The sequence below is a fragment of the Barnesiella sp. An22 genome (genome assembly GCF_963931395.1).
GTDB classification, from domain to species: Bacteria; Bacteroidota; Bacteroidia; order Bacteroidales; family Barnesiellaceae; genus Barnesiella; species Barnesiella merdigallinarum.
The window spans coordinates 1-461,373 of sequence record NZ_OZ007014.1 but is presented as its reverse complement, the minus strand read 5'-3'; the positions used below and the strand labels follow the sequence as shown (position 1 = coordinate 461,373).

General features: G+C 53.5%; 346 protein-coding genes, 12 tRNA genes, 2 rRNA genes, 8 pseudogenes and 1 riboswitch (1 of these 369 only partly in view). Of the genes and pseudogenes, 208 read left to right on the top strand and 160 right to left on the bottom strand.

The features are described from left to right. The 10 genes from ABGT88_RS01840 to ABGT88_RS01795 all read right to left on the bottom strand — a co-directional run. Positions 1–1,717, bottom strand: a 23S ribosomal RNA gene (locus ABGT88_RS01840); it reaches 1,150 nt to the left of the window's first position. A gap of 98 nt (positions 1,718–1,815) precedes the next feature. After that, a tRNA-Ala gene (locus tag ABGT88_RS01835) sits at positions 1,816–1,889 on the bottom strand. Between the two features lie 67 nt (positions 1,890–1,956). Further along, positions 1,957–2,030 (bottom strand) — tRNA-Ile (locus ABGT88_RS01830). Positions 2,031–2,149: 119 nt separating this feature from the next. Further along, positions 2,150–3,681, bottom strand: a 16S ribosomal RNA gene (locus ABGT88_RS01825). The 16S and 23S rRNA genes sit together here with 2 tRNA genes alongside, the layout of an rRNA operon. A gap of 377 nt (positions 3,682–4,058) precedes the next feature. Then, positions 4,059–4,526 carry a hypothetical protein gene (locus ABGT88_RS01820; RefSeq protein WP_087409408.1) on the bottom strand — a complete coding sequence of 156 codons (468 nt, stop codon included), beginning with the start codon at positions 4,524–4,526 and terminating at the stop codon, positions 4,059–4,061. Position 4,527: 1 nt separating this feature from the next. Continuing rightward, on the bottom strand, positions 4,528–5,538 hold the full coding sequence (rhuM, locus tag ABGT88_RS01815; protein ID WP_241147863.1) for a RhuM family protein: 1,011 nt from the start codon (positions 5,536–5,538) through the stop codon (positions 4,528–4,530). A gap of 71 nt (positions 5,539–5,609) precedes the next feature. Next, positions 5,610–6,230, bottom strand: coding sequence for a hypothetical protein (locus ABGT88_RS01810; protein WP_143240973.1), 621 nt, complete (start codon positions 6,228–6,230; stop codon positions 5,610–5,612). Continuing rightward, positions 6,227–6,826 (bottom strand): GDSL-type esterase/lipase family protein, encoded by a 600-nt coding sequence (locus tag ABGT88_RS01805; RefSeq protein ID WP_346700090.1) that lies wholly within the window; start codon positions 6,824–6,826, stop codon positions 6,227–6,229. The genes ABGT88_RS01810 and ABGT88_RS01805 overlap by 4 nt, the downstream gene beginning before the upstream one ends. Next, positions 6,807–7,136 carry a hypothetical protein gene (locus tag ABGT88_RS01800; RefSeq protein ID WP_298662179.1) on the bottom strand — a complete coding sequence of 110 codons (330 nt, stop codon included), beginning with the start codon at positions 7,134–7,136 and terminating at the stop codon, positions 6,807–6,809. Before ABGT88_RS01800 ends, ABGT88_RS01805 begins: the two co-directional genes overlap by 20 nt. Positions 7,137–7,391: 255 nt before the next feature. Then, complete coding sequence (locus ABGT88_RS01795; protein ID WP_346702800.1) at positions 7,392–11,054, bottom strand: GH92 family glycosyl hydrolase; 3,663 nt, start codon at positions 11,052–11,054, stop codon at positions 7,392–7,394. A gap of 306 nt (positions 11,055–11,360) precedes the next feature. On the opposite strand from ABGT88_RS01795, the gene ABGT88_RS01790 reads away from it, so the two are divergent. The 15 genes from ABGT88_RS01790 to ABGT88_RS01720 all read left to right on the top strand — a co-directional run bounded on the left by ABGT88_RS01790 (position 11,361) and on the right by ABGT88_RS01720 (position 36,268). Next, on the top strand, positions 11,361–12,005 hold the full coding sequence (locus ABGT88_RS01790; RefSeq protein ID WP_258327740.1) for an RNA polymerase sigma-70 factor: 645 nt from the start codon (positions 11,361–11,363) through the stop codon (positions 12,003–12,005). Positions 12,006–12,070: 65 nt separating this feature from the next. Further along, on the top strand, positions 12,071–13,099 hold the full coding sequence (locus ABGT88_RS01785; RefSeq protein WP_346700087.1) for a FecR domain-containing protein: 1,029 nt from the start codon (positions 12,071–12,073) through the stop codon (positions 13,097–13,099). Positions 13,100–13,172: 73 nt separating this feature from the next. Continuing rightward, entirely contained in the window at positions 13,173–15,590 is a 2,418-nt protein-coding gene (locus ABGT88_RS01780) for a hypothetical protein (RefSeq protein ID WP_206422492.1), read from the top strand. A gap of 10 nt (positions 15,591–15,600) precedes the next feature. Continuing rightward, positions 15,601–17,175, top strand: coding sequence for a beta-N-acetylhexosaminidase (locus ABGT88_RS01775; RefSeq protein WP_346700084.1), 1,575 nt, complete (start codon positions 15,601–15,603; stop codon positions 17,173–17,175). Positions 17,176–17,384: 209 nt separating this feature from the next. Then, positions 17,385–20,867 (top strand): TonB-dependent receptor, encoded by a 3,483-nt coding sequence (locus ABGT88_RS01770; RefSeq protein ID WP_346700082.1) that lies wholly within the window; start codon positions 17,385–17,387, stop codon positions 20,865–20,867. 22 nt (positions 20,868–20,889) lie between these two features. Next, positions 20,890–22,695: a RagB/SusD family nutrient uptake outer membrane protein gene (locus ABGT88_RS01765; protein ID WP_346700080.1), complete on the top strand. Its 1,806-nt coding sequence runs from the start codon at positions 20,890–20,892 to the stop codon at positions 22,693–22,695. 222 nt (positions 22,696–22,917) lie between these two features. Next, the gene (locus ABGT88_RS01760) at positions 22,918–24,204 is read left to right on the top strand and encodes a T9SS type A sorting domain-containing protein (protein WP_087409396.1); all 1,287 of its coding nucleotides are present in this window, start codon (positions 22,918–22,920) and stop codon (positions 24,202–24,204) included. Between the two features lie 79 nt (positions 24,205–24,283). Further along, positions 24,284–25,372, top strand: coding sequence for an endonuclease/exonuclease/phosphatase family protein (locus tag ABGT88_RS01755; RefSeq protein ID WP_346700078.1), 1,089 nt, complete (start codon positions 24,284–24,286; stop codon positions 25,370–25,372). A 38-nt stretch (positions 25,373–25,410) separates the two neighbouring features. Beyond that, the gene (locus ABGT88_RS01750) at positions 25,411–26,700 is read left to right on the top strand and encodes an alpha/beta hydrolase (RefSeq protein ID WP_346700076.1); all 1,290 of its coding nucleotides are present in this window, start codon (positions 25,411–25,413) and stop codon (positions 26,698–26,700) included. A gap of 4 nt (positions 26,701–26,704) precedes the next feature. Then, on the top strand, positions 26,705–27,610 hold the full coding sequence (locus tag ABGT88_RS01745) for an SGNH/GDSL hydrolase family protein (RefSeq protein ID WP_346700074.1): 906 nt from the start codon (positions 26,705–26,707) through the stop codon (positions 27,608–27,610). 45 nt (positions 27,611–27,655) lie between these two features. Further along, a complete protein-coding gene (locus tag ABGT88_RS01740) occupies positions 27,656–28,495 on the top strand; it encodes an endonuclease/exonuclease/phosphatase family protein (RefSeq protein WP_346700072.1) in 840 nt (279 codons plus the stop codon). 85 nt (positions 28,496–28,580) lie between these two features. After that, a complete protein-coding gene (locus ABGT88_RS01735; RefSeq protein WP_346700070.1) occupies positions 28,581–30,779 on the top strand; it encodes an alpha-N-acetylglucosaminidase in 2,199 nt (732 codons plus the stop codon). A gap of 85 nt (positions 30,780–30,864) precedes the next feature. Continuing rightward, positions 30,865–33,450, top strand: a complete 2,586-nt coding sequence (locus ABGT88_RS01730; RefSeq protein ID WP_346700068.1) for a glycoside hydrolase family 3 C-terminal domain-containing protein — start codon at positions 30,865–30,867, stop codon at positions 33,448–33,450. A 39-nt stretch (positions 33,451–33,489) separates the two neighbouring features. Continuing rightward, the gene (locus ABGT88_RS01725; RefSeq protein WP_346700066.1) at positions 33,490–35,760 is read left to right on the top strand and encodes a family 20 glycosylhydrolase; all 2,271 of its coding nucleotides are present in this window, start codon (positions 33,490–33,492) and stop codon (positions 35,758–35,760) included. Between the two features lie 214 nt (positions 35,761–35,974). Then, complete coding sequence (locus ABGT88_RS01720; protein ID WP_087409388.1) at positions 35,975–36,268, top strand: hypothetical protein; 294 nt, start codon at positions 35,975–35,977, stop codon at positions 36,266–36,268. A 16-nt stretch (positions 36,269–36,284) separates the two neighbouring features. Here the strand turns inward: ABGT88_RS01720 and ABGT88_RS01715 are convergent, their stop codons facing one another. Next, the gene (locus ABGT88_RS01715) at positions 36,285–36,557 is read right to left on the bottom strand and encodes a c-type cytochrome biogenesis protein (RefSeq protein ID WP_241147860.1); all 273 of its coding nucleotides are present in this window, start codon (positions 36,555–36,557) and stop codon (positions 36,285–36,287) included. 266 nt (positions 36,558–36,823) lie between these two features. On the opposite strand from ABGT88_RS01715, the gene panB reads away from it, so the two are divergent. Together panB and ABGT88_RS01705 are read left to right on the top strand one after the other, a co-directional pair. After that, a complete protein-coding gene (gene panB, locus ABGT88_RS01710; protein ID WP_087409387.1) occupies positions 36,824–37,642 on the top strand; it encodes a 3-methyl-2-oxobutanoate hydroxymethyltransferase in 819 nt (272 codons plus the stop codon). A gap of 216 nt (positions 37,643–37,858) precedes the next feature. Beyond that, positions 37,859–38,911, top strand: coding sequence for an acyltransferase (locus ABGT88_RS01705; protein ID WP_087409386.1), 1,053 nt, complete (start codon positions 37,859–37,861; stop codon positions 38,909–38,911). A 19-nt stretch (positions 38,912–38,930) separates the two neighbouring features. Here the strand turns inward: ABGT88_RS01705 and mscL are convergent, their stop codons facing one another. Then, positions 38,931–39,386 (bottom strand): large-conductance mechanosensitive channel protein MscL, encoded by a 456-nt coding sequence (gene mscL / locus ABGT88_RS01700; RefSeq protein ID WP_346702798.1) that lies wholly within the window; start codon positions 39,384–39,386, stop codon positions 38,931–38,933. 321 nt (positions 39,387–39,707) lie between these two features. Between mscL and gap the strand changes: the two genes are divergently transcribed. Next, complete coding sequence (gene gap / locus ABGT88_RS01695) at positions 39,708–40,718, top strand: type I glyceraldehyde-3-phosphate dehydrogenase (RefSeq protein WP_025278431.1); 1,011 nt, start codon at positions 39,708–39,710, stop codon at positions 40,716–40,718. Between the two features lie 195 nt (positions 40,719–40,913). Here gap and ABGT88_RS01690 read toward each other — a convergent pair whose 3' ends face one another. Both ABGT88_RS01690 and ABGT88_RS01685 read right to left on the bottom strand, forming a co-directional pair. Continuing rightward, positions 40,914–42,494, bottom strand: a complete 1,581-nt coding sequence (locus tag ABGT88_RS01690; RefSeq protein WP_346700064.1) for an IS1182 family transposase — start codon at positions 42,492–42,494, stop codon at positions 40,914–40,916. A gap of 274 nt (positions 42,495–42,768) precedes the next feature. Continuing rightward, positions 42,769–43,089 carry a hypothetical protein gene (locus tag ABGT88_RS01685; protein ID WP_346700062.1) on the bottom strand — a complete coding sequence of 107 codons (321 nt, stop codon included), beginning with the start codon at positions 43,087–43,089 and terminating at the stop codon, positions 42,769–42,771. Positions 43,090–43,367: 278 nt separating this feature from the next. On the opposite strand from ABGT88_RS01685, the gene ABGT88_RS01680 reads away from it, so the two are divergent. The 5 genes from ABGT88_RS01680 (at position 43,368) to ABGT88_RS01660 (ending at position 48,111) form a co-directional block, all read left to right on the top strand. Beyond that, a complete protein-coding gene (locus ABGT88_RS01680; protein ID WP_346700060.1) occupies positions 43,368–44,072 on the top strand; it encodes a S24 family peptidase in 705 nt (234 codons plus the stop codon). Positions 44,073–44,129: 57 nt separating this feature from the next. Continuing rightward, positions 44,130–44,477, top strand: coding sequence for a hypothetical protein (locus tag ABGT88_RS01675; RefSeq protein ID WP_346700058.1), 348 nt, complete (start codon positions 44,130–44,132; stop codon positions 44,475–44,477). 210 nt (positions 44,478–44,687) lie between these two features. Next, entirely contained in the window at positions 44,688–46,187 is a 1,500-nt protein-coding gene (locus ABGT88_RS01670) for a leucine-rich repeat protein (protein WP_321584297.1), read from the top strand. 33 nt (positions 46,188–46,220) lie between these two features. Next, positions 46,221–46,997, top strand: a complete 777-nt coding sequence (gene trmB / locus ABGT88_RS01665; protein ID WP_258327725.1) for a tRNA (guanosine(46)-N7)-methyltransferase TrmB — start codon at positions 46,221–46,223, stop codon at positions 46,995–46,997. A 10-nt stretch (positions 46,998–47,007) separates the two neighbouring features. Beyond that, positions 47,008–48,111: an Mrp/NBP35 family ATP-binding protein gene (locus tag ABGT88_RS01660; RefSeq protein ID WP_258327724.1), complete on the top strand. Its 1,104-nt coding sequence runs from the start codon at positions 47,008–47,010 to the stop codon at positions 48,109–48,111. A 95-nt stretch (positions 48,112–48,206) separates the two neighbouring features. On the opposite strand, the gene purN is transcribed toward ABGT88_RS01660, so the two are convergent. From purN to ABGT88_RS01630, 6 genes are all read right to left on the bottom strand, one after another. Beyond that, the gene (gene purN / locus ABGT88_RS01655) at positions 48,207–48,785 is read right to left on the bottom strand and encodes a phosphoribosylglycinamide formyltransferase (RefSeq protein ID WP_300132218.1); all 579 of its coding nucleotides are present in this window, start codon (positions 48,783–48,785) and stop codon (positions 48,207–48,209) included. A 106-nt stretch (positions 48,786–48,891) separates the two neighbouring features. Further along, complete coding sequence (locus tag ABGT88_RS01650; protein WP_346700054.1) at positions 48,892–49,908, bottom strand: 2-oxoacid:ferredoxin oxidoreductase subunit beta; 1,017 nt, start codon at positions 49,906–49,908, stop codon at positions 48,892–48,894. 3 nt (positions 49,909–49,911) lie between these two features. Next, complete coding sequence (locus ABGT88_RS01645) at positions 49,912–51,756, bottom strand: 2-oxoacid:acceptor oxidoreductase subunit alpha (RefSeq protein WP_346700052.1); 1,845 nt, start codon at positions 51,754–51,756, stop codon at positions 49,912–49,914. Positions 51,757–51,890: 134 nt separating this feature from the next. Next, entirely contained in the window at positions 51,891–53,075 is a 1,185-nt protein-coding gene (locus tag ABGT88_RS01640; protein WP_346700050.1) for an alanine dehydrogenase, read from the bottom strand. Between the two features lie 75 nt (positions 53,076–53,150). Continuing rightward, the gene (locus ABGT88_RS01635) at positions 53,151–53,702 is read right to left on the bottom strand and encodes a shikimate kinase (protein WP_298662233.1); all 552 of its coding nucleotides are present in this window, start codon (positions 53,700–53,702) and stop codon (positions 53,151–53,153) included. After that, positions 53,699–54,409, bottom strand: coding sequence for a hypothetical protein (locus ABGT88_RS01630; protein ID WP_346700048.1), 711 nt, complete (start codon positions 54,407–54,409; stop codon positions 53,699–53,701). The genes ABGT88_RS01635 and ABGT88_RS01630 overlap by 4 nt, the downstream gene beginning before the upstream one ends. A gap of 129 nt (positions 54,410–54,538) precedes the next feature. On the opposite strand from ABGT88_RS01630, the gene ABGT88_RS01625 reads away from it, so the two are divergent. Further along, on the top strand, positions 54,539–55,180 hold the full coding sequence (locus ABGT88_RS01625; RefSeq protein ID WP_087409372.1) for a viroplasmin family protein: 642 nt from the start codon (positions 54,539–54,541) through the stop codon (positions 55,178–55,180). Positions 55,181–55,285: 105 nt separating this feature from the next. On the opposite strand, the gene ABGT88_RS01620 is transcribed toward ABGT88_RS01625, so the two are convergent. From ABGT88_RS01620 to rsmH, 15 genes are all read right to left on the bottom strand, one after another. Further along, positions 55,286–59,068, bottom strand: coding sequence for a beta-N-acetylglucosaminidase domain-containing protein (locus ABGT88_RS01620; RefSeq protein WP_346700046.1), 3,783 nt, complete (start codon positions 59,066–59,068; stop codon positions 55,286–55,288). 271 nt (positions 59,069–59,339) lie between these two features. Next, positions 59,340–60,611 carry a serine--tRNA ligase gene (gene serS, locus ABGT88_RS01615; protein WP_298662240.1) on the bottom strand — a complete coding sequence of 424 codons (1,272 nt, stop codon included), beginning with the start codon at positions 60,609–60,611 and terminating at the stop codon, positions 59,340–59,342. 29 nt (positions 60,612–60,640) lie between these two features. Next, positions 60,641–61,090, bottom strand: a complete 450-nt coding sequence (locus tag ABGT88_RS01610) for a GatB/YqeY domain-containing protein (RefSeq protein ID WP_087409369.1) — start codon at positions 61,088–61,090, stop codon at positions 60,641–60,643. 26 nt (positions 61,091–61,116) lie between these two features. Beyond that, positions 61,117–62,343 carry a cell division protein FtsZ gene (gene ftsZ, locus ABGT88_RS01605; protein WP_087409368.1) on the bottom strand — a complete coding sequence of 409 codons (1,227 nt, stop codon included), beginning with the start codon at positions 62,341–62,343 and terminating at the stop codon, positions 61,117–61,119. A gap of 12 nt (positions 62,344–62,355) precedes the next feature. Then, entirely contained in the window at positions 62,356–63,777 is a 1,422-nt protein-coding gene (ftsA, locus tag ABGT88_RS01600; protein WP_087409367.1) for a cell division protein FtsA, read from the bottom strand. A 23-nt stretch (positions 63,778–63,800) separates the two neighbouring features. After that, positions 63,801–64,529, bottom strand: coding sequence for a cell division protein FtsQ/DivIB (locus ABGT88_RS01595; RefSeq protein ID WP_346700043.1), 729 nt, complete (start codon positions 64,527–64,529; stop codon positions 63,801–63,803). Between the two features lie 5 nt (positions 64,530–64,534). Next, a complete protein-coding gene (murC, locus tag ABGT88_RS01590; protein ID WP_346700041.1) occupies positions 64,535–65,905 on the bottom strand; it encodes a UDP-N-acetylmuramate--L-alanine ligase in 1,371 nt (456 codons plus the stop codon). Then, a complete protein-coding gene (gene murG / locus ABGT88_RS01585; protein ID WP_087409411.1) occupies positions 65,902–67,014 on the bottom strand; it encodes an undecaprenyldiphospho-muramoylpentapeptide beta-N-acetylglucosaminyltransferase in 1,113 nt (370 codons plus the stop codon). Before murG ends, murC begins: the two co-directional genes overlap by 4 nt. A 10-nt stretch (positions 67,015–67,024) precedes the next feature. Continuing rightward, positions 67,025–68,305, bottom strand: coding sequence for an FtsW/RodA/SpoVE family cell cycle protein (locus ABGT88_RS01580; protein ID WP_346700039.1), 1,281 nt, complete (start codon positions 68,303–68,305; stop codon positions 67,025–67,027). A 12-nt stretch (positions 68,306–68,317) separates the two neighbouring features. Continuing rightward, positions 68,318–69,661, bottom strand: a complete 1,344-nt coding sequence (gene murD / locus ABGT88_RS01575) for a UDP-N-acetylmuramoyl-L-alanine--D-glutamate ligase (protein ID WP_258327715.1) — start codon at positions 69,659–69,661, stop codon at positions 68,318–68,320. Between the two features lie 15 nt (positions 69,662–69,676). Next, positions 69,677–70,942 (bottom strand): phospho-N-acetylmuramoyl-pentapeptide-transferase, encoded by a 1,266-nt coding sequence (gene mraY / locus ABGT88_RS01570; protein ID WP_258327714.1) that lies wholly within the window; start codon positions 70,940–70,942, stop codon positions 69,677–69,679. 24 nt (positions 70,943–70,966) lie between these two features. After that, positions 70,967–72,430, bottom strand: a complete 1,464-nt coding sequence (locus tag ABGT88_RS01565) for a UDP-N-acetylmuramoyl-L-alanyl-D-glutamate--2,6-diaminopimelate ligase (RefSeq protein WP_346700036.1) — start codon at positions 72,428–72,430, stop codon at positions 70,967–70,969. A gap of 16 nt (positions 72,431–72,446) precedes the next feature. Then, positions 72,447–74,507, bottom strand: a complete 2,061-nt coding sequence (locus ABGT88_RS01560) for a penicillin-binding protein (protein WP_087409360.1) — start codon at positions 74,505–74,507, stop codon at positions 72,447–72,449. After that, positions 74,491–74,853, bottom strand: a complete 363-nt coding sequence (locus ABGT88_RS01555) for an FtsL-like putative cell division protein (protein WP_087409359.1) — start codon at positions 74,851–74,853, stop codon at positions 74,491–74,493. Before ABGT88_RS01555 ends, ABGT88_RS01560 begins: the two co-directional genes overlap by 17 nt. 4 nt (positions 74,854–74,857) lie before the next feature. After that, entirely contained in the window at positions 74,858–75,772 is a 915-nt protein-coding gene (rsmH, locus tag ABGT88_RS01550) for a 16S rRNA (cytosine(1402)-N(4))-methyltransferase RsmH (RefSeq protein WP_258327712.1), read from the bottom strand. A 224-nt stretch (positions 75,773–75,996) separates the two neighbouring features. On the opposite strand from rsmH, the gene ABGT88_RS01545 reads away from it, so the two are divergent. The 3 genes from ABGT88_RS01545 to ABGT88_RS01535 are packed head-to-tail and all read left to right on the top strand — an operon-like array spanning position 75,997 to position 78,921. Further along, positions 75,997–76,848, top strand: coding sequence for a 1-acyl-sn-glycerol-3-phosphate acyltransferase (locus ABGT88_RS01545; RefSeq protein ID WP_346700032.1), 852 nt, complete (start codon positions 75,997–75,999; stop codon positions 76,846–76,848). Further along, entirely contained in the window at positions 76,823–77,770 is a 948-nt protein-coding gene (locus tag ABGT88_RS01540; protein ID WP_087409357.1) for a GNAT family N-acetyltransferase, read from the top strand. Before ABGT88_RS01545 ends, ABGT88_RS01540 begins: the two co-directional genes overlap by 26 nt. 47 nt (positions 77,771–77,817) lie before the next feature. Beyond that, complete coding sequence (locus ABGT88_RS01535; protein ID WP_346700030.1) at positions 77,818–78,921, top strand: WG repeat-containing protein; 1,104 nt, start codon at positions 77,818–77,820, stop codon at positions 78,919–78,921. Positions 78,922–78,963: 42 nt separating this feature from the next. On the opposite strand, the gene ABGT88_RS01530 is transcribed toward ABGT88_RS01535, so the two are convergent. The 4 genes from ABGT88_RS01530 to ABGT88_RS01515 form a co-directional block, all read right to left on the bottom strand. Continuing rightward, positions 78,964–79,674 carry a GIN domain-containing protein gene (locus ABGT88_RS01530; protein WP_158096877.1) on the bottom strand — a complete coding sequence of 237 codons (711 nt, stop codon included), beginning with the start codon at positions 79,672–79,674 and terminating at the stop codon, positions 78,964–78,966. Between the two features lie 2 nt (positions 79,675–79,676). Further along, the gene (gene dusB / locus ABGT88_RS01525; protein WP_087409354.1) at positions 79,677–80,681 is read right to left on the bottom strand and encodes a tRNA dihydrouridine synthase DusB; all 1,005 of its coding nucleotides are present in this window, start codon (positions 80,679–80,681) and stop codon (positions 79,677–79,679) included. Positions 80,682–80,761: 80 nt separating this feature from the next. Then, positions 80,762–81,982 carry a pitrilysin family protein gene (locus ABGT88_RS01520; RefSeq protein ID WP_346700027.1) on the bottom strand — a complete coding sequence of 407 codons (1,221 nt, stop codon included), beginning with the start codon at positions 81,980–81,982 and terminating at the stop codon, positions 80,762–80,764. Between the two features lie 166 nt (positions 81,983–82,148). Then, the gene (locus ABGT88_RS01515) at positions 82,149–82,856 is read right to left on the bottom strand and encodes a hypothetical protein (protein WP_346700025.1); all 708 of its coding nucleotides are present in this window, start codon (positions 82,854–82,856) and stop codon (positions 82,149–82,151) included. A gap of 275 nt (positions 82,857–83,131) precedes the next feature. Here ABGT88_RS01515 and ABGT88_RS01510 point away from each other — a divergent pair, with 275 nt between their 5' ends. From ABGT88_RS01510 to ABGT88_RS01485, 6 genes are all read left to right on the top strand, one after another. Then, positions 83,132–83,677: a TIGR00730 family Rossman fold protein gene (locus ABGT88_RS01510; protein WP_087409351.1), complete on the top strand. Its 546-nt coding sequence runs from the start codon at positions 83,132–83,134 to the stop codon at positions 83,675–83,677. 20 nt (positions 83,678–83,697) lie between these two features. After that, entirely contained in the window at positions 83,698–84,258 is a 561-nt protein-coding gene (locus ABGT88_RS01505) for a cob(I)yrinic acid a,c-diamide adenosyltransferase (RefSeq protein WP_346700023.1), read from the top strand. A 70-nt stretch (positions 84,259–84,328) separates the two neighbouring features. Continuing rightward, on the top strand, positions 84,329–84,550 hold the full coding sequence (locus ABGT88_RS01500; protein WP_008863178.1) for a DUF2795 domain-containing protein: 222 nt from the start codon (positions 84,329–84,331) through the stop codon (positions 84,548–84,550). A 404-nt stretch (positions 84,551–84,954) separates the two neighbouring features. Beyond that, positions 84,955–85,614: a hypothetical protein gene (locus ABGT88_RS01495; RefSeq protein ID WP_346700021.1), complete on the top strand. Its 660-nt coding sequence runs from the start codon at positions 84,955–84,957 to the stop codon at positions 85,612–85,614. A gap of 355 nt (positions 85,615–85,969) precedes the next feature. Then, positions 85,970–86,449 carry an RNA polymerase sigma factor gene (locus tag ABGT88_RS01490; RefSeq protein WP_289543015.1) on the top strand — a complete coding sequence of 160 codons (480 nt, stop codon included), beginning with the start codon at positions 85,970–85,972 and terminating at the stop codon, positions 86,447–86,449. A 10-nt stretch (positions 86,450–86,459) separates the two neighbouring features. After that, positions 86,460–87,053: a hypothetical protein gene (locus ABGT88_RS01485; protein WP_346700019.1), complete on the top strand. Its 594-nt coding sequence runs from the start codon at positions 86,460–86,462 to the stop codon at positions 87,051–87,053. A gap of 242 nt (positions 87,054–87,295) precedes the next feature. Here ABGT88_RS01485 and ABGT88_RS01480 read toward each other — a convergent pair whose 3' ends face one another. From ABGT88_RS01480 to ABGT88_RS01465, 4 genes are all read right to left on the bottom strand, one after another. Next, entirely contained in the window at positions 87,296–88,111 is an 816-nt protein-coding gene (locus ABGT88_RS01480) for a hypothetical protein (RefSeq protein WP_346700017.1), read from the bottom strand. Further along, positions 88,108–88,746: a DUF1963 domain-containing protein gene (locus ABGT88_RS01475; RefSeq protein ID WP_346700015.1), complete on the bottom strand. Its 639-nt coding sequence runs from the start codon at positions 88,744–88,746 to the stop codon at positions 88,108–88,110. Before ABGT88_RS01475 ends, ABGT88_RS01480 begins: the two co-directional genes overlap by 4 nt. A 71-nt stretch (positions 88,747–88,817) precedes the next feature. Beyond that, positions 88,818–90,641 (bottom strand): DUF262 domain-containing protein, encoded by a 1,824-nt coding sequence (locus ABGT88_RS01470; RefSeq protein ID WP_346700013.1) that lies wholly within the window; start codon positions 90,639–90,641, stop codon positions 88,818–88,820. Continuing rightward, positions 90,628–92,430: a DUF262 domain-containing protein gene (locus tag ABGT88_RS01465; RefSeq protein ID WP_346700011.1), complete on the bottom strand. Its 1,803-nt coding sequence runs from the start codon at positions 92,428–92,430 to the stop codon at positions 90,628–90,630. Before ABGT88_RS01465 ends, ABGT88_RS01470 begins: the two co-directional genes overlap by 14 nt. Before the next feature lie 478 nt (positions 92,431–92,908). Here ABGT88_RS01465 and ABGT88_RS01460 point away from each other — a divergent pair, with 478 nt between their 5' ends. The 4 genes and pseudogenes from ABGT88_RS01460 (at position 92,909) to ABGT88_RS01445 (ending at position 103,319) form a co-directional block, all read left to right on the top strand. Next, positions 92,909–95,128 (top strand): family 20 glycosylhydrolase, encoded by a 2,220-nt coding sequence (locus ABGT88_RS01460; RefSeq protein ID WP_346700009.1) that lies wholly within the window; start codon positions 92,909–92,911, stop codon positions 95,126–95,128. 182 nt (positions 95,129–95,310) lie between these two features. Then, on the top strand, positions 95,311–100,983 hold the full coding sequence (locus ABGT88_RS01455) for a TIR domain-containing protein (protein WP_346700007.1): 5,673 nt from the start codon (positions 95,311–95,313) through the stop codon (positions 100,981–100,983). A 572-nt stretch (positions 100,984–101,555) separates the two neighbouring features. Beyond that, positions 101,556–102,749, top strand: a pseudogene (locus tag ABGT88_RS01450) (carboxypeptidase-like regulatory domain-containing protein); the annotation flags it as partial. Positions 102,750–103,019: 270 nt separating this feature from the next. Next, positions 103,020–103,319 (top strand): T9SS type A sorting domain-containing protein, encoded by a 300-nt coding sequence (locus tag ABGT88_RS01445; protein ID WP_346702796.1) that lies wholly within the window; start codon positions 103,020–103,022, stop codon positions 103,317–103,319. Between the two features lie 201 nt (positions 103,320–103,520). Here ABGT88_RS01445 and ABGT88_RS01440 read toward each other — a convergent pair whose 3' ends face one another. From ABGT88_RS01440 to ABGT88_RS01415, 6 genes are all read right to left on the bottom strand, one after another. Further along, a complete protein-coding gene (locus tag ABGT88_RS01440; protein ID WP_087409486.1) occupies positions 103,521–104,882 on the bottom strand; it encodes a TIGR00341 family protein in 1,362 nt (453 codons plus the stop codon). A 44-nt stretch (positions 104,883–104,926) separates the two neighbouring features. Beyond that, complete coding sequence (locus tag ABGT88_RS01435; protein WP_298662285.1) at positions 104,927–106,429, bottom strand: lipopolysaccharide biosynthesis protein; 1,503 nt, start codon at positions 106,427–106,429, stop codon at positions 104,927–104,929. A gap of 20 nt (positions 106,430–106,449) precedes the next feature. Then, positions 106,450–107,475, bottom strand: a complete 1,026-nt coding sequence (gene ruvB / locus ABGT88_RS01430; protein WP_087409484.1) for a Holliday junction branch migration DNA helicase RuvB — start codon at positions 107,473–107,475, stop codon at positions 106,450–106,452. Between the two features lie 65 nt (positions 107,476–107,540). Then, positions 107,541–108,293, bottom strand: a complete 753-nt coding sequence (locus tag ABGT88_RS01425) for a lipopolysaccharide kinase InaA family protein (protein ID WP_346700004.1) — start codon at positions 108,291–108,293, stop codon at positions 107,541–107,543. Between the two features lie 77 nt (positions 108,294–108,370). Beyond that, positions 108,371–109,429: a glycosyltransferase family 9 protein gene (locus ABGT88_RS01420; protein ID WP_258327816.1), complete on the bottom strand. Its 1,059-nt coding sequence runs from the start codon at positions 109,427–109,429 to the stop codon at positions 108,371–108,373. Between the two features lie 14 nt (positions 109,430–109,443). Further along, positions 109,444–110,046, bottom strand: a complete 603-nt coding sequence (locus tag ABGT88_RS01415) for a DUF4254 domain-containing protein (RefSeq protein WP_258327817.1) — start codon at positions 110,044–110,046, stop codon at positions 109,444–109,446. A gap of 187 nt (positions 110,047–110,233) precedes the next feature. Between ABGT88_RS01415 and pdxB the strand changes: the two genes are divergently transcribed. The 5 genes from pdxB (at position 110,234) to ABGT88_RS01390 (ending at position 115,475) form a co-directional block, all read left to right on the top strand. After that, positions 110,234–111,349, top strand: a complete 1,116-nt coding sequence (gene pdxB, locus ABGT88_RS01410; RefSeq protein WP_346700001.1) for a 4-phosphoerythronate dehydrogenase PdxB — start codon at positions 110,234–110,236, stop codon at positions 111,347–111,349. A gap of 239 nt (positions 111,350–111,588) precedes the next feature. Then, positions 111,589–111,840 (top strand): acyl carrier protein, encoded by a 252-nt coding sequence (locus ABGT88_RS01405; protein ID WP_025278500.1) that lies wholly within the window; start codon positions 111,589–111,591, stop codon positions 111,838–111,840. A gap of 4 nt (positions 111,841–111,844) precedes the next feature. Beyond that, complete coding sequence (fabF, locus tag ABGT88_RS01400; RefSeq protein ID WP_087409479.1) at positions 111,845–113,107, top strand: beta-ketoacyl-ACP synthase II; 1,263 nt, start codon at positions 111,845–111,847, stop codon at positions 113,105–113,107. A gap of 38 nt (positions 113,108–113,145) precedes the next feature. Further along, the gene (rnc, locus tag ABGT88_RS01395) at positions 113,146–113,901 is read left to right on the top strand and encodes a ribonuclease III (protein WP_087409478.1); all 756 of its coding nucleotides are present in this window, start codon (positions 113,146–113,148) and stop codon (positions 113,899–113,901) included. Positions 113,902–113,972: 71 nt separating this feature from the next. Beyond that, positions 113,973–115,475: a GH3 auxin-responsive promoter family protein gene (locus ABGT88_RS01390; RefSeq protein ID WP_346699999.1), complete on the top strand. Its 1,503-nt coding sequence runs from the start codon at positions 113,973–113,975 to the stop codon at positions 115,473–115,475. 126 nt (positions 115,476–115,601) lie between these two features. Here the strand turns inward: ABGT88_RS01390 and metG are convergent, their stop codons facing one another. The 8 genes from metG to ABGT88_RS01350 all read right to left on the bottom strand — a co-directional run bounded on the left by metG (position 115,602) and on the right by ABGT88_RS01350 (position 132,560). Beyond that, positions 115,602–117,644, bottom strand: coding sequence for a methionine--tRNA ligase (metG, locus tag ABGT88_RS01385; protein WP_346699997.1), 2,043 nt, complete (start codon positions 117,642–117,644; stop codon positions 115,602–115,604). A gap of 485 nt (positions 117,645–118,129) precedes the next feature. Continuing rightward, positions 118,130–120,184: an alpha-amylase family glycosyl hydrolase gene (locus ABGT88_RS01380; RefSeq protein ID WP_346699995.1), complete on the bottom strand. Its 2,055-nt coding sequence runs from the start codon at positions 120,182–120,184 to the stop codon at positions 118,130–118,132. 138 nt (positions 120,185–120,322) lie between these two features. Then, positions 120,323–122,296 carry a SusF/SusE family outer membrane protein gene (locus tag ABGT88_RS01375; RefSeq protein ID WP_346699993.1) on the bottom strand — a complete coding sequence of 658 codons (1,974 nt, stop codon included), beginning with the start codon at positions 122,294–122,296 and terminating at the stop codon, positions 120,323–120,325. A gap of 27 nt (positions 122,297–122,323) precedes the next feature. Further along, complete coding sequence (locus tag ABGT88_RS01370) at positions 122,324–123,433, bottom strand: SusE domain-containing protein (RefSeq protein WP_087407777.1); 1,110 nt, start codon at positions 123,431–123,433, stop codon at positions 122,324–122,326. Between the two features lie 40 nt (positions 123,434–123,473). Further along, positions 123,474–125,111: a RagB/SusD family nutrient uptake outer membrane protein gene (locus ABGT88_RS01365; RefSeq protein WP_346699991.1), complete on the bottom strand. Its 1,638-nt coding sequence runs from the start codon at positions 125,109–125,111 to the stop codon at positions 123,474–123,476. A gap of 20 nt (positions 125,112–125,131) precedes the next feature. Next, on the bottom strand, positions 125,132–128,104 hold the full coding sequence (locus tag ABGT88_RS01360) for a TonB-dependent receptor (protein WP_346699989.1): 2,973 nt from the start codon (positions 128,102–128,104) through the stop codon (positions 125,132–125,134). Positions 128,105–128,379: 275 nt separating this feature from the next. Next, the gene (locus ABGT88_RS01355; RefSeq protein WP_087407780.1) at positions 128,380–130,563 is read right to left on the bottom strand and encodes a glycoside hydrolase family 97 protein; all 2,184 of its coding nucleotides are present in this window, start codon (positions 130,561–130,563) and stop codon (positions 128,380–128,382) included. A 167-nt stretch (positions 130,564–130,730) separates the two neighbouring features. Continuing rightward, positions 130,731–132,560, bottom strand: coding sequence for a glycoside hydrolase family 13 protein (locus tag ABGT88_RS01350; RefSeq protein WP_241147798.1), 1,830 nt, complete (start codon positions 132,558–132,560; stop codon positions 130,731–130,733). A 373-nt stretch (positions 132,561–132,933) separates the two neighbouring features. Between ABGT88_RS01350 and ABGT88_RS01345 the strand changes: the two genes are divergently transcribed. Continuing rightward, positions 132,934–134,523 (top strand): DUF6377 domain-containing protein, encoded by a 1,590-nt coding sequence (locus ABGT88_RS01345; RefSeq protein WP_346699987.1) that lies wholly within the window; start codon positions 132,934–132,936, stop codon positions 134,521–134,523. 57 nt (positions 134,524–134,580) lie between these two features. On the opposite strand, the gene ABGT88_RS01340 is transcribed toward ABGT88_RS01345, so the two are convergent. The 5 genes from ABGT88_RS01340 to ABGT88_RS01320 are packed head-to-tail and all read right to left on the bottom strand — an operon-like array spanning position 134,581 to position 139,321. Next, a complete protein-coding gene (locus tag ABGT88_RS01340; RefSeq protein ID WP_346699985.1) occupies positions 134,581–135,330 on the bottom strand; it encodes a glycosyltransferase family 2 protein in 750 nt (249 codons plus the stop codon). After that, the gene (locus ABGT88_RS01335) at positions 135,327–136,010 is read right to left on the bottom strand and encodes a CatB-related O-acetyltransferase (RefSeq protein WP_346699983.1); all 684 of its coding nucleotides are present in this window, start codon (positions 136,008–136,010) and stop codon (positions 135,327–135,329) included. The genes ABGT88_RS01340 and ABGT88_RS01335 overlap by 4 nt, the downstream gene beginning before the upstream one ends. A 4-nt stretch (positions 136,011–136,014) precedes the next feature. Continuing rightward, entirely contained in the window at positions 136,015–136,929 is a 915-nt protein-coding gene (locus ABGT88_RS01330) for a glycosyltransferase family 2 protein (RefSeq protein ID WP_258327826.1), read from the bottom strand. Then, on the bottom strand, positions 136,920–137,870 hold the full coding sequence (locus ABGT88_RS01325; protein ID WP_087407785.1) for a glycosyltransferase family 2 protein: 951 nt from the start codon (positions 137,868–137,870) through the stop codon (positions 136,920–136,922). The genes ABGT88_RS01330 and ABGT88_RS01325 overlap by 10 nt, the downstream gene beginning before the upstream one ends. Next, positions 137,867–139,321 (bottom strand): lipopolysaccharide biosynthesis protein, encoded by a 1,455-nt coding sequence (locus tag ABGT88_RS01320; protein WP_300133243.1) that lies wholly within the window; start codon positions 139,319–139,321, stop codon positions 137,867–137,869. Before ABGT88_RS01320 ends, ABGT88_RS01325 begins: the two co-directional genes overlap by 4 nt. 386 nt (positions 139,322–139,707) lie before the next feature. Between ABGT88_RS01320 and ABGT88_RS01315 the strand changes: the two genes are divergently transcribed. The 15 genes from ABGT88_RS01315 (at position 139,708) to ABGT88_RS01245 (ending at position 162,127) form a co-directional block, all read left to right on the top strand. Beyond that, a complete protein-coding gene (locus ABGT88_RS01315) occupies positions 139,708–140,655 on the top strand; it encodes a type IX secretion system membrane protein PorP/SprF (RefSeq protein ID WP_087407788.1) in 948 nt (315 codons plus the stop codon). 9 nt (positions 140,656–140,664) lie between these two features. Next, positions 140,665–142,080 (top strand): SUMF1/EgtB/PvdO family nonheme iron enzyme, encoded by a 1,416-nt coding sequence (locus ABGT88_RS01310; RefSeq protein WP_087407789.1) that lies wholly within the window; start codon positions 140,665–140,667, stop codon positions 142,078–142,080. Between the two features lie 34 nt (positions 142,081–142,114). Beyond that, entirely contained in the window at positions 142,115–143,152 is a 1,038-nt protein-coding gene (gldL, locus tag ABGT88_RS01305) for a gliding motility protein GldL (protein ID WP_258327827.1), read from the top strand. A gap of 4 nt (positions 143,153–143,156) precedes the next feature. Continuing rightward, on the top strand, positions 143,157–144,731 hold the full coding sequence (gene gldM, locus ABGT88_RS01300) for a gliding motility protein GldM (protein ID WP_346699979.1): 1,575 nt from the start codon (positions 143,157–143,159) through the stop codon (positions 144,729–144,731). Between the two features lie 10 nt (positions 144,732–144,741). After that, entirely contained in the window at positions 144,742–145,848 is a 1,107-nt protein-coding gene (gene gldN / locus ABGT88_RS01295; protein WP_300133247.1) for a gliding motility protein GldN, read from the top strand. 196 nt (positions 145,849–146,044) lie between these two features. Then, positions 146,045–146,614 (top strand): RNA polymerase sigma factor, encoded by a 570-nt coding sequence (locus ABGT88_RS01290; RefSeq protein WP_258327829.1) that lies wholly within the window; start codon positions 146,045–146,047, stop codon positions 146,612–146,614. A gap of 103 nt (positions 146,615–146,717) precedes the next feature. Beyond that, positions 146,718–147,902 (top strand): FecR family protein, encoded by a 1,185-nt coding sequence (locus tag ABGT88_RS01285; protein ID WP_258327830.1) that lies wholly within the window; start codon positions 146,718–146,720, stop codon positions 147,900–147,902. Between the two features lie 162 nt (positions 147,903–148,064). Continuing rightward, a complete protein-coding gene (locus ABGT88_RS01280) occupies positions 148,065–151,589 on the top strand; it encodes a TonB-dependent receptor (protein ID WP_346699975.1) in 3,525 nt (1,174 codons plus the stop codon). A 13-nt stretch (positions 151,590–151,602) separates the two neighbouring features. Further along, positions 151,603–153,363 (top strand): RagB/SusD family nutrient uptake outer membrane protein, encoded by a 1,761-nt coding sequence (locus ABGT88_RS01275; protein ID WP_258327832.1) that lies wholly within the window; start codon positions 151,603–151,605, stop codon positions 153,361–153,363. 27 nt (positions 153,364–153,390) lie between these two features. Further along, positions 153,391–154,323, top strand: coding sequence for a phosphodiester glycosidase family protein (locus ABGT88_RS01270; protein ID WP_258327833.1), 933 nt, complete (start codon positions 153,391–153,393; stop codon positions 154,321–154,323). 19 nt (positions 154,324–154,342) lie between these two features. Continuing rightward, positions 154,343–156,247: a BACON domain-containing protein gene (locus tag ABGT88_RS01265; RefSeq protein ID WP_346699972.1), complete on the top strand. Its 1,905-nt coding sequence runs from the start codon at positions 154,343–154,345 to the stop codon at positions 156,245–156,247. A 30-nt stretch (positions 156,248–156,277) separates the two neighbouring features. Next, entirely contained in the window at positions 156,278–157,225 is a 948-nt protein-coding gene (locus tag ABGT88_RS01260; protein ID WP_258327835.1) for a phosphodiester glycosidase family protein, read from the top strand. Then, positions 157,170–159,044, top strand: coding sequence for a DUF6528 family protein (locus ABGT88_RS01255; protein ID WP_346699970.1), 1,875 nt, complete (start codon positions 157,170–157,172; stop codon positions 159,042–159,044). The genes ABGT88_RS01260 and ABGT88_RS01255 overlap by 56 nt, the downstream gene beginning before the upstream one ends. Before the next feature lie 72 nt (positions 159,045–159,116). After that, on the top strand, positions 159,117–160,472 hold the full coding sequence (locus ABGT88_RS01250; RefSeq protein ID WP_258327837.1) for a T9SS type A sorting domain-containing protein: 1,356 nt from the start codon (positions 159,117–159,119) through the stop codon (positions 160,470–160,472). Positions 160,473–160,741: 269 nt separating this feature from the next. Next, positions 160,742–162,127, top strand: coding sequence for a transposase (locus tag ABGT88_RS01245; protein WP_346699889.1), 1,386 nt, complete (start codon positions 160,742–160,744; stop codon positions 162,125–162,127). A 220-nt stretch (positions 162,128–162,347) separates the two neighbouring features. Here ABGT88_RS01245 and ABGT88_RS01240 read toward each other — a convergent pair whose 3' ends face one another. Then, positions 162,348–163,244 (bottom strand): fimbrillin family protein, encoded by an 897-nt coding sequence (locus tag ABGT88_RS01240; RefSeq protein WP_346699967.1) that lies wholly within the window; start codon positions 163,242–163,244, stop codon positions 162,348–162,350. 64 nt (positions 163,245–163,308) lie between these two features. Continuing rightward, positions 163,309–165,087, bottom strand: a complete 1,779-nt coding sequence (locus tag ABGT88_RS01235) for an IdeS/Mac family cysteine endopeptidase (protein ID WP_346699965.1) — start codon at positions 165,085–165,087, stop codon at positions 163,309–163,311. Positions 165,088–165,309: 222 nt separating this feature from the next. Between ABGT88_RS01235 and ABGT88_RS01230 the strand changes: the two are divergent. The 12 genes and pseudogenes from ABGT88_RS01230 to ABGT88_RS01175 all read left to right on the top strand — a co-directional run bounded on the left by ABGT88_RS01230 (position 165,310) and on the right by ABGT88_RS01175 (position 178,203). Beyond that, positions 165,310–166,213: pseudogene (locus ABGT88_RS01230) on the top strand (IS982 family transposase). A gap of 105 nt (positions 166,214–166,318) precedes the next feature. Beyond that, the gene (locus ABGT88_RS01225) at positions 166,319–167,410 is read left to right on the top strand and encodes a hypothetical protein (RefSeq protein WP_087407793.1); all 1,092 of its coding nucleotides are present in this window, start codon (positions 166,319–166,321) and stop codon (positions 167,408–167,410) included. A gap of 95 nt (positions 167,411–167,505) precedes the next feature. Next, positions 167,506–169,515, top strand: coding sequence for a tetratricopeptide repeat protein (locus ABGT88_RS01220; RefSeq protein WP_346699963.1), 2,010 nt, complete (start codon positions 167,506–167,508; stop codon positions 169,513–169,515). Positions 169,516–169,701: 186 nt separating this feature from the next. After that, positions 169,702–170,559, top strand: coding sequence for a helix-turn-helix domain-containing protein (locus tag ABGT88_RS01215; protein ID WP_346699961.1), 858 nt, complete (start codon positions 169,702–169,704; stop codon positions 170,557–170,559). Between the two features lie 48 nt (positions 170,560–170,607). Next, positions 170,608–173,844, top strand: a complete 3,237-nt coding sequence (locus tag ABGT88_RS01210; protein ID WP_346699959.1) for a glycoside hydrolase family 2 TIM barrel-domain containing protein — start codon at positions 170,608–170,610, stop codon at positions 173,842–173,844. A 62-nt stretch (positions 173,845–173,906) separates the two neighbouring features. Further along, entirely contained in the window at positions 173,907–174,407 is a 501-nt protein-coding gene (locus ABGT88_RS01205) for a hypothetical protein (RefSeq protein WP_087407797.1), read from the top strand. 39 nt (positions 174,408–174,446) lie between these two features. Beyond that, the gene (locus tag ABGT88_RS01200; RefSeq protein WP_087407798.1) at positions 174,447–174,719 is read left to right on the top strand and encodes a hypothetical protein; all 273 of its coding nucleotides are present in this window, start codon (positions 174,447–174,449) and stop codon (positions 174,717–174,719) included. Then, positions 174,716–174,997, top strand: coding sequence for a hypothetical protein (locus ABGT88_RS01195; RefSeq protein WP_087407799.1), 282 nt, complete (start codon positions 174,716–174,718; stop codon positions 174,995–174,997). The genes ABGT88_RS01200 and ABGT88_RS01195 overlap by 4 nt, the downstream gene beginning before the upstream one ends. A gap of 42 nt (positions 174,998–175,039) precedes the next feature. After that, a complete protein-coding gene (locus tag ABGT88_RS01190; protein WP_346699956.1) occupies positions 175,040–175,720 on the top strand; it encodes a hypothetical protein in 681 nt (226 codons plus the stop codon). 353 nt (positions 175,721–176,073) lie between these two features. After that, positions 176,074–176,370 (top strand): PadR family transcriptional regulator, encoded by a 297-nt coding sequence (locus ABGT88_RS01185; protein WP_258327635.1) that lies wholly within the window; start codon positions 176,074–176,076, stop codon positions 176,368–176,370. Between the two features lie 11 nt (positions 176,371–176,381). Continuing rightward, positions 176,382–176,741 (top strand): HAAS signaling domain-containing protein, encoded by a 360-nt coding sequence (locus ABGT88_RS01180; RefSeq protein ID WP_346699954.1) that lies wholly within the window; start codon positions 176,382–176,384, stop codon positions 176,739–176,741. Between the two features lie 217 nt (positions 176,742–176,958). Then, entirely contained in the window at positions 176,959–178,203 is a 1,245-nt protein-coding gene (locus tag ABGT88_RS01175) for an alpha/beta fold hydrolase (protein WP_346699952.1), read from the top strand. A 71-nt stretch (positions 178,204–178,274) separates the two neighbouring features. Here the strand turns inward: ABGT88_RS01175 and ABGT88_RS01170 are convergent. From ABGT88_RS01170 to ABGT88_RS01150, 5 genes are all read right to left on the bottom strand, one after another. Further along, positions 178,275–178,347, bottom strand: a tRNA-Gly gene (locus tag ABGT88_RS01170). 9 nt (positions 178,348–178,356) lie between these two features. Beyond that, positions 178,357–178,439 (bottom strand) — tRNA-Tyr (locus ABGT88_RS01165). A gap of 27 nt (positions 178,440–178,466) precedes the next feature. Beyond that, positions 178,467–178,958 (bottom strand): 6,7-dimethyl-8-ribityllumazine synthase, encoded by a 492-nt coding sequence (ribH, locus tag ABGT88_RS01160; protein WP_087407801.1) that lies wholly within the window; start codon positions 178,956–178,958, stop codon positions 178,467–178,469. Between the two features lie 82 nt (positions 178,959–179,040). Further along, positions 179,041–179,712: a tetratricopeptide repeat protein gene (locus ABGT88_RS01155; protein ID WP_087407802.1), complete on the bottom strand. Its 672-nt coding sequence runs from the start codon at positions 179,710–179,712 to the stop codon at positions 179,041–179,043. Positions 179,713–179,876: 164 nt separating this feature from the next. Then, positions 179,877–180,842 (bottom strand): IS30 family transposase, encoded by a 966-nt coding sequence (locus ABGT88_RS01150; RefSeq protein WP_346699950.1) that lies wholly within the window; start codon positions 180,840–180,842, stop codon positions 179,877–179,879. Between the two features lie 292 nt (positions 180,843–181,134). Here ABGT88_RS01150 and recF point away from each other — a divergent pair, with 292 nt between their 5' ends. From recF to ABGT88_RS01050, 20 genes are all read left to right on the top strand, one after another. Further along, a complete protein-coding gene (gene recF, locus ABGT88_RS01145) occupies positions 181,135–182,241 on the top strand; it encodes a DNA replication/repair protein RecF (RefSeq protein WP_258327640.1) in 1,107 nt (368 codons plus the stop codon). After that, a complete protein-coding gene (locus ABGT88_RS01140; RefSeq protein ID WP_087407803.1) occupies positions 182,238–182,528 on the top strand; it encodes a DUF721 domain-containing protein in 291 nt (96 codons plus the stop codon). The genes recF and ABGT88_RS01140 overlap by 4 nt, the downstream gene beginning before the upstream one ends. Positions 182,529–182,538: 10 nt before the next feature. Further along, the gene (locus ABGT88_RS01135; protein ID WP_087407804.1) at positions 182,539–182,982 is read left to right on the top strand and encodes a thioesterase family protein; all 444 of its coding nucleotides are present in this window, start codon (positions 182,539–182,541) and stop codon (positions 182,980–182,982) included. Positions 182,983–183,399: 417 nt separating this feature from the next. Beyond that, positions 183,400–184,017 (top strand): SIS domain-containing protein, encoded by a 618-nt coding sequence (locus ABGT88_RS01130; RefSeq protein ID WP_087407805.1) that lies wholly within the window; start codon positions 183,400–183,402, stop codon positions 184,015–184,017. 13 nt (positions 184,018–184,030) lie between these two features. After that, on the top strand, positions 184,031–184,975 hold the full coding sequence (locus ABGT88_RS01125) for a carbohydrate kinase (RefSeq protein ID WP_346699947.1): 945 nt from the start codon (positions 184,031–184,033) through the stop codon (positions 184,973–184,975). Positions 184,976–185,059: 84 nt separating this feature from the next. Continuing rightward, positions 185,060–186,112 carry a tyrosine-protein phosphatase gene (locus tag ABGT88_RS01120; protein ID WP_346699945.1) on the top strand — a complete coding sequence of 351 codons (1,053 nt, stop codon included), beginning with the start codon at positions 185,060–185,062 and terminating at the stop codon, positions 186,110–186,112. A gap of 256 nt (positions 186,113–186,368) precedes the next feature. Next, a complete protein-coding gene (locus ABGT88_RS01115) occupies positions 186,369–188,180 on the top strand; it encodes a DEAD/DEAH box helicase (protein WP_258327630.1) in 1,812 nt (603 codons plus the stop codon). A gap of 291 nt (positions 188,181–188,471) precedes the next feature. Then, positions 188,472–189,596: a Fic family protein gene (locus tag ABGT88_RS01110; RefSeq protein ID WP_346699943.1), complete on the top strand. Its 1,125-nt coding sequence runs from the start codon at positions 188,472–188,474 to the stop codon at positions 189,594–189,596. 127 nt (positions 189,597–189,723) lie between these two features. Further along, positions 189,724–190,680 (top strand): NAD-dependent epimerase/dehydratase family protein, encoded by a 957-nt coding sequence (locus ABGT88_RS01105; protein WP_258327628.1) that lies wholly within the window; start codon positions 189,724–189,726, stop codon positions 190,678–190,680. 6 nt (positions 190,681–190,686) lie between these two features. Continuing rightward, the gene (gene kbl / locus ABGT88_RS01100) at positions 190,687–191,880 is read left to right on the top strand and encodes a glycine C-acetyltransferase (RefSeq protein ID WP_087407811.1); all 1,194 of its coding nucleotides are present in this window, start codon (positions 190,687–190,689) and stop codon (positions 191,878–191,880) included. Positions 191,881–192,077: 197 nt separating this feature from the next. After that, positions 192,078–192,683, top strand: a complete 606-nt coding sequence (locus ABGT88_RS01095) for a WG repeat-containing protein (protein WP_298663784.1) — start codon at positions 192,078–192,080, stop codon at positions 192,681–192,683. Positions 192,684–192,781: 98 nt separating this feature from the next. After that, positions 192,782–193,378, top strand: coding sequence for an RNA polymerase sigma-70 factor (locus tag ABGT88_RS01090; protein WP_346699940.1), 597 nt, complete (start codon positions 192,782–192,784; stop codon positions 193,376–193,378). A 55-nt stretch (positions 193,379–193,433) separates the two neighbouring features. Beyond that, positions 193,434–194,411 (top strand): FecR domain-containing protein, encoded by a 978-nt coding sequence (locus ABGT88_RS01085; protein WP_346699938.1) that lies wholly within the window; start codon positions 193,434–193,436, stop codon positions 194,409–194,411. A 266-nt stretch (positions 194,412–194,677) separates the two neighbouring features. After that, positions 194,678–198,013 carry a SusC/RagA family TonB-linked outer membrane protein gene (locus ABGT88_RS01080; protein ID WP_346699936.1) on the top strand — a complete coding sequence of 1,112 codons (3,336 nt, stop codon included), beginning with the start codon at positions 194,678–194,680 and terminating at the stop codon, positions 198,011–198,013. A 28-nt stretch (positions 198,014–198,041) separates the two neighbouring features. Beyond that, on the top strand, positions 198,042–199,700 hold the full coding sequence (locus ABGT88_RS01075) for a RagB/SusD family nutrient uptake outer membrane protein (RefSeq protein WP_346699934.1): 1,659 nt from the start codon (positions 198,042–198,044) through the stop codon (positions 199,698–199,700). A gap of 31 nt (positions 199,701–199,731) precedes the next feature. Then, the gene (locus ABGT88_RS01070; RefSeq protein WP_258327623.1) at positions 199,732–200,568 is read left to right on the top strand and encodes an endonuclease/exonuclease/phosphatase family protein; all 837 of its coding nucleotides are present in this window, start codon (positions 199,732–199,734) and stop codon (positions 200,566–200,568) included. Between the two features lie 6 nt (positions 200,569–200,574). After that, positions 200,575–201,303, top strand: coding sequence for a GDSL-type esterase/lipase family protein (locus ABGT88_RS01065; RefSeq protein WP_258327622.1), 729 nt, complete (start codon positions 200,575–200,577; stop codon positions 201,301–201,303). 11 nt (positions 201,304–201,314) lie between these two features. Continuing rightward, positions 201,315–202,061, top strand: coding sequence for an endonuclease/exonuclease/phosphatase family protein (locus tag ABGT88_RS01060; protein ID WP_087407819.1), 747 nt, complete (start codon positions 201,315–201,317; stop codon positions 202,059–202,061). Positions 202,062–202,148: 87 nt separating this feature from the next. After that, positions 202,149–204,410 (top strand): putative Ig domain-containing protein, encoded by a 2,262-nt coding sequence (locus tag ABGT88_RS01055; RefSeq protein ID WP_346699931.1) that lies wholly within the window; start codon positions 202,149–202,151, stop codon positions 204,408–204,410. Positions 204,411–204,498: 88 nt separating this feature from the next. Continuing rightward, a complete protein-coding gene (locus ABGT88_RS01050; protein WP_346699929.1) occupies positions 204,499–205,920 on the top strand; it encodes a Gfo/Idh/MocA family oxidoreductase in 1,422 nt (473 codons plus the stop codon). Positions 205,921–206,119: 199 nt separating this feature from the next. On the opposite strand, the gene ABGT88_RS01045 is transcribed toward ABGT88_RS01050, so the two are convergent. Beyond that, positions 206,120–206,193 (bottom strand) — tRNA-Ile (locus tag ABGT88_RS01045). A 278-nt stretch (positions 206,194–206,471) separates the two neighbouring features. On the opposite strand from ABGT88_RS01045, the gene ABGT88_RS01040 reads away from it, so the two are divergent. Both ABGT88_RS01040 and ribF read left to right on the top strand, forming a co-directional pair. Continuing rightward, positions 206,472–207,107, top strand: coding sequence for an HAD family phosphatase (locus ABGT88_RS01040; protein ID WP_346699927.1), 636 nt, complete (start codon positions 206,472–206,474; stop codon positions 207,105–207,107). Beyond that, positions 207,104–208,027 (top strand): riboflavin biosynthesis protein RibF, encoded by a 924-nt coding sequence (gene ribF, locus ABGT88_RS01035; RefSeq protein ID WP_087407823.1) that lies wholly within the window; start codon positions 207,104–207,106, stop codon positions 208,025–208,027. Before ABGT88_RS01040 ends, ribF begins: the two co-directional genes overlap by 4 nt. Before the next feature lie 6 nt (positions 208,028–208,033). On the opposite strand, the gene ABGT88_RS01030 is transcribed toward ribF, so the two are convergent. From ABGT88_RS01030 to xerD, 4 genes are all read right to left on the bottom strand, one after another. Continuing rightward, positions 208,034–208,759 (bottom strand): hypothetical protein, encoded by a 726-nt coding sequence (locus ABGT88_RS01030; protein WP_087407824.1) that lies wholly within the window; start codon positions 208,757–208,759, stop codon positions 208,034–208,036. 12 nt (positions 208,760–208,771) lie between these two features. Further along, positions 208,772–211,222, bottom strand: a complete 2,451-nt coding sequence (locus ABGT88_RS01025) for a YfhO family protein (RefSeq protein ID WP_300133196.1) — start codon at positions 211,220–211,222, stop codon at positions 208,772–208,774. 176 nt (positions 211,223–211,398) lie between these two features. Continuing rightward, positions 211,399–213,081, bottom strand: a complete 1,683-nt coding sequence (locus ABGT88_RS01020) for a tetratricopeptide repeat protein (protein ID WP_346699925.1) — start codon at positions 213,079–213,081, stop codon at positions 211,399–211,401. Between the two features lie 139 nt (positions 213,082–213,220). Then, complete coding sequence (xerD, locus tag ABGT88_RS01015) at positions 213,221–214,147, bottom strand: site-specific tyrosine recombinase XerD (protein WP_087407827.1); 927 nt, start codon at positions 214,145–214,147, stop codon at positions 213,221–213,223. Between the two features lie 311 nt (positions 214,148–214,458). Here xerD and aroQ point away from each other — a divergent pair, with 311 nt between their 5' ends. From aroQ to ABGT88_RS00990, 5 genes are read left to right on the top strand one after another with little or no spacing between them, the layout of a single operon-like run. Continuing rightward, positions 214,459–214,884: a type II 3-dehydroquinate dehydratase gene (gene aroQ, locus ABGT88_RS01010; RefSeq protein WP_258327616.1), complete on the top strand. Its 426-nt coding sequence runs from the start codon at positions 214,459–214,461 to the stop codon at positions 214,882–214,884. A 13-nt stretch (positions 214,885–214,897) separates the two neighbouring features. Beyond that, complete coding sequence (gene pyk / locus ABGT88_RS01005) at positions 214,898–216,364, top strand: pyruvate kinase (protein WP_087407829.1); 1,467 nt, start codon at positions 214,898–214,900, stop codon at positions 216,362–216,364. Next, the gene (locus tag ABGT88_RS01000) at positions 216,361–216,996 is read left to right on the top strand and encodes an O-methyltransferase (RefSeq protein WP_087407830.1); all 636 of its coding nucleotides are present in this window, start codon (positions 216,361–216,363) and stop codon (positions 216,994–216,996) included. Before pyk ends, ABGT88_RS01000 begins: the two co-directional genes overlap by 4 nt. 55 nt (positions 216,997–217,051) lie before the next feature. Beyond that, complete coding sequence (gene rbfA / locus ABGT88_RS00995; RefSeq protein ID WP_087407831.1) at positions 217,052–217,387, top strand: 30S ribosome-binding factor RbfA; 336 nt, start codon at positions 217,052–217,054, stop codon at positions 217,385–217,387. Between the two features lie 9 nt (positions 217,388–217,396). Beyond that, positions 217,397–218,638, top strand: a complete 1,242-nt coding sequence (locus ABGT88_RS00990) for an ABC transporter permease (RefSeq protein ID WP_346699922.1) — start codon at positions 217,397–217,399, stop codon at positions 218,636–218,638. A 121-nt stretch (positions 218,639–218,759) separates the two neighbouring features. Here ABGT88_RS00990 and ABGT88_RS00985 read toward each other — a convergent pair whose 3' ends face one another. The 3 genes from ABGT88_RS00985 to ABGT88_RS00975 form a co-directional block, all read right to left on the bottom strand. Then, positions 218,760–219,155, bottom strand: a complete 396-nt coding sequence (locus tag ABGT88_RS00985; protein ID WP_087407833.1) for an HIT family protein — start codon at positions 219,153–219,155, stop codon at positions 218,760–218,762. Between the two features lie 475 nt (positions 219,156–219,630). After that, positions 219,631–220,101, bottom strand: a complete 471-nt coding sequence (greA, locus tag ABGT88_RS00980) for a transcription elongation factor GreA (RefSeq protein ID WP_087407834.1) — start codon at positions 220,099–220,101, stop codon at positions 219,631–219,633. A 169-nt stretch (positions 220,102–220,270) separates the two neighbouring features. Further along, positions 220,271–221,413: a redoxin domain-containing protein gene (locus tag ABGT88_RS00975; RefSeq protein WP_300133186.1), complete on the bottom strand. Its 1,143-nt coding sequence runs from the start codon at positions 221,411–221,413 to the stop codon at positions 220,271–220,273. Positions 221,414–221,681: 268 nt separating this feature from the next. On the opposite strand from ABGT88_RS00975, the gene pnp reads away from it, so the two are divergent. The 6 genes from pnp (at position 221,682) to ABGT88_RS00945 (ending at position 229,876) form a co-directional block, all read left to right on the top strand. Then, the gene (gene pnp / locus ABGT88_RS00970; RefSeq protein ID WP_087407836.1) at positions 221,682–223,847 is read left to right on the top strand and encodes a polyribonucleotide nucleotidyltransferase; all 2,166 of its coding nucleotides are present in this window, start codon (positions 221,682–221,684) and stop codon (positions 223,845–223,847) included. Between the two features lie 161 nt (positions 223,848–224,008). After that, positions 224,009–225,478, top strand: a complete 1,470-nt coding sequence (gene rpoN, locus ABGT88_RS00965) for an RNA polymerase factor sigma-54 (RefSeq protein WP_087407837.1) — start codon at positions 224,009–224,011, stop codon at positions 225,476–225,478. 24 nt (positions 225,479–225,502) lie between these two features. Further along, positions 225,503–226,117 carry a hypothetical protein gene (locus ABGT88_RS00960; RefSeq protein ID WP_346699918.1) on the top strand — a complete coding sequence of 205 codons (615 nt, stop codon included), beginning with the start codon at positions 225,503–225,505 and terminating at the stop codon, positions 226,115–226,117. A 22-nt stretch (positions 226,118–226,139) separates the two neighbouring features. Beyond that, entirely contained in the window at positions 226,140–226,646 is a 507-nt protein-coding gene (purE, locus tag ABGT88_RS00955; RefSeq protein WP_087407839.1) for a 5-(carboxyamino)imidazole ribonucleotide mutase, read from the top strand. 27 nt (positions 226,647–226,673) lie between these two features. Beyond that, positions 226,674–228,485 (top strand): 4-hydroxy-3-methylbut-2-en-1-yl diphosphate synthase, encoded by a 1,812-nt coding sequence (locus ABGT88_RS00950; protein ID WP_346699916.1) that lies wholly within the window; start codon positions 226,674–226,676, stop codon positions 228,483–228,485. Positions 228,486–228,502: 17 nt separating this feature from the next. After that, entirely contained in the window at positions 228,503–229,876 is a 1,374-nt protein-coding gene (locus tag ABGT88_RS00945) for an MATE family efflux transporter (protein WP_087407841.1), read from the top strand. 139 nt (positions 229,877–230,015) lie between these two features. On the opposite strand, the gene ABGT88_RS00940 is transcribed toward ABGT88_RS00945, so the two are convergent. After that, positions 230,016–230,477 (bottom strand): Lrp/AsnC family transcriptional regulator, encoded by a 462-nt coding sequence (locus ABGT88_RS00940; protein ID WP_025278550.1) that lies wholly within the window; start codon positions 230,475–230,477, stop codon positions 230,016–230,018. A gap of 295 nt (positions 230,478–230,772) precedes the next feature. On the opposite strand from ABGT88_RS00940, the gene ABGT88_RS00935 reads away from it, so the two are divergent. From ABGT88_RS00935 to ABGT88_RS00905, 7 genes are read left to right on the top strand one after another with little or no spacing between them, the layout of a single operon-like run. Then, the gene (locus tag ABGT88_RS00935; protein ID WP_258327609.1) at positions 230,773–231,426 is read left to right on the top strand and encodes a TetR/AcrR family transcriptional regulator; all 654 of its coding nucleotides are present in this window, start codon (positions 230,773–230,775) and stop codon (positions 231,424–231,426) included. A gap of 47 nt (positions 231,427–231,473) precedes the next feature. Further along, positions 231,474–232,727 (top strand): TolC family protein, encoded by a 1,254-nt coding sequence (locus ABGT88_RS00930; RefSeq protein ID WP_346699913.1) that lies wholly within the window; start codon positions 231,474–231,476, stop codon positions 232,725–232,727. A gap of 27 nt (positions 232,728–232,754) precedes the next feature. Continuing rightward, the gene (locus tag ABGT88_RS00925; protein ID WP_346699911.1) at positions 232,755–233,657 is read left to right on the top strand and encodes an HlyD family efflux transporter periplasmic adaptor subunit; all 903 of its coding nucleotides are present in this window, start codon (positions 232,755–232,757) and stop codon (positions 233,655–233,657) included. 12 nt (positions 233,658–233,669) lie between these two features. Beyond that, a complete protein-coding gene (locus ABGT88_RS00920) occupies positions 233,670–234,593 on the top strand; it encodes an ABC transporter ATP-binding protein (RefSeq protein ID WP_346699909.1) in 924 nt (307 codons plus the stop codon). Continuing rightward, a complete protein-coding gene (locus tag ABGT88_RS00915) occupies positions 234,590–235,333 on the top strand; it encodes an ABC transporter ATP-binding protein (protein ID WP_087407846.1) in 744 nt (247 codons plus the stop codon). The genes ABGT88_RS00920 and ABGT88_RS00915 overlap by 4 nt, the downstream gene beginning before the upstream one ends. Positions 235,334–235,337: 4 nt before the next feature. Next, entirely contained in the window at positions 235,338–236,441 is a 1,104-nt protein-coding gene (locus tag ABGT88_RS00910; RefSeq protein ID WP_346699907.1) for an ABC transporter permease, read from the top strand. A gap of 15 nt (positions 236,442–236,456) precedes the next feature. Then, a complete protein-coding gene (locus tag ABGT88_RS00905) occupies positions 236,457–237,566 on the top strand; it encodes an ABC transporter permease (RefSeq protein ID WP_087407848.1) in 1,110 nt (369 codons plus the stop codon). A 158-nt stretch (positions 237,567–237,724) separates the two neighbouring features. On the opposite strand, the gene ABGT88_RS00900 is transcribed toward ABGT88_RS00905, so the two are convergent. Both ABGT88_RS00900 and ABGT88_RS00895 read right to left on the bottom strand, forming a co-directional pair. Next, positions 237,725–238,522: an FKBP-type peptidyl-prolyl cis-trans isomerase N-terminal domain-containing protein gene (locus tag ABGT88_RS00900; RefSeq protein WP_158096831.1), complete on the bottom strand. Its 798-nt coding sequence runs from the start codon at positions 238,520–238,522 to the stop codon at positions 237,725–237,727. 94 nt (positions 238,523–238,616) lie between these two features. After that, on the bottom strand, positions 238,617–239,201 hold the full coding sequence (locus ABGT88_RS00895; protein ID WP_346699904.1) for an FKBP-type peptidyl-prolyl cis-trans isomerase: 585 nt from the start codon (positions 239,199–239,201) through the stop codon (positions 238,617–238,619). 244 nt (positions 239,202–239,445) lie between these two features. On the opposite strand from ABGT88_RS00895, the gene ABGT88_RS00890 reads away from it, so the two are divergent. Continuing rightward, on the top strand, positions 239,446–240,144 hold the full coding sequence (locus ABGT88_RS00890) for an NAD-dependent deacylase (RefSeq protein ID WP_087407851.1): 699 nt from the start codon (positions 239,446–239,448) through the stop codon (positions 240,142–240,144). 82 nt (positions 240,145–240,226) lie between these two features. Here ABGT88_RS00890 and ABGT88_RS00885 read toward each other — a convergent pair whose 3' ends face one another. Beyond that, positions 240,227–242,050, bottom strand: a complete 1,824-nt coding sequence (locus ABGT88_RS00885; protein ID WP_087407852.1) for a Na/Pi cotransporter family protein — start codon at positions 242,048–242,050, stop codon at positions 240,227–240,229. Positions 242,051–242,233: 183 nt separating this feature from the next. Here ABGT88_RS00885 and ABGT88_RS00880 point away from each other — a divergent pair, with 183 nt between their 5' ends. Continuing rightward, complete coding sequence (locus tag ABGT88_RS00880) at positions 242,234–243,907, top strand: nucleoside kinase (RefSeq protein WP_087407853.1); 1,674 nt, start codon at positions 242,234–242,236, stop codon at positions 243,905–243,907. A gap of 95 nt (positions 243,908–244,002) precedes the next feature. Here the strand turns inward: ABGT88_RS00880 and ABGT88_RS00875 are convergent, their stop codons facing one another. Continuing rightward, positions 244,003–244,977: a polyprenyl synthetase family protein gene (locus tag ABGT88_RS00875; protein WP_087407854.1), complete on the bottom strand. Its 975-nt coding sequence runs from the start codon at positions 244,975–244,977 to the stop codon at positions 244,003–244,005. A gap of 117 nt (positions 244,978–245,094) precedes the next feature. Between ABGT88_RS00875 and polA the strand changes: the two genes are divergently transcribed. Both polA and mfd read left to right on the top strand, forming a co-directional pair. After that, positions 245,095–247,884, top strand: a complete 2,790-nt coding sequence (polA, locus tag ABGT88_RS00870) for a DNA polymerase I (protein WP_346699901.1) — start codon at positions 245,095–245,097, stop codon at positions 247,882–247,884. 79 nt (positions 247,885–247,963) lie between these two features. Continuing rightward, positions 247,964–251,308, top strand: a complete 3,345-nt coding sequence (gene mfd / locus ABGT88_RS00865) for a transcription-repair coupling factor (RefSeq protein ID WP_346699900.1) — start codon at positions 247,964–247,966, stop codon at positions 251,306–251,308. On the opposite strand, the gene ABGT88_RS00860 is transcribed toward mfd, so the two are convergent. Both ABGT88_RS00860 and ABGT88_RS00855 read right to left on the bottom strand, forming a co-directional pair. Continuing rightward, the gene (locus ABGT88_RS00860; protein ID WP_346699898.1) at positions 251,247–252,653 is read right to left on the bottom strand and encodes a mechanosensitive ion channel domain-containing protein; all 1,407 of its coding nucleotides are present in this window, start codon (positions 252,651–252,653) and stop codon (positions 251,247–251,249) included. The genes mfd and ABGT88_RS00860 overlap by 62 nt on opposite strands. Before the next feature lie 125 nt (positions 252,654–252,778). After that, complete coding sequence (locus ABGT88_RS00855; protein WP_346699896.1) at positions 252,779–254,560, bottom strand: family 10 glycosylhydrolase; 1,782 nt, start codon at positions 254,558–254,560, stop codon at positions 252,779–252,781. Between the two features lie 410 nt (positions 254,561–254,970). Here ABGT88_RS00855 and ychF point away from each other — a divergent pair, with 410 nt between their 5' ends. Beyond that, entirely contained in the window at positions 254,971–256,074 is a 1,104-nt protein-coding gene (gene ychF, locus ABGT88_RS00850; RefSeq protein WP_087407859.1) for a redox-regulated ATPase YchF, read from the top strand. 86 nt (positions 256,075–256,160) lie between these two features. On the opposite strand, the gene ABGT88_RS00845 is transcribed toward ychF, so the two are convergent. After that, positions 256,161–257,837, bottom strand: coding sequence for a S41 family peptidase (locus tag ABGT88_RS00845; protein WP_346699894.1), 1,677 nt, complete (start codon positions 257,835–257,837; stop codon positions 256,161–256,163). 34 nt (positions 257,838–257,871) lie between these two features. After that, positions 257,872–258,864, bottom strand: coding sequence for an adenosine kinase (locus tag ABGT88_RS00840; RefSeq protein ID WP_300133646.1), 993 nt, complete (start codon positions 258,862–258,864; stop codon positions 257,872–257,874). Positions 258,865–258,949: 85 nt separating this feature from the next. Between ABGT88_RS00840 and ABGT88_RS00835 the strand changes: the two genes are divergently transcribed. From ABGT88_RS00835 to ABGT88_RS00820, 4 genes are all read left to right on the top strand, one after another. Then, positions 258,950–259,026: transfer RNA gene (locus tag ABGT88_RS00835), tRNA-Asn, on the top strand. 19 nt (positions 259,027–259,045) lie between these two features. Further along, a tRNA-Asn gene (locus ABGT88_RS00830) sits at positions 259,046–259,119 on the top strand. A 179-nt stretch (positions 259,120–259,298) separates the two neighbouring features. Continuing rightward, entirely contained in the window at positions 259,299–260,225 is a 927-nt protein-coding gene (locus ABGT88_RS00825) for a magnesium transporter CorA family protein (protein ID WP_258327596.1), read from the top strand. 95 nt (positions 260,226–260,320) lie between these two features. Next, entirely contained in the window at positions 260,321–261,154 is an 834-nt protein-coding gene (locus tag ABGT88_RS00820; RefSeq protein ID WP_258327595.1) for an HAD family hydrolase, read from the top strand. Positions 261,155–261,255: 101 nt separating this feature from the next. Here ABGT88_RS00820 and ABGT88_RS00815 read toward each other — a convergent pair whose 3' ends face one another. Next, the gene (locus ABGT88_RS00815; protein WP_298662413.1) at positions 261,256–262,239 is read right to left on the bottom strand and encodes a DMT family transporter; all 984 of its coding nucleotides are present in this window, start codon (positions 262,237–262,239) and stop codon (positions 261,256–261,258) included. 175 nt (positions 262,240–262,414) lie between these two features. Between ABGT88_RS00815 and ABGT88_RS00810 the strand changes: the two genes are divergently transcribed. From ABGT88_RS00810 to ABGT88_RS00795, 4 genes and pseudogenes are all read left to right on the top strand, one after another. Next, positions 262,415–263,272, top strand: coding sequence for an alpha/beta hydrolase (locus ABGT88_RS00810; protein WP_346699891.1), 858 nt, complete (start codon positions 262,415–262,417; stop codon positions 263,270–263,272). Positions 263,273–263,529: 257 nt separating this feature from the next. Then, positions 263,530–264,744, top strand: coding sequence for a site-specific integrase (locus ABGT88_RS00805; RefSeq protein WP_346702793.1), 1,215 nt, complete (start codon positions 263,530–263,532; stop codon positions 264,742–264,744). Between the two features lie 25 nt (positions 264,745–264,769). Continuing rightward, positions 264,770–265,786 (top strand): annotated as a pseudogene (locus ABGT88_RS00800) (PDDEXK nuclease domain-containing protein); the annotation flags it as partial. A 145-nt stretch (positions 265,787–265,931) separates the two neighbouring features. Then, on the top strand, positions 265,932–267,317 hold the full coding sequence (locus ABGT88_RS00795; RefSeq protein ID WP_346699889.1) for a transposase: 1,386 nt from the start codon (positions 265,932–265,934) through the stop codon (positions 267,315–267,317). Between the two features lie 444 nt (positions 267,318–267,761). Here ABGT88_RS00795 and ABGT88_RS00790 read toward each other — a convergent pair whose 3' ends face one another. Further along, positions 267,762–269,777 carry a KUP/HAK/KT family potassium transporter gene (locus ABGT88_RS00790; RefSeq protein WP_346699887.1) on the bottom strand — a complete coding sequence of 672 codons (2,016 nt, stop codon included), beginning with the start codon at positions 269,775–269,777 and terminating at the stop codon, positions 267,762–267,764. Positions 269,778–270,007: 230 nt separating this feature from the next. Next, positions 270,008–270,412: pseudogene (locus ABGT88_RS00785) on the bottom strand (hypothetical protein); the annotation flags it as partial. A gap of 62 nt (positions 270,413–270,474) precedes the next feature. Here ABGT88_RS00785 and ABGT88_RS00780 point away from each other — a divergent pair. Continuing rightward, positions 270,475–270,795, top strand: a complete 321-nt coding sequence (locus ABGT88_RS00780) for a hypothetical protein (RefSeq protein ID WP_346699886.1) — start codon at positions 270,475–270,477, stop codon at positions 270,793–270,795. Here the strand turns inward: ABGT88_RS00780 and ABGT88_RS00775 are convergent. From ABGT88_RS00775 to ABGT88_RS00760, 4 genes are all read right to left on the bottom strand, one after another. Then, positions 270,790–271,485, bottom strand: coding sequence for a hypothetical protein (locus ABGT88_RS00775; RefSeq protein ID WP_346699884.1), 696 nt, complete (start codon positions 271,483–271,485; stop codon positions 270,790–270,792). The genes ABGT88_RS00780 and ABGT88_RS00775 overlap by 6 nt on opposite strands. Positions 271,486–271,493: 8 nt before the next feature. Further along, a complete protein-coding gene (locus ABGT88_RS00770; protein WP_346699882.1) occupies positions 271,494–272,108 on the bottom strand; it encodes a hypothetical protein in 615 nt (204 codons plus the stop codon). Between the two features lie 131 nt (positions 272,109–272,239). Then, positions 272,240–272,602: a hypothetical protein gene (locus tag ABGT88_RS00765; protein WP_346699881.1), complete on the bottom strand. Its 363-nt coding sequence runs from the start codon at positions 272,600–272,602 to the stop codon at positions 272,240–272,242. 135 nt (positions 272,603–272,737) lie between these two features. Next, positions 272,738–272,821 (bottom strand) — tRNA-Leu (locus tag ABGT88_RS00760). A 143-nt stretch (positions 272,822–272,964) separates the two neighbouring features. Between ABGT88_RS00760 and ABGT88_RS00755 the strand changes: the two genes are divergently transcribed. Continuing rightward, on the top strand, positions 272,965–274,041 hold the full coding sequence (locus ABGT88_RS00755) for a mannose-1-phosphate guanylyltransferase (protein ID WP_087407868.1): 1,077 nt from the start codon (positions 272,965–272,967) through the stop codon (positions 274,039–274,041). An 89-nt stretch (positions 274,042–274,130) separates the two neighbouring features. Here the strand turns inward: ABGT88_RS00755 and deoC are convergent, their stop codons facing one another. The 8 genes from deoC to ABGT88_RS00715 all read right to left on the bottom strand — a co-directional run bounded on the left by deoC (position 274,131) and on the right by ABGT88_RS00715 (position 282,252). Continuing rightward, positions 274,131–275,024 carry a deoxyribose-phosphate aldolase gene (deoC, locus tag ABGT88_RS00750; protein ID WP_258326917.1) on the bottom strand — a complete coding sequence of 298 codons (894 nt, stop codon included), beginning with the start codon at positions 275,022–275,024 and terminating at the stop codon, positions 274,131–274,133. After that, entirely contained in the window at positions 275,014–275,355 is a 342-nt protein-coding gene (locus ABGT88_RS00745; protein WP_087407870.1) for a nucleotide pyrophosphohydrolase, read from the bottom strand. The genes deoC and ABGT88_RS00745 overlap by 11 nt, the downstream gene beginning before the upstream one ends. 6 nt (positions 275,356–275,361) lie before the next feature. Further along, positions 275,362–275,814, bottom strand: coding sequence for a D-aminoacyl-tRNA deacylase (gene dtd / locus ABGT88_RS00740; RefSeq protein WP_346699878.1), 453 nt, complete (start codon positions 275,812–275,814; stop codon positions 275,362–275,364). 236 nt (positions 275,815–276,050) lie between these two features. Continuing rightward, positions 276,051–277,847, bottom strand: a complete 1,797-nt coding sequence (uvrC, locus tag ABGT88_RS00735) for an excinuclease ABC subunit UvrC (RefSeq protein ID WP_346699876.1) — start codon at positions 277,845–277,847, stop codon at positions 276,051–276,053. 6 nt (positions 277,848–277,853) lie between these two features. Continuing rightward, complete coding sequence (locus ABGT88_RS00730; RefSeq protein WP_087407873.1) at positions 277,854–278,378, bottom strand: adenine phosphoribosyltransferase; 525 nt, start codon at positions 278,376–278,378, stop codon at positions 277,854–277,856. A 74-nt stretch (positions 278,379–278,452) separates the two neighbouring features. Continuing rightward, positions 278,453–280,327 carry a tRNA uridine-5-carboxymethylaminomethyl(34) synthesis enzyme MnmG gene (gene mnmG, locus ABGT88_RS00725; RefSeq protein WP_346699874.1) on the bottom strand — a complete coding sequence of 625 codons (1,875 nt, stop codon included), beginning with the start codon at positions 280,325–280,327 and terminating at the stop codon, positions 278,453–278,455. Positions 280,328–280,404: 77 nt separating this feature from the next. Next, a complete protein-coding gene (gene ybeY / locus ABGT88_RS00720) occupies positions 280,405–280,818 on the bottom strand; it encodes an rRNA maturation RNase YbeY (RefSeq protein WP_087407875.1) in 414 nt (137 codons plus the stop codon). Between the two features lie 201 nt (positions 280,819–281,019). Beyond that, entirely contained in the window at positions 281,020–282,252 is a 1,233-nt protein-coding gene (locus ABGT88_RS00715) for a nucleoside recognition domain-containing protein (protein ID WP_346699872.1), read from the bottom strand. 537 nt (positions 282,253–282,789) lie between these two features. Here ABGT88_RS00715 and ABGT88_RS00710 point away from each other — a divergent pair. Further along, the gene (locus ABGT88_RS00710; protein ID WP_087407878.1) at positions 282,790–283,491 is read left to right on the top strand and encodes a DNA alkylation repair protein; all 702 of its coding nucleotides are present in this window, start codon (positions 282,790–282,792) and stop codon (positions 283,489–283,491) included. A gap of 9 nt (positions 283,492–283,500) precedes the next feature. Here the strand turns inward: ABGT88_RS00710 and ABGT88_RS00705 are convergent, their stop codons facing one another. Then, the gene (locus ABGT88_RS00705) at positions 283,501–284,385 is read right to left on the bottom strand and encodes a glycosyltransferase (RefSeq protein WP_346699869.1); all 885 of its coding nucleotides are present in this window, start codon (positions 284,383–284,385) and stop codon (positions 283,501–283,503) included. 237 nt (positions 284,386–284,622) lie between these two features. Between ABGT88_RS00705 and ABGT88_RS00700 the strand changes: the two genes are divergently transcribed. The 5 genes from ABGT88_RS00700 (at position 284,623) to ABGT88_RS00680 (ending at position 290,573) form a co-directional block, all read left to right on the top strand. Then, complete coding sequence (locus ABGT88_RS00700; RefSeq protein ID WP_346699867.1) at positions 284,623–286,620, top strand: glycosyltransferase; 1,998 nt, start codon at positions 284,623–284,625, stop codon at positions 286,618–286,620. 73 nt (positions 286,621–286,693) lie between these two features. After that, a complete protein-coding gene (locus ABGT88_RS00695; protein WP_087407881.1) occupies positions 286,694–287,671 on the top strand; it encodes a glycosyltransferase family 2 protein in 978 nt (325 codons plus the stop codon). Then, positions 287,671–288,639, top strand: coding sequence for a glycosyltransferase family 2 protein (locus ABGT88_RS00690; protein ID WP_087407882.1), 969 nt, complete (start codon positions 287,671–287,673; stop codon positions 288,637–288,639). The genes ABGT88_RS00695 and ABGT88_RS00690 overlap by 1 nt, the downstream gene beginning before the upstream one ends. Before the next feature lie 9 nt (positions 288,640–288,648). Beyond that, entirely contained in the window at positions 288,649–289,779 is a 1,131-nt protein-coding gene (locus ABGT88_RS00685; protein ID WP_087407883.1) for a glycosyltransferase family 4 protein, read from the top strand. Continuing rightward, a complete protein-coding gene (locus ABGT88_RS00680; RefSeq protein ID WP_087407884.1) occupies positions 289,776–290,573 on the top strand; it encodes a DUF5672 family protein in 798 nt (265 codons plus the stop codon). Before ABGT88_RS00685 ends, ABGT88_RS00680 begins: the two co-directional genes overlap by 4 nt. A 27-nt stretch (positions 290,574–290,600) precedes the next feature. Here the strand turns inward: ABGT88_RS00680 and ABGT88_RS00675 are convergent, their stop codons facing one another. Then, the gene (locus ABGT88_RS00675) at positions 290,601–291,809 is read right to left on the bottom strand and encodes a glycosyltransferase family 1 protein (RefSeq protein WP_346699864.1); all 1,209 of its coding nucleotides are present in this window, start codon (positions 291,807–291,809) and stop codon (positions 290,601–290,603) included. Between the two features lie 321 nt (positions 291,810–292,130). Here ABGT88_RS00675 and nadB point away from each other — a divergent pair, with 321 nt between their 5' ends. The 3 genes from nadB (at position 292,131) to rbr (ending at position 296,748) form a co-directional block, all read left to right on the top strand. Continuing rightward, positions 292,131–293,714, top strand: a complete 1,584-nt coding sequence (nadB, locus tag ABGT88_RS00670; protein WP_346699862.1) for an L-aspartate oxidase — start codon at positions 292,131–292,133, stop codon at positions 293,712–293,714. Positions 293,715–293,871: 157 nt separating this feature from the next. Beyond that, positions 293,872–296,010, top strand: coding sequence for a prolyl oligopeptidase family serine peptidase (locus tag ABGT88_RS00665; RefSeq protein WP_346699860.1), 2,139 nt, complete (start codon positions 293,872–293,874; stop codon positions 296,008–296,010). Positions 296,011–296,169: 159 nt separating this feature from the next. Beyond that, a complete protein-coding gene (gene rbr, locus ABGT88_RS00660) occupies positions 296,170–296,748 on the top strand; it encodes a rubrerythrin (RefSeq protein WP_087407888.1) in 579 nt (192 codons plus the stop codon). Between the two features lie 98 nt (positions 296,749–296,846). Here the strand turns inward: rbr and ABGT88_RS00655 are convergent, their stop codons facing one another. Further along, a complete protein-coding gene (locus ABGT88_RS00655) occupies positions 296,847–298,130 on the bottom strand; it encodes a DUF2851 family protein (RefSeq protein ID WP_346699857.1) in 1,284 nt (427 codons plus the stop codon). 222 nt (positions 298,131–298,352) lie between these two features. On the opposite strand from ABGT88_RS00655, the gene ABGT88_RS00650 reads away from it, so the two are divergent. From ABGT88_RS00650 to ABGT88_RS00615, 8 genes are all read left to right on the top strand, one after another. Then, positions 298,353–299,072: a 4-hydroxy-tetrahydrodipicolinate reductase gene (locus ABGT88_RS00650; RefSeq protein ID WP_087407890.1), complete on the top strand. Its 720-nt coding sequence runs from the start codon at positions 298,353–298,355 to the stop codon at positions 299,070–299,072. A 51-nt stretch (positions 299,073–299,123) separates the two neighbouring features. Next, positions 299,124–300,530: a S26 family signal peptidase gene (locus tag ABGT88_RS00645; RefSeq protein WP_346702791.1), complete on the top strand. Its 1,407-nt coding sequence runs from the start codon at positions 299,124–299,126 to the stop codon at positions 300,528–300,530. A gap of 3 nt (positions 300,531–300,533) precedes the next feature. Beyond that, positions 300,534–301,430, top strand: coding sequence for a signal peptidase I (gene lepB, locus ABGT88_RS00640; protein ID WP_258326906.1), 897 nt, complete (start codon positions 300,534–300,536; stop codon positions 301,428–301,430). Continuing rightward, entirely contained in the window at positions 301,427–302,053 is a 627-nt protein-coding gene (locus ABGT88_RS00635; protein ID WP_258326905.1) for a WbqC family protein, read from the top strand. The genes lepB and ABGT88_RS00635 overlap by 4 nt, the downstream gene beginning before the upstream one ends. A 149-nt stretch (positions 302,054–302,202) precedes the next feature. Next, entirely contained in the window at positions 302,203–303,105 is a 903-nt protein-coding gene (epsC, locus tag ABGT88_RS00630) for a serine O-acetyltransferase EpsC (protein ID WP_087407893.1), read from the top strand. A gap of 24 nt (positions 303,106–303,129) precedes the next feature. Next, positions 303,130–304,641, top strand: a complete 1,512-nt coding sequence (locus ABGT88_RS00625; RefSeq protein ID WP_346699854.1) for a THUMP domain-containing protein — start codon at positions 303,130–303,132, stop codon at positions 304,639–304,641. 19 nt (positions 304,642–304,660) lie between these two features. Beyond that, positions 304,661–305,929: a phosphoribosylamine--glycine ligase gene (gene purD / locus ABGT88_RS00620; protein WP_087407895.1), complete on the top strand. Its 1,269-nt coding sequence runs from the start codon at positions 304,661–304,663 to the stop codon at positions 305,927–305,929. Positions 305,930–305,933: 4 nt separating this feature from the next. Further along, positions 305,934–306,908 (top strand): hypothetical protein, encoded by a 975-nt coding sequence (locus tag ABGT88_RS00615; protein WP_258326903.1) that lies wholly within the window; start codon positions 305,934–305,936, stop codon positions 306,906–306,908. A 193-nt stretch (positions 306,909–307,101) separates the two neighbouring features. On the opposite strand, the gene ABGT88_RS00610 is transcribed toward ABGT88_RS00615, so the two are convergent. Continuing rightward, positions 307,102–308,487, bottom strand: a complete 1,386-nt coding sequence (locus ABGT88_RS00610; RefSeq protein ID WP_346699851.1) for a transposase — start codon at positions 308,485–308,487, stop codon at positions 307,102–307,104. A gap of 203 nt (positions 308,488–308,690) precedes the next feature. Between ABGT88_RS00610 and ABGT88_RS00605 the strand changes: the two genes are divergently transcribed. Further along, positions 308,691–309,068 carry a DedA family protein gene (locus tag ABGT88_RS00605; RefSeq protein WP_346699849.1) on the top strand — a complete coding sequence of 126 codons (378 nt, stop codon included), beginning with the start codon at positions 308,691–308,693 and terminating at the stop codon, positions 309,066–309,068. On the opposite strand, the gene ABGT88_RS00600 is transcribed toward ABGT88_RS00605, so the two are convergent. From ABGT88_RS00600 to nadA, 6 genes are all read right to left on the bottom strand, one after another. Continuing rightward, positions 309,065–309,604: an NUDIX domain-containing protein gene (locus ABGT88_RS00600; protein ID WP_087407898.1), complete on the bottom strand. Its 540-nt coding sequence runs from the start codon at positions 309,602–309,604 to the stop codon at positions 309,065–309,067. The genes ABGT88_RS00605 and ABGT88_RS00600 overlap by 4 nt on opposite strands. Before the next feature lie 11 nt (positions 309,605–309,615). Further along, positions 309,616–311,997, bottom strand: a complete 2,382-nt coding sequence (locus ABGT88_RS00595) for a two-component regulator propeller domain-containing protein (protein ID WP_346699847.1) — start codon at positions 311,995–311,997, stop codon at positions 309,616–309,618. 9 nt (positions 311,998–312,006) lie between these two features. Then, the gene (locus ABGT88_RS00590) at positions 312,007–312,582 is read right to left on the bottom strand and encodes a non-canonical purine NTP diphosphatase (RefSeq protein WP_087407900.1); all 576 of its coding nucleotides are present in this window, start codon (positions 312,580–312,582) and stop codon (positions 312,007–312,009) included. 173 nt (positions 312,583–312,755) lie between these two features. Continuing rightward, positions 312,756–313,625: a YitT family protein gene (locus ABGT88_RS00585; protein ID WP_087407901.1), complete on the bottom strand. Its 870-nt coding sequence runs from the start codon at positions 313,623–313,625 to the stop codon at positions 312,756–312,758. Positions 313,626–313,729: 104 nt separating this feature from the next. After that, positions 313,730–316,501, bottom strand: coding sequence for a leucine--tRNA ligase (leuS, locus tag ABGT88_RS00580; protein ID WP_346699844.1), 2,772 nt, complete (start codon positions 316,499–316,501; stop codon positions 313,730–313,732). Positions 316,502–316,546: 45 nt separating this feature from the next. Next, on the bottom strand, positions 316,547–317,539 hold the full coding sequence (gene nadA / locus ABGT88_RS00575) for a quinolinate synthase NadA (protein ID WP_346699842.1): 993 nt from the start codon (positions 317,537–317,539) through the stop codon (positions 316,547–316,549). 503 nt (positions 317,540–318,042) lie between these two features. Between nadA and ABGT88_RS00570 the strand changes: the two genes are divergently transcribed. Next, complete coding sequence (locus ABGT88_RS00570; protein WP_258326898.1) at positions 318,043–318,573, top strand: RNA methyltransferase; 531 nt, start codon at positions 318,043–318,045, stop codon at positions 318,571–318,573. Here the strand turns inward: ABGT88_RS00570 and ABGT88_RS00565 are convergent. Then, positions 318,568–319,170, bottom strand: coding sequence for a DUF4294 domain-containing protein (locus ABGT88_RS00565; protein ID WP_087407904.1), 603 nt, complete (start codon positions 319,168–319,170; stop codon positions 318,568–318,570). The two genes, ABGT88_RS00570 and ABGT88_RS00565, sit on opposite strands and share 6 nt — an antisense overlap. 437 nt (positions 319,171–319,607) lie before the next feature. On the opposite strand from ABGT88_RS00565, the gene ABGT88_RS00560 reads away from it, so the two are divergent. Together ABGT88_RS00560 and ABGT88_RS00555 are read left to right on the top strand one after the other, a co-directional pair. After that, entirely contained in the window at positions 319,608–320,387 is a 780-nt protein-coding gene (locus ABGT88_RS00560) for a radical SAM protein (protein WP_298662014.1), read from the top strand. Positions 320,388–320,580: 193 nt separating this feature from the next. Then, a complete protein-coding gene (locus ABGT88_RS00555; protein ID WP_258326896.1) occupies positions 320,581–321,141 on the top strand; it encodes a hypothetical protein in 561 nt (186 codons plus the stop codon). A 179-nt stretch (positions 321,142–321,320) separates the two neighbouring features. Here ABGT88_RS00555 and ABGT88_RS00550 read toward each other — a convergent pair whose 3' ends face one another. The 5 genes from ABGT88_RS00550 to ABGT88_RS00530 form a co-directional block, all read right to left on the bottom strand. Beyond that, positions 321,321–324,266, bottom strand: a complete 2,946-nt coding sequence (locus ABGT88_RS00550) for an InlB B-repeat-containing protein (protein WP_346699840.1) — start codon at positions 324,264–324,266, stop codon at positions 321,321–321,323. A 166-nt stretch (positions 324,267–324,432) separates the two neighbouring features. Continuing rightward, entirely contained in the window at positions 324,433–325,836 is a 1,404-nt protein-coding gene (locus ABGT88_RS00545; protein WP_258326894.1) for a tetratricopeptide repeat protein, read from the bottom strand. Between the two features lie 177 nt (positions 325,837–326,013). Continuing rightward, positions 326,014–326,769: a succinate dehydrogenase/fumarate reductase iron-sulfur subunit gene (locus ABGT88_RS00540; protein WP_087407908.1), complete on the bottom strand. Its 756-nt coding sequence runs from the start codon at positions 326,767–326,769 to the stop codon at positions 326,014–326,016. Between the two features lie 43 nt (positions 326,770–326,812). After that, positions 326,813–328,834 carry a fumarate reductase/succinate dehydrogenase flavoprotein subunit gene (locus ABGT88_RS00535; RefSeq protein WP_087407909.1) on the bottom strand — a complete coding sequence of 674 codons (2,022 nt, stop codon included), beginning with the start codon at positions 328,832–328,834 and terminating at the stop codon, positions 326,813–326,815. 37 nt (positions 328,835–328,871) lie between these two features. Continuing rightward, positions 328,872–329,561 carry a succinate dehydrogenase/fumarate reductase cytochrome b subunit gene (locus ABGT88_RS00530; RefSeq protein WP_298662008.1) on the bottom strand — a complete coding sequence of 230 codons (690 nt, stop codon included), beginning with the start codon at positions 329,559–329,561 and terminating at the stop codon, positions 328,872–328,874. Positions 329,562–329,781: 220 nt separating this feature from the next. On the opposite strand from ABGT88_RS00530, the gene ABGT88_RS00525 reads away from it, so the two are divergent. The 3 genes from ABGT88_RS00525 to ABGT88_RS00515 all read left to right on the top strand — a co-directional run bounded on the left by ABGT88_RS00525 (position 329,782) and on the right by ABGT88_RS00515 (position 333,023). After that, positions 329,782–330,870, top strand: coding sequence for a TlpA disulfide reductase family protein (locus ABGT88_RS00525; protein ID WP_298662006.1), 1,089 nt, complete (start codon positions 329,782–329,784; stop codon positions 330,868–330,870). A gap of 283 nt (positions 330,871–331,153) precedes the next feature. After that, the gene (locus ABGT88_RS00520; protein ID WP_346699837.1) at positions 331,154–332,119 is read left to right on the top strand and encodes a right-handed parallel beta-helix repeat-containing protein; all 966 of its coding nucleotides are present in this window, start codon (positions 331,154–331,156) and stop codon (positions 332,117–332,119) included. Continuing rightward, positions 332,013–333,023 carry a T9SS type A sorting domain-containing protein gene (locus ABGT88_RS00515; RefSeq protein WP_346699835.1) on the top strand — a complete coding sequence of 337 codons (1,011 nt, stop codon included), beginning with the start codon at positions 332,013–332,015 and terminating at the stop codon, positions 333,021–333,023. Before ABGT88_RS00520 ends, ABGT88_RS00515 begins: the two co-directional genes overlap by 107 nt. 179 nt (positions 333,024–333,202) lie before the next feature. Here the strand turns inward: ABGT88_RS00515 and ABGT88_RS00510 are convergent, their stop codons facing one another. The 3 genes from ABGT88_RS00510 to tyrS form a co-directional block, all read right to left on the bottom strand. Next, a complete protein-coding gene (locus tag ABGT88_RS00510; protein ID WP_346699833.1) occupies positions 333,203–334,303 on the bottom strand; it encodes a hypothetical protein in 1,101 nt (366 codons plus the stop codon). Between the two features lie 236 nt (positions 334,304–334,539). Continuing rightward, positions 334,540–334,610, bottom strand: a tRNA-Gln gene (locus ABGT88_RS00505). An 81-nt stretch (positions 334,611–334,691) separates the two neighbouring features. Next, positions 334,692–335,984 carry a tyrosine--tRNA ligase gene (gene tyrS, locus ABGT88_RS00500; RefSeq protein ID WP_258326888.1) on the bottom strand — a complete coding sequence of 431 codons (1,293 nt, stop codon included), beginning with the start codon at positions 335,982–335,984 and terminating at the stop codon, positions 334,692–334,694. 238 nt (positions 335,985–336,222) lie between these two features. Between tyrS and ABGT88_RS00495 the strand changes: the two genes are divergently transcribed. Then, a complete protein-coding gene (locus ABGT88_RS00495; RefSeq protein WP_087407915.1) occupies positions 336,223–336,762 on the top strand; it encodes a UpxY family transcription antiterminator in 540 nt (179 codons plus the stop codon). Here ABGT88_RS00495 and ABGT88_RS00490 read toward each other — a convergent pair. The 7 genes and pseudogenes from ABGT88_RS00490 to ABGT88_RS00460 all read right to left on the bottom strand — a co-directional run bounded on the left by ABGT88_RS00490 (position 336,719) and on the right by ABGT88_RS00460 (position 341,461). Next, positions 336,719–337,372 carry a TatD family hydrolase gene (locus tag ABGT88_RS00490; RefSeq protein WP_346702789.1) on the bottom strand — a complete coding sequence of 218 codons (654 nt, stop codon included), beginning with the start codon at positions 337,370–337,372 and terminating at the stop codon, positions 336,719–336,721. The genes ABGT88_RS00495 and ABGT88_RS00490 overlap by 44 nt on opposite strands. 51 nt (positions 337,373–337,423) lie before the next feature. Continuing rightward, positions 337,424–337,642 (bottom strand): annotated as a pseudogene (gene yidD / locus ABGT88_RS00485) (membrane protein insertion efficiency factor YidD); the annotation flags it as partial. Then, entirely contained in the window at positions 337,639–338,049 is a 411-nt protein-coding gene (locus ABGT88_RS00480; RefSeq protein ID WP_346699831.1) for a ribonuclease P protein component, read from the bottom strand. The gene ABGT88_RS00480 and the pseudogene yidD, both read right to left, overlap by 4 nt. 82 nt (positions 338,050–338,131) lie before the next feature. Continuing rightward, positions 338,132–338,881, bottom strand: coding sequence for a uroporphyrinogen-III synthase (locus ABGT88_RS00475; protein ID WP_087407918.1), 750 nt, complete (start codon positions 338,879–338,881; stop codon positions 338,132–338,134). Beyond that, complete coding sequence (locus ABGT88_RS00470) at positions 338,878–339,777, bottom strand: DUF4271 domain-containing protein (RefSeq protein ID WP_087407919.1); 900 nt, start codon at positions 339,775–339,777, stop codon at positions 338,878–338,880. Before ABGT88_RS00470 ends, ABGT88_RS00475 begins: the two co-directional genes overlap by 4 nt. Before the next feature lie 13 nt (positions 339,778–339,790). Beyond that, positions 339,791–340,378: a TIGR00730 family Rossman fold protein gene (locus tag ABGT88_RS00465; protein ID WP_258326883.1), complete on the bottom strand. Its 588-nt coding sequence runs from the start codon at positions 340,376–340,378 to the stop codon at positions 339,791–339,793. A 72-nt stretch (positions 340,379–340,450) separates the two neighbouring features. Beyond that, positions 340,451–341,461 (bottom strand): NAD(P)-dependent oxidoreductase, encoded by a 1,011-nt coding sequence (locus ABGT88_RS00460; protein WP_346699829.1) that lies wholly within the window; start codon positions 341,459–341,461, stop codon positions 340,451–340,453. Between the two features lie 269 nt (positions 341,462–341,730). Between ABGT88_RS00460 and ABGT88_RS00455 the strand changes: the two genes are divergently transcribed. From ABGT88_RS00455 to queG, 3 genes are all read left to right on the top strand, one after another. Then, on the top strand, positions 341,731–344,988 hold the full coding sequence (locus ABGT88_RS00455; protein ID WP_346699827.1) for a protein O-mannosyl-transferase family: 3,258 nt from the start codon (positions 341,731–341,733) through the stop codon (positions 344,986–344,988). A gap of 83 nt (positions 344,989–345,071) precedes the next feature. Beyond that, positions 345,072–345,680 (top strand): polysaccharide deacetylase family protein, encoded by a 609-nt coding sequence (locus tag ABGT88_RS00450; RefSeq protein WP_258326879.1) that lies wholly within the window; start codon positions 345,072–345,074, stop codon positions 345,678–345,680. After that, positions 345,655–346,599 (top strand): tRNA epoxyqueuosine(34) reductase QueG, encoded by a 945-nt coding sequence (gene queG / locus ABGT88_RS00445; protein ID WP_346699825.1) that lies wholly within the window; start codon positions 345,655–345,657, stop codon positions 346,597–346,599. Before ABGT88_RS00450 ends, queG begins: the two co-directional genes overlap by 26 nt. A 170-nt stretch (positions 346,600–346,769) precedes the next feature. Here queG and nagB read toward each other — a convergent pair whose 3' ends face one another. Then, entirely contained in the window at positions 346,770–347,582 is an 813-nt protein-coding gene (gene nagB, locus ABGT88_RS00440; protein WP_087407925.1) for a glucosamine-6-phosphate deaminase, read from the bottom strand. 187 nt (positions 347,583–347,769) lie between these two features. On the opposite strand from nagB, the gene ABGT88_RS00435 reads away from it, so the two are divergent. After that, complete coding sequence (locus ABGT88_RS00435) at positions 347,770–349,752, top strand: glucosamine-6-phosphate deaminase (protein WP_087407926.1); 1,983 nt, start codon at positions 347,770–347,772, stop codon at positions 349,750–349,752. A 181-nt stretch (positions 349,753–349,933) separates the two neighbouring features. Further along, entirely contained in the window at positions 349,934–350,614 is a 681-nt protein-coding gene (locus ABGT88_RS00430; RefSeq protein WP_087407927.1) for a histidine phosphatase family protein, read from the top strand. Positions 350,615–350,727: 113 nt separating this feature from the next. Here ABGT88_RS00430 and ABGT88_RS00425 read toward each other — a convergent pair whose 3' ends face one another. Together ABGT88_RS00425 and ABGT88_RS00420 are read right to left on the bottom strand one after the other, a co-directional pair. After that, positions 350,728–352,218 carry an acetyl-CoA hydrolase/transferase family protein gene (locus ABGT88_RS00425; protein WP_087407928.1) on the bottom strand — a complete coding sequence of 497 codons (1,491 nt, stop codon included), beginning with the start codon at positions 352,216–352,218 and terminating at the stop codon, positions 350,728–350,730. Between the two features lie 230 nt (positions 352,219–352,448). Beyond that, entirely contained in the window at positions 352,449–352,619 is a 171-nt protein-coding gene (locus ABGT88_RS00420; protein ID WP_158096835.1) for a hypothetical protein, read from the bottom strand. A gap of 537 nt (positions 352,620–353,156) precedes the next feature. On the opposite strand from ABGT88_RS00420, the gene miaB reads away from it, so the two are divergent. The 9 genes from miaB (at position 353,157) to nrdG (ending at position 363,244) form a co-directional block, all read left to right on the top strand. Continuing rightward, on the top strand, positions 353,157–354,518 hold the full coding sequence (gene miaB / locus ABGT88_RS00415) for a tRNA (N6-isopentenyl adenosine(37)-C2)-methylthiotransferase MiaB (protein WP_258326877.1): 1,362 nt from the start codon (positions 353,157–353,159) through the stop codon (positions 354,516–354,518). 15 nt (positions 354,519–354,533) lie between these two features. Beyond that, positions 354,534–355,724, top strand: a complete 1,191-nt coding sequence (locus ABGT88_RS00410; protein ID WP_087407931.1) for an MFS transporter — start codon at positions 354,534–354,536, stop codon at positions 355,722–355,724. 244 nt (positions 355,725–355,968) lie between these two features. Continuing rightward, positions 355,969–356,799 (top strand): ABC transporter permease, encoded by an 831-nt coding sequence (locus ABGT88_RS00405; RefSeq protein ID WP_300132294.1) that lies wholly within the window; start codon positions 355,969–355,971, stop codon positions 356,797–356,799. Between the two features lie 20 nt (positions 356,800–356,819). Continuing rightward, positions 356,820–357,095: a DUF3098 domain-containing protein gene (locus tag ABGT88_RS00400; protein WP_087407933.1), complete on the top strand. Its 276-nt coding sequence runs from the start codon at positions 356,820–356,822 to the stop codon at positions 357,093–357,095. A gap of 35 nt (positions 357,096–357,130) precedes the next feature. Next, positions 357,131–357,979 (top strand): undecaprenyl-diphosphate phosphatase, encoded by an 849-nt coding sequence (locus ABGT88_RS00395; RefSeq protein ID WP_346699821.1) that lies wholly within the window; start codon positions 357,131–357,133, stop codon positions 357,977–357,979. Further along, the gene (gene truB / locus ABGT88_RS00390; RefSeq protein ID WP_346699819.1) at positions 357,979–358,716 is read left to right on the top strand and encodes a tRNA pseudouridine(55) synthase TruB; all 738 of its coding nucleotides are present in this window, start codon (positions 357,979–357,981) and stop codon (positions 358,714–358,716) included. Before ABGT88_RS00395 ends, truB begins: the two co-directional genes overlap by 1 nt. Next, positions 358,713–359,762, top strand: coding sequence for a tRNA preQ1(34) S-adenosylmethionine ribosyltransferase-isomerase QueA (gene queA / locus ABGT88_RS00385; protein WP_087407936.1), 1,050 nt, complete (start codon positions 358,713–358,715; stop codon positions 359,760–359,762). The genes truB and queA overlap by 4 nt, the downstream gene beginning before the upstream one ends. A gap of 356 nt (positions 359,763–360,118) precedes the next feature. Next, positions 360,119–360,327, top strand: a riboswitch (cobalamin riboswitch). Positions 360,328–360,379: 52 nt separating this feature from the next. Next, on the top strand, positions 360,380–362,758 hold the full coding sequence (locus tag ABGT88_RS00380; protein WP_346699817.1) for an anaerobic ribonucleoside triphosphate reductase: 2,379 nt from the start codon (positions 360,380–360,382) through the stop codon (positions 362,756–362,758). After that, the gene (gene nrdG, locus ABGT88_RS00375; RefSeq protein WP_346699815.1) at positions 362,759–363,244 is read left to right on the top strand and encodes an anaerobic ribonucleoside-triphosphate reductase activating protein; all 486 of its coding nucleotides are present in this window, start codon (positions 362,759–362,761) and stop codon (positions 363,242–363,244) included. A 13-nt stretch (positions 363,245–363,257) separates the two neighbouring features. On the opposite strand, the gene ABGT88_RS00370 is transcribed toward nrdG, so the two are convergent. The 5 genes from ABGT88_RS00370 to ABGT88_RS00350 all read right to left on the bottom strand — a co-directional run bounded on the left by ABGT88_RS00370 (position 363,258) and on the right by ABGT88_RS00350 (position 366,900). Then, a complete protein-coding gene (locus tag ABGT88_RS00370) occupies positions 363,258–364,460 on the bottom strand; it encodes a DUF3843 family protein (RefSeq protein ID WP_258326872.1) in 1,203 nt (400 codons plus the stop codon). A 65-nt stretch (positions 364,461–364,525) separates the two neighbouring features. Continuing rightward, positions 364,526–364,837, bottom strand: a complete 312-nt coding sequence (locus tag ABGT88_RS00365) for a DUF3467 domain-containing protein (protein WP_087407940.1) — start codon at positions 364,835–364,837, stop codon at positions 364,526–364,528. 4 nt (positions 364,838–364,841) lie between these two features. Further along, the gene (locus tag ABGT88_RS00360; RefSeq protein ID WP_298661970.1) at positions 364,842–365,504 is read right to left on the bottom strand and encodes a NigD-like protein; all 663 of its coding nucleotides are present in this window, start codon (positions 365,502–365,504) and stop codon (positions 364,842–364,844) included. Beyond that, positions 365,501–366,181 carry an ABC transporter ATP-binding protein gene (locus ABGT88_RS00355; RefSeq protein WP_087407942.1) on the bottom strand — a complete coding sequence of 227 codons (681 nt, stop codon included), beginning with the start codon at positions 366,179–366,181 and terminating at the stop codon, positions 365,501–365,503. The genes ABGT88_RS00360 and ABGT88_RS00355 overlap by 4 nt, the downstream gene beginning before the upstream one ends. Further along, positions 366,178–366,900 (bottom strand): tRNA threonylcarbamoyladenosine dehydratase, encoded by a 723-nt coding sequence (locus ABGT88_RS00350; protein ID WP_300132271.1) that lies wholly within the window; start codon positions 366,898–366,900, stop codon positions 366,178–366,180. The genes ABGT88_RS00355 and ABGT88_RS00350 overlap by 4 nt, the downstream gene beginning before the upstream one ends. Positions 366,901–367,169: 269 nt before the next feature. On the opposite strand from ABGT88_RS00350, the gene ABGT88_RS00345 reads away from it, so the two are divergent. Further along, entirely contained in the window at positions 367,170–367,646 is a 477-nt protein-coding gene (locus ABGT88_RS00345) for a DUF456 domain-containing protein (RefSeq protein ID WP_258326870.1), read from the top strand. A gap of 116 nt (positions 367,647–367,762) precedes the next feature. Here ABGT88_RS00345 and pckA read toward each other — a convergent pair whose 3' ends face one another. Continuing rightward, positions 367,763–369,370 (bottom strand): phosphoenolpyruvate carboxykinase (ATP), encoded by a 1,608-nt coding sequence (gene pckA / locus ABGT88_RS00340; RefSeq protein WP_087407945.1) that lies wholly within the window; start codon positions 369,368–369,370, stop codon positions 367,763–367,765. 270 nt (positions 369,371–369,640) lie between these two features. Between pckA and upp the strand changes: the two genes are divergently transcribed. The 4 genes from upp to sulP all read left to right on the top strand — a co-directional run bounded on the left by upp (position 369,641) and on the right by sulP (position 376,096). Further along, the gene (gene upp, locus ABGT88_RS00335) at positions 369,641–370,291 is read left to right on the top strand and encodes a uracil phosphoribosyltransferase (protein ID WP_087408044.1); all 651 of its coding nucleotides are present in this window, start codon (positions 369,641–369,643) and stop codon (positions 370,289–370,291) included. Between the two features lie 47 nt (positions 370,292–370,338). Next, on the top strand, positions 370,339–371,469 hold the full coding sequence (locus ABGT88_RS00330) for an N-acetyltransferase (RefSeq protein WP_346699811.1): 1,131 nt from the start codon (positions 370,339–370,341) through the stop codon (positions 371,467–371,469). Positions 371,470–371,758: 289 nt separating this feature from the next. Continuing rightward, positions 371,759–374,134 carry a GDSL-type esterase/lipase family protein gene (locus tag ABGT88_RS00325; protein WP_346699809.1) on the top strand — a complete coding sequence of 792 codons (2,376 nt, stop codon included), beginning with the start codon at positions 371,759–371,761 and terminating at the stop codon, positions 374,132–374,134. 276 nt (positions 374,135–374,410) lie between these two features. After that, positions 374,411–376,096 carry a SulP family inorganic anion transporter gene (gene sulP / locus ABGT88_RS00320; RefSeq protein ID WP_087407949.1) on the top strand — a complete coding sequence of 562 codons (1,686 nt, stop codon included), beginning with the start codon at positions 374,411–374,413 and terminating at the stop codon, positions 376,094–376,096. Between the two features lie 114 nt (positions 376,097–376,210). Here the strand turns inward: sulP and cysS are convergent, their stop codons facing one another. From cysS to ABGT88_RS00290, 6 genes are all read right to left on the bottom strand, one after another. Further along, positions 376,211–377,683, bottom strand: coding sequence for a cysteine--tRNA ligase (cysS, locus tag ABGT88_RS00315; RefSeq protein ID WP_087407950.1), 1,473 nt, complete (start codon positions 377,681–377,683; stop codon positions 376,211–376,213). A 37-nt stretch (positions 377,684–377,720) separates the two neighbouring features. Next, positions 377,721–378,419 carry a Bax inhibitor-1/YccA family protein gene (locus ABGT88_RS00310; RefSeq protein WP_258326865.1) on the bottom strand — a complete coding sequence of 233 codons (699 nt, stop codon included), beginning with the start codon at positions 378,417–378,419 and terminating at the stop codon, positions 377,721–377,723. Positions 378,420–378,449: 30 nt separating this feature from the next. Next, complete coding sequence (argS, locus tag ABGT88_RS00305) at positions 378,450–380,243, bottom strand: arginine--tRNA ligase (protein ID WP_087407952.1); 1,794 nt, start codon at positions 380,241–380,243, stop codon at positions 378,450–378,452. 341 nt (positions 380,244–380,584) lie between these two features. After that, entirely contained in the window at positions 380,585–381,211 is a 627-nt protein-coding gene (locus ABGT88_RS00300) for a lysine exporter LysO family protein (protein ID WP_087407953.1), read from the bottom strand. Further along, a complete protein-coding gene (locus ABGT88_RS00295) occupies positions 381,208–381,486 on the bottom strand; it encodes a lysine exporter LysO family protein (protein WP_258326863.1) in 279 nt (92 codons plus the stop codon). The genes ABGT88_RS00300 and ABGT88_RS00295 overlap by 4 nt, the downstream gene beginning before the upstream one ends. A gap of 586 nt (positions 381,487–382,072) precedes the next feature. Beyond that, positions 382,073–382,468, bottom strand: a complete 396-nt coding sequence (locus tag ABGT88_RS00290) for a hypothetical protein (RefSeq protein WP_143240895.1) — start codon at positions 382,466–382,468, stop codon at positions 382,073–382,075. A gap of 292 nt (positions 382,469–382,760) precedes the next feature. Between ABGT88_RS00290 and ABGT88_RS00285 the strand changes: the two genes are divergently transcribed. After that, entirely contained in the window at positions 382,761–384,257 is a 1,497-nt protein-coding gene (locus ABGT88_RS00285; protein WP_258326861.1) for a glycoside hydrolase family 10 protein, read from the top strand. A gap of 108 nt (positions 384,258–384,365) precedes the next feature. Here ABGT88_RS00285 and ABGT88_RS00280 read toward each other — a convergent pair whose 3' ends face one another. After that, positions 384,366–386,246, bottom strand: a complete 1,881-nt coding sequence (locus tag ABGT88_RS00280) for an AAA family ATPase (RefSeq protein ID WP_087407958.1) — start codon at positions 386,244–386,246, stop codon at positions 384,366–384,368. A 594-nt stretch (positions 386,247–386,840) separates the two neighbouring features. Here ABGT88_RS00280 and folK point away from each other — a divergent pair. Together folK and metK are read left to right on the top strand one after the other, a co-directional pair. Beyond that, complete coding sequence (gene folK, locus ABGT88_RS00275; protein WP_346699804.1) at positions 386,841–387,317, top strand: 2-amino-4-hydroxy-6-hydroxymethyldihydropteridine diphosphokinase; 477 nt, start codon at positions 386,841–386,843, stop codon at positions 387,315–387,317. Between the two features lie 293 nt (positions 387,318–387,610). Beyond that, positions 387,611–388,933 carry a methionine adenosyltransferase gene (gene metK / locus ABGT88_RS00270; RefSeq protein WP_087407961.1) on the top strand — a complete coding sequence of 441 codons (1,323 nt, stop codon included), beginning with the start codon at positions 387,611–387,613 and terminating at the stop codon, positions 388,931–388,933. Between the two features lie 140 nt (positions 388,934–389,073). On the opposite strand, the gene ABGT88_RS00265 is transcribed toward metK, so the two are convergent. Continuing rightward, positions 389,074–389,904, bottom strand: coding sequence for a phospholipase A (locus ABGT88_RS00265; RefSeq protein WP_087407962.1), 831 nt, complete (start codon positions 389,902–389,904; stop codon positions 389,074–389,076). Positions 389,905–390,238: 334 nt separating this feature from the next. Between ABGT88_RS00265 and ABGT88_RS00260 the strand changes: the two genes are divergently transcribed. The 11 genes from ABGT88_RS00260 (at position 390,239) to ABGT88_RS00210 (ending at position 408,591) form a co-directional block, all read left to right on the top strand. Further along, positions 390,239–391,309: a DUF4369 domain-containing protein gene (locus ABGT88_RS00260; RefSeq protein ID WP_158096836.1), complete on the top strand. Its 1,071-nt coding sequence runs from the start codon at positions 390,239–390,241 to the stop codon at positions 391,307–391,309. 33 nt (positions 391,310–391,342) lie between these two features. Beyond that, on the top strand, positions 391,343–392,884 hold the full coding sequence (locus ABGT88_RS00255; protein ID WP_346699801.1) for a YifB family Mg chelatase-like AAA ATPase: 1,542 nt from the start codon (positions 391,343–391,345) through the stop codon (positions 392,882–392,884). A gap of 176 nt (positions 392,885–393,060) precedes the next feature. After that, positions 393,061–393,531, top strand: a complete 471-nt coding sequence (locus ABGT88_RS00250) for a T9SS type A sorting domain-containing protein (RefSeq protein ID WP_346699799.1) — start codon at positions 393,061–393,063, stop codon at positions 393,529–393,531. Between the two features lie 59 nt (positions 393,532–393,590). Continuing rightward, positions 393,591–394,997: a CotH kinase family protein gene (locus tag ABGT88_RS00245; protein WP_346699797.1), complete on the top strand. Its 1,407-nt coding sequence runs from the start codon at positions 393,591–393,593 to the stop codon at positions 394,995–394,997. Positions 394,998–395,145: 148 nt separating this feature from the next. Further along, complete coding sequence (locus ABGT88_RS00240) at positions 395,146–396,267, top strand: DUF5009 domain-containing protein (protein ID WP_346699795.1); 1,122 nt, start codon at positions 395,146–395,148, stop codon at positions 396,265–396,267. Positions 396,268–396,421: 154 nt separating this feature from the next. Continuing rightward, the gene (mutS, locus tag ABGT88_RS00235) at positions 396,422–399,037 is read left to right on the top strand and encodes a DNA mismatch repair protein MutS (protein WP_289541020.1); all 2,616 of its coding nucleotides are present in this window, start codon (positions 396,422–396,424) and stop codon (positions 399,035–399,037) included. Between the two features lie 12 nt (positions 399,038–399,049). After that, the gene (locus ABGT88_RS00230; RefSeq protein WP_258326926.1) at positions 399,050–400,306 is read left to right on the top strand and encodes a peptidase U32 family protein; all 1,257 of its coding nucleotides are present in this window, start codon (positions 399,050–399,052) and stop codon (positions 400,304–400,306) included. A 2-nt stretch (positions 400,307–400,308) separates the two neighbouring features. Next, the gene (locus ABGT88_RS00225; protein ID WP_346699793.1) at positions 400,309–403,323 is read left to right on the top strand and encodes a tetratricopeptide repeat protein; all 3,015 of its coding nucleotides are present in this window, start codon (positions 400,309–400,311) and stop codon (positions 403,321–403,323) included. 22 nt (positions 403,324–403,345) lie between these two features. Continuing rightward, the gene (locus ABGT88_RS00220; protein ID WP_346699791.1) at positions 403,346–405,013 is read left to right on the top strand and encodes a TonB-dependent receptor; all 1,668 of its coding nucleotides are present in this window, start codon (positions 403,346–403,348) and stop codon (positions 405,011–405,013) included. A gap of 130 nt (positions 405,014–405,143) precedes the next feature. Next, positions 405,144–407,474 carry a type I DNA topoisomerase gene (gene topA, locus ABGT88_RS00215; protein ID WP_087407972.1) on the top strand — a complete coding sequence of 777 codons (2,331 nt, stop codon included), beginning with the start codon at positions 405,144–405,146 and terminating at the stop codon, positions 407,472–407,474. A gap of 199 nt (positions 407,475–407,673) precedes the next feature. Next, a complete protein-coding gene (locus ABGT88_RS00210) occupies positions 407,674–408,591 on the top strand; it encodes a YafY family protein (RefSeq protein WP_300131978.1) in 918 nt (305 codons plus the stop codon). Positions 408,592–408,601: 10 nt separating this feature from the next. Here the strand turns inward: ABGT88_RS00210 and ABGT88_RS00205 are convergent, their stop codons facing one another. From ABGT88_RS00205 to ABGT88_RS00195, 3 genes are all read right to left on the bottom strand, one after another. Further along, positions 408,602–409,405 carry a DUF3108 domain-containing protein gene (locus ABGT88_RS00205; RefSeq protein ID WP_346699788.1) on the bottom strand — a complete coding sequence of 268 codons (804 nt, stop codon included), beginning with the start codon at positions 409,403–409,405 and terminating at the stop codon, positions 408,602–408,604. Positions 409,406–409,427: 22 nt separating this feature from the next. After that, entirely contained in the window at positions 409,428–411,299 is a 1,872-nt protein-coding gene (locus ABGT88_RS00200) for an Ig-like domain-containing domain (RefSeq protein WP_298661930.1), read from the bottom strand. 336 nt (positions 411,300–411,635) lie between these two features. Then, complete coding sequence (locus ABGT88_RS00195) at positions 411,636–414,758, bottom strand: DUF2436 domain-containing protein (RefSeq protein WP_087407976.1); 3,123 nt, start codon at positions 414,756–414,758, stop codon at positions 411,636–411,638. 356 nt (positions 414,759–415,114) lie between these two features. Here ABGT88_RS00195 and secDF point away from each other — a divergent pair, with 356 nt between their 5' ends. Further along, positions 415,115–418,114 (top strand): protein translocase subunit SecDF, encoded by a 3,000-nt coding sequence (secDF, locus tag ABGT88_RS00190; RefSeq protein ID WP_346699785.1) that lies wholly within the window; start codon positions 415,115–415,117, stop codon positions 418,112–418,114. A 157-nt stretch (positions 418,115–418,271) separates the two neighbouring features. Here secDF and ABGT88_RS00185 read toward each other — a convergent pair. Continuing rightward, positions 418,272–418,343: transfer RNA gene (locus ABGT88_RS00185), tRNA-Arg, on the bottom strand. A gap of 54 nt (positions 418,344–418,397) precedes the next feature. After that, positions 418,398–419,123, bottom strand: a complete 726-nt coding sequence (locus tag ABGT88_RS00180) for a DNA repair protein RecO C-terminal domain-containing protein (RefSeq protein ID WP_346699783.1) — start codon at positions 419,121–419,123, stop codon at positions 418,398–418,400. Between the two features lie 167 nt (positions 419,124–419,290). Between ABGT88_RS00180 and ABGT88_RS00175 the strand changes: the two genes are divergently transcribed. The 12 genes and pseudogenes from ABGT88_RS00175 to ABGT88_RS00120 all read left to right on the top strand — a co-directional run bounded on the left by ABGT88_RS00175 (position 419,291) and on the right by ABGT88_RS00120 (position 431,540). Next, positions 419,291–420,109, top strand: coding sequence for an AraC family transcriptional regulator (locus tag ABGT88_RS00175; RefSeq protein WP_087407979.1), 819 nt, complete (start codon positions 419,291–419,293; stop codon positions 420,107–420,109). 88 nt (positions 420,110–420,197) lie between these two features. Continuing rightward, positions 420,198–420,614 (top strand): annotated as a pseudogene (locus ABGT88_RS00170) (SDR family NAD(P)-dependent oxidoreductase); the annotation flags it as partial. Next, a complete protein-coding gene (locus ABGT88_RS00165; protein WP_346699781.1) occupies positions 420,604–421,704 on the top strand; it encodes an aldo/keto reductase in 1,101 nt (366 codons plus the stop codon). The pseudogene ABGT88_RS00170 and the gene ABGT88_RS00165, both read left to right, overlap by 11 nt. 230 nt (positions 421,705–421,934) lie before the next feature. Beyond that, a tRNA-Glu gene (locus ABGT88_RS00160) sits at positions 421,935–422,006 on the top strand. A 36-nt stretch (positions 422,007–422,042) separates the two neighbouring features. Next, the gene (rpsT, locus tag ABGT88_RS00155) at positions 422,043–422,294 is read left to right on the top strand and encodes a 30S ribosomal protein S20 (RefSeq protein ID WP_008862907.1); all 252 of its coding nucleotides are present in this window, start codon (positions 422,043–422,045) and stop codon (positions 422,292–422,294) included. Positions 422,295–422,344: 50 nt separating this feature from the next. After that, positions 422,345–422,416 (top strand) — tRNA-Glu (locus tag ABGT88_RS00150). Between the two features lie 270 nt (positions 422,417–422,686). After that, on the top strand, positions 422,687–424,642 hold the full coding sequence (gene gyrB, locus ABGT88_RS00145) for a DNA topoisomerase (ATP-hydrolyzing) subunit B (RefSeq protein WP_258326843.1): 1,956 nt from the start codon (positions 422,687–422,689) through the stop codon (positions 424,640–424,642). A 130-nt stretch (positions 424,643–424,772) separates the two neighbouring features. Continuing rightward, positions 424,773–425,042 (top strand): hypothetical protein, encoded by a 270-nt coding sequence (locus tag ABGT88_RS00140; RefSeq protein ID WP_087407983.1) that lies wholly within the window; start codon positions 424,773–424,775, stop codon positions 425,040–425,042. A gap of 255 nt (positions 425,043–425,297) precedes the next feature. Beyond that, complete coding sequence (gene rnr / locus ABGT88_RS00135) at positions 425,298–427,442, top strand: ribonuclease R (RefSeq protein ID WP_087407984.1); 2,145 nt, start codon at positions 425,298–425,300, stop codon at positions 427,440–427,442. Positions 427,443–427,613: 171 nt separating this feature from the next. Beyond that, positions 427,614–429,479: a DNA topoisomerase IV subunit B gene (locus ABGT88_RS00130; RefSeq protein ID WP_087407985.1), complete on the top strand. Its 1,866-nt coding sequence runs from the start codon at positions 427,614–427,616 to the stop codon at positions 429,477–429,479. Then, positions 429,460–429,933 carry a pantetheine-phosphate adenylyltransferase gene (coaD, locus tag ABGT88_RS00125; RefSeq protein WP_087407986.1) on the top strand — a complete coding sequence of 158 codons (474 nt, stop codon included), beginning with the start codon at positions 429,460–429,462 and terminating at the stop codon, positions 429,931–429,933. The genes ABGT88_RS00130 and coaD overlap by 20 nt, the downstream gene beginning before the upstream one ends. A 14-nt stretch (positions 429,934–429,947) precedes the next feature. Further along, positions 429,948–431,540, top strand: a complete 1,593-nt coding sequence (locus ABGT88_RS00120; protein WP_258326841.1) for a S41 family peptidase — start codon at positions 429,948–429,950, stop codon at positions 431,538–431,540. A gap of 85 nt (positions 431,541–431,625) precedes the next feature. Here the strand turns inward: ABGT88_RS00120 and ABGT88_RS00115 are convergent, their stop codons facing one another. The 5 genes from ABGT88_RS00115 to ABGT88_RS00095 form a co-directional block, all read right to left on the bottom strand. Beyond that, the gene (locus tag ABGT88_RS00115; protein WP_346699777.1) at positions 431,626–432,609 is read right to left on the bottom strand and encodes an acyltransferase; all 984 of its coding nucleotides are present in this window, start codon (positions 432,607–432,609) and stop codon (positions 431,626–431,628) included. Positions 432,610–432,997: 388 nt separating this feature from the next. Then, positions 432,998–435,088 carry a M3 family metallopeptidase gene (locus ABGT88_RS00110; protein ID WP_346699775.1) on the bottom strand — a complete coding sequence of 697 codons (2,091 nt, stop codon included), beginning with the start codon at positions 435,086–435,088 and terminating at the stop codon, positions 432,998–433,000. 19 nt (positions 435,089–435,107) lie between these two features. Continuing rightward, positions 435,108–436,187, bottom strand: a complete 1,080-nt coding sequence (locus ABGT88_RS00105) for an endonuclease/exonuclease/phosphatase family protein (protein ID WP_346699773.1) — start codon at positions 436,185–436,187, stop codon at positions 435,108–435,110. Positions 436,188–436,194: 7 nt separating this feature from the next. Continuing rightward, on the bottom strand, positions 436,195–437,100 hold the full coding sequence (locus tag ABGT88_RS00100; protein ID WP_346699771.1) for a rhomboid family intramembrane serine protease: 906 nt from the start codon (positions 437,098–437,100) through the stop codon (positions 436,195–436,197). Continuing rightward, positions 437,081–437,779 (bottom strand): rhomboid family intramembrane serine protease, encoded by a 699-nt coding sequence (locus ABGT88_RS00095; RefSeq protein ID WP_300131954.1) that lies wholly within the window; start codon positions 437,777–437,779, stop codon positions 437,081–437,083. The genes ABGT88_RS00100 and ABGT88_RS00095 overlap by 20 nt, the downstream gene beginning before the upstream one ends. 250 nt (positions 437,780–438,029) lie before the next feature. Here ABGT88_RS00095 and ABGT88_RS00090 point away from each other — a divergent pair, with 250 nt between their 5' ends. Beyond that, positions 438,030–438,302, top strand: coding sequence for an HU family DNA-binding protein (locus tag ABGT88_RS00090; RefSeq protein WP_087407993.1), 273 nt, complete (start codon positions 438,030–438,032; stop codon positions 438,300–438,302). A 252-nt stretch (positions 438,303–438,554) separates the two neighbouring features. Here ABGT88_RS00090 and ABGT88_RS00085 read toward each other — a convergent pair whose 3' ends face one another. Beyond that, positions 438,555–440,708, bottom strand: coding sequence for a cation:proton antiporter (locus tag ABGT88_RS00085; RefSeq protein ID WP_087407994.1), 2,154 nt, complete (start codon positions 440,706–440,708; stop codon positions 438,555–438,557). 242 nt (positions 440,709–440,950) lie between these two features. On the opposite strand from ABGT88_RS00085, the gene ABGT88_RS00080 reads away from it, so the two are divergent. Beyond that, positions 440,951–441,955 carry an aspartate-semialdehyde dehydrogenase gene (locus tag ABGT88_RS00080; protein WP_087407995.1) on the top strand — a complete coding sequence of 335 codons (1,005 nt, stop codon included), beginning with the start codon at positions 440,951–440,953 and terminating at the stop codon, positions 441,953–441,955. A 122-nt stretch (positions 441,956–442,077) separates the two neighbouring features. Here ABGT88_RS00080 and ABGT88_RS00075 read toward each other — a convergent pair whose 3' ends face one another. Genes ABGT88_RS00075 through dgt form a run of 3 tightly spaced genes read right to left on the bottom strand, consistent with a single transcriptional unit; the run spans position 442,078 to position 447,223 of the window. Next, entirely contained in the window at positions 442,078–444,579 is a 2,502-nt protein-coding gene (locus ABGT88_RS00075; RefSeq protein WP_346699768.1) for a family 20 glycosylhydrolase, read from the bottom strand. A 59-nt stretch (positions 444,580–444,638) separates the two neighbouring features. Next, the gene (locus tag ABGT88_RS00070; RefSeq protein ID WP_087407996.1) at positions 444,639–445,877 is read right to left on the bottom strand and encodes a YgcG family protein; all 1,239 of its coding nucleotides are present in this window, start codon (positions 445,875–445,877) and stop codon (positions 444,639–444,641) included. A 14-nt stretch (positions 445,878–445,891) separates the two neighbouring features. Continuing rightward, the gene (dgt, locus tag ABGT88_RS00065; protein ID WP_087408046.1) at positions 445,892–447,223 is read right to left on the bottom strand and encodes a dGTP triphosphohydrolase; all 1,332 of its coding nucleotides are present in this window, start codon (positions 447,221–447,223) and stop codon (positions 445,892–445,894) included. A gap of 226 nt (positions 447,224–447,449) precedes the next feature. On the opposite strand from dgt, the gene dut reads away from it, so the two are divergent. The 7 genes from dut to ABGT88_RS00030 all read left to right on the top strand — a co-directional run bounded on the left by dut (position 447,450) and on the right by ABGT88_RS00030 (position 455,311). Continuing rightward, positions 447,450–447,890, top strand: coding sequence for a dUTP diphosphatase (gene dut / locus ABGT88_RS00060; RefSeq protein WP_087407997.1), 441 nt, complete (start codon positions 447,450–447,452; stop codon positions 447,888–447,890). Positions 447,891–447,909: 19 nt separating this feature from the next. After that, on the top strand, positions 447,910–449,664 hold the full coding sequence (locus ABGT88_RS00055; protein ID WP_346699766.1) for a tetratricopeptide repeat protein: 1,755 nt from the start codon (positions 447,910–447,912) through the stop codon (positions 449,662–449,664). After that, entirely contained in the window at positions 449,661–450,491 is an 831-nt protein-coding gene (locus ABGT88_RS00050) for a DUF4292 domain-containing protein (RefSeq protein ID WP_258326829.1), read from the top strand. Before ABGT88_RS00055 ends, ABGT88_RS00050 begins: the two co-directional genes overlap by 4 nt. Continuing rightward, complete coding sequence (locus ABGT88_RS00045) at positions 450,488–451,729, top strand: murein hydrolase activator EnvC (protein ID WP_087408000.1); 1,242 nt, start codon at positions 450,488–450,490, stop codon at positions 451,727–451,729. The genes ABGT88_RS00050 and ABGT88_RS00045 overlap by 4 nt, the downstream gene beginning before the upstream one ends. 19 nt (positions 451,730–451,748) lie before the next feature. After that, positions 451,749–452,681: a GNAT family N-acetyltransferase gene (locus ABGT88_RS00040; RefSeq protein ID WP_258326828.1), complete on the top strand. Its 933-nt coding sequence runs from the start codon at positions 451,749–451,751 to the stop codon at positions 452,679–452,681. A 6-nt stretch (positions 452,682–452,687) separates the two neighbouring features. Next, the gene (locus tag ABGT88_RS00035) at positions 452,688–454,127 is read left to right on the top strand and encodes an oligosaccharide flippase family protein (protein ID WP_346699763.1); all 1,440 of its coding nucleotides are present in this window, start codon (positions 452,688–452,690) and stop codon (positions 454,125–454,127) included. A 74-nt stretch (positions 454,128–454,201) separates the two neighbouring features. Beyond that, positions 454,202–455,311 (top strand): glycosyltransferase family 1 protein, encoded by a 1,110-nt coding sequence (locus ABGT88_RS00030; protein ID WP_346699761.1) that lies wholly within the window; start codon positions 454,202–454,204, stop codon positions 455,309–455,311. Positions 455,312–455,332: 21 nt separating this feature from the next. Here the strand turns inward: ABGT88_RS00030 and ABGT88_RS00025 are convergent, their stop codons facing one another. Then, positions 455,333–456,358, bottom strand: coding sequence for a glycosyltransferase (locus tag ABGT88_RS00025; RefSeq protein WP_258326825.1), 1,026 nt, complete (start codon positions 456,356–456,358; stop codon positions 455,333–455,335). 155 nt (positions 456,359–456,513) lie between these two features. After that, on the bottom strand, positions 456,514–457,398 hold the full coding sequence (locus ABGT88_RS00020; RefSeq protein WP_346699759.1) for a helix-turn-helix domain-containing protein: 885 nt from the start codon (positions 457,396–457,398) through the stop codon (positions 456,514–456,516). Between the two features lie 360 nt (positions 457,399–457,758). Between ABGT88_RS00020 and ABGT88_RS00015 the strand changes: the two are divergent. From ABGT88_RS00015 to ABGT88_RS00005, 3 genes and pseudogenes are all read left to right on the top strand, one after another. Next, a pseudogene (locus tag ABGT88_RS00015) lies at positions 457,759–457,947 on the top strand (efflux RND transporter periplasmic adaptor subunit); the annotation flags it as partial. A 2-nt stretch (positions 457,948–457,949) separates the two neighbouring features. Continuing rightward, a complete protein-coding gene (locus tag ABGT88_RS00010) occupies positions 457,950–461,090 on the top strand; it encodes an efflux RND transporter permease subunit (RefSeq protein WP_346699757.1) in 3,141 nt (1,046 codons plus the stop codon). Further along, positions 461,087–461,373: pseudogene (locus tag ABGT88_RS00005) on the top strand (TolC family protein); the annotation flags it as partial. The gene ABGT88_RS00010 and the pseudogene ABGT88_RS00005, both read left to right, overlap by 4 nt.

The window sequence follows — 461,373 nt, the reverse complement described above, 5'->3', positions numbered from 1 at the left end:
GAAGTTACAGGGTCAATTTGCCTAGTTCCTTAACCGTGAATCTTTCGAGCGCCTTGGTATATTCTACCCGACTACGTGTGTCCGTTTGGAGTACGGGTGATATAAGAATATGCTTAGCGGATTTTCTCGGGAGCCTGCTTACCACCGCTATTCGATTGCCCGGGGGCTCTCGATACTGTCAGTTTCGGCACACGACCCGGATTTGCCTGGGTCATGTTTACCTACCTCCTTTAACCTGCTATTCCGTCAGCAGGCGGGTGTGTCACTTCTCCGTCTCCACGTCGCTCCTTATACCAGTAACGGAATCTTGACCGTTTCTTCCATCGGCTGCGCCGTTCGGCTTCGCCTTAGGTCCCGACTTACCCTGATCCGATTAGCGTTGATCAGGAATCCTTAGTCTTATGGCGAGGGGGTTTCTCGCCCCCTTTATCGTTACTTATACCTACATTTGCTTTTCCGTAAGCTCCAGCCAGCCTCGAGGCTGACCTTCGCCGCCGACGGAATGCTCCCCTACCACGTCTTCCGACATCCACAGCTTCGGTAAAGGGCTTATGCCCGATTATTATCCATGCAAAACTCCTCGACTAGTGAGCTGTTACGCACTCTTTAAATGAATGGCTGCTTCCAAGCCAACATCCTAGCTGTCTCTGCAGTTTTACTTCGTTTGTTCAACTTAGCCCTTATTTCGGGACCTTAGCTGGTGGTCTGAGTTGTTCCTCTTTCGGACATGGACCTTAGCACCCATGCCCTCACTCCCGGGTAACAAATGGCAGTATTCGGAGTTTGTCAAGACTTGATAGGCGGTGAAGCCCTCGCATCTTATCAGTCGCTCTACCTCTGCCATTCTTGCCCGAGGCTGCACCTAAATGCATTTCGGGGAGTACGAGCTATCTCCAAGTTTGATTGGCCTTTCACTCCTACCCTCAGTTCATCCGTAAGCTTTTCAACGCTTATCAGTGCGGTCCTCCAGTTGGTGTTACCCAACCTTCAACCTGACCAAGGGTAGATCACTTGGTTTCGCGTCTACTGCTGTTGACTATACGCCTTGTTCGGACTTGCTTTCGCTTCGGCTCCGCGACTGAATCGCTTAACCTCGCCAGCAACAGTAACTCGTAGGTTCATTATGCAAAAGGCACGCCGTCACACTTTCGTGCTCCGACCGCTTGTAGGCGCATGGTTTCAGGGTCTTTTTCACTCCTCTGTTCGAGGTTCTTTTCACCTTTCCTTCACAGTACTGGTTCGCTATCGGTCTCTCGGGAGTATTTAGCCTTACGGGATGGTCCCCGCTGATTCGCCCCGGATTTCTCGTGTCCTGGGTTACTCAGGTGTCCATTCGACTTCCTTCGCATTTCGCTTACGGGACTGTCACCCTCTATGGCTACGATTTCCATCGTATTCTGCTATGCTCGGTCTTGTCTTTGTCATGGATCCTTCTACCCCGACGGTGCCGTAACATCGTCGGTTTGGGCTCTTCCGCGTTCGCTCGCCACTACTTGCGGAATCATTGTTATTTTCTCTTCCTGCGGGTACTTAGATGTTTCAGTTCCCCGCGTTTGCCTACCGCCATGCGGTATAGTCATTGCTGACTGGGTTGCCCCATTCGGAGATTTACGGGTCTCGGGCTATTTGCGCCTCTCCGTAACTTTTCGCAGCTTATCACGTCCTTCTTCGCCTCCGAGAGCCTAGGCATCCCCCATGCGCCCTTTCTTACTTTCTTGCGGCTTCTCTTCAGTAATGAAGAGCTGTCGTTTTGGGTTGATATGGTTTGCTTCGTGCTCTTGTTCTCTTTTTTCCCAACATGTCAAGGATCTTCTGTGGAGAATAACGGATTCGAACCGTTGACCCCCTGCTTGCAAAGCAGGTGCTCTAGCCAGCTGAGCTAATCCCCCCGCTACCACTTTACTCTCTTCTTTCTGTTCAGCTTCCTTTTCGGTTGCTTTCGCTTGAGAGTCGGTGTAGTCCCAGGCAGATTTGAACTGCCGACCTCTACATTATCAGTGTAGCGCTCTAACCAACTGAGCTATAGGACTGTCTCAAATCGTGCCCTGGCGGGTGTCTCTGTTTCCTTTTATATATGAATGAAAAGAAGCAGTGCGTTCAAGAGCCGAGAACCTTTCTCTTCGGCCTCTTTTTGGTGTCTCTTCTCCAGAAAGGAGGTGTTCCAGCCGCACCTTCCGGTACGGCTACCTTGTTACGACTTAGCCCCAGTTACCGGTATTACCTTCGTACGCTCCTTGCGGTTGCATGCTTCAGGTACTCCCGGCTTCCATGGCTTGACGGGCGGTGTGTACAAGGCCCGGGAACGTATTCACCGCGCCATGGCTGATGCGCGATTACTAGCGAATCCAGCTTCATGGAGTCGAGTTGCAGACTCCAATCCGAACTGAGACAGGTTTTTGGGATTCGCTCACCATTGCTGGTTGGCTGCCTTCTGTACCTGCCATTGTAACACGTGTGTCGCCCCGGACGTAAGGGCCGTGCTGATTTGACGTCATCCCCACCTTCCTCGCGGCTTGCGCCGGCAGTCTCGACAGAGTCCTCGGCCTGACCCGTTAGTAACTGTCAATAGGGGTTGCGCTCGTTATGGCACTTAAGCCGACACCTCACGGCACGAGCTGACGACAACCATGCAGCACCTCGCAGGCGGCCGTTGCCGGCTATGGGCTTTCACCCATATTCCCCCTGCGTTTGAGCCCGGGTAAGGTTCCTCGCGTATCATCGAATTAAACCACATGTTCCTCCGCTTGTGCGGGCCCCCGTCAATTCCTTTGAGTTTCACCGTTGCCGGCGTACTCCCCAGGTGGAATACTTAACGCTTTCGCTGTACCACTTACATTATATCGCAAACAGTTAGTATTCATCGTTTACTGCGTGGACTACCAGGGTATCTAATCCTGTTCGATACCCACGCTTTCGTGCTTCAGCGTCCGTTGCACCCTAGTAGGCTGCCTTCGCAATCGGGGTTCTGCGTGATATCTATGCATTTCACCGCTACACCACGCATTCCGCCTACCTCTTGTGCACGCTAGCTCGACAGTTTCAACGGCAGCTCCCGGGTTAAGCCCGGGCATTTCACCGCTGACTTGTCATGCCGCCTACGCACCCTTTAAACCCAATAAATCCGGATAACGCTCGCATCCTCCGTATTACCGCGGCTGCTGGCACGGAGTTAGCCGATGCTTTTTCTTCGGATACTTGCAAATCTCCACTCGTGAAGACCTTTACTCTCCGACAAAAGAAGTTTACAACCCTTAGGGCCGTCTTCCTTCACGCGACTTGGCTGGTTCAGTCTGCCGACCATTGACCAATATTCCTCACTGCTGCCTCCCGTAGGAGTTTGGACCGTGTCTCAGTTCCAATGTGGGGGACCTTCCTCTCAGAACCCCTATCCATCGTCGCTTTGGTGGGCCGTTACCCCGCCAACTGGCTAATGGACCGCATGCTCATCTGTAACCAAGATTGCTCTCTTTAGACGAATCCCCATGCGAGATCTCGTCGTTATGGGGTATTAGGCCGGATTTCTCCGGGTTATCCCCCTGTTACAGGCAGATTGCATACGTGTTACTCACCCGTGCGCCGGTCGCCGCCAGAAGTATTGCTACCTCCGCGCTGCCCCTCGACTTGCATGTGTTAGGCCTGTCGCTAGCGTTCATCCTGAGCCAGGATCAAACTCTTCGTTGTATATCTTATTTTTCTTATTTTATACCTTCGAAGGACTCCTGGCCGAATTGACTTCGTTCTCTCTTTTTCTCTTGTACTACACTTGCTTCTTTTCAGTCTTGTCAATGAACTTTATTTCGTCTTTCCGAGTCAGGTCTTTTCGGCCCTTTCTCGCGGCGAAAGTGATGCAAAGATACACCCTTTTTCTTTTCCCTTCCAAATTTTTCAGCAACTTTTTTTTCAAAAAATTTTCGGCATTTTCGAGCGATTTCGTTCAACCTTTTTATTTACTGATTGTTATAAAAGGTTATCGGGTTTGACTTTTTTATACTCAAAAACCTTCCTGTTCGAGCTCGAGAAGTTTTTTGAGCCCAATTCCACCCAATCGGGCCAAGAGATTATAGCAATTTGAATCGCAGCCGAAGGATACCGTCGTTGTAGTCGTGGCTGATGATTTTGAAGGTCCCTATCTCGGAGGTGTTCTCTACATGCTTCCCGATACAGAGACATTGGTCATAATCGCCGACCTTGACAACCCGCACCGTTTCGGAGGCATTTTGCGGGAGCCGTGCCAAATCGAAACGATGGCGGGCTTCGTCTTGAGTAATGTATTGTGTGGTTACGGGCAGATGTTCCTGAATCACGCGGTTGACACAATCTTCGATTTGCTGAATCTCGGCCTCGGTGGGAGGTTGCGGTAACTTGAAATCGAGTTTGCTTTTCTTTCTTTCGATATGCGCCGAGACTGCACGACCGCACCCGAAGAGGCGTATCATCGTCTGGTTGACGATGTGCTCGGTGGTGTGCATGGGCGGATATTCTTCCTTGTTGTGCTCGTTGAGCTGAGGTTGCAAATTTTGCTCCATATCAATTTCTTTGATTGATTAGATTGACTATTACTTTTTTAATAATATCCTTTTCTTCGGTTCGACTTTCTGCTATCATCAACGTAAGTGCCACTAATGTATTATCGGCAATACGTTTCTCACCATTGGCCCTGTACAAAATACCGTTATTTTCCATAAACCAAAGAAAAAGCATGGCTGCAATACGCTTATTTCCATCATTAAAAGAATGATTCTTAGTCACTAAGTACAACAACATAGCGGCTTTTTCCTCGATGCTGGGATAGAGTTCTTTCCCATCGAAGGTCTGATATATCGTAGCAATAGAGCTTCGGAACGATTGGTCTTTTTCATGAGCAAACAAATCGCTATCGCCAAATTTGGTTTTCAACGACTGAATTGCCTGCATGGCATTTTCGTATGTAGCATGAAACCTCTCTCCTTGAGTTGTTGCTTCGATAGAGAGTTGCTGATAATCATATTTATCCAATATGTCAAGTGCATACACATAATCAGTTACTACAGCCAATAACCCTTTAGTCTGATCCGAGGTCAACATGTCTTGTCGCTTTATCGTATTGCCCAAGATATGGACCATACTCTTCAACTCCTGATAGCGATCCAGTTTAAGTTTTTCATTGACAACAAACCCCTTGACAAGGTATTCCCTTAATATTCTATTCGCCCACTGTCTGAACTGAGTACCGCGCAAACTTTTTACTCGATAACCGACCGAAATAATCACATCGAGGTTGTAGTAAACGATTGTACGAGTTTGAGATTTCCCCTTTAACGAACCATGTCGAGTGGTATGTGCAAAATTTGCACACACCTCTTCGGGCTTCAACTCACCCTCTTGGAATATACTTTTTATATGCCTGCCTATCACCGTTCTATCACGGCCAAACAATTCGGCCATCTGCCCTTGTGTAAGCCACACTGTATCGCCATTCATCTTTACCTCTAACGAAATTTGATTATCGGCAGTCGTATATATCACAATCGAAGAGGCTTCCAACTCGGTGGTGTGCATGGGCGGATATTCTTCCTTGTTGTGCTCGTTGAGCTGAAGAGTATCGGTCATAGGTCATTCAATTGATTATATTATTTCAATAAGAAGTCGTATCGGAACGAGAGCAGTACCCGGGTAAACTGAATATTGTCGTTGAGCGGGATGGAGAGCTCGGGGCGTACCCAAAGTTTACGCGCCCGGAACAACAACCCGGGTACGATGCGATGCTCGGGCATACGGTATTCTGGAATGTTGGTTATATCTACGACCAGCGAGGCTTCCTGAATGATGCGACAAGCGGCATGTACCGTATAACAGGTGTTGTAACCCAGGTCGGAATCGTAAAGCGCCATGACTCCGGCCCCAAAGCTGAACCGGTCCAAGGTCTTGTCCAAGCCGACTTTCACACTCCCGTCGTAGTACCGGCCGGCATAGTTGGCACCGGCAAATGCATCGGCCAAAAAGAGCATACCCCACAGGCCCGTATCGAGCCGATAGCCCCCGACAGCCCGGATATACTGTTCTTTGGGGTTGCGTATCCACAATGTATTCTCAAGGCCTACCGACCATTTGCCCGATTGATAGCCGGCAAATACGTATTTGTTGTTTCGCAATCCTACGAAAACGGATTTTGCAGAGAGCGTATCGACCTGCGCCCACCCGCTACAAGCGAGCGAAGCGACAATTCCTAAAAGCAGATATTTCAGTTTCATAACTCTTTTGACAATCTTACATTCAATATATTATAACCTAAATCGTTCAGGTGGAGTCCGTCGAGCGAATAGTTCATATTCATACCCCCTTTGTACAGAAAATAGTCATACACATCGACGAAGGTTCCATAACCCAATGTGGCTACCATTTGCTCAAGGGCCGCATTCAGTTCACGGATATATAGCGAAATATTCTTGTCGTCGTTCTCGGCACTCCGTGGCAGGATTGAGATGACAAAGACACGACGAGGAGCCAATGTCTCGATCGTATGTCGATACTCCTCGACAAAATCGGCAATGAACTGCGGGCGCGTCTGCTCGTCGATAAATTCATAGCCCAAGTTGTTCGTACCGATGAGCATCACCACATCTTTACCCTGGTAATCGAGATTCCAGGTGAGAATATCTTCCAAATGGGCCCCGCTCACGCCATCGTTTCGCACCACACGGGTAGGGAACGACGACTTCACATCCCAACCGGCTACCAGCGAATCGCCTACGAAGCACAGTTCGGATACACCATCGTCGGAACACGAAGAGGCTAAACCCATCAACATCGTCATCACAATCAAAAATTTAGTTCTTATTCGATTCATCGCTCTTATTTTTTACACGTTGGTAAAACTCACTTTTCAAAATCTGGCCGATAAACATCTGTGTAAAGACGTTGGCCCCCTCGCCATTCAAGTGCGAGTTGTCGTAAAACAATTCAGGTCGCTGCCAAAAATAGTCCATCTCGCTGTAATCCATCACCTGAACACCATGCTCTTGACACACCTGTTTCAGCAGTTGTTTCGAATATGGATTACCCCCGGCCATCAACCGCTTGTAACAGGGAGGTATAACGACCAACAACTCTACATCGTCGGCCTGCACCTGTCCGATAATAGCTTGCAGGCTTTGCACAAGCAAACTATCGGAAAAAACAGTATGAATTCTAAGGAATTAAACAGCACGGTATCGATTCTTTACTTCAACAAATAAATAATTGGCACCGCAAATGTAATACTATTTTGAGTAGAACGTGGCATAACCCGACAATTTTGAAGCATTTCGAGCGGGAGATATACACAGGAAACATGCAAAATGAAAAGAGGAGGACGAGGTACTTCTCGTGCAGCGCCTCACCCTCCCCTTTGAATTATCAAACTAATGGATTCCTTATTCCACAATCAACTTGAACGATTCGTTTCTTTCCAAGCCATTGACCTGACCCAAATAGATTCCAGGCAAAAAATCATCGGTCGAGAGTGTTGCAGCCTCATCGACCCAACTACTCCACACCGGCTTGCCATCTATCGTATAGATACTCACGAGCCCTTGTGCCATCAAATGCAGCGACTCTCCCCGCTTCACCGGGTTGGGATAGACGGCAAAATCTTCGTTTCCAGTAGCTTCAATGCCTGTCGGGGTATCGCTTCGATACACCTCAAACTCGGTCACCGAAGCCGATTCTCCTTCAACATGCTCGCTCGGTATCTCGAGTTTCACATAACGGGCCTCGACCGGCTCTATCGTCACGGATTTACAGTTCTTGTTCAGGCCCGAGGTGACGAGAGTCCACCCTTCGTTTCCGTCGGTCGCATTGTCTTTATCAAGGTCGGGACATTCGGTAGCCACATAGACGTTATATCCGTCAATCTGTCCCGAGTCATATACCTTAAAGGTATTCACCTTGTAGACATCCTCCAGATCGACGATACAATAGTGACGGTCGGCAGCCGACTTGTCGAATGTCCAATGATACTCGGTATCGGCGGTAACACCGTCGAACAGGTGACGGGCATTGGCGTAGAACGATCGGGAGCCCGACGACTTCAAAAAAGTCTTGCCCACGCTGACCAGCGCACCCCGATCGACCCGCTCCTTCAAGTGCCCATATATATCGAATCCATAGATACGCACGGCATTCTCGCCGGTCGGGAGCTCCATGGAGAATTTGACATATCGGGCGGCCTTCGGTTCGGCCAGACGATGGTCCTTCACGTTGGCATTTCCGGCGGCTTCGTCGTTACGGTTCACCACCTCTTCCCAATCGCCATCGGCGCCGGTCAGACTGGTATAGATGCGATAGGAGTGCACGTTGTTGTTGCCCTCTACCGTTTTGGAGTCGCGAAAGACGAAGCGGTCGACCTCATAGACATCGGCCAACTCGAAAATCACCCACGGCTCGGTGCTCTTGTTGTCGCACCACTTGACATATTTCTCAGGCTCTTCGAAAAGGCAATAAGCCGCTTCATTCTCCCCCACCTGAGCACTATACGACTGGATACGGACCTGGGGCGACTCAATCTCAGGCGACACCTCGTCGATGCCTACCGGCGAAGAGGGAGGGGTTTCACCATCGAAAGCCCAGGTCGAGGGCTCCTCACCCATGACAAATTCGAGCGTACCGCCGGCCACGATTTCGTCGTGACGCAACCAACAGCGGTCGAGCGGTTCACCGTTCAGGCGGGCCGATTGGATATAAATATTCTTGTCGCTGGCTCCCGTAGCTACGATTTCAAACGTATTTCCATTCTCGAGACGAATGGTCGTATGTGCAAATACCGGGCTCGAAATGAGGTATACATCTTGCCCCGCATTGGGGAAAAAGCCCATGGCATGGAAGATATACCAGGCCGACATCGAACCCGAGTCGTCGTTACCGGGCAGCCCGGTAGCCGATATGTTGTATCGGTTTTTCAAGACCTTGCGCACAATCTCGGCAGCCTTGTCGGGGCGGTTCACATAGTTATAGAGGCTCGGTACCAGGAAGGCCGGCTCGTTGCTTATCTGGAACAGCCCCATGTAACTGCCCTGGTCGAATCCGTTCTCGACATGGGTGAAATAGGTATCCAGCCGACGCAAGAAGGTCTCCTTGCCGCCACAGCGGGCAATGAGCCCGTTTACATCGTGAGGCACATAAAACGACATCTCCCACGGGAACGACTCGTATACGATACCTTCCCAGCCGTCGCGACGGAACACGTTGTAGTCCCGTTCGTTCACCCAGTCGCCGTTACTGTTTTTCGGCCACAAGAATCCCTTGAATCCCAAGCTGTTGATGTTGTCGTTCCACAGATTCTTCCAGTTGTTCGACCGCTCGAGGTATTTCTCATAAACCTCTTGTTGGCCCAACTTCCCGGCTACCGTGGCAATGGCGTAGTCGCAATAGGAATACTCATAGGTGCGGCTCCCCGAACGCTCGGTAGCCGTCGACAGATACCCCTTGCTGTTATACTCCTCGACACCGCCACGACCCTCTTTACGAGGGTCGGCAGGCTCTACCTCGGCATTCTTGATCATGGCCGCCAACCCCTTTTCATAGTCGATACCCGGCAGATTCTTGACCATTGCATCGGCTATCAGGATGTCGCTGTTCGAGCCCCCCTGCACCCGACCGTTGCAGTTACCGCTGCGACCGTCGGGCATATATCCTTCGTGCTCATAAATATCGATCATAGACCGCACCATATCGGCCTGACGCGAAGGAGTAAGCAGCGTAAACAACGGATGAGTGGCGCGGAACGTATCCCATATCGCATAGTAATCGTCGTAGTAGGGTTCGTCCGATTGCCACAGCGGATTCTCGCCCGTGCGGTCGCTGGGCTGAAGACAGGCATGATACAGAGCCGAATAGAAAATAGTCTTGTCGTTGTCGGTTCCCTCGACATCTACCGTATTCAGCACCTCGTTCCATCGGTCGATACCTGCCTGACGTACCTCATCGAAACTCCATGACGACAGACCCGATACATTCTCCCTGGCTTGGGCCGTACTGATAAACGAAATGCCCACCTTTGCCCGAATCTTCTGCGACTCGGTCGTATTAAATTCGAAATAAGCTCCCGACTTCTCGATACCGGTTGCATCGACCTCGTTACCCGTCAATACCGACGTACCACGCCACACCGCATACGCATCGGCCGGAGTATCGAATATGGCATAAAAATAGACCGTATACGGGTCTCCCAGATTCCACCCCCCGCGAACGGTCGAGTAGCCTTCGATTTCATGATCGGAAAGAATCTTTACTCCCGAAGCCATCAACTCTTGCGACTCTACATTCAGCGTCAGGCAACTGCCTGCGTCAATCAGAACCTTCGACGAAGCCGACTGCGGGAACGTATATTCGTGGAACCCCGCTCTGTCCAATGCTGTCAGCCGCACACCGATGTTGTATTTGCTCAAGGTCACTTCGTACAAATCCAGCCCGAACCGTTCGTCCGTGCGAGCCGACGAATAGTCGGCCAAGTTCAAGTCGCCCGTCATCGGCTGAAACAAAATATTGCCATATTTGGGGCCTCCGCCGGTTCCACTCACGTGCAGATGACTGAAGCCATGTATATTACCGCCGCTACTCCACCCGGCATTGGCATTCATGTCGCCGCAATCGGGCCCCAGTTTTACCAGACCGAAAGGCGTGCAGACACCCGGGAATACATGCCCCTCGCCATCGGCACCGATCTCGGGACGCACATACTCCCAATTCTCCCGCTCGGTCTCATCCTGCTTCGTGCACACCATCTTCATCGTGTTGAGGTTCACCTCAAGAGTATACACACCAGTCACCGCCACTTGAAAAGCGTTGTCGTATCCGTCGTTGGCCGTAGGACGTTCATACAAATCATACTCGACCCCCGGCTCGACCAGCAAGTGCCCCGACACGTCGCAACGACAAGTAATCGACGGCTCCCAACGGTTAGCCACCAGAAATTTGAATCGGGCCTGGTCCACGCTATAATCGGTCAGCGTACCCGTCCACGAAAAGACACCCGCTTCGCTCCGTTCCATAGGAATAGCCGCATCGGGGTTCCACCCCGCTTCGGTTGCATTACCCACCAAATAAAGATTGTCATACACCGCATAAGCCGGCGTAAAAAAAGACAAAAAGCACATTAAAATAAGAAAGGTTACGTTTCTCATGATAAAACAATTTAAGATGAATGATTGTGTTTTTATATGAGACACCTTTCAAAGCAGCATCCCCCAAAACCATACCCTCAAAAAATGGACCTTAGAGAAAAATCAACCATTCTCCTTTCATGAAATCTTTGTGACATATCTATGCCGACTTGACAAAAATAAATTTATTTTCATATATTTGCCTTATGTTTCATCACATGCTCCCTCTGCTAAAAAGGCCCTATGAAGATAACCGACGAAAATATTATAGATTACTTGCAGAAAGGCGAAGAAGATGCCTTCCGATATATTTATGACAAATATTACGGTTATCTGTGTGCTGTCGCCAAGGGCTACCTGTGCGACAACGACATGGCCGAAACCGTAGTAGAAGATGTGATATACAACATCTGGGAGATACGTGAAAAACTGAACATACATACCTCCCTGCGTTCATACCTTATACGCAGTGTAAAAAATAGGGCTATCAACTATCTGCAACAGGAATACATTGCCAAGGAGGTATCGGTCAACTCGCTGCAAGACTACACCGATATAGAGTCGTTCTATTTCATCGAAGAGGAACACCCGCTCGAAAAGATACTCGAAACCGAACTCGAAAGCGCCATAGCCACAGCTATCGACAACCTGCCCGAGGAGTGCCGAAAGGCTTTTGTCATGAGCCGGTACCACGACATGAAATACGAAGAGATTGCCGCCCAGATGGGAATTTCGGTCAATACAGTAAAATACCATATCAAAAACGCACTCTCTCGCCTAAGGATAGACTTGAAAGATTACCTGATGGTTCTTTTGCTCCTGTCGATAACCAGCCAAATACCTGTAACGGGAACCCTTGAAAAGTTGTTGGAATTTCTAAATATTTAAAAATGCTTAAATAGAAGATTCTCATACTACCCTGGAAGCGATTAAACCTGTCTTTCTTTTGAAATATGAAGCACGATAATAGACATAACGAACAGATAAACAATCTGATTCTCTCTTTCCTGAATCGGACAATTACCCTTCCCGATTTGAAACGCTTGAAAGACTGGATTGACGAGAATGAGGAGAACAAAGCCTATTTCTCAGAAATTCAACAAGTCTGGCTCATCTCTTCGCTCCGGGAGAAAAAAGATTTCGATCGGCTTAAAGAGCGAGCTTTCTTGAAATTCAAAAAACGTATTGCCCAGGAAAAACGACAAAAAGAGCACACCCGCATTCGACCCTTGTGGCATCGGGTCGTCTATATTGCAGCCAGTCTGGTGATTGCCTTCGTAGCCGGTATGAGTACCATCTATTTCTCCGACCATCACCAACTGTCGCAGCAGCCGTTGGCCTACTCGCTGGAGTCGCCCCGCGGGTCGAAACTGAAACTTACGCTTCCCGACGGTACCTGCGTATGGCTCAACGCCGATTCCAAACTCTCCTACGACAATAAATTCGGGGTCGACAACCGGGATATAAAACTGGAGGGCGAAGGCTATTTCGAGGTCAACAAGAACAAGGAGTTACCCTTCCATGTCACATCAGACGACATCAAGGTCGAAGTTCTGGGTACGAAATTCAACGTCCGGAACTATCCCGAGGACACCCTTATCAAGGTAGCCCTCATGGAGGGGTCGGTGGCTCTGCTCAACCCGCAAGGAAAAACCACCCTGAAACCCGGCCAGATAGCCCACTACGACAAAAGAAATAAAATCACCCACGTGAAAACCGATGGCGTGAAAAATGCCAACGCCTGGATAAACGGCCTCCTATACTTCGACGAAGAGAACATGGAGACTATTGCCCGAGCTCTGGAGCGGGCTTTCGATGTCGACATCAGCATCAAAGACGACACCTTGAAAAAGATGATATTCTACGGCGACTTCGTAATCGAGTCGAACAATATCAACGAGATTATGAATATCATGGCGGCCACCAACAAGTTTAACTATCACTACAAGATTAGTAAAAACGAAATAGAAATATTTCAATAAACAACCTACGACTATTTACCCGTGAGTAGGCCTGCACAAAAGGTCTGCAAGCCTCTCTTATACCCTATCGACCATGACAAACAAACGATTTTCGACTCTCCCGGCAGGCTACCTCATCCAGCGGTTCTGGCTGTTGATAGCTCTGTTGCTGCCCCTGCAAGCACCGGCCTCACAGCCTCAAGAACAGTACATTGTCGAAGGTCCCGACTGGAAAGCCTTTATTCGACTTTCCGACGGCACCATCGACCGATACGAATATTTCGCCGACGGCGAATGGCAAACCATCCCTTTCCGTCACGACCGTCTGTCGGGCCCTGCCTGGGAGGAGGTCATGCTCGCCCATTATGCCAAAGAACCGGGGAGCTTTATCGGCGAACGCGACCACATAGCCTATCGCATGACCTACCGCTCGGCCGGCGACCACCTCGTGGTTGAGTGTTCCATGACCAATCTGAGCGACAAGCCCTTCTGCCCCAAACGCAGCCGGCTGATTCTGGGCATCGACAGCGAAATGCACTCCTATCCGCAATGGGATAATAAGTTTTTCCCTACCCTGCTGCGCTGCGAAAAAGATTTTGCCTGGGGCTATTTCATGTCTCCCCGACAAGTTCTATTCGGCTTTGCCACCTCGCAACCGGTCGCCTCGTATGCGCTCAACTACATCTACGAAGGGTGGTATAAATGGAAATGGGGACACCAGATAAGGACGGCCAGCCTCGAACTGTTGCACACCCTGCCTCTGCCCGAACGCCATCCGCAGCACCTCACGCAACTGGCTCCGGGCGAAACCCGCAGTTGGGAGATTCACCTGGGACGCATCGACTCGCTCGACCATGTCAAGTCCCAGCTGTCGGCCTGGGCCGATATACCTCTGATCGAATGCAACCGATATACCCTATTGCCCGACGAGCCTCTCGACATACGGGTCAACTCGACCAGCCCGATAACCCTATCAATCGAAGGTCCCGACGCGAAACACATCGGCACGGCAACCCGATCGATTGGAAACGGACTCTTCCAAGCCTCATTCGCTCCCGCCCAGCTGGGCGAATACCGCATTGTGGCAACCAACGAGTCGGGCCAACGGGCCGAAGCCCGCGTATTCGTGCGGCAACCCTGGTCGTGGTACATGAAGAACGCCCGCGATTTCGTAGCCCGCAATCAACCTATCTTTTCCAACGCCTGCGAGACTTTCTACGGATACTACACCGCATTCCTCACTGCCAAATATTTCCCCGACCCGGAGAAAGACCAAGCCCTGCAACGACGCTTCGACCGCACCCTGCCCCTCATCATCGATACCACGACCTGGATTCCCAACCCCGACGCCCTGCCCCACCGCATACAGAACTTCTCGGCCTTGATGGGCATGCTGGTCGATCTGTGGGAGGCCACAGGTTCCCGCCCCTATCTGGAAAAAGCGGCTCACATAGCCGATTACCTCTGCTCCGACCGGATACAGGGTCCCGACGGGGCCTACCGCTCACAAGGCACCCACTACACAGCCGTTATCTATACGGCCAAGTCGATGCTCGAGTTGGCCAATGCCGAACAAAAACTGGCCGACGAACCGCTGTGGAACGAGCGATATACCCGACATTCAGAGTCGGCACAACGGGCTATCGACGACCTTTGCTCCCGTCGCGACAATATCGAGACCGAGGGCGACATGACCTTCGAGGACGGCATGATTTCGTGCAGTGCCCTGCAACTGGGCATGTATGGATTGCAGACCACCGATACGGCCCGACGCAACGCCTACCGCGATGCCGCCCGCTACCTGATGGAGAAGCACCGCTGCCTCGAACAGCTGCTCATACCCGACTGCCGCATGAGGGGTGCAACCCTGCGCTACTGGGAGGCTCTCGATGTCTACTTCGTTCCCAACCAGGTAATGAACTCGCCTCACGGCTGGACGGCCTGGAAAATCTATGCCTCGTACTACCTCTATCTGCTCACCGGCGAGGAGTTCTACCTCAAAGACTTCATGGACACGCTCGGTACCTGCGCACAAATCATGAAAGCCGACGGTACCCTGCGCTGGGCCTTCATTCCCGACCCCTACGTCGAGGCACAGCTCTATGTAGAGGATCCGGAGAAAAAACATCACGGCATAGTGACCGACTCGATTGTAGGCGAACAGTACCTCGACATGATAAGTCCCTGGCTGCGGCCCGACGACGAAGACACCTTCTGTGTATTCCAAGAGCGCGGCGGTGCCGGAGACAATACGGTACAGGAGATTTTCAAGGCAATGGAAGAGTGCGCCCTCACCTCGGCCTATGTACTGGTGCGCGACGACGGTTCACTGCTGGCCTACAACTGCCGGGCCGAACTGAAAAAGGGGACCCTCAGCATTGTACCAGCCGAAGCCATTGTTTCGAAAATTCACATCAATACTCCCCGAAAACTAACAATCGACATCCGACAGACAGGCCGGGAACGCGTGCATAAAACCGTCTCTGGCTGCCAATGGATTTACCTCAAATAGCCACAATTCCATGACCCGAAAACTTATTCTCTTCCTGGCCGGCATCGTCTCGGCCATAGCCCTTGCCGCACAACCGCTACTCGTCCCGCAACCCCAGTCGGTCGAGCTACGTGAGGGAACTTTTGCACTCACCCCTCGTACCGGCATCGTGGCACGTTGCAGCGCCACCAACGTGAAACTGCTGGAGCAATATCTCGAAGAAGATATACACATAGCCCTGCATGAGCGCACGGGCAACAATCACATCGTATTGGCTCGGACCGAGAGTCTGGACTCCCTGCTGGGCGACGAAGGCTATCGGCTCACCATCTCGCCCGACACGATTCTCATCGAAGGGGCACACGACGCCGGTATCTTCTACGGCATGCAGACCCTGCGGCAACTTGCCGTGCAAGACCGGTTGCACATACCCTGCCTGCAAATCATCGACAAGCCCGAGTATCCGTGGCGCGACTTCATGCTCGACGAGGCTCGCCACTTCAAGGGAAAAGCCGTCGTCAAGCAACTGCTCGAAGAGATGGCCTACCTCAAGATGAACACCTTCCACTGGCACCTCACCGACGACCAGGGATGGCGCATCGAAATCGAGAAATACCCCCGGCTGACCCAAATCGGAGCCTATCGCGACAGCAGCCAGATAGGCGGGTGGAACAGCCCCGACTACGATGTGAACGTACACGGTGGCTACTACACCCACGACGACATACGCGAAATTGTTGCCTTTGCCGCCGAGCGACACATCCGCATCGTCCCCGAGATTGAGATGCCGGGGCATACCGCGGCCGCCATCACGGCCTATCCCGAACTGGGCGCTCTCGATACCATACCTTCGATTCCGGCCTATTTCAACCCCTTCTGGGGAGTATTCAACGTAGCCGACCCGCAGGTCATGGAGTTTATCCACAACGTACTTTACGAAGTGTTCGACCTGTTCCCCGGCCGCTACATACACATCGGTGGCGACGAAGTGCACCCCGAAGCCTGGGAGAGCAACCGCGACATAGCCCGCCTGATGGAAGAGAAACACCTGGCCAATTACAGCGAGGTACAAATGTGGTTCACCAACCAGATTGCCCGATTCATCCATGACAACGGCCGCACCCTGGTCGGGTGGAACGACATCATGGGCAAAAACATTCACGAGTGGGCCGAAGCCGACATCGAGAGTTCGCACACGCTCGACCCTCACGCCGTCGTGCAGTTCTGGAAAGGCGACCCCGCGCTCATCACCGAAGCCTTGAAACAGGGGCACCGGGTTATCAACTCATCGCACCGCGATACCTATCTCGACTACAGCTACACCAAACTGCCGCTCGAGAAAGCCTATGCCTTCTCTCCCTTCCCCCAAGGTGTAGACAAAAAATATCGTCATCTGCTGCTGGGAAGCGGATGCCAGATGTGGAGCGAATGGATACCCCGCATCGAAGAGATGCAACGACAGGTATTCCCCCGCATCGCCGCCTATGCCGAGTCGGGATGGAGCCGGCCCGAACAGAAAGATTTCGACCGCTTCACGTCCGTACTCGAGCGATTGCTGTATCCACGCTGGGCCCGCAAAGGCATCGAGTGGCATCCCGTACCGTAACCCCTCAGGCAACGACGATACCCGTCGGCTCCCCCCTCTTCACACATACGCTTATTTTATATAATTCAAAAAAGATAAAAAAAGTTTTATCATCAGACTACCCGCCCGGTCCGTTTGATTGTCTTTTATGATGAACACACAATTTTTTATGACGTCCATTCATGCTTATAGCCAAAACTTAAATACTAACCTTTAAATCAACCCTATCAATGATCAAGCATTACAGACACCTGCTATTGGCTTTTCTGCTACTCTGTAATATCGCGATTGTACAGGCTCAGAACATTACACTGAATCTGAAAAATGTCACGGTAAAGGAGGCGATCGAAGCCGTCAAGGAGCAAACCGGGAAATCGTTCTTTTTCAATGTGAACGACGTGGATCTGAACCGCCGAGTAAACATTGTGCTGAAAGAGGCTTCACTCGGGGATGCCCTCTCGCAGATACTTCAAGGCCAGAACATAGGCTATGAAGTAAAAGAGAACCACATTGTGTTAACGAAAAAAATTACCAAGAAAGCCGATCCGTTTATCAGAATATCCGGACAGGTTACCGACGAAAGCGGTGTACCCCTTATCGGGGTAAACATCTCGGTCAAAGACGGAGCCAACACCGTGACCGATATTGACGGCAACTACTCCATTCTGGCCGCTTCGGGTTCAACGATTACCTACTCGTACATCGGGTATTTGTCGCAACGGGTCAAAGTAGAAGGTCATCGCAACATCAACATCCAACTGGTCGAAGACACCAAAGCCCTCAACGAGGTGGTGGTAATCGGTTACGGTACGCAGAAGAAGGCCAACCTGACCGGTGCCGTCGACGCCATTTCGTCGAAAGAGATCGAAGACCGCCCCGTGGCCTCTCTGGGCCGTGCCTTGCAGGGTGCTGTCCCCAACTTGAACATCTCGTACGGTTCGGGTCGCCCCAACGAAGGTACCAGCATCAACATCCGCGGTTTCGGTTCAATCAACGAAGAGGCCAAACCGCTGGTACTTATCGACGGTGTCGAGGGTGATCTCGACAACATCAACCCGCGCGACGTCGAGTCTATTTCGGTATTGAAAGATGCCTCGTCGGCTGCCATCTACGGAGCCCGCGCCTCGTTCGGTGTCATTCTCGTTACGACCAAGAAAGGTGAAACCGGCGACGCCAAAGTCAACTACAACGGACGGTTCAGCTTCTCGGGCTCGACCGTATGCACCGACTTCATCACCACCGGATACGATGCAGCCATGCTGGTCGACGAGTTCTTCCGCTCCTACAACGGTACTACCTACACCAAATATACGGCCGAGGACTATGCCGAGCTGGAAGCACGCCGCTACGACAAGGTAGAGAATCCCGACCGTCCTTGGACCGTAGTGAAAAACATCGGCGGTATAGACCAATACATGTACTATGCCAACTTCGACTGGTACAACTACCTCATCAGCCACACGCGTCCTACCTGGGACAACAACGTGAGCATATCGGGCGGCACCAAGAAGATGAACTACTTCATCAGTGCCAACTACCACACCGAAGAGGGTATCTACAAACAGAACCCCGACCACTTCAACACGGCCAACCTGCGGGCCCGCATCAGCGGCGACATCAAAGACTGGTTCAACCTGACCGTAACCACTCACCTGTACCACTCGCAATACAAGGCTCCCGGTCTGGAAAACGGTGAAAATATTCCCAACTACACCTTCCACGCCCTGCCCTTTATGATGCCCTACAACCCCGATGGTACCTGGGTATTCAGCAACGCGGTCATCGCACAGCAGCCGACCGACGGTGTACACATCATGACCGGCGACGGCACCACCTTCACCAACGACAAGAACAAACGGTTGACAACCACGGTCAACGCCATCTTCAAACTCTACAAAGGATTGACCTTCCATGCCAACTACAGCTTCCGCTACGATACGCAAGACAAGGTTGTGCGTACCTCGATGGCCGAATACTCGACCGAACCCGGCGTCATCGTGAGCACCGGCTCGGCCAACCTCTTCAAAAACAAGTTGCGCCAGCACAGCAACAGTGAATACTACCACATGATCGATGCCTACCTCAACTACGACAACACCTTCAACGGTCACCACGTTCGAGGCGTACTCGGTTTCGACTATGAACAGGACTATCAGAAGAATCTCTACTCCTACATGCTCAACCTCCAGTCCAACGAACTGAACGACTTCAACCTGGGAGACCACTCCAAAGATGTCTATCTCGAAGGCGGACAATATGAATGGGCTCTGGAGAGCTTCTTCGGCCGCGTCGGTTACGACTGGAAAGGACGCTACCTGGCCGAGGTAAACATGCGTTGGGATGCCTCTTCGCGTTTCCGCCGCGACAAACGTGCAGCCCTATTCCCCTCGGTTTCGGCCGGATGGCGCGTGAGCGAAGAGCCCTTCTTTGCCCCTATCCGCAATACCTTCTCCAACTTCAAGATCCGCGGTTCTTACGGTTCTCTGGGCAACCAGGCCATAGCAAGTCCCTATCCCTACATCCAGACCCTGAATCTGGTACAAATGGACTACCTGGCCAACGGCGAGTTCCTCACCTCTGCATCGGTTTCGGCGCCCACCTCGGGCAACTTTACCTGGGAGACCGTTACCCACAAGAATATCGGTGTCGACCTGGGCTTCTTCAACAACCGATTGAGCTTCACGGGCGATATGTATATCCGCGATACCAAAGACATGCTCGTCCCCGGTAAAGCGCTGCCGGCTACCTACGGAGCAGCCTCTCCCCAAGAGAATGCCGCCAACCTGCGTACGAAAGGTTACGAGCTGACCATCAGCTGGAACGACAAGTTCAACCTGGCCGGCAAGCCTTTCACCTATGGCGTATCGTTCTCGCTGGGCGATAACATCTCGAAGATTACCAAATACGACAACCCCACCAAAGACTTCAACGTATCGTCTTACTACGAAGGTATGACCATCGGTGAAATCTGGGGCTACACCATCGACGGCCTGTTCCAGAGCGACGAGGAGGCTGCCGCCTACCAGGCCCAGGTAGACCACTCGCTCATTGCCAAAAACATTCTGCAAACGGCCGTAGGCGAGTATAAGGGTCTGAAGGCCGGCGATCCCCGCTTTGTCGACCTCGACGGTAACGGCCGCATCGACGACGGTGCCAAGACGGCCGACAACCGAGGCGACATGCGCATCATCGGTAACTCGCGCCCCCGCTACAACTACAGCGGTAACATCAACTTCGGTTGGTTGGGATTCGACTTCTCGGCCTTCTTCCAGGGTATCGGCCGCCAACAGATTTATCCGGGTACCGACGCCATGCTCTTCTGGGGTGGTTTTGCCCGTCCGTATTCGTCGTTCACGCCTATCGACTTCCTCGATAATGTCTGGAGCGAAGATAACCCCGACGCCTATTTCCCCAAAATCAGAGGTTATGCCGCACAGGGCGACCGTCACCTGGCCTACGTGAACAACCGCTATCTGCAGAATCTGGCTTACTGCCGTCTCAAAAACGTAACCTTCGGCTACACCCTCCCGCAATCGCTCACCCAGAAAGCCAAGATAGACCGCGTGAGAGTCTACTTCAGCGGTGACAATCTGCTCACCTGGACAGCCCTCAAGAGCAAATACATCGACCCGGAGCAATTCTCCAACGACCGTAATGCCCGCGTCTATCCCTATGCAAAGACATTCTCCTTCGGTATAGACATTACATTCTAACAACCCTTATATAATTATATCTATGAAAAAGAATCTCATATATATTCTGGCAGCGGCCGGAGCCCTTTCCCTCGGCAGTTGCGCCGACGACCTCGACCGATTCCCGCTGTCGTCTCTTTCGCCCGAGACCTACTTCAACAATGAAGAAGAGTTGAAAACTTTTACCAACGGATTCTACGGTCAGTTTCCTACGGCCCAATCGGGATACAGCGAATCGGAAGATGTGGTGTGCATCTTCAACCTGCCCGTCACAACCGTAGGGCTCACTCGAACCATTCCCACCTCGGGTGGCGGCTGGGATTGGGCTTACCTGCGCAACATCAACCTCTACCTGCAATACTCGCACCGCTGCAACAGCCAGTCGGCCCGCGAGCACTACGACGGTGTAGCCCGTTTCTTCCGGGCCTACTTCTATTTCGAGAAGGTGAAACGATTTGGCGATGTACCCTGGTACAACCGGCCCCTCTCGTCGACCGACCCCGACTTGAAAAAGCCGCGTGACTCCCGCCAGTTAATCATGGACTCCGTGTTGAACGACATCGACTACGCCATCCAACATATCCCCGACGACCAGGAGCTCTATCTGGTAACCAAGTGGACCGCCATGGCCCTGAAGTCGAGAATCTGCCTCTTCGAAGGTACCTACCGCAAATACCACGGTATCGCCGACTACGAGAGATTCCTCAACGAGTGTGCCACGGTATCGGAACAGTTCATCGACCAGAGCCCTTACAGTATCTATCAGTCGGGCGACAAACCCTACCGCGACCTCTTCGCCTCGATGGATGCCATTAAACAGGAGGTTATCCTGGCCCGCGATTACGACAACGCCAAAGCCGTGAAACACGAGGCCAACTACTACACCATGTCTACTACCTACGGACGACCAGGCATGAACAAGAAAATCGTCAACAGCTACCTGATGAAAGACGGCAGCCGCTTCACCGACATCCCCGGCTACGAAACCATGCAGTACTACGACGAGATGCAGAATCGTGATCCCCGTTTGACCCAAACCGTAATCGGTCCCGGATACATACGCATCAACAGCGACGCCGTGATGTCGCCCGACTTTACCGCCTCGACTACCGGCTACCAGATTATCAAATGGGTGACCGATGCTTCGGGCGACGGCTACATGGGTTCGTCGAACGACTACATCCTCTTCCGTGCCGCCGAGGTATACCTGAACTTTGCCGAGGCTAAGGCCGAGCTGGGGACCCTCACTCAAGCCGACTTGGACAAGTCTATCAAGAAAATCCGCGACCGGGTAGGCATGCCCAACATCGACCTCGTTGCCGCCAATGCCAACCCCGACCCCTACCTCACGGCCGAGAACTCGGGCTACCACAACGTGACCGGAGCCAACAAGGGTGTCATCCTGGAAATCCGCCGCGAGCGTACCATCGAGCTGATACTCGAGGGTTTCAGATACTACGACCTCATGCGCTGGAAAGAGGGCAAGATGCTTGAGCAACCCTTCATGGGCATGTACTTCCCCGGCTTGACCGAAGGTTCGGGCGAAGACCGCTACGGCATCTTCGACATGAACGACGGCACTCTTCAAGACAGCGAAAAAGTCGACATCTGTATCTACACCGGCAAAAAGCCCTCGGTGAAGAATATCCGTAAATTCTACAAACTGGACGAGGTGTTCACCCTCACCGGTGGCGACAACGGCAACATCATCTGCCACGACATTGCCGTAGAGCCGCGCGAGTTCAACGAAGAGCGCGATTACCTCTATCCCATTCCCACCACCGAACGGTCGCTCACCAACGGAGCACTCACTCAGAATCCCGGTTGGGACGACGGTCTAAGTTTCTAAACGATTGAGATAATGCTCAGATACCGGGAGAGAAAAACTCCCGGTATCTGATTGCTCTATCGACCCGAGTCGGGACGAAAAGAAAAAAATGCCAAATACACTTTTTTTACATTTACCGACTACCCTCTCCCGCCAAATATCTGTCATCTTATTGAACACACAAAAACATATCGAAATATCAAAAAACACATTTCCATATCATTAACTCAAAAATTTTTACTTATGAAAAAGTTTACTCTATCTGGTAAAAAAGCTCTTGTAGCTGCGTTCCTGTGCTGTTGTGCCCTCCCCGGCTTCAGCGAAGACACTTGGAATTTCGATCCCGAAGAAACAGCCGCATACGCAGCTTTCTTCAAACAACCGTCGGCCATCGAAGGCAAATGCAATGCCGAAGCTCTGGGCATCGATGTAAACCGCGAAGGCTTCTCGTGGGACGACATGAACACCTGGAAAAACTCCGAAGGTGTAATCTGGAGAGCCTATTCTTCGGGATATTCCGAAACCGTATTCGGTGTATGCGTGAACGCATCGGCTCCCTTCAACGGAAAGACCAGCGGTCTTACCTGGACTACAACCGAAGGAGATAACCAATGGTATCCTGCCATCGCCGGTGTAGCCAACCTGAAAGGTTCGTTCACGTTGATGGACTGTAAGGCTACGGTGGTTCACATCTCGGGCACACAAATGGAAAAGGTGAAAATCCAAATGACCAACGAAGATATGGACTGCTACCTGCACGTACGCCGCAACCTGCAACTGACCAATCTCGACCTGAGCGACTCGAACGGTAAATGCCGTCAGTTGGCCGGTTATCGCAACGCATTCACCGACGAATCTTCGTTCATCTGCAACAACTGCCGCCAAACCGAATTCCTCGACTGGTTGCTCAACCTCGAAGACAACATGTACACCTTCTCGACCATCCCCAACCACCCCATTACCGGCGAAAGACTCACATCGGGTTACAAGCTGCAATGGAATGCCCGCGGCGGTATGCCTATCGGTTACATGAATGCCGACGGTGAATACGAGATTATGGTCGACGAAGACATTGACCTCTCGGGCGAATATGACATCGACGGCTACATGACCATCTACACCTGGAAAGACCTCGACGGTAATGTAATCGAACCGACCGACGCCGTAGAAGGCTGGTTCTGCTTCGACGAGTCGCACGTAGGCAAAGAGTATCGCTGCGAGATGATTAACGAGGCCTATCCTCAACTTTCACTCAACACGGTATTTGTAAAGGTTGTCAGCGAATACTCGGGTATCGAGAACGCCCAAAAAGCTACGGTAAAAGTTGGTCCCAACCCGGCCGATGATTACCTGACCATCGAAGGTGCCGAAGTTCTGGGCGCCCAAATCTACTCGCTGGCCGGTGCCTGCGTGAAGAATATCGAAGCCGGCGTTCAGACCATCGACATCGCCGACCTCACTCCCGGTATGTATCTGGTAAAACTCTCGACGACCGAAGGTAACACGACGGCTAAATTCATCAAGAAATAATTTTATCTCCTAAGCACAATGACAGGCAAAATATTTTTACGTATTTTGCCTGTCATTAAATAAAAACAGATTGTCGATTATGAAAAAATTTGTCCTTCTCTTTTTCGTTTGCTGTTTCCTGTTCGGGCTCGATGCTCAAACCTATCCCAAAGCTCCCGGAGTAATCCGATTACTGACCTACAACACCCACTACTGCAAGGGAGGTGGCGATCCAGGTTCGATCGACGACTACAACACCCGCCGCGTCGCTCTGGTTATCGAAGCTCTCGATGCCGACGTGGTAGCTCTGCAAGAGTTGGACAGTGCCATGAATGGACGTAATCGCAGAAACTTGTTACAGCAAATCACCGACTATACCGACATTCCCTACACTCCCATATTCGGAGGTCTCTGCAAATTGGACGGAGGGAAAGTGGGTCCGGGCGTACTGGTAAAACCCAATTTGCCCATCAGCAAAGTAAAACTTATTTCGCTGGGTGGCTCGATTGAAGAGCGTTGCGCCATGCGAATCGACTTTGACCAGTTCGTTTTCTTCTGCACTCACCTCGATCTGGACGACAATCTGCGTATCATGAGTGCCAATACCCTTATCAACGAACTGGACTACATACGCAAACCGTCGTTCCTGGCCGGCGACATGAACGACTCGCACCGTTGGGGACAAGGCGGTATCGCATTTCCCACGCTGCTCACCAAATATACCATCGCCAGCGATACCGAAGGGAATACCATTCCGGGACGTACCGACAACAACGGTCTCATCGACTATATCCTGTACCACGATTACAAAGACTCGGGTATCAAGATTGTCGATACCCATATCGTAAGAGAATTGAAAATAGAGGGTTCTGTCGTCGATCTGGCCTCCATATCGGATCACTACCCCGTATTTGTCGACATCGAAGTGCCGGGATTGAGCGCTATCGAAAATACCACTGCCGCTCAAGAGGTAAAACTCTATCCTACGTATGTACAGGACCGGCTGAACATCGAGAGTGACACCCCCGTAGAACAAGTAAACATCTATTCGCTGACCGGACAAAAGCAACTGCAACTCAAAGGCACGGATATTCGCACCGTCGACCTCTCGAATTTGGCAAAAGGCATTTACATTGTAGAGACTTCGGCTCAAGGAAAAAGCCATAAAGCTCGAATCATCAAGCTGTAGTGTAGCCGTTCGGCCATACGTTCTTTAACACGGACATTATGACTTATTCGAAATCCATACTATGTGGACTTCTGGCTATCTCTTGTTCCTTACCGGCCTGCCAAAAGAGCAATTCCGAAGCCTCTGCCACCCCCACAGGAATAACGATAAACCAGACGTCATACACACAAGACAACATAGGCGAGGTGCGAGAAGGCAGCTCGGTTTTTCAAACCGCCATACAAGCGTCTCAAGAGGCTACACCCACCTATGTAACCGTCTACTTTCAAGAAAAGATACAGCCTCGGGGAGGGCTCGACCTCATCCCCTCTTACATCACCGTGTCGCACGACGGATCCACCCGTCAGGGCAAATGGACCGGCGGGACGGCCCGCACCTCGTCCTATCAGAACGGCCGCCCCACCCTGCTCTTTGACCAGTGCCGGTTCGAAGGGGACATCACCCTCACAGGCACCTTCGTCTACCGTCAAAAGAGCAACGAACCCGAAGAGATATTCCTGTGGCCCGACGGTGACCCCTTCGCCCAATGGCTCTCGGGCGAACCCTACTGGGACGGCAACAACCTGGGCAATATCCAGAATCCCCAGATCATTGTCTACCGCCCCGACATCCAGACAGCGCCCGCCCCGGCCGTGCTCATCTGCCCCGGCGGCAGCTACAAGACGGTAGCCACCTACCACGAAGGCAGCCTGGTAGCACAATGGTTCAAAGAACAGGGAGTCGTAGCCGCCGTACTCTACTATGCTTTCCCCTCGGGTCACCCCGAAATCCCGCTCAGCGACGCACAACAAGGCATCCGCTACCTCAAAGAGAACCACTACTCGATACAGTCCGACCCCAATCACGTGGGTGTCATCGGCTTCTCGGCCGGCGGGCATCTGGCCGCATTCGTATCGACGGCATTCAACCACGACGACATCGACGTAGCACTGCCCGAAAAACGGGGCGAATCGCGTCCCGACTTCTCCATACTCTTCTACCCGGTCATCACCATGACCGAAGAGCCCTATGTGCACGAAGGCAGCCGCAACAACCTGTTGGGCACCTCGCCCACGCCGGAGATGTGCCGGGCCTGCTCGCCCGAACTGCTCATCACCCCGCAAACTCCGCCGGCCCTGCTCTTCCATGCGGCCGACGACAACGGGGTGAAGATACAGAACGCCATGCGATATGTCGAGGGACTGCAAGCCCAGAACATTCCCGCACAACTGATTACACTCCCTTCGGGCGGTCACGGATTCGGATTCTATCCCGACTACGAATGTCTGCCCCAAGTCGAAGAGGCCATCTTGAAATGGCTACAAGAAGTTCCACTCAAAAACCAATAATACGATGAAAAAGATACTCATACTTTCCGTTTTACTACAAGTCCTGACCCTCTCGGCCTTTGCTCAGGACTGGGCCGAACTCGCCCGGTATCAAGAGGCCAACCAGGCCCTGCTGGCCGGAGAAGAAGACCCTTCGCGGGTAGTCTTCATGGGTAACTCCATATTCGAACGCTGGGAGAGCACCTGCCCCGAATTTTTTGCAGGCTCATACGTCTGCCGGGGTATTTCGGGACAAACGACCCCGCAAATGCTTATCCGCTTCAAACAGGATGTCGTGCATCTGAATCCCAGCGTCGTGGTCATTCTGGGCGGCACCAACGATATTGCCGGCAACACGGGACCCTCGACCCTCGAAATGATCGAAGACAATCTCTCGTCGATGGCCGAAATCGCCACGGCCAACGGCATCAAAGTGGTCATGTGCCAGCTGCTGCCTGCATACAGTTACGGCTGGGCCCCCGATGTAGATCCCCGTCAAGACATTATAGACCTCAACCAATGGATCAAAGAGTATGCCGATGCTCACGGCTATCCCTGCGTCGACTTCTACACGCCGATGGTCAACCCCTTCAAAGCTCTGAAAGTGGAATACTCGGTAGGCGACGGAGTCCACCCAAACGAAGCCGGATATGCCGTGATGGCTCCGCTCGTCGATGCCGCAATCGAACAAGCCATGGCCGGTAGCGGCATAGCCACCCAGACAGCCGACGACCCGGATATAGAAGTCTGGGGAGGGAAGTCGGTCATTCACGTCAAAACCCAGGCAGCCGACCACCTCTCCATATATACCCCCGACGGAGTCTGCGTGGCCGAGTATGACCTGCCGGCCGGCATCAGCAACCTCAACATGGCACCGGGCACCTATCTGGTCAAGAGCCTCAAGTCAACCCGGAAAATACAGGTACGATAAACACCGATTATATTCACACATCACAACTATTTAATTCTCAAAGTTATGCAAAAGGTGCTAACTCTCTTCATTCTTTTGATGCTCACGAGCGTATGCTCGGTCGAAGCGCAAACCTACCCCAAAGCCCCCGGGGTCATACGACTGCTTACCTACAACACCCACTACGGCAAGGGTGGCGGCAGCCCGGGCGTGATGAACGACAGCAACATCGTCAATCTGGGGCGCGTCATCCGGGCTCTCGATGCCGACATCATTTCGCTGCAGGAACTCGACAGCGCATCGCAAGGCCGGGGCAACCGCTATCTGTTGCGCGACATCGCCCAAAGCACGGGTCTCGACTATGCCGACTTCTATGGCAATGCCCAACCCTTCGACAAAAACGGCAGCATAGGCTGCGGAGCACTGGTGAAGAAAAACCTGCCGGTCAAAAGCCGCTATGTAGCCTACCTGCCCGGCGATGAAGGTCGGGCTGCGGTAGAACTCGAACTCGACAAGTTTGTCTTCATCGCCACCCACTCCGACCTGCACAACGAGAAGCGCAAACAGGGAGCCAAAATCATCTGCAACGATGCCCGCGAAATGGACAAGCCCGTATTCGTGGCCGGCGACCTGAACGACTCGTTCCGATGGAGCGGAGGCGGATACTCTTTCCCCGTATTTGCCCGTGATTTTGTCATTGCCAGCGACACCGTGGGCAGCTCCATTCCCGGCCGTGCCGACGACGGCGGACTCATCGATTTCATTCTGCTGAGCAAAAAGAACCGGAAGAAGATAAAAATCGTCGATACTCACATTGTACGGACGCTTGAAATCGACGGCGAGAAGGTAGACCTGGCCCATGTCTCGGACCACTATCCCATATTCGTCGACATCATCTGCAAATAACGAAGGGCCGGGCAACGGACTCTCGGCAGGAGAGGCCCCCGAACCGGAAAGACTTTAAACCCGATACATAAGAAACCATACACGCATGACAAAACACATCACGATATTTCTATGGGCAGCCCTGCTTCTGGGGCTGCTCTCCTGCGGGCAAAATCCCGATTATGAACGTTCGGCCCAACAGCTGGCCGGGCGCCTGGTTCCGGGTCACGAAAAGGATTTCATCTTCACACTCGTGCCGGCCGAAAACGACTTCTTCGAACTGAAACAACACGGAGACCAAATAGAGATACAAGGAAATAATGGTGTCTCCATGGCGCGGGGGTTGAATCACTATCTGCGCCACTACTGCCATGCGTCTGTCTCCTGGTGCGGCAACAACCTCTCGGGCATACCCGACACATTGCCCCGGATTGCTTCGCCTCTACGCATCGAAGCCTCACAGCCCTTCAGATACTACCTCAATTATTGCACATACAGCTATTCCATGGCTTTTTGGGGCTGGGAAGAGTGGGAACAGGAGATAGATCGCATGGCTCTTCAAGGCATCAACCTGCCGCTCATGGCCGTCAACAGCCAATATGCCGTCTGGCAAAATACCCTCAAGCGTCTGGGATATACCGACGACGAAATCTTCGCCTTTCTTCCCGGTGCCGGGTACGAAGCCTGGTGGCTGATGGGCAACCTCGAGGGGTTCGGCGGACCGGTTTCGCAAGCCTTTATCGACCGACAGACCGACCTGCAAAAGAAGATGCTGCGCCGCATGCGCGAGCTGGGCATGCAACCCGTATTCCAGGGCTTCTACGGCATGGTACCCAACAGTCTGAAAGAGAAATTTCCCCAAGCCCACATTCTCGAGCAGGGCGAGTGGTGCACCTATCAGCGGCCCGCCTTCCTCGACCCCAACGACCCGCTGTTCGACTCGATAGCCGACATCTACTACGACGAGCAGAAGAGACTCTTCGGCGATGCCCTCTACTTTGCCGGCGACCCTTTTCACGAAGGCGGGCAGACCGAAGGCATCGACGTGAAAGCGGCTGCCACAAAGATACTGCAGGCCATGCGACGCATCTCGCCCAAGGCCGTGTGGATTCTGCAAGGCTGGCAACACAACCCCATGCCCAGCCTCATGGAGGGGCTGAAACAGGGCGATGCCATCATTCTCGACCTGATGGCCTGCGAACGACCTCAATGGGGAGGCATACCCAGTTCGATGTTCTATAAACCCGAAGGGCACATGTACCACAACTGGATCTGGTGCGCCCTGCCCAACTTCGGCGGCAAGACCGGGCTGCACGGCAAGATGAGCAGTTACGCCTCGGGCCCCGTATTCGCCAAACACCACCCGTTGGGGAAAAACCTGTGCGGCATAGGTGCAGCCCCCGAAGGTATAGGTACCATTCCTGTCGTATACGATATGGTCTACGACATGGCTTGGCGCAACGACAGCCTGAACGTGACCGACTGGTTGCGAGAGTATACACACTATCGGTATGGAGAGGCCGACTCGGCCTGCAACCGGGCCTGGGAGATACTGGCCCGAACCATATACGAATGTCACAACGAGGCCGGCGGCCCCGTAGAGTCGTACATCTGTGCGCGACCCGCCGATACCATCAAGCACGTATCGGCCTGGGGAAATGCCGAAATATTCTATGACCCCGACCAGGTGGTGACCGCCTGGGAAACGATGTATGCCTCGCGCAACAAGTTCCGTAACAGCGACACCTACCGCTACGACCTGGTAGACCTGACCCGCCAGGTATTGAGCGACTATCTGAAAGCGTTGCATCGCCAGGCGGTAGCTGCCTTCCAACACCACGATGCCCCCCGGTTCACCCGCCTGTCGGCCCGGATGCTCGACATCATCCGCGACGACGACCGGCTGCTCTCCACCCGCAAGGAATTTTATGTGGGCACCTGGATAGGCGAAGCCGAAAAGGCCGGTACCAATCCCCAGGAAAAGGCGCAGTTCGTGGCCAATGCCAAACGACAGATTACCACCTGGACCGATTACGATTCGAGCCTGCACGACTATGCCCACAAAGAGTGGGGCGGACTCATGCGCGACCTCTACCTGCCCCGCTGGGAGGCCTGGGTCAACTACAAACGGGCTTTGCTGAAAGGAGAGCCGGCCCAGGAGCCCGACTACTTCAGTCTGGAAAAGGCATGGGTAACCAACGACAAGTCATACAACGAAGGACCCTCGGGCGACTCCGTTGCCATTATCGAAGAGCTATACAAACAATACATTGGAGAGATACGTCAAACTTATAAAAATATTTAAAATTGCAAGATACCCGATGAGACATCAACCCCCTTATTCGTCTACTTTATAAACAAATAATCATTAACACCATAGAACACACATTATGTTACACAAAGTGCTTATATGCTCGTTGATGCTTGCTTCAAGCGCGACTTATTCACAGGCAGTCCAGAAACAGATTCCTCCTTACAAAAACCCCGATCTCCCTATCGAAGAGCGGGTGGAGGATCTGCTGGGCCGCATGACTATTGACGAGAAAATTGCCCAAATACGGCACATTCACTCGTCCGACATTTTCAACGGACAGGAGTTTGATCCTCAAAAACTCTCAAACAAAGCAGGCGACATCGCCTGGGGCTTTGTCGAAGGATTCCCCCTTACCGGCGACAACTGTGCCCGATACATGCGCCCCATACAGAAGTACATGGTCGAGGAGACCCGTCTGGGTATTCCCGTCTTCACCGTAGCCGAATCGCTGCATGGCGTGGTACACGACGGCAACACCGTCTATCCCCAGAACATCGCACTCGGCAGCACGTTCACACCACAACTGGCTCGTGAAAAGGCTCATCACATCGCAAACGACCTTCACAGCATGGGATTCAAACAAGTGCTGGCTCCCTGTATCGATGCCGTGCGCGACTTGCGATGGGGCCGGGTAGAAGAGTCGTATGGCGAGGACCCCTACCTGTGCGGCCTATTCGCTATCGAAGAGGTGGACGGATACCTCGAAAGCGGCATATCGCCCATGCTCAAACACTACGGGCCTCACGGCAACCCGCTGAGCGGTCTGAATCTGGCGTCGGTGGAATGCGGACTGAGAGACCTGCACGAGATTTATCTCAAGCCTTTCGAAATGGTGGTAAAGAACACGGGGATACTGGCCGTAATGTCGAGCTACAACTCGTGGAACCACGTGCCCAATTCGGCTTCGCACTATATGCTCACCGAAATTCTGCGCAATCAATGGGGATTCAAAGGGTATGTCTACTCCGACTGGGGTGCCATCGAAATGCTCAAAAGCATGCACCGCACGGCCCGCAACTCGTCCGAAGCCGCTATCCAGGCCATTACCGCCGGACTCGATGTCGAAGCCTCGAGCAACTGCTACCCCTTCTTGAAAAGTCTTGTCGAAAAAGGAGTCATCGACGAATCGGTCATCGACACGGCTGTACGCCGGGTCTTGTATGCCAAGTTTGCCTCGGGCCTGTTTGACGACCCCTACGGCAACCGATACGAACAGAACAAACGCCACACTCCCGAGAGCGTAAGGCTGTCGAAGGCCATCGCCGACGAATCGACCGTATTGCTGAAAAACGAAAACAACCTGCTGCCCCTCGACCCCAAACGCCTGAAGTCGATTGCCGTCATCGGCCCCAATGCCGACCAGATACAGTTTGGCGATTACACCTGGAGCCGCAACAACAAAGACGGCATCACTCCGCTGCAAGGTATCAAAAGCCGGGTAGGCAAAAACACCACCGTGCGCTACGCCAAAGGATGTAGCCTGGCTTCGCTCGATACATCGGGCATTGCCGAAGCCGTAGAAGCTGCCCGTCAAAGCGAGGTCGCCGTCATCTTCGGCGGCAGCACCAGTGCGGCTTTCGTACGCGACGGTTACAAAAATTCGACCTGCGGCGAGGGCTTCGACCTCAACGATCTGAACCTCACCGGAGCCCAGACCCAACTCATCCGTGCGGTATACGACACGGGTACCCCCGTCATTCTCGTACTGGTAACGGGCAAACCGTTTGCCATCGAGTGGGAGAAGAACAACCTCCCCACCATACTCGTGCAGTGGTATGCCGGTGAACAGGCCGGAAACTCCATCGCCGACATTCTGTTCGGCCGGGTAAATCCCTCGGGACGCCTTACCTTCTCCTTCCCCCGAAGCACCGGCCATCTGCCCGTCTACTACAACTACCTCCCCTCCGACCGAGGCTTCTACCACAATCCGGGCAGTTACGACGCTCCGGGCCGCGACTATGTATTCTCCTCGCCCACGGCGCTCTACTCCTTCGGATACGGTCTCTCCTACACGTCGTTTGTCTACAAGAATCTCACGACCGACCGCGATAAATATGGCTTGACCGACACCATCAAGGCTACCGTCGAGGTGAAGAATACCGGCAAACGCACCGGAAAAGAGGTGGTACAACTCTACGTGCGCGACAAGGTGAGCACCTATGTAACCCCGATAAGACAATTGCGCGACTTCCTGAAAATCGAGCTGAAGCCGGGCGAAAGCCGCACCGTACATTTGCAGGTTCCCGTAGCCGAACTCTATCTGGTCGATGAACAGAACCACCGATTTGTCGAACCCGGCGAATTCATCATCGAGGCCGGACAGTCGTCCGACAACATTATCCTGACGAAGAGCGTCGTCGTAGGCGAACCTTCGACCATCGGCGACGATGAAGTCGTAGTAGCCTATACCCCGAAAAGCTCACGTCAGATACAGGTAAAAGGCGAGGTACGCGACATACAGGCTACCCTCGTACCCGACATGCAGGTTATCGAGAAGAGCACGGGGAAAACCCTGGCCAAAACCGATGAACGCGGCAGATTCCAGGTAACGACCGGCAACCACGAGTTCCTGGTCTTCAAGAAATCGGGCTACCGCACTGCCGAAATCGAAGTGAACAACCGCAACGTCATCAACATGACCGTCAACTACGGAGAGGATTAACCCTTGTTTACCCACACATCCAACACGATAAAAACAGATATGAAGAAAATCATAATCGCTTGTCTGTGGTGCTGCATATCCCTGTTTGCGGGATATGCGGCGCAAGACACCCCGCTGAATATCACTCCTGCCCCTCAAGAGATGACCGTGAAAAGCGGCACTTTCGCCCTCACGCCTCAAACGTCGCTGGTCGTCGGCCGTACCCAACGGGCCGACCTGCAAAAGGTGGCCGCCTACTTTCAGGCCAAAATCAATCGAGCCACCGGCTACGACCTGGCTATCAAAAACAGCGGCAACCACAACTGCATCTCGCTGCAGATAGACCGCTCGCTGAAACTGGGCGACGAAGGCTACCGGTTGAGCGTCACCCCCAAGCGGGTACAGGTCAAGGCCCGCACACCGCAAGGTCTCTTCTACGGCATGCAGTCGGTCATGCAGCTGCTCCCTCCCCAAATCGAGAGCGAGCAACCTGTCGACGGTATCGACTGGACAATGCCCTGTGTCGAAATCGGTGACGAACCGGCCTACGGCTACCGCGGCATGATGCTCGACGTGTGCCGCCACTTCCACGACGTGGAATTCGTCAAGAAACAGCTCGACATCATGGCCATGTTCAAGATGAACTATTTCCACTGGCACCTCACCGACGACCACCTCTGGACCATCGAAGTAAAGAGATACCCCCGCCTCACCGAGTTAGGTTCGGTACGCCACAATGCCGACGGCTCCATACACCGGGGATTTTATACGCAAGAGCAGATTAAAGAGGTAGTCGCCTATGCGGCCGACCGCTTCATCACCGTCATCCCCGAGATTGAGTTGCCGGGTCACGCCCTGGCCGCCCTCACCGCCTACCCCGAATACTCCTGTACCGGCGGCCCGTTTGAGCTGCGCAACAAGTGGGGCGTGGAAGACAACGTCTATTGTGCCGGCAACGACAAGACTTTCGAATTTCTCGAAAACATTCTCGACGAGGTGATTCCCCTCTTCCCGGGCAAATATGTACACATCGGTGGCGACGAATGCCCCAAAAAGAGATGGGAAGCCTGCCCCAAATGCCAGAAACGTATCCAAGATGAAAATCTGAAAGACGAACACGAACTGCAAAGCTACTTTATCCACCGCATCGAGAAAATCATTCTCGAACACGGCAAGGCCATGATTGGCTGGGACGAGATACTCGAAGGCGGACTGGCCCCCTCGGCTACCGTCATGTCGTGGCGGGGCGAAGAGGGCGGTATCGCAGCCGCTTCGATGGGACACGACGTGATTATGACCCCCTCGCCGTGGCTCTATGTCGATGCCGGTCAAGGAGCCGTCGAGGCCGAGCCCATCGCCATCAAGTTTGCCATCATGCTCGACAAAATCTACAACTACGACCCCTCGTCCGAAAAGATTCCCGAGAACCTGCGCCACCATGTACTGGGCGCCCAGTGCAACATGTGGACCGAATATGCCGTCACGCCCGACTATACCGAGTATCTGCTCTACCCGCGCATGCTCGCTCTGGCCGAACTCGACTGGACTCCCAAAGAGAAAAAGGACTATAACTCGTTTGCCCGTCGCCTCGACTCGCAACTGGTACGGCTCGACATGCACCACATCAACTACCACATTCCCCTGCCCGAAGGGCCCATGGCCAACCGCATCGCCTTTACCGACCAGACGACACTGACCTTCCACAACAGCCGCAACTACCCCATGGTCTATACTACCGATGGCAGCGAACCGCAGGCCGGGTCGACCCGATATGAGAATCCGTTGACCTTCGACCGCAACACGACCTTGAAAATCGCTACGCTGCTCCCCTCGGGGAAATTGAGTACGACCCGTACCCTCGAGGTGGTTCGCGAGCCGCTCATGCCGGCAACCGACCAGGCTACCCAACCGGGTATCGAACGGCGACGCACCGAAGGTAACCTCTACTTTGTAAAAGACTTAGAGGGGGCCTACTGGACCGAGCCTCAAGTGGTCAAGGATTTCAGCCTCAAGACCAGTGGCGACGAAAAGGGGGCCTACTGCTACACGGGCTACTTCGAAGTCCCGGCCGACGGTATCTACTACTTCTCTTCCGAGATGGACGAACTGCAAATCGACGGACGGGTGGTCATCAGCAACGACGGCCGACTCGTGCGCCACTCGCACACCCGCAACTCGGTAGCCCTGCAAAAGGGCAAACACGCTTTCCGACTGCTGATGATCAACAACAACATCGGCGGCTACCTGCGTGCCTGGAACAACAAAGGGTTTATATTCGCACCCGAAGGTGGTACGTTGGCCCTGCCCGACCCGGCTACACTCTCTCACTAATCATAAAATCGGCAATTAAAAAAAGAGCGGGGAACCAGCGATGGCTCCCCGCTTTTCATAACGAGTCGGTTCGACACTGCCGCCTGTCGAAAACTTTGTTTTCGCTCTCGTCTCTTGTATCTTTGAATAAGACAGGAGGCGGTTCAGCATAAAAATCAAGTAAACTTGTTTTTCTACTTTCGCCTTTTCGTATCTTTGTAAAAAATAGCAGGCTATGAAGAAAGATAACTATTCACGCAAGGTCCCCGGCTGGTTCAAGGTGTTGATACTGATAACGGCTCTGCCGATTTTCGCCTGGCCCTGGTTGATGAGTCGGGCCACGTCGGCCTTTACCGAGAGCGGTATGGACGACAGTCTGCCGTGGACATTTGTCATGCTTATGCCCCTTTACGTCGTGCTCTCCACCTGGATCAGTTACCGGGTCTATGCCTCCCGGCCCGAGGTGTCGTGGATTTTGCAGGCATTGCAAATTCTGGTCTATATAGCCTTGGCCATACTGGTAGCATAGCACTGAGGCCCATGACTTAAGGATTATAAAGGTCGGGGTTGGAGAAGTTGATAATCTCCATCACCATTTCGTAGGCCTGACGAGCCGGACTCTCGGGATTGATTTCGGTCGCTTTCAAATAATTCTCAATCGCCAATTTCCAGTTCCCCTGTTTCCAGAAGAGGGCCCCTTTCAGGTAATAGGCCCCATCGTCCTGCGGGTCGCAAGCCAAGCGTTCTTCGAGGTGAACGAGTGCCTTCTCCAACTCGTTTTCACCAATCATTCGATTTATATCTTCTATTGAAATCATATCCATTCCAAATTATTGTGTAACAAAGATAGTGAAAAGCACTGCAATGGCAAAAAGAGGACAAAGTTTCGCTCTTGCTTTTGCCGAATGGCTACACGACCCTTATCCTGGGTATGAACAACTGCGACAGTGGAACTCACGGAATTAAAAATCGCACAATCGCTATCTATTTAAAAGATAACGGAATTGAGATTAGAAAGTAAAAAGGGTGTCAATATAAAAAATTGATGTACCTTTGCCCCCGAAATTCTAACACACAAAAAACTATGTCTACTTATACCGAAGATACTCGTAAAGTAACGACTCACCGCCTGATGGAGATGAAGCTCCGCGGCGAAAAGATTTCGATGTTGACCGCCTACGATTTCTCTATGGCGACTCTTATAGACCAGGCCGGTATCGATGTCATTCTGGTTGGCGACTCGGCTTCCAACGTGATGGCGGGCAATGTGACCACGCTGCCCATCACCCTCGACCAGATGATTTATCACGGCAAGTCGGTGGTACGTGCCGTCAAACGGGCGCTGGTGGTTGTCGACATGCCCTTCGGGTCGTACCAGGGCAACTCGAAAGAGGCTGTGGCCTCGGCCATCCGCATCATGAAGGAGACGCACGCCGACTGTGTGAAGATGGAGGGCGGAGCCGAAATACGCGAATCGGTAGAGCGCATACTCAGTGCCGGTATCCCCGTGATGGGTCACCTGGGCCTCACACCCCAGTCGATCAACAAATTCGGCACCTATACCGTACGTGCCCGCGAAGAGGCCGAAGCAAAAAAACTGATCGAGGATGCCCATCTGCTCGAGGAAATCGGCTGCTTTGCCCTCGTACTCGAGAAGATTCCCGCCACGCTGGCTACCCGCGTGGCCGAGGAGCTGACCATCCCCGTAATCGGTATCGGTGCCGGTGGCGGTGTAGACGGCCAGGTGCTCGTGATGCACGACATGCTGGGTATCAACAAAGGGTTCTCGCCCCGCTTCCTTCGTCGGTATGCCGACCTGAGCACTACCATCACCGAAGCGGTTCAGGCCTATATAAAAGATGTAAAGACGCGCGACTTCCCCAACGAGAAGGAGCAATACTAAAAACGGAAACGCAAAAGGAGTTGTGTCGCAGGGCACAGTTCCTTTTTGCTTGACCGGGGGCCATGTGGCCCGAACCGCAAACGGCACCGGCACAACCACCTGCCGTCACAACCGAAGGCCGGTTACCGGCGCTCACCCCCTGCAAACTCCAGCCCAGCCACAAATCGGGGCATGGACAAGAAGACATTCATCACACCATTTGCCAGATAGTATCTTATGATCAAGAACCGTAATCTTTCACTCGACCTGTTGCGGGTCATTGCCTGTTACCTGGTCATGCAACAACATGCCAGCGAGTATTACTACATTGGCGACCAACTCAGTGTCGTCACCGGTAGCAACACCTTCTGGATAGGTATCATCACCTCGCTATGCCGCACGTCGGTACCCCTGTTTGTCATGCTGTCGGGATTTCTGCTGCTCCCGATGCAAGACTCCATCTCCCGGTTCTTCCGCAAGCGGTTCACCCGCATCGTCTACCCCTTTGTCGTCTGGTGCGTCATCTACGCCATCTACTTCATGGCTACACGGGGCGAGTCGGTGGGCGACCTGGCTCTGCACATCCTGCACATCCCCGTCAACTTCGGGTGCGAGATAGGCCATCTGTGGTATATCTACATGCTCATCGGGCTCTACCTGGTTGTCCCCATCATCTCGCCCTGGCTCGAACGGGCCGGCAAACGCGAGCTGGAAGGCTACCTGGCCCTGTGGACTCTCACCACCTTCCTCCCCTACATACACCTGGCCTACCCCGAAGTGCTGGGCGAGGCCTTCTGGAACGACACCCCCCTGCTCTACTACTTCACCGGATTTATCGGCTATTTCATTCTGGGGTATTACCTGCGAAGATACGGCTACCCCTCGGCACTCCTCTCGTGGGTATTGCTCGTGGCGGGTTATGCCGTCACGGCCGGCCTCTTCTGCGCACGCATCGATACCGTAGCCACCATTCCCGAGCTGGAACTCAGCTGGCGCTTCTGTACCGTAAACGTACTGATGATGTCGTTGGGACTCTTCTCGCTCATCGGCCGGCTGAAACTGAACGGGCAAAGCCGGGGGGCGCAGCTCCTCACCGACATCTCGGTCAAAAGCTACGGTATGTACCTGGCCCACATCATCGTGCTCAACTTCTACTACGACCTGATTCACCCCCTTGCCCAGGCAGCCTACATAGCCATACCCCTCATAGCCGTGTGCACCTTCGTCACCGTCTACCTGCTGGTGAAGGTGATAGCCTGGCTGCCCAAGAGCAAATACATCATCGGATAAGGCCGTCGGGGACCCGACACTACTTCGAGCCCGACTGCTCCTGCGCCTTGAGCAGATCTCTGATTTCGGTCAGCAGTTTCACCTCGGCCGAAGGTTCGGGCGGCGTAGCAGCCGCCTGAGCTTGCGCCTGCGCCTTGCGTTTGGCCGTGAGCCGCGTGATGAGTTTGATGAAGAGGAAAATCGAGAAGGCGATAATCAGGAAGTCGAACGTCATCTGCAGGAAGTTCCCGTAGTTAAGCGTCACGGCCGCCTGTTCCACGCCGTTGACCTCGCGCGGCGCCTTCAGCACCCACTTCAGGTCGGTGAAGTTGACACCCCCTACCAGCACACCCAGGAGCGGCATGATAATATCGGCCACCAGCGAAGAGACAATTTTGCCGAAAGCCCCCCCGATAATCACACCCACGGCCAAGTCGATGACGTTGCCACGCATCGCAAAGTTTTTAAAGTCGGTCCAAAAAGAACTTTTCATAATGGTACATTTTAGTATTACAGATAGATTACTCACATTCAAGGATATGCAAATAAAGAAATTTTTCTTTTATTTTCACATTCGCATACATTGTATTCAAAAAAAATATATACCTTTGCAGTGCAATTTTAGGAGCAAAGTATAAAATTATGAAATATAAAATTGCCTTTTTGCTGGTTTTGCTTGCCCTGATGAGCAGTTGCGCCACTCCATGCGGTTGTTAAACAATATGGCAAGAGCAAATGTTTTTAAGGCAGCGGGTCGGAAAAGAGAAAAAACGCGAGACATTATTTTTATTCAATAAACACTTAAAGTTTTATTACAATGATTAAAGTAGGTATCAATGGTTTTGGCCGCATCGGACGTTTCGTTTTCCGTGCAGCACAAACAAGAAACGACATCCAGATCGTAGGTATTAACGACCTTTGCCCGGTTGACTATTTGGCATACATGTTGAAATACGACACGATGCACGGTCATTTCGATGGCACGATCGAGGCTGATGTTGAGAAAAGTCAATTGATCGTAAACGGTAAAACGATTCGTGTTACCGCCGAAAAGAACCCTGCCGACCTGAAATGGAACGAGGTAGGTGCTGAATATGTAGTAGAATCTACCGGTCTCTTCCTGACCAAAGAAAAAGCTCAAGCTCACATCCAAGCTGGTGCCAAATATGTAGTTATGTCGGCTCCTTCGAAAGATGATACCCCCATGTTCGTTTGCGGTGTAAACGAGAACACTTACGTTAAAGGTACTCAATTCGTATCGAACGCTTCTTGTACGACCAACTGCTTGGCTCCTATCGCCAAAGTATTGAACGACAAATTCGGTATCCTCGATGGTCTTATGACGACGGTTCACTCGACGACGGCTACTCAAAAAACCGTTGACGGTCCTTCGATGAAAGACTGGCGTGGTGGTCGTGCCGCTTCGGGCAACATCATCCCCTCTTCGACGGGTGCTGCCAAAGCCGTAGGTAAAGTTATTCCTTCGTTGAATGGCAAACTGACCGGTATGTCGATGCGTGTTCCGACTCTGGATGTTTCGGTTGTTGACTTGACGGTTAACTTGGCTAAACCGGCTACTTATGCCGAAATCTGCGCCGCTATGAAAGAGGCTTCGGAAGGCGAACTGAAAGGTATCCTCGGTTACACCGAAGACGCAGTTGTATCTTCTGACTTCCTGGGCGATACTCGTACTTCGATCTTCGATGCCAAAGCTGGTATCGCTTTGACCGACACGTTCGTAAAAGTTGTTTCTTGGTATGACAACGAGATCGGTTACTCGAACAAAGTTCTCGACCTGATCGCTCACATGGCTAAAGTAAACGGCTAATCATTATCCACACGATAATACATAAGAAGAGGCCGACCCAAAAGAGATTTTTTGAGGTCGGCCTCTCGATGTTTTATAGAAACTATAATCGGCTGCCACTTGAAAAAATTGCAGCCGATTTGTTTTTCTTTCGCTGAAGAGTCTTTTTGAGACTTATAACGATTACTGGCATCGGTATGAAGCGGTATTGACCACCTATATGGTAGCATAGAGAGGCTTCCAACCCGCCATTCTCCCTGAAAGGATTGCCGAGTACTTCCTGAGGTTATGCGCAAGCGCAACAAGCCCAAACTCAACTCTCACTTTCCTGTTTGATTTGAGCCGGAAGCGCCTGAAGCCGTGATTGAACTTGATGTCTCCGAAGACGGCCTCAGGTTCGATGGGCCGGTTCCTGCGGTGGTTCATCCCGCGTTCGCTGGTGAGCAGCTCCCTTGCCTGTCTCTTGAACCTGTTGGCCGTGTGGTTGACCTCGATGGCCCTCTTGTCTGACCTGCCTTTGTAGCACATTCCCCTGAGCGGGCATCCCTTGCAGTTGACGGCCCTGTACACGGCCACTTCCGACCTGTAGCCGAGATCCGTAACGGGGTGTCGCGTGCCGCTCCTCTCCAGATGCTGCCCCATCGGACATACATAGTAGTCCTCTCCGGCGTTGTAGTACATGTTCTGGACGAGGAAACTATTGTCGGCATACCCGCGTTTCGTCTCGGCGTGGAACATGTTGTACTTGACATAGGCATCTATCCCGCCGCTCTCCATATACGCATAGTTTGCTTCGTTGCCGTAGCCGGAGTCTGCCACGACCTCATCGCTCTGTGTCCCGTATCTCTCCCTGAAGGAGTCCAGAAACGGTATCAGCGTACCCCAGTCCGTGGGCCTCCAGTAGATGCCGTAGTTGGTTATGAACTGGTTCTCTGTCGCTATCTGCACGTTGTATCCCGGCTTGGTCTGGCCGTTGTTCATCGCGTCCTCCTTCATCCTCATGAAGGTGGCGTCAGGGTCCGTCTTGCTGTAGCTGTGCCTCTCGCCCATGGTCTCCAGTTGACTCTCGTACGACGCCAGCTTCGGAAGGGACTCCTCCTTCACCTTCTCCACGCTCCTGCGCAGCTTCCTGTCGCTGATACCCTGTTCGTCCATTTTCCGGAGTATCCTTTCGGTTCGCTCCGGCAGCTCCTCTATGCAAGGCTCTTCCGCAGAACATTCTCCGGCCTCCGCCGCCAGGACCGACTCCGCCGCCTTCAGCACCGCGTCAACCCGGGCCTCCAGCTTCGCCTTGTTCTTTTCGACGCTGCCCTTCCACACGAAGGTGTACTTGTTTGCCACGGACTCTATCTTCGTGCCGTCTATATACTGGACCTTCAGCGAAACCAGCCCCTCCTCGTTCATCATGACCACGGTCTGGCGGAACAGCTCCTCGAAGCGCCCGTCGCTCAGGCGCTCGCTGCGGAAGCGGTTTATCGTGCGGAAGTCCGGACGGGACATCCCCGAGAGCCACATGTAGTTCACGTTCTCGTGCAGCAGACGCTCCATCCTGCGCCCCGAATAGACGTTACACATGTATGAATACACGATTACCTTCAGGAGCATGCGGGGATGAAAGCTGCTGGTACCCCCTCCCTTGTAGGTGGACTCTATCCCCGAGATGTCAAGCCTGTCTATTATCGCGCTGACTGTCCTTACCGGATGATTTTCAGGAATCAGTTCGCTCAATGACGGAGGAAAAAGAAGACTGTCGTTTTGATTATAAGTTTTATATATTATCATTATCTTTGCACTCATGGTAAATGATTGATTATCTTTTTGTTCCGTACCTTAAATATAATAAATCTTTACCATAAAAACAACGGTTATCTTCTTTATTTTCAAGAGGATAACCGTTAATTTTTTTGCCTTATGGAAATGCCAAAAGATAATGAAAAAGGGTAACCCGTTCTGTCTTTATTGACTTTTGGGTCACCCCCTTCTTCGTCTCAATCCGACAGGTACACCCTCGCCATATACCCTTGAAGGCATCCTTCTTTGTGCCACGCCACACCTCTCGGATTTACCGGTCTCACACATATACAACACCATAGCTCGACAAAAAGTTATTCAGCACGGGCAGTATTTCGCCCACGGCCTTGCCCATGTTGCCGGTTACCCGCACCGGCATATCGGTGTACTGCGGCTCGATGCCGCAAATCATCGATACCGCCCGATGCTCTCGCTCGGTCAGCCCAATCTCACACATCAGCATGTAGGCCACGCCGTCAAACTCGATTTCGGCCTCGTGCCGTACCCGCTTGCGCGGTGCCTCGTCGCGCTCGTAAGCCACCAGCCAGTACGATGCCGCCAAGGCGGCCAAAGCCGGTGCTTCCCATTCGATTGTCTTCATTGTTGCTTGCTCCTTTCCTTCGACGCCACTCTGCCAGGGTATATTCACACTGCTTTTACCTGTTTTGCCCGTGTATCTCTTCCCTCTGTTTATAAATTACATAGGTAATATACCCCGGCAGAGTGTTATCAAATATGTTAATTATTAGCCTATTATTTCGTTTATTCAAAAAAAGTTCCTACCTTTGCATGTGGTAATAACACCACACAAATATACAACTCAAAATCGCATTATGCAAATTATTAAAGGTAATTTTACCATATAAATTTTATACGGCCATGAGCAACGACGATAAAATTATCAGAATCAAAGCGTTAATAGACGACCAGGGAATCACCCAGTCGGAGTTTGCCAAACGCATTGCCATCGATGCTTCCAACTTTTCGAAGCACCTGACCGGCAAATTACCCATCAGCGACTCGCTCATCAACAAAATCGTAGTCGAACTGGGCGTCTCGAAGGAGTGGCTCTGCTCGGGCAACGGCCCCATGTACGCCTCGACCAGCTCTACAACCAACGACGTGCACAACCACATACGCACCCTCACCCTCCCCTCGGGAGCCATCGTACCCGAGGTGCGCAATGGCGCCAAGGTATACGGGCTCGACGTCACAGCCGGCAACCTGGGGCGTGACCGCATGTTTACCGACGACCTGGTCATCGGCAGCATCGACGTCCCATTCATCAACCCCGATTGCAGCATCGTCAAGGTAAGCGGAGACAGCATGAAGCCGGTTATCAACAATGGAGACATGATTGCCATTCGCGAAATCAAAAATCCCAACCTCATCTTTTGGGGCCAAATCTACGTCGTACTGCTCGAAGACTACCGCATGGTCAAGTATGTGCGCAAGCACGAGAACCCCGACCAGGTAATCCTGCGCAGCGAAAACAAAGAATATGACGACATCGAAATCGAGAAGCGCGACATCTGCGACCTCTTCATCGTCGAGAATATCATACGCATCGACAATCGCATATAAGATGCAGTAAAGAAAAAAAATACCAATATCAACGCCAACGAAACATTACCGAGAAATATGCTGACCTTGAAACAAGTAATCGTGGAATCGCACGACGACCTCGAGATATGGTCGTCGATTACCGTGTGGGAGGGTGCACGGCAGGAGCTGGTTATCCAGCTGGAATTTACCGACTATGACGACCCGGACCGAGAGACTAAGACATCTGCCACACTCGACCGGGACGAGGCTGCTACCCTGGCCAAACATCTGCACATCACCACCGAGGCTCTACCCCAGGCCCTGTTCGACAGGTATGGCGACACCTCCAATCTGGCGGTACCGTCGGAGGTCGAAGCTCTGTTCCAGGAGATACTCAACTTCATCCTCGACCACGGCGCCCGCTATCGCCTCACCCAGGAGTAGCCCTGCCATCCCCCCGGGGGAGTGAACGGCCTGCCACACACCGGCAACGCTACGAAGCACTACACCGGGGAACCCTATTTTACCCACTCTTTTACAGCAGACAGAGGGACGGGGCAGCATAGCCAAAATTGAAAACTATGCGTCCCTATTTGTCCAGACCCTCATCTTTTAGTATCTTTACGCCCGAATGACGAGAGGTTTATATCAGGAATGAAACAGTTGCTATACATCGCTTTACTACTGTTCTCCGGCCACAGCGTGCTGGCGGCTTCCTACACCTGCCACACCGAGGCGGGCGAGCTGCAAAGTCATATCCCGACCTCCGGCGAGTCGGTCACCCAACTGACCGTCACGGGCACACTCGATGCCCGCGATTTCGCCTACATGGGCGACTCGCTCACCAACCTGAACCTCATCGACCTGGAGGGCTGCACGATTGCCGCCTACGAAAGCCGCGATACCTATCTGGGCAACCAGGCGCGTTTCGAAGCGCACACCCTGCCGGCGCACACCTTTCTCGGATTCCAGAAACTGACGATGGTAAAACTACCAAAAGGCACACAAGTCATCGGCGAGGCCGCCTTTGCCGGATGCCCGGCCCTCACCACCATCGTCTGGGGCGAGCAGTTGCGCAGCATCGGCGACCTGGCTTTCTCGGGCTGCCCGGCACTCGACACCCCGCTGCCTGCCACGTTGCGCAGCATCGGCGAATACAGTTTTGCCGGATGCACCGCCTATACCGAACTGAACCTCGAAAGCGCTCCGCTAAAGTCCATCGGAGCCAACGCCTTCGCCGGCTGTACCCGCCTGGCGGCTATCGCCTTACCAGCTTCGCTGCAAACCATTGGCGACCGTTGCTTTGCCGGCTGCTCGGCCCTCACGGCCATCGCCCTGCCCGCAGCGCTGCAATCGCTGGGTGAAGGTTGCTTCGCCTACTGCACCTCGCTCTCGCAGGTCGATATGAAGCGTATCCTGCTCACCTCGATTCCGGCCTATGCCTTCGACCACTGTACAAGCCTCACGTCGCTGCATACCCCAGCCATGACTGAAGAAATTGGCGAAGGGGCCTTCTACTACTGCACCTCGCTGCTCGACTGCACGCTACCTACCCGACTGCGCGAGATAGCCGACTATGCCTTTGCCGGATGCAGCCGGATGGAACACCTCTCGTTCCTGCCCGAAGGGCTCGAGCGGATAGGCCGGTGGCCCTTCTACGGCATGCGACAACTCTACTCGGCCACGATACCCTCGACCGTCACCTACATCGGCGACCACGCCTTCGACAGCTGTACCCGCCTGGCCGCCGTCATGGCCTACCCCACCGAGCCCCCGGCACTGGGCGAGGAGGTATTCCTCAACGTGCAGCAAGCCGACTGCGCGCTGGGAGCTCCCGACGAGAGCATAGAGCTCTACCGCAACGCTCCGCAGTGGCAGGAGTTCGACATCAGGCACTTCTCCAACCGGGAAGAGATAGCCGACGACCACACCTTGCAAGTCTATTTCGAACACGAAATACTCCGGGTCAAAGCCTCCGACCCCATGCGACAAATCGCCCTCTACACCCTCGACGGGCGCGTTGTACACCGGGAGGAGGGCGAGACCTACGAGTGGGCCATCGACACCCGCTCATACACAGGACCGATATTTGTCCTGTCCATACAAATGCAATCGGGAGAGTACCGCCACCTGAAGGTGGGACGAAACCGGTAATCGACCGCCAGGAACAAAGATGAAATTTCGACTATGGGAAAAAATAAACTGAAAAAATTCGACGATCTGCAGGGATACCCCCACGTGTTCCAATACCCCTTCGGCCTGTTGCAGGAGAAAGGATTCGAAATACAGGGCAAATGGGGCGAAACCTTCTTCAAGAACGACAACCCCATCGTGCTCGAGCTGGGTTGCGGCAAGGGCGAATATGCCGTAGGGCTGGCCCGTCGCTTTCCGCAAAAGAACTTTATCGGCATCGACATCAAGGGGGCCCGCATGTGGAGCGGTGCCAAACAGGCGCTCGAGGAGGGGATAAAGAATGTAGCCTTCCTGCGGACCAACATCGAGCTGATCGACCGCTTCTTCGGCCCGGGCGAGGTGTCGGAAATCTGGATTACCTTCCCCGACCCGCAGATGAAGAAGGTGCGCAAGCGGCTCACCTCGACCCGCTTCATGGCGCTCTACCAGCAGATACTCACCCCCGACGGGCTCATCCACCTCAAGAGCGACAGCCCCTTCATGTATACCTACACCTGCGAAATGGTGAAGGCCAACGGCTACCCCGTGCAGGTGGCTACCGACGACCTCTACCACTCGGGCATCGCCGACGACATTCTCGAGATAAAGACCTTCTACGAGCAACAGTGGCTCGAGCGGGGCATGAACATCAAGTACATCCGGTTCGTATGCCAGCCGCGCGAACAATTTGTCGAGCCCGACGTTGATATTCCCTACGACACCTACCGGAGTTTCAACCGGGGGAAACGCAGCGGCAAGCAGAGCAGTCAAGACGATACGACAACGAAATAACTTATATATCATGCAGCTATATCCTAAACTGATACTCGACGCACTGGCCAAAGTGCGTTATCCCGGCAACGGAAAAGACCTCGTCGCCAACGGCATGATCGAGGACGACATCCGCATCGACGGCAACAAGGTGAGCTTCTCCATCATCTTCGAGAAGCCCAACGACCCCTTCATCCGCTCGGTCGTGAAGGCGGCCGAAACGGCTATCCTCACCTTCATCAGCCCCGATGTCGACATCAAGGGCAACATCAACGTCAAGAGCAAACAGGTGGCCCGCCCCAACCCCGAGAACCCGCTCCCCGGCGTGAAGAACATCATCGCCGTGTCGTCGGGCAAAGGCGGCGTGGGCAAGTCGACCATCGCCTCGAACCTGGCCGTGGCTCTGGCTCGCCTGGGCTACAAGGTGGGTCTGCTCGACGCCGACATCTTCGGCCCCTCGGCCCCCACGATGTTCGACATCGAAGATACCGACGTCTACACCGAGAATATCGGCGGCCGTGACCTCATTCTGCCCGTCGAACGATACGGGGTGAAGATTCTCTCCATCGGCTTCTTCGTGCGCAAGAACGACGCCGTATTGTGGCGGGGCGGCATGGCCAGCAACGCCCTGAAGCAACTCATCACCGATGCCGCCTGGGGCGACCTCGACTACTTCGTGCTCGACCTGCCGCCGGGCACCAGCGACATACACCTCACCCTGGTGCAGACCCTCGCCATCACCGGGGCCATCGTGGTCACCACCCCGCAGGAGGTGGCTCTGGCCGATGCCCGCAAAGGCATCAGCATGTTCACCGGCGACAAGGTGAATGTGCCCATTCTGGGTCTGGTCGAGAACATGAGCTGGTTTACCCCGGCCGAACTACCCGAGAACAAATACTACCTCTTTGGCAAGGATGGCGGCAAACGGCTGGCCGAAGAGGCCGGCGTGCCTCTGCTGGGGCAGATTCCCATCGTGCAGAGCATCTGCGAAAGCGGCGATGCCGGGCACCCCGTAGCCCTCGACGATTCGGTCACTGGGCTCGCCTTCAAACGTCTGGCCGAGGAGGTAGTAAAGGCTGTCGACGAGCGCAACGCCACCCGCCCCTCGACCCAGCGGGTAGAGGTTCACAAGTAGACATACTCCCACACAAGGTTACTCCCATAAGGCAGAGAGCCGCCGCGAAACATGCTTCGCAGCGGCTCTCGCTCTTTTTATTTCGTTTTGGAGGGTTATACCTCACCGGCCAGCAAACGCGCTACTGTGGCCGGATAGAGCTCGTGCTCGGCCGCATGGACCAGCGTGAAGAGCTCGTCGAGGTCGTGCCCCTCGTAGGGAACGGCACGCTGGGCAATGATGCGCCCGCCGTCGACCGTCTGGTCCACGTAGTGAATGGTCACGCCAAAGACCTTCACCCCATAGTTCAAAGCCTGCTCGACGGCCCGGGCCCCGGGGAATGCCGGCAGCAACGAGGGGTGTATGTTGATGATGCGACCACCGTAGCGCGACAGCAGCGTGTCGGCCACGATGCGCATGTAACCGGCCAGACACACCAGGTCGACACCGGCCTTGTCGAGACGGTCGGCAATGGCACCCTCCATATCGGCTTTCGAGGGGTAGGATTTGGGTTGGAAGGCAAAGGTCTCCACCCCGTGACGGGCGGCCCGTTCGACTACGGCAGCCGCCGGCTTGTCGCAAACCAGCAGAACCACCTCGGCCGGAATACGGCCCGACTCGCAGGCCGTTACAATCGCCTCGAAGTTGGTACCGGTGCCGCTGGCAAATATAGCAAGACGTTTCTTTTGAGACATGACACAATTCTTTTTATCACAGGTTTACAAACAGACATGGCGCCCAAAGGCCGGTATCACCGCCGCTTCGAGCGCCATGGTATAGGTTACACAGAGAGCGGGCCAATTACTTTACCTCCCAGGTCTCTCCGTTCAACAGGAACTCACGCAGCGAATGGTAAGGCACCTTGCCGGTTACCTCTTTCACCTGGCGGGCCACCTCCTGGTCGTAGGCCGGAGCCTCGACATTGCGTATCACGCCGATGGCCAGCGGCAGTTCGTGACCGTCCATCATGGCCAGACTCTGGTGCATGAAGTTGTCGGGCAACTTGGCATCGTGTACCAGAATGTCGTCGAGTGTCACACCGTTCTCGCCGATGGTCACCGCCTTGAGCTTGTAACCGTCGAGCACGAGACCTCGGTTGTGGTCCTTGCCGAAAATCATCTTCTCGCCATGGCGCAGATGGATGGTGCGGTCGGCCCGGAACTCCTTGTCGGCCACATAGCTGTGGATGTTGTTGTTGAAGATGACGCAGTTTTGCAACAACTCTACCACCGAGGTTCCCTTGTGGCGGGCAGCCTCGACCAGCACCTCCTGCGAAACCGACAGCTCTACGTCGAGCGAACGGGCAAAGAAGGTACCGCGGGCACCAAACACGAGCTCGGCCGGGATGAAGGGGTCTTCTACCGTGCCGTAGGGCGACGACTTGGTCACAAAACCACGGTCGCTCGTGGGCGAATACTGCCCCTTGGTAAGGCCGTAGATCTTGTTGTTCATCAGCACCACGTTGATGTCGACATTCCGGCGCACCGAGTGGATGAAGTGGTTACCGCCGATAGCCAGGCAGTCGCCATCGCCCGAAATCTGCCATACGGTCAGGTCGGGGTTGGCCGTCTTCACGCCGGTAGCGATGGCAGCGGCACGGCCGTGAATGGTGTGGAACCCGTAGGTATTCATGTAGTAGGGCAGACGCGACGAGCAGCCGATACCCGAAACCACTACGGTCTTGTGGGGCGGTATGCCCAGCGTGGCCATGGCTTTCTGCAGCACGTTCACGATCGAGTGGTCTCCGCAACCGGGACACCAGCGCACATACTGATCGCTCTTATAATCTTTTGCCGTATATTCCTTTTGTTCTTCCATGTCTTATTCCTCCAAAAGCTTTGTAAAATGGTCAATCAACTCGCTCTCCATAAACGGTTGGGCCTGTATCTTGTTGTAACGCAGGAAGGTCTTGCCGGGGACTTTACCCGAGAGGTAAGCCGCAAACTGACCGTTGTTCAGCTCGCACACAACCACCCGTTTGTACCGGCGGAGCACCTCCTCGGTATTCAGGGGCAGAGGATTGATATAGTTGAAGTGGGCGAATGCCACCGGTTTGCCCTGGGCATTCATGGCCTCGACGGCCGAATAGAGGTGGCCGTAGGTGCCGCCCCAGCCCACTACCAGCAGCTCGGCATCGGGGTTACCCTGCACCTGGAGCAACGGCAGGTCGTTGGCAATGTTGTCGACCTTTTGCTGGCGGGCACGCACCATCTTCTCGTGGTTGGCCGGGTCGGTAGAGATGGCGCTGGTCTTCCAGTCTTTCTCCAGTCCGCCCAGGCGGTGCATGAAGCCTTCGACGCCCGGACGTGCCCAGAAGCGTACCGAACGCTCGTCGCGGTCGTAGGGTTTCCAGGCGCCCAGTTGTTCGGGCTTCACGTAGTTGGGTTTTATTTCGGGATACTCGTCCATGTCGGGGATACGCCAGGCCGAAGAGCCGTTGCCGATGAAACCGTCGGTGAGCAGGATGACGGGCGTCATGTGCTCCAGAGCGATCTTGGCAGCCTGGAAGGCCATGTCGAAGCAGTTGGTCGGAGTCGAAGCAGCCACGACCACAACCGGGCTTTCGCCGTTACGGCCGTAGAGAGCCTGCAACAGGTCGGTCTGCTCGGTCTTGGTGGGCAGACCCGTCGAGGGACCGCCGCGCTGTACGTCGATAACTACCAGCGGAAGCTCCGACATCACGGCCAGACCGATACCCTCGCTCTTCAAGGCCAGACCGGGACCCGAGGTCGAGGTCGCTGCCAGATTCCCGGCAAACGCGGCACCGATGGCGGTGCAGACACCGGCAATCTCATCCTCGACCTGAATGGCTTTTACACCCAGGTCTTTGCGTTTGGCCAGCTCGTGCAGAATGTCGGTGGCGGGGGTGATGGGATAACTGCCCAGGAAAAGGGGCAGACCCGATTTCTCCGAAGCGGCAATCAAGCCCCAGGCGGTGGCGGTGTTGCCGTTCACGTCGGTATAGATACCGGGGCGCACCTGTGCCGACTCTACCCGATAGGTCGATACCGAGGCGTGTATGTTGTGGCCATAGTTGTAACCGTCGCTCATCACCTTGGCATTGGCCTCGTAGATGGCCGGTTTCTTGGCAAACTTATTCTTCAGCAAATGTTGTGCCTGCTCCAGCGGACGGTCGAACAACCAGCAGACGAGACCCAGCGCAAACATGTTTTTGCACCGCACGATCGACTTGTTGTCGAGACCCGAGTCGGCCAACGAACCCTTCACCATCTGCGTAATGGGCACCGGCACAATCTGTGCATGCGAAAGTCCGGCCTCCTTGATGGGGTCGTCGGTCTGGAAAGCCGCCTTCTCCAAATCGCTGGCGCGGAAGCTGTCGGAGTCGATGATGACCACTCCGCCTCTCTTCACATGACGGGCATTCGTCTTCAAGGCTGCAGGGTTCATGGCCACCAACACATCGGCCAAGTCGCCCGGCGTGTGAACACCCCGTCCTATATGAACCTGAAAACCGGATACTCCACCCAGTGTGCCTTGCGGAGCCCGAATCTCTGCCGGATAATCGGGGAAGGTCGATATTTCATCTCCCATACCGGCCGAAACATTGGAAAAAATATTTCCGGCCAACTGCATGCCATCGCCCGAATCGCCGGAAAATCGTACCACGACTTCTTCCAATACTTTCACTTTCGTTTTTTCTGTCATGTTTACGTTACATTTTTAATTCAACAGAGCTGTTTTTGATTTTATATTAAAATCATTTTGACAAAGATAGTGTTTTTTTGTAAGCATTTGAAATATTTTCATAGAAATATGTAAGCAACCTTACCTCTTTCTATTTAAAACATGGCCATGAAAAGTGCCATATCGTAATAGGGCAACCCCAGACGTATGCTCAGCTCCTTGTGAGTGAGCTTCCCGCCAAACAGATAGACGGCATTGCGCAGCCGGTCGTCCGACTTGATGTGGCCGTAGAGCATGGCGGGGTCGTTGAGCGAAATGAGCAGGGGCACCAGCAGGTTGCTCAGGGCCATCGAAGCCGTCCGGGCCACGGCACTGCTCACGCTCGAGAGGCAGTAGTGCAGCACGCCGCACTGTTCGTACACCTTGTTGCACGGGGCCTCGCTGCAACTCGAGGTTTCGAAACAGCCCCCCTTGTCCATGCAGAGGTCGAAGAGCAGGGCGCCCCGCTTCATCATCTCGACATAGTTCATGCCCAGCCGTCCTTGGTCGGGCACCTCGGTACCGATAACCACATCGGCCGAGCGCATGGCATTCTCCAGCACATGCGGGTGCAGGTTCGAAGTAAAGACCGAGGGGCTCACCTCAAGCTGGGTAGCCCGCAGGCGATAGAAATCGTTGTCGAAGACGCGCACCAGTGCCCCCAGTCCGCAAGCCGCACGGGCTGCTGCACGGCCGGCCAAGCCGCCGCCGATAATCAGCACCTCGGAGGCAGCCACACCGGGCACACCACCCAGCAAAACCCCTTTGCCGCCACTGCGGTTGCTCAGCAGCTCCGAGGCCAGCACGATGGCGGCACGGCCGTCAATCTCGTCGAGAATATCGGCAAAGAGATAGCGCCCCTGCTCGTCGGTCACCCGATCGATGGCCACGGCGGTCACCTTCTTCTGCATCAACAGTTTGACAACCGAAGCCGACTGATACTGAGGTTGCAGCAGGGTGAGCAGGAACACGCCCGGCCGAATCAAGGCCGCCTCTTCCCCGTTCAGCGGGGTAATCTTGAGCACCACATCGCACTGGAACACCTCGGCGGCATCGACCGCCTGAGCTCCCGCTTCGGTGTAGTGCAGGTCGCTGTATTTGATACCCTCGCCCGCGCCGCGCTCGATGAGCACCACAAATCCCTCCCGGGTGAGCAGCGCCACCCCCTCGGGGGTGAGGGGGAATCGTTTCTCCCCGCCGTTATGTTCGGCCGGCAACCCGACAGACAACCGACGGTTGCCCGACATCACACCCAGCAACTGTTCCTGAGGAGCCATTCCTACATTCAAACTACCCGCCATAGCTTTTTCTGTTTAATTAGATTTATCGGTACTAATATACAAATATCCTTGATAAAACGGTTCGGCCTGCCCGGTTTATTCGGCAGACTCATCGCCGGCCTCTCCCCGCATCAGTTGCGAGAGCCGCTGCACCGCCTCGTCGACCGAATGGGTCGACTCGTACTGCTCGGCATCGAAGGTGTAATCGGCCTGCCGATAGTAGGGCTCGCGCTGCGCCAGCATCCCGGCGATGCAATCGTCCAGCTCTTCGGCCGTCTTGCCGGCCACCAGGGGCCGCTTGACCCGCGCCCGCAACAACCGCCGGCACAACGTCGGTATCGAAGCCGACAGATAGACCGTGACACCCCGACTGCGCATATACTCCATATTGTCGAAGAAGCAGGGGGTACCCCCGCCCGTCGCCACCAACACGTTGTCGAACTCGGCCACCTCGTGCAGCATGCGTCGCTCGATGTCGCGGAATCCCGCTTCGCCCCGCTCGGCAAAGAGGTCGGAGACCCGCTTGCGATACCGGGCCTCGATATAGGCGTCGAGATCGATGAACTCCACATCGAGGAGCTGAGCGGCCCGCCGGCCCAGGGTGGTCTTGCCGGCTGCCATATATCCCACTAAAAAAACAGGCTTCATGGTTGTTGGGTATAAGATAGAGTATCGGTATTCATGCCGGGGTCCGCCTCGACGGCCAGTTCGCCACCGGTCACCAGAGCCCGATGCTTGGCCCGCCACGTCTCGCCGAACTGGCTGAACTCGAACCCGGCCAGGCTCTCGGTGAGCATCTGCCGGTCGGCCTCCTTCACCGGCAGCCCCGCGATAAACTCGAGTGCCTTCTCCCGCCCCTCGAGGCCCGACAGCAGCACGGCCTTGTTGAGCAGATAGTCCAGGTTGGCTGGCTCCTCCTTCAAATACGATTCGTAGAGCACCAGTGCCTGCGACAACTGGGCACGGGCATCGGCCTCGTCGCCCCGGTCGTAGGCGATGAATCCCTTCACCGTATAGAAATAGGCCTTCAAACGGTTCTTCCCGTCGGGTCCTATCTTCTCGATAGCGGTGGTCGCCGTGCGGTAGGCACTGTCGGGGAGCCACAGATTCAACTCGTTGAGCACCTTCCCGAAGTAGACGTCGATATTTCCGTCGTCGGCCTCGAGAGCCTGTTCGAGCAACCCCTGGGCTACCCTGCAATCGGCGATGGACACTCCGTCGCCCGAGAGCATCGATACCGCCTCTTCATACAGGCGGGTGCTCTCCTCCCGGTCGCTTTTGCCGGGGGCACAGGCAACGAGCCCCCACAAAACGGCCCCCACGATACCACACATGACGATTTTTCTCATCTTCATTTCCTCCATTCACGGCACCCGTTCCGGCTCCAAGACCGGGCTGCCGGATTGCGATTGCCGCACTAAGCCGTGTAAAGATACGATAAATTTCCCTATTTTTGCACCAGACAACCAAATGAGATTTCAATTATGGCCAAATACAAATACTATGTCGTGTGGGAAGGTCGGGCCCGGGGCATCTTCGACTCGTGGGAAGCGTGCAAAGAGCAGGTCGACAACTTCAAAGGAGCCAAGTACAAAAGTTTCGACAGCCTCGAAGCGGCCACCGAAGCCTTCCGCAATATCCCCGACGACTTCTCGGGCGTCTTGCGCAAAATAGGTGAACGCTCGCGCGACAAGCTCGAAGCTCCCCGACTCAGTCCCGAGGTCATTGCCGACAGCCTGGCCGTCGATGCCGCCTGCAGCGGAAATCCCGGCCACATGGAGTATCGCGGTGTCGACACGAAATCGGGCATCGAGCTCTTCCACGTGGGCCCCATGATGCAGGGCACCAACAACATAGGTGAGTTTCTGGCCCTCGTTCACGGGCTGGCCTATCTGCACCAGCGCGGCTCTGCCATCCCCGTCTACTCCGACAGCCGCAACGCCATCGCCTGGGTGCGGCAAAAGAAGTGCAAGACCAAACTGACCCAAAACGCCGTCAACGCCCCCATCTTCAACCTCATCGCCCGGGCCGAACGATGGCTGCAGACCCACACCTACACCAACCCCATCATCAAATGGGAGACCGAGCGGTGGGGCGAAATCCCGGCCGACTTCGGGCGCAAATAGACCCTCTCGATTATTTTTTTCATTCCTATAAAAACTACCAGGGCTGCCTCGCATGAGGCAGCCCTGGTTTACCTTATGTTCACAACCGGCACAGAAGCCACGGAATCAACGTCTTACCACCTTGGCCGTAGTGATGGTACCCGACTCGTCGACCACCTGAACAACCAGGATGGCCGGAGTTGAGGCACCGAGGTCGAGCGTGAAGCTGGTCGCATCGGGAGCCGACTGATGGAGCAACCGTCCATAGAGGTCATAAATGCGGACGGCACTCAGCATCGTCTGACCGCTCACGACAAGCCGACCGCCATAGGTATAGACCCGGACGGTATCGTCAGCACTCTCCCCGGCCAACTCGGTAATGCCGGTGCCTTGCGGTTCCTTGTATTCGCCCGACGGGATAATCTCGTAGAGGGTCGGGATATTGTGCTCGTTCCACTCGATGCGCACGGCCGTCACCATCTCGTAGTCACGCGTGTCGATGACGGTGGCCAGGTGGTCGAGCGTTCCGGCTTCCACCCATTGAGAGCCATCGTAGAGCGAGACGGCAGGCAATTCGTAGTTGGCATCGAAGGTGGTGTTGTGGTAAATCTCAACGGCCTCGATGTCCATATTCTCGATGAAGGTGTGTTCCACATAACCGGCCTCTTCGGCTCGATAGTTGGTAATCATGTTCTTGTCGGACAGGGCCGAAATCATGGCCTGGTTGTGGTCGGTAGTCTGTGTCACACGGTCTGCCATGACACAACCGAACTCTGCCACCTTGAGCCAATAGCTGCCGATGATATTGGTAATATACAGGCGGAGATACTTACCCGTAGCGCCATTGGCATTGGTGGTGAATGAGTGGGTGTTGGCGTTGATGCCGCCACTGTCGTAGGCTGCCACCTTTGTCCAGCTCTGCCCGTCCAACGACACCTGAAACTCTCCGCTGCCGATGAGCTGGTCGTTCTCCATGAAGGTAACCGTTATCTCAAAAATCGAATGTGGCTCGGCATACTCAAGTTGCAACCAGTCGCCCACCTGCGGCTCGGCGTTGCTCCAGAAGTGCGTACCGGGGTTACCGTCCACGATATTGCCGATATTGTAGCTCTGGTAGGTGCCGAGCGAAGTGCTGGGTGTGGGCTTGCCTATCTCGGAGGTAGCACCTGCCACAGAGCAGGAAAATTCGGCCAGCTGCATCCAGAACGAACCTTCGACACTGGTTACCATCAGGCGGACATATCGGGCATTGGTACCATTGGCTGCACAGGTATAACGATTATTGACCAGACTGCCGTGGCTGTATTGTGCTATGGTAGTCCATTCGTTGGCGTCGGTAGAGAGTTGAATATCGGCCGTACCGGAAAGGATGTCTTTGCCCGTGAAGACGAGGGTGACGTTGTCGATCGAGTAGACATCGCCGTAGTCGAGCTGGATGTAGTGCCCCGCTGCCGTGTTCTCACCGCTCCAGAAGAAAGTACCGGTGTTGCCATCGACAGCCAGCTCGAGGGGATAAGAGACATTACCATCGGTGTAGACCTTCAGGTTTGAGGTAATAACCGGGGTAGGTACGACGATTGCGCCCGACGACAAGGAGACGGTCAGAACATCAAAGCCAAGCGATTCCGCCTCGCCGCCGGCAGTGCTGCGAACCAGACGAACGTAGGCCGCATTCTGCGACGACACGGGCAGAGTGGCTGGAGTCCATATCTTGCCATTGATCGAGGTCTCGAAGGTCACCCCTTCAGGCAACTCCATCTCGCCGACTGCCACCTTCTCGATAGCCCCGAGGTAGAGGCCCACGTAATCGCCCCCGGCCAACTCGACACCGCTCAGCCCCGAAAGTGTGGCCCCGGCATCCGTCACAGTCAGGTTGAAAGCCGCCGGGTCCAGGTTGGTGACAACCTGCGCCTGCTCGGGTTCCGTCCAGTCACCGGGGAGGTTGGCGCCCAGGGTCTCATACAGATAGTCCACAAACGGACGGGTGTAGGAGTTGGCCGGATGCACTTCGTAGCTCACCACGTGCGAGTCGGTGCCGTATCCCTCGAGCTCGGAGATAAAATACTGCGGCTCGATGCCCAAACCCGTGTAGAGCGAAATGATGCTTGCAAACGATGTCCAAGAGTCGGAGCGGCTCATCGACTCGCCGTTCTCGAGCAGGTCGAGCGACTTCTGGATGATAGTGGCGTAAGCCTTCAACTTGGCACACCAAGCCTTGACGTCGGTGGCAAACAGGCGGTAGTCTCGGTTGTCGCTGTTTGCCATCACGGTTTCGATATATTCGCAAGCGGCTTGCAACCGGGCCATCTCCTCGCGGATGGCCGCGCCCTCTGCCGGGAAGTTGCCGTCGCTGTATTTTGTCTTGAATGCGTCGTAAAGATCAATAATCTCCTGATCTTCATAGATAGCATCGGTATAGCGGGCAAAAAGCCGTATCTGGTTCGCTGTCTCCGTATCGCCCGCTTCGGCCAGGTAGTCGAAGCAGTCGTTCCAGTTTTGCGTCACGTCGAACTGATTGGGATTCCAGCAATAGTCTGCCAGGCCGAACAGCCCCACCTTGGCAGCCTGCGACTGCTTCTCGGGGTTGAGGATGACACCACCCAACGTGCTGATGCCACCCTTCTCGGGAACGAGGTTGTAGTGAGCCGTGAGTTCGCGCATGTAGAGGCGGTCGTCGTTGTTGTCGTTGACCGTCGCGTTCCACCAGAACAACGGGTTGCGTCCTATGTAGCCTGCCATCGCATCGCAATCCTTCTTGTCCAGGTCGCCGCATACGGCATAACCGGTGAAACCGATGACCACGTCCTTGTCAACACTTGCCATCTGAGTCAGATAGGAAGCTGCTCCCTGATACATCAGCGCGTATGTGGCAGGCACATAGAAAAGGGGGGCAATCTTCTCGTCCTCAGTCTGGCTGGGGAACTCCTCCTTCAGCCGCTTCTGCGTCTGGTCAGGCAGGTGAGCCTGCATCTGTGCCGACGGGTTGCGATCCATATCGTCGATACATACACTGAAAGCACGCACGCCCAGGTCGTACATGTGGTGATATTTCTGCATCAGCAACTCCACGCCTTCATCTACCGTCGCCGTGCTGGAGAAGTCCATCGACACTTGACCGCCGGGAGCCAGACCCGGATGGGCAGCCCAGACAAAGTGCACGTTGCAAGCCCGAGCAGTCTCGGCCATGCGGCGCACGTCATCTTGTGTAATCCACCCCATGCGGCGTTGCTCTTCAGTGATCTCTGTCGGATACTCCTCCGTCCAATAGCCCAGGTGGTAAGGGTCCATCTTGGGTGCATAGATGAAGACGTTCATCTTGAAACGCTTGAAGAACTCGAACAGGCTGCAGTGTGCATCCACCGAATAGGGGTTGCCATAGAATCCCTCGATTGCACCACGCCACTGGCAGTGAGAGTAATCTTCATAAGTCACCTCGTGCAGCGCAGCCCCTGCGGCCTGCTCCAGAATCTGCTCCAGGGTGGCGAAGGCATAGTATTCCGAACGCTCGCCATTGCCCAGCACCACGATGTTGCCGTCGGCAATCTGCATCACATGGGCGTCAAAGCGGTTGGGCGCCTCGGTGAACACCTCCTTGGAGACACCCCGGCTCGTGGCATAGGCATCTGCCACATCGCCCGAACCGGCCACACCCACATACAGGTTGGTCAACCCGGGCGAAGCCGACTCGCCCAGTTGGCAGGTATACCCGGCCGCCTCCAGCACCTCCTGGATACGGTCCTTGGTCACGTGACCGATACCGGGACCGCACACCACGTTGACAGTCGGTGTCAACTCTACTGTGCCGCTCCCTTCGGTCGTCCGCTGGGGAATGGGATAAATGGTATAGGTCTGAGCATGAGCCACCGTCATACCAACCAGACATACAATCAGTAACAAGATTTTTTTCATGGAATTATAGAATTTCGGTTAACAGGTATTAGCAGGTTATAGTTATCTGGAAATTTGACAATTAGCGATAATCGCCATATCTCTGTCGTATGGAGATACAAAGCCATGCCTGCAATCGCCATACTCGTAGAGACAAAGTTAATGAATTATTCTGTATGGGCGATAACTTCGTCAAGTTTTTGATACTACAATACAAACAGCAGGGGTGCCCCAAAAGAATGGGACACCCCTTGTGTATCTATGTTTGTCCCGGCACCAAGGCCGCAGGCAATCAGTCGATGATGTCGAAACCGCAGTAGGGAACCAGCACTTTAGGTATCTTGATACCCTCGGGGGTCTGGTTGTTTTCGAGCAGAGCAGCCACGATACGCGGCAAAGCCAGTGCACTACCGTTGAGGGTGTGGCACAGGTGCATCTTCTTGTCGGCACCGCGGTAACGACAGTGCAGACGGTTGGCCTGGTAGCTTTCGAAGTTGGAAACCGAGCTAACCTCGAGCCAGCGTTTCTGAGCAGCCGAGAATACCTCGAAGTCGAAGGTGATGGCCGAGGTGAAACTCATGTCGCCACCGCACAGACGCAGGATGTGCCAGGGCAATTCGAGACGCTCGACCAGACTTTGCACGTGGTCCTTCATCTCCTCGAGAGCCTCGTACGAGTGGTCGGGGTGCTGTATCTGTACAATCTCTACCTTGTCGAACTGGTGCAGACGGTTCAGACCGCGCACGTCTTTGCCGTACGAACCGGCTTCGCGGCGGAAGCAAGCCGAGTAAGCGGTATTCTTGATAGGCAGGTCGCTCTCGTTGAAAATCACGTCGCGGTAGAGGTTGGTCACCGGTACCTCGGCGGTAGGAATCAGGTAGAGGTCATCCTCGTTGCAGTGGTACATCTGACCCTCTTTGTCGGGCAGCTGTCCCGTGCCGTAACCCGATGCGGCATTCACCACATAAGGCGGCTGTATCTCCAGGTATCCGGCCTCACGGGCGGCGTCGAGGAAGAACGAAATCAAGGCGCGTTGCAGGCGGGCACCCTTGCCTTTGTAGACGGGGAATCCGGCACCGGTAATCTTCACGCCCAATTCGAAATCGATAAGGTCGTATTTCTTGGCCAACTCCCAGTGAGGCAGAGCATCCTCGGGCAGGTTGGGCATCACGCCACCGGTCTTCTCGACAATGTTGTCGGCAGCGGTACGTCCCTCGGGCACACCGGCATAAGGCAGGTTGGGGACAGTCAACAAAATATCGGTAATCTCTTTCTCGGCCGATACCATCGACTCTTCGAGCGCTTTGGTCGACTCCTTGAGGGCAGCCGTCTGAGCTTTCACGGCCTCGGCCTCCTCTTTCTTTCCGGCTTTCATCAGTTGCCCGGTCTGGGCGGCCAATCCTTTCAGTTCGGCCAATTTGCCATCGAGTTCGGCTTGCGAAGCGCGACGGATTTTATCCAGTTCGAGTACCCGGTTGATAGCCTCTCTCCCGTCGAAATGCTTGATAGCCAACCGGCGAATCACATCTTCGGGATTCTCTTTAATGACACTAAGTGTAAGCATAGTCTAAATTTCGTATATTGTATTCTCGTTTACGACAACAGTTCTTTTACTTTGGCCGAGATGGCACGACCGTCGGCACGACCGGCCAACTGTTTGGAGGCCACGCCCATCACCTTGCCCATCTCTTGCGGTTTGGTGGCACCTACCTGAGCAATGATGGCCTTGAGGGCTTCGGTCAGCTCCTCGTCGGTCATCTGTTTGGGCAGATAGGTTTCGATAACGGCAGCTTCGGCCAGTTCGGGTTCGGCCAAGTCGGGACGGTTCTGCTCCGAATAAATCTGTGCGCTCTCCTTGCGCTGTTTTACCATCTTGGCCAATATCTTCATCGCCGTCTCGTCCGACAGTTCGCCGTCGGCACCCTTGGCGGTCTTTGCTTCGAGAAACTCTTTCTTGATACCCCGCAGGGCTTCGAGTCTTACCTTGTCTTTTGCCAGCATGGCACTTTTGATGTCGTTGCTGACCTGATCAAATAAATTCATAATCTATACTATTTTACAGGTTTCAATCAAAACTTTATGGAACGGCGGTTGCTCGTCGGCTCCTCCTTGCGCTTCTCGCCTCCCTCGAAATTGTCGCGGAAGTCTTTGGGACGATCGTAGGCCGGGGCATTCTCGAGCTTCTCGATCAACGCGTTGTTGTCGAGCTGGTCGGGACGCAGCACGATGTACTGCGACTGGGCTATGTGCTCGTCGGCATCGCCGCCGTACTCGCCCTTGAAGGTGAGGTCCGATACCTCGAAGCCCGTGGCCAGAATCGTAATGCGCACCTTCTTGCCCAGCGACGAATCGTGGGTATAGCCCCAGATTACCTTCACCCGTTTCTTGAAGCGGGTCATAAAGGCGTTCAGCTCCTTGGCCTCTTCGATACGCAACTCGTCGGTCTCTTCGGGCGAGAAGTAGAGGTTGAAGAGCACCCGCTCCGAGTCGTAGATGTCGCTCTCCTTGAGCAGCGGCGAGATGAGCGCGTTCTGTATGGCCTTGCTCATACGGTGCTCGCCCTCGCCCTCGCCGGTACTGATGACGGCGGCGCCTCCATTTTTCAGGGTGGTGCGCACATCGGCAAAGTCGAGGTTTATCTTACCGTTTTTCGACACCAGTTCGGCAATGCTGCGGGCCGCGTTGGCCAGGGCATCGTCGGCTTTGGAGAAGGCATTGGTCCACGAGAGGTCGGGATAGATTTTGCACAGACGCTCGTTGTTGATTACCAGCAGGGCGTCGACGTGCTTGCGCATCTCCTCGACACCGGCAAAGGCCTGCAGAATCTTGGGCTCGCCCTCGAAGAGGAACGGTATGGTAACGATACCTACCGTGAGCATGCCCTTCTCCTTGGCGATGCGGGCCACTACCGGGCCGGCACCCGTACCGGTGCCTCCACCCATACCGGCGGTGATGAATACCATGCGGGTCTCATCCTCGAAGAGGGACGAGATGCGACCGTCCAGTTTCTCATACTCCTCGGCCAGGCGCTTGCCCTCCTCGGGCTCGCCGCCGGCACCCTCGTCGCCGATGGCCACCTTGATGGGGACCGGCGAGTCGAACATGGCCTGGGGATCGGTATTGCACAGGGCCAGACTCACGCCCTGAATATTCTGCCGATACATGTAGTTGACAGCGTTTCCGCCACCACCACCTACGCCCACGACCTTTATCTTGATAGGCTCTTCTTTCCTCTCTCCGACCCCGGGGACGATGAAGTCGGGCAACTTGGAGCTATTTATATCTACATCGTTCATAACCTTCTTCTTTTAATAGTTATCGTTTTCATCATCGAGCAGAGTCTCGGCCTTCTTGACCATATCTCTCAACTTACCGAATAAGCCGGGCTTGTTGGCTTTCTCCTTTTCCTTACGCTCTTTCTCGCGTTTCTTGGCCTCTTCGGCTTCGCGTTTGCGGCGCTCCTTCTCGGCCCGTTTGCGACGCTCCTGTTCCTCTTTTTCGCGAGCCCGTTGCTCTCTCGGGTCTACGGGTTCCTCTTCCTCCTCGACCTGCGGCTCCACCTCGGGGGTCGCAGCCGGCCGGGCTATTACCTCCACGCAGTTTTCACGGCCCGAATAGAGCAGGCCCAATATCTGCAGATAGTCGGCGCTCTTCGATTGCGAAGCTACGTCGAGCAACATATCCTGACGGAGGGCACCCTTGCGAACCTTGATGTCGCACTTCTCGGCCAGGAGCTCGGTGAGGTTGGAGAGCTTGGAGGCTCCGCCCACAATCACCATGCCGGCGCCCAGGCTCTTGCGGTCGCACTTGGCATAATCGAAGTGTGCGTTCACGTTGGCCACAATCTCTTCGATACGAGCCTTGACCACCTTCGAGAGGTCGAGGCTCTTGATTTCCGAACCGCTCTCGCCGCGCAGTGTAATGTTCGACTCCTCGCCCACCATCTTGGCCGACCCCAAACGAATCTTGAACGACTCGGCCTCGGCGGCCGTCACGTTCAGCGTCATAATGTCGCGCGTGATGTTCTGCCCGCCCAGCGGTATGGTCGAGAGGTAACGCAAGAATCCATCCTTGTAAATCGAGACGGTAGTCGTGTCGGCCCCGAAATCGACCAGCATGACACCGGCCTGACGCTCCTCGTTGCTCAAGGCCACATAGGCGGTCGAGAGGGCCGTGGGTATATAATGAGCCACCGTCAAATCGCCTTGGAAACAGCGGGCGGCACTTTTTTTGAGTTCGTCGCGGGCCACAATCAGCTTCACGCCCATCTTCAGGCTCGAGCCAACCAGCTCTTCCCGACCGATGCGCGGCTGATCGTCGACCGTCACTTCGGTGCGAACCACCTCCAGAATATCGGCTCCGGCGATAGGCATCTCGCGGGCCTCCTCCTGCAGGTGTTTGATTATATCTTCGTTGATGAGCGTACCCTCGGGATAATCGCGGCTGATCAGATGATCCTCGGCATGGAGCGACTGACCGCTGATGCCGACATAGACCTGCTTGATCTTCTTCGAGGTCCCTATGCGGTTACTCAGTTTGACTATCAGGCGTCTGATTTTTGCCGATACTTCGTCGGGGCGAACCACGAAACCGCGTTTCACACTCCCGCTCAACGATTCGGTATCTACGCCAAGCACAGTAACAACCCCCTTGAGAGAACGGGTTGCTATGGCTCCTCTTATCTTCGAGCTCCCGATCTCAATAGCTACTATGTATCTCTCCGTATCCATATCTTTCTCTATTAGTTTTTATTTCACCACTTTTTTCTACGCGTACAAACCACCTGATTCTTAAACTTCAGTGAAACGGTGTCGTACATCGTCCAACCGGTCTTGCTGAATACATCCTTATAGACCAGCATCAGATTGTCGAACTTCGTCTCATAATCCTCCACCGAGCCCAGCAGAATCGTCTGCTTGCCGACCCGGGGCACCAACTCCACTTCATGACGCTCATTGACATAAATTTGTTCAATCTGAGCATTCCAAAAAGGATGCCCGTAAATATACCGGGCCATCGGCAACAGGTCGAGATAGGTCAGCGTACTGTCTACCTGCCCGGTCACCAGAGGCAACGGGGTGCGATACTGCGCCACGGCAACAATGCGATGCCCTTCGGTATCGACGTAATAGTTGCTGCCATTGGCCATCACCCGCATTACGGGAATGCGCTGGGTTACCTTCACACACACGGTGCCCCCTACCTCCTTGTAACACTCGACCGAACCTAACACGCCATTCAGCATGAGGGTTCGCTCCATATCTTCGGTATTGACCTCCCCCATCGGTTTTCCGCAGGGGTCCAAATCGTACTCTTCGATATATCTATATACATCGGCCGGTGAGATATAGTGATGCGTAGCACTGTCCAGGACCTCGACCTGCAAGTCGAGACACTTCTCCTCGGCCGCATGCGAGCGGAGGACAAAGAACGCGACAAACAGGTAGACCACAAGCACTACCATCAACAGAAATCTCAACAAGACCTTCATTTTGCCTCCACGATTGATGCTATCTCAGGAAGCAGACGATCTATATCGCCGGCTCCCATCGTCAATAAAATGTCAAAGTTACACTCTTTTATCCGTTCTAACAACTTTTCGCGCAAACAAAGTTCTTTATCTCTGCATGTTATCCGGTCGAAAATAAGTTGCGACGTGACTCCCGGTATAGGCAATTCGCGAGCCGGATAAATATCGAGCAGTATCACCTGGTCGGCCATCGACAGCGCCTCGGCAAACTGGGGCGCAAAATCGCGGGTGCGACTATACAGGTGGGGCTGGAAGATAACCGTGAGTTTACGCCCGGGATAGAGGGCCCGTACCGAACGGATACTGGCTTTCAGCTCGTCGGGGTGATGGGCATAATCGTCTATCATCACGCGGTCGTCGCGTTTCACCCAGAACTCGAACCGCCGCTTGGCTCCCTTGAACGAGGCCATGGCCCGCCGCATGTCGTCGTCGGCCACCCCGTTCAACCGGGCTATGGCCATGGCGGCCACGGCATTCTCGATGTTGATGTCGACGGGGACACCCAGCTCGACATCGGTCACCACACCGTCGGGGGCTACGAAGTCGAAGAGAATCGTACCGTTGCCCACCCGAATATTATCGGCGTGGAAATCGCCGCCGTCGCGGGCCGAATAGGTGTAGACCTTCACCCCCTCCTGCACACGGGGCACCAGCTTGATACCCTTCTTGATGACCAGACAGCCACCCGGCTGGATGAGCGAGGTGAAGTGTGCGAAGCTCTCGAGATAGGCCTCCTCGGTACCGTAGATGTCGAGGTGGTCGGGGTCGGTAGCCGTCACCACCGCCATATAGGGGTGCAACCAGTGGAACGAACGGTCGTACTCGTCGGCCTCGATTACCGTAAAGGGCGAGTGGTCCGACAGGATGAGGTTGCTGTTGTAGTTGCGCAGGATACCGCCCAGAAAGGCGTTGCACCCGATGGGCGACTCGTGAAAGATGTGGGCCGCCATGCTCGAGGTGGTCGTCTTGCCGTGCGTACCCGAGAAGCAAAGCCCCTTGCTCGACCGGGTGATGAGCCCCAGCAGCTCGGCCCGTTTCACCACCTTGAAGCCGTGCTCTCTGAAGTAGACCAGCCCGGCATGTGTGGCGGGAATGGCCGGGGTATAGACGACGAGCGTCGTTTTCGGGTCGCGGCAATAGTCGGGGATGAGGTCGACCGACTCGTCATAGACAATCTCGAGCCCCTCGCTCTGCAAGGCTTCGGTCAGGGGCGACGAGGTGCGGTCGTAACCGGCCACCCGGTATCCCTTTGCCAGGAAATAACGCACCAGCGCACTCATACCTATGCCGCCGGCACCTATGAAATAAAGCGAACTGTACTGTTTCATTTTTTATCGACTATGTCAAATATTATATCGGCAATACGCGCGGCCGAATCGCGCTGAGCCAGTTTCGAAATCTGCCGGCTCATCGACTCCAGACAATCCTCGTCGTTCACCACCGAGAGGGCGCAGGGCATCAACCGCTGACGGGCCTCGGCGTCGCGCACCAGAATGGCGGCTCCCTTCGACGAGAGGGCCTCGGCATTCTTGGTCTGGTGGTCTTCGGCTACATTGGGCGAAGGTACCAGAATGGCCGGCTTACCCAACAGGCAGAGCTCCGAGATAGAGCTGGCTCCGGCCCGCGAAATCACCAGGTCGGCAGCCTTGTAGGCCAAGTCCATGCGAGCTATAAAGGGCATCTGTTTGATGCAGGCCGGGTCGCCCGCCGCCTTCAATGCGGCGCGGGCCTTCTCGTCGAACCGCTTGCCGCACTGCCAGATAAACTGCACGCCGCTCTTCACGATTTCGGGGATAGACTCGACAACGGCCGTGTTGAGGGTGAGAGCCCCCAGACTGCCGCCGATGAGCAGAATGGTCTTCTTGTGCGGGTCGAGCCCGAAGAAGTCGAACGCCTCGTCGCGAGTGAGCCGGTCGTTGCACAAGTCCTGCCGCACGGGGTTCCCCGTAAGCACTATTTTACCGGCGGGGAAAAACCGCTCCATCCCCTCATAGGCCACACAGATGGTGTGCGCCTTCGAAGCCAGCAGTTTGTTGGTGACACCCGCATAGGAGTTCTGCTCCTGAATGAGGGTGGGCACCCCCCGGCGGGCTGCCGCCCACAGCGTGGGACCGCTGGCATAACCGCCTACGCCCACGGCAATATCGGGGTTGAACCCGCGCACAATCTGGCGGGCCAGCCGCAGGCTCTTGCCCAACCGCCACAACACCTTGAAGTTGGCCAGCAGGTTGCTGCGGTTGAAGCCGCTCACGGGAAGCCCTTCGATGCGGTATCCGGCAGCCGGTACCTTCTCCATCTCCATCCGGTTCTCGGCCCCGACAAACAAGATGTCGGCCTCGGGGCAACGGGCCTTTATCGCATTGGCAATGGATATGGCGGGGAAGATGTGCCCCCCGGTACCACCGCCGCTTATCAATACTCTGATTGCTCGTTTCATCATAGCCTCCTTATGCTAAATTGGTGGGATTGGCAGCCTGCAAATCTTCGGGCAAACCGCTCTCCCGTTCCGACTTGATATTTGCTCCTGTATCTTTCACGGCATACCGGCTCACGCTGAGCATGACCCCGAAGGCAAAGCTCATCATCCATATCGAGGTTCCACCCTTACTGATGAGCGGCAGCGGCTGACCCGAAACCGGGAATACCCCTACCACGATAGCCATGTTGAAGAGAGCCTGCAACACAATCATCACCGCCATACCCATCACCAGCAGGGCCGGGAAGGCTTTGGTGCATCGCCGGGCAATGAGCCCCGCCCGCGCCAGAATCATGAGGTAGACCAGCAATAGTCCTACCCCGCCGACCACAAAACCCAGGTCTTCGATGATGATGGCATAGATATAGTCCGAGAAAGCCAGCGGCAGCCGCGAAGCCTCCCGACTGTTGCCGGGCCCTACACCGGTGATACCACCGTGGGCCATCGCCATGGCAGCCCGATGCTCCTGACGGTTGGCATCGGTCGTCTCTTTCTCATACTCGGGCGTCGAGTCGAAGAAGTCTTCCAACCGGCTCTTCCACGTAGAGCTTCGCTGGATAAGCACATCTTTCTTCTCACCATCCTGGACCGTCTGTTCCTGCTTGTTGAAGAGTTCACTCTCGGTCAGAATATCCTTGGCCTGCATCACGGCCAGTGCCAGGACGAGATAGACCAGAAAGATAATGCCCAACTTGTACCACTCCACACCGCCTATCAGCATCATGCACACGCTGATGCCGATAAACAGCAACGTGTTGGTGAGCCCTTGGGTAAACAGCAGACCGCTGAAGATGGTCACCAGCACCACGACCAGCACCACTCCCTTCGTGTTCACCCCTCGCTTGATTTGCGATTTGGCCAGCACGGTTGCCATGGCCAGCACGATGGTGACCTTGGCCACCTCCGAACCTTGCAGCGAGACTCCCCACACCGTGATGGTACGCTTGGCCCCATTGAGCATGTCGCCCCAAAAGAGAATGCACACCAGCAACACGATGGCCGCCGGTATCATCAGATAGGCCATCACCTTGAACCACTTGTAGTGCACCCTCGAGGTCACATAGGTTATCAGGAATCCCGAAAAGAGAAGCAACACATGCTTGATAATAGGGGTATAGACATCGCCTCCCGTAATCTCCCGGCTGATGGCACTATATACCTCGACCACCGAAACGATATACAGGATGATGATGATGCCCCAAATGTAGGGATCGCTCCTCCTCGGTTTCTCAACTGCCTCTTCTTTCATCATTTCGTTCTCGTTTTATAAAGCTCTTACACACGCCTTGAACTGGTCGCCCCGGTCTTCGTAGCTTTTGAACAGGTCGAAGCTGGCACAGCAGGGCGACAGCAACACGGTATCGCCCGGCGAAGCGAGGGCATACGATTTGTCTACGGCCTCTTTCATCGAGCGGGCCTCGGTGATATAGGGCACCTTCCCCTCGAAGAAGGCGTGCAACTTGCTGTTGTCGACCCCGAGGAACACCAGCGCCTTCACCTTATCGCGCACCAACTGCTCGATTTCGGTATAGTCGTTACCCTTGTCCTTGCCGCCCAGAATGAGCACCACGGGGGTCTTCATACTTTCCAGTGCATACCAGCACGAGTTGACATTCGTAGCCTTCGAGTCGTTGATGAACTGCACACCCCGCACCGAAGCAACCCGTTCGAGCCGATGCTCTACCGACTCGAAGTCGCTCAATGCCTTGCGTATGGTCTCCTTCTTCACATTCAGCAGGCAGGCCGACAGGCCGGCAGCCATCGAGTTGTAGAGGTTGTGGCGGCCGTGCAGCGACAGTTCGTCGGCCTTCATCGTGAGTTTCTCCTCGGGGGTGTCGAACGTCAGCTCCCCGTGGTCGGTATAGGCCTGCGTGCCGGGCTCGTGCGTCTCGGCAAAGGGGTAGCGTTGCGACTGGAGGGTGAGGGTCGACAGCTTCTCGTTGATGACGGGGTCGTCGTTCCAGTAGATAAAGGCGTCGTCCTCGGTCTGGTTGCGTATGATGCGGAACTTGGCGTTCACATAGTTCTCCATCTTGTAGTCGTAGCGGTCGAGGTGGTCGGGCGTGATGTTGAGCAGCACGGCGATATTGGCCTTGAAGTCGTACATGTTGTCGAGCTGGAAACTGCTCAACTCGATGACGTAGTAGTCGTAGTCGCAGGTAGCCACCTGCAGGGCCAGACTCTTGCCCACGTTACCGGCCAGGCCTACCTTTAACCCGGCACTCTTCAGAATATGGTAGGTGAGCAGGGTCGTAGTCGTCTTGCCGTTGCTGCCGGTAATGCACACCATACGGGCATGCGTATAGCGACCGGCAAACTCGATTTCGGAGATAACGGGGATATTCCGCTCGCGCAGAGCCACAATCATGGGGGCATTCTCGGGAATGCCGGGGCTCTTGACTACCTCGTCGGCATTCAGTATCAGCTCGGGGGTATGGTGACCCTCTTCCCACGCAATACCGTAGTGGTCGAGCTGCTGTTTATATGAGTCTTTGATCGACGACATATCCGAAACGAATACATCGAAACCCTTTACCTGAGCCAGCACGGCGGCTCCCGCACCGCTCTCACCAGCTCCCAACACTACAATTCTCTTTTTCTTTTCCATATCGAAACAACCTTTCTAACGCATTTTCAGCGTAATTATGGTAATAGCTGCCAGCATGAGACAGACAATCCAGAACCGAACAACGATTTTCGACTCGGGCACAGCTTGCAGCGGTTTTTGTATCAAGGCGTTGATACCCGCATTTCCCGGTTTCTGGAAATGGTGGTGCAACGGTGTCATCTTGAAGATACGGCGACCCTCGCCATACTTGCGCTTGGTTATCTTGAAGTAGGCGACCTGCATCATTACCGACAGGTCCTCGACAAAGAAGATAGCGCACAAGATGGGGATAAGCAGCTCTTTGTGTATGCACAAGGCAAAGACGGCAATGATACCGCCCAGCGTGAGGCTGCCCGTGTCGCCCATGAATACCTGGGCGGGATAAGCATTGTACCACAGGAAGCCGATAGTGGCCCCCATGAAAGCACTGGCAAACACCACCAGCTCTTCACTGCCCGGTATATACATTATATTTAAATAGGAGGCATAGGCTATGTGACCCGACAGGTAGGCCAGAATACCCAGCGTAAGCCCCATGATGGCCGAGGTGCCCGTAGCCAGACCGTCGAGACCGTCGGTCAGGTTGGCTCCGTTCGATACGGCAGTCACCACAAAAATGGTGAGCAGGATGAAGATAATCCAGCCGCCGGTCTGGGCATGCTCGCCCAGGAAGGGCACCAGGTCGGCATAATCGAGGTTATTGTTTTTGAAGAAGGGGATGGTCGTCTGGGTCGACTTGATATTCTCAGATTCGTACTTGACCACCTCGGTATCGGTACCGGGAGCCTGTACGGCCACATTTTCACGAATCACCACATCGGGACTCAGATAGAGCGTAAGTCCCACGATGAGCCCCAGCCCCACCTGACCTACAATCTTGAACCGCCCGTGCAGCCCCTCCTTGTCTTTTTTGAATACCTTGATATAGTCGTCGAGGAAACCTATGGCTCCCAGCCATACGGTGGTGATGAGCATCAGTATCATGTAGATGTTGCCCAGCCGACCCAGCAACAGACAGGGTACCAGTATGGCAATAATGATGATGATACCTCCCATCGTGGGGGTACCCTTTTTGGCCATCTGACCTTCCAGCCCCAGGTCGCGCACAATCTCGCCGATTTGCCGCAACTGCAACCGGTTGATAATGCGCCTACCGATAATCGTGGCAATGAAGAGCGACAGGATAAAAGCGGCTACCGACCGGAACGAAATGTACGAAAACAGTCGTGCACCCGGAATATCGAATATCGATTCGAGATATTGAAACAGATAGTATAGCATAGTCTCTTTATTCGCAATTAGTCGTTAAGCCTGCTCTTCGGCAAACAGTTTTTCTACCTCTTCCTTATCGTCGAAGTGGTGTTTTACCCCCTCGATTTCCTGGTAATCCTCATGCCCCTTGCCAGCCACCAGTATCACATCGCCAGGATTGGCAAACTGTGTGGCGGTGCGAATGGCTTCGCGACGGTCCACCTGGGTCAAGGTCTTGCGGCGTTGCTCGGCATCGAGCCCGGCCAGCATGTCGTTGAGAATGTCGTTGGGATTCTCGAAGCGGGGATTGTCGGAAGTGAGAATCACCCGGTCGCTCAGGTTCACCGCTTCGCGGGCCATCATGGGTCGTTTGCCCTTGTCGCGGTTGCCGCCGGCACCCACCACGGTGATGATGTGTCCCCGGTTGCCCAGCACCTCACGGATAGAGGTAAGCACATTGTTCAGCGCATCGGGGGTGTGTGCATAGTCTACGATTACGGTATATCCGCGCGACGAGTGCAGGGTCTGGAACCGCCCGGCCACAGGCACCAGCAGGCTCATCTTGCGCAACACCTCGTCGGGGTTCTGCCCCAGCAGACAGGTAGCGCCGTAGACGGCCAGCAGGTTGTAGGCATTGAACTTGCCCACGAACATCACCTCTACCGTCTTGCCGTTGATTTCGAGGGTCATGCCGTCGATACGGCTCTCGATGATCCGGGCCTTGAAGTCGGCCATCGTCCGCAACGAGTAGGTATGCTTCTCGGCCCGCGTGTTCTGCAACATCACCAGGCCCGACTTGTCGTCGATATTGGTCAAGGCAAAAGAGCCCTCGGGCAGTCCGTCGAAGAACGACTTCTTGGCCTTCAGATAGGCCTCTACCGTCTTGTGATAGTCGATGTGGTCGCGTGTCAGGTTGGTAAAGATGGCCCCGTCGAAATCGAGCCCGGCAATGCGGTGCTGGGCTGCCGAGTGCGAACTCACCTCCATGAAGGCATACTGGCAACCGGCATCGACCATCTCGCGCAACAGGCGGTGCAGATGCAACGGGTCGGGGGTGGTGTGGGTAGCGGGAACCTTCACCGTATCGATGTAGTTGCACACCGTCGAGAGGAGCCCCGCCTTGTAACCCAGCGAGCGGAACATCTCGTACAGCAGTGTGGCCGTGGTCGTCTTGCCGTTGGTACCGGTTACCCCCACCAGCGTAAGCTCGCGCGAGGGATTGCCATACCAGGCCGAAGCCAACAGACCGAAGGCTACCGCACTGTCATCGACTTTTATATACGACACCTCGCCATTCAGCTCGGTGGGAAACTCTTCACAAACAATCACCTTGGCCCCCTGTGCCATGGCCTGGGGGATAAAGGTATGACCATCGACCGACGCACCGCGCACAGCCACAAACAGGTAGCCGGGTTTTACCTGGCGGGAGTCCGACTCCACACCCGACACCTTGCTCACGGCCGCGCCCTTGCGCTCGACCACTGTAATTCCCGATAATAACTCTTCTACATTTTTCATATCATCGTATCCTTTCCTATTTCAATCTTAAAATCACCGTCGTGCCTGGCTGCAACACAGCGCCCTTGGGGATAGACTGTTCATATACCCGGCCGCGGCCCTGAATATTCACGTTCAATCCGGCATGCTCCAACAGATATAGAGCGTCGCGAGCTCCCATTCCTATCATGTCGGGCATGCTGTCGCAATCGGTTTCCATGTGGAAACAGTCGCTCACATCGCCTTGTACACCCAGTGTCTGCAACACCTCCCGAGCATCGGACAGATTGCCTTTCATCACGGCCGGAGCAAAGGTCAGAGTCGAGTCGGTAGGCAACACCCGAGGCATGTCGAGCCGTCCCATCGAGTAGAGGGTCTCGGCTATCTTCTTCAACACACCGCCACAATAGTGACCGGCCGAAGGCATGCCCGGCAGATCGGGTTTACCCAACAGAACGATACACGAGTATTGCGGTTTCTCATAGGGGAAGAATCCGCAGAAGGTGATGCGGTAGCGGCTCTCGTACCCGCTGGCACCGAGCACCCGCACCGTACCTGTTTTGCCGGCAATGCCCACTTTGGTCGAACGGGCCCGCCGCCCGGTACCGTCGTTGTCGTTTACCACGGCATAGAGCATCTTGCGCAATTCGCGAGCCGTCTCGGGCTTGCAGGCCTGTTCCCGGATGTAGCGAATGTTGAAGACCGTATCGGTCTGCCCGTTGCGCAACAGTTCTTTCACCAAACGGGGTTTCACAAACTTGCCGTCGTTGGCAATGGCATTGTACAGAGCCAACGTATAGATAGGCGGAATCTGGGTGGTATAGCCGTATGACATGCGGGTGAGGTCGACCCGGTCGCCCACATCGTTTTTCAGGTGGCGTATGACGGGACGCGCCGCACCGGGGATACCCAGGTCGAAGGGCTCCATGAACCCCACCTCGTAGATACGTTGCACAAAACGGTCGGGGTCATGCTCGTATCCTTTCAGAATAATCTCGGACAGACCGATATTCGACGAATACTTCATCGCCTCGAGAGCCGTCATCGACGCCCGTCCGTGTGTATCGGTAATCGGGCGTACCTTGCGGCCCGGCGGATAGCGGAACACGCCATTATGGCCATTGATGATGTCGTTGGGGCGCACGACCCCGTCGTCGAGGGCAATCATCATCGACAGCGGCTTGATAACCGAGCCAGGCTCGTAGCCTTGCACGGCATTGTTTACCGTCTCCAGATACTCTCCGTTGGGCAGCCGTGCCAAATTCGACATGGCCTTGATATCGCCCGTCGCCACCTCCATAACCACCGCCACGGCAAACTCGGGTTGAGTCTCTTCGATTGCCCCCAGCAGGGCCTGCTCGGTAATATCCTGTATATCTATATCGATTGTCGTCTTCACATCGAGACCTCGTTGCGGGGGTACAGCCACCCAATCGACAATACCCGAAGGAATCTGTTTCTTGATGGTCTTTCCCGGCACACCGTACAGCAGGGAGTCAAACGCCTTCTCCAGGCCGCTGCTGCCGTGAAAGGTCTCGTTCAGCCGGCCGATGGCTCGCGAAGCCATATTCCCGTAGGGTTTCTCCCGCTTGATGATTCGGGCCGAATTGAGGTAGAAGCCCGAGAACTTGGTCGGATTCCTCAGGAAGGGAAACGTCTTCATCAACTTGTAGTCCTTTCCCGTCACCTCGCTCACCAGCACATAGCCGCGTTTGCCCTGCTTGAAGGCCTGCCTCATGCTCTGCTCATAGGCGGCAGCCGTCTTTTTGGGAAAATACTTGGCCAGCATCTGGCTCAAAGCCTGCACGCTGTCGTTGAACTCCTTGGCCTTGAACTTGGGCACCGTAAAGTCGATGATGGCCCCGTAGTAGGTCATCGTCGTAGCCAGCACCTCGCCGTTCTGGGCCAGAATATCGCCACGCTCGGGCATCACGTCGAGCGATACCGAGAGCATCTGAGCCGCCTTGGCATTCCATTTATCGGCATGGATAATGCACGTATCGGCCGCCTTTTTGACAATGGCGATACTAAAGAGCAATACCCCTACAATCACCAGGGTATAGCGCAGCAATATATGATTTCTATTCCTTGTCTCCATCGGTCTGTCTCAATTTTACAGGCGGGGTATTGGGTATCTCGAGCCCCAGCCGGTTTTCGTTCACGAGCGTCACGATGCGCGAATGCCGCACAGCCCCCATATACCGGGCTGCAGCACGCACCCGATCGGTCTTGGCATTGACCAGCTCGAATTGCAAATCGCGAATGGTCTGCAACTTGGTCTGGCACACATATCGATTGGCTATCGACAAGCAGAATAGAAAAACCACCGAAGCGATAAAGCCCCAGTGCGAGCGGAAAAAGTCCAGGGAGAAGATACGCCCCTGAATCACCAGCTTCAGATATTTGATAAATCCTATTCTTTCGTTTTTTGCTTTCTTTGCCATACCTCTATACCCTCTCTGCAATTCTCAGTTTAGCACTACGCGAACGGGGATTGCGTTCGATTTCGGCTTCGTCGGGGACAATCACCTTGTGGTTGACCGCCCGGAACGGAGCCTCGATGCGGCCGAAGAAATCCTGTTCGGCACGACCCTCGACATTTCCCGTGCGTATGAAGTTCTTGACCATGCGGTCTTCGAGCGAGTGGTAGGTGAGTATCACCAGCCGTCCACCGGGAGCCAGCAGTTCGACCGACTGCTCGAGCAGCCGGCGCAGACTCTCCATCTCGCGGTTCACCTCGATGCGCAATGCCTGGAACAGTTGGGCCAGCTCTTTCTTCTCCTGCTTGCGGTTGACGCAGGGGCGCACCACCTCGAGCAGCTGCTCGGTCGTAATGATGGGCGACGCGGCCCGGGCCGAAACGATGGCCGAAGCTATGCGGCGCGCACTCTTCAACTCGCCGTAGAGAAAGAAGAGGTCGGCCAATTGCTCCTCGCTATACGTGGCCACCACCTGGGCAGCCGTCTGTAATGCCCGTTGGTTCATGCGCATGTCGAGAGGCCCTTCAAAGCGGAACGAAAACCCCCGCTCCGAATCGTCGAAGTGGTGAAACGAAACCCCCAAATCGGCCAGGATACCGTCGACTTGCTCCACACCATAATAGCGCATGAAGTTTTTCAGATACCTGAAATTACTGTGAACAAATGTAAACCGGCAATCGTCCAAACTGTTGCGCCGGGCATCCTCGTCCTGGTCCAGCGAAAAGAGTCGTCCCGCTTCGCCTAAATGTCCTAAAATGGCCCGGGAATGTCCACCTCCGCCAAAGGTCACATCGACATAGGTGCCACCGGGTTTGATGGCCAGTCCGTCGATACACTCCTCGAGAAGTGCAGGTATATGATATACAGTCGATTGCAATTCCATTTACTACTTGTCCTCCAACTTCACATTTTTGCAGGGTAAAGATAGGCATTAATCCCTAATCCCGCAGTGCTCTTTTTCACTTTTTTCGCTATTTTTTTTCATCTAAAGTCCAAAAATTTCCGGGCATTAACTCGACGACTTCTATCATTCCGTAATAAAAGCCCTGTTCATATCTGTAAAAATAAAAAAATGGTGTATTTTTGTACACACTTTTTATGAATGTCATGAGTTCCGAACCTCTGAAAATCGATATTGAGAAGGTAGTCAGAGAGAAAACGCCCAAATATGCGAAACGGATTCCGGGTTTTCTCTTCCGTTATCTCAAGCGCACTATCCATCAGGACGAGATAAACTACGTACTCAGCACTTACAAGGAGAGCACCGGCGTGCAGTTTGCCGACGACCTGCTCGATTACATAAACGTGCACGCCCGCGTCTTCGGCATCGAGAATATTCCGGCCGAAGGGCGTTTCATTTTTGCCTCGAATCACCCGCTGGGAGCGCTCGACGGAGTGACGCTCATCCGATTCTTCGGACATTATTACAACGGGAAAATCAAATTTCTCGTCAACGACCTGTTGATGAATATCAAACCGTTGGCTCCCGTATTCCTGCCCATCAACAAGTACGGCTCCCAGGCCAAGGAGTCGAGCGTGCAGATAAACAAAGCCTACGATTCCGACGAACAGATGCTCATCTTCCCCGCCGGCTTGTGCTCGCGCCTGCAACACGGCAAGATATGCGACCTGGAGTGGAAAAAGACCTTCATCGCCAAAGCCATCCAATCGCAGCGCGATGTAATACCCATTTTTTTCGAAGGTCAGAATTCAGCCTTTTTTTATCGATTTGCTAAAATACGTAAATCTCTCGGCATAAAATTTAATATAGAATTGATATATTTGCCCGACGAAATGTTTAGCAGTAAAAACAAGACTTTCAACATCTACATCGGCAAACCTATTCCCTGGCAGACATTCGACAAGTCCAAGAGTCTTCAAGAGTGGGCCCAGATTGTAAAACAACAAGTCTATCAGATTAAAAAACAACAACATGGAACCGATTATCGCGCCTGTTGACAAAGAACTCATCAAGTCGGAACTGACCCCCGACCGATTTATGCGGGATACCCGCAAGGGCGGAAACAAAATATACATTGTCGATTGTAACAACGCACCCAATACCATGCGCGAAATAGGAAGACTGCGCGAAATCGCCTTCCGTTTTCCCGGCGGCGGCACCGGGCTCGCCCTCGACATCGACCAGTTCGATACGATGGACCCGCCCTGCCAGCAGCTTATCGTATGGAACCCCGATGCCGAAGAGATCATAGGCGGCTACCGCTTCATCCTGGGCGAGAACATCCGTACCGATGAGCAGGGCCGGCCCCGCATCGCCACCTCGCACCTCTTCGACTTCTCCGACAAGTTCCTGCACGAATACCTGCCTCGCACCATCGAGCTGGGACGCTCGTTCGTTACGCTCGAATACCAGTCGTCGCGTGCCGGAGCCAAGGGCCTCTTTGCCCTCGACAACCTGTGGGACGGTCTGGGTGCCCTCACGGTCGACTATCCGCAAATCGAATATTTCTTCGGAAAGGTGACCATGTACCCCACCTACTCGCACGAGGGGCGCAACATGATTCTCTACTTCCTGAACAAGCACTTCCCCGACCCCGAGCATCTGGTGTGGCCGCGGTACCCGCTGCAAACCAATACCGACGAGGAGAAGATGAGCCGGCTCTTCATTCACGACGACTTCAAGGAGGATTACAAGATACTGAACCAGGAGGTACGCAAACTCGGGTACAACATTCCTCCGCTGGTCAACGCCTACATGGGACTCTCGCCCACAATGAAGATGTTTGGCACAGCCATCAACGACGAGTTCGGCAACGTAGAGGAGTCGGGTATCCTCATCGCTATCAAGGATATCATTGCGGAGAAACGAAGCCGATACATCGAAACTTACGACAAACTGCCTCCGATAAAAATTTCGTAGCGGAACGGTTCCGCCCTTTTTATCGGGTGAATAAATAGATATTCGCCATGAAACCGAGCGCTCTACTGCCCGCGGCACTTGTGCTTCTGTTCGGCCAGTGCGGCGGAAACGAATCGTATATCCTCACCGAAACCGACTACATGCCGGCTTTCGCCGGCGACTCCTGCCTCTACATCGACCGCGACGACGACCTGAGCTTTGCCGGCCCCTACACCGACGCCTCGCTCTTCTACGACGACATGGCGCTGGTGTGCAACCGGGCCGACGACAAGTGGGGGTACATCGACGACGCGGGCGAACTCATCTACCCGGCCGTCTACAAAGAGGCAACCATATTCCACGAGAACCGCGCCTGGGTGGTACGCCCCGACGAGGCCCCCTGTGCCATCGACACCAAGGGGCGCCTGCAACTCACCCTCACCCGGGCCTCCCGGGCGATGATCTTCTGCGAGGGGATGGCCGCCTTTGCCCAAAAGGGGAAACGGGGCGAGCGATGGGGATTTATCGACAAGAGTGGAAACACGGTGGTCAAACCCGCCTATCGGCAGGTGAAGCCCTTTACCCAGGGACTGGCCGCAGTCCAGAACGAGGAGGGAATGTGGGGATACATCGACGCCCAGGGCGTAGAGACGATAGCCCCCCGGTACGAAACGGCCGAATCGTTCTCGACTCACCGACAGGCTGTCGTGCAGGTAAAGCCCGGCACCTTCCGGGTCATCGGCATGCAGGGCGACTCCATCTGGCAAACCGAGTGTGAAAACCTGGTTTCAGACGGTACCCTCTTCCGCATCCAAAAGGCGGGGAAATGGGGCTGGTGCGACGCCAGCGGCAAAGAGGTTATCGCCCCCGCCTTCGACGACAGCCGCGCCTTCGGCTCGGCCGAACTGGCTCCGGTGAAGTTGCAAGGGAAATGGGGATACATCGACCGCCACGGCAAGTGGAAGATAAAGCGGCAGTTTGCCGAAGCCTTCCCCTTCTTCGATGGGTTGGCTCTGGTACAGGCCGGCACCGTATACGGGTTTGTCGACACCGACGGCCGCTACCGCATCAATCCGCAATACGACCGCATATCGGCCGATTACATGCAGCAGGCTCTGGGCGCCGGCAGTGCCTTCACCACCGTAGCCAGCGACCACGCCCGATACAAATAAGTTACAAAGGAGAGACTCCCCCTTCCAGGGGAGCGAAGGAAATTAAAGCCCCTCGAGCGAGCGGACCGAGAGTTCGCCCAGCGAGTTCTTCTTGATTTCGGGGGTTCCCCGGTAATAGACCTCGCCGTTGCCCGTAGCCCAGGCTGTCAGTTTCTTCTGGGCATGACACCCGATTACACCGTTGCCCGTAATGCGGCAACTCACGTCGCGAGCCACCAGACCGTCGGCCTCGATTTGTCCCGTGCCGGTTACCGAGAGCTCGGCCTCCCGGCATTTACCGGCCAGCACCACCTTGCCGCTGCCGGTCAGCACCGATGCCTTCACAATACCGTAATCGATGTGACGCCCGGCAATCAAGCCATTGCCTATCACCTTGGCCTGGAAGGCTGCCCCCGAAACGGGCGATGTAATCTGCACCGAACCTATGCCGTTGTTCTCGACATACTCCAGCGCCGTAGAGTAGACGATAATCGAGCCCTGCATCTGCTCCTTGTCGCGCGGGCCCTTGTATTTGATGGTGAGCTGCCCCTTCTTCGAGACACACTCGATATTCTCTATATCGTCGGTAGCCGCCATGACCACAATCACCCCGGCCGAGTCGGCATTCTGCCGGTACGACACGTCGAAGTTGTTGTACACCTTCATCTTGTAGAAATCGTCGACCGCGAGTTGTTTCACCGAGGTCTCTACCGTCTGAGCCTGCATCCCCACAACCGAGAGGAGGCAAACGGCCCACATCCCTATCTTCTTCATACTCATTTCTCGTTTATAACTTGGTTGGGTAATATCTCATATTCTATCTTGTCGAGGATAGCCGTGAGCGCCTCTACGGTATCGGCCTGCAACATGGCGATACGGGTCTCCCTGAAGTTGGGGATTCCCTTGAACAGAGGCGTGGCGGCCAGATGCCGACGGATGTGCAGGATGCCCCGATGCTCGTCGAGCCGGGCCACACTCTCGAGCATCTGCCGGCGCAGGGCCGACATCTTCTCGTGAATCGTGAGCGGCGGCAGCTCCTCGCCGGTGAGCAGGTAGTGCTTCATCTCCTTGAAAATCCAGGGGCAACCGAAACTGGCCCGCCCCACCATCACGGCATCGACCCCGTAGCGGTCGAACTTCTCCTTGGCTATCTGCGGAGTGGTCACATCGCCATTCCCGATGATGGGAATGTGCATGCGGGGGTTGTTCTTCACCTCGCCGATGAGCGTCCAGTCGGCCTCGCCGGTATACATCTGACTGCGGGTGCGCCCGTGTATGGTGAGGGCGGCGATACCGCAGTCCTGCAACTGCTCGGCCAGCTCGACAATAATGCGCGACTCCTGGTCCCACCCCAGACGGGTCTTCACCGTGACGGGTATCTTCACGGCATCGACTACGGCCCGGGTAATCTTCAGCATCAGCGGTACATCCCGCAACATGCCGGCCCCGGCACCCTTGCCGGCCACCTTCTTCACCGGGCAGCCGAAGTTGATGTCGAGCACGTCGGGGTGAGCCTCCTCGCACATGCGGGCGGCCTCGACCATCGCATCGACAAAGCGGCCGTAAATCTGGATGGCCACCGGGCGCTCCTCGTCGTGTATGTTCAGTTTGCGGGTAGTGCTGTTGATATTGCGCACCAGCGCATCGCTCGACACAAACTCCGTATAGACCATATCGGCCCCGAACTCCTTGCACATGAGGCGGAACGACTCGTCCGTCACATCTTCCATCGGGGCCAGAAACAGCGGATACCGGCCAAAATCGAGATTACCTATTTTCATGTCTGCATCTGATTGACAAGACGAATATACAAAAAACTATCTGCCTCGTCGCTATATAGTTATAAAAATTAACAATTATTCTATTCGTAAATTAACATAGACAACCTTTCTTCGGCCAGCAGCTCATTGGCCACGGCCATCAAGTCGTCGGCCGTAATCTGCTCGACCCGTCGGGCAACCTCCTCCAGCGAGTCGAACCGGCCGTAGCGCAGGAAACTCTTGCCCAGAGCCAGGGCCACATTCTCCGAGTTGTCGGTCGATACCTCGAGCTGCCCGATGAACTGCCGCTTGGCCGAGGCCAGCTTCGAAGCCGAAAGCCGCTGTTCGCGCAACCGCTTCAACTCGCGACGCACCAGGTCGATGCAACGGCGGGTATCGTGATGGTCGGTACCGAAATAGATAGTAAACAGGCCGGTATCGGTATACGAGGTCACCAACGACTCTACCGTATAGACATAGCCCCGCTTCTCGCGCAAGCTCACATTCAGCAGGCTGTTCATGCCGGGGCCGCCCAGCAGATTGTTCAACAGCAGCAGGGCGCGGCGGCGCGGGTCGTGCAGGTCGTAGGCCCGGGCCCCGATGATGACGTGCGACTGGTGCGTATCCCGGTTGATGGTGCGCGTGAAAGCCGGCACCGGGTGGGGCAACTGGCGATTCATCGGTGCCGTGGGACGGGTGAGCCCGCCCAGATAGCGCTCGGCCAGAGCCTTCACCCGGGCAAAGGGAGTAGCCCCCATCGAGAAGAACACCATGTTGCCGGGGGTATAATGGTCGGTGAGGAACTGCCGGGCCACCGCCGACGTCATGCGGTTGAGCGACTCGGCCGAACCAAGAATGTTGCGACCCAGCGCACACCCCTCGAAGAGCAGCGACTCAAACTCGTCGTATATCAGCTCGGTAGGGGTATCGAGGTAGAGATCGATTTCATCGGCCACCACCTCTCGCTCCTTGTTCAACTCCCGCTCGGGGAACTGCGAGTTGGCCACCAGGTCGCCCAGCAGCTCCATGGCCCGGGGCAGATGCACGCCCGGGAAAATCGAGTAGACCACCGTCTCCTCCTTGGCCGTGTAGGCATTCAGCTCGCCCCCCACCACCTCCATGCGGTTGAGGATATGCGACGCACGCCGGTGGGTCGTACCCTTGAACAACGTATGCTCCACGAAATGGGCCAACCCGTCGTAGGCCTCCTCGTCGCGGGTACCGGCATTGACCGTAAAGCCGCAATACGAAACGGCCGACTGCGTGGGCCGGTGTATGAGCCGCAGGCCGTTGGACAAGGTGCAAATCTGATATTCTTCCATAAATAAACCGTCCTCTGTTAGGAACTGCAAAAATACGACATTCCCGCCCGTTCCACAAAAAACGGCGATATTATTCTGCCCCTATACAGGTGAACCCTCTTTCCGTATTCTTTTTTGAATAAGAAAGACAAGAAACTGTTCGTAGGAAGGGATTTATCATCAACCTTCAAAAGTGATGAAACGCATAACCGATTGACAGGAAGATGCTCTGGCTCAACTCTCTCTTGGGCACATAGAACTTCTGCCCGTTGTCCAGCATAATATTCCTCCGCCCGGAATAATAGTCGAGATTCGAGACAGAATACCCGCCCCTGAATATAAAACGACCAATGCCAAAATTGATCGAGGCCCGGGCATTCCAGTAGAACCACTGGAGCCCCTTATTGGGAAATGTGCGGTAATCTACGGTCTGGCTGACGGCTCCCGAAAACTGCTTGATTTCATAGGTCAAAGAGTTTCGGAACGGACACGCCAGACTGAGCCCCGGCTCGGCCTGAACCCAAAGACGACAGTCGTTATCCGCACTCGCCCAGATAGCAGGAGATTTAATGACCAACGACGGCTTCAATATCAGCCATCCGATGTTTCGCTCATTGTCGGCAAGCTCGGCTTCATGCCCGTCAATCACAGTCTGACGGCTCGGTTGATTGTATTGGCTGGTCAATTCCAGTCCAAGTGACACGCCCAGATACTTATGGAAAAGCCAGCTGACGGAAGGCTCCAATTGCCAGGCCGGTTCATTATTCAGGTACAGCCCCCCGTACAAATCGGCCGTAAAAGCCGAAGCCTCGTCTTGCGCATACACCCCTGCAGGTCCACAGCACCATACGGAAACAAATAAAAGCGTCAAATACCGGCTCAATCTCATAACCATTATATCCAACTCGTTCTGGAATCATCTGTGGCAAATATATGCAAATCCTGGATTTTCCCCACACCTTGTAGCGCAATTTATAATCTCGCCTCTTACTCTCGTTCATAGAACAAGAGGCCATATATCGAAAATTTCATTTTCTATTTGTCTCGATAGCCACCTTTCACTATCTTTGGATAAGATAGGACGCAGTTCGGCATAGTCAAATTTGAAAACATGGTTTTCATTTGCCTCTGCACTCACCTTTCACTATCTTTGAAAAAACAAACGACACTATGCAAAGCATTACCGTATTTTGCTCGGCCTCCGATGCCATCGCCCCCGACTACAAGCACGAGGCCGAGGTGCTGGGCCAATGGATAGGGACCCACGGCTACCGGCTGGTCTACGGCGGGGCCAATGGCGGACTCATGGAGATTGTGGCCCGGTGCGCCCGCAACAACGGCAGCCCCGTGCTGGGCATCATCACCAGCCACATCGCCCACCTGGGACGGTCGAGCCAGCAACCTACCGAGCTCATCACCACCGACGACATGGGCGACCGCAAGCGGCGCCTCATCGAGCAGGGCGACATCATCGTGGCTCTGCCCGGCGGCATCGGCACCATCGACGAACTCTTCGACGCCATCACCACCAAGATGCTCGGTCACCACGACAAGCCCATCGTCATCTGCAACACACAGGGCATATTCGAACCCCTCGTGCAACAGCTCGACCTGCTGCGCCGGCAAGGCTTCCTGCGATACGACCGCCCCGACCTCTACCAGGTCGTGCCCGACGCCCGCGCCTGCTGCGAACTACTGGAGCAACAAAACCGTTAATAACCCAAACTGACAGCGATATGAAAAAAAGCAACCTCTACACCCTCACCGGCGACAAAGGAACCACCTCGCTGGTGGGCGGACTGCGCATCTCGAAAAACGACCCGCGGCTCGAAGCCTACGGCACCATCGACGAACTCAACGCCCACATCGGCCTGCTGCGCCAGATGGGCAACGACCCCGACGACGACGCCCTGCTCCTCTTCATACAGAACAAACTCTTTGTCGTAGGCTCCTACCTGGCCACCGACACCTCGTTCACCCAACTGCGCGATGCCAGCCGACTGCACCCCGCCGACATCGAGCGCATCGAAAACCGCATCGACACCCTCGATGCCACCGTGCCGCCGCTCCACGCCTTCCTGCTGCCCGGCGGGACAGCCGCCGCCGCTCAAGCCCACGTGTGCCGCACCGTATGCCGCCGGGCCGAACGCCGCATCTGCCAGGTTGCCCAAGAGGTTCTGGTCGACGAAAACATCCTGAAATTTGTCAATCGCCTCTCCGACTACTTCTTCGTTTTAGCGCGATTTAACAATTATGTCAAAAAACAGGACGAAATTTTCTGGAATAAAGATTGCTAATGAAAATAAATGAGCTATTTTTGCGAACATTTTATAGAAAGACATATCAACAAGTTAAAAATTTAACACTATGTACTGGACATTGGAATTAGCATCGAAACTCGAAGACGCACCTTGGCCTGCAACAAAAGAGGAGTTGATCGACTACGCTATGCGTTCCGGGGCACCTCTTGAAGTTATCGAAAACTTGCAGGAGATGGAAGACGAAGGGGAGACCTATGAATGTATCGAAGATATTTGGCCCGACTACCCCAGCAAAGAAGACTTCTTCTTCAACGAAGAAGAATATTGATGCTCTTCGAATAGATTGAACGATTACATATCAGCGCGACAGACAACGAAAATTTGTTTGTCGCGCTGATAGTTTTATATGGGAACCATAGAAAAGGACTTATATAAGTTCCTCTATGTAATTGTTGTATATTATATTTACTTGAGTCTTTCTACATTTATGTGTAAATTTGCACATAAATGTAAAACTCTTCTATAGAAAAGAACGTATATAAAAATAGAATTACCGTTGTTTTGGCCGAGAAGATGATTACAAATACATATTTGGCTGAATAGCTTGGAGTGTCAAAGATGACAATAAGTCGATGGTGTACCAATGCTACACAACCATGGCTCTGAATCAAAAACAGATTATTGTGGTAAATCTATTAAAAATAATATCAACCTTAAATTAGTGTAAAGTTTATGGGAAATATCAATGACGGATTTATAGTATCATTTTGGGAGAGAATATTTCGAGGATTAAGTTATGTGTCTTTATTTGCTCTTGTTTCTTTTTTAAGAAAAGAATATTTCAATAAGATTATCCCCAAAAAGGTTGACAATTATAAGTTTGTAGAATATTGGGTCTTGGGAAATCTTTTATGTTCGGTATGTTCATCTTTAGTAGTATATTATTATTCTTGCTCATGGTTGGCTATTCTTTTATCTCTATACGGCATTTTTAGAATTTTTGAGATAGTGGTATATCAAATTAATGTAATGCTTTTTGATCCATACCGTGCATTAAAAGAAAAACGTAAATATGTAATCAAGTCACCAACAAGATTGGTGTTGTTATTAATGCATAATTATGTTGAGATTGTTTTTTGGTTTACTACAACGGTTATATCTTTTTTAAGCATAGATGATATGCTTAAAAATTCTTGGACATACTATTTACAGATGAATTTTATATGTATAACTACTTTTGATACATCTGAGATGTTGCATAACATTAAACAAGAGAACATTTTTCTTTTATTTGCTTTTTTAGAGTCGGTTGTTGGTTTTTTGATGACTGTGATTTCTTTGGCTAGATTCATCGGTTTACTACCTAGTGTAAAAAGTATAGATGATATTTAACATAGGTAGTTAAATGAAATATTGACAAGTTATATTAGAGCCTTGAGTTTGTTTGTCTAATGTTTATTTTAATAGCCTTTGACCGTCTCAGACGGTGCGGTTTGTTTGTGCAAATTTCATTGATTGCTACGTAATATATTGATAATCAATATGAATAAATTTCTTCAACGAGGAAGAATATTGATGCGTTCTTAAGCGCAAGATAACAAATAAATCCCTGTTAATCGAACAGATTAGCAGGGATTTATTTGTTTATCCAAACGTGTTTGATAGCCTCAAACGACGAAAATATAACCGATGATTTATAGTTTTTCAGATACTTTGTTGTCTAATAGGGTAGAAATCTGAAATCATGATGGAACAGAAGGAACAGCAATTCACCCGATTGGTAGAGCAGCACAAGACCGTTATCTATACCGTCTGCTATATGTTTTCCGGAAGCAGAGAGGAGGCGGAAGACCTTTTTCAAGATGTGCTGGTCAGGCTCTGGAAAGGATATGACACATTCCGCGGAGAGTCAGATGCCAGAACCTGGATCTACCGTGTAAGCCTCAACACCTGCATTAACGGGCAGAAAAGGAAAAGAAAGGGAATCAAACATATCCCGTTAAGCATCGATGTCGATTTCTTTGAAGAAATAAGCGACAGGACCCTGCAAGTAAGACGTCTGTATGACAGGATAAACCGCCTCGGACTGGTTGACCGTGCTCTGATTCTCCTGTGGCTTGAAGGATTGTCTTATGAAGAAATCGGGGCGGTCATAGGCATTTCCGTAAAGAATGTCTCCTTCCAACTCTACAGGATTAAAGAGGAACTTAAGAAAATGAACAATTAAGTAAAAGGCTATGCAGAACGACAATTTATCCATGTATGATGAACTCCGGCAAATGAAGTCGGACTATGACTATCTCAAGGCAGATATGGACAAACAGTTGATTATCAACCGGCAACTTATGGAACTGGTTTTGCGGAACCATGTCGATGTGCTGGATTCAAACAGGAGAACCACCTTGGCCGGTGTAAGTGCTGCGATACTGATTATATTGGCAGCCTCCTATATCAAGGGACTTGACATGAGCCTCGCCGGCATGCTTGCAGCATTCTATGTACTTCTGCTGCTGGGTTATGTATTCATATACCACAAACTCGGGAAAATAGAATACGGCGCAGATGACCTGCTCTCGACGGTAACCCGATTACGGAAATTCAAACGGAACTACATGATTGTCAATACAGTCTCGTGGGTTCTGGCGATAGGTCTCATGTGCTTCATATTTCCGGCAATCTACAACACATTCCGCGTCCCGGAGCGGGGCATCGCTGCCATCACCTTCATGTGCGTGGCTATCTTTGCCGGTATCTGTATCCAGTATTTCATTGACCGGAAAGTGCTCAGGGCTTGCGACAACATCATCAAACAGTTGAAGGTCAAGCCATAAAAGAGCACATCTTTCGATAGACAATAATCGAGTAGAGGGCAAACAACTTAGTTTGCCTTCTACTCTCCCAGAATAGCATGGTATCTGTTTGCTTCCTCATCCCTACTCCCTCTCAGACTGTGCGGTTTGTTTGTCGCGCCGGTGGTTTTAAAGCGATGGCTTATTGCAAAAGATATTGCCTATCATATCGCTTATAAACATGAGAAGAAATAGATAAAACTATATCCAACTAATCGGGTCGGCTACACATACGGGTGATGCCGCGAGTCGTCTACCTCGTGATAGTCGCGCAACCAGGCCAAGGCCTCGGCCGAGCCCAGGTCGGCGGCATGCTCCATATAGCGGGCCACAATCTCGAGCATCTCGGGCTGCTGCTCTTCGATAGAGTCGGCCACCCGGAGTGCGGCCTCGGCATCGCCGGCGCTGGCGGTCAGGTCCTGGGTATCGACAATGAACTTCACGGGTTTGTTCTCCAGGTCGTCCCATTCGTAGACGATGGTCGAGAAGGAGCACAATTCATACGTCTCCTCACCCGACACGACAGGCTCTCCCCCCAAGACAACCATAATTCGCTCGGAGGCGCTGAGCATAACCCTGTCGTCGCCGGCAAATTCAACCCGCGTATCCAACCAAGGAATCTGGCTGCCGTCTACACGAGGACGGACAGTCCCGAGATGAGCTCCGGCCACAATGTCTTCGCGTTGGAACACCATGGTAGCCCCCTCGTGCTTGACGGTCAAGATGTCCCAGGTGGGCATATACTTGGGGACCAAACTTATGAACACCTTGCACGAAGCATAACTCAACCCGATTGAGCCCGATTCCCATTGGGCGTGTTCATATGCCGAATATTTGCACGAGCCATACTCGCTCGTAATCTGCACCGCCGCCCCCTCGTCTACGATCTGTACACGGATAGCCTTGACAAAATCGCCATAACTCTCCGGGAAAAGAGCATTCACATAGATGCCCCGGTCTACGGCGTCGGGCGAAACACTGTAATGGTCGCGCGAAACAGTGCCCAACGCATCGGTCTCAAGAGTAACAAACAGTATCATGTGGATAAAATTAAGGTTCTTACATTCGAAAAATCGTTCCGTTCGAGGGCCTCACACTCAATCAGGAAACACAAGACACCCCAGTCGATGAAATTATAAGAATAGTCTGCTCCCGACATCGAGTCCATCATCAAGAGCAGTTGCCACCCTTCGCAAGGGCTCGGCCAGTCTTCCCACTCCAGATGATCGGTTCGCCCGAACAGCTGCAGCTCGGGCTCGGCCAACGTCGGTTTATCCCGATTGAACGTCAAGCCGATGGACTTCGGCTCGTCCTGTTCGAAAAAGTATTCGCGGCAACTCACCAGTGTACCCATCTTCTCGGCCGGCACATAGACCACCCGGCAGACCCGGTTGTCCGAAATATCCGAGCCAATCGACGGCTCGTCCCAATGGCCGCCATAGTAGGCAATATCGGCAAAAAAGAGCAGAAGCCCCTTCTGCGCCGGCTGCAACGGGAGCTCCGACAGATTGATCTGGCAGACCAGAGTCAACGCATACGACTCTCCGCCCTCCTCGATTTGCGGAATCTCCATATCGGGCGGCAGGTCGGGATAGCCGAACCAGTGGCTGCTGCCCACCGGCGGGTTTTCAACCGCCTCGCCCAAATGAATATAGACAGGTGATTTTGTTTTCATACTATCCAATTTACGATGTTAAACACAAGTCTGCTACCGCCCCATATGGGTACTACGGTCTTGATTTTTTGTTAGCCAGCGGCTTCGATACTCTCCTTCAATATTTTCATCATCTTGCGTTCATGCAATCGCATGGTTTCCACGGTCCACTCCTGGTCGGAACATTTGGCTTCGAGATACATAAGATACAGTTTGATACTTTGCAGGTTACGGCTGTTGACCTGGACCTCCAGATTGGCAAACTTTACATGCACCGGCAGATTGCTTTGTGCAGAATTGAAACTCTGCGAAATCATAGCCAGGTTTCCCAATGAGTTAATGTCGTGCCAAGACCATTTGTCGTTATAATTTTCATTTTGTGGATGCAGATGTTCGATAGAGCGATTCTGACGAAACTCGTATTGCCGAACAGACTCTGCATCAAGATTTGAAAATCCCAACGCGTCTTTGCCCTCGAGCAGCACCTTCTCCCACAAAGCATAATCGAGCCGCCACAGCCAATACCGAGGCTTGGCCTCGTAACCCAATTCCGATACATCAGGGCATTGTCCTTGATGATTCAACTCTTTATCCAGGTTCATCAAAAAAGCAAGCAACTCTGCCTGTCCGGGTTCATGATCGAGCCCTGCAACATACTTCAACAAGGGTAATATCCAGCGATGAGGCTCGGTAGAGACATCGAACATCGATTCGAATTGTTTTAACCGTTCATGCTCATGATAGAGATTTTCTTCGTCTTTAACCATGAGTTTGTGATAGCCCGATGAGGAAGAGTATTTCATTCTCACCACATATAAATCCATCAAAAGCCGATAAAGAACAAGTTGCTGATAAAAGCGGGGAACACACGTCAAGGGATTATCTCTGAAAGTATCGAGCAACTTCGAGGGGTGAATCCGGGCTATGCGGTCTTCATTCAGGTGGATAGCCAAAATCATCAGCAAAAACTGAGGGAACGAGATAATCGCATCTTCCCTATCGTCGTAGGAGGGTTTCCCGAAATCCCTTTTCTCTACTCTTACTTCGGCAATAGACTTGGATCCACGGGAATCCCGCTCATTTGTCTTGGAACATAAGTTGCGTATCAGACCGTCGAAATCGCCTTCACGGCACATGGATATAGCCTCTTTATATCTCCGGATTTGCTCTCCACGGTCGATTTTCTCCGATTCCTTAATCAATGGCAACTCGAAGTTCGACACCGTGTTCCAAAGGCGGGTAAAGCGCAATTTATCATTATCATCTTGACCACGCAACAAATCGACTTTGAGAATCTCATGTTGCTCAAGCGACTTGCCGCTCGAGTTCATTGCCTCGAAATATTCGTTCAAAGAAGCCGGTGACGCAACATAGTGGCCTGGCAGTTCGGTAACAAACAGCGTCAGATTACGATATACCCGACTGGCAAACAAGTCGAGAGCGCCCTCCTCACTGAAATGTTTTCTCAGATATTCCTCGATACAAGAGAGCCCATTCTCCATATTGATATTCCGATAGGTCGAAGGCTTACGATCCGCGAGGTATTTTAAGAATTCACGGTCCTGGCTCCGGCCTTTGAAATACAACCGGTTGGAATCATCAAAAAACGCAATCCACTCTTCAGTCGAATCGGTCCTGCCACTGAGCAAGAACCCGATGGAGAGCAACATCAGTACCGTTATACGCTGCTGCCCGTCAATAAGGTCCCATCGATCTTCCCGACCTTCCCGGTGCACAACCGTAATCATTCCCAAATAATAGGGCTTGTCCGGATTCTTGCCAAAATGAGACCGCAAATCATCCAACAACTGCTCTACCTGAGAAGTCGGCCACGTAAACAGTCTTTGATATAGAGGGATACAGAACCGAATGTTTTCCCCGGCAATAAGTTTCGGTGTTATCTTATTGTATACCATACTCTTCTATAATTTTATTTCTTATCGTCGTATCCGAAACCAAGGGCAAAGCATAATCCCAGATATTTCTAAGGGCCACATACATGCCCCACTTCACCCCTTTGGTTTCCGGCAGATATAGTCCACTGTTTATCTGGAACTTGTTTTCACTGGCTGCAAGAGCTTCGGCCAAAAAGAATGTAGGAGAAGAGGCTTGGTCGATCATAAGCAGGAATTCACTATTCATGGCCCAATCTCTCACCCCGGATCCGTTAGTCGAAACCCTGTCCGAATTGTACCGATATAAAGCCATCATTTGAGAAAAACAAAAGAATGCTTCGGCCAGATAGGAACGACCAAACTTAAGATAATACCCAAATAGCAATGTTTCCAAGGTATCGACAAATATTTCGTAAGGGCCGCTGGACAGCTGATTCCATACTTTCTGAACAAGCGGGTCCCGCACAAAATCTTCATAGCGTTGGATGAAGGTCTCTACATACATAAAGAAATGGGTGCCCCCTTGTATCTTTTCATAAAAATCGAGCTGTTCACCAAACGGTGGAATATCGGGCATCGAGGGTGCAGCCTGGTATTCATGCTGTATATACCGGTAACTATTCTCGGCCGATACCCTTTTGCGCATCCACCGCCTTAACCGGTATATATGTATCCCGATAGTACGGAACAAGGCGTTACTATCGTGATATACAGGAGGAAGTTGCAATATCTTGTTCCACTTGACAGCCACATGCTCGGCCTGCTTTTCGTCAGCAATAAATCGTAAATGATGAGCCTTCAGCAGGTCAAAATCGGTCAATGGCACGCCCTTTGAGTTTTGATTCGAAAAGAAGGTATATGCAAGATCCAGATTAGCCTCACTGACTACAAGCACGGCAAACGAAACCTGACGGGCTATCTTGTCGAGCAGAGCTTCACGATTCTTGCATGACTGTACCAGAATCTTCACTACATATTTACAGTTAGCTATGTGGTCTTGAGCCTCTGCCGACTCGTACGATTCGTTCAGCAGCGGCAAATAATCGTCATAGCCCAAAGCCAGAAGAATAAGGGTAAGCGTTATCAACCGTTGCTGGCCATCAATAATATCATAATGCTGCTGGTTATCGTGGAGAATAACAGTTCCCAAGTGAAATGGATTATCCGGTTCTATCTTCAGGAGACTGTTCCATAAATCGGTGATATTTCTATCTTCCCAACAATAGTCACGCTGATAGTCGGGAAGAGACAGGTCGAGTTTCATAACCTCGGCCAGATTCATGATCCTCACCGAAACGTCCTCCCCTCGTTCTATTAACGCTACATGTCCGGTCTCTTGTTTGGGATACGACAATAGCTCTAACTTGATTTCACGATTGGCCATAAGCGATTTCGCCAACAAAGGTTCCACCAGGCAACTCAATTCCTGGTAACTCTTCAGCAAAGAATCCAGGCTATCGATACGACAGTCTTTAAGCCAGAAAGATTCAAGTTGTGGATTCCACTCGACACCCTGGTCCAAAAGACCATGCATCAACGATATACCCATATCCCTATACAAACGGCACTGCTCATCATTGTTCGGGTCAGGCTCCAAATGAAATTCAAGTCTACCCACCCTATTCTGTACATAATATTCGAAATGAATACCCGGTAAAAAATTCGCAGGCGTAAATTGTATATAATAGTGATGATAATAACGAGCATTCCCCCAATACTGAATCTTCCCAACCACTACACCGGGAAATTCCTCATCGAACCTATTTCTCAAGTTCTCAAGAAAATTTGCTTCAGGATACTTCAGATTCAAAATCGACATGATTATAAAATTAAGGTTTTATCCATAGATGATTCAACAGTCAGACTTCCGCCGTTTTTTCCGGTCTTGTGCCCCCGCTATTCAAATAATTTTATGGTTGTTAAATATAAGTCTAATCGTCACCATTATCTCTCTTACAACAGTTAAATACGGTTAACAAAAGCCATATTGCCCACTTTTCCATCACCCCTTTCTCCAATTCATGCACTCCCAATACACCTCTACCACCCCTATCTACACCACATATATCAGAAAAGAAATGCCGCATCATAATATACCTGTTCCCATTTTTCCCCAACCGATGCGTGGGGAATAAAAATATTTACGTATCTTTACTTGCTCAGAAAGCCCCGCAAGAAAGAATACAAACGTAAATCCATAAGAAACAACAAGTTAATATCATCTGAAAAACATTCTACACGATACCGTTATCTCCCGATTTTTCAAATTTAAAAACCATAAAGTGCTTATGAAACATGACATCATTCTACGAGGGAAACGACTGGTAGCCCTGCTGGTAACCATTTGTTCCCTCTCGACGGCCTGGGCCGGCGAACTCAACCTGATACCCAAACCGCTCCGGGTCGAAGAGGGCGAAGGCCACTTCGTGCTCACCGCCAAGGCGACCATCGGCTACGATGCCGCACTCGAGGAGCAGGCCGAATATCTGCAACAGCTGCTCGGTCAGTCGACCGGCTGGGACCTGACGCTGAAACCCGAGGCCCGCAAGGCGACCATCCGCCTCGAACTGAAACCGGGCGAGGTGGGCCACCCCGAAGGGTACCGCCTGACCGTGACCCCCAAGAGCATCACCGTGACGGGCGAAGACCGCGGGGGTGTCTTCTACGGCATACAGACGTTGCTGCAACTCTTCCCGACCGAGGTGTACAGCGACCGTCGCCAGCACGATGTCGTGTGGTCGGCTCCGGCCGTAACGGTATTCGATGCTCCCAACCGTCCGTGGCGGGGCATGATGCTCGACGTGGCCCGCTACTTCTACCACAAGGATTTTGTAAAGAAGTATATCGACATGATGGCCATGTACAAGCTCAACAAACTGCAGCTGCACCTCATCGACGACTCGGGTTGGCGCCTCGAAATCAAGAAGTATCCCCGCCTCACCGAGGTGGGAGCCTGGGCCGGTACCGATGCCAAGCGTCTGGGCGGATACTATACCCAGGAAGATATCAAGGAGCTGATTGCCTACGCCCAGGTGCGCAATGTCGAGATTATCCCCGAGATTGAGTTCCCGGCCCATATCCTGTCGGCCATCGTGGCCTACCCCTGGCTCAGTTGCACCGGCCTGCAACACGAGGTCCCCACGCAACACTTCATCAGCAAAGACCTGCTGTGTGTGGGAAAAGAGAGCTCTATCCAGTTCCTGCGCGATATTCTGGACGAGACGGTGGCTCTCTTCCCCAGTGCCTACATCAACATCGGCGGCGACGAGGCCAACTATGTGCGGTGGGAATCGTGTCCCCACTGCCAGGCAATCATCCAGCGAGAAGGATTGAAAAAGGCCTCGGACCTGCAAGGCTATCTGACCAATGTCGTGGCCGAGATGATGAAAGAGAAGAACCGCACCGTCGTAGGGTGGGAAGAGATTCTGCTCCGGGGCGAGGTAAAAACGCCTGTCGTAGGGGTGTTCTGGCACAATGTGGCCGACACCATCGAGGCGACCAAGGCCGGACACAAGGCCATACTCTCACCGGCCACGCACATGTATTTCGACTTCCCCGAGAGCTCGACTCCCGGCGAGGTGAAAGCGGCTACCTGGATGCCCCCGATTTCGGTCGAGAAGTGCTACGGCATGGAGGTCAACGACTACTCCCCCGAGTCGACCGTACTCGGTGTGCAAGGCTGCTTCTGGAGCGACCAGTTCATCCACGGAACCGTGCTGCAAGAGATTGATTGCCTCGACGAGAACCGGTCGGAAAACTATGCCGAGTACCTCACCTTCCCCCGTCTGCTCGCCCTCTCCGAGGTAGCCTGGACCCCGCAAGCCGCCCGCAACTACCCCGACTTCAGCTACCGCCTGGCCACTCACTTTGCACGGCTCGATGCCAAGGGGTGCCACTACCGCGTACCCGAACCTCATATCGAGAAGATGGAGACGGTCGATAACGGAGCCCTGCGATTCACCCTGACTCCGGCCATCGACCAGGCTGTCATACGCTACACCACCGACGGTTCCTATCCCACGGTACACTCGCCCATCTACACCGGCCCGGTAACGGTAGCCGACAAGAGCGACTTCCACGCCATCACCGTAGTGACCGACACCCACTACTCGCTGCCCATCTACTTTGCCCCCGACTACTCAGCCTACAAGCCGTACGGCGAGTTCACCGCCGAATGGAAACCCCTCATCGTCCAGACCCAAAAGGCCCCGTGGAGATTCGAGTGCACGGGCAAGATTGCCGGGAACGGCGACTACGTCATCACCTTCATTCCCACCAAGGGCGAAAACTCGCTGCAACTGGGCGGACTGAAACTCTACAAACGTGACGAACTGCTGGCCGAGGTAGCCCAATCGTCGACCTCCGACTCGAACGATGGTACCACGGCATACCGGTTCTCGGTCAACGAGTTCGAAGCCGGCACCCCCTTCTTCATCGAGGTCGAGGCCTGGGGCGAAGGCGGCAACGACACCTCGGGACTGGTATTTATCCGCAAAGAGGCCCAATAAGCTCCTCCATAAATTCTACACAAAAGGCTGCCCGCAGGCAGCCTTTTGTGTTATAGAACATAATGCCATCCCGACGGTCTGGAGCCGAAAAGAATTATCTTTGTTACGATAGATATCATAATCACACACCCTCTCTATTTATAACAATCGAATAATACAACAACAGATAAATCTTACATGCCATGGCTAAAGCTCGCATTTTCATCAGTTATGCCCACGAAGACAAGGAGTGGGTTCTCGAAGGTCCCGGTAATATTCACCTCATTCCCCGCATCAGACGCCACACCAGCCCCGACGCCGAAATATGGTTCGACGAAGGTTTGGTCATCGGCGAAAAGTGGGACGAAGAGATTCACAGCCACATCGTCCAGGCGCACATCTCCATTCTGCTCATCAGCGAGAGCTTCGTCTCGTCGGACTATATCGTCAACAAGGAACTGGTATGGATACGGGAGCAGGTCGAGCAGAACGACATGAAAATCGTGCCTCTGCTCATCGGCAACATCACCGAGAAGTCAAAGCGCATCATCGACTGGATTTACCAGCGGCAGATTCACCCCTCGGAGACGCAGCCCCTGTGCAACTACCTCAACGACAAGGCCCAGTGGGACCACATGATTACGAGCATCCTCAACATCATCGACTCGAAGATAGACCAGGCACTCGAGGCACAACTGCTCAGCGAGCGTCAGCCCGAGCCCCAACCAGCTCCGCTCCGGACCGAATTTCGCCCTACCAGTGCTGCGGCCGAAGGGGGTGAAGGAAAGAGCCCCAACAAGGTGGCAGCCACCGGCAGCGGAGTCAGCCCGGCCATCTACCAGGAGGCCGTGAAGCTCTACCGCAACCACAAATACAAAGAGGCCTCGGAGATGCTGTTGAAGCTGGCCGTCGCCAACAACATCGAGGCTCAGCATCTGCTCTGCGACATCCTCTGCAACAAGGTGCGGGGCTACCAGTTGTGGCCCGAAATTCTGGATACCTTCCTTCCCTATGCCGAAGAGGGCATGGACTTCGCCCAGGTCATCGTGGGGAGGGTCTACTATCGGGGCAGCCTGAAAGGGCGCGACTACGGGAAGGCCTACGAATGGTTCCAGAAAGCGGCCGAGAAAGGCAACTCCTACGCCCAATACCTGCTGGGCAACATGTACGAAAACGGCATCCATGTCGAGCAAAACTACGACACGGCCCTCTCCTACTACAAAAATGCCGCCGCCCAGAACAACATCATGGCCCTGGGCGAGATTGCCTACATGAAGGAAAACGGCTACGGCCTGCCCATAAACCGGGAAGAGGCCGAAAAGACATATCGCCAACTGGCCGAAGAGCGCGACGACGAGTGGTCGATGATCAAGCTCTCCTACCTCGAGATGGAACGGGGCAACTCGGACAAACGACTCGAGTGGATACAGCGCGCCCTCGACAAGGAGTATATCGACGCCTACTTCGAACTGGGCCTTCTCTATCAGTTCGACGAGAAATACCAGGACCTCGAGAAGGCACAACAAGCCTACTACCGTGCCGCGCAGATGGGGAACCCCGACGGCATGAACGGGTTGGCCCTCATCTACTACAACATGCCCGACAACAAAGGCAATTCCCAGGCATTCCGCTGGTTCACCAAGTCGGCCGACCTGGGCGACAGCCTCGGGCTCTACTACCTGGCCACCATGTACGAAGGGGGCTTCGGCACCCCGGTCAACAAGCCGAAGGCCTGGAGCCTCTATCTGGCCTCGGCCGAGCAGCGCTTCTCGCCCGCCTACCTCAAGATAGCCCAACTCATTGAGAGCGGAGAGGCCCCCGCCTCCTTCGCCGGCCGCGAGCTCGAGTTCTACATCAAAGCTGCCAAGCGCAACGACATCGATGCCATCCACGAGGTCATCCGCCACATCCAGGACGACCCCGACCGCCTGAGCGAACTCTTCGACTGGTGCAAGCGGGGCGCCCAACTCAACGACGGCATCTGCCTCTGCAAACTGGGCGAGCTCTACTTCTACGGCCGCGGCACCGAGATGGACGAATTCAAGGCGATGGACTACTTCCGCAAGGCCGAGGCCCTGCAAATCCCCGACGCCTACTACTTCCTGGGTTTGGCCTACTACGAGGCCAAGGGGGTAGTCAGCCCCAACCTGCAGAAGGCCGAGGAGTATTTCCAGAAAGCGGCCGAGGCTGGATATGTCGACGCCATCAAGGCCATTGCCGAACTCTACATGCAGTCGGGACAGGAAAACGGATACGAAAAGGCCATCGCCTATCTGACCCATATCGCCGAGGGCGAACATGCCGACATTGCCTACGAGGGACTCATGCGCATTGCCGTCGAGAAGATGACACCCCAGGACTATGCCGCCCCCCAGGCCAGCGAACTCTACCAGAAGGCCCTGAAGTTCGAGCAGGCCGGCCGACAGGCAGGCATGACCCAGAGCCTCAGCCACGAGTTTCTGCAACGTGGCATCGACCTGTGCGACATCGAACGGTACACCGAGGCCATCGCCCCGCTGCTGCAAGCGGCTCAGATGGGTGAAGCCGAGGCGGCCAACCGCTTGGGCGACATCTACTTCTACGGCACCGGGGTCGAGGTCGACTACGAACAGGCCTACTACTGGTTCTCCAATGCCGCCCAAAGCAACAACGCCTACGCCCAATACTCCCTCGCTTTCATGTACATGAAGGGGCTCTTTGTCGAGCAGGACCATGCTCAAGTCATCAAATACATGAAACTCGCCGCCGAAAACGGCTACACCGAGGCCCAGAAAAACATGGGCGAATACCATTACTACGGCTCTTTCGGCTGTCGTCGCGACATGAAGGAGGCCATCAAATGGTACGAGATGGGCGCCCGCAACAACGAGCCTACCTGCCTCTTCACCCTCGGCCTCATCTACGAAGAGGGCGACGGCGTGCAGAAAAACATACTCAAAGCCACCGAATGGTACCAGCGGGGAGCTAACGCCGGTATCCCCTCGTGCCTTTACCGGCTGGGCATGCTCATGATTGAGAAAGAGGTTGCCGGTGAGACCGAAAAGGGTTTCAGTCTCATACAACAGGCCGCCGAGGCCGGATACTCCTACGCCCAGAACTACATGGGCAAAGCCTACCGCTTCGGCTGGAATGTCAAGGTAAACCCCGTGAGGGCCACCAACTGGTTTACCAAGGCGGCCGAGCAGAATCTGCCCGACGCCATGTGCAACCTGGGCGACATGTACTCGGCCGAAGACGGGCTCACCGTCGACTACGAAAAGGCGCTCTACTGGTATGGAAAAGCGGCCGAGGCCAACCACTACCGGGCCCTGACCGAGCTGGGCGACCTCTACTATGCCGGCAAGGGGGTAGAACGAGACTTCGCCAAAGCGCTGGAATATTACCTGAAGGCCTGCGACGAGGGCTATCCCTACGCCTTCTACTCGGTAGGATTCATGTACCTGCGCGGCCAGGGGACCGCCCCCAACCGCGAAAAGGCGATGGAATACCTGAGCCAGGCGGCCGCCATGGGCAACGAGAGCGCCTTCCAGCTGCTCAACCAGATGGAGGCCGACCAAGCCTCGCCCGACGAAGAGCAAGGGGTAGACCCCTTTGCCAAACAGGCCTACCTCGACGCCCGTCAGGCGCTCGAGGCGAAAGAGACCGAACGGTATGTCAATCTGCTCACCCAGGCGGCCAATCTGGGATACATCCAAGCCTTGAACGACCTGGGCGACCTCTACTTCAACGGCGAGTCGGTACCCGCCGACATGGCCAAGGCCTACGACTACTTTGCAAAAGCCTCGCAAAAGGGGTCGGGCTACGGTTCGTACAGTTGCGGGTTCATGCTCCTGCGCGGAGCCGACGAGGTGCCCCGCGACATCGACAAGGGGCTGGCCATGCTCCGTCTGGCCGTTGAGCAAGGCTACACGGCCGCCAACCGCGACCTGGCCCGATACTACGACATGCTCGATACCGAGGAGGGGGCCCGGCAGGCTCTCGACTACTACCAGCAATACATCGAAGAGTATCCCAAAGATGCCAGTGCTCTGATTCACATCGGGCTCATCTACGAGACCGGGCTGGGGGTTCCCTGCGACATCGAACTGGCCAAGAAGTACTACGAACGCGCCGCCGAATACGACGAAACGGGACAGGCCAACAACTTCCTGGGAGGTATCTACATGAATGCCGAGGAGAACGACGAAAACGAGCGGATGGCAGTCTACTACCTGCAAAAGGCTATCGAGCAGGGCGACTCCAACGCCATGCGACGCTTCTGTTACTACCTGCACAACGGACGCGGCGGCCTGCAGCCCGACAGCCAACGCGAGGTCGCACTCCTCACCGAAGCCTCCCGACGGGGCAACCACCAGGCCTCTTTCCAACTGGGTCTCCTCTTCGAAGGGGGTATCGAAGGGATAGAGCCCAACCCCGAAGCGGCTATCCGATACTACCAGCTGGCGGCCGACAACGGTGTAGAGGCGGCCATCAACAAGATAGGCGAGCTCTACCTCTTCGGCGAGATTGTCCCCGCCAACATCTCCAAAGCCATCGCCTGCTTCTCGACGGCCTCGGACAAGGGATACGGCAAGTCCTCCTACTGGCTGGGGCGCCTCCACACCGACGGCATCGGGCAACTCGAAAAGGATACCCGCAAGGCAATCGAATACTACCAGAAGGCCATCGCGCAAGGCTTCGAGAATGCCCGGGAGTGGCTCGAACAGCTGCAACAGAACCTGGTCGACGAGAACACCAGCGAGGTCGAGATTCCCGACAAGAGCGACGACGAACTGTTCAACGAGGCCAAGGAGGCTCTCGACAAGGCTCAGTTCAAGACGGCCTTCGCCTACTTCTCGCACCTGGCGGAAAAGGGTCACGCCGAGTCGTTCAACCAACTGGGCGACATGTATTTCTACGGCCGGGGCGTCGCTGCCGACGAGACGAAGGCGCTCGAACTGTACAAACAGGCAGCCGAGCGCGACAGCGTCTACGGCTACTTCAACCTGGGGTTCCTCTACTGGAACGGTCCCAACGAAATACATGACCCCCAACTGGCACTGCAATACCTGAAAAAAGCGGCCCAACGGGGATACACCTACGCCCTGGGCTTCATCGGCGACATCTACCGCAACGGCCCCGACGAGATTCGCGACTATGCCGAGGCCAAACGTTACTACCAGAAGGGTATCGATGCCGACGAGATAAACGCCATCAAAGGCATGGCCTCGCTCTACATGATGGGGCAAGGCGTTCCCCAGAACAACGCCATGGCCGCCTTCTACCTGCGAAAGGCTGCCGACAAGGGCAACGCCTGGGCCATGTACCATCTGGGACGCATCTACTACTTTGGCGAAGGCGTAGCCCGCAACATGAAGGTGGCCCTCGACTATCTGCAAAAGGCCTACGATGCCAACTACCCCGAGGCCTGCTGCCTGTTGGGGCTGCTCTACGAACAAGGTACCGCAACGGCCCAGAATATCGAGTTGGCCAACAAGATGTACCTCAGAGGGTGCGAACTGGGCGACTCGGGCTCGATGCGCTACCTGGCACTCAACTACCTCGAGGGCAAAGGTCTGCCCAAAGATTACAAACGAGCCTGCTCCTACCTAGCAAAGGCCGTCGAGCACGGAAACATGTCGGCCCGCATCGACCTGGCCCAAATGTTTTTCTACGGACAAGGCACGCAACAAGACCCGGAGAAAGCCTACGACCTGCTGGAACCCTGCCTGAACGAGAAGTATGGCCGGGCCTATCAGGTACTGGGCGAAGCTTTTGAATACGGACTGGGAGTCGAGCAGAATTACCCGCAGGCCAAAAAACTGTATCAACAGGCGCTCGAACTGGGATACGAAGATGCCCAACAGGCACTCGACCGCCTCGACAAATACTGTTGAGCACAATAATCCCATTCGGGGAAAGTGCACGGTTCCCTCTTGAAACAAAGACCTCGCTACTTTCAAATTGAAACCAAACTTCCTCGAATCGTCCAATAGAGAGTCGTAACAAGCCCGCAAATGCGGAACCTGTTACGGCTCTTTCGATTTATCACTTGCAAACTGTCAATCAACACTTTCCCCCTTTCCTACTCAAGGGCCATACCGGCTCTACCCGCCTGTATCAACAGGTATGCGAGAAATCCAATTTTATGTTAATATTCGCAAACCCAAATATTAACAGTAAATTTTTGTAAAATAGTTTTAACCTGTATAATTTTTTTGTCGAATTATACCTTACGAGAGTTATGTACCTATTCTAATTATTTGAAAAACAAGATATAAAGAGGAATCTAATCATATAAAAATCTAATAAGTGTTCTATGGTATTTAAACTGAAAATGACAGGAGCAAACTGTGTGTTGCTTTGTGCCGCTTTATTTTCTTCCAGCCTGACAGCTTATGCAACCGAAAAGAGCGCGGATTCCATGGCCGATTCATCGGCTTCGGGAGTCGTGCAAGGAAAGATTGCTGTCTCTGGAACCGTCAAGGATAAGAATGGCGAGCCGTTAATCGGCGTAAGTGTAGTGGAAAAGGGAACGACCAATGGCATGATTACCGACTTGGACGGAAACTTCGGTCTGTCGGTTTCGAGTCCCGAAGCCGTACTCGAATTCAGCTACGTCGGCTACAACCCCGTGAGTGTGAAGGTAGGCGACCGTACCTTCTTTGCCATCGAGATGGGCGAAAGCACCCAGAATCTCGACGAGGTCGTGGTAACGGCTCTCGGTATCAAACGTGAAAAGAAGATGTTGGGCTATGCCGTGCAAGACATCAAGGCCGACAAACTGAACACGACCGGCGACCCCTCGGTCATCGGAGCCTTGAGCGGCAAGGTGGCCGGTCTGCAAATGAACACAGCCGGCACCGGTTTGAGCGGTTCGACCAAGATTACCCTGCGCGGTAACTCGTCGTTGACCGACAACAACCAGCCGCTGTGGGTTGTCGACGGTGTACCCTTCAGCGACAACAGCAGCTCCGACGCTTCGCTCTTCGGCGGTGTCGACCGGGGAGGCTCGGCTGTCGACATCAACCCCGAAGACATCGAGTCGATCTCGGTACTGAAGGGCCCGAATGCAGCCGCCCTCTACGGTTCACGAGCCTGAAACGGTGTCATCCTCATCACCACGAAACGCGGTGTCAAGGAGAAAGGATTCGGCGTCACCTACTCGGGCAACTTCACCTGAACCAGCGTAGCCTCTTCGCTCGAGCAGCAGACCACCTACGGACAAGGTAAAGGCGGCGTATTCGACCCGAACGTATTCGAGAGTTTCGGCGCCCCGCTCGACGGCCACACCTATACCGGCTGGCTGGGTCAGGAGCTGCAGTACAAGGACTACGGCAACAAGTTCGACCAATATTTCAACACCGGCTTTACCCAGACCCACAACGTAGCCATCGGCAAGGCCGAAGAGAACTACAACTACCGGGCCTCGTTCGGCAGCACCGAGAGCCAGGGCCTCTTCGACGGCGAGGGGTTGAGCAAAATCAACATCGACCTCAAGGCCGGCATGAAGATGAACAAATACCTGAGCATGGACTCGAAAATCTCGCTGAGCCGCACCAAGGCCACCGACCGTCCCCAATACGGTAAGGGCGGCGAGGTATACCAACAGCTCTACATTCCCCGCAACATCCCGTTGAACGACCTGAAGACCTTCCGCAGCGACACCCAGCGTCACATCTACTACGTGAACCCCACGTTGCAGGAGTTGAACCCCTACTACACGAAGAGTGTCAGCCGCTTCCAGGCCTACTTCCTGGAGCCCGACAATATCGAGTCCGCACTGCCTACCGAAGTGAAATTTGAAGTTTCGGAAAACGGTACCGACTTCGATGTTGTCAACACCGCAGCCGCGGGTACCGACGTGTCGTACAACCTGCCCAAAGCCCGCGACGCCAAGGCTGTAGCCTTTACCATCGGCCTCGGATTATGGATGACTACCCCGATTGCCGAACTCGAAGTCTATGGCAAGGATGGAACGGCTATCGACGAGATTACGGTAAGCCGCGTACTGGTAGCTCCCAACCCCGTCAACCAGGGCCAAAAGATGGCCGTAGCTGCCGACCAGGCCGAAAGCATCGAAATCTATTCGATGCAGGGTGCTTTGGTGAAAGCCGAACGGGCCGAAGAGACCATCACCTTCGTCTCGACCGACGACCTGACGCCGGGCATCTACTTCATGGTTGTCAAGGGTGCCGACTACACCGAGACCGTGAAAGTGATCGTGAAGTAATCCCCAAACACACCGCGCAGCCCCTCGGGGTTGCACGGCCCATTACATAGAGAGAACCCTAAAAGTCCTGAGAGACTTTTAGGGTTCTCTGCTTTTATACAAGGGTTTGACAGGTACGAGAGGAAATAACTCGGGACCCAAGGTACAGGCGATTGCCAAGCCTCAACGATAGCCATGCGCTACGCGGCACGGCTATCCGGCTCAATGCTCCAGAACGAGCTGTACCTTTTTGGCTCCCAACCGGGCCTGCAACCACTCCTGAAACTGCTTCTGCTCGGTGGCCGAGAAGGCTCGCGAGTAGCGCACGACGGCCAGCGTGGTGGTATCGCGCACATCGGTCTCGATGCTGCTGAAGATAGTTTTCGAGATGGCAATATCGGTGACGTTGGGGAAAAGCACCTTAATCTCGGGAGCCACCGAAATACCCACCGAGTCGTATTGCTGGTAATGCGAGGTCACATTTTCCAGCGAGTCAATCACCTGCTGCTGGCGGGTTATCTGCTCCTGGTTGTGCAGATAAATATCCTTGAACATCGTACTGCTGAGCGTCGTCATGTCCATCGAGTTGGAGCCGTATCCCTGACGAACCTCTAGCACGGCGCCTCCCAGACCATACTGCGGCAACCGCGCCTGGGCCACGGCGATGGAATCCTGCGGTATCTCGGCCCCCACCAGCGACACCCGTATGATGCGCTTGCCATGCTCTATCTCGGCACTCTTGCTCAACACCTGGGTATCGGGGTAGTTGAAGTTCTGCGAGACAAACCGTGCGGCGGCGACCTCGAAAAAGTTCTCCTTCACCATGTTGTAGGTGAGGTAGATGCTGGGGGCCATCGTGAGGATAAGAATCGTATAGACAATGCGCTCGACCTTTTTGCGGCGCTCGTCATCGACAAACTCCTTCTTCGAATACTTCATCAGCTTCACCCCCAGCGTGGTGGCAAAGGCAATGAACACCGAGTTGATGAAAAAGAGGTAGAAGGCCCCGAAGAAATAGTAGAAGTTGCCCGTGGCCAACCCGAATCCGGCCGTACACAGGGGCGGCATCAATGCTGTGGCAATGGCCACACCGGGCAGCACGTTGCCCTTCTGCTTCGACGACATGGCCACGATGCCGGCCAACCCGCCGAAGAAGGCGATGAGCACGTCGTAGATGGTGGGCGAAGTACGGGCCAGCAGCTCGCTGCGGGCTTCGTTCAGGGGCGAAATCCAGAAGTAGACGGTCGAGGTAATCACACTGAAGAGTGTGGCCACCGCCAGGTTGCGGAACGACCGCTTGATGAGTTCGTAGTCGTTGATGCCCAACCCCAGACCTATACCCATAATGGGGCCCATGAGGGGCGAAATCAACATGGCGCCGATGATGACCGCCGCCGAGTTGGTGTTCAACCCCAGCGAGGCGATAAATATGGCAAAAACCAGAATGAGGATGGTCGAGCCCTTGAACTCTACCCCGGCCCGGATAGCCTCTACCGAGGCGGCTTCGTCCTCTCGATCTTGGCTCATGTCGAGGTAGTGGGTCAAAAATCGTTTGACCGAATCGATAAAATTGGAAAATGTCATAGTCTAAACTATTAGGATAGTCCTGCGTGCCTCCCGCACGGGTTTCACGACCTGGACACAAAACGATTCAATACCGGAATTTCGCGCAACGGCAAATCGTGGCGGAACAGATAGATCAGGAACAGGGCCAAGAGCACCGTGCGGAAGGCCAGGCGCAACACCAGCGACTCGATGGGCACCAGAGTACCTACCGCATAGAGAACGGCCGTGAGCAGCGTGTAACGCAGCGCATTGCCCAGCTCGTACTTGATGGGATAGACCCGTTGCCCGATGAAGAACGAAGCCAGCATCATGCACAGGTAGCAGACAAATGCCGCCCAGGCACACGCCATATAGCCGTAACGGGGCACACCCACGATATTGATTACCGCCGTAATGGCAAACCCGAACAGCGAGAACCAGGCCCCCCACTGCGTGCGGTCGGTGAGCTTGTACCACAACGACAGGTTGAAGAAGATGCCGAAGAAGAGTTCGGCCAGCATGACGATAGGCACCACCTTCAACCCCGTGCAGTAGGTCGCCGGCATGAAGAAGCGCACGATGTCGATATAGAACATCACCGCCAGGAAGATGAAGAGGCCGAAGATGATAAAATATTTCATCGCCTCGGAATAGGACTTCTTGTTCTCGTTGCCCGCCTCCTTGTTACGCGCAAAGATGAAGGGCTCGTAGGCAAATCGAAAGGCTTGTGTAAACATCACCATCACTATCGCAATCTTGTAAACTGCCCCGTATATACCCAGTTCCGACATGGCGTCGGGGCGACTCCCTGCCAGCACAGGATAAAACATCTTATCGAAGGTTTGGTTCATGATGCCGGCAATTCCCAGAATAAGCAACGGGAAGGAGTATTTGAGCATGCGCGACAGCAGACGGCCGTCGAACCGATAGCGCACCCGGAATATCTCGGGGAAAAGTACCAGCAGCACCACGCCCGAACTGATGACGTTCGACACCAGGATATACCCCACCAGGAAGTCGGGGTCGAAGAACCACGAAATCCACTCGGGGTGAATGCCATAGAGCCACGGGCAGAGCAGGATGAAAAAGAGATTCAACGCGATGTTGAGAAAAATCGACAGCAACTTGACGGCGGCAAACCGGATGGGCCGGCGCTGGTAACGCAGGTAGGCAAAGGGCAACGCCGTGAAGGCATCGATGGCGATAATCAGGGCCATCATCAGCACATAATCTTCATGCCCGGGATAGCCCAGCAGCCTCGACAGCGGCGAGAGGAAGAGCCACACGAGCACGAAAAAGAGGGTCGAGGTGGTAGCCAGCGAGATGAGGCCGGTGGTGTAGACCTTCTGCGGGTCTTTCTCCTCCTTGTCGTTGGCAAAGCGGAAGAAGCCCGTCTCCATGCCGTAGGTGAGAATGATCAACAGCAAGGCCATGTAGGCGTAGAGGTTGGTCACAATACCATACTCGGCCGTGGTCTTCAACACGTTTACATAGAGGAATACAAAACACCAGTTGAGAAACCGCCCCAATATACTGCTCAAACCGTATATTGCGGTATCCTTTGCCAAACTCTTCATGCCGGCCATAAGCGTCTACATTTTTTCGATTAAAACAATGTACCCTGTTCCGAGAGGCGGTGACGATTCAAGTGGGTATAGGCCAAGTCGGTCACCTCGCGTCCCCGGGGCGTACGTTTGATAAATCCCTCTTTGATGAGATAGGGCTCATACACCTCCTCGAGCGTACCGGGGTCCTCGCCCAGTGCCGTAGCTATCGTGGTGAGCCCCACGGGGCCGCCCTTGAACTTGTCGATGATAATTGAGAGTATCTTGTTGTCGATTTCGTCGAGACCGTACTGGTCGATATTGAGCGACTCGAGCGCATAACGGGCTATCTCGAGGTCGATACTGCCCGACCCCTTCACCTGGGCAAAGTCGCGTACCCGCCGTAACAGGGCGTTGCCGATACGGGGTGTACCGCGGCTGCGCATGGCTATCTCGGTAGCCGCTTCGCGGGTGCAGGGTACCCCCAGCAGGCTCGACGACCGCTCGATGATGTGCGTCAGCACAGCGTGGTCGTAATACTCGAGGTGACAGTTAATCCCAAACCGGGCCCGCAACGGGCTGGTGAGCAAACCGCTGCGGGTGGTGGCACCCACCAGCGTGAAGGGATTCAGCTCGATCTGTATCGACCGGGCACTCGGCCCCTTGTCTATCATGATGTCGATGCGGAAATCTTCCATCGCCGAGTAGAGATACTCCTCCACCACGGGACTCAACCGGTGTATCTCGTCGATAAAGAGCACGTCGTTCTCCTCGAGCGAAGTCAACAGACCGGCCAGATCGCCAGGCTTGTCGAGCACCGGTCCCGATGTGATTTTGAACCCCACGCCCAACTCGTTGGCCACGATATTGGCCAGCGTCGTTTTACCCAACCCGGGAGGGCCGTGCAGCAACACATGGTCGAGGGGCTCCTGACGCATGCGGGCGGCCATCACGAATACCCGCAGGTTCTCGATTATCTTGTCTTGCCCGCTGAAGTCGTCGAACGACAAGGGACGCAACGCCTTCTCGAATTCCCGTTCGGTATCCGATATTCTCTGTTCTCGTATGTCGAAGCGATTATTTTCCACAGATGTTTTACGTTCACCGCATTTCGACAGCAAACTTAGCAATTTATTTTGTGATTCCCGCTATTTTACGAGGCTAAACTCTTGTGACGGCGCTTCAGCTCCTCTTTCCGCTCGATGCGCGACCAGAACTCGCGATAGGCCACCAGGGCCTCGTCGACCGAACGCTGCGGGTCCCAACCCCGCAACCGGGCATACTCGGCCACCACGTAGCGCACAATGGCCTCGTCGTGGCAGAAGCGGCTGAAGTTGGCCAGACACATCTTCGGGGTCATGGCGTGAAATCGCATGCGGTTGAGGTCGAGAAGCGAGAATCGTATCTGCCCGTCTTGCTTGTCGAACAAGATATTCCCGGCCGAATAGTCGAGATGCTGCACCCCCTTCTCGTGCAACTCGACGGTAAAGGCGGCAAAAGCCTTGAGTATATCTTCGCGCCCTGCTACGCCACCGCCGTCGAACTCGCGCATCATGCGGGTATAGGGACAGGTCTCCGACACGAAATACGAATGCCACAACAGTCCGCCCCGCTTCATCTCGATATAAGCGATCGGAGCCGGAGTCTCTATGCCCATGGCCCGCAGCCTGAGGGCATACTTGTAGGCTCGCTCGGCCTTACTCGGGCGGAAAAACGTGTAGGCTATCCGATTGATGAAAATCGGTACCTTGTACCCCTTCACCACATAGTTCTGCCCCTCGTACGAAAATTGACGAAGCTCGTTACGAGCCTTGTAGATACACTCGCCCAACGTAGGGAATGCGAGCGGCAGTTGCTGCATAAACTTCTCGAGCCGGCGATATGCCGGATTCAATACCAGTTTCATCTTCTTCCCGAATAATTATTTATCAACTAAACGTACCGGGGAATTTCGGGTTTCGACCCGGCAGCCTATCTCTACTATTACGCTTGCGAGGCCCGAGCCCGCAGATTTTTCACCCGCTCGACAATGACAGCCGGTGCTATATCCAGGCAGGCATAGTCTTTCCGATAGCACGGTTTGTTGCCAAAGATGGAACAAGGACGGCAATCGAGCGACAACTGCACTACATTCGCCTCGCTCTGATGCCACCCCAGGAATCCGCAACAGGGATGGGTGGCTCCCCACACCGAAACGACCGGCACCGCTACCAGCGAGGCCAGGTGCATGTTGGCCGAGTCCATCGAGACCATCACGTCGAGATGACTCATCAATGCCAGCTCGATGGCAAAACCGTGACGTTTGTCGGCCAGGGAAGTTACATGGGGATAGCGCTCCTGCCAGACGGAGAGGATGTCGCGCTCACGTTCGCCCGACCCGAACAAGAACAGCTTTACATGCGGTTCGGCAGCCAGCTTGGCCACCACATTTTCCATACGATCGAGCGGATAAATCTTACCCTCATGCTTGGCAAAGGGGGCTATGCCTACCCAATACTCGCCCGGTTGCTTGGGCGGCGTCAAGTGAGAGTAGAGCCCCTCGTCGCCCTTTTCGGTGCCGAACAGCGAACCGAAATCGGGCGTGAACTTGAATCCCAACGCGGTGAATACCTCGCCATAGCGTTCGAACGAAGTGCGCAGCGGATGCAACGCCTCGCACTTGTGGCGGGCGGTAATCTGCTTTTTCTCCTGGCGGCCCTTGTCGATGACGGCTACCCGAATGCCCCACATCTTAAAAAAAATTCGCAGGAACTTCGTGCGCAACACATCGTGCAAATCGGCCACGGCGTCAATCGACAGTGCCCGCATCTCTTTGGCCAGTTCGTAGAGCCCGCCGATACCTTTGTGGCGACCCTTCACATCGGCCACCACTACTTGCAAATTGCGCGGAGCCTGCAGAAAAAGTTGCGAAGCCACCTTCTGGGTGAGCATGACGAAAGTCGTGTCGGGATTGGCCCTACACACCGAGTAAACAATAGGTATGGTCATGGCTACATCGCCCAGAGCCGACAGTCGAATAATTAAAACCTTGCTATACGACATACTCCCGACCCCTGCTACTTTTTATACAAAACCGGGTTCAGTGCCGGATCGTTGTACATCTTCATCTGTTTATATACCTTCATATATTTACGGCCGGCCTCGATCTCGTCGAGCAGTTGGTCGATGGCCGCAGAGAGGTCGGCTCGCTGTTCGAGCAGCACGCGCAACTTGGCCCGGCACTTCTCCACATGCTCGGGCGACGCATCCTTGCGCTCTACCTCCTGCTGCATGTGATAGATTTTCACGGCCAGAATCGACAGCCGGTCTATGGCCCAGGCCGGGCTCTCGGTATTTATGGTAGCATCGCTCTTCACCTCGACGTCGGCATATTTCTTCAGAAAATAGTCGTCGATCATCTCGACCAAATCGGTACGCTCCTGATTCGACTTGTCGATGCGCCGCTTGATAGCCAACGCCTCCTTGGGGTCGATGTCGGGGTTGCGGATAATATCTTCCAGGTGCCATTGAACCACATCGATCCAGTTTTTCAGACACAGATAATATTCAATACTTCCTTCGGCATACGGATTTTCCAACGAAGCATCCACATTATCGAACCGATGATAATATTGTGTGGTGTTCCAAAAAATGTGATTACAGGTTTCTGCAAAAGTCATAGTTCCCAATCGTTATGAGCACACCTGTTTTTCTGTAAGGCTCTTGTCGACAAGCCTGGTGTACCCGGGTTTCATTTTACAAACATAAGAATAGTTTTAGGAAAAACCATTATTTTCACAATATAAAAATAGTTCTTCGATACAATCCTGCAAAAATTTCGTACCTTTGGATAAAAAGCAGACAATTATGACTACGATTCCATACATTATAGCCGATAACAAGATACCCTATTTAAAGGGTGTACTCGAGCCCTATGCCCGTATCGACTACCTTTCGCCCGACCGGATAGACGCCGACGCCGTGCGCGACGCCGACATTCTTTTGATACGTACCCGCACGAAGTGCAACAGCCAACTGCTCGACCAGAGCCGTTGCCGATACATTGCCACGGCTACAATCGGATACGACCACATCGACGCCGCCTATTGCCGCGAACGGGGCATCGAGTGGGTGAACTGCCCCGGCTGCAACGCCGCATCGGTGGGCCAATACATACTCGCCTCGCTGCTGGCCTGGAGCAAGAGCCACCGCAAGCCGCTGCACGAATGCACACTGGGCGTGGTGGGTGTAGGCCATGTGGGCAGCATCGTGGCCCGGTATGCCCGGTTGCTGGGCATGCGGGTTCTCCTGAACGACCCTCCGCGCGAGGAGGCCGAGGGTGCGGCCGGGTTTACCCCGCTCGAGACCGTCTGTCGCGAAGCCGACATCATCACCTTTCACACCCCGCTGACTCGAACCGGCAAATATCCCACCTACCACCTGGCCGATACCCGGTTCTTCGATGCGCTCTCCCGCTCGCCGCTCCTCATCAATACGGCCCGGGGCGAAATCGTGGAGACCGAGGCCCTGAAACAGGCCTTGAAGCAGAAGCAGGTGGCAGCCGTCGTGCTCGACTGCTGGGAAAACGAACCCCACATCGACCGGGAACTGCTCGAACAGGCTTTCATCGCCACCCCCCACATCGCCGGATATTCGGCCGACGGCAAGTCGACCGCTACCCGCATGATTGTCGAGGCCGTGAGCCGGTGGATCGGGTGCAACATTCCCACACAACACATCGCTCCCCCTGCCCCGGCGCAACCGCATATCGACCTCGCCGGTATACCTACGCCTCTGCAAAAGGCGGTGTGGGACACCTACAACCCCTTCGACGACGACCTCAGGCTGCGCAAGTCGCCCGAGACCTTCGAGATGCAACGCGGACTCTATCCATTGCGGCGGGAATTCGGAGCCTACCACGTAGCGGGAGCATCGGCAACCGACCGTATCATTTTAGAAAAATTAGGCTTTCGCATTGAATAAATATACACATATTTATAGCCGGGACTTAAAGAAAAAGTATTGTCCCACACAACAAAAAGAGACTGTTTTAGAACATAGAAGAGGATAAAAGTGGCTTATTTTTGCACAAAAACCCGATAAATGTGCAAAAAATGAGTAATTTATAAGGGAAAATTTTTTTTGTTCGGAGAAAAATATATTCCTTTGCAGTTGCAAAAAATAAGAACGTTAATTTATTTATTAATTAAAATTTGAAAATTATGTCTGACGTAGCATCAACAGTAAAAGAAATTATCGTAGAAAAATTGGGTGTTAAAGAATCAGAGGTAACTCCCGAAGCCAACTTCACCAACGACCTCGGTGCCGATTCTTTGGACACTGTTGAAATGATCATGGAGTTCGAGACTAAGTTCGACATCAAGATCCCTGACGATCAAGCAGAAAAAATTACGACTGTAGGTGAGGCTATCGCTCACATCGAAAAAGCTATCGCAGAGAAAGAGAATAAATAATTTTATGGAGCTTAAAAGAGTTGTAGTAACAGGTCTTGGCGCAATCACTCCGCTGGGAAACGATGTCCCCACGACATGGGACAACCTGCTGAAAGGAGTAAGCGGAGCAGGACCTATTACGCTTTTCGACGCATCTGAATTCAAGACTCAATTCGCTTGCGAGGTAAAGGACTTCGACCCGCTGAAATACTTCAACGCCAAGGAGGTTCGTAAACTCGACCGCTATACCCAGTTTGCTCTGGCCGCTACGCAAGAGAGCATGGCCGACTCGGGTCTCGACCTCGAGAAAGTAAACAAAGACCGTGCCGGTGTTATCTTCTCGGCCGGTATCGGCGGTATCAGCACCTTTGAGCAAGAGGTAGGAAACTATGCCGTTGCCCCCGAAAAAGGGCCGCGCTTCAGCCCCTTCTTCATTCCCAAGATGATTGCCGACATTGCCGCAGGACAAATCTCCATGCAGTACGGTTTCCGGGGTCCCAACTTCGGTATCGTATCGGCCTGCGCATCGTCCACCCATGCCCTTATCGACGCTTATAACTATATCCGTCTGGGCAAAGCCGACTTGATCGTATCGGGTGGTGCCGAAGCTGCAATCACAGTATCGGGAGTAGGTGGATTCAATGCCATGCACGCACTCTCTACCCGCAACGATTCGCCCACGACGGCATCGCGTCCGTTCAGCGCTTCGCGCGACGGCTTCGTAATGGGTGAAGGTAGTGCCTGCCTTATTCTTGAAGAACTGGAACACGCATTGGCCCGTGGGGCTAAGATCTATGCCGAAGTCGTAGGTGGCGGTATGTCGGCCGACGCTTATCACCTGACGGCTACTCACCCCGAAGGCTTAGGTGCCAAACTCGTGATGCAAAACGCTCTCGACGATGCCCACATGGCTCCCGAAGAGATCGACTACATCAACGTGCACGGTACATCGACCCCCGTCGGTGACAAATCAGAAGCCAAAGCGATTTTGGAAGTATTCGGCGATCACGCCTATAACCTCAACATCAGCTCGACCAAGTCGATGACCGGTCACCTGCTGGGCGCTACCGGCGCACTCGAGGCTCTTATCTGCGTGAAGACTATCGACGAAAGCATCGTACCTCCCACCATCAATCATGCCGAGGGCGACGACGATCCCGAAATCGACAGCAAGTTGAATTTCACATTCAACCAGGCACAGAAACGCGAAGTAAACGCCGCTCTGTCCAACACCTTTGGTTTCGGCGGACACAATGCCAGCATAATCGTAAAGAAATTCACGAAATAAACGTGCTTAAAACGATTTATAACCGTATAAGGCTCCTTATGCTTCGTCATAAGGAGCCTTATGTTCTATACCACGACCTGTTGGGGTTCTGGCCCAACGACATACACCTGTACGAGGTGGCCTGCCTGCACAGCTCCTCGTCGATTTGCGAACAGGGGAAACGCATCAACAACGAGCGCCTCGAGTTCCTGGGCGACGCCATTCTCGATGCCATCGTGGCCGACATCCTCTTCCACCGGTTCGGCGACCGCAAGGAGGGGTTCCTCACCAACACGCGAGCCAAGATTGTCAAGCGCGAGTCGCTCAACGAGATTGCCCTGAAGATTGGGCTCGACCGCTTTATCACCTGCTCCATGCACATCAGCTCGCACAACAGCTACCTGTATGGCAATGCCTTCGAGGCCCTCATCGGCGCCATCTACCTCGACCAGGGATATGAGTTTTGCAAGCGGTTTGTCGAGACACGCATCATCGACTCGTTTATCGACCTCGACAAACTCTCGAAAGAGGAGAGCAACTTCAAATCACGACTTATCGAGTGGTGCCAGAAACACAAAATCGACATCCAGTTTGCCCTGGTCGAAACGCTGGTCGACCAGAACAACAACCCGGTATTCCAGTCGCAAGCCCTGCTGGGCGGCATCTCGGGCGGCATCGGTATCGGATACTCCAAAAAAGAGTCGCAACAGAATGCGGCCCACATTGCCATAGGCCGGCTCCACAAAGACAAAGAGTTTCGGCAAATGGTACTGGCAACCGTCCACAAAAACGACAATCCCGAGATTGTCATATAAAAATCACAAGCCTACGATAGGAATCACACGAGAATTTTTTATTTTTGCTCCGCATTGAAAACTTGCGACAAATGAATCTCACGAAGTGGTTACGCCCGGTATTTGACAAACGACTCGCCCAAATCGATCGCTATGCCGAATATGGCGACATCATACAACAAAAAACACTGATCGACCTGCTGCGAAAGGCCCGGAAAACACGACTGGGCACCACCTTCCGGTTCGACGAAATAAACTCCTACAAAAGTTTCACCGAGCGCGTACCCATCAGCGGCTACGAGGAGCTAAAGCCCTACATCGAACGCACGATGCAAGGCGAGCAGAATATCCTGTGGCCTACCCCCATACGGCACTTTGCCAAATCGTCGGGCACGACCAACGACAAGAGCAAGTTCATCCCCGTGAGCGCCGAGGCGCTGCGCTATTGCCACTATCAGGGAGGAGCCGATTGCGTGGCCCTCTATCTGCGAGCCAACCCCGAAAGCCGCTTCTTCTCGGGCAAAGGGCTCATACTGGGAGGCAGCCGGGCACAGAATCCTTTCGGGCAGGCCTATTGCGGCGACCTCTCGGCCATCCTCATCCAGAACATCAGCCCGCTGGTCAACCTCATCCGGGTGCCCTCGAAAAAGATTGCCCTCATGAGCGAGTGGGACACCAAACTCGAGGCCATCGCCAACAGCACCATCGGCCGGCGCGACATCACCAACCTCTCGGGGGTCCCCTCGTGGTTCCTGGTCCTCATCAAGCATATCCTGAACAAGAGCGGACGGCAGGACCTTTCGGAGGTGTGGCCCAACCTCGAGGTGTTTTTCCACGGAGGCATCAGCTTTGCCCCCTATCGCGAGCAATACCGCCAACTTATCTCCAGCCCCCGGATGCACTATGTCGAGACCTACAACGCCTCGGAGGGCTTCTTTGCCGTGCAGAACGACCTGACCACACCCGGCATGCTGCTGCTCATCGACCTGGGTATCTTCTTCGAATTTATCCCCCTGGGCGGAGCGCTCGAGCAGGCGGTTCCCCTGTGGGAGGTGGAGGCCGGGCACAACTACGAACTGGTCATCACCTCGAACGGCGGCTTGTGGCGGTACCGCATGGGCGACACCGTGAAGGTACTCTCGACACACCCGCTGAAGATTTGCGTATCGGGCCGCACCAAGCACTACATCAACGCCTTCGGCGAGGAGCTGATGGTCGACAATGCCGAGCAGGCCATTGCCCGCACCTGCGAGCAGACGGGCGCCAGCGTGCTCAACTACACGGCAGCCCCGGTATACATGACCGACCACAGCAAGGGGCGGCACCAGTGGCTCATCGAGTTCAGCAAACTGCCCGTACCGGTCGAGGAGTTTGCCCAACGGCTCGACCAGAACCTGCAAAACCTCAACTCCGACTACGAAGCCAAGCGATTCAAGAGCATCGCCCTCGAGTGCCTCGAGGTAATCCCGGCCCAACCGGGCATATTCGACGACTGGCTGCGAGACCACAACAAACTGGGCGGCCAGCACAAGATTCCGCGCCTCTACAACCGTCGCGACATCATCGAGGAGATACTCCAGTACAACAACCGATAAGGCCACAGAAGAGCCGAAATAGGGCTCTACGAGTCTCTCGCTCTCTTCTTCAACCATACGAAAAGAGCCCCGCACGGATGATTCGTGCGGGGCTCTTTCTGTATCACGATTTTATCGTACGTCTCTCTATTTCACCTCCGAACCCGGAGTAATCTCGTCGGTAGCCGGCGAGATGACAATCAGTCGGCCATCGGCATCCTCAGCCGAGAGTATCATGCCCTGCGACTCGATGCCCTTCAGTTTACGGGGTTCGAGATTGGCCACGAAGCAGACATTCTTGCCCACCAGATCCTCGGGCTTGTAGTGTTTGGCAATACCCGACACGATGGTGCGGCCGCCCAGACCGTCGTCGATGCGGAACTGCAGCAGCTTGTCGGCCTTGGGCACCTTCTGGCACTCGAGCACTTTACCCACGCGGATGTCGAGTTTGGCAAAGTCGTCGAAGGCCACATTCTCGCGCACCGGCGCAGCCTTGTGGTTCTTCAGCTCGTTGGCCTTCTTGGTCTCCAGCAGTTTGTTCACCTGAGCCTCAATCACGCTGTCGTCGATCTTCTCGAAGAGCAGCTCGGGTTTGCCCAGTTCGGCACCGGCCGGCAGGATGTCGGTACGGCCCAGCATGTTCCAGTCGCAGTGACCCATGTGGAGCATGCCGCGCAACTTCTCGGCCGAGAAGGGCAAGAAGGGCTCGAAGGCAATCGCCAGATTGGCCGTAATCTGCAAAGCCAGATTCAAGATGGTAGCCACCCGCGGCATGTCGGTCTTGGCCAACTTCCAGGGCTCGGTATCGGCCAGATACTTGTTGCCGATACGGGCCAGGTTCATGGCCTCCTTGAGGGCATCGCGGAAGCGGTAGTGGTCGAGATAATTCTCTACCGAAGCCTTCACGTCGGCAAACTCCTTCAAGGTTTCGCGGTCGTAGTCGGTCAACTCGCCGGCCTCGGGCACCTTGCCGTCGAAATATTTGTGGGTAAGCACCAGGGCACGGTTCACAAAGTTGCCCAGGATAGCCACCAGCTCGTTGTTGTTGCGGGCCTGGAAGTCCTTCCAGGTAAAGTCGTTGTCTTTCGTCTCGGGCGCATTGGCCGTGAGCACATAGCGCAGCACGTCCTGCTTGCCGGGGAAGTCCTCGAGATACTCGTGCAGCCATACGGCCCAGTTGCGCGAGGTCGAAATCTTGTCGCCCTCGAGGTTGAGGAACTCGTTGGCCGGCACATTGTCGGGCAAGATGTAGCTGCCCTCAGCCTTCAGCATGGCCGGGAATACGATACAGTGGAACACGATATTGTCCTTACCGATGAAGTGCACCATCTTCGTCTCGGAGTCTTTCCAGTAGAGCTTCCACGTATCGGGCAGCAACTCCTTGGTATTCGAGATGTAACCGATGGGAGCATCGAACCACACATAGAGCACCTTGCCCTCGGCCCCTTCGACCGGCACCGGCACACCCCAGTCGAGGTCGCGGCTCACGGCCCGAGGTTGCAGCCCCATATCGAGCCACGACTTGCACTGGCCGTAAACATTGGGTTTCCACTCCTTGTGCTCATCGAGAATCCAGTGACGCAGGAAGGGCTCCCACTTGTCGAGCGGCAGATACCAATGTTTCGTCTCGCGCAACACCGGTTTGTTGCCCGTGATGGCCGACTTGGGATTGATGAGGTCGGTCGCATTCAGCGAAGTACCACAAGCCTCGCACTGGTCGCCATAGGCGTGCTCGTTGCCGCAGTGCGGACAGGTACCCGTGATATAGCGGTCGGCGAGGAACTGGTTGGCCTCCTCGTCGTAATACTGCATCGAGGTCTTCTCGATAAACTCGCCCTTGTCGTACAGTTTGCGGAAGAAATCGGAAGCCATTTGCGTGTGGATGGCCGAAGTCGTGCGCGAGTAAATATCGAACGATATGCCAAACTCCTCGAACGATTTCTTAATAATGTTGTGGTAGCGGTCCACAATATCCTGCGGGGTCACCCCCTCGGCTTTGGCCTTGATGGTGATGGGCACACCGTGCTCATCGCTACCGCCTATCATAATCACATCTTCGCCCTTCAAGCGCAGATACCGTGTGTAGATATCTGCCGGTACATACACACCTGCCAGGTGACCTATATGCACAGGACCGTTGGCATAGGGCAATGCGGTCGTAACCAGCGTACGTTTGAATTTCTTCTCCATATTTCCTTAATTTCTATCCAGTTAAATACAACCTTAGGGGTATTTTCCCCACCGATTTCCGCACGGTCGGTATCCAGGTTCCCGCACGGTTTTCGGCATTTTGTACAAAGATAGTGAAAGGTGAGCGCAGAGGCAAATGGAAAACGAAGTTTTCAACATTTGTCTATGCCGAACCGACTCCTATCTTATCCAAAGATAGTGAAAGGTGAGCGCAAAAAGACCAAACTTGTTTGAGTTTTTTTGCCGAACCGCATCCTGGCTTATCCAAAGATAGCGAAAGGTGAGCGCAAAAAAGCCAAACTTGTTTGAGTTTTTTTGCCAAACCGCATCCTGACTTATTCAAAGTCCAAGAGAGAAACGGGACTCCAGGACCTTCGGGCAACCCGCCATAAACCAAGCGACGGCCCCGCAAAGAGGCCGCCGCTTACCAATTACACTATCACGTTTCCACCGTCGGTCGGGGCTCTCAAGCGCCCGACACCCGGTCAGTTGTTCTTCAACAGATAGACTACCGACGAATAGGCCCCAAGCCTGAGGGTAGTCGTCTCGCCCTCTACCTTCGAGGCCACCGTACCCGATGTGGCCACAGCCTTCTCTATCGGGTCGAGAAGCGGCAGACTGATAATGGCACTCCCGAAATTGTGCACGACCAGTACCCGCTGGTCGCCCTCCGTCATATACCAGGCGGCAACCGTGGGATATTGCGTATTCTCCTCGTTATAGACCTCGTGCCGCGACATCGTACCCGAGGCCAAAGCCGGATAGGTCTGCCGCACGTGAGCAAAAGTGAGATAGGTGTTCAGGAGCGAAGCCGCATCGGTTTGCTGCTCGCTCACCGGCTTCACCTGCGAGGCTACCGAGGGGTCTACCTTGGAGGTGTAGCTCGTGGTGTAGCTGTCGCCCCAGAGCATGGGACTGCGCACATACTCGTCGCCATTCGCCTTGGTGCCATAGATGCCCAGCTCTTCGCCATAATAGATATAGGGCGAACCCGGTGCCGTGAGCAAAACGGCCGCAGCCAGGCGGCACTTGTTGGCCGAGCGGTTCAGCTTCGAGGCCGCCCGGTCCTCGTCGTGGTTGCTCAGTTTGGTCGCCCGGATATAGTCGGGTCGATAAGCGGCATACTCCTCCTGATACGAAAGCAGGTCTTTGACCAGATAGCAGCCCTGGTTGTTGTTGATGGCCCACTCTACCCGATACCAGAACGAGAACTCGAACAGAGCCGGCAACCCCTGGTAATAGGGAGCCACCTCGTTGTGCTCCGAAAGCACCTCGCCCACCATGTAGAAGTCGTCGGTGTGGCCCTGCTGCTTGTAATAGCTGTTCATGTCGTCGTAGAAGAGGCGCAGGAAACGGGGGTTCTCGTCGGAGGTGGCATTGTGGTAGATGTGCTTCACGGCATCGAGGCGGAAGCCCCCTACCCCACGGTCTATCCAACCCTTGGCCGCACGGCTGATGGCCTGATAGGCGGGCGACTCGGCCGCCTGGTCTACGGGACCGTAGTTCAAATCGGCAAACCAGTCGGTACCGAAAGCCGAGTGGAAATACCACATCTCCATCCCCTCGAGCAGAATATTCTGGGCATTCTCGCCCTGCTTCAGGGCAAAGGGCTCTCCCAACCGGGCCTGGTCGCCCTGCCGGGCCGCACCATATTTGTAGTTGCCCCACTGGGTGTTGCTGGTGCGAATGAGGAATCCCCACGACGAAGCAAAATCGACCGTCAGCTCGTAGATGCCGTTCCCCTTGTCGTAGAACTTTTTGCAGACGGCATCGCCGTAGTACAGATACTTGTCGCTACTGGTCGAAGGGCTCGTGTTGTCGGCGTCGACATCGGCCCGGGAGGCCTGGGTCACCGTGACCGTGGGTTGAGACGGCGAGCTCCAGTCGAGGGTAAAGGTGTAGTAGCCGCCGGCCTCGGTAGGCACGGCAAACCATTCGCCCGACTTATAGCCGGCTGCCCCCTCGCTGGCAATCATGGGCACCCGACCGGCCTGAATATCGGCCGCCGGATCTTGCGAAAAGGTGTAATAGTCGCGATAGGGATTGTCGAGCGACGAGGTGGCCTGGGTAAACCAGGGGTGATTGCGACCCGTGTGGTTCATCACGTAGTCGAGATAGATGGTTATGCCCCGCGCCCGGGCCTCGCTCACCAGCCGGTCGAAGTCGTCGAGGGTGCCGTATTGCGGATTCACCGCTGTATAGTCGGTCACGTCGTAACCGTGGTACGACATGGCGGGGTGTATGGGCGACAACCAGATGGCCGTGATGCCCAACTGTTGCAAGTAATCGAGTTTGGCGGTGATGCCGTTGAAGTCGCCCGTACCGTCGCCATCGCTGTCGGCAAACGAGTAGACGAGCAACTGATAGGTGATGTCGGCCCGCGGAGTACCGTCCCACTCGTCGGGCGAGGGAACCACATCGGTCCATTGGCCCGAACCGCCGGCCCCGTTATCGTCGCCCACAAAGTGCTCTTCGGTGCACGCCGTACCGGCGAACAACAGGCTACACCCTATCAGGAATGAGAATAGAAACTTTTTCATACTGTCTTGTCCATAATCGTAAATTGCGATGCACATCTCCCGCAAGAGAGCTGCGGTCATCGGGAATAAAAAGAGAGAGACCGGTCTCTGCCCGGATACCCGGGGCCCGGCCAGTCTCTCTGTGCTATCGGATTTCTGCTATTGAGCGGTAAGTGTGCAGTACATCTGTGTGCTGCCGGTGCGTTGCAGGTACATCTCTACGAGATAGTTACCCGCATCGGTTACAGCTATGTTACCCCCTTTGAATACGAGATCGTCCAAAGAGCCTCCCAAGTCGATACCCGAATCCCAAGAGCCGTTGGCCCGGAACTTCATCTCACCGGCCGTGAGGGCTACCGTACAGCTCCAGCAACCCTTCTCGGCGTCGTAGGTCATGGGCGTTTCACTGTCCCATCCGCCGGGAGTAGCGGCTCCGATGAGGCCCCAACTCTCGATGAGGGTAGCCTTGAGACTCTGCGTCATCACGTCGGCCTCGATGTAGTAGAAGCCCGGAGTAGCCATGTTGATGTTGGTGCTTTCGCTGGCAGGAGCAAGCCCCTCGCTATACTCGGTGAAGTGCGTGCTGTTGTACTCGCCACCGTCCCAGTTACGAGCCAGGGTAAACTTGAACTCACCGTCCAGACGGCTGAAGCCGGTATAGACACCGTTCATCTCGAGCGACCGCAGGGCCGGAGCCGTAGCGGGATCCCACGACGTGGGAGTCTGGTGGTTACCGGGTACATAGATAAACTCTTCGGTGGGGAAGGCCGTGCTTACAATCTTGGCCACATAGGGATGCTTGCTCACGTCGAGAGTCACGTTATACTCACCGGTAGGTCTGTCGAAGACGATATTGGGAGTTCCGTCGGAGAAGCTGCCCTCGCCATCGATGGCATAGCCCCAGTTGTTGTTGGCACGATACTTATACTCGCCGCTCTCGGTCAAGGTGGTCTTCAGGGTGAAGGTGTTGGAGGCGGCATCGTAGGCCATGGGCGTCTCAGCATCCCAGCCACCGGGGGTAGCATTACCGATCATACCCATGCTCTCGATCTTCACCAGGATAAAGTTCTTGAACTTGATATTGGCACATACACGATACAAACCGGGTTCTACGCCTATGGCGCTACCACCCTCGGTCAAGGCCCCACTGGCTACCAGGTTGCCGTTGGCATCGTTGGCAAACTGGGCATCGCCGCCATATTCTACCTGGGCATCACCATCCTCAAAGGTGAAGGTAGCTGCCTCGGCAAAGTTGACGAAGCACTCGAAGAGTCCCTTTTGTGCCGTACTTTGAGGTATCTGCTTGTCGGTGCCTTTCAACGTGATGAAGGCGGGGAAGTTGGCTTTGTAGGTAGTCACCGTCATGGTGGCAGGAGCCGAGGGCAACCCCTCTTCACACGAAGGCGAATAGGCCTTTACGGTGAAGGAGACTTCGCTGGCGGCACCCTCGACAGCCCCGGCACTCACAAAGAGTTCGTTCCACGCGTCGACCGTAAGGGTGCAGGAGGTTTCGGTCAGGCCGGTAGCGGCGACAACAGGCTCACCCCCTCCGCAACTTACCAACACGTCGTAGGTGATGGCCTCGTTGTAGTTCAGCCGGGCCGGCTCCCAGGTGAGCAACGTGAGCTCCTCGGTGAGGTTGTTGATGTCGAGCGTGAACTCGCTCTCGGCCGGTGTGGCTACGGCCGAAATAAAGTTGCCGTAGGAGTAGACGGTCATCATCAGCTCGGCCGATTTGTAAACCGCCTCGGCATCGGCAGCCTCGACATAGAAGTTAAGGTCGAAGGTCGAGTTTTCGGGAATGGCGGTAATGCCCTCCAGCAAGGTGCGGAATGCGGTCTTACTCATCGTGAGGGTCAGAGCCGAGGTGCTCCCGCCTACCTGCACGGGCTCTTCCTGCCCATACTTCACGAAGAGCGAATAGGTCACATCGCCCTTCAGGAAACGGGCGGCGGTCCAGGCCCACCGGATAGGTTCGTCCATGGTGTTCTGGGTCATCAGGATGCTCCCGTTGTTTTGCAACGAGGGAGCCACAGGAGCCGTCGAGAAGGTATCTTCCGGGTCGTCCTGACACCCCGTGGCGGCCATCAGGGAGATGGCTGCTATGGCTATGTATTTGAGATATTTTATCATGATTGTATCGATTAAAGGTTATCGGTTTTATTGTTTTTGAAATTCCAGTACATAGGGGGTGCGGTTGGCGTGGAGCACGACCACGAAGGTTCCGCTCTCGGGCACCTTGAGGTTGTCGCCACCGGCTGCCAGCACGAAACCGCCGGGCACATCGGTACTGGTCGAGCCGTCACCGCCCCAGTTGGTAGTCCAGGCACCATCGGCACGCACCTTCAACTCCTTGCCGCCCTCCAGTTCGAGGGGTGCGGTCTTCCAGGTATTGTCGGTCCAGTCATAAACCAGAGGTGCATCGGCACCGTCGGCCCAACCCGAGAAGTCGCCGGCCAGCCCCAGGGTCTTACCTATGGGTGTCTGCGTGATAGACATGGCCACGGTATTGACCGACAAGGCATAGATGTTGGTCTCGGTAATGGGCAGGTTGAGGTTGTTGTCGTTGTTCTCCACGTTGGTCCAGTTCGACTGCAACGCACTGTAACCCCAGTTGGCATCGGACCACGACCGGGCCACCGTCACCTTGAAGTAGGAGTTTTCGCCATCGGTAGGCGTGCAATCCGAGGGGATGGAGAGGTCGACCATGCACTCGTAGGTATTGGTTCCGCCACCGGTCTCCCAGAACTGGGATGCCTGGTCGATGGTCCACTTGTTGAACTCGCCGCACAGGAACAGCCACTTAAGCGGGGCGGCATAGGTCTGTACCGAGAAGGGATTGGAGAGGGGCGATTTCACCACCTCGGCATAGGCGGCACTGGCAATCTGGGCCGATACATAGGCGGTCACACCCTCGGCCTTGTCGTTTTTGGTCACACCCAGGCTATTGATCACCACGCCATTCAGGTCGCCCTTCTTCACGGCCAGCGAGGTGCCGTTGGTCGTTCCCAACAAGCCCTCTTTCTCGCCCAGGGTGAGATAGACCGAATAGAGTATCTGCACCGGCTGCCCGAAGTCGGCCGGAGTCCACGAGAAGATGACATTCTCGTCGTCGGAGTTGTCGGCATTGACAACCACGTTGCCGCAATCGCTCATGACGGGAGCCACAAAGTCGGCAGGCGCATTGAGTTGCGGAGTATCTATCTCCGTTTCGCAGCCGGCCAGCAGGGCTACCGCTGCGAATAATGCTATATTTTTGAATAGTTTCATAATCGTTTCTTATTGAGGATTGATGATATTGTGGTGATGATTAGTAACCCGGATTCTGCGTGAGGTTGGAGTTCTCGGCCACGTCGTTGTCGAGCAGCGGGAATATGGTGCGATAGGCCGGAATCTCTACGGCTCCGGTGGGCACACCGCCCTTGTAGGGCCAGGGGAAACTCATGGAGGTGAAGTAGCCGTAACGAATGAGGTCGGTACGACGGTGACCCTCCATCATCAACTCGCAGGCACGCTCTTTCAGGATGAAGTCGAGGTCGATCGATGCGGGAGTATCGAGCCCGGCACGGTCGCGCAACTGCTTGATATAACCGAGGGCCTTGGCGTCGGTGGTAATGCCGTTGTCCAGGCGGGCTTGTGCCTCGGCGTAGATGAGGTACATCTCGGCCAGACGAATCACGGGGAAGTCGGCCGACGAGAAGTTGTTGTCGAGGTGGAGCTGGTTTTGAGAATCCATGCTGTTGAACTTCCAGCAACGCCAGCCGGTCTCGGCCACCTTCAGGTCGAACTCTTTCTCGCAACCCGTGTTGCAGAAGAAGGCGCGCTTGTCGCTGCCCTCGCGGTCGTAACCGATGCCGGTACCGCCCCACGATACATTCTTCATCTCGAAGTTGGCCTCTACGTATTCGTTGGGAATGTGGTATCCGTTCCAACGCTCGGGCGACATGAAGGTGTTGTCGCCGAAGCCCAGCTCCTTGGCAATGGCCTGACTGGCTGCATCGTGCACGCTACCGCTCACCAGGTGGGTGGTTCCGCCCCAGCTCTGCATCTGGTTGCTGTCGTAACCGATGGCAAAAATCATCTCTTTCTGAGCGTCGGGATTCTCGCCGTTATCCTGCAGGAAGAGGTGGGCATAGTTCGAGCACAAGCCGTAACCCATGCCAATCACCTTCTCGGCTGCCGTGCGGGCATCTTCCCAGCGGGGTGTGCCGGTATAGACCTCGGCATTGAGGTAGAGACGGGCCAGCAAAGCCTGTGCACTGCCTTTCGTGGCACGCGGATAGGGAACCTCGCCTACGTTGGGCATGGCGCTGTTGGGGTCGGCCAGTGCTTTCAACTCACTCTCGATCCAGGCAAACAGCGCCGGACGTCCTATCTGCGTCGGCAGCGAACCGCCACCGATGTTCTCTTCGGTAGCAAACGGCGGGTTGCCATACAGATCCATCAACACGAAATAGGCATAGGCGCGCAGGAAACGGGCCTCGGCAATCAGTCCGGGCAGACCGTCCATCTCGCGGCCTGTGGCACGGGTAAGGAACTCGTTGGCACGGGTAACCGTGATGAGACCACGGGTGTAGGTGGCCACCAGGGCGGCATTACCGCCGGCTGTCCACGAAGCCGTTTGGGTCTCGGTAATGTAGCTGTCGCCCCAGATACATTTCATGGCGTCGGTACTCATCTCGTTCAGCACCACAATCTGGCGGATAAACTCGCTCTGTCCGGCATCGTCGACATTGATGTCGGCCTTTCCCGGGTCATTCTGGCTCGACAGCGAGAAGGAGCCGTAGATGTAGGCCAGTCCCCGTTGAAAGTCCTGTATGTTCTGGTAGGCCGTTTCGCCGGTCTTGTCTGTCTCGTTCAGAGGTACGGTATCCAGGTCGCCGAGACAGGAGGTCATCGAGAGCGCCGTCGCTGCGATGGCCAGTGTATAATATATCAGTTTTTTCATAATGCTGTGTCTTAGGGTAGTTAGAAGTTAATGTTGAGTCGCAAGGTGTAGAGACGGGGACGGGGAATGAGGTTCTGGTCCACACCGTCGAGTTCGCCGCTGCTGTTGACCGTGAGTTCGGGGTCGAGGCCGCTGTACTTGGTGATGACAAATACATTCTGTACCGAAGCACCGATGCGGATTTTACCCTTCCAGTTCTTGATTTTGTCGAAGGTGTAGCCTACGTTGATGTCGTCCATGCGGAAGAACGAGGCATCCTCGAGGAACATGTCGGAGAAGTGCTGGAACTCGGTGAGGCTCTCGGTCCAACCGGTCTTCTGGCAAATGGGCATGAGGTTGTCGATGTAGCCCTTGGTGTAGTCGTCCTTGTAACCGCTGGAGTTATCCTTGGCCACCTTGTTGAGGGCATAGCCGCCCAGTGAACCGTGGGCATTGAAACCGAAGTCCCAGTTCTTGTACACGATTTGCGTGCTGATACCGAAATAGAAATAGGGCATGATGCTCTTGCCGGTTACATAGCGGTCGTCCTGCGCGATTTGGCCGTCGCCGTTGCGGTCGACCAGCGCATTCTCTATGGGGTTGCCGTTGGAGTCGTATACCTGTTGGAAGAGGTGATAGGTGTAGGGAGCATAGCCTACCCGGTAGAGCGACGAGTATCCGCTGGTACCGCTCAGGTTGGAACCGACGCGTACGCCCAGATAGTCCTCGGTAGGCACATTGCTCAGCTTGGTGATTTTGGTGTCTTGCCAGGTACCGTTCAGGTTGATGTCCCAGTGCAGGTCTTTGGTCTCGATGGGTACGAAGCTCAAGTTCACCTCTACACCCTTGTTTTCCATGTCGCCTACGTTGGTAATCACCGTGTTGGAGAAGTTGGAGCCGAGCGGCGTGGTGATGTCGTTGAGCAGGTCGTAGGTGTGACGCAGATAAGCATCCACGCTACCGCTGATGCGGCCGTTCAGGAAGCCGAAGTCGACACCCACGTTGTAGGTTTCGGTGGTCTCCCACTTGATATTCTTGTTGTAGGCCATGGGCGAGATGGTGTAGGCATAGCCGTCAACGCCGTCGCCCAAACCGGGGAATCCGGGAATCATCATGTTGGGGCTGGTCGAGATGACATACCGCGGCTGATAGGCGTAGCAGTTGTCCATACCGATGTCCTGCTGACCGGTGCGACCCCAACCCAACCGAATTTTCAAGTTGGAGAGCGGTGTCTGGTGGTCCTTGATAAAGTCTTCTTCCACGATATTCCAGGCAAAGGCGGCCGAGGGGAAGAGACCCCAGCGGTTCTCCTTGGAGAAACGCGAAGAGGCATCGTCGCGCAACGAGAAGGTGAACAGGTATTTCGAGTCGATCGAGTAGTTTACACGGCCGAAGAACGAGAGCAGGTAATACTCACGACGGTCCGAGGGGCTGTCGAGGTAAACCTCGTCGCGGTTGGCGTTATAGAACGAGATGTTGTCGTACTTCACATAGTTGTGTTGCCAGGAGTAACCGGCCATCACGTCGAGGTGGTGGATACCGAACTGCTTGTTGTAGTTGGCATACAGCTCGAGCAGCGTGTTGGAGTTGATGTTGGCATACTCTTCGTAGAGGTCGCGACCCGACATGTTGTTGCGAGCCGAGGTTACCGACCCGAGAGCGGCATATTTGTAGCCGTCGGTACGAGCCACGTCGTAACCCAGGTTCAGGTTCAGGCGCAGGTCTTCGAGGCCGTGAATCTTATAGTCCAACTGCACGTTACCCAACGAACGCCACGAGTCGTTGCGGTTGGTATAGTCGTAGAGTTGCGACAGGGGGTTGATGCCGTAGTTGGTACTTACCTGACCGCCCACGTTCCAGTTCCAGTAGCCGTTGAAGAGCTCTTTGTTGATGCTGCCGTCGGCATTGCGGAAGTAGGGTTCCTGCGTCGGGGTGAAGGAGATGGCGCTGCCCACGGCTCCCGAGTTGGGATAGTTGGCCTTGTTGTAGATACCCTTGGCGTTGATGTTCACGCTCAGGTGGTCATCGAAGAATTTGGGAGTCATGCTTATCGAGAGATTGGCACGCTGGTTGTCGCCCACCTTCAACGTAGCCTCGTCGTAGGTGTAGCCCATGCTCACCCGATAGGGGAACTTGCCTTTCACATTGCCATAGACACTCAGGTTCTGGTCGGTCGTGAAGGCCGTGCGGTAGATGAGGTCCTGCCAGTTGGTATTGGCCGTACCCATGAGCGACTCTACGGTCTCCAGACGGCTGGTGCCGGCATAGGTGCTGCGCATGTAGTCGCGATATTGGTCGCCCGTCATCACGTCGAGTGTCGAGCTGTTCTGTTTCAAACTGTAGCTGGAGTTGTAGCTCACCTGCACATTCTTGCCGGTGCCCTTCTTGGTGGTGATGATAATCACACCATTCGAAGCACGCGAACCGTAGATGGCGGTGGCCGAAGCATCCTTCAATACCGTATAGGTGTCGATGTCGTTGGGGTTGACCGATGCCAGCGGGTTGGCCATGCCGGCACCACCCTCGGCCGTAACAGGTACCCCGTCGATTACGATCAAGGGGTCGTTCTTGGCCTTCAACGAAGCGGCGCCACGAATACGAATCGTTGCACTACCGGTGGGGTCGCCCGCTGCGGGAGTAACCAACAGGCCCGGTACCTTGCCCTGCAGCATCTGGTCGGGCGAGGTGACGGCACCACGGTTGATGTCCTCGGCCTTGATGGCGGTAATCGAACCGGTGAGGTCGGTCTTTTTCACCGTACCGTAACCAATCACAACCACCTCGTCAAGCAGCTCTTCGTTTTCGTGCAAAACAAATTTCATCAACTCGCTGGCGGGTTGTTCCTGAGGTTGATAGCCAATGTACGAAACGGCGATGATGTCGCCCTTGTTGGCCTTGATGGTAAAGTTTCCGTCGATATTGGTACTCGTTCCGTTGCCAGTTCCCTTCACCAGGACGTTGGCTCCGATAATAGCCATACCCGTGTTGTCCAATACAACACCCTTCACTGTCATGCTCTGTGCGAAAGCATGTGCAGGTAGCAAGAAACCTACTATACACCATAATAGGATTTTGCTCGCAATTTTCAGAATTTTTCTTTTCATGTTATTAGCTTAAAGTAAAAAGGTTTCTTAATATTATTGGAATCATCGAATGCAGGCTTCTCCAGACATAACGCCTTTGCGGCTACGAATCAATGACTTCAGTGAAAATACCGTATGCCTCCGCGATAGAGAAAGAGGCCGGGCTCCCCGACGGGAGCCTCGACTTCTTTCACGAGGAGAGAAATTTACTTAATCTCTTTAATCGAGATGGCGTATCCGCCACCCACGGCTGCGGTAAGTTTGAGTTTGCTCTTGTTGGTTACTTTCTTGTGAGTAATGGTATAGGCCTGCGGATTGGTCTCCCAGTGGGCATCCTTGGCGTCGGCATAGATGGTGGCCTCGTACTTCTTGCCCGGGGTGAGGAAGTCGAGCACGAGCTCCGACTTATGTCCGTTATAACCGGCCGTACAGCCTATGTACCAGTCGTCGGTCCCCTTGGCCCGGCGGGCTATGGTGATGTATTCGCCCGGCTCGGCCTCCAGGTATTTGCTCTCGTCCCAGTCGATGGCCACATCCTTGATGAACTGGAAGGCATCGGGGAAACGCTGGTAGTTCTCGGGAATGTCGGCAGCCATCTGCAGCGGGCTGTACATGGTCACATAGAGGGCCAGCTGACGGGCCAGCGTGGTGCGGGCACGCGAGGTGTTCGAGGGGGTCATCTTGCTGCAATCGGTCTCGAAGATACCCGGGGTGTAGTCCATCGGGCCGCCAATGAGGCGGGTAAAGGGCAGAATGGTGGTGTGGTTCACGTGGTTGCCGCCGAATGCCTCGTACTCGGTACCCCGGGCCGACTCGTTGGCAATGAGGTTGGGATAGGTGCGGCACAACCCGGTGGGGCGCACGGCCTCGTGGGCATTGACCATGATCTTATAGTCGGCAGCCTTGTCTACGGCATAGAGGTAGTGGTTGACCATCCATTGCCCGTAGTGATGTTCGCCACGGGGAATGATGTCGCCCACATATCCGCTCTTGACGGCATGGTAACCGTTGTCGACCATGAAGCGGTAGGCATTGTCCATGTGACGCTCGTAGTTGCGTACCGACGAGGAGGTCTCGTGGTGCATGATCATCTCCACCCCTTTCTCGGCGGCATAGCGGTGAATCTCCTGCACGTCGAAGTCGGGATAGGGAGTTACGAAATCGAATACATAGTCCTTGCTGTTTCCGAACCAGTCTTCCCAACCGATGTTCCAGCCTTCGACCAGCACGGCATCGAAACCGTTGGCCGCCGCAAAGTCGATGTAGCGCTTCACGTTCTCGGTGTTGGCCGAGTGGGTGCCATTGGGCTTGGTCTTGGAGTAGTCGGTCTCGTCCAGATGCACGCTATACAGGTCGTTGGTATAGGCCCAGGTGCCTTTGCCGGTAATCATATCCCACCAGATGCCGATGTATTTCGTCGGTTTTATCCAGGAGGTATCGGTGAGTTTGCAAGGTTCGTTCAGGTTGAGGGTGATGCGCGAGGCGAGGATGTCGCGGGCATCGTCGCTCACGATAATCGTGCGCCAGGGCGAACGGCAGGGGGTCTGCATGTAGCCCTTGTCGCCTTTGGCATCGGGGGTGAGCCACGACTCGAACACCAGGTTCTTGTCGTCGAGGTTCAGGTGCATGCACGAGTAATCGACCAGAGCGGCTTCGTGCAGGTTGATGTAGAGGCCGTCGTCGGTCTTCATCATCAGGGCCGTCTGCACGCCTGTGGGCGAGAAGGGAGTTTGCGACGAGTTGGGCGTAATGGCTTGCTTCATCAGCCCCCGAATCTCGGAGAGGCGCGAAGTGGTGTAGTCGTACTCCTGGGTATCGTAGTCGCCCGGAATCCAGAAGGCGGTATGGTCGCCGGCCATGGCAAACTGAGAGTGCTCCTCCTTGATAACGAAATAGTTGAGCTCTTTCTGCTGCGGGAACTCGTAGCGGAAGCCCAGACCATCGTTGAACAGCCGGAAGCGAATGACAATCTGACGTTTGTTCTGAGGCTGGTCGAGGGTCACGGCCAGCTCGTTGTAGTGGTTGCGTATCTGGCTCTCTTCGCCCCAAACCGGAGTCCAGGTCTCGTCGAAACTCGATGTCTGAGTCTGGGCCACCGTGAATCCGTTCATCAGATTGGCCTTGGCTTCCAGCCCTTCGATTTTTTTCGGACCGGAGAGTTGAAAGTCGGTTTGTGCGTTGGGGTCCTCCTGCTTGAGTTCCAGACCCAGGGTGCTGGTCTTGATGACCGGCTTTCCTTTATAAGACAAATCGTAGGCAGGTGCCCCGTTGGCAGTGAGGCTGAAGTTCATCACCAGATTGCCGTCTGGCGAAACCAACTGCTGGCCATTCGACAGGATGGGTATACATACCATGGCCCCGGCCAGGATGAGATGTTTGATGCTATTCATGGTGCGTTTTTTTGGTTAACTTGTTACGTGTTTGAGTTTGGTTTCAAAATTAGAGGATAAAGAGCCCTTTCTATTCGGATAGAATAAATTTATAAACGCTTTATCTTCTCAAACTTCTTATTTACAAACAATTGAATCTTTCGCTCCACCGAAATATTATAAACGGTTTAGAAGCAGAGCAGCAGCGATTCGCGAGGCTCGAGCGAGAGTTTCTCCCCCAGTTCGACCGTGCGGCCGCTCAAGAAGTCGGTAGCCGAAGCTGCGGGCAACACCTCGCGATAGGGAGTGAGGTTGATCTCTTGCGGCTCGTCCGACCCGTTCATAATCACAACGGCCGAATGCTCGCCATACTTCCGCTCATACACATATACGTTACTCATTATCGAGAAGTGGGTCAGACTTCCTTTCCCGATTACGTCGTTGCCCTTACGCCAGTTCAACAGCTTGCGGGTGTAGTCGAAGGCTTCGTTTTGCAGGTCGGAGCGCCCCTCGGCCGTGAAGCAGTCGCTCTTGTCGCCCGACCAGCCGCCGGGGAAGTCGCGACGCAGCATACCGTCGCCTTCGCTCTTGTCGGCCGCCATCACAATCTCGGTGCCGTAGTAGAGTTGCGGGATGCCGCGTGTGGTGAGCAGGAAGAGCAGCGCCTGTTTGTAGCGGGTGAGGTTGGCGGTATCCTCCGCTTTCTTGTAGAAACGCGAGGTGTCGTGGTTGTCGAGGAAGATGAGCAGACTCATGGGATTGGGATAGACCAGGTCTTGCGTGAGGTAGTCGTACAACCGGTAGAGGCCGCCGCCCCAGTCGGTCGTCTCCTCGTCAAAGGCTTTGTTCATCAGGTCGGTGAGGGGGAAGTCCATGACGGTGGGCAGGTTGGAGTTGCGGGGTGCAGCCAGCCGGCTGTCCTTCTGCCAGAACGACACCAGCACATTGCTGTTGAGCCACGTCTCGCCCACGATGTTGAAGCGGGGATACTCGTCGAGTACCTCGCGACACCACTGCGACATGAAGTCGAAATCGGCATAGGGGTGCGTATCCTGGCGGATGCCGTTGATACCGGCATACTCGATCCACCAGATGCTGCTCTGAATCAGGTAGCGGGCCACGTGGCGGTTGCGGTGGTTCAAGTCGGGCATCACCTGGGTAAACCAGCCGTCGGTAGCCAGCCGACGCTCATACTCGCTGGCATGGATGTCCTGCACGCTGGCCGTCTTGAATGAGGTCTGGGTATAGTGCGACTTGAAGTTGAACCAGTCGGTCGAGGGCTTATCCTTGAACAGGTAGTTCTCGCTGCCGCAGTGGTTGAAAATCATATCCATCACCACCTTCAGCCCCTTCTGGTGAGCCTGCTCGGCCAACGCCTTGAACTCCTCGTTGCTGCCCAGGCGGCGGTCTACCTGATAGTAGTCGGTGATGGCATAGCCGTGATACGAACCGTCGGGCATGTCGTTTTCCTGGATGGGATTGAGCCAGATGGTGGTCACGCCCAAATCGGCCAGATAGTCGAGGTGGTCGGCCACCCCCTTCAGGTCGCCGCCGTGGCGGGCATACTGTCCGTTGCGGTCGACCTTATTCTCCAACATGCCGGGCACCACGTCGTTGTCGGGGTTACCGTTGGCAAATCGGTCGGGCATAATCAGATAGAGTACATCCGAGGCGGTAAAGCCCTCGATGTCGTTGCCGTTCCGGCTGCGGGCTTTCAGCTCATAGGGGACCGTAACGACCTTTTTTCCCTTCTTCAGCACAATGTCGAAGGTCTGCGGAGCCGCCTCGGAGAGGTCGACATACAACAACAGGTAGTTGGGATTGGTCTGTTTCACGACCTCTTTCAGCTCTACGTCGCGACTCGAGAGGGTCACGTCGCAGGCGGCAATGCGGTCGCCATACAATAAAATCTGTAACTCCGGATTCTTCATACCCGCCCACCAGAAGGTAGGGGCAACTTTCTTTACAATCGGTGCAGAGGCAAAGAGATGAGCCGGCCAAATCAAGAAGCTAAACATGATGATAAACAATGTGCAGGTCCTTTTCATACTATTAGAATATTGGTGTATACAAATATAAAAAAAATGTGAACGTAGCCATGGAATTAGAATATTTTTATAAATGATGCAACGGTTCATACACCTGTAATACAATTGATTAGATTTTTCCATAAATCAGAAAATATAAACCGATTCAACACCGATTCCAACACTTTTCGGCCATCTCATCCCTAATAAAGGGGAATGTCGACACAAAATTCCCGATGCACTCCCCCACCTAACGACCACTCGCTCTCCGAACTTCAGGGCAAAACAAGAATTATCCCTCTCACTTTTTTATTTTTTAATGGAAAATTTATTATATATTTGTATTAAGGATTAAAAACTGTTTATGCGTAAAGTCGTATTTGCTCTATGGATGCTTATTCTTTGCCCATCGATTGGTGCAGAGGGTACAGAGACACAACAGATACTGGAACGATTGGATGCCGTGATTGCACAGAAGGAGAGCTACCGGTCTCGCAAGGAGGCCAAAATCGGAGAGTTGAAACAAAAGTTACGCCAAGCCTCATCGGCATCGGAGAAGTACAGGTTCTGCAACTCGCTTTTCTATGAATACCTTCACTATCAAGCCGATTCGGCTACCCGCTACCTCAATCTGAAGGAGGAGATAAACCCAGACCCCATATTCCCCGACAGCAAGGCCGAACACACGATATGCCGGGCCGAGGTGATGAGCGTCATGGGCATGTACAACGATGCCTTGCTCGAATTGGAGACCATAAATCCCGGTCGCCTGGGCGAGGAGACCCGCCTCAAATACTACTATGCCTGCCGCTCGTGCTATGGCTGGCTGGCCGACAACATCGTAGACCCGCAGGTGAAGCAGAAGTATCTGGAGAAGACCGACCTCTATCGCGACTCCATCGCCCAATTTCCCCTGAACGAGACCGACCGCACCATCCTGATGGCCGAGCGGCTGACTCTGAACGGCAACCCCGACGAGGCTATCCCGATGCTCGACAAGCAACTGGCCACGGTCCGCGACATGCAGTACCTGTCGTATCTCAACTACACCATGTACGATGCCTATCGGGCCAAGGGCGACGTGGAGAAACAGATCTACTACCTGGCACAGACCGCCATTTGCGACCTGGAGCGGGTGGTACGTGAGTATGCCTCGCTGCAGAAACTGGCCTGGCTGATGTATGAACAGGGCGACATAGACCGGGCCTACTGCTACCTGAACTGCTCGATGGAGGATGCCGTGAGCTGCAACGCCCGCCTGCGGTTCCTGGAGGTGACCGAGTTCTACCCCATCATCGACCGGGCCTATCGCGAGAAAGACGAGCATGAGCAGTCGGTCGTGCGCGGCATGTTGATGGGCATAAGCGTATTGTCGCTGCTGCTGATTGTGGCGGTCTTCTACCTGTACCACTGGATGAAGAAGCTCTCGGCCATGCGGAAGAGCCTGTACGAGGCCAACTGCGAACTGAAAAACTCGAACGCCACGCTGGCACAAATCGGCAAAATCAAAGAGGTGTACATAGCCCGCTATCTGGACCGCTGCGTGGGCTACCTCGAGAAACTGGAGCAATACCGCCGTTCGCTGGAGAAGCTGGCCATGACCTCCAAAATCGACGAACTCTTCAAGACCATACGCTCCGACCAGTTCCTGCGCAGCGAGCGCGAGGCCTTCTACCGCGAGTTCGACAAGTCGTTTCTCGACCTCTTCCCCAACTTCATCGAAGACTTCAACAAACTGCTGGTCGAGGAGGGGCGCATCTATCCCAAACCGGGCGAACTGCTCAACACCGAGTTGCGCATCTTTGCCCTCATCCGTCTGGGGGTAACCGATGCCAACCGCATCGCCCACTTCCTGAGCTACTCGCTGGCCACGGTATACAACTACCGCAGCAAGATACGCAACAAGGCGGCCGGCGACAAGGAGCGATTCGAACAGGAGGTGATGAATCTGTAACCGCATGGAGCGGTCGGGAGCGGTGTGGCCGGTGCCTGTTCCATAAGCTGTATATTACTATTCACGGCCGGTCAATCGGGCTGCGGCAAAACGCACGGCAAACCACAGGTGACGCACGAAGGTGGGCAGCGTGCCGTAGTAACGACACATAATCGCATATCGCTCACGCAGCGAGGCCTTGCGGTTGGCGGTGGTAACCCCCTCGTTGAGGTAGTCGACGAGGGTCTCGTGCGTGTTGGTAATCGTGCGGGCCGCCAGCATGCAGCGGATACACCAGTCGTAATCGGCCGAATAGCGATATTGCAAATCATACTCGGGAGCTATCGCCCGCCGCACCACGAAAGCCTGGTGGCACACCAGCATACCCATGCGGAAACTCTTCACCGTCAACACCTCGGGGGCCTGCAACCGACGCATGGCCACGAAACGGCGCCGGGCATCGACGAGAGCCGTCTCGCCATAGACGATGTCGGGGTCGGTTTTTTCGATGGAACGGGCTATTTTCTGCAACGTATCGGGGGCATGCAGGGCATCGCCGGCATTCAGAAAGATGAGGTATCGGCCCTTAGCCCGGCGCAGTCCCTTGTTCATGGCGTCGTAAAGCCCCCGGTCGGGTTCGCTCGTCACCGAGGTGACGGCCCACGAGGCCCGGGCCAGGGCTACCGTGCCGTCGGTCGAGGCTCCGTCGACCACCAGATACTCATAATCGGTAAAGGTTTGGCACTCGACACTCTGCAACGTGGCGGGCAATGTAGCCTCCGCATGGAAGGTAATCGTGATAATCGAGAAAAGCGGACTCTCCATCATAACTTGTTTTTCATGAATAACTCTATATCGGCAAAGCTGTCGGCCTGCTGGCGAAGCTGGTCGAAGGGGCGTTCCCACCAGCGCGAGGCGAGCAGATAGGCAATCTGCCGGTCGTCGAACCGCTTGCGTATCTCACGGGCAGGTACCCCGCCTACAATCGTATAGGGCGGCACATCGTTCACCACCACGGCTCCCGTGGCAATGACGGCACCCGTGCCGATGCGTATACCCGACATGAGCGTCACGTTGTTGCCCATCCACACGTCGGCCCCCACCTCGATGCTGATGCCCCGCTCGGGGTCGCAGTAGCGGCTCTCCTCGAACCGTTGCTCCCGCACAAACGAGAATCCCGGCTGGCCGTGGGGCGAGAAGAAGGCGGGGTGGGTAGAGACAAAGGTATGGGTGGGGTGCTGCCCGTTGACAATGCGCACGTTGCGCCCGATGGAGCAGAAGGGCCCCACCTCGGCATCGGTGAAGTTGCTGCCGCGGCAAATGTAGGTACCCCGGCCTATGCGGGCCCCGGCCAGCAGCACGTTGTCCTGTATGGTGTTGTAGCCCTCGAGGCGGGTACGGCCGTTGATATAGGCCTTGTACGATACACGCGAATGGTGGGCCAAGCGGTAGTAAAACTGCATGAAAAACATGACGATGCGGCTGGCCAGGCGGGTTAAGTCTCTCATCGGTTCATCTCCTCTTTTTAAATAATCGAATCCACAGGTTGCCGATAAATACCAGCAGTTTGTGCCGGTAGGAATAGTTGTAACGATAGGTACGCGAATAGACCTTGCGGGCAAGCTGGCACTCCTTGATTGGTGAAATGGGCACCACCTCGATGGGATTGGGGTCGAGGGTCTGCGTGCAGAGCTGCATGGTGTTGCAGTGGGTGCCGCTGCCGTCGAAACCCACGTTGTCGACCAACGACCGCTCGGTGCCCAGCATGAGTTTGTCACGCAGGAAGAGAGAGGCATACCACCGCACGAACCACGAGTTGTTGCGCCCGGCAATCTGGTCGCGCAACATCTGGGTGAAGTGAAAGCCGCCGTCGAGGTCGAACTGCCAGCAGAGCCCGCGCGACTCGATTTCGTGCAACAGCTTGGCCCCGTCGGGCTCGAAGTATTGCCAGGCCCGACGCCAGGTACCCCACCCCCAACTGTTGCACCACTTGATAAGGAAGGTTTCGGGCAAACGACCCTTGTGGTCGAGCATGTGGCAAGTCACATGGCACACCTGCTCCTCCTCTTTATAGGTCTCAAGGGCATCGTTCATAAAGCGCAGGAACCAGGGCGACACCACCAGGTCATCTTCCAGCACAATCACCCGGTCGTACTGCTTCAGCACAGTCGTGACTCCGTCGATGACATTGGCGGCCAACCCCCTATTTTCGGGACGCTCCACCACCGTCACCCGGCGGAATTTCCAGGGCCGGGACACCACCCGGCGCACGGCTGCCACGGCCTCCTCGCTGCCCGGTTTGGCCCCGTCGGCAAAGATATAGAGCTCGCTCTCGGCAGCCAGCTTGTTCTGCTCCAGATGCTCCAGGCAGATACGGGTGTGCTCGGGCCGGTTGTAGACAAACAATATGACAGGAGCTAATTCCATATCGGTCGTATTTTCGAATGAATAGATTCCAGGAATACCGGGAGACCTCGCTTGCAGCTCTCCCTCACGGCGGTAATGTAGCTGTACTGCCACAATAGTCGACCGCTTGCCGCAACATAGAAAAGGACCTCGCTCCAGCGCCCTCGCAAGAGAGCCCGCAAGGCCGGTTTCCACGGAGCCAGGATACCTCCCCACAGACGGCTGAAAAGAGAGCCGTTTACATCGGCAACCACTGTGAGGTAATAGATGCGGTCAAGGCGCATCTGCATGGCACGAGGCGTGGGCCGATCCTGCCGGTCGTGATACCCTTTTGTCTGCGGAGCATACCCCACCCGATAGCCGTAGTAACGGACTCGGTGGATATAGTCGACATCCTCGCCATAATGGAAGAAGAGGGGCGAGAAGCCACCCACTTTCCGCAATACCGTTACGGGTATAAACCAAAATGCCGCATTGATGAACGTCACCTCGACGAGAGCCGATTTTTTCGATGAAATGGGTAATTTACCTCCTATATATCGGGCAAATGAACTGTCGAGACGACTGCCCTGTCCGTTGAAATGAACCGGCGAAATCACGCCATACTCGGGATTCTGCTGCGACAACTCCACCCATGAACCTATGGTGTCGGGCTCAATCCAGGCATCCTGATTGAGCAGAAATACATAGTCGTAATTTTCGTCAATAGCTATCTTCATGCCCAAGTTGTTGGCCTGTCCGAAGCCCAAGTTTCTTTGACTCCTCAACAGACGAACCCATCGATATTTCTCAGCGAGAATCTCTACCGTGCGGTCGGTCGAAGCATTGTCGACCACCACTACATCGGTCGGATAGTGCGACTGCTCGAGGCTACCCAGACAACGCTCTATCCACGGCTCGAAGTTGTACGAGACGATAATCGTGAGCACCCGGGGGCACTGAGCTCCATTCTGTAACGTCACGCCTCACCTCCTTTCTGCAAGCGGGCTTTCAACATCGACATGCTCTCTTGCCACATCTCCAGCTTCAGCAGATAGGCTCCGCCCAGGTAGGCGACAGCGTAGACCAACGGCACAATGCACAACCTCCACACGTCGCCCGGCAACAACAGGTAGACTCCAGCCGAAACGATGGCCGAACCTAATGCCAGCAGGAAATAAGGAGATATATCCTTGAGGTATCCGCCAAAGCCATAGCCGATGAACCTGCGGGCAAAAAATATGCCCGTGACCAGCGACAGCAACGAATACGAGACCCACCACACGATAAGGCTCATAATACCCGACGAATAGAACAGGGCGATACCCAGAAAGAGATAAGACTTCTTGCCAATCTCGATAAAGAGATTGAGTCGCGAATAGCCCAAGCTATTGAACAAATCGTAAAAGAGAATGATAAAGGGCGAGCAGATACCCGAGAGGCACAACAATCGGAAGTAGGGCACCGAAGGGAGCCACTGAGCCTTGAGCACCAGGAGGATAAACGGGTAGGATACCACAATCATGAGCAGCATGATGGGGAAAATGAAGAAGGCGATGGCCTTCACATTCTTCCGGCAGATGCGGTTGAGCCGCGGCAGGTCGTCCTGCACGGTCGAGAATACCGGAAAGGCTACCGAGCGGAATATGTTGCTGATGAGCGACGAGGCTATATCCTGATATTTGTCGGCCTGGGTATAATAGCCCGTCTGTGTCATGCCGTAGAACTTACCGATGATGATGGGATAGATTTTGTTGAACACGTTGTTGATGATACCCGAGACCACCAGGTTGGAACTGTAGCCGAAAAACTCGCGCAACGACTCCATGCGGAAGACCCACTGCGGCCGCCAGTCGTTAAAGAGCCAGAAAAAGAGGGCCCGCAGTGCAGCCAACCCCAGCGTCTGGGTAACCAGAGCCCATACTCCCATGCCGCAGTAGGCCATCACTACCGCCGCAATCGAGGCCAGCCCCAGTGCCCACAGGTTGACCCGCGCATTCACCGAGAGCTTGAAGTGCTTGAAAAGCAGCGTCTGCTGAATGAGCGAGAGCGCATTCATGGGGATAACCAGAAAGAGCACCCGGCAGATGGCTGTAAGGTCGGGCTCGTTGAAGAAGTCGGCAATCCATGGAGCTGCCGCGTAGAGCAACCCGTAGAGCAGGCAACTGATGGCGATATTGAGATAGAACACCGTGCTGTAATCGGCCTGCGTCGCCTCCTTCTTGCGGATAAGTGCCGAAGAGAAACCGCTATCGATCAAGATGCCCGAGAGCGCGATAAAGATGGTAAGCACCCCCACCTTTCCGTAGTCGGTAGGCGAAAGCTGCCGCGCCAAGATGATACCGGCCACCAGATAGAACAGCTGTTGTCCCAACTTGTCGGCCGAACTCCACACGAGCGCCTTTGTCGTCTTTTTCTTCAAATTCTCTTCCATATACCCAATGGCAGTCGATAACCTTCTGCCCTACAAAGATAATGAAAGGTGAGAGCAGAGGCAAAAAGAAAGCCAAGTTTTCATTTTTGGCTATGCCGAACCGCATCTTGTCTTCTGCAAAGATGAGAAAGTCGAAAGTAGAAAAACAAGCCGGCTCCAGATTTTTATCAGCCAAGTCCGTCACGAGCTCCACAGACAACCGACGACAACGCCCCGAGAGCGATTGTAAGCACATTTTTCGAGACGAAAAAGCACGCATATACTTTCACTTTTCGTAATTTCGCGCCCGAAATCGGTTGTGTCAAACAATTTTAAAGGCTGTTTTCAGTTATTATAAATACCGGGATTTTGACGAACGCCACCGAAAAGCGTCCGGGAAAGAGAGTATGAAGATTGCGAAAATCGTTGTCGTTGCCTTGTGCTGTCTGGTCTTTGCCCCTGCAAAGGCCCAGATCGACACGCAGTTCAGCCAATACTGGGCGCTCCCCGGCTATTACAACCCGGCAGCCGCCGGCAGCACCGACAAACTGAACATACTCACCTCGACCCGGCAACAGTGGATAGGCATGCCGGGAGCACCGCAGACCTACTTCGTCACCGGCGACATGCCCTTCAAGTTTCTGAAACAGAACCACGGCGTGGGTCTGGTCGTCACCTCCGAGACCGAGGGTCTCTACTCCCACCTGATTGTAGGGGCGCAATACGCCTTCAAACTGAAGTTGTGGACGGGCGTCCTCAGCCTGGGCGTGCAGTTGGGCATGCTCGACGAACGGTTCGACGGAACCCAGGTGAGCATCCCCACGAGCGACTATCACCAGGCGACCGACGACGGAATACCCACCACCGAGCTGCAAGGCATGACCTTCGACATGTCGTTCGGCGTGTGGTACTCGCACCCCTGGTTCTATGCCGGCTTGTCGGTGTCGCACCTCAACGAGCCCCATCTCACTTTTGAGGACAAATACGAAACCTATATCGGCCGATCCTATTATTTTATCGCCGGAAGCAATATTCCCATTAAAAACACGTTATATGAAGTGCAGCCTTCCATGATGGTGAAAAGCAACCTCAACGTGACACAATACGAATTATCGTGCCGCTTGAAATACAACAAGTTGTTTTGGGGTGGCCTCTCCTACCGCTGGAAAGATGCCTACATATTCATGATAGGTGCCGAATATAAGAACTTCATCGCGGGATATGCCTACGACTACCCGGCATCGGCTATCGTCAAAGCCAGCAGCGGGAGCCACGAGGTCTTTCTCGGATACCGTTTGAAACTCGACCTGTCGGACAAGAACAAGAACAAACATAAAAGCATACGCATAATGTAGCTGTAGCCTATGAAAAAGATAATCGTGTATATCACACTCGCCATTCTCCTCGCATCGTGCTCCCCCTCGTCGCGCCACAGCGGTGAAGTGACAGGAGTCGGAGGTACGGCATGGAATGAGCCCACCCCCTACGGCATGGTACTCATCTCCCGCGGTTCGTATAAGATGGGACCCGCCGAGAAGGACACGGTTTGGGGCACCCAGCAGGAACCCCGATCGGTCTCGATCGACGCCTTCTGGATGGACGAGACCGAAATCACCAACTCGAAATACAAACAGTTTGTATTCTGGGTGCGCGACTCCATCATCCGCGAGCGTCTGGCCGACCCTGCCTACGGCGGTAACGAGGTCTTCAAAATCGAAGAGGACCGCGAAGGAAACCCCATCAAGCCCCGCCTCAACTGGGACAAGGCTATCCCCTGGCGCAACCCCACCGAAGACGAGGCCCGCGCCATCGAGAGCGTCTACCGCATCAACCCCATTACGGGTCAGAAACAGCTCGACGCCTCGCAAATGAACTATCGGTACGAGGTGTATGACTATACCGAGGCTTCGAAGCGGAAAAACCGCCTCGACCCCGCCTTGCGCGACCTCAACACCGACCACACCCCCAACTACGACGAAGTGGTGATGATTTCGAAAGACACCGCCTATATCGACGACGACGGCCGCATCATCCGCGAGACCATCACCCGTCCCCTGGGCAGCGAGTTCGATTTCCTCAACACCTATATCATCAACATCTACCCCGACACCACGGTATGGGTCAACGACTTTGAGAATGCCTACAACGAACCCTACGTGCGGCTCTACTTCTCGCACGCCGGCTACAACGACTATCCCGTGGTGGGTGTGTCGTGGGAACAGGCCAACGCCTTCTGCGCCTGGCGCACCGCCCTGCTCAAGGGCTCGCTCGGCCGCAACTCCGTCGTGATAGAGCCCTACCGCCTCCCCACCGAGGCCGAGTGGGAATATGCCGCCCGTGCCGGAAAGAACGAGAACAAATACCCCTGGGCCGGCAACCTGCCGATGGCCGAAAAGGGGTGCTTCTATGCCAACTTCAAACCCGACGACGGTAACTACGTGAAGGACGGCAACCTCATCACCTCGCCCGTAGGCTCCTACTCGCCCAACGAGTTCGGCCTCTACGACATGGCCGGTAACGTATCGGAATGGACCTCGACGGCCTACACCGAGGCCATCTCGCAAAACACCAGCGACCTCAACCCCGAATACAAGTACAACGCCGCCAAAGAGGACCCCTACCGCATGAAGCGCAAGGTGGTACGGGGCGGTTCGTGGAAAGATGTGTCGAACTTTATCCGTTCCGACATACGCATGTGGGAATACCAGAACGAGCAACGCTCCTACATCGGCTTCCGCTGCGTACGCTCCCAGATCGGGTTCGCCAAAGTACGTAGATAATTCAACCCCACCTATATAAAACAGTTCAGGAATCATGGGAAAATACAAAAGATATAAAAACCGCATTGAAAAGTTCCTTTCGAGCGACAAGGGACAACGCTTTTTCAATTTTGCATACAGTTTAGGCGCCGCCGTCGTTATCTGGGGTGCCCTGTTCAAGATTCTGCACCTCCCCGGCGGCAGCTTGCTGCTGTCGATCGGTATGGGTACCGAGGTGCTCATGTTCATCCTCTCGGCCTTCGATACCCCGCCCAAGACCTATCACTGGGAAGAGGTATTCCCCGTGCTGAACAGCAAGAACCCCGAAGACCGTCCCGATTTCTCGGGCGGTGGTGGCGGAACCGTCATCATCGGCGGTAACGGCAAAGGCGGCAATGGTGGTAACGGCGGTAACGGCGGTGGATATGCCGGAGGCGGCCAACCCGAAGTATCGGCCGCAGACGCCCGTCGGGCCGTAGGTATCCCCGAAGGTCTCAACCTGAGCGAAGCCGATACCCAAAGCCTCACCGACAGCATCCAGAAGATGTCGGCCGCAGCCGACCAGCTCTCGCGCATGGCCGAACTCACCGACGCTACCCAGCAATACCTTACCCAACTCTCGGGTATCGCCGAGCAGATGGACCGGTTGCGCCAGACCACCGAGAGCCTCACGGCCGTATCGAACACGCTGTTGCAGTCGTACCGCAACATCACCGAGAACTCCGAGGGCATCTCGGACACCTCGCAAGGCTACGTCACCGGCATGGAGACCCTCAACCGCAACATCAACGGCTTGAACACCATCTACGAGATACAGCTGAAGAGCATCAGTTCGCAAATCGACAACATCGACCGCGTGAACACCGGCCTGCGCAACATACGCGACATGTACGAACGCTCGGCATCGGACAGTACCCGCTACTGCCAGGAGGCCGAAAAGATGACCCAATACATACAACAACTCAACTCGGTCTACGAGAAGATGATCACCGCCATGACCATCAACATGTACCGGCCCATGGGAGGCGCACCTGCGCCCGCACCCACCCCCGACCCGACCGAGAAACCCAAAGACGACCCCGAACAAAAGTAACGACATGGCATCGAATAACAACAGACTTTCACCCCGGCAGAAGATGATAAACCTCATGTATATCGTCCTCACTGCCATGCTGGCCCTCAACGTGTCGTCCGATGTGCTCAACGGATTCAAGCAGGTTGAAGACGGATTGGAAAGATCTACCTCGAATGCTTCGCTCCAAAACGACGCCCTCTACCAGAAACTGGCTGCCTTCAACAGCCAGAACCCCGAAAAGGGCGGCCAGTGGTACAAGAAATCGCTGGATGTCAAACGACAAACCTCAGAGCTGTACAACTACATCGACTCGCTCAAGACCCTCATCGTCAAGAAAGCCGACGGTAAAGACGGCGACGTGAACAATATCGAACGCCAGGACGACCTCGAGGCCGCCTCATACATCATGCTCTCGCCCGCCCAACGGCAAGGTGCGAAACTGAGAAAAAAGATCGACGACTACCGTACCCTCATCAGCGGCTTCATGACCGACTCGGTGAAACGGGCCACCATCGAAAACTACCTCTCGACCTCGATTCACTCGGGCAACAGACGGGTGGTGAACAACCCCTCTCTGTGGGAGACGACCATGTTTGAAAACATGCCCGTCATCGCCGCCGTCACCATCCTCACCAAAATACAGAGCGACGTGCGCTACGCCGAGAGCGAGGCCCTGCACACCCTCATCAACAACATCGACGAGGGCGACGTGCGCGTGAACCAGCTCAACGCCTTTGTCATCCCCAACTCCAAACACATCATGCGGGGCGGCAAATACAGCGCCAACATCGTGCTGGCCGCCATCGATACCACCCAGCGGCCGGCCATCTACATCAACGGCAAACGCCTGCCCGACGAGAACCGCGGCCTCTACGAGACCTATTGCGGCAGCACCGGCATATTCGACTTCAAGGGATACCTCGAGGTACCGCGGGGCGACGGCTCCATGACGCGCCACGAGTTCTCCTCGTCCTACACCGTAGTAGAACCCAGCGCCACCATCTCGGCCACCTTGATGAACGTACTCTACGCCGGTATCGGCAACCCCATCAGCATATCGGTTCCCGGTATCCCCAACCACGCCATCCAGGCCACCATGACCAACGGAACCCTCACCCGGCAGGGCGACAACTGGATTGCCAAACCCTCCAAGGTGGGACAAAACGCCGTCATCACCGTAACGGCCACCATGGACGGCCGTTCGCAGACGGTAGCCAACACCCAGTTCCGCGTGCGGCAACTGCCCGACCCCATGCCCTACATCGCCTACAAGGACGAGAACGGCTATGAACAGAAATACAAAGGCGGGAAGCCCTTCCCCAAGACCCGGCTGCTCGCAGCCCCCGGCATACAGGCGGCCATCGACGACGACCTGCTGAACGTGTCGTACCGCGTGTTGCGATTCGAAACGGTCTTCTTCGACTCCATGGGTAATGCCATTCCCGAAGTCTCCGACGGAGCCAACTTCTCGCAACGGCAGAAAGACTCCTTCCGCCGGCTCTCGCGAGGCAAGCGGTTCTATATCTCGAGAGTTCGGGCCGTGGGTCCCGACGGCATAGAGCGCGACCTCTCGCCTATCGAAGTAATTGTAAACTAAGGCTAATAATATGACATACAATTCGATAAACATGAATATCCTGATAAAAAGCTGCCTCACCCTCGGCCTGCTGCTCTCGGTGGTGGGTGGTCAAGCGCAAGTAATCAAGAAAAGCGACTCCAACGACAGCAAAAAGCCCGACACCCAGTTGAGCGTGCGGGCCCAGTCGCTCTACGACACCCAGGATGCCTCGGACGCCGACATCCCCTGGATGCGGGTCATCTATCGGCAAATCGACCTCACCAAAGAGAAGAATCTGCCGCTCTACTACCCCGAAGAGTCGACCGCCGATCAGGAGAACCTCTTCCGAATCATCATGAAGCTGCTGGCCAACAACCAGATAGCTGCCTACGAATACCTCGACGGGCGCGAAATCTTCACCGACGAATACCGCATCAAGGTGCGCGAGATGTTCGACCGCTTCCACATACTCTATGCCGAGGCCAAGGGCTACTCCGAGAAGAACCCCCGGTTCACCCTCGAAGAGAGCGACATCCCCGCCAACGAGGTACTCTCGTACTACATTCTGGAGAAGTGGAAATTCGACCGCCGCACCTCGCAGCTGAAACCCTCGATCGAGGCCCTCTGCCCCGTGCTGCACCGCACCGGCGACTTCGGCGGCGAGCCGGTGAAATACCCCATGTTCTGGGTCAAGTACAACGACATCCGCCCCTACATTGCCCGTCAGTATATCCTGGCCAGCAACGAGAACAACATCGCGCAGTATAACTACGACGACTACTTCCAGATGCGCATGTACGACGGCGAAATCTACAAGACCCAGAACCTCCGCAACCAGTCGCTCATGCAAATGTACCCCAACGACTCGACGCTCAAACAGGCTCAAGACAGCATCGAGACCCAGCTGAAGAACTTCAACAAAAACCTGTGGGTACCTACCCCCGAGGAGCTGGCCAAAGCCCGCGAGGCTCAAGAGGCCAAAGAGGCCAAAGCCAACGGCGAAGAGGTAACCGCCAAGGAGGAGAAAGAAGAGAAAAGTACCTCGCGCTCCTCCCGAGCCAAGAAACAGAAAGAGGCCAAAGCCAAAAAGCAAAAGCAACCCAAGCAGCAAAAGACCTCATCGGCTCCTGTCCGCTCGGTACGACGAACCCGATAAAAACCGACCTCCATACACCACAAAAGTCGCCTCTCACCCGGGGCGACTTTTTTTTGTATATATCAGAGAATAGATATATTAACCATAAAAATTGGAATATAATTTTGGTAAACTTAAATATATTTGTAAATTTCCGCCGTATTTCGACAGGATTCATTCACACTGAGCTCTTTTGACCAAAATCTAATTTGCCATAATGTTAACCAAAGAAAAACATATTCAACAACTCTATCTACAATTCTTATGTGGAGATGACGACGCATTTTCTCCCTTATACAATGCTCTGTTTGATGATTTAATGCACTATGGTTGGCGCTTGAGTCGAAACCAAGAAGTCGTTGAAGATGCTATTCAAGACCTGTTTCTGAAACTTTACCAGAAGAGTTTTACCCTCAACGACACCTCCCGACTTAAACCTTTTCTATTTAGGGCTCTGAAAAACACAATTTACAATCAACTGATACGTAACGCTAGAAGTACCGAACTCAATATCGAAAATCTGGAGTTTACACTTTCTTATACCATAGAAGAAAAACTATTTTCTCAAGATAAATATGCTCTAACCGATGAAGTAAAGAACATAATGGACTCTTTGACCGAAAGGCAAAAAGAGATTATTTACCTGCGATTCATCCATGATATGACAATCGATGAAATAGCTCAAATCATGGACATAAACACTCAATCGGCTCGGAATCTTATTTCTCGCAGTCTGCAAAAATTACGGGAAAGCTCTACCAAAGTATCCATTATTATCCTAATATAACTTGAATCCTCCACAAAAAATTAGCATCCCTGTGAGTATAAAATAGCCCCTTGCTTTGTCTTCTATATGAAAGGACCTCTCTAAAGCGAGAAAACATAAAAAGATGAACAAGGACCATACATTTACAGATATAGAGAAATTCATTCTCGACGATGAACTTTTTCTGTGGGCAAAGTATGGTCCTCAAAAATCCGATTTTGATTTAGAAGCTTACAAGAAAAAATATCCGGGAGAAGAGAGAAAAATAGATTTGGCTATTTCCATGATACGTAGTATCTCAATAACTCCCGATAAGAACATTTTCATAAATTCTTACAAAAACGATCTACTCAACAATATCTACAAACGAGCCGGGAAAAAGCGCAAAAGATCTCGTAGTTTCAAGAAATGGGGAATTGCAGCCAGTATAGCAATAGGGCTCATACTCTCTACAAGTGTTTGGTTCTTATCAAAAGAGTACTTTGTACAAACTCCCGATGCTTGCCTAGCCCTTCTCTCCGATTCGGTAGAAATGGGAAATAACATTCAAATTATCATTGACGACAATCAATCTATCAATGTCGACAAAACAATGGCAAGTATATCAATTGAAAAAGGTGGAGTAATCATGGTCGATGATGTACAAGTTGCCAACATAAATGCAAAATCCAAAACGACTAACAGCCAAATAATAGTACCCTACGGAAAACGCTCACACATGACGCTACCCGATGGCTCGGCCTTATGGATCAATTCGGGTTCTAGAGTTATATATAAATCCGATTTCGAAGAGAATCGGCACTTATATGTCGATGGTGAAATCTACCTCGATGTGCGAAGAGACGTAAATCACCCGTTCATCGTAAAAACCAATCGCATCGAAGTAAAAGTTTTAGGTACGAAGTTTAATGTTTCGGACTATCATATCGATACACAATCGTCAGTTACCCTTGTAAAAGGGAGTGTAGAAGTTACAACCGGCGAAAGCCGTACCAAACTCTCACCCAATCAGAGACTAGCTTATGAATGCGGACAAACAAATGTAAGGAATGTCGATGTAACACCTTACATCTGTTGGAAAGACGATATCATCAACTTCAATGATATGAAGTTACACGACATACTCAAATCACTCTCGCGCTATTACAATATACCTATCGAAGGTATTACCTCGCTAAATAACGATACCTGCTATGGAAATATGGATTTGAACCTTTCGATTGACGACGTATTGGAAGCAATTGCTTATACAGTGCCTCTCGCCTATCGACGAGAAGGAGAAAAAATAATAGTATATCCCAAGCCCTAATATCCGACACTAATATAAACACAACAATCTACTAATGCCTATGAACAACGAATAATACAGCAAAAACACATAAAAAGCCGGATAATATGGGCTAGATACTATCCGGTTAACAATTAGTAAAAAAACCGTTTTGTTATTCACTAATTTTAATTATCCAAAGATATGAAATTAAATTTGCGGTTAAAAACGACCGGCAATCAGTTAACACTTATTTTAAAGAAAACATTATTATTTTGCTTTTTTATAAGTTTACCTTTCCTCTCCGTTGCCAATGAATCTAAAAAGGGGGTAACATTAAACCTATCGAATGTCTCGTTAGTTACATTTTTTCATGCCCTTGAAAAAGAAAGTGGATATATCTTCTTTTTCAACAAAAGTATCATCGACCCCAATGTCCGCATCAATGTCAAAGTCACGAATGAACCTGTCGCAAAAGTTCTGGATAAGATATTACCCCAACAAAATCTCACCTATACTATAAAAGGGAGACAAATCATTGTAGCTAAAAAGAGCCGAACGACAGCTCAAAGTACCCCTATAGAAACAGAGCCGAACAGATACATTGTTTCAGGTCGTATTGTCGATGAAAACAGCGACCCTCTACCTGGGGTCAATATCTTTATAGCCAATGGGAAAGAGCGTACCATCTCCGATATCGATGGAAATTTCCATCTTGAAATAGATTCGGACAAAGAAGCCGAATTAACCATCTCTTATGTAGGGTTTGAAACTCAATCACAAAAGGTCTCCCCGTCAAACAACTCTATACACATTACTTTAAAAGAAATATCTTCGTCTCTAAATGAGGTTGTAGTAGTAGGATATGGCACACAAAAAAAGCTGAATCTAACAGGAGCTGTCGCTTCTGTATCTGGTGATATTCTAAATGATCGCCCTATTGCAAATGTAGCCCAAGGTCTGCAAGGTGTAATTCCTAATCTCAATATTACATTCAATAGTGGACAACCCAACCAAGCTGCCAGTTACAACATCCGAGGAAATACCTCTCTGAATGGTGGTAGTGCTCTCATTTTAGTCGATGGGGTCGAAATATCCGATTTGTCCCTTATCAATCCTCAGGACATCGATAACATTTCGGTACTCAAAGATGCCTCTACGGCCGCCGTATATGGGCCAAGAGGTGCTTTTGGTGTAATACTTATTACAACCAAAAGAGGTGACAACAATAAGAAAATACGAATCAACTACAACAACAATTTCTCTTGGAATACCCCGGCCCGACTACCCGATATGCCTCGCGCCGATATTTGGTGCCGAGCCGTCAATCAAATGATGGACTATGAGACTCCGGGAGACTATTACTTCAGCGACCGTTTCTTAGAATTACTCGATGCCCATATCGCCGATCCTGCTAACAATCCCGGCGTAATGGTTGATACCGAAGGGATTCAAGACCCTCGTAATACACCCTCCAACCCAGGTTGGCTATATGTGTCGAATACCGACTGGATGAAAGAATTTTACCGTCAAGCCGCCTTTATGCAACAACACAATGTAAGTTTGTCGGGTGGGAACGAACGGAACAACTACTACGCATCTCTCGGATATAAAGATCAAACCGGAATCTTCCGCTATGGAAACGACTCGTACTCTCGTTTAAATGCGACATTCAACTACAATACAGCCATAACCAAATGGCTCGATTTTGGCGTAAATTTCAAATACAACGACATGAGAAGTGACGAACCCTATAAAGAAGGGAGTTCATCCGAAACTTGGTATTACGAAGTTTATCGCATGTTTCCTACTGTTCCTATATTCCTCCCGAATGGTGATTATGCCGGCATAACCATTAGAAAAGGTGTCAACAGTGTTATTGGCACTATGGCCGAATCGGGAAGGAAAACCAATAAGACTCAAGACTTTTGGTATGGCGCCCAATTTACTTTAAAGCCTATTAAAGGACTCTCTATAAAGGGAGATTTCACTCAAAACCAATACTACAATACTCAAAAGGCTCACAAAAAAACCATTTACCAAACCATGCCCGACCGTGAAGGAGGTGCCATACAAGAAGAAAATATCACCCCTAATGGCGTTACCAATAACCAAGAACACGAAATATATTCCGTATTCAATATCTGGGCTGAGTATCAAAAATCGTTTGCCCAAAATCATAACTTTCAAATAATGGTAGGATACAATCAAGAGAAAAAAAGCTATGAGACCAATCAAGTTATAGTCTCCGATCTCTTCGACAACGAACTACCTATTGCCGGTATGGCCGAAACATTCAAATCGACAACCGAAACCAAAAAAAGTTGGGCTGTACAAGGTCTCTTTTTTCGGGCAAACTACGATTATCAATCGCGTTATCTGCTCGAACTGAATGGCCGCTATGATGGCTCTTCCAAATATGCTGTTGGTCATAAATGGGGATTCTTTCCTTCGGCCTCAATTGGATGGAGAATCTCTGAAGAAAAATTCATGGAAGCAGCAGATTGGTTGGACAACCTTAAAATAAGGGCTTCAATCGGGTCTTTAGGCAACCAGGTAACCGATGGCTACTACCAACACTACAGCTACTTAAGTTCCTCATTACAAAATTACGTAATAAACGGATCTATCATTACAGGGCTCAATCAACCCACACTAGCAAGCACCAACATCACATGGGAAAAAGTAATTTCTAAAAATATAGGTCTCGATTGGAATTTGCTGAATAATCGATTGAGTGGTTCTTTCGACTTCTATATACGCGATGTCAACGGTATGGTACGATCCAAAACATACCCTGCCGTATTAGGCGCCAGTGGTGGAAAAGAGAATATCGCCGATATGCGTACAACGGGTTGGGAACTAGAGATAAGTTGGAGAGACCATATCAATGACCTGCTTGGAAGCCCATTCGGATATTATGTATCGGTAGGCCTTTCCGACTATCAAGCAGAGATTACCAAATATGATAATCCTACGGGATCTATCGCAGGCGGCATGTACTACAAAGGTCAAAAGTTAGGCGAAATATGGGGCTATGTCACCGAAGGATTCATCACAAACGAAGTAGAAGCATCTGAAATGGACTATGTCCAGAAATTCATCTACTCAAATTGGAAGCCTGGAGATATTCGCTACAAAGACCTTAACGGCGACGGGGTAATAGACAGAGGGAGTGTAACTCTCTCTGACCCCGGCGACGTAAAAATTATCGGGAATACCACCCCTCGATACCACTTCAATCTACAGGGAGGATTCAGTTGGTACAATTTCGACGTAAGAGTCATGTTCGAGGGAATAGGGAAACGAGACTTATGGACCAACAGTGACCTGTTTTGGGGATTTTCACGGGGTATATACAATTCAAACATCACCCAATACCATATCGATAATACGTGGAGTTACGAAAATACCAGTGCCTACTATCCACGTCCGTCCTCTCTCAATCATAGCAAACAGGTACAGACCAAATATCTTCAGAATGCTGCATACATCCGGTTAAAAGATGTAACAATAAGCTATACTCTTCCAAAGAAATGGTTCTCCAAATTACGCTTAGAGCAGGTCAAGATATATGCCAGCGGACTCAATTTATGGGAAAAAACGAGTCTTCCTCCATTCATGACGCCCGATATTGTAGATAATATGGTCAACAATACCGGTGTCAACTCTGGAAAAGAATATGCTTTTATGAGAAGCTATTCCTGTGGTATTAACATCACTTTCTAATGTATCAAGTCTTATGAAAAAAATATTTTTTTATTGTTCTGTTTTATTGAGTCCCCTGTTTTCAGGATGTAACGACTACCTTGATCTCAAGCCCGAGGATGTAATCGAAAGTAATCACTATTGGGAGACTGCAAATGCCTCTGCCTTGGAGCAATATTGTAATACATTCTATCCAAAACTTATTATCGGACAAGGAAATCCCAATACCGACGGAGCCATGGAATTCATCTCAATCGACTGCCAATCGGATAATATCTATTCGACCGGCGCCAATAACATCGCTTGGGGACAAAATCTCATCACCACCTCCGATAGTCAATGGTCATGGTCTATTATCAGAGGGTGCAACGAATTCTTGAACAACTATCAGCGATCTCCAGCAGGGGAATCGGCTAAAAACCAATATGCCGGAGAAATATACTTCTTTAAAGCTTTGGATTATTTCAACAAGGTTGTTCGTTTCGGCGATGTACCTTGGTATACAAAACCTCTGACGACTAATAGTCCCGAACTGTATCAAGGTCGAAACTCTCGATACGAAGTCATGGACTCTATTCTCATGTGCCTAGATAGAGCCGTAGAACTAATGGCCAAAAAGACCAATGTAGCCCGTGTTAGCAAAGATGCCGCACTTGCTCTTAAAGCAAGAGTCTGCCTATTTGAAGGAACATGGCGGCTGTATCGGAATCTTGAGGGATCTGAAAAATTCCTCCGAGAGGCTTACAATGCCGCCGGAGAACTTATGAAACCCGAATATGGATATAGCCTATACAACACTGGGAATAAACCCTATTACAATCTTTTCATTCAAGACAATTACACCGGGAACAGTGAAATTATTCTTTCCAAAGAATATGACGCATCTATCAATATGGGCCATGACATAAGCCGTACTTTACCCTTATCCAATTATGGCATGAGCCGCGACTGCTTCGAAGAATACCTCTGTGCAAAAACAGGATTGCCCATCTCGCAATGTAGCTGTCACAAAAACAAGAGTTCTTCGATAGAGATGAGACTTCGTGACCCTCGCTTATTGCAAACGATCTGCAACCCAGCCGATGGCGAAGACTGCTACTACCTTTGGAAAACTGTCAATGGGAAAAGAGTAGGCGGTGCGCCCAATATCTTCTCTTACATGGAAGGAACCGATGACAGACCCTATTACGGAACCTCCACGACGGGATACTGCATTGCCAAATACTATAATCCCGCCGAATATGTAGATTTACGCTTCAAAGGTAGTGTCGACTCCCCCATCTTCCGCTACGCCGAAATTTTATTGATCCGAGCTGAAGCTGGAGCCGAACTGGGTGAAGATCCCGAACTGGATAAAACAATAAACCTACTCCGAAAGCGAGCCGGGCTGACATTCATGCTATCACCTACTCCCCCGGCAGAGGGTGAAGATCCCGACATGATTGAAAAATATCCCGACATCAAGGGGCCTAACGCCTACCTCATTCGTGAAATCAGACGCGAACGACGTGTCGAACTTTTTGCCGAAGGACTTCGATACATGGATATCTTGCGTTGGCACTGTGGACACTTGTTAAATCGTCCAAGGAGAGGAGCAAAATCCAACATGTATACAGCTAAAGAATTGGCTTATCTCACCGACAAAGTTCCTATCAAAGATGGGTTTATCATGCCTTATGATCTTCGAATAGACTATCAGCCAAATTTCACCGAGAAGAATTATCTATTCAACATTCCTCTAAACGAAATTTCATTGAACCCCAATCTTTTACCTCAAAACCCAGGTTGGGAATAATATATTTCAACCCGAAAATATTCGATTATGAAACAACTAGCAAAACATAGTACCCGTATACTAACAACGCTCCTGATAATTACAACGATAACCGGTTGTGGAGAAAACGACAACGCTCTCGACACCAAAGGAGCCCAATCACCTATGGTGCAAAATATTGCAACTCATGTAGAATATATCCAAAGTATCCAATCGGAAACCTCCTATAATTTATGTGATGGAATAGAAATCACCGACCTCTCTTTTACGTACATGAAAAAACCTACTCGCATGATCATTGCGGTCATCGATTTAAGTAAAAATGTCATAGTAGCAGCATCGTCTCCTAACAATAAAACGACCGGAATCAACGAATTACAAACAATACCCGAACAGGCCATGAGTGCCGAACAGGCCGGATTGAAAGTTTGGTTAGCCATTAACGGGGGAGAATTTAATTCAACCGAAGCCAAAGGTCTCTTCTATAAAGACGGCGTTGCTATCAAAGAGACCGCAGAGAAAGAGTATGACAACTGTGTCGTAGTCACTCGCGACGGTAAAGTACGGGTTTGTTCCGTTTCAGAATTTCTGGTTCTACGTCAGCAAGCAGTACATACCATAGGAGGCAAACAACGTCTTATGGAAGATGGAAATCTTGGTGCATTTCTGGCTGATGACAACACCATGTCCCTCCAAGCTCGCACTTTCGTAGGTACCAATATAGATGCATCCAAGTTCTATATTTTCGTAGTCGAAGGTAGCACTCCCGAATATTCTACCGGAATCAGACTCCGAGACGCCATGCTCATCTGCCAAGGGGCGGGTTGCTATCAAGCGACCAATCTCAGCGATGGTGTATACTCAACTTTTTCAGTACGGGAAGAAACCCCTTCGGGTGTTGTATTCAAGACGATTAACAGGCTTTCTCAAAATACACCTCAAAAGGTTTTGAATGGGTTAATAATTACTCAAAAACAGTAACATATTAAAGCGACAAACGATGAAAAACAAAATATTCTCTTATCTCCTTTTAGGGCTATTCCTCTCCTTTTTTATGAGAGCTATGATTTCGTGCGACGATGACGGAATCGTTCGCCGAGTAACGCCTGAACTCACTATTCAAGACGAAATTTCGGTCGGCCCCATGGCCGAACGGCTAGTGATCAACCTGAAATCGTCGTACCCCTGGTTTGCCGAGACCGAAGCCGACTGGATAAACATTCGTCGAGTGAGAGGCCATGCCCTTAAACCCGACTCCATCATTCTCGAAATTGCCGAGAATACCGAAATGGCCAACCGTACAGGATATATCGAAATACGACTGATGGACCAACTCTCCAAGAGAATACCTGTCACCCAACTGAGCCGGGGCAGCCTCATCACACTCCCCAAGAAGGTTATCTATTTTAACCGTCAGGGCGGTGACGAAATCGTCGACATCATCACCGAACAAGATTGGCAGTTCGAAACCATCTCTGGTGAGGGTTTCTCTATCTCGAAATCGGAAAACGGGAAGATGGTTATCCATGCCGAGATGAATACAACCGGTAATACCCGCCAACAATCCATCAGACTCTTTGACGAAAACCGTACGGTCGAAAATCAGTTAACAATTATCCAAAGTACCCGAGACGAACTGGTGGCATGGGCTCTTCTCCCCGAAGAAAAAGACTGCATCGTACAACGAGCCGGCGAAAGTCACGAATTTCTGGTTACACTCAACCGGGAAGCCGAGACCCGAAGCTCGGCCAACTGGATTAAGGTGAGTGCAATCCCGGCAACAAACAGTACCGAGAAGACAGATGTAAAAGTAACGGTATCAATCGACGAGAACCTCGACTATGATGAGCGTTACGGCTATATCCTTGTCGGAGAGAAAGGGAATATCGACAACTCTTGCGATACTATTTATATTGCTCAACGTGCAGCCAATGAGATAGTATATGTAAGAGCCGATGCCCCGGCAGGTGGTGACGGAAGTTCCTGGGAAAGAGCATTTAATACCATTTCTGCAGGTATGACAGCTGCCGACTATGCCAAATTGAAAGAACTGTGGGTGGCCAAAGGAGATTATCAAATCACCACTACCCTCAACTGGAAAGAGGTTAATGTTTTCGGTGGCTTCGAAGGGAATGAAGTAAAACGCAAAGACCGGGATTTTTCCCAAAAATCACGAATCATCGGAGGTCCGTTCCAGACGATGAATGCCTGGAACAATGAGAATGGAATTCGAGTATTCATCGATGGATTCATTTTTGAAGGAGCCAATAGCCAATCAGATTACATGGGTCCGCTTGAGATATACAAAGGGCGTGGACTTAGAAACTGTATTATCAGGAACAATACATACGGGAAAAACTCCGGTGGATATTATGATAATTGCGAACTTATAAACTGCCTCTTCTATGGAAACACCTCATTAGGCTCTACCGGAGCCGTGGTTCATGTTGCCAACGGCACAAAACTCTATAATGTAACTATCGTCAACAACCAAGGTGGAGGTGGAGCCGGAGGTGGTATCCGAATGGATAAAGGAACCGAAGCTTACAACACCATTCTGTGGGGCAACAAAGACACCCGACCCAAAGGAGGATACCACCAATTATACTCCGACTCAAATGTAAAACTATATAATTGTGCTATACAGACTGGAGATGCCATTTACCAAGAGCCAACCAAGAGTAATGTGATTTCTTTATCTTCCGACAACGATGCATCCGACGGGCCTCAATTTACTAACATCAATTCAGGAACCGAAGATTTTAGTCTTCGGAGTTCTTCAAGCTGCATAGACAAAGGGCTGAGCAGTGCCATTGAAACATTAAATATCTTCTACGACATCACAGGGAATCATCGTATTGCAGGATCATCAGTCGATATAGGAGCCTATGAATACCCTCAATGATAAATTTCTAAATACTAAAAAACATCGATTATGAAATTATATAAACTAACTTCCATATTGTTGTTCTTATCTCTCATCACCATATCTATGTCTTGTACTTCATCTGATGAAGAGGAAAAAAACTTTTCCAATTTACTCAATACCCTAAAAACAGAGACCGGGATTATTGGTGATATATATAATGAGTCTATCAATTCTTTGCGCAATGGGGTTACCGTACATGACATCGACTTTGAAAGCGAAGGAGAACGAACTCATATGTTCATTGCCCAAATAGACTTGAATCAAGTAACTATTATAGCTTCTACGCCCAACGACAAACCCGAATTGGCTAATCCCGATGCCATACTGCCTGTACATGCCGGATCGGCTGAAGGCAACGGAAAAACCGTATGGGTAGGAGTCAATGGAGATTATTGGGCCGAAAACTCTTCGGTTCCCGGAGGATTGGTTCCTATGGGTATATTTTACAAAGATGGCGTCGCTATTCGAACGACTTATTACAATCAGCATACCGAAGTTATCTACAAGACAAAAAGTGGAGATATAGGTATCGGCACCGTCAACGATATTTTCCCCCAATTAGATAACATGCAAGAGGTAATAGGCGGACGAGGCCTACTCATAAAAGACGACGTTCAACAAACCGTATTCGATGATATTTCACAATCGACCATACGCTATCCCCGGACGGCTGTAGGCATTAACAAAAAAAACAATACTCTCTACTTTCTTGTTGTCGATGGTCGTCAACAAGGATATTCTTCAGGTCTCGACCTAAATGCTATTGCTTCGTTACTTCATTCACTAAACTGTACCAATGCCATCGCATTAGACGGAGGTGGATCATCTACGATGATTGTACGAAAGGTAAAACCCGACGGATTAGTTACATTTCCCATCATAAACAGGCCTTCAGACAATGATGGAGCTCGTACTATATCCAATGGAATTCTGGTTATCGAAAAACAACAATAATACCATGTGTGTACATTACAAAATAGTTCTCTTATCGGGACTTCTTATTTCGTTTATCCTCCCGTCTTTTGCAATTGCTTGTAGTTGCACACCGCAAAACTCCAAGACAATCGCCATTGCCGAACAATCAAATCGGGCTTTTGTCATCGCACAAGAAAATGGTACAATTCTGTGGAAATGGGAGGCCGCCTCATCGTCAATTCCCGCCTCCAAACAAATATGGTTTCATAACCCCAGTGAGGTAAAACCGGTCTACAACGGCAAATATCTGCTTGTAACTGCTTCGGGAGGTGCGGTGGCTCTAATCAGAATTGCCGACAAGAAGGTCATGTTCTATGCTTACGCTGGCGAAAACCCGCACTCGGCCGAGCTGCTCCCCGACGGAAACATTGTCACGGCGTCGTCGACCGACCAACAAATAAGCATATTCCGCACCGACACGGTACTCGGAACCGGCCAAGCTATCAATAGCTACAAGGTCTCGGCAGCCCACAATGTCGTGTGGGACCGTATGAAAAGCCTGTTGTATACAACCGACAATAACTGCCTGGTATCCTATGAATACAATTTCAATCAAGATACCCCGGCCCTCTTCAACCGGAAAGAAATATACCGCCTCACCGGAAACGGGTCGGAAGGCTCGCACGATCTGTTCCCAGTCTATGGCGAGAGCGCTCTCTTCTGGACAACCAACAGCAAGGTATACAAATACGACCTCATTACCGGGCAATGTAACGTCTGCTACTGCCTGAAAGAAATTAAAAGCATCTCGTCGGGACCGGACAACACGTCCACAATGATGCTTCAACCCACGGAGTCGTGGTGGTCCGACCGCCTGATCGATTCCTCTGGAAAGGTAATTTTTCAAAAACCGAATTATAAGATGTATAAAGCTCGCTGGATGGTCGATAATACCTTCAGTTATCCCCCTGTACATCAAATATCGAATAGTTCGAAGCGTTCTTACTCCAACTTATCAAATACGCTAAACAAAAAAAGTGGTATTATTGAAAAGATAAATGGCGAATCTGTCCATTTACTACGAGATGGAGTAACAATATTTGACATCGACTGCCAAAGTAACGGTGATAGGACCCATATGTTTGTCGCACAAGTCGATCTCAACCAGGTTACCTGGGTTGCCTCTACCCCCAACGACAAACCCGAATTGGCTAATCCCGATGCCATACTCTCTGTTCACGCTCAAGCTGCCGAAAACAATGGTAAGACCGTGTGGTTGGGTGTCAACGGCGACTATTGGGCCAGAACCACTTCGGTTCCCGGCGGCTTAGTTCCCATGAGTATTTTTTACAAAGAAGGTTTCGCTATTCAAACATCTTATTACAACCAACACACCGAAGTGATTTACAAGACGAAAGACGGGAATGTAGGTATCGGCATCGTCGACGATATACTTCCTCGTCTCTTCGAAATGCAAGATGTAATTGGCGGACGAGGCCTTTTAATCAGAGATGGGAAAAAACAAATAGTAAACGATCAGGTTAGTCTGGCAGAAGAACGTCATCCCCGTACGGGTGTTGGAATCGCCAACCATGGTAAAACGCTTTACCTAATAGTTGTCGATGGCCGTCAACCGGGCTACTCTGCCGGTGCCAGTCTAAACGATCTCGCTACAATATTCCAGGCCCTAAACTGCTCAGATGCCATTGCATTAGATGGAGGAGGTTCTTCTACAATGATCATAAGAGAATATACACCCGATGAATCGGCCTCCTTTCCTCTACTAAACAAACCGTCGGATAGTACAGGAGCCCGGAAAATTTCTAATGGGATTCTCATCATCGAAAACAAACCATAATACTTCTACGATTAAACCATATATAATTGACTTCGATCTATCATAAAAATCATTCACTAAAATTTAACAGCTATGAAAGCAAAACGATTACTTTCTTCTCTTTTAACGGCAGCCATCGCAGCATGGGGTCTCCAAGCTGCTGCCGAAGTGATTTACATCGTTCCTAATGGAACAGGTAGTGGAACCTCCTGGGAAGATGGAGCCAACATCAGTTCATTAGCCAAAAAAGTAGATGTAGAGGCCTGGATTAAAGAAGGCAACTACACTATCGATGCCGGATTCTACTTGGGACAAGGAGCCCAATTATACGGCGGATTCAAAGGTAACGAAACCTCCTTCGACCAACGCGACAAAACCATCAGACCTGTTTTAACGTCAAATTGCACCATGATGTCAGTCGGAGGCAACAGCACCTCCCGCACAGTCTATTTCGACGGATTGGAGATTGCTAACTGCGATTTGCTTAGTGCCGGGAACCGCATAATCATCGAAGTCTACGGTTCGGCTCAATTCAACAACTGTATCTTCCGCAACAACAAAGCCACCGAAACGGCCGGTATCCTGGCCTATGCGGGTTGCGACCTTACCATCTCGAACTGTCTGTTTGCCAACAATACCGTCTCGTCCAAGTTTGGTATCATGCGCAGCCAAGGTGACGTAACATTCTGTAATACCACCATCGTCAATAATGTGGGCTCTGGCAACTTCGACTGGAACCGAGTTGGCGGTATCTTCATCGAAAAAGGCAACGTGCGATTCTACAACACGATACTCTGGGGAAATACACCGGGCAACATCCGTTGCGACGCCACCTCGGGCGCCTCGGTAGAATTTTCAAATACAGCAATCGGACTTACCGAAAATGCCGACGGACGCAATACTTGGGGTTACGACTATCTCATCACCGAATCTCAAAAAGAAGGTTCACAAATTGTCATCAATGATAACTGCATCAAATTGGCAATGGACAATAATCAAGATAATGGCGATGCTAAAGCTCCGCTCTTTGTCGATCCCGAAAATGGAGATTTCCACCTTTCTTCCACTTCTCCGTTAATAGCCGCAGGCGATGACCCTGCTGGCCTTTTAGGCACAGCTTACGATTTGGACGGTAATCCCTGCATCGACGATGACCTCAACATCGACTTGGGAGCCTACCAATATTCCGGCACATCTAGTGCAATCAGCCATATCAATGCCGAAAAATCAGCAGTTGTATGCTACCCCAATCCGGTCAGCGATGTACTCTACATCAGAGCAATCAATGCTTATCAGGCCGATGTTTACTCCATTACCGGTACACTGGTACTCTCGTCAAACATCTTAGCCTCAGGACAGTTGCAAGTAAAAGACCTTGCACCCGGCTTCTACCAAATTGTTATTAAAACGACAAATGGAACCGTATCAAGCTCGATTATAAAACAATAAGTTTCCCTAAAACATAATGGGATTCCCCCCATTCTTTATGAACCCTAAAAGTTGGAATAGCTTTTAGGGTTCTGCTTTTACCGCCCATCTGTTAACTTATCCCTCCATAAAAATCACATCTAATTAGGGACTGTCGTAAAAAGAATAAAACTTTATAACGAATTGATTGCCAATGTAATATAAAATTTGTATCTTAGCTAAAGATAAAAAGAATACCTCCAATTGCCCTAGAAAAGCCAAATTTGGAGGTATCGCAAAAATTAATCTGCATGGCTAAGGTACAAAATTTCTCTGGAATATCACCCGATCTTCCTTTCACGGAGTTCGATTTTTATGAATTGTATAGGCGGACGTTCGAGACTAGCGAGCTGGGAAAAATCAGGAAGAGGCTGCCGCTTGGTGAGATGGCAGAGAACTTTGGACTGATAAGCAAGAGCATGAGAGCGAAGAAAGGGCGAAAAACATACTTCACCCCGGAGGGCAAGGTTGCGCTGATGTTCCTGAAGATGTACACAGGTCTGAGCAGCCCGAGGTTGATGGAGCATCTTAACGGCAACGTCCACTATCAGCTCTTCTGCGATGTGAGAATAGACCCGATGCATCCTCTGACGAACTACAAACTTCTGGACGACGTGTTTTCGGAGCTGGCCCGCGGGCTGAAGATCCAACAGCAGCAGGAGATACTGGCAAGAGCCTGGGAACCGTACATGAAGGACCTGGATACGATGTATACGGATGCGACCTGTTACGAGAGCGAGATGCGCTATCCTACGGATGCGAAGCTTCTGTGGGAAGGAATAGAGAAGTCATATGAGATAATGTGCACTCTGAGTGCCAAGCTGAATGTGCACCGTCCGAGGACGAAGTACGTAGACGTAGAGAAGGCCAACCTGTCGTACAGGAAGCGGCGCAGGCATACGAAAGTCCAGACCAGGAAACTGACCAGACGCCTGCTCAACCTTTTGGGGAAGATACTGAAGGAGACCCGCACACTGGAGAGGGAGAATGCAGGCGCGGAGAAATTGCTGACAGCCAGACAGAAGAGCGATATTGAAATCATCACAAGAGTGTACCGCCAGCAGAAGGCCCACTTCGAGAACAACAATCCTCGCGAGAGTGTCAAGGACAGGATAGTGAGCATCAGCAAGCCGTATGTGAGGCCGATCGTGAGAGGCAAGGAAGTGAAGAGCGTAGAGTTTGGTGCGAAGTGCAACAACATCCAGGTTGACGGACTCTCATTCATCGAGAAGCTGTCATTCAATGCCTTCAACGAGGGAACCAGGCTTACGCACTGCCTGAAGATGCACCGAAAGCTCTTCGGTGTGGAGGCGAAGAAGGTCGGAGGAGATGCAGGCTATGCCGGCAGCGCCAACAGGGGGTACTGCAAGGATAGAGGAATACAGACGTCATTCGTCAAGCGTGGCCGTCCGTCCTTGGAAAAGAAAGAGAACGACATCATCCGCAACGAGCTGGCGAGGGTGAGGGCAACGAGGATGGAAGGCTCGTTCGGAACGCAGAAGGAACACTATGGCCTGAAACGCATCAAGGCAAGGACGAAGTTGACCGAAATCCTGTACATCTTCTTTGGCATCCACACGGCGAATGCAGTACAGCTCGTCCGGCGGGAAGTCAACGAAATTGCCCAGGCTGCCTGATGTTCGAGGTGAGTGAGAAACGGCCCTTTCACTGGAGTATTGGCTCCAGTTGGGTCCAAAAATGAAAAAAGGGGCTCCGAAACGGAGCCGAAAATATAAAAAGATGAGTTCGATCGGAAAAATTACCGGGACAGTCTGCCGATTGACTCATAATGACGGAATTAAACGACTGTCCCTATTGTAGTCCTGTCCATAATCAATGCCTGATGACGGAGGTGATTCAGAAGGATATGCCTCCGTTGACAGTTCCCTGGGACTCCCATCCTATGATCTCCACTCCGTCCATTCTGATCCCGTCCGAAGAAATCTCAAGCCGCACCGTCAGCATTTTGCCTCCTTCAAGCTGACTGAGCGCCTGACCGTCCCCGGTGGTGTCCGGAAGAGTGAACGTCTTTTTCATACCCTGGAAAGAGACCTCTACAGTGACATCGTCTTTCTGCTGCGGAATCAGCATATATGACACGGAATTCCCCTTCTTTTCCATGTATCTTGCCGGACGGGCAGCAGAGCCTGATTCAACTTCGCCCTTGCGCAGATCCACCGTGCATGAGGACATCGCATTGACGGATGTGGCTACCTGCGAAAGATCGGAATCGGAATAAGTGCCGTCAGACACATATTCTATGGCAAGCCTGTGGAAAGCATGAGAGAATTTCAGCTCCACCACCGACGCCTGGTACGCCACCGGAACAGCCTTGGCAAGCAGAAGATCCGTCTCGCCGTCTGCCGGCATGTCAAAACGGAAACTGCCGTCTGAAACGGCATCCTGATCAGGATAACATCCTGAAAAATACACCGTACCGGAATTATCCGGAAGCTCCAAATCCGACCAGAAAAGTTCCGTTTCTCCCACCGTATAGATCTCGCTTATATCATCAAAGCCCTCTCCTGAAACCGTAAGCCGGAACATGTCTCCGCTTACGAAATTTCCGGAGCCGTCCTGTCCGAGCTGAGGCGACTTCACAATGGGGCCTACGGCAGTCCTTATGTCGATTTTTCCCGTCACTTCATCGCTGCCGCCGTCCCCGCCGGGAAGGACGGATCTGTCGCATGAGACGGCCGCCAGCAGAATCGCCGCAGCATATAGAAAAAATTTATAACTCTTCATAATCATCATAATATCTATGTCAAATAAAATGTCTGCAATCCTGCCGGGCACTGCCCGACATCATTTTTCAGCTTCAGTCGTCTGTGCGCACTTCCGGAAAGGCGTTCCGCCATACGTCACGCATAAGATCCATCGTAGTCACTCCGACTATCGCATACGATGTACCCTCCCCGATCAATATCTTGAATCCGCTGCCCTCATTGTAGGTGATCTTCTTGCGGATCAGGCGATGCCTCTGGAACGGAGTGCTGCTGCCTGTGACCTGAAAATTATAATAGTCGTTGTTGTCGACATAATATACGGCCGAGATATATCCTTCATCATCGAATTCGACACCATAGAGAGCCATGACATGCGTCAGTCCGTGTGAGCGTATGAATCCGAGTCCGCGGTCATTCTCAAGGGCGTCTTTTATGAGCTCGTTGAACGTTTCCTTGCTGAAGCCCCCGAAAGAGTCGGCTATCTTCATTCCCTTGAAAACCTCCGTAAAATAGCCTCCGAAGGCATCGTCGTCGAAAGTGTCGTTTAGACCCAATCCGGGAGTGTGGTTGATGAACCAGTTGATGCCGTCCCTCGCATCCCCTCCGCGGTTACGGCTTGCCTCCCTGAAGAAATTGAATATCTCGCTTTTTTCAGTGCCAGAAAATTCAGATGAAGGGCGCGGATATTTCGGGCACACATCTCCATATTTACGGTCATACGCGGCAATATAGTCGCTGTTGATGTTCATCCACCAGTGGAGCATGCATGCCGAAGCGGCCGCCCAGCACATGTTGCTGTCATGATAGCCGGGACGGGAGTTGCTTTCGTCCGGATTGTCCTTGTCGCAGTCATACCAGCGGAAGCCCTCCTGCCAGTTCAGATAGGCTGTTTCAGGATCGCTGTCAAACTTGAACCATACTCCTGAAGGGAAGTTCCACGGATAAAATTTATCCGTATCTGTCAGCACTTTCACGGTCTCCTCATTGTAGTCAGGAGTTTCCGGCGTCTTGACTCCATATACCCAGCATATTTTCCCAGCATAGTCGGGATCAGGCTCCGGCTCTTCCCCGGGGCCGACGCCGCCCTGATTCAGACTCAGGTTCAGCACAGTCTCCTTTCCGCTCTCCAGAAAATCCCTGCCGCCGATTTCCGACGGCGCCTTGAAGGTCGAGGTCTTGCCGCCCGCAGTTATTTCCACCCATCCGTCGGAATAAGGGCCCAGACTGCCCGGGAAAAGTATTGCGGAAAACTTGCCCTGACTCCCTTCCGCTTTTCTGGCATCTATTCTCACCTTTTCACCGGACGGATCATTCAGACTTCCGCTATAGATTGAAAGCGACCCCTCGGTCTCATTGAGGACCTTTACTGAAAGGTCTTCGGGCAATGTACCGTCAGAGCCCGTAATGTTTATGACAAGCCTGTGCATGGCATGCCTGAAAGGAAATTCTATCCTGTTGCCTGAAAGCGAGCCAAGATCAATGTCGAGATGGCTCCACAGAAGATCCGATTCCATGTAGCCGTCCCCGCTCTGGTCGGTCTGCACCTTATGGCGGTGCACGTTTGACCCGATGCCTTCAGCCTCCGATACAGGATAATATGCGGAAAGCCTGGCCGTGCCGGATCCCAGGTCGCTCTTCTTCAGCGCCGGAGTCCACCTGCCGTTCTCAAGAGTGAGAATGACATGCCTGGAAGGACTGCCGTATATATACAACCCGACCTTGTCCCCTTCCGTAAAAGTTCCGCTCCCGTCTTCATCCACATCCGCCTTCACTGATGGCATATCCTGCGTATCATCAACAAAACCGTTTTTGGTGAATGCCAGTTCAATGAATCCGTCATCCTGTACGGAAACAGGCTCCTCCGTCTTCATGCAGGCCGGCAAGAAAAGAAGAAAAGCAGCGGCTGCTGTAAACGCACGCATTGCGGAAGCCGCATTACCACACATAAACATTGTCATATAATTGGTCAAAAGACTGCAAATTTAACGTGAGTTCGATATAAAGATTGAAATTATCAGTTTGAAAATTAGGAACATAGCGATAAAAGCATTAAATTTATAGTGCTCAATTATAACATTTAAGCGACTACCACTATGTTCTCAGAGGCCAAAGTTACGGAGATTTTTTGTATGGCGGATGATTTTTGCAAGGAATTTGCCAAAACACAGGAAAAATATATGGTTGAAGACAAGAATCATAAGCATCGGAATAAGCCGAACCGGATGAGTGATGCGGAAATCATGGTCATCCTAGTCCTGTTCCACTCGGGAGGCTTCAGATGTTTCAAGCATTACTACAAAGAATATGTATGCAAACATCTGACGCATCTCTTTCCCAGACGTGTGTTCCTATAACCGTTTTGTAGAACTGGAAAAGGAAGTCCTGCTGCAGCTGACCATTTTCATCAAGGAAGTCCTGTTGGGTACTTGTACCGGTATCAGCTTTGTGGATTCCACACCGCTGCGTGTATGCCGAAACCAACGCATATTGATTCACAAGACTTTTAAGGGTCTCGCCGAACGTGGAAAATGCTCCATGGGATGGTTCTTCGGGTTTAAGCTTCACCTGATCATCAACGATAAGGGTGAAATTCTCAATTTCATGTTTACTCCGGGAAATGTGGATGACCGTGAACCGCTGAAACAGACAAAGTTCCTGAAGAACATCAAGGGCAAACTGTGTGCGGACAAGGGGTATATCGGGCAAACCTTGTTCGAGAACCTATTTCTTAACGGCATACAGTTGATAACCAAAGTGAAGAACTTCAACAAAAACCTGTGGGTACCTACCCCCGAGGAGCTGGCCAAAGCCCGCGAGGCTCAAGAGGCCAAAGCCAACGGCGAGGAGGTAACCACCGACAAACAGGAGAAGGCAAAAAGTACCTCGCGCTCCTCCCGAGCCAAGAAACAGAAAGAGGCCAAAGCCAAAAAGCAAAAGCAACCCAAGCAGCAAAAGACCTCATCGGCTCCTGTCCGCTCGGTACGACGAACCCGATAAAAACCGACCTCCATACACCGCAAAAGTCGCCTCTCACCCGGGGCGACTTTTTTTGCTTTTACATATTATTTCACTAATTTTGTATCATACTATTCACATCATACCATGAAAACCATCAAAGTATTTATAGCCTCATCAGAGGAACTGAAGCCCGAGCGATTGGAGCTCACCTATATGATTCAGCACCTCAACCGCATTCTCAAGCCGAAAGATGTAGAGATTGAACCCGTTAAGTGGGAATATCTCGATGCATCCATGGGCCCGCTGCACAAACAAGAAGAGTATAATCAAGAGCTAAAAAAATGCGAACTGTGCCTGGTTCTCTTTTGGACCCGCTTTGGCGACTATACCAAGAGTGAACTTGATACTGCTTATTCGGAACTATGCGCCGGACGCAACCCGCAGAAACTGTATGTCTACTTCAAAAAAGCCGAAGAGATTTCCCCCGAGCTAAAAGCCTTTAAGGAGAATTTCGCTACAACCTATGGCCACGTCCCATGTCAATTCGATACTGTTGATGACCTAATTCTTTCTTTCCTACTTCAACTCGAAAATTATTTGGATTTGGCACCCGAAATCCAGCCTCAAGTACGCGATTCACAAGTTGAAATCGACGGGCATCCGTTTGTCGAACTTAAAAACATACCCTTTGCCGGTAACAACCCCGAATATCTGCAACTGCTGAAGCAAATTGAAGCCACTCAAGCCCGTGTCTTGAAATATCCCGATGACTTGGATTTCCGGCAGGAACTACACGATTTACAGGAACAGCGCAAAGCGATGGAGAGCAGTCTGCTCGATATGGCCAAACACATCACGAGGCTTTCATCGACAATACCATCGGCCCATCTCACCGAGGCGATGCGGCTTTTCGAAGCAGGTGACAACAAAGGGGCCAGTATCATACTCAATCTTGATGAAACACTTCGCGATGCAGAGGAAACAGCAACTCGTTTAAATGCAATTGCAGAAATATTGGAGGAAACTCAAAAGGCTATTGAATCGAATATTGAAGAGTATCGGCTTCAAATCAAAACCTTGCAAAGCAACAAGCCCAAAGGTTGGATTGATGATGTAATTGCGGTCTACGACAAGGCTATAACAATAGCTCGCGGTCGTATTACTCCCGAAAAATTCGCCGAACTGCTTCGAAATTATACTGAATTTCTTCAAGAGAACCGATTGAAACAAGAATAAAGGGACTGATAATATTTATAATAAACCGAGAGAGAAATCATTCTTAGCAATGTATTTCCCTTTCGTATAATATGATTTACTAATCACACCCACTCATGAGAACACTCAAAGTATTTATCGCTTCATCGGAGGAGCTCCGGCTCGAACGACTGGAATTTGCCGATATGATACAGCACCTTAACCGTATTCTTAAACCTCGGGGAATAGAAATCGAACCGATAGATAATCACGAAGAATACAATCGCGAATTGAAAAACTGCGAATTGTGCCTGGTACTCTATTGGACCCGATTCGGCGACTACACCAAAAGCGAGTTCGATACGGCTTATTCGGAGCTATGCGCCGGACGCAACCCGCAGAAACTGTATGTCTATTTCAAAGATGCCGACGAGATAACACCCGAATTAAGGGCTTTCAAGGAGAGTTTCGACACCCAATACGGACACTTCTTCTGCCGGTTCGAGAACGTCGATACGATGAAGCTCAATTTCCTGCTCCAATTCGAGGCATATCAAAACCAGAGTTCGGAGGCCATGCTCCAAGTACGCAATTCGCAAGTCGAAATCGACGGGCAGCCCTTTGTCGAGCTCAAAAACATTCCCTTTGCCGGGAACAACCCCGAGTATCTGCAACTGCTGAAGCAGATTGAAGCCACTCAAGCCCGTGTCTTGAAGTATCCCGATGACTTGGATTTCCGGCAAGAGTTGCACGATTTACAGGAGCGGCGCAAGGCGATGGAGAGCAGCCTGCTCGATACGGCCAAACTCATCACACGACTCTCGTCGACAACCACCTCGGCCCGCCTCACCGAAGCGATGCGGCTTTTCGAGGCCGGCGACAACAAGGGGGCCAATGCCATACTCAACTTGGACGAGATTACCCGGGATGCCGAAGCCAATGCAGCTCGCTTGGACGCCGTGCGCGAAATTGAATCGGAAACCCTCAAGGCCCTTGAATCGAATATCGAGGAGTATCGTTTAAAAATCAAGACATTGCAAAATGAAATGGAGAGAGGCTGGGTTGCCGAGGTAATAACCGTCTACGACAGGGCCGTTGCCATTGCCCGTAACCGTATCGCCCCAGAGAAAGTCGCTGAATTGCTCCGGGATTATGCCGATTTCCTGCAAGACAACAAACAATACCATTTGGTGAGTACCCTGTACGAAGAGGCATTGGCTATCTACCGAACGCTGGCTGCACAAAATCCAGAGACATTCGAGAGCGATGTGGCCAGGACGCTGAACAATCTGGCGAACTTGCATTCTGATACCCAACAGCTCGATTGGGCGGAAAAGGAATATGCCGAGGCTCTGGAGATTCGACGAAGACTGGCCCAGAAAAATCCCGAGGTCTTCGAAAGCAAGGTGGCCAGGACGCTGTACAATCTGGCTCTCTTGCATCAGAATACCCAACGGCTCGATTGGGCGGAAAAGGAATATGCCGAGGCTCTGGAGATTCGACGTCGTCTGGCCCAGAAAAATCCCGAGGCTTTCGAGAGCGATGTGGCCTTGACGCTGAACAATCTGGCTGTCTTGCATGCCGATACCCAACGACTCGACTTGGCGGAAAAGGAGCATACCGAGGCTCTGGAGATTCAGCGGCGTCTGGCCCAGAAAAATCCCGAGGCTTTCGAGAGCGATGTGGCCTTGACGCTGAACAATCTGGCTCTCTTGCATAAGAATACCCGACGGCTCGACTTGGCGGAAAAGGAGTATACCGAGGCTCTGGAGATTCGACGAAGACTGGCCCAGAAAAATCCCGAGGTCTTCGAAAGCAAGGTGGCCAGGACGCTGTACAATCTGGCTCTCTTGCATCAGAATACCCAACGGCTCGATTGGGCGGAAAAGGAATATGCCGAGGCTCTGGAGATTCGACGTCGTCTGGCCCAGAAAAATCCCGAGGCTTTCGAAAGCGATGTGGCCTTGACGTTAACCGGTTTGGCTCTTTTGCATGCCGATACCCAACGATTCGATTTAGCCATGGAAGAACTGCAAGAGGCTTTGGCTATTTACAATCGCATGGCTCAATATACCGATGTAGACCAAGAGTATATAGAAATCATTAAATCTCTTATCAAAGAATTGCAAGAACAATCGACAGAATAACTTTCAGACAAGTTCATACACCACAAAAGTCGCCTCTCACCCGGGGCGACTTTTTTTGTTGGGCTCTACTTTTTCAGAACTTTTATCACTATTCAATCCAGGTACCGGGACAAATGGGTTGCACGACTGGACAAGAACTGTTATCTTTGGTCTCTATCTTTACAACAGAAGAATAGAGGTTTATATATGCACACGACCACAAAAACAGTATCTTCGGTTTCGAGTCACAACTCTCGGCAGGACCTTCCCATCTCGTTCGATGAGCTTGTCGCCAACGACGATGTCAACCTCTGCATAGCACCCGACCAACTTACCATTATCTTGTGTACCGGGGGGCGCAAAGAGCTGCAAATCAATTTTGCCGACTATACGCTAACGCCGGGCAGCCTCGCGTTCATCTATCCCAACTCGATGTGGCGGCCGCTGGCAACGAGCAGCGATTTCGAGGCTCATTATTTTTCTATCCAGGGGACTTCGGCCAAGGAGTGGAACGCCTTTATCGACCTCGATACGGTATTCTCGCTCAGCTCCTACATCGCCAAGCATCCCCACACCCAGCTTTCGCTCGACGAGACTCAGGTGATGACGCAGTACTTGAACCTGCTGAAAAGTCGCTACGAAGCGAATGCACAAGCCATCATCATACGCTTCATTCTCTCGGCCTTTACGCTGGAGCTGAACCGAATATTCACCGCCCGGGAGAAGAGCGACCGCTCCAAAATATCGCGACAGGAAGATATTTTGTGGAAATTTCTCACGCTGCTCAAGCAGTATCACAAGGAGGAGCGCACGGTCAACTTCTACGCCAACAAGATGTGCATATCGCCCAAACACCTTTCGTCGGTCATCAAGCAGATGAGCCACAAGACGGCTCACGAAATCATTGCCGACTTTGTGACCATGACCGCCAAACGGCTGCTGAAGACCACGACGATGAGCATTCAGGAGATTTCCGACGAACTGAACTTTGCCAACCAGTCGTTTTTCGGCAAGTTTTTCAAACAGAATACAGGCCAATCGCCCTCGGCATACCGCCGCAAATAACGGCACAACCATCGATCATCATTCACAAGAAAACAGATAACTATCCACATGAAGAACATGGCATTATTTCTATCGGCTATCTTCCTGCTATCAGGCTCGATCCGGGCTCAAGAGCAGCAGAATCGGTTTGCCGAACTTACCAACCCCCGGCTGATCGACATCAACAAGCTGCCGCCGCACGCTGCGTTTACGACATATCACAGCGCAGCCTCGGCTCTGGCCGGCGAACGGGAACGGGGCAGCGACTACCTGTCGCTGAACGGCACTTGGAAATTCCACTATACCGAACAGTTCCGTGAACGCCCCACCGACTTCATGCAACCCGGCTACGACACAACCGGGTGGAACACCATCGAAGTGCCGGGCAACTGGGAGTTGCAGGGATTCGGCGACCCCATCTATGTCAACATCGGCTACGAGTTCATTTCGCCGGGCTTCCCGCAATATCTGCAAGCTCCCAATCCGCCTATGGTGCCCGAGGCCTGGAACCCGACGGGGAGCTATCTGCGCACCTTCGACCTCCCCGCCTCATGGCAGGGAAAACGCATCGTCCTCTGTGCCGAGGCGGTGAAAGGGGCCGCCTACTTCTACCTCAACGGCGAGTTCATAGGCCTGTCGAAAACGGGCAAGGTACCGGCAGAGTTCGATATTACCGCTCAGGTTCGCCCCGGTACGAACACGCTGGCCGTACAGATGCACCGCTTCTCCGATGCCAACTACTTCGAGGGGCAGGACTTCTGGCGCCTCACCGGTTTCGAGCGCGACGTCTACCTCTATGCCCAACCGCAAACCCGGGTGGCCGACTTCGAGGTACAGTCGTCTCTCGACGAGTCGTACACCGACGGAGTGTTCCACCTTGGCATCGTGCTGCAAAACGACCAGACGAGCGCGCAACCGATGACCGTCGCCTACCAGCTGACCGACCGCTCGACCGGCAAGCCGCAAATCGTGGCCCAGGGCGAACAGACCATTACCCTCGACGCCTGCAACTCGAACTGCGTCAAGTTCGACGCCACCATCGACCGCGTCAAGGCCTGGACCGCCGAGACGCCTCACCTCTACGACCTGCTCATCTCGACCCGCAACAGCCACGGCGAAAACTGCGAATACATTCCCGCACGGGTCGGGTTCCGTACGGTCGAAATCAAAAACAGGCAACTGCTCGTCAACGGCAAGCCTGTCCTGCTCAAGGGGGTGAACGTGCACGAACACGACCCGCTCACCGGCCACTACGTGACCGAAGAGACCATGCTCAAGGATTTTGAATTGTGGAAACGATACAACGTCAATACCCTGCGCACCTGCCACTATCCGCAGCAAAAGCGCTTCTACGAACTGTGCGACGAATACGGCTTCTACGTCATCGACGAGGCCAATATCGAGACACACGGCATGGGCTACGACCGACGCAAGGGAGGCACGCTGGGCAACAATCCGCTCTACCTGCCGGTACACCTCGACCGCCTGCACGACATGGTCGAGCACGACAAGAATCACCCCTCGGTCATCATCTGGTCGCTCGGCAACGAGGCGGGCAACGGCTACTGCTTCTACGAGGCCTACCGCTGGCTGAAGCAGCGCGATGCCTCGCGCCCCATCCAGTACGAGCGGGCCGAACTGGAGTGGAATACCGATATCTATTGCCCCATGTACACCTCGCCCGAGGGCATCGAGCGCTATGCCCTCGACCCGGCGTCCGACCGTCCGCTCATCCTCTGCGAGTATGCTCACGCCATGGGTAACAGTCTGGGCAACTTCCAGGACTACTGGGATGTCATCGAAGCCCACGACCTGCTGCAGGGCGGTTGCATCTGGGACTGGGTGGACCAAGGCCTCGAGATGACCAATGCCCAAGGCGAAAAGTTCTGGGCCTACGGCGGCGACTACGGACCCACCGGCACCCCCTCCGACGGCAACTTCTGCATCAACGGCATCGTCTACCCCGACCGCCGCATCAAGCCCCAGACCATCGAGATGGGCAAGGTGTACCAGAATATCAAGTTTCTCAACTTCGACAAAACGGCCGGCACCATCGACGTGAAGAACGAATTTTTCTTCACCCCGCTCGACAAATATGACTTTGTCTATACGGTCAAAGGCAACGGCAAGAGTCTGAAGACCGGCCGGTTCGACCTGTCGCTGCCACCCCGCCAGCAAACGACCGTCGCCCTAAAAGGGCTGCCTGCCATGAACGACGAGGCGGTCGACTACCGCATCGAATTCGAGGCCCGGCAGAAAGAGGCCGAACCCTTCCTGCCCAAAGGCTATGCCATAGCCCGCGAACAGATAGCCGTGAAGCCGGCCGTAAGACCCGTGGCCCAGCCCTCGGGCGAATCGATTGCCCAGACCGAAAAGGGCAACTCGGTCTGCTTCTCGGGCCGGGATTTCGATATCACCTTCGACAAGACTACCGGTCTGATGACCTCCTACCGCTACAAGGGTTGTGAATATCTGCTCGACGGTTTCGGTCCCCGCCCCAGCTTCTGGCGAGCCCCCACCGACAACGACTACGGCTACAACTCGCCCCGCCTGCTGGGTGCCTGGAAAGAGGCCTCGCAACAGGCCCCCGAGGCCCGCTCGTTCACCGTCGAGCCGGGCGATGGCAGCACCCTGCGCGTGACCTGCCTCTACACCTATCCGCAAACCGGGGCCGAGTGGACCATCACCTACACCCTATTGGGTAACGGTGTGGTGAAGGTCGACAACACCCTGCGCCTGACCGACTCGCGGGCGCCCATGATTCCCCGCGTGGGGCTGCGCATGCAGATGCCCGCCTCATTCACCCGCCTCGAATACTACGGCCGTGGCCCGTGGGAGAACTACATCGACCGCCGCTCCAGCTGCTTCGTGGACCGCTATCGAGCCGATATTGCCGACCTCTACGAGCCCTATGTACGGCCGCAGGAGAACAACCACCGCACCGATGTGAGCTGGCTGGCCCTCTCGGGCAACCGGGGCAAACTGCTCATCGTGGCCGACTCGCTTGTCGAATTCAATGCCTCGAACCATACGCTCGAGTCGCTCGACAGCGGTGAGACCCGCGACGACGGTCGCCAACGTCCCGAGAATCCCCGTCAACGCCACAACTGCGACCCCAAACCCGAAGCGCTCGTCGACCTCTTTGTCGACTGCCGCATGATGGGTCTGGGCGGCGACGACTCCTGGGGGGCCAAGCCGCACAAGGTCTATCAGATAGACCCGGCCATCCGCAAGATTACCTATGGCTTTACCTTCGTTCCGCTCGGCAAAAGCGCCTCGATAGAGCCGGCCATCAAACAATACTGAAGAATACCGTTCACGCCCGGGCATAGTCCGGGCGTGAACATCAAAAAAAACAACAAACCATTATGTACCGATTTACCCATCTGCTCTTCGCGCTCTCGCTTCTGCTCCTCACCTCGTGCAGCCTGTTCAAAAGTCTCAACCTCACCTCCGACGACGTGACCCGCATCACCTCCGAATGTCTCGACGAAGACTACGACCTGGTCTACTACTCGACCCTGTCGTTGCTCCAGGCCGAACAGTTCACCATCGTCGAAGCCAACAAGGAGAGCGGCATCATACGAGGCATGCAATATTTCGAACGCGACGACGTGGAATGGAATCTGAAAGCCTTTGGCGAAGCCACCGAACGAGAATCGACCGAGGCGGTATTCCTGGTGCTGCCCCTCCCCTCGAAACAGACCGAGGTGAAGCTATCGCTCTACCGCAACGCGCTGATTGTTACCCGCAAAGACGGGCACAACCAGAAACAGGACTCCCGCACCATGCTGCTCACCGAGTCGACCTACGACAAGTGGCTCAACAAGCTGAAGGCCGAAATCAAACGGCGCAAACGCCTTTCGTAAGATACAACAGAAACAACCTTTCAAACCCTCCAAAAACTTATGTCCAATCTATTCGAATTAAACAAATATGAAAACCAGGTAGATACCCTCATCACGGTATGCTTCATTTTGTCGGCCATGAGCACTCTGGCCACCGCCATAGCCTGGATAGGGCTGGCAGCCTGCACCGTGCTGCTCGGCCTGCTGGTCTATTATCCCTTCTGGTGCAAGCGAAACGACGAATCCCTGTTTGTCCCCTGGTGGATTCTCTATTTGCTTTACTGGTGTGTATTTACTTATTGGACCGGTCATGATTTAATCGCTACGTTATGAAAAAGAAAAGCAAGTCGGTTATCCGCCTGAAATATATCGAGCTGATAGCCTTCGTCGAAACCGGGTTTGCCGCCCTCTGCCTCATCGTGGGGCACACATGGCTCATAGCCCTGTCGATAGTCCTGTTTCTGATACCGCTGTGGGGGCTAATCACCCACCGACGCTGGTGCCGGAAGCACAACGAACCCTATGCCAACTGGGAGATGCTCTATACCGTCGTCGCCTGGGCGGTGTATCTGTTTATCATATTGGTCATCTATTTCCACTTCGTTGCATAAGCAGGGAATAGAACCAATCACAAACATCTAAAACACACATCCATGAAAAACCAACTGCTCATCACAACAGCTATCCTCATTGCCCTGAACGGCATAAGTTGCAAACAGCAAGGCTCCACCACCTCGATCATCGGACAAGGTGACGGCCCTACCGCCATCTATATCGACGAACAGCCCGATTTCCTTTTGCGCAAAGGACTCGACCTCATACACGAGATGCACGATTTGGCCAACGACTCCAACTACATCAAATATGTTACGACCCATACCGAGATTACGCAACGAGTACGGGAGTTCGCCTCCGGCAACTACCAGTCGGACTACAAAGTATTTGCCATCGACAACCTGAAACCCTTCACAGACTACCTCACCCGGATGGCTCCCGGTCTCGATTCCAAACTCTACGAGCGGTTGTACCGGAGCATTCCCGCACTCATCAATGCCCAGTCGGGCTCCACTGCCATAGCCGCAACCTCATTGCTCACCGGCGAGGATGTATTCCACAGCAATCAACCCGAAGCTCCTTGCATATACCTCTACAGCTTCAACAAGGGCATCAACTGCCTGGTCTTGTTCATCCCCCAATCGGAGAAAATCGTACAGGCCTACGCCTCGTGGATTATCAACCGGCAACTGGGTCAGGTAAAGAATGCCGACGACGTAAAAACTTTCTTCAGAACGGTCTTGAATATCCCCGATATAGCTATCGAACAGCTGAAATAGTAGAGATATATCGCGACACGGAATCCTGGGAATAAAACATTTCCCCCCCTGTATCCATTTGGAGCTCATATCGCGTGCAGGGTGACTGGGAGTAATCGCCCCCGGAGTCATTCCGTGCCACGACGCGGAATCCAGAAATCCCGGCAAAGGGGAGCATCTGCAAACGACACGCTCGCAGCTCCCGCATCAAGCGGGAATGACAGGGTGCAGGCTGACATGTCCAGATCATTCCCCTCCACGATTTTATTTCCTTTTATTTTGTAAATTCAACATAACAATATACTTTTGTATCCGATATACATAGTATTACAATGTATCTAAAAATTATGCAGCAAGACAACTTGATAACACAGATGAAGAAAGGGATACTGCCTCTTGTCGTACTCCTAATCATAAGTAAACAAGACAGCTACGGGTATCAGATCTCTTCCGAAATAGAGAAGACACTGGGGTTCGAAGTAGCCGACGGCACCATTTATCCCATCCTGATGAGATTATGTAAAGACCAGGTCATCGAGCCCTACTGGGTACAAAAAGAGAGCGGCATGCCCAGGAAGTACTACAAGATTACAGAGGCCGGGAGAAAATACATGAACGATCTTACGGGCTATTATTTAAATATGACCGAACATATAGCACAACTAATTTAAGTATATATCCCATGAATACAGACTATCAAAACAGCAAACAATATTTACGTTACATGCACGAACTGGAGCATACCCTCAACGTATTGGATAATGAAACTAAAGCCGACATATTGAACGAATTGGCATCCCACATATACGAAAGCATGTGCATGATGCCCAACACGACTCTGCCGGAAGAGGAGCGTTTAAGCAAAGTTCTGAACAAACTGGGAAACCCGACAAGAATTGCCCAATCGTACATATCCGAAGCGCAGTTAAAAAAAGTCCTGATAAAAGGGAATCCTTTCCAAATCGTCAAATACGCAGGCATCTGCATGCTCCGCACCGGGAAATATCTGATTTCGGGTATATCCTGTACTTGTTCGGCATAACCTTCCTCATATTATCGATACTTAAAGTCTTTATACCCGACCACATCGGATTTTTCCACAACCAGGAGCAATTCTTCATCGGATATACTTCGGAGACGGACGCATCCATGAATGACATGCTTGGCTACTGGTTTATCCCCATAAGCCTCATTTTTTCAGGTATTCTGTATGTAACCGGAACGATACTTATAAAAAGAGATATTTCAAAAAAGCAACGATGAAAAAAAACTTACTACCGATACTTGCCGCGTGGGTATATGCGACAATATCATGTGCACAAGGCATCGACGGGAGCTGGCATGGCAACCTGGACTTTGGCGGGCAAAAATTAGGAATCGTTTTTCATTTCGGTACAGACCAGAACGGTAAGCCTTCGGGAACGATGGATGTACCGCAACAGGGCGCGATGAATATGCCGGTCAATCTTTCCCTGCTTACTCAAGACTCCATAAGTCTACACTTACCGGCTATCGGCATGTCATATAGCGGCAAGCTGGTGCAAGATAAAATCAGAGGCGTATTCACCCAGAATGGAGTATCATTTCCCATGAATCTGGAGCCGGGCAATATCGACAAGCCCAACCGCCCGCAAGAGCCGCTACCGCCTTTCGATTATCAAACCGAGGAGGTCTCCTTCACCAACCACCAGGCAAATGCCGTATTCTCGGGTACCTTAACCTACCCGACGGGGTATTCCCCGGAGAAACACGTGCCTGTGGTTCTGATGATCACCGGTAGTGGCCCGCAAGACCGCAACGAAGAGGTGTTCGGGCATAAACCCCTCTTGGTGATTGCCGACTACCTGGCCAAAAACGGCATCGCTTCATTGCGCTATGATGACAGAGGTGTGGGACAATCGACCGGCAACCGTACGGAATGCACCTCAAAAGATTATGCCGAGGATGCAGCCAGCGGACTGCAATGGCTGAAAGAGAGTGGAAAGTTCGGTAAAATCGGCGTATTGGGACACAGCGAGGGCGGCATGATTGCTTTCATGCTGGCCGCCGAAGGTAAAGCCGATTTTGCAGTAAGCCTGGCAGGACCTGGAATAAAAGGAGACACCCTACTGGCCGAGCAGCAAAATGCCGCATTACGGCTTCACGGTCTGCCGGCCAACCAAACGGCACAGAGGGTAAGGGATGAAACAAAAGCTCAACCCGAGAATATTTGGTTGAACTATTTCATAAATTATGACCCGGCTCCAACCATTGCACGCATAACCATTCCCGTGATGGCTCTCAATGGCAGCAACGATATGCAAGTGATCCCCTACACGAACCTGAATGCCATCCAAGAGCTGTTGAAAAAGAAGAATAAAAAGAACCTGTTCAAGGAGTATCCCGGGTTGAACCATCTGTTTCAGCATTGCCAGACCAACAATTCACTGGATTACTATACGATTGAAGAGACCTGCTCAGAAGAGGTTCTTCGAGATATTGCCGATTGGATTAACCAGTTGTAATCACGATTCCCCCAGACGGCAGAAAACAAAAACACCCGGCGGAGCGATTCTCTACCGGGTGTTTTTTGTAGAGCGGAAGACGAGGCTCAAACTCGCGACCCTCAGCTTGGAAGGCTGATGCTCTATCAACTGAGCTACTTCCGCAATTTTGTGTGGGCAAAGATGGATTCGAACCACCGAAGGCGAAAGCCAGCAGATTTACAGTCTGCCCCATTTGGCCACTCTGGAATTTGCCCTGAAAGCGTGTGCAAAGATAATACGCTTTATTTTAATTTGCAAACGAAATCGTGCATTTTTATCGCCGTAACGGCAGCTTCGTCACCTTTATTTCCCAATCGGCCTCCGGCACGGTCGCGCGCCTGCTCCATGTTATCGGTAGTGAGAACCCCGAAAATAAAGGGGATACCGAAGAGGGTATTGAGATGAGTAATGCCCTGCGTCACACTCTGGCACACATAGTCGAAGTGCGGAGTATCGCCGCGCACCACACAGCCGATGGCGATAACGGCATCGGGCTGATAAAACTCGGCCATCTGTTGCGAGGCAAACGTCAGCTCGATGGTACCCGGCACGCGGGCCACAAAGATGTTTTCTTGTTTCACACCGTTGCGTACGAGGGTATCGACAGCCCCTTTCAGCAGGGCATCGGTAATCTCGGCATTCCACTCGGCAGCGGCAATAGCCACCCGCATCTCCGACGCATCGGGCATGCTGTTGGCATCGTAGTCCGATAGATTGTGATAGGCAGTAGCCATAACTATTCCTTCCTTTTTTTCGAAATAAGGCCGCCTTTCTTGCGAGAGACGGCCTTATCGTTATGTGATTAGATAAACTTGATTACTTGCTTTGAGCACGCTCGATGTAGCGTTCGATGCCGCGGGCGTCGTTCGAGGTAGGATATTTGTCCTTAATCTCCTGATAGAGTTTCACGGCAGCCTCTTTGTTACCCAGCTTCTCATACACGGCGGCAGCCTTTTTCAAATAGACGGGGCTGAATACGGCGTTGTCCGAAGCCTTGGCAGCTTTCTCGAAATATTTCACGCTCTCGTCGTATTTCTCCATATCGACCAAGCAGTTGCCGATAGCAGCCATCACGGCAGGAGCCAGAACCGATTCGTCGGCGCTGAATTTCGAGAGGTATTTCTGGGCGTTCTCATATTCGCCTTTTTCGTAGTAGGCCAGACCCAGATAGGCGTTTGCCAGATTGCCGGCAGCCGTCGAGCCATATTGATCGACGATAGCCAAGAGGCCGTCGAATTTTTCATTACCGTTGATTGCCAAGTCGATAGAGTCGTTTTCAAAAGCCATTACAGCCTGATACATAGCAGCTTGTGCCTTGTCTTCGCGGGGCAACAGGTAGAAGTGACGCACACCCAGGATGGCACCGATAACTACCACCACGATAAGCAGACCCCACAAGAGAGGTTTCTGATACTTTTCAACAAACTGTTCCGACATCGAGAGAGCTTCGTTCATTTTCTCAAGCTCGTCTTTTTCTTTTTCTGCCATATTTTTCTTGTCTTTTAATTATTTTTATCCTCATGTTCAATCCCTACGCGGGGAATTGAGTGACAAAAGTAACTTATTTCTTTATATAAATAAAATTTCATCTTCATTTTTTTGTAGTTGAAGCACTAATAGCGCGAGGGTAGAGTCCAACAGCAAATGCAAAACTACAAAACGTTTATGAAGAATCTGTATTTGGGCGAATCAAAATTAAGTTTTTCCCGAGGTCTTCGATTCAATTTCTTTTGTATCTCTTTGATTTTCCAGTCGGAGAAATCCTGAAAGTTGGCCTTTTTTGGGATATATTTCCGAATAAGCTTGTTTGCATTCTCAATGGCTCCTTTCTGCCAGGCTGAATAAGCATCCGTAAAATAAACCTTAACTGGCGGCCTACCTTTGAGGCTGAGTTGTTTGGTTATCTCCTGATGTGCTGCAAATTCACAACCGTTGTCGGTGGTAATCGTATGTATCGTTTGCCTATATGGGAACAGCAGTCGGATGACCGCCCGGGCCGTCGGTAGGGCTTTCCGTCCCTGAGGCAACTTTTCCATGAGTATGAAATTGGTCGAACGTTCGGTTAGGGTGACGATGGCATGACCGCAGGAGTCGATGATGGTGTCCATTTCCCAATCGCCGAATCGGGTTCCGTCTGCCTCCTTGGGGCGCTCGTGTATGCTTGTGCGGTTGGGTATATTGGTCGCTTTTGTCGGACACAGGATTTTGCCTCGCTTTTTGTATTTGAGCCCATGAGGCATATGCAGAGCCAGTTTCCCGGTCGTATCGGCATGGACATGGTTGTAGATGGTCTGCTTGGCGATGTGGATACCTTCTTTCCTGAGTACTCCCGCTATCTGGGCCGGAGACCATTCCTCCTCTTCGATCATGCGCTCAATTCGCCACCATAGATCTTCCGGTTTCCTGTGATGGCCCTTAAATCCGTGCTTGCGGCTATCACACTGCCTCTGAGCATATTTCCATATATACTCTCCTTCCGGCTTTGAGTTGCGCCTGATTTCCCGACTGACTGTCGATTTTGATACTCCTATTTCCTCTGCTATGCGAGAACGGCTCCATTTCCTTTTCAGACCAAGATATATTTCATATCTTTGGGCTTCGATTAGTTGATTTGACATGGCAATACAAAATTAATTAATCGTAGGGAGATTTCGGTCTCCCTTTTTTGTATTGCTGTTGGACGCTCTCAGGGGCTTTGCGCCCCCGCCGCTATGGCTTCCCCCGCAGTGTTTTTCATAGTTCTTGTTCCTTCCTTACTCGAAAAACGTTGCGTTTTGATTTGGATTCTTCAGAGAGAAACTATTTTTTTGCCCCGCGGCGGGAGGAGGGCCGGGCTATTTCGGCAAGGCATTTATGTTCGAAACCGAAAAAATTTGCGTATGTTTGTGGAAACAAAACGACAAACCCGACATGATTCTCTCCCGGCTATCGATAGTCAATTTCAAAAATATCGCCCAGGCAGATTTGCAATTCTCGCCCAACATCAATTGTTTCTTGGGAAACAACGGCATGGGGAAAAGCAATCTGCTGGATGCCATCTATTACCTCTCGTTTTGCAAAAGCTACACCCGCAACCCCGACTCGCAAAACATCCGCCACGGCGAGGAGTTTTTTGTCATACAGGGATACTACGAGCGCAACGGCAACGACGAGGAGCTGTATTGCGGCATCAAGCGCCGGCAAAAGAAGAGTTTCAAGCGCAACAAGAAGGAGTATGACCGGCTGTCGGACCACATCGGGTTTGCCCCGCTGGTGCTCTCGACCCCCTCGGACAACGAACTGATTTTGAGCGGCAGCGAAGAGCGGCGCAAATTTATCGACCAGGTCATCAGCCAGTTCGACAAGCCCTACCTGGGCATCCTCATCCGCTACAACAAGGCGCTGGAACAACGCAACGCGCTGTTGCGGCAGGAGTGCACCGACGAGATGCTCTACGACATCTGGGAGGTGCAGATGGACAGTGCCGCCGCCGAAATCTACGAAAGCCGCCGTCGGTTTCTGCAAGCCTTCATTCCCGTGTTTCGCCGCTTCTATGGCGAGATTGCCTCGCAAAACGAGGTGGCCGACCTCATCTACACCTCGCATCTGGCCGACGGACCGCTGTTGCCCCAACTGAAGGCTACCCGCCAGCGCGACCTGGCCATCGGCTACACCACCCGAGGCATACACCGCGACGACATGGAGATGATGCTGGGCGACTATCCCATGAAGCGCATAGGCTCGCAAGGGCAGTGCAAGACCTACCTGATAGCCTTGCGGCTGGCCCAATACGACTTTTTGCGTGAGCAGGGCGAGACTGTCCCCCTGCTGCTGCTCGACGACATCTTCGACAAGCTCGATGCCGAGCGGGTGAAGCAGATTGTCCGGCTCGTATCGTCCGACCACTTCGGGCAGATATTCATCACCGACACCAACCGCCAGTATCTCGATGAAATCGTGCAGTCGATCGGGTCGCCATACAGCATCTTCTCCGTCACCGACGGAGAGTTCAACCTTTTGGAGGGAAACATGTTATGAAGAAGCAGGAACCGCTATCCATCAAAGAGATTATCGCCCAGTTTATTGACGTAAACGACATGGGGCAAAAGCTCGACGAGACCCAGCTCATACGCCTGTGGCCCAAGATTGCCGGCGAAACGGTAAACGCCTACACCCAATCGCTGCAGGTGCGCAACCGCACCCTCTACGTACACCTGTCCTCGGCTGTGCTGCGCAACGAGCTGATGATGCTGCGCAACGAACTGCTGCGCCGCTATACCGAAGAGTTTGGCCACCCGGTCATCGACAATATTGTTTTCAGATAAAATACGATTTATGGAACCTACCGAAACCCCGATATTCCACCACACGCTGCCCCTGCAACTGCGCTTCAACGACGTAGACCTGCTGGGACATGTCAACAACTCGGTCTACTTCGCATTCTACGATCTGGGTAAATCGCGCTACTTCGAAGCGGTCAAGGCCCAGAACATCGACTGGAAGAAGGCCGACGTCGTCATCGCCAACGTCAACGCCGATTTCGTATCGCCCACCTACCCCAGCGAACCTATTGCCGTGCAAACCTGCACCACCGAAATAGGTAACCGCAGTTTCAAATTGTTACAACAGATTGTCAACACCGAAACCGGACAGGTAAAAGGGGTATGCCGCACCGTCATGGTGGGATTCGATGTCAAAGCCGGTACAGCAGCTGCCATCAGCGACGAATGGAAAGAGGCCATCTGCCGATTCGAGGGGAAAGAGCTGCGAAAAAAATAGCCGCTACACCCCGCAAATCCGTCGCCTTTCACTATTTTTGCAGAAAATAGGATGCGGCTCGGCATAGTCAAGTTTGAAAATTTTATTTTCATCGGTCTCTGCTCCCTGCCTTTCACTATTTTTGCAGAAAATAGGATGCGGCGCGGCATAGTCAAGTTTGAAATTTTTTTTTCATCGGTCTCTGCTCCCTGCCTTTCACTATTTTTGCAGAAAATAGGATGCGGCTCGGCATAGTCAAGTTTGAAAATTTTATTTTCATCGGTCTCTGCTCCCTGCCTTTCACTATTTTTGCAGAAAATAGGATGCGGCTCGGCATAGTCAAGTTTGAAAATTTCATTTTCACTTGCCTCTGCTCTCGCCTTTCACTATTTTTGTAACAATTTTATAGATGATGTCTTAACCCTATCTACTATAAACATGAATTTCAACGAAAAAATACAGGATATCCTGCACAAAGAGGCACAAGCCATTCTCGATATCCCCGTCTCGGACCAGTTTGAAAAAGCAGTCAACCTCATCGTCGAGCAAGTGCACCAGAAGGGCGGCAAGCTCGTAACCAGCGGTATGGGCAAAGCCGGACAGATTGCCATGAACATCGCCACAACCTTCTGCTCAACCGGTATCCCGGCCGTATTCCTCCACCCCAGCGAGGCCCAACACGGCGACTTGGGCATCTTGCAGAAGAACGACCTGATGCTGGTCATCTCGAACTCGGGCAAGACGCGCGAAATACTCGAGTTGCTCCAACTGGCTTCCAACCTGATGCCCGAACTGAAATTCATCGTCATCACCGGCAACAACCAGAGCGAACTCGCCCAGCGGGCCGATGTCTGCCTCTTCACCGGAGCTCCCGGCGAGGTATGCCCCCTCGGGCTCACCCCCACCACATCGACCACACTTATGACCGTCATCGGCGATATACTGGTAGTAGGTGCCATGGAGGCTACCCACTTCGACGTGCATCAGTATGCCCTGCGCCACCACGGCGGCTATCTGGGTACCCGCTCCCGCGAACAAAGTCAGAAAAAAGGTTAACACCCACAATACCATGCGTAAAATCATAGGAATAGGCGAATCCATTCTCGACATTATCTTCCGCAACCAGCAACCCTCGCATGCGGTGCCGGGAGGCTCTACGTTCAACACCCTCATCTCGCTGGGTCGGCTCGGCATTCCAGCCACCTTCATCAGCGAAATCGGGCACGACACAGTGGGCGACATGATTCTCGATTTTATGCAGAAAAACCATGTAGCCACCGAAAACCTCGACATCTTCTGTGACGGGAAGACCCCCATCTCGCTCGCCTTCCTCGACGAAAAGAACGAGGCCCGTTACATGTTTTACAACCAGTTCCCGCAAGAGAGACTCAACTTTGTGTGGCCCCGCATCGAGCAGGACGACATCGTTGTCTTCGGCTCATACTTCGCCCTCAACGTAGCCTTGCGCGACAAGGTGCGCGAGCTCATCGAGTTTGCCAAAGAGCGTAAAGCCATCATTTACTACGATCCCAACTTCCGCAACACCCACGCCCATGAAGCGGTGAAGCTGATGCCCTCGGTTCTCGAGAATCTCGAATATGCCGACCTGGTAAAAGGTTCGGTCGAAGACTTCAACAACTTGTTTCACCTGACCGAACCGCAGAAAATCTATACCGACCATATCCAGTTCTACTGCCCCAACTTCATCTGTACCCGGGGCAGTGCCGGGGCCGAACTCTTCTGCAATCAGGGGACCCGCCACTTCGAGGCCACACCCGTTACACCCGTGAGTACCATCGGTGCCGGCGACTCGTTCAATGCCGGTATCCTCTTCGGGCTTATCCGACACGAGATTACTCTCGAACGCCTCTACACCCTTACCCCCGATGAGTGGACCCCCATTATCCGATACGGCATGGATTTCGCCTCGGCCGTATGCCAGAGCATGGACAACTACATCGATCCCGATTTTGCATCGGGCTACACAAGCAAAGATAGTACAAATTCCCTATAAATATTCTAAAATAAAACAAACCCACGAACAGCTAACTATCGCATAGTCTTATCTTTGCACTAAATCTTCATCACGGATACAGATATGCGCTATCTACAACTTTGTTCTTTGCTCCTCGCATTGAGTGCCTGCGCTACGCATAGCGCCGACATCGACGTGGCTTGCGAAATCGACCCGCAAAACAACTATTTGTTGAAGTGGGAGACGACTCCGAGAATCGAAGGCGAAGTGCAGATATACCAATCGACCGACCCCGAGCGGTTCGATACCGAAAAGCCCCCGATAAAAGTAGCCAGCATTCAAACCGGCTATACTCTTATCCCCGACAGTATCCCCTCGCAGCGTTCCTACTTCCTGCTACGGTTCAACGGGCACGACGACCACATCGTGGGAGCCCGGGCCGAACGGCTGAAATATATCGAAAACTTCAGAGATCTGGGCGGATACACCTCGAAAAACGGCAAGCAATTGCGTTGGGGCAAAATATTCCGTTCGGGTGAATTCAATACCCTCACGGCAAGCAGCATCAACCGGCTCAAAAACATGGGCATAAAAACGCTTATCGACTTCAGAGACAGCGAAGATGTCATCAAGCCCAGCCCCGAGCTCGGGCTCGACAACGTCATCAACCTGCCGGGGGCTCTCCACTATCGGCAGAACCTGCTCCCCCGTCTGCAGAAAGAAGAGTTGCGGCGCGGCGATGCCAACCTCTTCATGCAAGACCTCTATGTAGCCATGGTATCGGGCTCGAAACGGGCCTTCAAGTCGATGTTCAACCAGTTGCTGGTCGAGGACAACTATCCCATCGTGCTCAGTTGTGTCAACGGCAAGGACTACACGGGCTTTGCCGTATCGCTGCTGCTCAGCGCCCTCGACATGCCCGAGGAGGTAATCATGAACGACTACCTGCTCTCCAACCGCTACTTCGACAAACGCCGCACGGCCTTCGACCCGAAAGATTGCTGCGACGGCACCCAGGAGGCCCTCTCGCTCATCCAGACCGCCGACAGCCGCTTCCTCTCCTATGCCCGCGACTATATACGCCAGCAATACGGCTCTATCAACAACTACCTCGAAGAGGAGCTGGGCGTCACTCCCGAAAAGCGGAAACAGCTGAAACAATATCTGTTGCACTGATTTCCGTCCGGGACCGCCGGTCCTTACCGCAAAGGTCCGCCCTACAAGCGGCCCAATATCCCCCCCGACACAAAACCACATCGAAGTGAGTGTATCCCCTTCGCGGTATATTGCGTTTTTTTCGTACCTTTGCCGGCGAAAACCAAACTCGTGGCGTACGAAAAATTTCTGCACACCCTCTCCCCTTAGCCCCGTTTGAGGACGAAGAAAGCCCTTGTGCTCCTGCGATAAAGCAAAAAAACTGACAACTGTATAGATGAAAACATTTCAAGAACTGGGTATCTGCGACGAGATACTGAAAGCGATTACCGAACTGGGATACGAAAACCCCATGCCCGTACAGGAGCAGGTAATCCCCCACCTCCTGAACGAAGAGACCGACCTGGTGGCTCTGGCCCAAACCGGTACGGGTAAGACGGCTGCCTTCGGCCTGCCCGTGATACAACGCATCGACCGCTCGCTGTGCCAGCCTCAGGCGCTGATTCTCTCGCCCACCCGCGAACTCTGCCTGCAAATTGCCGGCGACCTCACCGACTACTCGCAATACATCGACGGACTCACCATCCTGCCCGTCTACGGCGGCTCGAGCATCGAGAGCCAGATACGCACTCTGAAGAAGGGGGTACACATCATCGTGGCCACGCCGGGCCGCCTGCTCGACCTGCTCGAGCGGAAAACCGTGCGGCTCGACCACGTTTCGACCGTCATCATGGACGAGGCCGACGAGATGCTCAACATGGGATTCCTCGACAGCATCAACGCCATCCTCGCCCAGGTGCCCCAGGAGCGCAAAATGCTGCTCTTCTCGGCCACCATGCCGCGCGAAATCGAGCAGATTGCCCGCACCTACATGCACAACCCGCAGGAGATTGTGGTGGGCAGCCGCAACGAGGGGGCCGAGAACGTGCGCCACGTCTACTACATGGTGCATGCCAAAGACAAATACCAGGCTCTCAAACGCATCGCCGACTATTATCCCAATATCTACGGCATCATCTTCTGCCGCACACGGCGCGAAACCCAGGAGATTGCCGACCAGCTCATCGCCGACGGCTACAACGCCGACTCGCTGCATGGCGAACTGTCGCAGGCTCAGCGCGACGCCGTCATGCAGAAGTTCCGCCTGCGCAATCTGCAGCTGCTCGTGGCCACCGACGTGGCCGCCCGGGGGCTCGACGTGACCGACCTGACCCACGTCATCAACTACGGTCTGCCCGACGACATCGAAACCTATACCCACCGTAGCGGCCGCACCGGCCGGGCCGGTAAATCGGGCGTATCGGTCGCCATCATCCACAGCCGCGAAAAGGGAAAGATGCGGGCCATCGAGAAGATTATCGGCAAGAAATTCGAACGTGGTCTGGTGCCTACCGGCGAACAGATTTGCGAGAAACAGCTCTTCAATCTGGCCGACCGCATCGAAAAGGTGAAGGTCAACGAAGAGGCGATTGCCAAATACCTGCCCAACATCTCGCGTAAACTGGGGTGGCTCAACGAACAGGACCTCATCAAGCGCATCGTGTCGCTCGAGTTCAACCGACTCATCGACTACTACCGCGATACCCCCGACCTCGACCTGCCCGACGAGAATACCCGTAAACCCAAAGCCGAAAACGGAGGGGCCCAAGAGGGGCGGAAAGGTCGCAACAAAGACAGCCGCACGGCCGAGGAGGGCTTCGAACGCATCTACATCAACCTGGGCAAGGCTCACGGATTCTTCCCGCCCAACCTCATCGAGATGATCAACTCGCTCGTGCCCGGACGTGTGAATATCGGCCGCATCGACCTGCTGCCCGCCTACTCGCTTTTCGATGTCGAAAAGGGTGCCGCCAAGAAAGTAGTGGGAGCCCTGAAGGGGAACGAATTTTACGGACACCGCATCTATGCCGAAATTGCCACCGACAAGGACTACGCCGCCAAGGGCCGTAAAAAAGGAGGCAAAGAGCGCGAAGGCGACGGCCGCCGCAAGGGCGAGAAGCGCTACGGCTCACCGCGCAAAGGCGGTGCCGACAGCCGCTACAAACACGAACGCCGCAGCTCGAACCCCCGAAAGGAGCGCCGCAAGTAACCCCATACGACCCCGACTCCCGTCGGGACTGCACAACCCATCAATCACCCCGACCCTCTGCATCCGCATGAAGAGTCGGGGTGTTCTCTTATCCGCATATCCGCGCCGCTGTCCCCACGATTACCGTCCACTCCCCGCCCTCGACGAAACCGCAACTACCCTCCTCCCTCCTGCACATCTCTATTCCATTCCCGTCACCCCCTGCCTGTCACCCAATAAATACTAAAAAAGATTTTCCCGCTTGGAGAGTCGATTAAAGCACCCTATATTTGTATAAAATATAGATATATTATGGATATATTCTGCAAAATAAACCCCTCTGAACCAGAATTTAAAGAGTTACAAAACCAATTACAGGCAATCGATAGCCTCACGGCGGCCTGGCATACCCGTCGAAAAGAGACGATACCCCGGCACGAAACCCTGCAACCAACCATCGAGGCCACCATTGCAGCCTCGCTGGCTCTCGAAAATATGCCCTGCTCTCCGTCCCTGATTCACAAGATACTCGCCCAACCATCCGATACGCCCGACAAACGGGCCTGTCTGGTTACCGGCTACAACACCATACTCAATGCACTCTACGCCGATGCCCGCAAATATCCGCTGTGCGAAGATACCATCGTAGCCATGCACACGGCCCTCTTTCCCCACGGAAAGAACAACAGTCCGGGAAAAGCGAGCACAGTCCGCCCGGCTGCGGTAAACTTCCTCGACTACAAGGCACCCACACTTTTCAACCGCAGCCGCACGGGGTCGGTCAACAGCGAAATAGGTGACCTGGTCAAGTGGACCAACCGTGAACTCACGCATCACAGCCACCACCCGCTCGTCGTCATTGCCGCCTTTGCCTACGAGTTCATCTCCATACACCCGTTCCGCGAAGGGAAGGGTGAACTCTCGCGCATCCTCTCCACCCTGCTGATGCTGCAAAACCGCTACGAGTGGGCCCGGGAAATCTCGATCGACAGCTTCATCGAACAACGGCGCACCACCTACTACCAAACCTTGAAACGAGGGCAACAGAACCGGTATTCGACCCAAGAGAACATCACACCGTGGGTACTGTTCCTGTGCGACACCTGGCTGCAATCGCTGCACAGCCTCATACCCGAACAAGCCGAAGCGACCACCGCATTGCCCCGACAAGCCGAAACAGACGTACCCGCCCAGCCCACAGCGCCCCCGGTATCGCCGGTCGCAGAGTCCGGCACGCCCGTCTACCTCAACGCCCGGCAAAAGCAGATACTCGCCTTTCTCAAACGGGAAGAGCCGGCCAAAGTAGGCGACATTGCCCACGCACTCAAAACCATATCCATCAATACCCTCAAGAAAGACCTGCTCTACCTGCGCCAGAAAAACCTCATCGAGTCGCACGGCGTGCTCAAAGGAACCATATACACCGTGAAAAAATAACGCAACCGACACGAAAGAATAATCTCACTCGAAATAACAACGGCGACAAAATTTGTGTATATTTGCCCCAAGGAACCTTAATAAATCTATCAAAGCACATCAACCCGATCAAAAAGGTAGCATAGACATGAAAAGAATTCTTGTAATCGGATCGACCGGACAAATAGGGTCGGCGCTAATGACAAAACTCCGCAGCGAGTATGGCAGCGACAACGTCGTAGCCGGATATATCGAGGGTGTACCTCTGAGCGATGAACTGAAAAACGGCGGTCCCCTCGAAGTCGCCGATGTAACCAACGCCGCCCAGATAGCCGCCATCGTCGACAAATACAAAATCGACTCCATCTACAACCTGGCAGCCATCCTTTCGGCCCAAGCCGAGAAGAAGCCTCTGCTGGCCTGGAACATCCAGATAGGCGGTGTGCTCAACCTGCTCGAAATCTCGCGCGAAAAAGGATGCTCGCTCTTCACGCCCAGCTCCATCGGGGCATTCGGCGACTCGTCGCCCAAGATGAAAACCCCGCAAGAGACCATCCAACGCCCCCGCACTATCTACGGCGTGAGCAAGGTATCGTGCGAGCTGCTGAGCGACTACTACTTCTACCGCTACGGAGTCGACACCCGTTCGGTACGCTTCCCCGGCCTCATCTCCTACGAAACCCTGCCGGGCGGCGGAACCACCGACTATGCCGTAGAAATCTACTATGCAGCCGTCAAAGGCGAGAAGTTCGAAATCCCCGTCAAGGCCGGCACGTTCATGGACATGATGTACATGCCCGATGCCCTCAAGGCCATGGTCATGCTCATGGAAGCCGACCCCTCGCGACTGAAACACCGCAACTCGTTCAATATCGCCTCGATGAGCTTCGACCCCGAAATCATCTATCACGAAATCAAAAAATTCTACCCCGACTTCGAGGCCGAATACAAGATAGACCCCGTGCGTCAGCAGATCGCCGACTCGTGGCCCGATATGCTCGACGACTCCTGTGCCCGTGCCGAATGGGACTGGAAACCCGACTACGACCTCGAATCGATGTCGGTAGACATGATCGAACACCTCAAAAAGAAACTCCTTAAATAAACGCCTATGTTTACACAAATGAAAGAGTATCTGGCCCAACAGCTCGCCCAGATCAAGGCCGACGGATTGTACAAAGAAGAACGTACCATCATCACCCCCCAGAGTTCGGCCATCAGAATTGCCGAGAAAAGCGGCAAAGTACTGAACTTCTGTGCCAACAACTACCTGGGACTCTCGGATAACCCCCGGCTCATCGCCGCCGCCAAAAAAGCGATGGATACACACGGTTTCGGCATGTCGTCCGTACGGTTCATCTGCGGAGCCCAAGACCTGCACCGCGAACTCGAAAAGGCGATTGCCCGCTACTTCAAAACCGAGGATACCATCCTCTATGCCGCCTGCTTCGACGCCAACGGCGGTGTGTTCGAACCCCTCTTCACGGCCGAAGATGCCATCATCTCCGACGCCCTCAACCACGCCTCCATCATCGACGGTGTGCGCCTGTGCAAGGCCAAACGCTACCGCTATGCCAACGCCAACATGGAAGAGCTCGAGCACTGCCTGCAAGAGGCCCAGGCCCAACGCTTCCGCATCATCGTGACCGACGGCGTGTTCTCGATGGACGGCAACGTAGCCCCCATGGACAAAATCTGTGCCCTGGCCGAGAAATACGATGCCCTGGTGATGGTCGACGAGTGCCACTCGGCCGGTGTCGTAGGTCCTCACGGACGCGGCGTCAGCGAACTCTTCAACCTCTACGACCGCATTGACATCCACACCGGCACGCTGGGCAAAGCCTTCGGCGGAGCCATCGGCGGATTCACCACCGGTCCCAAAGAGATTATCGACATGCTGCGCCAGCGGTCGAGACCCTACCTCTTCTCCAACTCGCTGCCCCCTGCCGTCGTAGGTGCCGGAATCGAAGTCTTCAAGATGCTCGACGAGAGCGACGAACTCCACACCCGCCTGATGGAAAACGTCACCTACTTCCGCGACAAGATGCTGGCCGCCGGCTTTGACATCAAGCCCACCCAGTCGGCCATCTGCGCCGTCATGCTCTACGACGCCAAACTCTCGCAGACCTTTGCCGCCCAAATGCTCGACGAAGGCATCTACGTGACCGGATTCTACTACCCCGTCGTACCGCAGGGACAAGCCCGCATCCGCGTACAACTCTCGGCCGCACACACCCGTGAAGAGCTCGATGCCTGCATCGCCGCCTTCATCAAAGTGGCCAAGAATCTGGGAGTACTCAAATAGAAGTTTTATTTCCTCCATATCCAAGCAGAGGCTGTATCGCCATACACGATGCAGCCTCTGCTGTTCTTATACACACGCTACAAGGCCATAGAGGAGAATCTGAAAAATTTGATTTTTTAAAATAGTTCGCTATATTTGTCCTATTGAGATCAAAGGGGAAAGAAAAAATAGAGAAGATAACCTTAAAATTGAAACACATGAAATCGCCGATACTTTTACTCCTGTTAGTTCCGATGACGTGGCTCTCGTGTACCGGCATCATGCCATTTTCGCCTTATGCAGGCAACTACTCGTCGCAAATGGCCCGACGACTGACACCGGTCGAGAATCCGGCTACCGGCTTATATGGCTACGTCAACGATTTAGGCCTGTGGGCCATCCAACCCCGATACCAGTCGGCAAATCGATTTGGAGCCAACGGGTTGGCCCGTGTACGTTTGGGAGCCCGCTACGGGGCCATCAATATGGCCGGAAAGACCGTTATCAATTTCAACTTCTCCAACGGTTACGATGTCGATGCCGCTATCCTTTCGATGGGTAAAGGCAGAATGCGGGGCATAGAATTGTGGGAAGAGCAAGATTCCCGCACCGGTCTGTACGGCTATCTCGACTACTATGGAACCTGGTTTATCAAGCCGCAATATTACCGAGCCCGAGCTTTCAATCGCGAGGGATATGCCGTTGTCGAGATGAAGCGAGGCCAATGGGGAGCTATCGACCGCAATAACCGCGTGGTAATTCAACCGGCTTTCACCTCACCGTATGACGCAGAAAATGCTCTCAGACGATTGATGGGGTATTGATTTCACAGGAGAACGATAAATCTGTATTAGAAAATTAACAAAGAACCAATGCTGTTTTTATGCAGATGACTTACATTTGCATATAATAATTTGCAGGAATGAAACACGAATACGATGATATTATCATAGGCCTTAAGTCAGGATCTTTCGATGCTTTCGAGAAAATTTACAAGTTGTATAGTGGCAAGTTATACAATTTCGTTATGAAAATTTCGAAAGGCGACAGCTATTGGGCCGAAGAGATTGTTCAGCGTACATTCGTAAGATTATGGGAGATACACGATCAGATAAATCCCGACAAATCATTGATTTCCTATCTCTGTACCATCGCTAAAAACTTGTTACTGAACATATACCAGCGCCAAACGGTCGAGTATATATATGCCGAGTATGTGCTCGAATCGGCGCAAGAATATAGCGACAATAACATTGACGATGTTCTGGATGGAAAACTGTTGGAAAAGTATATCGATCGACTTGCCGAAGAGTTACCCCCATCTCGCAAAAAGATTTTCATCATGAGCAAGCGCAAAAATCTGAGCAATAAAGAGATTGCTTTAGAGTTGAACATTTCGGAAAGTACCGTGGCTACTCAGTTGTCTTTGGCTCTCAAGTTTATGAAAGACAAGCTGATGAATCATTATGGCGAATTATTGACCGTAATCATATACACGGTGCTAATTAAGACTATTTAACCATGTAAAATTAGATAGGTGAAGAGGTTTACCTGTACACTAAGTAAAGGAACAAATGGATAAGAACAATTTCAAAATACTCATTGAGAAGTATCTGGAAGGCAATGCTTCGCCAGTCGAGGTCAGAGAATTGTGCGAATGGATACGCAACAACGATTCGCTCGATCGCTGGATGATGCGTGAAATCGAGAAATGCGATTCTTCTCTCGATAAGGAGGTTTACGACCGATTGTATAGTCGCATTAAAGAAGCCATAGATTCTCGAGAAGAGAAAACCCGCTCGAAAAGGATTGTCTTTACCCGACTCATACGTTGGGCCGCCATTATCTGCCTGCCTATTGTAGCGGCATTGATAACCTATGAATTGCTTTCGACGCCCACCCCCGACACCCTTCCGTTGATTGTATCGGCCGAAAGCGGCGAACGAGCTAAAGTACAGTTACCCGATGGTACACAAGTAAATATCAACTCGGCTTCACAGATAAGCTACCCCCAAAATTTCGGAAGCAAAGAACGGGTTATAGAACTCGATGGAGAGGCCTACTTCGAGGTGACGCCCGATAAAGAACGTCCGTTTATCGTAAAAGCTGCGGGACTTGAAATTACCGTATTGGGAACCTCGTTCGATATCAGTGCCTATAAAGACGATCCCGATGTCTCGGTAGTATTGCTGACGGGTAAAGTCGATGTAACATCGGCACAAGGTCGCTGTGTGATGCAGCCCGATGAAAAATTGGTCTATAACAAACAGACAGGATCGATGACAGTAGGAAAGGTCTATTCCCAGGAATATGTCGAATGGACCAACGGCAACCTGCGTTTCGAAAATGAATCACTGGAGAATATCGTCAAGATTCTGTCGCGGGTATACGATGTAAAAATCGTGTTCGATGCGGGCTTCCCCAAGGATAAGTATTTCTTCACGGGCTCGATAGGAAACGGCGGAATTACCAATGCACTCGATATTCTGTCGATGACATCGGCTTTGCAGTACGAAGTACGTGACTCGGTAATCGTGCTTCGCAAAAAATAAAAAAACTGCTCCTCCACCTTGTCATACTCCCCTCCAAAGGGGGAGATAGTTACCTTGGTATTTAATCAAGGCAGGGCAGATTATAAGTATTCGCGACAGATGATTCGTGGAATATGAACAAGGTCAGGAATAATAACAAATGTTAATTTCGAACCTTGATTGGATAATCCTCCCCCTCACCTTGTATACCTAATAGACGATGAAAAAAATTTGAGAATAACACATTATTGCAGGTACCTTTACTAATAAGACAAAATGAAAAACGTATGAAATCACACCATTTTAAGATGCGGAAACTATGTATCGCGCTATTTGTGCTCTTTGCATGGAATATTCAGGCGCAAATTACAGTAGACATCAAGGAGAAGCCTTTAAAAGAAGCCTTGAAGCAGATAGAGCGATCGAGCGATTACAATTTCTTTTATAATGTAGAGTTGGACGGGCTTGACAAATTGGTAACAGTCAAAGCCAACAATGCCTCTTTGGAAGAGACAATGACACTATTGCTAAAGGGAACAAATATCACTTATGAGAAAAAAGTAGACAACGTAGTCGTGCTCATACCCAAATCGCAATCGGCCAAAAAGGCCCGCTCCGTTTCGGGGAAAGTAGTAGACCATAAAGGCGAAGCGATTATCGGTGCAAGTATCATGGTCAAGGGTTCTTCTCAAGGGACATCGACCGATGTGAACGGAAATTTTACCATCGACGATATTGCAGATCATGCCATGCTGGTAGTTTCGTCGATCGGCTACAAGAAGGAAGAGGTTGCCGTGACCGAAGGAAATTCGATTGAAATCCGGTTGGACGAAGATACCAACCTGATGGACGAAGTGGTTGTCGTAGGCTACGGAGTACAGAAAAAGATAAACTTGACGGGGTCGGTCGTATCGGTCGATCACGATGTGCTGGCCAACCGACCCATAGCCAACGTGACGACAGGTCTGCAAGGCTTGCTACCGGGTGTATCTATCGTCAATACAACGAGTCGCCCCGGCGACAACAACTCGTCTATACGGGTTCGTGGTGTGGGAACCTTGAACAACTCCGATCCGTTGATTCTTATCGATGGTGTCGAGGGCGATATGAATACCTTGAATCCCGACGACATAGAATCGGTTTCGGTTCTGAAAGATGCCGCTTCATCGGCTATTTACGGGTCGAGAGCCGCAAACGGTGTTATCCTGATTACGACACGCAAAGCCAATCGCGAAGCAAAACCCACGGTCACTTATTCAGGATACTTTGCCATGCAAACCCCTACGGCATTACCCGAAATGCTCGATGCCGTCGAGTATCTCACCCTGTTGAAAGAGGCTACGTCGAATGTCAATAAAAGTTGGGGATATACCCAAGAAGATATCGACGCAGTCATTAACGGAACCGACCCCAACTTCAGAGCCAATACCAACTGGATAAAGGAAATCACCCGAGATTATGCCCCACAACACGGACATAACGTCAATATCAACGGAGGAAATAAAACAATGGGATATTATCTCTCCTATGGAAACCTCACCACATCGGGGCTCATGGTGGGTAATGGCTATCATGCTACCCGTAACAACGTAAGAATGAAACTGAATACCGAGCTTTTCGACCGATTAACGATTAACGGTAACATGAGCTATACCGATGTGGATAACTGGACTCCGGCCACCAGCGACAGCGGAAGTTCGGGCCTTTTCTATCAGGCTCTGCGCTCGTCGCCTCTTACCCCGGTCAAGTTTACTGATGGACAATGGGGCTATGGCGGTAGCTCGGCCAACCCCATAGCGCAAGCCTACGATGGCGGGTTCATCAACTATCACAAACGGGAGACTTCGTTGAATTTCAGTGCCGAACTGAAAATCATCACCGGCCTCACCGCCAAGGTACAGTATGCTACCCGGCTGGTCGATGTGCTGCGCAAACAGCAGCAAAACATCATACAGCACTTTTATCCCGACACCGATACCCCGTTGGCCTATACCTCAAACACAAGCAAGTTCAGCCAGCGTGATATTGCCCAACGTTATCAGAACCTGATGGCTCAGGCCGATTACGATAAAACCATTGGCAAGCATTCGTTCCATATTTTGGCCGGTTTCTCGCAAGAATGGCAATTGTACCAGCAGATGGATGCCAGTCGGGAGGACTTGGTATCGAACGACTTGCATGTGCTGAATGCCGGAACCGATTTGCAGACCAATAGTGGTTATGACAACCACTGGGCCATTCGCTCGGGTTTTGGTCGCATCAATTATAACTACAACGACCGCTATCTGGTTGAAGCCAACCTGCGTTACGACCTCTCGTCGAGGTTCCATAAGAGTTGTCGAGGAGGTTATTTCCCATCAGCTTCGGTGGCATGGCGCATGTCCGAAGAGTCGTTCATGGAGTCGACCCGTAGCTGGCTCGACAATTTGAAAATACGGGCTTCGTATGGTACCTTGGGTAATCAATACACCTCGTCGCTTTATCCCTATATGGCCTTGATCAAGCCCTCTACGTCGAATATGCCTATCGGGGGCGAGATAACCTCGTCAATGCAGCAAAGCGAGGCTTCGAACAATATTCTCTCGTGGGAGACCATAAAGATGACCAATATCGGTATCGACGCCAATCTGTTCAACAACCGACTGTCGTTGACGGCCGACTACTTTATCAAGAATACCGATGATATTTTGTTGAAGGTGAAACTCCCCGATGTGTTGGGTGTGAGCGAACCGTACCAGAATGCGGGGAAAGTACAAAACAAAGGTTGGGAAATAGCGCTGTCGTGGCAAGACAAGATTGGCAAAGACTTCCACTATGGCGTGAGCCTCTCCTTCTCCGATGTAAAAAACAAGGTAGTGAGTGTAGGAAACACGGCCGACGACTTTAGCGGCGACCAGATACGTGCCGTGGGTTATCCTATCGACGCTTTCTGGGGGTATAAGGCCGATGGCTTGTATACGGTCGACGATTTCAACTACGATCCCGCTACCAACACCTATACTCCCAAACCTACTACACCCATCATCGAGGAGTATCGCACCAAGGTGCAGCCGGGTGATATTAAATATGTCGATTTGAACGGCGACGGGAAAATTACCCCTACCGATGACCGCTGCTATATAGGCAGTTCGATACCTCGTTACAACTATACCATCGGTCTCAATGCTGCCTGGCGGGGGCTCGATTTCAGCCTGTTGCTGCAAGGGGTAGGCAAGTGTGCCGGTTATATCGGAGGTATGGGTCGCCATGCGTTTACCGAACTGGCCAACTATCCTCAGAAAGCCCATCTCGACCGTTGGACCTGGGAGAACCAGAACCCCAATGCTTCGTATCCGCGTTTTACTTATGACGAGACCTATAACCGCGACGAGTTCTCCTCTTTCTGGATTGAAGATGCCTCGTATTTGAGAATAAAGAACTTGCAGGTAGGCTATACCATTCCTCGCAAAGGGATCATATCCAAGTTGCACATCGAGAATTTAAGAATCTATTTCTCGGGCGAGAATTTGTGGACCCTTACCGATTTTTTCCCGTCGTATGACCCCGAAATCCCGGTGAGCGATGGCGGGTACTATCCCATTACCTCGTCGTATTCGATAGGGTTGAGTATTACGTTCAAATAATTATCGATGATATAAACAGTAAGTACATATGAAAACAAGATATTTAACCATTTTACTTTGCTCGATACTGGTATGGTCGGGCTGCAACGATTCGTTTCTCGACAGAATCCCGCTGGACGAGCTTACCGACGAAACCTATTGGGAGACCGAAGAGCATCTGATACTGGCTTCAAATGCCTGCATCAATTACCTGCGGGGGAAAGACATGAGTGTCGATATGGAATTTCTCGGCGACAATGTTTTTCGTGAACGTTCGTCGGAGTACAAGACGCTCGGGAGCGGTAACTTTACAAGTGATTTGTCGGTTATTAACTCCGAGTGGACCAACGACTATGACGGGATAAGACGCTGCAACCATTTCTTGGAGAACTATGAGCGGGCTCAGAAGGTTTCGGCTTCGATTCGGGAGCGCTATGCCGGTGAGGCTCGGTTCATGCGAGCCTATTTGTATAGTTACTTGGTCAACTGTTTCGGCGATGTACCCTTGGTAGTCAATACCATCGACGTAGGCGATGAGGCTCTGTACGGCCCGCGTACCGACAAAGAGACTCTGATTGAGTGGATTCTCAATGAGTATGAATTGGCTGCTACGGCATTGCCTTATGCCAAAGATTTGAAAGATACCGAGTTGGGACGTCCTACCAAAGAAGCTGCTTGGGCCTTTAAGTCACGTTTTGCCCTGTATCACGAGCGTTGGGACGAGGCTGTTGCTGCAGCAGAGGAAGTGATGACCGCCAATTTCCACAAGTTGTATGACAACGGCAACCCCGAGACGACCTACCACGAGTTGTTTACCCTTGCCGCCAACCCGGTAACAAACAAAAGCAACCGTGAGTTTATCGTTACCCGTCTGTATAGCGAGGAGGCCGGGTTGACCCATAACCTCAGCCGTGAGTTGCAGGTGCCCAACGAAGAAACTCGTTATGCGCCTACTCGTTCGCTCATGGATGCTTATCTGTGCAACGGGCTGCCTATAACCATCCCGGCAAGCCGTTATCGTGAGAATACCCACGAAGCCATCTTCAACAACCGAGATCCCCGTATGGCTCAGACTATCTTGAAACCCGGGGCTGAATGGGGCGGATATCCCGGAAAAACGATTTATGAACAACCCAAGTTCTCCAACTCGGCAACCAGTTGCCGCACGACAACCGGCTGGTATTTTACCAAATTTGTAGAGCTCTCGGCTATTTCGCGCTATAACAAAGACCAGAATGCAATCCCGCTGATGCGTTATGCCGAGGTTTTGCTCAACTGGATTGAGGCTAAGGAGATGCGTGGCGACGCTATTACCCAGCCCGATATTGACAAGTCGATCAATCTGCTCCGCGACCGGGTGGGAGCCGACAAGATGGTATTGACTACTTTGAAAGCCTATGGCCTCGACTTACGCGATGAGATTCGCCGCGAGCGTCGGGTTGAGCTGGCTCTCGAGGGCGAGCGTTACTTCGATTTAATGCGTTGGAAACAGGGCGACCTGCTGGCCAAAGATGTGACCGGCATGCGTAAAAGCACTGTGCCTGCCAGCGAATATGAGTATGTAAAGGATATTCCTACCGACAGCGAGGGTAACTTGGTCCTTATGACCGGTCGTACCTTCTCGGCTGAGAAGAATTATCTGTGGCCCATACCGTTTACCCAAACGCAGCGCAACCCTAATTTGTTGCCCAATAATCCCGGGTGGTAATCTATTTGAGAATCATTAAACTATCTTTTATATGAGAACTCATTGTACATTCATCTTATGCCTGTTTGGAGTGCTTTTAATGACAGCTTGCGGTTCGTCCGACCCAGTTTTATCTGGGCCGGATGAAACCGAAAGTGAAGAATCTCTGGTAACCTTGGCCGGGGACCGTTCATTTTCTTTGTTGTCGTTGAGCGCCGATAAGGGAATGGCCTCGGGCTCGTACCAGGTAGAACCTTTGGCCGCATTTATTCAAGAAAACAATACCGATGTGGTGGCTTTGCAAGATGTCGATTATGGGACTACTCGTACCGGCAAGACCAATTTGGTGGCCGATGTTGCCTATCGGTGCAGCAAAGAGGGTAACCGCAGGCAGGGCGTATTTGCCTCGACCGGGCGTGAAGATGGTGGCGAAACCGGTGTCTCTCTTTTTGTGCGAGAGTGCTTTTATGGAACTAATAAGGTAAATTTGAACAATGAGTTGGTGTTACTCACCATGCCTTATGAATTGAAATCGGGCGAGACGGTTCTTGTAGCTACTTGTCAGTTCGATCGGAACGATGCCAGCAAAAGGGTTCGCCAGGCCGAGGCTCTGGCTGCTTATGCCGACCAAGTGAAACAGAATATTGTCATCTGTGCCTCTATTCATGAGGACTTGTCGGGGAATGTCCTCAATATCTTGACAACAAAATACCGTCGTTCTTGCAAGTTTGCAGCAGAGAATACCTATCCTGCCGATGAGCCTGTATCAAGGTATGATTACATTCTCACCCCTCTTTCTCAAAATTGGGGCACACAGACGGTAATGGTAAAAGGCGATGCCACGGTATCGAATCATAAAGCATTATTCATACGAATAGGATTAAAATAGGGAACAATGAAAAAGTATAATCATCTGTTTATTTGTGCATTGATGTTACTCTCCCTGTCGTGGAGTCTGGTTGGCTGTTCCGATGACAACGAAGATTATCCGAAAGGAGAACGTCCGCCGGTTATCGAGTCGGTCCGTAAAGTAGCCTGCATAGGCAATAGTATCACATATGGAGCCCGTCAGTTCTTGAACGACCGGGAAAAAGAGTGTTATCCGGCTCTGTTGGGCAATATGCTGGGCGAAAACTTCGAGGTAGGCAACTTTGGCTGTAGCGGTACTACCCTGCTGAAAAACGGGAATCAGCCCTATTGGAACACCAAAGAGTTTACCAATGCAAAAGCCTTTCTCCCCAACATTGTAATTGTCAAGTTTGGAACAAACGATTCGCGGTCGATCAACTGGCCCAATCACGGGGCGGAATTTGAGTCCGACTTGACCGATTTCGTGCTCGAGCTTCGCAGCCTGTCTACCCGGCCCAGAGTTTTCCTGTGTACTCCGGCAATTGCATACAGCAATTCGATTGGTGCCGATGACGGGGTGATTACCTCCGAGATTATTCCTGCCATTGAGCGGGTAGCCGAAACTCAAGGTCTCACCGTAATCGATCTGCACACTGCATTGCAAGGACATCAGGACTTATTCCCCGACGGAATTCATCCCGGCATAGAAGGTAACCAGCTAATAGCATCGACCATTTACGATGTATTAGCTCGAGAATATTCTTTAAACAATTGAAAATTAAAATTATGACCAAAAAATTTATATTCATTTTGCTGAGTGTGTGTCTGTGGGGCAGTGTGTCGGCTCAGACTCAACTTAAAATCATGTCGTTCAATATTCATGCGGGGTACGATGCCCCGATGGCCGATATTGCGGCCTTTATCAAGGCTCAAGATCCCGATATCGTGGCTTTGCAAGAGGTCGAGTATTATACCAACCGTTCGGGAGCCAATAAGCCGAGAACAATTAACAACAATATCAATATGCTCAATGAACTGGCTGCTCTTACAGGGTATCAGGGCATGTTCTACGTCACCCTCGAAAGTTGCTACGGAGGAAAATTTGGCAATGCCATTCTGAGCAAGTACAGTTTCGACGAGACCCGTCGTATCATGTTGCCTTGTGCTGCCGGAACCGAACAGCGCTGTGCCGCTATTGCCGATATTACTTTGCCCGATGGAACCGAGGTCTCGATTGTCGACACCCATCTCGACATGTCCAATCTCGATAACGGCATGGCTCAGATTAAAGAGGTGGCCCGTATCCCCCAAATGGGCAAGTGGTATCTCTTGGCTGGTGATATGAACCGCCGTGTGGGTACGGCCGAGATAAATGAACTGTCGAGCGTGTGGACTCTGGCTTTCAGCGAGGGCTTTGACCATATAGGCTATTATCCGTCGAGTGGCTGGGTAGTCAAGGAAACAAAAGTGTTTTCCGACAACACCTTGTCGGACCATTTTCCGATCATGGTCACACTCGAGCTGGCCAAATAACAGGAAACCAAAAGAGTATCATATTGTCTTATTCTCAGTTTAATTTTAATCGTCGTCTAAATTATTTACTATTAAAAACATGGAGTTATGAAACTAAGAAAAATTTACATCGGAGCAGGAATTATATTGCTTCCCTTATTTTGTGTAGGAGAAGCTATGGCCAAAGATGCCAAGTTTGAAACGGCGGCTTCGTATGGTAGTACGGGGGCCGACGAGCCGTACAGTTCGTTGACCGATGCCGACGGCAACTATTATATTTCGGGCATTTGCCGGGGTAATGTCGAGTTTACCAATGGTACGATGGTAAAAGGCCGTGGCGGTATGGACGCTATTCTTGTGAAATATGATGCCGAACTGAATTTCCAGTGGGCTCGAGTAGTCGGTGGTACGAAAGACGATTCGTTTGAGCGCATTGCGGTTACCTCGGGTGGCGACATTGTGGCCGTGGGCAAAATTGCGGGCGACGTAACTATCGATGGCACCGACCAGACCTGGAGTGCTACTCAGTCGACCGATGCCTGCATTGTAGTCTATGGTAAAGACGGAACCTATAAAAACTCGGCCGTGATAAAAGGTACGGGAGCTTCTCTGTGTAACTCGGTTGCTACCGACAGCGAAGGCCTTATCTACGTGACGGGTTCGACCATAGGACAGACCGATTTCGGAAACGGAAAGAGCGTGACTATTGGTGGAACTGATACCGGCACCTTTTTGGCATGCTACAACAGTTCGCTGGAATGCCAGTGGGCTATTGCAGGCTTTGGCCCCAAATATTCTTATGGCTGGGACGTGAAACTGGATAAAGACGAGAATATCCTGCTTACCGGCCGTTTTGGTTCTTCGTTTACCCTCACCGGTACCGATGGGGAGTCTATTACAACCGACATAGGCGGTGAGTCTACCCAGGATACTTATGTGGCCAAACTCTCTCACGAGGGTGTGGGACAGTGGATTACCCATGTAAAGAACTCCAACCGTATCGATACTCGCTCAATCGATTCCGACTCTCAAGGGAATGTTTATATCTGGGGGCACTGCCAATCGGCTGTTACTCCTGAGGGACAACCGGCTCTCGGGTTCAATGGAAATTTCGATTCGTTCCTGATTAAGTATTCACCTGCGGGAGCCTATCTGGACGGTATGAACCTGGGTGGAAGCGGTCGCGACGAGTCAAAGGCTCTGTTCATCGACAAGAACGACGATGTGTATGTGGCCGGTAATATAAATGGCGATGGTTCCAAAGGCGGAACGGCCGTGAACATGAATCCCCGCGGCGAGTCTAAGGAGTATACTTCCAAAGGCCATGATGGTTACTTTGCTAAATATGACGGTGAAACTTGGGAACTGGTACAACTTGAAAAGACCATTACTCCCGATAACGCCAACCAGCACGAGATAGCCTGGTGCGTAACCATGTCGCCCGATTGTGATAAAGTCTATGTGACAGGTCATCACAATAACGGCTCTACGGTCTTCGATGGTGTAGACCTCACGCTTCCTTTTGTAGGCGATTATGATGTGTACACGGTGTTGTATTCCTATGTACTGATGGTGAAGACCAAGACTCTCGAAGCAGGAGTCGTTGGTGAGCCCTATTACAGCAATATCGTTGTCGACAATACCGAAGGTGCTGTGTCGTTTGAGATTACCGAGGGTGCACTCCCCGATGGACTTTCGTTGAGCGACGACGGGGCTATCTCGGGAACTCCTACCAAGAATGGTTCGTTCACGTTTACGCTTCAGGTATCGGACGAAGCATCGTCTATTCAGAAAGAGTACACGCTGGTTATCAAGTCGGGTGAAGGCTGCGATGTGTTTATCGTGACCGACCATTGTCCCGATGCCTATATAGGCTATCCCTATTCGCTCCAACTCGAGATAGAGGGCGAGGGTATTACATGTGCGCTTACTGGTGGGGCCTTGCCCGATGGCCTTACCTTGTCGCCCGAAGGACTTATTTCGGGAACTCCTTCCGAGTCGAATGAAGAGGGTATTTACAGCTTTACGGTGAAAGCTACCGGTGCGTCGGGTTGCGACGATGAACTGGAACTGCAAATGATACTTTCCAACGACGATCCCAGTAGCATAGAGGGTATAAGCGCCGATTCATTCCAGTTATATCCCACAGTGGCTTATGGCGAAATAACCATGAAGGCCAGCTTCGGTAAGAGCGTACGGGCTCAAGTCAACATTGTGACTCCGTTGGGTACCAGCGTATGGAGCAAGGCATTCTATGGCGATGTAATCGACGAGGCTATCTCGACAGTCGATATGCCTGAAGGTGTTTATTATCTGGTATTGTCGACCGACGAAGGTCGATTGACCAAACCTTTTATCGTGAAGAAGTAGTAGTAAATTGGTTTTCTAACGACGGACCCCGGTATCTTCTTTTAGTCCGGGATATCGGGGCCGTCGCTTATTTTTGTAGTGTTAGAACATGAAAAGAAGTGAATTTTTAAGGCTGATGGGAGCAACGACTGTTGCTGCCGCTCTATCCGATTTCAAGGCCATATCGCAGACTGTAGAGTCGTTGAATGGCTCGGCCACAGCCGGTTCGGACGATTTGGCCAAACTGCTTGAATCGGATTTGGAGAGCCAGGAAGCCGTGGTCGACAAGCCGGTAACGGCGATTGTCATTGGGGCTGGTGCCCGTGGTCGCACGTATGCCAGCTACTCCGAGCATTATCCCAAATCGCTCAAGATTGTGGGTGTTGCCGATATAAATCGGGAGCGACAGGAGTATATGAAGAATCTGTACCAGATACCCGATGAAAATTGCTTTGACGATTGGAGTGAAGTGTTCAGTCGGCCAAAGTTTGCCGATGCCGTGATTATCGCAACCCCCGATAACCTGCACTATGCACCGGCTTTGAAAGCTATGGCCGCAGGCTATGACCTGCTGCTCGAGAAACCGGTAGCCCAGTCGATCAAAGAGTGCAACGACATTTTGAAATATGCCAAGCGTTACAATCGTATCGTGGGCATCTGCCATGTCTTGCGATATGCCCCCTATTTCATCGCTTTGAAAAAGGTGTTGGATGCCGGAACAATCGGCGATTTGGTGAGCATACAGCACATGGAGTGTATCCGTTACTATCACATGGCCCACTCGTATGTACGGGGAAATTGGAAAAGTTCGAAAGATACCACCCCTATCATTATTGCCAAATCGTGCCACGATATGGATATGATGCGATGGCTGGTCAACAAACCGTGCAAGTCGGTGTCGGCTTATGGCGGATTGAAACTGTTCAAGCGGGAGAATGCTCCCGAAGGTTCTACCGCTCGATGCCTCGACTGCCCGGTAGAATCGAAATGCCCCTATTCCGCAAAAAAAATCTATCTGGAACAACGCCAATTCCTGTATGTTTTCGATATACCCGACAATGATTGTCACAACAAGAAATACGACAGTCTTATTCTCGAGAAATTGAGGACTTCGGAATATGGACAATGTGTCTACCGCTGCGACAATGATCAGTGCGACCATTTCGTGGCTTCTCTCGAGTTCGACGGCAACATAACCGGCGCCTTCTCGATGGAGGCATTCACGGCAACCGGTGGTCGTCTGACCCGCATTATGGGAACAAAAGGATGGATCGAGGGTGATATGAAGAAGTTTACCGTTACCGATTTTCTCACCCGTAAACAACTGGTATGGAATAAGGATATTTCTTCCTTGCCGGGATACGAAGGCCATGCCGGCGGCGATTTCGGTATTGTGAAAGACTTTGTGCTGGCCGTAGCCAATCGCGATGCGTCTTATCTAACCAGTACAATCGACCTCTCTATCGAGAGCCATGTCATGGGATTCTTGGCTGAAAAAAGCCGGGTACTCAAGAAACGGATAGATATGTAACGACAAAACATGTTTTTCTCATACACGTGAAGTAGAGCTCAACCATGAGAATTGAGTTTTCGAAAGATAGATAAGTGATACCGGGCCGGGAACATTGCGACAATGCTCCCGGCCTATTTTTTGAGAGCGTATCGAAACGAGGCAAAATAAAAAAGGCGAAACTCTGCGGGAGCTTCGCCTGATAGATTTTCTGAAGTTGTGGTCCCACTTGGGCTTGAACCAAGGACCCCCTGATTATGAGTCAGATGCTCTAACCAACTGAGCTATAGGACCGGCACGGATATTTCCGTAAGCGAGTGCAAAGATAGCGGTTTTCATAGAAAGCCACAAATATTTTGCCGTTTTTTCTCGAAAATATCGCGACGATAGAGTCCGGGCAGAGTTCAACGACAGATATTGCGGCTGAGTCGAGGATTGCCGACGGCTGCCTATCGTGCAATCGAAGCGGCCAGGGCCTTCCGGCAACAGGCCCGGATGTACTAAATTCTCTTTACAAATACCCGATAGCTGCACAAAATTCGCTACTTTTGCATCACTTAACTTGTAGAGCTATGGAGGCTTCATTGACGGGTATTCACAATTTGCTTTTCGACTTGGGCGGGGTGATTATCGACCTCGACCAACAGCAGTGCGTCGATGCGCTGGCGGCGCTGGGCGACACGCAGGCGGCCAACATGCTGGGGCTGTATGGCCAGCAGGGCGAGTTTATGAAACTGGAGGCCGGCGAAATATCGGCGGCCGATTTCCTGGCTTACATGCACCGTCGCATCGGTCGTGACGGGGTGTCGGACCGCGACATCGTCGATGCCATCAACGCGTTTCTCGTAGGTATCCCCGTCGAGCGTCTGCAGTTGTTGCGCCGGTTGCGCAGCCACTACCGGGTGATGATGCTGAGTAACACCAATCCCATCATGTTCGACACGAAGATTGCCGACTGTTTTGCCCAAGAGGGGCTGACGGTGGAGGATTATTTCGACGACATCTACCTCTCTTACCGGCTGAAAGCTTGCAAACCGAATGCCGAGATTTTCGAGAAGGTGATTGCCTCGTCGCACATCGTGCTGCAGGAGACGCTCTTCTTCGACGACTCGCAAAAGAACCTCGATGCCGCCGCTGCTCTCGGATTCAAGACTCATCTCGTAACGCCCGACTGCGGCATTATCGACTTTTTCAACTCTCGCCCATGACCACCCGACCGACCGACATAGCTCCGAACCAACCGCTGTTTGCTACGCTGGGCGTATTCGACGGTGTGCACCGCGGCCACCGGGCCGTGATTGCCCGGGTCGAGGCCGAAGCGGCTGCACGTCGACTGGCATCGGCCGTGATTTCGTTTCGCACGCACCCGCAACAGGTGTTGCACCCCGAGGTGCCGTTTCGCCTGCTCACTTCGCCCGACGAACGCGAGGCGTTGCTGCGGCAAACGGGTGTCGACCGCGTGATTTTTCTCGACTTTACCCGCGAGATGTCCATGCTCTCGGCCTTCGACTTCCTTCGGGTGCTGTCGTCGCAGTACCGGGTCAAGGGGCTGATTATCGGCTACGACCATCGATTCGGTCACAATCGGGCCGAGGGATTCGACGACTATGTGAAATATGGCAAGGAGCTGGGGATGGAGATTCTACACGCCGAGGAGCTGGTGACCGACGCCGGGCCGGTGAGCTCGTCGATCATTCGCAAGCTGCTGTTGCAGGGCGACCTGGCCACAGCCAACCACCTGCTGTCATACCCCTATACGCTTCACGGGCATGTGGTGAACGGTTTTCATGTGGGGCGCGAGCTGGGATTCCCCACGGCCAATATCGACATCGACTACCCCGATAAGCTGATTCCGGCAAACGGGGTATATGCCGTGCGGATTGTACGGGCCGACGGACATCGCTACGGCGGCATGCTCAACATCGGCAACCGCCCTACCCTGAACCGCCCCAACGACTACTGTATCGAGGCCAATATCTTCGACTTCGCAGGCAATCTCTATGGCGAGGCTTTAGCGGTGGAGCTGGTGCAGTATATACGCCCCGAACAGACGTTTGCCCACATCGAGGCACTGCAGGCCCAACTGGTAGCCGACGAGGCCGCCATCCGCAAAATTCTGGCCGAATAGGCCCCCTTACAACGATACCTGATAATCCTGTTTGTTCAGTTTGGGATTGCAGCAGACAAACCCCACATTTTTCATGTCGACCGTCACGCGCACCCGCTCGTCCTTGAGGAGCGACTCCCACCACTCTTTCACCGCACTATTCCGGCGAATGCCGTCGATTATCAATATCGAAGGCTTGTCGAGCGCCGGGTCGAGCAACCGGGGCAACGCCCGATACTGAGCCTTGGGCAGACGATTGACCACGATATAGAAACCCTCGTGCTCACCGGCCAGATAATCGGGGAGTGCAATGGCATGAGGTTCCCGCACAAATTCGGCCTGCTCGCCGGCCTCGGCAAAGAGCTGTTCGGCAAAACTGCCAATCTCGGCATTCGGCTCGACTATCGTCAGACGTGCCGAACGCTCGGCCAGCCGCAAATAGAGCGACGAGATGCCCCACGAAGAGCCTATCTCGAGAATGTCGTCGGGCCGGAAGAAGTTGGTCAGCCGAAAAAAGAGACGCCCCCGGCTCTTGGAGATGAGCCGTCGCTGCCGTTTCTGCCGCCGCTGAAGGGCATCAATGACACGAGCACGAGCTATTGCCTCTACATCGTCGTAGGCATAATAACGGGCCTTCTCGCGTATCACCTTCGTGATGAGACGAAAGGCAAAGGGCGAGTGGATACCGAAGCCCCAGGCTTGACGCATGCGGCTCATCGGCGAGGTATACTCCTTCCAGAACTTCTTCTGCATAGACTACGGCCTTTAGGCTTGCGGGACCGATTTACGACGACGCCAATAGACTACCCCCGTGCCCACAAAGCCGGCCAGGATGAGGAAGAGCGACACATAGGCAATGGCTTCGGTCGTATGTACCGAGGGCGGGTCGAACCGGAATATCACTTCGTGTTCGCCGGCCGGCAGATTGACAGCCCGCAACACGTAGTTTACACGCGCCATATCGATGGGTTTCCCGTCGACAGTCACCTGCCAGCCCCAAGGGAAATAAATCTCGGAGAAGACCGCTAAACCGCCTTGTTGCGAACGGTAGCGATAGGTAAGCTCGTCGGGCTTGTAGGCAGTCTCGTAGATGGTGTCGCCGGCTGCGGGGGGAACCACCTTGTCGCCAATCTCCCGGGCAAAGCGGCGATCGGCCACCGCCGTGTGCGACGGGTCGAAGTCGGTAATGGCTGCCATCTCGGCATCGGCATTGTCGACCCACTCGACCTCCGATACAAACCAGGCGTTGCCCAGCGCTCCGGGGTTGCGCACGACGGTCTCGCGCCCATCCTCGAGCGGCTGTATGATGTAGCGGGTATTGAGCATGTTCAGTACCACCATGTTGCCATTGACGAGCTGACGGTCTATCAGGTCTTGATAGCGGCGCAATTTGGCGGCGTGGTAGCCGCCGACCGACTTGTGGTAATACGACGTGCGGGGCTCGTTGAAACTGGCTGCCAGCGTCTCGCCGGCCGCCGCATTGAGCACCCGGTAGTTCATGTCCTTGTCTTGCAGGATATAGCGGTCGGCATCGGTCATGGGGAAGGGATTGGTCTTGCGGGCCGGTGTCACGAAGTTGTCGCTGTTGAGATAGCGCTTGTTGACCGGATACATATCGCCTACCAGAATCACCGCCAGGGCCACCATGGCCACGGTAGCACTCACCTTCTTCCGATTGAGCAGCCACAGCACGGCAAAGCCCAGCACCACGATGATGAACGATCGCCAGGCATCGGCCGTGAAGATAGCCTTGCGGGCTTCGGCCACACCGGCAAAGAGTTCGGCATAACCGGGTTGACCGGCGGCTTCGCGCTCATAGTCTTTCAAGAAGGTATCGAAGAGGCCAGGGGCCAGAGCCGCCAGCAGAGCGATACCGGCCACAATGCCGCCGCTCAGGTAGAACCACCGTTTCTCACGCGAGAGTATCGACGGGTCGTCGAATATCTTTTTCAGCGCCAGCACGGCCAGCAGCGGCATGCAGAACTCGGCCACCACCAAGATGCTCGACACCGTACGGAATCGGTTGTACATGGGGAAGTAATCGATAAACCAGTCGGTGAGCCACATCATGTTCTTACCCCACGAGAGCATGACGGTCAGAATCGTCACCACCAGCAAGGCCCACTTGAGCGGCGTGCGCACGATGAAGCAACCCAGCACGAAGAGGAAGAAGATGAGGGCACCCACATAGACCGGTCCCGAGGTAAAGGGCTGGTCGCCCCAGTAACGATCGAGTTGCGACAGGTAGGGACGAATCTCGGGATTGGCCGCCTTCACCGCCCGCTCGCTCTCAGAGAGCGGACCGCTGGCACCACCCTTGCTGTCGGGAATCAGGAGGGTGAGAGTCTCCATCTTGCCGTAGCTCCACTGGGTGATATACTCTTTGTCCAGACCGCTTCCGGCCGGTTTGGCCACCTTGTCGCCATCGGGCGAAGAGAGCTCGGTATGGCCTCCACGCATCGACTCTTTGGAATATTTGTAGGTGTGATACAGATTCGAAGCATTGGCTCCCACGGCCAGCACGGCAGCTACCAGCAACACGCCGGTGGCCTTGAAAAAGCGCGGCATGGTGTGCGAGCGGTAGTGCTCCACGCCATAGGCAACGACTACGGCACAGATGACAAAGAGGAAGTAGTAGGACATCTGCACGTGGTTCGACATGATTTGCAACGCGCCGAAGAGTGCCGCCAGGGCTCCACCCAACAGATAGCGCCCCCGATAGGCCAGAATGATGCCGGCAATCGTAGGGGGAATGTAGGCGAGCGTGATGAACTTCCAGATATGGCCCGCCGCAATAATGATGAAGAAGTAGGACGAAAAGGCATAAGCCACCGCACCGAAGGCCGCCAGATACCACCGCACGTTGAGCGTGAGCAGCAGAATATAGAAGCCCAGCATCATGATGAAGACCAGCGACACGGGCGATACCAGCCACAGGTTATAGACGTGCTGCAACCCCTTCAGCGGAGCGTTGCTCGAGTAGGTGGGTGCAATCTGGAAGGTAGGCATACCTGAGAATACCGAGCCGGTCCAGCGAGGCATTTCGCCCGTTTGCTCGGCGTAGGTCTTGGCTTCGTGGCCTATGGCCAACCCCTGCTGGGTATCGTGTTGGAACAGAATCTTGCCTTCGACAACGTCGGGCGAGAAATAGATAAACGACAAGACGACAAACAACAGGACCGGCAAGAGGGCCCAAAGGTTCTTATGACTTTTCATTGTTACGAATCTGTATTTTTTTTGCAAATGTACAAGTTTAACCGTAATTATCACGCTCCCAGGCGAACAAACTGAAACAAAAACCCTCTTTCAGGCAACTTTGCCTTTCGGAGAAAAAAGAGGGCCGGGGTTGCACATGCAACCTCGGCCCTATGATGGTCTATTTATCTGCTAACTTATTTTACAAGCGAAGTGATGTCGAATTTGGCAAATTCAAGATCGGTAGCAGCTTGTTGAGCTTTTGCAGAATCCATGCTGATAGCTTTCTTCAGGTTCGAAACAACCATTTGTTCGTTGTTGGTACGAGCACCCAGAACAGCCATCAGGTAGTACGTGTTGGCATTGGGAGTTTCAACACCGGCCAGCGTAGCTTTAGCCTTGCTGTAATCTTTTACCAAGATTTGAGCCAGAGCGGCGTTGTTCGATTTAACATCGCCAAATGCTTTTACGGCTGCGTTGTAGTCGCCTTTCTTCATGTAGAATACACCCAGAGCTTCGTTGAGTTCCTCAACACCGGCCGATTTGCCAAAGGCTTGTTCGGCGGCAGCGTAATCGCTGTTCGAGAGAGCGATCAAACCTTGGTTCATAGCCACCTCGGGAGTATTGGGAGCGATGCGGGCAGCCTTGTCGAAGTTAGCTTTGGCAGCAGCGAGGTCGCCTTCTTCGTATTGAACCATACCCAAGTTGTTGTAACCACGGTAGTCGTTCGGATAGATTTCAATCACTTTCGTATAGATGGCAGCTTTCTCTTTGTTGGTCTTAACCAGCGTAGCAGCGTAGAGCAGTTCGTCAACCGAGAGAGAGTCGGGAGCTTCGTTAGCCAGTTTCGAGATTTCCTCGTCCGATTTACCGATTACGTTCACCGAAGCCGTGATTCTCGAATAACGCAGTTGCGGGAGGATCTCCTCGGCCAATACTTTGAATACCGACGACATGTTCTTGATTTCACGTTCGCGTTGTTCGGGGTCGGAGTACATCGAAAGTACGTTCAGGATGAGCTCTTTGTCTTGGATGTTCGATTTCGAAACCAGTTCTTGGAAACCTTCCCAGTCTTGAGCCGTAAATTCGGCAGTCATGTCGGCTTCAACTTTGTCTTTCTTCAAGCTCTTCTTCATGTAGTTAACCGTATTCTTCTCACGGTTCTCGGCCAGCGTGGTATTCAGTTTCACACCACCATCAGGCGAAGCGTAAGACGAAATGTTGATGTTGGTCAACTCTTTGTTGGGAGCCTCGGCAGCAGCGTTGATTTCGTTGTGGAGAGCTTTCATCTCTTCCGATTTCAGTTGCTCGGCACGCAGGTTGGCCTGTTGGATGAGGAACATGATGTCGGCCGAATAGGTCTCTTTGATAATACGTTGGAACTTGTCGGGCGTGATAGCGGGGTTCACCTCTTGAGCGTTGGCGATTTCGGCCGTAGAAACGACACCCTCGGCAACCGTTACACGAGGCAATTCATACGTTTTGTTACCTCTTTGAACTTTGAAAGCCAGTTGCAGTTCCGATTTACGCATCTCGGGAATGTATTTGAAGTTTACAGGCATGGAAACAACACCACCCATTTTGTACGAAATGGCTTGGTCGTTACCTTCTACCTTTTCCCCTTGATAAACAAACGGAGTACCGGCAGTTTCACCCTCGGCGTAAACCAGGTAGGGAGTTACTGTAACTACCGATTTCTTATCGAAATACTTTTCAGGGAAAGTTCCCGTAATGGTTGCAGGAACCTGGCCACCTACTACTTCAAGAGGAGAAGGGGTCACCGTAAAATAATCGGCCGATAACGGCTTCATGTCTTTGTTACACCCTACAAATGCCAATGTCATGAGAAGCATTAGGGGAAGATAGATTTTCTTAATCATAATAATAATTGTTTGGTTACACTTATTTTTGAAATATTTCCTTTCCTATTTTGAAGAACAGAATTAGTGCATTTCATATTTAAAGGCAAAAATAAACAAAAATAGAACACTCTCACTATTTTTATACAATTTTTTTTCTCTAACCCCCTTTATTGGGGGCTTTCCGCTGGTTTCGGGGATGATATTGCAAGATTTCCTGCCGCAGGAACTGCCTGTCGAGGTGGGTATATATCTCGGTGGTGGTGATGCTCTCGTGCCCCAACATCTGTTGAATGGCCCGCAGGTTGGCCCCCCCCTCGAGCAGGTGGGTGGCAAAGGTATGACGCAGCGTGTGGGGGCTCACCTGCTTGCGAATGCCACACCGCTCGCAGGCCCGTTTCACAATATAGTAGACCATCACCCGGGTAAGCTTCGCCCCCCGCCGGTTCAAAAACAGAATATCCTCGCTGCCCCGCTTGATGTCGAGCTCCCGCCGGTCTTCCAGATAGAGGTTTATCTCGCGTATCGCGTTCTGCGAGATGGGAACGAGGCGACGCTTCTCGCCCTTGCCCTCGACAATGATATAACCGTCGGTCAAATAGAGGTCGGAGATACGCAGCCCCACCAGCTCCGACACCCGCAACCCGCAACCATAGAGGGTCTCGATGATGGCTCGGTTGCGACGGTCCTCGGGTTGCGACAGGTCGAACGACTCGACCATACGGTCTACCTCATCGACCGTGAGCACATCGGGCAACTTCACCCCCAGCTTCGGACTCTCGATCAACTCCGAAGGGTCGTTCTCGATGAGCTTCTCCAACTTCAGGAAACCGAAAAACGACTTGATTCCCGAGATGATGCGAGCCTGCGACCGGGCTCCGATGCCCAGGTCTTGCAACGTGCATACAAACCGGTGCAGGTCGTCGCCGGTAACCTGACTCCAATCGAGATTCTCGGTCTGAATAAAATCCACAAGCTTCTCGACATCGCATTGATAGCCCTCTACCGTATTGGTGGAAAGCCCTCGTTCCAACTTCAAATAGCGCCCAAAACGCTTCAACAAATTATCTGCATCGACTTTTGGCATACTCTTTTTATCCGATATATCATTTTTTTCCGTAATTTTGCCCTATCTTAGGGAGAATATCCCGGAGCATCGGCTTTCAGGGCAAAGATAGTGAAAGGCGAGTGCAGAAAAATCAAACTCGTTTGAGTTTTTTTGCCGAGCCGCATCCTGTCTTATCTAAAGATAGTGAAAGGCGAGTGCAGAGACAACTGAAAACAAAACTTTCAAATTGGACTATGCCGAGCCGTATCCTATCGCATCGAATCTAAATAGACAAAAAGGCCGGAGGGACAATCGGCAGAGAGACTCTCCGTACAAAAAAGATTGTTATTATGGATATACTCATTATCAACGGGCCCAACCTCAACTTGTTGGGCAAACGGGAAAAGAGCATTTACGGGGAAAAAAGTTTCGACGACTTTCTCGGCGAGTTGCAACAGCGCTATGCCGACCACCGCATCGGCTATTTCCAGTCCAATATCGAGGGCGAACTCATCGACAAGATTCAAGAGGCGGGGTTCTCTTGCGACGGCATCGTGCTCAATGCCGGAGCCTACACCCACACCTCCATCGCCTTGAGCGATGCCATACGTGCCGTACCGGCCCCCGTGGTCGAGGTACACATCTCCAATATCCACGCCCGCGAGGAGTACCGCCACAAATCCATGATAGCGGCAGCCGTTGCCGGCTCGATTATCGGGTTCGGACTCGACTCGTACCGACTTGCCATCGAGGCTTTGATTGAAAAAAAACGATAAACCCCTTTCACCTATGTCCAAATACACGAAAATAGTAGCGACCATATCCGACTCGCGCTGCGATGTCGACTTCATCAAACAACTCTACGACAACGGCATGAATGTCGTTCGTATGAACTCGGCCCACCTGCAGGAAGAGGGATTCCGCAAAATCATCGACAACGTGCGCGCCGTCTCCAACAAAATAGCCATCCTGATGGATACCAAGGGCCCCGAGGTGCGCACCACCGCACTGGCCGACGGTAACAATCTGTCGTTTGTCACGGGCGACTTCGTGCGCATTACCGGCCGCGAGGGGACCCTCACCGGCCACGGATACATCGGGGTAAGCTACCCCAACTTTGCCCAAGACCTGGAGGTGGGCAGCCACATCCTCATCGACGACGGCGAACTCGAGTTCATCGTACGCGGCAAAGAGAACGACGAACTGCTGTGCGAGTCGCTCAACAACGGCGAACTGGGAGCCCGCAAGAGTGTCAACGTGCCGGGCGTGCGCATCAACCTCCCCTCGCTCACCGAGCGCGACATCCGCAACATCCGCTATGCCATCAAGCAGGAAATCGACTTCATTGCCCACTCGTTCGTGCGCAGCAAACAGGATGTACTCGACATTCAGGCCATTCTCGACGAGTATAAGAGCCCGATCAAGATTATCGCCAAAATCGAAAACCAGGAGGGTGTGGACAACATCGACGAGATACTCGAGGCCGCATACGGCGTGATGGTAGCCCGCGGCGACCTGGGTATCGAGGTACCCCAGGAGAAGATTCCCGGCATCCAGGCCCGCCTCATCAAGAAGTGCATCCAGGCCAAAAAGCCGGTTATCGTCGCCACCCAGATGCTCCACTCGATGATCAAGAACCCCCGGCCCACCCGTGCCGAGGTAACTGACATAGCCAACGCCATCTACCAGCACACCGACGCCCTCATGCTCAGCGGCGAGACGGCCTACGGCAAATATCCCGTCGAGGCGGTAGCCACCATGGCCCGCGTAGCCGAGGAGGCCGAAAACAACAAGCTCACCGAGAGCAACATCCGGGTCATTTCGTCGGCCGACGAACCCGACGTCACCTCGTTCCTGGCCAAACAGGCGGTAAAGACCTTCAACAAACTGGGTACAAAGGCCATCATCACCGACAGCTATACGGGCCGCACCGCCCGCTATGTGGCTGCCTACCGGGGACGCTACCCGGTGCTGGCTCTCTGCTACTACGAGCGCACCATACGGTTGCTGGCTCTCTCTTACGGCGTATTCCCCCTCTATCAGGAGCGCACCCGCACCTCGCGCGAATACCTGTTCAACGGCCTGAACCACCTCATGGAGCTGCACCTCATCGACCGCGACGACCTCATTGCCTACCTGGGCGGAGGATTCGGCGAAGGAAAAGGCACCACATTCCTCGAGATAAACCGGATAAGCGAAGTGCTCGACAACTTCAACCACTATACCTTGCCCAATATCGAAGACGCCGAAGCATGACCCGCGAACTGGAAGAGTACATATTGACCCACATCGACCCCGAGGACGAACTGCTTGCCGCGCTCGACCGGAATACGCACCTGTATCACCTGCGGCCCCGCATGGTGTCGGGCCATCTGCAAGGGCGCATTCTCAAGATGTTCTGTCGCATGATGCGGCCGCACCGCATCCTCGAGCTGGGCACCTTCACCGGCTACTCGGCCCTCTGCCTGGCCGAGGGGTTGTGCGAAGGGGGCGAAGTGCATACCATCGAAATCGACGACGAAATCGAAGACTTCACCCGCAGCTACTTCGACCGCTCGCCCGTAGGCGACCGCATCAAACTGTACATAGGCGACGCCTGCGAGATTGTCCCCTCCCTTGCCGACACCTACGACCTCGTGTTTATCGACGCCAACAAGCGCGACTATCTGAAGTATTACGAGCTGGTGTTGCCCAAGGTGCGGCCGGGGGGTATCATCCTGGCCGACAATACCCTGTGGGACGGCAAGGTGGTGACCGACCCGCACAGCCGCGACGCCCAAACGGTGGGCATCGAACGCTTCAACGACTTCGTCGCCACCGACAACCGGGTAGAGAAGGTGATTCTGCCCCTGCGCGACGGGCTCACCATTTTGTGGAAAAAACCGTAATGCCACACAATCTTTACCCACTCAACTTGGTTATATCTAAAAAAAGGAGCTATATATGGAAACAACACGACAGAACAAAATAAGCCGCCTGCTGCAGAAGGAGCTGAGCGACATTTTTCTGGGCGAAACCCGCAAGACCCACGGCATCATCATCTCGGTGAGCGTGGTACGCGTCAGCCCCGACCTGAGTACGGCCAAAGCCTACCTGAGCATCTTCCCGCCCGAAAAGAGCGCCGAAATGATTGCCAACATCAACGCCAACGCCAAGACCATACGCTACGAACTGTCGCAGCGCGTGCGCTTCCAGTTGCGAAAGACACCCGAACTCTCGTTCTTCCTCGACGACTCGCTCGACTACATCGAGAACATCGACTCGCTGTTGAAAAAATAGCGTATACCGATGAGTCGGCTCTCCCGCAAAATTGCCTGGCGCTACCTCTTCTCCAAGAAGTCGCACAGCGCCATCAATGCCATATCGATCGTATCGGTGTGCGGGGTGGCCATTACCACGCTGGCACTCATCTGCACCCTGTCGGTCTACAACGGATTCACGCAGCTGATCGGGTCGCTCTACTCGCAGATAGACCCGCAAATCAAGATTACTCCGCGTGAGGGGAAAACGCTCGATACCGAGGCTCCCGAGCTGAAACAGATAGCCTCATGGCCCGAGGTGGCCATCGTCTCGCCCGTCATCGAGGAGAATGCCCTGTGCCAATACAAGGACCGCCAGCAACCGGTGCTGGTAAAAGGGGTTCCCGACAACTATACCCAGCTGTCGCACATCGAGGAGCTTATCACCAGCGGCACCTTCATGCTCAACGACGGGCGAGTCGACTATGTATCGCTGGGCATAGGCATTGCCGCCCAACTGGGTATCGCCACCAACACCCCCTACCCCGTAGAGCTCTATGCTCCCAACCGGCTGGGACGGGTCAATCTGGCCAACCCGGCACAATCGTTCAACAGCAGGCGTTTCTTCGTGGCCGGCGTCTTCTGCTCCAACCAGGCCATCTACGACGACCAACTGGTGATTCTGCCCCTGGCCACCGCCCGCGAGATGTTCAGCTACACCACCGAGGCAACCGCCATCGAGCTGCACCTCGCTCCCGACTACACCGAGCATGCCGTGGCCCAGAAGCTGAAAGAGACTTTGGGCGACTCGTACCGCGTGGCGACCCACATCGAGCAGAACGACTGGTACAAGTGGGTACAGATTGAGAAGTGGATTACCTTCCTCATCCTCTCGTTTATCCTGATGATTGCCACCTTCAACGTAATAGGCGCCCTCTCGATGCTCATCATCGACAAGAAACGCGACATCGACACCCTGCAGAAACTGGGAGCCGACGACCGACTCATCTCGCGCATATTCCTGGCCGAGGGGTGGCTCATCTCGGCCATCGGGGCCGGTTCGGGCCTCATTCTGGGGGTGATACTCTGCTACCTGCAACAGGAGTACGGATTGCTGAAGCTGGGCAGTACCGAGGGCATGTTCATCACCGATGCCTATCCCGTGCGGCTCGAACTGTTCGACACGCTGGCCGTCACCGCCATCGTCCTCATCCTGGGCTTCGTTACCGCCTGGTATCCTGCCAAGTTTCTGCGCAAGCGCCTGCTCGCCGAGAAATCAAATAGAGAGTAACCTCTGGCACGCATACCTACCTCTTTAATATATACTATACTTTATCCCATGCCAACATACCAACAGGGCGGCCCAAAACTGTTTTTGAGCCGCCCCGTCGTTATCTTGGTCTATCTCCTCATCACTTCATTTCGCGAGCAATCGCATCGGCAATAGACTGCATTTCGGCAGCGTCGAGCGACAGCTTGTCGCGGAAGAAATTCATATCGGACTCGTGGTTGATAGGCACCAGATGAATGTGCGTATGAGGCACTTCGAGACCCATCACGGCCACACCTACCCGTTTGCAGGGCACGGCCTTCTCGATAGCCCGGGCCACCCGTTTGGCGAAGCGGGTGAGACCTACATAAGCCTCGTCGTCGAGATCGAAGATATAGTCGACCTCCTTTTTCGGAATCACCAGCGTATGCCCTTTGGCTACGGGATTGATGTCGAGGAATGCAAAATAATTCTCGTCCTCGGCTACTTTGTAGCACGGAATTTCACCGGCTACAATACGACTGAAAATGGTTGCCATGGTTTCTTGTTTTTTAGTTGTTACAAAGATAGTGAAAGGTGAGAGTAGAGGCAAAGGAAAACGCAGTTTTCAACTTTGACTATGCCGAACCGACTCCTATCTTATTCAAAGATAGTGAAAGGTGAGAGTAGAGGCAAAGGAAAACGCAGCTTTCAACTTTGACTCTGCCGAACCGACTCCTATCTTATTCAAAGATAGTGAAAGGTGGGAGTAGAGGCAAAGGAAAACGCAGCTTTCAACTTTGACTCTGCCGAACCGACTCCTATCTTATTCAAAGATAGTGAAAGGTGGGAGCAGAGGCAAAAAGAAAACAAACTTTTCATCTTGAAGTTGTGTCGGAGCTGCTCCTGTCGGCGACAAGATAGGGAAAGGGAACAAAAAAAGCGTTCTCCCACTCTGCAAACTATAGGAGAGAGCGGGAGAACGCCTGTGACAAAAAAGCCGATATGCAACGTGTGCATACCGGCCTATGGGGTTAAATGGAAATATCTACAATCTCGAACGACATCAGGCCCGAAGGAACCTGAATCTCAACGATGTCGCCAACCTGCTTGCCCAGCAGACCTTTGGCGATAGGTGTCGTGGCCGAAATCTTGCCTTCACGCAGATTGGCCTCCGACTCCGACACGATGGTATATTTCATTACCGCGCCATTCTTGACATTCTTGATAGTTACGGTGTTCAAGATTTGCACCGTGTGGGTGTTCAACTTACTCTCGTCGATGAAACGGGCGTTGGCCACGAGATCTTTCAACTGCGAGATTTTCATTTCGAGCATGCCCTGTGCCTCTTTGGCTGCATCATACTCGGCATTTTCCGAGAGGTCACCTTTGTCGCGAGCTTCGCCAATCGCACGAGAGATTTCGGGACGCTTCACATTTTCGAGATAAGCTATCTCTTCCATCAGTTTTTTGTAACCTTCTTCGGTCATGTACGTAATAGCCATAATTTTACTCCTATAGTGTTTATAAATTATTATTCCATATTAAACAAAAAAGAAATCCCGCCGTTAGCCGGGACTCCTTTTTGTGCTTTCACTGTGACAAAGATACGCCCTTTTTTTAATCTTCCAAAAAAAAACGCCGAGAATCGTCAAAAGTTTACTTGTCGGCTCATTAGAGACGCGATTGTATAGCAGCCTCGATTTCACCCACTTTCTCGATGCGTTTCACAATGCCGTCGTTCTTGTCGATGACGAAACAGGTAGGCAAGTTCTTCACATTATAGATAGCGGCGTTGCGCGAATAGACACTCTGCGGATCGCGCACGCACACCCACGGCAGATTGTCGGCAGCTACCTTCCACGACTGTTCGTCGGCATCGAGCGAAACCTGATAGATCTGGAGACCACGGCTCCTGTATTTCTTGTAGAGTTCGGCCAGCTTCATATTGTAAGCCGGGGAATAATCGGTCTGGTAAGCGGTGAAACTGAGAAGCACCACCTTATTGGCTTCCACCTGCTCGCCCAAGGTCTGCTTGCGACCCAACTGGTCATACAGTTCCACGTCGATATACGAGGTAGTCTCTGCCTCGATATTGGCCTCGTTGCTCTGGCGGGCAGCTCGCTCGGCAGCGATGGCTTCCAGTGTCATCTGCTTCAACTGCTTGGCGCGGGGCGACTCGGGATAGTGCATATCGAAACTCGTAGCCACGGCGGCAATCAACTTGCGGTCTTCGGCATTGTAAGGGTCGAATACCCGACTGCCGTTAATCTCCTGGAACACGATATAATAAGCGGCGGCCGATGCCGGATTCTCCAGCACCAGGTTGAGCATCTTCTCCTTGTACTCGGCCAAAGCCTGAATAGCTTGTGCCCGCAAGGTATCGACCTGGTTGCTGTTGGCCGATACAGCTTTGTTGAGTTCATTGATGCGACGTTTCAACTTACCGCTCTCGTCGGTCACGATGCGCATCTTGGTACACTCGTCCGAACCGGTCAGTTCGTAGCCGTCGGCAAAATCGGTAGCCCGGGCCGAGAACGACAGCGTCTCGGTAGAGTCGACGGCAAAATGAACCAGAGCCCCATTCAACCGCAGCTGATAAAACTCGGGATATTGCGGTGCCTCTTGTTTGAATTTGAAAGCGCCCTTGTCGTCGAGAGTCACCGAGTCGAGCGCCACAGGCTGTCCCGTAGCCAGCGATTCGAGGTAAAGCATTTGTCCGTGAGCACCCGTCACGTCGCCTTCGATGGTAAACTGCCGCTTGCTACACGAGGTAACAGCCACGGCTATCGCACATAAAAATATCCACTTTCTCATTGTTTCAGATTTTAAGTTCATGGCCATCTCCCCTTGGAGAAAACCAGTTACAAAGATATGTTTTTTTTCACACATTCCAATGCCTCGGTGCCTCTGTACCAAAAGCAAAATGAAAGAATGCCCCCGCAAAAAACCGCACTATCTGTTCGCCAAACTACTTTTATAGGCGATATTTTTTCATTTTTATTTCATAATCATAGTTTTGCATTCAAACTTTCATTATCTTTGCGTGATTTTGAGAAGAAAAAAATACAGAAAAATCGATTTTATGATTAAACAAGTTATTAAGAAGACCATCGATTTGGGTGATGGAAGGACCATCACCATCGAAACCGGCAAGCTCGCCAAGCAAGCCGATGGGGCCGTAGAAGTACGCATGGGCAACACCATGCTGTTGGCCACGGTATGTTCGGCACAAGAAGCCGGTGAAGGCGTGGATTTCATGCCTTTGCAAGTAGAATACAAAGAGCGTTATTCAGCTTTCGGCCGTTTCCCCGGAGGTTTTACCAAACGTGAGGGCCGAGCTTCAGACTACGAGATACTCACCGCCCGCCTGGTAGACCGCGTACTGCGTCCGTTGTTCCCCGACAACTATCACGCCGACACCTTCGTGAACATCATGCTGTTCTCGACCGATGGCGTAGACATGCCCGATGCCCTGGCCGGTCTGGCCGCATCGGCTGCCCTGGCCGTGTCGGATATTCCCTTCAACGGTCCTATTTCGGAAGTACGGGTTGCCCGCATCGACGGTAAATTCAGAATAAATCCTACCTTCAGCGAACTCGAAAGAGCCGACATGGATTTGATGGTAGGTGCCACTTATGAAAACATCATGATGGTCGAAGGCGAAATGGACGAAGTTTCGGAGGCCGACCTGCTCGAAGCCCTCAAAGCCGCCCATGAAGCCATCAAGGTTCACTGCCTCGTACAGAAAGAGTTGGCCGAGGCCGTGGGTTCGACCGTAAAACGCGAATATTGCCACGAAACCAACGACGAAGATCTGCGCAAAGACGTGTGGGCAAAATGCTACGACAAGGCTTACGCCATTGCCCGCTCGGGTAATGCCGACAAGCACGCCCGCCAAAACGCCTTCGACGCTATCGTCGACGACTATCTGGCCGGTCTGAGCGAAGAAGAGCTCGCCGAAAAGGAACCGCTCGTACGCCGCTACTACCACGATGTAGAGAAAGAGGCCGTACGTCGCTGCATCCTCGACGAAGGCATCCGTCTCGACGGCCGTACCACCACGCAGATTCGCCCCATCTGGTGCGAAGTAGACTACCTGCCGGGTCCTCACGGATCGGCCGTGTTCACCCGTGGTGAGACGCAGGCCCTGGCCACCGTTACCCTCGGTACCAAACTCGACGAGAAGATTCTCGACGACGTGCTCAACCAGGGTCGCGACCGCTTCCTGCTCCACTACAACTTCCCCCCCTTCTCGACCGGCGAAGCTAAAGCCCAACGCGGCGTAGGCCGTCGTGAAATCGGTCACGGCAACCTGGCCAACCGCGCCCTCAAACGCATGATTCCGAAGGATTACCCCTATGTAATCCGTGTCGTATCGGATATTCTCGAGTCGAACGGCTCGTCGTCGATGGCTACCGTTTGTGCCGGTACGCTGGCCCTGATGGATGCCGGTGTACAAATCAAGAAACCGGTTTCGGGTATCGCCATGGGCTTGATTACCGACAAAGACAATGTGAAATATGCCATCCTCTCCGATATTCTCGGTGACGAGGACCACCTCGGCGACATGGACTTCAAGGTGACCGGTACCCGCGACGGTATCACCGCCACCCAGATGGACATCAAGTGCGACGGTCTCTCCTACGAAGTTCTCGAGAAAGCCCTGAACCAGGCTCGCGAGGGTCGTATGCACATCCTCAACATCATCACCGACACCATCGCCGAACCGCGTGCCGACCTCAAGCCGCATGCGCCTCGTCTCGAGACGATGATTATCCCCAAAGAGATGATCGGTGCCGTAATCGGCCCGGGCGGGAAAATCATCCAAAGCATTCAGGAAGCCAGCGGTGCCATCGTTACCATCGACGAAATCGACAACGAGGGCCACATCGAAATCTCGGCAGCCAACCTCGAGTCGATTCAGGATGCCAAACGCCGCATCAAAGCCATCACGGCTCAACCCGAAGAGGGCGAAACCTATACCGGTGTAGTGAAATCGATTCTGCCCTTCGGTGCATTCGTAGAGATTCTCCCCGGCAAAGATGGTCTGCTCCACATCTCGGAAATCAGCTGGGACCGTCTCGAGACGATGGAGACCTCGGGTATCCACGAAGGCGACGAAGTAACGGTGAAACTCATCGAAATCGACAAGAAGACCGGCAAATACCGTCTCTCGATGAAAGCTCTGTTGCCCCGTCCCGAAAGAGCCCCGCGCAACGACCGTCACCGCGACAACAAGAAACAGTAACAGATTCTATCTGTTCCGCCATACGAGCCGTATATCATCCCGATATACGGCTCTTTTTTTTCGCCTACCTCAAACAGATATTGCGCGGGGTTAAAAATTCTCATTTTTTTACTTATTTAGCGTAAAAATCGTTACCTTCGTTTGCAAATGATTCTCGGCCTATGGCAGCACTGAAACAGCAGCTACAACAGAAGCTGCAACAAAAGCTCTCACCCCAGCAGATACAGCTCATCCGGCTCCTCGAACTTACCGAAGTGGAGTTTGAAGAGCGCGTGCAACAAGAGCTGGTCGACAACCCCGCCCTGGAAGAGGGCCGGGAAGAAAGCCTCGACAGCCTGAACGACTACAACCCCAACGCCGACGAAGACGGGAATCCCACCGAATCGGCCGAAGAGCTCTCGCTGGGCGACTACCGCACCGAAGACGACATCCCCGACTACCGGCTCGAGGCCGACAACTTCTCGAAAGACGACAAGAAAGAGGATATTCCCTTTGTCTCGGCTTCGTCGTTCCACGACTACCTCGAGAGCCAGTTGGGCGAACAGCCGCTCGACGACACCTCGTATCAGATTGCCCAATATATCATCGGCAACATCGACGACAACGGCTATCTGCAGCGCCCCATCCAGGCCATCACCGACGACCTCATCTTTCAGGTGGGGCTCGACGTACCGGTGAGTCAGGTCGAGGATATTCTGCAAATGATTCAGGAGTTCGAACCTGCCGGTGTGGGGGCCTCGAACCTGCGCGAATGCCTGCTGCTGCAGCTCGAGCGTCACGAGGGTACACCCGCCAACCTGCTGGCCTACAAAATCGTGGACCAGATGTTCGACGAGTTTTCCAAGAAGCACTACGACAAAATCATGCGCCAGTGCAACGTGAGCGAAGAGGAGCTGAAACAGGCCATTCACGAAATCACCCTGCTCAATCCCAAGCCGGGCAGTGCCTGGAACAACAGCTACTCGGGCAACTCGGAGCACCACATCATCCCCGACTTCTACGTCGAGGCTCAGGATGGCGAGCTCACCATCAGCCTCAACAACAGCAATATACCCGAGCTGCACGTAAGCCGCGACTATCAGGACATGCTGGAAGACTACTCGTCGAACAAACAGAACCAGACCCGCGACAAACGCGATGCCCTCTTGTTTGTCAAGCAGAAACTCGACGCGGCCCAGTGGTTTGTCAACGCCGTGAAACAACGGCAAGAGACACTGCTCAAGACCATCACGGTCATCGTCGAGCTGCAAAAGGAGTTTTTCCTCACCGGCGACGAGCGTACCCTCAAGCCGATGATTCTGAAAGATGTGGCCGAGCGTACCGGCTACGACATCTCTACCATCTCGCGGGCCAGCAACAGCAAGTATGTGCAAACAAATTTCGGTATTTATCCGTTAAAATATTTCTTCTCCGAGGCCATGCAGAACGATGCCGGCGAAGAGGTCTCGACCCGCGAAATCAAACGACTGCTGCAAGAGCTGGTCGACCACGAAGACAAGCGCAAGCCGCTCTCCGACGACAAGCTGTGCGAGATGCTGCAACAGAAGGGATACCCCATAGCACGACGTACCATCGCCAAGTATCGTGAGCAGCTCTCCATCCCCGTGGCCCGGTTGCGCAAAGAGATTTGAACGACTAAAAAAACATAACGACTTATGAACAAACTGGCAACCCTACTGTCGACCGTGTTTCATCCGCTGCTCATGCCTACCTACGGCATCGCCATCGCGCTCTACACGTCGTACATGCGCATCTTCGGCGACCGCCTGCTGGGCATCGTCATCGTGGGGGTGTTGCTCACGACCTGCATACTCCCCTCGCTGGGCATCTATATCCTCTACAAACTGGGGCACATCAGCGACTTCAGGCTGCACGAACGCACCGAGCGTACCATCCCCTACCTCATCAACTTCGCCTGCTACGTAGCCTGCTACCTCTATCTCTACCGGTTCGGGATACCCGGCTGGATTATCGCCTTCATCGCGGGTGCCATCGTCGCGCTCATCATCTCGCTCTTCATCAACCGGTACTGGAAGATAAGCGCCCACATGGTGGCAGCCGGCTCCATGGTGACGCTGGTATTTCTGATGAGTTTCTACAGCCTCATGCTCACCCCCTATATCCTGCCGCTGCAGATTGCCTCTGTGCTGCTGGCCGGTGCCATAGGCTCGTCGCGCATCCTGCTCAAACGCCACACGCTGGGACAGGTAGGCGCCGGATTTGCCCTGGGGATACTCTGCTGCGGGTCGATGTTCTTTATTTTTGCATAACCGATAAGTAATATATACCATTATGAAACCTGTTGTAAGTATAATCATGGGGAGCACCTCCGACCTCCCCGTCATGGAGAAAGCCGCCAAGCTGCTCGACGAGTGCGAAATCCCCTTCGAGATGCTGGCCCTCTCGGCACACCGCACCCCGGCTCAGGTCGAGGAGTTTGCCAAAGGAGCCAAAGCCCGCGGCATCAAAGTCATTATCGCTGCGGCCGGCATGGCTGCACACCTGCCCGGCGTCATCGCCTCGATGACCCCGCTGCCCGTCATCGGTGTGCCCATCAAATCGGGCATGGAGGGTCTCGACGCCCTGCTGGCCATCGTGCAGATGCCCCCGGGAATCCCCGTAGCTACCGTAGGTATCAACGCCTCGCTCAATGCCGCTATCCTGGCTACCCAGATGCTGGCCCTGGGCGATGCCGCCATTGCCGAAAAGGTGGAGCGATATAAAGCCGGACTCACCCAGAAAATCGTGGCCGCCAACGAGGCTCTGGCCGAAGTCAAATACAAATTCAAAACCAACTAATCCCTATTCACGCCGTTCTCTTTTATCATGGACTATTACAACTACCGTCGCCGGGAAAGCAGCGTCGTACAGATAGGCGACACGCCTCTCGGAGGGTCGTACCCGATACGCATACAGTCGATGACCAACACCTCTACGCTCGACACCCCGGGCAGCGTAGAGCAGTGTATCCGCATTATCGAGGCCGGGGCCGACTATGTGAGACTTACCGCCCAGGGGGTGCGCGAGGCCGAAAACCTGGCCAATATCGAGAAAGAGCTTCATGAGCGGGGATACCACACCCCGCTGGTGGCCGACATCCACTTCAACCCCAAGGCGGCCGACGCAGCGGCCTGCACCGTCGAAAAGGTGCGTATCAACCCCGGTAACTTCGTCGACAGCGCCCGCACCTTCAAGCAGATAGACTACACCGACGAGGAGTATGCCGCCGAACTGAAACGCCTGCGGGAGCGGTTTGTCGCCTTCCTCGACATCTGCAAGGAGCACCACACGGCCATCCGGCTGGGAGTGAACCACGGTTCTCTCTCCGACCGCATCATGAGCCGCTACGGCGATACGCCGGCGGGCATGGTCGAGTCGTGCATGGAGTTCCTGCGCATCTGCCGCGACGAACATTTCGACAACGTAGCCATCTCGATCAAGGCCTCCAACACGGTGGTGATGGTAGCCACCGTGCGGCTGCTCATCCAGACGATGGATGCCGAGGGCATGCACTACCCGCTGCACCTGGGGGTGACCGAAGCCGGCGATGGAGAGGACGGACGGATAAAGTCGGCCGTGGGTATAGGCACCCTGTTGGCCGACGGTATAGGCGACACCATACGGGTTTCGCTAAGCGAAGCGCCCGAGGCCGAGGTGCCGGTGGCCCGCAAGCTGGTCGACTACATCACCGCCCGGGCCGGCCATGCTCCCATTGTGGCTCCCGAACTCTCGCTCGAGCAGTTGGCCGCCCGCCCCAAAGAGCACATCGAGGAGATTGGCGCCGGCGAACAGCCGGTGGTCCTGGCCGAGGGGAAACCCGGCGAGGGAGCCAAAGCCGACTTCTACTACACCCGCGACCAAGCGGCCGGGGGTGCGGTGCGTTCAATTGTCGACTATCCCCACTACCGGGGTGAGGCCCACACCTGCCCGCTCTTCCGGGCTGCCGACTGGCAAGCCCTGACCTCGTGCCAGGCTCCGCTGCGGTTCCTGCAGGCCGACACGACCGAACTGACCGAGCCGCTGCTCAACCGGTTGGCCAGCGAGAAGGGGGTGGTACTCATCGTCACCTCGCACCACATCAACCCTGTGGGCGACACGCGTGCTGCCTTGGCTCGGCTGACCGCAGCCGGCTGCACCTGCCCCGTGATACTGAAGCGAGACTATCGCGAGAACAACCCCGAGGAGCTGCAAGTGAAGGCCGGAGCCGATTTCGGCCCCTTCCTGCTCGATAGCCTCATCGACGGTATCTACCTCTGCAACGAGGGAGAAATAGCCGCACAGAGCCTCACAGACTACATGTTCACCATTTTGCAGGCCGCCCGCAAGCGGTTCAGCAAGACCGAATACATCTCGTGCCCCAGTTGCGGACGCACCATGTTCGACCTGCAAACGACTCTGGCCCGGGTCAAGGCGGCCACCTCGCATCTGACCGGACTCAAAATAGGTGTCATGGGCTGTATCGTAAACGGTCCCGGCGAGATGGCTGATGCCGACTACGGCTACGTGGGTGCCGGTCGCAACCGGGTGAGCCTCTACAAAGGCAAGAGCTGTATCGAAAAGAACATACCCGAGGAGCAGGCTATCGAAAAGCTCATCGCCCTCATCAAAGCCAACGGCGACTGGTGCGACCCCGCTTGAGATTTCTGACCTGAACGATGAACGACAGCAAGAACAACATTCGCGCCGAACTGGCCACGCTCCCCGTGGGCAAACTGCTTTGGCGGTACTCGGTACCGGCCATCGTGGGGACGATGGTCATGTCGCTCTACAACGTAATCGACCGCATCTTTATCGGGCAAGGTGTGGGCCCCGACGCCATATCGGGGCTGGCCCTCACCTTCCCCATCATGTCGATTTCGGGAGCCATCGGCATGCTGGTCGGACAGGGTGCGGCGGCCCGCATCTCGATTGTGATGGGACAGGACGACAAGGAGAAGGCCGAGAAGATTCTGGCCAACAGCCTCATCCTCTCCGTCACCTTCGCCCTCTGCTACCTCTCGCTCTTCGTCATCTTCATGGACGACATTCTGCGCAGCTTCGGCGGCAGCGACCGCACCATACCCTATGCCCGCGAGTTCCTGCTCTACATCATGCCCGGCATGCTCTGCACCAACCTGTGCTACAGCTTCAACAACATGATGCGGGCCTCGGGCTATCCCGGCAAGGCCATGTACACGATGCTCATCGGCGCCTTCTCCAACCTCGTTCTCGCCCCCATCTTCATCTTCGGCCTCAAGCTAGGCATCAAGGGGGCGGCCATCGCTACCGACATAGCCATGGCCATCTCGGCGGTTTTCGTGATGGCACACTTCTGCAACACCCGCAGCAACGTGCGGTTCCACCGCCGGTACTTCAAGCTCGAGTGGGCCATCCTCATCAACATCGTCTCCATAGGCATGTCGCCCTTCCTGGTCAATATCGCCAGCAGCGTAATCAACGCCATCATCAATACCTCGCTCTACCGCTACGGAGGCGACGAGGCCATTGGTGCCTTCGGCATCTTCAACAGCTACGCCACCCTGGTGGTGATGCTCATCGTGGGGCTGTGCCAGGGCATGCAGCCCGTCGTGGGCTACAACTACGGAGCCGGCAACTACGACCGCATGAAACGGGCCTTCAAGATTACCTGTGTCGTGGCCACCCTCTGCGCCACGGTGGGGTGGATAGGTTCCACCTTCTTCCCCTACTACATCATACGGGCCTTTACCACTGACGAACATCTTATCGACGTGGCTATACACGGCATGCGCATCGCCATGGGCGTCTTCCCCATCGTGGGCATCCAGATGGTCGCCACCAACCTGTTCCAGTCGCTGGGCATGGCCTCGAAGGCCATCTTCATGAGTCTTACGCGGCAGGTCATCTTTCTCATACCGCTGCTGCTCATCTTCCCCCGCCTGTTCGAACTGAACGGCGTGTGGGGCGCCATGCCGGTATCCGACACGATTGCCACCCTCGTCACCCTGCTGATGCTCTGGCAAACCAACCGGAAACTGGGGCAAAACAATCGGGTAACGCCCGCCGCTTGAGAAAATACGGCATGCTTCCCCCATGGATTATTATCCAACCCGCTGATAACAAACGAGGATGGCCCCGCGCTACATGAGTCGAAGCCATCCTCGTCTTTATACGTCGAGTCTGCACAGCGTGTCCCGTGCAAATCGTTGCTTACTCCTTCATCACCGGAATTTCGCGGTTCATGCTCTGTTCGAGCGAGATAAGCGTCTCGGTCGAAACTACCCCCTTGATGTGCTGAATCTTGTCGTTCAAGAGCTCCATCAGATGCTCGTTGTCCCGGGCATAGAGCTTGCACAACATCGTATAGGGACCTGTGGTAAAGTGGCACTCCACTACCTCGGGAATCTTTTCGAGCTCGGGAACTACATCGCGATACATCGACCCCTTCTCCAACTTCACCCCAATATAGGTACAAGTTCTGAAACCCAGCGACTTGGGGTTCACATGATACCCCGAACCGGTAATCACGTGCATATCGATCATGCGCTGTATGCGCTGGTGAATAGCCGCACGCGAAACGCCGCACTCGGCGGCTACGTCTTTCGACGGAATGCGAGCATTGCGCATTATAATCTCGAGAATCTGACGATCTAAATTATCTATCTTTTCCATAAAATTTTATTTACATAAATCATTTTGCGACAAAAATATCACTTCTTTTTGAATATACAACTATGTTTTAGCTATTTTTTTGACAAAAAGATACTCCCCTTACTAAAAACAGATGGCTTATTGAGCCTTTATAAGATACTTTTTCATAAAAAAATAAAGAATACAGAAGGGCTGAAACACTTTTCGAAGCGAACTGCCGCCTCCCCGATTGTGTTAAAAATCGATTTTTTATTGTCGGTTTTGTCCAGAATAGTTATAATTGCAATTAACAGCGCTGTTAAACAAAACACGACCTATGTCACAAGCCAAACCCAACACCAAAAGAAAGAATACCGAGGGGGCCGTCATGGCGGCTGCCGAAGAGTTGTTTCTCGAGAAAGGATACCTGCTGGCCACTACGACCGAGATAGCCCGCCGGGCCGGTGTAACACACGCCATGCTACACTACTATTTCCAAACCAAGGAACAGATTTTCTTCAAGGTTCTCGACAAAAACCTGCACGAACTGTTTACCTCGGTACGCAATGCCATGTCGGCCGAAACTATTGCATTTTGGCCCAACCTGAAAGGTGGCGTAATCCGTCTGCTCGAATTCCTCGACCAGCATCGCCAACTGGTCAGTTTCCTGTACGACGTAGCCCGGCACAACCCCGAACTGCTGAACCGTTACCGCGAAAGCACCATAAGCCTCATTTCGGGACTTGCCGGCCATCACAAGGTCCTGCTCGACAACGAGGTGCGGGCCGGCCGGTGCAACCCCATCACCTTCGAACAACTGTTTCTCGACCTCATTTCGCTGAGCTTCTCGACCTACATGTCGGTACCGGTGATGGAACAGGCGGTGGGAATGCCGCGTGACCAGATAGACCAGGCCCTGAAGAGGCGGCACGACGAGATTATCGCCCTGCTCTACCACCGGCTGTACGGCCGATGTGAGCCCGACCGATAACCGGGAAAGAAGGAATCAAAAACAAGGAGCATTTTAACGAGAGAGATATGATGAAAAGATGGGTTTTTCTTATCCTGTGGGCCGGTATCGCCAGTGCGGCCGCCGCTCAAGTGACCCTGAGCGATTGTGTGGAAAAGGCCCGCAACAACTACCCGCAGATACAGGAGCTCGGCCTCATCCGTGAAGCCGAGAAATACGATTTGTCCACCGCCAGCCAGAGCTGGCTGCCGCAACTCACCATCAGCGGCAAAGCCCAATATCAGTCGAAGGTGGTCGAGATGCCGTTCGAAATACCCGAGTTCAAGTTCAACCTGCCTCACGACCAATATTCGCTGGTGGGCGAGTTGAGCCAAACCCTCTGGGACGGCGGCACGACGGCCAGCAAAAAGCGGCTGGTGAGCGCCGATGCCCAGATACAGAGCCAACAGGTAGAGGTATCGTTGTACAGCATCAGGCAGAAGGTGGAGAATATCTTCCTGGGCATCCTGCTTATCGACAAGCAGATTGCTCAAAACGAGATTGCCATCAAGAGCCTCTACCGCAACCGCGAGTCGGTGCTGGCGGGCATCGAGCACGGCGTGTCGTACAAGTCGGACTTGAGCATCGTCGATGTGAACATACTCAACTACAAGCAGACCATCTCGTCGCTGAACTCCGACCGCCAGGCCTACGTCGACATGCTCGGGCGGCTCACCGGCGAGGACCTGTCGCAAGCACAGTTCGTAGAGCCGCCGGTCGACCTGCAAATCGACACCACTACCCTGGCGCGGCCCGAACTGCAACTCTACAAGGCACAGCTGGAGCAGACCCGGGTACAGCGTCAGGATTTGCAGACCAACCTCTACCCCAAGTTCAATCTGTCGTTGCAGGGGGGTATCGGACGCCCGGGATTGAACATCCTGAAAAACGAGTTCGAACCCTACTACACCGTGGGGGTAAAGATGCAGTGGAATCTGGGAGCCCTCTATTCACGCAAGAACGACATCCGTAAGATAGCCGCACAGAAAGAGCGCATCGAGCGCGAGCAGGAGACCTTTGTCTTCAACACGATGCTCGATGTGACCGACCGCCTGAATGAGGTGCACAAAGCCCGGCAGGTGCTCGAGCAAGACAGCGAAATCATCAGACTGCGCGAGGATATTCGCCAAGCCGGCGAGGAGCAGTACAAGCAGGGGGTCATCATGCTCACCGACCTGATGGACATGATTGACGAGGAGTTCAACGCCCGGGTGGCCGAATCGCTCCACCAGGTGCAGCTCATCATGGCCATCTGCGACCTGAAGACCACTCTGGGACAGTAAACCGATACAAACCATAAACTCAAGACAATGAAAGAGAAAATTTTATACACAGCCCTGGCAACGGCACTTCTCACCCTCGGCAGTTGTGCCGACCACTCGCGCGACTTCGACGCCTGCGGTCAGATAGAGGCGACCGAGGTACTGGTTTCGGCCGAGGCCAACGGCCGCATCGTATCCCTGCAACTGACCGAAGGCGACCGGCTCACGGCCGGACAGACCGTGGGTGTCATCGACTCGGTACAGACCTACCTGCAGAAGCAGGAGCTCGTGCGCAAGCGGTCGAACACCCAGACCAAACTGGTAGACATCGACCGGCAACTGGCCTCGCAACAGGCCCAACTCGAAAAGCAGCAGGCCGACTACAAGCGGTACCAGGCTCTCGAGGCCAGGGATGCCGCTACCCAGAAACAGGTCGACGACCTCGCCTCGCAGATTGCCGTGACCCGGCGCGAGATGGCGGCCAAGAAACAGACCTACGAGCGCAACAACACGGGCATTCGCGAAGAGTTGGCCCTCTACGACGTGCAGATTGCCGAGAAGGAGGACCAGTTGAACAAATGCCGCATCGTGGCTCCTATCGACGGCACGGTGCTGACCAAGTTTGCCGAAGCGGGAGAGCTGGTGACGTCAGGGAAATCGCTCTTCAAGATGGCCGACCTGAAGCAGGTCTACGTGCGGGCCTACCTCACCACGGCCCAACTGGCCGAGGTGAAGCTGGGCGACACCGTGCAGGTGACCATCGAAGACGGTACCGACAAGCCCCGCCAATACGAAGGTCGGTTGGTATGGATTGCCGACGAGGCCGAGTTTACCCCCAAGAATATCCAGACCCAGGACGAGCGGGCCGATCTGGTCTATGCCGCCAAGGTGTCCCTCGAGAACGACGGCTTCCTCAAACTGGGCATGTATGCGTACGTCCGTTTCAAATAGAGAGGTGCAGCCATGGGAGCCATTGAAGTAGACGAGGTGAGCAAGCGATACGGGACCTGCCAGGCGTTGGAGCAGGTTTCGCTCGACATCGGGGCGGGCGAGATTTACGGCCTTATCGGACCCGACGGAGCCGGCAAGACCACACTCTTCCGCATACTGGTGACGCTGCTCCTTCCCGACAGCGGCCACGCCCGCGTCGAAGGGCTCGACGTGGTGAACGATTTCATGGCCATCAGGCGGCGCATCGGCTACATGCCGGGACGGTTCTCGCTGTACCAGGACCTGACGGTGGCCGAAAACCTCGACTTCTTCGCCACCATGTTCGGCACCACCGTAGCCGACAACTACGAAAACATCCGGGAGATTTACTCCCAGATCGAACCCTTCCGCGACCGGCGGGCCGGGAAACTGTCGGGCGGCATGAAACAGAAGCTGGCCCTTTGCTGTGCCCTGGTGCACCGCCCCACGGTACTCTTTCTCGACGAGCCCACCACCGGCGTCGATGCCGTGAGCCGCAAAGAGTTCTGGAACATGCTCTATCGCATCCGCGAGGCCGGCGTCACCATACTGGTATCGACCCCCTACATGGACGAGGCGTCGCTCTGCGACCGCATATCGCTCATCCAGCAGGGGCACATCATCGAGACCGGCACCCCGGCGGCCATCGTGGCCCAATATCCGCACCGGCTCTTCGGCGTGTCGGGCCACCCGGCCTATCCGCTGCTGAAGTATCTGCGGCGACGAAACGACCTGCTGCGGTGCTTCTCGTTCGGGTCGGAGCACCACGTGGCCGTCGCACCCGGCACCATTGCCCCCGACGAGCTGCAGACCCAGATTCGGGCAGCGGGATTCAGCGACGCAACGGTACACGAAATCGAGCCCAACATCGAAGATTGTTTCATGGAACTGGCTAAAAAAGAAAGGCAAAAGGCGTGAACGAAAATACCGACATCATCATCGTAGAGCAGTTGACCAAGAAGTTCGGCAACTTCACGGCGGTCGACCACATCAGCTTCAGGGTGCACCGGGGCGAAATCTTCGGATTCCTCGGGGCCAACGGAGCTGGCAAGACCACCGCCATGAAGATTCTGTGCGGCCTGAGCCTCCCCACCTCGGGCGGCGGCACGGTCAACGGGTACGACCTGTGCCGCGAACAGGAGAAAATCAAGCGTCACATCGGCTACATGAGCCAGAAGTTTTCGCTCTATGCCGACCTGAAGGTGTGGGAAAACATCCGCCTCTTCGGCGGCATCTACGGCTTGAGCGGCAAGCGCATCCGTCAAAAGAGCGACGAGATGCTGCGCTACCTGAACATGACCGACCTGAGAGACGAACTGGTGGGCGACCTGCCGCTGGGGTGGAAGCAGAAGCTGGCCTTCAGCATCGCCCTCATCCACGAACCGGCCATCGTCTTTCTCGACGAGCCTACCGGCGGTGTCGACCCCGAGACCCGGCGGCTCTTCTGGGACCTCATCTGCGAGACGGCCGAGGCGGGCACGACGATATTCGTCACCACCCACTACATGGACGAGGCCGAGTATTGCGACCGGGTGTCGATTATGGTCGACGGTGTCATTGCCGACCTCGACACCCCCGCAGCCCTGAAGCAACGCCATCAGGCGGCCGATATGGACGCGGTATTCCGTAAACTGGCCTACCAAGCCAAAAGAGAGTAAGGCTATGAAAGAGTTTTTGTCGTTCATCAAGAAAGAGTTCCGCCACATATTCCGCGACCGGCGCACCATCCTCATCGTGCTGGTGATGCCCATCGTGCAGATTATCCTCTTCGGCTTTGCCGTCAGTACCGAGGTGCACGATGCCCGGGTCGACGTGGTGGGCGACCTGGCCGACCCGTCGGTGAGGCAGACGGTGGCACGCATCGACCAGAACCCCTATCTGCACGTTACATCCGTATTGGGGTCGGTAGCCGAGGTGGCCGAGCGGTTCCGGGCCGGGAAGTCGGACGTGGCCGTCTGTTTCGAACGCAACTTCGACGAGCGGCTGCGTCACTACGACAAGGCATTCATACGGATACTCGGCGACGGGTCCGACCCCAATACGGCCCAAATGATTGTCAATTACGTGAACGGGGTATTGTCTACCGTGCAAAGCGAGTTGAGTGCGTCAGAGGGCACGCAAACGGCCTCGTTCCCGCACGTGCAATACATGTACAACCCCGCCGTGCGGTCGTCCTACAACTTCGTGCCGGGTGTCATGGGGCTTATCCTCATGCTAGTCTGCTCGATGATGACCGCCATCTCGATCGTGCGCGAGAAAGAGAGCGGCACCCTGGAGTTGCTGCTCGTCTCGCCCATCCGCCCCGTGGGAGTCATCGTCAGCAAGGCTATCCCCTACCTGGCGCTGTCGCTCATCAATCTGGTCACCATCCTGCTGCTCGCCCGCTTCGTGCTGGGCGTACCGTTGCGGGGCAGCCTGTTCCTGCTAGCGGTGGTGTCGGTGCTTTTCATTCTCGCATCGCTGGGCATCGGGCTGCTCATCTCGGTGGTTTCGGCCACCCAAAAGACGGCGCTGCTCATCTCGGGCATGGGACTCACGATGCCCACGATGATCTTCTCGGGCATCATCTTCCCCTGCGAGAGCATGCCCGTGATTTTGCAATACGTTTCGGATATTATCCCGGCCAAGTGGTACATCATCATGGTCAAGAAGGTAATGATCGAGGGGGTGGGTTTCAGCTACATCTACCCCGAGTTCATCATCCTGCTGGTGATGACGCTGTTTCTGCTGGTCGTGAGTGTAAGGCTATTTAAACGAAGATTATAATCGGGAGGTCGTTCTATGGTTCTACTTTATTTGCTGGAGAAAGAGTTCAAGCAGTTTTTCAGGGATCCCGGTCTGCCCAAGATGGCCATCGCCTTCCCGGTGCTGATGATGCTGGTATTTCCCTTTGCCGTGAGCATGGAGATACGCAACGTCGACCTGGTGGTGGTCGACAGCAACCGGTCGGTCGCCTCGTCGAAACTGGTAGAGAGCTGTACCGCATCGGGCTACTTCAACCTAGTGGAGGTGTGCGACGACCCGGCCCGGGCCATGCAGCTGATGGACCGGAACAAAGCCGACGCCATCCTGACCATCGAATCGGACTTCGACCGCTGTCTGGAGCGGGGCGAGGCGCTGCCCGTGGGGGTAAAGGTCAATACCATCAACGGCACGAAGGGGAGCATCGGGGCCGGTTACCTCACCTCGTGCATCCAACGCTACTACGCCGAGAATGCCCCGACCCAACCCACTACGGCAGCAGCCGGTCCGCAGCTCGACGTGTCGTCGAAATACTACTTCAACACCTATCTCGACTACAAGAAGTTCATGGTGCCGGCCCTCATCGTCATCGCCATCACCATGCTCACGGGCTTCTTTCCGGCCCTCAATATCGTGAGCGAAAAAGAGCGGGGCACCATCGAGCAGATCAACGTCACCCCCGTAAACCGGGGAGCCTTCATCCTCTGCAAACTCATACCCTACTGGCTGGTGGCCTTCTTCGTGCTCACGGCCTGCCTGCTGATTGCCCGCTGGGTATTCGGCTACACGTGTGCCGGGTCGGTGGGGTTGATGTACTTCTTCACGGCCGGCAACATTCTGGTGACAGCCGGCATGGGGCTGCTCATCTCCAACTACAGCGACAATGCCCAGCAGGCCATGTTTGTCACCTGGTTCTTCATGATGGTATTCATGCTGGTGAGCGGCATCTTCACCCCCATCGCCTCGATGCCCGGGTGGGCTCAGGCCATCACCTACCTGAATCCCATGCGCTACTATGCCGATGCCATGCGCGGCATCTACATCAAAGGCAGCTCGCTGGCCGATGTCTGGACCGATGCGGCGGGTCTGCTCACCATCGGAGCCGCGATGGTTTCGTGGGCTATCCTGAGCTACAAAAAGACTAATTGAATCTCAAAACTCACAACGAGGGGATCTACAAAAAAAGAAAGAGTTCGGTGCGATACCGAGCTCTTTCTCTCTATTTATGAAAATACAATCGTCTGGTTCAATCGCAAGGGTCGAGGCTCCTTGTGGCAACCCACTTCCCCTCACGGGAGGTTATCCTCTTATTTCAGAATATCCAGAACCTCAACCTCGAATACGAGAACCGAGTTGGTCGGGATCTTGTCGCCGGCACCACGTACACCGTAGCCCAGTTCGGCGGGGATATAGAGGATGTATTTGCCACCCTTTTGCATCAGTTGCAGACCTTCGCCGAAACCTTTCACTACACCGGCAGGCGAGAAGGTAGCGCTGGCATTGGCATCGAATTGAGTACCGTCGATCAATGTACCTTTGTACGATACTTTGGCACGTTGGTTGGCTTGAAGCGTTTCGCCTTGACCGGCTTTAACTACTTTGTAGAGCAGACCCGATTCGGTCTTTACTACACCCTCTTCTTTGGCTTTCTCGGCCAGGAAGGCTTCACCTTTAGCCAGGTTTTCTTTAGCTTCGGGAGACTCGGCCAAACGAGCGAGTTCCTCTTTTTCCTTAGCCTCGGCAGCAGCTCTGAAGATAGCGTCGAGAACGCCATTGGCCTCCATGTCCGAAATCAACAGCGTGGTATCGCCGGCCAAAGCCTTTTCGTAAGCCTGAATAAAGGTAGGCACATCGATTTCGAGGCCCGTGCCTTGCTTGATGTTTTTCAACATCTCTTTCACATAGAGACCCTGGCTCAAACCCATTTCATAAGAGCGTTGAGTCGAGTCCGATTTCATGGCAGCGGCAAAGCCTTTCATGAAGTCGCCGGTATCGATACCTTTCAGTTGGTCGTACATACCCGATTTCATGGCCTCGCCCAGACGGGCACCATTCGAAACACCCAGCGCATAGCTGGCACTATCGGCAGCGTTTTCGAGTTTCACAGCGGCTTTGTTTCCGCAAGACGACATTGCCGTAAGACCGGCAAGTGCCACAAAGAATAAAATACTTTTTTTCATTGTTTATGAGGTAAATAAATTACAATACTTTTATCAGTTCCACTTCGAAGATGAGCGTAGCGTTGGCCGGGATGCTGCCCCCTGCGCCCTGTTCGCCATATGCCAAATCGGAGGGTATGTAGAGTTTCCAGCGCGAGCCCTCGGGCATCAGTTGCAGAGCCTCTACCCAACCGGGTATTACCTGGTTGACCCCGAAGACGGCGGGAGTGCCCCGTTGTACCGAACTGTCGAATACCTGTCCGTCAATCAGCGTACCGTGATAGTGACACTGCACCTTGTCGGTAGACTTGGGTTTGCGGCCTGTACCCTCGGCGAGTACCTCGTATTGCAGACCGCTGGGCAAAACCACTACCTCGGGACGCTTGGCATTCTCGGCCAGGAAAGCCTCGCCGGCCCGCCGGTTCTCCTCGGCAATCTCGTTTTGCAGGTTGGTGAAATACTCGTTGATAATCTGTTTGGCCTCTTCGAAACTAATCTCGGGCTTCTCGTGCTTATATACAGCCTCTACGCCTTTGGCAAAGTCCTCGACATTCAGCGATTTAATACCCGAACCTAGGAAATTGTGCCCCATGCTGAGACCCAAAGCATAACTCAGTTTGTCCATTTTCTATTCTATTGTACAGTTAAGCAAACATAAATACAATATTTGCGTGGCGAAGATAGGGCTTTTATGCTTAATTCGATAAAATCTCCTTAAAAAAAAATATAATTTGCCCCCGAATAGCCCGGTACAGAAGCGTTTTTCAACATATTTTATACAAATCGTTTGCACCCGTCGCCCTTTTATGCTAATTTTAGGTGGGTTCTTCCCACACAAAAAGCGATAAACCTTTTTAAGTCTGCATGATATGAAAAAGAAACTGGTTGTTCTCACCGGAGCGGGCATGAGCGTAGAGAGCGGGCTCTCTACCTTCCGCGACAGCGGCGGCCTGTGGGACCGCTATCCCGTAGAAGATGTGGCTACCCCCGAGGGCTGGGAACGTAATCCCGCCCTGGTACAGGGATTCTACAACAAACGGCGCAAAGAGCTGTTGACCGTCGAGCCCAACGCGGGCCACAAGGGGCTGGCCGAGCTCGAGAAAGAGTACGACGTGACCATCATCACCCAGAATGTCGACAACCTGCACGAGCGGGCCGGCAGCACGCATGTGCTCCACCTGCACGGCGAGTTGACCAAGGTGCGGTCGGTCAAGGACGAAAGCCGGGTCTACGAACTCACCCCCGACCAGTACGAACTGGCCCCCGATGCCACCGACTCGCACGGCGACCGGCTGCGGCCGCACATCGTGTGGTTCGGCGAGGCGGTGCCCATGATCGAGCCGGCCATCCGCATCACCGAAGAGGCCGACATATTTGTGGTGATAGGTACCTCGCTCAACGTCTACCCCGCCGCCGGGCTGCTGGCCTATGTACGCCCGCAGGTACCCATCTACCTCATCGACCCCAAAGAGGTGCGGGTACCGATAAACCGCCCCGTACACGTCATCCAGAAGGGGGCTTCGGAAGGCGTGGCCGAACTGATCGAAGATTTACGACACGAGGCGTGACCTCGCTGCTGCTCCCCAATTACACACAGAGCCCGCGGATGTTTTCCGCGGGCTCTGTGCTATACGGCTATCACAAACCGGGTCAGGCGTGGCGTACCTCCTGCTGCTTGATGGCATCGACTACGTTGATGACATAGTCGCCCAGCCGCTCGCACTCCGAAATCATATCCATGTAATAGATACCGGCCTGATATTCGTAATGCTTGTTGTTGATATTCTCGATGTTCGATTTACGCAATTGATTGCGGAAGTTGTTGATTTCGCACTCCTTGTTGTACGAAATCATAATCTCGCTCATGGGAGGTTCGTTGCTCGACAAGAGCGCCACCATATTCGACAACGCCTCGGAGTTGAGGCGGAACATGGCGTCGATGTTGCTCACAATCTCGTCGTTGAAGACGATGTGCGAGTCTTGCTTGCGCTGCAGCGTGCGGGCCAGGTTGTAGCAGCAGTCGCCTATGCTCTCGATTTCGGTCACGATACTGAGCATGCCGTTTACCCGCATCTTGCCTTCGAAGCTCAACCGGCCACCCACTACCAGATTCAGGAACCCGGCAATCTCGAGCTCCATGCGGTCGCAAATCTGCTCGTACTTTTCGATGCGGTTATAGAGTTTCATATAGGCCTCGCTCCCCTCCTTCTCGTGCAAGAGGTCTTTCACCATGCCAAACATGCGTTGCACCCGCTCGGCATAGACGGCAATCTCCTGATGAGCCTGGGGCAAATTCAACTCCGAGGCCGAGAGCATACCACGCGAAATGAATTTCAACTGGAACTCCTCCTCGTTCTTGTCTTTCACCCGCACCAGGTGGGTGACAATCTTCTCGTAGAGCCCTGTAAACCAGATCATGATGGTTACGTTGATGACATTGAAGACCGTGTGGAACATCGACAGGCCGAACGATACCGAGAACTGCATGGCCTCGAAATGGGCCTTTTGCTGTTCAAAGTCGGGCGTATTCAGAGTGCCTCCGTTGTTGAGGGCATTGATGAGCGAAGGGTTGGTCTGCTCGTTGGCCGAGACGAAAGCCATCAGGTCGTTGGGATTGCCTACCCCCAGCGAGGTGCATATCCACACGATGAAGCGGATGAAGGGATAATAGAGAATCAACGTCCAAACCGACCCCAGCACGTTGAAGAGCAGGTGCCCCATGGCGGCCCGCTTGGCCGACACGTTGGCACTGATCGAGGCCAGCAACGGGGTAATGGTGGTACCTATGTTACTGCCCAGAATCAGGGCAGCGGCGATGTCGAAAGTAATCCATCCCTTGCTGCACATGATGAGCGAGATGGCCAGCGTGGCACTCGAGGCCTGCACAATCATCGTCACAATAGCGCCCACGGCACAGAATATCAGGATAGAGAGGAAACCCATCTGGGTATACGAGGTGAGGAACTCGAATATCTCGGGATTGCTTTTCAGGTCGGGAACCGAGTGGTTCAGGTAATCGAGACCCATGAAGAGGAACGAGAAGCCGATGAGAAACTCGCCCCACGACTTGCGGGTGCTGCTGCCCGAGAAGAGCAGCGGAGTGCCTATACCAATCAGAGGCAAGGCAAACAGCGTGATGTTGACTTTGAACCCGAAGATAGAGATAATCCAGGCCGTAACGGTGGTTCCCACATTGGCACCCATGATGACGGCCATCGACTGCCCCAGAGTCATCAGACCCGCATTGACGAAACTCACCACCATCACCGTCGAGGCCGACGAGCTCTGTATCAATGCTGTTATCAATATACCGGTAAACATTCCTGAAAACCGATTCTTCGTCATTACAGCCAGGATATTGCGCAGCCTGTCGCCCGCCACCTTCTGTAACCCCTCACTCATGACCTTCATGCCATACAGGAACAAGCCTACCGACCCGATTAAGGTCAAGAAGTCCAGAAATGTGTACTCCATAAAAGTTTCTTAAATAAGTTGTTTTATTATCCTCTTTGTGGTATATTTAACACTCAATCTTGCATCTGGAAAAAGCATTCGTTTGCAAATTTATACAAATAAAAATAGTTGCCCAGAGGAAAGATTGTTGTTTTACTTTTATTAACGAATTAAAGAAGGCTCTACCCTGAGCTGAAAACTACGATGGAAAGAGAAAAATTTGACGTTTTTTGTGTAAACACCGGAAAGACCATTCGCGTAGAAGGCGGTGAATCGCTGCTCGAAATTTACGAAATGGCCAAACCGCAACTGGCTCATCGTCCGGTATGTGCCTATGTCAACAACAAGACCGAAGAGTTGAGATACCGGGTATACGGCCCCAAGGACATAGAGTTTCTCGACATTACCCACCCCTCGGGCATGCGCACCTACGTGCGCTCGCTCTGCTTTGTCATGTACAAGGCCATCCGCGACATCGTGCCCGGCACACGACTGCGCATCGAGCACTCCCTTTCGCACGGGTACTACTGTCTGCTCGACAACCCCGAGGCACTGAAACCCGAAACTATCGCCCGCATCAAGGAGCGCATGGCCCAGATTATCGCAGCCGACATTCCTTTCGAGAAAATCGAGTGCCACACGGCCGATGCCATCGAGGTATTCCGGGCACAAGGCATGCTCGACAAGGTGGAACTGCTGCAGTCGACCCGCCAGCTCTACACCCAATACCATACCCTCGACGGACTGGCCGACTCGTATTACAGCTGGCTCACCCCCTCGACAGGCTACCTGCAGGGTTTCGACTTGATCAAGTACAACGGCGGGGTGCTGCTCGTGCCTCCTACCCCCGACGACCCCACCACGCCGGCTCCTATCGAACCGCAAGAGAAGATGTTGAACGCCTTTAAGGAGTACCTCACCTTCAATCACATCGTGGGGTTGAGCAACATCGGCGACTTGAACCAGGTGGTCGAGAACCGCCAGGCGACCGACCTCATCAAGGTGGCCGAGGCGCTGCACGAGAAGAAAATCAGCAAGATTGCCGACGACATCACCCGCCGATACCACGAGGAGGGCACCCGCATCGTGCTCATCTCGGGGCCCTCGTCATCGGGTAAGACCACCTTCTCCAAACGGCTCTCGATACAGTTGATGACCAACCTGCTCAAGCCGGTGGCCATCTCGCTCGACAACTACTTTGTCAACCGCGAGGATACTCCCCGCGACGAGACGGGCGACTACGACTACGAGTCGCTCTATGCCCTCGACCTCGACCTCTTCAACAAAGACCTCAACCGGCTGTTGCAAGGCGAGACGGTACCGATGCCTACCTACAATTTCGAGACCGGCAGCCGCGAGTACCGAGGCAACACCCTGAAGCTCGACGAGGGGGCCGTGCTCATTCTCGAAGGCATCCACGGGCTGAATCCCGACCTGACGCCTCAAATCGAGCCGCACCTGAAGTACCGCATCTACGTCTCGGCCCTCACCACCATCTCAATCGACGACCACAACTGGATACCCACGGCCGACAACCGGCTGCTGCGCCGCATCATCCGCGACTTCAAATACCGCGGTGCCTCGGCCCAAAGCACCATAGCCCGCTGGGGTAGCGTGCGCCGGGGCGAAGAGAAGTGGATTTTCCCCTACCAGGAGAATGCCGACGCCATGTTCAACTCGTCGCTCCTCTTCGAGCTGGCCGTGATGAAAGATTATGCACAGCCCATTCTCAGCGCCGTGCCGCACAACTGCCGCGAATATGCCGAGGCTCACCGTCTGCTCCACTTCCTGGGCTACTTCCAGTCGATCAACCAGCGCGAGATACCGCCTACCTCGCTTCTGCGCGAGTTCCTCGGCGGCAGCAGCTTCAAATATTGATACCTGCATTCACCCCATAAACGACCAACGGGACTGCCCTCGTGAGCAGTCCCGTTGTCGTATCTCTCTGGTCTCCTGGAAAGAAAACTGTCTTCTTACTTTTCGCGCTCGATCGTATAGTCGAGTATGGAGATGAGCGCATCGACCGTCTCCGAAGGGGGGAATCCCTCGAGCAGAGCCACGGCCTCGTTGCGTATCCGCTTCATGGTCTCGTAGGCATAGTCGATACCACCCTCGCGTTTGGCATACTCGATGAGCGTGTGCACACTCTCGGCCGAGAGATGCTCCTCGTTCAACAAGGCCCGCATCCGTTCGTTCTCCTCGCCCTTACCCTGTGTAATGGCATGGATGAGCGGCAGGGTGAGCTTCCCTTCGCGCAGGTCGTTGCCGGTGGGTTTGCCTATCACCTTGTCTTCGAAATAGTCGAATATGTCGTCTTTAATCTGGAAACAGAGACCCAGCTTTTCGCCAAACTGCCCCAACCGCTCTACATCGGCTTCGCAGGCTCCGGCCGCCAAGGCGCCCACCTGCATGCAGGCATAGAAGAGCGATGCCGTCTTGCGGCGAATTACCTCGAAATAGGCATCCTCGTCAAGGCGATGTTCCCGGGCATTGGAGAGCTGGTCTATCTCCCCGCGAGCCAGCTCGCGACCCAACACACCCAAACTGGCAATGATGGCCATCTGGTTGGTCCGCACCGAACAGGCCAGGGCACACGACACGAAATAGTCGCCCGTCAGCACCGCAATGCGGTTGTCGTACAGATGGTTGATCGTAGGCAGCCCCCGGCGTTTCTGCGACTCGTCTACCACATCGTCGTGTATCAGGCTGGCGTTGTGCAACAACTCCAGCGAGGCGGCGGCATCGATTGCTTCGCGTGGTACCGGGCCGAACAGTTTTGCGCACAACAATACCAGAATAGGCCTTATCTGCTTGCCTTTACTCTCGAGATAGGTGTTGATTACCTCGTTCATCAAGGGACTGTTCGTGTGCAGTGTCTCGGTAAGGGTCTTATTCAGTAAGTCGAGCTCGTCGGTTATAGGTTGCCGTATGACCAAAAGTTTATCCATATCAATTTATTCTGCTGCAAAAATAGTAATAAAACAAAAGAATCCGTATTTTTATCGTAATTTTACCGCATTGCAATGACGCTTTTTTAATTCTTATCTACAAACCGCATATCCGACATGCAAGAGAAAAGACTATTTCTGTTAGACGCCTACGCGCTCATCTACCGCTCTTACTACGCATTCATCAAGAACCCCCGAATCAACTCCAAAGGTGTAAACACTTCGGCCATTCTGGGGTTTGTCAATACACTCGAAGAGTTGCTCAAGAAAGAGAATCCTTCGCACATCGCCGTGGGGTTCGACCCCCAGGGTCCCACCTTCCGTCACGAGGCCTACGAGCAATACAAGGCCCAGCGTGAGGAGACACCCGAGGTGATACGCTACTCGGTGCCCATCATCAAGCAGATTATCGAGGCCTACAACATCCCCATCATCGAGGTGCCCCGCTTCGAGGCCGACGACGTGATAGGCACTCTGGCCAAACTGGCCGAGAAGGAGGGTTTCGATACCTACATGATGACCCCCGACAAGGACTACGGACAACTGGTATCGCCCCACATCTTCATGTATCGCCCCAAGTTCGGCGGCGACTTCGAGATACTGGGCCCCGACGAGATAAAGGCCAAATACGGCATCGACTCGCCCGAGCAGGTCATCGACATTCTGGGCCTCATGGGCGACAGCTCCGACAACATACCGGGCTGCCCCGGCGTGGGTGAGAAGACCGCCGTGAAACTCATCGCCGACTTTGGCGGCATCGAGAATCTGCTGGCCCACACCGACCGGCTGAAGGGGGCCCTCAAGACCAAAATCGAGACCAACCGCGAGCAAATCGAGTTCTCCCGATTCCTGGCCACCATCCGCACCGATGTGCCCCTGACCTTCGACGAAGTGGCCCTGCGCCGCGAACCGGTCAACGGCGAGAAGCTGCGCCCCATCTTCGAAGAGCTGGAGTTCCGCACCCTCACCGAACGGGTGCTGGGCAACAAAGCGGCCACGGCCGCCGCGCCCAAACCGGCTCCGCAGCGCTCGCTCTTCGACCAGGCTCCGCAACCTGCCGAAGAGGCTGCCGACGAAAAGCCGGCCGAGTCGAAGCTGGCCGACATCCACACCGTACCCCACACCTACCACCTCGTCGATACCGCCGAAAAGAAGTGGGACCTCGCCGCCCTGCTGGCCTGCGCCCCGGCCTTTGCCTTCGACACCGAGACAACCGGCATCGACCCCATGAGCGTCGAACTGGTAGGACTCTCGTTTGCCCTCAAGGAGCACGAAGCCTACTACGTGCCCGTGCCCGACGACCAGGAGAAGGCCCGCGAAACGGTGCGCATCTTCAAGTCGGCCCTCGAAAACCCGGCCTCGCTCAAGATCGGGCAGAATATCAAATACGACTACATCGTGCTGCACAACTACGGGGTCGAGGTCAAAGGCAACCTCTTCGACACCATGGTGGCCCACTACCTGCTGCAACCCGAACAGTACCACAACATGGACTATCTGGCCAGCATCTATCTGGGTTACAAGACGGTGGAAATCGAAGAACTCATCGGCCCGAAGGGGAAAAAGCAGCTCTCCATGCGTCAGGTACCCGTCGAGCAGGTCTACCCCTATGCCGCCGAGGATGCCGACGTGACCCTGCAACTGAAAAACCGGCTCGAAAAGGAGCTGGCCAAAGATAAGATGGAGAAGCTCTTCTACGAGATGGAGATGCCCCTCACCCGAGTGCTCGCCGACATGGAGATTGCCGGTGTCAATGTAGACACGGCCGAACTGAAAAGCTCGTCCGACCTGCTCACCCGCCGCCTGGGCGAACTCGAACAGGAGATTTACCAGCTGGCCGGTACCACCTTCAACGTGAGTTCGGCCCGACAGGTGGGCGAGATTCTTTTCGAACGGCTCAAAATCGACGAGAAGGCCAAGAAGACCAAGACCGGACAATACTCCACCACCGAAGAGATACTGGAGAAACTGCGTTCGCGGCATCCCATCGTGGGCAAGATTCTCGACCAGCGCGGCATCCGCAAGCTGCTGAGCACCTATATCAACGCCCTGCCCGAGCTCATCAATCCCAAGACGGGGAAGATTCACACCTCGTTCAACCAGACGGTCACCGCCACCGGGCGCCTCAGTTCGAGCAACCCCAACCTGCAGAACATCCCCATACGCGACAACGAGGGACGCGAGATTCGCCGCGCCTTCGTGCCCGACCCGGGATGCCTCTTCTTCTCGGCCGACTACTCCCAGATAGAGCTGCGCATCATGGCCCACCTGAGCGGCGACCCGCACATGATCGGGGCCTTCCGCGAGGGGTCGGACATCCACGCCGCCACGGCTGCCAAAATCTACAAGATACCTATCGGTGAAGTCACGGCCGACATGCGCCGGAAGGCCAAGACGGCCAACTTCGGCATCATCTACGGCATCTCGGTATTCGGGCTGGCCGAACGGCTCAACATCCCCCGCAGCGAGGCCAAAGAGCTAATCGACGGCTATTTCGAGAGCTACCCGCAAATCAAGGAGTACATGAACAAGAGCATCGAGGTGGCCCGCGAAAAGGGTTACGTCGAGACCATCTGCGGCCGCAAGCGCATGCTCCCCGACATCCATTCGCACAACAGCGTGGTGCGGGGATATGCCGAACGAAACGCCATCAACGCCCCCATCCAGGGCAGTGCCGCCGACATCATCAAGATTGCCATGATTCGCATCGCCCGGCGATTCGAAGAGGAGGGGCTGAAGAGCCGCATGATTCTGCAGGTGCACGACGAACTCAACTTCAACGTCCCGACCGACGAACTCGAACGGGTGCAGGAAATCGTACGCCACGAGATGGAGAACGCCTACCCCTTGCAGGTACCGCTGGTTGCCGACTATGGTACCGGCCACAACTGGCTCGAGGCCCATTGACCCCAAAATAACAGCGCGATACGCCTCGTAACGACGAATAATTGTGTAACTTTGTTTCCCGGTTTAGTAAACGATAAACATGGACATTCAAAGTTTTTCTGCACGCTTCAATACGTCGGCGAGGCGTGATGCGTTTTTATCGCTGGTCAAGGACTCCAAGAGAAAAAACATCTTCATTCAGGGACTCGAAGGCTCGGCCCCGGCTCTGCTCTTCTCCAACTTGCTGGAGAACAAGAAGCCGCACCTCATCATCGCCAACGACCTCGACGAAGCCGGCTACCTCTACAACGACCTGGTGCAGATCAACGGCAGCGACCGCATCCTGCTCTTCCCCTCGGGCTACAAGCGCGACATCAAGTACGGACAGCCCGACCCTCCCTCCGAAATCCTGCGGACCGAGGTGCTCAACCGGCTGAACCAGAAAGGCGACTCCCTGCTGGTAATCACCTATCCCGAGGCTCTTGCCGAGAAGGTGGTGCCGGTCGATACGCTGTCGGACCAGACGCTCCACATCGACAAAAAGAGCAAGTACGACATCGTGGCTCTGGCCGACAAGCTGCGCGAGCTGGGATTCAGCGAGGTCGACTATGTGTATGAGCCGGGGCAGTTTGCCGTGCGGGGCAGTATACTCGATGTCTTTTCGTTTACCAACGAGTTGCCCTACCGTATCGATTTCTTCGGGAAAGAGGTAGAGAGCATCCGCACCTTCGAGGTCGAGACGCAGCTCTCGACCGAACGGCTCGACGAGGTCTACATCGTCTCGAATGTCTGCGGGAAGGAGGCTTCAGGCATCTCGATGCTCGATTTCATCGACAAAAACGCCATTCTCGTATGCCACAACCTCTCGTGGGCACTCGACCGGATAGAGGCCGTCGCCTCGGAGTCGCTCTCGGAGCAGACCCTCATTGCCGAGGAGGGCGACCGCGACGCCATGAAGAAGATTATCGACCCTGCGGCCTTCCGCCAAAAGGCGCTGTCGTTCCGCCGCATCGACTACGGTACCTCGAGCGAGGCGAAGACTCCCGCCGTCATGCGGTTCGACTGCGCACCGCAAGGGGTCTACCACAAGAATTTCGACCTGGTGAGCCAGTCGTTCTCCCAATTCATCGAGAAAAAGTACACCATCTACATCCTCAGCGACAGCGAAAAACAGATCGAACGGCTCCAGGCCATCTTCGAGGAGCGGGGCGAATCGATTACCTTCACCCCCGTGCTGAAGACGCTGCACGAGGGGTTCGTCGACAACGATCTGAAGATGTGCTGCTTCACCGACCACCAGATATTCGACCGCTTCCACAAGTATACCCTCAAGAGCGAACATGCCCGCTCGGGCAAACTGGCCCTCTCGCTCAAGGAGCTCAACCAGATAGAGGTGGGCGACTACATCGTGCACGTCGACCACGGTATCGGCCGCTTCGGCGGACTCATCCGCACCGAAATCAACGGCAAGATGCAGGAGGTTATCAAGCTCACCTACCAGAACGACGACATCATCTTCGTGAGCATCCACGCCCTGCACAAGCTGGCCAAATACCGGGGGAAAGAGGGAGAGACGCCCCGCGTCAACAAGCTGGGCAGCGGCGCCTGGGAGCGCATGAAGGAGAAGACCAAGGGCAAGATGAAAGAGATTGCCCGCGACCTCATCAAGCTCTATGCCGCCCGCAAGCAGGAGAAGGGCTTCGCCTTTTCGCCCGACTCGTTCCTGCAACAGGAACTCGAGGCCTCGTTTATCTACGAAGATACCCCCGACCAGATAAAATCGACCGCCGAGGTCAAGGCCGACATGGAGCGCGAACGGCCCATGGACCGGCTCATCTGCGGCGATGTGGGATTCGGCAAAACCGAGATTGCCATACGGGCCGCCTTCAAGGCCACCTGCGACAACAAGCAGGTAGCGGTGCTCGTGCCTACTACCGTGCTGGCCTTCCAGCACTACCAGACGTTTAAGGAGCGGCTCAAGGAGTTCCCCGTGCGGGTAGAGTATCTGAGCCGGGCCCGCAAGGCATCGGAGGTGAAAGCGATACTCAAAGACCTGGCCGACCGCAAAATCGACATCATCATCGGCACCCACAAGCTCATCGGGAAAGATGTGAAATTCAACGACCTGGGGCTGCTCATCATCGACGAGGAACAGAAGTTCGGCGTAGCCGTCAAGGAGAAACTCAAACAGATGAAGGTCAACGTCGACACCCTCACCATGTCGGCCACCCCTATCCCCCGCACCCTGCAGTTCTCGCTCATGGGGGCGCGCGACCTCTCGGTCATCACCACCCCGCCGGCCAACCGCTACCCCATACAGACCGAGGTGCACGCCTTCAACGACGATATTATCAAGGAGGCCATCAACTTCGAGATGAGCCGCGGCGGACAGGTGTTCTTCGTCAACAACCGCATCCCGCAACTCTACGAACTCGAGAACACCATACACCGCCTGGTACCCGATGCCCGCGTGGTCATCGGCCATGGACAGATGCCGCCCGAGAAACTGGAGCAGGCCATCATCGACTTTGTCAACTACGACTACGACGTGCTGCTGGCCACCACCATCATTGAGTCGGGCATCGACATGCCCAACACCAACACCATCATCATCAACGATGCCCAGAACTTCGGGTTGAGCGAGCTGCACCAGCTCCGAGGCCGTGTGGGCCGCAGCAACCGCAAGGCCTTCTGCTACCTGCTCACCCCGCCCCGCCACACCTTCTCGGTCGATGCCCGCCGCCGGTTGCAGGCCATCGAGAGCTTCTCGGAGCTGGGCAGCGGCATACACATCGCCATGCAAGACCTCGACATCCGGGGGGCCGGCAACCTGCTGGGGGCCGAACAGAGCGGTTTCATCGCCGATTTGGGATATGAAACCTATCAAAAGATTCTGAAAGAGGCGGTCGACGAGTTGAAAAACGACGAGTTCAGCGACCTCTACTACGGTGCCGACTCCGACGCGAAACCCGAGGAGTTTGTCTCGGAGTGTACCATCGAGTCGGACCTCGAGGTACTCTTCCCGGCCGACTACGTGCCGCAGGAGTCGGAGCGCATCTCGCTCTACCAGGAGCTCGACAGCATGGAACGCGAGACCGACATCCGCCAGTTCTGCGAACGGCTCGAAGACCGCTTCGGCCGCATCCCCCACGAAGCCATGGAGCTGATACGCATCGTGCGTCTGCGGCGGCTCGCCAAGCAGTTGGGTATCGAAAAGGTGGGGCTGAAACAGGGGCAGATGTACCTCTACTTTGTCTCCGACGAACACGTGGCCTACTACCAGTCGGCCGCTTTCGGCCGCATACTGGCCTACCTGCAAAAGAACCCGCGCCAATGCAAACTGCGCGAGATAAAGGGTCGCCGTTCGCTGGCCATCAAGGATATTACTTCGGTGGAATCGGCGGTTGCGGTGCTTGAGGAGGTGCTGCAGACCAATCCGGTTTAGCCGCCGTCGAACCGGCCGCACGCATCGTCCCAAAAGGTATTCCCCACATCTCGTCGGGGTGATGCCCGGCCGTAATCAAGGCGGCATTGATGTAGTCGCGGCTCGAGGGATTCTGGAAAGGATAGAGCCCGAAGGTAGGCATGATGGCCATGTAGTGCTCGAAAATCTCCGATTGAATCGACTCGTAGCTGGCCCAATCGGTGTTGGTCGAGAAGCAATAGAGCTGCAACGGCAGGCCGTTGTCGGTCGGGTCGAGGGCCCGCACCATCAGGAGCATCTGGCTGCCGATGAACTTGTGCTGTTGCAGATAGAGGGTCATGTAGGCCCGGAAGAGACCCAGGTTGGTCTCGATGGTTCCGTTTACCAGCCCCTCGCTGTTCTGGGTATTCTCGACGATGCCCCGCTGCTGCTGAGCCTCCTTTTTCTCGATGAAATCGCGTAAAATCGCCACCTCTTCCTTTATCTTTTCCAGAAACTCGGGCGTACAGAATTTCACCGTGCTGATGTCGATGGTCAACGAGCGCATGATGCGCCGTCCTCCCGCATCGGTCATGCCCCGCCAGTTCTGCACCTCGCCCGACACCAGCGAATAGGGCGGCAAGGTCACGATTGTGTTGTCGAAGTTCTGCACCTTCACCGTGTCGAGCGACACGTCGATGACGATTCCGTTCACACTGCCGCCCGGCACCACAATCCAGTCGCCGTTGCGAATCATGTCGTTTTGCGAGAGTTGTACCCCGGCCACAAAGCCCAGAATACTGTCTTTGAACACCAGCATCAGCACCGCGGCAAAAGCACCCAGTCCCGTAATGAGCGCCATGGGCGACCGCTCGATGAGAATCGAGACCGACACGATTACCCAGAAACCGGCCAACAGCCCCCGGATAATCTGAATCATCCCCTTCATGGGACGGTTGCGCAGGGCCGTACGGCTCGAATAGATTTCCCAAAAGACCGACAGTTGCGTATTGAGGGAGAAGACAATCACCCCCAACACATAAATCCAGCAGAGTTTCTCGATAAGTTTCAGGAAGGCCGGCGTGCCGTGAAAGGCAAACGGCAACAGCGACAGGATGACCAACGGCGGAATGATGTGCGTCAGTCGGGTAAAGAGGTGCGCCTTGACCAGCCCCTTCATCAAACTGCCGCCCCGATAGCGGGCCACGAGGTGAATCCCGTAAATCACGATGGCCCGCAGAATGCGGCCCACCACAATCGCAATGACAAAGACCAGCAGACTGTACACAATCTGGTCCCACACCGGCGAAGGCTCGCCGGTGAACCGCTGCAACAAATCCGACACCCAGGCCATGAGCCGGTCGGCTATCTCGTACGCTTTATTCATCGTTTCCGTTTTTTTCTTCTAAAAACGCCGCACCGGCTCGTAGGGTTCACCCCACCCTCACACAAAAAAAGGAGCTTCTCCCCAAAAACGAGAGAAGCTCCATCTTCATAAAAAACTAAAAGCAACTACCGAACGACTACTTTGTAGCCATTGACTATGTAGAGCCCGGCAGGAAGGGTAATCTCGGTTGTGCCCCGCTCGACCTCGGCCTCGCGCACCAGTTGCCCGGTAACGGCATAGACCTGCACGGTCGTCGCCTCGGGAGCCGATACGCACACGACACCTTGCGCCCCATACACGGCCAGCGATTCGGCCCGGCCGGTCTGTATGCCCGAAGGGGTCTTCACATAGGGCTCCGACTCGTTGCCGGCGGCATCGATAGCCGTCACCACAAAGTAGTAGCCCGACTGCGTGCACGACGACACGTCGGCACTCGTCTCCCAGGTAATCTGCTGCAGATAGGTCGACTTTTCATACGTGGCAGGACTGTTGACCACCCGGCTGGGCACATAATAGAGAGCATATCGTATGGTCTCGTCGGCCCCGGGTGCCTGCCACGAAAGGGTGTTGCCCGAGAGGGTTATATCGGTAATCCGGGGGAGCGTTTGGGGTGTCTTCCACGACATGAGCGGGGTCAGGGCGGGTTGGGTAAACTTCTCCTCGGCCAGATAGTCGGCCAGACCATAGCTGAAGAACTGGGTCGTGTTGAAGAAGACATGGCCCGGAGCCCCCAGCAGGTCGGTCGACCGATTCATGTCCACCTCGAAACCGCACTCTTCGGTCCCCTGAGCAGCCGTAGCGGCTACCGACCGCTCGACCATCGAGAGGTTGTCGTATTCGCTCTCGGTGATGCGAAGCCGTTGCAGGATGCTGCGGCGTTGCGGAGCGCTCTGCGGCATGGTCGAGATGCGCATGCTCGAGTAGAAGTGGCGCCCCATCACCTCGGCCACTCCGGCCCACCAGGGCACCAGCGTCTTGTAGCCCCAGGCCCGGGTGTTGAAGCTGGGCCAGTAGCATTGCGGCGAGATGTAGTCGATGCTCTTGGCCTTCAGCCAGGCCACCCCGTCGCAATAGAGTTGCGAATAGGCGCTCGTGCCGCCGCTCGTGTTCAGGTAGTCGATGCCGTAGGCGTTGGCCACGCTCTGCGGACCACCCCAGATACCGAAGGGCCCGATACCGAATTTCACGGTAGGCTTCGTCGCCTGAATCATACTGTATATGTCGGCCATCAAGGTGTTTACATTCTCGCGACGCCAGTCGCCCACATCCTTGCCGGCCGGTTTGTAGAGGCTCTGCGAATAGGCATCCTGGTTGGTGGTTCCCTCGTAGGGATAGAAATAGTCGTCGAAGATAACGCCGTCGACGTTGTAGTGGGTGATAATATCCTCGATGACTTCGACCAGATAGGCGGTCACTTCGGGATTGCCCGGGTCGAGGATATAGCTCGACGAATACTCGAGCAACCACTCGGGGTGATTCTTGCGGATGGGGTCATCGGCCCCGTGCATGTTCTTCACGCTCTCGTAGCGGTAGGGATTGATCCAGGCATGCAGCTCCATGCCCCGCTTGTGTGCCTCGTCGATAGCAAATGCCAGCGGGTCGTAGCCGGGATCCTTGCCTCGCGTGCCGGTGAGGTATTGCGACCACGGCTCGTAGGCCGACTGATACAGCGCATCGCACATGGGGCGCACCTGCATGTAGACGGCATTCATGCGGGCCGCCTGCATGCCGTCGAGTATCTCGACCAGTGCAGCCTGCTGCTGTGCGGCCGTCTGAGTCGATTTGGGCCAGTCGATATTGCTTACCGAGGCCAGCCACGTAGCCCGTAATTCTCGTTTGGGCGATTCGGCCACGGCCGAGAATAAGAAAACCGTAGCCAACAGGATGAGGAGCAGATGTTTTTTCATGTTATTTTCAGCAGATTGGTGTGCAGGACAAAAATACACCGAAAGCGAGAGATTCATTCACTCTGTTTTGCTAAAATAAAACAAATAACATTTAAAATACATTTACACACTCTACTCTGCCATCCCTTCTCCCACACGAGGAAAGAGAGAAATAAGCAAAAGATTCCTTATCTTTGTAAAAGATAGGATGCGACTCGACATAGCCAAACTTGAAAAACAAGTTTTCCCGTTTGTCTTTGCTCTCACCTTTCACTATCTTTGCAGGGACTGCCCGAACAGGTCTGCAACAAGAGGGAGAGCAACGCCCCTAAGAGCTTCGATAGCTTGCAGTAAATCAGACGATTGTCCACTCATCAGCCTGTTCAATGCCAGTCTTTAGGCACGAATTATAAACAAAACGACACAATAGAATGAGTTTACAATGTGGTATAGTCGGGCTGCCCAACGTGGGCAAATCGACTCTTTTCAACTGTTTGTCCAATGCCAAAGCGCAATCGGCAAACTTTCCGTTCTGCACCATCGAGCCCAATGTGGGAGTGATTACCGTTCCTGACGAGCGGTTGAACAAACTGGCCGAACTGGTTCATCCCCAGCGCATCGTCCCCACGACGGTCGAGATTGTCGACATCGCCGGCCTGGTGAAAGGGGCCAGTAAAGGTGAGGGTCTGGGTAACAAGTTCCTCGCCAACATTCGCGAGACCGATGCCATTCTGCACGTGCTCCGCTGCTTCGACGACGACAACATCACACACGTCGACGGCTCGGTAAACCCCGTAAGAGACAAGGAAATTATCGACTTTGAGCTGCAACTCAAAGACTTGGAGACCATCGAATCGCGCATTGCCAAGGTGCAGAAACAGGCACAGACCGGCGGTGACAAGGCGGCCAAAATCGCCTACGAAGTGCTGAGCCGCTACAAAGAGGCTCTCGAGCAGGGCAAACCGGCCCGCACGGTCACCTTCGAGACCAAAGACGAGCAGAAGATTGCCCACGACCTCTTCCTGCTCACCAACAAGCCGGTAATGTACATCTGCAACGTCGACGACGCCAGCGCCGTATCGGGCAACAAATATGTCGATATGGTACGCGAAGCCGTCAAGGACGAGCATGCCCAGATACTGATTGTGGCCGCCAAGACCGAATCGGAGATTGCCGAATTCGAAACCTACGAAGAGCGGCAGATGTTCCTCAACGAAATCGGCCTCAAGGAGTCGGGCGTATCGCGCCTCATCCGCGCCGCCTACAGCCTGCTCAACCTCGAGACCTACTTCACCGCCGGACCGCAAGAGGTGCGTGCCTGGACCTACCTGAAGGGGAGCAAGGCTCCGCAGTGTGCCGGCATCATCCACACCGACTTCGAGAAGGGCTTTATCCGCGCCGAAGTCATCAAGTATGACGACTACATCACCCTCGGGTCGGAAAACGCCTGCAAAGAGGCTGGAAAGATGTATATCGAAGGCAAGGATTATGTGGTGCAGGACGGCGACATCATGCACTTCCGCTTCAACGTGTAAGCTGCGTCGATTATCTACATACAACAAAGGCGATGAAATTCGATTTCATCGCCTTTGTTGTATCCGATGTATAGGTCCGGAAACTATCAGTGCTTCCCGGTGAGGTTCAAAATCTGGCCATAGCGGGTCTTGTCGTTCACAATCGAGCAGGCCTCGGTCAAATCCTTGTCGTCCTTGATCGACTCGATAATTTCGCCCTTCTGGTGGTAATATCGCTTCACGATTTCGATCGAGAGCAACTGGCTTATCTCGTCGCGGAAAGTCTCCAGGTCGCGGTCCAGGTCGTGATTCAAACTGGCCTCCAGCGCCTCGAACTGCTTCTGGGTCTTCTCGTCGAAGTAGCCCTCGAACTTGGCCACCTCCTTCAAGTCAGAGAGGATGCGTTCGCTCTGCTTGTCGTATTTGAAGTTCTTCGACTTCACGAAGGCCTTAAACTCGTTATAGACCGAGTCGGGCAATACGAACTCCTTGGCGGGGGCAATCGTATCGTGACGAGCGGCGTATTGGTTGGCAAAGTCGAAGAAATAGAAATCGCGCATCAGGTAGTAGCCGATGTTGCCCCGACGCTCGACCGAAGTCTCTACATCGGGCTTGATGCCGCCACCGTCGCGCACAATGCGGCCGTGAGCCGTCTTGAACTCGTGCGTGAGACTGTCGGGGATACGGGCCACGCTGCCGTCGGGGTTGCGGTGCGAGTAGTCGATAGCCTGGATAAGGCGGCCGCTGGGGATATAGTAGCGGGCAATCGTCACCTTGAGCATGCCATTATAGGGCAATGGACGGGTAGACTGTACCAGCCCTTTGCCATACGAACGCGAGCCCACGATTACGGCCCGGTCGAGGTCTTGCAGCGAACCGGCTACAATCTCCGACGACGAGGCGGTACCGCCATCGATCAGTACGGCCAGCGGTATCTTTTCATCGACCGGCTCTTGGGTAGTCTTGTAAATCTTGTCCATCTTCTTGTTGCGTCCCCGGGTCGAGAGCACCTCTACCCCTTTGGGAACAAACAGGTTGACAATCTGCACGGCCTGCTCGAGTATACCGCCGCCGTTGCCTCGCAGGTCGAGCACCAGCGAGGTGATGCCCCGACGCTTCAGCTCTTGCAGAGCCCGTTTCACCTCACCGGCGGCCGAGTCGGTAAAACTGCTCAGGTAGATGTAGCCCACACTGTCGCACACCACATCGTAGTAGGGTACGGCGGGCATCTGTATCTTTTTGCGGGTCAGGTCGAAGGAGAGAAGCCCCTCGACACCCGGCCGCTCTACGGTCACCTTCAACTTGGTATTGGCCGGACCTTTCAGCCGTTCGCTCACCTTCGAGCTGCTCCAACCGGCCACCGAATCGTTGTTGATCATCACAATCTTGTCGCCCGGGCGCAGACCGGCCAATTGGGCAGGCATCCCTTCGTAGGGTTCCGATATGTAGACCGCCTTGTCGCGCTCCATAATGAGCGAACCTATGCCGGCATACTCGCCGGTGGTAGAGAAGAAGAAATCGTCCTTCTCCTTCTCGGGGATATATTCGGTATAGGGGTCGAGCCGGCCCAACATGGCATTCACCCCGTCGCCAATCGCCTTTTCGGCATTGATGGTATCGACATAAAAGAGGTTCAACTCCTTGAACAGTGCATTGAATATATCGAGATTACGCGAAACTTCGAAATCCCTCCGATCCGATTTTCCGGCCGGTGCCGCACTCACGCTCCCTGCCACGAGGGTCAGCGCACAGGCGATTCCTAAAACCAAATGTATTTTTCTCATCACTCTCTGTTTTGTCTTAGCTTTACGAAGATAGTCAATGCGACCGGTCCCCGGCAATCAAGGCGGCCACTTTTAACTTTATTTCATCCCATATCTCATCGCTCATCTTGGTACCGATTACCTTGATGACCCGGCCGGCCAACAACGAACCTATCTCGCCGCAAACGTACAGCGAGCAGTGTTGCGACAGGCCGTAGAGGAAACCCGAAGCATAGAGATCGCCGGCCCCGGTAGAATCGATGCGTACCTCGGGCGTAGCCGGTACCTCGACAATGCTATCGCCGCAACCGACGAACGACCCCTGCGCACCGCACTTGACCACCGCAATCCTGCAGCAGCGGGCCAGTGTCTCGACAGCTTGCCGCGGCTCCTCGCCCGTATAGGCCATGGCCTCCTCTTCGTTGGCAAAAAGGATGTCGACATAGTTCTCGACCAAAGTACGGATGATGGCGTAATTCTCTTTCACGACATTGTAGCTCGCCATATCGAACGAGACCTGCAACCCCAGCTCCTTGGCCAGTTGCACGGCCCGCAGAATGAGGGCTTCGTCCTGTACCAGATAGCCCTCGATGTGAAGCAGGTCGTACCCGGCAAACATCTCGGGGGTAAGCTCGTCGGCACTCAGCGTAGAGGCGGCACCCAGAAACGTACCGAACGTACGTTCGCCGTCGGGGGTAATCAGGGTCATGGCACACCCCGAAGCCTGGTCACTCTCAATCAACGAAGTTTTCACCCCGTTACGCTCCATATCTTCACGGAAGAAACGCCCATAGGCATCGCGCCCGATCTTGCCGATGAAACCACCCGACACACCCATACGGGTCACACCCGATACGGCATTGGCAGCCGAGCCACCCGAAGCCAACGTGGTTTCCAGCCCTTCGAAGACCGCCATGATTTTCAACAGACGCTCCTCGTCAATCAGTTGCATACCCCCTTTCAAAAGGCCCATCTCCTCGAAACACGAGTCGGAATGCAAACGTGCCAGCACATCGGTCAGTGCGTTTCCCAATCCTACTATCCTCATTTGCGGAAAAATTTTTTTTGCAAATATATTGCATAATTGGAAATAACCCATTACTTTTGCATCGCATTTTTAAGGAATGACATCTTCTTCAGTAGCTCAGTCGGTTAGAGCATCTGACTGTTAATCAGAGGGTCGTTGGTTCAAGTCCAACCTGAAGAGCCAAACATTTTGAAACACCTATTCTTCAGTAGCTCAGTCGGTTAGAGCATCTGACTGTTAATCAGAGGGTCGTTGGTTCAAGTCCAACCTGAAGAGCTTCCGGAGAGTTCGTTCACAAGACGAACTCTTTTTTTCACCCCAAAAACAATGAATTATGGACGATTCAAACCCGCGAGCGAACAATAGTATTCACCTCTCCCTGGAGAGCAAGTAAGGTTTGAAGGTCAAATTTTGCGGGCTCCTCTTGGGATACAAAACAAGAAAGGAGCAACGCGATGAGAAAATATCTCTTTTGTGAAGCCGGTTTCGTAGAGAAACCCAATTGGCTGCCCAACTGCTGGGTAAACGTAGAGTGCCCCACGCAAGACGATTTCGATTTCCTGGAAAACGATTTGAAGGTACCCGCCTCGTTTTTACACGACATCGCCGATACCGACGAACGGCCGCGTATCGACAACGAAGGCAACTGGCTGTTGACCATCCTGCGTATACCTATTGTCGAACGCAACAGCACCATCTCCTACACCACCGTGCCCATCGGCATCATCACCAACAACGAGATTCTCGTTTCGGTCTGCTACCGCTCGACCGACATGATTCCCGATTTCATCGAGCATACCCGCCGCAAGGAGATTGCGGTGCCCAACAAATACGAGTTCATTCTGCGGCTCATCTACTCGTCGGCCGTGTGGTACCTCAAGTACCTGAAACAGATTTACAACGAGGTGAGCTCGGCCGAAAAGGAGCTGCAACGGAGCATCCGCAACGAAGACCTGCTGCGACTGATGAACCTGCAGAAGTGCCTCGTCTACTTCAACACCTCGATTCGAGGCAACGAAATGATGATCAGCAAACTGCCCAAGATTTTCCACGAAAAGGACTATCAGAACCCCGAGCTGCTCGACGACGTGATGATCGAGCTGCGGCAGGCCCACAACATGGTGAATATTTACAGCGACATCCTCACCGGCACGATGGATGCCTTTGCCTCCATCATCTCGAACAACGTGAACACCATCATGAAACGCATGACCAGCCTCTCGATTGTGCTCATGGTGCCCACGCTCATCGCCAGCTTCTACGGCATGAACGTCGACATTCACATCGAGCAGATACCGCACGCCTTCTCGCTGATCGTCTTCTTCTCGATACTGTTGTCGGCCCTGGCATTCATTATCTTCCGGAAAATCAAGTGGTTCTGACCGGTATTCCCGACGGGTGGACGGTGTAATCCCCTCCCCCGTCACCCCCTGTTCAACAACCGTCACCCCGCTGTGACCGATATACCTGCACGACGATGAAAACCCAAACGCTCTACATCACCGACCTGGACGGGACTCTGCTCAACGGCAACTCCGTGGTTTCGCCCCGCTCTACCCAGATTATCAACGACCTGCTGCACAAGGGCATGCGATTCACCGTGGCTACGGCCCGCACACCGGCTACGGTAGTCCCGTTGCTGCAACAGCTCGACCTCGATATTCCGGCCGTGCTCATGAACGGGGCCGTGCTCTACGACATCCGTCGCAAACACTATATCCGGGCCAACGGATTCACCGACAACTCGGCCCTCAACTACATCGACCTGCTCGAGAAGCGCGACCTGGTGCCCTTTGTCTATCGCATCGACAACAACAAGCTGCACGTCTTCCACAAACCGCTATCCAACGAGATGCAGCGCGAATTCAAACGTCAGCGCGAGAATACACCCTACAAGGATTTCGTACCCGTCGACCGCTACGCCGAGCCGCTGCTCGACCGGCCGCCGCTCTTCATCCTGGTCATCGACCGGTTCGACCGACTCGAGACCGCAGCCGCCGAGATAGGCCGGGCCGGACAATGCAGCATCTTCTGCTACCGCGACATCGTAGACCCCAGCTACGGCAACCTCGAAATCTACCCGCAGGGGGTCTCCAAGGCATCGACCGCCCAACAGATTGTCGACCACCTCAACCCCTGGGAGGTGGTGGCCTTCGGCGACAACCTCAACGACCTGCCCCTCTTCCGCATGGCCGACCGGCGATATGCTCCCGAGAACGCCATGGACGAGGTGAAACGGCAGGCCACCGCCATCATCCCCGACAACAACCACGACGGCGTGGCCCGTTTCCTCTACGACGACTACCTCTAAACCCGCTCCGTTACAGATAAAATACAGATAGTTTACAGATAAAACATAAGCCGTAAGAAACTCATTCTCACGGCTTATATGTATATACTCTTTCTAAAGTCCTACTTTTGCTTATCCACAGCATCTCCGCCGCTGGCAGCCGCCTCTTCACGAACCGCTTTCTCAGCCAGCTCGGCATCGAGTTGAGCCTTCGACTTACTGGTCGTTACCACATATACGCCCAGGAATACCAGCAGAATGGCAAAGCCCTTCATCACGTCGAAGCTGTCCATGCCCCACCAGATGGCCAGCAACGAGGCCACAATAGGCTGCGTGTAGTTGTACATGCTCACAATCGTCGGGCGCAACCGTTTCTGCCCCACCGAAACCAGCATGTACGACAGGAAGGTGGCCCCGAATATGACAAAGAACAAGTCGAGGTAAATGGTGCTGTCGAGCTGGGCAAAGGGAATGCGCATCACCTCCGACCCTCCGATAGGCAGACAGCAGATGGTCGCAAACAGAAACATCCACTTCATCAAGGTCACAGGCGTGTAGCGGCTGATAAGCCCCTTGAATGCCACATAGTAAATGGCGAAGCTCACCTCGGCAATGAGGCAGAAGAGGTCGCCCATCACCCGGCCGCCCGACAAACTGCCGCCCGACGTGCTGCCGGCGCCATCCAGAATCAGAATCAAAGCCCCCGTGAGGCCCATGAATACACCGATTACCTTCTTGCCCGTCATCGGCTCCTTCTGAATGAAAGCAGCCAGAATCATCGTAATGATAGGCGTCAGCGAGGCCACCACCGACGCATCGATAGGCGTCGTATAGGAGAGTCCCACCACAAAAAATCCCTGATTCAGAGTAATTCCAAACAGGGAGGCCGCAAACAGTAACAGTAAATCGCGCTTGGTCACCGACTCGCGAGGCATGAACAGGGAGGCTATCCAGAAGAAGGCAGCCGCCCCCACCATACGCATGTTGGTCAACGAAAAAGCCGATATGACACCCGTTAAAAAAATCGATTTAGAAATAGGCGACATGATTCCCCACAGGAAGTTCGCCGTAAACATGGCCGAATGGCCCTTCAATTTATCTTTCATTTCCCACTATTTTGGGCGCAAAAGTACAAAAAGTACAAATTGTTTCGTCACGAAATTCTCCACACGACACATATTTTTTCTCGAGCCACTCCACCATCCGGCCTATCCGATTATCTTTGCAGCCGTTATCCCGTGCAGCATCTGCACACGACACATACACGCAAAAACCAGACCCATGAAACTCAACCGGCTCATCACACTCCTGCTTGTTGCTACCCTCTTCGCCACCGCCTCATACGGCCAAACCCAAACGCCCATCGACATCGCCCTGTGGCCCAACGGCGCCACCGAAAAGAATGCCGACGAGGGAAAACCCTGCGACGAAAACCAACAGATATTCCAGCCCTCGATACGGGTATTTCTTCCCGAAGGCCGACGCACGGGACGTGCCGTGGTCATCTGCCCCGGAGGGGGCTACTACACCCTGGCCTACGGCCACGAAGGCTACGACTATGCCTCCTACTTTACCCACCAGGGCATCGCCCTCGTTGTGCTGAAATACCGCATGCCGCACGGCAACCACCGGGTACCCCTGGCCGACCTGTGCGAAGCCATGCGCACCGTCAAGGCCCATGCCCGGGAGTGGGGCATCGACCCCGACGACATCGGGGTGATGGGCTTCTCGGCCGGCGGCCACCTGGCCTCGACCCTGGCCACACACTACCCGCAAGAGCTGAAACCAGCCTTCCAGATACTCTTCTACCCCGTCATCTCCATGGATACGACCATCACCCACCGGGGGTCTCGCGACAACCTCATCGGGCAGAATCCCGACCCGCAACTCGTCGACTGTTACTCCAACGAGCTCCAGGTCGATGCCGAGACGCCTCGGGCCTTTATCGCCCTCTCCGACGACGACAATGTGGTACCCGTCGAGAACAGCCTGCGCTACTACACCGCCCTGCACCGTCACCACGTGCCCGTGTCGCTGCACATCTATCCCACCGGCGGCCACGGCTGGGGCTATCAGGAGACGTTCCGGTTCAAAAGCGAGGTGCACAGCGCCCTGGCCGACTGGCTGCGGTCGTTCTGAGGGAGGGGAGAATTTTGTCGACTAGGCCATTAGGCCGGAGAAAAAGATAGAATCCAACAAAGAAAAGAGGCTGCAACCCTGCGGTTACAGCCTCTTCGATCTTGTACCCAGAGCCGGTACAAGGCATAGAAATCATAGGAAAATAAAAGAATTTATCTTCCTTATTATCAATTATTTGCATCTTTCTTATTTTCTCTATTTTTGCCATATTTTGCCCATTTTTCGTCATTAAGTACACTTTGAAATTCCATTTTCTTTTGTACCTTTGCAATATCGGAAAACAAAAGAAAAACAGGCTGTCGGACGGCAGAATCAGCCTGTATCTGGAGTATTATTTGGGTAGAGAGGAAAAGCCCGTGTTGGATGAAAACGGTAATCAAGTGTATTATGAAAACGGTAAGATGCGGGGAAAGCCGAAGTTCGCTATCAAGCATCACAGGCGAAAAGAGAACCTCAGCCTGTATCTGATAGAGAAGCCACGTACCCCTGCGGAACGCCAGCAGAACAAGGAAACACTGGAGCTTGCTGTAAAAATACGTGCCGAACGTGAACAGGAGTTTAAGGAAAGTATGTTGGGCTATCGCCTGAAAAAAGACCGGAACGTGAATTTCTTGGATTATTTTCAAGCCTATATCAATGACTATACCAAGAAAGACATTCGGATGGTGCAAATCGCCCTAAGCCGTTTCAAGGACTTTTTGAAGGAGCATTACCCGATGCACGAGTTCGGCATCAAGCCGGAACTTATCACGAAGGACATGATGGAACAGTTCGTAGCTTATCTGCAATCCCGGAGCGTGGGCGAAGGGGCTAAAAGCATCTTCCAGCGTTTCAAGAAGGTTATCCACTATGCGATTGACCACGATGTGATGCTGAAAGACCCCTGCAAAGGCGTTACCTGCAAGGCGGATAGCCAGATACTACGCAAGGACGTGCTTTCGCCGGAAGAAATCCAGCGGTTGATTGCGTGCCATTATGACAACGAGAACCCCAACGTAAGGCGTGCGTTTATCTTTTGCCTGTATTGTGGCTTGCGCTTCTGTGATGTGAAAGACCTTACCTATAAGAATATCGACTACGCTAATAAGCTGCTAAAATTTGAGCAGAACAAGACCAAAGGTCATTCCGCCAGTAGCGGTGTGGTCATTCCGCTCAATGACGGTCTTCTTTCGCTTGTGGGAGAACCGCCGGCAGACGGTAACAAAGACGCTCTCATCTTCAACCTGCCTTCGTATGAAAGTTGCTGCAAATCCGTCAAGCGTTGGGTGAAAAGAGCCGGGATAGATAAGCACATAAGCTGGCATTGCGCCCGTCACTCATTCGCCGTGAATATCCTCAACAATGGGGCGAACATCAAGACGGTTGCCAGCCTGCTCGGGCATAGCGGACTGAAACATACGGAGAAATACACCCGTGCGGTGGATAAATTGAAAGAGGAGGCGATAAACAGCCTGCCGGAATTAAAGTTTTAACCATAAAAGACTTACCTTTGCAATTATGGACTTTGAAGCATTAGTAAAACATATCAGCACGATACAAAGCACGTTGCAGGCGCAAGCCGCACACGCTGTAAACCTAGCCCTGACTGCCCGCAATTGGCTCATGGGCTGCTATATCGTGGAGTTTGAGCAAAACGGTGAAGACCGTGCCGCATACGGCGAACAACTGTTGAAGAAACTGGAACAGCGGTTGAATGTCAAAGGACTGAACGAGCGCAGGTTTCGTGAATTCCGGCGGCTATACCTTGTTTATCCGCAACTGAAAGAGCCTATCGCACAATACATATTGGCAGGAAGCGAAATTCGGCACACACTGTCCGCCGAATTGGCAGACCCAATTCGGCGGTCGCCAACCGCCGAATCTTCTCAATACATTCAATCGGCTCAAAACAAATGGATTACCCCACCCGAAAAGTTATTTAGCCGCCTATCCTCTACCCATTTGAATGTAATTTCACCCATTGATAACCCTGTAAAACGTGCTTTCTACGAAATGGAAGCCATTCGGGGCTGCTGGTCAGTAAAGGAATTGGAGCGGCAAATCAATTCCCTCTATTACGAACGCAGCGGATTATCCCAAAATAAGGAAACCTTGTCTGCCTTGGTGCAGCGGCAAGCCATGCCGCTGCAGCCCAAAGACATTATTAACACGCCCGTTACGTTGGAGTTCTTGGGATTGAACGACCGTGCTTTGGTAACGGAAAACGACTTGGAGCAATCCATTCTGGACAACCTGCAACGCTTCCTGTTGGAAATGGGACATGGGTTCTGCTTCGAAGCACGCCAAAAGAGAATCCTGATAGACGGGGATTATTTCTTTGCCGACCTCGTGTTTTACCACCGCATTTTGAAATGCCATGTCATCGTGGAATTGAAGATAGACAAGTTCCGCCACGAATACGCTTCGCAACTGAACCTATATCTTAACTACTTCAAGGCGGAAGTGATGCAACCCGACGACAATCCGCCTGTCGGCATCCTGCTTTGCACCGAGAAGGGCGACACGTTGGTAAAATAGGGACTGTCGTAAAAAGAATAAAACTTTATAACGAATTGATTGCCAATGTAATATAAAATTTGTATCTTAGCTAAAGATAAAAAGAATACCTCCAATTGCCCTAGAAAAGCCAAATTTGGAGGTATCGCAAAAATTAATCTGCATGGCTAAGGTACAAAATTTCTCTGGAATATCACCCGATCTTCCTTTCACGGAGTTCGATTTTTATGAATTGTATAGGCGGACGTTCGAGACTAGCGAGCTGGGAAAAATCAGGAAGAGGCTGCCGCTTGGTGAGATGGCAGAGAACTTTGGACTGATAAGCAAGAGCATGAGAGCGAAGAAAGGGCGAAAAACATACTTCACCCCGGAGGGCAAGGTTGCGCTGATGTTCCTGAAGATGTACACAGGTCTGAGCAGCCCGAGGTTGATGGAGCATCTTAACGGCAACGTCCACTATCAGCTCTTCTGCGATGTGAGAATAGACCCGATGCATCCTCTGACGAACTACAAACTTCTGGACGACGTGTTTTCGGAGCTGGCCCGCGGGCTGAAGATCCAACAGCAGCAGGAGATACTGGCAAGAGCCTGGGAACCGTACATGAAGGACCTGGATACGATGTATACGGATGCGACCTGTTACGAGAGCGAGATGCGCTATCCTACGGATGCGAAGCTTCTGTGGGAAGGAATAGAGAAGTCATATGAGATAATGTGCACTCTGAGTGCCAAGCTGAATGTGCACCGTCCGAGGACGAAGTACGTAGACGTAGAGAAGGCCAACCTGTCGTACAGGAAGCGGCGCAGGCATACGAAAGTCCAGACCAGGAAACTGACCAGACGCCTGCTCAACCTTTTGGGGAAGATACTGAAGGAGACCCGCACACTGGAGAGGGAGAATGCAGGCGCGGAGAAATTGCTGACAGCCAGACAGAAGAGCGATATTGAAATCATCACAAGAGTGTACCGCCAGCAGAAGGCCCACTTCGAGAACAACAATCCTCGCGAGAGTGTCAAGGACAGGATAGTGAGCATCAGCAAGCCGTATGTGAGGCCAATCGTGAGAGGCAAGGAAGTGAAGAGCGTAGAGTTCGGTGCGAAGTGCAACAACATCCAGGTTGACGGACTCTCATTCATCGAGAAGCTGTCATTCAATGCCTTCAACGAGGGAACCAGGCTTACGCACTGCCTGAAGATGCACCGAAAGCTCTTCGGTGTGGAGGCGAAGAAGGTCGGAGGAGATGCAGGCTATGCCGGCAGCGCCAACAGGGGGTACTGCAAGGATAGAGGAATACAGACGTCATTCGTCAAGCGTGGCCGTCCGTCCTTGGAAAAGAAAGAGAACGACATCATCCGCAACGAGCTGGCGAGGGTGAGGGCAACGAGGATGGAAGGCTCGTTCGGAACGCAGAAGGAACACTATGGCCTGAAACGCATCAAGGCAAGGACGAAGTTGACCGAAATCCTGTACATCTTCTTTGGCATCCACACGGCGAATGCAGTACAGCTCGTCCGGCGGGAAGTCAACGAAATTGCCCAGGCTGCCTGATGTTCGAGGTGAGTGAGAAACGGCCCTTTCACTGGAGTATTGGCTCCAGTTGGGTCCAAAAATGAAAAAAGGGGCTCCGAAACGGAGCCGAAAATATAAAAAGATGAGTTCGATCGGAAAAATTACCGGGACAGTCTGCCGATTGACTCATAATGACGGAATTAAACGACTGTCCCTAAAATACGCCACTGCCGGATTAGACCCGAACATCTTCGTGCAAAAGTATATGATAGAACTTCCCACTGAAGAGGAAATTAAGAAGTTCATTTCAACTGCAAACTATTAGCAATAAAAAACACTACTGGCGAAAAGAAGGAAAGCCATTCTTTCTCTTTTCGCCAGCACGTTTATTACTGCCAACAAGAATAGGTTTAGGTTAGTTTGGATGTATATACAAAAGACAGAACTAAACCGTAAATGCAGACGATAATTATAGCAAGTCACTTATGATACATTCTGTTCTTCCAAGACCATATTAGCATCATTATCGCATTTTTCAGGCTTAATCCGCTCTATACGACGAATATGTTTTGCCCTATTAGCTATAATTAACGGTACACGCTCGACAACAACAACCGATGTGTCAAGCCCCAACGCACTCGGTTCTCCAATGCCTATCTTTCTAATTAAGGCATAAAGGCTCATCAGCAAATTTTGTCGGCGGTTACGGGAATCTTCAGGATAATATATCCGGTGGATAATAATAAAGCGAAAATCACCCGGTATGCCATTCTTATGCAATGAAGGATAAGAGCTTGTTAGTTCTACTTCACCATCCGCAACAAGGTCATCAACTACTTGTCGTAAATAAAGGCTCACGCGCGGTTCTATACGAAAACCTATACGCATGGTTATACTAAACAATGTCCCTTTTATTAATGTGGAACAATTATATTCAAGTGTGTCTGGTGTATCCACAAATTCAAGGTTAATAAGCCAATAATGATCTGCCCGTTTAGGCTGCTTATTAATTATGGAATACAACAATTTATCGTCCACACAACCTTCTTTGTCTGCATGATTCACATAGACAAGATTAGAAGCATATTTGGATATGCTTTCGTCCGCCTTAATATCAGAAATAATGTTGTAGTATTCACTTAACCGTTTGGAAGACATATGTTTTCGACGAATTTTGTTGGCACTTACCCATACAAACATGATAAAACATAATAATCCACCTATTAACAGCGTAAACCAACCTCCGACCATAAATTTGGACAGGTTTGCAGCAAGGAAAATACCTTCAATAACACAATATCCGCCGACAAACAGTATTGATAGAATGCGTGGAATGTTATGCATATGCAAATAGAATCCCAACAACAATGTTGTCATCAACATTGTAATAGTTATGGCAAGTCCATAAGCGGCTTCCATGTGGGTGGAATCTCGAAACAACAATATAGTAAATATTACTCCAATATACATTACAAGGTTTACCATTGGAATAAATAACTGACCTTTTACGTTGGTAGGGTGCTTAATACGCATACGAGGCCAGAAATTCAAGTTCATAGCTTCACTCAATATGGAAAATGAACCGCTTATTAGAGCTTGGCTCGCAACAATAGCTGCCCCGGTAGCCATTGCTATGGAAAACAACAGTATTTCTTGTGGCATGATTGAATAAAATGGGTTCACTGTACCTTCTGCACTTTCCGGATGATGCAATACCCACGCTCCTTGCCCCAAATAATTTAGAATAAGCATCACCTTTACAAATATCCAACTGACCGTAATATTTCGTCTGCCACAGTGCCCTAAATCAGAGTATAAGGCTTCTGCACCAGTGGTACACAAGAAAACGGCACCCAATATCAGAAACCAGTGGGGGGATTCCACTAATAACCGTATGGCATAGTAAGGATTGAATGCCTTGAATACTTGAGGATAGGAAGTCAGACTGATAGCTCCGGCGATTCCAAGAAGCAGGAACCAAAGTAGCATAAATATGCCAAATGACCGTCCTATATTTTCTGTACCAAAACGCTGAATGAAAAATATAATGGTAATAATGGTCAGTGTAATAGGAATCACAGGCAGATGCGGACTGATACTTTCAAGTCCTTCTATGGCAGTTGTGACCGTAATGGCTGGAGTGATAATACCATCAGCAAGCAAAGTGCTCGCACCGATAATGGCAATGATGTAAATCCACCTTCTTCTGTGGCGGCGTAAAAGGGCATAAAGCGCAAGTATGCCACCCTCCCCGTTATTGTCGGCACGGAGAGCCACCAGCACATATTTCACCGTAGTCTGAAGAGTAAGTGTCCATATGATACAAGACAATGCGCCTAAAACATAATTTTCATCAAGAGCTTCTCCAGTATGAATGATGGCTTTCATAACATAGAGTGGCGATGTTCCAATGTCACCAAAAACAATACCCAATGTGATGAGTAACCCGGCAAATCCAAGTTTATGTTGAATATTGCCTTCTTTTGATAGGTTTGCCATAAAAAGTAGTTTTTTGTTCTACATATATTTGTTTTCCTTTCAAGCGGCGCAAATATAAAATAAAATCTTAACAATAAGATTTCACTTTTCTTTTTTCGTGAAAAATATCATATAAACCTTGACGATGGTCAAGGCTTGTCTAAAAAAAATAGTCTGTTTGAATTACGTATAACTATTAAACTCAAAAGCCGAAGTTATGGGACTTATCCTTCACCTCGGCTTTTTGCTATTTACTGATTTCCTAACCTATCAGCTTCCTTTTTCAACTGCTCAGCCTGCTCATTAAGCAGCTTTGCCCGTTCCAAGGCTTCAGCCTGCCTGCGGCAACGTTCCTCAAAATCTAGTACCGAATCCGTCAGGTTGCGGATAAAAAGCTCGTCCCGCTGCCACTTGAACTTATTCTCCAGTCTTTCAAGGGTATTGCCGTCCGCTTGTCCCTGCATCAGCAGATAACGGTATTTCATGTCGTTGTCCTGCAACTGCCCCATCCGTTCAGCCAGACGGACATTCAGGAACAGGGACGTGGCACAGACAATCAGACCTGCCGAAAAGAGGAATAGCTTCGGGCGTACCAAAGAAGTTACTTTGTTGTAAATCCGCCGATGAAACGGTACGGGTTTGGCTTCTTCTTTTTCTGCCATGCGCTCATCATGGTACCGCTTCATTTGTAATAGTCAAGACTGGCACATGGTGTGAAATGGATTTGCCAGCTTACGAAACCGAGCAAAAACAGCGGGAGCAGCTTTCCGCAAAAGTACGTGAACTTCAAGAAAAGAACGCAGAATTACAAAAAGTGGCAACCAACTATTACCTTTATACCGCCGAAGGTGAACGCCTTTTCTGCGAACGACATAACTGCCGTATTTATCCTGACAACCGAGGTATCTATTGGCATTTCAAGGTTACCGACTATCCGGCTTATACACTTCCAACAGAAATCAGTCGGGCATATCTTAATCATGAGATTTCGATACGGGACGTGTATGTGTATTGGCGTAAGAATAGGGATAATTTATGACCAACTATATCTGATGTTAACTTGTTGATAATATTCATTGACAATTTCTTGAGCGTTTGGTTTCATGACCATGTCAGAAATTTGTTGCAAACATTTATCTTTACTTGATTGAAGAAATTGGCCTTTAAATAATTCCATATAAACATCACAAACTTGATTGGATATATCCTCAATGGTCATTGGTGCGAGATTACGGCCTGATTTGTTACGATATTCCAAACACATATCAACAGCGTATATGACGGCGGATTTTTCAAGGTCAGGCAGGAATATGTTGCGTTTGAAATCACACGTTAGTTTTGTAATGTTTTGGATTACGTCTTGTTTAAAATACATACGCATATCAGGCAAATGCTGCCAATCATATCCGGTCTGGGCATTAAAGTCATCCACTTGATCGTTTATCCGTTTTTGCCTTTCGTCCATGCCGTTGCAGACATTGTTGGGCTGGCCTGCCAGGTATTCTTCATAAGTTATTTCTTTGATGCCTTTTCTTGTCATGGGCACGTATATTCCTTCTTTTATTTTTACGATATAAGCTGAAGGAGTTCTCTTTACGATTTCACCCACCATACCGTTTTTGGGGTAGAAGTTGTATTTTGCCCATTCGGTTTTATTGGCATAAATACCATTAATAAATTCCATTGTTGTGGAGAAGCATTCTCCTTTGTCGATGATTTTTACGTACATAGTTTATATTAATTATAAAGTTTTTGATACAAATAAGGTAATGGCATGGTATTGCCAATTCTAATAAGACAAACAGGATCTTGTTCAAACAACTGTACTGAATCAATCGCATCGTTTATATTATTGAACTTAAAAGCTTTACTCTTAGTATGGCTCGCAAAACGGAGATATAAATCTTTACTGCATATGTAAGGCTCTATTATATGGTAGTCTTGAGTCAGTGTTTCATATCCAATAAAAGCCGTGAGAATATCATTCTCTATCTTATTTCCAAGACAATGGCAAATGCTTAAAAGAAACGCATCTTCAGTCAGGACGAATTTATCCGTGAGAAGAGCATAGATAAACAAAAGGTCTTCGATAGTATATTCTCCAAAGATGTGACTTCCTCTAATCTGAGAGAATCCACGGCTGAAGTTAGCAATTGCAAGTTTATATGATGTGTGGCAGTTGTATATAGAATGTTCGCATTCTTTATATAAAAAATTGGCATACTTGACGATTTCAATTCCGCGATATTGATGGTTAATACAACTCTTTCCGGTATAATACCTATCTAAGTATTCATCAAGATCTTTATCAAACGGGAATTCATTTAATAGAACTCCACATTCTGCATGCAATCCGAAAATCTTTCTCTTGAGATAGAACTGTTTAATGAATCCATTCTTAGGAAAAACATTTAATAGATAATTGTCAAGTCCGAACAGACGCCATATGTTGTTAGCAAACGTGCATCTATCGTATATGTTGTTTAAATAATAATATCACTATCAGGGTGGACAATCCCTTTCGGAGTTATCTGCTCATAACAAAATCCCTTGGGAAATATTATTTCTTTAAAATCATATGTCCTAAAGAAATAATCCAGAAACACATCGTCAATATATTGGTAAATATAATTAATCTTACTGTCATTAATAACAGAACCTCCATGGAAGAAATCCGTATGGACATTTATTTCCTTCTCAAGCCCCATGCTCGAAATGAAAGATTCCGCTTGAGATAGAAATTCATTTCTATCAGTAAACATATTATCCCCTTCATTTACATAAAAGAATTTATGAAAGTGAAGGTCAGCAACCAATTTATCAACAAGTTCAGAACTTCTAATCATATTAGTTCGTATCAATTTATTGTTATTTCGTTTAAGAATGTCTTAAATCGTTGCTCTATGGGAACAAAACTGGAACATTCTTAAAAGAAGAAAAGGATAAGTCGTTTATTACTAACTACTTATCCTTTTACCTTGTACCCAGAGCCGGGATCGAACCGGCATGGAGGTTAATCCACTGGTGTTTGAGACCAGCGCGTCTACCGATTCCGCCATCTGGGCAGAAAAGACGTGGCAAAGGTAAGGATAGATTTTGAATGCGCCAAATAATCTGTGTTTTTTTTCAAAAAAAGTTGATTGATACATCTTTCTAATAAAAAATAATTACATTAGCGGAATAATTAACATAAAAAAATGGCTCGCCCATGGAAAATAGATATTGCGTAATTATGGGAGGCGGCGTGGGAAGCCGCTTTTGGCCGTTCAGCCGAAACAACAGACCGAAACAATTTCTCGATTTCTTCGGAATTGGGCGTTCGTTGCTCCAAATGAGTTTCGACCGTTTCGCCAAAATCATACCCAAGGATCACATCTTCATCGTCACCAACGAAATCTATGTCGACCTGATCAAGGAACAGCTCCCCGACCTGCCGGCCGAGAATATTCTTTTGGAGCCGGCTCGCCGCAACACGGCTCCTTGTATTGCCTGGGCCTCGTATCATATCCGGGCAATCAACCCCAAGGCCAACATCGTGGTGGCTCCCTCCGATCACCTCATTCTCAAGGAGGATGAGTTTGCCCGCTGCGTAAATCAGGGTCTCGAATTCGTAGCTAAATATCCGGCTCTGCTCACACTGGGTATCAAGCCCAACCGACCCGAAACGGGATATGGCTACATACAGATTGGCGAGGATGCCGAGGGCGACATCAAGACGGTAAAAACCTTTACCGAGAAACCCAACCTCGAGTTTGCCAAGATGTTTGTCGAGAGCGGCGAATTCTTCTGGAACTCGGGTATATTCATCTGGAATGTACAGACGATTATCAACGCCTTCCAGAGATTCCTGCCCGATATTTCCAACCGGTTCGAAGAGCATAACGAGGTATTCAATACGCCGGCCGAGAAACAGTTTATCGACGAGAATTTTGCGGCTTGTCCCAACATTTCGATTGACTTTGGTGTGATGGAGAAGGCCTCGAACGTATTCGTTCTTTGTGCCGACTTCGGCTGGAGCGACCTGGGTTCGTGGAGCGCCCTGTATGACCACTCGCCCAAAAACAAAGACGGCAACGTGGCCCAGGGATGCAAGACCCTGCTCTACAACACCACAAACAACGTCATTGCCGTGAAGGGCGACAAACTGGTGGTTGTCGAGGGGCTGAAGGACTACATCATTGCCGAGGCCGACAACGTGCTGCTCATTTGCCCCAAGAGCGAGGAGCAGAAAATTAAACAGTTTGTAACCGACGCCAAGATGGCTTTCGACGATACCTACATCTAAACCGTCGTACAGCGTCGACACGATACAGGAAGAGCCGGAGGTTTTCCTCCGGCTCTTCCTGTTATTTAGCGTACACCAAACGATCTCGATTAAAAGAATTTGGTGGGGACGCCCCAAATGTCGGTGAGCAGGTTGTTGGCCAACCGGCTGGCACCGATTCTGAAGTGCTCGTTGTTGAGCCATTGCTCGCCCAGCACCTCTTTGACCACGCAATAATATTTCACGGCGTCGACCGTCGTAGAGATGCCTCCGGCCGGTTTGAAACCAATCATGGTTCCCGTCTGCTCGTAATACTCCTTGATGGCCTGACACATCACATAGGCAGCCTCGAGCGTAGCGGCGGGCTCGGTTTTACCGGTCGATGTCTTGATGAAATCGGCACCCGAATAGATGGACAGCAGCGAGGCCTTCTTGATATTCGAAGCCGTCTTCAAGGCACCCGATTCGAGGATAACCTTCAGATGCGACTCCTTGCAGGCGTGTTTCAGCTCCTCGATCTCCTGGCACATCTCTTCGTAATTCCCGGCCAGGAAGTTGCCTACGTTGATTACAATATCAATCTCGTCGGCCCCGTCGGCAACGGCCAGAGCCGTCTCGGCTACCTTCACCTCGGTAAAGGTCTGCGACGAGGGGAAACCGCCCGATACGGCAGCAATATTCACGGCCGACACGTCGAGGTTGGCGCGAACGGTTCCGGCAAAGTTGGGATAGACACAAATGGCAGCCACGTTGTCCATCTCGGGATGCTCCTCTTCAAAATCGTTCACCCGCTTGGTCATGCGCGTAATCGACTCGGTGTTATCCTCGGTATGCAGCGACGTCAGGTCGATGCAGTGGAACAAAAACTTGTACACATCGGGTGTACTGTTTGCGGCCAGATTGTCGCGAACGATTTTCTCTACGGCAGCCGCTACTTGGGCATCGTCCAAATCGGTGTTGTACCGACTCAACATTTCTTCATATTTGTCCAGTTTATTCTCCATGTTTGGTCAGTTTAGGATTATTGATATGTCTTGTTTTATCTCGATTGGTTTTCTTTTCGATATTCTTTTCGAATGCAGCGGTCAGGTCCACGCCCGTCTGGTTGGCCAGGCAGAGCAGCACCCAGAAGACGTCGCACAACTCGTCCGACAGGTCGCTCTGCGCCTCTTCGCCCGGCTTGAACGACTGGTCGCCGTAGCGGCGCGAAATGATACGGGCCACCTCGCCCACCTCTTCGGTCAGGATGGCCATATTGGTCAGCTCGCTGAAGTATCGCACCCCCACACTCTTGATCCAGGCGTCTACCTGTTCTTGTGCCTCTTTGATTGTCATATTTCCTTACTCTTTGTTTTTGGTATCCATGCAAATGGTCACCGGGCCGTCATTTATCAATTCTACCTGCATGTCAGCGCCGAAAACACCCGTGGCGACCTGTCGGCCCACCTCCTCGGAGAAACGCCGGCAGAAGGCCTCGTACATAGGCACAGCCACCTCGTGACCCGCAGCGCGTATGTACGACGGGCGGTTCCCCTTCTTGATCGAGGCCAGCAGCGTAAACTGGCTCACCACCATGGCCTCGCCGCCCACATCGAGCAACGAGCGGTTCATCACCCCGTTTTCATCGTCGAAAATGCGCAGGTTGGCACACTTCTTAACCAGCCATTCAAGCTCCGAAAGCTCGTCGCTCTCTTCCACGCCCAGCAAAATCAAGAGCCCCCGACCGATTGACGAATGCAACTCACCGCCTATCGTTACCGAAGCCCGCTTTACCCGTTGAACAACTACTCTCATGTGAAACTCTCCATTTTTATCGGTGCAGATGTCGAGCCTATCCCCCACCCGATCTTAACCGACCGGCGCAGTTCATACTCCCCTCTGCGTAAAGCACAAAGATAATACAAACGACAACAGAAACAAATTTTATTTCATCCGTCTCCCTCAGGTCAGCGATAAGCTATCGCTTCCCAATTAAACGGAATTGCCCTTGTATGGTATATTTATAACACTGATAATCAACTATATAAAAATCAAACCAGATGCTCTTTGATGATGCGGGCCTTGGCCTCGCCCACCACCGAGGCCAAATCGGCCTCCGACGCCTCTTTGATGCGCTTCACACTCTTGAAGTACGTCAACAGCGCATCGCGGGTTTTAGGCCCTATTCCGGCAATGGAATCGAGAGCCGACTTCACCTGCCCCTTGCTCCGCTTGTTGCGGTGGAAGGTTATACCGAACCGGTGAGCCTCGTCGCGCATGTGCTGAATCACCCGCAGCGACTCCGAATTTTTGTCGATATAGAGCGGCAGCGAATCGCCGGGAAAATAGATTTCTTCCAACCGCTTGGCAATACCCACGATGGGCACCTTGCCCCGCAGGCCCAACGCCTCGAGCGACTCCAGTGCGGCACTCAACTGCCCCTTGCCGCCATCGACTATGATCAACTGGGGCAGCTCCTCCCCTTCGTCGAGCAACCGACGATAACGACGATAGATAATTTCGCGCATCGAGGCAAAGTCGTCGGGACCCACCACGGTCTTAATATCGAAATGTCGGTAATCTTTTTTCGAGGGTTTCCCCTTCTTGAAGACCACACACGAAGCCACCGGATTGGTGCCTTGGATATTGGAGTTATCGAAACACTCCATATGCCACGGCAGTTCGGGCAAACGAAAATCTTGCTGGATGCGCGAAAGCACCCGCATCACCCGCTGCTCGGGATTCAGCTTTTCGTTTTGCTTCAGCCGGTCTATCTTGTACTGCTTCACGTTCTGCTCCGAGACCGCCAGCAATTTCTTCTTATCACCCCGTTGCGGAACCACAAATTCCACATCGTCGAAACTCGACTCGGGCAGGAAGGGAACCAGAGCCTCCCGGGCCTTACTGCCAAACCGCGACCTCAGCTCGGCAATACCCAGCGACAGAATTTCGGGAGCCGATTCATCGAGCTTTTTCTTATACTCGATGGTGATACTTTGTACAATCGACCCACCCCGCACGTGCATATAGTTGACGAAAGCTACCCCCTCGTCTTCATCGTAAGAAAAGACATCGATCTCGTGCAACGACGGATTTACGATAACCGACTTGGCCTTATATTTCTCGATTAAATCGTACTTCTCCTTAATCGCCTGCGCCTCCTCGAAACGAAGCTCGGCCGACAGGCTCTGCATCTCCTCCAACAGGTGACGACTCAACTGGTGAATATCGCCGTTGAGAATCTGGCGCACCTGCTCGATATAACCGTCGTACTCCTGTTCCGAAATCTTCCCCTCGCAACACCCTTTACAGTTTTTGATGTGGTATTGCAGACAGACCCGGAACCGTTTTTTTGCGATGTTTTCGGGGGTAAGCGCATAGTTGCAGGTGCGTATCGGATAGAGCTCGCGTATCAACGCCAGCACCGTCTTGGCCAAATGCACGTTGGCATACGGGCCATAATATTTCGAGCCATCCTTATTCACCCTACGGGTAAGAAATACCCGTGGAAAATGCTCGTTCCGCAAGCAAATCCACGGGTAAGTTTTATCGTCCTTGAGCAAGACATTGTAACGCGGCTTGTACTCCTTGATCAGACTGTTTTCGAGATGCAGGGCATCCTCTTCGGTCTTCACGACGATATACTGCAAGTCATAGATATTCTTCACCAGCATATTCGTCTTGGCCGAATCGTGCACCTTGTTGAAGTACGAAGAGACCCGACGCTTCAGGTTCTTCGCCTTCCCCACATAGATAATCTTGCCCGTCTTGTCGAAATACTGATACACGCCAGGTGTATCGGGCAAGAGGGCAAGTTTGTTCTTAATATTTTCGTTTTTCTCGATCAATCCGTATCAATATTTGATAAGAGCCTCTACCTCGACATCGTCGGGGAAAGCCTCGCGGCCCTTCAAGAACTCCAGTTCGACCAGGAAATTGACATAGATTTTTTTCGGATTAAACCGTTTCACCAGCTTATAGGCAGCCAGCATGGTTCCACCCGTTGCCAGCAAATCGTCGTGCAACAGGACCACGTCGTTTTCGCAAAGGGCATCCTTGTGAATCTCGATTACATCTACCCCATACTCCTTGGTATAACTCTCCTGCCAGGTCTCGGCGGGCAGCTTACCCGGTTTACGCATGGGCACAAATCCGGCCCCGATGCGGGTAGCCACAATAGGTCCCATGATAAAACCACGCGACTCTATGCCCACCACTTTGGTTATCCCCTTCTCGGCATACATACGGGTGAGCATATCCGACAACTCTTTCAAGCAGTCGGGCTCTTTGAATACCGTTGTCAAATCTCTAAATACAATTCCCTTTTGCGGGAAATCGACCACGTCGCGAATCTTGCTTTTAATAATCTCTAAACTCATTTTTTATTCTTGTTATTTTGTTTGTCCTTCCCTTTTGTAATAAGGCTTTGCCCGATTTTGTTTCACGTGAAACATCAACGTCCGCACAGCAGCAACAAGATGTTTATATCGCTCGGCGAGATGCCTGGTATACGCGAAGCCTGTGCGATGGTTTCGGGGTCGATTCGTTCCAGTTTCTGACGGGCTTCGGTCGACAGCGCATGTATCTCGCTATACTTGAATCGTCCTTTTATGCGAATATGTTCAAGTCGGGCTATCTTCTCGGCAATCATCTTTTCGCGATCGATATAGCCCTGATACTTCATCTTTATCTCGGCAGCTTCTACAATTTCGTCGCGTCGGTTTTTGATTGAATCCAACTCCTGTTTCAAAGCCGGAACCAGTTGCGAGAGCTGTGCCAAATCGAGCTGCGGACGTAAAACCAAGTCAATCAACCGCACTCCCTGTTTCAGCGGCGTAGTACCCAAAGCCTCCAGCCCGGCGTTGATATAGGCCGGTTTTATCGAATAATGTTCGGCAAAATGGATTAAATGGTCTATCCTATCCCGCTTCTCCCGCAACAAATCGTAGCGGTCAGACTTGGCCAACCCCAACCGATAAGAGCGCTCGGTCAACCGCATGTCGGCATCGTCCTGACGCAGCAAGATACGGTATTCGGCCCGCGACGTAAACATACGATAGGGCTCGTCGACACCCTTGGTCACCAGGTCGTCGATGAGCACACCGATATAAGCCTCGTCGCGACCCAGCGTGAAAGGTGTACCGCCGTGACAGTTGATGTGAGCGTTTATACCGGCAATAAGCCCCTGCCCTCCGGCCTCTTCGTAACCGGTCGTTCCGTTTATCTGACCGGCAAAAAAGAGGTTGGCAATCTGCTTGGTCTCGAGGTTATGGTTCAGCTGGGTGGGGTCGAAATAGTCGTATTCGATGGCATATCCCGGTCGATAAATGCGCACGTCGCGCAACGCCGGAATCGCCTGCAAAGCCCGCACCTGCACATCGAGCGGAAGCGACGAAGAGAAGCCGTTGAGGTAATACTCCTGCGTCGTCTCGCCCTCGGGTTCGAGAAAGAGCTGGTGCTCCGTTTTATCGGGGAAAGTCACGATTTTGGTCTCGATACTGGGGCAATAACGGGGCCCGATACTCTGGATTTGCCCGTTGTAAAGGGGCGAATCGGGCAACCCGGCACGAAGAATATCGTGCACGTGCTCGTTGGTATAGATGGTCCAGCAACTGCGCTGTTTCAACGGACGGGGCTGAAAATCGAGGAACGAGAATTTATGGAAATCGTTCTCGCCCCGCTGCTCGGCCGCCTCTTCGAAGTGGATGCTGCGGCCGTCGATACGCACCGGAGTACCCGTTTTCATACGGCCGGCCGTAAAGCCCAGTTCGACCAATTGCTCGGTGATTCCGTACGAAGCCGGCTCCGAAATACGACCGCCACGCAACTTGGTGCGGCCGATGTGCATCAGACCGTTCATAAAGGTACCGGTCGTGAGCACCACGCATTTGGCGGTAAAGGTTACATTCATGGCCGTAACTACGCCCGTTACCCTTCCGTCTTTTACAAGAATCTGATTTACAGAATCTTGCCACATATACAAGTTGTCTGTATTCTCGAGAATCGAACGCCAGGTCGTGATGAACTTGGCGCGGTCGCTCTGCGAACGGGGGCTCCACATGGCAGGCCCTTTCGAGCGGTTCAACATCCGGAACTGGATGGCCGTCTCGTCGGTCACAATACCCATGAAACCACCTAAAGCATCGATTTCGCGAACAATCTGACCCTTGGCAATTCCACCCACGGCCGGATTGCAGCTCATCTGAGCTATCTTGTTCATATCCATTGTGATAAGCAAGGTCTTCGAACCCAGATTGGCCGAAGCGCATGCCGCTTCGCAACCGGCATGACCGGCACCCACCACGATTACATCGTAATTAAAATCCATTGTATTGTATTTCTCCATGACCTATGGGGAGAAAAAGCGAACGCTTCCCCACCCCCCTGATCATATCTGTTTCTCGATTATCTCAGTTTCAGAGCCTCGTCTTCACAACGGGTCATCGCTTCGCGCTCACCCGGTCCTTTATCGTTGATTCCGCACAAGTGCAGAATGCCGTGTATGATGATGCGATGGAGCTCCTCGTCGTAGTCGGTCCCAAACTGTTCGGCATTGGAACGGACCGTATCCACACTGATGAAAATATCGCCGCTTATCTTATCGCCCTCGGTATAGTCGAAGGTAATGACATCGGTATAATAGTCATGCTGCAAATAGGCCTTGTTCACCTCGAGAATCTTCTCGTCGGAGCAAAAAATATAGGCTATATCGCCGCATTTTTTCCCGTACCCCGAAGCGACCCGACGAATCCAATCGGTCGTTTCTCTCTTTTTTATCGCCGGCATCTTGACATCTTCGGCAAAATAACTCACAGCCATAACTCGTACTTTTTTATATTCTTATTGTCACTGCAAAGATAGTGCAAACCCGGGGGAGAAGCAAGTATATTCGTGCAGGAGAGGCATTCACAACCTCCTGAAAAGGTCAGACCGTTCTACCCTGCTCCAGATTGTTTCCATCGCCACACAGGCCGCATTTCGCAGCATACGGTCAAAGATACACATTTATTCCGTTCCTTTCTATTTGAAGAAGAAATAAGAGACCGTAATGGCCGAAATGGCCCCTATCACATCGGCCAGCAGGGCATACCCCACGGCATAACGGGTCTTGCGCACCCCTACGCTACCGAAGTAAACGGCCAATATGTAGAAGGTGGTATCGGTCGAACCCTGCACGGTACAGGCCACCCGACCTACAAACGAATCGACTCCGTAGGTCGACATGGCATCGACCATCATCCCTCGCGAACCGCTACCGCTCAGCGACTTCATCAGCGCCGTAGGCAGCGCGCCCACAAACTCGGTATCGATACCCAACCACCCGAAGAAGGCAGCAAAGCCCTCGACAATATAATCCATGGCTCCCGAGGCCCGGAATATCCCGATGGCTACCAGAATAGCCACCAGGTAGGGAATGATCATCACCGCCGTCTTAAAGCCCTCTTTGGCCCCTTCGATAAAGGCATCGTAGACGTTGATACGCTTCACCAGACCCGAGACGATAAAGACCACGATAATGGTAAACAGGATGCTGTTGGCGGCAAAAGCCGAGTAGGTAGAAATCTTGTCTTCGGGCAACGACGAAAAGTAGTAGAAGACCCCGCCCACAAAAACGGTGAGCCCGAGTCCCCATAGCACGATTACCCGATCGAAGATATTGATACGCTGCTTGATACACAAGGCCAGAAGCCCTACAAAAGTAGCCATAAAGGTGGCGATGAGAATAGGCAGAAAAACGTCCGACGGATTGGCCGCCCCCATCTGAGCCCGATAGGTCATCACCCCGATGGGTATCAGGGTAAGCCCCGAGGCATTCAGCACCAGAAACATCAGCATCGCATCGGTGGCCGTGTCTTTTTTGGGGTTTAGTTCCTGCAACTCCTTCATCGCCTTCAACCCCAGCGGGGTAGCGGCATTGTCGAGTCCCAGCATATTGGCCGACACATTCATAAACATCGAACCCAAAGCCGGATGCCCCTTGGGTACCCCCGGAAACAGGCGGGTAAAGAGCGGACTAATCAGGCGCGACAGCACGGCCACCATACCACCCCGTTCGCCGATTTTCATCAAACCGAGCCACAAGGTGAGAACACCCGTCAACCCCAACGAAATATCGAAGGCGGTACGGGCCGAAGAGAACGAAGCATTCATTATGTCGGTCCAAATGGCCGTATTGCCATACACTACAGTCTGTACCACCGCCACCACAAAGGCAATGACAAAAAATGCAATCCAGATGTAATTAAGAACCATACGACTGTTTTTGAATGTTTTTCGTTTCTTGGGACAAAGATAGTGAAAGGTGAGCGCAGAATGAAATATCGAAACTTGTTTCAGATATTTTTTATGCCGAACCGTATCCTATCTTCTTCAAAGATAGTGAAAGGTGAGAGCAGAGGCAAATGGAAAACCAAGTTTTCAACATTCGACTTTACCGAGCCGCATCCTGTTTTCTCAGAAAACAGCCATTTTAGAGAGTCGCACACTCGCTCGAGGCTTAAAAAGAGAGAGGGCAACAACAGGCCAGCCGACACCGTTCTATTTCGCGTTTTTTTCCGCACGTTCCAAAATGCACATATATCACTACAAATCAAATAATTATCTAATTTTTATCTTCTGGAGAATCGAATATTTTCTTTCTTTCGATTACCTATGCGTCATTTTTTCAGCCAGGAGCCTCTATTTTAACAATTTAAAATATTGCTCTCAACAACTGTTTTAAAAAGCAACAAACCTCAGCAATCGACCAGTCGAAAAATTCACTACCTTTGTTCCAAACGACACATCACCATGCACACAGCTCAAGATATCGAGAAAGCCATCCGGGCAGCAGCCAATCCGGCAAAAGCAAAAGTTCTCTCGGGATTCTTCAAAACCGGAAAGGGAGAATATAGCGAAAACGATATTTTCATCGGGGTGCCCGTTCCTGTCACACGAAGTATCGCCAAGCAATACCTCGACACTCCACTTGCCGAACTCACCACTCTGCTGCATAGTCCTGTGCACGAGTTGCGCATGGCAGCTCTCCTCTGCATGGTCGAGCAGTTCAAGAAAGCCGACAAAGCCCAACGCACGGCCCTGTACAACACCTATCTGGCCCACACCGCTTGTATCAACAACTGGGACCTGGTAGACCTCTCGGCCTCGCAAATCGTAGGGGGCTATCTCGAACACCGCGACCATGCCCCGCTCTACCGTCTGGCTCAAAGCCCACAGCTTTGGGAACAGCGTATCGCCATCGTCGCCACCTGGCAATGGATTCGCCGCGGTCACCTCGACGATACCCTGGCTCTAGCCGACCTGCTGCTCCACCACGAGCACGACCTCATACGCAAAGCTACGGGTTGGATGTTGCGCGAGGTCGGCAAGAAAGACAAAGCCCGCCTGTGCCGATTCCTCGACACCCGTTACCGACAGATGCCGCGCACCATGCTACGCTATGCCATCGAGCGATTCACACCCGAGGAACGCAAACATTACATGCAAAAATAGAAATATGATTCAAAGTCTGCCCTCGCGACGCCACTGACGTTTGTACTTGTAAAGGCGTTGCAGCAGTTTGAGCGAACTGATATGCCAGTAGTAGCGCTTGAAATGCTCGTGACAGCAAGTCTCGATAAAATCCCAACTCCCCACCCGTTTCTTCATCAACATTCTGATAAAGCGAAACGACATCTTTATCTCTCTGAAATAGGCTACCAGCGAGTTGGGTTTCTTGAGGTAGAAGGGCAAACGGTCGGCCCATTTCTTGTGAAACTTGGCCGTATCGTCGAGCCAAGCCTGGTTGTACGAGCCCTCCGAAAAGTGTTCCAGCAATATATCGTTCGTCACATAGTTGGTATACTTCTGACCCACGGCCATCGAAATATCCAGATCGTACAGATGGAATCCGCGGAAGGTATCCTCGTCGAACCGAAACTCGGCCCACACATTCCGACGCATGAACAGACACATGCCATCGAGCACGATTACCGGCGATGCAGGTACCTTGTCGGGGTTGGTAATGAAATATTTGATCGAGCCGTCTCTGAACCGTTGAATATAGTTGTAGCGCGTGTATTGCTTGAGCGACCCCCAACCCGAGAAGGTGGCCAGTTTGGCCATCGAGCCGGCAAACCCCACGACACCCGTTGTCGGTTTCTGCAGCAGCGACACGATACGTTCTCCCCAGTTTGGGGTTCTGAAAAATATATCCTCATGGGCAAAACAGAGATATTCACCTTTCGCCTTCGCGGCACACAAGTTATATACATGAGTAATACCGTAGCCCGTCTCGCGGTTGTCGTGAACGACAAACTCGCAAGGACAACCTACCGTCATGAGCACATTCTCGCAAAACTTTTCCAGTTTCGCCGGGTCGACCGAACAAACTATCATGGAAATCATGCCAAACAATCCTCCTCTCGATTACAAAACCAAACCGTCTCGGCTCCTCGTCAGTAAAACACCTCAGCCGCGAAACCCATGAAAACAGACTCTCAACAGCCTAATTTTTCGGGGCTTTCTTTACAGGCACATTTATAAATATTATCTTTGTCAAAGATAAAGCAGCGATTTTTTTCTTACATATTATTTCGACCAATCGCCGTTTTATATCGAAAAAAATAACCAAGTCACCCCGAAATGGAACACATTCACCTGTTTTTCGCCTTGAACGACACCTACTGTCGGCACTGTTGCACGACAATAGTTTCCCTCCTGGAGAACAACCCCGACGACTTCTTCGACATCTACCTCCTCTCGGACTATATCTCGCCCGAGAACCGGCAGAAACTCTCGTCGCTCGGGCAACGATACAGCCACCACACGATACATTTCCACATCGTCGACGATACCGACTTCCGCAACTTCAACCTCAACATCGGGTACATCACCCTGCAAACCTACTACCGGTATGCCATCGCCGAGTGGTTTCCCCAACTCGACAAAGCCCTCTATCTCGACTGCGACCTGGTGGTAAACGGCCCGCTCAAAGCCTTGTGGCAGACCGATATAACCGACTATATCTGTGCCGGAGTCCCCGATTTGTGGATTGAGAACATCTACTACAAGCCCGAGATAGGCATGTCGCTCGACGAACTCTACATCAACGCCGGGGTACTCCTGCTCAATCTGAAAAGAATGAGAGAGGAACACACCGGCCGACTCTTGTCACAGGCCACCGCACAGCCGCCCTGCAAAATAAAATTTCAGGACCAGGACATCATCAATCTCGTGTGCCGGGGCAAAATCAAGGCTCTGCCCGAGAGGTTCAACTTCACGACCGAAAACGCCTTCAAACACCCCGACCAACGGGCCGAAGCCACCATCATTCACTATACCGGCGAACGCAAGCCCTGGTGCGGCGAGGTCTGTGCCAACCCCTTGAAACACCTGTATTTCGACTATTTGCTAAAAACGCCCTACAACGATACCCTAAAAAAAGACTCTATGCTGAAACGACTCACCCACCTCTTCTCGCACAAACAGAAAGATTCGTCCCGCCCCATACGCGTAGCCCTGCTCATCGACGAGTTTTTCGGCGGTGCCGGAACGGCATTCGGCGGATACGGTTTTCTGGCACGACACTACATTGCCAAATATCTCCCGTGCGACGATATACAAATCGACGTATTGCTACGGCTCGACTACCAGCGGAAAAAGAAAAAAGCGACCAAAACCCGGGTAGACAACGTCGACGTATATGTGCTGCCCGGACGGAAATATGCCGCTGCCTGGCTGAAGAGAAAGAACTACGACCTCTACTTCTCCATCGAGCTCACCAGCTCGTTCCTCAAATACGAACCCAACCCCAACAAGCGGCTGCTTTTGTGGGTACAAGACCCGAGGCCCTGGAAGGACTGGCTCGAAATACAAACCGTCAAACTTTTCCCCGAGTCGTGCTACTGGAATACCGAGGTCTACGAACTCGTACACCGCCTCTACACCGAGGGGCGCGTCACCTTCGTCACCCAAGGCCGATTCCTCATCGAGAAAGCCCGATGCCTCTACCGCCTCTCGCCCGAGACTCCTATCGACTATCTGCCCAACCCGGTAGACATCGATCCCGCATTCGACGTGAAGAGCTTCCCCAAGAAAAACCACATCATCTTCATCGGCCGCATCGAGTCGGTAAAGCGGGGCTGGCTCTTCTGCGAGATTGCCAAGCGCATGCCCGAATACGAGTTCTACATGCTGGGACAATCGTTCCGCGAGAAGGCTCAAAACGACTCGGTCATGGCACAATACCGGGAAGGTATCAAAAACCTGCACTTCACCGGCCACGTCGAGGGCGAAGAAAAATTCAACTATATCAAGGAGGCCAAGATTCTCGTCAACACCTCCATACACGAAGCACTGCCCGTGACTTTCCTCGAAGCACTCGCCTACGGCACACTGCTGGTGAGCTGCCAAAACCCCGAGAGCCTTACCGAGAAATTCGGCATCTATACCGGCCCCGTGCTGGGCGACGGATTCGACAAGATAGACCTTTTTGTCGAGGCCATTCGCTCCCTCATGGAGAACGAAGAGAAGCGGCAGGCTCTCTCGATTGCCGGGTATGAATATGTAAAACAGGTACACAATGTGCCCGATTTCATACGCAACACCCGGGAACTCATCCGCCGCGAAGCCCGCAGATAAAAATCTTTCGGCCGACCCGCGAACCCGATTGCCGCATTATCACTACCTTTACAAAAAGAAAAACGACAAGAGCATGACACCCCAAGTATCGGTCATCATTCCCGTTTACAACGTAGGCAAATACCTCGAAAAATGCCTCTCCTCGGTCGTGGAGCAAACCTTTACCGACCTGGAAATCGTTGTCGTCAACGACGGCAGTACCGACGACTCGCCCCAGATCATTGCCCGATTTGCCCGACAGGATTCACGCATCGTGGTCATCGACAAGTCGAACGAAGGGCTCGCCTATGCCCGCAAATCGGGTGTAGAGGCTGCCCGGGGCACCTATATCTACCACCTCGACGGCGACGATTACCTCGAACCCGATGCTATCGAGCTGATATATGCCCAAGCCCGGGAAACTGATGCCGACATGACTATAGCGCCTTTCGTAATCGACTATCCCGAGACCGGCCAGTCGCAGCACTCGCTCGTGCCGGGTCGCGAAAGCTACACCGGGCTGGAATACTTCTCCGAAATTGCTTTCACCCGAGCCCATTGGTCGGTATTCAGCTACCTGCACAAGCGCAACCTGTATGACCATGTCACCTTTTGCAAAGGGCTAAGCTACGGCGAAGATGTTTACCTCACCACACAATTAACCTACTACTCCTCACGTATAGCTGTCATCAAAGGCAAGCCTCTCATGCACTATATCATACGGAATAGCTCCATCACCAACAGCAGGTTCAGCGAGCAAAAAGCCCGGGATATATTGCTCTATCCCGACCTGGTAAACGACTTTTTCAAAGATAAACCCGAATACAACTTGCTGCAAAAAGAGCTCGGGGCTATCCGCATACAGGCCTATAACACCCTGTTGAGCAAGCGATGGTTCAAAGATGCCCACCGGTTGAGCCGGGAGTCGCTCGCCATCTTGCGGCAGTACCCCGACCTCAAAAGCATACCCCAGATACGGGCCTTCCGCAAGCTCTTCACCCTCTATGCCCATAGCCCGATATTAGGAAGATTGTATGCCCAGTATTATATTTGCAAAAAGAAAATCAAGTAATGGCACCCCGAGTCTCTGTCGTCATTCCGGTTTACAACGTGGGCAAACAGCTCGAAACCTGTTTGCAGTCGGTTGTCGGTCAAACTTTTACCGACCTGGAAATCGTTGTTGTCAACGACGGCAGTACCGACGACTCGCCCCAGATTGTCGCCCGGTTTGCCCGACAAGACCCCCGCATCGTAATCATCGACCGACCCAACGAGGGAGTAGCCTATGCCCGCAAACACGGTGTGGAGGCTGCCCGGGGAGAATACATACAATATCTCGATGGCGACGACTTCCTCGAACCCGATGCCATCGAACTGCTCTACCGGAAAGCTGTCGACGAACAGGCCGATATGGTAGTACTCCCCTTTTGGCTCGAAAGTGAAAACCGCAAGAAAGCCTCCAACCCTACACCGGGAACCTACGATTCGGTATCGTTTTTCTACTCCCTGGCCTTTTGCCGCAACTATTGGGCCGTGTGGTCGTTCCTGCACAAGCGGTCGCTATACGCCGGGGTACATGTCGAAAAAGGATTGAGCTATGGCGAGGACGCCTATCTGGCCTCGCAACTGACCTACTTTGCCCGCAAAATCGTGGTACTCGAGTCACACCCGCTGTTGCACTATGTCATTCACAGCGGCTCGGCCACCCTGAGCGGGTTCTCCGAAAAAAAGGCTCGTGACATCGAACTGTATCCTCAACTGCAACGGCGTTTCTATGCCGACAAGCCTACCTATCGACAAGTAGAAAAAGCTCTTGCCAATGTCGAATTGGGAGCCATCGTCCTGTTGTTGAGCAAACGCTGGTTCGGCGAGGCCCGACGCCTGGCCCTGCGAGCCATGGAAATCGAGAAACAATTCCCGGGGCTGCTGCACCAGCGCCCCGCCCGCCATTATCGCAAACTGCTGAAAGCCTATGCCCGCAGCGAATTTTGGGGCAAGCTGATGGCTCGGTATTATCTCTTCACCCGGAAAATAAAATAGACACAAACCATGAAGATTCTCTTCTTTTCGCATGGAAAACGCGCCAACGGCGGCGCCGAACGCTGCTTGCTCGACCTCATCAAAGGAATAAAGCAAGCCCACGAGTCGTGGGAAATCTATGTGGTCTTCCCGGGACAAGACGAATTATGGGAAATGTCTCGTCCCTACCTGTCGGGGTATGCCTTCATACGACAACCCTGGTGGCTGGTTCGTCCCAAAAAGAACGGCTGGCGCAAGCGGCTTCTCTTCAACATACAGAAGCGTAATGCCATACGCCAAACCCGCAATTACCTCCGCACCGTCGCCCCCGACATAGCTATCACCAACACCCTGGCGACCCCCATCGGTGCCTGGGCAGCACGGGAAGAGAACATCACACACTATTGGTTCATACACGAAATTCCCCCGTTGGCACGCAATCTGGTCTACCTTTTCAACGAAGGGAAAAGCCTCAAACAAGTCGGTGCCCTGTCGCAGAAAATCATCGTCCCCTCCGATTTCGTAGGCGAATATTACAAAGCCCATTTCCCCGAAGCCGGGAAAATAGAGGTCGTGTACCAGTCGGTCGACATCGTGCCCCCCGCACGTCCCCGGGTCGACCAGCCCTTCACCATAGGCATGCTGGCCAATTTCGAGCCCAACAAGGGACAACATATCGCCATCGAGGCCTTTCGCGAGGTCGTGAAAGAGTACCCCGACACACACCTGCTGCTCATCGGCGGCAACCACAGCCGATATGCCCAGGAAATCAAGGAAAGCGTCATTGCCTACAAACTGGAATCGAATGTCTCGATTGTCGAGCACACCATTCACCCCCACGACTACCTCATACAGGCCGACGCCGCCCTGGTATGCTCGGGTTTTGAATGTTTCGGCCGGGTAATCGTTGAGGGACTCAAATGCGGGCTGCCCGTCGTTGTTCCCGACAAACCTTTCGGCCGGGAACTGATTCGGGAGGGATACAACGGTTTTCTCTACAACCGCGACGATGCCCATGACCTGGCCCGCAAAATCATCTTGCTACGCCGGCAAGACCTCTCTACCTTGAAACAGAATGCACTGGATTCGGTCGAGAACCGCTTCTCGGTCCATTCATTCGCCCAAGATTTTACTGCTATCATCAATCCTGCAAAGTCATGAACAAGCCCTCGGTAATCATCGTCATTCCCATCTACACAACACGATTATCCGACCTCGAACTGGCGGCTTTAGACCAGTGTTTCCGGGTGCTCGCCACACACGATATATGTTTCGTGAAACCCCAGTCGCTCGATTTGACACCCCTCGCCGACCGCTATCGGACCGACTACGTCGTCGACTTCCCCGATACCTGTTTCCTGGGCATCGCCGCCTACAACCGACTCATGATGTCGCCCGAGTTCTACGAGGCTTTCGAGCAGTGGGAATACATGCTCATCTATCAGCCCGATGCCTGGGTCTTCGCCGACAACCTCGACGACTGGTGTGCCCGCGGCTACGACTATATAGGGGCTCCCTGGATACCCAAACCCAAATACGGCCGACTCTACTATCGCCTCTTCAATCGCCTGAAACGGGCTCTCAACCGGGTGTCGGGGGCTTCGGACTACAGCCAGCTCTACTACCGGGTAGGCAACGGCGGGCTGTCGTTGCGGCGCATCGCCCTCTTTGCCCGCACCGCTCGCGACATGGAACCGCAAGTAGCCCGTTATTTGAGCCATCCCGGGGTCGATTTCTACAACGAAGATATTTTCTGGAGTCTCGAAGCCAACCGCGACCAAGAGCGGCTGAAGATACCCCACTGGCAAGAGGCGCTCCAATTCTCGTTCGACAAGAACCCGGCCGTCTGCTACGAACTCAACGGCCACCGGTTGCCCTTCGGGTGTCACGGCTGGAGCAAAAAAAATATGTTGCCCTTTTGGGAACAACATATCCAAACACTTAGACACGGCTAATCGCACCGTCTCTAACCCTCCCCTCGCTTACAGGAAAGGAAGGTATCGCGATATTTTCTTCCGCATGTTCGACGAAGTCTGCACAAAACGCTCCTCGCCCGAAGCATTGTCGTCGAAACATTTCAGATACACGGCATTCATCTCGTCGGCCAACCGTTTCGGGTCGAACCGCACGACATACTCCTTGCCCTGCTCGATCATTTCGTGGCGCAGTTTCTCGTCGCTCATCACCCGCTTCATGGCATCGGCCATACCGGCCACATCGTCGGGACCTACATAAATCGAGTGAGGTCCGCCGGCCTCTTCGAGGCACGACCCCGTGGCGGCTATTACCGGCACACCGGCCGAGAGAGCCTCGACAATGGGAATGCCGAACCCTTCGAACCGCGACGGATAGACAAACGCCGTAGCCAGATGATACAGTACGGGCAGATCGCCGAACTTCAGATTATGAATAATGTGTACCCGGTCGCTCAACCCATGAGCCTCGACATAGGCCTTCACCTTCTCGGCGTAAGGGGTGCATTTGCCCACGGCCACCAGATGCACATCGCCCAACCGCTCGATAGCCTTCACGGCCAGCAGCAGGTTTTTACGCTCCTCGATAGTGCCCACACTCAAGATAAAGTGGTCGGGCAGCCCGTAGGCCTGACGCACACGCTCCTTCTCACCGGCTGCTACCGGCTTGGCAAAAACAGGGTCGCAACCCTGATAAACCACATCGATCTTGTCGGGCGAGATGCCGTAAAACTTCACGATGTCGCGCTTGGTACACTCGCTCACCGCCACAATGCGGTTGGCCTTGCGGCACGCATACCTGAACTTGTAGTTATAGATTTTTCTATCCAACCAGTGATAATATTGGGGATAGCGCAGGAATATCAGATCGTGAATGGTCACCACACTGCGAATACCCGTGCGATGGAGCCCCATGGGAAGTTCGTTGCTCAATCCATGATACAGCTGTACACCGTCTTGCAGTAACCCCCGTTTGATAAAGAAGGTACGCCACAAGGCCTTGCAACTTTTCATCAAGAAAGTGCGGGGCAAAATCGAAGCCACATTCTTGTGCTTCAACAGGGAATCATACGAGGCATTCTTGCATCTTTTGGGTATATACATACGGTACTTGTGCTCGTTGCCGTACGTAGCCATCGTATCTACCATGAATCGGCTGTAATTGCCCAATCCGGTAAAATTGGCGTTAGCCCTTTTTGCATCGAATCCTATAATCATCCTTAAATCTCAATTTACGGTTTACATAAGAATAGATGTATTCTACACCTATTTTGCTGCATGCCTCTCAAAAAATTTTAGGTTTTTCTTCCATTTCTCGAACAGGCAAAATAAATTTCTCATTTTTAAAACATTATAGAGATACGTTTCCCCTATTGCCATTTCCTGTTTTTTTCATCTATCTCGACAAGCGACTTTGCCCGGCGACAACTATTCTACACAGAATCCGGGCACAAAGGTACATTTTGTTGCAATTATTTTTATCTTTGTGCAAATAAAAATACGGTATATCCCCCGTATTTCCCGCAAAAAGAAAGAGAGATGGTACACAAATTCGACTTTTTAGTCATCGGTTCCGGTATTGCCGGAATGAGTTTTGCCCTCAAAGTGGCTCACAAAGGAAAAGTAGCCCTCATTTGCAAAACCGAATTGGAAGAGGCCAACACCTATTTCGCTCAAGGAGGCGTAGCTTCGGTAACAAACACATTGGTCGACAACTTCGAAAAACATATCGAAGACACCATGATAGCCGGCGACTGGCTCAGCGACCGCGCCGCTGTCGAGAAGGTCGTGCGCGAGGCACCCTCACAAATCAAGGAGCTCATCAAATGGGGTGTAGACTTCGATAAAAACGAAAAAGGCGAATTCGACCTGCACCGCGAAGGCGGTCACTCCGAGTTCCGCATCCTCCATCACAAGGACAACACCGGTGCCGAAATCCAGGACAGCCTCATCAAGGCCGTCAGACAACACCCCAACATCACCATCTTTGAGAAACATTTCGCCATCGAAATCATCACCCAGCACCATCTGGGAGTTACCGTCACCCGACAGACGCCCGACATCGAGTGCTACGGTGCCTATGTACTCGACCTCAATACCGGCAAGGTAGAGACCTTCCTTTCCAAAGTGACCCTCATGGCCACCGGCGGCGTGGGTGCCATCTACCAAACCACCACCAACCCGCTCGTGGCTACCGGCGACGGAATCGCCATGGTATACCGGGCCAAAGGTACCGTCAAGGACATGGAGTTTATCCAGTTCCACCCCACGGCTCTCTACCATCCCGGCGACCGCCCCTCGTTCCTCATCACCGAGGCCATGCGCGGCTACGGTGCCGTGTTGCGTACGCTCGACGGTAAGGAGTTCATGCAGAAGTACGACCCGCGCCTGTCGCTGGCTCCCCGCGACATTGTGGCCCGGGCCATCGACAACGAGATGAAAAACCGGGGCGACGACCACGTCTACCTCGACGTCACTCACAAAGACCCCGAAGAGACCAAGAAACACTTCCCCAACATCTACGAGAAGTGCAAGAGCCTGGGCATCGACATCACCCGCGACTACATACCCGTAGCCCCGGCCGCCCACTACCTGTGCGGCGGTATCAAGGTCGACCTCGACGCCCGCTCGTCGATCAACCGCCTCTATGCCGTGGGCGAGTGCTCCTGCACCGGTCTGCACGGCGGTAACCGGCTGGCATCCAACTCGCTCATCGAGGCCGTAGTCTATGCCGATGCGGCTGCCAAACACAGCCTCAAGGTCATCGACAACTACTCCTATCAAGAGAATATCCCCGAGTGGAACGACGAGGGGACCGTAGAGCCCGAAGAGATGGTGCTCATCACCCAAAGTGTCAAGGAGGTGGGCCAGATCATGAGTACCTATGTAGGTATCGTCCGCTCCAACCTGCGCCTCAAACGGGCCTGGGACCGTCTCGACATCCTCTACGAAGAGACCGAAAGCCTCTTCAAGCGCAGCAAGGCTTCGAAAGAGATTTGCGAGCTGCGCAACATGATCAACACCGGTTATCTGGTGATGCGTCAGGCCATGGACCGCAAGGAGAGCCGAGGGTTGCACTACACCATCGACTACCCGCACCCCGACACCACACCGCACAAGTAACCGGTCGAAAACACGACTGTCGACCCACGCGTAGTACCGCATTGCTTATATCAACGGGGCTGTGTAGAAATGATTCGTTTTTCCCACAGCCCCTTGTTGTCGATAGCATGCACCATGCCGCCCGGGAAAAATAGAACTAAAAAACCAATATATTGTTATGAAAAATCGTATCATCCCCGTTGCCATAGCGACAATAGCGATGACAACCTTTTCAAATTGTAATCAAGTGAAGAAAATAGAACATCTGCCCTACCCCGAAACCAAGCGCGGCAACGTGACCGACAACTACTTCGGCACCGAGGTGGCCGACCCGTACCGCTGGCTCGAGGACGACCGCTCCGAAGCGACGGCCGCCTGGGTAAAAGCCGAAAACGAAGTGACCTTCGACTACCTGTCGAAGATTCCCTTCCGCCAGGCCATCAAAGAGCGACTGACCGAGCTGTGGAACTACCCCAAAGAGAGTGCCCCCACGAAAAAGGGCGACTGGCTTTACTTCTCGCGCAACGACGGTTTGCAAAATCAAGACATCATCTACCGGCAGGCCAACCCCGAAGCCGAAGCCGAGGTATTCCTCGACCCCAACCAACTCTCCGACGACGGAACGGTAGCCCTGGCTTCCACCTCGTTCTCGAAAGATGGCAAATACTTTGCCTTCGCTACGGCTGCATCGGGCTCGGACTGGGTCGAGATACACGTCATGGAGACCGAGGGTAAACGTCTGCTCGACGACTGCATCGAGTGGGCCAAATTCTCGGGAGCCACCTGGAGCCCCGACAGCAAAGGCTTCTATTACAGCCGATACGACGAACCCAAAGAGGGCGTGTTTACCTCCAAGAACGAATATCAAAAGGTCTATTATCACCAAGTAGGCACTCCCCAAAGCGCCGACCGCCTCGTCTATACCGACCCCCAGCATCCGCTGCGATACTTCTCGGCCTGGGAGAGCGACGACAGCCGCTGGGTATTCGTCCTTTCGTCCGAGGGTACATCGGGTAGCGAGATTCTCTACAAACGCAAGGGCGACTCCTCCTTCCAGGTTCTGCTCAAGGGCTTCGACTACGATTACAGCCCCGTCGAGTGCCAGGACGACCAGCTCTACGTCATGAGCAACGAAGGGGCCGAGAACTACCACCTCATCAAAATCGACCTCAACGACCCCACAAAACGCCAGGTAGTCATCGCCGAAAAGGAGAATCTGCTCGAGAGTGTCAGCTCGGCCGGTGGCTGCCTGATGGCCATCTACCTCGAGGATGCGCAAAACAAGGCCTATCAATACGGTCTGGACGGCAAGCTCATCCGCGAAATAGAACTGCCGGGTATAGGCACAGTCGAAGGCTTCAACGGCGAAAAGGAGGATACCGAACTCTACTACTCGATTACCACCTTCACGGCCCCGGCCACCATCTACTCGTTCAATCTCGAGAGCGGCAAGTCTACCCTCTACTTCCGTCCCGAAGTGGCCTTCAACCCCGACGACTTCACCACCGAACAGATATTCTTCACCAGCAAGGACGGCACACGCGTGCCCATGTTTGTCTCGCACAAGAAAGGGATGAAGCTCAACGGCAACAACCCCTGCTACCTCTACGGTTACGGCGGTTTCCAGATTAACCTCACCCCCTCGTTCAGCCCCTCGGCAATCATGTTCATGGAGCAGGGCGGCGTGTATGTGTTCGTCACGCTGCGCGGCGGACTCGAATATGGCGAGAAATGGCACCGGGCCGGCATGCTCGAGAACAAGCAGAACGTATTCGACGACTTCATCTCGGCAGCCAAATACCTGATAGACAACCGATACACCTCGTCGAAAAAACTGGCCATTGCCGGCGGCTCGAACGGCGGTCTGCTGGTAGGTGCCTGCGAGGTTCAGCGGCCCGACCTCTTTGCCGTGTGTCTGCCCAGCGTGGGCGTTATGGACATGCTCCGCTACCACAAGTTCACCATCGGTTGGGGTTGGGTAGTCGAGTATGGCTCGAGCGACAACCAGGAGCAGTTTGAATACCTCTACAAATATTCGCCGCTGCACAACATCAAGAAGGGCGAGAAGTACCCCGCCACCCTCATCACCACGGCCGACCACGACGACCGGGTAGTGCCGGCCCACTCGTTCAAGTTTGCGGCTCAGATGCAATATGCCCAGTCGGGCAACGCCCCCATACTCATACGCATCGAAACCAACGCCGGGCATGGTGCCGGCAAGCCTACCTCGAAACGTATCGACGAGGCTACCGACTGCTACGCCTTCCTGTTCCAGAATACAAATACTCCCTATATTCCTGTCAATCAGAAGAGATAGAGCGGATACCCCTCCTGAGAAAAGAGTTCGCCCCCGGTTGGGGACGAACTCTTTTTCATTTCCACACACCCCCGAAACAAATTTATAGCCAACTCTACCCCCACTTTCCCGAACCATTTCTCTCCCCGGTTGTTCTTACCATACAAAAAGCAATCTGCCATGATGAAATCGATTCAAGGAACCCAGACCGAACAGAACCTGCTCAAAGCCTTTGCCGGCGAGTCGCAGGCCCGTAACCGCTACACCCTCTTTGCCCGGAAGGCGCAGGAGGAAGGATATGAACAAATCAGAGCCGTCTTTGCCGAAACGGCCGAACAGGAGCTGGCCCACGCCACCCGTTTCTTCAACTTCCTGCAAGGGGGCATGGTCTCCATCACCGCCGAATATCCGGCCGGACGCGTAGGCACCACGGCCGAAAATCTGCTCGAAGCCGCCGAGGGCGAGCGCCTCGAATGGAGCGACCTCTACAACAACTTCGGACAGGTGGCTGCCGACGAAGGTTTCAAGGATGTGGCCACGGCCTTCAAGATGGTCGCCCAAGTCGAGAACTTCCACGAGTGGCGCTACCGCAAACTGCTCGAACGGCTCCACGACGACACCCTCTTCAAACGCGAGACTCCTATTCGCTGGCAATGCCGCAACTGCGGCTACATCTACGAAGGTACCGTGGCTCCCGCCCGATGCCCGGCCTGTCTCGAACCGCGCGCCTTCTTCGAGCCCGCCCGCGAAAACTATTGAACAAAACTATCTATCTTTTCATACGACCCAGCCCGTGGTTTGCGACTCCCCGTCGCCGCCACGGGTCTCTTTTTTTACCCCCCTGAGCCATTCCTCGCCTACGGCTTCATGGCCGAGCGGGCGAGCAACTTGTGCCCGATGCGACAATAGAGGCACTTGTGTGCCTGGCAATATTCGTTGTTCAACTGTATCACGGCCTGGCTCTCGAGCGCACTGTTTACCCCCACCCCCATTGCCGCGAAACGGCGCACAATCGAGTTCTTCTCGGGGCGCAGCGACTCGAGCAACGCCAGGGCCCGGTCGGTCATCGCCTCGTTGCCGGTCGATACCCCACAGGCATAGAGCAGCGGGGCCACGGCGTTGATGAGCACGATGTCGATCGCACTCTCGCCCAGCACCGCACTCGACTCGGGCGAGGCATGCCCGAAGAGGTAGTGTGTAGTCCAATAACCCGACAGCTCGACCTTGAAGATAGCCCGCAGCGCCTCGTCGCTGTCGGCCTCGCAGATGCGCGAAAAGAGATTGAATCCCCGGTGAATATACTGGGCCAGCATGGCAATGCGCCGGTGGGGAAAGTTGGCCGGCCGCAGCCTGAAGAACTTCCAGCTGTCGGGGTTGATGGGCGTGAGCCCGAACTTGTTTCGCAAGAAGGCATACTCACCCGTCAACCGCGTATAGTAGTCGTCGCCCGCATGCTCCCCCTCGACCAACAGTCCCGCCTGCCCGAAGAGGAAAGCCTCGACCTGCGCCAGCGAGTCGGCATGCTTCTGCATGAAACGCAGCGGCAGACTGCGGGCCAACCGCTCGAAGGCGTCGCCGTTGATGCCGAACCCCAGACTGCGCGATACCGCCACGTAGCACACCTCTTCCCAGCTGCCCCGATAGAGCTCGAGCCAGTCGTGCAGACGCTGCGCCTTGGCCTGCAACCTCTCCACGGCCAGCGACGAAATCCAGTCGGCCAGCAACACCGGATCGAAATCGCCGATGTACCGGGCACACGACTGGCTGGGCGAGTGGGCCACCAGCGATTCGTAATCGGCCCGGAACGTGGGCGAACACGACAGCACCAGCGTGGGAATCTCCTCACCGTCGGTGCGGTAGACTGGGGTATCGGCCACCTCGACCACATGCAGCACCACCGAGTCGTAGGCCGGGTCGAGGTGATGGTTGTGCCGCCGCCAGTCCGAAGCCCGCCGGTGAATTTCCACGTTACCGGCCCAGACGTAACCGTCGATTCCAATTTTGGCATTGAAAAAATCGGGGCCCGAGTCGGTATTCAACCGCCCCACGTCGATTACCCGCACCTTGCGGCCGTCGACCGTCGTCAGTCGCGACGGGTCGAAGAGCCGGTGCTGCCACACATATTGCATGAGTTTTTCCATACGAGCAAGCTGTTTGCGTGTTTTTCATCTTTTCCGTCCATTCCCCTACCCGGGAAAAAGGGAGAAAACGACAGAGATAACTCCCGAAAACGGTGTTTTTATTCGCCTCGGCGCTCACCATTCTCTATCTTTTACTATCTTTGTCTCTGCATATATGCAAATTAAATGAACCTTATTGAATAAACCGGTATAAACCGAGATGTTTTGTAACAGAAGTTCGATATGAAAATAGCGCTTATTGGATACGGAAAAATGGGACATGCCATCGAAGAGATAGCTCTGTCTCGCGGACACGAAATTGTGTGTCGCATCGATAAAGACAACCAGGACGATTTTGATTCACCCCAGTTCAAGAGTGCCGACGTGGCCATCGAGTTCACCGCTCCCACCGTGGCACTGGGCAACTACCGCCGGGCCTTTGCCGCCGGTGTTCCCGTGGTATCGGGTACGACGGGCTGGCTCGAGCATCTGCCCGAAGTGAAAGAGGCCTGCGAGAAGGGTCAGACCTTTTTCTACGCCTCCAACTTCAGCCTGGGCGTGAACATCTTCTTTGCCGTGAACAAATACCTGGCCGGCATCATGAACCACTTCCCGCAATACGAAGTGAGCCTCGAAGAGATTCACCACGTGCACAAGCTCGACCACCCCAGCGGCACCGCCATCACGCTGGCCGAAGATATTATCGGCCAACTCGACTCGAAGCATTCGTGGACCGAGGCCCAGCCTGCCCCGGCCGACGCCATTCCCGTCGTAGCCCGTCGCGAAGGCGAGGTGCCCGGCACCCATATCATCACCTACGACAGCGAGGTCGATACCATCCGCATCTCTCACGAGGCCAAGAGCCGCAAAGGATTTGCCCTGGGAGCCGTCGTTGCCGCCGAGTTTACGGTGGGCAAGAAAGGTTTCCTCACCATGCAAGACCTCTTCTCGTTCCTCAAATAATCCCCTGTCATGGATCAAAACACCGCTTCGAAATACAGCCTCGCCGAACGGCTGAAACGGGTCAAAAAGACCCGCTGGATACGATTCACGATCGTAGCCCTCATCTACATCGGCTGGACCATCTGGCTCAACAACTACTACGTGCTGTTCGGCCTCCTGCTCCTCATCGACATCTACCTCACCCAGTATATCCCCTGGGGGTGGTGGAAGACGAGCAAGAACCGCGCCGTGCGCACCGTCATGGAGTGGGTCGATGCCATTGTCTACGCCCTGGTGCTGGTCTACTTCATCTTCATCTTCATCTTCCAGAACTACCAGATACCCTCCTCGTCGCTCGAGAAGTCGATGCTGGTGGGCGACTATCTGCTGGTGAGCAAGATGAGCTACGGTCCGCGGGTACCCAACACCCCGCTGCACTTCCCCCTGGCCCAGCACACCCTGCCCATACTCAACACGAAATCGTATATCGAGTGGCCCCAGTGGCCCTACCACCGGCTCAAGGGCTTCGGCAAGGTGGAGCGCAACGACATCGTGGTCTTCAACTTCCCGGCCGGCGATACCGTGGCTACCAAACAGCCCAACCCCGACTACTACACCCTCTGTTTCTACGACGGACGCGAAGCGGTGAACCGCAACAAGGCACTCTATGGCGACATCATCTACCGTCCCGTAGACCGTCGCGAAAACTATGTGAAGCGCTGCGTGGGATTGCCCGGCGATACCTTCAGCATCGTGAAGAACGACATCTACATCGACGGCGTCAAGCAGCCGCGCCCCAAACACATGCAGCTCAACTACCTGGTGAAAACCAACGGCCGCTACCTGGCCAACAGCGATTTCGAGCGGTGGGGCATCAGTGTCGACGACCGCATCCCCCTCGACATCTCGAGTGAAAACGCCCGCAAAAACCTGGCCAGTTGGGGCATCACCCCCAACCCCGACGGCAGCATGAACCCCGTCTATGAACTCCCCCTCACGCAGGCCATGATTGCCCAGATGCGCAAGGACCCGTCCATCGAGCAGATAGTCGAAGAACCTGGATTCCTGGGCGGACAGACCTACCCGCTGGTGACCTCGAACACCTGGACCCGCTCGGACTACGGCCCCGTGTGGATTCCCAAGAAGGGAGCCACCCTCAAGCTCACCCTCGAAAACCTGCCCATCTACGAGCGACCCATCACCGCCTACGAGCACAACGACCTGCAAGTGAAGGATGGCAAAATCTATATCAACGGGCAGGAGACCGACTCCTACACCTTCAAGATGGACTACTACATGATGCTGGGCGACAACCGCGACAAGTCGGCCGACAGCCGCTACTGGGGCTTCGTACCCGAAGACCACATCGTGGGCAAACCCATGTTTGTATTCCTCTCGCTCGACAAGGACAAAGGACTCTTCGACGGTAAGATTCGCTTCAACCGCATGTTCCGGTCGGTCGACAGCCTGGTCAACTAACAGATGATGAAACGAGAGACTATACGCACGATTCTGGTCACGGTAATTGTCATTATCGCGATTGTATGGTCTGTCCGCTTTTTCGTGGTCGAACCCTACCGCGTACCGCCCGGCCAGATGGAGAACAGCCTCTTGCCGGGTGACCGCCTGTGGGTCGACAAGTGGTCGTTCCGCTGGGGCCATCGCACCCCTGCGCGCCGCGACCTGCTGGTCTTCACACTGCCCTCGCTACACCAGCCGCAGAGTGCCGGCGACGAGGTGGCCATGGCCCGCTGCATAGGTCTGCCCGGCGACACCATTCGCAGCACCGGCAACCTCCTGTTTATCAACCGTAAGGCCGTAGCCCAACCCCCGCTCATTCTCGAGGCTTACCTCTCGCCCGACTCGATGCGCAACGACGTGAACCGCACCTTGCGCCAAAACAAGGCGCAATTTGTCGAGCAGGGAAAGGTGGGCAGTGACCGGCTGCTCTTCCTCTCGCGCTACGACTACGACAAGGTACGCAAGCAGCTTGCGCCCGATTCGCTGCTCTATCCCGTATTCCTCAACCGCGACAGCTACGAAATCACACTCCCCCGAAAAGGGAAAAACATACGAGTCACCCCGCAGAATGCCGAGATGCTGGCCTACCTCCTCACCCAATACGAAAACTGTCCCGTGACCTGTCGAGAGGGCAAAATCTACCACGGCGACCGGATTGTCACCCAGTGCCGGCTCTCGCAAGACTACTATTGGGTCATCGGCGACAACCGCGCCGGCATGGCCGACTCGCGCACCTTCGGCCCCCTGCCCCACTCCCTGCTCATGGGCAAAGGGCTGTGGATAGGCTACTCGCGCGACCCCGAAAAGCCCTTCTGGCAATCGTTCCGTACCGACCGTTTCTTCACCCGACCGCTATGACCACCGCCTACCTCTCTACCGCCTACTTTGCCCCGGTGTCGTACTACATGGCCCTGCTTGCCTACGACCGCATCGTGATTGAACAGTGGTGCAACTACACCAAGCAGACCTACCGCAACCGATGCCACATAGCCGGTGCCAACGGTGTGCTGTCGCTCTCGGTGCCGGTAGTCAAGCCCGATACCCTCAAGTGCCCCACCCGAGACATCCGCATCTCCGACCACGGGGAGTGGCGTCACCTGCACTGGAACGCCATCGCCTCGGCCTACGGCTCGTCGCCCTTCTTCGAGTATTACCAGGACGATATTCGCCCCTTCTTCGAGAAGCGATACACCTTTCTGCTCGACTTCAACGAAGCCATCCGACAGACCCTCTGCGAACTCATCGGCTTGGAACCGCACGTTGAATACACCGACCAGTATGCCCAACCCGCCCCTGGCGAAGCAGACCTGCGCGAAGCCATACACCCCAAACGAAATATTGCCGAGACTATCCCCTCGATGCACCTCAAACCCTACTACCAGGTGTTTGCCCCCAAATATGGTTTCCTGCCCGACCTGAGCATACTCGACCTCTTGATGAATATGGGACCCGAGTCGATTCTTATCCTCAAAGAATCATAAGAATTGCCCCTTTAAGAGTTCTTTATCGGCTATATTTCTTATCTTTGCTCCCAAATACAAAATAGGCTGCTCTCCAGTGCGATATTCTTGTGCGAACCTCAATCTGCCGACAGCGCTATCTTGGCTCCATCAAATAGTTAACATTGTACATGAGCAGCTATAAATATGCCGAAAATCTGAAAGAGACGGTCAAGAAACTGTCCGATTTCCTTTCGCTCGAAGAGTTGCACCACCAGAGTTGCAAGGGAGAGATGCTCCCCTCGGGACAACAACTGCAAGAAATCATCGCGCTCTGTCGCTCGCTCATCTTCCCCGGTTTCTATGGTTCGCCCGATGTGAGCGACAAAAACCTGCTCTACCACACCGGAATCAACACCGAAAAACTGTTCGACCTGCTGGTGAGTCAAATCTCGGCCGGACTCCTGTTTGTGACCGACGACCCCCTTATCCATTACGACCCGAAACAACTCGAAGGGGTAGCCGAACAGAAGGCGGTCAACTTCATATCCTATCTGCCCGAGATGCGGCGCATACTCTCGACCGACGTCACCGCCATGTACAACGGCGACCCGGCCGCACAGAGCAAGGCCGAGGTCATCCTCTGCTACCCGGCCATACGGGCCATCGCCAACTATCGCATCGCCCACAAACTGCTCGAACTGGGAGTCCCCCTCATACCCCGCATCATCACCGAGATGGCTCACTCCGAGACGGGTATCGACATACACCCCGCCGCCACCATAGGCGAATACTTTGCCATCGACCACGGCACGGGTGTCGTCATCGGAGCCACCTCGATTATCGGCAACCGGGTGAAACTCTACCAGGGTGTCACGCTGGGTGCCCGCAGCTTCCCGCTCGACGAGAACAACAATCCCATCAAGGGAATCGCCCGCCACCCCATCATCGAAGACGATGTAATCATCTACTCCAACGCCACCATTCTGGGCCGAATCACCATCGGCAAGGGGGCTGTCATAGGCGGTAACATCTGGGTGACCGAGAATGTGGCCCCCGGCGAACGCCTCGTACAGGCCAAAGCAAAACAGTAAAAAACCAAACAATATACACGCGTCGTGAATACCGAAAAATTTGAAATCGTAGCAAAAACTTTCCAGGGGCTCGAAGATGTCCTGGCCGAAGAGATCAGACAGCTCGGCGGCGAAAACGTGGAAACGGGCCGGAGAATGGTCTCTTTCACAGGAGACAAAGCCCTGCTCTACAAAGCCAATCTGGCCTGCCGAACGGCTCTGAGAATACTCAAACCCATCTATAAGTTCGAAGCCTCGGACCCCGACGAAGTCTACGAAAAGATGAAGGCTTTCCCCTGGGAGACACTGCTCTCGCCCGAGACCACCTTCTCGATCGACTCCGTCACCAACTCCGACAGTTTCAGACACTCCAAATTCGTCACCTACCGCGCCAAAGATGCCATTGCCGACTACTTCATGGAGAAGAACGGCAAACGCCCCTCGGTACGCCTCAACGGGGCCGAGGTGGTGCTCAACCTGCACATCTCGCACATGAGCTGCACCCTCTCGCTCGACAGTTCGGGCGAGTCGCTCCACAAGCGTGGCTACCGCGTGGGACAAACCGAGGCTCCCATCAACGAGGTACTGGCTGCCGGCATGATTCTCAAGACCGGTTGGCACGGCGAGAAAGACCTCATCGACCCCATGTGCGGCTCGGGTACCATCCTCATCGAAGCCGCCCTCATCGCCACCAACACCTATCCCGGCATCTTCCGCAAGAACTTCGCCTTTGAGCGGTGGAAAGATTTCGACGAAGAACTCTTCGAATCGCTCTACAACGACGACAGCCACGAACGCGAATTTACCCACCGCATATACGGCAGCGACATCTCGCCGCGGGCCATCGACATCGCTACCCAAAACATAAAAAGTGCCGGCGTAGCCAAATACATCGACCTCAAAATCATGTCTATACAACGGTACGAAACAGCCCCGTCGCCCGAGGGAATCCTCATCACCAACCCGCCCTACGGCGAGCGCATCTCGTCGAGCGACCTGCTGGGTCTCTACGAGTCGATAGGCAACCGGCTGAAACACGTATTCAAGGGGTACGATGCCTGGATTATCAGCTACCACAAAGAGTGTTTCGACCGCATCGGTCTGAAACCTTCGGTGAAGATAGAGCTGATGAACGGGGCCCTCGAATGCGAATACCGCAAATACGAGATTTTCGACGGCCGCTACAAGGAGTTCAAAGGCGAAGGTCACAACCTCGACAAGCGCCACGACTCGCCCCGCCGCTCGGGGCCGCGCGACCAGTCGACCTTCGGCCGGCGAAAGAGCTACGGCCACCGCGACGAACGCCCCGAACGAAGCGAACGATTTGAACGCGGTGAGCGAGGCGAACGTCCGGAACGTCCCTTCCGCTCGGCACGCCCCCAAGGGAAACCCTTCGAGCATCGCGACCGCGACCGGTTCAAACCCGAAGGCGAACGACCCAAGCGGCTGCACGGCGACGAGGCTTTCCAGAAATTCGTCACCTTCAAGCGCCCCTCGATCAAACCCAACGACGAGGATACGAAACCTCGCACCGACGAAACCGACACCTCAAAATAAACCCTAAATAACGACTATCATGAACATATTGCTCTTAGGTTCGGGCGGCCGCGAATGCGCCTTGGCCTGGAAACTGAAACAGAGTCCCAAAACCGACCGCCTCTTCATCGCTCCCGGTAATGCCGGGACCGCCGCTATCGGCACCAACGTAGAAATATCGGCCACCGACTTCGACGCCCTTGGCCGTTTTGCCGTGGAAAACCACATCGACATGGTGGTGGTAGGCCCCGAAGACCCGTTGGTAAAAGGTATATACGATTATTTCGTCGCACACGACGAACTGAAACATATCCCCGTCATCGGCCCGTCGAAAGAGGGTGCCCGCCTCGAGGGCAGCAAGGAGTTTGCCAAGGGCTTCATGATGCGCCACCACATCCCTACCGCCCGCTATCAGAGCTTCACGAGCGAAAACATCGAAGCCGCATACGCTTTCCTCGAGACGCTCAAGGCCCCCTACGTACTCAAGGCCGACGGTCTGGCAGCCGGTAAGGGCGTGCTCATCATCGACAACCTGCAAGAGGCCAAGGAGGAACTGAAACAGATGCTCGACGGGATGTTTGGCAGTGCCAGCAAAACCGTGGTTATCGAAGAGTTTCTCTCGGGTATCGAGTGCTCGGTATTCGTACTCACCGACGGCAACGACTACCGCATACTGCCCGTAGCCAAAGACTACAAACGCATAGGCGAAGGCGATACCGGCCTCAACACCGGCGGTATGGGTGCCGTTTCGCCCGTACCTTTTGCCAATGCCGACTTTATGAAAAAGGTCGAAGAGCGCATCGTGAAACCCACCATCGAGGGGCTGAAAGAGGAGAAAATCACCTACAAGGGTTTCATCTTCCTGGGCCTCATCAACGTAGGCGGCGAACCCATGGTCATCGAGTACAACGTGCGTATGGGCGACCCCGAAACCGAAGTGGTGATGCTGCGCATCCAGTCCGACTTGGTAGACCTGCTCGAAGGGGTGGCTCAGGGCAATCTGTGCGACCGGGAGCTCGTCGAGGATCCTCGCTGTGCCGTTACCGTCATGCTGGTATCGGGCGGCTATCCCGGACACTACGAGAAAGGCAAGGAGATTACGGGTCTCGACCGGGTGACCGACAGTATCCCCTTCCATGCCGGTACAGCCTTCAAAGAGGGCAAGATTGTAACCAACGGCGGACGTGTCATCGCCCTCAGCTCTTACGGGGCTACCAAGGAGGAGGCTCTCGCCAACTCGTTCAAGAGTGCCCAAGCGGTCTCCTTCGAAGGGAAATATTTCCGTTCCGACATAGGAGCAGACCTCTGAAATCATGAATCTGAAGCTATTCATAAGCGGTAAATACACATCGGTCTGGTGGATTATCCTCTACCTGACCGGTGTTTATCTTACCGGGCGGTTGACTACACTACCGATGGTCGAATCGCACGGCGGATTGCTCTGGCCCGGAGCCGGACAATGGCTTGCCCCTGCGCTGCTCAACCGGGTCGTAAACTGCCTGCTCGTCCTGTTGTGCGGAGTCTTGCTGCTGCGTATCAACAACCGCTTCTCCCTTATTCAGAAGCATACCCTGCTGCCCTTTCTCTTCTTCCTGTTGCTCGAGCTCGCCTCCCCCGCCCTCTCCCTGTTGGGCGACGGAACGGTCACGACCGTGATATTGCTCTTGCTGCTCGTTCTCTTTTTCCAATCCTACCAATCCGACAGAGCACAACCCGCTTTTCTCATCTTCGGAGCCCTGGCATTGGGTACCCTCTTCTGTACCCGGTTCGCCTACTTTGTACCACTCTTTCTCATAGGTTTTTCGCAAATCAGATACCTGTCGGTAAAGTCGCTGTCGGGAGCCCTCATCGGGTTCATCACCCCCTTCTGGTTTATTGTGGGCATAGACCTGATACCCTTCTCGCAACTGACGTTGCTGCTACCCGACTTCACCCCCGCCCTGCCCGCGAGTCTGCCTTATGACCATCCACAATTCTGGATTGTTGTTTTAACGGCTCTTCTGGGACTTTTCTCAGGTACGACCATGCTCTATACCTCTTTCAACGAGAAACGCCAAATACGGGCCTATAATGGCTTTGTAAACCTGCTTTCGGTTTATACGGCACTCCTGCTCATACTCGATTACACGCATTACGCCTATTATCTGCCCGTGCTCAATGCGGCAGTCTCCATGCAGGCGGCCTTCTTCTTTACCAACAACGGCAACCGCAAACCGGGCGTAATTCTGTTTTACCTTATACTCACCCTTTACATAGCTCTGTTTATATGGAATTTATTGCCAGCCTAAGCGAATGGGGATATTTAGGGACAGTCGTTTAATTCCGTCATTATGAGTCAATCGGCAGACTGTCCCGGTAATTTTTCCGATCGAACTCATCTTTTTATATTTTCGGCTCCGTTTCGGAGCCCCTTTTTTCATTTTTGGACCCAACTGGAGCCAATACTCCAGTGAAAGGGCCGTTTCTCACTCACCTCGAACATCAGGCAGCCTGAGCAATTTCGTTGACTTCCCGCCGGACGAGCTGTACTGCATTCGCCGTGTGGATGCCAAAGAAGATGTACAGGATTTCGGTCAACTTCGTCCTTGCCTTGATGCGTTTCAGGCCATAGTGTTCCTTCTGCGTTCCGAACGAGCCTTCCATCCTCGTTGCCCTCACCCTCGCCAGCTCGTTGCGGATGATGTCGTTCTCTTTCTTTTCCAAGGACGGACGGCCACGCTTGACGAATGACGTCTGTATTCCTCTATCCTTGCAGTACCCCCTGTTGGCGCTGCCGGCATAGCCTGCATCTCCTCCAACCTTCTTCGCGTCCACACCGAAGAGCTTTCGGTGCATCTTCAGGCAGTGCGTAAGCCTGGTTCCCTCGTTGAAGGCATTGAATGACAGCTTCTCGATGAATGAGAGTCCGTCAACCTGGATGTTGTTGCACTTCGCACCGAACTCTACGCTCTTCACTTCCTTGCCTCTCACGATTGGCCTCACATACGGCTTGCTGATGCTCACTATCCTGTCCTTGACACTCTCGCGAGGATTGTTGTTCTCGAAGTGGGCCTTCTGCTGGCGGTACACTCTTGTGATGATTTCAATATCGCTCTTCTGTCTGGCTGTCAGCAATTTCTCCGCGCCTGCATTCTCCCTCTCCAGTGTGCGGGTCTCCTTCAGTATCTTCCCCAAAAGGTTGAGCAGGCGTCTGGTCAGTTTCCTGGTCTGGACTTTCGTATGCCTGCGCCGCTTCCTGTACGACAGGTTGGCCTTCTCTACGTCTACGTACTTCGTCCTCGGACGGTGCACATTCAGCTTGGCACTCAGAGTGCACATTATCTCATATGACTTCTCTATTCCTTCCCACAGAAGCTTCGCATCCGTAGGATAGCGCATCTCGCTCTCGTAGCAGGTCGCATCCGTATACATCGTATCCAGGTCCTTCATGTACGGTTTCCAGGCTCTTGCCAGTATCTCCTGCTGCTGTTGGATCTTCAGCCCGCGGGCCAGCTCCGAAAACACGTCGTCCAGAAGTTTGTAGTTCGTCAGAGGATGCATCGGGTCTATTCTCACATCGCAGAAGAGCTGATAGTGGACGTTGCCGTTAAGATGCTCCATCAACTTCGGGCTGCTCAGACCTGTGTACATCTTCAGGAACATCAGCGCAACCTTGCCCTCCGGGGTGAAGTATGTTTTTCGCCCTTTCTTCGCTCTCATGCTCTTGCTTATCAGTCCAAAGTTCTCTGCCATCTCACCAAGCGGCAGCCTCTTCCTGATTTTTCCCAGCTCGCTAGTCTCGAACGTCCGCCTATACAATTCATAAAAATCGAACTCCGTGAAAGGAAGATCGGGTGATATTTCAGAGAAATTTTGTACCTTAGCCATGCAGATTAATTTTTGCGATACCTCCAAATTTGGCTTTTCTAGGGCAATTGGAGGTATTCTTTTTATCTTTAGCTAAGATACAAATTTTATATTACATTGGCAATCAATTCGTTATAAAGTTTTATTCTTTTTACGACAGTCCCTATTTAGGACTCTTTATTGCCGCCTTCCTGGCCGGCAGCATCATACCATTCAGTTCCGAAGTGGTTCTGGGAGTCCTGCTGGTCGCCGGATACGACCCGTGGGGATGTGTCATTTCGGCCACGCTGGGCAATTGGTTGGGCGGAGTCACTTGCTACTACATAGGCTACCTGGGAAAAACCGAGTGGATACACACCTACCTGAAGATGCCTGAAGAGAAACTGGCCAAGATGCAACATTTCCTCCAGGGCAAAGGTTCGCTATTCGGGTTCTTTGTCTTTATACCGGTCATAGGCGACATCATGATTGTGGCCCTCGGACTGATGCGGGCCAACCCCATAGGCACCCTGCTCTCGATGATGGCCGGCAAATTTTCGCGTTACTACCTCGTGATTATCGGGGTAAACTACTTGAAAGAGTGGTTTCCCAATCTGTTTTAATCGACTTGCCAACAGGCGTCGTCGTTCAATAAGAGCGTGATGGCCCGGCGTACCGACTGGAAGGCAAATCGGTCGGGGTGAATCTCGTCGCGCGAAAGCCAGAAACACGACTCCACATCGTCGTGTGCGGCCAGTGCCCCCGAATCGCCCTTGTATTTGCACAGAAAGAAGAGATCCATCGTATGCACGTCGAAACCCGAATAACGGTAAATGTTGGGAAAAGAGTACATGTAACGCATCTGGTCGGGGTGCCACCCTATCTCCTCCGAAAGCTCCCGGGCCACAGCCTCCTCGACCGTCTCGCCGCACTCGGTAAATCCACCCGGCAAATCAAGCATCCCCTTCGACGGCTCAAAGGCCCGACGGCAAACCAACAGCCGCGACCGATTGTCCATCACAAAGGCTGCAACTGCCGCTTTGGGATTGATGTAGTAGACAAAGCCGCAATCTTCGCAACGCTTCGACGAAGCGTTGTTCTCTACAAACCGGTGCGAACCGCACCGGGGACAATATTGAAACAGATGAAGCGGGTGCATAATCTCCCTGTTTAGTTGACAACCAGTATTTTGGTAACCACTCCCGATTGACTGCCGCTTGCACTCGACGAGGCAAAGACCAGATAGACACCGGTTTTCACCCGCTTGCCGTTGCGGTCGCGACCGTCCCACGAAATTTGTCCACCGTTGGAATACCCTTGGAAAAAGAGGTTTCCGGCCGTGTCGGTTATCTTCACCAGACTGTTGTCCATCAATCCCGTTACCGAAATCCACCCCTCGTAATCGGGCCGTACCGGGTTGGGAAAAGCATAGACACTGCTGTAATCTTCGCTGACCTGTACGGCATCGGAACGATAGGCGGCCAGACCGCTGGTCGTCCCCACATAGGCGATACCGGTCACCGGGTCGACCACTACCTCGGTCACAAAGTCCGACGGCAGCTTGCTGTTCTCGGTTGTAAAGTGCTCGAGCACCTCCGACCCATCGGCACTCACCACATAGAGCCCCGACTCGCGGGTACCTATCCACTTGCGGTTGGCACCGTCGATAAAAATATCGGTAATGTTGATATTCTGCAACAGATAGTCGGCATTGTCGGTACCGTCGTTACGGGCTATCTTGATGCGGGTACAGCGGAAATTGTCACTAAAGACATTGTCGGGATTCGTAATGACGATAGGTCCCGACGAGGTTCCTATCCAAATCTGGCCGTTATGATCCTCGGCAATGCAATCGTAGTAGTTGGGGGTAAAGGTCTTGTTGTCCTGGTCGATAAACGAAACCAACTTTCGAGTCCGGTCATCGGCTGTTGTATTGTAGGTACCCTTATCGTCGAAAGCAAAAACCCAACCCGGCCAATCGCCATAGATGACCCACTTAGGGGTAGAACGCTTGGGTATAAGCAACTTGGCATACTTGTTATTGGCAATATCGGTGTACTTGAACTGATACCAGTCACTCACTTTGAGCTGGTCGGTACTGAGCGACAGTTTCGACTTGGGCAGCATGCACACACCCACATCGCCGGTATGAGCCACCCACAAGTTACCCTCCTGGTCAAAGGTCACCACAGGCACACTCAATGCCCAATCCATATACTTCGTAAACGGAGAGTTTTCGGTCGTATAATGGCCTACACACTCGAAGTTCGTAAACTTGTATATACCTTCGAACCAGGTACCTATGTAGAAAGTATTAGGGTCGTCGGGTGCAAAAGCCATCTTGTAACTCGAGTACAAGGAAGCGGCATGCTTATAGTTCACCAAAGGCAATTCACCGAAATCGATAGCGGTCCAACTGTTTTGATCCAGTACGCTCATGCGAGTCTTCGCATACTGGTCTTCGGTTCCCCGACGAGGCCCCGAGTTGCTCACATACAACTTGTTGTCGTTTATAACCAGGTTCCAGGGATCGGCTACATTCGACACATTGGGCATAAAAGGCTCTTTCAACATGGTCACCTGGTCATTTTCCATCTTGAAGTGGCACAATCCATATTCACCCAAAGCCCATATAGACTGATCCTTTTCATACGACGAGGTCACTACATCTGTCAGATACTCCGACTGATCGCCAAAATTGAAAACATTCTCTATCTGTATCTGGCCATTCACAATATCGGGTTTACAGAAAGCCACAAATACCAGTCCTCTAAGGACAAAGCTATCGTAATACCGGTCTATGTATCTCACACCCATACTCAAAGTTCCCAACAAAGAGAGGTTGTCTTGCGTAATGTCATAAAAATGAACAATACCTCCTTTGGAATAGAGCAAATACTTGTCGTTAAAAGACAGCATTTCGTACATGATATTCCCGTCGACCGAATCCAACACTTTCCAGTTCGACAAACTGTATTTCGTAGCCGTACTCTCTATGTAGCAAACCGACTCGTCCGAAATCAAAAACCAATATTTACTGCTGGCCCCTATTTTATTTATCTTTTTCCCGTAGTTGTACGACTCGCTCACCTCGTACTTCTCGTCGTTGAGTACAACAATACCGAAGTCGGTAGCCAAGTAGATGCGGTTGCCGTAAAATTTCACGTCGTTGACACTCTTCGACGAGGTCATAATGGCATTCTTTATATCGGGGATATTGTACACCTTGCCGTTGTCGTAGAGAATATCGATATTCGAGTTGGCATATACCACCACCAGATAGTTCTTATCGTAGTTGTAATAGATATTTGCCACATCTATATCGTTCAACAGGTTGTTCTTGTTGTAGGACTCCATCTCCTCGGTCTCCTTGTCGAAACAGAAGAGCGAAATGCCCGACACGTAATAGACCCGGTCGCCGGTATCTATCACCTTCACGGGATCGCCCATCGACGAGTAGATCTGCCAGCTACCCACAGCCAACTGCGCCCGCGTCAAAAACGCAAACGACAATACGATGAAACCTATTAAAGCCGATATTCTCCTTGACATATCAAACGATTATAATGTATTCAAAAATTCCGACAACCTCTTCACGGCCCGAGCCCGATGACTAATCTTGTTTTTCTGCTCCTCACCCATCTGGGCAAAGGTTTCGTCATGACCTTCGGGTACAAATACCGAATCGTATCCAAACCCCGACGAACCCCTGCGTTCGTCGATGATACTTCCATCTATCTCGCCATAGAACAGATGTTCCTCACCCCCCAGAATCAAGGCTATGCAGGTAATGAAACTGGCTCTTCTATCCATCCGGTTTTCCAGATTGGCCAGCAGTTTGTCTATATTTTTCTCCGAGTCGGCAGGCTCGCCGGCATACCGGGCCGAGTATACACCGGGCTCGCCGTTGAGTGCTACCACCTGCAAACCGGTATCGTCGGCAAAGCAGTCGTAACCATATTTCTCCTTCACATAACGGGCCTTTTGCAAGGCGTTTCCTTCAAACGTATCGGCTGTTTCGGGTATGTCGTCGTGACAGCCTATGTCGTTCAAGCTGAGAATCTCTATCTTATCACCGACAATAGCCGAGATTTCTTCCAACTTGTGTTTATTATTCGTGGCAAAAACCAGTTTCATAATCAAAACCTTTTTTGTAAAAATAAGAATGCAGCCAAATTTCTGCTTCGAAAAATTCAACTGCCCTCCTCTGTTTATCTATAACGATAAATATCTCTTTTTATTTTAGATACCTATCGGTTGGGAGAACATCTGTCTCTCCCTGTTTTCCTAATATGTCGTATATTTCTGAATCAAGTCTTTATCTTGTCGAATCCTTCGCCGTAAACGCCTACGACATTCGATTGCGAAATGAAGGCCTTGGGGTCTATCGACTTGATCAACCGGAATATCTTCACCGACTCGTTACGTTTGGCCAGAATCATCAGCACCTTCTTGGGCTGTTTGGAGTACCATCCCATGCCATCAAGCACGGTTACACCCCGATGTATATCCTGGTTGACATGCGTAGCTATCTCTTCGTACTTGTCCGACAAAATCAGTATCTGTACCGACTGGCGCTTGCCGTTGATAACCATATCCATCGTGTAGCTCATCACACCCATCACCACATAACCGAAAATCATCTTCTCTATGCTGTGGAACAGCACGTACGAGCTGGCAATGATCAGGAAGTCGATATACATCATCATCTTGGCAAACGAGATGTTTTTGTACTTGTTGACGATGGCGGCGATAATATCGGTTCCGCCCGTACTGCCGTTCGACACGAATACCAGACCTACACCCAGACCGCACAAAATACCACCGATGATGGCCGACATGAAGGGCTGCTCCTCGACCAGAGAGTGAGGTATGAACTCGGGCAGTATTCCCAGAAAGAACGAACACATGAACACACTGAAAATCGTGCGTACAAAAAACTTAAGTCCCAATACCTTGATAGCTGCCAACAACAGAACCACGTTGATGGTAAAATACGACACCGATACCGGTATCTTCGTTCCATAATAGATTAAGGCTGCAATACCGGTCACACCGCCGGTAGTAATTTCGTTGGGCAGCAAAAATCCAACCCAACCCAGCGCATACAGCAACAAGCCGAATATGATGACCATATAGTCTTTTACGGCATACAATACACTGTTAAAAGGCAATCGCATATTACTCTTTGTTTCTAAACTGTTTACTCCTTCTTATTATATTCTTGTATATCAAAAAAATATCCATGCCCACCACTCATGGCAAGCATGGATCAGGTATTTCATTATATCACAATATTGACAATCTTGTTGGGCACCACGATAATCTTCTTGGGGGTCTTACCCTCGAGCCATCGGGCCGACGATTCGTGGTTGAGAACAATCTGCTCTATCTCTTCGCGCGGTGTACCGGCCTTTATCTCGAGGCTGAAACGGGCCTTGCCGTTGAACGAGACGGCATACGTCACCACATCTTCCTTCAGATACTCTTCGTTCCACACGGGCCACTCGGCATCGCATACCGTCTGGTCGTGACCCAACTCGTGCCACAACTCTTCGCTGATGTGCGGGGCAAAAGGTGCCAACAGAATAATCACCTTTTCGAGCATCTGCTTATTGCGCGATTTCAGCGCCGTCAGTTCGTTTACACAAATCATAAAGGCACTGATCGAGGTGTTGTACGAGAAGTTCTCCACATCCCACGAAATCTTCTTGATGAGCTTGTGTACCGATTTCAACTCCTCTTTCGTAGGCTCGGCATCCTGCACGGCCAGCTTGTCGCCCTGATAGAAAAGGTTCCACAGTTTTTTCAAGAAGCGGTGTACACCGTCTATGCCGTTGGTATCCCACGGCTTGCTCTGCTCGATGGGGCCCAGGAACATTTCGTACAGACGCAACGTATCGGCTCCATATTTCTCGACAATATCGTCGGGATTGACGACGTTGAACATCGACTTAGACATCTTCTCTACGGCCCAACCGCAGATGTAGCGGCCGTCGTCTTCCAAGATAAACTCGGCCGTAGCAAACTCGGGACGCCATTTCTTGAATGCCTCTATGTCGAGTACATCGTTGCTCACGATGTTTACATCGACGTGAATGGGAGTCGTGTCGTACTCCTTGCGTTTGTTGAGCGTGACGAACGTATTGGTGTCCTTTATACGGTATACAAAGTTGGAACGACCCTGTATCATACCCTGGTTGATAAGTTTCTTGAAGGGCTCGTCCTCGCAAATCACCCCTTTATCGAACAGGAACTTGTTCCAGAAACGGCTGTAAATAAGGTGACCCGTAGCATGCTCGGTACCGCCTATGTAGAGGTCGACATTGCGCCAATACTCGTTATTATCTTTCGATACCAGAGCCTGGTCGTTATGGGGGTCCATATAGCGCAGATAATAAGCCGACGAACCGGCAAAACCGGGCATCGTGCACAACTCCAGCGGATAGTGGTCTTCGGTCTCCCAGTTCTTGGCACGACCCAGCGGGGGTTCACCCGTCTCGGTGGGCAGGAACTTGTCTACCTCGGGGAGTTCCAACGGCAGCTTGCTCTCGTCGAGCATATAGGGCATGCCCTCCTTGTAATATACCGGGAAGGGTTCACCCCAGTAACGCTGGCGGCTGAAGATGGCATCGCGCAAACGGTAGTTCACCTTTACACGGCCTATGCCTTTCTCTTTAATGAATTTCTTGGTAGCGGCAATGGCATCCTTTACCTCCATGCCGTTCAGGTCGAGACCGTTGCCACACGAGTTTATCATCTTGCCCTCCTTGGCATCGAAACTCTCTTCCGACACGTCGCACCCCTCGATCAAGGGAATGATAGGCAGGTCAAAATGCTTGGCAAAGGCGTAGTCGCGGCTATCGTGAGCCGGTACCGCCATGATGGCACCCGTACCGTAACCGGCCAATACATAGTCGCTCACGTAGATAGGAATATGTTTGTTGTTCAACGGGTTGATGGCATAGGCACCCGTAAACACACCCGTCACGCTGCGGTCCATCAGGCGCTCGCGTTCGGTGCGGTGTTTGATGCTCTCGAGGTATTTGTCGACAGCCTCTTTCTGCTCGGGAGTTACCACCTGTTGCACATACTCGCTTTCGGGAGCCAGTACCATGAAGGTAACCCCGAATACCGTGTCGGCACGCGTCGTGAAGATGGTAAACTCTACGTCCGAGTCTACTACCTTGAACTGCATCTCGGCACCCTCCGAACGGCCTATCCAGTTCTTCTGCGTCTCTTTCAGCGAGTCGGTCCAGTCGAGTTTGTCGAGTCCGTCGAGCAGACGTTGGGCATAAGCCGATACCCGGAGGCACCATTGGCGCATCACCTTCTGCTCTACGGGATAGCCACCCCGTATCGATACTCCTTCGCTCACCTCGTCGTTGGCCAGCACCGTACCCAGTTTCGGACACCAGTTTACCATCGTGTCGCCCAGGTAAGCAATGCGGTAGTTCATCAGCGTCTCCTGCTGCTCCTTCTCGCTCTTGGCTTTCCACTCGTCGGCTGTGAACGAAAGCTCTTCGCTGCAGGCGGCATTCAACCCTTCAGTGCCTTTCGTCTCGAAATGTTTTACCAGCTCTTCAATCGAACGGGCCTGTTGCCTGTCGTTGTCGTAGTAGCTGTTGAACATCTGTATGAAGGCCCACTGGGTCCACTTGTAATACTCGGGATCGCAGGTGCGAATCTCGCGGCTCCAGTCGTAGCAGAAACCAATCTTGTCCAACTGCTCACGATAGCGATTTATATTCTTCTCGGTCGTAATGGCCGGATGTTGTCCGGTCTGTATCGCATACTGTTCGGCCGGAAGTCCATAAGCATCGTAACCCATGGGGTGGAGCACGTTGAAACCTTTCAGCCGTTTGTAACGGGAATAGATGTCAGAAGCAATATATCCCAGCGGGTGACCTACGTGCAGACCTGCACCCGAAGGATAGGGGAACATGTCCAATACGTAGTACTTGGGTTTCTCCTTGTTTTCGGTAACCTGGTAGATGTGATGCTCTTTCCAGTACTTCTGCCACTTTTTCTCTATTTCTTTGAAATTGTATTCCATGATGAACAATATGTGATAGGTGATATTTTTTTAGTTCCTCTTCTCTTAAATTCCCAGTGAAGCCGATATGTCGAGCATACGGCGTATGGGTTTGATGGCCTCCCGGGCTATGGCTTCGTCGACCGTGATTTCGGGCAACTCGTACTTGAGGGTATTGTACAGTTTCTTCATCGTGTTCAACCGCATGAAGTTGCACTCGCTGCAGCCGCAGGTACTGGCATCGTCGGGAGGGGCCGGAATGAACTCCTTGCCGGGGTTGCTCTTCTTCATCTCGTGCAGGATACCCGACTCGGTAGCTACGATAAAGCGTTTGCAGTCCGACTGGGTAGCAAAGCGCAACAAGGCGGCCGTCGAACCCACCTTGTCGGCCACAAGCAGAATGTCGCGTTTGCATTCGGGGTGGGCCAGCAGCAGGGCATCGGGATACTTCTTTTTCAACGCTACGATTTTCTCGAGCGAGAATTGCGAGTGCACGTGGCAGGCACCGTCCCACAGCAACATGTTCCGACCCGTGACGCTGTTGATATAGTTTCCCAGATTTTTGTCGGGACCGAAGATAATCTTCTCGTCGGCCGGGAAGCTCTCTACTATCTGTTTGGCGTTCGACGAAGTCACCACCACGTCGGTGTGTGCCTTTACGGCGGCCGAGGTGTTCACATACGAAATCACCTTGTAGCCGGGATGCTGTTTTACAAACTCGGCAAAGGCATCGGCCGGGCAACTGTCGGCCAGCGAACAACCGGCATTCAGGTCGGGGATGAGCACCTTTTTGTCGGAGCAGAGTATCTTGGCTGTCTCGCCCATGAAGTGCACGCCGCAAAGCACCAGTATCGACGCATCGGTCTTGGCGGCCCATTGAGCCAGCGCCAGCGAGTCGCCCACATAGTCGGCAATATCCTGTATATCGCCCGACTGGTAGTAGTGAGCCAGCACGACGGCATTCTTCTCACGCTTCATTTTCTCGATCTCGGCTACCATATCCACGCCTTCGGGAACAGGCATATCCACATAACCTTTGGAGATATTTACATCGAACATATATATTATTCCTTTTTTATTTTTTAATTTAAAATTCTTATTGTTGATGATAATAGGCTGTTGACAGTAAGGATAACTTCTTGTTAAAATAGTTGCTTTTTATCTTATCAACCTTCGGGGGTTACGTTATCCGCGTCTTGTCAACGTCATTATCTTGTTATAATGAGCCTATTAAATTCCTTATCAACTCCCTGTTTACAAACTGCAAAGTTAATAACTTTATTCTATTTGTATGATTGATAAATAGATATTTTGAGGTGGATATTTCAACTCACAACTGGTGCATATATTATTTGCATTTTTACGGAGAGGGGTAGTATAGAGGTAATTTTCTGATTTCAAAATTTTGTACCGCTTTTTAAGCCCTCATTTTATAACGGCTTATCCACACTTGTACACACGGTTATTAACGATGCTGTTTACAGGGTAGGAGACGGGTAAAAGGAATTGGCTTTGTCGGGTGTATGTATTATCTTTGTCGATGCTTGTAAAGAGAGTCGTTTATGAAGAAAAAGAGTATTTTCGACCTGCACCGGGTTTCGCAAGAGGAGTTTAAACATCTCGAAAAGATACCGTTAGTAGTTGTGCTGGACAACGTGCGCAGCCTCAACAACATCGGGTCGGTATTCCGTACGGCCGATGCCTTCAAGGTGGCCTGCATCTACCTTTGCGGAATCACCGCCACACCGCCGCACACCGATATACACAAGACCGCACTGGGGGCCGAGGATAGTGTCGACTGGATTTATGAGCAAGATACCTATACGGTTGTTGATAAGTTGTTGGCGGCCGGTTACGAGGTTTATGCCATCGAACAGGTGGAGGGGAGTATCAGTCTCAACGACATCGAGTTGGACAAGAACAAGCGATATGCCGTGGTGTTGGGCAACGAGGTAAAGGGGGTACAGCAGTCGGTTGTCGACAAGTGTACGGGCAGCATCGAGATACCCCAGTTCGGTACCAAACATTCGTTGAACGTTTCGGTTACGGCCGGTCTGGTCATTTGGGATTTTTTCAAACAACTGGGGTTATAGCGAACCCTGTTCTACCAGGATGCAGATGCGCTCGATGGTCTTGTCTTTACCTTCGGGTTGCCAGTCGGTCTTGAGCGAGGCGCCGAACATCTTGCCGAAAAATTGCCAGAAGTTGGCCCTGAAGCTCCCCAGAAAAGCCTTTATCAACTCGTAGGACGATTGGTTGCACTCTCTGTTTATCAGCTTGATAAGCATCTTACCCTGCGACAGGGTAAACTTTTTCAACACCGGTTTATATTGTTGGAAAACCTCTTTCTCCATACGTTTCATGTGCTGCTCGCGAGCCTCGTCGTCGGGGAGAGTCTCCATATATTCATACGTCTCTATGAAGATATTGTAGATGAGTTTGGCATAGGGTAGGGTCTTTTTCACATCGCGTACGGTTTTCCAGTAAAATTTCTCCTCCTTTTTGTTTTTGAATTTTTCGGGGGGAAATACATAGAAGGTGCGTAGTCCTATCAACGCTACCGTATCGTTGTCGATAACTACCCGATAAAAATGTTTATAAGCCGGATGTTCCTCCTGAAAGATCTGTGCCTGAAGGCTCGGAACCATCAGAAAGAGAAAAAGAAACAATATGGACCATCCTCTTTTCATCGGGTACAAATGTAAATCTTTCGATTTTTCGATGACTATTTTTTTGCAATAATTATAATATTAACCGGTGTTGATAGTGTATGTGTACAGATTGTCCATATCTTGTGGATATGATTGTTTATTTATGGTTAATAGTTTAATAAATAGAATTTTACAAATTGTTTATAACGTGAGTATTTTTTGTATTTCGGTGGTTGAAAACCCGTGGATAAGCTGTTGGTATGGCTGTTTTCAGACTTTTGTCTCCCGATTGTTTTTTCATAAGTTGATAAATCGTTGACATCCTTGTTTATTATTCTTATATATAATTGACATATAAATAGATATAGTTTATTCACAACTTGTGTATAACTTGAAAAGGAGTATATAGATTTTACAAAAATCTATGGTTGGATAGTAGATAAATTCTACCTTTGTAAAGTAAAAAGAGTATTGCTATGCAGACAGTGTTATTTCATGAAATCATTTACGGACCCGTGCACAGCCGTCGTCTGGGCATATCGCTGGGTGTGAATCTGTTGCCGACCGATGGCAAGTTGTGCTCGTTCGACTGTGTCTATTGTGAGTGCGGCTACAATGCCCAGGGAGTGGGCAAGAGTGGGTTACCCTCGGCCGACCAGGTAGAAGAGGTGTTGAAAACCCGTTTACAGGCCATGCACGAGGCGGGCGAAAAACTCGATGTCATTACCTTTGCCGGTAATGGTGAGCCTACGTTGCACCCGCAATTCGAAAAGATTATAGATACTACGCTCTATTTACGCGACCACTACTACCCCGAAGCCAAGATAAGCGTGCTCTCCAATGCGACCCGCATTCACGACGAGTCGGTATTCAAAGCCCTGAACCGGGTCGACAACAACATACTCAAACTCGACTCGCTCCGTCCCGAAACGGTGGCCTTGATCGACAATCCCAACGACCCCCATTTCGATGTGAACCGTGTGGTGTGCGACTTGAAGCGCTTCTCGGGCAATGTGATTGTGCAGACCATGTTCCTGCGCGGCTGGCACAATGGACAGCGCATCGACAATACCGTAGAAGAGGAGCTCTCGCCGTGGTTGGAGGCGCTGCAGTACATTTCGCCCCGTTCGGTGATGATTTATACCATCGACCGTAAAACCCCCGAGGAATCGCTCGAAAAGGTCTCTCGCGAGGAGTTGGAGCAGATAGCCGCCCGGGTGAGGGAGCTGGGGCTGGAGGTTTCGGTATCGGCCTGACCGCTGTTTACACGATATAAACATGATTTAAACAGAGGACTTTCCAATATGATAAAACTTGTCATACTCCTATCCGGCGGTGGCAAACGAACATGTTTTATGTCGGAAATACTATCTTTCAGGTTTGCTGACAAACATTGATTCTGCTAGACTAATTACTTGGAGAGAATTAAAAAACTAAAATGAAATCATTATGATAGATATGGAAAAGTGTTTTAGAGATGTTTTTAATTCGAAATCATTTGAAGTAATAGAATCTGAAAGTGGAAAATACGATATTACTAAATATGAGCTGACATTTAATGTTTGGAAAGGAAAAGCGATAAAGAATACGTTTGGGGGTAAGGTTTTAGTAGATGTAAATGGAAAAGCTTCTTTTGCTGAATTAGCTATTGTTGATTATCTAAAAAGGAATGGATGGAATGCCAGATGGATTGAAACATATGGTAGGCCTCCCATGGATCCTTTTATGTTGACGGAATGGAATGATGTATGTTATAGAGAGCAGATTCATGTACCAATAACAGATGTTGAAATATCTGAAACTTTAGTGGGGATAGCAAAACTAAATGGTAATAAGTTTAGTGGTTGTTGGGATGTGATTGCTTGGAAAAATGGATATATCTTATTTTTGGAAGCGAAAAGGAATAGACGTGATTGTATTCGTTTAAGTCAAATCAATTGGCTAAAGGCCTCATTAGCATATGGATTGAATTGTAATAATTTCATAATTATACAATGGAATATACAATGAATTTATAAAATAACCCCTAATCGAACAATTTTGAAATTTCCAATTATAGGATTACTGAAAAGACAAGCTTAAAGGTTTTGAAACATTTTAATTTATATTCCTTATAAACAAGTCGATAATACAAGAAAACCCGGTGCAGGCGATCTGCATCGGGTTTTCTTGTAGGTAAAAGGGAGGTGTTATTTCACAACCACCTTTTTACTTTGTGTCGAGAGTACGTTATGAACTTTTACTATGTAGATACCTTGGTTAAGGTTTAGGTCTCTTTCGCCTATTACGCGGCCTTCCCATACGAGGCTTCCGCTTGTCGAGTATACCTGTACGGCAGCATCGTCGGCTACGATACGAAGTATACCGGGCAGGCTCCATACCTTGGCACCTGCGGCTTCGGTTTCGTCGATACCCGACTCGTCGGCAAATTCAGCAGTTACTACCGAAGCCATCTTCACGACAAACGAACCGCTTACGCTCACGCCGTTTACCTTCACGCTTCTCAGCAAGTAACCTTCGTCGGGGATGGCCGTGATGGTAACCGTGCTGTTTTTGGCTACCTTGTCGCCCGAGTTTACTACTTCGTTATTCTCGTTGCGCAGCTCCAGCGAGCCGTTTTCCGAGGGTTCGATGGTGATATAAGCCTCGTCGCAACCGCTGCCGTCGCCATCGATAGAGACTTTCCAACCCTTCTTCGTAGCGATGGAGGTTTCGCTGGTTTCGGCTTCGTTGGCGTTGCTGATACCGGCAATGAAGAGGTTGGCCGTTGTGGGCGTGGTAGCGCAGACGGGCAGGTGGTAGAAGAGGTCGTTGAGCTCGCAAGCCGTCATGCTGTTGCCCGAGCATTCGATATAGTTCAGTTTCGTATTGTTCGACAGGTCGATGGGGTCGAGTTGGTTACCGTCGCAGAAGAGGCGTTCGAGCTCGGTATTGTTCGACAGGTCGAGGGTAGTGAGCTGGTTGTTCGAGCAGGTGAGTCGCACCAGTTGCGTGTTGTGGGTTACGTCGAGCGAGGTCAGGCCCATGTTGCTGCATTGCAGTTCCTGCAGGTTGGTGAGCATGCTCACGTCGATAGAGCTCAGTTGCGAGTTGTTCTGCACGTCGAGCAACATCAGCTTGGTGTTGTTGGCCAGGGTGACGCTCGAGAGCGAGTTGTTCTTTATGACAGCCTCTTCGAGTTCGGTGTTCTTCGACAAGTCGAGCGAGGTGAGTTCGCAGTTGTAGCAGGTGAGCGAGAAGAGTTTCGTATTGTTCGACAGGTCGAGGGTACCTATTTCGTTGTAAGAGCAGTTGAGTTTGCCCAATTCGGGGTTCTTCGACAGGTCGAGCGAGGTAATACCCGTCCAATAGCAGTCGAGGGTAGCCAGCGTAGCGTTGTGGGTTACGTCGAGCGAAATCAGGTCGTTTTCGGAGCAATCGAAATAGTCGATCAAGCCGCTGATACGGATAGTCGTACCCTTGGAGTTGCCGTCGAGTCTCACAATCGATTCGTTGTCGATGGTCATGGTCTCGATTTCGCCGTTGCCCCAGTCGATTTCAACTTCGGTTTCAGGGTCAATTCCGCTTATTCCGAACGAGAAAGGCTCGTTGTTCTCTACCTCCATGGCAATGTAGTTGTTGGCAGCGATGGGGATGAATACGGCCGATACGGTTACATTCTCCGAAGCAGCAAAAATATTGCTGTTGATGCGTTGGCCGTTCACCTCGTAGTAGCGCACCTGATACCCTTCGGCAGGCGAGGCGGTGATGTAGGTAGGTACACCCGATTCGAGCTGGTTGTTTTCGACTGCGTGCAGTTCGTGTGTTACCAGGTCGGGTTGCGAGAGGGTGAAGGTACCCAATTCGGAGGGTACGATTGTAGCCGTCACCGTGCCGCAGGTAGCACTGCCGTCGCCTGTAACGTCGACTGTCCATTTCGATTCGGTAGCGATGTAGGTGTCGCTGGTCTCGGCATTGCTGCCTTCGAGCAGCAGGTTGGGGTAGGGGCTTGCACTCTCCAGACCCGAGAGAGTCTGATACATGTAGTTGAGGCTGCAGGGAGTCATACCCTTGTTGTTGCGAATATCGATGGTATTGATGCCCTGGTTATAGTAAAAGTCAAGGTAGGTAAAGAGGTTGTTGGGGCCCCAGAATCTTGTCAGGTGAGTGTTTTGGCTCAAGTCTATTTCGGTAAGCAGATTGTCGCCACACTTGAGCGAAAGCAGGTTGGACATGTTCGACACGTTCAGTTTGGTCAGTTGGTTGCCATCGCACGAGAGGTTGGTGATTTTGCTGTTTCCTGTCAGATCGAGCCGGGTCAACTGGTTGTTGCTGCATACCAGGTCCATCAGGGCGGTATTGGCAAATACATTCAGTTCGGTCAGATAGTTGTCGTTGCAGAAGAGCTTTTCGAGTTTGGCATTTTGGGTCAGATCGATTGACTGGATGTAATTGTAGCGAATGTCGAGCTGTTGCAGTTCGGCCAGTTTGGTAACGTCTATCTCTGCCAGAGCATTCCCCTCCAGGTTGATGTAGTAGAGATTGGGGCAACCCGACAGGTCTATGGCGCTCAGGTCGTTGTTGTAGGCCGTAATCGACTCCAGAGCACTGCCTTCGCTGGGCAATATGATGGTTGTGATGCCACCCCGGTCGTCGGGGTTCGACGCATCGGTTTTATCGTAGCGGCAGTCGAGGTTTCTCAGTTTTTTGTGCTCCGACAGGTTCAGGAACATCAGTTTGGGGTTGTTGTAGCAGTTAAGGGTTTCGAGGTTGGGGGCACCCGAAATATCAAGATTGGTGCGTTCTATCTCGTTGCGGTAGCAGTCGAGTGTGGTCAACTCGAGTTCGTTGACAATCGAAAGCGAAGTTACATGTGCTTCGGAGCAGTCGAACGAACGCATGGGCGAGAGTATCCGTATCGTGTCGCCCACTTGATTGTCGCTCACACTGCGAGTCCACATACCGTCTACGGTATACTCTTTTTGAACACCGTCACCCCAGTCGACAATCACTTTACCGTCCGAGGCTACCGGCGAGGGGTAGAAGGTAAACTCACTGCCCGGTTCGAGCGAGGTGGTGATTTTTATTTCACCCCATGCCTCTGAAACTCCCAGAACGAGGCACAACGAAAATAGAAAACTTGTAAATTTTTTCATACGATTTGTTTTGTTTTGGTCTCTTGCAAAGGATATTTCTTTCGAAATGAAAATTCTGTAATACAAAAATGAGAAAAAAATAAGAAAATAACAATACGCGAGGTGTTGCTATTTAATCAGAAATATATGTTGATTATCAGATAATTATAAAATGAAGCGTTGCAATTTAACGTTTCGAAAGATTTTCTTCGCCCAAAATGACCACACCCAGACCCTGGTCTGAAAAGTTTTGAGGTATTTTTTTTCGCAGTCGGGTGCGTTGCGAACGTATGGTTTCGTTGCTGATTCCACGGCATACGGCGCACTCGCGAGTCGAGAATCCCAGTTGAATGAGGGCACAGAGAAAAGCGTCGTTTCCCGTCAGCGGCACTACACTCGAGAGCTGTTGCAGGTAGGGGTCGAACTCTTTTACGACAATTGCCTGAAACTCCTTTTGCTCGTCGTAGCTGAGCGACTCCTTGCCCTGGGTAATCCGTCGGTACCACTCGTTGTAGGTGCTGGTTGTCTTGAAATCGCGGCTGCATCGTTCGCCGGCCTTGCGTATGATTTCGACCATTTGCAGTTCTCGGCTCTCGTTTTCCTGGGCCCGGGCCTCCTGTTTCTCCCATTTATGGGCAAAGAGTTGTTCGTTGCGACGTTTGAGGTGTTGGCGATAAAACAGGAATACGGCTACCGAGATCAACAGCAAGGCTACCACACATATCGTTATGGCTACAATCAGGCGTGTGTGGCTCTGTTCCTGCAGATCGGTAGTAATGCGTATATGCTCCTGGCGATCTATCTGGTGGGCTATAGCCATGTTTTCGATCGAGTCGGAGAGTCGGTAAGCCTCTTGCAGATACCGGTATCGCAACGAGTCGGCTATACCGGCTTCGTCGGGTAGGTCGGCCAGTTTGAAGTAGGCCGATGCCCTTACCGACATATCGTCGCTACGGCTGGCCTGTTCGAGATAAAAGAGAGCCGAGTCGTATTGCATTTGCAAGGCAAAAAGCTGTCCCCTCACGGCATAATTGCGCAGCCGTTTCACCTTGTTGCGGGTCAGTGACAACGCTGCTGCATTGCATTGCAGGGCCCGGGCCAGGTCGTTGTGCTGTTTGTATGCGCTGGACAGGTTGTTGTAGACCGACGAGCGTTCCTCTCGGTCGGCTATCTGGTCGAGGAAGGCGAGAGGTTTTTCGAAGTAGAACAGAGCGCTGTCGGGGTCTTTGTAGAGGTAGTGATACTTGCCCATACCCCGGTAAGCGTGCGACAGATTGCTTTTGTCGGGCAGGTTTTGCGATACTTTCAGAGCCTGTGTGTAGGTGTCCCAGGCCGTTTCGTAGATATTGTGGTCGAGCAGAAGGTCGCCCAGCCGGTTGTATATCGACGCTTCCAACTCGGCGTTTTCGGTTCCGTCCAACTGTTTCAGAGCTTGACGATAGAGTACGATGGCCGAGTCGGGGATGTGGAGCTCTTCCATCTCCAGGGCTTGCTGATAGAGCGATTCGGCCCTTCCGGAATGGTAGCGGCTGCACGAGCCCAACCCTATCCATAACAATACGAATATGACGAATAGAAAACCTCGTCTCATAGCCAAAACACAAATACGCAGTCCAAAGATACGAATAATTCGTTATCTCGAAACTCTATTTGTTCTCGATTTTCGGTCCTAGTTCGATGCGATGAGTCGCGATGGGGTGGTGTTCTATAAAAAAACAATCCCGGGAAGGCCTTCCCGGGATTGTTTTTTGACGTATGAAAGAGGTGATTAGTCTTTCAGTTTGGCGCAGATGAACTCGCGGTTCAAGCGGGCGATGTTGGTGAGCGAGATGTTCTTGGGGCACTCGGCAGCGCAGGCACCGGTGTTGGTGCAGTTACCGAATCCCAGTTCGTCCATCTTGGCTACCATGGCACGGGCACGAGCGGCAGCCTCTACGCGGCCTTGCGGCAGCAGGGCATATTGGCTTACCTTGGCCGAAACGAAGAGCATGGCCGAGCCGTTTTTACAAGCAGCTACACAAGCACCGCAACCGATACAGGTAGCCGAGTCCATAGCCTCGTCGGCAGCCTCTTTCGAGATGGGTATAGCGTTGGCATCTTGAGCACCACCCGTGTTGATGGAGATATAACCACCGGCTTGCTGTATTTTGTCGAAGGCACGACGGTCTACCATCAAGTCGCGGATTACGGGGAATCCGGCCGAACGCCACGGTTCAACCGTGATTACATCGCCATCGTTGAACTTGCGCATGTGCAACTGGCAGGTCGTCACGCTGGTGTCGGGGCCGTGGGGGTGTCCGTTGATATAGAGCGAACACATACCGCAGATACCTTCGCGGCAGTCGTGGTCGAAAACTACGGGCTCTTTACCCTCGTTGATGAGTTGCTCGTTGAGCAAGTCGAGCATTTCGAGGAAAGAGCTGTCGGTAGATACACCGTTGAGTTTGTATTCCTCAAATCTACCTTTTTCTTTGGGCCCTTTTTGGCGCCAAATCTTCAGTGTTATATTGATTGTTTTTTCCATAACTTTATCGTGTTATACCGGAATTAAACGGCGATTAGACAAATTATTTCTTGTAGTTACGTTGTTGAACCTTGATAGCCTCGTATTTCAGTTCTTCTTTCAATAGTTCGGGCTTCTTATCTTCGCCTTGGTATTTCCAGCAGCTTACATACATAAAGTGTTCGTCGTCACGTTTAGCCTCTCCGTCTTCGGTTTGATACTCTTCACGGAAGTGGCCACCACAAGACTCTTCGCGGTTGAGAGCGTCGAGAGCCATCAACTTGCCTATTTCGAGGAAGTCCTCTACGCGCAGAGCTTTTTCGAGCTCTACGTTCAGCGTATTGGCTTCGCCCGGGATACGTACGTTGGTGTAGAATTCTTTCTTCACCTCGTCGATTTTCTTGAGTGCGGTTTCGAGTCCGGCTTTGTTACGGCCCATACCTACATACTCGACCATGATGTGGCCCAGTTCTTTGTGGATAGAGTCAACCGAGCGTTTACCCTTGATGTTCATCAAGCGGGCGATACGGGCTTTGACAGCCTTTTCGGCCTCTACAAACTCGGGCAGGTCGGTCGAGAAGCGGGGTACCTGAATCTGGTCCGACAGGTAGTTTTGAATCGTGTAGGGAAGTACGAAGTAACCGTCGGCCAAACCTTGCATCAGGGCCGATGCACCCAGACGGTTGGCACCGTGGTCCGAGAAGTTGGCCTCGCCGATAGCGAACAGACCGGGGATAGAGGTCATCAGTTCGTAGTCTACCCAGATACCTCCCATCGTGTAGTGCGAAGCGGGATAGATCATCATAGGCGTTTCGTAGGGGTTCTGGTCTACGATCTTCTCGTACATCTGGAACAGGTTGCCGTAGCGGCTGGCCACAGCCTCTTTACCCTTGATTTGGATAGCAGCGGCTTCGCCACCCAGTTTTTCGATTTCGTGGTGGTCGAGACCTTGGATGGCCTGTTTACCCAGACGCTCGATACTCTCTTTGAAGTCGAGGTATACGGCATACCCCGAGGGGCTTACACCGTAGCCGGCGTCGCAACGCTCTTTGGCGGCACGCGAAGCCACGTCGCGGGGCACGAGGTTACCGAATGCCGGGTAACGACGCTCCAGATAGTAGTCGCGGTCTTCTTCCTTGATATCGGTCGGTTTCAGTTTGCCGGCGCGGATGGCAGCGGCATCCTCTTTTTTCTTGGGAACCCAGATGCGGCCGTCGTTACGCAGCGACTCCGACATCAGCGTCAGTTTCGACTGGAATTCACCGTGTACGGGGATACAGGTGGGGTGAATCTGCGCATAGGCCGGGTTGGCAAAGTAGGCACCTTTGTGGTAGCATTGTACGGCAACCGAGCCGTTCGATGCCATGGCGTTGGTCGAAAGGAAGTATACGTTACCGTATCCACCGGTAGCGATAACTACGGCGTGAGCGGCAAAGCGCTCGATGTCGCCGGTTACCAGGTTACGGGCAATGATACCGCGGGCACGGCCGTCGATGATGACGAGGTCGAGCATCTCGTAGCGGGTATACTGTTTTACCGTACCTTTCTTTACCTGGCGGTTGAGCGATGCGTATGCACCCAGCAGCAGCTGTTGTCCCGTTTGACCCTTGGCATAGAAAGTACGCGATACCTGGGCACCACCGAACGAACGGTTGGCCAACTGGCCGCCGTATTCGCGGGCGAAAGGTACGCCTTGAGCCACGCATTGGTCGATGATGTTGTTCGACACTTCGGCCAGACGATATACGTTGGCTTCGCGGGCACGGTAGTCACCACCCTTGATCGTATCGTAGAAGAGGCGGTATACCGAGTCGCCGTCGTTCTGATAGTTTTTAGCAGCATTGATACCGCCTTGTGCGGCGATAGAGTGAGCGCGGCGGGGCGAATCCTGAATACAGAAGTTCAGCACGTTGAATCCCAGCTCGCCCAGCGTAGCGGCAGCCGAACCGCCGGCAAGACCCGTACCAACGACGATGATGTCGAGACGACGTTTATTGGCCGGGTTCACCAATTTTTGGTGTGCTTTATAATTGGTCCACTTTTCAGCCAAGGGGCCTTCGGGTATTTTAGAATCTATTGTAGCCATAACAATTTTTTTTCTGTGAAATGAATAGGTTGGTTTATTAAAGGGTGCAAGTTCCGCAGCCGGTCAGGCTCATGATGTAGAACGAGATGGCAACGGCAACAAAGCCCAAGCAGATAATGGTAGTGAAAATGTTGGAGATACATTTCCAACGGTTGAACCATACGTGGTTGTTGATACCCAGCGTTTGGATGGCGCTCCAGAAACCGTGGGTGAGGTGGAACCACAAAGCTACGAACCAGATGAGGTAAATAACTACATAAACCGGGCAGCTGAAGGTTTCGCGAATCAGGGCGATACCGTCGTGAGGATTGACTTCGGGCAGGTGACCGATAACCTCGTTGAGCTGCATCTTGTACCAGAAGTTGAAGAGGTGCAAAGCCAGACCCAGTACCACGATGATACCCAGTACCAGCATGTTTTGCGAGGCCCACTCTACGCTTTTCGGACGTACGTTCACCAGGTAGCGGTCGTTTCCGCGAGCTTTCCGGTTTTGAATCGTCAGCCAGAAGGCGTAGATGATGTGAATCACGGCTCCGGCGGCGATAACGACCGTACCAATCAGGGCATACCAGTTAGCTCCCAGGAATTGGCATACGGCATTGTAGCCGGCAGGGCTGATTAACGCCACTAAGTTCATACACATGTGAAACGTTAAAAATAGGACGAGAAAGAGTCCTGTCACACTCATGACTACTTTTCGTCCTATGGACGAGTTACTTAACCACATAGGATTTGAATTTAAGTTATTATTTGTTGTAAATAAAGATTATGCAATCTTTGCACCATGCAAAAGTAACTGAAGTATGCGGAATATACAAGATAATAAGGAAATATTTCTTTAATGTATAGTCCTTTGGCTTCACTCTTTTTAAATGATAAAGAACGTAAAACTTCCCGTTTTTATCGAAATATCTCTATCTTTGCCTCGCTATCAATTTATAACGTATATGAAAAATAGAAATCTTTTCTTTCTGGTGGCTGCTGCTGCCGCAACGGTTGTTTCCTGCAACTCCAATCCTTCGTCGTATACCATCGACGGAACAGTGGCCGACTCTACCCTGAACGGCGACATGGTTTACCTGACCGATATGGCTTCGCGCGATGTGCTCGACAGCGCGGTGATTGCCGATAACAAGTTCCAGTTCAAGGGCAAGGCCGATACCGCTTTCGTGGGTATGTTGCAAGTACCCTCTTTTTACCGCATGGGATTTATCGTCGAGAACGGTCACATTGCCGTAGAGTTGGGCGAAACCGACAAGGTATCGGGTACTCCGCTCAACGACGAGTTTGCCTCGTTCATGAACGACATCGATTCGTTGAACCAAATCTTCATAGCCAAACAACAAGAGATCATAGCAAAAGGTTTGTCCGACGAAGAGGCTTCGGCCGAGTGGGACAAAGTGCAACTTACCTTCATCATGCCCGAGATAGACAAACTCTTCTCGCACTACTTCGACCGTAACAACAACAACGCCGTGGGTGCATGGACCCTCTTCAACTGGGATCTTTCGCCCGAGCGTCTCGACTCGGTCATCAACCTGGCCGGCGAAACCCTCAAGGCCGATCCTCTGGTAAAGGTGATGAACCAACGTCTCGAAATCTGGAAAAAGACAGCCGAGGGTCAGATGTTTACCGACTTCACCATCGAGCAACCCGACGGCACGAAGGTTTCGCTCTCCGACTATGTGGGCAAGGGCAAGTATGTGCTGGTCGACTTCTGGGCTTCGTGGTGCGGTCCCTGCCGGGGCGAGATTCCCAACATCAAGGAGCTCTACGACAAATATCACGCCAAGGGTCTCGATGTGCTGGGTGTAGCCGTGTGGGATAAACCCGAAGATACGCAGGCTGCCATCAAGGAGCTGGGTATCGTTTGGCCGCAAATCATCAACGCTCAACAGATACCGACCGAACTCTACGGCATTCAGGGTATTCCCCATATCATCTTGTTTGCCCCCGACGGTACCATTGCTGCTCGCGACCTGCGCGACGAAGCCATGAAAGAGAAAGTCGCCGAGGTGATGAAGAATGTGAAATAAAACAATAGTAAATAATCGACAAAAGAAACCGTAGATAGAGCTCGCTTGAGAGACTGCAGGTAGTGCTTTATCGTCAAAACTTGGGAGCGACCCACACGGGCCGCTCCTTTTTTTGTAGTATATATTTCATTTCTTTTTCTTTTTAGTTTCTTTTATATTTCAAATAGAAAAATATAGAAATTATAGAGAAACTAAACGAAATCTTTTGTGCATAAATAAAAAAATTATTATACTTGCAAAAAATAATTATTTCATTTCTTATCACCTTTTAAAAAGTGCTATTATGAAAAACAAACTACTCTTGATGAGTTGCGCATGTTGTTTGTTCTCGAGCGCAGCTTTTGCCGAAACTTTTTTGGTGACCAAGACCTCGGGCGATGCCAGCGAAGAGGGCTCGCTTCCCTATGTGGTGGCCAATGCTCCGGGAGGATCGGAGATAGAATTTTCTATCGGCGACGAAACTACGGTGACTATTCCGGCCACGATACAGATTGACAAGAATCTGACTATCGATGCCCAGGGTAAAACCATCTCGGTGGCCGAGCCGGGGGTATCGAACTACCGTATTTTCAAAATAGGCCTCTATGCGCCGGCCGAAGATGCCGAACTGGTTTCGCTCACGCTCAAGAACTGTACGCTCTATGGTGGCGACGGCACCTCGATGATCGATGCCGAAGAGTCGATGGCCAGTTGGTCGGCAACCATTCTCGTGGGGAAAAACGGTAGACTCACCGGTGAGAACCTGCTCTTCGACAAGGCTCGGAACGGTTATGCACCCGGTATCATGGCTTGCGGCGACATCACCCTTACAAACTGTACGTTCCAGAATCTCTCGGCTACGAAAGTGGGTGGTGCCGTCTATACCAACAGCGGCGTGACGGCCCGTTTCACCGACTGTACCTTTACCGACAACGCCAGTACCACCCACGGTGGTGCCGTAGGTTGCTCGGGCAGTACAAACTATTTTACAGGCTGTACCTTTACCGGCAATGAGGCTTCCGGTTCGTCAGCCGATGGCGGTGCCATATTTTTGCAAAATGCCGGAGCTTCGGCCGAAATCGATAACTGTACATTTACGACCAATAGTGCAGGTCATTACGGCGGAGCCGTGGTGCAAAAAAAACAATGTGACCGACGGTGTTTTGAAAATTACCAATTCTACATTCAACGACAATACGGCCAACGGTGGCGGTGCCTTGTTGACATGGATGGGCAATATAACGGTAGAAAACTGCTCGTTCGAGGGTAATAGCTCTACGGGAACCTCGGGTGGTGCCTGGTATGCATCATTCAAGACGGAGGTAAACTACAATATCTCGGGCTGCTACTTCGGCGAGAATACCTCGGCAGCTCACGGGGGTGCCATTCTCTCGACCTCCGATGCGGCTACCCTCACCAACTGTACATTCTATAAGAATAAAATCACAGGCAAGTCCAGCGGTGGCGGTGCTCTCGCTTTCCAAGGCAATGCCAGCATCTACAACTGTACACTTGTAGGTAACGAGAGTGTACACGAGACCTATGGAGCAGGTATTCACATTGCTTCGAGTGCCATTGTTAATCTGTATAATACTATTGTTGTAGGTAGTGTGGGCGGCCCCGACATCTATACCCACGACAAATGTACGTTGGCCGGTTCGAACAACATCTATGGAACCGCGTTGGTAGGTACGACAGAGGTTACCGTCGATGGGTTTGTAGACAACACGGTATATACCGACCAGACTTTGTTTGCCGATGCCGAACCCGTTCCGGCTCTCAACGAGGGAACTACCAAAACGATAGCCATCTCGCCCGAGGGTATTGCTGCCGGTGCCGGTATCGTGGTAGAGGGTGTTCCCACGGTTGACCAACGGGGTAAAGCCCGTTCGGAAACGGCTCCTTCGATTGGTGCCTATGAGGTAGAGAAAGCCACTTCGATTGAGCGTGTAGCGGTTGCAGAATCGCTCTTCTGGCCCAACCCGGCACAAGATTATATCACGCTGGCCGACGGTGTGTCTGAGGTAGCTGTCTACGATTTGCGCGGTGCTTTGGTGCTTGCAGCCGAGGCTCCCGTACAGACCCTTTCGGTCGACGGGCTCGATGCAGGTGTCTATCTGCTGCAAGTGACAGTGGGCGGTAAGGTATATAACCATCGACTGCTTGTCAAATAAATCATAACATTTTCAACTTGTGCGAGAGTGGGGACTTGTGATGAGTTCCCGCTCTTGTTGTGTGTATACTTGCAGACACGAAGCTCTTGGGGGAAAGCCACGAATGGCTCTACCGACTTTTAGGGTTGGCATTTCGAAGGCTTGTCCGGCCGGGACCATGGGGAGACTGGTCTCCTGTGTCAGTCAGAGTTGCGCACGCTGCGCTCATCCCATGTAATGTACTTTTGCGTCATTTTGCCTTTGTTGCCGATAATTATTTTCTGCTGGCTGATGACCTCCTGGGGCCATCCGTCGGGGAAATATTTTATGTGCAGAAATTCTTTGCTTACGGCATCTTCGGTCACTTGCTCGTCAAATCCGGTATCCATATCTTCCTTCACGGTAGTAGCGTCCTCTTTGTCCATAAGCATATCGACGAACCCACCAAGCAGTTGCTTGATATCTTTCCTGGGTATGTAATTGTTGATTTCGATGATTATATCATATTCATAACTTTCGGGGTCGATGGTTGCCGACAGGTAAGTATCCGATTCGTACTTGGTATCGGTGGCCTCTTCGTGCAGGGTGGTCTCTTTCAGGGGAAACTGGTATCCATGGTATTGGAAAAGCATTTCCAACTCTTCCGTATAGCTTTGTACCAGCTTGCTGGGGTCTATGTTTCTGAATAGCTCGTCGGCTTTTATGCCGGTTGAATTCAGTTTGTCCATCCATGAAGATTCTTGGATGATTCCGTCGAATACACGCTTGGCCTGTTTCTCCACCTCTTCCAGGTTGTCATATTGGATAATCTTTCCTAACTCGTCTGTTCTGAACCGTATGGTTGTACCCGCAATTTCGTCTTGAAGTCGTTGGACGGTTTCCTGCATGAAGTTCTGCATTTCGGATTCGGCATCCGTGTCTGTGCTGAATTTCAGAAACTTGTATTCCATCTGATACCCCTCTTTTGTAGAGTCGGTAACCGTTATCATCACTTTGGTGTTGGCTCCAAGGGTCTTGACCGTGTCGGTCCCTTCAAATTTCCAGGAGCCTTCGCTTATCCAGTAGGTCATGGTATCGCGTTCGTTGAACCAGGCGACGATTGGCAGGGCTGAATCTTCCTCTTCTGTGGTAGCCGCCTTGGTCTGGTTGCAATAGGGCAGAGCTGTGAACGAGGCGAATAGTATCAGGCAGATTGCCCATAGCCGTGTGGAGTATAAATTTGGCAATCCGATGCGGTTCTGCGTGGCAGACCGTTGAGGGGTCTTTGCAGGGACTGACTCTTGTAAGTTGTGTTTTTTCATGGTCTTGTTTTTTTATATGGTTATTTTTGTTTGGATGGCCCATGGAGGCCGGGGGCTGTTTTTATTTTATATTCATCTGTGTCTGAAGGGGGAGGATGCTTGTTTCACAAAGATAATGTAAAGCGGACAGGAAAACAACTGTTAGTCTGGCTTTTTCAGGAAGTGGGGGCAGAATGGAGGAATACCTCTGTATAAACGCAAAAACGAGCAGCGGCGTACCGTTGCTCGTTCTTGTGTTGGCTTACCAGGATTCGAACCTAGACAAACAGAACCAAAACCTGTTGTGCTGCCATTACACCATAAGCCAAACTTCTATGCTTTGAGGTCTAACCCTCAAAAGCGAGGCAAAGATAATGTGTTTTTACGGCTTTGCCAAATTTTAGTCGAATTATTTTGCGATAAGCAGGTAATAATTCTTTTTACCCCGTTGTACGATGATGTATTTGTCGTTGAGCAGATAGCTGCCGTCGATTTTCGTATCGGGGGCTGCGAGTTTCTCTTTGTTGATGGAGACGCCACCGCCCTGAGTGAGTTTCCGCATTTCGCCTTTCGAGGGGAATACGGCAGCCATTTCGGTGGTCAGTTCGATAGCGGGTACCCCGCCGAGGATAGCGTCGCGCGACACTTCGAACTGGGGCACACCCTCGAATACGGCGAGCAGCGTGGCTTCGTCGAGTTTGTGCAGTTGCTCCGAGGTGGAGTTCCCGAAGAGGATGTTCGAGGCCTCGACAGCAGCGTCGTAGTCGGCTTGCGAGTGTACCATGACGGTAACCTCGCGGGCCAGCCGTTTCTGCAGGGCGCGCAGGTGGGGAGCCTGGTCGTGCTCGGCGATGAGGGCTTCGATCTCTTCGCGCGAAATCGAGGTAAATATCTTGATGTAGCGTTTGGCATCTTCGTCGCTCACGTTCAGCCAGAACTGGTAGAACTTGTAGGGCGAGGTGTAGCGGGCATCGAGCCATACGTTGCCCGACTCGGTCTTGCCGAATTTCGTACCGTCGGCCTTGGTTACCAGCGGGCAGGTGAGGGCAAATACCTCGCCGCCGTTGGTGCGGCGTATCAGTTCGGCACCGGTGGTGATGTTGCCCCATTGGTCCGAACCGCCCAGTTGCAGCTTGCAGTTCTTGGTTTCGTAGAGGTGCAGGAAGTCGTAGCCTTGCAGCAGTTGGTAGGTGAACTCGGTGAACGAAAGTCCGTCGCGAGCCTCGCCGTTGAGTCGTTTTTGAACCGAGTCTTTCGCCATCATGTAGTTGACCGTGATGTGCTTACCTACGGTGCGGGCGAAGTCGAGGAACGAGAAGTCCTTCATCCAGTCGTAGTTGTTTACCAGTTCTGCGTGGTTGGGAGCATCCGACTCGAAGTCGAGGAACTTGCTCAACTGCTTTTTGATACACTCCTGGTTGTGGCGCAGGGTCTCTTCGTCGAGCAGGTTGCGCTCTTGCGATTTGCCCGAGGGGTCGCCAATCATACCGGTAGCACCCCCGACCAAGGCCAGCGGTTTGTGGCCGCAGCGTTGGAAATGTCGCAGCATCATCACGCCGCACAAGTGGCCTATGTGGAGCGAATCGGCCGTGGGGTCGAAACCCAAGTAGGCGGTAACCATTTCCTTTTCAAGGAGTTCTTCTGTACCCGGCATCATGGTGTGTACCATTCCGCGCCATTTTAGTTCTTCTACAAAATTCATCGAATGAAAACTTTATTAAATGTTTGGTCGTTGTTTCTCGCAGGGTGATAGGGGGCGGCAGGTTGTGCAGACTTACCGAACTCCTTGTTTCTGCGGTAGCTGCAAAATTACGACTCTTTATCGAAATAAACAATTTTAATTTCGAAATAACAAAAAATAAGAACCATCTCTGTTTTTTTTCGTTAATCTCGTGTATTTAAATTATTTTTGTGCAAACCTATTTTCTTCAGATACTGTTATGGGTATAAACAAGACCGATCTCAAATGGTTTGCCATTCGGGTGACTTATAGCCGGGAGATGGCATTGAAAGGTTATCTCGACCAGTATGGGATAGAATCGTTTATCCCCATGCACTACAAGGAGTTTATCAAGGGCGAGCGCAAGGTGCGCAAGCTGGTTCCCGTCATTCACAATTTGGTTTTCGTGCGGTTGAATCGCGAGAAAATGGACGAAATCAAGAAGGAGATTTCGCTCAAGGTTCCTTTGCGCTATATCATGGATCGCGAGAAGCACGAGCCTCTGGTGGTGCCCGACCGGCAGATGTCCAGCTTTATAGCCGTGGCAGGAGCCTATGACGAGCAGGTGGTTTATCTCGATTCTCAGGTTGTCTCGTTGCGCGAGGGCGATCGGGTGCGTATTACCGGCGGTGTCTTTGCCGGGGTCGAGGGGGTGTTCCTGCGGGTCAAGGGCGACCGGCGGGTAGTAGTTTCGATCGAGGGGGTTATGGCCGTGGCTACGGCATTTGTTCACCCTTCGTTGATCGAACGTATTCCATAATGTTTTCGGGTTGAGACGATTGTCGGGTCGGTTGCTCCAACGGGAAGATGCGGGCAATGTTGCCGGCCAGAGCCTTGTGTAGCCGTCGGGGCGACTGGTTGCGTATGTGGGCTGCTTTCCGATACAGTTTGTCGATGGTCATGTTGCCTTCGTCGGTCTCGAGGAAGAGTCGGTCGAGGGGTACCGATTTCAGGGTTTCGTGATTGTAATACTCGCCGAACGAGAGGAATAGTCCCTCGCGGAGGAGCTGTGCCGCCGTTTCGGGCTTGCCTCTGAAGCCGTGGATAATCCACGGTTGTGCGGGGCGTTTGGCTTTGTGTATGCGGATGATGTCGTCGTAGGACTTCACGGCGTGAATGACCAGCGGCTTGTGCCACTGCTCCGAGAGACGTATCTGTTTCTCAAAATAGATGAGCTGCTCTTCGTAGTTGACGCCTCCTTTGAGTTTGTCGAGCCCTGTTTCGCCTACGGCCACCACCTGTTCGTGTTGTACGGCGGCTTCGAGCCGGGCAATCGACTCTTTCGAGGTATCCGACAGGCTCCAGGGGTGCAGCCCTACCGAATAGTATTTGCCCGGTTGGGGACGAAACTCCTCGGGAGTGGTGCTGATGATGGCCCCGTAACGGTCGTGATGGGTGTGGATGTCGGTCGGAAACTTGGGGGGAACCGGATCGTAGCCGCTGCCTCCCCAGGGATGGCAGCTCAACAGCCGACGGGTGGCCAGCCACAAGCCTTTGAAGGGGCCGTGTATCTGTATGGCGTCGATGGCATACTGCGAGCAGGTGGGCACATAGCGGCACGAGGGCGGCAGCATGGGCGATATGGCCGCCTTGTAGAAGCGGATGGGCCATATGAGCAGGGTCGACAGCAACTTTTTCATGGCTCTACGGCGGGAGGGGTGGTTTGCTGTTCGCTTTTCTGCACCAGGCGCTGCAGAGCCTCGATCATCTTGCGTTCGATGGTGTGGAAATCGTTCAGGTCCTTGTCGAGGTAGAGAAAAGCTACGTGCATCGATTGGTGGCGTTGCAACAAAGGTTCGGTCAGAATCTCCTTGTGCAGTCGATAGGCTTCGCGGATGCGTCGGCGCAGATAGACCCGCTTGACGGCCCGTTTGAACTTGCGCTTGGGTATGTTGACAAAGAATTGCGGCGGAGCCGTGGAGTCATCGTCGATGCGGTAGACGACGCGCAACGGGTATACGATGAAGGCACTACCCTCGGCAAACAGGCGGTTGATAGCTGTTCGGCTGCATAGTTTTTCGCTTTTGGGCAGACTGTGTTCGTTCATCGTGTGTTTGAAAATAAAACCTCATAAGCGCCTCCTTTCGGTGAAAGACGATTATGAGGTTTGGTTCTTGTTGAAAAAGAGTTTATTTCTTTTTGCTTTGTTCTTTCAGGAAAAGGTCGAGAGCGGCGGTCATCGATGGTGCTCCGGGCGAGGGGGCTTCGACATCGAGCCGTAAGCCGGCATCGCGTACGGCTTGAGCCGTCGTGGGACCGAAGGTACCGATCTTGATGTCGCCCTGCTCGAATTCGGGGAAGTTCTTGAGCAGCGACTTGATGCCCGACGGGCTGAAAAAGATGAGCATATCGTAGTCAAACGGTTCGCCCTCTTCAAAATCGTTGCTCACGGTGCGGTACATGATGGCACGCGTGTAGTTGATTTTATGCTTTTCCAGCACCGAGGTTTGCTCTTTGTGTACATCCGATACCGGGAAGAGGTATTTCTCTCCCGCATGTTTCAGCAACGATGGAACCAGGTCGTCCAGTTTGCCCGAGTTGCCAAAGAATATCTTGCGCTTGCGATAGACAATGTATTTTTGCAGGTAAAGGGCTATGGCTTCGGTCGTGCAGAAGTATTTCATCGTTTCGGGTATCGTGACGCGCAACTCTTCGCACAAGCGGAAGAAGTGGTCGATGGCGGTACGGGCCGTGAAAATGACAGCGGTATATTCCGGAATGGAAATCTTCTGTTGTCTGAACTCTTTGGAGGTCAGGCCCTCTACTTTGATAAAGGGACGAAATACGATATTGACGCCATATCGCTTGGCAATATCGTAGTAAGGCGATTTTTCGGAACTCGGCTTAGGCTGAGAAACAAGAATTTTCTTAATTTTCAAAGCTGCTGTATTTTTAGTTCGACAAAATGATATATCAATATGCTTGATTTATATACCCAAAATAGGGGTGCGATTTCGAGGGCACAAAAGTACACAATAAAATAGAATAAATCTAATATATTGCGGTAAAAAATCTTAAACCCTTTATAAATAAATAAGATACGGGATGCCAGATAGATAACTCCTGCGACGACCAGCATCACCTTTCCCCATTGCGGAACAAATATCGACAAGAGTACCGGCACGGCGATGGGGATACTGATGATAGCATTGATCGAGATGAAACTCTCGACCCACTTGCGGGTGTGGGCCGTGTCGGAGAATACGAGTCCGAGTCCGCGATAGAGCCATTTTTGTAACGTATAGTAGACCCAGGCGATGAGGCTGCCGCAGCAGACACCCACCCCGATCGATATCGACAGGTCGGGTCGGGTGGAGGCCAGCAGTTGAAACAGACAGAACCCCTCCGATACGCAGGTCATGCCCAGCAGTACGGCTCGTAGCTGGGTCTCCCGCACGGTGGTGTCGTCGAAAAGGTTCTGGCGGTCTTTCACATTGAGCACGCTGTTGAATATCTCGCCCAGGAACTTGGTCCCTTTTTTGAAAGTGAAGGCAAAGAGCAGAAAAACTACTACAACAATGCTCACCAGCAGCGAGTTGTTGGTGGGGGTATCGGGCATACGCTCGGCAGAAAACCCCTCGGGTATGGCAATGATGGTCTCTTGCAGGTCCTTGAGGGGGTCGCTCTCCTTGAGCGGAGTACTGCGCTCGAAGCCCCCGATGTATTGCGGCACGAACACTTCGGGCTGGCTCGCCGGCAGCCGGGTGCCGGTGGTATCGGCCGTGTGCAGGGTGTCGGCTACGATAGCGGAGTGAGGTGCAGCAGGGATAGGCATGGCGGTCGGGTGGTTAGATGGCAGCTATTTTGCGGATACTGGGGTCCCAGGCTGGAGCGTTTAAGATGTCGTCGATGGCCTCCTGAGGAGTCTGGGCCACTTGCCACAGGCGGGCGTGTTCGTGGCGCATGAAGTTCTCGTCGATAGCCTTGTTCAGCATCGCGATGAGGGGGTCGTAATATCCGTCGATATTAAGTATCACGATGGGGTTGAGGAAGAGCCCCAGTTGTTTCCATGTGATAATCTCGAAGAGCTCTTCCAACGTGCCGCAGCCGCCTGGCAGGGCAATGACGGCATCGGCCTCTTGGGCCATGCGCTCCTTGCGTTCGTGCATGTCGGCAGTTACTACGGTCTGGGTCAGACCCGGGTGGCACCACCCCTCGTCAATCATAAACTGGGGAATCACCCCCAGCACCTCGCCACCGTGGGCCAACACGCTGTCGGCCAGGGTGCTCATGAGTCCTTGGTTCCCGGCTCCGCATACGCATCGCATGCCTCGTTGGGCAAGGAGCCGCCCGATTTCGCGGGCCGCCTCGAAGTAGTCGGGGTTTATTTTGGAACTGGATGCGCAGTAGACGCACACCGATTTTATCTTTTTCATTGTCACCAGCTTGAATCGCACTGCAAAGGTAACGCTTTTTTTTGAAAGACGGCGTGTCTACAGCGGGCTACCTTACAGCCAATGGTGCTCGCGATACCACTTCACGCACTCGTTTACCCCGCGCTCGAGGCTGTATTGTGGTTCGAACCCCAGTTCGTTGCGGGCATCGCTGATGTCGCATATCCAGTTGCGTTGCTTCATGATGCGGAACTTGTCGCGGTTCAGCGTGCTGGTCTTGCCCAGGAGAGCGGCACCCTTTTCGGCAATGACCGAGACAATCCAGAGTCCGGCGATGGGAATCTTCACCGGTATCACCCAACGCTTGCCCAACGCCGCGGCTACGTACCGGCGGAATTGCGACGAGGTGTAGGCCCTCCCCTCGGAGAGGAAATAGCCTCGGCGCGTCACGCCCCGGTCGATGGCCTTGAAGATGGCCTGCACCAGATCCTTCACGTAGATGAAGGTGATGAGCTGCGGCTTGTATCCTACGATGAAGTCGAATCCGCACTTGATACTCTTCATCATCAGGTAGTAATCTTTTTCGTAGGGCCCGTATACTCCGGTGGGGCGCATCACCACGTAGGGGAAGCCCTCGAGCGATTGCAGGTGTCGCTCGGCCTTCAGCTTGCTCTGTCCGTAACGGGTATTGGGGTGGGGTGTGTCGGTGGTGCGTATGGGGGTGAAGCCTTTTTCGTCGCCCAACCCCCAGGCTCCCAGGCTGCTCATGAGGATAAACTGCCTGGGCACCATGTCGGTAGCGACGAGGGCCTCGGTGAAATTCTTGACAAACCCGTAGTTGATGCGGTCGAAGTCGTCGGGGTTCTTGCACTTGGTCACTCCCAGGTTGTGCACGATGTAGTCCCACTTGCCATATTCCCGTTTGTGCTCGCGCAACTGGTCGGCCAGTAGGTCGGGGTTACCGTAGTTGAAGTCGATGAAACGGATGGCCGGGTTCTTGAGGTGTTCGCGCGAAGTGGTCTTGCGCACCCCGGCCCAGGTTTCGTATCCCCGCGAGAGGGCCTCTTCGACGATGAATCCGCCGATGAATCCACCGGCGCCGGTAATCAGTATTCGGGTACTCATAATGCAATTTCGTTTGGCGGGTAAAAGTAATAAGAAACCGGCGAAGTAGGGCTGTCGAACTGCGATTTTGTGAAATATAGCCGATAAATTATTATAAAAAGTTTATAATGAGGGGAGATTAACAATCTTTCATTATCTTTGCCGGGTATATGAAAACAGATAGACACCTCTTGCTCCCTCGGTAAAATGGTTTCGGCCTTTCCCGGGGTTGTTTTCGTGTGTGGCGTTTGTCTGTAGAACTGCCTGAAAATAAAGACAAAAGTAGTATAATGAAACGGTACAAATTACTGAACAATGCGTTGGGATGGGTGGTCTTCGTCGTTGCGGCGATTACCTATATCCTGACTTTGGAGTCGACCGCCAGTTTTTGGGACTGCGGTGAATTTATAGCTTCGGGATATAAACTGGAAGTGGGTCACCCGCCGGGAAACCCCATCTTCATGTTGACGGCCCGCTTCTTTGCCAACTTTGCCTCTTCGCCCTCGGGGGTAGCCTACATGGTCAACCTCATGTCGGGATTGTTGAGTGCCGCCACCATCTTGCTGCTGTTCTGGACCATCACCCGTCTGGCACAGAAGGTTGTGCTGCGTGAGGGCGAGACCGTCGAGACCATGTCGATGGGTCAGATGATTGCCATTCTGGGTTGCGGCGTGGTAGGTGCTCTGGCCTATGCCTGGTCCGATACCTTCTGGTTCTCGGCCGTAGAGGGCGAGGTTTATGCCTACTCCTCTTTCTGTACGGCACTCGTATTCTGGCTGATTCTCAAATGGGAGAGCGTAGCCGACGAGCCGCACTCCAACCGCTACATCATACTCATCGCCTACATCATCGGCGTGTCGATTGCGGTGCACCTGCTCAACTTGCTGTGTATCCCTGCCATCGTGCTGGTTTATTACTATCGCAAGTTCAAGAATACCAACCTGAAGGGCTCCATCATTGCCCTGTTGCTCTCGTTTGTGCTCATCGTGCTGCTGCTCTACGGACTGGTTCCCGGTTTCGTCGAGGTGGCCAGCTGGGTCGAACTGCTCTTTGTCAATGTCTTCCACCTGCCTTTCAACAGCGGTGTGGTATTCTACTTCTTCCTGATTGTAGGGGTTATCGCTTGGGCCATCTACGAGACTTACGCCCAGCGCAGCGAGAAGTTGATGAAGATTTCGTTCTTCATCAGTATCGTGCTGGTAGGTATCCCCTTCATCGGCGACGGTTATGTGATTGGCATCATCCTCTCGCTGGCCCTGGCCTACTACCTCTTCTTCATGCGCAAGCGTCCGTCGGTAGTGACCATGAACACGATTCTGCTCTCGTTGTTCGTCATCTTCATCGGCTACTCGTCGTATGCCTTGATTATGATACGTTCGACGGCCAACACGCCCATGGATCAGAACTCGCCCGAAGACATCTTCAGCCTCTCGGGTTACCTCAACCGCGAGCAGTATGGCGACCGTCCGCTCTTCTACGGGCAGACCTTCCCCGCCGAGGTGTTGCGCGATGCCAACGGTACGGCCGTGTCGACCCAGGGGAAACCCATCTGGAAGAAGAAACTGAAATCGTCGCCCGACGATCCCGACCGCTACATCATCACCGGGCACGACGAACACTACAAATACGAACCCGAGTTGTGCATGCTCTTCCCCCGCATGTACAGCGACAAGGCCGAACATATATCGGCTTATAAGGAGTGGACCAACTTCAAGGGCCGCCCCGTACAGGTGAAGACTCCCGACGGTACCAAGACGGTGATGAAGCCCACCTTCGGCGAAAACCTCGCCTTCTTCCTCGACTACCAGCTCAACTACATGTACTGGCGTTATTTCATGTGGAACTTCGCCGGCCGTCAGAACGATATTCAGGGCCACGGCGAAGTGCAGAACGGTAACTGGATAAGCGGCTTCAACTTCATCGACAAGCACATTGCCGGCGACCAGACCAACCTGCCCGACGACCTGAAGAACAATGCCGGCCGCAACGTTTTCTACATGATGCCGTTGTTGCTCGGTCTCATCGGTCTCTTCTTCCAGGCCTTCTCGGGCAAGAAGGGTATCGAGAGCTTCTGGGTCACCTTCTTCCTCTTCTTCATGACGGGTATCGCCATTGTCATCTACCTCAACCAGACGCCTTACCAGCCGCGTGAGCGCGACTACGCCTATGCCGGTTCGTTCTACGCGTTTGCCATCTGGATCGGGTTGGGTGTCGCCGCCATCTGGCGTGGCCTCAACTACCTGGCCAAGACGACCGACGAGCAGCCCAAGTCGACGGCGACTGCCGTGGTGGCTTCGCTCCTGTGCTTGTGTGTGCCCTTGCAGATGGTGAGCCAGACGTGGGACGACCACGACCGTTCGGGCCGCTATGTCTGCCGCGACTTCGGTATGAACTACCTCTCGAGTGTCGACGAGAACGCCATTCTCTTCACCAACGGCGATAACGATACCTTCCCCTTGTGGTATGTACAGGAGGTCGAGGGCTATCGCACCGATGTGCGGGTGTGCAACCTCTCGTATCTGCAGACCGACTGGTACATCGACCAGATGAAGCGTCCGGCCTACGAATCGGCAGCACTGCCCATCTCGGCCGACGAGTCGAAGTATGCCTATGACGTGCGTTCCTACAACTACGTAATCAACCGTCTGGCCGACTCGATTACGGTACGCAACGCACTCGACTATCTCTATAGCGATGAGTCGTGGACCAAGGATGTGCCGGGATACGGTGCCCTCAACCACCTGCCCACCAACCAGCTCTATATACCGGTCGATGCTAATGCCGTGGTGGCTTCGGGTACGGTAGCTCCCGCATTGAAGGACAGCATCGTTTCGCGCATCGTGCCCGACTTCTCCAACAAGCGGGGATTCACCATGAGCGAAATCGCCTCGCTCGACATCATCAACACCAATGCCGAGCAGGGCTGGAAACGCCCCGTCTATTTTGCCGTGACGGTGGGTAACAGCTACTACCTGGGTCTCGAGGACTACTTCTCGCGTACCGGTCTGGCCTATCAGGTGGTACCTTTGAAAGGGGTCAACAACAACATCAATACCGACAAGATGTACGACAATATGGTCAACCGCTTCCGCTGGGGCGGTATCGACCAGGTGACGAAAGAGCATCCGCTCTATCTCGACGAGAACGTGCGCCGCATGTGCAATACCATCCGTATGATGTTTGCCGACCTGGTAGAGCAGCTTATCAAGGAGGGCAAGAACGAAAAGGCCCTGACGGCTCTGAACCTTATCATGGAGAAGATTCCGGGCTGGCAGGTAACTCACGACCTTACGTCGCTGTCGTTCGGTCAGTCCTACCTCGAACTGGGCGAAACGGCCAAGGGCGAGGCTCTGCTCAACGAGATTCTTGAAAACTCGGCCGGCTACCTCAACTGGTACAAAGACCTCACTCCGGGTCAGCTCCGCTCCATCCGCAACGATTACGAGAAGCATGTCTACATCGTTCATGCCATCAACGAGCTGAGTACAGCCTACGGACTTACCGATTTGCAAAACAAGATTGCATCGCGTTTTGCCGTTCGGGAGTAATCGAATATAATCCTTTACGGGAGAGTGTCGGGGAGCTTGTTTCGCCGATTCTCTCCCGATTTTTTTCGTTAGATATATCATTTATGTTTATAGAGCAACCCCCGTTTTTTTATCGGATGCTGTTCCCCGAGGCCATCTGGCGCATCCCGGGCGATCGGAAGACCGTCTACCTGACATTCGACGACGGCCCCATTCCCCAGGTTACGCCGTGGGTGCTCGATGTCCTCGACTACTATTCGGTAAAGGCTACCTTCTTTTGTGTGGGCGACAATGTGGCCCGCAACCCCAACCTCTTCCAGGAGTTGAGGCACAGGGGGCACCAGGTGGGCAACCACACGATGAATCACATACAGGGCATGTCGACCCCGCCCGAGAAATATGTGCGCAACGTGCTCAATGCCCACGACCTGATTCAGAGCCAACTCTTCCGTCCGCCCCACGGCCACATGCTCCCCGGGCAGGCCAACCTGTTGAAAAAGGATTTCAGCATCATCATGTGGGATGTGGTGACTCGCGATTATAGCAACAAGCTCACAGGCGAACAGGTGTTTGGCAACGTGAAGCGCTATGCCCGCAACGGCTCCATTATCGTGTTTCACGACTCGATCAAGGCCGAGCGCAACCTGCACTATGCCTTGCCTCGAACCATAAACTGGCTGCGCGAAAATGGATTCATCTTCCGCACCCTTTGAGTGGCGAGAGCAGATTCGTAGCGAAGCCCTTCGGTTGGGTTTCGATGCGTGTGGCTTCGCTCGGGTCGACGAGGTAGAGCCCCGGGCCTGCGAGGCTTATCGCCGTTGGCTGGACGAGGGCAGGCAGGCACAGATGGACTATCTGGGCAACTACCTCGACTTGCGCGACCATCCGGCCCTTCTCTATCCGGGAGCCCGCACCATCGTATGCGTGGCGCTCAACTACTATCCGGCCCGTTTCCAGCCGCAGGAGCATCCTCAGTTTGCCTACTATGCCTATGGCCGCGATTACCACGAGGTGATGCGCGACAAGCTGCGGCAGCTCGCCGCTTTCGTGGCCCCTCTCTCGGGCGATGCCGGGCGGGTGTGTTGCGATACCGCCCCTGTGCGCGAACGCTATTGGGCCGTGCAGGCCGGTCTGGGATTTATCGGCAGGAATGCCCAGTTGATTATCCCCGGTAAGGGCTCTTACTTCTTTCTGGGCGAGTTGCTTACGACACTCGCCTTGCCCCCCGACAAACCCTTGTCCAACCGCTGCGGCGACTGCTTGCTCTGCCGGGAGCATTGCCCTGTGGAGGCGCTCGATGAGCCGGGGCAGGTCGATGCCCGCCGCTGCATTTCGTGCCAGACCATCGAGAACCGCGGCGAGATACCGCCCGCGGTGGCTGATCGGATGGGCAACCGGGTCTATGGCTGCGACACCTGCCAGCAGTGCTGTCCCTGGAATCGGGCGGCTACTCCTTCGACGCACCCCGAGTTCGCCCCCTCGGACGAACTGCTCGCTCTCGACGCCGCCCGTTTCGAGGCGTTGACTCCCGACGATTTCAACCGCATATTCCGCCATTCGGCCGTGCGCCGGGCCAAGTATGCGGGGCTCATGCGCAACTTTGCCGTGTGGAAGAAAAACCGTAAATCGTGACGAATCGGCACAAAACGATACCATCGTACCCCCTTCGCACCGATAGCCGGCTCTATCCTGTTCCCTTTTGAAATACATCCCTTGAGTGAGGGTAAAAAGAAACGAGGGCCCCACACCGATGTGTGGAACCCTCGCTATGCGGTTCGAAAGATTTTGGCTTTCGAGTGAGATTACTTCAGCAAGCTGTCGGGGTCGAGGTTGTTGTGCTCGATGTCGAGGAAGTATTTGTAGGTACCCACTTTCAGCTCGGCCGTAGCGGCATCGTCGCATACGATGATGCTCTTGGGGTGCATTTGCAGAGCCGTGATGGTCCACATTTGCGAAACGCCGCCCTCTACGCCCTGTTGCAAGGCACGAGCCTTGTTGTGGCCGTTGACAATGATGAGTACGTTGCGGGCAGCCATGACGGTACCTACACCCACGGTGAGCGCCGTTTTGGGCACGAGGTTGGTATCGCCGCCGAAGAAGCGCGAGTTGGCGATGATGGTGTCTTGCGTCAGGGTTTTCACACGTGTGCGCGAGGTAAGCGACGAACCCGGTTCGTTGAAGGCGATGTGGCCGTCGGGGCCTACGCCGCCCAGGAAGAGTTCGATACCGCCGTAGGAGGCGATTTTAGCCTCGTAGCGGGCACACTCCTCTTCGGGGTTGGCAGCGTTGCCGTTGAGGATATTGACGTTCTCGGGACGGATGTCGATGTGCGAGAAGAAGTTGCTCCACATGAAAGTGTGGTAGCTCTGCTCGTGATCTTCGGGCAGGTTGCAATATTCGTCCATGTTGAAGGTAACGACGTTGCGGAACGACACGATACCTTTCTTGTTCAATTCGATGAGGTGTTTGTACATGCCCAGCGGCGACGAGCCGGTGGGGAGGCCCAGTACGAAAGGCTTCTCTTCGGTAGGGTTGAATTTATTGATGCACGATGCCACATAGTTAGCGGCCCAACGCGAAACTGCATCATAGGTTGGTTCGATAATCAGTCTCATGATTTTATAGATTTTTATGGATTTTAGCTTTCCCCAAAAGTAATCATTTTTTGGCAAGTATCGACCGGCGGGTGAAAATTTTGTGTATTTTTCTAAAAATCGAATATACTTCCATCATTTTTCACCTTTTTTGTGTGGAAAAAAAGTAAAGGAATCATTAAGTTTGTAACTCAAAAATACTATCGCGATGAAAACAAATCTTAGTTCTCAAATTAAACTGGACCGTATACCCAAACGGTATTACGATCCTGACGGTGAGTTGGAACTCGCGGCTCTGACGCGGGAAGAAAAGGTCTATACCAAAATCTTCGAAGGTTCCGACGAAGGTTCGGTATATGTGGCTCACGACATTGCCGAGTTGATTCAGAAATGCAAGGCCGAACATCGCCATTGCGTTCTCGCTTTGGGTTCGGGTGCAGCCACTCACTCGGTCTATGCCGAACTGGTGCGCATGTATCAGGCCGGAGAAATCAGCTTCTCGAATGTAATCGTGTTCAACATCGGTGAATACTATCCTTTGGCCGAAGGTGCTCCCGGTACCATGAGCCTCTTGAAAGAGCTTTTGCTCGACAAGGTGAATATCGACCCCGAGAATATCCACACGCCCAGCAAGATGGTTTCGAAAGAAGATCTCTTCGCATACTGCAAGAAATACGAGGAAGAGATCGAAGCCTGCGGCGGTATAGACCTGGCTCTGTGCGAAATCGGTGCCGTGGGTAATCTCGCCTTCAACGAACCGGGTTCGCAGCTCAACTCGTCGTGCCGTCTCATGTTGCTCGGTAGCGATGCCCGTCACGTGGCTTCGTCGCAATTCAATTCGAACGAGAATGTTCCCCGCTGTGCCATCACGCTGGGTATCTCGAACCTCATGTCGGCCCGTCGTATCATCTGCGTGGCCTGGGGTGAAAATCGCGCCAACATCGTGAAACGCACCATCGAGGGCGAAGTGACCGACCTCATACCCTCTTCCTTCCTGCAGACCCACCGTCGTGCCAAAGTGGTGCTCGACCTTTCGGCTGCCGAGGCTTTGACGCGCATCAGCCGTCCGTGGCTCGTAACGTCGTGCGAATGGGACGAGAAACTCATCCGTCGGGCCATTGTTTGGCTCTGCAAGGTGACGGGTAAACCCATCTTGAAACTGACCGACAAAGACTACAACGACAACGGCTTGAGCGAACTCGTTGCCCTCTACGGTTCGGCCTACAACGTAAACATCCGCATCTTCAACTCGCTGCAACATACCATTACCGGTTGGCCCGGTGGTAAACCCAATGCCGACGACACTTTCCGTCCCGAGCGTGCTACTCCGTATCCCAAACGGGTTATCGTATTCAGCCCGCACCCCGACGACGATGTGATCTCGATGGGTGGTACCCTCAAACGTCTTGCCGTACAGAAACACGATGTACACGTGGCTTACGAGACTTCGGGCAACATTGCCGTAGGCGACGAAGATATGATGCGTTACATCATGCTTATCGACAACATCGCCAAGAAGTTCAAGTTCGATACCCCCGAGCTTCTGAAAGAGAGCAGCGAAATCCACAAATTCATCGAGCAGAAGAAAGACGGTGAGTCCGATACGCCCGATATTCGCTTTATCAAGACAATGATTCGTCGGGGCGAGGCTCGTACCGCCTGCAAATACATCGGCATCAAGCCCGAGAATGTTCACTTCCTGAACCTCCCCTTCTACGAGACGGGTACCATTAAGAAAGGCGATTTGACCGAAGCCGATATTCAGATTGTAAAAGACCTGATTGAGTCGGTTAAACCGCACCAGATTTTCGTAGCCGGCGACTTGGCCGATCCGCACGGAACTCACAAGGTTTGCCTCGATGCCGTTCTGGCCGCTATCGACGAAATCAAGGACGAAGAGTGGATGAAAGATTGCCGCATCTGGATGTATCGTGGTGCCTGGGCCGAATGGGAAATCGACCACATCGAAATGGCTGTGCCCCTGAGCCCCGAAGAGCTGCGTCAGAAACGTAACTCGATTCTCAAACACCAGTCGCAGATGGAGAGCGCTCCCTTCCTGGGCGATGACGAGCGTCTGTTCTGGCAACGTGCCGAGGATCGTAACAAAGCTACGGCCGACCTCTACGCCAGCCTCGGTCTGGCTTCGTACGAGGCCATCGAAGCCTTTGTAGAATATCATCCCATACGATAATCCGTAACCTGTATAGAGGGGCTGTATCGGCGTGATGCAGCCCCTTTTCTTTAAATAAGAAGAGACAACAAGAGGCAATACTTGTTTCGGGGACTGTCGCACAATGCCCCGGGGGGACTGTAAGAACCGGGGACCCTTCGTTTGCAAAGATCATACACACATACCTCATGTAAATATACCTATGAAACCACACCGAATTATCCTGATACGTCATGGCGAATGCTATGCCAATACCGACGAAAGCCAGTTTGCCACCGAACCCGACTACACGATAGAGCTGACTCCCCGAGGTCTCGAGCAGGCTCGTGAGGCAGGTGAAGCCCTGAAGGCGTTGGTTGGTGACGAACCGCTCTATTTCTATGTGTCGCCCTTCTGGCGCACCCGTTCTACCTTTGAGCAGGTGGCCCGGGCCTTTCCCCGCCGTCAGTTCGACTACAACGAGGAGCCCCGCCTCAGAGAGCAGGAGTGGGGCTACCTGCGCACCTATGCCGAGCTGAAGCGGTTGAAAGAGGAGCGTCGCCGCTACGGCACGTTTTACTACCGGTTTCCGGGCGGCGAGGCCGGCACCGATGTCTACGACCGCATCAACGACCTGCTGGGGTCGCTGCATCGCGATTTCCGCAGCCCCGACTTCCCGCCTAACTGTGTACTCATCACCCACTCGCTGGCCATACGCCTCTTTGTGATGCGGTGGTTTCACCTCACGGTCGAGGAGTTTGAAGAGATGGCTTCGCCCCGGAATGGCGACTTGGTGATACTCGAGTATGACGATGCCGCTCAGGAATACCGGCTGACGACTCCGCTCGCCCGGAATTCCGACACGGTGTTCCGTCGGCGGCCTATCCGGTTGCCCGACGAGTAATCGGAATCGGTGCGACGAAAAAGATCGTTTCCAGCTCTCGCGTTATAAACACAATACCCCCGAGGCGCGGGTGGCCTCGAGGGTATCGGTTATAATCGCATTCGACGGTTTAATTATACATATTCGGCCCAGTTGGTAAGAGCCATATCGCCCGATTTCAGGAACTCGTTGTGGAATCCGAAGGCGGCCTTCAGGTTGTGAGGCGTGTGGCCTTTGCCCAGTTTCAGGTAGTCCCACAACAGCTCTTTGTACATGGGGTGAACGCAGTTCTCGATGATGGTGTGAGCGCGTTGGATGGGCGATTTGCCGCGGAGGTCGGCTACGCCCTGCTCGGTGATGAGCACCTGTACCGAGTGTTCGCTGTGGTCGAGGTGCGAAACCATGGGTACGATGGCGCTGATTTTGCCACCTTTGGCAATCGAGGGGCAGGTGAATATCGAGAGGTAGGCATTGCGGGTGAAGTCGGCCGAGCCGCCGATGCCGTTCATCATCTTGGTACCGGTTACGTGGGTCGAGTTCACGTTGCCGAAGATGTCGGCCTCGAGGGCGGTGTTCATGGTGATGAGGCCCAGTCGGCGTACGATTTCGGGGTGATTCGATATTTCGCCCGGTCGCATGATGATTTTGTCGTGGAAGAAGTCGATGTTGCTGAACACCTCGTCTTGTTTGCCGTCGCTTATCGTCATGGAGCAGCAGCTGGCAAATTTGCATTTACCCTCTTTCATCAGGTCGATAACGGCATCTTGTATCACCTCGGTATACATTTCGAAGGCGGGGATGTCGGGGTTGGAGCCCAGACTGCCCAGCACGGCGTTGGCGATGTTGCCTACACCCGATTGCAGCGGCAGGAATTGGGGCGGGATGAGGCCGGCTTTCAACTGGCTTACGAGGAAGTCGCACACGTTGTTTCCGATCTTCATGGTGGTCTCGTCGGCCGGGGTGAAGGGTTTCACGCCGTCGAGCTTGTCGCTTTCGACGATGCCCACGATTTTCTTCGGGTCTACTTTAATGATAGGAGCACCGATACGGTCGCTGGGTTTGTAGATGGGAATCTCGCGACGGTAGGGCGGGTCGAGCGGTTGGTAAATGTCGTGCATGCCCCGCAGCTCTTTGGGGTCGTGGTGGTTCAGTTCGATGATGATTTTATCGGCCAGCGCGCAGAAGGTGGGAGTAGCACCCACACCGTTGCCCAGCAGGATTTCTCCGTTGGGGGTTACCTCGGTAGCTTCGACGATGGCCACGTTTACCTTGCCCAGAAATCCGTAACGCAGGTTTTGCGCCAGGTGCGAGAGGTGCATGTCGAAGTAGGCAATCTCGTTGGAGTTGACGGCTGCACGGGTATCTTTGTGCGACTGGTAGGGTGTACGGCTTCTGATGGCTTTTGCACGGGTGAGGGCGCCGTCTACGTAGTCGCTGGTCGAGGCACCGGTGTAGACGCCAATCTGGAAGGGGCGTCCGGCTGCATGTTCGGCCTCGGCCCGTTGGGCGATGGCGACAGGGACTACTTTGGGGGTACCTGCTGCAGTAAAGCCACTAAATCCTACATTATCGTTGTGGTGAACGAATTGAGCCGCTTCTTCGGCGGTAATAAAATTAAATGCCATATCTATGATAAATTTTGTTGTTTTTGAGATATTTCAAGGTTAAGGTGTTTCTCGGTTTCAGTATTTTCTATTCAGTATTTCTGCAGCGATGACCGCTTTTCGCCAATCTATATCGCTTATATCTATTGATTCAGTCTCTGCTTCGGATTCCTGTACCGGTACGGTTTGTGTCACGGGTCGGGCAGATGTTTGCGGACGGGCGAGCGCCGATTTTCCCTCCTCCTCGGGTGTCAGTATCGTTGCTGCCGGTTCGGGTTTTGGGACGGTCGCAGCCGGCTGTTCTGCAGGTCGAGGCTGTGGTCGCCATTCGGTTTGAGGTTCTCTTCGCTCCAGGGGCTGCACCTGAGGGCGGCGAGACGGTTGCGGCTGCGCTCTTCGGGGAGCTCGGGGGATATATTCATCGGCCTCGTGAGCCTTTCGCTCCTCCTCTTCGTGAGCTCGGCGCAGCTCTGCGAAAATTTCGTCCAGGGTAAGTGGTGTGGAAGCATCTCGACTCTCTTCCTGCTCTTCTCGCTGAGGGGTCTGAGTGGAGGCTTCGGGAAAGATGGTTCGACCAGGTTGTCTTCCCGGTTGATTTTTAGAGCTTTGTTGCTTTTTGGAACCAACGGAATTGATGGCAAGAATGACCAACCCGATGATTATAGCGACGATTATCTCTGAAAAATCCATCTCTTTTTACTATTTTTGTCCTCAAATATAGAGTTTTATTGAGAATCTTCCAAATTTTGGAGCTCTATAAAATAACTAAGAGCTGTTTCTCAACAACTCTTAGCCGATTTAACCTAAACCTTAACTATGAAAAAATTTCATGTAATGTGATTGCAAAGAAAATAATTATTTTTTAAAAAACAAATTTTAGAAAAGAAAATATTATTTTTTTGTCGATTTTGTTGATAAATTAAAATTAAATGAAGAATAAAACGGATAGAATGAAAAATATGGAAGCGACTGAAACCCCCGTTGGGCAGCCGGTTGCAGAGAAGAAACTCTTTATCGAAACTTATGGTTGCCAGATGAATGTGGCCGACAGCGAGGTGGTGGCTTCGATCATGCAGATGGCTGGTTACACCTTGTGCGATAATATCGAGGATGCCGATGCCATTTTCGTCAATACCTGCTCCATTCGCGACAATGCCGAGCAGAAGGTGCTCTCGCGTCTGGCCTACTTCCAGTCGTTGCGCAAGCATCACAAGCATTTGGTGGTAGGGGTGTTGGGCTGCATGGCCGAGCGGGTGCGCGAGCAACTCATTGCCGAGAACGGTGTCGATTTGGTGGCTGGTCCCGATTCGTACCTCGACTTGCCCAATCTGGTAGGGGCTGCCGAGCATGGCGAGAAGGCGGTGAACGTAGAGCTCTCGACTACCGAGACCTATCGCGAGGTGATTCCCTCGCGCATCGGGTTGAACCGCATTTCGGGTTTTATCTCCATCATGCGGGGGTGCAATAATTTCTGCTCCTATTGTATTGTACCCTATACCCGCGGGCGGGAGCGCAGCCGTGAGCCCGAGAGCATTCTGGGCGAACTGGCCGACCTCAAGGCCAAGGGCTTCAAGGAGGTGACGCTGCTGGGGCAGAATGTCAACTCGTATCGCTACGAGCGGGCCGACGGCACGGTGGTCGATTTTCCCGCCCTGCTGGCTCTGGTGGCCCAGGCTGCCGGCGAGATGCGGGTACGCTTCACCACGTCGCACCCCAAGGACATGAGCGACGAGACCCTCCACGTCATCGCCGCCTGGCCCAACCTGTGCCACCACATACACCTGCCGGTACAGTCGGGCAGTAACCGCATTCTGAAACTGATGAACCGCAAGTATACCCGCGAATGGTATCTCGACCGCATTGCCGCCATCCGTCGCATCTTGCCCGATTGCGGCATCACGACCGACATGTTTAGCGGCTTCCACTCCGAAACCGAAGAGGATTTCGAAGAGACCCTCTCGCTCATGCGCGAGGTAGGATTCGACTCGTCGTTCCTCTTCAAATACTCCGAGCGTCCCGGTACGTATGCCTCGAAGCATCTGCCCGACGATGTACCCGAGGAGGTGAAGATTGCCCGCCTGCAACGCATGATCGACTTGCAGAACGAGCTCTCGCTCGAGAGCAACCGCCGCGACATCGGCCACGAGTTCGAAGTGCTGGTCGAGGGTTTCTCGAAGCGTTCGCGCGAACAGCTCTTCGGCCGCACCTCGCAAAACAAGGTGGTGGTCTTCGACAAGGGCAACCACCGTATCGGCCAGTTGGTACGGGTACGGGTGACCGACGCCTCGTCGGCTACCTTGCTGGGCGAAGCGTTGGACTAAACACCCGAGTGTCTTATGGAAAAAGTGGTTAAAGATAAACTGTGGACACCCAGCTTCTGTGTGGTGGTGGCCGGGAACTTCCTGCTCTTTTTTGCCTTCTACCTGCTGTTGCCGGTATTGCCCATGTATTTGAGCGAGGCCTTTGCCGCCAGCCGTTCCACGGCCGGTTTCATACTCTCGTCTTATACCATCACTGCCCTGATGATACGCCCCTTTGCCGGGTATATGGTCGACACCTTTCCCCGCAAGCCGCTGCTGCTCATCTGCTATTTTGTCTTTTTGCTCTTCTTCGGCGGCTATCTGCTGGCCGGCACGCTGCTCCTGTTTGCCATCATTCGGGCCGGGCACGGGGTAGCATTCGGTCTGCTCACCGTCTCGAACAGTACGGTGGCCATCGATGTGATGCCCTCGTCGCGACGGGGTGAAGGCATAGGCTACTACGGAGTGAGCAACAATCTGGCCATGGCTGTCGGACCCACACTTTCACTTTATATACACGATGCCTATGCCAACTTCGACTATATCTTTTTGCTCTCGATGGTATCGGCTACTATCGGACTGATTGCCGTTTCGACCATCAAGATGCCCTATCGGCGCGACCCGGTACCCGAGAAGCCGCCCATCTCGCTCGACCGGTTTCTGCTGCTGAGGGGTATGCCCGAAGCGGTTACGCTCATCTTCTATTCGTTCAGCTACGGGGTGCTGTCGACCTATCTGGCTGTCTATGGCAAGGAGGAGTTGGATATCGAGTCGGGGGCCGGGTTTTTCTTCATTCTGCTGGCTATCGGCCTTATCCTGTCGAGGCTCGCCTCGGGGCAATGGCTCAATCGCGGTTTCGTTACCCGCAACATCTTCGTGGGCATGTTGCTGTCGCTGCTCGGTTACCTCATCTTCGTAGGGGTGCGTAACGAGTGGGGTTATTACGGTGCGGCGGTGGTGCTGGGTTTGGGTTACGGCTGCATCTGTCCGGCTTATCAGACGATGTTTATCAATCTGGCTCCCAATAATCAGCGGGGTACAGCCAACTCGACCTACCTCACAGCCTGGGACTTGGGGGTAGGGCTGGGGGTCCTTATCGGCGGGCAGATTGCCGACCTCACCAATTATGCTACGGTCTATGCTACCGCTTGTGTGCTCTGCACGATAGGGTACCTGCTCTTCCGGTTCAAGACGGCAGCCCATTTCGAAAAATATAAGTTGCGATAGAAAATATTAAAATATGTGAACAAAAAGAGCAATTTCGCCCAGATAGACTTTATTTTGCATAAAATTTGGGCTAATAATATCCTTTTGTTTTCTGGTTCGTTAAAAGAAAGGGGTAGGAACGTCGAAATAGGTGTCTAACAGAGGCGTAAAATCCTCACAGAACAAAAGGCTTGATTTGGTAAAAAAGAGAGATATGAACAACAAGGCTTCTTTCAGCAAACGGATTTCTTTTCTGAATGCTCGAATGACTTCGACATTAAGCGTGTCGCTGGTCCTTTTCATTTTGGGGATTATGGTCTTGATGGGCTTCTTGGCCAACAATCTCTCCCGTCATGTCAAGGAGAATATAGGCTTCTCGATTGTCCTCAACGAGTCGGCCGGCGAACAACAGGTGCACCAGTTGCAACGCATGCTCGAGCGGGCCGACTATGTGAAGGCTGCTCAGTACATCTCGAAAGAGGATGCCCTGAAGGAGGTGATGATCGAGTTGGGCGAAAATCCCGAAGATGTGTTGGGGGTCAATCCCTTGCAATCGTCGATCGAGGTCAAGCTCAAAGCGGACTATGCCAATACCGACAGTCTCTCGGTTATCGAGAAAGGTCTTCGCGACCAGGTAATCGTGAGCGACATCCTCTATCAGAAAGACCTCATTCAGTCGGTCAACGACAACATGAGCCGCATCGGCCTCATCTTGCTGGCGTTGGCCATTGTGCTGATGATTATATCGTTTGCGCTGATTAGCAATACCATCCGGTTGGGTGCCTACTCCAAGCGATTCCTCATTCACACGATGAAGTTGGTAGGTGCTACCCCGGCCTTCATACGGAGGCCATTTATTGTCTCCAATGTTATCAACGGCATTGTGGCCTCGGTCATTGCCATGTTGCTCCTCTCGGGGTGTGTCTATTACCTCATGTCCGAGATGGAAAACTTCACGACGCTTGTGTCGGTACCCATGATGCTGCTGGTATTTCTCACCGTGCTGGTGCTGGGTATTATCCTGTCGGCCGTCTCGGCCTATTGGGCCGTGAACCGTTATATCCGCATGGATAGAGACGACTTGTATTATGTGTGATAAAAAAACAGTATAACCATATGAAATCTCAAGAAAAGAAATCGGCACCGGTGCTTTCCGACACGGAGCAAAAGGCCTCGTTTGCTCTGGGAAAAGCCAATATAAAACTCATTGCCATATCGTTTGCCGTGATTGTAGTCGGCTTCCTGCTGATGCTGGGGCCCGGTACTACCCCCGAGGCATATAACCCCGACATCTTCAGTTTTCGTCGCATTGTGCTGGCCCCCGGCATAGCCTTCGTGGGGTTTGTCTTCATGGTCTATGCAATCATGCACAACTCTAAAAAGAGACAATAAGGCAGTTTGATATTTCTGTTTAAATTTTCAAGAAAGTGGATTTTTTAGAAACGATTATTATCGCCATTGTAGAGGGACTGACCGAGTTTTTACCCGTTTCCTCTACGGGGCACATGATTATTACACAGAGTGTTCTGGGTGTAGAAAGTACTCCCTTTGTAAGGGCATTTACGGTCATTATACAGTTCGGTGCTATCTTGTCGGTGGTATGTCTCTATTGGAAACGGTTTTTCCGGCTCAATCGCACTCCGCTCCCGGGCAATCCCTCGGCCTTGCGGCGTTTCCTGCACACCTACGATTTTTACTGGAAGTTGCTGGTGGCATTCATCCCCGCTGCCATATTCGGTTTGCTCTTGGGCGACTGGATTGATGCCCTGCTCGAAAACGTGGTAGTCGTTGCCGTCATGCTGGTTATTGGCGGTATCTTCATGCTCTTCTGCGACCGGATATTCAACAAGGGCAGCGACAACACCGAGCTTACCGAGAAACGAGCATTTTACATAGGATTGTTCCAATGTATCGCCATGATACCGGGTGTATCGCGTTCGATGGCGACCATCGTGGGCGGTATGGCACAGAAACTTTCGCGCAAGGCGGCAGCCGAGTTCTCGTTCTTTCTGGCTGTTCCCACCATGTTTGCGGCAATGGCATACAAGATGCTGAAGCTGTTTTCAGAACCTGAAGGAGCCGATTTGATTATGAACAACATGGGTACTTTGTTGTTGGGCAACGTAGTTGCCTTTGTGGTAGCCTTGCTGGCCATCAAGTTTTTCATCGGTTTCGTTACCCGCTATGGATTCAAGGCCTTCGGGTGGTATCGTATAATAGTGGGTGGTGTGATTCTCGTCATGTTGTTGACGGGACATAACTTAACGATTATGTAATGGATTTTAACGAAGGCGAAATCATATATATCGACAAACCGCTGCATTGGACCTCGTTCGATGTGGTCAAGCGAATCCGATTGCGGATATTGCGCAGGCTCAAGCAGAAGAAACTGAAAGTGGGTCATGCCGGTACACTCGACCCCCTGGCTACGGGAGTGATGATTGTCTGCACCGGACGTGCAACCAAGCGTATCGAGGAGTTTCAGTACCATACCAAAGAGTATATCGCCACCTTGCAGTTGGGTGCGACTACCCCCTCGTTCGACCTGGAGACCGAAATCGATGCACACTACCCGCACGAGCACATCACCCGCGAGAGCGTAGAGCGAACATTACCGCGTTTTGTCGGTTCCATTATGCAGGTGCCTCCCTCCTATTCGGCTTGTAAGATCGATGGGCGCAGAGCCTACGACATGGCGCGCAAGGGGCAGGAGGTAGAACTTAAACCCAAGGAGCTGGTGATCGACGAAATCGAGCTGCTCTCCTGCGAATTGCCCCTTATCCAGATACGGGTCGTTTGCAGCAAGGGTACTTACATACGGGCTCTTGCCCGCGACATCGGGGCGGCCCTCGGCAGTGGAGCTCATCTGGTGGGGCTTGTGCGTACACGGGTGGGCGATGTGACGCTCGCCGATTGCCTGTCGGTCGATGAGGTGGCCCGAATGATCGACGAGGCCCCCTTGACAACCTCCGAAGAAGATAAAAACGAAGAAAGTAATAACGAACAAATATGAAACTGTCCCAATTCAAATTCAAATTGCCCGAAGCGCAAATCGCTCAATACCCGGCAAAAAACCGGGACGAGTCCCGGTTGATGGTCATCGACCGGAAAACGGGAAAGATTGAACACCGCATCTTCAAAGAGATTATCGACTATTTCGAAGAGAAAGATGTGTTTGTATTCAACGACACCAAAGTCTTTCCCGCCCGCCTCTATGGCAATAAAGAAAAGACCGGTGCCAAAATCGAGGTATTCCTTCTGCGTGAGCTCAACGAAGAGAATCGCCTGTGGGACGTTCTGGTAGAGCCGGCCCGTAAGATACGTATCGGCAACAAACTCTATTTCGGCGACGACGACTCGATGGTGGCCGAGGTAATCGACAATACCACCTCGCGCGGCCGTACGTTGCGATTTCTCTACGACGGCTCGCACGACGAGTTCAAAGAGGCCCTCTACAAACTGGGCGAGATGCCTTTGCCGGCCTATATCACCCGCCCGGTCGAGGAGCTCGATGCCGAGCGTTATCAAAATATCTTTGCTCGCCACGAAGGGGCTGTGGTCACTCCCGCTGCCGGGCTCCACTTCAGCCGTGAGCTGTTGAAGCGCATGGAGATCAAGGGCATCGACTACGGCTTCCTCACCCTCCATTCGGGCCTGGGTAACTTCCGTGAAATCGATGTCGAAGACCTCACCAAGCACAAAATGGACTCGGAGCAGCTGATTGTAACTCCCGAGTTGGTCGAGCTCGTCAACCACGCCAAGGATGGCGGCCACAAGGTGTGCGCCGTGGGTACCTCGGTGATGCGGGGTATCGAGAGTGCGGTCAGCACCGGCGGCCACATGAAGACCTACGACGGCTGGACCAACAAGTTCATCTTCCCGCCCTACGACTTTACGGTAGCCACCAGTCTGGTGACCAACTTCCACATGCCGCTTTCGACCATGCTGATGATGGTAGCGGCATTCGGCGGATATGAAATTGTCCTCGAGGCCTACGATGCTGCCCTCAAGGAGGGGTATCGTTTCGGTGCCTATGGCGACGCCATGCTCATTCTGTAATTGGTAAGATATCAGGGACGCTCTTGTCCCGGAAGATACAGAGAACCTTGTTGCACCTTGGGGACAAATGGTGCGGCAAGGTTCTCTCTCTTATAGAGAGATTACTATCTCGCCTTTTTTATTATGTTGCTGGAATAGATAACAATTTGGTTGATTCGATTGGATATCCGATTGAACAATGGAATAGATGCCTTTTTTGCTGTTTTATAGCAGTATAGTTTCCATATGGGAGTTGGTATGGGCCTCTATTCGTTGCTGGTTTCAGGAAACTTTTTTCTATTCTGGTTTTCAAAAGTTTCCCGAAAAAGGAAACTTTTGTCTCGAAATTTGTTGTTTGGTTATCGCGAATTTGTGTAACTTTGTACCCGCATTCCGGTTCGGCCCCGTTGTACGATGGTGTCGATAAAAAGGGAATCGGGTGAGAATCCCGAGCAGTCCCGCTGCTGTAATTCCTGTGAAAGTCCCGTGACACGAGCCACTGACGAGAATCTGTTTCTGTAATGTCGGGAAGGCGTCATCGGGGCAGGGAAGAGCCAGAAGACCTGCCGGAGTGAGAGAGAAGCAAAAGGACGTTCGAGGAGACGTCCGCAGTATCCAACCCTAAACAACTTATCAACATGGATTATGCAGGCATTACCATTGCCAAGCGCGATGGTGCCCAAGAGAGTTTCTCGATTGCCAAAATCGAGCGGGCTATTGCCAAGGCCTATCGGGCCGATGGTATCGACGACGAAACTGCGGTGAAACAGATTGCCGGCGAGGTGGCCGCCGCCATCGACAAGAGCGAGATTTCGGTCGAGGAGATTCAAGATCTGGTCGAGCGCCATCTGATGCGGCGCAACCCTTCGGTGGCCAAGCGCTTCATCATCTATCGCGAGTGGCGCACCAAGGAGCGCGAGAAACGCACCTCGATGAAGCAGGTGATGGACGGCATCGTGGCTGTCGAGAAGAACGACGTGAACCTGAGCAACGCCAACATGTCGTCGCATACGCCGGCCGGGCAGATGATGACCTTCGCCTCGGAGGTGACCAAGGATTACGCCTACAAGTATCTGGTGGGGGTGCGCTACGGGCGGGCGCACCGCGAGGGCGACATTCACATCCACGACCTCGACTACTATCCCACCAAGACGACCACCTGCGTGCAGTACGACCTGGAGGATATTTTCAACCGCGGTTTCCACACCAAAAACGGAACCGTGCGCACACCCCAGTCGATACAGAGCTACGCCACGCTGGCCACTATCGTGTTCCAGACCAACCAGAACGAGCAGCACGGCGGGCAGGCCATCCCGGCTTTCGACCACTTCATGGCACCGGGGGTGCTGAAGAGTTTCCGCAAACATCTCGAGACGGCCATCGACTTCATCTTGCGCCTGCACGGCGAGAGCGACCATCCGTCGCTGCGAGAGGCGATAGCCGACTCGGTCGCCTCGATAGCCGATACGGAGGTGCAACAGGCTGCACTGGCCGACCGCCTGCAGACTCTGGGCCTGACTCTCTCGGCCAATGAGTTGCGCACCGCCTGGACACAAAGCTACGAGACTACCCGCAAGGATACCCACCAAGCCATGGAGGGGTTGGTGCACAATCTCAACACCATGCACTCGCGGGGTGGCAACCAGGTGGTTTTCAGTTCGATAAACTACGGTACCGATACCTCGCCCGAGGGGCGCATGGTCATACGCGAGCTGCTCTCGGCTACAACCGAGGGGTTGGGCCACGGCGAGGTGCCGGTCTTCCCGATACAGATTTTCAAGGTGAAGGATGGGGTATCGTACAGCGACGAGGATTATGCTGCGGCGATGGCCGACTTCGAGGGGGCGATGGCGGGACGTATCCCGTTCAAGGCGCCCAACTTCGACCTGCTGCTCGAGTCGTGCCGCACCACGGCCACTTCGCTCTTTCCCAATTTCGTATTTCTCGATACCGACTACAACCGAAACGAATTTTGGCGGGCCGACGACCCCGACCGCTTCCGCTACGAGGTGGCCACGATGGGTTGCCGTACCCGGGTGTTTGAAAACCTGCACGGTGCGAAGAGTTCGTGGGGGCGGGGCAACCTCTCCTTTACCTCGATGAATATGCCGCGCCTGGCCATCGAGGCGCGTCGCGAGGCCGAAGAGCTGCACCCCGACGGCGACAAGCACGCCATCCGCCGCGAGGCCCGTATCCTCTTTCTCGAGAAGGTGCGCACCACCGCCTCGATGATTGCCGAGCAGTTGCACGAGCGGTACGAGTATCAGCGCAAGGCTCTCGCCCGTCAGTTCCCTTTCATGATGGGTAACGACGTGTGGAAGGGTGGCGGACGGCTGAATCCCGACGATGAGGTGGGCGACGTAATCAATAGCGGTACGCTGGGCATCGGTTTTATCGGCGGCCACAATGCCATGTGTGCCATCTACGGCGAGGGGCATGCCCGCAACGAGGAGGCCTGGCAGACGCTCTACGATGCCGTGATGGTGATGAACAACGTGGTCGAGGAGTACAAGAGCCGCTATGGGCTCAACTACTCGGTACTGGCCACGCCGGCCGAGGGTCTCTCGGGTCGCTTCACCCGTCTGGACCGCAAGCGCTACGGGGTTATCCCCGGCGTGACCGACCGCGACTACTACGTCAACTCGTTCCACATCGACGTGAAGGAGCCGGTGACCATCGTCGAGAAGATCCGTAAGGAGGCCCCCTTCCACGCCATTACGCGGGGGGGACACATCACCTATGTCGAGCTCGACGGCGAGGCGAAGAAGAATGTATCGGTCATCTTGAAAATCGTGAAGGTGATGCACGACGAGGGCATCGGTTACGGTTCGATAAACCACCCGGTCGACACCTGTCGTGCGTGCGGCTACCGGGGTGTCATCTATACGCAATGCCCGGTGTGCAAGAGCGAGAACATCTCGCGCATGCGTCGCATTACCGGCTACCTCACCGGCAGCCTCGAGTCGTGGAACTCGGCCAAGCAGGCCGAAGAGCGCGACCGGGTAAAACACAAGTAAATGGAAACACTGCACCTGATCAATGTCTACCCCGAGACCATCTCCGACGGTTTTGGGGTACGCTATTCCATCTATCTGGCCGGCTGTACGCACCATTGCCGGGGGTGCCACAATGCCGGCAGCTGGAATCCCCGGGCGGGCGAGCCGCTCACCGAGGCTTTGCTCAATCGCATCATCGCCGAAATCAGGTCCAATCCGTTGCTCGACGGCATTACCCTCTCGGGGGGCGACCCCTTTTACAATCCGCCGGCCCTGCTGGCTCTGTTGCGGCGCCTCAAGGCCGAGACGGGTTTGAATATCTGGTGTTATACGGGCTATACCTACGAGGTGCTGTTGGACGATGAGGTCCGGCGACCTTGCCTCGAGTATATCGACACGCTGGTCGACGGCCCCTTCGTGCAGTCGCTCTTCGATCCCACGCTACCCTTCAGGGGCAGCAGCAACCAGCGCATTCTGCACCTGTCGCAGGGGCAGAAAACAGAATGAGGCAATTCAGTGTTTACACGGCCCGGTAGTAATCCTGCAGGAGGCAGCGGGCTATGAAATCCCAATTATCGGCCACGAGCTGCGGGTTGCCGTCGGCAAAGCAGGCATCGGGCAGCAAGCCGTGCGAGCAGAGGTAGAGCAGCAGGTCTACGGGGCAACGTCCCGGCACGGTGAGCAGCGATATGGCCCCTTTGCGGGCCTCCTCGGGGTTGTACCAAGGGTTGGCCGGGTCGGCTATGTATTGGGCAATATCCGAGGCCACCAGCATCCCTTTATAGGGAGTTACGTAGAGGACGAAATTCTTTTTGTGAGCCAGGTGCGACAGGTGTCCGCCTTCGGTCTCGCCCCATTGCATCCCTTCGGTGAGGAAGCGGTCGAGCTCGGCATACGAGCCGATATACTTCACGGGGCTGCCGCCCGTCGATTGGGTGAACTGCTGGTAATAGGGGTGCAGCTCTTTCTGCTCTTCGAGCTCTTCGGGCAGGGTGTGTTGCCACAACAGCGACACCCATTCGTGAGCAAAGAGGGCCAGCGGTCCGGCCGGCAGGGTGTAGAGCGACTCGCGGCGCAGTTTTTCGAGTCGGTTCAGTTTCTCTTTGTCGGTGTGATTCGGTTTGCTGTGCACCTCGTGCAGCAGTTGGCGGGCCAGTGAGCGGTTCGACGGTCCCAGCAGGAACGATTCCCAAAAGAGCCATTCGGCAAAGCGGTACCGCGCCTCGGGGTCGGAGGTATCGTTCAGTTCGGGTTGGCAAAACTCTTGCAGCAGCGGCGAGTCGGGTGCCGTTTCGTATTCGCTCTCAAGCAGGTTGTAGATGGGGTCGGCCGTGGCGATGAGGTCGGCATCGAGAGGCGACAGCACCTCGTGTTCGTTGCCGTAGGCAGCCGACAGATACCACAGCAGCACCCGCACGTCGTCGCGGTTCACCTCTCCTTCGTAGTAGGCTTCGGGGGTAAAGAAGGGCAGTGTACGCCCGTAGAAAGCCTGGTGCTGGGCCACGAATGCCGCCCACAGCCCGGTGCCCGACAGGATGTCGGCAAAGTAGCCCACGAGGTCGCAGCAGATTGATTTTACCGCGTCGTCGCTCCAGCGCGTCTTCAGCGGCGATTGTTTTATCTCGTCGTACAGCCGGTTGGCCAGTCGCGTGTAGTAGCGGTCGCTGTCAGTGGTGGGGGTATAGGGCTGCCGCGCCAGCCATTGTTGCAGGGTGATGTTCATGTGGTCGTCTTTTAGAGGGTGATACAAAGGCAGGCAGACCGGGTAGCGGCCCGCCTGCAAGTCGATTAAGCCTCGCCGCCGGGAGCCATGAAGGGAGGCATGCCTCCGCCCCGTTGTTGCGGGTCGTTCATCTGGATGGGACCGAACTGGGATTCATATTTGCGGATGTTGTCCTGCAGGGCGAAGAGCAGCCGTTTGGCATGCTCGGCCGTGAGGATGATGCGCGATTTCACCGGTGCTTTGGGAGCGCCCGGAGTTACCCGGATAAAGTCGATGACAAACTCCGACGGAGCGTGCGAAATGATGGCCAGGTTGGAGTAGGTACCTTCGGCTACGGCAGCCGACAACTCTATTTGAATCTCTTTTTTCTCTTCCATGATGTCAGTTTAGTTTGAAATAATAATATTTATAATTGAAATTTACTTGGTTCACATATACTTGCAGCGTGGTGTAGGGGCGGTTGCGATACCCCTCGATGTTGAACGACGAGTAGAGGTTGCTCCAGTGTCCCTCGGGGTCGTCGTTGCGGCTGTGGCGCAGCTCCACCTTGAGGGTATCGCCCTCGAGGGTCGATTCGTCGGCTACGAGCATGATGCTGTGCGGCTGGCTGTGGTAGTCGATACGGTAGCGCAGGTTGAGGAAATCGCCCGTTTTCCAGATGCTTTGCAGGTAGAGGGTATCGTCGGGCAACTCGGTCATCCGCTCGTGCGAGACCAGCCGCAGGGTATCGAAGTGGATGGCCGAGAGGGCCTGCACCTCTATCCGTTTGCGGGTCGTGCTCAACTCCTCGACGGGGCGGTATTGCAGCAGCACGCGCACCCCTTCGGCCGTGCGGCTCTCGTCTACCGCGCCGATGGGGCAGAGGGTATCCATCGGGGACGAGTCGGTGGCCTGGCAGGTGAAGTAGGTCCCTTCGTTGCCCCGGTGGCAAGTGACGATGTCGGCATAGAAGATGCCGTAGAGATCCTCCTCCTTCTCGCAGGCCGTCAACAGCAGCAACGGCACGGCGAGCAGCCACCAGCGACGGGCGAGGGTCCGTTTCATACCTCGGCCTCCTCCTTCCCGGCCGGTTCTACGATAGAGCCGTCTTTCATGAAGAGGATGCGGTCGGTCATTTGGGCCAGTGTCTCGTCGTGGGTGACGATGACGAAGGTCTGCTTGAACTCGTCGCGCAGGTCGAAGAAGAGCTTGTGCAGCTCGATTTTGTTTTTCGAGTCGAGGCTGCCCGAGGGTTCGTCGGCCAGAATTACCGAGGGACGGTTGATGAGGGCCCGGGCCACGGCCACCCGCTGCTTCTCGCCGCCCGAGAGTTGGGCCGGTTTGTGTGCCAGCCGGTCGCCCAGACTCAGAAAGTCGAGTATCCGCTTGGCCTCCCGCTCCGCCTCCGAGCTGTTGCGTCCGCCGATGAGGGCGGGTATCATCACATTTTCGAGGGCCGAGAACTCGGGCAACAGTTGGTGAAACTGGAAGACAAACCCGATGTGTCCGTTCCGGAATCGGGCCATCTCGCGGTCGGGCAGGTTGTCTACCCGCTTGCCGTCGTAGCGTATCTCGCCGCAATCGGGCTTGTCGAGGGTACCGACAATTTGCAGCAGCGTGGTCTTGCCGGCGCCGCTCGCTCCTACGATGGCAACAATTTCGCCCTGCTCGATGGTGGCGTCGATTCCCTTCAGCACCTCGAGCGAGCCGTAGCTCTTGTGTATGTTTTTAATCTCTATCATGATTCCGTAAGTTTTCGTATCACGTAGCTGGCCAGATGGCAGCCAAACAGGGCCGGCAGATACGACAGGGTGCCCACGGTCGACTTCTTGTTGCGCTCGCCCTCTACGGCTATGACGGCGTGCGGGTCGGCCTGTTCGGTCGAGAATACCGTTTTCAGTCCCTTGGTGATGCCTGCCTTGCGCAGCCGCAGCCTTACGGCCCGGGCCAGTCCGCAGTGATAGGTATCGGCGATGTCGGCCAGGCGAATGGCCGACGGGTCTTTGCGGCCACCTGCACCCATCGACGAGACGATGCGCACCTTGTGACGCAGGCAATAGGTGATGAGGGCAATCTTGGGCGCCAGGGTGTCGATGGCATCGACTACGAAATCGACCGGTTCCCGCTCGAGCAGGGCCGGGATGTCGTCGGCTTCGAGGAATCGCTGTTTGGCGGTGAGCTGCAACTCGGGGTTGATGTCGAGCAGACGCTCGGCCATCACCTCGGTTTTGGGTCGCCCCAGCGTGCTGTGCAGCGCTACGAGCTGGCGGTTCAGGTTGCTCTCGGCCACCGTGTCGCCGTCGACGATGGTCATGCGGCCTACGCCGGCCCGGGCAATCATCTCGGCCGCATAGGCACCCACGCCTCCAACACCCACCACCATCACATGGGCGCGTTGCAATCGCTCCATGGCGGCATCGCCCATCAGCAGGCGGGTTCGCGACAGCCACTCTTCGTTCATCGTATCTTCTCTTTTTGTATTTTATCAATTTACGAAGATACTCTTTTTTTGGAGAAAATCGGAATCCCCGTCCGTAAAATGAATGTTCGCGGCTTCATTTTCCCGACGGAATTGCTTGAATGTGAGCGGAGATACCGTTTCGTAGAATTTGTTTCGTCGTCCATTTATGCTATCTTTGCTTGTGAAAATCCCCGCCTCGACGGTTGGGTCGCTTACCCGATTTGCCGGACGGAGGGAACGAGCATAACCCTTAAAACCGAAAGAACGATATGGATATTGTATGGATTGTTTTGGGAGCCTTGTGCCTGCTCGTGGGGCTGGCCGGCTGTTTTCTTCCCGCACTGCCCGGGCCGCCGCTGGCCTATGTGGGCATGTTGTTGCTGCACATTACCGAGCGGGTGCAGTTTACTGTCACGCAACTGGTTGTGTGGGCCATCCTGGTCATTGTGGTGCAGGTGCTCGACTACTTCACCCCGCTCATCGGCACCAAATACGGGGGTGGCAGCAAGTGGGGCAATCGCGGCTGCATAGCCGGCACGGTGATAGGCATGTTTTTCTTCCCGCCGTGGGGTATCATTCTGGGCCCTCTGGTGGGGGCTATCGCAGGCGAACTGTTGGGTGGCAAGCTCACGCACGAAGCCCTCAGGGCAGGGCTGGGAGCCTTTGTGGGTTTCCTGCTGGGTGTAGTGATTAAGGTATCGCTCTGCGGCTACTTCATCTATGAGTTTGTAGCGGCACTCGTGTGAGAGCCGTTACCGGGCCGGCAAGAGGAATCCGTATTGAATCAGATGTATTTAAAAAGCAACCGAGGCTGCTCCGTGTGGAGTAGCCTCGGTTTTTATTGGAGTTAATCGATTTTCGATTAGAGTTTCGGGCCGGCAGCAACCAGAGCCTTACCAGCGGCGTTGCCTTCGAACTTAGCGAAGTTCTTGATGAAGCGGCCTGCCAGGTCTTTGGCTTTTTCATCCCACTCGGCAGCGTTGGCATAAGTGTCGCGCGGGTCGAGGATGTTCTTGTCAACACCCGGCAATTCGGTAGGAACAACGAAGTCGAAGTAGGGGATAACTTTCGTCGGAGCCTTGTCGATAGAACCGTCGAGGATGGCGTCGATGATACCACGAGTATCGCGGATCGAGATACGTTTGCCTGTACCGTTCCAACCCGTATTTACGAGGTAAGCCTTGGCGCCGACCATTTCCATCTTCTTAACCAGCTCTTCGGCATATTTGGTAGGATGCAGCGAAAGGAATGCAGCACCGAAGCAAGCCGAGAAAGTAGGAGTCGGCTCGGTGATACCACGCTCGGTACCGGCCAATTTGGCGGTGAAGCCCGAGAGGAAGTAGTATTTCGTTTGCTCGGCGTTCAGGATAGAAACGGGAGGCAATACACCGAATGCGTCGGCCGACAGGAAGATAACCTGTTTGGCGTGCGGGCCTTTCGATACCGGTTTAACGATGTTGTTGATGTGGTAGATAGGATACGATACACGGGTATTCTCCGTTACGCTCTTGTCGGCGAAGTCGATCTTACCGTTGGCGTCAACCGTTACGTTCTCGAGGAGGGCGTCACGTTTGATGGCGTTGTAGATATCGGGTTCGCTCTCTTTGTCGAGGTTGATAACCTTGGCATAGCAACCACCTTCGTAGTTGAATACACCGTCGTTGTCCCATCCGTGTTCGTCATCACCGATGAGCAGACGTTTCGGGTCGGTCGACAGCGTGGTTTTACCCGTACCGGAGAGACCGAAGAAGATAGCGGTGCTCTTGCCCTCTTTGTCGGTGTTGGCCGAGCAGTGCATCGAAGCCATGCCTCTCAGGGGGTTCAGGTAGTTCATGATCGAGAAGATACCTTTCTTCATCTCACCACCGTACCAGGTGTTCAAGATTACTTGCTCGTTGGTCTTCAAGTTGAATACCGTAGCGGTTTCGGAGTTCAAGCCCAGTTCTTTGTAGTTGTCAACTTTGGCTTTGGCAGCGTTGAACGATACGAAATCGGGTTCGCCGTAGTTGGCCAGTTCCTCTTCGGTAGGACGGATGAACATGTTCTTAACGAAGTGAGCTTGCCATGCAACCTCCATGATGAAACGTACTTTCAGACGAGTAGCGGGGTTGGCACCGCAGAACGTATCCATCACGAACAGTCTCTTGCCCGAGAGTTCTTTTACGGCTTTGGCTTTCAAATCGGCCCAAGCAGCTTCGGAGCAAGGTTTGTTGTCGTTTTTATATTCGTCGCTGGTCCACCAGAGAGTGTCCTTGCTGGCTTCATTCATTACAAAGAATTTATCTTTGGGAGAACGACCGGTATAGATACCCGTCATTACATTCACAGCACCAAGTTCAGTTACCTGACCTTTTTCGTAGCCTTCCAAGCCTGCTTTGGTCTCTTCCTCAAACAGCACTTCGTAAGAAGGATTGTGTAAAATCTCTTTTACATCTTTAATACCATACTTGCTTAAATCTAATGTTGCCATTGTTCTTGAATTTAATGGTTTATAAAATGTTTATTTGTATTCTTAGTCCATGAAAACCGACTGCAAAATTAAAAACAAATTCTACAAGTAGCGATGTAATTAAAGAAAATTTTCGCTAATTGTTTGTATTTATTACAAATATACCCCGAATCGCTATGCCGGCATAGCAAAAAGGCGCTTTTTTTAGGGCAAACAGGAGAAAAAACAATTTATAATTTTCTAAAACAAAATTTATACGTACTTTTGCTCTTCGGCAAAAAACAGAAAAGTATGGAAGTTATCAATTTTGCCGAGAAAAACTCGGTAGTAAACCGGTTCATGGCCGAATTACGGGATGTGAACATTCAGAATGACCGGATACGGTTTCGTCGGAATCTCGAGCGCATTGGCGAAATCATGGCTTACGAAATAAGCCATCGCCTCCATTACTCCGAAAAAGAGGTAACCACCCCGCTGGGAACCGCACGGGTCAATCTGCCCGACGATACGGTGGTGCTGGCTACGATCTTGAGAGCCGGTCTCCCGTTCCACCAGGGATTCCTCAGTTGTCTCGACGATGCCGAAAATGCTTTTGTATCGGCGTATCGTAAATACAAGGACAAACTCAATTTCGACATCTTCATCGAGTATATTGCCTCGCCTCGTCTCGATGGCAAGGTACTCGTCATCACCGATCCCATGTTGGCTACCGGTGGTTCCATGGAGTTGTCGTACAAGGCATTGCTTACCAAAGGTACCCCCAAGAGCGTGCATGTGGCTTCGGTCATTGCCAGTCGGCAGGCCATCGATTATGTGAAACAACATTTCCCCGACGACACGACCTTGTGGGTGGGAGCCATAGACGACCAGCTCGACGACCACTCCTACATAGTGCCGGGGCTGGGCGATGCGGGCGACCTTGCCTACGGAATCAAGGAGTAGAAGCGGAGGCAAGCGCATAGGAATAAATTGCTGAAATTATAAACATCATGTCAATCACAATTAAGGAAATTGCCGGGAATCGTGCTCTAAAGAATTTTGTCAAGTTCTCGATCGATTTGTATGAGGGCAACGAGTATTATGTGCCCTCACTGGTTCTGGACGAGGTGGGCACGTTGAGTGCAAAAAGCAATCCGGCATTCGACTTTTGCGAATCGGTCTATTACATGGCTTATCGCGACGGTAATCCCGTGGGACGTATAGCCGGTATCATCAATCGCAAAGTCAACGAAAAGACCGGCGAGAAGGCAGCTCGGTTCGGTTTTGTCGATTTTATCGACGACCGCGAGGTGAGCAAGGCGCTCTTCGACGCCGTGGAGAATTGGGCCCGTTCCAAGGGAATGAACGAAATTCACGGTCCCCTCGGGTTTACCGATATGGACCCCGAAGGGCTGCTGGTCGAGGGATATGACCAGCTGGGTACCATGGCTTCGATTTACAACTATCCCTACTATGTCGACCACATCGAGGGTATGGGATATGAGAAGGCCGTCGACTGGGTCGAGTATAAAATCAAGGTGCCCGAGAGTGTGCCCGAGAAGCACCAACGCATCAGCGACATCGTGCAGCGCAAGTACAATCTGCGTATCCTCAAGTTCAAAAAGGTGTCGGAGATTCATAAGGGAAAATATGGACAGAAGATTTTCGACCTTATCAACGATGCCTATGCCGAACTCTACGGTTATTCGGCACTCTCGCAACGGCAGATCGATTACTACGTCAACATGTATATCCCGGTGTTGCGCCTTGAGAATGTGACGCTTATTGTCGATGAGCACGACGATCTCGTGGCCGTGGGTATTGCCATGCCGTCGTTGTCGAAAGCATTGCAGAAATCGAGAGGCCGCCTCTTCCCCTTCGGGTTTGTCCCTTTGCTCAAGGCTTTGAAAGGAAAGAACGATGTCGTAGACCTGTTGTTGGTGGCCGTGCGCCCCGACTATCAGAGCAAGGGTGTCAATGCTCTTCTCTTCTCCGACTTGATACCGGTCTTTATCCGCAACGGGTACAAGTATGCCGAGAGCAATCCCGAACTCGAGGAGAACGAGAAGGTGCAGTCGCAGTGGCAATACTTCGAGCGTCATCAGCACAAGCGCCGTCGGGCTTATACCAAGAAACTCTGATAACGGCTCGAGCCTCGGGTTTCGAGTGTCGGACCCGTTGCACATAGCCTGTACAGATAGCAACTTTTATCGCACCCCCTGTCACGGACAAAAGGCCGTGGCTGGGGGTGTGTCTGTTTCTGGGAGTGTGAAGCTGAGACTCTTTCGTGCAAGTGGCGGGTGTGGCCGATGGTCCGTCTCGACAGAACGAATAAAAAAAATTTGCTGTCGGGGCTAAGGGTAGGACTCTCTTTTTGTGTCACAATAGTAGTGCTTGAAATCCTTATTATTATAATAATAGTATATTCACATGAAAAACCAGTTTTACTTCAAGAAAAAAGCGGGGATTCTGCTCCTCTCTTTGTGTGCCGCTGTTGGCTTGTGCGCACAAAATCCGATTGTTGTCTTGGAGGCCGAGAATGCCGACTCGGTTCATGCTCCGGCTAAAGTCAAGTCGGTCGATGGCTTCTCGGGAGGCAAATATGTCGGTGGCAACGACCCCGGCAGCTACCTCTTCTTTCACGATGTCGAGATGGATGAGGCCGGGACTTACGAGTTCAAAACCTATTTCAACTGCAACGGCACGCGCCGCTTCACCGTCAAGGTAAACAACTACCCCGAGGTAGAGTGTTCGGTAAAGGGTACGGCCAAATGGGATATGCCGCCGGCCGAGACCACGAGCGTGCTCGTCTATATGGCTGCCGGCAAGAACAACATCAAGATTACACCCTATCCCACGACGTCGGGTGGTCCCAACCTCGACAAGTTCGAGATTCTCGAAACGACCGAAACGCCGCTGCCCGTACCTCACGAGGGTTTCCCTATCGTGCTGGAGGCCGAGTATGCCCACCTGTCGGGAACCCTCAAGGTGAAGACGCTCGAAGGCATGTCGAACGACCGTTACGTGGGCGACTTCAACAAGGATACCAACTCGGCTCTGCAGTTTACCTGCATCGATATTCCCGAAGAGGGTCCCTACGAATTGAAGATATTCACCAACGACCCGATGGGTCGTCCGCTCGACATACAGACCAACAACTACGCCAAAATCTACATCAACGTGAACAAATCGCAAGGAGGCTGGGACCAGCTGCCCACGGCCGAAACTTCGGTACTTGTCTGGCTCGACAAGGGGCTCAACACCATCTCGTTTACCGAGTCGTGCCGCAACAGTGGACCCAATATCGACAAGATAGAGATTCACGAGACCGACGAACCGATGGAGCGTCCCGACATCGAGAAGCCCTATCCCGAGTCGTGCAAGGAGATTGACGAGTATAAGATTTCGTTCATGGGCTCGTCGGTATGCTACGGTACCGGTGCTACCAACAACTATGGCTATGCCTACATGTATGCCGACCTGTTGGAACAACGGGCACAACAGGGTATCGGTCGGGATTGGATTTCGTCCAACATTTCGATAGGCGGCAACACGACCCAGATGGTGCTCGACCGTTGGGAGCGCGATTTGCTGCGCGACTGCGGCCGCTACGTCTTCTACGGCCTCTCGCTCGGTAACGAGCGCAACGACGGTACACCTACCCAACAGGCGGCCATCAACTACGAGAAGGGTATGAAGCAGCTCATCCATCAGGCCGATTCGGTAGGCATCGTTCCCGTCATGGCCAACAACTATGCCAATGCCGGTTTCAATGCCGACGACTACGAGATTTTGAAAAACCTCAACCTCACCATCCAGCAATGGACGGTTCCCTCGGTCAACATGCTGGGTGCTGTCGACGACGGTTCGGGCCGCTGGGTCAAAGCCATCGAGAGCGATGGCGCTCACCCCAACTCCGACGGTCACCGCGAGTTCTCCTATGCCATCGTACCTTCGCTCTTCGATGCCCTCGATGCCGGCAAGGAGGCCCCGGAGCGTCAGGAGAGCACGGCCTTTGAACTGGGTACGGCTACCTCTACACAGCATATCGAATTCATGCCCGAGAATATTGTTCACCCCTTTACTCTCTCGTTCGAGGTGAATGCCGCTTCGGCCGGTACACTGGCCTCGTTCGAGAATGAAAGCGGTATGGGTCGCCTCGTCGTCGACGAGAGCGGCAACCTGGTCTATCGCTCTCCGCTGGGTGGAGAGATTGTTTCGACCGTAGCCTTCACGGCCGGTAGCTGGCACACTGTTTCGCTCACCCACTACTATGCTTGGGGTATGACCCAGCTCTATGTCGACGGTGTCCATGCCGGACAGTTGGCCGAGAAGCTCGTGGTGAAACGCTTTGCCTTGGGTGGAAGTGCAGCCCCCGCAGAGGCTCAGTACCGTCAGCTCTTCTTCTGGCGCTCGGGTATGAATGCCGAGGAACTGGCCGCCGTAGCCGAGGGCAAGATGTTGCGCTCGAGCCTCGAGATTTATGCTCCGTTGAGCGCCGAGGTACTTCTGCTCAACCTGGCCCAGAGCACCAACACTCTTTCGCTGGTCGACAACAGCACGTCGGGCATTGCCTCGGTCAAGGTCGACAACCTGTTGTTTTCGCCCAATCCGGTCAGGCAGGGCAGCCGGGTCAACGCCGGTTGCACCGGTCGGTTCGACATCTATTCGGTGAACGGTATGCTGGTCGATAGCCAGTCGTTGCGGGCCGAGGGCGATACCCTCTCGACCGATACTCTTACGGCCGGTACCTATCTGGTACTCCTCGAAGGTACGGCTCAAAAGGGTCTGCTTATTATCTATTAAACATTTTATCGCGTAGTAACTATCTTTTCCCTTCAGGGGGCGAGGCTCGTCGGGTCGACCATCCGCGAGTTATCGCCCCCTTTTCTATTTTAATTTTTTTCAACAAACATACCGTTCGAATCATAAAAAAGAGTTAATTTTGCCGCTGTTTTTCAAACCGGCGCGAATGCCGGTTCGCTTGAGTCGCACTTTTGCCGGGCTTGCCGGTGTTGCTATCGAGTGACCTCTGTTGAGAAAAAGAGGATAATAACAGGTATTATATATAGGTAAAAAAAGATGAAAAGCAGATTGGATTTTCACCCGAAGTTCGTGGCTTCGTTGGCCAGCTATTCCAAAGAGAGATTTCTGAAAGACCTCATGGCCGGTATCATTGTGGGCATCGTGGCACTGCCACTGGCCATCGCTTTTGGTATCGCCTCGGGGGTATCGCCCGAAAAGGGTCTTATTACAGCCATCATCGGTGGCTTCCTGGTTTCGTTTCTGGGCGGTAACAGTGTGCAGATAGGCGGACCTACCGGTGCCTTTATCGTCATTGTCTACGGCATCATACAGACCTATGGTCTCGAGGGGTTGGCCATCGCTACCTTCATGGCGGGTTTGATTCTGGTGCTCATGGGCTGCTTCCGGTTGGGAACCATCATCAAGTTCATACCTTATCCCATTGTGGTGGGATTCACCAGCGGTATCGCCCTCACCATCTTTGCCACACAGATAAAGGACCTGCTGGGGCTCACGATGGAGAGTGTGCCGGCCGACTTCATATCGAAGTGGATTGCCTACTTCCAGCACATCGATACCACCAACTTCTGGTCGCTGGGCATCGGGGTGCTCAGTATCCTCATCATCGCCTATACGCCGCGTATCTCCAACAAGATACCGGGTTCGCTCATGGCCATTATCCTGATGACGGTACTGGTCTATATCCTCCGTAATGTCTGGGGCATTGAGGGTATCGAGACGATTGGCGACCGCTTCAACATCAGCAGCGAAGTGCCCGAGCCGCAGTCGCTCAATATCAACATGGATACCATCAACCAACTCCTTTCTCCGGCCTTCACCATCGCCGTGCTGGGGGCTATCGAGTCGTTGCTCTCGGCTACCGTGGCCGACGGTGTGACCGGCGACAAGACCAACTCGAACACCGAGCTGATAGCCCAGGGGGCTGCCAATATCGTGGTGCCCTTCTTCGGCGGTATCCCCGTGACCGGTGCCATTGCCCGCACCATGACCAACATCAACAACGGCGGCCGCACCCCGGTAGCCGGCATGATACACGCCGTGGTGTTGCTGCTGATATTCCTCTTCCTCATGCCGCTTATCCGGCTGGTGCCCATGTCGTGCCTGGCCGGTGTGCTGATTGTGGTTTCGTATAACATGAGCGGCTGGCGCACGGTGCGCTCGCTGCTGAAGAACCCCAAGTCGGACGTATCGGTGCTCATCATCACCTTCCTGCTCACCGTCATCTTCAACCTGACGATTGCCATCGAGATAGGTCTGTTGCTGGCCGTAGTGCTCTTCCTGCGCCGGATGACCGAGACGACCAAAATCTCGGTATTCCACGACGAGCTCGACATTGCCCACGGCACCGAGTCGAATCAGCACGAGGTGCTGAAGGTGGCCCCGGGAGTAGAGGTGTACGAAATCGAAGGCCCCTTCTTCTTCGGTATCGCCACCAAGTTCGACGAGCTGATGCGCAGTATGGCCGACCGTCCGCTGGTGCGCATCATCCGCATGCGCAAGGTGCCCTTCATCGACTCCACGGCCCTGCACAACCTCGAGATTCTGATTACCTCGTCGCAGAAGGAGAAGATACATGTGATTCTCTCGGGTGTCAATCCCCAGGTACACGAGACGCTGAAAAAGGCCAATATCGACCGCCTCATCGGCGACGACCACATCTGCGACCACATCACCAAGGCGGTGGCCAAGGCCAACGAGTTCGTGGCCGAAATGCAGAAATAGGCCCGTGGGGCGGAGCGGCTTCGGTGCCGCTTCTCCCTTCCACGACGACGCTATACAAATAACGCCCGGGGCCGTTGCCCCGGGCGTTATTGTTTTATTCGGTCGAGCGTGCGGTTATTTCAGTTTCCACTCCACGCCCTCTTTGGTATCTTTGATTTCGAAACCGATTTCGGTCAACTTGTCGCGGATGTAGTCCGAGGTGCTCCAGTCCTTGCGGGCCTTGGCCTCCTTGCGTACGTCGAGCAGCAGGTCTACGGCTTTGTGGTAGGCCTCGTTGCCTTCGTCCGAAGCCTTGGCCTCTTCGCGGATACCCATGATGTCGAAGAGGAAGGTCGAGAAGGTCTCCTTCAGGTGGGCGATGTCGTCGGCCGTCAGTTTGGCTTCGCCGGCCAGCGCCGTGTTGATGATCTTCACCGCTTCGAAGAGGTGCGAGATGACGATAGGCGTGCTCAGGTCGTCGTTCATGGCCTCGTAGCAGTGCTCGCGGATAGCCTTGACATCGACCGTCGAGGTGTCGCTCGGCGTGATTTTGGCCAGGTTGTTCCAACCCTCGAGCATGCGTTGCAGAGCCTTTTCAGAGGCTTGCAGCGCCTCGTTGCTGAAGTCGACGGTGCTGCGGTAGTGGGCCTGCAGGATGAAGAAGCGTATGGTCATGGGCGAGTAGGCCTGTTGCAGCAGCTTGTGGTTGCCGGTGAAGAACTCGTCGAGGGTGATGAAGTTGCCCAGCGACTTGCCCATCTTCTGCCCGTTGATGGTAATCATGTTGTTGTGCATCCAGTAGTGCACCGTTTCGTGACCCTGTGCGGCTACCGATTGGGCAATCTCGCACTCGTGGTGGGGGAAGAGCAGGTCCATGCCGCCGCCGTGGATGTCGAACTCCTCGCCCAGATACTTGGTGCTCATGGTCGAGCACTCGAGGTGCCAGCCGGGGAAGCCGTCGCTCCAGGGCGAAGGCCAGCGCATGATGTGCTCGGGGGCTGCCTTTTTCCAGAGGGCGAAGTCGAAGCTGTTGTGCTTCTCGCTCTGCCCGTCGAGCTCGCGGGTAGTGTTGAGCAGGTCGTCGATGTTGCGGCCCGACAGTTTGCCGTAGTGGTGGTCTTTGTTGTATTTCACCACGTCGAAGTAGACCGAGCCGTTGCTCACGTAGGCGTAGCCGGCCTCGAGAATCTTCTTGATGTATTCGATCTGTTCGATGATGTGTCCCGAGGCATGCGGCTCGATGCTGGGGGGCAGCACGTTGAGGGCCTCCATGGCCTTGTGGTAGCGGTTGAGGTAATATTGTACCACCTCCATCGGCTCGAGCGACTCGAGGCGGGCCTTCTTGGCGATTTTGTCTTCGCCTTCGTCGGCATCGTTTTCGAGGTGACCCACGTCGGTGATGTTGCGCACGTAGCGCACTTTATACCCCAGATGCTTGAGGTAACGGAACAGCACATCGAAGGTGATGGCGGGACGGGCGTGTCCCAGGTGCGCGTCGCCGTAGACGGTGGGACCGCATACATACATGCCCACATAAGGCGGGTTCAGCGGTTTGAACTCCTCCTTTTTACGGTCGAGCGTATTGTAGATGAAAAAGGGTTGTGTCATATCGTGTCTGTTTAGATAGCTTGTTCAGGTTGTTCCCTTAATCGTTGCTGCGGCCGAAGAAGCGGAGCAGGTAGAGGAACAGGTTGATAAAGTCGAGGTAGAGCGACAGTGCTCCGATGGTGGCCAGTTTGCCCATTTGCGAGGGCTCTACTTCGTAGGCGGCGTTTTTGATTTTCTGCGTATCCCAGGCGGTGAGGCCGATAAAGAGGGCTACCCCCACGAAGCTGATAATCCAGTCGAGGGTGCTGCTGGCTACGAAGATGTTTACTACCGTAGCGATGATGAGGCCGAAGAGGGCCATCACGCAGTAGCTGCCGAATCGGGTCATGTCGTTTTTGGTCACTAGGCCGTACACGCTCATGGCACCGAATACACCGGCCGTGATGAAGAAGGTGTAGGCGATGGAGCCCAACTCATACACCACGAATATCGACGAGAATACCACGCCGTTGAGTATGGCATAGAGGTAGAAGAGCAGGGTGGCCGTAGCAGTGCTGAGCTTGTGGAGCATGCCCGAGAGGACGAACACGACAGCCAGCTCGGCAATCATCAGGCCGAAGAAGATGGCCCGGCTGCCCAGAATGGTGGTCAGCAAGGCGGGCGACGAGGCTACGTAGAGTGCCGTGAAGGCAGTCACCACGAGAGCCAGGAACATGCGCACATATACTTTGCGCATCACGGTCGACAACACCGATGAGGTGGCTGTCGATTTATACGAATCATACGAGTTTTCCATATCTGTCTGGTTTTAAAAGGTTGTTGTTCTTTACATACGGTCGGGCACCTCGATGCCGAGCAGACCCATACCGGTCTTGATGACCTTGGCCACGTTGGCCGAGAGCATCAGGCGGAAGGCCCGTACCTGGGCATCCTCCTCGCGCAGGATGGCGTAGTCGTGGTAGAACTGGTTGTACTCCTTGACCAGGTCGTACACGTAGTTGGCAATGAGCGAGGGGCTATATATGCGACCGGCCTCGGCTACGACCGAGGGGAAGTCGGCCAGGTGCTGGATGAGCGAAATCTCTTTCTCGGTAGGCTCTACGTGGCTGGTATCTACGCTGTGGTAGTCGATACCGGCTTCGGCAGCCTTGCGCATCACCGAGCAGATGCGGGCGTGGGTATACTGGATGAAGGGCCCCGTGTTGCCGTTGAAGTCGATCGACTCTTTGGGATTGAAAGTCATGTTCTTGCGGGGGTCTACCTTCAGGATAAAGTATTTCAAGGCACCCAGGCCTACGATGCGCGAAATCTCTTCGGCCTCTTCAGGGGTACAGCCGTCGAGTTTGCCCAGTTCGGCCGAGGTCTCGCGGGCGGTGTCAATCATCTCGTCCATCAGGTCGTCGGCATCGACTACCGTACCTTCGCGCGACTTCATCTTGCCCTCGGGCAACTCTACCATGCCGTAGGAGAAGTGCACCAGGTCTTTGCCCCATTTGAAGCCGAGCCGGTCGAGCAGTATGGAGAGAACCTGGAAGTGGTAGTTTTGTTCGTTACCCACCACATAAATCATCTTGTCGATGGGGAAGTCCCTGAAGCGTTGTTGGGCCGTGCCGATGTCCTGGGTCATGTAGACCGAGGTGCCGTCGCTGCGCAACAGCAGTTTCTGGTCCAGGCCCTCGTTCGTCAGGTCGGCCCATACCGAGCCGTCCTCCTTGCGGAACATGAGCCCCTTTTCGAGACCTTCGAGCACTTTGGCCTTCCCTTCGAGGTAGGTCTGCGACTCGTAATAGATCTTGTCGAAGTCTACACCCAGACGGCGATACGTCTCGTCGAATCCGGCATATACCCAGTTGTTCATCATCTCCCAAACCCGACGTACTTCGGGGTCGCCGGCCTCCCATTTGCGCAGCATCTCGCGAGCCTCCTGCATGAGGGGCGATGCGGCTTCGGCCTCTTCGGCCGTCATGCCCTTGGCCTCGAGCTCTTTGAGCTCCTCCTTATAGTGCTTGTCGAAGAGCACGTAGAAGTCGCCGATGAGGTGGTCGCCCTTCTTGCCGGCCTTTTCGGGCGTGATGCCGTTGCCCCACTTCTCCCAGGCCAGCATCGACTTGCAGATGTGGATACCCCGGTCGTTCACGATGTTGGTCTTCACCACCCGGTTGCCGTTGGCTTGCAGAATTTTCGAGAGGCTGTATCCCAGCAGGTTGTTACGTACGTGACCCAAGTGCAGCGGCTTGTTGGTGTTGGGCGAAGAGTATTCGACCATGATGAGCGGAGCATCGGGGGCAGCCTGGCGGATACCGAATTGAGCCTCCTCGTCGATGTGGTGCAGCATCTCGCTCCAGAACGCCGGAGCGATAACCAGGTTGAGGAACCCTTTGATTACGTTGAACGAGGCAACGGCAGGTTCATGCTCCTTCAGGTATTCGCCAATCTCCTGAGCCGTAGCTTCGGGAGCTTTGTGCGAGGCCTTCAGGAAGGGGAAGACCACGAGGGTAAGGTTGCCTTCGAACTCTTTTTTCGTCTTCTGGGGATTGGTCGTCCCGGGGGCCGCGTCGACTCCATACAAGGCTTTCACGGCCTTGGCGGCGGCATCGGATATGATTTGTTCTATTTTCATCTCTCTACTTTATTAAATATATGGGGTACAAAGATAGTGAAAGGCGAGCGCAGAGGCAAATGGAAAACGAAGTTTTCGACATTTGACAGTGCCGAGCCGCCTCCTTTCTTCTGGAAAGATAGTGAAAGGCGAGCGCAGAGGCAAATGGAAAACGAAGTTTTCGACATTTGACAGTGCCGAGCCGCCTCCTTTCTTCTGGAAAGATAGTGAAAGGCGAGCGCAGAGGCAAATGGAAAACGAAGTTTTCGACATTTGACAGTGCCGGGAATAAAAGAGCCCCACCTGTTCGCAGTGAGCAAGTGGGTATGGGCAGGACCGAATCGTTGTCGCGACCGGCCGTTTCAACAAAAGGCATTGATGAGGATCGGTACGCTCACCTCGAGTACGATACCATGCAGAACGGCGATGGGTATGAGCTCTTCGCCTCGCGTGGTATTGCGTACAATCATGGGCAGGCACACATCCATCGAGTTGATGCCGGCCACCGATATGGGCACCAGTCGTCCGCCCCAGCGGGCCAACGTAGGAGTGCCAAAGAGGGCAATCATTTCGCGTATGACGTTGGCAAGCAGAGCCACGGTAGCCAGTTCGGTAGCGCCCTGCACGCCGAGGGTTGCACTCTTGAGGTCGGCAATCAGCACCGACGAGAGCGAGTAGTATCCGAACCCGCTCCCCACAAGCAGGCAGTCGCTGAGGTTACGCCCGTGCAGCAGCAATACTCCTATGGCCGAGAAGAGCAGGGTGCCGGCGATGGTAAAGAGGGGCAGCAGCGACATGCGAGGATTGAGCGAGCGGACCAGCTGGCGCAAGTCGGTGGCACTGCCCAGACTGATGCCTACTTGCAGGATGAGCAGCGAGAGGATAATCATAGGCAGGTCGTGCCCGTGCAGCCAGTCGGGTGCCTGGTTTGAAAGTCCCAGCGCAATACCGGCCACGAAACATCCCAGAATGAGCAGATTCTCTTTCATAGTTTACCTCCTTTCTTGAAGAAGAGCCGTTGGGCAGCCCGGGCAGCCACGATGCTGCCGACTACGCCCAGGCAGGCAATGACCAGAGCTTGCCAGCCAAATCGGTACAGGTTGTCGATGAGGTCGCGGTTAGACCCTATCGAAATACCGAAAACAAACAACAGCAGGCATACGGTGGCCTGAATGCCCCATTTCGTAGCCTTTACGCAGGAGCGTCCCCGCAGGAGCATCCCTACGCCTATGCCTATGGCGAGTAAGATGAGAATGCGAAACATAGTTGTACACGCTTTTGTGCAGCACTTCTCCGTCGGCCGTATATGCCGAGGGTTACCTGGCTGCAATGATGGTAATATAGAGTTTGATTGAGTCTGGGGCGAGGTGCTTGCCCCGGTCGGGAGTTGTGCCGATAGCGGTGCCACTACTCCCTTTATAGAAGGGGAATGGCTCAAATGAACCCGCTGAACCAGTGGACATACACCGTGGGCGAGGTAGGCGATGCGTTACCTCGAACGATGGAAAATCGAACTTTGTTCAGTACTAATATCATACAAATAAGCGTATAAAAATACGATGCAAAGGTAGCTATCTTTTGTGGAGTCCCAATAGGAAGGGTCTCTTCTTAATATAATTTAATAGATGTGCCGGCCTCTTTGCATTCGTTGGCTTATGGGTGTCAGGAGCCCGATGGTGGAGCGGGTGGGTTGACCGGGGAACAGACGGTTGTGCCGCGATTGGTAAGGGATGCTCTTTTCCTGCGGAGGGCAATTGCTTGCGTGTGGATTGTCCTCGTGGAGACAAAAAGGGCTGTACCGCGATTGGAAAACGGCACAGCCCTCGGTTCTTGTTATTCGATGAGCCGAATTATTTCTTGGCGTTCTCCTGTTTGCAGCAGGGCGTGTTGGCTTTTTTGCAGTTGGTTTTGCAGGGAGCTTGCTTGCCACAGTTCGCATTCTGTTTGCAACAGGGCGTTTTGCAGTTTGTGTTGCAGGGAGCCTGTTTGCCGCAGTTGGCATTCGACTGGCATTTTTTCTGGCAGTTGGCTTTGCACTCTTTGCCGGTGCAGTTGGTGCACTTGCACGCTTGGCAATTCCCTTTACACTCTTTGCATTTGCAATCGGTGCATTTGCACTCTTTCTTATTGCATTCCTTTTTGCAGCACTCGGTTTTCGCTTTGTTGTCGGTCGTGTTTTGAGCAACAGCCGGTAAAGCGATGATCGAGGCGGCGGCAATGCAGGCCATAATAAGTAATTTCTTCATAGGTCTTGTGTATTTTAGTGAGATTACGTTGCAAATATAATACGAAGTCGTTGTGACTCAAATACAACGATTCTTATTTTTTCGAAAAAGCAGGCACAAGGTTTGTAAAAGGTGTAAAATCGTACTGATTCTTATCTGTACCGTACGCTCTTCACGGACTTTTCGACTTGCTGCTTGCGTCCTCTTTGCCCCTGTTGTGGACGAAGACAGGCTGCGCCTCGGCAAAGCACAAATAAATTTGCTTTTGCTCTCGGCTTGCACTATCTTTGACACAAAAACAAAATTCAAGACAATGAAACTTAAAATTTATTTATCGCTACTGCTGCTCGTTTGCCTCGGAGGCAGCCTGGTACGGGCCGACGAGCACCCGAAACGGGAGTTCCGTGGAGCGTGGATTCATACGGTGGGGCAGAGCCGTTACCGCGATATGGACCGGGATTCCATGCAGCGCTATTTCAATGAGATGTTGGACAGTCTCCAGCACATCGGTATCAATGCGGTGATTTTTCAGGTGCGCCCTACGGCCGACGCCTTCTATCCCTCGCAGTTGGAGCCGTGGAGCAAATATCTCACGGGGCAGCAAGGGGTGGCTCCCAACCCTATGTGGGACCCGCTGCAATATCTGATTGACCAGTGCCATGCCCGCAATATGGAGTTGCACGCCTGGCTCAATCCCTACCGGGTGGGGACGGTCGGAGCCGAGCCGCTGGCGCCTTCGCACATCTATTACAAGCATCCCGAGTGGTTCGTTCAGTATGGTAAACAGCTCTATTTTGACCCGGGATTGCCCGAGTGCCGCGAGTTTATCGGCCGGGTGGTCGACGATATTGTGACTCGCTACGATGTCGATGCCATCCACATGGACGACTATTTCTATCCCTATCCTATTGCCGGCAGCGAGTTCCCCGACGATAACAGCTACGCCCGCTATGGTAACGGTATGGAGCGGGGTGACTGGCGTCGCGAGAATGTGAACCTGCTCATCAAGGAGTTGAGCGGGATTATCAAGACGCGCAAACCCTGGGTGCGCTTCGGTATCAGCCCCTTCGGTATCTACCGTAACCAGAAGAGCGACCCCGACGGCAGTGCGACCAACGGCTTGCAGAACTACGACCAGCTCTATGCCGATGTGTTGCTGTGGACCCGTAACGGTTGGGTGGACTACATGTTGCCGCAACTCTATTGGGAGATCGGCCACAAGGCGGCTTGTGTCGAGACGCTTATCTATTGGTGGAACAACCATGCCAACGGCCGGCACCTCTATATCGGGCAGGATGTGGTGCGCACCATGAATGCTACCGACGTGAATCCCATCTACACACAGTTGAACCACAAGATGCAGTTGAGCCGCTACCTCGACCACGTGGGGGGCAACTGTTTCTGGCCGGGCTACTCGTTGCTCGAGAATTACAAGGGTATAGCCGACGACTTGCGCAACTACTACCACGCCGTACCTGCCCTTATCCCGGCTTATACCTTTATCGACAGCAAGGCTCCGGCCGAGGTGAAGGGGCTCAAGGCCAAGTGGACCCCCGACGGTTACGAGCTGCAATGGAAACGCAAGGAGACCAAAGACGAGATGCAGAAACAGATTTACTTCTGTGTCTATCGTTTTACCCCGAGCGAGAAGATTAACCTCTACGATACCTCTCATCTGGTGACGGTGACCCGCGATACCCGCTGCCTGCTCCCCTATAAACGGGGTACTCGCGAGTATGTCTATGTGGTGACGGCTGTAGACCGCATGCACAACGAGAGCGACGGCAAGAGCAAGAAAGTGAAATTGTAACCGGTCTTGTCGAGACCGAACGAATTTGGCGGCGTTGGCTGCCGAGGAGGCCACCCCCGGTTGAGGGGCGGCCTCCTCTTGTTTTTTAATGTTGGGTTTTCGGGACGGTCAGGCTCTGAATCCGACACGTACCGGCTGAGGAACTCTCAAGTCGGGGCGAAGGGCCAGTCGCGCTTCGGCTTCGTCGATGTCGGTCGCCTCTACGGTGCTGAGCAGCACCCGGTCGGTACGGTCGTGGCCGGGAATGGACATGATGCGGCGAGCCATGCTTTTGACAATGCCCTGTTCTATCAGGTTGTGCACCCAGCGGCCGTTCCCGAAGTGGGCGTCGCGGTGAGCGGTAGCTCGGGCAATCGCTGCCCGTAGCCGCTGTTCGGCAGCAGGGGTCAGTACAAATCCCCGGTCTTGCAGCGTCTGGCAGGCAATGGCGTAGAGTTCGTCGTTGGTATAGTCTTCGAAATAGAATTTCAGGGGGAAGCGATCCTTCAATCCCGGGTTCGACTGGAGCAGAGTCTGCATCTTCTCTTCATAGCCGGCCAGAATCACAATCAGGTCGGGGTCGGGTTCCGACAGGATGGGGAGCAGGGCGTGAATCACCTCCTTGCCGAAGTCGTTCGACTCCTTGCTGCGGCCCACCAGCGTGTAGGCCTCGTCGATAAAGAGCACCCCGCCCCGGGCCTGCTCCAGCACCTCCTTCATGCGGTTCTCGGTGTGACCTATGTATTCGCCCACCAGGTCGGTGCGGCAGGTCTCTACCGTGTGCCCCTTCGAGAGCACTCCCATTTGATGATACAGTTCGCCTACCAGACGGGCCACCGTAGTCTTCCCGGTCCCCGGGTTGCCATAGAACAGCATGTGGTGACGATTCTCTTCGTGGGGGTCGAGGCCAAGTTCGCGGCGCTCCCGGGCAAACCGGGCCGCCAGGCAGGCATCCTGCATGTCGGCCTTCAGTTGAGAGAGGCCAATGAGTCTTTCCAGTTTCTGAGTGGCATTGCACGAGGTGTCGGTCGTTTCGGGGCAGGGCTGTCTGAGGTCGCAGACGCCGGCCTCCTCGGGCAGCGGCAATTCTGTCTCCTCGTCGTCGTTCCATATCGAGTTGTCCGGCATCTCCGACAGAGCAAAGGTCGTATGCTCGTCGAAGAGGTCGGCCAGAGCCGGGATATACTGCAACAGCAAGTCGATGTTCTTTTCCGAGCCGTGGAACACGAAGGGCAGGGCATCGGCACTCTTGAGCCAGTCGCTCAGCAAGTCGAGCATGTTTTCGTTACAGGTGCTGGTGCCCATGCGATCGACCTGCACCACGACCGTCTTTTTGTCGTCGAGGTTGTCTCGCAACAGCGACCAGCTCAAGCGGCCCGATAGCAGGTCGTTGAGGGCAAACCGGCAACAGGCCTTCGGATGGCTGTCGGTGAGGCTGGCCGCCAGAATGCTGGTGGCAAAAGCAGCCGCCTGCGCCTCGTCGCCCGATACCACCCAGTGCCGCTTCGGGGAGGGAGCGGAGGTGTACCAGAGCAGACTGTCGATGAGTTTGCGAATGGCCGTGGGCGAAATCGACCCCTGAGCCAATCGGCTCCACCACGGTTGGTGGCACAGGTGGCCGACGAAGAAGAGCGCTTCGGGGTGGTCGGCAGCCTCTTCGAGGGCGATGTTTTCCCACTTGTCATAGTCGCTGAACAGCGCAAACGAGGCGTAGCCCCGCAGGAGTCCGTTGCAATAGAGAAACAGGTGGCAGCAATCTTCGAGCCAATAGGAGCTGGAGGCCAGTTGGAAACGTATCTTGCGGGGTGCCTTTCGGCCGTTGGGCTTTTGCCACACGTCGGCACCCAGCAGTTGATAACGGGTAGAGTAGATGCGAATCGACACCTCTTGCACCGGGTCGGGCAGAGTGTCGGTCGAGAGTTCGGCAATCAGCAGATTGATAGCATATTCGGGTCCCTCGAGCGAATCGTCGAGCGAACGCATGATTCGTAAAGTCAGAGGATTATTCATAACAACAAATGATTTTAAGGTGAAAAAATGAGAAAAAAGAATTGTGCGCTGCCCTCTTCGCCTCACGCGAAAACGACAACTGAACCACGCTCGTTTCCCAGGACGAAACGAACGTAACTTTTCCGATTACGTCAAAGAACGCAACAAATCCGCTCCCTGCGAGTGCGGGTACAATCTTGTCGGGTTCATGCCCTACGGCGCGAACCAGACTCGAAAGCTTGTTGCGTGATACATCTCTTTGACAATCATTTGTTGTATATGATCAAAATTTACAGTCTGCCGCCTGCAGTGGCGAGACTGTGCAGAGGCAAAGGTAGTGAATGGAGTGAGAGCCTGCAAGCAAAATCGGAAAATTTTTTTGGTACAACCCTCTATCTTTTATAAAGATAGCTGTGCACGGGTAGGTGTATAAGGTGTCAGTAGGTGGGGCAATGTTCTGTTGTTTATGGAGGTGTCATGGTCGATACATCGGACAACGTCCCGACAGTTGTCGCTCTCTCGGATATGTTCAAAATCATCAAAAATTTAAACCAAAGATTTTTGCAAAAAAGCCCCTTTTTGCTATCTTAGTAGCGCAAAAAAGAGATAAACATCATGGCGAAGCGAGTATACTTGGGCTTAGGCTCGAACCTGGGGAATAAGGAGCAAATCATCAGGAAAGCCATCGACCGGATTGGCAAGCGGGTAGGCACGGTTGTAGCCGTGTCGTCGTTCTACAAGACAGAGCCGTGGGGGTACCAGTCGGTACATACCTTTTGCAATGCGGCCATGGCTGTCGATACCGATTTGCTGCCCGAGGAGGTGCTCTCGACCGTACAGGCCATCGAGCGAGAGTTGGGGAGCAAGGACCACCGGCGGAGCGACGGCAGTTATGCCGACCGGCTTATCGACATCGACCTGCTCGACTACGACGGCCAGGTGCTCGACACCTATGCGCTGGTGCTTCCTCACCCCTACATGCACAAGCGCACCTTTGTGGTGGAGCCTCTCGCCGAGATTGCCCCGCAGTGGATGCACCCCGTTCTGGGCAAGACGGCTGCCGAGATACTGGCCGGCCTGGAGGGGAGGTAACATCCAGGGAGAGAATGCCGTATTTGCTGCGGTAGCTGTCGTGGCAAATTGAAAATTCGTTGCGAAAAGAGCGATAAAATTTGGTATTGCTCGCGGCATATATTATCTTTGCCGCGCAATTACAAAAAACTGTGGAAGGATTTGGCTGCTTGCAACCACGAAAAAAAATGCTAAAACTGCGTTACGGGGTCTCGCCGAGGCCCGTCCGGCTTTATCAAAATCAGTTTACTTTCGTGGGCTTTGCAGTTGTTCTTCCTTGAAAAAGAAGTATTTACTATTTATTCAAGAGAGAAATGAACTATTTGTTTACCTCGGAATCGGTGTCGGAAGGACACCCCGATAAAGTGGCCGATCAGATTTCGGACGCTTTGCTTGACGAGTTCCTGGCCTATGACCCGAACTCGAAAGTTGCTTGCGAAACCCTTGTGACGACCGGGCAGGTCGTTTTGGCGGGCGAGGTTAAATCGAATGCTTATGTCGATTTGATGGAGGTGACCCGTCGGGTAATTCACCGGATTGGATATAATAAGAGCTCGTATAAGTTCGATGCCGACTCGTGTGGCATCTTTTCGGCCATTCACGAACAGTCGGCCGACATCAACCGGGGCGTGGAGCGAGCTGATGCCATGGAGCAGGGTGCCGGCGACCAGGGCATGATGTTTGGTTATGCCTGCAACGAGACAGACAACTACATGCCTCTCTCGCTCGACCTGTCGCACCTGTTGCTCATCGAGTTGGCCGCCATTCGTCGCGAGGCTTCGGCCATGACCTATCTGCGCAAGGGGCGGGTGACGTCGTATCTGCGTCCCGACTCGAAGTCGCAGGTGACTATTGAATACAACGAGAAGAACGAGCCGGTGCGCGTGCACACCATCGTCATCTCGACCCAGCACGACGAGTTCGTGACGCCGGTCGATGGCTCGAAGGAGGCACAGGATGCTGCCGACCGCGAGATGTTGCAGACCATTTATAACGATGTGAAGACGGTACTCTTGCCCCGCGTGATAGCCCAGTTGCCCGAGCGGGTACGGGCACTCTTCGACGATCAGCTGGTGCTGCTGGTGAACCCCACGGGCAAGTTTGTCATCGGCGGTCCTCACGGCGATACCGGTCTCACGGGTCGCAAGATCATTGTCGACACCTATGGCGGCAAGGGTGGTCACGGCGGCGGCGCCTTCTCGGGCAAAGACCCTTCGAAGGTAGACCGTTCGGCAGCCTATGCCGCCCGGCATATAGCCAAGAACCTGGTGGCTGCCGGTGTATCCGACGAGATTCTGGTGCAGGTATCCTACGCCATCGGGGTGGCCGAGCCGGTAAGTATCTATGTGAATACCTACGGCAAATCGCATGTGCCGATGAGTGATGCCGAGATTGCCCGTCGCGTGGGCGAGATATTCGACATGCGTCCCCGGGCTATCGAGGAGCGGTTGAAACTGCGTAACCCCATCTATGAAGAGACGGCAGCCTATGGCCACATGGGTCGCAAACCGCAGACGGTGGTCAAGACCTTCACGTCGCACTACAACACCGAGCCGGTGGTGCGCGAGGTAGAGCTCTTCACCTGGGAGAAACTCGACTATGTGGATGTAGTGAAGAAAGCCTTCAATCTCGACTGACCGATAGACCGGTCGAAACGGAACCATACGAAGGGTGTGCCTGCGATTTTCGAACGGGTGCACCCTTCGCTCGTTTTCGACAGGGGTAATTCGGCGAGGCTGTTGGGGGATGCCTTTAGTATTTTATCGGGAAAGAGAGATTAGAAGTTGCTGAAATTCTGGGGTTTGATGACGAACCCGATACGCAGCCGGGAGTGGAACTTGTTGTAGTCGAGCAGTCCCTCGCCGTAGCCGTTGTAATATTGCAGGAAGAGATACTGGTTCTCGTTGGGGAAGAGGCGGGCACTCAACTCGACGACGGTGTTGAAGTTGAAGTTCCAGCCGCTGCGTTTGGTGAGGATGATGGAGGCTCCGAATCGGCGGTTGTCGCTCAGGTAGCTGCCGGCCAGTTGGAAGATGCCGCAATACTTGAGTATGTCGCGGTTGTTGCCGCTGTCGATAATGGGTATCCAGGTTTTGAATTGCAGCTCTACGTTGTGATCGACGGCAAGTGCACCCATAAGCGAAATTTTGTTCCAGCTGCGAGACCAGATACTGTCTTTTCCGTTCGACTCATGCTCGACGAGGAGCGTGACCTGTCCGATGAAGCGGTCGTGGTAGATGACCGGGTGCGTGAGGCCTATGCCCGGATTGAAGTTGAGGTCATACATGGGGAGCGACTCTTGGAATACGTTCCAAAAAGCCTTTTGCGTGTAGGTGATAAAGAGGTAGGTATCGAAGGGCAGCTTGCTCTTGGTGAGTCGCTGGCTGATACTCAACTGAAATTTTACATCCGAATTTTGTCCGGTGGGTCTCCCGCCCAGAGTAGAACCCACGATGAAATAGTTGTCTTTGAAAAGCGAGAAGTAGGGGCGCTTGTCCAGCTCTTCGCGTACGCTGTCGGGATTGTACTTGGGTACATTGTTGCGTATCTGGGCATTGGCGACGACTGCCAGAAGGAGCAAGGGGAGGAGAATGGCAAAACGTTTCATAGACAAGGTATAAGATATTTTGCAAATATATAGAAAGTCGGGAGTATAAAAATAAGCTCGCTTGATTTTTATACCAAAAGGTGTATCCTGTATTCTACCAAAAGGGAAAAGGATTAACCGCTACAAGTGAAAACCGCGTTTTCACATGGTGTTGCGTCGTACCTCCTTTTGGAGGTGCAAATATAGGCTAACTTCTCGGAGATATATAGTCAAAAAGGTCGTTCTTTTTTGTCGTTTTTTCCAGAAAGTTCGGGCTCGGTCGAGGGTTTTGACCGATAAAGTTTGGCTTCTCCCGCAAATCGAGTACATTTGCAAGAAAAGAAAAAGGTTTTACATGAGCAAAATAGGCGCAATATTGTGTGTGGGTGTGCTGCTGTTGAGCGGTTGTGGAGGCAAAAGTCACGAGTTTTCGGTCGAGGGGACCCTCAACAACCTGGGCGGTCGGCCTGTCTATGCGGTTTACAGCACCGAGAGCGGTATCGTGGTCGATACCCTGCGTCCGCAAAACGGATATATCGCCTTTAAAAATTCGTCGGCCGAGCTTATTCCCATTCAGTTTTATTATTTCGACAAGACTCCGTTTACCCAGATTTATGTGCAGAACGGCGACCGCATCGAGCTTTCGGGCGACGGGCAAGACCCCTTCGGCCTGAAGGTAAAGGGCAGTTCGCTGAACAAGGAGCTGTTCAAGTTCAACCAGGAGAACAAGGAGCTGTTGCAAACCTGGCTGGCCGAGCGTAACGCCTCGGCTTCGGGGTCGCGCACCCCTCGGTACGAACAGTTGTGCCGGGAGCTGCAGGGGGTGGTGGCCGACTATGTGGGCAAGCATCGCGACTCGCCCGTGAGTGCCATCCTGTTGAGCAACTATCTGCTGGGCGAGGCCGATCAGGCCCGTTGCGATTCGCTCATTGCCCTGCTCGACCCCGGGGTGCTGGCCGGTGGGGCCGGAGTTCCGTTGGTGCGCTATCGGGAGTTTGAGAATACGTTGAAAGCCGATTCGGTATTGCCCTACCTCTCGCTGGTCACGGTGGCCGATACCTCGTGGATAATCGATGCCCAGGAGGCCCGGGCCACGCTGCTCTGTTTCTGGGCAGCCGAGACGGCCGGGACCCGCGGCTACGAAACTTTCCTGGGCGATATGGCCGCCCGCTACGATACCGCCGTGCAGGTGATAGATGTGTCGCTCGACCGCGACAGTGCCGTATGGCGCCGGACGGTATCCCCCGACACCGTGCAGTGGACCCGGTTGTGGGCCAAGGGGGGCTACCTCTATGCCGGGGTGAAGTGGCTCGACATACACCGCCTGCCCTATCTGTTGGTAGCCGATTCGACGGGCCGGGTGGTGGCACGAGGTCTGTCGCCCGACTCGACCCGGGCCTGCATCGACCGGATGATTAAACCCTAATCGGGTGTATATAACCTGCTTAAATCTATTACTATGTTGGTGAAAGTTTTCGGAGCAGCCGTGCAGGGCATCGACGCCCTGGTCGTCACCATCGAGGTGAACTGCTCGCAGGGGATTCGATTTCTCATGGTGGGGCTGCCCGATGCGGCAGTCAAGGAGAGCCACGAACGCATTGTCTCGGCCGTAGAGCACAACGGCTATAAATTTCCACGTCGACAAGTCATTGTGAACATGTCGCCTGCCGACATCCGCAAGGAGGGGGCCTCTTACGACCTGCCTCTGGCCATCGGCATCCTGGCCGGCGACGGCAAGGTGAAGAGCAATCGCCTGGGCGACTACATGCTCATGGGCGAACTCTCGCTCGACGGTTCCATTCTCCCCATCAAGGGGGCATTGCCTATCGCCATCAAGGCCCGCGAGGAGGGATTCAAGGGGTTGATTATCCCCAAGGCCAATGTGCGCGAAGCGGCCGTGGTGAACAACCTCGAGGTCTACGGGGTGGAGAACCTCACCGAGGTGATCCGTTTCTTCGATGGAGAGGTGGAGCTGGAACCGACCGTTATCGACACCCGGGCCGAATTTTTCAAGGAGTGTACCCGTTTCGACCTCGACTTCAGCGACGTGAAGGGGCAGGAGAGCGTGAAGCGTGCCTTCGAGGTCGCTGCTGCGGGCGGGCACAACATCATACTCATAGGTCCGCCGGGGGCAGGCAAGTCGATGATGGCCAAGCGGTTGCCGTCGATACTCCCGCCGCTCACCCTGCAAGAGGCCCTCGAGACAACCAAGATACACTCGGTGGCCGGCCGTATGGAGCGGGGCAGTTCGCTGCTGTCGCAACGTCCCTTCCGGGCACCGCACCACACCATTTCGTCGGTAGCGCTGGTCGGTGGCGGAGCCTATCCCCAGCCGGGCGAAATCTCGCTGGCCCACAACGGGGTACTCTTTCTCGACGAGTTGCCCGAGTTTTCGCGTCAGGTACTCGAGGTGATGCGTCAGCCGCTTGAAGACCGCAAAATCACCATTGCCCGGGCCAAATACTCGATTGAATATCCGGCCAGTGTGATGCTGGTCGCCTCGATGAACCCCTGTCCCTGCGGCTATTACAACCACCCCGACAAGGAGTGCATCTGCAGCCCGGGGGCCATACAGCGCTATTTGGGGAAAATCTCGGGTCCGCTGCTCGACCGCATCGACATACAGGTAGAGATTGTACCCGTGCCTTTCGAAAAAATATCGGATACCCGTCCGGCCGAGTCGAGCGAAGCGATACGCCGGCGTGTCGTGGCCGCCCGGGAGATTCAGGCCGCCCGCTTTGCCGAGTATCCCGGTATCTACTGCAACGCCCAGATGACTCCCCGCTTGCTGAACCGCTATGCTGCGCCCGATGCCGCCGGGCTTAAACGGCTGAAGGATGCCATGGAGCGATTTCATCTCTCGGCCCGGGCCTACGATCGTATCTTGAAGGTAGCTCGCACCATTGCCGACCTCGACGGATGCGAGACGGTGCAGGTGCAGCACATCAACGAGGCGGTGAACTATCGCAACCTCGACCGCGAGAACTGGGGAGACCGTTGAAATGGGGGTGTTTTTTTCGCCGGCGAAGCAGATAACCGGGATAGGGATAAAGACAATTTAAGAAAAATATCTATTTTTGCCGCGAAAAGGAGACCTTGATGTCCTTCGCGGGAAGATGATGCAATTGAGAATCCTTAAACTGATAACTGAAAAATATAACCATCATAACATTAGCAATGAAGAAAATAGGCGTGTTGGGCATATTCTTATGCCTGAATTTTATGCTGTACTCCGACACCCTGAAAAAGGTAATCGATGTGGAGTACAAGGACAACACGGTGGTGAGCGTGGTGCTCTCTCCCGATTTGACGATGCGGTTTGCCGACGATGCCCTCGTTTTTGAGAGTGCAGAGACCGACAACAGTTTTGCCTTGGCCGATATTTCGGGCTTTCGCTATACCAAGCGGGCCATTTCGGGAATCCACGAGGTCACGGGCGAGACCTTTGTCGTGACGGCCGAGGCGTTGCAGATAACCGGGTTGCCTGCCGGGACTACGGTGCAGGTATACGACCTGAACGGCCGTCTGGTGGCCGACGAGCAGGTCGACGGCGAGTTCCGCCTGGCGTTCGACCGGTTGCCCGGCGGGGCCTATGTGGTCCGCTACGGCCAGGTATCGCGCAAGATTATCGTCGCCCCACGGGGATAATCCTCCCGGTAGAGAGTTATAAACAAGAGTATCCATACCAGTAGTTCAAATAGAAAAACATGAAAAAAATATTCCTCCTTCTCCTGTTGCTGCCGCTTTGGGTATACGGCCAACAGGCTCACCCGTGGCTTCACATATACCACAACGATGCCGATTTCAATTCGGTAAAGGCTGCAGAGATTACCGAGATGACACATAGCCTCTCCGATAGCGACGATTCGCTCGACAGCCTCATTGTCAACACGCAAGAGGGCCGCTTGTCGGTGGCTCTCTCCAAGATAGACCACTGTGCCGTGGGCACGAATGTCCCCACCGTATACATCACGATACCCGGCTATCCCGACTTGAGCGAACTCTATGACAAGGAGCTCTACCTCGATGCCATGATCAGTATCGACGGCAACGGTGTAGTCGACGATTTGGAACCTACGGCCGTCTCGATCAAGGGGCGGGGCAACAGCACCTGGAACTATGTGAAGAAACCCTATCGGTTGAAATTCGACAAGAAGATTGCCATTTGCGGTCTGGCCAAAGCCAAGAGCTACGCCCTGATTGCCAACTATATCGACTGCTCGCTGATGCGGAATGCCGTGGCCCTGAAGCTGGGGCAGTTGCTCGAAATGCCCTTTACCAACCATTGCCAGCCTATCCGGGTCTATTTCAACGGTATCTTCAAGGGGGCATACTTCATCACCGAGAAGATTGGCATCACGGGGGCGAGTGTCGATATCGACGAAGAGACTGGCATCTTGTTTGAGATGGATACCAACTTTGACGAGGACTACAAGTTCTGGTCGCGCTACTACAACCTGCCCATGATGGTGAAGGACCCCGACCTGAGCGAGATTGCCGAGGTGAAAGGGGTAACCCCCGAATCGCTGTTGAGCAGTTGGCGCGACGATTTTACCGAGTTTGAGCGCAAGGTCTATATGGGCGAGGATCTCTCTACCAGCCTCGATATGGAGTCGCTTGTCAACTACCTCATAGTCTACAATGTGTGCGGCAACCGCGAGCCTGTGTGGCCCAAGAGTGTTTATCTCTACAAGGCCAATCCCCAAGATGTCTATCACTTTGGTCCCATTTGGGATTTCGACTGGGGCTTTACCTACAACGACGGGGTGGAGAACCAGGTGACCGACAAACTGTTGCTGGAGATGTTCGACTATCCGCAATACGGTGGTCCGTTCCTGATGCAAATCAGCAAGACCCCCGAGTTCAGAGCACTTTACAAGGAGAAGTTCGACCACTTCAAGACCGAGCTGTATCCCTTACTGCTGGAATACATGGACGAGTATGCCGACCAGATAGAGCCCTCGGCTATTGAGAATGGAGTGGTGTGGCCTGTTGAGCCGGGTCGGACCGAGGGGTCGTTTAATTTCAGGGAGAACCTCGACAAGTTGAAAGAGTGGATCCAAAATCGCATCGACTTTATCTCGGGCCACGAAAACTACGGGCTGTATAACTGATAGCGAACGGATAACGGGTATCCCGTTGTGATATGGAGCGGAGGGGAGAGACCACTGTTGGGGTCGACCTTCCGCTTTGTTTTTTTGCCCTGTTCGGTTGGATAAATCGGTGGCGTTGTCTGTATACCATATAAAAAAGAGTAGGAATATGGACACGAAGAGAGAAGAACGATTGTTGTCGTTGGATACCTTGCGGGGATTCGACATGCTGTTTATCATGGGGTTTGCCTCGTGGGTGGTCGCTTTGAACCGATGTTGCCCGACCGAGGTTGGAGAATGGCTTGCGGGGCAGATGTCGCATACGGTCTGGCATGGGTTTACACAGCACGACCTGATTTTCCCCCTCTTCCTCTTTATTGCGGGCATCTCTTTCCCGTTTTCGCTCGCCAAGCAGCGCAGCCGAGGGGTGCCCGACCGCCGCATCGGCCTGCGAGTATTGCGACGGGGGGTGACCCTCGTGGTGTTGGGCATGGTCTATAACGGCCTGTTGCAGTTCGATTTTGCCGATTTGCGGGTGGCCAGTGTACTGGGTCGCATAGGGGTGGCCTGGATGCTTGGAGCCTGGATTTACATGCGGTTGTCGAAGCGGTTGCAGTATCTATTCGTCGCATTGATTCTACTCGGCTACTGGTTGTTGCTGGCTTTTGTTCCTGCGCCCGATGCTCCGGGAGCCTCGCCCTTTTCGCCCGAAGGCAATCTGGCGGGATACATAGACCGCTGTCTGTTGCCGGGACGGTTGAACGATGGCAGTTTCGACCCCGAGGGATTGTTGAGTACCCTGCCTGCCATAGTAACGGCCCTGTTGGGTATGTATGCCGGCGAGATGGTCCGTTCTGCCCGCTTGGGAAGCGGAGCCCGTAAGAGCCTGTGGCTGGCGGGGACAGGTGCAGGGCTTGTCGCCGTGGGGTGGGTGTGGAATCAATGGTTCCCTATCAATAAAACCTTGTGGAGCAGTTCGTTTACCTGTTTTGCCGGAGGGCTCTCGTTTCTGTTGTTTGCCCTCTTTTATTATGTAATCGATGTGCGGGGCAGGCGGTCGTGGACCCTCTTCTTCCGGGTGATAGGTCTCAACTCCATCACCATCTATCTGGCCCAGCCGATGATAGGATTCTCGCATCTGAATCGTTTCCTGTTCGGCGGGCTTGCTTGCTGGGCAGGCGAATATGCCGGAGAGCCGGCGGGTGAGTTGCTCCTTCGTACGGGGTATGTGGCCTGTTGCTGGGTCTTCCTCTATTTTCTGTATCGCAAACAGATATTTTTGAAGGTATAGCGGTGCGCCGGGAGCTCCCGGCTGCACCGTTGTCGGGTTTCCGGGAGGGAATAAAACGGCGTTTACATTTTTTTAATTTCGCAAATTCGGCCGAAATCGCTACCTTTGTTTCTCTTAAACAGGATAGAAAACAAGAAGATAAAAGAAATAGATTGTGGCCAAGGAAATAGTTGAAACTCCGCTTATGAAGCAGTACATCGAGATGAAAGCCCTGCATCCCGATGCCATATTGCTGTTCAGGGTGGGAGATTTCTATGAGACCTTTTCGGACGATGCCATCGTGGCATCTGAGATTCTGGGAATTACGCTTACCCGTCGGGCAAACGGTGCCGCGCAATATGTCGAGCTGGCGGGCTTCCCGCATCATGCCCTCGACACCTATCTGCCCAAACTGGTGCGGGCCGGCAAGCGGGTGGCTATCTGCGAACAGCTGGAAGACCCCAAGCTGGCCAAGAAGCTGGTGAAGCGGGGTATCACCGAGCTGGTGACCCCGGGTGTGTCGATCAACGACAATATACTGGACCATAAAGAGAATAACTTCCTGGCCGGCGTTCACTTCGGGAAAAACAACAAGGTGGGCGTGGCTTTCCTCGACATCTCGACCGGCGAGTTTCTGGCTGCTGAGGGCGATTACGACTATGTAGACAAACTGCTGGGCAACTTCGCCCCCAAGGAGGTGCTGTTCGAGCGCACCAAGCGTAAACTCTTCGAAGAGCATTTCGGCAGCCGCTTCTTCACCTTCGAACTCGACGACTGGGTCTATACCGAAGATGCTGCCAAAGACCGCCTGCTGCGCCACTTCGAGACCAAGAACCTCAAGGGATTCGGCGTGCACAACATGCCTTGTGCCATCATTGCGGCCGGGTCGCTGCTTCACTACCTCGACATTACCCAACATACCCATATTTCGCACATCACCTCGCTCTCCCGCATCGAGGAGGAGCGCTATGTGCGCCTCGACAAGTTTACGGTGCGCAGCCTCGAACTGCTCGCCCCCATGAACGAGGGGGGCAAGAGTCTGCTCGACGTCATCGACCGCACCGTCACCCCCATGGGTGCCCGCATGCTCAGGCGGTGGATTATCTTCCCCCTGAAGGATGTGAAGCCTATCGAAGACCGGTTGAATGGCGTGGAGTTCTTCTTCCGCCACCCCGAAGCTCGCGAGGTTATCGACCCGCAGCTCGACACCATCGGCGACATGGAGCGGCTCATCTCGAAGGTGGCCGTGGGGCGTATCTCGCCCCGCGAGGTGGTGCAGCTCAAGGTGGCCCTGCAGGCCATCGAGCCCATCAAGGCGGTGTGCGAGCAGAGCGACGAGCCGGTGCTGCAACGCATAGGCGAGCAACTCAACTGCTGCGCGAGCATACGCGACCGCATCGAGCGGGAGATTGTGCCCGATGCGCCCAACGTCTCCAACCGCGGCGGCATCATCCGCAAGGGGGTGAATGCCGAACTCGACGACCTGCGCGAGATTTCTACCTCGGGCAAGGATTACCTGCTGCACGTGCAGCAGCGCGAGAGCGACCGCACGGGTATCCCCAGCCTCAAGGTGGGCTACAACAACGTGTTCGGTTACTACATCGAGGTGCGCAATACCCACAAGGACAAGGTGCCGGCCGACTGGGTGCGCAAGCAGACCCTGGTGAATGCCGAGCGATACATCACCCAGGAGCTGAAGGAGTATGAAGAGAAGATTCTCGGGGCCGAGGAGAAGATACTTTCGCTGGAGGCCCAACTGTTCAACGACCTGATTCTGGCCCTCACCGAGTTCATCCCGGCCATCCAGCTCGACTCGAATCTGATAGCCCGGCTCGACTGCCTGCTGTCGTTTGTGAAGTCGGCCGTCGAGAACCGCTATATCCGCCCCGAGATTAACGATTCGCTCACCATCGACATCAAGGAGGGGCGCCACCCAGTCATCGAGAAGCAGATGCCCCCGGGCGAGAGCTATGTGAGCAACAGCGTGGAGCTCGACAACGACAAGCAGCAGATCATGATGATTACCGGTCCCAACATGGCCGGTAAGTCGGCCCTGTTGCGGCAGACGGCCCTCATTGTGCTGATGGCGCAGATAGGCAGTTTCGTCCCCGCCGAGGCGGCCAGCATAGGCATTGTCGACAAGATATTCACTCGCGTGGGGGCTTCGGACAACATCTCGCTGGGCGAGTCGACCTTCATGGTCGAGATGACCGAGGCGGCCGACATCCTCAACAACCTGTCGGAACGCAGCCTCGTGCTCTTCGACGAGTTGGGGCGCGGCACCAGTACCTACGACGGCATCTCCATTGCCTGGGCCATCGTCGAGCACATACACGAGCATCCCAAGGCGAGGGCCAAGACGCTCTTTGCCACCCACTACCACGAACTCAACGAGATGGAGCGCACCTACAAGCGCATTGTCAACTACAACGTCTCGGTCAAGGAGATTGACAACAAGGTGATATTCCTGCGCAAACTGGTGCGGGGCGGCAGCGAACACAGCTTCGGTATCCACGTGGCCAAGCTGGCCGGCATGCCCCAGAGCATCGTCAAGCGGGCCAACCAGATATTGAAACAGCTCGAGGACGAGAACCGGCAGACGGGGCTGGCCAAACCTACGGCCGAGATTGCCTCGTCGCGCGGTGGCGTGCAGCTGAGTTTCTTCCAGCTCGACGACCCCGTGCTCTCGCAGGTGCGCGACGAGATTCTGCGGACCGACATCAACAACCTCACGCCGGTCGAGGCCCTGAACAAACTGAATGAGATAAAAAAGATAATCACCGGGAAATAACAGTGATTCATGATGAAGAGAAGCGATTTTGAAATTATGGCACCCGTGGGTTCGTACGACTCGCTGGCTGCCGCCATACAGGGAGGGGCCGACTCGATCTACTTCGGTATCGAGGGGCTGAACATGCGCTCCCGTTCGTCCAACAACTTTACCATCGACGACCTGCACGAGATTGTGCGCATCTGCAACGAGCACGGCATCAAGAGCTACCTCACGGTCAATACCGTCATCTACGACGAAGACATCGCCCTGCTGCACCGCATCGTCGATGCGGCCAAGGAGGCGGGCCTCACGGCCATTATCGCCAGCGACGTGGCCGCCATGACCTATGCCCGCGAGGTGGGGGTCGAGGTGCATCTGTCGACCCAGCTGAATATCTCGAACACCGAGGCGCTGCGCTTCTATGCCCGCTTTGCCGACGTGGTGGTGCTGGCCCGCGAGTTGAATCTGGAGCAGGTCACCCGCATTCACGAGGCCATCGAGCGCGACCACATCGTGGGGCCGGGCGGCGAGCCGGTACGTATCGAGATGTTCTGCCACGGGGCCTTGTGCATGGCCGTTTCGGGCAAGTGCTACCTGAGCCTGCACGAGATGAATGCCTCGGCCAACCGGGGAGCCTGCATGCAGATTTGCCGCCGCTCCTACGAGGTGAGAGACAAGGAGACCGGCAATGAACTCGAGGTGGACAACGCCTATATCATGTCGCCGAAAGATTTGAAAACCATACACTTCCTCAATAAACTCATCGATGCCGGCGTGCGGGTGTTCAAAATCGAGGGGCGTGCCCGCGGTCCCGAATATGTGCGTACCGTCGTCTCGTGTTACAACGAGGCCATCGATGCCTGTCTGGCCGGCGACTTCACCGACGAGAAGATTGCCGACTGGGACCAGCGGCTGGCCACGGTATTCAACCGCGGTTTCTGGAACGGTTATTACCTGGGGCAGCGGTTGGGCGAGTGGACCCACAACTACGGGTCGGCGGCCACCAAGCGCAAGGTCTACATAGGCAAGGGGGTGAAATACTTCTCCAACCTGGGGGTGGCCGAGTTTCTGCTCGAGAGCGGGTCGCTGAGCGTAGGCGACGAGGTGGTCATCACCGGGCCCACGACCGGAGCCCTCTTCCGCAAGGTCGAGGAGATACGGGTCGACCTGAAACCGGTCGAGACCGCCGTAAAGGGCGACCGCTTCTCGATGCGGGTCGACGAGAAGATACGTCCGTCGGACAAATTGTATAAATGGGTAGATAGTTCGGAACTTAAATCGAAATAGTTATGTTCAGGAAACGAGCGATTGCAGCAATCTTGGGAATGGCCTGTGTGGGACAGCTCGCCGCCACGAAACAGGGCGTGCCGGCCTACAACGATTACAAGGCTTTGATAAACAGGGGTATCTCTCTCTTCGAAGAGAAGAACTACGTGGGTTGCTCCGATGTGATGCAGGAGGCGCGCCAGGGCGACCTGCCGCGCGAGTTGCGCGAGACGGCCGACTGGTATATCGCGCTGGCCGAGGCCCGCAACCATTCGCCGCAGACGGTAAGTCTGCTGACGGCTTTTCTGAGCGAATACCCCGAGTCGTCGCACACCCTGCAGGCGCGGTTGGCTTTGGCCGACTATTACTACGACCGGCAGGAGTATGCCCGGGCCTTGAAGGCCTACCGCTCGATCAACGTGAGTCTGCTCACCGGCGACGAGGAGGACCGTTGGGGCTACCGTACCGCCTGTTCGCTGTTGAAGACCGGCGAGCCCGCGTCGGCCAAACCGCTCTTTCAGATTCTCATCGGGAAAGATAAATTCAAAACCGGCTCTACCTTCTATCTGGCCTATATCCAGATGAACGAGGGCGACGACCGGGTGGCATTGAGCAACTTTGCCAAGGTCTCGGGCGATGCCCGATACGGCTATTCGGCCCGGCTGCACATGCTGCAAATCTACTTCAAGCAGAAACGTTTTGCCCAGGTGTTGAGCGAGGGTAAGGAGTTGCTCTTGCACACCACGACCGATGCCGATGCCTATACCGAGTTGCTTCGTCTGTTGGGCGAGAGTACTTACCACGAAGGCAACGACACCTTGGCCGCCGACTACCTCGAGCGCTATCTGCAACGCACTGGCCAGCCGCAACGCTCGGCCCTCTATGCGATGGGTGTGATGGCCTATCGTCAGGGCGACGATGTGCGGGCCATCAACTATCTGGGACGGGTGACCGCCACCGACGATGCCCTGTCGCAAAATGCCTACCTCTACATCGGGCAGGCTTACCTGCGGGCCGGCGACAAGAACAACGCCCGCATGGCCTTCGAGATGGCCTCGCAGGGCAACTACGACACTCAGGTGCGCGAGACGGCTCTCTACAACTACGCCCTCTGTCTCTACGACCGGTCGGCCTCGCCCTTCGACAATTCGGTGGGGGTGTTCGAGCGTTTCCTCAACGAGTTCCCCGAGTCGCGCTATGCCGACCGCATCAACGACTACCTGGTCGAGGTCTACATGACGACCCGTAACTACCGGTCGGCCCTGGCTTCAATCGAGAAGATACAGCGGCCCGACAGCAAGATACTGGCCGCCAAGCAGCGCATCCTGTTCCAGCTGGGTACCGAGGCGTTTGCCAATACCCGCATCGAGGAGGCCCGGCAGCTTTTCACCCAGGCTATCGGCGTGGGCAACTACGATGCCGACATCCGCGCCAAGGCTTCGTTCTGGCTCGCCGAGTGCCTGTATCGTCAGGAGCAATACGGTGCCGCGGCCCGCAACTACTCGGCATTCCTCTCGGCCTGCAAGGACAAGCGCAGCGAGATGTATGCCCTGGCCTGGTACGACTGGGCCTATTGCCAGTTCAAGCAACACAACTTCGCGCAGGCGCTCGACGGCTTCTCGCGTTACCTCTCGGCACAGACGGGGGCCGACAAGCGCATGGTGGCCGATGCCTATGCCCGTACCGGCGACTGCTACTACTATGCCCGTCGCTATGCCGATGCCGAGCAATATTACGCACAGGCGCAGCAGACCTATCCGGCCGGCGGCGATTACGCCCTCTTCCAGAAGGCATTCATGGCCGGGTTGCAGAAAAATCAGGAGCGTAAAATCGAACTGCTCGACCAGCTCATCGCCCAGTATCCCCGCTCGGGTTATCTGGCCAATGCCTGGTTCGAAAAGGGACAAGCCTATACGATACTCAACCGCAACAACGAGGCCATAGCCAGCTACCGCCAGCTGATGGACAACTATCCCCAGAGCGCGATAGCCCGCAAGGGCGGCCTGCAGCTGGGCATGGTCTACTTCAACAACGGCCAGACCGACGAGTCGGTAGCCGCCTACCAGCAGGTAATCGAGCGCTATCCTACCAGCGAAGAGGCCCGTGTGGCCGTGGCCGACCTCAAGTCGGTCTATGTCGAGAAAGATGCCGTCGATGCCTATGCCACTTACCTCAACCGCGTGGGGCTGGCCGAACAGGCACCCGTGGGCGAACTCGACTCGCTCTCCTACATGGCTGCCGAGCGCACCTACATGACGGGCAAGGGGGCGGCCTCGCTCGAGAAATATCTGCGCAACTACCCGGGTGGGGCCTTTGTGGTGCCGGCCCACTTCTATGTGGCACAGGCTGCCTTTGCCGCCAAGGAGTATGACAAGGCCCTCGCCTCGTTCGACTATGTGGTGACCCACAGTCCCGACGGCGAGTTTGGCGAGGAGTCGTTGGCCCGTAAGTGCGAAATCCTCTATCTGAATGGCCGTTACGACGAGGCTCTCGAAGGTTTCAAGGCCCTTGAGAAGAAGGCCACGACGGCCGAGAACAAGCAGGCGGCCTGGCTGGGCATGCTGCGCATAGCCCGCAACAAGCAGCAGTACGACCTGGTACTCGCTGCCGCCGAAGGTCTGCTGGGCGAGAGCAAGCTGTCGCCCGACCTGCGGCAGGAGGTACTCTTTGCCCGGGCCGATGCCTGTGCCCACAGCGGGCAGGGCGAGAAGGCTGCCGCCGACTGGCAGGAGCTGGCCCAGGATACGCGGTCGGAGTATGGCGCACAGAGTGCCTACCTGTTGGCTCAATATCAGTTCGACAACAAAGCCCTCAACAATGCCGAGAAGACCCTGAACGCCTTTATCGACAAGGGCACCCCGCACAGCTACTGGCTGGCCCGGGGCTTCCTGCTCATGGCCGACATCTACGAGAAGCGGGGCGAGACCTTCCAGGCCCGGCAGTATCTGCAGAGCCTGCGCAACAACTATCCGGCGAGCGACGACGATATAAGTGCCCGTATCGACGAGCGGCTGGCCCGATTGGGAAAAACGGAGTAGAACGATTCAATACATGTAACTTATGAAACGGTTTTCTTTTTTGACGATACTGATCATTCCCTTCGCCCTGTCGGCACAGCAGGCCGACTCGCTGCGTCGGGAAGTAACCATAGAGAAAGACTTTACGCCCATCGTGCGCGATGCCTCGAAAATCAACACCCTCCCCGAGGTCGAGGCGCCTACGGTCACCCGGCAGTCGATACAGTACAGCGACTGGACGGTTCCGGCTCCGCTCGAGGCCCGCGCCGTGTTGTTGCCGGCCGGCGGTTTCGGCGACCCGGCCCGCGAAAACCTGAAGCGCGGCTATTTCGATTTCGGTCTGGGCAATTACTGGAACATGGTGGGCAATGCCGGCTACCGCATCCTGCAAAGCGAGAAAGACCAGTTGGGCGTGTGGCTGCAACACCGCTCGACCTGCGGCTCGGTAGACTACAACCAGACTCTGCCGGGCTATGAAACCTCGCGTACGATGAGGCAGCTCGAAGAGCGGGTGGTGGCCGACTATTGCCATTCGTTCGAGAAGCTCGACCTGGGTATACGGGGCGGCTATCGGTACGACTCGTTCAACTACTACGGCCTGCGTTTCCCCGGTGTGCAGGGCATCGCCTCGCCCGGGCAGGAGATAAACCGCTTCTTCCTCAAGAGCCACATCGCCTCCAGCAACCCCGATGCCCAACTGCGCTACTCGGCATCGCTGGCCTACTACCGGTATGGCTACCAGCGGGGCTATCTGCAAGGCGACAAGGGGGCTGCCGAAAATGTGGTAGCTGCCGATTTCGCCCTCGTGGCCCCCATCGACCCCAGCAGCGACATAGCACTCGACGGCGCGTTCGACTATGTGGGCTACAACCGGTTGCCGTCGGCATCGGGCTATGGCATGCTGTCGCTCAATCCGCGGTACAGCTGGCACAACGACCGGGTGTCGCTCTCGGCCGGTGTGAAGGCCGACATCTCGTTCAACAACGGCACCATCTTCCGCTTTGCCCCCGATGTGCGTTTCGACTGGACCATCGTGCCCGACCTGCAGTTCTACACCCTACTCACCGGAGGCAAGCAACTGAATACCTGGCATCGGGTATCGGCCCGTACGCTCTACTTCAATCCCTCGGCCGTGGTCGACAACAGCTATACTCCGCTCGATGCCCGGCTGGGCCTGCGGGTCAATGCCCTGCGCGGCCTGTCGATAGGTATTTCGGGCGGCTACGAAATCGGTAAGAATGTTCTTTTCCTCGTGCCCGAACAGACCGTGAACGGCCAGTTTACCGGCGTGTCGCGCTTCTGGGGTATCGATGCCTATGCCTGGAAAGCCGGTCTCGACCTCTCGTATCGCTACGGTACCCTGTGGGAGGCTTCGGCCCGGGTCGACTATTGCCGCTGGACCACCACGGGCGGCGGTCAGGTGGTATCGTATGATCGGCCGCAATGGCAAGGCGGGGTGAATGTGCGTTACAATCCGCTCGCTGAACTCTCGCTCGAGGCGGGTTACGACTTTGCCGCCGTGCGCAAATACGGCGTGCTGGGCGCCATCCCCGACATGCACCTCGTGCATGTGAAAGCCTCGTATGCCTTCACCTCCTGGTTCTCGCTTTATGGTCTCACCGACAATCTGTTGAACCGTAAATACGACATCGCCTACGGTATGCCGGCTCAGGGAATCAGTTTCATGTTCGGAGTCGATTTCAAATTCTGATTCCCGCTCTCTGCGGTACCTTTGTCTCCGATACTCGGGCTATACATTATTTAATAAAAAAGTAGAAAAAAAGGCTGTTTTACAATTCGATTTCCTATTTTTGCGCAAAATTTGAACGAAAGTTGCGTGTATGGCGAAGAATTTGGTAATAGTAGAGTCTCCGGCAAAGGCTAAAACAATAGAGAAGTTTCTGGGAAAGGACTACGAGGTCCTCTCGAGCTATGGTCACATTCGGGATCTGAAGAAAAAAGATTTCAGCATAGATATTAACGACCATTATAAACCTATTTACGAGATACCTGCCGACAAGAAGCAGGTGGTCGACACCCTCAAGGCCGAGGCCGCCAAGGCCGATATGGTGTGGCTGGCTTCCGATGAGGACCGCGAGGGAGAGGCTATTGCCTGGCACCTGTTCGAGGTGCTGAAGCTGAAGCCCGAGAAGACCAAGCGTATCGTGTTTCACGAGATTACCAAAGATGCCATTCTGCATGCCATAGCCAATCCGCGCGATATAGACATGCACCGGGTCGATGCCCAGCAGGCACGCCGGGTGCTCGACCGCATCGTGGGCTTCGAGCTCTCGCCGGTGCTGTGGAAAAAGGTGAAACCGGCACTTTCGGCCGGTCGGGTGCAGTCGGTAGCCGTGCGGCTGATTGTGGAGCGCGAGCGCGAAATCGCCGCCTTCAAGCCCGAGGCTGCCTATCGGGTAGTGGGCGAGTTTGTCCTGCCCGGCGGTGAGGTGCTGAAGGCCGAGTTGAACCAGCGGCTCAAGACCGAAGCCGAGGCGATGGCTCTGCTCGAGGCCTGCAAGACGGCCGCTTTCTCGATTGGCGATGTGACGGTGAAACCCGCCCGCAAGTCGCCCGCGGCCCCCTTTACCACCTCGACTCTGCAACAGGAGGCGGCCCGCAAACTGGGATTCTCGGTGGCCCAAACCATGATGGTGGCCCAGCGGTTGTACGAGGCCGGACACATTACCTACATGCGTACCGACTCGGTCAACCTCTCGTCGCTCGCCCTCAATACGACCAAAGACGAAATCATCAAAACGCTGGGTGAGAAATATCTCCACACCCGCAACTACCATACCCACACCAAGGGGGCACAGGAGGCTCACGAGGCTATCCGCCCCACCTACATCAGTCACCGCGAAATCAACTCGTCGTCGCAGGAGAAGCGGTTGTACGAATTGATTTGGAAACGTACCATCGCCTCGCAGATGAGCGACGCCGAGCTGGAGAAGACCACGGCGACCATCACCATATCGGGGCGCAAGGAGTATTTCGTAGCCGTAGGCGAGGTGCTGAAATTCGACGGTTTCCTGAAGGTGTACATGGAGTCGACCGACGACGAAGGCGATGCCGAGAGCAACGACAAGATGCTGCCCCCCCTGACCCGAGGCGAGGCGCTGACCCTCTCGACCGCTACCGCCACCGAGCGATTCTCGCAGGCTCCCGCCCGCTACACCGAGGCCAGTCTGGTACGCAAGCTCGAGGAGCTGGGTATCGGCCGTCCGTCGACCTATGCGCCCACCATCTCGACCATCCAGCAACGCGAGTATGTCGAGAAGGGCGACCGCAAAGGGACCGAGCGCAAGTACCACCTGCTTACGCTGAGCAAGGGCAATATCCGTGCGGTCGAGAAGAGCGAGATTACCGGTGCCGATAAGGGCAAGTTGTTGCCTACCGACATCGGTGTGGTGGTGACCGACTTCCTCACCGAATACTTCCCCGAGATTCTCAACTATAATTTCACGGCCAACGTCGAGCAACAGTTCGACGACATTGCCGAGGGCAAGACCGTGTGGAGCGACGAGATAGACCACTTCTACAAACTGTTCCACCCCGTGGTCGAGAGTGCCATGGCGCTGCGTCTGGAGCACAAGGTGGGCGAGCGTGTGCTGGGTACCGACCCGAAGAGCGGCCGCCCCGTGTCGGTGAAGATAGGCCGCTTCGGGCCGCTGGTACAGATAGGCACCCCCGATGACGAGGAGAAGCCCCTGTTCGCCTCGCTGCTCAAGGGTCAGTCGATGAGCACCATCACCCTCGACGAAGCCTTGAAACTCTTCGAGCTGCCCCGTACGCTGGGCGACTACGAGGGCAAGACGGTGGTGGTAGGTATCGGTCGCTTCGGTCCCTATATCCGGCACGACGGCAAGTATGTGTCGTTGCCCAAGGAGTACACCCCGCAGGGCGTGACGCTCGACGAGGCCATTGCCCTGATCGAGCACAAGCGCGAGGAGGAGAAGCAGCGCTTCATCAAGAAGTTCGACGAAGACCCCGAGCTCGAGTTGTTGAACGGACGCTTCGGCCCCTACATCGCCTACAAGAAAAAGAATTACAAACTGCCCAAGGGCACCGAGCCCGCCTCGCTCTCTTTTGCCGACTGCATGAAGATTATCGAGGAGGCCGACAAGGCACCGGCCAAGAAGAAACCGGTCCGCAAGAAATCGACGAAATAAGAGGCGGTTTATCCTATTGCAGCGAACGCTTTGTCCCCAACCGGGGAGCAAAGCGTTTGTCTTTTTTTGAGCACTCTTTTTGAGAATACGAGGTACCCTGTGGCAGGCCCGGCCGACGGGGTGTCGCACAATTTGCCGCAGAGATGAGGTAAATTTCGAAAGGTGTGCTTATTTTTGGAAAAGATAAAACAGAGCGTGTATGGCAAAGGAGCTTTTCAATCGATATGTGTGGCTTATCGACCTGCTGCAACGCTACGGCCGCCTCACCCGTCGAGAGATTGACGAGCTGTGGATGCGAAGCGAATACTCCGAGGGGAAGCCGATGGCGCGGCGTACCTTTATGAATTACCGGCAGGCGATACAGGAGATGTTCGACGTGAATATCGAGTGCGACCCCTCGACCTACGAATACTACATTGAGGACCCCGAGGCCCTCGAGGGTAACGGGGCCCGGGTGTGGGCGCTCAATACCCTCTCGGTCAACACCCTGCTCAACGAGAGCCAGGAGCTGCGCGACCGCATCGTGCTGGAGAATATTCCTTCGGGGCAGAAGTTTCTGCGCCAGGTCTTCGAGGCGATGAAGGAGAGCCGCATGGTGTGGCTCTCGTACCATTCGTTTCGTCGGATTACGGGGTCGCGCACGCTGGTGGCCCCCTACTTTGTGAAGCTCTTCAGGCAGCGGTGGTATGTGGTGGGCCTCCCGGCAGGAGAGCGCAGAATCAAGACCTATGCGTTGGACCGCGTGACCTCACTCGAGTTGAGCGACCGCACCTTTGTCTATCCCGAGGGGTTCGAGCCGGCCGACTATTTCAAGGATTGTTTCGGCATTACTTACGGCGAGCAGCTGGCCGAGGAGGTGGTGTTGCGGGTCTCGGCCCTCCAGGCCAACTACCTGCGCACGCTGCCGTTGCACGAGAGCCAGGTCGAGAGCGAGCGCGGCGACAGCCATTCGGTTTTCCGCTACCGGTTGAAGATTACCCCCGACCTGGTGCAGGAGCTCTATGCCCTGAGTTTCTGGCAAGCCGAGGTGTTGGCTCCGCAGTCGTTGCGCGAGGCGGTGGCAGCGCGGTTGGCCGAGAGTCTGGCCGGTTATCGGGGTCCGTTGTCACAGCGTTGAGCCACGTGGCTCAATCGCCGGTATAGATCGCCTTCATCGAGCCCAGCGCCAGTTTGCCCTCCACCTTCAGGGGGATGCGCCGCGAGTCGGTGCTGATCCAGGCCGAGATGTTGTCGCTCGTCTTTTTGCCCGAAGTATCGTAGAATCGGAACCGCACCTTGAAGGTGCTGTACTCCTTTTTGTTCTGTTTGAGAATCTCCTGTCCCAGATACTCGATGTCGAGGTATTCGAGGCTTTTTCCCGAGAAGATTTTGGTCTTGTAGAGCTGGTTCATGGTCATGGCCCTGAAGTCGAAGGCCCGAATCACATAGAAGATGCTGAGCATGTCGTAGACGATGCCCGGCTCGGTGAGGGTGTAATCCTCGATGGCATTCCGCTTGGGTCGGTAGAGCCGTATCTTCCCCGTGGTAGCCGATTCGGTATGGGAGTAGTGCACCTCGTCTTTGCGGTAGGTACCGCCCTCGTCGGCGAGCTTGGCATAGTAGATGGGCAGCAGGTTGCTGTTGCGGCGCATGTCGGCTACGAGGGTGTCGCGCACCCGGAAGATGTTGTCGGCAAAAGGCAGCGTGCGCGCCGTCATCACCGAGTGGTAGCTGTTGGGGCGGACGGTCAGCTGCAAGGTAGCCGTGGCGGCCCGTTTCCAGAGAAACCCCAGTTGGTAGATGATGTCGTAAGTGAGGTTCTCGGGTTGCACTCCCGGTAAGGTTTGTGCCTGGGAACTCGTGACCGACAGCAGGCTGCCGGCGAGGAGAGCGAGTGTCAGCACGGCGAGGCGTGCCTTTGCAACGATAGACGTATGACTCTGGGTACACATGGCCTTGTAAGAGTTAAGCAGGTCAGTAACTTCGTTTCTTCTCCTTGGGTTTGTTTTTCTTGATTTTGTCGGGCTTCTGTCGGTCGACGGGGGTGGCGTATATGTCCCACTCCTGTTCGATGTCCCAGTTGGCCTTCAGTTCCAGCTCCTGGGGGTAGTACGACACCTCTTCGGGCTGTCGCTTCTCGGCATAGTTGCCGGTATCGTATTTGCCGTTCCCGTTGCTGTCGATGTAGAGTCGGGCATAGTAGGTGCCCGGGTTCATGTACATGAATTCGGCCCCTCCGTTGACGACAGGAGCCGACCTCACCGGTTTGTCGCCCGAGTCGAGAATCTCGACGATGGCCGAGTCGGTAACTCCGGTGATGGCAAGATAGAGGTTGGCATAGTCTTCGAGAGCCTTCACCTTGAATTCTTGCGTGTAGTCGTCGGTGAAAAGCCCGTAGATATTGGTGAAGGCGGTCGAGTCCATCACCACGCGGTAAGCCTCGCCAGGCGTCCACTTGTAGGAGAGGGTATAGTCGCGTATGGCTATCGAGTCCTGCTGGAAGGTGACAAGCGAGTCGGCTACGGGAATCCACAGCGTATCGCGTTTCTGCTCGAGGTGAATCTTGCCCCGGTCGTAACTCTGCAGCGGTTCGGCAAAGGAGAATCGCAGCGGGCGGTACAGGTCGAGCGAGCCGCTCGTCTTGGAGCTCATCTGCAGGAATTCGATTTTGGGAGCCTCGATCGAGTCGCCCTCCTCTTTCTTCTTCTCTTTTTTCTTGGTGTTCTTGTATCGCCTCATGGTGAACTTGAGCGTATCGTTGTAGAGCGACAGTTCCCGGAGCGAGTCGGTGCGCAGGTACTCGGCGGCAAAGAGCAGGGTATCCATGTTGTAGATGGTCGAGTCCTTAATCCAGTATTGCAGGCTGTCGTTGTGGGGCGACCGCTCGAGAATGGCCCAGTCGTCGCTCTCGAAGTTGAGCGGCTTCAGACGGGGCAGCGAGTCGGCCGGAGCCTTGAAGTAGATATTGAGCCGGCGGCGGTCGGTGCGCTCGGTCTTGTCGAGGTATTGCGATTGAAACCCCTCGTTGAACGAGGTGAGCAGAATGTCGTTGGGGTAGAAGTGGGTGTGGTTGTACTCGATGATGGTGTCGATGGTGACACTGTCCTTCCACAGGGTATCGACATGCAGCTTGACATCGGCCGTAGGCACGACGATGGAGTCGAAGAAGGCAATCTCTTCCGACGGGTTGTCGAACTTGTAGTCGCGGTTGAGGTCCTTGAGGGCGAAGAGCCGATATTTGCCCGGGGCCACGTTGCGTATGGTGAAGTGCCCCAGTTCGTCGGAACTGGCGATTCGCTCCAGCGGCAGCTTCTGGAAGGCCGAGTCGTCGAGGTTGCTGTGCAATCCTACCAGCATGCCGGTCACCGGCTCCAGGTCGCTGGCATTGAGCAGGATGCCCGACACCTGCAGCGAGTCGATGGTGGGGCCTGTCGAGAAGGAGTAGGCAAAGCTGTAGAGCGGGTTCTTCTCGTTGTTGTCGACAATCGAGTTTGAGAAGTCGATGGTATAGGTGGTGTTGGGCAGCAACGAGTCTTTGAGCTCTACGGTCACCTTGCGCCCCAGGGCCCGGATTTCGGGCATGTCCTTTTGCGGGGGCGATACGATTACCTTTTCGCCCGGGCTTTCGACCTGGATGATTTCGTCGAACTCGATTTCGACCCGCTGTTTCGACACGTTCAGCGCGCCGGGAGCCGGGGTGCTCTTGACGAATACCGGCGGGGTCTCGTCGCGGGGCCCTCCTCCGGGGCGCGACATGTTGGCACAGGAGTATATCGACAGCACCAGCACCAGAGCGGCGGCAAACCGATAGGCGGTCGTGGGGGAAATAGGTCGTTTCAAATTCATTGTCAACAGTTTTGAGTGTAAAGGTACTATAAATAAGAACAAAAACAAGTTTTGTTCTGTTTTGCCGGATAATTCTATCTATTCGTTGCAAAGATAGATAAAGATAGTGAAAGCCGAGACTAAAACTAAAAACAAGTATTCTTGTCTTCCCGGAGTTGTGCCGGCACCGTGGAAAATCAGTAGGGCGGCTTCAATCTTCTCTCATGCCCTACCCGACAAAAAATACTGCAACAAAAGAACGATTAAAAGTTCTCTCGTTGCAGTATACAACTCGCTAAGCCCTTTGTTTTGGATAAGGCGTTTTACTGCCGGGCGCCGCCGGTATCTTCGGGAGCCTTATTTACGCAGCAGGGTCTTTATTTCATATTGTTTGCCGTTTGAGGTCTTTACAACCCACACATTCAGGCCTTCGGCCAATCCGGTATTCTCTATGCGATATTCGTTCGCTCCCACATTCCGGTGATGAAGCAGTCTGCCGGAGATGTCGTAAACCGAAACCTCGGCTATCATCTCGGTCGAGAATACTGTTGTCGCTCCGGCTTCGGATACACAATAAACAGCTGCTTTGCCGTCTATTTCGTTGATTCCCGATACGGGTCGTGTCTCGCCGAAATTCGGGCGCAGATGAATGTTGCCGTAGTCGTCGACTTTGATTAATAGGCCTTCGTGGTTGTAGTAGAAATATCCTGTTTCCTCGTTGTCGAAAGCTACATATACGAGGTCATCTCCATTCAGCTGGTGGATTTCGAAATAATAACTGCCGGCTTCCAGTTCGGTTGCGGGGAAAGGATAAGAGCAGGGTTCTCCTACCCTGTCGAGGCTCATGTGGCAAGAAACCGTTTTCACCAGTTCTACTTGAAGCTCGTTCTCTTTGTAAACGCTCAGTTCGAAATCGCATTCATGGTCGGCAACGCCTTTCCCGCCCAATCCTACGGTAATCGAGGTGAGGGTGTCGGTTTGCGAGATATAGAACAAATTGCCGTATGTCATCTCCGAGGTACCGGCCACACCGTTGGTGAAAATTTCGTGCTCTTCGATATCCGTGGCAAAGGTCGAGTCGGAAACAAGAACGTCGACCGATGCGATGTTGTCATTTGGGCTCTCATCGGCGGCATAGTCTATCGATGCTGTGATTTTTGCGGTTCCCACAGGCACATTGTCGATAGTGGCTTTGGTCGTGATATTCAGTATTGCGTTGGGTTGTACAGGTTCTTCCACGGTTTTTCTTGCTACCTCTTCATCGCCGACGGTTATCACAAAGTCAAATTTCTCTGATGCGAGGTTCCCTTTGTTGCGCACTGTCGCTTGAAATTCGCGCGGGGCGTTGAACTGGTTCACAGGCATCATGTGGTATACGTCCGGAGCGAAGGTTTCGATAGCCAAGTCGTGCCCTTTCATTGTCTCTACCCGTATGCTGGTGAGATTCAGGTAGGAGAGTTTCGTCGATTTCACGGCGAGAACAAAATGGCCGGATTCTTCGATGGTGAATGGTATCGTGTCGAGACCTTCTTTTGTAGTGACGTTGGTGAAAGATCTCAGGATTTTTGCCTTGTCCATGTCTTCTCCCGATTGAGCCAATAATACATCGAAATCGTCACTGTCGCCCTCTTCGGCGCTTCCGCCCATATAGTATTCCAATATCATGCGGTATTGGCCTTTGTCCAATGTCAGGCATCGAGAGATGAGCGGCACGTTCACTTTCTCGCAGTTGTACGAGCCATGGCCGTCGTAGATGACGTTGACTGCCCAGCCTCCCTTTTCGCCGGATATCCAATCGCCATGATTGCCGCTGCTTCTCGTAAAATCGGAAACAAACGGGAGGGACGTGATCGGCTCGAAATTGCGCACCGAATCTTGTGCAGATTCATACTCTTCTCCGTCATACGAAACCCGCACTTCCACGTAATGCCAGCCAAGGGCCGACAGGTCGACAGTTTGTGCGAATGTGATTTCGGTCTCCTCGTTGGGGTCCAAGACGATGTCTTGTTCTTCGTTCACCCAAACTCCTTCTCCATCGTTCCCGCGTAATTGGTAGCTGTAATAGAGTTTTTCGGTTTGATTGGTACCCTCGTTCTTTACGGTGAATTTCACTGGAGATTCCGCAGACAAATCACAACCCGATACGGGTAAGATGACGTTTGTGAGGGTCAAATCGGGTTGACCGCTGAAAGCGCCTTGCTCAATGCTGAAATTGTCTATCTGAATGCGGTATCTGTTTTTCTCTGAGAAAGCATGGAGGGCGAAATAATAGGTGCCATCCTCGGGTATATCGACTGTATTGAAGGCCTTCTGCCAGGTATCGACTTTCACGTCGGTGTACTGTTCGATAACTGTCATGGTCGTCGGGTCACTGCTCGTCCCGTACATCAACTCGAAATTTTCGGCCGAAATAGTCGATGTCATGTAATCGAACGAGACATTGATTTGTCCTTGCTCGATTTGTATCGGAGGAGTAATCATGTAATCGTTAGCCGGGTTTTCCCAGGAGTACAGATAAAGGGCGATACCTGTTCCACCGTTGGCATCGTCGAGCAGGTTGTTGTATTCCCATGTCTTATCGTCGTTGTTTACGTTCAATATGGTCCAGCGTTGGAAAGAGCTTTCAGAGTTGAATCCGTCGGTAAACGGCAATTCTATGATGTCTTTGTGCTCGAAAGCAGAAGCCAGAGTGTCGTTGTAATGGATACAGTCCGAAGCACAAGCTATCCATGCCTTTATCTTGTATGTGCCCAAAGCAGACAAATCGCATTTTGTCGAGAAATTGTATGTTGTGCTTTCGCCGGGCCGGAGATTGATGTCGAACTGCTCGGTCACGGTTTTGCCATCATTGATTGAATAGTAAAAACTGACTTCTTCGGCCATACTTTGCTGACCGGTGTTTGACAAGCTCATGGAGAGGGTCTCTTCGCTGCCCGAGAGGCCGGAAACATTGATTTGGTCTACCGCCAAATCGAAATGGGGGTGATGCTCGACGACGTCGATCAAGCCGTTCAGTTTTACTTCGAACAGATAGGTATATCCGGCACGGAACTCATAATTGTCGAATCTCCCGAACTTGCCATTGGCAATGGCCACCCACATGCCCGGGGTCGGGTTCGTTATGCAGAAATCATATATACCCGGTTCCACAAAAATGCTTTGCCGGGTACCCCGCAGTACATTCGATGTGGACAATGCTCCGTCGGCATTTTCCGGTATTTTGTAATTAAATAAATCATAAATCTCTGAGGATATATCGCCATACTCTCCTGCCAATATTTGCAGGTTGGGCAAGATGATATCGCCGTACGTCGAGTGGCTGCCGTCGAGCAACATCTGGTAACCTGTTCCGTTCCCTATGATGTCTTCCTTGGTTACGGATAGCACGATTTCGGCTTTCTCTTCGGACTCAAGATTATCAGCCCTGCTGGGAAAAGCCAACAGCATCATAGCCGTCAAAAGTAAACATGAGTGTTTCATAAGTTAAATAATTAAATTGAACAAACGGTTTTATTAGAGAGTATTATAAAGCTGTATTGGATTCTGTTTTTTCGGGATTAAGTGATGAATGTATAAAAATATTTATAAACAGAGTATAGTAATATCTACGAAGGTTTAAAAAATACAAACTTTTAGTTATATTAATAATCGAGCGCTTGCTCAGAACCGTCGGAGTGGAGTTGTCGTATGAGTGGGGCGGTCGTGATGAATAGGCGACAAAGATGCTAATAATAAATAAATCGAATAATTTTGGGCATCTGTGAAAAAATAATATATCTTTGCACCTTGATAAAAATACGAAAATCAATTAAAACAAAAAATAAAGTACTAATCACATGCAAAACAAAGGATTTATTAGAGTCATTGCGGTTTTGCTTACACTTATCTGCTTGTTCTACATTTCGTTTTCGGTTGTAACCGCTGTTTACAACAACAAAGCGAAAGAGTATGCCGCCGGCGATGAGGCGAAGTATAAACATTATATCGACTCTATCTCTACGGAAAAGGTGTATTGGTGGTATTATACGTATCAGCAATGCCGTGAAATGGAAATAGGTTTGGGCCTCGACTTGAAAGGCGGTATGAATGTAATGCTGCAAATTTCGGTGGCCGATGTGCTCAAATCGTTGTCGAATAACAACCCCGACCCCAATTTCAATGCGGCTATTGCTGCCGCACAGGCTGCACAAGCCGGGAACAACGATTTTATCGCTTCGTTCTACGACGAATACAGAAAAATCGATCCCAATGTGCGCCTCTCGGCTATCTTCAGCACCTTCCAGATGAAAGACAAGATTACGCCGAAGTCGACCAACGAAGAGGTAATAGCCGTTTTGCGCAACGAATTGAACAGTGCGGTAGACAACTCGTATAATGTATTGCGCACGCGTATCGACGGCTTCGGTGTGGTTGCTCCCAATATCCAAAAGTTGGAGAAAGACGGTCTTATCTCGATAGAATTGCCGGGTATCAAAGAGCCCGAACGTGTAAGAAAACTGTTGCAAGGTAGCGCAAACCTCGAGTTTTGGGAAACTTATAAGCTCGACCAGCTCATTGCCAAACTCGATGCTGTAAACAACGCTCTGGCTGCTGCCAATGCCGGCCAGACTACCGACTCGGTTGCTGCCGAGGCTCCTGTTGCCGAAGCTGCTCCCGCTGCCACCGACACGACGGCTACTGCCGCTGCCGCTACGGGCGACAGCACCGCTCAGTCGCTGAAAGCCAAACTGCAGAAAGAGGAGTCGGATGCCGAAATGATGGCTCGTTTCCGCAAACAGAATCCGTTGCTTTCGCTGATGAACTATACACAAGCCTACGGCGGTTCGCCGGTAATCGGTATTGTGAACAAAAACGATACGGCTGCCGTAAACAGCATGTTGTCGAGCAAGATTGCCCGCGACATCCTGCCCAGCGACCTTATCCTGCGCTGGACGGTGAAACCCATCGACGAGAAACAAACCATGTATGAACTCGTTGCCCTTAAAGCCGGTAAAGGAGGAAAAGCTCCTCTGGGCGGCGACGTGATTACCGATGCTCGCGACGATTTCGACAAGATTAAAGGCTCGGTAGTGAGCATGACCATGAATGCCGAGGGTGCCAAGACGTGGGAGAAACTGACCCGCGACAACATCGGCAACGCCATCGCTATCGTGCTCGACAATCAAGTATATTCGTTCCCCAATGTACATGGTGCCATCACGGGTGGTAGCTCGGAGATTACGGGCGGATTCTCGCCCGAAGAGGCCAAAGACTTGGCCAATGTGCTCAAATCGGGTAAGATGGCAGCTTCTGTAACGATTGTACAAGAAGACATCATCGGTCCTTCGCTGGGCCAGGAGGCTATTCAAAACGGATTGATTTCGTTCTTGGTCGCTTTGGTGCTGCTGATGGCCTATTTGATTATCATGTACGGCTGGACGCCGGGCCTTATTGCCAGCTTCGGTGTGATATGCAACCTTTTCTTCACTGTGGGTATTCTTGCCTCGCTGCAAGCCGTGCTCACCCTTTCGGGTATTGCCGGTATCGTGTTGTCTTTGGCTATGGCGGTCGATGCCAACGTGCTGATTTTCGAGCGTACCAAAGAAGAATTGCGTGCGGGTAAGAATATGAAATCGGCGGTTGCCGATGGTTACAAGAATGCATTCTCGGCAATCTTCGACTCGAACTTGACCTCTATCATCACGGGTGTGATTCTGCTGATTTATGGAACGGGTCCCATCTTGGGCTTTGCCACAACCTTGATTATCGGTATCGCTACTTCGTTCTTTACGGCTATCTTTATCACCCGTCTCATTTTCGAGGCTGGTCTGAACCGCGGGAAATTCAATAATATGACTTTCACTACGGCTATTTCGCGTAATTTCCTCACCGATACCCACATCAATTTCGTAGGGTTGCGCAAGATAGGTTATATCTGCATTCTGGCCGTAATAGCCGTGTTTGTCGTTTCGTTCTTCACTCGTGGAATGAATCAAGGTATCGATTTCTCGGGAGGCCGTAACTATGTGGTTCGATTTGAACAACCGGTAAGCCCGCTCGAAATCGAAAATATGCTTGAGCCTTCGTTCGAAGGACATTCGTTGTCGGTAATCACCATCACGAGCAGCAATCAAGTGCGTATCTCGACCAATTACCGTATTGCCGATAACGGCGAGGAGGTTGACCGTGAAATCGAAACAAAACTCTACGAGGGAATGAAGAGCCTGCTGGGCGATACTACCTACGAAGAGTTTTCCAAGAATATGATTCAGAGCCGCCAGAAGGTAGGCCCGACTATTGCCGACGATATTAAGGTGGGAGCCTATTGGGCAGTCTTTTTCTCGTTGATTGCGATGGCTCTGTATATCTTGCTCCGATTCCGCAACATCGCGTTCAGTGCGGGTACGCTGGTTTCGGTAGCCTTTACCACTTTCTCGGTAGTGGGCTTGTACTCGCTGCTTTATGGAGTTTTGCCCTTCTCGATGGAGATCGATCAGAACTTTGTCGCTGCGGTATTGACGGTTATCGGTTACTCGGTGAACGATACGGTGGTAATCTTCGACCGTATTCGCGAGGAAAAAACGCTCTATCCCAAGCGCGATTTGGTAACGTCGATTAATAGCGCCTTGAACAGTACGTTGCCTCGTACAATCAATACGGGACAAAGTACGATTATCGTGCTGCTGTGTATCCTCTTGTTGGGTGCCGAGTCGGTTCGTAGTTTTGCATTTGCCATGCTGTTCGGTGTAATCATCGGTACGTTCTCGACCTTGTTCGTAGCTACGCCTATCGCTTACGAAATCCAACGCCGCAGCATTGCCAAGAAGGCCGCCAAAGAGGCTGCCGCTGCCAAATAAAGCAGGCGCTTAAGCATAAGAAAAAAGGGATCCGAGTTTTCGGATTCCTTTTTTTTGTCACCTTGGGTGGCAAGTCATTGTCTGTGGCAGGGGCCGGGGCTGGCAGTCACAACAAAAGGGGCTGAACCGAGAAGTGTATCCGGTTCAGCCCCTTTTGTACCCCCGCCGAGAATCGAACTCGGATTTAAAGTTTAGGAAACTTCCGTTCTATCCGTTGAACTACAAGGGCATTCAGTCGACAAAAGTAGTATAAAAATTTATATCCGTCAACCCTTTGGGCCGATTAGTCGAAGAGGGCTTTCAATATTTCGGGCGAGTGCAGCTCGTCGATGCCGGGCTGGTGCAGGCGGTAGTAGGTGAGTATGCGGTCGAGCACGGCGTTGCGTTCGCCCCGGTTGAAGCGGAAGTAGCGCAGGTTGTTGAAGTCCATGCGGGTGAGCTGCGCGAAAATTTCGGCCTCGCGGGGCTCGAGCGTATAGGCATGTAGCGGGCGGCTGGGGGTGAATATGCCGTTGAGCATGTCGAAGTAGTAGCCCGGGTGGTAGCTCTCCATGTTGGGACTGAAGCCGAGAAATCCGCACAGTTGCAGCAGGAAGCAGAGGTGAAAGTTGGCTTTGCCCTCGTCGATGAGATTGAGCACCTGGATAGCCTGGGCAATGAAGGCGAAGAGCTGCGGGTTGGGCTCGGGCATCTTGAGGGTCTGGCCCAGCATCTCGGCCAGGAACAGCGTCTCGGCATTCTTCACCGGGTCGGTATGGATATTTTGCAGGGGGAGCATGGTGCGGGCCTCGACAATCTTTTGCAACTCGCGGGTGTTGCGATGGTCGATGTCGAGTTCGAGAATCGAGAAAGGCATGAAGAGCGGGCGGTACATGCGGGCTTTCCGGCCGTTGCCCTGAGGGAAGAGAAAAGCCATGCGACCATACTCACGCGTGTAGAGGTGAGCCACCGCTACCTTGTCGTTGTAGGGGATAATATGCAGAACGATACCTAAGGTTTTTTCGAGCATTCGAGTAATAAGTTTAGTGCAAAAATAACTTTTTTTGAGCAAAAGGGAAGAGCCTCTAAGCGACTGTTTTAACAAGAGTTTTAAGTGGGAAAATGATAAAAGAGCCTCACAGCAAAGGGGGCTCTGGAATATGAGGTTATATTTGTACTATCATGTAAAAAAAAGGTATGGAACGGTTGGAAGTTTTTGATTACTCGAATGTGCTTATTGCGAGTTATTTTACCGATAACCGGGGGTGTGCCCACGAGAATCGAGATCATACGCTCATCTATTTATGCTCGGGTGAGCTGGAGATTGAGGAGCGGGGCCGACGTACCGTGCTGCGTGCGGGCGATTGTGCATTTATGCGGCGCGATAACCGCATGTGGTTGCAAAAGCGCATTGTAGGCGACAAGCCTTATCACTCGATTGCTTTGAAATTTTCGAAGGCATTTCTCCGGGAGTTTTATCAGCAACGGCTCGACCCGAGGGAGATTCCTGCCGAGAGTCGCCGGGAGAGAGTGAGTCTGTGGATATTGCCACGCGACCGGGCCGATGTGCGCTCGTTGTTCGAGTCGGTGATTCCCTATTTCGAATCGGGGGAGAAACCCTCCGAGGAGATACTGAAACTGAAAATGGTCGAAGGGGTGTATGTGTTGTTGCATACCGACAGCAGTCTGTACGCCTCGTTGTTCGATTTTGTGGAGCCGTGGAAGATCGATATTCTCGATTATCTCAACGAGAACTACATGTTCGACCTTTCGTTGAGCGAAATTGCCGGTTATACAGGGCGTAGCCTCGCTACGTTCAAGCGCGATTTTGCCAAAGTGAGCGACCTTACTCCCCAAAAGTGGATTATCCGGCGGCGACTGGCTGCCGCTCACGACCTGATCAAGAGCGGGCACCATCGCATTACCGATGTTTGCTACGAGGTGGGGTTCAAGAATCTGGCCCATTTCTCGCGAGCTTATAAAGAGGTTTACGGAGTTCCGCCATCGGCAAAATGAGCTTCTGGGTAAAGTAGATTGAGCCCCGCAACAAACCCGTTGCGGGGCTCAATCTTTATCTTTGCCTTATAAACAATCAACTACAAGTATGGAAACTATGCAAGGAAAAGTCGCTTTGGTTACCGGGGCAGCGACCGGTATAGGGTTGGCTTGCGCCGAGGCTTTTGCCCGGGCTGGAGCTACCGTAGTGATGGCCGATATTAACGAGCCGACAGACCAGGCAGCCCGGCTGGTGCAAGCGGGGTACGCGGCCGTGCCCTACCGCTGTGATGTCTCCGATACGAAGGCTGTAGAAGAGATGATAGGTTGGATAGTGGCCACCTATGGCCGGTTGGATGCCGCGCACAACAATGCCGGCATACAGACCCCGCAACGGCCCATGGCCGAGATTACCGACGAGGAGTTTGACCGCACGGTGGCCGTCGATCTGAAGGGGGTATGGAACTGCATGCGTTACGAGATACGCCAGATGCTCAGGCAGGGCGGTGGTGCCATTGTCAACACCTTCGGGAATAGAACGCGTTTGGGCCGGGGAGTCGCCGGCTGTCGATAAACCGCAGGCCAATCAACCGGTAGGGGAGGCAGCTACGATTGCCACCCGCCGGGTATTGGGCAGCGGAGCGGCAGCCCTGGAGGTATCGGCTCTCGGGTTCGGGGTGATGGGCATGACCTATAATCGCAGTCAGCACCCCGGGAAAAGAGAGTGTATGGCTCTGCTGCATGAGGCTGTGGAGCGTGGAGTAACTCTCTTCGATACGGCCATTATCTACGGACCGCTGACCAATGAGCGGTTGGCGGGCGAGGCGCTGGCCGCCTTTCGCGACCGCATTTGTGTGACGACGAAGTTCGGCCACGAGGTGATTGACGGGAAAGCGACCGGTCGGCAAGACAGCCGCCCGGCTACGATTCGTCGTTATTGCGAGGAGTCGCTGCGCCGGTTGCGCATCGACTGCATCCCCCTCTTTTACCAGCATCGATTCGACCCGCAGGTACCCATCGAAGAGGTAGCCGGCACGTTGGGCGATTTGATTCGCGAGGGCAAGGTGCGTTGTTGGGGGTTGTGCGAGGTGAGTGCCGAGACTATCCGCAAGGCTCACGCCGTGCAGCCGCTCACGGCGATACAGAGCGAATATCACCTCATGCACCGGGCTGTCGAGGAGAACGGCGTACTCGACACCTGTCGGGAGTTGGGCATCGGCTTTGTGCCGTACAGTCCGCTGAACCGGGGCTTTCTGGGTGGTTGCATCAACGAATATACCGCCTTCGACCCGAATAACGACAACCGTCCCACGCTGCCACGATTCCAGCCCGAAGCCATCAGAGCCAATCTGCGCATCGTGAATGTGCTGCAAGAGTTCGGCCGCACCCGGGGTATGACCTCGGCCCAGGTGGCGCTGAGCTGGCTGTTGCAAAAGGCCCCGTGGATAGTCCCTATCCCGGGCACCACGAAGCTGTCGCATCTGGAGGAGAACCTGCGAACCCTCTCGTTTGAGTTGCCGGCAGCCGACTGGCGGGCACTCGAAGCGGCTGTGGCCGAGATTCCCGTCGTGGGCGACCGGTACAATGCCGAACAACAGCGTCAGGTAGGTTTTTGAGTCGGTGAATCAATATCCCGATAATCGGTTTCAAGAGGTCCCCTCGTCCCGTATCGAGTTGAACAGGGGTTATATCGAGGGGCGAGGGCGACCCGAAATCGAGTAGTAAAAGGGGGTAAATGAAAGATTTTTAGGGAAAAATTTTGCCAATTCAAAAAACCGCTCTATATTTGCACTCGCATTTGGAAAGGGCGCCTTACTTTTTACATCTAAGGCGCATTTTTATCAAGGGCCCATTCGTCTATCGGCTAGGACGCAAGATTTTCATTCTTGAAAGAGGAGTTCGATTCTCCTATGGGCTACGAATATAAAAATAAAATAATTAGGAGACTATTGAGATGGCAAATCATAAATCGTCGGAAAAAAGAATCAGACAAACACAAGTGAGAAATTTGCGTAACCGTTACTACGCAAAAACTGCTCGTAACGCCGTTCGTAAATTGCGTGCTACTACTGTAAAAGAAGAGGCCGCCGCTTTGTATGTAAAAGTGAGCTCGATGTTGGACAAGCTGGCTAAGAAAAATGTAATCCACAAAAACAAAGCCGCTAACCTGAAATCGAAATTGGCTCTCCACGTCAACAAATTGTAATTTCGTAGAGATTGAAAATCGGCAGGGACACCCCCGCCGGTGATAGGTACGGCCCATTCGTCTATCGGCTAGGACGCAAGATTTTCATTCTTGAAAGAGGAGTTCGATTCTCCTATGGGCTACTTTAAGAGTGCGACAGTAACGGCTGCCGCACTCTTTTTATATTCGGCCGGTCGAGGAGGACCGGCGATGTGTAAAACCCGTGGCGTTTGTCTCTGAAAGGGTGCGATTTCTTGGCGTGATATTTCGTCATTCCAACTTTTTTCTCTATTTTTGTTTGTTCGTGGAGAGACGGCTTTTCGAGCCGCTTCTACCGTGTTTTTCCCGTAAGGTACCGGTCTGAAAACCGGAGGAGGGAAAGACCTCAATACAAATAAAAAGATTCGGATAATATGTCAGAAGGAACAGAAAACAAAACTTATTCAGCCGATAGTATTCAAGTGCTCGAAGGGCTCGAGGCCGTTCGTAAGCGCCCGGCCATGTATATTGGCGATATTGGCGTCAAAGGTTTGCATCACCTGGTCTACGAGGTAGTCGACAACTCAATCGACGAGGCTATGGCCGGTTATGCTACACACATCGAGGTGTATATCAACGAAGATAACTCGATAAAGGTGGTCGATAACGGTCGTGGTATCCCGGTCGACATGCACGAGAAGGAACACAAGTCGGCCCTCGAGGTAGTGCTCACGGTGCTTCATGCGGGTGGTAAATTCGACAAGGGTTCTTACAAGGTATCGGGTGGTCTGCACGGTGTAGGTGTTTCGTGTGTGAATGCCCTGTCGACCTATCTGCGTGCCGAGATTCGCCGCGACGGCAAGGTCTATATGCAAGAGTATGCCTGTGGAAAACCGCTGCACGATGTCGAGGTGATTGGCGAAACCGACGAGCGGGGTACGACGATTATCTTCCACCCCGATGCCTCTATCTTCACGACTACGGTCTACGACTACGATATTCTGGCACACCGCCTGCGCGACCTGGCCTTCTTGAATGCCGGCATTACGCTGTCGCTGACCGACCGTCGGGCAGTCAACGAGAACGGCGAGTTCCGGAAAGATGTTTTCTATTCGAAAGAGGGCTTGAAAGAGTTTGTGCGCTACATCGACTCCAACAAGGAGCACCTGATCGACGACGTGATACACATCTCGACCGAGCGTCAGGGTGTCCCCGTCGAAGTGGCCATGACCTACAACACCACCTACAACGAGAACGTATACTCCTACGTCAACAATATCAACACCATCGAGGGCGGTACGCACCTCACCGGTTTCCGCCGCGGTTTGACCCGTACGCTGAAAAAGTATGCCGAGGATTCCAAGATGCTCGACAAGGTGAAGGTCGAAATCAGCAGCGACGACTTCCGCGAAGGCCTTACCGCCGTTATCTCGGTGAAGGTGATGGAACCTCAGTTCGAGGGTCAGACCAAAACCAAGCTGGGTAACAGCGAGGTAATCGGTGCTGTCGATACGGCCGTGAGCGAGGCGCTGGCCAACTATCTGGAAGAGCATCCTGCTCAGGCCAAGGCCATCGTCGAGAAGGTAATCATTGCTGCTACGGCCCGTCATGCCGCCCGCAAGGCTCGTGAGCTGGTACAACGCAAGTCGCCCCTCTCGGGAGGCGGGCTGCCCGGTAAGCTGGCCGACTGTTCTTCGCGTAACCCCGAGGAGTGTGAGATATTCCTCGTCGAGGGTGACTCGGCCGGTGGTTCGGCCAAGCAGGGCCGCGACCGTATGTTCCAGGCCATTCTGCCGTTGCGCGGTAAGATTCTGAATGTCGAGAAGGCCATGGACCACAAGGTATTCGAAAGTCAGGAAATCAGCAACATGTTCAAGGCGCTGGGCGTAACCATCGGTACGGCCGAGGATTCGAAGCAGGCCAACATCGAGAAGCTGCGCTACCACAAAATCATCATCATGACCGATGCCGATGTCGATGGCGCACACATTGCCACCCTGTTGCTCACCTTCTTCTTCCGCCGCATGCGTCCGCTCTTGGAGCAAGGCTACGTCTATCTGGCCACGCCGCCGCTCTACAAGTGCAAGAGCAAGCGGGGCAAAGCCGAGGAGTATTGCTGGACCGACCAGCAGAAAGACCAGTTCTGCGTGAAATACTGCGACGGCAACGAGCAGTTGATGGAGACGCAGCGTTACAAAGGTTTGGGTGAGATGAACCCCCACCAGTTGTGGGAGACCACCATGGACCCCGAGAACCGTATCCTCAAGCAGGTGACTATCGACAATGCCGCCGAGGCCGACCGCATCTTCTCGATGCTGATGGGCGAGGATGTAGGTCCGCGTCGCGAGTTCATCGAGTCGAATGCCACCTATGCCAATATCGATGCTTAATTGCTGAAACCAGATACGAGTCAGCCCGGTTGTTCAATATCGGGCTGACTTGGTTTAAATAGAGTTGTAACACTCCCCGGGCGATGCCGCGCTGCATCGGGGCCAGGGAAGAATAAAAGAGAGTCGTGTTATGGAACGGAAAGCGTTGAACAGTCTCGGCTACATGGAGCTGATAGCCTTTTTTATCTTTGTGCTGTTTTTGGTCGGCGTCTATTTCGACCTCACTTGGTTGCAAGCGGCCATGGCCGTCTGTTTTGTAGGACCTGTAGCGGGTATTCTGCGCTATCCCAGGCGGTGCAAGTCGACGGGCGAGCCTTTTGTCAAGGCTCGTTTCGCCTGGTCGTTCATCACGCTCTTCCTCTATCTGGGTATGGCCTTCGGGCTGCTCAAGGTCTTTTGAGCTTATGTAACAACAGCGGGGGGAGTGTCGCTCTGTGCCGCGGGGTACGTGGCCGGGCGGTTGTGAAATAACACCTGTTTTTTCGCTCAAAAGTCCAGAATAAGTTCCGTTTTAGTTTGTTTCTACCGACGTTTTCGCTATCTTTGGATAGTCATAGGAGACGAGGCGGCATGGCCTGCGTGAGAGTGAGGCCGTTATCGCCATCCGACTCCTGCCGTTCACGATTGTTGTATACCCACATTAAACCCCTATAAGATGAAACAGACGAAGAAAAAAGATTCCAAGCGAATCAAAAAGGAAGATATGCTGGCCTTGATGGTCGAGTTCTTCAATCAGGACAGAAAGCGGGCGTTTAATTACAAACAGGTCGCTCATGGGGTTGGGGCCAAGACTACGCCCCAGAAACAGATGGTGTTCCAGTTGCTCGAGGGCATGGCTGAGCAGAACTTCCTGATCGAGGTCTCGCCCGGCAAATACAAGGCCAACAGCCGGGGCACCGAAGTGGTAGGCCGTTTCGAACGTCGTTCGAACGGTAAGAATCATGTCATTACCGACGACGAAGAGTCGATTTTCATTGCCGAGCGCAACTCGATGCACGCCATGGACGGCGACCGGGTGCGGGTGCTGGTCTATGCCAAGCGCAAGGGCCACGATGCCGAGGGCGAAGTGGTCGAGATTATCGAAAAGAATCCGCAGACCTTTGTGGGTACGCTCGAGGTGCAGAAGCACTTTGCCTTCCTGCTTACCGACAACAAGGTGCTGGCCAACGACATATTCATTCCCAAGAATGCCCTCAAGGGGGGCAAGACGGGCGACAAGGCGGTGGTGCGCATCACCGAGTGGCCCGATCGGGCACGAAATCCCTATGGCGAGGTTATCGACATTCTGGGACCGGCCGGTGAGAACAATACCGAGATTCATGCTATCCTGGCCGAGTTCGGGTTGCCCTATCGCTACCCCGAGGCTGTGGAGAAGGCGGCCAACAAGATACCCGACACCATTACGCCCGAGGAGATTGCCGCTCGCGAGGACTTCAGAGAGGTGACCACCTTTACCATCGACCCCAAGGATGCCAAGGACTTCGACGACGCCCTGTCGATTCGTCGTCTCGACAATGGCCATTGGGAGGTAGGCGTGCACATTGCCGATGTGAGCTACTATGTGAAGCCCGGCAGCATCATCGACAAGGAGGCCGAGCACCGCGGTACGTCGGTCTATCTGGTCGACCGTGTGGTACCCATGTTGCCCGAGCGGTTGTGCAACGACGTCTGCTCGCTGCGCCCCGATGAAGAGAAGCTCACCTTCTCGTGCATCTTCGAGCTGAACGACGAGGCCGAGGTACAGAAGTCGCACATCGCCCGCACCGTCATTCGGTCGAACCGCCGCTTTGCCTACGAAGAGGCACAGGCCGTCATCGAGACCGGCGAGGGTGATTACAAGGAAGAGATACTTACGTTGAACGACCTGGCTCAGAAACTGCGCAAACGGCGTTTCGAGCACGGCTCCATCAACTTCGACCGTCACGAGGTGAAGTTCGACATCGACGAGAACGGCAAGCCCATAGGGGTCTACTTCAAGGTATCGAAGGAGGCCAACAAGCTCATCGAGGAGTTCATGTTGCTGGCCAACCGTACGGTGGCCGAGTTTGTGGGCAAGCCCAAGGATGGCCGCAAACCCAAAGCCTTTGTCTATCGTGTACACGACCTGCCCGACCCCGACAAGATGTCGTCGTTTGCTGCCTTCATCACCCGCTTCGGCTACAAAATCAAGACCGAGGGCAGCAAGAGCGACCTGTCGAAAGGCATCAACAGCCTGCTGGCCAAGGTGCAGGGACGTCCCGAAGAGAACCTGGTAGAGACCATTGCCATACGGGCCATGGCCAAGGCCATCTATACGACAGTCAATATCGGCCACTACGGACTGGCTTTTGACTACTATACCCACTTTACATCGCCCATACGCCGGTATCCCGACCTGATGGTACACCGGCTGCTCGAGCGCTACATGGCCGGCGGCCGCAGCGTGAACGTGCAGGCGCTGGAGGATGAGTGCGAACACGCTTCGGATATGGAACAGCTCGCTGCCAGTGCCGAGCGTGCCTCGATCAAGTACAAGCAGGTCGAGTACATGAGCGAGCGGTTGGGACAGGAGTACGACGGTGTCATCTCGGGCATTACCGAGTGGGGACTGTATGTCGAAATCAACGAGAACAAGTGCGAGGGGCTGGTACCCATACGCGACCTCGAGGACGATTACTACGAGTTCGACGAGAAGAACTACTGCCTCATGGGGCGCCGTACCCACCGCATCTATCGGCTGGGCGATCCCATCCGCATCAAGGTGGCTCGGGCCAACCTCGAGCGCAAGCAGCTCGACTTTGCGCTGGCCGAGCAGCAATAGCCGGGTTGGGCGAAATCGAATTTTCACGGAGTCGGGCAAGGCGTTTACGCCCTGCCGGGCTCCGTTTTATTTCTTAAAAAGGTCGTAAAAAGGGAGTTATTCTTTTTTTACTCTTTTTTTAGCGTTATCTTTGTGTGGAAAGCCGGTACAGAGCCGGCAGGATAGAATTTTATGGAAGAAAATACACATGTAAATATCGACTTGGAATATGGCTCCGACGCCATCAAGACCCTCGACTGGAAAGAGCACATCCGTCGCCGTCCCGGTATGTATATCGGCAAGCTGGGCGACGGCTCGCACGCCGACGACGGCATCTATGTGCTGCTGAAAGAGGTGCTCGACAATGCGCTCGACGAGCATATGATGGGCTTTGGCAAACAGATAGTCGTGGAGATTTCGCCCGAAGTGGTTTCGGTGCGCGACTACGGCCGGGGTATCCCTCTCGACAAGGTGCGCGACGTATCGTCGAAAATGAACACCGGCGGTAAATACGACTCCAAGGCCTTCAAGAAGTCGGTGGGGTTGAACGGCGTGGGTATCAAGGCGGTGAATGCCTTGTCGTCGAGTTTCTTCATCCAGTCGTATCGCGACGGCATGAGCAACTCGGTGAGCTATGCCCGGGGCGAAGTCATCTCGGAGAGCGGCCTCACGCCTACCGACGAGCTCAACGGCACGCTGGTGCAGTTTGCCCCCGACAATACCATATTCAAAAACTATGCCTATCGTGAGGAGCTGATTGTGCCGCTGCTCAAGAACTATGTGTTCCTGAACACGGGGCTCACCATCTTGCTGAACGGGCGTAGATACCACTCGCGCAACGGTCTGGTCGACCTGCTCAACGAGAACATGACCACCGATCCGCTCTATCCCATCATTCACCTGTCGGGGACCGACATCGAGGTGGTCATCACCCACGGTAACCAGTATGGCGAAGAGTACTACTCGTTTGTCAACGGGCAGCACACCACCCAGGGCGGTACCCACTTGACCGCCTTCAGAGAGTCGGTGTCGCGTACCATCAAGGAGTTTTACAACAAGAATTTCGAGTATACCGACATTCGCAACGGTATGGTGGCCGCCATCAGCATCAAGGTAGAGGAGCCGGTGTTCGAGTCGCAGACCAAGACCAAACTGGGCTCGAAAGACATGGGCCCCGAAGGGCCTACGGTGGCCAAGTTTATCGGCGACTTCCTGAAGAAGGAGCTGGACAACTACCTGCACAAGCACGGCGATGTGGCCGAGGTGATGCTGAAAAAGATATTGGCCTCGGAGAAGGAGCGCAAGGCTATTGCCGGGGTGACGAAGCTGGCCCGCGAACGGGCCAAGAAGGCGAGCCTCAACAACCGCAAGTTGCGCGACTGCCGCATACACTACAACGATGCGAAGGGCGACCGGCGCGACGAGAGTTGCATATTCATTACCGAGGGCGACTCGGCCAGCGGCTCGATTACCAAGATTCGCAACGTAGAGACTCAGGCCGTATTCTCGCTGCGGGGGAAGCCCCTCAACACCTACGGCCTCACCCAGAAGGTGGTGTATGAAAACGAGGAGTTCAACCTGTTGCAGGCGGCTCTCAATATCGAGGAGGGTATCGAGGGGTTGCGCTACAACAAGGTGATTATCGCTACCGATGCCGATGTCGACGGCATGCACATACGTCTGCTGATGATTACCTTCCTCCTGCAGTTCTTCCCCGACCTGATCAAGAAGGGACACGTCTATATTTTGCAGACCCCCCTCTTCAGGGTGCGCAACAAGAAGGAGACCTACTATTGTTATAGCGACGAAGAGCGTATCGCCGCCATCGAGAAGTGCGGGGCCAACCCCGAGGTGACTCGATTCAAAGGGTTGGGCGAAATTTCGCCCGAGGAGTTCCGCCAGTTCATCGGCCCCGATATGCGCCTCGACCAAGTATCGTTGCGAAAAGAAGACCTGGTGAAAGACCTGCTCGAGTTTTACATGGGCAAGAACACCATGGAGCGACAAAATTTTATTGTACAAAATCTGGTTATAGAAGATGACACCAACCTCGTCTAAACGAATCGCCGTATTTCCCGGGACTTTCGACCCCTTTACCATCGGCCACATGTCGATTGTAAACCGCGGGCTCGAACTGCTCGACGAAGTGGTGATTGCCATCGGTATCAACGACTCGAAACGCACCTATTTTACGGTGGAGCAGCGGCTCGACATGCTGCGCGACTTCTTCCGCGACAATCCCCGCGTGCGGGTTGTCTCGTACGACAGCCTCACCATCGACCTGGCCAGGGAGTGGAATGCCCGGTTTATCTTGCGGGGCATCCGGTCGGTCAACGATTTTGAGTATGAAAAGACGATTGCCGACGTAAATCGCAAGCTCTCGGGCGTAGAGACCATCATCCTGTTTACCGAACCCGAGCTGACCCACGTCAGCTCCACTATCGTGCGCGAGCTCTTGCGCTTCGGTCACAGTGTAGACGAGTTTGTACCCAAGGGTTTGAAACTGGTATAATTTGACAACAAACGATGAAAAGACTGTTTTTTGCAATACTCCTGCTGGCTGTGACCGCAGGAGCCGTACGGGCGCAGGGCCAGAGTGAAGGCATGCGCAAACTGAGTCTGGCCGATTTTGCCATCACCAACCTCTATGTCGACGAGGTCGACGAAGCGAAGTTGGTCGAGGATGGCATACGGGGTATGCTCGAGAAACTCGACCCCCATTCGACCTATACGACTGCCGAGGAGACCAAGGAGATGAACGAACCGTTGCAGGGCAACTTCAGCGGCATCGGCATTCAGTTCAACATGAACCGCGACACGCTGTATGTGATACAGACCATCGTGGGGGGCCCCTCGGAGAAGGTGGGCATCCTGGCGGGCGACCGCATCGTCTCGGTCAACGACACGGTGATTGCCGGGGTGAAGATGAAAAATACCGACATTATGAAACGCTTGCGCGGCGAGGCCGGCACAGTGGTGCGGGTGAGCGTGTTGCGCAAGGGGGTGAAGGAGCCCATCGAGTTCAGAATCGTACGCGACAAGATACCCATTTACAGCATCGACGCCTCGTATATGGCCGACAAGGAGACGGGCTACATACGGGTGAGCCGTTTTGCCGCCACGACCGACAAGGAGTTTTCCGATGCGCTCAAGGCATTGAAAAAGAAGGGTATGAAAAACCTTATTGTCGACCTTCAGGGTAACGGAGGCGGATACCTGGTGAGCGCTATCGGCATGGCCGACGAGTTTCTCGACGACGGGCAGTCGATTGTTTATACCGAGGGGCGCCGTTCGCCTCGCGACGATGCCTTTGCCACCAAACAGGGGCTGTTCCAGAAAGGGAAACTGGTGCTGCTGGTCGATGAGAGTTCGGCTTCGGCCAGCGAAATTCTGTCGGGAGCCGTGCAGGATTGGGACCGTGGCGTGATTGTCGGTCGCCGCACCTTCGGCAAGGGGCTGGTACAACGGCCTATTCCCTTCCCCGACGGTTCGATGATACGTCTGACCGTAGCCCGCTACTATACCCCGGCAGGGCGCAGCATCCAGAAACCCTACGACAAGGGACACGAGGCCTACGAGCGGGAGCTGCTCGACCGCTTCAACCACGGCGAACTCATCTATACCGACAGTATTCATTTCCCCGACTCGCTGCAATATCAGACCTTGAAGAGCAAGCGTATCGTCTACGGTGGCGGGGGAATCATGCCCGATGTATTTGTGCCGCTCGACACTACCATCTATACCGATTTTCACCGCGATCTGCTGGCCAAGGGGGTATTGAACCAGTATCCTATCAACTACCTCGACAAGCACCGCAAGGAGCTGACGAGCCGTTACAAGAATGTGGAGCAGTTTGTCGAGGGCTTCACGGTGACTGACGAGATGCTTGCCGACCTGCTGAAGATGGGCGAGGCCGAGAAGGTGAAGTATGACGAGGAGCAGTACCAGAAGTCGCGCAATCTCATAGCCTTGCAGGTCAAGGCGCTCGTCGCTCGTGACATGTTCGACACGGCGGCCTATTTCCGCATTATGAACCCCGAGAATCCCTCGTTTGTCAAGGCGATGGCGATTATCCACGACGATGCCGAGTATAACCGATTGCTCCAACCTCGGGAGTAATCGGTAGCCACACCATAATCAAGCGGAGCGGATGAATCGACAACTCATCCGCTCCGTTCTGTTTTATCTCATACGATACGATGGACTATCGTCTCTTCCCCACAGCCCAGGGTATATGCTTGTTCACTACTGGGATGAGCAGGTAGATGACGAGCAGGGTGAGGGCGAGGGCAATGGCTCCGGCCAGCAGGTCGGGCTTGCCGGTGATGGCGCAGGCTATCGGTTGCAGAGGTGCCAGCAGGATGACGTGCAGGCCCATGATGAGCAGCGACGATTCGCCGCAGGTGCGCACGAAACGGGCCAACGGCGAGCGGTTGCCCTCGGCATAGGAGAGGAGGGCAAGGAGGGCCGCAAAGAGGGCAAAGAACTTGATCAGCGAGAGTACCGGCCACTCGACCGGCAGGTATTGCACGGCGAAGAACAGCGCCAGCCCGAGGAGTGCCACGAGGTATCGGTGTGAACTGCGGGCCAGGTATCGGGCCAGCGGCAGCCCGAAGAGGTTGCCGGCGATGAAGTAGGGCAGACTCTCGAGAGCCACGTTGACCATGAAGAGGGTGCGCCACTCTTCGATAGCCGGGTAGCCAGCGTAGATGACGGCTATTACGAGCAGGAACCAGAGGGTGCGATGCCGCTGCGGAATGAGTCGGTTCAATACCCAGAAGATAAGCTGCATCACGAAGAGGCAGACCAGGAACCACAACGGAATATTGACCGAGAGATAGAGCGACCCGCTGTCGATGGTGAAGAGTTGCAGCACGGCGCTCCAGTCGAACCCGTGTAGCGTGTGGTGGTGAGCTACGTGGAAGAGCAGCCGGGCGAGAAAGGAGAAGAGATAGAAGACGAGAAAGGGAACGAGTATCGTCCTCACTCGCTTCTTCAGGAAGGGGACGAAGGGTTCGTCCTTGAAAAAGGTACCCGACAGGATGAAGAAGATGGCGCTGATGAGAATCAGGTCGCACCAGTGGGGGTGGACGGTGTGTTTCCACACGATGCCCATGATGGCAAGACCTTTGAGCAGGTCGATGCTGTCGATGCGCTTCTTGTGTATCTGGGGTACAGGTTTTTCCATCTCTTGCGGTTAAACGGTGCAAAGATAGTGAAAGGTGAGAGCAGAAAGTCAAGTTTACTTGAACTTTATGCAGAACCGAATCTTATCTTCTACAAAGATAGTGAAAGGTGAGAGCAGAAAGTCAAGTTTACTTGAACTTTATGCAGAACCGAATCTTATCTTCTACAAAGATAGTGAAAGGTGAGAGCAGAGGCAAATGAAAACCTTGTTTTCAAATTTGACCATGCCGAACCGCATCCTTTCTTATGAAAAGATAATGAAAGTCGAAGGCAGAAAAACAAGCTTGCTTGATTTTTATGCTGGCCCCTTTGAAGATAATACAAATATAGCAAGGGCTGCCCGATTTTTACCAGGCAGCCCTTGCAGGTCGAATGAGCTTATTCGTGTATTATTTCAAACCGCGGTTACGGAGCAGTGCGTCGGGGTTGGGGTCGGCACCGCGGAATTGGCGGTAGAGTTTCATGGGGTCTTCGCTGCCACCCTTCTCGAGGATGTTTTCGCGGAAGGCTTTGGCGGTAGCCGGGTCGAAGATATCGTGTTCGATGAAGGCATCGAAGGCATCGGCATCGAGCACCTCGGCCCAGGTGTAGCTGTAATAGCCGGCACAGTAGTCGTTGGTGAAGATGTGCGAGAAGTAGGTGCTGCGATAGCGGTAGGTAATCTCGTCGATGAGACCGATAGATTGAGCTACCTCTTTCTCGAACTGGCGTACGTCGTACTCTTTGGCTTCGCTGATTTCGTGCCAGCGCATGTCGAGAATCGAAGCGGCAATGAGCTCGGTGGTAGTGAAGCCCTGGTTGAATTTCGAAGCGGCCTCCATCTTCTCGATGAGCGAGTCGGGAATCACCTCACCCGTCTTGTAGTGTTTGGCGTAGAGTTTGAGTACTTCGGGATGAGTAGCCCAGTGCTCGTTGATTTGCGAGGGCAGCTCCACGAAGTCGCGAGCTACGTTGGTACCGCTTACCGAGGGGTAGTGGCAGCGGGTGAGCATGCCGTGCAGGGCGTGGCCGAACTCGTGGAAGAGCGTCTGTACCTCGTCGATGGTGAGCAGGGCAGGCGTGTCGCCGGTAGGTTTGGTAAAGTTGGCTACGTTGTAGACGATGGGGCGCACCTCGTTGCCATCCTGTACATAGGCTTCGCGGAAGTTGTACATCCAGGCACCGGCCCGTTTGCTGGGACGGGGGAAGTAGTCGGTATAGAACACGGCCAGGTGTTTGCCGTCGGCATCCTTCACTTCGAAGGCCCGCACGTCGGGGTGATATACGGGCACATCCTTCAGCTCGGTGATGGTGATGCCGTAGAGCTTGTTGGCCACCATGAAGGCCCCTTCGCGCACGTTGTCGAGGCTGAAGTAGGGTTTCAGCTCATCTTCGTTGAGGTCGTATTTGGCCTTGCGTACCTTCTCGGCATAGTACCACCAGTCCCAGGGAGCCAGTTTGAAGTTGCCGCCTTCGGCATCGATAATCTTCTGCATGTCGGCCACCTCTTCCTTGGCCCGGGGGATGGCATATTCCCACACACGGTTGAGCAGGTTGTTCACGTTCTCGTCGGTCTTGGCCATGCGGTCGTCGAGGGCAAAGTCGGCGTAGGTCTTGAAGCCCAGCAGATTGGCCTTTTTAAGGCGGAGGTTGACAATCTTCGACACGAGAGCCTTGTTGTCGTGCTCGTTGTCGTTATCGCCCTTGTTGATGTAGGCCTTGTAAACCTTCTCGCGCAGGGCGCGGTTGTCGGCATACTGGAGGAAGGGAATGCGGCTGGGAGCGTCGAGGGTAAATACCCATTTGCCGGCCAGGTTGCGGGCGGCAGCCTCGTCGGCAGCGGCAGCCACTACGGCTTCGGGCAGTCCGGCCAGGTCGGCCTCGTTGTCGATTACCAGCTGGAAGGCATTCGATTCGGCCAAGGCATTGTCGCCATACTGAATCGAGAGCATGGCCAGCTCCTTGTTGATTTCGCGCAGGGTATCCTTGGCCGCCTCGGAGAGGAGGGCGCCGGCCCGTACGAAATCTTTGTAGTGGTTCTCGAGCACTTTCATCTGTTCGGCGTCGAGACCCTCGTTTTCGCGGTTGTCATATACCGCTTTGACACGCTGGAACAGCTTGTCGTTGAGTGAGATGTTGTCGTAGTGCTCGGTGAGTCGGGGCGAAATCTCCTTGGCGATTGCCTGGAGCTCGTCGTTGGTATCGGCTTCGGTAAGGCTGCTGAAGATGAGGTTTACCCGGGTGAGCAGCAGGCCGCTGAATTCGAGAGGCTCGATGGTATTCTTGAAGGTAGGAGCCTCGGGGTTGTTGACGATGGCTTCGATTTCGGCATCGTGTTGCTTGATAGCCTCTTCGAAAGCAGGCATGTAGTGCTCGGTCTTGATCTGGTCGAACGGCGGTACGCCGAACGGAGTGTTAAATTCGCCCAAAAGCGGATTCTCTTTTTGATTGCAGGAAATCATCATAAGAGCGGTTAACGATGTGACTAAAAGTTTTTTCATGTGGTATAATATTACTGTGTTAATGAATTTCGGCAGGGGGCTCCCAGGCAAATCGTACCAGGAGCGGGTAGTGGTCGGAACTCTTGTAGCGCAGCCGTTCGAGCCAACGCGCCTCCATGTTGCCCTTGTAGAGAATGTGGTCGATGCGGAACCAGAACCGGTTGGCGTGGTAGGTGATACCGGGCCCCAGACCCAGTTCGTTGTAGGCGTTGCGGAATCCCATGCGGCGGAACCGGCGCACGGCATAGGAGAGGGGCGAGTCGTTGAAGTCGCCGCACACGATTACGTTGCCGGCGAGCTCTTCGATTTTCTCGGCCGTGAGGTCGGCCTGTTTGTTGCGGGCCCGGGCCGCATTGACAAGTTTGGAGAGCAGATGCTTCTTCACCTCGTCGAGGTAGTCGGTATTGGGGTGTGCGGTAATCTCGTGGTAGAGCTCCTTGTCGGTTTGAGTAAGCCCAATCGACTCCATGTGCTGGTTGACGATGGTAACCTCGCGCTCGCCTATCTGTACCCGATAGGCCGCTACGGCACTCGATTCGGAGTAGACGGTGTCGAAGAGCAGGCGGGCCGGATATTTCGAGAGGAAGTTCATGCCGTGGCTCGTGGGTATCCGGTAGGGATAGCGTGCGTGGATGCTGTCGATTTGCGCCTGCGCAACCTTCAGGCCGGGGTTGGGGTCGGCCAGTTCGGGCGCCTCTTGCAGGCACACCAGGTCGGCATCCTGTGCCAGCAGGAACGAGATGGTGCGGTTTTGGGGTGTATCGCTCCCCTCGTAGTCGAGTAGGAAATAGACGTTATAGGTCATCAGCGTGAACCCCGGGGCGCTGTTGTCGGGCGGCTGGGGCTTGTGTATGGGGCAGTAGCGGGCTATGCCTCCCCAGGCCAGTACCAGGGCCGCCACGGGTACCCAGATATAGCGCGGGTTATAGGCGAGCCATACGAAGAGAAAGGCCACGCACACGAAGAGGTTGAGGGGAAAGAGCAGCTCGAGCAGAATGCCCACGCGGGTGGGACAGTAGGCCGAGTAGGCTCCCATGATGAGGAGTAATCCCCACAGAGTATTGAGTATCAGTAATATGATTTTGACGACATGTTTCATATCCCGGTTATTTTTTCCCGGCCTCGAAGAGCCGCTTTTTCTCTTCGGCCGTCAGCGAGGTGTACCCCGATTTCTTGATTTTATCGAGAATGGCGTCAATCTCGTCGCTCTCCCGTTTTTTGCGGGCCCGATATTCCATATCGGTTTCGGGTCGTGACGAGGTGCGGTAGGCGGTGCGGGCCGAGGGGCGCTTCACACGGATACGGGGCCGCGGCTTGCAAGCCGTCACGATGCGGTCGATGAGTCGGTTGAGCGGAGCGGTGAGGTCTTTTCCCTTCTCCCAACGCACGATGAACCAGTAGCCCAGCAGGGCACCGCCCAGGTGAGCAATGTGGCCGCCGCCGTTGGCCGAGGTGACGCTGAGCAGGTCGATGAGGATAGTGACGATAGCAATGTATTTCAGCGAGATAGCCCCGAGAAAGAGCAGGTTGATTTTATAGTCGGGCATGCGGAAGGCGGTAGCCACCACGATGGCGATAATCGAGGCCGAGGCTCCGCACATGAGCCCCTGCTTTCCCTCGAAATAGGGGAAGAGGTTGTACGAGAGCAGGTAGAGCAGTCCGCCGGCAATGCCGCCCCACAGGTAGAGCCCCACCATCTGCTTCTCGCCGAAGGAGGTGAGGAATATCTGCCCGAACCAGTAGAGCCACAGCATGTTGAAGAGGATGTGCCACACGTCGTAGTGTACGAACATGTAGGTGAGCAGAGTCCACGGATGGGTGATAAACTCGTAGGGATCGGAGGGCATCTCGATGTAGGGGAGCACAATCGAGAGGTCGATGTTGAACAGCAGGAGTACAACCCCCGTGATGCGTAGCAGCAGGAACACCGCTACGTTGATATAGATGAGTTTCAGCAGTACCGAGCCTTGCCCGAACTGCCGCTTGAGGTTGTCAATAATAGAAGCCGCCACCGCCTATTCCTTTCTTTTTCCAATAGCGTATGAGGAAGAATCCGAAGAGCATGCCTCCCAGGTGGGCAAAGTGAGCTACACCGCTCATGGTGCCGCTGATACCGAATATCAGTTCGAGGAGGCCGTAGAAGATAACAAAATATTTAGCCTTGATGGGTATGGGGATAAACAGGATGAAGAGCGGCGCGTTGGGGAACAACATGCCAAAGGCGAGCAGGATACCGAAGGCGGCTCCCGAGGCTCCCACGGTAACAAACTGGTTGAGCAGCATCGAGGTTTGGTCCCAGCCCAACTGGGCTACCGTAGCGTCGATGGCCGAATGCAGTTCGAAATACCAGGCCAGCTCCTGTATCAGACCGGCTCCTATACCGGTGGTGAGGTAGTAGAAGATGAACCGTTTGCCACCCCACACCGCCTCGAGTGTACGGCCGAACATGAAGACCGAGAACATGTTGAAGAAGATGTGGTCGAAGCTGTTCGTGTCGTGAAGGAACATGTAGGTGACCAACTGAATGACGTTGAAATCGTCGGCTTCGATGTAGTGCAATCCCAGCAGATAATTCAAGTCGATGCCGGCAATTTTGGGCAGGGTCAACGCAGCCAGCCACACAATGAAGTTGATGATGATAAGATTGAGCGTGACGGGCGGTATCGATCCCAAAAAAGATCTGTTTTGCATAAATAATCGTTCTTTTATTGACGAGGGTAACTGCCTTGTAGTCTAAGACATAAAACAGATTATCCCCTGATTTTGCAAGCAAAAATAGTGATTTTTCAAGGATTTACTCAAATATGGGTGTGTTATATTATAAAATAGCGACTTTTATTATATTTTTTTACTTTATTGTTTGCACTATATCATTTTAATATTTACATTTGCCGTGCTGCTCTTCAGGGAGATTATTACTTAACTTTTAATTATACATGTTATGAACAAGACTGAACTTATCAATGCTATGGCCGAAAAAGCCGGTTTGAGCAAAGTTGACGCAAAGAAGGCATTGGACGCTTTTGTAGAAGCAGTTTCGGAATCACTCGTAAAAGGGGACAAAGTGGCTCTTATTGGTTTTGGAACTTTTGGCGTTGCAGAGAAAGCTGCTCGCACAGGTATCAATCCGGCAACTAAAGAAAAAATCACTATCGCTGCCAAGAAAGTGGTTAAATTCAAAGCTGGTGCCGAGTTGGCCGACCAAGTAAAATAAAGAAGTTATTTTATGGTAGCATAAAAAAAGAGAGACTTACGAGTCTCTCTTTTTTTGTTGGGTGGTTCCCAAATAGTTGTCTATGCGTTTGAGGAGTGGAACGGGTGCAGTCCGCGGCGTATCTATACCGGGACGTTGGAACGCCGTGCTGCGACACTTCAATCCGGTAGAGACGAAAACCAATGGCACATCCGCTCTTTGTCGGGTGCGAGTGCAGGCACAAGGGATGGTAGGGCGGTAACCTTGCCGGTATTACAATTCGATTTTCTTTTTGCGATTGCGGTGGGTCCACCGTTTTTTGTAGGCGATGAGTTGTCGGAAAATCTTTTCGATACCCAGAATTTCGGAGTGGCTGAGCATGTCGTGCGACATGGGTTCCATGAACGAAGCGGGGGCCGGCTCGGCGGTACCGAACTGCTCGGGATAGAGTACGATAAGGTTGTTGTCGACGAAGTATTTCGAAAGGAACGAGGGAATGTTGTCGGCGTCGGCATTGAACGAGACCGAAGTGGGACGTGCGCTCACGACGATGAAAAGGTCGTCGTCGAGCACTACATTGGCCAAGAGCATGAAATCGTCCCAGCTCTCGAGCACTTCAAACTCGTTGCGGATGTTGTATCGACCGGCTCTCAACCGGGCTTTCAGGTAAGGGATAGTCTCGGCATAGGCATAGAAGATGGCCCGGCAGCCTATCTGTTTGGCCATGTTGGCTATCCGGTCTATCCATCGGGCAAAGCCCGTTTCATATTCGGCCTTGCGAGGTACGGCGATGACGATGCGGGTAATGGTGTTGATGGGGTTTACACACTTCGAGATGAGAATCATCTTGTTGGTGTTCTTGAGCAGCGACTCGATTTTGGCACCGAAGAAGGTATCGACGATATTGGCCTTGTGGTGCAAACCCAGCACGACCTCGGTAATGTTCCGCTCCTTCATGGTGTGGATGATGCCGCTGGTGATGTTCATGTCGTACCGGGCGATGGGAATCAGTTTGGTATCGGCCGATGAGGCTACTTTACCGGCAAACTCGAGAATCGACTGCGAGCGGTAGTTGCTCGTCTTGCTGTCGTCGGTCACATGCAGGGCATAGAGGGGAGTCCGCTTTTGGGGCGACTTGAGCAGCAGGGCCAGGTTGATGAGGTTCTCGATGGTGCTGGGGTTGGCGATGGGTATCAGTATCTGTTCGCTCTGTACGGGCGATTTGGAAGATTTCGGTTCGTTGTTCTGCATGTCGACGACCATTTGGCGGGCGGCTTTCTCGGTGACCAGCGTACTGATGATGCAGGTAACCAGAATCATCACGATGGTGCCGTTGAGGATTTCTTCGTTGAATAGCCCGATGTCGTGACCGATAATCACGGCGGCCAGTGTGGCAGCGGCTTGGGCGTTACTCAACCCGAAGATGAGTTTGCGGTCTATCTTTGTCATGTGGCAACTCTTTTGGGTGAGCCAGGCGGCAATCCATTTGCACAGGGTGGCGACAACCGACATGTTGATGGCGACGATGAGCGTATCGGTGCCGCTGACGATAACCCGCAAGTCGATGAGCATACCTACCCCGATGAGGAAATAGGGAATGAATAGCGCGTTGCCTACAAATTCGAGCCGGTTCATCAGCGGCGATACATTGGGAATGAACCGGTTGAGTACGATGCCGGCAAAGAAAGCTCCCAAGATGGCCTCCAACCCGATGACCTGCGCCATGTACGAGGCAAGGAAGACGAGTGCCAGGATGAAGATGAACTGGGTGACGTTGTCGTTGTAGTTCTTGAAGAACCAGCGGGTGAGCCGCGGGTAGATGTAGAGGATGGCCACGCTGTAGATGGCGATGTTGACCGACAGTCTGAGCCAGAAGAACTCGGTGAGGTCGCCCCGCACCATGCCCGAGATGACCGCCAAAATGATGAGTGCTCCCAATACGGTGAAAATCGTGCCCGCAATCGTCACGGGTACGGCCCGGCTGCGCGAGATTCCGTACCGGCTGATGATGGGATAGGCGATGAGTGTGTGCGAAGCATACATGCTGGCCAGTAAAATCGAGGTCATGAGGTCGAGATGCAGCGTGTAGTAGCTGGTAATCGTACCCAGAATCATGGGGACGAGAAAGGTGTAGAGACCGAAGATTATACCGTCTTTGCGGGTCTTTTTGAAATCGTTCATGTCGATTTCGAGACCGGCCAAAAACATCAGGTAGAGGATACCTACGTTGCCGAATATTTCGAAACTGCTGTCGCGGGCCAGCAGGTTAAGGCCGTTGGGCCCGATGATAACCCCGGCGATGATAAGCCCGATGATGTGGGGAACTCGTATGCGATTGAGGAGTATGGGCGCAAGCAGGATGATAACCAGTACAATAAAGAAAATCAGTACCGGATTCTCAATCGGTAGAGAAGTAATGCTGCCCATGACTCTGTAATTTTGAGATGCTGAAACTGTAAATATGCGACAAAAATACAAATAAAAGTTCGCTCTTGCAAGCCATACGCTTCCTTCTGTTTGAAAAGTGTCGCAAATATCTAAAATGCAGTGAGAAGAATATAATTATTACGTTTTGATATGGTTTTACCTAAATAGTTGTATATTTGCATCTCTTTTTAGGGAAAAAGGAAAAACGAGATTTTAACGTATAAAATTACAAAAGAAAGAAGATGAAAGTCGCTATTGTGGGCGCCAGTGGCGCTGTCGGACAAGAGTTCCTAAGAGTTTTGGACGAGCGGAATTTCCCGATCGACGAACTGTTGTTGTTCGGTTCCTCTCGGAGTGCAGGACGTGCTTATCCCTTCAGGGGTAAACAGGTTGTAGTCAAGGAGCTGAAGCACAATGACGATTTCAAGGGCGTGGATATTGCTTTCACCTCGGCCGGTGCCGGTACCTCGAAAGAGTTTGCCGAGACGATTACCCGCTACGGCGCCATCATGATTGACAACTCGAGTGCTTTCCGCATGGACGACGACGTGCCTCTGGTGGTTCCCGAGGTGAATGGCGACGATGCTTTCGTGCGTCCCCGCGGAATTATCGCCAACCCCAACTGCACCACCATACAGATGGTTGTGGCCCTGAATGCCATCGAGGCCCTCTCGCACATCAAGCGGGTGCATGTGGCTACCTATCAGGCTGCCAGCGGTGCCGGTGCATCGGCCATGGCCGAGCTGAAGAAACAGTTCGAGCAACTCGTGGCCGGCGAGCAACCCACGGTCGAGAAATTCTTCTTCCAACTGGCCTACAACCTCATTCCCCAGGTCGATGTCTTTACCGACAACCTCTATACCAAGGAGGAGATGAAGATGTATAACGAGACGCGCAAGATTATGCACTCCGATATAGCCGTGAGCGCAACCTGCGTGCGTGTGCCGGTGATGCGGGCTCACTCCGAAGCCATCTGGGTAGAGACCGAGCGTCCCGTATCGGTGGCCGAGGCCCGCGAGGCTTTTGCCCATGCCCCGGGTGTGGTGCTCGAGGACGATCCCGAGAATCGCGTATACCCCATGCCGCTCTTCAAGGCCGGGTGCGATCCGGTGTATGTAGGCCGTATCCGCAGCGATATATCCAACCCCAACGGGTTGACCTTCTGGACCGTGAGCGACCAGATTAAGAAGGGTGCTGCCCTGAATGCCGTGCAGATTGCCGAGTATCTGCTGGCACACAAGCAATAAACAGGCCCCGTGGTTTTCAAGAAAGGGCTCTGCCCGTATTGAAATTTGTATTGTTTATAAATGACCGACAGCCGCATGGAGTGCTCCGTGCGGCTGTCTTGTTATGGGGTGTCGACGTGAGGTCAGTCGTTGTTGACAAAGGTAGAGGTGAGACTCTCTTTCCCCAGGTAGAAGAGTCGGGCCTTGACAACTTGAGCCTGGCAGTCGAGGGGTTCCTCCCAGCGGGGCGACTCGGCCGTAGGCTCGCTGCCGTCGGTGGTGTAGCGTATCTCGGCTTGCGGGATGGGCGAGTTGGCATAGAGCTTGCCGTCGACAATCTGCACACCGGGTTGGGGGATGCGGAAGTTGACCCCTTCGTGGGCGAGGCGAGGCATTTCGACTGCCGCAATCTTGGCATTGTAGATGGCACGGGCCTCTTCATAAAGAGCCTCTTTGTCGTCGGTCGGGGTGGGCGACCAGTCGGGGGTGGCATTCCAGCCGCGCTCTACGAGGCCGAAAATCTTGGGGAAGATGTAGTATTGCGCCTGTTCGAAACTGCCCAGTGTCTCGGCAAAGAGCTGCGCCTGTATACCCTTGATGCGGGGGCGGGCCTGTGGCTGGAGGGCCACCTTGCCCTGGTGGGCCTTCTTGAGATTCTTGGGGTTGCCGGCCATGTCGGTGCGGGCCGAGCAGTAGATGTTGTAGGGGAGCATGTTGTACGAGGCAAATTGGTCGACATAGCCACCCCAGATGAGTCCCGGCTCGTCTTTGTGGGAATTGTAGGCCAAGTCGAGGTAGAAATTGCTGACATTGCAGAGAATCACGCCATATCCGTCATTAGCCACGGTGTAGGGTATTATGTCGCTGCGTCCGGTGGTGCGCCAGCAGTATACACCGTCGAAGCGGGGTGCGATTCGGGCGTTCAGCTCGGGTGAGTGGTTGAGGGCAACCTCTTGCCACCCCGATACTTTTACACCTTTCCCGGCCAGCATGGCCGATACCTGGTCGAGGAAGTGTTCGGCCAGTTGGTGCGGGTGGGTCATACCCTGCTCTTTCATAAATCGCTGGCAAGAGGGCGACCCTTCCCACGAGCCGTGGGGTACTTCGTCGCCACCGATGTGAATAGCGGCCAGCGGTACACCGGCTTCGCGGTACATGGCGATAATCTCGTCGCTCACTTTTTCCATGAAGCGGTAGACCGAGGGGAGAGAGACATTCATCACATTGTCGGTATAGGCTTGGGCCGAGACATATTTCGAGGTATCGGCTTTCTCGGAGAGCAGGTACTCTTTGGCACCCTCGGGGTCACTGTCTTTCAATCGGTTGTAGCGAGCTTTCATGGCAACGATGGCTGCGCGGGCATGTCCCGGCGACTCGATTTCGGGGATAACGGTGATGTGACGGCTGGCGGCATATTGCAGCAAATCGATAAAATCCTGGCGGGTATAATAGCCGTTGGCTGTGGCGGTGGTATCGGCGGGATTCCAGCCTCCGTAGTAGTTGGGGTAGAGGCATTGGCTCTCGTCGCGGGTAAACCCGCGGTGCGCCCCCACCGAGGTGAGCTCTTCGAGTCCGGGAATCTCGAGCCGCCAGGCTTCGTCGTCGCTGAAGTGGAAGTGGAAGGTGTTGATTTTGTACGAGGCCAGCAGGTCAATCAGCCTGAAGAGGTCGGCCTTGCGGGTGAAGTTGCGGGCGATGTCGAGCATCATGCCGCGGTAGAGCAGGTCGGGGTAGTCGTCGATGGCTACGTTGTCGAGCCGGGCAGGGATGTTCTGCCGCTTCAGCAGCGAGAGCAGGGTCTGCGAGCCGTTGAAGATGGCGTGAGGCGTAGCCCCGCTGACGGTGATGTAGTTGTCGCGGACATCGAGCCGGTAGTGCTCGTCGTTGCGGGCCTGGGTGTTTTTGGCGAAGTGGCAGAGGGCGATGACGGTCTGCCCGTTGTCGGTGACGTGGTAACCTATCTTTTCCAGTTCCTGCACCAGCAGGCGAGCTTCATTGGCAAAACCCTCCTCGACGCTGAGCGAGATGTTCTCGGAGATAACCGACACCCCCGTGCGCGGGGTCACCTCTTTGAGCGAGGGCAGCATGTCGTAGGTTTGCGGAGTGTAGTCGGTCTGGAGCGCTTCGTTCTGGGCATAGCAGGTAGCCCCGTCGGGGTAAGGGGGAGCCACCCGGTCGGGAACGGTCCACTGTGCTTCACGGGTGAAGGGTGCGATGGTGAGGGGTATGGATACCGGCTTGTCGTCGCTCTGCACGAAGAAGGGCGACTTGGGGGTAAATTGGGTCTGGGTGAGGATACCCCTGTTGAGGTAGTGTATGGCGATGGAGTCGCCGGGGGCAAGCGGTTGCCACGAGTCGGCAGGGGTCATCTTGTAGTATCCGGGGTTGACCATCTCGATTGTCACCGGTGAGTTTTCGTAGTTCTTTACCTGGCGGGGCGAGAGTTGGGTGTAGTAGATTTCCCATCCGGTTTCGAGCGGCTTGTCCGAGGTATTGACAAGGGTGAAGGTGCTCCCGTAGAATCCGGGTTCCTCTTGGTTCTCGCCCATCTCCCATTGCAGGGATACGGGGCTTTGCGGCGTCGTCTTGCAGGCGGTCAGCGAGCTTATGGCCAGCGCAGTGAGCAGAAGATGCGATTTTTTCATGTTCATGGTATGTTTAAGTGATGAATGATGATTGTCTGATGCGTGAGGAGACCGAAGCACTACCAGCCCGACGAGGCACCACCGCCGCCGGTGGAGCCTCCACCGAATCCGCCGCCGAAACCGCCTCCACCGAATCCTCCGCCCCGGCCCGAACCGCCAATGATGGTGGCCGCTGCAACGACGGGGATGATGTAGACTTTGCGGTCTATCTTGTGGCAATGGGCACAGATGTAGCGCTTCTCGCCCAGTCCGGTGCTTACGGCGGTAGCCCGGCGCAGGATATGGTCGCCTTCGAGGCTGTAGGCCCGGCTGTGGCAGTAGGGGCACCGCTGGTATTGGGTGAATTGGTTTTCGTAGGGATAGACGAGGGTGTTGCCGCACTGGTCGCAGAGCCACACGTCGTAGTCGACCGAGTTGAGTTGCTCTTCGGTATTCTCCTGCGGGGTGAGGTAGAGGTTGTCCTCCTCTTCGTTCAGCTTGCGCATGGTGCCGCCGCACGATTCACACTTGCGGGGTTTGTTGCGCAGCCGTTTGAGCCGGCGGTTCAGCCCACCGTAGAGCAGCCACACGAAGAAGGGGAAGATGAAGCTGCCGACAAGCAGGAAGGGGCGGAAGGCCACCAGCCGCTTGTACTGTTCGTAGGGTCCTTTGCGGGCATAGCGGGCCACTATCCACAGCATGGCGAAGAGCAGGATGTGCGAGACGATGAGCGAGATGGTAATGTAGCCGTTGAATATCTTTCCCCAGTCGATTTCTATCCCCTGAACCTGGGGAGCTGCCGTAATCTCCTCGGCCGCGGCGGGGTCGGTGAGTATGCGGGAGACGGCCGTGATACCGTCGATCATGCCCTGGTCGTAGTTGCCCTCCCTGAAGCGAGGCAGGATGTAGCGCGACTGGATGCGCTTGCAGATGGCATCGGGTAGAACCCCCTCCAGCCCGTAGCCGGTGCGGAAGGTGATGCGCCGCTGGTCGAGCACGAGCAGCACGAGCAGGCCGTTGTCGTTCTTTTTGCCGATGCCCCACTGGGTGAAGAGCTCGGTGGCAAAGAGGTCGGTATCGGCCTGGCCGATCGACTGCAGGGCCACGACGGCCACCTCGCTGGTGGTGGCCTCTTGCAGGCCGAAGAGCGTGCGGTCGAGCGTGTCGACGGTCTCGGGCGAGAGTATCCCGTCGGGGTTGCTTACAAACCGCCGGCCGTCGGTCTGGTGCACGTTGGGCACTTGGGCGGGGGTATATTCGACCGCCCGCAGCAGGGGGACGAAGAGAAGGAGCAGAAGTATCGTGCAGAATCTTTTCATGCGTGTATTCGTGTTTAAAGCGAGGGGAGGCTCATGCCGTTGATTTTGCGATAGAGGTCGAGGGCATAGACGTCGGTCATGCCCGATATGTAGTCGATGACCGCCTGTACCTTGCCGTAGAGCGTGGGGGCGTGCATCTCGTATTGCTCGGGTACCTTGTTGAGCAGCAGGCGCGAATAGGCCTTGTCGGGGAATCGCACGGCATCGAGAAACTTGTCGAGCAGCACCGATATGATGCGGTTACCGGCCAGCTCGATGTCGAGCACGTCGGACGATTTGTAAATCTTTTCCATCGCCGTGGCGGCGCAGTTGCGGTAGGCCTGGCAGGGACGGTCGGAGATGTGGTCGACCAAAGCCCCGGTAAACCGTCCTTCGAGCAACGCCTGTTCTTCGCGGCAGAAGAGGGCCGAGCACTCGTCGATGAGGGTGCCGATGACGCAGGAGCGCAGGTAGACAATCTGCTCGTTGAGGTCGGTCACCACCTTGAGCACGTCGAGAATGTGCTGTTGCCGCTTCGGGTCGAAGAAGTCGAGGAAGAGCCTCTTCACCGTTTCGGTGGTGAGAATCTTCAGCTTGTGGGCATCCTCGATGTCCATAATCTGGTAGCAGATGTCGTCGGCCGCCTCGACCAGATAGACCAGCGGGTGGCGATGGTAACGCTCGCCGCTGTCGCCCTCGGGGAGCATGCCCAGGTCGTTGGCGATGCGCAGGAAATCTTCCTTCTCCGAGGTGAAGAATCCCGACTTGCCCCGCTTGGTCGACTGGATGGACGAGTAGGGATATTTCACAATCGAGGCAAGAGTCGAGTAGGTGAGGGCAAAGCCGCCGGGACGCCGGCCGTGGAACTGGTGGGTGAGCAGGCGGAAGGCGTTGGCATTCCCCTCGAAGTGGGTGAAGTCTTGCCAGTGGTGCTCGTTTTTCAATTCCTGTTTCAGCACCTGCCCGTTCCCCTCGGAGAAGTAGGTGGCAATGGCCCGTTCGCCCGAGTGGCCGAAGGGGGGATTGCCCAGGTCGTGGGCCAGACAAGCCGCCGAGGTGATGGCCCCCAGGTGGTTGAGCTTGTGGCACCAGGGCTCGCCGCTGTATTTCTCGGAGAGCGTAGACGACACGTTGTTGCCCAGCGAGCGCCCTACGCACGAGACTTCGAGGCTGTGGGTGAGCCGGTTGTGCACGAATATGCTGCCCGGCAACGGGAATACCTGAGTCTTGTTCTGCAGGCGACGGAAGGGTGCCGAGAAGACCAGGCGGTCGTAGTCGCGCTGAAAGTCGGTGCGGGTGTGGTGTCGCTCGTCGTGGTATTTCTCCATGCCGAAGCGTTTGGAGGTGATGAGGCGGTCCCAGTGCATTTGGGTGGGGGTATCCTTGGCTTGCATGTTTATGGATTCTTGTCAACAATCTGTGCAAATGTAGTAAAAAAGAGAGATAAAATATTGCGAAGCGGCAAAAAACTCGGCCCCCTTTGGACGGGTATCGCATTAAAATATAAAAAATAGGGTGCTTTATTGATAGGATTTCGTTATTTTCGCAGATTAAAAGAGTGAAAATAAGTATTCTTTATAAACGTATATTCCGATGAAGGTCTCTGTCAAGATAGTCAACAAGTCGCATCATGCGCTACCCTCGTACAGCACGCTGTTTTCGGCCGGTATGGATATTCGCGCCAACCTGTCCGAGCCGGTCACCCTGGCTCCCCTCGAGCGCAAGCTCATCCCCACCGGTCTCTATATCGCCCTGCCCGAGGGGTATGAGGCGCAGATACGGCCGCGCAGCGGGCTGGCGCTGAAGCATGGCATCACCATACCCAACACGCCGGGCACCATCGACGCCGACTATCGGGGCGAGGTGGGCATCATTGTGCTCAACGTATCGGACAAGCCCTTTACCATTGAGGATGGCGAGCGCATCTGCCAGATGGTGGTGAAGGAGTATTGCCGGGTCGAGTGGGACGAGGTCGAGTCGCTCGACGAGACCGAGCGCGGAGCCGGTGGATTCGGTCATACGGGTGTGAAATAAAAAGCCTCTGGACGAAGTTATGATGAGGATGATGAGCATGCGAAAATATGGAACGATAGCGCTGCTGTGCGTAGCGTGGTGTGTTGCCCTGACCGGTTGTGCCCTGCACAGAAGCGGAGCCGGCGAGGGTGAACTCTCGGCCGAAGAGCGCCAGAAGTTCGAATACTTTTACCTCGAGGCCGAGCGGCAGAAGGCTCTCGACCACGACGATGCGGCTTTCGACCTGATGAGCCGGGCCGCCGAAATCGATACCGCCAGTGCGGCTGCCCGTTTCTTTCTGGCTCCCTACTACCTGCGTCTGGGTCTCTACGACCAGGCTCGCGGCGACCTGCGCTATGCCGCCGAGCAACACCCCGAAAACTATTGGTACAACGTGGTTTATGCCAACTTTTCGCAACAGAGCGGACAGCACGACGAGGCGATTCGCATCTGGTCGCGGTTGCTCAAACAGAATCCCGACAAGGGTGAGATAAATTCGGCCCTGGCCGAAGCCTATACCGCCAAGGGCGACCTGAAATCGGCTGTAGCCTGCTACGACAGTCTGGAGTCGTCGATGGGGATAAAGGTCCCCATCACCATCGAGAAGCTGAAGCTCTACGAGCACATGGGCGATATGGATGCGATGGTCTCCGAGGCCGAGAAACTGCAACGCACCTTCCCCCAGAATACCGACTACATGCGGCTGTTGGGCGACATCTACCTCGAGGCGGGGCGCGACTCGTCGGCCCTGGCCATGTATGACCGGGCTCTGGAGGTGGAGCCCGAGAATGGCTACGTCTATCTGTCGAAGGCCGGCTATTACGAGAAGAAGGGCGACTCCATCGCCTACAACAACGAGATACGGAATGCCTTGATAAACCGTCATATCGACGTGGATACGAAGCTGAACATCTTCAGCACCTACATCGTGGACCTGATGAAGAAGAAGCAGGAGCTGAATCGGGTCGATTCGCTCTTTGCCGAGATGCTCGAGCAATATCCGCAGGAGGAGCCGGTGCACCGGCTCTTCGGCATGTACCTGTCGAGCCGCAAGGAGTTTACACGGGCCGAGGAGCAGTATGCCATCGCTACCGACCTGGCCCCCTCCAACCCCGAGAACTGGTTGCAGCTGGTCGGGCTGTATCTCTATCAGGAGAAGTATGCCGACGTGATACGGGTGGGCAAGCGGGCCATACAGTATGTGCCCGACCAGAAGGATATTTACATGTATGTGGCGGTAGCCAGCACGCAGACGAAGAGCTATGCCGAGGCGCTCGAGATGCTCGAGACGGGACTCACCTATGTCGACGAGGGCGACAACGGCACGAAGTCGTTCTTCTACGGGCAGATGGGCGATGTCTATCACTCGTCGGGCGACCGCGAGAAGGCCTATGCCATGTACGACCTGGCGCTGTCGTACAACGCCTCGAACATACCGGTGCTCAACAATTACAGCTATTTCCTGGCCGTCGAAGGGCGCGACCTCGACAAGGCCGAACGGATGAGTGCCCAAACGGTGAAAGCCGAACCCGACAACGCCACCTACCTCGATACCTATGCGTGGATATTTTTCAAGAAGGGCGACTACTCGCTGGCCCGTCTCTACATGAAGAATGCCATCGACAAGAGCCCCGAACCCAGTGCCGAACTGTATGAACACTACGGCGACATACTGGCCATGCTGGGCGAGCTGGACGAGGCGGTGACCTATTGGCAAAAGGCCCTCGACCTGGGGAGCGAGTCGGCCGATGTATTGAAAGAGAAAATCGAGCAAAAGAAATATATTGAGAAATGAAACCTATATACGTAGCGGTCTGTATCGCGTTGCTGTCGATGCTGGCAGGCTGTAAAGGGGGAAAAGAGCTGGCCACCCACCAGCCGGTGTCGCGAGAGGTGCGTAACAATTTCGAGACCCTCATGGCATCGTATCCCGAGTGGACCACCTTCTCGGCGAAGGGGTCGGCCGATGTGGGGCTGGGCAAAGGGGGCTCGCTGAGCACGAACACGCAGGTGCGCATGGTGCGCGGTGAGTCGTTGCAGATTTCGGTGCGAGTCTTTTTGGGCATCGAGGTGGCGCGGCTCTACATGACGCGCGACAGCCTCTTTGTCATCGACAAGATGCAGCGCCGGTACGTAGGCGAGTCGCTGGCCTCGATAGGGGCGCGGCTCTCGCAGGAGCTCTCGCTGGCCACGGTGCAGGATGCCCTGCTGGGGCGCATCTTCCTGCTGGGCAGTAGCTCGTCGGCCTGTCGCATCGACGACTTCGAGGTCATCGAGTCGGGGTCGTCGCGGTGGTCGTTGCAACCCCGCAGTCAGGATACCCGTTTCGGCTATCGGTTCGACCTGAACGGCACGAAGCTGCTTTCGACGCAGTTGAGTTCGGCCGATGGCAGCAAGTCGATTGTGTGCCACTATGCCGACTTTGTCAAGCAGGGGACGAGCGACAACTTCCCCACCACCATGCAGTTGTCTCTCACGGGGTTGAGTCTGCCGTTGTCGCTCAATTTGGGCTATGACGCCTCGTCGATTGCCTGGAACGGGAAGGTAAGCATCGAGAAGCTCGACTTGTCGAGGTATACGCGAGTTTCGGCTACGCAGTTGTTAAAGGAGTTGTCGATATGAAAAGGTGGTTAGTCTTATGTTGCATCATCGGGTTGGGGGCTTCGACTCTCTTCGCCCAGACCCTCGAGATGGAGAAGCTGCGCCGCAATCGGGAGCAGACGTTGAAGGAGTTGAACGAGACCAACAAAAAGCTCGACAAGACGCTGCGCAGCGCCAAGAGTTCGCTCAACGAGCTGAACAGCATCACGGCCGAAATCAAGCAGCAACGCAATCTGATTGCCAAAATCAACAAGGAGATTGCCGTCATCAACCGCAAGCAGCGGGCGGTTAAGGATACCATCTACCTGCTGCAGAAGGATTTGACGGCCAAGAAGCGCAGCTATGCCAATGCCGTGAAGCGCATGGGGCACCGGCGGTCGGAGTATGACGAACTGATGTTCATTTTCTCGGCCTCGTCGTTGAGCCAGTCGTATCGGCGGGCCCGCTATCTGAAGGAGTATTCGGCCTGGCGCAAGCGGCAGGCAGCCGAGATAGCCGAGCGCAAGCAGCAGCTCGAGGAGTTGCAGAAGGAGCTGGCCAAGAGCATGGCCGAGAAGAATGCCATACTCAAGGAGCGTAGCGCCGAAGCCAATGTGCTGGAGAAGCAGGAGAGCAGCAAGCGCAACCTGATTGCCGGTCTCAAGAAACAGGAGAAACAGCTGAAACGCGAGATAGACCGCAAGCGGAAACAGGCCGAGGCCCTCGACCGCAAGCTCGAACAGCTTATTGCCGAGGAGGAGCGCAAGTCGTCGGACCGCGCCAACAAGGCCGACGGGCAGACCTCGACCGCCAAGCGTTCGACCAAGGGCTACAAGATGACGAAGGAGGAGCTGGCCCTCTCGGGCAGTTTCGAGAAGAACAAGGGCAAACTGCCCTTCCCCCTCTCGGGCAGCTACAAGATTGTGGCCCACTTCGGTCGTCAGCAGCACCCCGAACTGCGCTACGTGCAGACCGAAAACAGCGGTATCGACATCGAGACTACACCGGGCACCAAGGCACGGGCCGTTTTCAACGGGGTGGTATCGCGCATCTTCGTTACCCCGGGATACAACAGTACCATCATTGTGCGGCATGGTAACTACCTGACCATCTACGCCAACCTGAGCGAGGTCTATGTACGGGCCGGCGAGAAGGTGAAGACCGGGCAGAACCTGGGTAAAATCTATTCCGACTCGCAGGATGGCAACCGCACCATCCTCACCTTCCAGCTCTGGAAAGAGCGTACGAAGCTGAACCCCGAGTCGTGGCTTAATCTGTAAAAACGAAAAAGGTATGGGCATGGAGATACACCGGTATACGGCGGCTTATCACCGCGATTGGAACGATTTTGTCAACGAGTCGTCGAACGGGACCTTCCTGTTTCTGCGGGAGTACATGGAGTATCATGCCGACCGCTTCAGCGACTACTCGCTGCTGGTCTACGACGATAACAGACTGCTGGCCCTGTTGCCGGCCAACCGCCAGGGCGACGTGCTCTACTCGCACGCCGGCCTCACCTATGGCGGGCTCATCGTGACCACCCGCAACACTACGGTGCAGGTGCTCGAAATCATGCAGCTCATTGCCGACTTCCTGCGCAAGGAGCGTTTTGTCAAGTGGGTCTACAAATGTGTGCCCCATATCTATCACCGCTATCCGTCGGAGGCCGACCTCTACGCCCTCTTCCGGCTCAATGCCCGGTGGGTGGGGTGCAACATCTCGTCGACCGTGCAGCAGGACCGTCCGCTGCGCTTCCGGGCCGACCGCCGCAGCCGCATCAAGAAGGCCGAGCAGGCCGGACTGCAGGTGGTCGAGACGACCGACTTCGCCCCCTTCTGGGCCATTCTGGAGGCCAATCTGCAGGAGCGGTTCCACGTGAAGCCGGTCCACTCGCTGGCCGAAATCGAATTGCTGCACAGCCGTTTCCCCGACCGCATCCGTCACTTGGTGACGATGCGCGGCAACGAGGTGCTGGCCGGCAGTGTCATCTACGACACAGGCATCGTGGCACATGCCCAGTACACCTCGGCTTCGCACGAGGGGAAGAGCTCGGGAGCTCTCGACCTGCTTTATGGGAAAATCATCGGCGAGGTGTTTGCCGACCGCAAGTGGTTCGACTTCGGGCAGTCGACCGAGGATATGGGCCACTACCTCAACGAGGGGCTCATCACCCAGAAGGAGGGGTTCGGATGCCGGGCCGTCGCCTATAACATTTACGAGATAATTTTATAACCAGCCATGAACAGCGGGGAGGACAAAAAGATATACCGCACCATCGTGAAGGCTACCGGCCTTTTCGGGGGGACGCAGGTGTTCACCATCCTCTGTTCGATTATCAAGACCAAACTGGTAGCCATCTGGCTGGGTGCCGAGGGGGTAGGCATTATCGGGTTGTATAGCAACACGGTTGACATGATTTCGGCCCTGACCCGGCTGGGCATCGGCACCAGTTCGGTGCGCGACCTGTCGCGGGCCTTCAAGTCGGGCGACCGTAACCGGTTTGCCAGCCTGGTGAAGGTGGTGCGCCGCTGGGTGTGGTTCACCGGTCTGCTGGGGGCGGTGCTTATGCTCACCTTTGCCCCGGTGCTGAGTCGCTACACCTTTGGCGACTCGCAACACATCTGGGGTTTTGTCTTCCTGTCGTGCACGCTGTTGTTTACCGCACTTACCGAGGGTGAGCGGGCCATCATTCAGGCCTCGAACCGCCTGCGGGTGCTGGCCCGTTGCTCGGTGCTGGGGTCGGTGCTGGCACTGCTGCTGTCGTTGCCGTTGTTCTACTTCTACGGCATCTCGGGTATCGTGCCCGCTATTATCGCCCACACCTTTGCCATCGTTCTGGTGACGGTGCTGCTGGGCCGTCGCATGAAAATCGAGCCGGTCTCGATCGACTGGCGCGAGACTTATCGGCAGGGGCGGGGCATCGCCGCACTGGGCATCTACATGACGGTGAGCGGCTTCATCACCACGCTCTACTCCTATCTGTTCGTGGCCTGGCTCAACAGCCACAGCGGCACCGGCGAGGTGGGGTACTACCAGGCCGGTTACACGCTGGTGATGCAATATGTGGGGCTGGTTTTCACGGCCATGTCGATGGAGTATTACCCCCGGCTTTCGGTCGTTTGCGAAGACCGGGCTCTGCTCTCGGAGCATGTGTCGCGACAGGTCGAGACCTCGCTGCTGATACTGGTGCCCTTCATCTCGCTCTTTATCGTTTTGCAAACGCTGATTATACATATATTATATACGGCCGATTTCCTGGCAATCGGGGGGTACATCTCGTGGGCGGCCCTGGGCATGCTGTTCCGCGCCTTCTCGTGGAGCGTCAGTTTTGTGCTGCTGGCCAAGGGGGCAGGTAGCCTCTACCTCATTACCGAAGTGCTGGCCGACTCGCTGATGTTCGTTCTCTACCTGTTGGGATATACCCGGTGGGGACTGGCCGGGGTGGGGGTAGCCTATCTGCTGGCCTATCTCTGTTCGGGGACGGGCATCTATCTGCTGTGCCGTGTCAAGTACGGGTTGCGCGTGCCCCTGCGGGTATTCGGGCTGTTGGGGCTGAGTGTGGCCGGGTGTGCCGTCGTGCTGCTTTTGTGGCAGGGCGGTCAGGTGATCGGTGCCTGGGTAGCCACGGCGATGTGGGTGCTTCTGGCCGGATGGCAGTTGAAACGGAGGCTGTTGTAGGTGCCATGCAATAAAGCGGGGCGAACAGGCGTTTTTCAAGTAAGAAGATAGTATTTCGAGGAGGGTATGAAAGCATGAAGATATTGTTGGCAGGCGATTACAGCAATTACCACCGGGCCCTGTCGCTGGCGTTGCGGCGCATGGGGCACGAAGTGACGGTGGCCTCCGACGGGTCGCGTTGGATGAATACGGCCCGCGATATCGACACCTCGCGTCCGTTCAGGAACAAGGTGGGCGGGCTGTTGTTGTGGGTCAAACTGAATACCCTGCTGCGGTCGCGGTTGGAGGGGTATGACATCGTACAAATCAATTCCCCCGGATTCGCCTCCTTGCAGCCTTGCCGGCTACGCCAGCTCTTCGACCGCCTGCTTGCCAGGAACGGGGCGGTTTATCTCACCGCCATGGGCACCGATACCTACTACATCGACTTTTGTCTGTCGGGCGCGTTGCGGTATACCGAGTGGCAGATAGGCGACCGGCCCTCGCCGCTTGCCCTGGCCCAGCCCGACGAGCTCCGGCGCTGGCAAGCTCCGGTACTGACCGACTATACCCGCTATGTGTATGAGCATGTGCGGGGGGTGGTGAGTGCCCTGTATGAATACAACGAGTCGTGCCGCCGGGTGGTCGACCCCTCACGGTTGGCCTATGCCGGCATCCCCATCGATACCGATTCGTTCACGATGGCCCACGGCGACGAGATTCCCTCGCGGGTAAAGCTCTTTCTGGGGGTACACCGCGACCGCATGGTCGAGAAGGGTACCGACCGCATGTGGGCTGCCGCCCGAAGGGTGGCCGAGCGTCACCCCGACAAGTGCGAACTGGTCTTTGTCGAGAACCGTCCCTATCGAGAATATGTAGAGCTGATGCGGTCGTCGCATGTGGTGCTCGACCAGCTGTACAGCTACACGCCGGCTACTAACGCGCTGCTGGCGATGGCCCAGGGGCTGGTGGTGGTGAGCGGGGCCGAGCCCGAATATTACGATTTTATCGGGGAGAAGGAGAACCACCCGATTGTCAATGCCATCCCCGACGACGAAAAGCTGGAGGCACAGCTCGAGGAGCTGGTGCTTCACCCCGAGCGTCTGCCCGAGCAGGCGCGTCGCAGCCGCGAGTTTGTGGTGAAACACAATCGCGACGAGGTGGTAGCCCGGCGTTTTCTCGACTTTTGGGCCCGATGCCGATAGGGATGTTCTCCAACAAGTTTCTTAAAAATGTTTCTTGATCCACTCTTTCCCTCGCGAGAGGAGCAGCAGCGTGCCGTCGGTCCACGGCCGCCTTTTCCAGCGTAAAGCGATTTTCATCAATCGGAATATCAGCGGTAGCCGGGTAGCTGTTGTCACCATGTCGTAGTCGCAGCGGTAGACCTCCTCGATGAAGGCCCACCGTTCGTCGGCGGGGTAGTGCCCCTCGGCCGAGTAGAGGGCGTAAATCGACTGGTAGATGAGGTGCGCCCGCTCCTCCAGCAGGTAGCGGTCGTACTCCCGGTTGTCGATACCGAGCCGGGCAATGAGCTCTTGCCGTAGAGCGTAGGCCTCGCGGGCGTAGGCCGACAGTGCCTTGTAGGGGAGCAGCCGGTGGGTGAGCGATGCCGCCGTGGGGCGGTGAATATAGAGGTAGTCGGTGTGGGCGATTTGGGCTATCGAGTGGCAGTGCTTCACAAATTCCAGTACAAACAGGTGGTCTTCGCCATAGGAGTAGCGAGGGTCGAAACGAAGGTGGTGCTGCTCGATAATCTCACGTCTGAACAGTTTGTTGCAGGGCCCTTTGGTGGTGTCGTGTATCTCGGCATCGGCAAAAAGGAGGCCCCGTTCGCAGTCGGTCCGGGCCGAGCGGGTGCGGTCGAACCCGTGCGACTCTGTTCGTCCCGACGGCTCATGGAGCAGCGTTATGCCTGCGATGACCAGGTCGGCTGGAGTCGAGAGCAGGTGGGAGAGATAGGTGGGGGTCACACGGTCGTCGGCATCGACAAAGGCGATGTATTCGCCCCGGGCCTCGGTCAGTCCCCGGTTGCGGGCCGCCGATACCCCGGCGTTGCGCTGGTGAAGGGCCACGATGCGGGGCTCTCGGGCCGCATATCGGTCGATGAGGGCTGCCGAGCCGTCGGTCGAGCCGTCGTCGATGACGAGAATCTCGAATGACGGGTAGTCCTGGTGCAGCACGCTGTCGAGGCAGGCCGGCAGAAACTGCTCGGCATTGTAGACCGGTATGACGACGGAGATAAGCGGATTCATAAGCCTGTGGGTCCGTGGATATCACGCGGTACGGGCCCGAGACAAAAGTAACGATTTTTTTCAGAAAAACGAACTATCGACCGGAGGGCGTGTGCCGGGAACAGGCTTATTGGTCGTCACTCTTTTCCTTCGTCTTGGCGGCAAGTAGTCAGCCGTCACTCGATGCCCGTCTTGTTCTGCCGGCGGTAAGCCATGGGCGAAATCTGTTTCTGTTTCTTGAAAAACTTGCAGAAGGAGGCCTGGTCCGAGAAGTGAAGCCGCTCGGCAATCTGCCCGATGGAGATGTGGTCGTCTTCGAGCAAGGTCATGGCCTGGTGCGTAATTTCGTCGCAGATGACGGCATGAGGCGTTTTCCCCACCATCTCGCGCACCACCCGGGTGAGGTGTTTGGTCGAGATGCAGAGAGCGTTGGCATAGAACTCGATGTGGTGCTCCTCGGCAAAATGTTTCGAGACAAGCGTCATGAAGTTGAGGGTGATAAAGTCGTGCTTGCTCACATAGAGCGGCATGTCGTTGGGGTTCTCCTGGTGCGAGAGCATGCAGTTGCCCAGCTCGAGGCTGAAGCTCTTGAAGTAGACACTGGCCAGTTCGCGGCGGTAGTAGTGCGAGGGGTTGGCGATAGTCTCTTTCAAAAGGTTGAGCTGAAGTTCGAGCCGGTCGATTTCGCTCGGCGAGAAGTGCCAGATGCGTATGTTGGGGTGCTCGAGCGAGTAGTGCAGGGGGCCGGGGCGCAGATTCTTGAGCGATTCGCTGGCAAACTCGAACGAGATGAAGAGGCACCATCCCCGCAGGTCGGACGAGGTCGAGTCGATGCGGGCCGTGGTGGTCTCCATGATGTCGAAATAGGAGTGGGCTCCAAGTTCGTAGGGGCGGTCGTTGAGGGTCAGGCTCATACTTCCCTGGCAGAGCATCATAAACATGCGGTTGCCCGTGATGGTGAGACCTTCCAATTTGTAAAACTGTTCGGGAGAAACAAGCAAAATCAGATTCCCTATCCGGCAACTCTCCGGGAAGAGGGAGGATAACTCTTTTTGTGTCATGGTGCGATTGATATATACGATATTAAATCGTTACAAAAATAGGGCAAAATGTCTCTAAATTACAATTCTATACGTCAAATAGACATACGATTTCCTAATAAATTCTAATGGGGTGCTATTTGGACAAATCCTTGCGCCGATTGTCTAAGCAGTAGCCGGACAACACCATCTATTTTTACACCGGGAAATAACAAAATTAACTAAAAAATGAAGGTAAAAAGATTTTTAGTATGGGGTTTGTGCTGTGCCGGCATGTTGGCGGGATGTCAGCAAAAGGCCGGCATGCAGAGTAGCGGCGATACTTATCCGCTACTGACGGTAAAGCCGGAAGACCGACAACTCTCGGTGAAATACTCGGCTGTGATAGAAGGAAAACAAGATGTGGAGGTGCGCCCGCAGGTATTTGAGATAAACGACGGCACCGAGTATATCGTGGAGAGCGGTTTGCAATCGGGCGACGTGATTGTATCGGAGGGTGCGGGCCTGTTGAAAGAGGGTACCGTAGTCGACCCTGCGGCCGCCGTACAAGAGGTTAAAGAGGAGGATTGACCATGAAGTTGCAATATTTCATAGACCGGCCCATCTTGTCGATGGTGATTTCGGTCGTCATCCTCGTAGCAGGATTGATCGGGCTCTTTGCCCTGTCGGTGGAGCAATACCCCGACATCGCCCCGCCTACCATACGGGTATCGACCACCTATAGCGGCGCCAATGCCGAGGCGGTGCAGAAGAGTGTAATCGTGCCGCTCGAAGAGGCTATCAACGGCGTGGAGAACATGACCTACATGACTTCGACCGCCAGCAACACGGGCAGTGCCGAGATTACGGTCTACTTCAAACAGGGGAGCGACCCCGACATGGCGGCCGTGAACGTGCAGAACAAGGTCTCTACCGCCACCTCGCTGCTGCCGGCCGAGGTGACCAAGGTGGGCGTAACCACCATGAAGCGGCAGAGCAGCATGCTGAAGATTTTCGGCCTCTACAGCCCCAACGGTACCTACGACGAGGCATTCCTTACCAACTACCTGAGCATCAATATCAAGCCGCAGATACAACGTATCTCGGGCGTAGGCGAGGTGAATGTGATGGGTGGCGACTATGCCATGCGTATCTGGCTGAAGCCCGACGTGATGGCCCAGTATGAGCTGGAGCCGAGCGACGTGGAGGCGGCCCTCGCGAGCCAGAATATCGAAGCCTCGACGGGAGCTATCGGCGAAGATTCGAAGAATGTCTATCAGTATACCCTCAAATACCGCGGACGTCTCGAGAAGGAGCAGGAGTTCGAGGAGATTGTCATCAAGGCCTTCGACGACGGCCGGGTGTTGCGGTTGAAAGATATTGCCACGGTCGAGCTGGGCTCGCAGAGCTACTCCTACACCGGCCGGGTGAACGGTGCGCCGGGTACGACCTGTATGATTAACCAGACGGCCGGAACCAATGCCAACGAAATCATCACCAACATCGACCAGTTGCTCGACGAGTTGCAGGAGAACCTGCCCGAGGATATGGAGATTGTGGAGCTGATGAGTACCAAGAACTTCCTCGACGCCTCGATCAACGAGGTAATCAAGACGCTGCTCGAGGCCATCGTGCTGGTGGTGCTGGTGGTTTACGTGTTCCTGCAGAACCCGCGGTCGACGCTTATCCCTACCGTCAGCATCTTCGTGTCGCTTATCGGTACCTTTGCCGTGCTCTATCTGGCCGGGTTCAGCATCAACCTGCTCACCCTCTTTGCCCTGGTGCTGGCCATCGGTACGATAGTCGACGATGCCATCATCGTAGTCGAGGCGGTGCAGGTGAAGTTCGACGAGGGGTATCGCTCGCCCTACAAGGCCTCGATCGATGCCATGAGCGGTATCTCGTCGGCCATCGTCACCTCTACGCTGGTGTTCATGGCGGTGTTTGTGCCGGTGTCGTTCATGGGGGGTACCTCGGGCGTGTTCTACACCCAGTTCGGTATCACCATGGCGGTAGCCGTGGGTATCTCGGCCATCAACGCCCTCACCCTGTCGCCGGCACTCTGTGCGCTGCTGTTGCGGCCCAACGAGATTCTGGTCGACGGGAAGAAGCCCGAGTTCTCGACCCGGTTCCGGCTGGCCTTCGATGCGATATTCAAACGCCTCGTGTTCAAGTATAAGGAGGGAGCCAAGTTCTTTATCAAGCACAAGTGGCTGGTGTGGACCTCGTTTGCCGCCTCGGTGGGGCTGCTGCTCTATCTGATGGCAACGACCAAGACCAGTCTGGTGCCCTCGGAAAATACCGGCTCCATCTTCGTGAGCCTCGATACCCCTGCCGGCAGCACGCTGGCCGAGACGGCGAGCATCATGGACAAGGTGGAGGCCGAGCTGAAGCAGATACCGCAAATCGACAACTTCAACAACGTGGCCGGTTTCGGTATGGGTACAGGCAGCGGCTCGTCGCACGGTATGTTTATCGTCAAGCTGAAACCTTGGGACGAGCGTCCCGGCAAGGAGAACAGCGTCGACGCCATCTCGGCCGAAATTTACCGGCGCACGGCCCATATCAAGAATGCCCGGTTGTTCGTCTTCTCGCCTCCCATGATTTCGGGTTACGGCACGGGCAACAGCTTCGAGCTCTATCTGCAGGACCGCTCGGGCAAGGGTATCGATGCCTTGAGCCAGGTGACCGACAACTTCCTGGCCAAGCTGAACCAGCGCCCCGAAATCGAGATGGCCTACACTTCGTTCAGTGCCAACTTCCCCCAGTACCGGGTCGATGTCGACGAGGCCCAGTGCCAGCGGGCCGGCATTACCACCGACAAGGTGCTCTCGGTGCTCTCGGGCTACTTCGGCAGTATCTATGCCTCGAACTTCAACCGGTTTACCAAATTGTACCGGGTTATCATTCAGGCCCCGTCGGACAGTCGCAAGAGTCTCCAGTCGCTCGACAATATCTTTGTGAAGACCTCCGACGGCATGGCCCCCGTGAGCCAGTTTGTGAAACTCTCCAAGACCTACGGGGCCGAGTCGCTCACGCGGTTCAACATGTTCTCGTCGATTAACGTGCAGGGCATGCCGGCCAGCGGATACAGTTCGGGCGACGTGATCAATGCCGTGAAGGAGGTGGCGGCGCAAACCCTGCCTACCGGTTACGGTTACGAGTTCTCGGGTATGACCCGTGAGGAGGAGCAGATGGCCGATTCGCACGACACGGTAATCATCTACGGCATCTGTATTCTCTTCATCTACCTCATACTCTGTGCGCTCTACGAGAGCCTGTTTATCCCCATGGCGGTTATCCTGTCGGTACCGTTCGGCCTGATGGGCAGCTTCCTGTTTGCCCGGATGTGGGGTATCGAGAACAACATCTATTTGCAGACGGGCCTGATTATGCTCATCGGGTTGTTGTCGAAGACGGCCATCCTGCTCACCGAGTATGCCACCGAGCGGCGCAAGGAGGGGATGTCGCTGGCCCAGGCAGCCATTTCGGCAGCCGGTGTGCGGTTGCGTCCTATCCTGATGACGGCCCTGACGATGATTTTCGGTCTGCTGCCGTTGATGTTTGCATCGGGTGTCGGGGCCAACGGTAATACGTCGCTGGGTGTAGGCACCGTGGGCGGTATGCTCATCGGTACGGTAGCCCTGCTGTTTGTAACGCCCGTATTCTTCATTACCTTCCAGTATATCGAAGAGCGGGTGATGGGTAAACGAAAAGAGGACAGAAAGTTATGAAAAAGATAATGTGTATAGCGATGTGTGCCTTGCTGCTGAGCAGTTGCCACATCTACCGCAAATATGAACGGCCCGAAGAGCTGCCGGTCGACAGCCTCTTCAGGGGGGCCGAGTCGTACACGACCGACGACTCGCTCACCCTGGGCGACCTCCCCTGGGAGGAGATTTTCCAGGATACGTTGTTGCAGAACCTCATTCGGTTCGGCCTCGACAACAACACCGATTTGCAGACGGCCTTGCTGCGGGTCGACCAGGCCAAGGCGCAGTTGACGGCTGCCCGGCT

Excerpts from the sequence above, each read along its gene's own strand:
- ABGT88_RS00650 (WP_087407890.1), top strand. The coding sequence starts at position 298,353 with ATGAAAATAGCGCTTATTGGATACGGAAAAATGGGACATGCCATCGAA.
- gldN (WP_300133247.1), top strand. The coding sequence starts at position 144,742 with ATGACATACAATTCGATAAACATGAATATCCTGATAAAAAGCTGCCTC.
- ABGT88_RS00755 (WP_087407868.1), top strand. The coding sequence starts at position 272,965 with ATGGAAAATAGATATTGCGTAATTATGGGAGGCGGCGTGGGAAGCCGC.
- miaB (WP_258326877.1), top strand. The coding sequence starts at position 353,157 with ATGGAAGCGACTGAAACCCCCGTTGGGCAGCCGGTTGCAGAGAAGAAA.
- ABGT88_RS00455 (WP_346699827.1), top strand. The coding sequence starts at position 341,731 with ATGAAACGGTACAAATTACTGAACAATGCGTTGGGATGGGTGGTCTTC.
- ABGT88_RS00815 (WP_298662413.1), bottom strand. The coding sequence starts at position 262,239 with ATGAAAGATAAATTGAAGGGCCATTCGGCCATGTTTACGGCGAACTTC.
- ABGT88_RS01265 (WP_346699972.1), top strand. The coding sequence starts at position 154,343 with ATGAAAAACAAAATATTCTCTTATCTCCTTTTAGGGCTATTCCTCTCC.
- ABGT88_RS01560 (WP_087409360.1), bottom strand. The coding sequence starts at position 74,507 with ATGGAGACAAGGAATAGAAATCATATATTGCTGCGCTATACCCTGGTG.
- gyrB (WP_258326843.1), top strand. The coding sequence starts at position 422,687 with ATGTCAGAAGGAACAGAAAACAAAACTTATTCAGCCGATAGTATTCAA.
- ABGT88_RS00710 (WP_087407878.1), top strand. The coding sequence starts at position 282,790 with ATGCACACAGCTCAAGATATCGAGAAAGCCATCCGGGCAGCAGCCAAT.
- ABGT88_RS00675 (WP_346699864.1), bottom strand. The coding sequence starts at position 291,809 with ATGATTATAGGATTCGATGCAAAAAGGGCTAACGCCAATTTTACCGGA.
- ABGT88_RS01255 (WP_346699970.1), top strand. The coding sequence starts at position 157,170 with ATGATGGAGCTCGTACTATATCCAATGGAATTCTGGTTATCGAAAAAC.
- ABGT88_RS01715 (WP_241147860.1), bottom strand. The coding sequence starts at position 36,557 with ATGATTTCAATAGAAGATATAAATCGAATGATTGGTGAAAACGAGTTG.
- ABGT88_RS00480 (WP_346699831.1), bottom strand. The coding sequence starts at position 338,049 with ATGAACGAACACAGTCTGCCCAAAAGCGAAAAACTATGCAGCCGAACA.
- ABGT88_RS00665 (WP_346699860.1), top strand. The coding sequence starts at position 293,872 with ATGAAAAATCGTATCATCCCCGTTGCCATAGCGACAATAGCGATGACA.
- murD (WP_258327715.1), bottom strand. The coding sequence starts at position 69,661 with ATGGAAAAGAAAAAGAGAATTGTAGTGTTGGGAGCTGGTGAGAGCGGT.
- ABGT88_RS01810 (WP_143240973.1), bottom strand. The coding sequence starts at position 6,230 with ATGAAACTGAAATATCTGCTTTTAGGAATTGTCGCTTCGCTCGCTTGT.
- ABGT88_RS01645 (WP_346700052.1), bottom strand. The coding sequence starts at position 51,756 with ATGACAGAAAAAACGAAAGTGAAAGTATTGGAAGAAGTCGTGGTACGA.
- ABGT88_RS00790 (WP_346699887.1), bottom strand. The coding sequence starts at position 269,777 with ATGGCAAACCTATCAAAAGAAGGCAATATTCAACATAAACTTGGATTT.
- ABGT88_RS00860 (WP_346699898.1), bottom strand. The coding sequence starts at position 252,653 with ATGAATAAAGCGTACGAGATAGCCGACCGGCTCATGGCCTGGGTGTCG.
- rbfA (WP_087407831.1), top strand. The coding sequence starts at position 217,052 with ATGGAAACAACACGACAGAACAAAATAAGCCGCCTGCTGCAGAAGGAG.
- pyk (WP_087407829.1), top strand. The coding sequence starts at position 214,898 with ATGTCCAAATACACGAAAATAGTAGCGACCATATCCGACTCGCGCTGC.
- dgt (WP_087408046.1), bottom strand. The coding sequence starts at position 447,223 with ATGCACTGGGACCGCCTCATCACCTCCAAACGCTTCGGCATGGAGAAA.
- ABGT88_RS00555 (WP_258326896.1), top strand. The coding sequence starts at position 320,581 with ATGATAGATATGGAAAAGTGTTTTAGAGATGTTTTTAATTCGAAATCA.
- ABGT88_RS00600 (WP_087407898.1), bottom strand. The coding sequence starts at position 309,604 with ATGCACCCGCTTCATCTGTTTCAATATTGTCCCCGGTGCGGTTCGCAC.
- ABGT88_RS01785 (WP_346700087.1), top strand. The coding sequence starts at position 12,071 with ATGAAGCACGATAATAGACATAACGAACAGATAAACAATCTGATTCTC.
- ABGT88_RS00085 (WP_087407994.1), bottom strand. The coding sequence starts at position 440,708 with ATGGGCAGCATTACTTCTCTACCGATTGAGAATCCGGTACTGATTTTC.
- pdxB (WP_346700001.1), top strand. The coding sequence starts at position 110,234 with ATGACTACGATTCCATACATTATAGCCGATAACAAGATACCCTATTTA.
- ABGT88_RS01155 (WP_087407802.1), bottom strand. The coding sequence starts at position 179,712 with ATGGCAGAAAAAGAAAAAGACGAGCTTGAGAAAATGAACGAAGCTCTC.
- mnmG (WP_346699874.1), bottom strand. The coding sequence starts at position 280,327 with ATGGATTTTAATTACGATGTAATCGTGGTGGGTGCCGGTCATGCCGGT.
- ABGT88_RS00705 (WP_346699869.1), bottom strand. The coding sequence starts at position 284,385 with ATGATTTCCATGATAGTTTGTTCGGTCGACCCGGCGAAACTGGAAAAG.
- ABGT88_RS00825 (WP_258327596.1), top strand. The coding sequence starts at position 259,299 with ATGAGAAAATATCTCTTTTGTGAAGCCGGTTTCGTAGAGAAACCCAAT.
- ABGT88_RS00685 (WP_087407883.1), top strand. The coding sequence starts at position 288,649 with ATGAAGATTCTCTTCTTTTCGCATGGAAAACGCGCCAACGGCGGCGCC.
- ABGT88_RS01670 (WP_321584297.1), top strand. The coding sequence starts at position 44,688 with ATGAAACAGTTGCTATACATCGCTTTACTACTGTTCTCCGGCCACAGC.
- ABGT88_RS00820 (WP_258327595.1), top strand. The coding sequence starts at position 260,321 with ATGAAAACCCAAACGCTCTACATCACCGACCTGGACGGGACTCTGCTC.
- ABGT88_RS01120 (WP_346699945.1), top strand. The coding sequence starts at position 185,060 with ATGCGCTATCTACAACTTTGTTCTTTGCTCCTCGCATTGAGTGCCTGC.
- ABGT88_RS00450 (WP_258326879.1), top strand. The coding sequence starts at position 345,072 with ATGTTTATAGAGCAACCCCCGTTTTTTTATCGGATGCTGTTCCCCGAG.
- ABGT88_RS00680 (WP_087407884.1), top strand. The coding sequence starts at position 289,776 with ATGAACAAGCCCTCGGTAATCATCGTCATTCCCATCTACACAACACGA.
- ABGT88_RS01335 (WP_346699983.1), bottom strand. The coding sequence starts at position 136,010 with ATGAGAGACTTAACCCGCCTGGCCAGCCGCATCGTCATGTTTTTCATG.
- ABGT88_RS01215 (WP_346699961.1), top strand. The coding sequence starts at position 169,702 with ATGCACACGACCACAAAAACAGTATCTTCGGTTTCGAGTCACAACTCT.
- ABGT88_RS00435 (WP_087407926.1), top strand. The coding sequence starts at position 347,770 with ATGAAAACAAATCTTAGTTCTCAAATTAAACTGGACCGTATACCCAAA.
- ABGT88_RS00690 (WP_087407882.1), top strand. The coding sequence starts at position 287,671 with ATGGCACCCCGAGTCTCTGTCGTCATTCCGGTTTACAACGTGGGCAAA.
- ABGT88_RS00540 (WP_087407908.1), bottom strand. The coding sequence starts at position 326,769 with ATGGAAAAAACAATCAATATAACACTGAAGATTTGGCGCCAAAAAGGG.
- mfd (WP_346699900.1), top strand. The coding sequence starts at position 247,964 with ATGGACATTCAAAGTTTTTCTGCACGCTTCAATACGTCGGCGAGGCGT.
- ABGT88_RS00025 (WP_258326825.1), bottom strand. The coding sequence starts at position 456,358 with ATGAATCCGCTTATCTCCGTCGTCATACCGGTCTACAATGCCGAGCAG.
- ABGT88_RS01040 (WP_346699927.1), top strand. The coding sequence starts at position 206,472 with ATGGAGGCTTCATTGACGGGTATTCACAATTTGCTTTTCGACTTGGGC.
- ABGT88_RS01000 (WP_087407830.1), top strand. The coding sequence starts at position 216,361 with ATGACCCGCGAACTGGAAGAGTACATATTGACCCACATCGACCCCGAG.
- ABGT88_RS01735 (WP_346700070.1), top strand. The coding sequence starts at position 28,581 with ATGACAAAACACATCACGATATTTCTATGGGCAGCCCTGCTTCTGGGG.
- ABGT88_RS00715 (WP_346699872.1), bottom strand. The coding sequence starts at position 282,252 with ATGGTTCTTAATTACATCTGGATTGCATTTTTTGTCATTGCCTTTGTG.
- ABGT88_RS01220 (WP_346699963.1), top strand. The coding sequence starts at position 167,506 with ATGAGAACACTCAAAGTATTTATCGCTTCATCGGAGGAGCTCCGGCTC.
- ABGT88_RS01025 (WP_300133196.1), bottom strand. The coding sequence starts at position 211,222 with ATGAAAAGTCATAAGAACCTTTGGGCCCTCTTGCCGGTCCTGTTGTTT.
- ABGT88_RS00080 (WP_087407995.1), top strand. The coding sequence starts at position 440,951 with ATGAAAGTCGCTATTGTGGGCGCCAGTGGCGCTGTCGGACAAGAGTTC.
- epsC (WP_087407893.1), top strand. The coding sequence starts at position 302,203 with ATGAGCAGCTATAAATATGCCGAAAATCTGAAAGAGACGGTCAAGAAA.
- ABGT88_RS01360 (WP_346699989.1), bottom strand. The coding sequence starts at position 128,104 with ATGACAGTGAAGGGTGTTGTATTGGACAACACGGGTATGGCTATTATC.
- ABGT88_RS01750 (WP_346700076.1), top strand. The coding sequence starts at position 25,411 with ATGACTTATTCGAAATCCATACTATGTGGACTTCTGGCTATCTCTTGT.
- ABGT88_RS01805 (WP_346700090.1), bottom strand. The coding sequence starts at position 6,826 with ATGAATCGAATAAGAACTAAATTTTTGATTGTGATGACGATGTTGATG.
- ABGT88_RS01115 (WP_258327630.1), top strand. The coding sequence starts at position 186,369 with ATGAAAACATTTCAAGAACTGGGTATCTGCGACGAGATACTGAAAGCG.
- ABGT88_RS01485 (WP_346700019.1), top strand. The coding sequence starts at position 86,460 with ATGCAGAACGACAATTTATCCATGTATGATGAACTCCGGCAAATGAAG.
- ABGT88_RS00635 (WP_258326905.1), top strand. The coding sequence starts at position 301,427 with ATGACCACCGCCTACCTCTCTACCGCCTACTTTGCCCCGGTGTCGTAC.
- ABGT88_RS01770 (WP_346700082.1), top strand. The coding sequence starts at position 17,385 with ATGATCAAGCATTACAGACACCTGCTATTGGCTTTTCTGCTACTCTGT.
- ABGT88_RS00525 (WP_298662006.1), top strand. The coding sequence starts at position 329,782 with ATGAAAAATAGAAATCTTTTCTTTCTGGTGGCTGCTGCTGCCGCAACG.
- ABGT88_RS01720 (WP_087409388.1), top strand. The coding sequence starts at position 35,975 with ATGAAGAAAGATAACTATTCACGCAAGGTCCCCGGCTGGTTCAAGGTG.
- ABGT88_RS00570 (WP_258326898.1), top strand. The coding sequence starts at position 318,043 with ATGAAGAAAAAGAGTATTTTCGACCTGCACCGGGTTTCGCAAGAGGAG.
- ABGT88_RS00810 (WP_346699891.1), top strand. The coding sequence starts at position 262,415 with ATGAAACTCAACCGGCTCATCACACTCCTGCTTGTTGCTACCCTCTTC.
- ABGT88_RS00590 (WP_087407900.1), bottom strand. The coding sequence starts at position 312,582 with ATGAAACTGGTTTTTGCCACGAATAATAAACACAAGTTGGAAGAAATC.
- ABGT88_RS01375 (WP_346699993.1), bottom strand. The coding sequence starts at position 122,296 with ATGATAAAATATCTCAAATACATAGCCATAGCAGCCATCTCCCTGATG.
- ABGT88_RS00700 (WP_346699867.1), top strand. The coding sequence starts at position 284,623 with ATGGAACACATTCACCTGTTTTTCGCCTTGAACGACACCTACTGTCGG.
- ABGT88_RS00090 (WP_087407993.1), top strand. The coding sequence starts at position 438,030 with ATGAACAAGACTGAACTTATCAATGCTATGGCCGAAAAAGCCGGTTTG.
- ABGT88_RS01420 (WP_258327816.1), bottom strand. The coding sequence starts at position 109,429 with ATGTCGTATAGCAAGGTTTTAATTATTCGACTGTCGGCTCTGGGCGAT.
- ABGT88_RS00220 (WP_346699791.1), top strand. The coding sequence starts at position 403,346 with ATGAAACGGTTTTCTTTTTTGACGATACTGATCATTCCCTTCGCCCTG.
- pnp (WP_087407836.1), top strand. The coding sequence starts at position 221,682 with ATGATTAAACAAGTTATTAAGAAGACCATCGATTTGGGTGATGGAAGG.
- ABGT88_RS01445 (WP_346702796.1), top strand. The coding sequence starts at position 103,020 with ATGACTACCCCGATTGCCGAACTCGAAGTCTATGGCAAGGATGGAACG.
- ABGT88_RS00875 (WP_087407854.1), bottom strand. The coding sequence starts at position 244,977 with ATGGATAAACTTTTGGTCATACGGCAACCTATAACCGACGAGCTCGAC.
- ABGT88_RS01065 (WP_258327622.1), top strand. The coding sequence starts at position 200,575 with ATGAAAAAGTATAATCATCTGTTTATTTGTGCATTGATGTTACTCTCC.
- ABGT88_RS01270 (WP_258327833.1), top strand. The coding sequence starts at position 153,391 with ATGAAACAACTAGCAAAACATAGTACCCGTATACTAACAACGCTCCTG.
- ABGT88_RS01315 (WP_087407788.1), top strand. The coding sequence starts at position 139,708 with ATGAAGATTGCGAAAATCGTTGTCGTTGCCTTGTGCTGTCTGGTCTTT.
- pckA (WP_087407945.1), bottom strand. The coding sequence starts at position 369,370 with ATGGCAACATTAGATTTAAGCAAGTATGGTATTAAAGATGTAAAAGAG.
- ABGT88_RS01285 (WP_258327830.1), top strand. The coding sequence starts at position 146,718 with ATGAACAAGGACCATACATTTACAGATATAGAGAAATTCATTCTCGAC.
- serS (WP_298662240.1), bottom strand. The coding sequence starts at position 60,611 with ATGCTTACACTTAGTGTCATTAAAGAGAATCCCGAAGATGTGATTCGC.
- ABGT88_RS00615 (WP_258326903.1), top strand. The coding sequence starts at position 305,934 with ATGAATCTGAAGCTATTCATAAGCGGTAAATACACATCGGTCTGGTGG.
- rbr (WP_087407888.1), top strand. The coding sequence starts at position 296,170 with ATGATGAAATCGATTCAAGGAACCCAGACCGAACAGAACCTGCTCAAA.
- ABGT88_RS01405 (WP_025278500.1), top strand. The coding sequence starts at position 111,589 with ATGTCTGACGTAGCATCAACAGTAAAAGAAATTATCGTAGAAAAATTG.
- ABGT88_RS00910 (WP_346699907.1), top strand. The coding sequence starts at position 235,338 with ATGAAAGAGTTTTTGTCGTTCATCAAGAAAGAGTTCCGCCACATATTC.
- ABGT88_RS00990 (WP_346699922.1), top strand. The coding sequence starts at position 217,397 with ATGAGTCGGCTCTCCCGCAAAATTGCCTGGCGCTACCTCTTCTCCAAG.
- ABGT88_RS01650 (WP_346700054.1), bottom strand. The coding sequence starts at position 49,908 with ATGGAAGAACAAAAGGAATATACGGCAAAAGATTATAAGAGCGATCAG.
- greA (WP_087407834.1), bottom strand. The coding sequence starts at position 220,101 with ATGGCTATTACGTACATGACCGAAGAAGGTTACAAAAAACTGATGGAA.
- ABGT88_RS00325 (WP_346699809.1), top strand. The coding sequence starts at position 371,759 with ATGAAAAACCAGTTTTACTTCAAGAAAAAAGCGGGGATTCTGCTCCTC.
- ABGT88_RS01310 (WP_087407789.1), top strand. The coding sequence starts at position 140,665 with ATGAAAAAGATAATCGTGTATATCACACTCGCCATTCTCCTCGCATCG.
- ABGT88_RS00595 (WP_346699847.1), bottom strand. The coding sequence starts at position 311,997 with ATGTCAAGGAGAATATCGGCTTTAATAGGTTTCATCGTATTGTCGTTT.
- ABGT88_RS01535 (WP_346700030.1), top strand. The coding sequence starts at position 77,818 with ATGAAACCGAGCGCTCTACTGCCCGCGGCACTTGTGCTTCTGTTCGGC.
- ABGT88_RS00765 (WP_346699881.1), bottom strand. The coding sequence starts at position 272,602 with ATGATTAGAAGTTCTGAACTTGTTGATAAATTGGTTGCTGACCTTCAC.
- ABGT88_RS01245 (WP_346699889.1), top strand. The coding sequence starts at position 160,742 with ATGGCTAAGGTACAAAATTTCTCTGGAATATCACCCGATCTTCCTTTC.
- ABGT88_RS01515 (WP_346700025.1), bottom strand. The coding sequence starts at position 82,856 with ATGGTTATGAGATTGAGCCGGTATTTGACGCTTTTATTTGTTTCCGTA.
- ABGT88_RS01425 (WP_346700004.1), bottom strand. The coding sequence starts at position 108,293 with ATGAAACTGGTATTGAATCCGGCATATCGCCGGCTCGAGAAGTTTATG.
- ABGT88_RS01190 (WP_346699956.1), top strand. The coding sequence starts at position 175,040 with ATGAAAAACCAACTGCTCATCACAACAGCTATCCTCATTGCCCTGAAC.
- ABGT88_RS01635 (WP_298662233.1), bottom strand. The coding sequence starts at position 53,702 with ATGAAGCCTGTTTTTTTAGTGGGATATATGGCAGCCGGCAAGACCACC.
- kbl (WP_087407811.1), top strand. The coding sequence starts at position 190,687 with ATGTTTACACAAATGAAAGAGTATCTGGCCCAACAGCTCGCCCAGATC.
- murG (WP_087409411.1), bottom strand. The coding sequence starts at position 67,014 with ATGAAACGAGCAATCAGAGTATTGATAAGCGGCGGTGGTACCGGGGGG.
- ABGT88_RS01780 (WP_206422492.1), top strand. The coding sequence starts at position 13,173 with ATGACAAACAAACGATTTTCGACTCTCCCGGCAGGCTACCTCATCCAG.
- ABGT88_RS01660 (WP_258327724.1), top strand. The coding sequence starts at position 47,008 with ATGCAGCTATATCCTAAACTGATACTCGACGCACTGGCCAAAGTGCGT.
- ABGT88_RS00925 (WP_346699911.1), top strand. The coding sequence starts at position 232,755 with ATGAAAGAGAAAATTTTATACACAGCCCTGGCAACGGCACTTCTCACC.
- ABGT88_RS00855 (WP_346699896.1), bottom strand. The coding sequence starts at position 254,560 with ATGAAAAAACATCTGCTCCTCATCCTGTTGGCTACGGTTTTCTTATTC.
- ABGT88_RS01705 (WP_087409386.1), top strand. The coding sequence starts at position 37,859 with ATGATCAAGAACCGTAATCTTTCACTCGACCTGTTGCGGGTCATTGCC.
- ABGT88_RS00195 (WP_087407976.1), bottom strand. The coding sequence starts at position 414,758 with ATGAAACACTCATGTTTACTTTTGACGGCTATGATGCTGTTGGCTTTT.
- ABGT88_RS00950 (WP_346699916.1), top strand. The coding sequence starts at position 226,674 with ATGGACTATTACAACTACCGTCGCCGGGAAAGCAGCGTCGTACAGATA.
- ABGT88_RS00885 (WP_087407852.1), bottom strand. The coding sequence starts at position 242,050 with ATGGAGTACACATTTCTGGACTTCTTGACCTTAATCGGGTCGGTAGGC.
- queG (WP_346699825.1), top strand. The coding sequence starts at position 345,655 with ATGGATTCATCTTCCGCACCCTTTGAGTGGCGAGAGCAGATTCGTAGC.
- ABGT88_RS00470 (WP_087407919.1), bottom strand. The coding sequence starts at position 339,777 with ATGCCTATCCCTGCTGCACCTCACTCCGCTATCGTAGCCGACACCCTG.
- ABGT88_RS01240 (WP_346699967.1), bottom strand. The coding sequence starts at position 163,244 with ATGATGATTATGAAGAGTTATAAATTTTTTCTATATGCTGCGGCGATT.
- ABGT88_RS00610 (WP_346699851.1), bottom strand. The coding sequence starts at position 308,487 with ATGGCTAAGGTACAAAATTTCTCTGAAATATCACCCGATCTTCCTTTC.
- ABGT88_RS00780 (WP_346699886.1), top strand. The coding sequence starts at position 270,475 with ATGGATTTGCCAGCTTACGAAACCGAGCAAAAACAGCGGGAGCAGCTT.
- ABGT88_RS00430 (WP_087407927.1), top strand. The coding sequence starts at position 349,934 with ATGAAACCACACCGAATTATCCTGATACGTCATGGCGAATGCTATGCC.
- nagB (WP_087407925.1), bottom strand. The coding sequence starts at position 347,582 with ATGAGACTGATTATCGAACCAACCTATGATGCAGTTTCGCGTTGGGCC.
- ABGT88_RS01075 (WP_346699934.1), top strand. The coding sequence starts at position 198,042 with ATGAAAACAAGATATTTAACCATTTTACTTTGCTCGATACTGGTATGG.
- ABGT88_RS01105 (WP_258327628.1), top strand. The coding sequence starts at position 189,724 with ATGAAAAGAATTCTTGTAATCGGATCGACCGGACAAATAGGGTCGGCG.
- ABGT88_RS01110 (WP_346699943.1), top strand. The coding sequence starts at position 188,472 with ATGGATATATTCTGCAAAATAAACCCCTCTGAACCAGAATTTAAAGAG.
- ABGT88_RS00930 (WP_346699913.1), top strand. The coding sequence starts at position 231,474 with ATGATGAAAAGATGGGTTTTTCTTATCCTGTGGGCCGGTATCGCCAGT.
- ABGT88_RS00290 (WP_143240895.1), bottom strand. The coding sequence starts at position 382,468 with ATGAAGAAATTACTTATTATGGCCTGCATTGCCGCCGCCTCGATCATC.
- ABGT88_RS01470 (WP_346700013.1), bottom strand. The coding sequence starts at position 90,641 with ATGGTATACAATAAGATAACACCGAAACTTATTGCCGGGGAAAACATT.
- ABGT88_RS01205 (WP_087407797.1), top strand. The coding sequence starts at position 173,907 with ATGTACCGATTTACCCATCTGCTCTTCGCGCTCTCGCTTCTGCTCCTC.
- ABGT88_RS00400 (WP_087407933.1), top strand. The coding sequence starts at position 356,820 with ATGAAATCTCAAGAAAAGAAATCGGCACCGGTGCTTTCCGACACGGAG.
- ABGT88_RS01200 (WP_087407798.1), top strand. The coding sequence starts at position 174,447 with ATGTCCAATCTATTCGAATTAAACAAATATGAAAACCAGGTAGATACC.
- ABGT88_RS00110 (WP_346699775.1), bottom strand. The coding sequence starts at position 435,088 with ATGAAAAAACTTTTAGTCACATCGTTAACCGCTCTTATGATGATTTCC.
- ABGT88_RS00365 (WP_087407940.1), bottom strand. The coding sequence starts at position 364,837 with ATGGAAGAGAAAAAAGAGATTCAAATAGAGTTGTCGGCTGCCGTAGCC.
- ABGT88_RS01690 (WP_346700064.1), bottom strand. The coding sequence starts at position 42,494 with ATGAGTGCAAAGATAATGATAATATATAAAACTTATAATCAAAACGAC.
- ABGT88_RS00350 (WP_300132271.1), bottom strand. The coding sequence starts at position 366,900 with ATGAACGAAGAGTGGCTGTCGCGAACCCGCCTGCTGATGGGCGATGCC.
- ABGT88_RS01140 (WP_087407803.1), top strand. The coding sequence starts at position 182,238 with ATGAAGAAGCAGGAACCGCTATCCATCAAAGAGATTATCGCCCAGTTT.
- sulP (WP_087407949.1), top strand. The coding sequence starts at position 374,411 with ATGAAAAGCAGATTGGATTTTCACCCGAAGTTCGTGGCTTCGTTGGCC.
- ABGT88_RS00510 (WP_346699833.1), bottom strand. The coding sequence starts at position 334,303 with ATGAAAAAACACAACTTACAAGAGTCAGTCCCTGCAAAGACCCCTCAA.
- ABGT88_RS01640 (WP_346700050.1), bottom strand. The coding sequence starts at position 53,075 with ATGGCGGGTAGTTTGAATGTAGGAATGGCTCCTCAGGAACAGTTGCTG.
- rpoN (WP_087407837.1), top strand. The coding sequence starts at position 224,009 with ATGGCAGCACTGAAACAGCAGCTACAACAGAAGCTGCAACAAAAGCTC.
- ABGT88_RS00730 (WP_087407873.1), bottom strand. The coding sequence starts at position 278,378 with ATGAGTTTAGAGATTATTAAAAGCAAGATTCGCGACGTGGTCGATTTC.
- ABGT88_RS00175 (WP_087407979.1), top strand. The coding sequence starts at position 419,291 with ATGGAACGGTTGGAAGTTTTTGATTACTCGAATGTGCTTATTGCGAGT.
- ABGT88_RS00585 (WP_087407901.1), bottom strand. The coding sequence starts at position 313,625 with ATGCGATTGCCTTTTAACAGTGTATTGTATGCCGTAAAAGACTATATG.
- gldM (WP_346699979.1), top strand. The coding sequence starts at position 143,157 with ATGGCATCGAATAACAACAGACTTTCACCCCGGCAGAAGATGATAAAC.
- ABGT88_RS00030 (WP_346699761.1), top strand. The coding sequence starts at position 454,202 with ATGAAGATATTGTTGGCAGGCGATTACAGCAATTACCACCGGGCCCTG.
- ABGT88_RS01130 (WP_087407805.1), top strand. The coding sequence starts at position 183,400 with ATGAATTTCAACGAAAAAATACAGGATATCCTGCACAAAGAGGCACAA.
- ABGT88_RS01490 (WP_289543015.1), top strand. The coding sequence starts at position 85,970 with ATGGAACAGAAGGAACAGCAATTCACCCGATTGGTAGAGCAGCACAAG.
- ABGT88_RS01415 (WP_258327817.1), bottom strand. The coding sequence starts at position 110,046 with ATGACTTTTGCAGAAACCTGTAATCACATTTTTTGGAACACCACACAA.
- ABGT88_RS01340 (WP_346699985.1), bottom strand. The coding sequence starts at position 135,330 with ATGATGGAGAGTCCGCTTTTCTCGATTATCACGATTACCTTCCATGCG.
- ABGT88_RS01530 (WP_158096877.1), bottom strand. The coding sequence starts at position 79,674 with ATGAAGAAGATAGGGATGTGGGCCGTTTGCCTCCTCTCGGTTGTGGGG.
- ABGT88_RS00655 (WP_346699857.1), bottom strand. The coding sequence starts at position 298,130 with ATGGAAAAACTCATGCAATATGTGTGGCAGCACCGGCTCTTCGACCCG.
- ABGT88_RS01510 (WP_087409351.1), top strand. The coding sequence starts at position 83,132 with ATGCAAAGCATTACCGTATTTTGCTCGGCCTCCGATGCCATCGCCCCC.
- nrdG (WP_346699815.1), top strand. The coding sequence starts at position 362,759 with ATGGAAACACTGCACCTGATCAATGTCTACCCCGAGACCATCTCCGAC.
- ABGT88_RS01455 (WP_346700007.1), top strand. The coding sequence starts at position 95,311 with ATGGCTAAAGCTCGCATTTTCATCAGTTATGCCCACGAAGACAAGGAG.
- ABGT88_RS00225 (WP_346699793.1), top strand. The coding sequence starts at position 400,309 with ATGTTCAGGAAACGAGCGATTGCAGCAATCTTGGGAATGGCCTGTGTG.
- murC (WP_346700041.1), bottom strand. The coding sequence starts at position 65,905 with ATGAAACAGTACAGTTCGCTTTATTTCATAGGTGCCGGCGGCATAGGT.
- dut (WP_087407997.1), top strand. The coding sequence starts at position 447,450 with ATGAAGGTCTCTGTCAAGATAGTCAACAAGTCGCATCATGCGCTACCC.
- ABGT88_RS01080 (WP_346699936.1), top strand. The coding sequence starts at position 194,678 with ATGAAATCACACCATTTTAAGATGCGGAAACTATGTATCGCGCTATTT.
- ABGT88_RS01175 (WP_346699952.1), top strand. The coding sequence starts at position 176,959 with ATGAAAAAAAACTTACTACCGATACTTGCCGCGTGGGTATATGCGACA.
- ABGT88_RS00285 (WP_258326861.1), top strand. The coding sequence starts at position 382,761 with ATGAAACTTAAAATTTATTTATCGCTACTGCTGCTCGTTTGCCTCGGA.
- ABGT88_RS01195 (WP_087407799.1), top strand. The coding sequence starts at position 174,716 with ATGAAAAAGAAAAGCAAGTCGGTTATCCGCCTGAAATATATCGAGCTG.
- rpsT (WP_008862907.1), top strand. The coding sequence starts at position 422,043 with ATGGCAAATCATAAATCGTCGGAAAAAAGAATCAGACAAACACAAGTG.
- ABGT88_RS00345 (WP_258326870.1), top strand. The coding sequence starts at position 367,170 with ATGGATATTGTATGGATTGTTTTGGGAGCCTTGTGCCTGCTCGTGGGG.
- ABGT88_RS01495 (WP_346700021.1), top strand. The coding sequence starts at position 84,955 with ATGGGAAATATCAATGACGGATTTATAGTATCATTTTGGGAGAGAATA.
- ABGT88_RS00260 (WP_158096836.1), top strand. The coding sequence starts at position 390,239 with ATGAGCAAAATAGGCGCAATATTGTGTGTGGGTGTGCTGCTGTTGAGC.
- ABGT88_RS00040 (WP_258326828.1), top strand. The coding sequence starts at position 451,749 with ATGGAGATACACCGGTATACGGCGGCTTATCACCGCGATTGGAACGAT.
- ABGT88_RS01370 (WP_087407777.1), bottom strand. The coding sequence starts at position 123,433 with ATGAAACTATTCAAAAATATAGCATTATTCGCAGCGGTAGCCCTGCTG.
- ABGT88_RS00560 (WP_298662014.1), top strand. The coding sequence starts at position 319,608 with ATGCAGACAGTGTTATTTCATGAAATCATTTACGGACCCGTGCACAGC.
- ABGT88_RS01380 (WP_346699995.1), bottom strand. The coding sequence starts at position 120,184 with ATGAAAAAGTTTCTATTCTCATTCCTGATAGGGTGTAGCCTGTTGTTC.
- purD (WP_087407895.1), top strand. The coding sequence starts at position 304,661 with ATGAACATATTGCTCTTAGGTTCGGGCGGCCGCGAATGCGCCTTGGCC.
- ABGT88_RS01345 (WP_346699987.1), top strand. The coding sequence starts at position 132,934 with ATGCGTAAAGTCGTATTTGCTCTATGGATGCTTATTCTTTGCCCATCG.
- ABGT88_RS00920 (WP_346699909.1), top strand. The coding sequence starts at position 233,670 with ATGGGAGCCATTGAAGTAGACGAGGTGAGCAAGCGATACGGGACCTGC.
- ABGT88_RS00020 (WP_346699759.1), bottom strand. The coding sequence starts at position 457,398 with ATGACACAAAAAGAGTTATCCTCCCTCTTCCCGGAGAGTTGCCGGATA.
- ABGT88_RS01250 (WP_258327837.1), top strand. The coding sequence starts at position 159,117 with ATGAAAGCAAAACGATTACTTTCTTCTCTTTTAACGGCAGCCATCGCA.
- mraY (WP_258327714.1), bottom strand. The coding sequence starts at position 70,942 with ATGCTATACTATCTGTTTCAATATCTCGAATCGATATTCGATATTCCG.
- leuS (WP_346699844.1), bottom strand. The coding sequence starts at position 316,501 with ATGGAATACAATTTCAAAGAAATAGAGAAAAAGTGGCAGAAGTACTGG.
- ABGT88_RS01745 (WP_346700074.1), top strand. The coding sequence starts at position 26,705 with ATGAAAAAGATACTCATACTTTCCGTTTTACTACAAGTCCTGACCCTC.
- ABGT88_RS01070 (WP_258327623.1), top strand. The coding sequence starts at position 199,732 with ATGAGAACTCATTGTACATTCATCTTATGCCTGTTTGGAGTGCTTTTA.
- ABGT88_RS00695 (WP_087407881.1), top strand. The coding sequence starts at position 286,694 with ATGACACCCCAAGTATCGGTCATCATTCCCGTTTACAACGTAGGCAAA.
- ABGT88_RS01225 (WP_087407793.1), top strand. The coding sequence starts at position 166,319 with ATGAAAACCATCAAAGTATTTATAGCCTCATCAGAGGAACTGAAGCCC.
- ABGT88_RS00460 (WP_346699829.1), bottom strand. The coding sequence starts at position 341,461 with ATGAGTACCCGAATACTGATTACCGGCGCCGGTGGATTCATCGGCGGA.
- ABGT88_RS01275 (WP_258327832.1), top strand. The coding sequence starts at position 151,603 with ATGAAAAAAATATTTTTTTATTGTTCTGTTTTATTGAGTCCCCTGTTT.
- ABGT88_RS00495 (WP_087407915.1), top strand. The coding sequence starts at position 336,223 with ATGGGTATAAACAAGACCGATCTCAAATGGTTTGCCATTCGGGTGACT.
- ABGT88_RS00465 (WP_258326883.1), bottom strand. The coding sequence starts at position 340,378 with ATGAAAAAGATAAAATCGGTGTGCGTCTACTGCGCATCCAGTTCCAAA.
- ABGT88_RS01235 (WP_346699965.1), bottom strand. The coding sequence starts at position 165,087 with ATGAAGACGGAGGAGCCTGTTTCCGTACAGGATGACGGATTCATTGAA.
- topA (WP_087407972.1), top strand. The coding sequence starts at position 405,144 with ATGGCGAAGAATTTGGTAATAGTAGAGTCTCCGGCAAAGGCTAAAACA.
- ABGT88_RS01090 (WP_346699940.1), top strand. The coding sequence starts at position 192,782 with ATGAAACACGAATACGATGATATTATCATAGGCCTTAAGTCAGGATCT.
- ABGT88_RS00050 (WP_258326829.1), top strand. The coding sequence starts at position 449,661 with ATGAAACCTATATACGTAGCGGTCTGTATCGCGTTGCTGTCGATGCTG.
- ABGT88_RS00935 (WP_258327609.1), top strand. The coding sequence starts at position 230,773 with ATGTCACAAGCCAAACCCAACACCAAAAGAAAGAATACCGAGGGGGCC.
- ABGT88_RS01730 (WP_346700068.1), top strand. The coding sequence starts at position 30,865 with ATGTTACACAAAGTGCTTATATGCTCGTTGATGCTTGCTTCAAGCGCG.
- recF (WP_258327640.1), top strand. The coding sequence starts at position 181,135 with ATGATTCTCTCCCGGCTATCGATAGTCAATTTCAAAAATATCGCCCAG.
- ABGT88_RS00265 (WP_087407962.1), bottom strand. The coding sequence starts at position 389,904 with ATGAAACGTTTTGCCATTCTCCTCCCCTTGCTCCTTCTGGCAGTCGTC.
- ybeY (WP_087407875.1), bottom strand. The coding sequence starts at position 280,818 with ATGGCTGTGAGTTATTTTGCCGAAGATGTCAAGATGCCGGCGATAAAA.
- ABGT88_RS01055 (WP_346699931.1), top strand. The coding sequence starts at position 202,149 with ATGAAACTAAGAAAAATTTACATCGGAGCAGGAATTATATTGCTTCCC.
- ABGT88_RS00425 (WP_087407928.1), bottom strand. The coding sequence starts at position 352,218 with ATGGCATTTAATTTTATTACCGCCGAAGAAGCGGCTCAATTCGTTCAC.
- ABGT88_RS00845 (WP_346699894.1), bottom strand. The coding sequence starts at position 257,837 with ATGAGAAAAATACATTTGGTTTTAGGAATCGCCTGTGCGCTGACCCTC.
- ABGT88_RS01440 (WP_087409486.1), bottom strand. The coding sequence starts at position 104,882 with ATGACATTTTCCAATTTTATCGATTCGGTCAAACGATTTTTGACCCAC.
- cysS (WP_087407950.1), bottom strand. The coding sequence starts at position 377,683 with ATGACACAACCCTTTTTCATCTACAATACGCTCGACCGTAAAAAGGAG.
- dusB (WP_087409354.1), bottom strand. The coding sequence starts at position 80,681 with ATGAAAATAGGTAATCTCGATTTTGGCCGGTATCCGCTGTTTCTGGCC.
- ABGT88_RS00115 (WP_346699777.1), bottom strand. The coding sequence starts at position 432,609 with ATGGAAAAACCTGTACCCCAGATACACAAGAAGCGCATCGACAGCATC.
- ABGT88_RS00070 (WP_087407996.1), bottom strand. The coding sequence starts at position 445,877 with ATGAAAAGATTCTGCACGATACTTCTGCTCCTTCTCTTCGTCCCCCTG.
- ABGT88_RS01775 (WP_346700084.1), top strand. The coding sequence starts at position 15,601 with ATGACCCGAAAACTTATTCTCTTCCTGGCCGGCATCGTCTCGGCCATA.
- rhuM (WP_241147863.1), bottom strand. The coding sequence starts at position 5,538 with ATGCACACCACCGAGTTGGAAGCCTCTTCGATTGTGATATATACGACT.
- ABGT88_RS00745 (WP_087407870.1), bottom strand. The coding sequence starts at position 275,355 with ATGACAATCAAAGAGGCACAAGAACAGGTAGACGCCTGGATCAAGAGT.
- ABGT88_RS00205 (WP_346699788.1), bottom strand. The coding sequence starts at position 409,405 with ATGTGTACCCAGAGTCATACGTCTATCGTTGCAAAGGCACGCCTCGCC.
- ABGT88_RS00140 (WP_087407983.1), top strand. The coding sequence starts at position 424,773 with ATGGAACGGAAAGCGTTGAACAGTCTCGGCTACATGGAGCTGATAGCC.
- ABGT88_RS00295 (WP_258326863.1), bottom strand. The coding sequence starts at position 381,486 with ATGTTTCGCATTCTCATCTTACTCGCCATAGGCATAGGCGTAGGGATG.
- ABGT88_RS00565 (WP_087407904.1), bottom strand. The coding sequence starts at position 319,170 with ATGAAAAGAGGATGGTCCATATTGTTTCTTTTTCTCTTTCTGATGGTT.
- ABGT88_RS01565 (WP_346700036.1), bottom strand. The coding sequence starts at position 72,430 with ATGAAAAATGTAGAAGAGTTATTATCGGGAATTACAGTGGTCGAGCGC.
- ABGT88_RS00775 (WP_346699884.1), bottom strand. The coding sequence starts at position 271,485 with ATGTACGTAAAAATCATCGACAAAGGAGAATGCTTCTCCACAACAATG.
- ABGT88_RS00840 (WP_300133646.1), bottom strand. The coding sequence starts at position 258,864 with ATGAGGATAGTAGGATTGGGAAACGCACTGACCGATGTGCTGGCACGT.
- ABGT88_RS00370 (WP_258326872.1), bottom strand. The coding sequence starts at position 364,460 with ATGAACATCACCCTGCAACAATGGCTGGCGCGGCAGCCCTATACCCCC.
- ABGT88_RS01725 (WP_346700066.1), top strand. The coding sequence starts at position 33,490 with ATGAAGAAAATCATAATCGCTTGTCTGTGGTGCTGCATATCCCTGTTT.
- ribH (WP_087407801.1), bottom strand. The coding sequence starts at position 178,958 with ATGGCTACTGCCTATCACAATCTATCGGACTACGATGCCAACAGCATG.
- ABGT88_RS01790 (WP_258327740.1), top strand. The coding sequence starts at position 11,361 with ATGAAGATAACCGACGAAAATATTATAGATTACTTGCAGAAAGGCGAA.
- ABGT88_RS01620 (WP_346700046.1), bottom strand. The coding sequence starts at position 59,068 with ATGAAAAAAATCTTGTTACTGATTGTATGTCTGGTTGGTATGACGGTG.
- ABGT88_RS01095 (WP_298663784.1), top strand. The coding sequence starts at position 192,078 with ATGAAATCGCCGATACTTTTACTCCTGTTAGTTCCGATGACGTGGCTC.
- lepB (WP_258326906.1), top strand. The coding sequence starts at position 300,534 with ATGATGAAACGAGAGACTATACGCACGATTCTGGTCACGGTAATTGTC.
- ABGT88_RS01610 (WP_087409369.1), bottom strand. The coding sequence starts at position 61,090 with ATGAATTTATTTGATCAGGTCAGCAACGACATCAAAAGTGCCATGCTG.
- ABGT88_RS01755 (WP_346700078.1), top strand. The coding sequence starts at position 24,284 with ATGAAAAAATTTGTCCTTCTCTTTTTCGTTTGCTGTTTCCTGTTCGGG.
- ABGT88_RS00300 (WP_087407953.1), bottom strand. The coding sequence starts at position 381,211 with ATGAAAGAGAATCTGCTCATTCTGGGATGTTTCGTGGCCGGTATTGCG.
- ABGT88_RS00255 (WP_346699801.1), top strand. The coding sequence starts at position 391,343 with ATGTTGGTGAAAGTTTTCGGAGCAGCCGTGCAGGGCATCGACGCCCTG.
- ABGT88_RS00095 (WP_300131954.1), bottom strand. The coding sequence starts at position 437,779 with ATGCAAAACAGATCTTTTTTGGGATCGATACCGCCCGTCACGCTCAAT.
- ABGT88_RS01280 (WP_346699975.1), top strand. The coding sequence starts at position 148,065 with ATGAAATTAAATTTGCGGTTAAAAACGACCGGCAATCAGTTAACACTT.
- ABGT88_RS00380 (WP_346699817.1), top strand. The coding sequence starts at position 360,380 with ATGGATTATGCAGGCATTACCATTGCCAAGCGCGATGGTGCCCAAGAG.
- ABGT88_RS00180 (WP_346699783.1), bottom strand. The coding sequence starts at position 419,123 with ATGCTCGAAAAAACCTTAGGTATCGTTCTGCATATTATCCCCTACAAC.
- rnc (WP_087409478.1), top strand. The coding sequence starts at position 113,146 with ATGCTTCGTCATAAGGAGCCTTATGTTCTATACCACGACCTGTTGGGG.
- ABGT88_RS00880 (WP_087407853.1), top strand. The coding sequence starts at position 242,234 with ATGGAAAGAGAAAAATTTGACGTTTTTTGTGTAAACACCGGAAAGACC.
- ABGT88_RS00795 (WP_346699889.1), top strand. The coding sequence starts at position 265,932 with ATGGCTAAGGTACAAAATTTCTCTGGAATATCACCCGATCTTCCTTTC.
- ABGT88_RS00405 (WP_300132294.1), top strand. The coding sequence starts at position 355,969 with ATGACTTCGACATTAAGCGTGTCGCTGGTCCTTTTCATTTTGGGGATT.
- ABGT88_RS00360 (WP_298661970.1), bottom strand. The coding sequence starts at position 365,504 with ATGAAACGGACCCTCGCCCGTCGCTGGTGGCTGCTCGCCGTGCCGTTG.
- ABGT88_RS01505 (WP_346700023.1), top strand. The coding sequence starts at position 83,698 with ATGAAAAAAAGCAACCTCTACACCCTCACCGGCGACAAAGGAACCACC.
- ABGT88_RS00535 (WP_087407909.1), bottom strand. The coding sequence starts at position 328,834 with ATGGCTACAATAGATTCTAAAATACCCGAAGGCCCCTTGGCTGAAAAG.
- ABGT88_RS01625 (WP_087409372.1), top strand. The coding sequence starts at position 54,539 with ATGGCCAAATACAAATACTATGTCGTGTGGGAAGGTCGGGCCCGGGGC.
- ABGT88_RS00240 (WP_346699795.1), top strand. The coding sequence starts at position 395,146 with ATGGACACGAAGAGAGAAGAACGATTGTTGTCGTTGGATACCTTGCGG.
- ABGT88_RS01355 (WP_087407780.1), bottom strand. The coding sequence starts at position 130,563 with ATGAATAGCATCAAACATCTCATCCTGGCCGGGGCCATGGTATGTATA.
- ABGT88_RS00210 (WP_300131978.1), top strand. The coding sequence starts at position 407,674 with ATGGCAAAGGAGCTTTTCAATCGATATGTGTGGCTTATCGACCTGCTG.
- ABGT88_RS00960 (WP_346699918.1), top strand. The coding sequence starts at position 225,503 with ATGAACAAACTGGCAACCCTACTGTCGACCGTGTTTCATCCGCTGCTC.
- panB (WP_087409387.1), top strand. The coding sequence starts at position 36,824 with ATGTCTACTTATACCGAAGATACTCGTAAAGTAACGACTCACCGCCTG.
- ABGT88_RS01030 (WP_087407824.1), bottom strand. The coding sequence starts at position 208,759 with ATGCAGAAGAAGTTCTGGAAGGAGTATACCTCGCCGATGAGCCGCATG.
- ABGT88_RS00985 (WP_087407833.1), bottom strand. The coding sequence starts at position 219,155 with ATGGCAACCATTTTCAGTCGTATTGTAGCCGGTGAAATTCCGTGCTAC.
- ABGT88_RS00045 (WP_087408000.1), top strand. The coding sequence starts at position 450,488 with ATGAAAAGGTGGTTAGTCTTATGTTGCATCATCGGGTTGGGGGCTTCG.
- ABGT88_RS00420 (WP_158096835.1), bottom strand. The coding sequence starts at position 352,619 with ATGAATATATCCCCCGAGCTCCCCGAAGAGCGCAGCCGCAACCGTCTC.
- ABGT88_RS00035 (WP_346699763.1), top strand. The coding sequence starts at position 452,688 with ATGAACAGCGGGGAGGACAAAAAGATATACCGCACCATCGTGAAGGCT.
- ABGT88_RS01520 (WP_346700027.1), bottom strand. The coding sequence starts at position 81,982 with ATGGAAGAATATCAGATTTGCACCTTGTCCAACGGCCTGCGGCTCATA.
- ABGT88_RS00105 (WP_346699773.1), bottom strand. The coding sequence starts at position 436,187 with ATGAAACATGTCGTCAAAATCATATTACTGATACTCAATACTCTGTGG.
- ABGT88_RS00250 (WP_346699799.1), top strand. The coding sequence starts at position 393,061 with ATGAAGAAAATAGGCGTGTTGGGCATATTCTTATGCCTGAATTTTATG.
- ABGT88_RS00130 (WP_087407985.1), top strand. The coding sequence starts at position 427,614 with ATGGAAGAAAATACACATGTAAATATCGACTTGGAATATGGCTCCGAC.
- ftsA (WP_087409367.1), bottom strand. The coding sequence starts at position 63,777 with ATGGATACGGAGAGATACATAGTAGCTATTGAGATCGGGAGCTCGAAG.
- ABGT88_RS00550 (WP_346699840.1), bottom strand. The coding sequence starts at position 324,266 with ATGAAAAAATTTACAAGTTTTCTATTTTCGTTGTGCCTCGTTCTGGGA.
- ABGT88_RS00545 (WP_258326894.1), bottom strand. The coding sequence starts at position 325,836 with ATGAGACGAGGTTTTCTATTCGTCATATTCGTATTGTTATGGATAGGG.
- ABGT88_RS01580 (WP_346700039.1), bottom strand. The coding sequence starts at position 68,305 with ATGATGAAAGAAGAGGCAGTTGAGAAACCGAGGAGGAGCGATCCCTAC.
- ABGT88_RS00010 (WP_346699757.1), top strand. The coding sequence starts at position 457,950 with ATGAAGTTGCAATATTTCATAGACCGGCCCATCTTGTCGATGGTGATT.
- ABGT88_RS01085 (WP_346699938.1), top strand. The coding sequence starts at position 193,434 with ATGGATAAGAACAATTTCAAAATACTCATTGAGAAGTATCTGGAAGGC.
- ABGT88_RS00975 (WP_300133186.1), bottom strand. The coding sequence starts at position 221,413 with ATGAGAAAGTGGATATTTTTATGTGCGATAGCCGTGGCTGTTACCTCG.
- metK (WP_087407961.1), top strand. The coding sequence starts at position 387,611 with ATGAACTATTTGTTTACCTCGGAATCGGTGTCGGAAGGACACCCCGAT.
- ABGT88_RS01630 (WP_346700048.1), bottom strand. The coding sequence starts at position 54,409 with ATGAAGATGAGAAAAATCGTCATGTGTGGTATCGTGGGGGCCGTTTTG.
- ABGT88_RS01500 (WP_008863178.1), top strand. The coding sequence starts at position 84,329 with ATGTACTGGACATTGGAATTAGCATCGAAACTCGAAGACGCACCTTGG.
- ABGT88_RS01475 (WP_346700015.1), bottom strand. The coding sequence starts at position 88,746 with ATGAAAACAAAATCACCTGTCTATATTCATTTGGGCGAGGCGGTTGAA.
- ABGT88_RS01320 (WP_300133243.1), bottom strand. The coding sequence starts at position 139,321 with ATGGAAGAGAATTTGAAGAAAAAGACGACAAAGGCGCTCGTGTGGAGT.
- aroQ (WP_258327616.1), top strand. The coding sequence starts at position 214,459 with ATGGATATACTCATTATCAACGGGCCCAACCTCAACTTGTTGGGCAAA.
- ABGT88_RS00895 (WP_346699904.1), bottom strand. The coding sequence starts at position 239,201 with ATGGACAAACTGAGTTATGCTTTGGGTCTCAGCATGGGGCACAATTTC.
- folK (WP_346699804.1), top strand. The coding sequence starts at position 386,841 with ATGGCGAAGCGAGTATACTTGGGCTTAGGCTCGAACCTGGGGAATAAG.
- ABGT88_RS01675 (WP_346700058.1), top strand. The coding sequence starts at position 44,130 with ATGCTGACCTTGAAACAAGTAATCGTGGAATCGCACGACGACCTCGAG.
- ABGT88_RS01330 (WP_258327826.1), bottom strand. The coding sequence starts at position 136,929 with ATGGAATTAGCTCCTGTCATATTGTTTGTCTACAACCGGCCCGAGCAC.
- queA (WP_087407936.1), top strand. The coding sequence starts at position 358,713 with ATGAAACTGTCCCAATTCAAATTCAAATTGCCCGAAGCGCAAATCGCT.
- ABGT88_RS01185 (WP_258327635.1), top strand. The coding sequence starts at position 176,074 with ATGAAGAAAGGGATACTGCCTCTTGTCGTACTCCTAATCATAAGTAAA.
- deoC (WP_258326917.1), bottom strand. The coding sequence starts at position 275,024 with ATGGAGAATAAACTGGACAAATATGAAGAAATGTTGAGTCGGTACAAC.
- ABGT88_RS00330 (WP_346699811.1), top strand. The coding sequence starts at position 370,339 with ATGTCAATCACAATTAAGGAAATTGCCGGGAATCGTGCTCTAAAGAAT.
- gap (WP_025278431.1), top strand. The coding sequence starts at position 39,708 with ATGATTAAAGTAGGTATCAATGGTTTTGGCCGCATCGGACGTTTCGTT.
- ABGT88_RS00055 (WP_346699766.1), top strand. The coding sequence starts at position 447,910 with ATGATGAGGATGATGAGCATGCGAAAATATGGAACGATAGCGCTGCTG.
- ABGT88_RS01210 (WP_346699959.1), top strand. The coding sequence starts at position 170,608 with ATGAAGAACATGGCATTATTTCTATCGGCTATCTTCCTGCTATCAGGC.
- ABGT88_RS01060 (WP_087407819.1), top strand. The coding sequence starts at position 201,315 with ATGACCAAAAAATTTATATTCATTTTGCTGAGTGTGTGTCTGTGGGGC.
- metG (WP_346699997.1), bottom strand. The coding sequence starts at position 117,644 with ATGGAGAAGAAATTCAAACGTACGCTGGTTACGACCGCATTGCCCTAT.
- ABGT88_RS00410 (WP_087407931.1), top strand. The coding sequence starts at position 354,534 with ATGGAAAAAGTGGTTAAAGATAAACTGTGGACACCCAGCTTCTGTGTG.
- ABGT88_RS00230 (WP_258326926.1), top strand. The coding sequence starts at position 399,050 with ATGAAGAGAAGCGATTTTGAAATTATGGCACCCGTGGGTTCGTACGAC.
- gldL (WP_258327827.1), top strand. The coding sequence starts at position 142,115 with ATGGGAAAATACAAAAGATATAAAAACCGCATTGAAAAGTTCCTTTCG.
- upp (WP_087408044.1), top strand. The coding sequence starts at position 369,641 with ATGGAAGTTATCAATTTTGCCGAGAAAAACTCGGTAGTAAACCGGTTC.
- ABGT88_RS00075 (WP_346699768.1), bottom strand. The coding sequence starts at position 444,579 with ATGAAAAAATCGCATCTTCTGCTCACTGCGCTGGCCATAAGCTCGCTG.
- ABGT88_RS00945 (WP_087407841.1), top strand. The coding sequence starts at position 228,503 with ATGAACGACAGCAAGAACAACATTCGCGCCGAACTGGCCACGCTCCCC.
- ribF (WP_087407823.1), top strand. The coding sequence starts at position 207,104 with ATGACCACCCGACCGACCGACATAGCTCCGAACCAACCGCTGTTTGCT.
- coaD (WP_087407986.1), top strand. The coding sequence starts at position 429,460 with ATGACACCAACCTCGTCTAAACGAATCGCCGTATTTCCCGGGACTTTC.
- rsmH (WP_258327712.1), bottom strand. The coding sequence starts at position 75,772 with ATGGAATTGCAATCGACTGTATATCATATACCTGCACTTCTCGAGGAG.
- ABGT88_RS01555 (WP_087409359.1), bottom strand. The coding sequence starts at position 74,853 with ATGGCAAAGAAAGCAAAAAACGAAAGAATAGGATTTATCAAATATCTG.
- truB (WP_346699819.1), top strand. The coding sequence starts at position 357,979 with ATGGATTTTAACGAAGGCGAAATCATATATATCGACAAACCGCTGCAT.
- ABGT88_RS01390 (WP_346699999.1), top strand. The coding sequence starts at position 113,973 with ATGAATCTCACGAAGTGGTTACGCCCGGTATTTGACAAACGACTCGCC.
- ABGT88_RS00245 (WP_346699797.1), top strand. The coding sequence starts at position 393,591 with ATGAAAAAAATATTCCTCCTTCTCCTGTTGCTGCCGCTTTGGGTATAC.
- ABGT88_RS01760 (WP_087409396.1), top strand. The coding sequence starts at position 22,918 with ATGAAAAAGTTTACTCTATCTGGTAAAAAAGCTCTTGTAGCTGCGTTC.
- ftsZ (WP_087409368.1), bottom strand. The coding sequence starts at position 62,343 with ATGAACGATGTAGATATAAATAGCTCCAAGTTGCCCGACTTCATCGTC.
- ABGT88_RS01685 (WP_346700062.1), bottom strand. The coding sequence starts at position 43,089 with ATGAAGACAATCGAATGGGAAGCACCGGCTTTGGCCGCCTTGGCGGCA.
- ABGT88_RS01180 (WP_346699954.1), top strand. The coding sequence starts at position 176,382 with ATGAATACAGACTATCAAAACAGCAAACAATATTTACGTTACATGCAC.
- purN (WP_300132218.1), bottom strand. The coding sequence starts at position 48,785 with ATGTCTCAAAAGAAACGTCTTGCTATATTTGCCAGCGGCACCGGTACC.
- ABGT88_RS01020 (WP_346699925.1), bottom strand. The coding sequence starts at position 213,081 with ATGATTAAGAAAATCTATCTTCCCCTAATGCTTCTCATGACATTGGCA.
- ABGT88_RS01365 (WP_346699991.1), bottom strand. The coding sequence starts at position 125,111 with ATGAAAAAACTGATATATTATACACTGGCCATCGCAGCGACGGCGCTC.
- dtd (WP_346699878.1), bottom strand. The coding sequence starts at position 275,814 with ATGAGAGTAGTTGTTCAACGGGTAAAGCGGGCTTCGGTAACGATAGGC.
- ABGT88_RS01150 (WP_346699950.1), bottom strand. The coding sequence starts at position 180,842 with ATGTCAAATCAACTAATCGAAGCCCAAAGATATGAAATATATCTTGGT.
- ABGT88_RS01050 (WP_346699929.1), top strand. The coding sequence starts at position 204,499 with ATGAAAAGAAGTGAATTTTTAAGGCTGATGGGAGCAACGACTGTTGCT.
- ABGT88_RS01135 (WP_087407804.1), top strand. The coding sequence starts at position 182,539 with ATGGAACCTACCGAAACCCCGATATTCCACCACACGCTGCCCCTGCAA.
- ABGT88_RS00905 (WP_087407848.1), top strand. The coding sequence starts at position 236,457 with ATGGTTCTACTTTATTTGCTGGAGAAAGAGTTCAAGCAGTTTTTCAGG.
- ABGT88_RS00120 (WP_258326841.1), top strand. The coding sequence starts at position 429,948 with ATGAAAAGACTGTTTTTTGCAATACTCCTGCTGGCTGTGACCGCAGGA.
- fabF (WP_087409479.1), top strand. The coding sequence starts at position 111,845 with ATGGAGCTTAAAAGAGTTGTAGTAACAGGTCTTGGCGCAATCACTCCG.
- ABGT88_RS01460 (WP_346700009.1), top strand. The coding sequence starts at position 92,909 with ATGAAACATGACATCATTCTACGAGGGAAACGACTGGTAGCCCTGCTG.
- argS (WP_087407952.1), bottom strand. The coding sequence starts at position 380,243 with ATGAAAATAGAACAAATCATATCCGATGCCGCCGCCAAGGCCGTGAAA.
- ABGT88_RS00280 (WP_087407958.1), bottom strand. The coding sequence starts at position 386,246 with ATGAATAATCCTCTGACTTTACGAATCATGCGTTCGCTCGACGATTCG.
- nadB (WP_346699862.1), top strand. The coding sequence starts at position 292,131 with ATGGTACACAAATTCGACTTTTTAGTCATCGGTTCCGGTATTGCCGGA.
- rnr (WP_087407984.1), top strand. The coding sequence starts at position 425,298 with ATGAAACAGACGAAGAAAAAAGATTCCAAGCGAATCAAAAAGGAAGAT.
- ABGT88_RS01125 (WP_346699947.1), top strand. The coding sequence starts at position 184,031 with ATGCGTAAAATCATAGGAATAGGCGAATCCATTCTCGACATTATCTTC.
- ABGT88_RS01435 (WP_298662285.1), bottom strand. The coding sequence starts at position 106,429 with ATGGCCGGCATGAAGAGTTTGGCAAAGGATACCGCAATATACGGTTTG.
- ABGT88_RS00530 (WP_298662008.1), bottom strand. The coding sequence starts at position 329,561 with ATGTGGTTAAGTAACTCGTCCATAGGACGAAAAGTAGTCATGAGTGTG.
- ABGT88_RS01765 (WP_346700080.1), top strand. The coding sequence starts at position 20,890 with ATGAAAAAGAATCTCATATATATTCTGGCAGCGGCCGGAGCCCTTTCC.
- trmB (WP_258327725.1), top strand. The coding sequence starts at position 46,221 with ATGGGAAAAAATAAACTGAAAAAATTCGACGATCTGCAGGGATACCCC.
- ABGT88_RS00890 (WP_087407851.1), top strand. The coding sequence starts at position 239,446 with ATGAAAAAGAAACTGGTTGTTCTCACCGGAGCGGGCATGAGCGTAGAG.
- ABGT88_RS01350 (WP_241147798.1), bottom strand. The coding sequence starts at position 132,560 with ATGTTTAGCTTCTTGATTTGGCCGGCTCATCTCTTTGCCTCTGCACCG.
- polA (WP_346699901.1), top strand. The coding sequence starts at position 245,095 with ATGCAAGAGAAAAGACTATTTCTGTTAGACGCCTACGCGCTCATCTAC.
- ABGT88_RS01740 (WP_346700072.1), top strand. The coding sequence starts at position 27,656 with ATGCAAAAGGTGCTAACTCTCTTCATTCTTTTGATGCTCACGAGCGTA.
- ABGT88_RS00520 (WP_346699837.1), top strand. The coding sequence starts at position 331,154 with ATGAAAAACAAACTACTCTTGATGAGTTGCGCATGTTGTTTGTTCTCG.
- ABGT88_RS01540 (WP_087409357.1), top strand. The coding sequence starts at position 76,823 with ATGGAACCGATTATCGCGCCTGTTGACAAAGAACTCATCAAGTCGGAA.
- ABGT88_RS01545 (WP_346700032.1), top strand. The coding sequence starts at position 75,997 with ATGAGTTCCGAACCTCTGAAAATCGATATTGAGAAGGTAGTCAGAGAG.
- ychF (WP_087407859.1), top strand. The coding sequence starts at position 254,971 with ATGAGTTTACAATGTGGTATAGTCGGGCTGCCCAACGTGGGCAAATCG.
- ABGT88_RS00310 (WP_258326865.1), bottom strand. The coding sequence starts at position 378,419 with ATGGAAAACTCGTATGATTCGTATAAATCGACAGCCACCTCATCGGTG.
- nadA (WP_346699842.1), bottom strand. The coding sequence starts at position 317,539 with ATGTTCGATGTAAATATCTCCAAAGGTTATGTGGATATGCCTGTTCCC.
- ABGT88_RS00940 (WP_025278550.1), bottom strand. The coding sequence starts at position 230,477 with ATGGAAAAGATAGATAATTTAGATCGTCAGATTCTCGAGATTATAATG.
- xerD (WP_087407827.1), bottom strand. The coding sequence starts at position 214,147 with ATGCCAAAAGTCGATGCAGATAATTTGTTGAAGCGTTTTGGGCGCTAT.
- ABGT88_RS01480 (WP_346700017.1), bottom strand. The coding sequence starts at position 88,111 with ATGATACTGTTTGTTACTCTTGAGACCGATGCGTTGGGCACTGTTTCG.
- secDF (WP_346699785.1), top strand. The coding sequence starts at position 415,115 with ATGCAAAACAAAGGATTTATTAGAGTCATTGCGGTTTTGCTTACACTT.
- purE (WP_087407839.1), top strand. The coding sequence starts at position 226,140 with ATGAAACCTGTTGTAAGTATAATCATGGGGAGCACCTCCGACCTCCCC.
- ABGT88_RS01820 (WP_087409408.1), bottom strand. The coding sequence starts at position 4,526 with ATGGAGCAAAATTTGCAACCTCAGCTCAACGAGCACAACAAGGAAGAA.
- ABGT88_RS00355 (WP_087407942.1), bottom strand. The coding sequence starts at position 366,181 with ATGATAGAGATTAAAAACATACACAAGAGCTACGGCTCGCTCGAGGTG.
- tyrS (WP_258326888.1), bottom strand. The coding sequence starts at position 335,984 with ATGAATTTTGTAGAAGAACTAAAATGGCGCGGAATGGTACACACCATG.
- ABGT88_RS01290 (WP_258327829.1), top strand. The coding sequence starts at position 146,045 with ATGTTAACCAAAGAAAAACATATTCAACAACTCTATCTACAATTCTTA.
- ABGT88_RS00200 (WP_298661930.1), bottom strand. The coding sequence starts at position 411,299 with ATGAATTTGAAACGACCTATTTCCCCCACGACCGCCTATCGGTTTGCC.
- ABGT88_RS01680 (WP_346700060.1), top strand. The coding sequence starts at position 43,368 with ATGAGCAACGACGATAAAATTATCAGAATCAAAGCGTTAATAGACGAC.
- ABGT88_RS01260 (WP_258327835.1), top strand. The coding sequence starts at position 156,278 with ATGAAATTATATAAACTAACTTCCATATTGTTGTTCTTATCTCTCATC.